Source organism: Macrococcus carouselicus, assembly GCF_004359515.1.
In the GTDB taxonomy this organism is placed as follows: Bacteria; Bacillota; Bacilli; order Staphylococcales; family Staphylococcaceae; genus Macrococcus; species Macrococcus carouselicus.
Map to the genome: position 1 here is coordinate 517,283 of NZ_SCWD01000001.1, position 461,373 is coordinate 978,655.

484 protein-coding genes, 2 tRNA genes, 2 other RNA genes, 1 pseudogene, 2 riboswitches and 2 other annotated features (2 of these 493 only partly in view) are annotated in these 461,373 nt (G+C 44.9%); of the genes and pseudogenes, 160 read left to right on the plus strand and 329 right to left on the minus strand.

Features of this window, described 5'->3' with window-relative positions:
• The 10 genes from ERX40_RS02550 to ERX40_RS02590 all read left to right on the plus strand — a co-directional run.
• Positions 1-1,130: the end of a phage tail spike protein gene (locus ERX40_RS02550; protein ID WP_133416931.1), read on the plus strand. Its footprint begins 2,542 nt before the window's first position; 1,130 of the gene's 3,672 nt are visible here — the last part of the coding sequence; the start codon falls outside the window, past its left edge; its stop codon occupies positions 1,128-1,130.
• Positions 1,123-1,455: a hypothetical protein gene (locus ERX40_RS02555; protein ID WP_133416932.1), complete on the plus strand. Its 333-nt coding sequence runs from the start codon at positions 1,123-1,125 to the stop codon at positions 1,453-1,455. Before ERX40_RS02550 ends, ERX40_RS02555 begins: the two co-directional genes overlap by 8 nt.
• Before the next feature lie 40 nt (positions 1,456-1,495).
• The gene (locus tag ERX40_RS02560) at positions 1,496-3,355 is read left to right on the plus strand and encodes a BppU family phage baseplate upper protein (protein WP_133416933.1); all 1,860 of its coding nucleotides are present in this window, start codon (positions 1,496-1,498) and stop codon (positions 3,353-3,355) included.
• A 2-nt stretch (positions 3,356-3,357) separates the two neighbouring features.
• Entirely contained in the window at positions 3,358-3,654 is a 297-nt protein-coding gene (locus tag ERX40_RS02565; RefSeq protein WP_133416934.1) for a hypothetical protein, read from the plus strand.
• A 43-nt stretch (positions 3,655-3,697) separates the two neighbouring features.
• Complete coding sequence (locus tag ERX40_RS11545) at positions 3,698-3,826, plus strand: CD1375 family protein (RefSeq protein ID WP_279487849.1); 129 nt, start codon at positions 3,698-3,700, stop codon at positions 3,824-3,826.
• Between the two features lie 100 nt (positions 3,827-3,926).
• Positions 3,927-4,286 carry a phage holin gene (locus ERX40_RS11595; RefSeq protein WP_133416935.1) on the plus strand — a complete coding sequence of 120 codons (360 nt, stop codon included), beginning with the start codon at positions 3,927-3,929 and terminating at the stop codon, positions 4,284-4,286.
• 64 nt (positions 4,287-4,350) lie between these two features.
• The gene (locus tag ERX40_RS02575) at positions 4,351-5,796 is read left to right on the plus strand and encodes an SH3 domain-containing protein (RefSeq protein ID WP_165980632.1); all 1,446 of its coding nucleotides are present in this window, start codon (positions 4,351-4,353) and stop codon (positions 5,794-5,796) included.
• 33 nt (positions 5,797-5,829) lie between these two features.
• Positions 5,830-6,267 carry a hypothetical protein gene (locus ERX40_RS02580; protein WP_133416936.1) on the plus strand — a complete coding sequence of 146 codons (438 nt, stop codon included), beginning with the start codon at positions 5,830-5,832 and terminating at the stop codon, positions 6,265-6,267.
• Positions 6,268-6,663: 396 nt separating this feature from the next.
• Positions 6,664-7,167, plus strand: coding sequence for a hypothetical protein (locus ERX40_RS02585; RefSeq protein WP_133416937.1), 504 nt, complete (start codon positions 6,664-6,666; stop codon positions 7,165-7,167).
• 14 nt (positions 7,168-7,181) lie between these two features.
• Positions 7,182-7,595, plus strand: coding sequence for a hypothetical protein (locus ERX40_RS02590; RefSeq protein WP_133416938.1), 414 nt, complete (start codon positions 7,182-7,184; stop codon positions 7,593-7,595).
• 42 nt (positions 7,596-7,637) lie between these two features.
• Here the strand turns inward: ERX40_RS02590 and ERX40_RS02595 are convergent, their stop codons facing one another.
• Positions 7,638-7,862: a hypothetical protein gene (locus ERX40_RS02595; RefSeq protein WP_133416939.1), complete on the minus strand. Its 225-nt coding sequence runs from the start codon at positions 7,860-7,862 to the stop codon at positions 7,638-7,640.
• Positions 7,863-8,007: 145 nt separating this feature from the next.
• Here ERX40_RS02595 and ERX40_RS02600 point away from each other — a divergent pair, with 145 nt between their 5' ends.
• The 25 genes from ERX40_RS02600 to ERX40_RS02720 all read left to right on the plus strand — a co-directional run bounded on the left by ERX40_RS02600 (position 8,008) and on the right by ERX40_RS02720 (position 36,140).
• Complete coding sequence (locus tag ERX40_RS02600) at positions 8,008-8,622, plus strand: SANT/Myb-like DNA-binding domain-containing protein (protein WP_133416940.1); 615 nt, start codon at positions 8,008-8,010, stop codon at positions 8,620-8,622.
• Positions 8,609-10,195: a recombinase family protein gene (locus ERX40_RS02605; RefSeq protein WP_133416941.1), complete on the plus strand. Its 1,587-nt coding sequence runs from the start codon at positions 8,609-8,611 to the stop codon at positions 10,193-10,195. The genes ERX40_RS02600 and ERX40_RS02605 overlap by 14 nt, the downstream gene beginning before the upstream one ends.
• Positions 10,167-10,370, plus strand: coding sequence for a DNA-processing protein DprA (locus ERX40_RS02610; RefSeq protein ID WP_133416942.1), 204 nt, complete (start codon positions 10,167-10,169; stop codon positions 10,368-10,370). The genes ERX40_RS02605 and ERX40_RS02610 overlap by 29 nt, the downstream gene beginning before the upstream one ends.
• A 65-nt stretch (positions 10,371-10,435) precedes the next feature.
• Positions 10,436-12,505 carry a type I DNA topoisomerase gene (topA, locus tag ERX40_RS02615; protein ID WP_133416943.1) on the plus strand — a complete coding sequence of 690 codons (2,070 nt, stop codon included), beginning with the start codon at positions 10,436-10,438 and terminating at the stop codon, positions 12,503-12,505.
• Positions 12,506-12,594: 89 nt separating this feature from the next.
• Positions 12,595-13,896: an FADH(2)-oxidizing methylenetetrahydrofolate--tRNA-(uracil(54)-C(5))-methyltransferase TrmFO gene (trmFO, locus tag ERX40_RS02620; protein ID WP_133416944.1), complete on the plus strand. Its 1,302-nt coding sequence runs from the start codon at positions 12,595-12,597 to the stop codon at positions 13,894-13,896.
• Positions 13,897-13,958: 62 nt separating this feature from the next.
• Positions 13,959-14,831 (plus strand): site-specific tyrosine recombinase/integron integrase, encoded by an 873-nt coding sequence (gene xerA, locus ERX40_RS02625; RefSeq protein ID WP_133416945.1) that lies wholly within the window; start codon positions 13,959-13,961, stop codon positions 14,829-14,831.
• Complete coding sequence (hslV, locus tag ERX40_RS02630; protein ID WP_424960720.1) at positions 14,828-15,370, plus strand: ATP-dependent protease subunit HslV; 543 nt, start codon at positions 14,828-14,830, stop codon at positions 15,368-15,370. Before xerA ends, hslV begins: the two co-directional genes overlap by 4 nt.
• 6 nt (positions 15,371-15,376) lie before the next feature.
• Positions 15,377-16,765, plus strand: coding sequence for an ATP-dependent protease ATPase subunit HslU (hslU, locus tag ERX40_RS02635; protein WP_133416946.1), 1,389 nt, complete (start codon positions 15,377-15,379; stop codon positions 16,763-16,765).
• A 17-nt stretch (positions 16,766-16,782) separates the two neighbouring features.
• The gene (gene codY / locus ERX40_RS02640; protein ID WP_133416947.1) at positions 16,783-17,556 is read left to right on the plus strand and encodes a GTP-sensing pleiotropic transcriptional regulator CodY; all 774 of its coding nucleotides are present in this window, start codon (positions 16,783-16,785) and stop codon (positions 17,554-17,556) included.
• A gap of 149 nt (positions 17,557-17,705) precedes the next feature.
• The gene (rpsB, locus tag ERX40_RS02645) at positions 17,706-18,473 is read left to right on the plus strand and encodes a 30S ribosomal protein S2 (RefSeq protein ID WP_133416948.1); all 768 of its coding nucleotides are present in this window, start codon (positions 17,706-17,708) and stop codon (positions 18,471-18,473) included.
• Positions 18,474-18,599: 126 nt separating this feature from the next.
• Positions 18,600-19,481, plus strand: coding sequence for a translation elongation factor Ts (tsf, locus tag ERX40_RS02650; RefSeq protein WP_133416949.1), 882 nt, complete (start codon positions 18,600-18,602; stop codon positions 19,479-19,481).
• Between the two features lie 149 nt (positions 19,482-19,630).
• Positions 19,631-20,350, plus strand: a complete 720-nt coding sequence (gene pyrH / locus ERX40_RS02655; RefSeq protein WP_133416950.1) for a UMP kinase — start codon at positions 19,631-19,633, stop codon at positions 20,348-20,350.
• Positions 20,351-20,365: 15 nt separating this feature from the next.
• Positions 20,366-20,923 carry a ribosome recycling factor gene (gene frr / locus ERX40_RS02660; protein WP_133416951.1) on the plus strand — a complete coding sequence of 186 codons (558 nt, stop codon included), beginning with the start codon at positions 20,366-20,368 and terminating at the stop codon, positions 20,921-20,923.
• 111 nt (positions 20,924-21,034) lie between these two features.
• Positions 21,035-21,778: an isoprenyl transferase gene (locus ERX40_RS02665; protein ID WP_133416952.1), complete on the plus strand. Its 744-nt coding sequence runs from the start codon at positions 21,035-21,037 to the stop codon at positions 21,776-21,778.
• Positions 21,779-21,780: 2 nt separating this feature from the next.
• On the plus strand, positions 21,781-22,569 hold the full coding sequence (locus ERX40_RS02670) for a phosphatidate cytidylyltransferase (RefSeq protein ID WP_133416953.1): 789 nt from the start codon (positions 21,781-21,783) through the stop codon (positions 22,567-22,569).
• An 8-nt stretch (positions 22,570-22,577) separates the two neighbouring features.
• Positions 22,578-23,708 (plus strand): 1-deoxy-D-xylulose-5-phosphate reductoisomerase, encoded by a 1,131-nt coding sequence (gene dxr, locus ERX40_RS02675; RefSeq protein WP_133416954.1) that lies wholly within the window; start codon positions 22,578-22,580, stop codon positions 23,706-23,708.
• Between the two features lie 3 nt (positions 23,709-23,711).
• Positions 23,712-24,992 carry an RIP metalloprotease RseP gene (rseP, locus tag ERX40_RS02680; RefSeq protein ID WP_133416955.1) on the plus strand — a complete coding sequence of 427 codons (1,281 nt, stop codon included), beginning with the start codon at positions 23,712-23,714 and terminating at the stop codon, positions 24,990-24,992.
• A 14-nt stretch (positions 24,993-25,006) separates the two neighbouring features.
• Complete coding sequence (locus ERX40_RS02685; RefSeq protein WP_133416956.1) at positions 25,007-26,710, plus strand: proline--tRNA ligase; 1,704 nt, start codon at positions 25,007-25,009, stop codon at positions 26,708-26,710.
• A 78-nt stretch (positions 26,711-26,788) separates the two neighbouring features.
• Positions 26,789-31,096: a PolC-type DNA polymerase III gene (locus tag ERX40_RS02690; RefSeq protein WP_424960714.1), complete on the plus strand. Its 4,308-nt coding sequence runs from the start codon at positions 26,789-26,791 to the stop codon at positions 31,094-31,096.
• Between the two features lie 113 nt (positions 31,097-31,209).
• Positions 31,210-31,677: a ribosome maturation factor RimP gene (gene rimP, locus ERX40_RS02695; protein WP_133416957.1), complete on the plus strand. Its 468-nt coding sequence runs from the start codon at positions 31,210-31,212 to the stop codon at positions 31,675-31,677.
• 16 nt (positions 31,678-31,693) lie between these two features.
• Positions 31,694-32,755, plus strand: a complete 1,062-nt coding sequence (gene nusA / locus ERX40_RS02700) for a transcription termination factor NusA (protein WP_133416958.1) — start codon at positions 31,694-31,696, stop codon at positions 32,753-32,755.
• 12 nt (positions 32,756-32,767) lie between these two features.
• A complete protein-coding gene (rnpM, locus tag ERX40_RS02705; protein WP_133416959.1) occupies positions 32,768-33,052 on the plus strand; it encodes an RNase P modulator RnpM in 285 nt (94 codons plus the stop codon).
• Positions 33,053-33,090: 38 nt separating this feature from the next.
• A complete protein-coding gene (locus tag ERX40_RS02710; RefSeq protein WP_243712931.1) occupies positions 33,091-33,378 on the plus strand; it encodes a L7Ae/L30e/S12e/Gadd45 family ribosomal protein in 288 nt (95 codons plus the stop codon).
• A complete protein-coding gene (infB, locus tag ERX40_RS02715; RefSeq protein ID WP_133416961.1) occupies positions 33,375-35,558 on the plus strand; it encodes a translation initiation factor IF-2 in 2,184 nt (727 codons plus the stop codon). Before ERX40_RS02710 ends, infB begins: the two co-directional genes overlap by 4 nt.
• A 162-nt stretch (positions 35,559-35,720) precedes the next feature.
• Complete coding sequence (locus tag ERX40_RS02720; protein ID WP_133416962.1) at positions 35,721-36,140, plus strand: hypothetical protein; 420 nt, start codon at positions 35,721-35,723, stop codon at positions 36,138-36,140.
• 41 nt (positions 36,141-36,181) lie between these two features.
• On the opposite strand, the gene ERX40_RS02725 is transcribed toward ERX40_RS02720, so the two are convergent.
• From ERX40_RS02725 to ERX40_RS02735, 3 genes are read right to left on the minus strand one after another with little or no spacing between them, the layout of a single operon-like run.
• Positions 36,182-37,072, minus strand: a complete 891-nt coding sequence (locus ERX40_RS02725) for a metal ABC transporter solute-binding protein, Zn/Mn family (protein WP_133416963.1) — start codon at positions 37,070-37,072, stop codon at positions 36,182-36,184.
• Entirely contained in the window at positions 37,069-37,887 is an 819-nt protein-coding gene (locus ERX40_RS02730) for a metal ABC transporter permease (protein ID WP_133416964.1), read from the minus strand. The genes ERX40_RS02725 and ERX40_RS02730 overlap by 4 nt, the downstream gene beginning before the upstream one ends.
• Positions 37,875-38,567, minus strand: a complete 693-nt coding sequence (locus ERX40_RS02735) for a metal ABC transporter ATP-binding protein (protein WP_133416965.1) — start codon at positions 38,565-38,567, stop codon at positions 37,875-37,877. The genes ERX40_RS02730 and ERX40_RS02735 overlap by 13 nt, the downstream gene beginning before the upstream one ends.
• Positions 38,568-38,691: 124 nt before the next feature.
• Between ERX40_RS02735 and ERX40_RS02740 the strand changes: the two genes are divergently transcribed.
• The 20 genes from ERX40_RS02740 to rny all read left to right on the plus strand — a co-directional run bounded on the left by ERX40_RS02740 (position 38,692) and on the right by rny (position 59,549).
• Entirely contained in the window at positions 38,692-39,330 is a 639-nt protein-coding gene (locus tag ERX40_RS02740; protein WP_133416966.1) for a metal-dependent transcriptional regulator, read from the plus strand.
• A 370-nt stretch (positions 39,331-39,700) separates the two neighbouring features.
• Positions 39,701-40,045, plus strand: coding sequence for a 30S ribosome-binding factor RbfA (gene rbfA / locus ERX40_RS02745; protein ID WP_133416967.1), 345 nt, complete (start codon positions 39,701-39,703; stop codon positions 40,043-40,045).
• Positions 40,046-40,112: 67 nt separating this feature from the next.
• A complete protein-coding gene (truB, locus tag ERX40_RS02750) occupies positions 40,113-41,039 on the plus strand; it encodes a tRNA pseudouridine(55) synthase TruB (protein ID WP_133416968.1) in 927 nt (308 codons plus the stop codon).
• A complete protein-coding gene (locus ERX40_RS02755) occupies positions 41,005-41,208 on the plus strand; it encodes a hypothetical protein (RefSeq protein WP_133416969.1) in 204 nt (67 codons plus the stop codon). The genes truB and ERX40_RS02755 overlap by 35 nt, the downstream gene beginning before the upstream one ends.
• Before the next feature lie 48 nt (positions 41,209-41,256).
• The gene (locus ERX40_RS02760) at positions 41,257-42,204 is read left to right on the plus strand and encodes a bifunctional riboflavin kinase/FAD synthetase (RefSeq protein ID WP_133416970.1); all 948 of its coding nucleotides are present in this window, start codon (positions 41,257-41,259) and stop codon (positions 42,202-42,204) included.
• Positions 42,205-42,301: 97 nt separating this feature from the next.
• Positions 42,302-42,571, plus strand: a complete 270-nt coding sequence (gene rpsO / locus ERX40_RS02765; protein ID WP_133416971.1) for a 30S ribosomal protein S15 — start codon at positions 42,302-42,304, stop codon at positions 42,569-42,571.
• A 101-nt stretch (positions 42,572-42,672) separates the two neighbouring features.
• Entirely contained in the window at positions 42,673-44,796 is a 2,124-nt protein-coding gene (gene pnp, locus ERX40_RS02770; RefSeq protein ID WP_133416972.1) for a polyribonucleotide nucleotidyltransferase, read from the plus strand.
• A gap of 45 nt (positions 44,797-44,841) precedes the next feature.
• Positions 44,842-45,996 (plus strand): M16 family metallopeptidase, encoded by a 1,155-nt coding sequence (locus ERX40_RS02775; RefSeq protein ID WP_133416973.1) that lies wholly within the window; start codon positions 44,842-44,844, stop codon positions 45,994-45,996.
• A gap of 57 nt (positions 45,997-46,053) precedes the next feature.
• A complete protein-coding gene (locus ERX40_RS02780; RefSeq protein WP_133416974.1) occupies positions 46,054-46,305 on the plus strand; it encodes a hypothetical protein in 252 nt (83 codons plus the stop codon).
• 104 nt (positions 46,306-46,409) lie between these two features.
• Positions 46,410-48,083 carry a ribonuclease J2 gene (gene rnjB / locus ERX40_RS02785; protein ID WP_133416975.1) on the plus strand — a complete coding sequence of 558 codons (1,674 nt, stop codon included), beginning with the start codon at positions 46,410-46,412 and terminating at the stop codon, positions 48,081-48,083.
• A gap of 63 nt (positions 48,084-48,146) precedes the next feature.
• On the plus strand, positions 48,147-50,390 hold the full coding sequence (locus ERX40_RS02790) for a DNA translocase FtsK (RefSeq protein ID WP_133416976.1): 2,244 nt from the start codon (positions 48,147-48,149) through the stop codon (positions 50,388-50,390).
• A complete protein-coding gene (locus tag ERX40_RS02795) occupies positions 50,390-51,103 on the plus strand; it encodes a GntR family transcriptional regulator (protein WP_133416977.1) in 714 nt (237 codons plus the stop codon). Before ERX40_RS02790 ends, ERX40_RS02795 begins: the two co-directional genes overlap by 1 nt.
• A gap of 4 nt (positions 51,104-51,107) precedes the next feature.
• Positions 51,108-52,337 carry an EF-P 5-aminopentanol modification-associated protein YfmF gene (yfmF, locus tag ERX40_RS02800; protein ID WP_133416978.1) on the plus strand — a complete coding sequence of 410 codons (1,230 nt, stop codon included), beginning with the start codon at positions 51,108-51,110 and terminating at the stop codon, positions 52,335-52,337.
• On the plus strand, positions 52,334-53,605 hold the full coding sequence (yfmH, locus tag ERX40_RS02805; protein ID WP_133416979.1) for an EF-P 5-aminopentanol modification-associated protein YfmH: 1,272 nt from the start codon (positions 52,334-52,336) through the stop codon (positions 53,603-53,605). The genes yfmF and yfmH overlap by 4 nt, the downstream gene beginning before the upstream one ends.
• On the plus strand, positions 53,598-54,287 hold the full coding sequence (gene ymfI / locus ERX40_RS02810) for an elongation factor P 5-aminopentanone reductase (RefSeq protein WP_133416980.1): 690 nt from the start codon (positions 53,598-53,600) through the stop codon (positions 54,285-54,287). The genes yfmH and ymfI overlap by 8 nt, the downstream gene beginning before the upstream one ends.
• 8 nt (positions 54,288-54,295) lie before the next feature.
• Complete coding sequence (locus tag ERX40_RS02815; RefSeq protein WP_133416981.1) at positions 54,296-55,084, plus strand: DUF3388 domain-containing protein; 789 nt, start codon at positions 54,296-54,298, stop codon at positions 55,082-55,084.
• Between the two features lie 14 nt (positions 55,085-55,098).
• Positions 55,099-55,935, plus strand: a complete 837-nt coding sequence (locus ERX40_RS02820; RefSeq protein WP_133416982.1) for a helix-turn-helix domain-containing protein — start codon at positions 55,099-55,101, stop codon at positions 55,933-55,935.
• Between the two features lie 13 nt (positions 55,936-55,948).
• A complete protein-coding gene (gene pgsA, locus ERX40_RS02825) occupies positions 55,949-56,518 on the plus strand; it encodes a CDP-diacylglycerol--glycerol-3-phosphate 3-phosphatidyltransferase (protein ID WP_133416983.1) in 570 nt (189 codons plus the stop codon).
• 258 nt (positions 56,519-56,776) lie between these two features.
• On the plus strand, positions 56,777-57,820 hold the full coding sequence (recA, locus tag ERX40_RS02830) for a recombinase RecA (RefSeq protein WP_243712933.1): 1,044 nt from the start codon (positions 56,777-56,779) through the stop codon (positions 57,818-57,820).
• 175 nt (positions 57,821-57,995) lie between these two features.
• Positions 57,996-59,549, plus strand: a complete 1,554-nt coding sequence (gene rny, locus ERX40_RS02835) for a ribonuclease Y (RefSeq protein ID WP_133416985.1) — start codon at positions 57,996-57,998, stop codon at positions 59,547-59,549.
• Positions 59,550-59,830: 281 nt separating this feature from the next.
• Here the strand turns inward: rny and ERX40_RS02840 are convergent, their stop codons facing one another.
• Entirely contained in the window at positions 59,831-60,364 is a 534-nt protein-coding gene (locus ERX40_RS02840) for a hypothetical protein (protein ID WP_133416986.1), read from the minus strand.
• A 125-nt stretch (positions 60,365-60,489) separates the two neighbouring features.
• Between ERX40_RS02840 and ERX40_RS02845 the strand changes: the two genes are divergently transcribed.
• From ERX40_RS02845 to ERX40_RS02875, 7 genes are all read left to right on the plus strand, one after another.
• A complete protein-coding gene (locus tag ERX40_RS02845; RefSeq protein ID WP_133416987.1) occupies positions 60,490-61,287 on the plus strand; it encodes a TIGR00282 family metallophosphoesterase in 798 nt (265 codons plus the stop codon).
• 93 nt (positions 61,288-61,380) lie between these two features.
• Positions 61,381-63,123 carry a 2-oxoacid:acceptor oxidoreductase subunit alpha gene (locus ERX40_RS02850; RefSeq protein WP_133416988.1) on the plus strand — a complete coding sequence of 581 codons (1,743 nt, stop codon included), beginning with the start codon at positions 61,381-61,383 and terminating at the stop codon, positions 63,121-63,123.
• Positions 63,123-63,986, plus strand: a complete 864-nt coding sequence (locus ERX40_RS02855) for a 2-oxoacid:ferredoxin oxidoreductase subunit beta (RefSeq protein ID WP_133416989.1) — start codon at positions 63,123-63,125, stop codon at positions 63,984-63,986. Before ERX40_RS02850 ends, ERX40_RS02855 begins: the two co-directional genes overlap by 1 nt.
• A gap of 142 nt (positions 63,987-64,128) precedes the next feature.
• Positions 64,129-65,136, plus strand: coding sequence for an ABC transporter substrate-binding protein (locus ERX40_RS02860; protein WP_133416990.1), 1,008 nt, complete (start codon positions 64,129-64,131; stop codon positions 65,134-65,136).
• On the plus strand, positions 65,136-65,423 hold the full coding sequence (locus ERX40_RS02865; protein WP_133416991.1) for a thiamine-binding protein: 288 nt from the start codon (positions 65,136-65,138) through the stop codon (positions 65,421-65,423). Before ERX40_RS02860 ends, ERX40_RS02865 begins: the two co-directional genes overlap by 1 nt.
• A complete protein-coding gene (locus ERX40_RS02870) occupies positions 65,420-66,160 on the plus strand; it encodes an ABC transporter permease (protein ID WP_133416992.1) in 741 nt (246 codons plus the stop codon). Before ERX40_RS02865 ends, ERX40_RS02870 begins: the two co-directional genes overlap by 4 nt.
• Positions 66,153-66,857, plus strand: coding sequence for an ABC transporter ATP-binding protein (locus ERX40_RS02875; protein WP_133416993.1), 705 nt, complete (start codon positions 66,153-66,155; stop codon positions 66,855-66,857). The genes ERX40_RS02870 and ERX40_RS02875 overlap by 8 nt, the downstream gene beginning before the upstream one ends.
• 75 nt (positions 66,858-66,932) lie before the next feature.
• Here the strand turns inward: ERX40_RS02875 and ERX40_RS02880 are convergent, their stop codons facing one another.
• Positions 66,933-67,826, minus strand: coding sequence for a nuclease-related domain-containing protein (locus ERX40_RS02880; RefSeq protein WP_133416994.1), 894 nt, complete (start codon positions 67,824-67,826; stop codon positions 66,933-66,935).
• A 91-nt stretch (positions 67,827-67,917) separates the two neighbouring features.
• Entirely contained in the window at positions 67,918-68,565 is a 648-nt protein-coding gene (locus ERX40_RS02885; protein ID WP_133416995.1) for a VTT domain-containing protein, read from the minus strand.
• Positions 68,566-68,702: 137 nt separating this feature from the next.
• Here ERX40_RS02885 and ERX40_RS02890 point away from each other — a divergent pair, with 137 nt between their 5' ends.
• From ERX40_RS02890 to glnA, 16 genes are all read left to right on the plus strand, one after another.
• Positions 68,703-70,418, plus strand: a complete 1,716-nt coding sequence (locus ERX40_RS02890) for an ABC transporter ATP-binding protein (RefSeq protein ID WP_133416996.1) — start codon at positions 68,703-68,705, stop codon at positions 70,416-70,418.
• Entirely contained in the window at positions 70,411-72,243 is a 1,833-nt protein-coding gene (locus tag ERX40_RS02895; RefSeq protein ID WP_133416997.1) for an ABC transporter ATP-binding protein, read from the plus strand. The genes ERX40_RS02890 and ERX40_RS02895 overlap by 8 nt, the downstream gene beginning before the upstream one ends.
• A 72-nt stretch (positions 72,244-72,315) precedes the next feature.
• Positions 72,316-73,848, plus strand: a complete 1,533-nt coding sequence (miaB, locus tag ERX40_RS02900) for a tRNA (N6-isopentenyl adenosine(37)-C2)-methylthiotransferase MiaB (protein ID WP_133416998.1) — start codon at positions 72,316-72,318, stop codon at positions 73,846-73,848.
• Positions 73,848-74,276: a YlbF/YmcA family competence regulator gene (locus ERX40_RS02905; protein ID WP_133416999.1), complete on the plus strand. Its 429-nt coding sequence runs from the start codon at positions 73,848-73,850 to the stop codon at positions 74,274-74,276. Before miaB ends, ERX40_RS02905 begins: the two co-directional genes overlap by 1 nt.
• Positions 74,277-74,463: 187 nt before the next feature.
• Positions 74,464-76,971, plus strand: a complete 2,508-nt coding sequence (mutS, locus tag ERX40_RS02910) for a DNA mismatch repair protein MutS (RefSeq protein ID WP_208001643.1) — start codon at positions 74,464-74,466, stop codon at positions 76,969-76,971.
• Between the two features lie 9 nt (positions 76,972-76,980).
• Positions 76,981-78,831 (plus strand): DNA mismatch repair endonuclease MutL, encoded by a 1,851-nt coding sequence (gene mutL, locus ERX40_RS02915; protein ID WP_133417000.1) that lies wholly within the window; start codon positions 76,981-76,983, stop codon positions 78,829-78,831.
• Positions 78,832-79,371, plus strand: a complete 540-nt coding sequence (locus ERX40_RS02920; protein WP_133417001.1) for a glycerol-3-phosphate responsive antiterminator — start codon at positions 78,832-78,834, stop codon at positions 79,369-79,371.
• Between the two features lie 136 nt (positions 79,372-79,507).
• Positions 79,508-80,326 (plus strand): MIP/aquaporin family protein, encoded by an 819-nt coding sequence (locus ERX40_RS02925; RefSeq protein ID WP_133417002.1) that lies wholly within the window; start codon positions 79,508-79,510, stop codon positions 80,324-80,326.
• 15 nt (positions 80,327-80,341) lie between these two features.
• The gene (gene glpK / locus ERX40_RS02930; protein ID WP_133417003.1) at positions 80,342-81,841 is read left to right on the plus strand and encodes a glycerol kinase GlpK; all 1,500 of its coding nucleotides are present in this window, start codon (positions 80,342-80,344) and stop codon (positions 81,839-81,841) included.
• Between the two features lie 128 nt (positions 81,842-81,969).
• A complete protein-coding gene (locus tag ERX40_RS02935) occupies positions 81,970-83,643 on the plus strand; it encodes a glycerol-3-phosphate dehydrogenase/oxidase (protein WP_133417004.1) in 1,674 nt (557 codons plus the stop codon).
• Positions 83,644-83,726: 83 nt separating this feature from the next.
• The gene (locus ERX40_RS02940) at positions 83,727-84,626 is read left to right on the plus strand and encodes an alpha/beta fold hydrolase (protein ID WP_133417005.1); all 900 of its coding nucleotides are present in this window, start codon (positions 83,727-83,729) and stop codon (positions 84,624-84,626) included.
• Positions 84,619-85,539, plus strand: a complete 921-nt coding sequence (gene miaA / locus ERX40_RS02945) for a tRNA (adenosine(37)-N6)-dimethylallyltransferase MiaA (protein ID WP_133417006.1) — start codon at positions 84,619-84,621, stop codon at positions 85,537-85,539. The genes ERX40_RS02940 and miaA overlap by 8 nt, the downstream gene beginning before the upstream one ends.
• A 28-nt stretch (positions 85,540-85,567) precedes the next feature.
• Positions 85,568-86,845 (plus strand): GTPase HflX, encoded by a 1,278-nt coding sequence (gene hflX, locus ERX40_RS02950; protein WP_133417585.1) that lies wholly within the window; start codon positions 85,568-85,570, stop codon positions 86,843-86,845.
• Entirely contained in the window at positions 86,838-88,073 is a 1,236-nt protein-coding gene (locus tag ERX40_RS02955) for a methionine gamma-lyase family protein (protein WP_133417007.1), read from the plus strand. The genes hflX and ERX40_RS02955 overlap by 8 nt, the downstream gene beginning before the upstream one ends.
• Positions 88,074-88,188: 115 nt before the next feature.
• The gene (locus tag ERX40_RS02960) at positions 88,189-88,518 is read left to right on the plus strand and encodes a MerR family transcriptional regulator (protein ID WP_243712934.1); all 330 of its coding nucleotides are present in this window, start codon (positions 88,189-88,191) and stop codon (positions 88,516-88,518) included.
• Positions 88,519-88,532: 14 nt separating this feature from the next.
• Positions 88,533-89,870: a type I glutamate--ammonia ligase gene (gene glnA, locus ERX40_RS02965; protein WP_133417009.1), complete on the plus strand. Its 1,338-nt coding sequence runs from the start codon at positions 88,533-88,535 to the stop codon at positions 89,868-89,870.
• A 106-nt stretch (positions 89,871-89,976) separates the two neighbouring features.
• Here glnA and ERX40_RS02970 read toward each other — a convergent pair whose 3' ends face one another.
• The 3 genes from ERX40_RS02970 to ERX40_RS02980 form a co-directional block, all read right to left on the minus strand.
• A complete protein-coding gene (locus ERX40_RS02970) occupies positions 89,977-90,282 on the minus strand; it encodes a tyrosine-type recombinase/integrase (protein ID WP_133417010.1) in 306 nt (101 codons plus the stop codon).
• Positions 90,283-90,356: 74 nt separating this feature from the next.
• Complete coding sequence (locus ERX40_RS02975; RefSeq protein WP_208001644.1) at positions 90,357-90,929, minus strand: Ltp family lipoprotein; 573 nt, start codon at positions 90,927-90,929, stop codon at positions 90,357-90,359.
• Positions 90,930-91,200: 271 nt separating this feature from the next.
• Positions 91,201-91,839: an Ltp family lipoprotein gene (locus tag ERX40_RS02980; RefSeq protein ID WP_165980633.1), complete on the minus strand. Its 639-nt coding sequence runs from the start codon at positions 91,837-91,839 to the stop codon at positions 91,201-91,203.
• Positions 91,840-92,276: 437 nt separating this feature from the next.
• Between ERX40_RS02980 and ERX40_RS02985 the strand changes: the two genes are divergently transcribed.
• The gene (locus ERX40_RS02985; protein ID WP_133417012.1) at positions 92,277-93,884 is read left to right on the plus strand and encodes a hypothetical protein; all 1,608 of its coding nucleotides are present in this window, start codon (positions 92,277-92,279) and stop codon (positions 93,882-93,884) included.
• 39 nt (positions 93,885-93,923) lie between these two features.
• The gene (locus ERX40_RS02990) at positions 93,924-94,319 is read left to right on the plus strand and encodes an HIT family protein (protein WP_133417013.1); all 396 of its coding nucleotides are present in this window, start codon (positions 93,924-93,926) and stop codon (positions 94,317-94,319) included.
• A gap of 241 nt (positions 94,320-94,560) precedes the next feature.
• Here the strand turns inward: ERX40_RS02990 and ERX40_RS02995 are convergent, their stop codons facing one another.
• Positions 94,561-95,100 (minus strand): DUF4352 domain-containing protein, encoded by a 540-nt coding sequence (locus ERX40_RS02995; RefSeq protein WP_133417014.1) that lies wholly within the window; start codon positions 95,098-95,100, stop codon positions 94,561-94,563.
• A 267-nt stretch (positions 95,101-95,367) separates the two neighbouring features.
• On the opposite strand from ERX40_RS02995, the gene ERX40_RS03000 reads away from it, so the two are divergent.
• The 4 genes from ERX40_RS03000 (at position 95,368) to ERX40_RS03015 (ending at position 98,539) form a co-directional block, all read left to right on the plus strand.
• Positions 95,368-95,853, plus strand: a complete 486-nt coding sequence (locus ERX40_RS03000; RefSeq protein ID WP_133417015.1) for an arsinothricin resistance N-acetyltransferase ArsN1 family A — start codon at positions 95,368-95,370, stop codon at positions 95,851-95,853.
• 166 nt (positions 95,854-96,019) lie between these two features.
• Positions 96,020-96,397, plus strand: coding sequence for a MarR family winged helix-turn-helix transcriptional regulator (locus tag ERX40_RS03005; RefSeq protein WP_165980634.1), 378 nt, complete (start codon positions 96,020-96,022; stop codon positions 96,395-96,397).
• A gap of 76 nt (positions 96,398-96,473) precedes the next feature.
• Entirely contained in the window at positions 96,474-97,505 is a 1,032-nt protein-coding gene (locus ERX40_RS03010; RefSeq protein WP_133417017.1) for a DUF2332 family protein, read from the plus strand.
• 227 nt (positions 97,506-97,732) lie between these two features.
• Complete coding sequence (locus ERX40_RS03015; RefSeq protein ID WP_133417018.1) at positions 97,733-98,539, plus strand: Cof-type HAD-IIB family hydrolase; 807 nt, start codon at positions 97,733-97,735, stop codon at positions 98,537-98,539.
• Positions 98,540-98,557: 18 nt separating this feature from the next.
• Here the strand turns inward: ERX40_RS03015 and ERX40_RS03020 are convergent, their stop codons facing one another.
• A complete protein-coding gene (locus tag ERX40_RS03020) occupies positions 98,558-99,412 on the minus strand; it encodes an oxidoreductase (protein WP_165980635.1) in 855 nt (284 codons plus the stop codon).
• 79 nt (positions 99,413-99,491) lie between these two features.
• Between ERX40_RS03020 and panB the strand changes: the two genes are divergently transcribed.
• The 3 genes from panB to panD are packed head-to-tail and all read left to right on the plus strand — an operon-like array spanning position 99,492 to position 101,528.
• Positions 99,492-100,301, plus strand: coding sequence for a 3-methyl-2-oxobutanoate hydroxymethyltransferase (gene panB, locus ERX40_RS03025; protein WP_133417020.1), 810 nt, complete (start codon positions 99,492-99,494; stop codon positions 100,299-100,301).
• Entirely contained in the window at positions 100,294-101,148 is an 855-nt protein-coding gene (gene panC / locus ERX40_RS03030) for a pantoate--beta-alanine ligase (RefSeq protein WP_133417021.1), read from the plus strand. Before panB ends, panC begins: the two co-directional genes overlap by 8 nt.
• On the plus strand, positions 101,145-101,528 hold the full coding sequence (gene panD / locus ERX40_RS03035) for an aspartate 1-decarboxylase (RefSeq protein ID WP_208001645.1): 384 nt from the start codon (positions 101,145-101,147) through the stop codon (positions 101,526-101,528). The genes panC and panD overlap by 4 nt, the downstream gene beginning before the upstream one ends.
• 22 nt (positions 101,529-101,550) lie before the next feature.
• Here the strand turns inward: panD and ERX40_RS03040 are convergent, their stop codons facing one another.
• Positions 101,551-101,871, minus strand: a complete 321-nt coding sequence (locus ERX40_RS03040; RefSeq protein ID WP_133417022.1) for a hypothetical protein — start codon at positions 101,869-101,871, stop codon at positions 101,551-101,553.
• A gap of 78 nt (positions 101,872-101,949) precedes the next feature.
• On the minus strand, positions 101,950-103,395 hold the full coding sequence (locus tag ERX40_RS03045) for an amino acid permease (protein WP_133417023.1): 1,446 nt from the start codon (positions 103,393-103,395) through the stop codon (positions 101,950-101,952).
• 192 nt (positions 103,396-103,587) lie between these two features.
• On the opposite strand from ERX40_RS03045, the gene ERX40_RS03050 reads away from it, so the two are divergent.
• From ERX40_RS03050 to ERX40_RS03065, 4 genes are all read left to right on the plus strand, one after another.
• Complete coding sequence (locus ERX40_RS03050; RefSeq protein ID WP_133417024.1) at positions 103,588-104,505, plus strand: metal ABC transporter solute-binding protein, Zn/Mn family; 918 nt, start codon at positions 103,588-103,590, stop codon at positions 104,503-104,505.
• A 119-nt stretch (positions 104,506-104,624) separates the two neighbouring features.
• On the plus strand, positions 104,625-105,608 hold the full coding sequence (gene guaC, locus ERX40_RS03055; RefSeq protein WP_133417025.1) for a GMP reductase: 984 nt from the start codon (positions 104,625-104,627) through the stop codon (positions 105,606-105,608).
• 88 nt (positions 105,609-105,696) lie between these two features.
• Positions 105,697-106,689, plus strand: coding sequence for a CAP domain-containing protein (locus ERX40_RS03060; RefSeq protein WP_133417026.1), 993 nt, complete (start codon positions 105,697-105,699; stop codon positions 106,687-106,689).
• An 8-nt stretch (positions 106,690-106,697) separates the two neighbouring features.
• Entirely contained in the window at positions 106,698-107,114 is a 417-nt protein-coding gene (locus tag ERX40_RS03065; RefSeq protein ID WP_133417027.1) for a hypothetical protein, read from the plus strand.
• A gap of 36 nt (positions 107,115-107,150) precedes the next feature.
• On the opposite strand, the gene ERX40_RS03070 is transcribed toward ERX40_RS03065, so the two are convergent.
• Positions 107,151-107,588 carry a hypothetical protein gene (locus tag ERX40_RS03070; RefSeq protein WP_133417028.1) on the minus strand — a complete coding sequence of 146 codons (438 nt, stop codon included), beginning with the start codon at positions 107,586-107,588 and terminating at the stop codon, positions 107,151-107,153.
• A gap of 239 nt (positions 107,589-107,827) precedes the next feature.
• On the minus strand, positions 107,828-108,448 hold the full coding sequence (lexA, locus tag ERX40_RS03075; protein WP_133417029.1) for a transcriptional repressor LexA: 621 nt from the start codon (positions 108,446-108,448) through the stop codon (positions 107,828-107,830).
• A gap of 141 nt (positions 108,449-108,589) precedes the next feature.
• Between lexA and ERX40_RS03080 the strand changes: the two genes are divergently transcribed.
• The 7 genes from ERX40_RS03080 (at position 108,590) to ERX40_RS03110 (ending at position 114,122) form a co-directional block, all read left to right on the plus strand.
• The gene (locus ERX40_RS03080; RefSeq protein ID WP_133417030.1) at positions 108,590-108,793 is read left to right on the plus strand and encodes a hypothetical protein; all 204 of its coding nucleotides are present in this window, start codon (positions 108,590-108,592) and stop codon (positions 108,791-108,793) included.
• Positions 108,794-108,898: 105 nt separating this feature from the next.
• Positions 108,899-109,138, plus strand: a complete 240-nt coding sequence (locus tag ERX40_RS03085) for a DUF896 domain-containing protein (RefSeq protein WP_133417031.1) — start codon at positions 108,899-108,901, stop codon at positions 109,136-109,138.
• 19 nt (positions 109,139-109,157) lie between these two features.
• Entirely contained in the window at positions 109,158-111,140 is a 1,983-nt protein-coding gene (tkt, locus tag ERX40_RS03090) for a transketolase (RefSeq protein ID WP_133417032.1), read from the plus strand.
• Positions 111,141-111,246: 106 nt separating this feature from the next.
• The gene (locus ERX40_RS03095; RefSeq protein WP_133417033.1) at positions 111,247-112,557 is read left to right on the plus strand and encodes a CitMHS family transporter; all 1,311 of its coding nucleotides are present in this window, start codon (positions 111,247-111,249) and stop codon (positions 112,555-112,557) included.
• Between the two features lie 64 nt (positions 112,558-112,621).
• A complete protein-coding gene (locus ERX40_RS03100) occupies positions 112,622-112,852 on the plus strand; it encodes a YneF family protein (RefSeq protein ID WP_133417034.1) in 231 nt (76 codons plus the stop codon).
• A gap of 111 nt (positions 112,853-112,963) precedes the next feature.
• Positions 112,964-113,647 carry a cytochrome c biogenesis CcdA family protein gene (locus ERX40_RS03105; protein ID WP_133417035.1) on the plus strand — a complete coding sequence of 228 codons (684 nt, stop codon included), beginning with the start codon at positions 112,964-112,966 and terminating at the stop codon, positions 113,645-113,647.
• 1 nt (position 113,648) lies between these two features.
• Entirely contained in the window at positions 113,649-114,122 is a 474-nt protein-coding gene (locus tag ERX40_RS03110) for a CcdC family protein (RefSeq protein WP_133417036.1), read from the plus strand.
• 9 nt (positions 114,123-114,131) lie between these two features.
• Here ERX40_RS03110 and ERX40_RS03115 read toward each other — a convergent pair whose 3' ends face one another.
• Positions 114,132-114,620, minus strand: a complete 489-nt coding sequence (locus ERX40_RS03115) for a DUF2621 family protein (RefSeq protein ID WP_133417037.1) — start codon at positions 114,618-114,620, stop codon at positions 114,132-114,134.
• A 92-nt stretch (positions 114,621-114,712) separates the two neighbouring features.
• Here ERX40_RS03115 and ERX40_RS03120 point away from each other — a divergent pair, with 92 nt between their 5' ends.
• The 5 genes from ERX40_RS03120 to ERX40_RS03140 all read left to right on the plus strand — a co-directional run bounded on the left by ERX40_RS03120 (position 114,713) and on the right by ERX40_RS03140 (position 119,940).
• Positions 114,713-114,916, plus strand: a complete 204-nt coding sequence (locus tag ERX40_RS03120; protein ID WP_133417038.1) for a DUF1659 domain-containing protein — start codon at positions 114,713-114,715, stop codon at positions 114,914-114,916.
• Positions 114,917-114,950: 34 nt separating this feature from the next.
• Entirely contained in the window at positions 114,951-115,169 is a 219-nt protein-coding gene (locus tag ERX40_RS03125) for a DUF2922 domain-containing protein (RefSeq protein ID WP_133417039.1), read from the plus strand.
• 75 nt (positions 115,170-115,244) lie between these two features.
• Positions 115,245-116,360: an exonuclease SbcCD subunit D gene (locus tag ERX40_RS03130; RefSeq protein ID WP_133417040.1), complete on the plus strand. Its 1,116-nt coding sequence runs from the start codon at positions 115,245-115,247 to the stop codon at positions 116,358-116,360.
• A complete protein-coding gene (locus tag ERX40_RS03135; protein WP_165980636.1) occupies positions 116,347-119,247 on the plus strand; it encodes an SbcC/MukB-like Walker B domain-containing protein in 2,901 nt (966 codons plus the stop codon). The genes ERX40_RS03130 and ERX40_RS03135 overlap by 14 nt, the downstream gene beginning before the upstream one ends.
• Positions 119,248-119,328: 81 nt before the next feature.
• Complete coding sequence (locus tag ERX40_RS03140) at positions 119,329-119,940, plus strand: SCO family protein (protein WP_133417042.1); 612 nt, start codon at positions 119,329-119,331, stop codon at positions 119,938-119,940.
• 48 nt (positions 119,941-119,988) lie between these two features.
• Here ERX40_RS03140 and mscL read toward each other — a convergent pair whose 3' ends face one another.
• Positions 119,989-120,357, minus strand: coding sequence for a large conductance mechanosensitive channel protein MscL (mscL, locus tag ERX40_RS03145; RefSeq protein WP_133417043.1), 369 nt, complete (start codon positions 120,355-120,357; stop codon positions 119,989-119,991).
• Between the two features lie 170 nt (positions 120,358-120,527).
• On the opposite strand from mscL, the gene ERX40_RS03150 reads away from it, so the two are divergent.
• The 4 genes from ERX40_RS03150 (at position 120,528) to ERX40_RS03165 (ending at position 126,797) form a co-directional block, all read left to right on the plus strand.
• Positions 120,528-122,054 carry a glycine betaine uptake BCCT transporter gene (locus tag ERX40_RS03150; protein ID WP_208001646.1) on the plus strand — a complete coding sequence of 509 codons (1,527 nt, stop codon included), beginning with the start codon at positions 120,528-120,530 and terminating at the stop codon, positions 122,052-122,054.
• Positions 122,055-122,183: 129 nt separating this feature from the next.
• Positions 122,184-123,461 (plus strand): TrkH family potassium uptake protein, encoded by a 1,278-nt coding sequence (locus ERX40_RS03155; RefSeq protein ID WP_243712899.1) that lies wholly within the window; start codon positions 122,184-122,186, stop codon positions 123,459-123,461.
• 150 nt (positions 123,462-123,611) lie between these two features.
• Entirely contained in the window at positions 123,612-126,317 is a 2,706-nt protein-coding gene (gene acnA, locus ERX40_RS03160) for an aconitate hydratase AcnA (RefSeq protein ID WP_133417045.1), read from the plus strand.
• Positions 126,318-126,377: 60 nt separating this feature from the next.
• On the plus strand, positions 126,378-126,797 hold the full coding sequence (locus tag ERX40_RS03165) for an acyl-CoA thioesterase (protein ID WP_133417046.1): 420 nt from the start codon (positions 126,378-126,380) through the stop codon (positions 126,795-126,797).
• A gap of 27 nt (positions 126,798-126,824) precedes the next feature.
• Here ERX40_RS03165 and ERX40_RS03170 read toward each other — a convergent pair whose 3' ends face one another.
• Both ERX40_RS03170 and plsY read right to left on the minus strand, forming a co-directional pair.
• Entirely contained in the window at positions 126,825-127,103 is a 279-nt protein-coding gene (locus ERX40_RS03170) for a HesB/YadR/YfhF family protein (protein WP_133417047.1), read from the minus strand.
• Between the two features lie 6 nt (positions 127,104-127,109).
• Positions 127,110-127,691: a glycerol-3-phosphate 1-O-acyltransferase PlsY gene (plsY, locus tag ERX40_RS03175; protein ID WP_133417048.1), complete on the minus strand. Its 582-nt coding sequence runs from the start codon at positions 127,689-127,691 to the stop codon at positions 127,110-127,112.
• A 204-nt stretch (positions 127,692-127,895) separates the two neighbouring features.
• Between plsY and parE the strand changes: the two genes are divergently transcribed.
• The 3 genes from parE (at position 127,896) to alsT (ending at position 133,858) form a co-directional block, all read left to right on the plus strand.
• On the plus strand, positions 127,896-129,908 hold the full coding sequence (parE, locus tag ERX40_RS03180) for a DNA topoisomerase IV subunit B (RefSeq protein ID WP_165980637.1): 2,013 nt from the start codon (positions 127,896-127,898) through the stop codon (positions 129,906-129,908).
• Positions 129,908-132,304, plus strand: a complete 2,397-nt coding sequence (parC, locus tag ERX40_RS03185; RefSeq protein ID WP_133417050.1) for a DNA topoisomerase IV subunit A — start codon at positions 129,908-129,910, stop codon at positions 132,302-132,304. Before parE ends, parC begins: the two co-directional genes overlap by 1 nt.
• Positions 132,305-132,379: 75 nt before the next feature.
• Positions 132,380-133,858, plus strand: a complete 1,479-nt coding sequence (gene alsT, locus ERX40_RS03190; RefSeq protein ID WP_208001647.1) for a glutamine transporter AlsT — start codon at positions 132,380-132,382, stop codon at positions 133,856-133,858.
• Positions 133,859-133,900: 42 nt separating this feature from the next.
• Here alsT and ERX40_RS03195 read toward each other — a convergent pair whose 3' ends face one another.
• A complete protein-coding gene (locus ERX40_RS03195; RefSeq protein ID WP_133417051.1) occupies positions 133,901-134,887 on the minus strand; it encodes a DUF1002 domain-containing protein in 987 nt (328 codons plus the stop codon).
• A 113-nt stretch (positions 134,888-135,000) separates the two neighbouring features.
• Between ERX40_RS03195 and glcT the strand changes: the two genes are divergently transcribed.
• The 3 genes from glcT (at position 135,001) to ERX40_RS03210 (ending at position 139,216) form a co-directional block, all read left to right on the plus strand.
• Positions 135,001-135,846 carry a glucose PTS transporter transcription antiterminator GlcT gene (gene glcT, locus ERX40_RS03200; RefSeq protein ID WP_133417052.1) on the plus strand — a complete coding sequence of 282 codons (846 nt, stop codon included), beginning with the start codon at positions 135,001-135,003 and terminating at the stop codon, positions 135,844-135,846.
• 109 nt (positions 135,847-135,955) lie between these two features.
• Complete coding sequence (ptsG, locus tag ERX40_RS03205) at positions 135,956-138,019, plus strand: glucose-specific PTS transporter subunit IIBC (RefSeq protein ID WP_133417053.1); 2,064 nt, start codon at positions 135,956-135,958, stop codon at positions 138,017-138,019.
• Positions 138,020-138,277: 258 nt separating this feature from the next.
• Positions 138,278-139,216, plus strand: a complete 939-nt coding sequence (locus ERX40_RS03210) for an LCP family protein (RefSeq protein WP_133417054.1) — start codon at positions 138,278-138,280, stop codon at positions 139,214-139,216.
• Between the two features lie 36 nt (positions 139,217-139,252).
• Here ERX40_RS03210 and ERX40_RS03215 read toward each other — a convergent pair whose 3' ends face one another.
• Positions 139,253-139,438, minus strand: coding sequence for a 2-hydroxymuconate tautomerase (locus ERX40_RS03215; RefSeq protein WP_133417055.1), 186 nt, complete (start codon positions 139,436-139,438; stop codon positions 139,253-139,255).
• Entirely contained in the window at positions 139,438-140,451 is a 1,014-nt protein-coding gene (locus tag ERX40_RS03220) for a cation diffusion facilitator family transporter (RefSeq protein WP_133417056.1), read from the minus strand. The genes ERX40_RS03215 and ERX40_RS03220 overlap by 1 nt, the downstream gene beginning before the upstream one ends.
• A gap of 101 nt (positions 140,452-140,552) precedes the next feature.
• Here ERX40_RS03220 and ERX40_RS03225 point away from each other — a divergent pair, with 101 nt between their 5' ends.
• The 3 genes from ERX40_RS03225 (at position 140,553) to ERX40_RS11550 (ending at position 142,325) form a co-directional block, all read left to right on the plus strand.
• Positions 140,553-140,933: a sporulation protein gene (locus ERX40_RS03225; RefSeq protein WP_133417057.1), complete on the plus strand. Its 381-nt coding sequence runs from the start codon at positions 140,553-140,555 to the stop codon at positions 140,931-140,933.
• Positions 140,934-141,110: 177 nt separating this feature from the next.
• Complete coding sequence (locus tag ERX40_RS03230; RefSeq protein WP_133417058.1) at positions 141,111-142,154, plus strand: M42 family metallopeptidase; 1,044 nt, start codon at positions 141,111-141,113, stop codon at positions 142,152-142,154.
• A gap of 42 nt (positions 142,155-142,196) precedes the next feature.
• On the plus strand, positions 142,197-142,325 hold the full coding sequence (locus tag ERX40_RS11550) for a hypothetical protein (protein ID WP_279487931.1): 129 nt from the start codon (positions 142,197-142,199) through the stop codon (positions 142,323-142,325).
• On the opposite strand, the gene ERX40_RS03235 is transcribed toward ERX40_RS11550, so the two are convergent.
• Entirely contained in the window at positions 142,316-142,681 is a 366-nt protein-coding gene (locus ERX40_RS03235) for a hypothetical protein (protein WP_133417059.1), read from the minus strand. The genes ERX40_RS11550 and ERX40_RS03235 overlap by 10 nt on opposite strands.
• The gene (locus ERX40_RS03240; RefSeq protein ID WP_133417060.1) at positions 142,678-143,346 is read right to left on the minus strand and encodes a sigma-70 RNA polymerase sigma factor region 4 domain-containing protein; all 669 of its coding nucleotides are present in this window, start codon (positions 143,344-143,346) and stop codon (positions 142,678-142,680) included. Before ERX40_RS03240 ends, ERX40_RS03235 begins: the two co-directional genes overlap by 4 nt.
• A 126-nt stretch (positions 143,347-143,472) precedes the next feature.
• Between ERX40_RS03240 and ERX40_RS03245 the strand changes: the two genes are divergently transcribed.
• Both ERX40_RS03245 and ERX40_RS03250 read left to right on the plus strand, forming a co-directional pair.
• Complete coding sequence (locus ERX40_RS03245; RefSeq protein ID WP_133417061.1) at positions 143,473-144,699, plus strand: aminoacyltransferase; 1,227 nt, start codon at positions 143,473-143,475, stop codon at positions 144,697-144,699.
• A 13-nt stretch (positions 144,700-144,712) separates the two neighbouring features.
• Positions 144,713-145,987 (plus strand): aminoacyltransferase, encoded by a 1,275-nt coding sequence (locus tag ERX40_RS03250; RefSeq protein ID WP_133417062.1) that lies wholly within the window; start codon positions 144,713-144,715, stop codon positions 145,985-145,987.
• Between the two features lie 167 nt (positions 145,988-146,154).
• Here ERX40_RS03250 and ERX40_RS03255 read toward each other — a convergent pair whose 3' ends face one another.
• The 8 genes from ERX40_RS03255 to ERX40_RS03285 all read right to left on the minus strand — a co-directional run bounded on the left by ERX40_RS03255 (position 146,155) and on the right by ERX40_RS03285 (position 151,946).
• Positions 146,155-146,562 (minus strand): DUF4240 domain-containing protein, encoded by a 408-nt coding sequence (locus tag ERX40_RS03255; protein ID WP_133417063.1) that lies wholly within the window; start codon positions 146,560-146,562, stop codon positions 146,155-146,157.
• A gap of 54 nt (positions 146,563-146,616) precedes the next feature.
• The gene (locus ERX40_RS11185; RefSeq protein WP_165980638.1) at positions 146,617-146,814 is read right to left on the minus strand and encodes a hypothetical protein; all 198 of its coding nucleotides are present in this window, start codon (positions 146,812-146,814) and stop codon (positions 146,617-146,619) included.
• Between the two features lie 268 nt (positions 146,815-147,082).
• The gene (locus ERX40_RS03260) at positions 147,083-147,445 is read right to left on the minus strand and encodes a hypothetical protein (RefSeq protein WP_165980639.1); all 363 of its coding nucleotides are present in this window, start codon (positions 147,443-147,445) and stop codon (positions 147,083-147,085) included.
• The gene (locus ERX40_RS03265) at positions 147,446-148,114 is read right to left on the minus strand and encodes an ABC transporter permease subunit (protein WP_165980640.1); all 669 of its coding nucleotides are present in this window, start codon (positions 148,112-148,114) and stop codon (positions 147,446-147,448) included.
• A 230-nt stretch (positions 148,115-148,344) separates the two neighbouring features.
• Complete coding sequence (locus ERX40_RS03270) at positions 148,345-149,220, minus strand: hypothetical protein (RefSeq protein ID WP_165980641.1); 876 nt, start codon at positions 149,218-149,220, stop codon at positions 148,345-148,347.
• 69 nt (positions 149,221-149,289) lie between these two features.
• Positions 149,290-149,826, minus strand: a complete 537-nt coding sequence (locus ERX40_RS03275) for a hypothetical protein (RefSeq protein WP_133417067.1) — start codon at positions 149,824-149,826, stop codon at positions 149,290-149,292.
• A 57-nt stretch (positions 149,827-149,883) separates the two neighbouring features.
• Positions 149,884-151,479: a choice-of-anchor I family protein gene (locus ERX40_RS03280; RefSeq protein WP_133417068.1), complete on the minus strand. Its 1,596-nt coding sequence runs from the start codon at positions 151,477-151,479 to the stop codon at positions 149,884-149,886.
• A gap of 104 nt (positions 151,480-151,583) precedes the next feature.
• Entirely contained in the window at positions 151,584-151,946 is a 363-nt protein-coding gene (locus tag ERX40_RS03285) for a hypothetical protein (RefSeq protein WP_243712901.1), read from the minus strand.
• 111 nt (positions 151,947-152,057) lie between these two features.
• Here ERX40_RS03285 and pepF point away from each other — a divergent pair, with 111 nt between their 5' ends.
• Positions 152,058-153,866, plus strand: a complete 1,809-nt coding sequence (pepF, locus tag ERX40_RS03290) for an oligoendopeptidase F (RefSeq protein WP_208001648.1) — start codon at positions 152,058-152,060, stop codon at positions 153,864-153,866.
• A gap of 139 nt (positions 153,867-154,005) precedes the next feature.
• Here pepF and ERX40_RS03295 read toward each other — a convergent pair whose 3' ends face one another.
• On the minus strand, positions 154,006-154,875 hold the full coding sequence (locus tag ERX40_RS03295; protein ID WP_133417069.1) for a CvfB family protein: 870 nt from the start codon (positions 154,873-154,875) through the stop codon (positions 154,006-154,008).
• Between the two features lie 113 nt (positions 154,876-154,988).
• Between ERX40_RS03295 and ERX40_RS03300 the strand changes: the two genes are divergently transcribed.
• Positions 154,989-156,590: an ABC-F family ATP-binding cassette domain-containing protein gene (locus ERX40_RS03300; protein WP_133417070.1), complete on the plus strand. Its 1,602-nt coding sequence runs from the start codon at positions 154,989-154,991 to the stop codon at positions 156,588-156,590.
• 167 nt (positions 156,591-156,757) lie between these two features.
• On the opposite strand, the gene cspA is transcribed toward ERX40_RS03300, so the two are convergent.
• Together cspA and ERX40_RS03310 are read right to left on the minus strand one after the other, a co-directional pair.
• Positions 156,758-156,958 carry a cold shock protein CspA gene (gene cspA, locus ERX40_RS03305; protein WP_133417071.1) on the minus strand — a complete coding sequence of 67 codons (201 nt, stop codon included), beginning with the start codon at positions 156,956-156,958 and terminating at the stop codon, positions 156,758-156,760.
• A gap of 162 nt (positions 156,959-157,120) precedes the next feature.
• The gene (locus ERX40_RS03310; protein ID WP_133417072.1) at positions 157,121-157,426 is read right to left on the minus strand and encodes a DUF1033 family protein; all 306 of its coding nucleotides are present in this window, start codon (positions 157,424-157,426) and stop codon (positions 157,121-157,123) included.
• A 145-nt stretch (positions 157,427-157,571) separates the two neighbouring features.
• Between ERX40_RS03310 and ERX40_RS03315 the strand changes: the two genes are divergently transcribed.
• Genes ERX40_RS03315 through ERX40_RS03325 form a run of 3 tightly spaced genes read left to right on the plus strand, consistent with a single transcriptional unit; the run spans position 157,572 to position 159,708 of the window.
• Positions 157,572-157,838, plus strand: coding sequence for an acylphosphatase (locus tag ERX40_RS03315; RefSeq protein ID WP_133417073.1), 267 nt, complete (start codon positions 157,572-157,574; stop codon positions 157,836-157,838).
• A gap of 26 nt (positions 157,839-157,864) precedes the next feature.
• On the plus strand, positions 157,865-158,566 hold the full coding sequence (locus ERX40_RS03320; RefSeq protein ID WP_133417074.1) for a 5-bromo-4-chloroindolyl phosphate hydrolysis family protein: 702 nt from the start codon (positions 157,865-157,867) through the stop codon (positions 158,564-158,566).
• Between the two features lie 2 nt (positions 158,567-158,568).
• Positions 158,569-159,708 (plus strand): toxic anion resistance protein, encoded by a 1,140-nt coding sequence (locus tag ERX40_RS03325; RefSeq protein WP_208001649.1) that lies wholly within the window; start codon positions 158,569-158,571, stop codon positions 159,706-159,708.
• Between the two features lie 17 nt (positions 159,709-159,725).
• On the opposite strand, the gene brnQ is transcribed toward ERX40_RS03325, so the two are convergent.
• The 24 genes from brnQ to ERX40_RS03445 form a co-directional block, all read right to left on the minus strand.
• Entirely contained in the window at positions 159,726-161,063 is a 1,338-nt protein-coding gene (gene brnQ / locus ERX40_RS03330) for a branched-chain amino acid transport system II carrier protein (protein ID WP_133417076.1), read from the minus strand.
• An 87-nt stretch (positions 161,064-161,150) separates the two neighbouring features.
• Positions 161,151-162,986: a vWA domain-containing protein gene (locus ERX40_RS03335; RefSeq protein WP_133417077.1), complete on the minus strand. Its 1,836-nt coding sequence runs from the start codon at positions 162,984-162,986 to the stop codon at positions 161,151-161,153.
• Entirely contained in the window at positions 162,986-163,768 is a 783-nt protein-coding gene (locus ERX40_RS03340) for an AAA family ATPase (protein ID WP_133417078.1), read from the minus strand. The genes ERX40_RS03335 and ERX40_RS03340 overlap by 1 nt, the downstream gene beginning before the upstream one ends.
• A 39-nt stretch (positions 163,769-163,807) precedes the next feature.
• Positions 163,808-164,011 (minus strand): DUF6501 family protein, encoded by a 204-nt coding sequence (locus ERX40_RS03345; protein ID WP_133417079.1) that lies wholly within the window; start codon positions 164,009-164,011, stop codon positions 163,808-163,810.
• A 2-nt stretch (positions 164,012-164,013) separates the two neighbouring features.
• Positions 164,014-164,970, minus strand: a complete 957-nt coding sequence (locus tag ERX40_RS03350) for a VOC family protein (RefSeq protein WP_133417080.1) — start codon at positions 164,968-164,970, stop codon at positions 164,014-164,016.
• Between the two features lie 46 nt (positions 164,971-165,016).
• Positions 165,017-166,264, minus strand: coding sequence for a 2-oxoglutarate dehydrogenase complex dihydrolipoyllysine-residue succinyltransferase (gene odhB, locus ERX40_RS03355; RefSeq protein WP_133417081.1), 1,248 nt, complete (start codon positions 166,262-166,264; stop codon positions 165,017-165,019).
• Between the two features lie 12 nt (positions 166,265-166,276).
• The gene (locus ERX40_RS03360; RefSeq protein WP_133417082.1) at positions 166,277-169,033 is read right to left on the minus strand and encodes a 2-oxoglutarate dehydrogenase E1 component; all 2,757 of its coding nucleotides are present in this window, start codon (positions 169,031-169,033) and stop codon (positions 166,277-166,279) included.
• A gap of 100 nt (positions 169,034-169,133) precedes the next feature.
• Positions 169,134-170,501 carry a sensor histidine kinase gene (locus tag ERX40_RS03365; protein WP_133417083.1) on the minus strand — a complete coding sequence of 456 codons (1,368 nt, stop codon included), beginning with the start codon at positions 170,499-170,501 and terminating at the stop codon, positions 169,134-169,136.
• The gene (locus ERX40_RS03370) at positions 170,498-171,157 is read right to left on the minus strand and encodes a response regulator transcription factor (protein WP_133417084.1); all 660 of its coding nucleotides are present in this window, start codon (positions 171,155-171,157) and stop codon (positions 170,498-170,500) included. The genes ERX40_RS03365 and ERX40_RS03370 overlap by 4 nt, the downstream gene beginning before the upstream one ends.
• A 173-nt stretch (positions 171,158-171,330) precedes the next feature.
• Positions 171,331-171,951, minus strand: coding sequence for a phosphatase PAP2 family protein (locus ERX40_RS03375; RefSeq protein WP_133417085.1), 621 nt, complete (start codon positions 171,949-171,951; stop codon positions 171,331-171,333).
• Positions 171,952-171,963: 12 nt separating this feature from the next.
• On the minus strand, positions 171,964-172,971 hold the full coding sequence (locus tag ERX40_RS03380; RefSeq protein WP_243712940.1) for an undecaprenyldiphospho-muramoylpentapeptide beta-N-acetylglucosaminyltransferase: 1,008 nt from the start codon (positions 172,969-172,971) through the stop codon (positions 171,964-171,966).
• 62 nt (positions 172,972-173,033) lie between these two features.
• Positions 173,034-174,491: a S41 family peptidase gene (locus ERX40_RS03385; RefSeq protein WP_165980642.1), complete on the minus strand. Its 1,458-nt coding sequence runs from the start codon at positions 174,489-174,491 to the stop codon at positions 173,034-173,036.
• Positions 174,492-174,588: 97 nt separating this feature from the next.
• Positions 174,589-174,810: a YozE family protein gene (locus ERX40_RS03390; RefSeq protein ID WP_133417088.1), complete on the minus strand. Its 222-nt coding sequence runs from the start codon at positions 174,808-174,810 to the stop codon at positions 174,589-174,591.
• Positions 174,810-175,307, minus strand: coding sequence for a PTS sugar transporter subunit IIA (locus tag ERX40_RS03395; RefSeq protein ID WP_133417089.1), 498 nt, complete (start codon positions 175,305-175,307; stop codon positions 174,810-174,812). Before ERX40_RS03395 ends, ERX40_RS03390 begins: the two co-directional genes overlap by 1 nt.
• 12 nt (positions 175,308-175,319) lie before the next feature.
• On the minus strand, positions 175,320-175,748 hold the full coding sequence (gene msrB / locus ERX40_RS03400) for a peptide-methionine (R)-S-oxide reductase MsrB (RefSeq protein ID WP_133417090.1): 429 nt from the start codon (positions 175,746-175,748) through the stop codon (positions 175,320-175,322).
• Position 175,749: 1 nt separating this feature from the next.
• Complete coding sequence (gene msrA, locus ERX40_RS03405; RefSeq protein ID WP_133417091.1) at positions 175,750-176,268, minus strand: peptide-methionine (S)-S-oxide reductase MsrA; 519 nt, start codon at positions 176,266-176,268, stop codon at positions 175,750-175,752.
• Positions 176,269-176,280: 12 nt separating this feature from the next.
• Positions 176,281-176,805, minus strand: coding sequence for a DUF2140 family protein (locus ERX40_RS03410; protein WP_133417092.1), 525 nt, complete (start codon positions 176,803-176,805; stop codon positions 176,281-176,283).
• Positions 176,798-177,523 carry a lysophospholipid acyltransferase family protein gene (locus tag ERX40_RS03415; RefSeq protein ID WP_133417093.1) on the minus strand — a complete coding sequence of 242 codons (726 nt, stop codon included), beginning with the start codon at positions 177,521-177,523 and terminating at the stop codon, positions 176,798-176,800. The genes ERX40_RS03410 and ERX40_RS03415 overlap by 8 nt, the downstream gene beginning before the upstream one ends.
• Positions 177,523-177,999 carry a dihydrofolate reductase gene (locus ERX40_RS03420; protein WP_133417094.1) on the minus strand — a complete coding sequence of 159 codons (477 nt, stop codon included), beginning with the start codon at positions 177,997-177,999 and terminating at the stop codon, positions 177,523-177,525. Before ERX40_RS03420 ends, ERX40_RS03415 begins: the two co-directional genes overlap by 1 nt.
• Before the next feature lie 10 nt (positions 178,000-178,009).
• Positions 178,010-178,960: a thymidylate synthase gene (locus ERX40_RS03425; RefSeq protein WP_133417095.1), complete on the minus strand. Its 951-nt coding sequence runs from the start codon at positions 178,958-178,960 to the stop codon at positions 178,010-178,012.
• Positions 178,961-179,072: 112 nt separating this feature from the next.
• Positions 179,073-179,891, minus strand: coding sequence for a class I SAM-dependent methyltransferase (locus ERX40_RS03430; protein WP_133417096.1), 819 nt, complete (start codon positions 179,889-179,891; stop codon positions 179,073-179,075).
• On the minus strand, positions 179,875-180,312 hold the full coding sequence (gene brxA, locus ERX40_RS03435; RefSeq protein WP_133417097.1) for a bacilliredoxin BrxA: 438 nt from the start codon (positions 180,310-180,312) through the stop codon (positions 179,875-179,877). Before brxA ends, ERX40_RS03430 begins: the two co-directional genes overlap by 17 nt.
• Positions 180,312-181,424, minus strand: coding sequence for a virulence factor (locus ERX40_RS03440; protein ID WP_133417098.1), 1,113 nt, complete (start codon positions 181,422-181,424; stop codon positions 180,312-180,314). Before ERX40_RS03440 ends, brxA begins: the two co-directional genes overlap by 1 nt.
• Before the next feature lie 10 nt (positions 181,425-181,434).
• Positions 181,435-181,608, minus strand: a complete 174-nt coding sequence (locus ERX40_RS03445) for a zinc-finger domain-containing protein (protein ID WP_133417099.1) — start codon at positions 181,606-181,608, stop codon at positions 181,435-181,437.
• 133 nt (positions 181,609-181,741) lie between these two features.
• Between ERX40_RS03445 and ERX40_RS03450 the strand changes: the two genes are divergently transcribed.
• Both ERX40_RS03450 and ERX40_RS03455 read left to right on the plus strand, forming a co-directional pair.
• A complete protein-coding gene (locus ERX40_RS03450; RefSeq protein ID WP_133417100.1) occupies positions 181,742-182,422 on the plus strand; it encodes a queuosine precursor transporter in 681 nt (226 codons plus the stop codon).
• A gap of 1 nt (position 182,423) precedes the next feature.
• The gene (locus ERX40_RS03455; RefSeq protein WP_133417101.1) at positions 182,424-182,810 is read left to right on the plus strand and encodes a ribonuclease HI family protein; all 387 of its coding nucleotides are present in this window, start codon (positions 182,424-182,426) and stop codon (positions 182,808-182,810) included.
• Positions 182,811-183,077: 267 nt separating this feature from the next.
• On the opposite strand, the gene ERX40_RS03460 is transcribed toward ERX40_RS03455, so the two are convergent.
• Genes ERX40_RS03460 through ERX40_RS03470 form a run of 3 tightly spaced genes read right to left on the minus strand, consistent with a single transcriptional unit; the run spans position 183,078 to position 188,078 of the window.
• A complete protein-coding gene (locus ERX40_RS03460) occupies positions 183,078-183,950 on the minus strand; it encodes a 5'-3' exonuclease (protein WP_133417102.1) in 873 nt (290 codons plus the stop codon).
• A 1-nt stretch (position 183,951) separates the two neighbouring features.
• Positions 183,952-184,716 (minus strand): sulfurtransferase, encoded by a 765-nt coding sequence (locus ERX40_RS03465; RefSeq protein WP_133417103.1) that lies wholly within the window; start codon positions 184,714-184,716, stop codon positions 183,952-183,954.
• A 2-nt stretch (positions 184,717-184,718) separates the two neighbouring features.
• Positions 184,719-188,078 (minus strand): dynamin family protein, encoded by a 3,360-nt coding sequence (locus ERX40_RS03470; protein WP_165980643.1) that lies wholly within the window; start codon positions 188,076-188,078, stop codon positions 184,719-184,721.
• A gap of 121 nt (positions 188,079-188,199) precedes the next feature.
• Between ERX40_RS03470 and ERX40_RS11190 the strand changes: the two genes are divergently transcribed.
• Both ERX40_RS11190 and ERX40_RS03475 read left to right on the plus strand, forming a co-directional pair.
• Positions 188,200-188,349 carry a hypothetical protein gene (locus ERX40_RS11190; RefSeq protein WP_165980644.1) on the plus strand — a complete coding sequence of 50 codons (150 nt, stop codon included), beginning with the start codon at positions 188,200-188,202 and terminating at the stop codon, positions 188,347-188,349.
• Entirely contained in the window at positions 188,301-188,543 is a 243-nt protein-coding gene (locus ERX40_RS03475) for a hypothetical protein (RefSeq protein WP_133417105.1), read from the plus strand. Before ERX40_RS11190 ends, ERX40_RS03475 begins: the two co-directional genes overlap by 49 nt.
• A gap of 142 nt (positions 188,544-188,685) precedes the next feature.
• Here ERX40_RS03475 and ERX40_RS03480 read toward each other — a convergent pair whose 3' ends face one another.
• The 6 genes from ERX40_RS03480 to ERX40_RS03505 form a co-directional block, all read right to left on the minus strand.
• Positions 188,686-189,660, minus strand: a complete 975-nt coding sequence (locus tag ERX40_RS03480) for an LLM class flavin-dependent oxidoreductase (protein ID WP_208001650.1) — start codon at positions 189,658-189,660, stop codon at positions 188,686-188,688.
• Positions 189,660-190,778 (minus strand): THUMP domain-containing class I SAM-dependent RNA methyltransferase, encoded by a 1,119-nt coding sequence (locus ERX40_RS03485; protein WP_133417106.1) that lies wholly within the window; start codon positions 190,776-190,778, stop codon positions 189,660-189,662. Before ERX40_RS03485 ends, ERX40_RS03480 begins: the two co-directional genes overlap by 1 nt.
• 128 nt (positions 190,779-190,906) lie before the next feature.
• Positions 190,907-191,274, minus strand: an RNA gene (rnpB, locus tag ERX40_RS03490) — RNase P RNA component class B.
• Between the two features lie 42 nt (positions 191,275-191,316).
• A complete protein-coding gene (locus ERX40_RS03495) occupies positions 191,317-191,622 on the minus strand; it encodes a DivIVA domain-containing protein (RefSeq protein ID WP_133417107.1) in 306 nt (101 codons plus the stop codon).
• A gap of 8 nt (positions 191,623-191,630) precedes the next feature.
• The gene (locus tag ERX40_RS03500) at positions 191,631-192,185 is read right to left on the minus strand and encodes an SLOG family protein (protein ID WP_133417108.1); all 555 of its coding nucleotides are present in this window, start codon (positions 192,183-192,185) and stop codon (positions 191,631-191,633) included.
• Positions 192,182-192,508, minus strand: coding sequence for a DUF1798 family protein (locus ERX40_RS03505; RefSeq protein ID WP_165980645.1), 327 nt, complete (start codon positions 192,506-192,508; stop codon positions 192,182-192,184). Before ERX40_RS03505 ends, ERX40_RS03500 begins: the two co-directional genes overlap by 4 nt.
• Before the next feature lie 77 nt (positions 192,509-192,585).
• Between ERX40_RS03505 and recU the strand changes: the two genes are divergently transcribed.
• On the plus strand, positions 192,586-193,200 hold the full coding sequence (gene recU / locus ERX40_RS03510; RefSeq protein WP_133417110.1) for a Holliday junction resolvase RecU: 615 nt from the start codon (positions 192,586-192,588) through the stop codon (positions 193,198-193,200).
• Complete coding sequence (locus ERX40_RS03515) at positions 193,193-195,646, plus strand: transglycosylase domain-containing protein (RefSeq protein ID WP_133417111.1); 2,454 nt, start codon at positions 193,193-193,195, stop codon at positions 195,644-195,646. Before recU ends, ERX40_RS03515 begins: the two co-directional genes overlap by 8 nt.
• Before the next feature lie 38 nt (positions 195,647-195,684).
• On the opposite strand, the gene ERX40_RS03520 is transcribed toward ERX40_RS03515, so the two are convergent.
• Genes ERX40_RS03520 through ERX40_RS03570 form a run of 11 tightly spaced genes read right to left on the minus strand, consistent with a single transcriptional unit; the run spans position 195,685 to position 206,411 of the window.
• Positions 195,685-196,011 (minus strand): YpoC family protein, encoded by a 327-nt coding sequence (locus ERX40_RS03520; RefSeq protein WP_133417112.1) that lies wholly within the window; start codon positions 196,009-196,011, stop codon positions 195,685-195,687.
• Positions 196,001-196,660: an endonuclease III gene (gene nth, locus ERX40_RS03525; protein WP_133417113.1), complete on the minus strand. Its 660-nt coding sequence runs from the start codon at positions 196,658-196,660 to the stop codon at positions 196,001-196,003. The genes ERX40_RS03520 and nth overlap by 11 nt, the downstream gene beginning before the upstream one ends.
• Positions 196,650-197,306 (minus strand): DnaD domain protein, encoded by a 657-nt coding sequence (locus ERX40_RS03530; RefSeq protein WP_133417114.1) that lies wholly within the window; start codon positions 197,304-197,306, stop codon positions 196,650-196,652. The genes nth and ERX40_RS03530 overlap by 11 nt, the downstream gene beginning before the upstream one ends.
• Before the next feature lie 46 nt (positions 197,307-197,352).
• The gene (gene asnS / locus ERX40_RS03535; RefSeq protein ID WP_133417115.1) at positions 197,353-198,651 is read right to left on the minus strand and encodes an asparagine--tRNA ligase; all 1,299 of its coding nucleotides are present in this window, start codon (positions 198,649-198,651) and stop codon (positions 197,353-197,355) included.
• 2 nt (positions 198,652-198,653) lie between these two features.
• Complete coding sequence (locus tag ERX40_RS03540; protein WP_133417116.1) at positions 198,654-199,835, minus strand: pyridoxal phosphate-dependent aminotransferase; 1,182 nt, start codon at positions 199,833-199,835, stop codon at positions 198,654-198,656.
• Positions 199,836-199,894: 59 nt separating this feature from the next.
• Entirely contained in the window at positions 199,895-202,483 is a 2,589-nt protein-coding gene (locus tag ERX40_RS03545) for a helicase C-terminal domain-containing protein (RefSeq protein WP_133417117.1), read from the minus strand.
• An 11-nt stretch (positions 202,484-202,494) separates the two neighbouring features.
• Positions 202,495-203,466: a biotin--[acetyl-CoA-carboxylase] ligase gene (locus ERX40_RS03550; protein WP_133417118.1), complete on the minus strand. Its 972-nt coding sequence runs from the start codon at positions 203,464-203,466 to the stop codon at positions 202,495-202,497.
• Positions 203,453-204,601 carry a CCA tRNA nucleotidyltransferase gene (locus tag ERX40_RS03555; protein WP_133417119.1) on the minus strand — a complete coding sequence of 383 codons (1,149 nt, stop codon included), beginning with the start codon at positions 204,599-204,601 and terminating at the stop codon, positions 203,453-203,455. Before ERX40_RS03555 ends, ERX40_RS03550 begins: the two co-directional genes overlap by 14 nt.
• The gene (gene bshA / locus ERX40_RS03560; RefSeq protein WP_133417120.1) at positions 204,594-205,715 is read right to left on the minus strand and encodes an N-acetyl-alpha-D-glucosaminyl L-malate synthase BshA; all 1,122 of its coding nucleotides are present in this window, start codon (positions 205,713-205,715) and stop codon (positions 204,594-204,596) included. The genes ERX40_RS03555 and bshA overlap by 8 nt, the downstream gene beginning before the upstream one ends.
• Positions 205,715-206,089 carry a methylglyoxal synthase gene (gene mgsA, locus ERX40_RS03565; protein ID WP_133417121.1) on the minus strand — a complete coding sequence of 125 codons (375 nt, stop codon included), beginning with the start codon at positions 206,087-206,089 and terminating at the stop codon, positions 205,715-205,717. Before mgsA ends, bshA begins: the two co-directional genes overlap by 1 nt.
• A gap of 1 nt (position 206,090) precedes the next feature.
• Positions 206,091-206,411, minus strand: coding sequence for a nucleotide pyrophosphohydrolase (locus ERX40_RS03570; protein WP_133417122.1), 321 nt, complete (start codon positions 206,409-206,411; stop codon positions 206,091-206,093).
• Between the two features lie 94 nt (positions 206,412-206,505).
• Here ERX40_RS03570 and ERX40_RS03575 point away from each other — a divergent pair, with 94 nt between their 5' ends.
• Positions 206,506-207,351: a YitT family protein gene (locus tag ERX40_RS03575; protein WP_208001656.1), complete on the plus strand. Its 846-nt coding sequence runs from the start codon at positions 206,506-206,508 to the stop codon at positions 207,349-207,351.
• A 41-nt stretch (positions 207,352-207,392) separates the two neighbouring features.
• Here the strand turns inward: ERX40_RS03575 and ERX40_RS03580 are convergent, their stop codons facing one another.
• From ERX40_RS03580 to cmk, 22 genes are all read right to left on the minus strand, one after another.
• Positions 207,393-208,088 carry a zinc metallopeptidase gene (locus ERX40_RS03580; protein ID WP_133417124.1) on the minus strand — a complete coding sequence of 232 codons (696 nt, stop codon included), beginning with the start codon at positions 208,086-208,088 and terminating at the stop codon, positions 207,393-207,395.
• Between the two features lie 39 nt (positions 208,089-208,127).
• Positions 208,128-208,709: a DUF1405 domain-containing protein gene (locus ERX40_RS03585; RefSeq protein ID WP_133417125.1), complete on the minus strand. Its 582-nt coding sequence runs from the start codon at positions 208,707-208,709 to the stop codon at positions 208,128-208,130.
• 48 nt (positions 208,710-208,757) lie between these two features.
• On the minus strand, positions 208,758-209,546 hold the full coding sequence (locus ERX40_RS03590) for a menaquinol-cytochrome c reductase cytochrome b/c subunit (RefSeq protein ID WP_133417126.1): 789 nt from the start codon (positions 209,544-209,546) through the stop codon (positions 208,758-208,760).
• A gap of 27 nt (positions 209,547-209,573) precedes the next feature.
• Positions 209,574-210,248, minus strand: coding sequence for a menaquinol-cytochrome c reductase cytochrome b subunit (gene qcrB, locus ERX40_RS03595; RefSeq protein WP_133417127.1), 675 nt, complete (start codon positions 210,246-210,248; stop codon positions 209,574-209,576).
• 13 nt (positions 210,249-210,261) lie between these two features.
• Positions 210,262-210,765 carry a Rieske (2Fe-2S) protein gene (locus ERX40_RS03600; protein WP_133417128.1) on the minus strand — a complete coding sequence of 168 codons (504 nt, stop codon included), beginning with the start codon at positions 210,763-210,765 and terminating at the stop codon, positions 210,262-210,264.
• A 115-nt stretch (positions 210,766-210,880) separates the two neighbouring features.
• Complete coding sequence (locus ERX40_RS03605) at positions 210,881-211,309, minus strand: DUF2487 family protein (RefSeq protein ID WP_133417129.1); 429 nt, start codon at positions 211,307-211,309, stop codon at positions 210,881-210,883.
• Positions 211,310-211,313: 4 nt separating this feature from the next.
• Positions 211,314-211,808 (minus strand): YpiB family protein, encoded by a 495-nt coding sequence (locus ERX40_RS03610; protein ID WP_133417130.1) that lies wholly within the window; start codon positions 211,806-211,808, stop codon positions 211,314-211,316.
• The gene (locus ERX40_RS03615) at positions 211,798-213,012 is read right to left on the minus strand and encodes a tetratricopeptide repeat protein (protein WP_133417131.1); all 1,215 of its coding nucleotides are present in this window, start codon (positions 213,010-213,012) and stop codon (positions 211,798-211,800) included. Before ERX40_RS03615 ends, ERX40_RS03610 begins: the two co-directional genes overlap by 11 nt.
• Positions 213,012-214,289 (minus strand): 3-phosphoshikimate 1-carboxyvinyltransferase, encoded by a 1,278-nt coding sequence (aroA, locus tag ERX40_RS03620; protein ID WP_133417132.1) that lies wholly within the window; start codon positions 214,287-214,289, stop codon positions 213,012-213,014. Before aroA ends, ERX40_RS03615 begins: the two co-directional genes overlap by 1 nt.
• Positions 214,279-215,304 (minus strand): 3-dehydroquinate synthase, encoded by a 1,026-nt coding sequence (locus ERX40_RS03625; protein ID WP_133417133.1) that lies wholly within the window; start codon positions 215,302-215,304, stop codon positions 214,279-214,281. The genes aroA and ERX40_RS03625 overlap by 11 nt, the downstream gene beginning before the upstream one ends.
• A complete protein-coding gene (aroC, locus tag ERX40_RS03630) occupies positions 215,304-216,470 on the minus strand; it encodes a chorismate synthase (protein ID WP_133417134.1) in 1,167 nt (388 codons plus the stop codon). The genes ERX40_RS03625 and aroC overlap by 1 nt, the downstream gene beginning before the upstream one ends.
• A 76-nt stretch (positions 216,471-216,546) precedes the next feature.
• Positions 216,547-216,993, minus strand: a complete 447-nt coding sequence (ndk, locus tag ERX40_RS03635) for a nucleoside-diphosphate kinase (protein ID WP_133417593.1) — start codon at positions 216,991-216,993, stop codon at positions 216,547-216,549.
• A gap of 70 nt (positions 216,994-217,063) precedes the next feature.
• Entirely contained in the window at positions 217,064-218,002 is a 939-nt protein-coding gene (hexs-b, locus tag ERX40_RS03640) for a hexaprenyl-diphosphate synthase large subunit (RefSeq protein ID WP_133417135.1), read from the minus strand.
• Between the two features lie 12 nt (positions 218,003-218,014).
• Positions 218,015-218,740, minus strand: coding sequence for a demethylmenaquinone methyltransferase (locus ERX40_RS03645; RefSeq protein WP_424960715.1), 726 nt, complete (start codon positions 218,738-218,740; stop codon positions 218,015-218,017).
• Between the two features lie 12 nt (positions 218,741-218,752).
• Entirely contained in the window at positions 218,753-219,202 is a 450-nt protein-coding gene (locus ERX40_RS03650; RefSeq protein ID WP_133417136.1) for a hypothetical protein, read from the minus strand.
• Between the two features lie 108 nt (positions 219,203-219,310).
• Complete coding sequence (locus ERX40_RS03655) at positions 219,311-219,583, minus strand: HU family DNA-binding protein (protein WP_133417137.1); 273 nt, start codon at positions 219,581-219,583, stop codon at positions 219,311-219,313.
• A 104-nt stretch (positions 219,584-219,687) separates the two neighbouring features.
• Positions 219,688-220,410, minus strand: coding sequence for a hypothetical protein (locus ERX40_RS03660; RefSeq protein ID WP_133417138.1), 723 nt, complete (start codon positions 220,408-220,410; stop codon positions 219,688-219,690).
• On the minus strand, positions 220,403-220,609 hold the full coding sequence (locus ERX40_RS03665; protein ID WP_133417139.1) for a DUF2768 family protein: 207 nt from the start codon (positions 220,607-220,609) through the stop codon (positions 220,403-220,405). The genes ERX40_RS03660 and ERX40_RS03665 overlap by 8 nt, the downstream gene beginning before the upstream one ends.
• 9 nt (positions 220,610-220,618) lie before the next feature.
• Positions 220,619-221,617: an NAD(P)H-dependent glycerol-3-phosphate dehydrogenase gene (locus ERX40_RS03670; protein ID WP_133417140.1), complete on the minus strand. Its 999-nt coding sequence runs from the start codon at positions 221,615-221,617 to the stop codon at positions 220,619-220,621.
• Positions 221,618-221,628: 11 nt separating this feature from the next.
• Positions 221,629-222,939: a ribosome biogenesis GTPase Der gene (der, locus tag ERX40_RS03675; RefSeq protein ID WP_133417141.1), complete on the minus strand. Its 1,311-nt coding sequence runs from the start codon at positions 222,937-222,939 to the stop codon at positions 221,629-221,631.
• A gap of 104 nt (positions 222,940-223,043) precedes the next feature.
• Positions 223,044-224,198 (minus strand): 30S ribosomal protein S1, encoded by a 1,155-nt coding sequence (rpsA, locus tag ERX40_RS03680; RefSeq protein ID WP_133417142.1) that lies wholly within the window; start codon positions 224,196-224,198, stop codon positions 223,044-223,046.
• A 77-nt stretch (positions 224,199-224,275) separates the two neighbouring features.
• Positions 224,276-224,929: a (d)CMP kinase gene (gene cmk, locus ERX40_RS03685; protein ID WP_133417143.1), complete on the minus strand. Its 654-nt coding sequence runs from the start codon at positions 224,927-224,929 to the stop codon at positions 224,276-224,278.
• 63 nt (positions 224,930-224,992) lie between these two features.
• Here cmk and ERX40_RS03690 point away from each other — a divergent pair, with 63 nt between their 5' ends.
• The gene (locus tag ERX40_RS03690; RefSeq protein ID WP_133417144.1) at positions 224,993-225,958 is read left to right on the plus strand and encodes an asparaginase; all 966 of its coding nucleotides are present in this window, start codon (positions 224,993-224,995) and stop codon (positions 225,956-225,958) included.
• A 21-nt stretch (positions 225,959-225,979) separates the two neighbouring features.
• Here the strand turns inward: ERX40_RS03690 and ERX40_RS03695 are convergent, their stop codons facing one another.
• From ERX40_RS03695 to ERX40_RS03715, 5 genes are all read right to left on the minus strand, one after another.
• On the minus strand, positions 225,980-226,951 hold the full coding sequence (locus ERX40_RS03695) for a YpdA family putative bacillithiol disulfide reductase (RefSeq protein WP_133417145.1): 972 nt from the start codon (positions 226,949-226,951) through the stop codon (positions 225,980-225,982).
• A 49-nt stretch (positions 226,952-227,000) separates the two neighbouring features.
• Entirely contained in the window at positions 227,001-227,645 is a 645-nt protein-coding gene (locus ERX40_RS03700) for a CBS domain-containing protein (RefSeq protein ID WP_133417146.1), read from the minus strand.
• Positions 227,646-227,668: 23 nt separating this feature from the next.
• Positions 227,669-228,613 carry a LysM peptidoglycan-binding domain-containing protein gene (locus tag ERX40_RS03705; protein WP_133417147.1) on the minus strand — a complete coding sequence of 315 codons (945 nt, stop codon included), beginning with the start codon at positions 228,611-228,613 and terminating at the stop codon, positions 227,669-227,671.
• 75 nt (positions 228,614-228,688) lie between these two features.
• Positions 228,689-230,038, minus strand: a complete 1,350-nt coding sequence (locus tag ERX40_RS03710; RefSeq protein ID WP_133417148.1) for a RecQ family ATP-dependent DNA helicase — start codon at positions 230,036-230,038, stop codon at positions 228,689-228,691.
• Positions 230,035-230,928 carry a helix-turn-helix domain-containing protein gene (locus ERX40_RS03715; protein WP_165980646.1) on the minus strand — a complete coding sequence of 298 codons (894 nt, stop codon included), beginning with the start codon at positions 230,926-230,928 and terminating at the stop codon, positions 230,035-230,037. Before ERX40_RS03715 ends, ERX40_RS03710 begins: the two co-directional genes overlap by 4 nt.
• Positions 230,929-231,053: 125 nt before the next feature.
• On the opposite strand from ERX40_RS03715, the gene ERX40_RS03720 reads away from it, so the two are divergent.
• On the plus strand, positions 231,054-231,278 hold the full coding sequence (locus ERX40_RS03720; RefSeq protein ID WP_133417595.1) for a ferredoxin: 225 nt from the start codon (positions 231,054-231,056) through the stop codon (positions 231,276-231,278).
• A gap of 40 nt (positions 231,279-231,318) precedes the next feature.
• Here the strand turns inward: ERX40_RS03720 and ERX40_RS03725 are convergent, their stop codons facing one another.
• From ERX40_RS03725 to ERX40_RS03765, 9 genes are all read right to left on the minus strand, one after another.
• Positions 231,319-231,864 carry an ECF transporter S component gene (locus ERX40_RS03725; RefSeq protein WP_133417150.1) on the minus strand — a complete coding sequence of 182 codons (546 nt, stop codon included), beginning with the start codon at positions 231,862-231,864 and terminating at the stop codon, positions 231,319-231,321.
• 69 nt (positions 231,865-231,933) lie between these two features.
• Positions 231,934-232,062: riboswitch (FMN riboswitch) on the minus strand.
• Between the two features lie 56 nt (positions 232,063-232,118).
• Entirely contained in the window at positions 232,119-233,846 is a 1,728-nt protein-coding gene (locus tag ERX40_RS03730) for an ATP-binding protein (RefSeq protein ID WP_133417151.1), read from the minus strand.
• Positions 233,846-234,553 (minus strand): response regulator transcription factor, encoded by a 708-nt coding sequence (locus ERX40_RS03735; protein WP_133417152.1) that lies wholly within the window; start codon positions 234,551-234,553, stop codon positions 233,846-233,848. The genes ERX40_RS03730 and ERX40_RS03735 overlap by 1 nt, the downstream gene beginning before the upstream one ends.
• Positions 234,554-234,567: 14 nt before the next feature.
• Complete coding sequence (ccsB, locus tag ERX40_RS03740; protein ID WP_133417153.1) at positions 234,568-235,770, minus strand: c-type cytochrome biogenesis protein CcsB; 1,203 nt, start codon at positions 235,768-235,770, stop codon at positions 234,568-234,570.
• Positions 235,767-237,383 (minus strand): cytochrome c biogenesis protein ResB, encoded by a 1,617-nt coding sequence (gene resB, locus ERX40_RS03745; protein WP_133417154.1) that lies wholly within the window; start codon positions 237,381-237,383, stop codon positions 235,767-235,769. The genes ccsB and resB overlap by 4 nt, the downstream gene beginning before the upstream one ends.
• 13 nt (positions 237,384-237,396) lie before the next feature.
• On the minus strand, positions 237,397-237,930 hold the full coding sequence (gene resA, locus ERX40_RS03750) for a thiol-disulfide oxidoreductase ResA (RefSeq protein WP_133417155.1): 534 nt from the start codon (positions 237,928-237,930) through the stop codon (positions 237,397-237,399).
• Positions 237,931-238,007: 77 nt separating this feature from the next.
• Positions 238,008-238,745, minus strand: coding sequence for a pseudouridine synthase (locus ERX40_RS03755; protein ID WP_133417156.1), 738 nt, complete (start codon positions 238,743-238,745; stop codon positions 238,008-238,010).
• 1 nt (position 238,746) lies between these two features.
• Positions 238,747-239,283: an SMC-Scp complex subunit ScpB gene (gene scpB / locus ERX40_RS03760; RefSeq protein WP_133417157.1), complete on the minus strand. Its 537-nt coding sequence runs from the start codon at positions 239,281-239,283 to the stop codon at positions 238,747-238,749.
• A gap of 1 nt (position 239,284) precedes the next feature.
• Positions 239,285-239,986: a segregation and condensation protein A gene (locus ERX40_RS03765; protein ID WP_133417158.1), complete on the minus strand. Its 702-nt coding sequence runs from the start codon at positions 239,984-239,986 to the stop codon at positions 239,285-239,287.
• A gap of 27 nt (positions 239,987-240,013) precedes the next feature.
• Here ERX40_RS03765 and ERX40_RS03770 point away from each other — a divergent pair, with 27 nt between their 5' ends.
• Positions 240,014-240,526 carry a DUF309 domain-containing protein gene (locus ERX40_RS03770; RefSeq protein ID WP_165980647.1) on the plus strand — a complete coding sequence of 171 codons (513 nt, stop codon included), beginning with the start codon at positions 240,014-240,016 and terminating at the stop codon, positions 240,524-240,526.
• 38 nt (positions 240,527-240,564) lie between these two features.
• Here the strand turns inward: ERX40_RS03770 and xerD are convergent, their stop codons facing one another.
• The 3 genes from xerD to ERX40_RS03785 all read right to left on the minus strand — a co-directional run bounded on the left by xerD (position 240,565) and on the right by ERX40_RS03785 (position 242,578).
• On the minus strand, positions 240,565-241,452 hold the full coding sequence (xerD, locus tag ERX40_RS03775; RefSeq protein WP_133417160.1) for a site-specific tyrosine recombinase XerD: 888 nt from the start codon (positions 241,450-241,452) through the stop codon (positions 240,565-240,567).
• Positions 241,453-241,520: 68 nt separating this feature from the next.
• A complete protein-coding gene (fur, locus tag ERX40_RS03780) occupies positions 241,521-241,958 on the minus strand; it encodes a ferric iron uptake transcriptional regulator (RefSeq protein WP_133417161.1) in 438 nt (145 codons plus the stop codon).
• A 77-nt stretch (positions 241,959-242,035) separates the two neighbouring features.
• Entirely contained in the window at positions 242,036-242,578 is a 543-nt protein-coding gene (locus ERX40_RS03785; RefSeq protein WP_133417162.1) for an NUDIX hydrolase, read from the minus strand.
• A gap of 62 nt (positions 242,579-242,640) precedes the next feature.
• On the opposite strand from ERX40_RS03785, the gene ERX40_RS03790 reads away from it, so the two are divergent.
• Both ERX40_RS03790 and ERX40_RS03795 read left to right on the plus strand, forming a co-directional pair.
• Positions 242,641-243,528: an aldo/keto reductase gene (locus ERX40_RS03790; protein ID WP_243712904.1), complete on the plus strand. Its 888-nt coding sequence runs from the start codon at positions 242,641-242,643 to the stop codon at positions 243,526-243,528.
• Positions 243,525-244,451, plus strand: coding sequence for an alpha/beta hydrolase (locus ERX40_RS03795; protein WP_133417164.1), 927 nt, complete (start codon positions 243,525-243,527; stop codon positions 244,449-244,451). The genes ERX40_RS03790 and ERX40_RS03795 overlap by 4 nt, the downstream gene beginning before the upstream one ends.
• Here ERX40_RS03795 and ERX40_RS03800 read toward each other — a convergent pair whose 3' ends face one another.
• Positions 244,452-245,216: an SDR family NAD(P)-dependent oxidoreductase gene (locus ERX40_RS03800; RefSeq protein ID WP_133417165.1), complete on the minus strand. Its 765-nt coding sequence runs from the start codon at positions 245,214-245,216 to the stop codon at positions 244,452-244,454.
• Positions 245,217-245,296: 80 nt separating this feature from the next.
• On the opposite strand from ERX40_RS03800, the gene proC reads away from it, so the two are divergent.
• Positions 245,297-246,100, plus strand: coding sequence for a pyrroline-5-carboxylate reductase (proC, locus tag ERX40_RS03805; RefSeq protein WP_133417166.1), 804 nt, complete (start codon positions 245,297-245,299; stop codon positions 246,098-246,100).
• A 32-nt stretch (positions 246,101-246,132) separates the two neighbouring features.
• Here the strand turns inward: proC and ERX40_RS03810 are convergent, their stop codons facing one another.
• Positions 246,133-246,612: a universal stress protein gene (locus ERX40_RS03810; RefSeq protein WP_133417167.1), complete on the minus strand. Its 480-nt coding sequence runs from the start codon at positions 246,610-246,612 to the stop codon at positions 246,133-246,135.
• Between the two features lie 20 nt (positions 246,613-246,632).
• Positions 246,633-247,562 carry a ribonuclease Z gene (gene rnz / locus ERX40_RS03815; RefSeq protein ID WP_133417168.1) on the minus strand — a complete coding sequence of 310 codons (930 nt, stop codon included), beginning with the start codon at positions 247,560-247,562 and terminating at the stop codon, positions 246,633-246,635.
• Positions 247,563-247,670: 108 nt separating this feature from the next.
• Between rnz and zwf the strand changes: the two genes are divergently transcribed.
• From zwf to ERX40_RS03825, 4 genes are all read left to right on the plus strand, one after another.
• Entirely contained in the window at positions 247,671-249,149 is a 1,479-nt protein-coding gene (gene zwf, locus ERX40_RS03820; protein WP_133417169.1) for a glucose-6-phosphate dehydrogenase, read from the plus strand.
• A gap of 139 nt (positions 249,150-249,288) precedes the next feature.
• The gene (locus ERX40_RS11195) at positions 249,289-249,435 is read left to right on the plus strand and encodes a hypothetical protein (RefSeq protein ID WP_165980648.1); all 147 of its coding nucleotides are present in this window, start codon (positions 249,289-249,291) and stop codon (positions 249,433-249,435) included.
• Positions 249,422-249,703 (plus strand): hypothetical protein, encoded by a 282-nt coding sequence (locus tag ERX40_RS11200; protein ID WP_165980649.1) that lies wholly within the window; start codon positions 249,422-249,424, stop codon positions 249,701-249,703. The genes ERX40_RS11195 and ERX40_RS11200 overlap by 14 nt, the downstream gene beginning before the upstream one ends.
• A 19-nt stretch (positions 249,704-249,722) precedes the next feature.
• On the plus strand, positions 249,723-250,556 hold the full coding sequence (locus ERX40_RS03825) for a helix-turn-helix domain-containing protein (protein ID WP_133417170.1): 834 nt from the start codon (positions 249,723-249,725) through the stop codon (positions 250,554-250,556).
• Between the two features lie 48 nt (positions 250,557-250,604).
• On the opposite strand, the gene gndA is transcribed toward ERX40_RS03825, so the two are convergent.
• The 5 genes from gndA to ERX40_RS03850 form a co-directional block, all read right to left on the minus strand.
• A complete protein-coding gene (gene gndA, locus ERX40_RS03830) occupies positions 250,605-252,008 on the minus strand; it encodes an NADP-dependent phosphogluconate dehydrogenase (RefSeq protein WP_133417171.1) in 1,404 nt (467 codons plus the stop codon).
• A 78-nt stretch (positions 252,009-252,086) separates the two neighbouring features.
• Positions 252,087-253,196 (minus strand): M20/M25/M40 family metallo-hydrolase, encoded by a 1,110-nt coding sequence (locus ERX40_RS03835; protein ID WP_133417172.1) that lies wholly within the window; start codon positions 253,194-253,196, stop codon positions 252,087-252,089.
• A gap of 186 nt (positions 253,197-253,382) precedes the next feature.
• The gene (locus tag ERX40_RS03840) at positions 253,383-254,357 is read right to left on the minus strand and encodes an aromatic acid exporter family protein (RefSeq protein WP_133417173.1); all 975 of its coding nucleotides are present in this window, start codon (positions 254,355-254,357) and stop codon (positions 253,383-253,385) included.
• Positions 254,358-254,383: 26 nt separating this feature from the next.
• Positions 254,384-254,821 (minus strand): BrxA/BrxB family bacilliredoxin, encoded by a 438-nt coding sequence (locus tag ERX40_RS03845; RefSeq protein WP_133417174.1) that lies wholly within the window; start codon positions 254,819-254,821, stop codon positions 254,384-254,386.
• Positions 254,822-254,892: 71 nt separating this feature from the next.
• Entirely contained in the window at positions 254,893-255,987 is a 1,095-nt protein-coding gene (locus ERX40_RS03850; RefSeq protein ID WP_133417175.1) for a Glu/Leu/Phe/Val dehydrogenase dimerization domain-containing protein, read from the minus strand.
• Positions 255,988-256,251: 264 nt separating this feature from the next.
• Between ERX40_RS03850 and ERX40_RS03855 the strand changes: the two genes are divergently transcribed.
• Entirely contained in the window at positions 256,252-256,482 is a 231-nt protein-coding gene (locus ERX40_RS03855; RefSeq protein WP_133417176.1) for a DUF2627 domain-containing protein, read from the plus strand.
• Between the two features lie 7 nt (positions 256,483-256,489).
• On the opposite strand, the gene ERX40_RS03860 is transcribed toward ERX40_RS03855, so the two are convergent.
• The 16 genes from ERX40_RS03860 to ERX40_RS03935 all read right to left on the minus strand — a co-directional run bounded on the left by ERX40_RS03860 (position 256,490) and on the right by ERX40_RS03935 (position 270,504).
• Positions 256,490-257,194: a glycerophosphodiester phosphodiesterase family protein gene (locus tag ERX40_RS03860; RefSeq protein WP_165980650.1), complete on the minus strand. Its 705-nt coding sequence runs from the start codon at positions 257,192-257,194 to the stop codon at positions 256,490-256,492.
• Positions 257,195-257,198: 4 nt separating this feature from the next.
• Positions 257,199-257,852, minus strand: coding sequence for a response regulator (locus tag ERX40_RS03865; RefSeq protein WP_165980651.1), 654 nt, complete (start codon positions 257,850-257,852; stop codon positions 257,199-257,201).
• 5 nt (positions 257,853-257,857) lie between these two features.
• Positions 257,858-259,534, minus strand: coding sequence for a DNA repair protein RecN (gene recN, locus ERX40_RS03870; RefSeq protein WP_133417179.1), 1,677 nt, complete (start codon positions 259,532-259,534; stop codon positions 257,858-257,860).
• A gap of 15 nt (positions 259,535-259,549) precedes the next feature.
• Positions 259,550-260,002 carry a transcriptional regulator AhrC/ArgR gene (gene ahrC, locus ERX40_RS03875; protein ID WP_133417180.1) on the minus strand — a complete coding sequence of 151 codons (453 nt, stop codon included), beginning with the start codon at positions 260,000-260,002 and terminating at the stop codon, positions 259,550-259,552.
• Positions 260,003-260,081: 79 nt separating this feature from the next.
• Entirely contained in the window at positions 260,082-260,879 is a 798-nt protein-coding gene (locus ERX40_RS03880) for a TlyA family RNA methyltransferase (protein ID WP_133417181.1), read from the minus strand.
• Complete coding sequence (gene dxs / locus ERX40_RS03885) at positions 260,860-262,749, minus strand: 1-deoxy-D-xylulose-5-phosphate synthase (RefSeq protein ID WP_133417182.1); 1,890 nt, start codon at positions 262,747-262,749, stop codon at positions 260,860-260,862. The genes ERX40_RS03880 and dxs overlap by 20 nt, the downstream gene beginning before the upstream one ends.
• An 85-nt stretch (positions 262,750-262,834) precedes the next feature.
• The gene (locus tag ERX40_RS03890) at positions 262,835-263,692 is read right to left on the minus strand and encodes a polyprenyl synthetase family protein (RefSeq protein WP_133417183.1); all 858 of its coding nucleotides are present in this window, start codon (positions 263,690-263,692) and stop codon (positions 262,835-262,837) included.
• Complete coding sequence (gene xseB / locus ERX40_RS03895) at positions 263,689-263,883, minus strand: exodeoxyribonuclease VII small subunit (RefSeq protein WP_133417184.1); 195 nt, start codon at positions 263,881-263,883, stop codon at positions 263,689-263,691. Before xseB ends, ERX40_RS03890 begins: the two co-directional genes overlap by 4 nt.
• A complete protein-coding gene (gene xseA / locus ERX40_RS03900; protein WP_133417185.1) occupies positions 263,876-265,216 on the minus strand; it encodes an exodeoxyribonuclease VII large subunit in 1,341 nt (446 codons plus the stop codon). The genes xseB and xseA overlap by 8 nt, the downstream gene beginning before the upstream one ends.
• Positions 265,213-265,605 carry a transcription antitermination factor NusB gene (gene nusB, locus ERX40_RS03905; protein ID WP_133417186.1) on the minus strand — a complete coding sequence of 131 codons (393 nt, stop codon included), beginning with the start codon at positions 265,603-265,605 and terminating at the stop codon, positions 265,213-265,215. Before nusB ends, xseA begins: the two co-directional genes overlap by 4 nt.
• A gap of 41 nt (positions 265,606-265,646) precedes the next feature.
• Complete coding sequence (locus tag ERX40_RS03910; protein WP_133417187.1) at positions 265,647-265,979, minus strand: Asp23/Gls24 family envelope stress response protein; 333 nt, start codon at positions 265,977-265,979, stop codon at positions 265,647-265,649.
• Between the two features lie 105 nt (positions 265,980-266,084).
• Positions 266,085-267,434, minus strand: a complete 1,350-nt coding sequence (gene accC, locus ERX40_RS03915; RefSeq protein WP_133417188.1) for an acetyl-CoA carboxylase biotin carboxylase subunit — start codon at positions 267,432-267,434, stop codon at positions 266,085-266,087.
• Complete coding sequence (gene accB, locus ERX40_RS03920; protein WP_133417189.1) at positions 267,434-267,877, minus strand: acetyl-CoA carboxylase biotin carboxyl carrier protein; 444 nt, start codon at positions 267,875-267,877, stop codon at positions 267,434-267,436. The genes accC and accB overlap by 1 nt, the downstream gene beginning before the upstream one ends.
• 109 nt (positions 267,878-267,986) lie before the next feature.
• Complete coding sequence (efp, locus tag ERX40_RS03925) at positions 267,987-268,544, minus strand: elongation factor P (RefSeq protein ID WP_133417190.1); 558 nt, start codon at positions 268,542-268,544, stop codon at positions 267,987-267,989.
• A gap of 24 nt (positions 268,545-268,568) precedes the next feature.
• Positions 268,569-269,618, minus strand: coding sequence for a M24 family metallopeptidase (locus tag ERX40_RS03930; RefSeq protein ID WP_133417191.1), 1,050 nt, complete (start codon positions 269,616-269,618; stop codon positions 268,569-268,571).
• A 55-nt stretch (positions 269,619-269,673) separates the two neighbouring features.
• A complete protein-coding gene (locus tag ERX40_RS03935) occupies positions 269,674-270,504 on the minus strand; it encodes a lipoate--protein ligase family protein (RefSeq protein WP_133417192.1) in 831 nt (276 codons plus the stop codon).
• Between the two features lie 94 nt (positions 270,505-270,598).
• Between ERX40_RS03935 and ERX40_RS03940 the strand changes: the two genes are divergently transcribed.
• Positions 270,599-270,982, plus strand: coding sequence for a rhodanese-like domain-containing protein (locus ERX40_RS03940; RefSeq protein WP_133417193.1), 384 nt, complete (start codon positions 270,599-270,601; stop codon positions 270,980-270,982).
• A gap of 37 nt (positions 270,983-271,019) precedes the next feature.
• Here the strand turns inward: ERX40_RS03940 and gcvPB are convergent, their stop codons facing one another.
• From gcvPB to comGA, 11 genes are all read right to left on the minus strand, one after another.
• A complete protein-coding gene (gene gcvPB / locus ERX40_RS03945) occupies positions 271,020-272,489 on the minus strand; it encodes an aminomethyl-transferring glycine dehydrogenase subunit GcvPB (protein ID WP_133417194.1) in 1,470 nt (489 codons plus the stop codon).
• Positions 272,482-273,825: an aminomethyl-transferring glycine dehydrogenase subunit GcvPA gene (gene gcvPA / locus ERX40_RS03950; RefSeq protein WP_133417195.1), complete on the minus strand. Its 1,344-nt coding sequence runs from the start codon at positions 273,823-273,825 to the stop codon at positions 272,482-272,484. Before gcvPA ends, gcvPB begins: the two co-directional genes overlap by 8 nt.
• Positions 273,826-273,836: 11 nt before the next feature.
• Complete coding sequence (gene gcvT / locus ERX40_RS03955; RefSeq protein ID WP_133417196.1) at positions 273,837-274,919, minus strand: glycine cleavage system aminomethyltransferase GcvT; 1,083 nt, start codon at positions 274,917-274,919, stop codon at positions 273,837-273,839.
• A gap of 69 nt (positions 274,920-274,988) precedes the next feature.
• The gene (locus ERX40_RS03960; RefSeq protein ID WP_133417197.1) at positions 274,989-275,486 is read right to left on the minus strand and encodes a shikimate kinase; all 498 of its coding nucleotides are present in this window, start codon (positions 275,484-275,486) and stop codon (positions 274,989-274,991) included.
• Positions 275,486-275,662, minus strand: a complete 177-nt coding sequence (locus ERX40_RS11205) for a hypothetical protein (protein WP_165980652.1) — start codon at positions 275,660-275,662, stop codon at positions 275,486-275,488. The genes ERX40_RS03960 and ERX40_RS11205 overlap by 1 nt, the downstream gene beginning before the upstream one ends.
• Complete coding sequence (locus ERX40_RS03965; protein ID WP_165980653.1) at positions 275,640-276,098, minus strand: ComGF family competence protein; 459 nt, start codon at positions 276,096-276,098, stop codon at positions 275,640-275,642. The genes ERX40_RS11205 and ERX40_RS03965 overlap by 23 nt, the downstream gene beginning before the upstream one ends.
• Complete coding sequence (locus tag ERX40_RS11210; protein WP_165980654.1) at positions 276,046-276,279, minus strand: type II secretion system protein; 234 nt, start codon at positions 276,277-276,279, stop codon at positions 276,046-276,048. Before ERX40_RS11210 ends, ERX40_RS03965 begins: the two co-directional genes overlap by 53 nt.
• Positions 276,266-276,700 carry a hypothetical protein gene (locus ERX40_RS03970; RefSeq protein ID WP_133417199.1) on the minus strand — a complete coding sequence of 145 codons (435 nt, stop codon included), beginning with the start codon at positions 276,698-276,700 and terminating at the stop codon, positions 276,266-276,268. Before ERX40_RS03970 ends, ERX40_RS11210 begins: the two co-directional genes overlap by 14 nt.
• Positions 276,687-277,010, minus strand: a complete 324-nt coding sequence (gene comGC, locus ERX40_RS03975) for a competence type IV pilus major pilin ComGC (RefSeq protein WP_133417596.1) — start codon at positions 277,008-277,010, stop codon at positions 276,687-276,689. Before comGC ends, ERX40_RS03970 begins: the two co-directional genes overlap by 14 nt.
• Positions 277,011-277,045: 35 nt before the next feature.
• Positions 277,046-278,131 carry a competence type IV pilus assembly protein ComGB gene (gene comGB / locus ERX40_RS03980; protein ID WP_165980655.1) on the minus strand — a complete coding sequence of 362 codons (1,086 nt, stop codon included), beginning with the start codon at positions 278,129-278,131 and terminating at the stop codon, positions 277,046-277,048.
• Entirely contained in the window at positions 278,064-279,041 is a 978-nt protein-coding gene (gene comGA, locus ERX40_RS03985; protein WP_133417201.1) for a competence type IV pilus ATPase ComGA, read from the minus strand. Before comGA ends, comGB begins: the two co-directional genes overlap by 68 nt.
• A gap of 199 nt (positions 279,042-279,240) precedes the next feature.
• Between comGA and ERX40_RS03990 the strand changes: the two genes are divergently transcribed.
• Positions 279,241-279,489 (plus strand): DUF2626 domain-containing protein, encoded by a 249-nt coding sequence (locus ERX40_RS03990; RefSeq protein ID WP_133417202.1) that lies wholly within the window; start codon positions 279,241-279,243, stop codon positions 279,487-279,489.
• 41 nt (positions 279,490-279,530) lie between these two features.
• Here ERX40_RS03990 and ERX40_RS03995 read toward each other — a convergent pair whose 3' ends face one another.
• A complete protein-coding gene (locus ERX40_RS03995; protein ID WP_133417203.1) occupies positions 279,531-280,148 on the minus strand; it encodes an MBL fold metallo-hydrolase in 618 nt (205 codons plus the stop codon).
• Positions 280,149-280,241: 93 nt separating this feature from the next.
• On the opposite strand from ERX40_RS03995, the gene ERX40_RS04000 reads away from it, so the two are divergent.
• Positions 280,242-280,481, plus strand: a complete 240-nt coding sequence (locus ERX40_RS04000) for a DUF2759 domain-containing protein (RefSeq protein WP_133417204.1) — start codon at positions 280,242-280,244, stop codon at positions 280,479-280,481.
• 26 nt (positions 280,482-280,507) lie between these two features.
• Here the strand turns inward: ERX40_RS04000 and ERX40_RS04005 are convergent, their stop codons facing one another.
• The 13 genes and pseudogenes from ERX40_RS04005 to ERX40_RS04065 all read right to left on the minus strand — a co-directional run bounded on the left by ERX40_RS04005 (position 280,508) and on the right by ERX40_RS04065 (position 291,495).
• Complete coding sequence (locus ERX40_RS04005) at positions 280,508-280,819, minus strand: MTH1187 family thiamine-binding protein (RefSeq protein ID WP_133417205.1); 312 nt, start codon at positions 280,817-280,819, stop codon at positions 280,508-280,510.
• 10 nt (positions 280,820-280,829) lie between these two features.
• Positions 280,830-281,789 carry an ROK family glucokinase gene (locus tag ERX40_RS04010; protein ID WP_133417206.1) on the minus strand — a complete coding sequence of 320 codons (960 nt, stop codon included), beginning with the start codon at positions 281,787-281,789 and terminating at the stop codon, positions 280,830-280,832.
• On the minus strand, positions 281,786-281,977 hold the full coding sequence (locus tag ERX40_RS04015) for a YqgQ family protein (protein ID WP_133417207.1): 192 nt from the start codon (positions 281,975-281,977) through the stop codon (positions 281,786-281,788). Before ERX40_RS04015 ends, ERX40_RS04010 begins: the two co-directional genes overlap by 4 nt.
• Position 281,978: 1 nt before the next feature.
• Complete coding sequence (locus ERX40_RS04020; protein WP_133417208.1) at positions 281,979-283,388, minus strand: rhomboid family intramembrane serine protease; 1,410 nt, start codon at positions 283,386-283,388, stop codon at positions 281,979-281,981.
• Positions 283,385-283,933, minus strand: coding sequence for a 5-formyltetrahydrofolate cyclo-ligase (locus tag ERX40_RS04025; protein WP_165980656.1), 549 nt, complete (start codon positions 283,931-283,933; stop codon positions 283,385-283,387). The genes ERX40_RS04020 and ERX40_RS04025 overlap by 4 nt, the downstream gene beginning before the upstream one ends.
• 72 nt (positions 283,934-284,005) lie before the next feature.
• Positions 284,006-284,155: a 50S ribosomal protein L33 gene (gene rpmG / locus ERX40_RS04030; RefSeq protein WP_133417210.1), complete on the minus strand. Its 150-nt coding sequence runs from the start codon at positions 284,153-284,155 to the stop codon at positions 284,006-284,008.
• A gap of 71 nt (positions 284,156-284,226) precedes the next feature.
• Positions 284,227-284,877 carry a phosphate signaling complex protein PhoU gene (gene phoU / locus ERX40_RS04035; RefSeq protein WP_133417211.1) on the minus strand — a complete coding sequence of 217 codons (651 nt, stop codon included), beginning with the start codon at positions 284,875-284,877 and terminating at the stop codon, positions 284,227-284,229.
• Positions 284,870-285,625 (minus strand): annotated as a pseudogene (gene pstB / locus ERX40_RS04040) (phosphate ABC transporter ATP-binding protein PstB); the annotation flags it as partial. The gene phoU and the pseudogene pstB, both read right to left, overlap by 8 nt.
• Before the next feature lie 114 nt (positions 285,626-285,739).
• On the minus strand, positions 285,740-286,633 hold the full coding sequence (gene pstA, locus ERX40_RS04045) for a phosphate ABC transporter permease PstA (protein ID WP_133417213.1): 894 nt from the start codon (positions 286,631-286,633) through the stop codon (positions 285,740-285,742).
• 1 nt (position 286,634) lies between these two features.
• Entirely contained in the window at positions 286,635-287,564 is a 930-nt protein-coding gene (gene pstC, locus ERX40_RS04050) for a phosphate ABC transporter permease subunit PstC (RefSeq protein ID WP_133417214.1), read from the minus strand.
• Positions 287,565-287,630: 66 nt separating this feature from the next.
• Positions 287,631-288,599, minus strand: coding sequence for a phosphate ABC transporter substrate-binding protein PstS family protein (locus tag ERX40_RS04055; RefSeq protein ID WP_133417215.1), 969 nt, complete (start codon positions 288,597-288,599; stop codon positions 287,631-287,633).
• 156 nt (positions 288,600-288,755) lie between these two features.
• The gene (locus ERX40_RS04060) at positions 288,756-290,795 is read right to left on the minus strand and encodes a peptidoglycan D,D-transpeptidase FtsI family protein (protein WP_133417597.1); all 2,040 of its coding nucleotides are present in this window, start codon (positions 290,793-290,795) and stop codon (positions 288,756-288,758) included.
• Between the two features lie 97 nt (positions 290,796-290,892).
• On the minus strand, positions 290,893-291,495 hold the full coding sequence (locus tag ERX40_RS04065) for a superoxide dismutase (RefSeq protein ID WP_133417216.1): 603 nt from the start codon (positions 291,493-291,495) through the stop codon (positions 290,893-290,895).
• A gap of 132 nt (positions 291,496-291,627) precedes the next feature.
• Here ERX40_RS04065 and ERX40_RS04070 point away from each other — a divergent pair, with 132 nt between their 5' ends.
• The 3 genes from ERX40_RS04070 to ERX40_RS04080 are packed head-to-tail and all read left to right on the plus strand — an operon-like array spanning position 291,628 to position 294,038.
• A complete protein-coding gene (locus tag ERX40_RS04070) occupies positions 291,628-292,365 on the plus strand; it encodes a DUF1189 family protein (RefSeq protein ID WP_133417217.1) in 738 nt (245 codons plus the stop codon).
• Positions 292,366-292,390: 25 nt separating this feature from the next.
• A complete protein-coding gene (gene ispG, locus ERX40_RS04075) occupies positions 292,391-293,488 on the plus strand; it encodes a flavodoxin-dependent (E)-4-hydroxy-3-methylbut-2-enyl-diphosphate synthase (protein ID WP_208001658.1) in 1,098 nt (365 codons plus the stop codon).
• The gene (locus ERX40_RS04080) at positions 293,475-294,038 is read left to right on the plus strand and encodes a 5' nucleotidase, NT5C type (RefSeq protein ID WP_133417219.1); all 564 of its coding nucleotides are present in this window, start codon (positions 293,475-293,477) and stop codon (positions 294,036-294,038) included. Before ispG ends, ERX40_RS04080 begins: the two co-directional genes overlap by 14 nt.
• A gap of 35 nt (positions 294,039-294,073) precedes the next feature.
• Here the strand turns inward: ERX40_RS04080 and ERX40_RS04085 are convergent, their stop codons facing one another.
• The 5 genes from ERX40_RS04085 to ERX40_RS04105 form a co-directional block, all read right to left on the minus strand.
• Positions 294,074-294,481 carry a Fur family transcriptional regulator gene (locus ERX40_RS04085; protein WP_133417220.1) on the minus strand — a complete coding sequence of 136 codons (408 nt, stop codon included), beginning with the start codon at positions 294,479-294,481 and terminating at the stop codon, positions 294,074-294,076.
• Positions 294,471-295,319 (minus strand): metal ABC transporter permease, encoded by an 849-nt coding sequence (locus tag ERX40_RS04090; protein WP_133417221.1) that lies wholly within the window; start codon positions 295,317-295,319, stop codon positions 294,471-294,473. Before ERX40_RS04090 ends, ERX40_RS04085 begins: the two co-directional genes overlap by 11 nt.
• Positions 295,316-296,080, minus strand: a complete 765-nt coding sequence (locus ERX40_RS04095; RefSeq protein WP_133417222.1) for a metal ABC transporter ATP-binding protein — start codon at positions 296,078-296,080, stop codon at positions 295,316-295,318. The genes ERX40_RS04090 and ERX40_RS04095 overlap by 4 nt, the downstream gene beginning before the upstream one ends.
• 89 nt (positions 296,081-296,169) lie before the next feature.
• Positions 296,170-297,063, minus strand: coding sequence for a deoxyribonuclease IV (locus ERX40_RS04100; protein WP_165980657.1), 894 nt, complete (start codon positions 297,061-297,063; stop codon positions 296,170-296,172).
• A gap of 8 nt (positions 297,064-297,071) precedes the next feature.
• Complete coding sequence (locus tag ERX40_RS04105; protein WP_133417224.1) at positions 297,072-298,400, minus strand: DEAD/DEAH box helicase; 1,329 nt, start codon at positions 298,398-298,400, stop codon at positions 297,072-297,074.
• 113 nt (positions 298,401-298,513) lie between these two features.
• Here ERX40_RS04105 and ERX40_RS04110 point away from each other — a divergent pair, with 113 nt between their 5' ends.
• Entirely contained in the window at positions 298,514-299,479 is a 966-nt protein-coding gene (locus tag ERX40_RS04110) for a 4-hydroxy-3-methylbut-2-enyl diphosphate reductase (protein ID WP_133417225.1), read from the plus strand.
• Positions 299,480-299,508: 29 nt separating this feature from the next.
• Here the strand turns inward: ERX40_RS04110 and ERX40_RS04115 are convergent, their stop codons facing one another.
• The 7 genes from ERX40_RS04115 to ccpN all read right to left on the minus strand — a co-directional run bounded on the left by ERX40_RS04115 (position 299,509) and on the right by ccpN (position 306,132).
• On the minus strand, positions 299,509-300,597 hold the full coding sequence (locus ERX40_RS04115; protein ID WP_165980658.1) for a Nif3-like dinuclear metal center hexameric protein: 1,089 nt from the start codon (positions 300,595-300,597) through the stop codon (positions 299,509-299,511).
• The gene (locus tag ERX40_RS04120) at positions 300,545-301,264 is read right to left on the minus strand and encodes a tRNA (adenine(22)-N(1))-methyltransferase (RefSeq protein WP_133417227.1); all 720 of its coding nucleotides are present in this window, start codon (positions 301,262-301,264) and stop codon (positions 300,545-300,547) included. Before ERX40_RS04120 ends, ERX40_RS04115 begins: the two co-directional genes overlap by 53 nt.
• A gap of 54 nt (positions 301,265-301,318) precedes the next feature.
• Positions 301,319-301,681, minus strand: a complete 363-nt coding sequence (locus ERX40_RS04125) for a c-type cytochrome (RefSeq protein ID WP_133417228.1) — start codon at positions 301,679-301,681, stop codon at positions 301,319-301,321.
• Between the two features lie 82 nt (positions 301,682-301,763).
• Positions 301,764-302,864 carry an RNA polymerase sigma factor RpoD gene (gene rpoD, locus ERX40_RS04130; RefSeq protein WP_133417229.1) on the minus strand — a complete coding sequence of 367 codons (1,101 nt, stop codon included), beginning with the start codon at positions 302,862-302,864 and terminating at the stop codon, positions 301,764-301,766.
• A gap of 21 nt (positions 302,865-302,885) precedes the next feature.
• Entirely contained in the window at positions 302,886-304,637 is a 1,752-nt protein-coding gene (gene dnaG, locus ERX40_RS04135; RefSeq protein ID WP_133417230.1) for a DNA primase, read from the minus strand.
• A 12-nt stretch (positions 304,638-304,649) separates the two neighbouring features.
• Positions 304,650-305,474 carry a pyruvate, water dikinase regulatory protein gene (locus tag ERX40_RS04140; RefSeq protein ID WP_133417231.1) on the minus strand — a complete coding sequence of 275 codons (825 nt, stop codon included), beginning with the start codon at positions 305,472-305,474 and terminating at the stop codon, positions 304,650-304,652.
• A 10-nt stretch (positions 305,475-305,484) separates the two neighbouring features.
• The gene (ccpN, locus tag ERX40_RS04145; protein ID WP_133417232.1) at positions 305,485-306,132 is read right to left on the minus strand and encodes a transcriptional regulator CcpN; all 648 of its coding nucleotides are present in this window, start codon (positions 306,130-306,132) and stop codon (positions 305,485-305,487) included.
• Between the two features lie 266 nt (positions 306,133-306,398).
• Here ccpN and ERX40_RS04150 point away from each other — a divergent pair, with 266 nt between their 5' ends.
• Positions 306,399-307,781: a glycine--tRNA ligase gene (locus tag ERX40_RS04150; RefSeq protein ID WP_133417598.1), complete on the plus strand. Its 1,383-nt coding sequence runs from the start codon at positions 306,399-306,401 to the stop codon at positions 307,779-307,781.
• 58 nt (positions 307,782-307,839) lie between these two features.
• On the opposite strand, the gene recO is transcribed toward ERX40_RS04150, so the two are convergent.
• From recO to lepA, 20 genes are all read right to left on the minus strand, one after another.
• Positions 307,840-308,577, minus strand: coding sequence for a DNA repair protein RecO (gene recO / locus ERX40_RS04155; protein ID WP_133417233.1), 738 nt, complete (start codon positions 308,575-308,577; stop codon positions 307,840-307,842).
• On the minus strand, positions 308,577-309,476 hold the full coding sequence (gene era / locus ERX40_RS04160; RefSeq protein WP_133417234.1) for a GTPase Era: 900 nt from the start codon (positions 309,474-309,476) through the stop codon (positions 308,577-308,579). Before era ends, recO begins: the two co-directional genes overlap by 1 nt.
• Entirely contained in the window at positions 309,476-309,880 is a 405-nt protein-coding gene (gene cdd, locus ERX40_RS04165; protein ID WP_133417235.1) for a cytidine deaminase, read from the minus strand. The genes era and cdd overlap by 1 nt, the downstream gene beginning before the upstream one ends.
• Before the next feature lie 12 nt (positions 309,881-309,892).
• Positions 309,893-310,240, minus strand: a complete 348-nt coding sequence (locus ERX40_RS04170) for a diacylglycerol kinase family protein (RefSeq protein ID WP_133417236.1) — start codon at positions 310,238-310,240, stop codon at positions 309,893-309,895.
• Positions 310,240-310,704 carry an rRNA maturation RNase YbeY gene (gene ybeY / locus ERX40_RS04175; RefSeq protein WP_133417237.1) on the minus strand — a complete coding sequence of 155 codons (465 nt, stop codon included), beginning with the start codon at positions 310,702-310,704 and terminating at the stop codon, positions 310,240-310,242. The genes ERX40_RS04170 and ybeY overlap by 1 nt, the downstream gene beginning before the upstream one ends.
• Positions 310,704-311,648 (minus strand): PhoH family protein, encoded by a 945-nt coding sequence (locus ERX40_RS04180; RefSeq protein WP_133417238.1) that lies wholly within the window; start codon positions 311,646-311,648, stop codon positions 310,704-310,706. Before ERX40_RS04180 ends, ybeY begins: the two co-directional genes overlap by 1 nt.
• A gap of 46 nt (positions 311,649-311,694) precedes the next feature.
• Positions 311,695-312,102, minus strand: coding sequence for a PH domain-containing protein (locus ERX40_RS04185; protein WP_133417239.1), 408 nt, complete (start codon positions 312,100-312,102; stop codon positions 311,695-311,697).
• Positions 312,103-312,156: 54 nt separating this feature from the next.
• On the minus strand, positions 312,157-312,600 hold the full coding sequence (locus ERX40_RS04190) for a hypothetical protein (RefSeq protein ID WP_133417240.1): 444 nt from the start codon (positions 312,598-312,600) through the stop codon (positions 312,157-312,159).
• A gap of 10 nt (positions 312,601-312,610) precedes the next feature.
• Complete coding sequence (gene floA / locus ERX40_RS04195) at positions 312,611-313,600, minus strand: flotillin-like protein FloA (RefSeq protein WP_133417241.1); 990 nt, start codon at positions 313,598-313,600, stop codon at positions 312,611-312,613.
• Between the two features lie 17 nt (positions 313,601-313,617).
• On the minus strand, positions 313,618-314,226 hold the full coding sequence (locus tag ERX40_RS04200) for an NfeD family protein (protein WP_243712907.1): 609 nt from the start codon (positions 314,224-314,226) through the stop codon (positions 313,618-313,620).
• 167 nt (positions 314,227-314,393) lie between these two features.
• Positions 314,394-314,570 carry a 30S ribosomal protein S21 gene (rpsU, locus tag ERX40_RS04205; RefSeq protein ID WP_133417242.1) on the minus strand — a complete coding sequence of 59 codons (177 nt, stop codon included), beginning with the start codon at positions 314,568-314,570 and terminating at the stop codon, positions 314,394-314,396.
• Positions 314,571-314,674: 104 nt separating this feature from the next.
• Positions 314,675-316,015, minus strand: coding sequence for a tRNA (N(6)-L-threonylcarbamoyladenosine(37)-C(2))-methylthiotransferase MtaB (mtaB, locus tag ERX40_RS04210; protein ID WP_133417243.1), 1,341 nt, complete (start codon positions 316,013-316,015; stop codon positions 314,675-314,677).
• 136 nt (positions 316,016-316,151) lie between these two features.
• Positions 316,152-316,886, minus strand: a complete 735-nt coding sequence (locus ERX40_RS04215) for a 16S rRNA (uracil(1498)-N(3))-methyltransferase (RefSeq protein ID WP_133417244.1) — start codon at positions 316,884-316,886, stop codon at positions 316,152-316,154.
• Positions 316,886-317,818, minus strand: a complete 933-nt coding sequence (gene prmA / locus ERX40_RS04220) for a 50S ribosomal protein L11 methyltransferase (RefSeq protein WP_133417245.1) — start codon at positions 317,816-317,818, stop codon at positions 316,886-316,888. Before prmA ends, ERX40_RS04215 begins: the two co-directional genes overlap by 1 nt.
• A 2-nt stretch (positions 317,819-317,820) precedes the next feature.
• Positions 317,821-318,942, minus strand: a complete 1,122-nt coding sequence (gene dnaJ, locus ERX40_RS04225) for a molecular chaperone DnaJ (protein ID WP_133417246.1) — start codon at positions 318,940-318,942, stop codon at positions 317,821-317,823.
• A gap of 76 nt (positions 318,943-319,018) precedes the next feature.
• Positions 319,019-320,839, minus strand: a complete 1,821-nt coding sequence (gene dnaK / locus ERX40_RS04230; protein WP_133417247.1) for a molecular chaperone DnaK — start codon at positions 320,837-320,839, stop codon at positions 319,019-319,021.
• A gap of 20 nt (positions 320,840-320,859) precedes the next feature.
• The gene (gene grpE, locus ERX40_RS04235; protein ID WP_133417248.1) at positions 320,860-321,405 is read right to left on the minus strand and encodes a nucleotide exchange factor GrpE; all 546 of its coding nucleotides are present in this window, start codon (positions 321,403-321,405) and stop codon (positions 320,860-320,862) included.
• A gap of 13 nt (positions 321,406-321,418) precedes the next feature.
• The gene (locus tag ERX40_RS04240) at positions 321,419-322,309 is read right to left on the minus strand and encodes a LexA family protein (RefSeq protein WP_133417249.1); all 891 of its coding nucleotides are present in this window, start codon (positions 322,307-322,309) and stop codon (positions 321,419-321,421) included.
• 105 nt (positions 322,310-322,414) lie between these two features.
• Positions 322,415-323,527 carry a radical SAM family heme chaperone HemW gene (hemW, locus tag ERX40_RS04245; protein ID WP_133417250.1) on the minus strand — a complete coding sequence of 371 codons (1,113 nt, stop codon included), beginning with the start codon at positions 323,525-323,527 and terminating at the stop codon, positions 322,415-322,417.
• A 39-nt stretch (positions 323,528-323,566) separates the two neighbouring features.
• Positions 323,567-325,390, minus strand: coding sequence for a translation elongation factor 4 (gene lepA, locus ERX40_RS04250; protein ID WP_133417251.1), 1,824 nt, complete (start codon positions 325,388-325,390; stop codon positions 323,567-323,569).
• Positions 325,391-325,555: 165 nt separating this feature from the next.
• Between lepA and rpsT the strand changes: the two genes are divergently transcribed.
• Complete coding sequence (rpsT, locus tag ERX40_RS04255) at positions 325,556-325,804, plus strand: 30S ribosomal protein S20 (protein WP_133417252.1); 249 nt, start codon at positions 325,556-325,558, stop codon at positions 325,802-325,804.
• Positions 325,805-325,831: 27 nt separating this feature from the next.
• Here rpsT and holA read toward each other — a convergent pair whose 3' ends face one another.
• A complete protein-coding gene (gene holA / locus ERX40_RS04260) occupies positions 325,832-326,800 on the minus strand; it encodes a DNA polymerase III subunit delta (RefSeq protein ID WP_424960716.1) in 969 nt (322 codons plus the stop codon).
• An 88-nt stretch (positions 326,801-326,888) separates the two neighbouring features.
• Here holA and ERX40_RS04265 point away from each other — a divergent pair, with 88 nt between their 5' ends.
• Positions 326,889-327,023, plus strand: a complete 135-nt coding sequence (locus ERX40_RS04265; RefSeq protein WP_133417254.1) for a YqzM family protein — start codon at positions 326,889-326,891, stop codon at positions 327,021-327,023.
• A gap of 29 nt (positions 327,024-327,052) precedes the next feature.
• On the opposite strand, the gene ERX40_RS04270 is transcribed toward ERX40_RS04265, so the two are convergent.
• From ERX40_RS04270 to ERX40_RS04425, 32 genes are all read right to left on the minus strand, one after another.
• Positions 327,053-329,305 (minus strand): DNA internalization-related competence protein ComEC/Rec2, encoded by a 2,253-nt coding sequence (locus ERX40_RS04270; protein WP_133417255.1) that lies wholly within the window; start codon positions 329,303-329,305, stop codon positions 327,053-327,055.
• Positions 329,306-329,317: 12 nt separating this feature from the next.
• The gene (locus tag ERX40_RS04275) at positions 329,318-329,782 is read right to left on the minus strand and encodes a ComE operon protein 2 (protein ID WP_133417256.1); all 465 of its coding nucleotides are present in this window, start codon (positions 329,780-329,782) and stop codon (positions 329,318-329,320) included.
• A gap of 52 nt (positions 329,783-329,834) precedes the next feature.
• Positions 329,835-330,443 (minus strand): helix-hairpin-helix domain-containing protein, encoded by a 609-nt coding sequence (locus ERX40_RS04280; RefSeq protein WP_243712952.1) that lies wholly within the window; start codon positions 330,441-330,443, stop codon positions 329,835-329,837.
• A gap of 75 nt (positions 330,444-330,518) precedes the next feature.
• Positions 330,519-331,247 carry a class I SAM-dependent methyltransferase gene (locus ERX40_RS04285; RefSeq protein ID WP_133417258.1) on the minus strand — a complete coding sequence of 243 codons (729 nt, stop codon included), beginning with the start codon at positions 331,245-331,247 and terminating at the stop codon, positions 330,519-330,521.
• Positions 331,247-331,588: a ribosome silencing factor gene (rsfS, locus tag ERX40_RS04290; protein WP_133417259.1), complete on the minus strand. Its 342-nt coding sequence runs from the start codon at positions 331,586-331,588 to the stop codon at positions 331,247-331,249. The genes ERX40_RS04285 and rsfS overlap by 1 nt, the downstream gene beginning before the upstream one ends.
• Before the next feature lie 18 nt (positions 331,589-331,606).
• Positions 331,607-332,173, minus strand: a complete 567-nt coding sequence (yqeK, locus tag ERX40_RS04295; protein ID WP_133417260.1) for a bis(5'-nucleosyl)-tetraphosphatase (symmetrical) YqeK — start codon at positions 332,171-332,173, stop codon at positions 331,607-331,609.
• Positions 332,151-332,720, minus strand: coding sequence for a nicotinate-nucleotide adenylyltransferase (gene nadD / locus ERX40_RS04300; protein WP_133417261.1), 570 nt, complete (start codon positions 332,718-332,720; stop codon positions 332,151-332,153). The genes yqeK and nadD overlap by 23 nt, the downstream gene beginning before the upstream one ends.
• Positions 332,717-333,010: a ribosome assembly RNA-binding protein YhbY gene (yhbY, locus tag ERX40_RS04305; protein WP_133417262.1), complete on the minus strand. Its 294-nt coding sequence runs from the start codon at positions 333,008-333,010 to the stop codon at positions 332,717-332,719. The genes nadD and yhbY overlap by 4 nt, the downstream gene beginning before the upstream one ends.
• A gap of 9 nt (positions 333,011-333,019) precedes the next feature.
• Positions 333,020-333,811: a shikimate dehydrogenase gene (gene aroE / locus ERX40_RS04310; protein ID WP_133417600.1), complete on the minus strand. Its 792-nt coding sequence runs from the start codon at positions 333,809-333,811 to the stop codon at positions 333,020-333,022.
• A gap of 2 nt (positions 333,812-333,813) precedes the next feature.
• Positions 333,814-334,911: a ribosome biogenesis GTPase YqeH gene (gene yqeH / locus ERX40_RS04315; protein ID WP_133417263.1), complete on the minus strand. Its 1,098-nt coding sequence runs from the start codon at positions 334,909-334,911 to the stop codon at positions 333,814-333,816.
• 107 nt (positions 334,912-335,018) lie between these two features.
• Positions 335,019-335,089 (minus strand) — tRNA-Gly (locus ERX40_RS04320).
• A gap of 106 nt (positions 335,090-335,195) precedes the next feature.
• Positions 335,196-335,468 (minus strand): hypothetical protein, encoded by a 273-nt coding sequence (locus ERX40_RS04325; RefSeq protein WP_165980659.1) that lies wholly within the window; start codon positions 335,466-335,468, stop codon positions 335,196-335,198.
• A 57-nt stretch (positions 335,469-335,525) separates the two neighbouring features.
• Positions 335,526-335,948: a cupin domain-containing protein gene (locus ERX40_RS04330; RefSeq protein WP_133417265.1), complete on the minus strand. Its 423-nt coding sequence runs from the start codon at positions 335,946-335,948 to the stop codon at positions 335,526-335,528.
• Positions 335,949-336,016: 68 nt separating this feature from the next.
• The gene (locus tag ERX40_RS04335) at positions 336,017-336,514 is read right to left on the minus strand and encodes a GNAT family N-acetyltransferase (protein ID WP_133417266.1); all 498 of its coding nucleotides are present in this window, start codon (positions 336,512-336,514) and stop codon (positions 336,017-336,019) included.
• 64 nt (positions 336,515-336,578) lie between these two features.
• A complete protein-coding gene (locus ERX40_RS04340) occupies positions 336,579-337,430 on the minus strand; it encodes a prohibitin family protein (protein ID WP_133417267.1) in 852 nt (283 codons plus the stop codon).
• A complete protein-coding gene (locus ERX40_RS04345; protein ID WP_133417268.1) occupies positions 337,393-337,701 on the minus strand; it encodes a hypothetical protein in 309 nt (102 codons plus the stop codon). The genes ERX40_RS04340 and ERX40_RS04345 overlap by 38 nt, the downstream gene beginning before the upstream one ends.
• Before the next feature lie 90 nt (positions 337,702-337,791).
• Positions 337,792-338,316 carry a YqeG family HAD IIIA-type phosphatase gene (locus ERX40_RS04350; protein WP_133417269.1) on the minus strand — a complete coding sequence of 175 codons (525 nt, stop codon included), beginning with the start codon at positions 338,314-338,316 and terminating at the stop codon, positions 337,792-337,794.
• A 195-nt stretch (positions 338,317-338,511) separates the two neighbouring features.
• The gene (locus ERX40_RS04355; protein ID WP_133417270.1) at positions 338,512-339,210 is read right to left on the minus strand and encodes a 5'-methylthioadenosine/adenosylhomocysteine nucleosidase; all 699 of its coding nucleotides are present in this window, start codon (positions 339,208-339,210) and stop codon (positions 338,512-338,514) included.
• A 52-nt stretch (positions 339,211-339,262) separates the two neighbouring features.
• Positions 339,263-339,739: a transcription elongation factor GreA gene (gene greA / locus ERX40_RS04360; protein WP_133417271.1), complete on the minus strand. Its 477-nt coding sequence runs from the start codon at positions 339,737-339,739 to the stop codon at positions 339,263-339,265.
• Positions 339,740-339,762: 23 nt separating this feature from the next.
• Positions 339,763-340,377 carry a uridine kinase gene (gene udk / locus ERX40_RS04365; protein ID WP_133417272.1) on the minus strand — a complete coding sequence of 205 codons (615 nt, stop codon included), beginning with the start codon at positions 340,375-340,377 and terminating at the stop codon, positions 339,763-339,765.
• On the minus strand, positions 340,377-341,615 hold the full coding sequence (locus ERX40_RS04370) for a peptidase U32 family protein (RefSeq protein WP_243712909.1): 1,239 nt from the start codon (positions 341,613-341,615) through the stop codon (positions 340,377-340,379). The genes udk and ERX40_RS04370 overlap by 1 nt, the downstream gene beginning before the upstream one ends.
• Before the next feature lie 12 nt (positions 341,616-341,627).
• Positions 341,628-342,551 (minus strand): peptidase U32 family protein, encoded by a 924-nt coding sequence (locus tag ERX40_RS04375; protein WP_133417274.1) that lies wholly within the window; start codon positions 342,549-342,551, stop codon positions 341,628-341,630.
• 1 nt (position 342,552) lies between these two features.
• Positions 342,553-343,179 carry an O-methyltransferase gene (locus ERX40_RS04380; RefSeq protein ID WP_133417275.1) on the minus strand — a complete coding sequence of 209 codons (627 nt, stop codon included), beginning with the start codon at positions 343,177-343,179 and terminating at the stop codon, positions 342,553-342,555.
• Positions 343,180-343,284: 105 nt separating this feature from the next.
• Positions 343,285-344,412: an endolytic transglycosylase MltG gene (mltG, locus tag ERX40_RS04385; protein WP_133417276.1), complete on the minus strand. Its 1,128-nt coding sequence runs from the start codon at positions 344,410-344,412 to the stop codon at positions 343,285-343,287.
• A 17-nt stretch (positions 344,413-344,429) separates the two neighbouring features.
• Positions 344,430-344,762, minus strand: a complete 333-nt coding sequence (locus ERX40_RS04390) for a DUF1292 domain-containing protein (protein ID WP_133417277.1) — start codon at positions 344,760-344,762, stop codon at positions 344,430-344,432.
• Between the two features lie 14 nt (positions 344,763-344,776).
• The gene (gene ruvX / locus ERX40_RS04395) at positions 344,777-345,196 is read right to left on the minus strand and encodes a Holliday junction resolvase RuvX (protein ID WP_133417278.1); all 420 of its coding nucleotides are present in this window, start codon (positions 345,194-345,196) and stop codon (positions 344,777-344,779) included.
• A complete protein-coding gene (locus ERX40_RS04400) occupies positions 345,189-345,458 on the minus strand; it encodes an IreB family regulatory phosphoprotein (RefSeq protein WP_133417279.1) in 270 nt (89 codons plus the stop codon). Before ERX40_RS04400 ends, ruvX begins: the two co-directional genes overlap by 8 nt.
• Positions 345,459-345,520: 62 nt before the next feature.
• Positions 345,521-348,139, minus strand: coding sequence for an alanine--tRNA ligase (alaS, locus tag ERX40_RS04405; RefSeq protein ID WP_133417280.1), 2,619 nt, complete (start codon positions 348,137-348,139; stop codon positions 345,521-345,523).
• A 232-nt stretch (positions 348,140-348,371) separates the two neighbouring features.
• Positions 348,372-350,756, minus strand: coding sequence for an SF1B family DNA helicase RecD2 (recD2, locus tag ERX40_RS04410; RefSeq protein ID WP_133417281.1), 2,385 nt, complete (start codon positions 350,754-350,756; stop codon positions 348,372-348,374).
• A gap of 2 nt (positions 350,757-350,758) precedes the next feature.
• The gene (locus tag ERX40_RS04415) at positions 350,759-351,418 is read right to left on the minus strand and encodes a tetratricopeptide repeat protein (protein WP_133417282.1); all 660 of its coding nucleotides are present in this window, start codon (positions 351,416-351,418) and stop codon (positions 350,759-350,761) included.
• Between the two features lie 53 nt (positions 351,419-351,471).
• Complete coding sequence (gene mnmA / locus ERX40_RS04420) at positions 351,472-352,584, minus strand: tRNA 2-thiouridine(34) synthase MnmA (protein ID WP_133417283.1); 1,113 nt, start codon at positions 352,582-352,584, stop codon at positions 351,472-351,474.
• A 1-nt stretch (position 352,585) separates the two neighbouring features.
• Positions 352,586-353,731 carry a cysteine desulfurase family protein gene (locus ERX40_RS04425; protein ID WP_133417284.1) on the minus strand — a complete coding sequence of 382 codons (1,146 nt, stop codon included), beginning with the start codon at positions 353,729-353,731 and terminating at the stop codon, positions 352,586-352,588.
• Between the two features lie 130 nt (positions 353,732-353,861).
• Here ERX40_RS04425 and ERX40_RS04430 point away from each other — a divergent pair, with 130 nt between their 5' ends.
• Together ERX40_RS04430 and ERX40_RS04435 are read left to right on the plus strand one after the other, a co-directional pair.
• Positions 353,862-354,797, plus strand: coding sequence for a nuclease-related domain-containing protein (locus ERX40_RS04430; protein WP_133417285.1), 936 nt, complete (start codon positions 353,862-353,864; stop codon positions 354,795-354,797).
• Positions 354,798-354,944: 147 nt separating this feature from the next.
• Positions 354,945-355,943, plus strand: coding sequence for an LLM class flavin-dependent oxidoreductase (locus tag ERX40_RS04435; RefSeq protein WP_133417286.1), 999 nt, complete (start codon positions 354,945-354,947; stop codon positions 355,941-355,943).
• Between the two features lie 27 nt (positions 355,944-355,970).
• Here ERX40_RS04435 and cymR read toward each other — a convergent pair whose 3' ends face one another.
• Positions 355,971-356,390 (minus strand): cysteine metabolism transcriptional regulator CymR, encoded by a 420-nt coding sequence (gene cymR, locus ERX40_RS04440; protein WP_133417287.1) that lies wholly within the window; start codon positions 356,388-356,390, stop codon positions 355,971-355,973.
• A gap of 84 nt (positions 356,391-356,474) precedes the next feature.
• On the opposite strand from cymR, the gene ERX40_RS04445 reads away from it, so the two are divergent.
• Positions 356,475-357,734 carry a replication-associated recombination protein A gene (locus ERX40_RS04445; protein ID WP_133417288.1) on the plus strand — a complete coding sequence of 420 codons (1,260 nt, stop codon included), beginning with the start codon at positions 356,475-356,477 and terminating at the stop codon, positions 357,732-357,734.
• 96 nt (positions 357,735-357,830) lie between these two features.
• Here ERX40_RS04445 and ERX40_RS04450 read toward each other — a convergent pair whose 3' ends face one another.
• The 30 genes from ERX40_RS04450 to ERX40_RS11215 all read right to left on the minus strand — a co-directional run bounded on the left by ERX40_RS04450 (position 357,831) and on the right by ERX40_RS11215 (position 387,410).
• Positions 357,831-358,604 (minus strand): tRNA threonylcarbamoyladenosine dehydratase, encoded by a 774-nt coding sequence (locus ERX40_RS04450; RefSeq protein WP_133417289.1) that lies wholly within the window; start codon positions 358,602-358,604, stop codon positions 357,831-357,833.
• A gap of 95 nt (positions 358,605-358,699) precedes the next feature.
• A non-coding RNA gene (gene ssrS / locus ERX40_RS04455) (6S RNA) lies at positions 358,700-358,887 on the minus strand.
• Between the two features lie 47 nt (positions 358,888-358,934).
• The gene (gene aspS / locus ERX40_RS04460) at positions 358,935-360,704 is read right to left on the minus strand and encodes an aspartate--tRNA ligase (RefSeq protein ID WP_133417290.1); all 1,770 of its coding nucleotides are present in this window, start codon (positions 360,702-360,704) and stop codon (positions 358,935-358,937) included.
• Positions 360,704-361,966: a histidine--tRNA ligase gene (gene hisS / locus ERX40_RS04465; RefSeq protein ID WP_133417291.1), complete on the minus strand. Its 1,263-nt coding sequence runs from the start codon at positions 361,964-361,966 to the stop codon at positions 360,704-360,706. The genes aspS and hisS overlap by 1 nt, the downstream gene beginning before the upstream one ends.
• Before the next feature lie 293 nt (positions 361,967-362,259).
• On the minus strand, positions 362,260-363,093 hold the full coding sequence (locus ERX40_RS04470) for an N-acetylmuramoyl-L-alanine amidase family protein (RefSeq protein ID WP_133417292.1): 834 nt from the start codon (positions 363,091-363,093) through the stop codon (positions 362,260-362,262).
• Complete coding sequence (gene dtd, locus ERX40_RS04475) at positions 363,090-363,542, minus strand: D-aminoacyl-tRNA deacylase (protein ID WP_133417293.1); 453 nt, start codon at positions 363,540-363,542, stop codon at positions 363,090-363,092. The genes ERX40_RS04470 and dtd overlap by 4 nt, the downstream gene beginning before the upstream one ends.
• A gap of 9 nt (positions 363,543-363,551) precedes the next feature.
• Positions 363,552-365,744 carry a RelA/SpoT family protein gene (locus ERX40_RS04480; RefSeq protein WP_133417294.1) on the minus strand — a complete coding sequence of 731 codons (2,193 nt, stop codon included), beginning with the start codon at positions 365,742-365,744 and terminating at the stop codon, positions 363,552-363,554.
• Between the two features lie 91 nt (positions 365,745-365,835).
• Complete coding sequence (locus ERX40_RS04485) at positions 365,836-366,357, minus strand: adenine phosphoribosyltransferase (protein ID WP_133417295.1); 522 nt, start codon at positions 366,355-366,357, stop codon at positions 365,836-365,838.
• A 15-nt stretch (positions 366,358-366,372) separates the two neighbouring features.
• A complete protein-coding gene (recJ, locus tag ERX40_RS04490; RefSeq protein ID WP_133417296.1) occupies positions 366,373-368,610 on the minus strand; it encodes a single-stranded-DNA-specific exonuclease RecJ in 2,238 nt (745 codons plus the stop codon).
• Positions 368,611-368,704: 94 nt separating this feature from the next.
• Positions 368,705-370,996, minus strand: coding sequence for a protein translocase subunit SecDF (secDF, locus tag ERX40_RS04495; RefSeq protein ID WP_133417297.1), 2,292 nt, complete (start codon positions 370,994-370,996; stop codon positions 368,705-368,707).
• Positions 370,997-371,053: 57 nt separating this feature from the next.
• A complete protein-coding gene (gene yajC / locus ERX40_RS04500; protein ID WP_133417298.1) occupies positions 371,054-371,329 on the minus strand; it encodes a preprotein translocase subunit YajC in 276 nt (91 codons plus the stop codon).
• A 9-nt stretch (positions 371,330-371,338) separates the two neighbouring features.
• On the minus strand, positions 371,339-372,478 hold the full coding sequence (tgt, locus tag ERX40_RS04505) for a tRNA guanosine(34) transglycosylase Tgt (RefSeq protein WP_133417299.1): 1,140 nt from the start codon (positions 372,476-372,478) through the stop codon (positions 371,339-371,341).
• Positions 372,479-372,489: 11 nt separating this feature from the next.
• On the minus strand, positions 372,490-373,515 hold the full coding sequence (gene queA / locus ERX40_RS04510) for a tRNA preQ1(34) S-adenosylmethionine ribosyltransferase-isomerase QueA (protein ID WP_133417300.1): 1,026 nt from the start codon (positions 373,513-373,515) through the stop codon (positions 372,490-372,492).
• Position 373,516: 1 nt separating this feature from the next.
• The gene (ruvB, locus tag ERX40_RS04515; RefSeq protein WP_133417301.1) at positions 373,517-374,530 is read right to left on the minus strand and encodes a Holliday junction branch migration DNA helicase RuvB; all 1,014 of its coding nucleotides are present in this window, start codon (positions 374,528-374,530) and stop codon (positions 373,517-373,519) included.
• A 12-nt stretch (positions 374,531-374,542) separates the two neighbouring features.
• Positions 374,543-375,127, minus strand: a complete 585-nt coding sequence (gene ruvA / locus ERX40_RS04520) for a Holliday junction branch migration protein RuvA (protein ID WP_133417302.1) — start codon at positions 375,125-375,127, stop codon at positions 374,543-374,545.
• An 8-nt stretch (positions 375,128-375,135) separates the two neighbouring features.
• Positions 375,136-375,585 carry an ACT domain-containing protein gene (locus ERX40_RS04525; protein ID WP_133417303.1) on the minus strand — a complete coding sequence of 150 codons (450 nt, stop codon included), beginning with the start codon at positions 375,583-375,585 and terminating at the stop codon, positions 375,136-375,138.
• 5 nt (positions 375,586-375,590) lie between these two features.
• Complete coding sequence (obgE, locus tag ERX40_RS04530) at positions 375,591-376,880, minus strand: GTPase ObgE (protein WP_133417304.1); 1,290 nt, start codon at positions 376,878-376,880, stop codon at positions 375,591-375,593.
• Positions 376,881-377,294, minus strand: coding sequence for a Spo0B domain-containing protein (locus ERX40_RS04535; protein WP_133417305.1), 414 nt, complete (start codon positions 377,292-377,294; stop codon positions 376,881-376,883).
• Between the two features lie 99 nt (positions 377,295-377,393).
• A complete protein-coding gene (gene rpmA / locus ERX40_RS04540; protein ID WP_133417306.1) occupies positions 377,394-377,678 on the minus strand; it encodes a 50S ribosomal protein L27 in 285 nt (94 codons plus the stop codon).
• A 10-nt stretch (positions 377,679-377,688) separates the two neighbouring features.
• Complete coding sequence (locus ERX40_RS04545) at positions 377,689-378,009, minus strand: ribosomal-processing cysteine protease Prp (RefSeq protein ID WP_133417307.1); 321 nt, start codon at positions 378,007-378,009, stop codon at positions 377,689-377,691.
• The gene (gene rplU / locus ERX40_RS04550) at positions 378,009-378,317 is read right to left on the minus strand and encodes a 50S ribosomal protein L21 (protein ID WP_133417308.1); all 309 of its coding nucleotides are present in this window, start codon (positions 378,315-378,317) and stop codon (positions 378,009-378,011) included. Before rplU ends, ERX40_RS04545 begins: the two co-directional genes overlap by 1 nt.
• Positions 378,318-378,331: 14 nt before the next feature.
• Positions 378,332-378,403: a sequence feature (ribosomal protein L21 leader region), on the minus strand.
• A gap of 51 nt (positions 378,404-378,454) precedes the next feature.
• Positions 378,455-378,946, minus strand: a complete 492-nt coding sequence (gene mreD, locus ERX40_RS04555; protein ID WP_133417309.1) for a rod shape-determining protein MreD — start codon at positions 378,944-378,946, stop codon at positions 378,455-378,457.
• Complete coding sequence (gene mreC, locus ERX40_RS04560; protein ID WP_133417310.1) at positions 378,946-379,791, minus strand: rod shape-determining protein MreC; 846 nt, start codon at positions 379,789-379,791, stop codon at positions 378,946-378,948. The genes mreD and mreC overlap by 1 nt, the downstream gene beginning before the upstream one ends.
• A gap of 34 nt (positions 379,792-379,825) precedes the next feature.
• Positions 379,826-380,947 (minus strand): beta-N-acetylhexosaminidase, encoded by a 1,122-nt coding sequence (nagZ, locus tag ERX40_RS04565; protein WP_133417311.1) that lies wholly within the window; start codon positions 380,945-380,947, stop codon positions 379,826-379,828.
• A gap of 63 nt (positions 380,948-381,010) precedes the next feature.
• Positions 381,011-382,747, minus strand: a complete 1,737-nt coding sequence (locus ERX40_RS04570) for an ABC transporter ATP-binding protein (RefSeq protein WP_133417312.1) — start codon at positions 382,745-382,747, stop codon at positions 381,011-381,013.
• Positions 382,747-384,486 (minus strand): ABC transporter ATP-binding protein, encoded by a 1,740-nt coding sequence (locus ERX40_RS04575; protein ID WP_133417313.1) that lies wholly within the window; start codon positions 384,484-384,486, stop codon positions 382,747-382,749. Before ERX40_RS04575 ends, ERX40_RS04570 begins: the two co-directional genes overlap by 1 nt.
• Before the next feature lie 270 nt (positions 384,487-384,756).
• Positions 384,757-385,425, minus strand: a complete 669-nt coding sequence (radC, locus tag ERX40_RS04580) for a RadC family protein (RefSeq protein WP_133417314.1) — start codon at positions 385,423-385,425, stop codon at positions 384,757-384,759.
• Positions 385,425-386,078 carry a prepilin peptidase gene (locus tag ERX40_RS04585; protein WP_424960721.1) on the minus strand — a complete coding sequence of 218 codons (654 nt, stop codon included), beginning with the start codon at positions 386,076-386,078 and terminating at the stop codon, positions 385,425-385,427. The genes radC and ERX40_RS04585 overlap by 1 nt, the downstream gene beginning before the upstream one ends.
• 296 nt (positions 386,079-386,374) lie before the next feature.
• A complete protein-coding gene (locus ERX40_RS04590; RefSeq protein WP_424960717.1) occupies positions 386,375-387,223 on the minus strand; it encodes an NAD(P)-dependent oxidoreductase in 849 nt (282 codons plus the stop codon).
• Between the two features lie 43 nt (positions 387,224-387,266).
• Positions 387,267-387,410: a hypothetical protein gene (locus ERX40_RS11215; protein ID WP_165980660.1), complete on the minus strand. Its 144-nt coding sequence runs from the start codon at positions 387,408-387,410 to the stop codon at positions 387,267-387,269.
• 114 nt (positions 387,411-387,524) lie between these two features.
• Here ERX40_RS11215 and ERX40_RS04595 point away from each other — a divergent pair, with 114 nt between their 5' ends.
• Entirely contained in the window at positions 387,525-387,893 is a 369-nt protein-coding gene (locus ERX40_RS04595) for a thiol-disulfide oxidoreductase DCC family protein (protein WP_133417317.1), read from the plus strand.
• Between the two features lie 213 nt (positions 387,894-388,106).
• Here the strand turns inward: ERX40_RS04595 and ERX40_RS04600 are convergent, their stop codons facing one another.
• The 32 genes from ERX40_RS04600 to zapA all read right to left on the minus strand — a co-directional run bounded on the left by ERX40_RS04600 (position 388,107) and on the right by zapA (position 421,497).
• A complete protein-coding gene (locus ERX40_RS04600) occupies positions 388,107-388,871 on the minus strand; it encodes a hypothetical protein (protein ID WP_133417318.1) in 765 nt (254 codons plus the stop codon).
• On the minus strand, positions 388,861-389,199 hold the full coding sequence (locus ERX40_RS04605) for a PadR family transcriptional regulator (RefSeq protein WP_133417319.1): 339 nt from the start codon (positions 389,197-389,199) through the stop codon (positions 388,861-388,863). The genes ERX40_RS04600 and ERX40_RS04605 overlap by 11 nt, the downstream gene beginning before the upstream one ends.
• A 449-nt stretch (positions 389,200-389,648) precedes the next feature.
• Positions 389,649-391,028: a YfcC family protein gene (locus tag ERX40_RS04610; RefSeq protein ID WP_133417601.1), complete on the minus strand. Its 1,380-nt coding sequence runs from the start codon at positions 391,026-391,028 to the stop codon at positions 389,649-389,651.
• A gap of 119 nt (positions 391,029-391,147) precedes the next feature.
• On the minus strand, positions 391,148-392,410 hold the full coding sequence (locus ERX40_RS04615; RefSeq protein ID WP_133417320.1) for a bifunctional folylpolyglutamate synthase/dihydrofolate synthase: 1,263 nt from the start codon (positions 392,408-392,410) through the stop codon (positions 391,148-391,150).
• Between the two features lie 9 nt (positions 392,411-392,419).
• The gene (locus ERX40_RS04620) at positions 392,420-395,044 is read right to left on the minus strand and encodes a valine--tRNA ligase (protein ID WP_133417321.1); all 2,625 of its coding nucleotides are present in this window, start codon (positions 395,042-395,044) and stop codon (positions 392,420-392,422) included.
• Between the two features lie 49 nt (positions 395,045-395,093).
• Positions 395,094-395,297 (minus strand) — a binding site (T-box leader).
• Positions 395,298-395,312: 15 nt separating this feature from the next.
• Positions 395,313-396,353, minus strand: coding sequence for an AbrB family transcriptional regulator (locus tag ERX40_RS04625; protein WP_133417322.1), 1,041 nt, complete (start codon positions 396,351-396,353; stop codon positions 395,313-395,315).
• Positions 396,354-396,624: 271 nt separating this feature from the next.
• Positions 396,625-397,047: a hypothetical protein gene (locus ERX40_RS04630; RefSeq protein WP_133417323.1), complete on the minus strand. Its 423-nt coding sequence runs from the start codon at positions 397,045-397,047 to the stop codon at positions 396,625-396,627.
• Between the two features lie 144 nt (positions 397,048-397,191).
• Positions 397,192-398,469: a glutamate-1-semialdehyde 2,1-aminomutase gene (gene hemL / locus ERX40_RS04635; RefSeq protein WP_133417324.1), complete on the minus strand. Its 1,278-nt coding sequence runs from the start codon at positions 398,467-398,469 to the stop codon at positions 397,192-397,194.
• Positions 398,469-399,449, minus strand: coding sequence for a porphobilinogen synthase (hemB, locus tag ERX40_RS04640; protein WP_133417325.1), 981 nt, complete (start codon positions 399,447-399,449; stop codon positions 398,469-398,471). The genes hemL and hemB overlap by 1 nt, the downstream gene beginning before the upstream one ends.
• Positions 399,439-400,143, minus strand: a complete 705-nt coding sequence (locus tag ERX40_RS04645) for a uroporphyrinogen-III synthase (RefSeq protein WP_133417326.1) — start codon at positions 400,141-400,143, stop codon at positions 399,439-399,441. Before ERX40_RS04645 ends, hemB begins: the two co-directional genes overlap by 11 nt.
• On the minus strand, positions 400,124-401,053 hold the full coding sequence (gene hemC, locus ERX40_RS04650; RefSeq protein WP_133417327.1) for a hydroxymethylbilane synthase: 930 nt from the start codon (positions 401,051-401,053) through the stop codon (positions 400,124-400,126). The genes ERX40_RS04645 and hemC overlap by 20 nt, the downstream gene beginning before the upstream one ends.
• Before the next feature lie 10 nt (positions 401,054-401,063).
• Positions 401,064-401,897 (minus strand): cytochrome C assembly family protein, encoded by an 834-nt coding sequence (locus ERX40_RS04655; RefSeq protein ID WP_133417328.1) that lies wholly within the window; start codon positions 401,895-401,897, stop codon positions 401,064-401,066.
• A gap of 4 nt (positions 401,898-401,901) precedes the next feature.
• Positions 401,902-403,233 (minus strand): glutamyl-tRNA reductase, encoded by a 1,332-nt coding sequence (gene hemA, locus ERX40_RS04660; protein ID WP_133417329.1) that lies wholly within the window; start codon positions 403,231-403,233, stop codon positions 401,902-401,904.
• A gap of 71 nt (positions 403,234-403,304) precedes the next feature.
• Positions 403,305-403,892 carry a ribosome biogenesis GTP-binding protein YihA/YsxC gene (yihA, locus tag ERX40_RS04665; RefSeq protein WP_133417330.1) on the minus strand — a complete coding sequence of 196 codons (588 nt, stop codon included), beginning with the start codon at positions 403,890-403,892 and terminating at the stop codon, positions 403,305-403,307.
• A 53-nt stretch (positions 403,893-403,945) separates the two neighbouring features.
• Positions 403,946-405,199 (minus strand): ATP-dependent Clp protease ATP-binding subunit ClpX, encoded by a 1,254-nt coding sequence (gene clpX, locus ERX40_RS04670; protein ID WP_133417331.1) that lies wholly within the window; start codon positions 405,197-405,199, stop codon positions 403,946-403,948.
• A gap of 131 nt (positions 405,200-405,330) precedes the next feature.
• Positions 405,331-406,614 (minus strand): trigger factor, encoded by a 1,284-nt coding sequence (gene tig / locus ERX40_RS04675; protein ID WP_133417332.1) that lies wholly within the window; start codon positions 406,612-406,614, stop codon positions 405,331-405,333.
• A gap of 74 nt (positions 406,615-406,688) precedes the next feature.
• Positions 406,689-407,639, minus strand: a complete 951-nt coding sequence (locus ERX40_RS04680; RefSeq protein ID WP_133417333.1) for a hypothetical protein — start codon at positions 407,637-407,639, stop codon at positions 406,689-406,691.
• On the minus strand, positions 407,639-408,259 hold the full coding sequence (locus tag ERX40_RS04685) for an NUDIX domain-containing protein (RefSeq protein ID WP_133417334.1): 621 nt from the start codon (positions 408,257-408,259) through the stop codon (positions 407,639-407,641). Before ERX40_RS04685 ends, ERX40_RS04680 begins: the two co-directional genes overlap by 1 nt.
• Before the next feature lie 104 nt (positions 408,260-408,363).
• Positions 408,364-408,437, minus strand: a tRNA-Arg gene (locus tag ERX40_RS04690).
• A 90-nt stretch (positions 408,438-408,527) separates the two neighbouring features.
• Positions 408,528-409,010, minus strand: a complete 483-nt coding sequence (locus tag ERX40_RS04695) for a YfcE family phosphodiesterase (RefSeq protein ID WP_133417335.1) — start codon at positions 409,008-409,010, stop codon at positions 408,528-408,530.
• Between the two features lie 11 nt (positions 409,011-409,021).
• Positions 409,022-409,594, minus strand: a complete 573-nt coding sequence (locus tag ERX40_RS04700) for an XTP/dITP diphosphatase (RefSeq protein WP_133417336.1) — start codon at positions 409,592-409,594, stop codon at positions 409,022-409,024.
• A complete protein-coding gene (gene racE, locus ERX40_RS04705) occupies positions 409,591-410,400 on the minus strand; it encodes a glutamate racemase (RefSeq protein WP_133417337.1) in 810 nt (269 codons plus the stop codon). Before racE ends, ERX40_RS04700 begins: the two co-directional genes overlap by 4 nt.
• Positions 410,397-410,831, minus strand: a complete 435-nt coding sequence (locus ERX40_RS04710) for a MarR family winged helix-turn-helix transcriptional regulator (RefSeq protein ID WP_133417338.1) — start codon at positions 410,829-410,831, stop codon at positions 410,397-410,399. Before ERX40_RS04710 ends, racE begins: the two co-directional genes overlap by 4 nt.
• 74 nt (positions 410,832-410,905) lie before the next feature.
• Positions 410,906-411,670, minus strand: a complete 765-nt coding sequence (gene sdhB, locus ERX40_RS04715) for a succinate dehydrogenase iron-sulfur subunit (RefSeq protein WP_133417339.1) — start codon at positions 411,668-411,670, stop codon at positions 410,906-410,908.
• Positions 411,670-413,430, minus strand: a complete 1,761-nt coding sequence (gene sdhA / locus ERX40_RS04720) for a succinate dehydrogenase flavoprotein subunit (RefSeq protein WP_133417340.1) — start codon at positions 413,428-413,430, stop codon at positions 411,670-411,672. The genes sdhB and sdhA overlap by 1 nt, the downstream gene beginning before the upstream one ends.
• Before the next feature lie 20 nt (positions 413,431-413,450).
• Positions 413,451-414,065 carry a succinate dehydrogenase cytochrome b558 subunit gene (locus ERX40_RS04725; protein WP_133417341.1) on the minus strand — a complete coding sequence of 205 codons (615 nt, stop codon included), beginning with the start codon at positions 414,063-414,065 and terminating at the stop codon, positions 413,451-413,453.
• Positions 414,066-414,253: 188 nt separating this feature from the next.
• Complete coding sequence (uvrC, locus tag ERX40_RS04730) at positions 414,254-416,053, minus strand: excinuclease ABC subunit UvrC (RefSeq protein WP_133417342.1); 1,800 nt, start codon at positions 416,051-416,053, stop codon at positions 414,254-414,256.
• A gap of 54 nt (positions 416,054-416,107) precedes the next feature.
• The gene (gene trxA, locus ERX40_RS04735) at positions 416,108-416,422 is read right to left on the minus strand and encodes a thioredoxin (RefSeq protein WP_133417343.1); all 315 of its coding nucleotides are present in this window, start codon (positions 416,420-416,422) and stop codon (positions 416,108-416,110) included.
• Positions 416,423-416,598: 176 nt separating this feature from the next.
• On the minus strand, positions 416,599-418,938 hold the full coding sequence (locus ERX40_RS04740; protein WP_133417344.1) for an endonuclease MutS2: 2,340 nt from the start codon (positions 418,936-418,938) through the stop codon (positions 416,599-416,601).
• Entirely contained in the window at positions 418,939-420,642 is a 1,704-nt protein-coding gene (polX, locus tag ERX40_RS04745) for a DNA polymerase/3'-5' exonuclease PolX (RefSeq protein WP_133417345.1), read from the minus strand. It abuts the gene before it with no gap.
• Between the two features lie 50 nt (positions 420,643-420,692).
• Positions 420,693-421,238, minus strand: a complete 546-nt coding sequence (locus ERX40_RS04750) for a CvpA family protein (RefSeq protein WP_133417346.1) — start codon at positions 421,236-421,238, stop codon at positions 420,693-420,695.
• Positions 421,231-421,497, minus strand: coding sequence for a cell division protein ZapA (gene zapA / locus ERX40_RS04755; RefSeq protein ID WP_133417347.1), 267 nt, complete (start codon positions 421,495-421,497; stop codon positions 421,231-421,233). Before zapA ends, ERX40_RS04750 begins: the two co-directional genes overlap by 8 nt.
• A 94-nt stretch (positions 421,498-421,591) precedes the next feature.
• Between zapA and rnhC the strand changes: the two genes are divergently transcribed.
• Positions 421,592-422,509, plus strand: a complete 918-nt coding sequence (gene rnhC / locus ERX40_RS04760; protein ID WP_133417348.1) for a ribonuclease HIII — start codon at positions 421,592-421,594, stop codon at positions 422,507-422,509.
• 165 nt (positions 422,510-422,674) lie between these two features.
• A complete protein-coding gene (locus ERX40_RS04765) occupies positions 422,675-424,927 on the plus strand; it encodes an ATP-binding cassette domain-containing protein (protein WP_133417349.1) in 2,253 nt (750 codons plus the stop codon).
• A gap of 20 nt (positions 424,928-424,947) precedes the next feature.
• Here ERX40_RS04765 and ERX40_RS04770 read toward each other — a convergent pair whose 3' ends face one another.
• The 9 genes from ERX40_RS04770 to ERX40_RS04805 form a co-directional block, all read right to left on the minus strand.
• Positions 424,948-425,643 carry a M15 family metallopeptidase gene (locus tag ERX40_RS04770; RefSeq protein ID WP_165980661.1) on the minus strand — a complete coding sequence of 232 codons (696 nt, stop codon included), beginning with the start codon at positions 425,641-425,643 and terminating at the stop codon, positions 424,948-424,950.
• A 153-nt stretch (positions 425,644-425,796) separates the two neighbouring features.
• A complete protein-coding gene (gene pheT, locus ERX40_RS04775) occupies positions 425,797-428,190 on the minus strand; it encodes a phenylalanine--tRNA ligase subunit beta (RefSeq protein ID WP_133417351.1) in 2,394 nt (797 codons plus the stop codon).
• Complete coding sequence (gene pheS, locus ERX40_RS04780; RefSeq protein ID WP_133417352.1) at positions 428,177-429,247, minus strand: phenylalanine--tRNA ligase subunit alpha; 1,071 nt, start codon at positions 429,245-429,247, stop codon at positions 428,177-428,179. Before pheS ends, pheT begins: the two co-directional genes overlap by 14 nt.
• Positions 429,248-429,799: 552 nt before the next feature.
• Entirely contained in the window at positions 429,800-429,940 is a 141-nt protein-coding gene (locus ERX40_RS11220) for a hypothetical protein (RefSeq protein WP_165980662.1), read from the minus strand.
• 1 nt (position 429,941) lies between these two features.
• The gene (locus ERX40_RS04785; RefSeq protein ID WP_133417353.1) at positions 429,942-430,466 is read right to left on the minus strand and encodes a hypothetical protein; all 525 of its coding nucleotides are present in this window, start codon (positions 430,464-430,466) and stop codon (positions 429,942-429,944) included.
• Between the two features lie 61 nt (positions 430,467-430,527).
• Entirely contained in the window at positions 430,528-431,046 is a 519-nt protein-coding gene (locus tag ERX40_RS04790) for a hypothetical protein (RefSeq protein ID WP_133417354.1), read from the minus strand.
• Position 431,047: 1 nt separating this feature from the next.
• Complete coding sequence (locus ERX40_RS04795; protein ID WP_133417355.1) at positions 431,048-431,566, minus strand: hypothetical protein; 519 nt, start codon at positions 431,564-431,566, stop codon at positions 431,048-431,050.
• A 14-nt stretch (positions 431,567-431,580) separates the two neighbouring features.
• Entirely contained in the window at positions 431,581-432,000 is a 420-nt protein-coding gene (locus ERX40_RS04800) for a hypothetical protein (RefSeq protein ID WP_133417356.1), read from the minus strand.
• A gap of 82 nt (positions 432,001-432,082) precedes the next feature.
• A complete protein-coding gene (locus tag ERX40_RS04805; protein WP_133417357.1) occupies positions 432,083-432,826 on the minus strand; it encodes a TrmH family RNA methyltransferase in 744 nt (247 codons plus the stop codon).
• Between the two features lie 118 nt (positions 432,827-432,944).
• Here ERX40_RS04805 and ERX40_RS04810 point away from each other — a divergent pair, with 118 nt between their 5' ends.
• Positions 432,945-434,333 carry a dihydrolipoyl dehydrogenase family protein gene (locus ERX40_RS04810; protein WP_133417358.1) on the plus strand — a complete coding sequence of 463 codons (1,389 nt, stop codon included), beginning with the start codon at positions 432,945-432,947 and terminating at the stop codon, positions 434,331-434,333.
• A gap of 23 nt (positions 434,334-434,356) precedes the next feature.
• Here the strand turns inward: ERX40_RS04810 and ERX40_RS04815 are convergent, their stop codons facing one another.
• Together ERX40_RS04815 and ERX40_RS04820 are read right to left on the minus strand one after the other, a co-directional pair.
• Positions 434,357-434,641 carry a DUF3784 domain-containing protein gene (locus tag ERX40_RS04815; protein ID WP_133417359.1) on the minus strand — a complete coding sequence of 95 codons (285 nt, stop codon included), beginning with the start codon at positions 434,639-434,641 and terminating at the stop codon, positions 434,357-434,359.
• Positions 434,638-435,708 (minus strand): M42 family metallopeptidase, encoded by a 1,071-nt coding sequence (locus tag ERX40_RS04820; protein ID WP_133417360.1) that lies wholly within the window; start codon positions 435,706-435,708, stop codon positions 434,638-434,640. Before ERX40_RS04820 ends, ERX40_RS04815 begins: the two co-directional genes overlap by 4 nt.
• Positions 435,709-435,905: 197 nt before the next feature.
• On the opposite strand from ERX40_RS04820, the gene ERX40_RS04825 reads away from it, so the two are divergent.
• Positions 435,906-436,805 carry a nuclease-related domain-containing protein gene (locus tag ERX40_RS04825; protein ID WP_133417361.1) on the plus strand — a complete coding sequence of 300 codons (900 nt, stop codon included), beginning with the start codon at positions 435,906-435,908 and terminating at the stop codon, positions 436,803-436,805.
• A gap of 163 nt (positions 436,806-436,968) precedes the next feature.
• Here the strand turns inward: ERX40_RS04825 and ERX40_RS11225 are convergent, their stop codons facing one another.
• From ERX40_RS11225 to nrdR, 11 genes are all read right to left on the minus strand, one after another.
• The gene (locus tag ERX40_RS11225) at positions 436,969-437,142 is read right to left on the minus strand and encodes a hypothetical protein (RefSeq protein ID WP_165980663.1); all 174 of its coding nucleotides are present in this window, start codon (positions 437,140-437,142) and stop codon (positions 436,969-436,971) included.
• 140 nt (positions 437,143-437,282) lie between these two features.
• A complete protein-coding gene (locus tag ERX40_RS04830) occupies positions 437,283-437,828 on the minus strand; it encodes an MFS transporter (protein WP_165980664.1) in 546 nt (181 codons plus the stop codon).
• A 121-nt stretch (positions 437,829-437,949) separates the two neighbouring features.
• On the minus strand, positions 437,950-438,363 hold the full coding sequence (locus ERX40_RS04835; protein ID WP_133417363.1) for a DUF2512 family protein: 414 nt from the start codon (positions 438,361-438,363) through the stop codon (positions 437,950-437,952).
• A 153-nt stretch (positions 438,364-438,516) separates the two neighbouring features.
• Complete coding sequence (gene rplT, locus ERX40_RS04840; protein ID WP_133417364.1) at positions 438,517-438,876, minus strand: 50S ribosomal protein L20; 360 nt, start codon at positions 438,874-438,876, stop codon at positions 438,517-438,519.
• Positions 438,877-438,906: 30 nt separating this feature from the next.
• Positions 438,907-439,107: a 50S ribosomal protein L35 gene (gene rpmI / locus ERX40_RS04845; protein ID WP_012657249.1), complete on the minus strand. Its 201-nt coding sequence runs from the start codon at positions 439,105-439,107 to the stop codon at positions 438,907-438,909.
• 12 nt (positions 439,108-439,119) lie between these two features.
• Positions 439,120-439,656 (minus strand): translation initiation factor IF-3, encoded by a 537-nt coding sequence (gene infC / locus ERX40_RS04850; protein ID WP_133417365.1) that lies wholly within the window; start codon positions 439,654-439,656, stop codon positions 439,120-439,122.
• Positions 439,657-439,824: 168 nt separating this feature from the next.
• The gene (locus tag ERX40_RS04855) at positions 439,825-441,321 is read right to left on the minus strand and encodes an amino acid permease (protein ID WP_133417366.1); all 1,497 of its coding nucleotides are present in this window, start codon (positions 441,319-441,321) and stop codon (positions 439,825-439,827) included.
• 59 nt (positions 441,322-441,380) lie between these two features.
• Positions 441,381-441,553, minus strand: a riboswitch (Lysine riboswitch).
• A 52-nt stretch (positions 441,554-441,605) separates the two neighbouring features.
• A complete protein-coding gene (thrS, locus tag ERX40_RS04860; protein WP_133417367.1) occupies positions 441,606-443,534 on the minus strand; it encodes a threonine--tRNA ligase in 1,929 nt (642 codons plus the stop codon).
• Positions 443,535-443,819: 285 nt separating this feature from the next.
• Positions 443,820-444,737 (minus strand): primosomal protein DnaI, encoded by a 918-nt coding sequence (gene dnaI, locus ERX40_RS04865; protein WP_133417368.1) that lies wholly within the window; start codon positions 444,735-444,737, stop codon positions 443,820-443,822.
• Positions 444,737-446,062, minus strand: coding sequence for a replicative helicase loading/DNA remodeling protein DnaB (locus ERX40_RS04870; RefSeq protein ID WP_133417369.1), 1,326 nt, complete (start codon positions 446,060-446,062; stop codon positions 444,737-444,739). The genes dnaI and ERX40_RS04870 overlap by 1 nt, the downstream gene beginning before the upstream one ends.
• Positions 446,063-446,070: 8 nt before the next feature.
• Positions 446,071-446,535 (minus strand): transcriptional regulator NrdR, encoded by a 465-nt coding sequence (gene nrdR, locus ERX40_RS04875; protein WP_133417370.1) that lies wholly within the window; start codon positions 446,533-446,535, stop codon positions 446,071-446,073.
• Between the two features lie 113 nt (positions 446,536-446,648).
• Between nrdR and ERX40_RS04880 the strand changes: the two genes are divergently transcribed.
• Entirely contained in the window at positions 446,649-447,320 is a 672-nt protein-coding gene (locus tag ERX40_RS04880; protein ID WP_133417371.1) for an SGNH/GDSL hydrolase family protein, read from the plus strand.
• 82 nt (positions 447,321-447,402) lie between these two features.
• On the opposite strand, the gene ERX40_RS04885 is transcribed toward ERX40_RS04880, so the two are convergent.
• The 11 genes from ERX40_RS04885 to ERX40_RS04935 form a co-directional block, all read right to left on the minus strand.
• Positions 447,403-448,413, minus strand: coding sequence for a glyceraldehyde-3-phosphate dehydrogenase (locus tag ERX40_RS04885; protein ID WP_133417372.1), 1,011 nt, complete (start codon positions 448,411-448,413; stop codon positions 447,403-447,405).
• 83 nt (positions 448,414-448,496) lie between these two features.
• Positions 448,497-449,093 (minus strand): dephospho-CoA kinase, encoded by a 597-nt coding sequence (gene coaE / locus ERX40_RS04890; RefSeq protein ID WP_133417373.1) that lies wholly within the window; start codon positions 449,091-449,093, stop codon positions 448,497-448,499.
• A gap of 6 nt (positions 449,094-449,099) precedes the next feature.
• Positions 449,100-449,972: a DNA-formamidopyrimidine glycosylase gene (gene mutM, locus ERX40_RS04895; protein ID WP_133417374.1), complete on the minus strand. Its 873-nt coding sequence runs from the start codon at positions 449,970-449,972 to the stop codon at positions 449,100-449,102.
• 9 nt (positions 449,973-449,981) lie between these two features.
• Entirely contained in the window at positions 449,982-452,591 is a 2,610-nt protein-coding gene (gene polA / locus ERX40_RS04900; RefSeq protein WP_133417375.1) for a DNA polymerase I, read from the minus strand.
• Between the two features lie 72 nt (positions 452,592-452,663).
• The gene (pnpS, locus tag ERX40_RS04905) at positions 452,664-454,367 is read right to left on the minus strand and encodes a two-component system histidine kinase PnpS (protein ID WP_133417376.1); all 1,704 of its coding nucleotides are present in this window, start codon (positions 454,365-454,367) and stop codon (positions 452,664-452,666) included.
• Complete coding sequence (locus ERX40_RS04910; RefSeq protein ID WP_133417377.1) at positions 454,364-455,074, minus strand: response regulator transcription factor; 711 nt, start codon at positions 455,072-455,074, stop codon at positions 454,364-454,366. The genes pnpS and ERX40_RS04910 overlap by 4 nt, the downstream gene beginning before the upstream one ends.
• Before the next feature lie 177 nt (positions 455,075-455,251).
• Entirely contained in the window at positions 455,252-456,514 is a 1,263-nt protein-coding gene (icd, locus tag ERX40_RS04915) for an NADP-dependent isocitrate dehydrogenase (RefSeq protein ID WP_133417378.1), read from the minus strand.
• Positions 456,515-456,539: 25 nt separating this feature from the next.
• The gene (locus ERX40_RS04920; RefSeq protein WP_133417379.1) at positions 456,540-457,658 is read right to left on the minus strand and encodes a citrate synthase; all 1,119 of its coding nucleotides are present in this window, start codon (positions 457,656-457,658) and stop codon (positions 456,540-456,542) included.
• A 223-nt stretch (positions 457,659-457,881) separates the two neighbouring features.
• The gene (pyk, locus tag ERX40_RS04925; protein ID WP_133417380.1) at positions 457,882-459,639 is read right to left on the minus strand and encodes a pyruvate kinase; all 1,758 of its coding nucleotides are present in this window, start codon (positions 459,637-459,639) and stop codon (positions 457,882-457,884) included.
• A gap of 32 nt (positions 459,640-459,671) precedes the next feature.
• On the minus strand, positions 459,672-460,631 hold the full coding sequence (gene pfkA, locus ERX40_RS04930; protein ID WP_133417381.1) for a 6-phosphofructokinase: 960 nt from the start codon (positions 460,629-460,631) through the stop codon (positions 459,672-459,674).
• Between the two features lie 120 nt (positions 460,632-460,751).
• Positions 460,752-461,373, minus strand: partial view of an acetyl-CoA carboxylase carboxyltransferase subunit alpha gene (locus ERX40_RS04935; RefSeq protein WP_133417382.1) — the 3' portion only. 305 nt of this gene lie beyond the right edge of the window; only the last 622 of its 927 coding nucleotides appear in the window; its start codon lies beyond the right edge, outside the window — the gene reads right to left on this strand; the stop codon is at positions 460,752-460,754.

Consider the following 461,373-nt stretch of genomic DNA (forward strand, 5'->3'; position numbering starts at 1 on the left):
ATAGCGGATTAGCTGAATTAGATGCTTTTTCTTCATTACAAAAAGCTATAGATAGTATTCCAGATATTATCAATCATACAATTACTGTATTAGTATATGGTACTTATGATATAAATGAAGATATTGTATTAAGCTCAAAACTAGGAAACGGTGAAATTATATTTGAACTAAGGGGGTACGATAGTAATTTCAGAATCTCAATAGAACATTGTCAGTGTAGAGTGACCATACAAAACGGAACGATTAATACTTTGGATAATGATAAGCCGTATTTAGCTCAAAATAAATATTCACATTATGTTTCATTCGTTGGCTTGAATTTAAACGGTAACAATGGAACGGGACAATTAGGAATTCAAGGTTTAGGTGGCGGAAACACATATATTAACAATTGTGAAATTCAAAATGTACAAGATTGTGTATCAGCTACTAATCTTCATAATGTTTATATGTCAAATAATACTGGTGTCGCAAGTAGGTATGGAACTGTTTCATGGCGTGGCGCAACTATAAATGTTAATAACAATGCTCCTATCGGGAAAGTAGCTAACTATAATAAAGGCTATGCTGGAAATATTAATATTGTTGATGCAACTTATCCAACAGTTGTAACTAAAGCTCCGTCAACAGTAACAACTACTAAAAGTAGAATATTTAAGCCATTAAGTGCTAATCATTACAGATATTCAGGGATTAATACTTGGGCAAGATCAGGTGATTTTCACTATGGTTATCCAGTACAAGGAATGGGATATGGATCTCCTGCACAGACTGGTTGCTGGTTCTTTGGTGCGACAATGAGAGATACACTTAAAGGAAAAACAATTAAATCAGTTAAAGTTAAATTATCAAGACGTTCAAAAATAGGTAATAGTTCAAATGCTAAAGTCAACTTGCGTATGCATAAATATATTTCACAACCATCATCAAGTCCATCATTCTCAACAGCATATAAAGAAATTATCATGGACTGGGGAGAAACTAAAACCTATGATGTTACTTCTACTTTTAAAACATTGATTAATGATGGTACGTGGGCAGGCTTTGGTATAAAACCTACAGCACAAGATTTAGCACACTATGCTGAATTATCTGCTCTAAACATGGAGGTGTACGTAACTTATGTATAAACTGATATTCACAGATGAAAACAAGAATATTATTCATAGTGAATTATGTGATTCTATTAGATTAAGCAATCAATTAGCAGATATTGAAATCACTAACACTAAAGGTACTCAATCGTTTATTGGTGCAATTCCTGAGAACTATCATATTTTTAATAGTAATCTTGATGTAAAAGCAATAAATGATGAAACTCTAAAAGAATCATTAAATAAAGAACTTTTCAATATTGAAGAAATTAAAGAAAAAGATATTGAAATATTAGAATTAAAACAAAAAATAGAAACACTTGAAGGTGCAATCTTAGAGCTGATGGAAACAGTTCTTTGATTGTACTTTTATTATATTCCGATGAAGGGGACAAGAATTTATGGTTATATTAAAAAACAGAGATATTGCTGCTGATATTAAAGTCACTGGTGTAGATTTAGGAAACATTGGAGCTAAGTTTTACACTGAGGATGAGAATACAGCAAGTATCACGCTATATATTAAATATAATGGATTGGGATTTGACTTAACTCAATCTGCAATGAAACCTAAATTAGATTTATTTACTTTAGATGGTTCGATATTTCTTGATGAACCATTAGAAGTAGTAGATTCTACTTCAGGTATTATTAAATATACTATTCAACCAGATGTGATTAAACACGTTGGATCAGTTAACGCAAAACTTTTCTTAACGTCTGAGAACGAATCAGTTCATGTAGCCAATTTTCAATTTGATATTGGGGATAGTGGTATTGATAAAGCAATAGCAAAACAAATAGATGTAAACTTAATTGATAATGCTATCATGTCCATTATCGAAGCTAATCCAGATCGTTTCAGAGGTGAAGCTTTTACCTTTGAAGATTTTACATCTGAGCAATTAGAATCTCTTAAAGTTAAAGGTGATGAAGGCTCTTCCGCCTACGAAGTCTGGCTGCAACAGGGCAATACAGATAAGACAGTAAATGATTACTTGCTTTCGCTCAAAGGACTTGACGGTTCCAAAGTAACAATCGGCAGCGATGGATATTGGTATATTGACGGCATTAAGCAGACAACGATGGCAAAACCATCACAGGCTGAAATCGACAACATGAAACTTTATGTGCAGTCAAGAGGTCAAAACTTAGTTACAAATGGCACAGGATTACTCGGAGATAATACTAACTTTAGCGGTTTTACCTATAAACAGGATGAGGTTAAGGTAGGGCGTGGGAGTTTTTATACAGGGGATCTACGCAAAACTTACCAATCTGACGAGTTTATACCTGTTGATCCATCAAAATCTTATTTATTAAGTGCTTGGGTTAAATCAAAAAAAGCAATCAGTCAGCAATATTTCGGTCATGCCTGTTACGATATAGATCGTAATGCGATTTATCCTGAAAATCTTGAAAGCGGAAATTATCCAGTGGCTAAATTAACTAAGCCTTTAAAAGTTGGAGATACGATTATTTATCTGGATAATGTATCAGCGTGGGCGGATAGTAGTTGGACTCTGACCAACGATAAAAAAGGTGTCATCCTCTGGGGCTACAAAGACAGCAAGGGATACTTATTTGCTGACAGAACTTATTCACGCTACAACAAGATTGGCATACAAAGCGTGGATGTTACGAATAATACAATTACTCTATCATCTGCGTGGGATATTCCTTACAAAGACACACAAGACGGTGTATTTCCGATTGGACACTCTGCGAGTCGTACAAATAAGGGTGGTAACTATAATTACTCTGTCCTGTCTAAAGTAGTAGTCCCGGCAACATGGACAAATTACAGTGGCAAGGTTTTAGGTATAGGCGGTTCAGAAGCTACTAATGTATTTAGATATGGAACAACTTATATTAAACTATTGTTTATTTCAAATTATGATGTGGTTGATGAAGTCTGGTATAGTGGCATCGACTTCCGAGAATCGGTTGAAACCAATCCTGAATGGACTGATGCAATCCTTCAAAATGGTTATACAGGCTCGGTTAAGTATTATAAAGATCGTAATAGTTTGGTTACAGTTAAATTTGATTTGACTGTGGGTTTAGTGGCTGCTGGCACAGTTATTGCTTCGATACCTTCGAACTATCTTCCGACAGTCATTAGACCTGTACCATCGTATAATATCACCACAAATACACCCGATTTATTTATCAATATCACGACCACAGGGGTTGCAGTTGGTAAGACACTAACGCAAGGCAATAAAATACAAGGTCAAATTACTTACAGGGTGGGATAATTATGCAACAAATCTATCTATTTAATCAGGAAGGTATCTTTAACGGTGTAGATATTGTCGATAACTTAACAATATTAGATGCGGATGGTCGAGAGGTTTCAGTATTACCGACTAACGCAACACTCATCAAGCCGCCTGACGGTCTTTACAAGGCTCAATTTGATGGCGAAAAGTGGATTGAGACTATTACAGAGGAAGAACTTGCAGAACTGAATAAAATAACATCCTCGCCTACATTAAAAGAGAGAGTTGATGTGTTAGAAGGTGCTGTCGTTGAAATCATGGAAACGACTCTATAGCACCTTTTTATTATACGCAGAATTATTGAGGGGAGGTGAAGACATGATGGCGTTACTGATTGCTAACCGTATTATTGCCGGCAAGTATGAGTATTCTCGCACACCAGAAGTCCTTAAAGAGCAAGTCCGTGAAATTCTAATTGAAGCAGGACTTGAAGACCTTGCACAATAATTGATTGCCTCCTAATTGGAGGCTTTGAATATACTCAACCTCTCACATAAGTGAGGGGTTTTTATTATAAATAAAAACAAAGGAGCGTGAAAAATAAATTATGAATATTAATTGGAAAGTAAGATTACAAAGTAAAACATTCCTTGTATCTCTGTTTAGTTTAATTTTAATATTTGCTAATCAAATTGCTTCATTGTTTGGATATGATATATCTACTTATTCAGAACAGGCTAATAGTATCTTTAACACTGTTTTAAGTGTCCTAGTGCTAATGGGGATTGTTAATGACCCAACAGTTAAAGGGTTGAATGATTCAGAGTTATCTATGAACAAAACTGAACCAACTGATCCTAATATGGACTTAACTATTAAAGGTGAGCAAGAAGTAAATGATGACACTGAATTGGTTGCTGATAATACAGATACGTCAGGTGAATTTGATAGTTCAGTAAATCAATAAGTTATAAAGAGAGATAGTTAATAGATGTCTCTCTTATTTTTTTATTAAAAGAAGGATGTGAAAAATGGAAACAGCAATAGATTATCTATTAAGTAAAGGTTGGAAAATTTCATCTGACCCTCGTAACTACGACCACTACCCTAACACTTATGGACTAAGAAACTTTACTCAGAATGGTATTAATTATGATTCCTTTTGCGGTGGTTATCATAGAGCATTTGATTTTTACAACAATGATACGAATGATGTTCCTTCAGTGACTTCAGGTGTAGTCATTACTTCTGAAGATTATGGTAACTTTGGTGGAACAGTTGAAATCAGAGATGCTAAAGGAAATGATTGGATTTATGGTCATTTAGTACGTGGAACATTGAATTATCAAGTTGGAGATATTGTGCAACAAGGTGATATTGTCGGACAACAAGGTTCATCTAACTATTATGATAATCCAATGTCTGTCCATCTCCATCTCCAGTTAAGACCTAAAGGAACAGATTTAAACAATGAAGTCACTGAAGTATGTTCAGGTATTCCGATTGAGAAATATGATATTTCTGATCTTAAACAATTTAAGAAAGATGGTGATAAAGTGGGTAAAAAGATTTTATTGACTGCTGGGCATGGTGGAATAGATTGTGGTGCTGTGGGTAACGGGACAAACGAACGTGATTTCATTCGTGAACATATCGTGGATAGAATTGCTAATTATTTAATCAAAGCTGGTCATGATGTAACAGTATTTGACAAACGATACGATATGTTGACAGTGACTTTTGATGGCACTAATCAACATGGATTGTATTGGGCAAAGCAACAAAGGTTTGATGAAGTAATTGAATTCCATTTAGATGCTGCTGGTTTCAGTGCTTCTGGTGGACACACTATTGTATGGGGCGGATTCAAACCAGACGCAATTGATACTCGAATTCAAAATGCTTTAGCTAATACAGTTGGTGTAATCAGAGGAATCTCATTAAGAACAGATTTGGGTAACGCACGTATTGCTGCTAGTTTAGGTGTTTCATATCGTTTAGTTGAGTTAGGTTTTATTACCAGTACTAAAGATATGAATTATATCAGAAATAATATTGATAGTTTTACATTAAAATTAGCGGAAGCTATTCATGGTGATCACATTGGAAACATCAATACTAATGAAACTAAACCTGTCATCCGAAAAAAACCTGTATCTTCTCGCATTAAACAAATTATAAATAAAGTTGCTTCTACGTGGAAGGTTTCTAAAGGATTAAAATACAAACAAGAATCAGCAACTTTCACTTGTACTGTACCTGATGGGATTGTAACACGATATTCTAAACCCTCATTAAAAAGTCGTAAAGCTGGGGTATTGAAAAAAGGTCAGAAAATTAAATATGATATGGTCTATCTGAATGAAGGCTATGTTTGGATTAAATGGACAGCTAACAACGGTAGGAATGTATATATGCCAGTTCGCAAAGTAGATTCCAACGGTAATGAAGGAAAATTGTGGGGGATTATTAAGTAAAATAAATATGCGTATAAAAGTGGTGACTCTGAGTTGGAAACTATAAATACTAGGCTCGACAGAAATGAAGAAGACATAAAAAGGCTTGAGAGGTCTATTCAACAATTAGACACTAAGATAGAAAACACTGAAAAAGATATTATGAAAGAAGTAAAAGAGAATCAAAGAGATATAAAAGTATTGTTAAAAGAATCTGAGGATAATAATAAAGCGAAATCTGAAAAGTTATTTGATGGATTAAACAAGCTAACAGAGTCTCAGTATCAACAAACACTTATGCAAAAAGATATTCAAAATGAGGTTAAAACTGCTGTAAAAGATTTTGCTGAATTAAGTAAGGATTACAAAGAATCTGATAAAAAGAAAACAGCAGCTATCTGGAGTTTTGCAATTTCTCTAGTATTAATGATTCTGGGAACATTTTGGAGAATGGCAACTATTGGTGTAATACTTCCAATATTTTTTATATAATACATTTAAAAGGAGATGAAACTCATGCAAAAAGTGCAAATGATAGGTATGTTAGCATCATTTCTAAGTTGCTTGTTTTTTGGATATTGTAAATAACATTGGAAAATAAGGGTGTCTACTGAGGTAGATACTCTTTTTATTTTGTATAAAAGGAGAATTTTATCGTGACTAATCTGATACTATTCATCAAGGACAGAAACTGCACTTAGAATAACCATTCTGAATAATGGTAAATAATATAAAATCTACTACTAATGCTCTTATCTCATATACTTGAGGTAGGAGCATTTTTTTATGTCTTCATTTAAACGAATTATTATATGTTTGGCTCTATAAGCAAATATAATACTTTATGTTATACTCTTTATATTAAATAAAATATAAACAGGTGGTTTTATGAAAGAAGATTCAATTAAAGATCTTATACTCAACTATGAAAAAGAACGTTCATTATATAAGATAGAAGATTCTCATAAGAGACAAACTTTTCTAGTAGAAGAAGATAACATTAAACGTTTAGAAAGCTTACAAGCATATCTTGAGCTACAAAATGCTAGAAATAGTTCGTTATCAAATGATGATGACTCTTTAAGACGTAATCGTAAATTAGCGGTAGGTTTTAAAACTAAAGCTGTAAATATAGCCTTAAAACAATTTATGGATAATTGGGATAATGAAATTGGACTGACACCTGAGATAGAAGTAATACGCTATAAAGTGGCTAACATCAACAAAAATTATCGTGTCTATTTATTTGAGATGGATGGACAATACCATTTTGTTCAACATGATAACAGGGGTAATGAATTAGAACACATCACAGGTAGTGAAAGTAGTATAAGAGAAAAGTTTGAATCATACAGAGAGACTGAGATAAGAAGTGGTAGACCTAAAAATTGACTGGAGGGGATATTATGAAAAGAATATTAATATTTCTTATACCGATAATATTTACACTTGCAGCATGTGGAGATCAAAACAAGAAGGATTTAATTGGTGTCTGGAAGATTGAAAATAAAGAATATGAAGGTGCTAAAATAAAGTTTGATGATAAGTATAAAAATATCGTTTCTCCCAATGAAGAGTTTGATGATAATGAAAAAGAAGAATATAAGGTAATTGATTCAAAAGATAATAAAATAACTATCTTACAATCAGCTACTATTGATGGTGATACAAAGTATATTAAAGAAGTATATGAATTTAGTGAAGATAGAAATCATTTTAGAAGAACGTTAACGTTTCCAGTTGATAAAAATGGTAACGAAGTAGAAAATTCAGACGTTCATGACACTGGTAAATGGAAAAGGGCTAAAGATGAGATTTAAAAAAGCTACTACTCTTTTAGTTGAGCGGTAGCTTTTCTTCTATTATAGTTTCATTTCACGTTTCCAATTCTGAAATTGGTATTCATTCAAGTGCTGTTCTAACTTTTCAATCTGCTCATCTTTTCCAGCTAACTCAATTCTTAATTCTTCAATCTCCATTTTCTTTTCATCTAACTCACTAGCATATTCAACATAACAATTTAACTCTTGATTCATATTCATAGCAGCCAGTACCAGTTCTTCTTGACTCATCTTCTTAAAGTTCATTTGTTAATCTCCTTAAATGTTTTATTTGATATCTAAACTATAATAAATAATCTAATATAAGTCAACAAAAATAATACTTTTTTATTTAATTATTTAATACTTTTGATATGATGGTATTAGTCGTACAATATAATCAACATATTAAATGGAGCGTGATAAATTTATGGCAACAAGGAAAAGAATGGTTTGGACAAAAGACGAAGAAAATTTATTACTAGAGCTGAAATCAGGACAACGCATCAAGTATGAAGATATACTTCACCATTTCCCTAATCGTACTAAAGGACAGGTTAAATCTAAATATGATTCATTGATGCGTGCAAAAAAGAATAAAAAACATAATTATGACACTACACCACGTAAACGATGGACTCAGAAAGAAATAGATATCCTTAAAAACAATGCTAAGGCTGATTGGGAAGTATTATTAAAGCTGTTACCAGACAGAAGCCATTTAGCTATTCATCGTAAAATAAATGAACTCAAAATGTATCGCAATGATTTTGAAGTTACACCTGCTATGGAAAAATATATTTACGATAATTATCTATTAAAAACTAATCAAGAAATAGGTAAAGAAATTGGCTTGAGTCCTTCTACTGTATATAACATAGGTAGAAGATTGGAACTGACACCTCAGAATGAACGTTGGAATCTTCATACTATTGAAACTGATCCACAAGAGCTGAGTTTTACTTGTAAGCTAACACTCGAATACAGTAAAAATACGAAAGGAAGAAAACTCTATGGAAAAGAATAATTTCAACTATGAAGATTACTATGCTATAGAAGAAGAGAAGAAGATTAAGAATGTTGCCATATATGCACGTAAATCAAGAGCTAATGAAGGTGAAAAAGATTTAAATAATCATCTAATCAGACTGAAAGCTAGATGTGATCTTAATGAATGGAAATATAAAGTATATAAAGAAATAGGTTCTGGAAGTACTTTGAGAGATAGACCTCAGATGATAAAGCTATTAGAAGACTGTCAAGAAGGTGTCTATGATGCAGTAGTTGTAGTTGATATAGATAGATTAAGTAGGGGTAAAGGCGCAGATTTAGATAGGATATTAGGTATTTTAAAGAATCACAATATTAAGATTGTACAGGAATCACCTTATGACGTTTATGATTTAAACAATTCTAACCATGCTCAGATGCTAGAAATGAAAATGTTCTTTGGTAATATGGAACTCATGCAAATCAAAAAGAGACACAGAGAAGGTAAGCGTTTGGCTCAATTCATGGGTAAATGGGTAAATGGTAATCCTCCTTATGGTTACAGTATTGATAGAAAGACTAAATTTCTTATTATTAATGAAGATGAAGCTAAGGTGATTAGACAACTTAAAGACTTATTTTTAGAACATCGTAATACAGTTAAAGTAGCTGAGGTTGCAAATAAAACAGGACTTAGGACTAGAAAAGGAAATCTATTTGATCGTGAACGAGTAAGTAAGATTTTACAGAATGAAACAATAGCAGGTACTTATGTGTACAATAAATATAAAGGTAACTACAAAAACAAAGATAATGAATCATACTCTGTGACTAAATTTGAATATGTAGATAAATCAGAATGGAAACGTAAATTAGATAATCATCCAGCTATTATTACAATGGAAGAATTTAATCTAATTAAACAGCATTTTGTACAGAAATCAGCTAGTCGTAATCCTATTAAGCATGTACATGCTTTAACAGGTTTATGTATTACACCGACTGGTGAAAAGTATTATCTGAAGAAGTCTCAGAAACATGTTAAACGTCCTGATAGGCTAGTTGTTGATAAAAAAGACATGATAAATAGTATTCATTATTTACCAGTTGATGTTGAAATAGTAGAAGAATGTTTATATGAATTCTTTAAGATGATGAAAAATAAACTGGAAAACTTAAAGAATTATCAAAAATCAAAGAATGAACAAGTAAAGTTGCAGCAAGATAAATTATATAGATTACAACAAGAAGAAAAACGGATTGAGAAACTGATGAATAAAATTGACGAAGGATTTATATTTGAGATATATACAGCAGCTCAAGCTAAGAAGCTTAAAGAAGAGCATACATCTGAATTAGCGGTTGTGAAAGCTGAAATCAATCAAATTAACAACACAATCTTTCAAATAGAAAATGAAGATGACGAAGATTATTTAGATAATGTTAACTTTTTTCTGAAAGATATTAAGAAGAATACAATGCCAAATGAGCTTAATGAATTTTATAGTAATGTGTTTAAACATATAGTAGTTAGTCGTACTAACGCAGTTGATCTAGAAATTAAATTTGTCTATAAAGATTATGGAGCAGCTAAATATTTTAGTCAGTAAAAGTCTCATCACGCTTGACCAGGCACTCGATCAGAACCGGAATGTTTACTGCATTCCCGGTCCGGTCACCAGTCTCTATTCTGAAGGCAGCAATCTGAAAATATTTGAAGGTGCCAAGATGTGTCTTTCTGCTCAGGATATTCTGGAAGATTTCAGCATTCAGAAAATTAAATAATTGACAGCGTTATCCTTGACCGTTATCATTTACACTTGAAAACGAGTTGAAAAGGGGAGATACAATTGGCAGAGAATCTTGTCATTGTTGAATCGCCTGCAAAAGCAAAAACCATTGAAAAATATTTAGGAAAAAAATTTAAAGTCATCGCCTCTATGGGACATGTCAGAGATTTACCTCGCAGTCAGATGGGCATTGATGTTGATAATGATTTTGAACCTCGATATATTACAATCCGCGGTAAAGGCCCTGTCGTGCAGGAGCTGAAGAAATATGCGAAGAAAGCGAAACATGTTTATCTCGCAAGTGACCCGGACCGTGAAGGTGAAGCGATTGCCTGGCATTTGGCACATATACTGGATATAGACGAAACAGCAAAATCACGGGTGGTCTTCAACGAGATCACAAAAGATGCGGTCAAAGAGAGTTTCAGATCACCGCGTGAAATCAAGCATGAACTGGTCGATGCCCAGCAGGCACGCCGGGCGCTGGACCGCCTGGTTGGTTATAATATCTCACCTGTGCTGTGGAAAAAAGTGAAGAAAGGTCTGTCAGCCGGTCGTGTTCAGTCTGTTGCACTCAAATTGATCATCGACCGTGAGGAAGAGATCAATGCATTCAAACCTGAGGAATACTGGACAATCGACGGTACGTTCAAGCATAAAGGCGTCACTTTCAAAGCGAAGTTTCTGCATGAGAACAATAAACCGAAGAAGCTGAAGAACAGTGGAGACGTCAAGGCGATTGTCAGTCAGCTGGCCGGCGATCAGTTCGATGTCACTGATGTCTCTAAGAAGGAGAAGCTGCGTAATCCTGCCAATCCTTTCACGACTTCTTCTCTGCAGCAGGAAGCAGCCCGTAAACTGAACTTCAAAGCCCGTAAGACAATGATGCTTGCTCAGCAGCTGTATGAAGGGATTGATCTGAAGAAACAGGGGACAGTCGGGCTCATCACTTATATGAGAACAGACTCAACACGTATTTCTGCGACTGCGAAAGATGAAGCAGCCGGTTACATCAAAGAGAATTACGGCGACACCTTTCTGTCAAATCGTAAGAAGACAAAACAGAAGGAAGGCTCACAGGATGCCCACGAGGCCGTTCGGCCGACTTCAGCACTGCGTACGCCGAATTCCATGAAGGATTATCTGTCACGCGATCAACTACGTCTCTATAAACTGATCTGGGAACGTTTCATGGCGAGTCAGATGGCTCCTGCCGTCATAGATACAGTTGCTGTGGACTTGACGCAAGGAAATATCAAGTTCCGTGCGAACGGTCAGACAGTGAAGTTCAAAGGCTTTATGAGCGTCTATATTGAAGGTAATGATGATGTTGAGGAAGAAGGCGAGAACAGACTGCCAGAACTCGTAGTCGGTGATAAAGTTCAGGCGACGGATATCGCTGAAAACCAGCATTTCACTCAGCCGCCGCCACGCTATACAGAAGCACGGCTGGTGAAGACGCTTGAAGAGAAGGGGATCGGTCGGCCATCTACCTATGCACCGACACTCGATACCATTCAGAAGCGTAATTATGTCAAAGTGGATCAGAAGAAATTCTTCCCGACAGAACTGGGTGTCATCGTCAATGACAGCGTGAAGGAATACTTCCCTGAAATCGTAGAAGTTGACTTCACCGCGAACATGGAGGCACTGCTTGACCGGGTGGCAAATGGCGAGATGGAGTGGAAGAAGGTTCTCTCAGCTTTCTATGATAACTTCAAGATTGATCTGGAGCGCGCAGAAGCAGAGATGGAGAAAATCGAGATCAAGGATGAGCCGGCAGGTGAGGACTGTGAGAAATGCGGGTCGCCGATGGTCATCAAGATGGGACGCTACGGTAAGTTCATGGCGTGCTCGAATTTCCCCGACTGCCGCAACACGAAGGCCATCGTCAAATCAATCGGTGTTCCTTGTCCGAAATGTGAGGACGGCGAAGTGGTGGAGCGTAAGTCCAAGAAAAACCGTATTTTCTACGGCTGCACGAATTTCCCTGAATGTGATTTCATTTCATGGGATAAACCCGTACCGAGAAAATGTCCGAAATGTGAGACACAGCTTGTGGAACGGAAAAAAGGAAAGAACATGCAGGTTGTCTGTCCGAACTGCGAATACGAAGAAAAACCTCAATAAAATGACGATGTGCAGCTGCACATCGTTCTTTTAGTTTATTTACTTATCAGAATATATTACAATCAGTAAGGATCAAGGAGGAATGACATATGACAACAGTTAATGTAATCGGAGCCGGACTAGCCGGTTCAGAAGCCGCTTATCAGCTGGCAGAACGCAATATTAAAGTAAACCTTTACGAAATGAGACCAGTCAAACAGACGCCCGCTCATCATACAGATAAATTCGCAGAACTCGTCTGCTCAAATTCACTGAGAGGTAATGCACTGACGAACGGAGTCGGGGTCTTAAAAGAAGAGATGCGACGCCTGGATTCACTCGTCATGAAAGCAGCGGATGCTGCAAGTGTGCCTGCAGGGGGTGCGCTCGCCGTTGACCGCCACGAATTCAGTGGCTTTATCACTGATACGCTAAGAAATCATCCGAACATCACAGTATATAATGAAGAAATCCACTCTGTACCGACAGGACCGACGATTGTTGCGACGGGTCCTCTGACCACTGAGACTTTATCAAAGAGCATTCAGGAGCTGACCGGTCAGGATCATCTTTATTTCTATGATGCTGCGGCACCGATTGTTGAGAAGGATTCCATCAATATGGATAAAGTCTATCTAAAATCACGCTATGATAAAGGCGAGGCTGCTTATCTGAACTGTCCGATGACTGAAGAGGAGTTTGACCGCTTCTACAACGCAATATTAGAAGCAGAAGTCGTGCCGCTGAAGGAATTTGAGAAAGAGATTTATTTCGAAGGCTGTATGCCGTTTGAAGAGATGGCGAAGCGCGGCCGTAAGACACTGCTTTTCGGTCCGATGAAACCCGTTGGTCTCGAAGATCCGAAGACGGGTAAACGTCCGTTCGCCGTTGTGCAGCTCCGTCAGGATGATGCAGCAGGGACACTTTATAACATTGTCGGTTTTCAGACGCATCTGAAGTGGGGGGCTCAGAAAGAGATTCTGCAGCTGATTCCAGGGCTTGAGAATGTCGAGATTGTCCGCTACGGTGTGATGCACCGCAATACATTCATCAACTCACCGACCAACCTAGAACCGACCTATCAGTTCAAGGGTAAGGATGACTTATTCCTTGCGGGACAGATGACAGGTGTGGAAGGTTATGTTGAAAGTGCAGCGAGTGGTCTGATCGCGGGGATCAATGCGGCCAAACTGGCAAGTGGACTCCAGCCGATTGTCTTTCCGCCTTCAACCATGATCGGTGCGATGGCACATTATATTACCCATACAAATGCGAAGAATTTCCAGCCGATGAACGCCAACTTTGGTCTGCTGCCTCCGCTTGAAAAAAGAATCAAAGATAAAAAAGAACGTTACGAAATGCTTGCCCATAAGGCGCTGGACAGCCTGGATCAATTTAAGGTGACTTTGTAGAGCTTTCGATTGAATATAAATTCTGAATTGTGATACAATTCGGATAAATGGAGGGGTTATGCATGGATCAACGCGTAGAAGACTTCAGCCGCTTTCTGCGTCTGGAAAAAGGATTCTCTGATCATACACAGACGGCTTACGTGCAGGATGTACTTCATTTCATGGAGTACCTGAGTCAGCAGCACATAGGACTTGATTCTTTCGTCTACCGTGATGCACGCGGCTACCTTGTCCATCTGTATGACCAGAAGCTGACCCGCTCAACTGTGTCGCGGAAAATATCCAGCCTGAAGACTTTCTATCGTTTTCTGCAGCTGGACAGAGATGCAGTTAATCCGTTCGATAGCCTCATTCATCCCAAACACGAAAAATATTTGCCGCAGTTTTTTTATGAGGAGGAAATAGAACGCCTGTTTGCGGAAGTCAATCAGGGCAGACCTTTCCATGTAAGAGATCAGCTGATACTTGAGGTGCTGTATGCGACCGGCATCAGGGTCTCAGAACTTGTTAATCTACAGCTGACTGATCTTGATGAAGAGATGATGCTCCTGAAAGTGCTCGGTAAAGGTAACAAGGAGCGAATCGTACCGTTCGGCAGTTTTGCCCTGAAGAGTCTGCGGGAATACTTACCGCTAAGACGTCAGCATGCGAAGGATCACGATTTCCTGCTGATCAACCAGCAGGGCGGGCCGCTGACCGCACGAGGGGTTAGATATGTGCTGAATGATATCATCAAGCGGACCGGTCAAGTGTCACATATTCATCCGCATATGCTGCGGCATACGTTTGCAACTCATCTGCTGAACGAAGGTGCGGACCTCAGGACCGTTCAGGATCTGCTCGGCCATGTCAATCTATCGACGACGGGCAGATATACCCATGTAACAAAAGAACATCTTAGACAGACTTATTTAAATGCACATCCACGTGCATAAAGGAGAGGAAATCTGTGACTACAATCTTTGCAATCAAACACGGTGGACATACCGCAATGGCTGGTGACGGACAGGTTACACTCGGTGAACAGGTCATTATGAAGGCAACGGCTAAAAAGGTGCGTCGTCTCTTCGATGATAAAGTAGTGGCAGGTTTTGCCGGCAGCGTTGCGGATGCATTCACGCTCTTTGAGAAATTTGAAGCGAAACTTTATGAATATAACGGCAACCTGTCACGGGCAGCCGTGGAGCTTGCCAAGGAATGGCGCGGTGATAAAATGCTGCGTCAGCTGGAAGCGATGCTGATCGTCATGAATGACAAGGAACTGCTCTTAGTCAGCGGGACCGGCGAAGTGATTCAGCCGGATGATGATGTCATCGCCATCGGTTCAGGCGGTAACTACGCACTCAGTGCAGGTCGTGCACTCAAAAAACATGCACCTCATCTTTCAGCAAGTGAGATTGCCCGCGAGAGCCTGGACACGGCAGCTGATATCTGTGTCTTTACAAACCATAATATTATTTTTGAGGAACTCTAAGGAGGCATTATGAATAACAAACTGAAACTCACCCCGAAGGAAATCGTCTCTGAACTGAATCAGCATATTGTCGGTCAGGAAGACGCCAAGAAGAAAGTAGCGATCAGCCTCAGAAATCGCTACCGCCGTTCCAAGCTGGACGAGCAGCTGCAGCAGGAGATTATCCCGAAGAATATTCTGATGATCGGACCGACTGGTGTCGGTAAGACAGAAATTGCCAGACGGATTGCCCGTCTCGTCGGTGCGCCTTTCGTCAAAGTGGAGGCAACGAAATATACAGAAGTCGGTTACGTCGGTCGTGATGTTGAAAGCATGATTCGTGATCTGGTGGAGAACGGGGTCCGACTGGTCAAAGAGGAAAAGAAAAAGGAAGTGCTGGCCGAAGCGACACAGGCAGCAGATGAGCGTCTGGTCAAACTTCTTGTTCCTGCCATGAAAAAGAAGCAGTCAGGCGGCAATCCTTTTGAAGCGCTGTTCGGTGGTCAGATGCCGAACCTGATGGACCAGCATGAGGAAGAAGAGGTCACACCTGACATCAGCTCAAAGCGTGAAGACATCAGACGTCGCCTGAAAAACGGTGAACTGGAGCAGGAGATCATCAAGATTAAAGTGGAGCAGGAGCAGGGGCTGCCGTTCGGTATGGATATGCCGGGTAACAATATGCAGGATATGCTCAGCCAGATGATGCCGAAGAAGAAAGTAGAACGTCAGCTGACCGTCGAAAAAGCACGCCCTATTCTTATAGATGAGGAAGCAGGTAAACTGATTGACCAGGAATCAGTCAATCAGGAAGCAGTGCAGCTTGCAGAGCAGCTCGGTATCGTCTTTATAGATGAAATTGATAAGATTGCCGGCAGCTCGAACTCTGGACAGGACGTCTCCAGACAAGGTGTTCAACGTGATATCCTGCCGATTGTTGAAGGCAGTGTCATACAGACGAAATACGGGGCAGTGAACACTGAACACATTCTCTTCATCGGTGCGGGTGCCTTTCATGTCTCCAAGCCAAGTGACCTCATCCCTGAGCTGCAGGGGCGTTTTCCGATCAGAGTCGAACTGCACAAACTCTCAGTGGATGACTTCGAGAAGATACTGCGTGAACCGAAGTTGTCACTGCTCAGACAATACGAAAGTCTGCTCGCAACTGAAGATGTGACGATCACCTTTACTGATGAGGCGATCACACGTCTTGCGGAAATCGCTTACGAAGTGAACCAGGATACCGATAATATCGGTGCCAGACGACTTCATACCATCATGGAGAAGATGCTTGAGGATCTCTCGTTCGAAGCGCCTGATATGCCGAATGCACATGTGGAAATCACAAAGCAGTACGTAGAATCAAAACTGGGCTCAATTGCAACCAATAAAAATCTAAGTGAGTTTATACTCTAAAGGAGACTGTCAACGTTATGAAATTATTAGAAAAAACACGTGAAATCAACAAGTTACTGCAGGAGCATGAGGGACTTGCAGTCGATTTCAAGGAGATGGCTGACCATCTTGGCAGCGTCATGCAGTCCAATGTCTTCATCGTTTCCAGACGAGGTAAGATTCTCGGTTTTGGAGTAAATGAACTTCTCAAGAATGACCGCATCATCAAAATGCTTGAGGACCGGCAGATTCCTGAAACTTATACGGATTATCTCCTGAAGGTCGATGCTACTCAATCCAATATCACACTTGATGACAGATTAACCGTCTTCCCGCCTGAAAATGAGGAGCTGTTCAAGGACAGCAAAACAACCATCATACCGATTAAAGGTGGCGGTACAAGACTCGGTACACTGGTACTGGGACGTGTCGACAAGGAATTTGATGACAATGACCTTGTACTCGGTGAGTATGCGGCGACAGTCGTCGGTATGGAGATTCTCCGCGAGAAACATACAGAGATTGAAAGCAAGGCTCGTGACAAAGCAGCGATTACCATGGCGATCAATTCACTTTCTTATTCTGAGAAGGAAGCGATCGAACATATCTTTGAAGAACTTAATGCTAATGAAGGTCTTCTGGTTGCATCCAAAGTGGCCGATCGTGTAGGAATCACACGTTCAGTCATCGTTAATGCACTGCGTAAACTGGAAAGTGCAGGTGTCATTGAATCCCGCTCACTCGGTATGAAAGGAACATTCATTAAAATCAAGAAAGAACAGTTCTTAAAGGAACTTGAAAACAGCCATTAATATGGTTGTTTTTTTCTGTTTGATATGATATATTAATAGACGGCTTGAAAAAAGCTAATTCACACACTATGGCTCAGTATTTCAGGGGTGCAGCTTGTCTGTTCTGAAATTGCCTGTAGTGGCGGAATAAACCAATAGGAGGAAATAAAATGGCAGTTATCTCAATGAAACAATTGTTAGAAGCTGGTGTTCACTTCGGTCATCAGACTCGTCGCTGGAACCCAAAAATGAAGAAATACATCTTTACAGAAAGAAATGGTATCTACATCATCGACCTTCAGAAAACAGTGAAGAAAGTTGAAGAAGCATACAACTTCATGAAATCTGTTGCTGAAGAAGGCGGTACTGTCTTATTCGTCGGTACTAAAAAACAAGCTCAGGAAGCGATTAAAGAAGAAGCTGAGCGTTCAGGTCAGTTCTACATCAACCAACGTTGGTTAGGTGGAACTTTAACAAACTACAAAACAATCAACAAACGTGTAAAACGTATTGCTGAGATCGAAAAAATGGAAGCAGACGGTACATTCGACGTACTTCCTAAAAAAGAAGTCGTTGAACTTAAAAAAGAATACGATCGTCTGATCAAATTCTTAGGCGGTATCCGCGATATGAAATCTATGCCATCAGCAATCTTCGTTGTTGACCCTCGTAAAGAGCGCAACGCAATCGCTGAAGCTAAAAAATTACACATTCCAATCGTCGGTATTGTTGATACAAACTGTGATCCAGACGAAATCGACTATGTTATCCCTGCAAACGATGATGCAATCCGTGCCGTTAAATTATTAACAGGTAAAATGGCTGATGCAATCCTTGAAGCGAAACAAGGCGTTTCTGATGAGGAAGTTGCAGCTGAGCAGAATATCGATTTAACTGAGTCAACTGAAGCGAAAGCTGACGAAACGACTGAAGCATAATCAATTGAGGTGATAAGTTTACTTATCACCTTTTTTAAAGAAATTATGTAAATATTTCGCCTTTTGTCTTACAATTTAGTATGATTGAAAAGTGAAGAACATATCTTTTATCTGGAGGAATTATTCATGGCTATTACAGCACAATTAGTAAAACAACTTCGCGAAAGAACTGGCGCAGGTATGATGGACTGCAAAAAAGCATTAACTGAAACTGATGGTGACATTGATGCAGCAGTTGACTACTTACGTGAAAAAGGGATCGCTAAAGCAGCTAAAAAAGCTGACCGTATCGCCGCAGAAGGAACAACTTATGTGGCTTCAAAAGGAAACGATGCCGTTCTTTTAGAATTAAACTCAGAGACTGACTTCGTTGCACGTAATGAAGGTTTCCAGGCACTGGTTAAAGAAATGGCAGCTCACATCTTAGATACTAAACCGGCTGATCTTGAAGCATTGATGGCTTCAGAAATGTCAGATGGTAAATCAGTTGAAAACAAAATGCACGAAGCAATTTCTACAATCGGTGAAAAATTAACGTTACGTCGTTTTGTATTAGCAACTAAAACGGATGCAGATGCGTTCGGCGAATACCTGCACATGGGCGGCCGTATCGGCGTACTCGCTATTGTTGAAAACTCAACTGATGCTGAAGCAGCGAAAGACGTTGCAATGCACATCGCTGCATTAAACCCTAAATTCGTTTCTCGTGAGCAGGTATCTGCTGAAGAGTTAGAGCATGAAAAAGACATTCTTAAGCAGCAGGCGTTAAATGAAGGCAAACCAGAAAACATCGTTGAGAAAATGGTTGAAGGCCGTCTGCGTAAGTATCTTGAAGAAATCTGTGCAGTGGATCAGCCGTTCGTTAAGAACCCTGATCAGACTGTCGCTGAGTTCCTCAAATCAAAAGGTGGCACATTAAAATCATTCGTACGCTACGAAGTGGGTGAAGGTATCGAGAAACGTCAAGATAACTTCGCTGATGAAGTAATGGGTCAAATCAACAAATAATAATGCATCAGACACGATGATTCAGGCATGATGATTCGTGTCTTTTTTTAAGCATTAACATATCAGTGACAAACTGATATAATACATATAGTTTGTGCGCTTCTCTCACCAAAGAAGAGATAAAAAACAGATTGAAAGGGCGGAATTAAATGGATACATCAAAATATAAGCGCGTCGTACTGAAACTGAGTGGAGAGGCACTGGCCGGAGATACAGGATTCGGGATCAATCCTGTCATCATTAAAAACATCGCAAAACAGGTCGCTGAAGTCGCAAAAATGGACTGTGAAGTAGCAGTCATCGTTGGCGGCGGAAATATCTGGCGCGGTAAAACCGGCAGTGATCTCGGTATGGACCGCGGCACTGCTGATTATATGGGCATGCTGGCAACTGTCATGAATTCACTCGCGCTGCAGGACAGTCTGGAGCAGCTCGACTGTGATACACGTGTGCTGACATCCATCTCGATGCAGCAGGTCGCTGAACCTTATATCAGACGTCGTGCCATCCGCCACCTTGAAAAAGGGCGTGTTGTGATCTTCGCAGCAGGCATCGGCAATCCTTACTTCTCAACGGATACAACTGCTGCACTCCGTGCTGCTGAAATGGAAGCAGATGTGATTCTGATGGGCAAGAATAATGTGGATGGTGTTTACTCTGCTGATCCTAAACTTGATCCGACAGCTAAAAAATATGAGAAGCTGACTTATATCCAGATGCTGCAGGAAGGGCTTCAGGTGATGGATTCAACGGCCAGCTCGTTCTGTATGGACAACGATATCCCGCTCGTGGTATTCTCAATTATGGAGGATGGTAACATCAAACGTGCCATCATGGGAGAAGAAATCGGTACAACGATTACTAAATAAGTGAGGAGAATTTCAATGACGAACGCAATTATTAATGAAGCAAAAGACAAGATGTCTAAAAGTATCGACAGCTTAACACGTGAATTTGCAGGCATCCGTGCCGGCCATGCCAATGCAGGACTGCTTGACCGGGTCACTGTCAACTACTACGGCGCTGATACGCCGGTTCAGCAGCTTGCAGGTATCTCTGTACCAGAAGCAAGAATGCTGGTTGTCACACCTTATGACAAAACATCAATCGATGACATCTTAAAAGCAATCAATATGGCGAATCTCGGCGTTAACCCGACATCTGATGGTACAGTGATTCGTATCACGGTTCCTGCACTGACTGAAGAACGCCGTAAAGATTTAGTGAAAGATGCCAGAAAAGAAGCTGAAAATGCTAAAGTCGCTATCCGTAACATCCGTCGTGATGCAAACGATGATCTGAAAAAAGCTGAAAAAGCGGGAGAACTGACTGAAGATGATCTGCGTAGTTTCAGTGAAGATGTTCAGACTTTGACGAATGATCATATCAAAAAAATTGATGATCTGACAGCAGCAAAAGAGCAGGATATTATGGCCGTTTAATGGTTCTGAGCCGATGTTTTCACTTTAAGTGAGACATCGGCTCTTTTTTTGTGGTTAAATAGAGATATAGATATGTTAGAATGTAGATTAGTATTGAAGCTGGAGGACCTTATGTTTAATATATTCAAGAAGAAGACTTCTCAAGATATAAGCCATTCTGCAGTACCTGACCACATTGCGATTATTATGGACGGTAACGGCAGATGGGCTAAGAATAGAAAAATGCCCCGCATAAAAGGACATTACGAAGGGATGCAGACGGTTAAAAGAATTACTTCACATGCAAGTCAGATTGGCGTGAAGTATCTGACGGTCTATGCCTTCTCAACAGAGAACTGGACAAGACCGAAAGAAGAGGTCAATTATCTGATGAAACTGCCAGTGGAATTTATGTCTTCATTTCTGCCGGACCTCATGAAAAATAATATTAAGGTTGAATCAATGGGCTTTATCGAACAGCTGCCTGAGCACACGAAAGAAGCTCTGTATAAAGTGGAGCAGGAAACAAAGGACAATACAGGGATGAAGCTGATATTTGCGCTTAATTATGGCGGCCGTAAAGAAATAGTGGCTGCAGTCCAGCTGATTGCAGATGCCTATAAATCAAACGATATCAGTCTGGATGATATTGATGAGGAGCTGTTCAGCCAGTCACTCTTCACAAAGGACTATCCTGATCCCGACTTGCTGATCCGTACGTCAGGAGAAATACGTCTCAGCAACTTTATGCTGTGGCAGACGTCATATAGCGAGTTCGTCTTCCACGATAAGCTATGGCCGGATTATGAACCGTCGGATTTAGATGAAGCGATTCACATCTATCAATCCCGCCAGCGTCGATTTGGAGGGGTATAAGCATGAAAACAAGGACGATTACAGCCATTATCGCAATGGCTGTCTTTCTACCTATTGTGATATATGGTGGAGTTCCCGTATTGATATTAGCTTATTCACTCGCTATTGTTGCGCTTAAGGAAGTACTCAGTATGCGAAGAATCAAGCTGTACTCACTGCCCGGATTAATTAGTCTGGTCGCACTCTGTTTGATTATGTCACCGCAGCGCAGTCAGATAGTCGAAAGTGATTTTCAAGTTCCCTTTTTGATTATCATCAGTCTTATTCTGCTCAGTCATACGGTCATATCGAAGAATAAATTCTCTTTTGTCGATGCATCGTTCTGTATGCTCGCCGTCGCCTATGTCGGCATCGGTTTTATGTATTTCTATGAGACAAGACATCAAGGTTTACATTATCTGCTCTTTGCTCTGCTGGTTGTATGGTTGACAGATACCGGTGCCTACATATTCGGCCGCTTATTCGGCAAAAGGAAGCTTTGGCCGGAAATCAGTCCCAATAAGACAATCGAAGGGTTTATCGGTGGCATCGCCTGCAGTACCATTGTCGCAGTCGTCTTTGCCTTGACTTATGACATGCCGCTTGGAATGCTACCGCTCGTGATTGTGACATGGCTGCTCAGTGTGGCCGGGCAGCTAGGGGATTTGGTGGAATCGGCATTGAAACGTAATTTCGGCGTCAAGGATTCAGGTACATTGCTGCCGGGGCATGGCGGCATACTGGACCGTTTTGACAGCTTTATCTTTGTATTACCGTTAATGAACATCTTTTTAATCAACTTTCAGAGTTAGGTGATGACATGAAAAAAATAGGTATATTAGGCGCAAGTGGATCTGTCGGTATGCAGGGGCTGGATATCATCCGTCAGCATCCTGAGGACTACAAGCTTGTAAGTTTCTCAGTCGGACGTAATATTGAGACAGCGAAAGAAATAATTGAAGAGTTCAGTCCGTCGATTGTATCTCTGCAGAACGAGGCTGATACAGCAGCACTTACGCATTACGACATCGAAGTGGTCAGTGGCGAAGAAGGATTACTGAAAGTAGCCGCATACAAAGAGAACGATATACTGCTGAACTCGATACTCGGTAGTGTGGGCTTGAGACCGACACTCCATGCAATTCAGCACGGTATTGATATTGCACTGGCAAATAAGGAGACACTTGTCGTCGCAGGAGAGATTGTCATGCAAGAAGCGAAGAAGCATGGGGTCAACATCCTGCCGGTGGATTCAGAGCATTCAGCGATATTCCAGTGCCTGAACGGTGAAGATGACAAGAACATCGAGAAAATCATTATTACAGCAAGCGGTGGTTCATTCAGAGACAAGAGCCGTGCGGAACTGGAGAATGTGACACTGGAGGATGCCCTCAATCATCCGAACTGGTCGATGGGCCAGAAGATCACGATCGATTCAGCGACGATGATGAATAAAGGCCTGGAAGTGATTGAAGCGAAATGGCTGTTTGACTTACCGGTTGAGAAGATTGAGACCCTTCTTCATAAAGAGAGCGTCATTCATTCCATGGTCGAGTTCAATGATACAAGTGTGATGGCTCAGCTCGGTACACCGGATATGCGTATGCCGATTCTTTATGCCTTCAGCTATCCGGACCGTCTGCCAAGACAGGGTAAACACCTGAACTTAGCGGAATTCGGCACGCTTCATTTCAAGGAGATGGATCTTGAACGCTTCAGATGTCTGAAGTTCGCCTACGACGCCATCAGAATCGGCGGGACAATGCCGGTTGTGATGAATGCGGTCAATGAAGTGGCAGTCGAGAAGTTCCTGCAGGGAGAAATCAGCTTCCTTGATATCGAACGGCTGATCGAGCGTGAGATGCAGAATCATGATGTGATACAGAATCCGGATCTCGAGATTATTCTGAAAGTGGATGCTGACTATAAGTCACGTCATTATGAGGTGTAAGATATGACAGGTATTATCGCATTTATATTCGTCTTCGGTCTGCTTGTCACAGTGCATGAGTTCGGCCATCTGCTGTTCGCGAAGCGCGCAGGCATCATGTGTCCGGAATTTGCCATCGGAATGGGCCCGAAAATATTCTCCTATAAAAGAAATGAAACGCTTTATACCATTCGACTGCTGCCGGTAGGGGGATATGTGATGATGGCGGGCAGCGGCATGGAGCAGAATCCGCTGACAGCAGGACAGGTGGTCAGCATCAAACGGAATGAAGCGGGAGAAGTCACCCATATTCTTTTGGATGATCAGCATCAGTTCAGACAGATTGAACAGCTGGAAGTGGCAGATAGTGACTTTGAAGATAATCTTTTTATTCAAGGTATCGATCAATATACGAATGAACACGTCCGCTATACACTGGCTGATGAGGCCTATTTCGTCCGGGAAGGTGACCTCGTCCAGATCGCACCGCGCCATCGTCAGTTCAAGAACAAGAAACCATGGCCGAAGTTTCTGACACTCTTCGCAGGACCGCTGTTCAACTTTATACTGGCGCTTGTCTTATGTATTATTATCGCCTTTATTGTAGGCACACCTACAACGACAATTGACAAGATAGCCGATGAATCACCTGCAGCGACAGCTGGTCTTCAGAGTGGTGATACAATCAAGAAGCTTGATGACTTTGAAATCAATAAGTTTACAGATCTGAAGGAACAGCTCGAAAAGCATAAAGACAAAACTTATGATATGACCATTGAACGTGATGGAAAAGAACAAGTGATCAAGATAAAGCCTGATGCACGTGAAGTCCGGGTTGCGAAAAACAGAACGGAAATGTCTTACCAGTTTGGTCTATATCCAACTAAAACATTTTCATTGACTGAACCCTTTATTGCAGGCTTTAAGACATTTCTCTATTATGCAACATTTATTTTCTCGCTGATCATCGGACTTTTCACAAGTATCTTCACGGGTGGGTTCAGCTTCGATATGCTGAATGGACCTGTGGGTATCTACAAAAATACAGAAAAAGTTGCATCACTCGGTATTACAGCTATTCTGAACTGGGCAGCGATGTTATCTGTGAACTTAGGACTGATGAACCTGCTCCCGATTCCTGCGCTTGACGGCGGGCGTATTCTCTTCGTCCTTTACGAGGCGATTTTCAGAAAACCGGTCAACAAGAAGGCGGAGGTCGCGATTATTTCTGCCGGTGCTATTTTCCTGTTCTTCGTCATGATCATGGTGACGTGGAACGATATTCAACGCTATTTCTTTAACTAATAGGAGGTAATAAGATGAAACAATCAAAGATGTTTATCCCGACGTTACGCGAAGTTCCGAACGATGCGGAATCTAAAAGTCATCAGCTGCTTTTGAAAGCAGGTATGATCAAACAGGTCGCAAGTGGAGTCTATAGCTATTTGCCGATTGCTAAACGTGTACTTAATAAGATTGAAGCGATTGTGCGTGAAGAAATGGAAGCCATTGACGGTGTTGAGATTCTCATGCCGGCACTGCAGCCTGCTGAACTGTGGCAGGAAAGTGGTCGCTGGCCGAGTTATGGTGCTGAACTCATGCGTCTGACGGACCGTCACGGTCGTGAGTTCGCGCTCGGTCCGACGCATGAGGAGATTATCACTTCACTCGTCCGTGATGAGCTGAAATCATATAAGAAACTGCCGGTGACGTTATTCCAGATCCAGAATAAATTCCGTGACGAGAAACGTCCTCGTTTCGGTCTCCTCCGTGGCCGCGAGTTTGTGATGAAGGATGCCTACAGCTTCCATGCGACTGAGGAATCTCTCGATGAGACTTACCGTGATATGTATAACGCCTACAGCAATATCTATAACCGAGTCGGTCTGAAGTTCCGTCCTGTTATCGCAGACAGCGGTGCGATCGGTGGCAGTCATACACATGAATTCATGGCGCTTGCTGAAATCGGTGAGGATACGATTGCCTATACAGACGGCAGTGACTATGCAGCCAATATCGAAAAAGCTGAAGTGGTCTATACGCCTGATATTCAGCATACGGCTGAAGAAGCGCTCGAGAAGATCCATACACCGGGTGTCAAGACAGCTCAGCAGCTTGCAGATTTACTCGGTAAGGACTTAAATGAGATTGTCAAATCGATGATCCTGAAAGTCGATGACCGCTTTGTGATGTTCCTCGTCCGGGGCCACCATGAACTGAATGATGTTAAACTGAAATCCTTCTTCGGCACTGAAGTGGTGGAGATGGCGACTGAGGAAGAGATTGAAGGCATTATGAATGCAAAACCAGGTTCACTCGGTCCGGTCGGCGTCGATAAGATTGAAATCTATGCGGATCATGCGATACAGGATATCAATAATCTGGCGGTCGGTGCGAATGAGACAGATTATCACTATATCAATGCGAATTTAGGGCGTGACTTTAACGTCAAAGCATTTGGCGACTTCCGCTTTATCTTAGAAGGTGAGCCGGCAGCGGACGGCAGCGGTCCGGTGAGATTTGCGGAAGGTATCGAAGTCGGGCAGGTCTTCAAGCTCGGTACGAAATATTCTGAGGCGATGAAAGCGACATTCCTCGATGAGCAGGGTAAGGCGCGTCCGATGATCATGGGCTGTTACGGTATCGGTGTCTCACGTACGCTGAGCGCTGTTATCGAGCAGCATCATGATGAGAATGGCATCATCTGGCCGAAGTCCATCACCCCTTATGACGTCCATGTCATTTCCGTCAATCCGAAGCAGGAAGCACAGAAGGAACTGGCGGACAAACTTTACGTGGAATTCTCCAAAGATTACCAGGTTCTCTATGATGACCGTCAGGAACGTGCCGGCGTCAAGTTCAATGATGCTGACCTGATCGGTGTGCCCCTTCGTATCGTCATCGGTAAACAGGCAGCAGACGGAGTTGTGGAAGTGAAGGTCCGTGCGACTGATGAAAAGTTTGACGTCTCAGTCGATGAACTCGCAGAAAAAATTGAAACATTATATAAAGACTTAGCTTAAAATTTTGTTATAATAGGACTAACTTAAGTAATGCGCACTATGCGCGTTACTTTTTCATTTTATAAAGGTGGTCGTGGCGTGATAGATAAAGAAGAAAAGTTCAGTATATTGCTGACGCAGCTGAAAATGACAGATGTCTTTCCGGCAGAACTTAAAGGGTGCACGCTTGAACGACTTGATATTTCAGAGAAAGAACGGCAGTGGCATTTCTATATCAACAGTCCGCGCATCTTTCCGGCTGATGTCTATAGGACATTTGCCAGTGAGCTGAAGACTGCATTCAGTCATATTGCGGATGTGGATTTCTCTATTACTGCGGCAGATCAGTCTGATAAAATCGAGAAAGTACAAGGGTACCTGAATCATTGTGTGGATCAGACCGCACTGAGTCCGAGTATGAAGTCGCAGCTGAAACAGAAGAAATATATTTTTTCTGGCGACGTCATTAAATTTGTCGTCAACAACGAAGTCGAACAGCAGCATCTGGAGAAATCATGTAACGGTTCGCTGCTGAAAGCGTTCAAAAAAGCGGGTTTCAAGTTCGATAGGATTATCTTTGAGACGAATGATGAAGACCAGCAGCGTGAACTGGAGTCACTTGAAGCGACAATCCAGGAAGAGGATACGACAAGTGCCATCCAGACGCGTGAACGAGTGGCTGAGATGCAGAAGCAGCGTGCTGAAGAAGAGACGGACGAAGTAACGCAGGCTTCAATCGGCAAGGAAATCAATATCGAATCCATCAAACCGATTTCCACTATTATCGAAGAGGAATATAAAGTAGCGATTGAAGGGGTCATCTTTGACGCCGATATCAAGGAACTGAAGAGCGGCCGCTATATTCTGCAGCTGAAGATCACAGACTATACGGATTCACTGACCTTGAAGATGTTCAGCCGCAATAGACAGACTAAAAGTGACCTTGAGCATTTCAAGGCGCTGACCCCAGGTAAATGGGTCCGTGCGCAAGGGAAGATTGAAGAGGATACCTTTATCCGTGACCTCGTAATGATGATCAATGATATTCATGAGATCAAGAAGTCGCCGCGTAAAGATAAATCTGACGATAAGCGGGTTGAGTTTCACCTTCATTCCAGCATGAGTCAGATGGACGGCATCACACATATCGGTAAGTATGTGGAGCAGGCAGCACAGTGGGGGCATAAAGCGATTGCAATCACAGATCATAACGGTGTGCAGGCGTATCCGGATGCCCATGCAGCAGCAGAGAAGAACGGCATCAAGATGATCTATGGTCTTGAAGGGATGCTGGTCGATGAAGGGGTGCCGATCACCTATCATCCGACTGACCGTGATTTGGCCTCCAGCAGCTACGTCGTATTTGACGTCGAGACGACAGGTCTCAGCTCTCAGTACGACAAGATCATTGAACTTGCCGCTGTCAAAGTGAGAGACGGCGAAATCATTGACAAGTTTGAAAGCTTCAGCAATCCAGGTGAACTGCTGAATGAGACCATCAAGCAGCTGACCGGTATCACGGATGATATGCTCCGTGACGCACCGCCGATTGAAGAAGTGCTGCCGAAGTTCAAGGACTGGGTCGGCGATGCCATCTATATCGCGCATAACGCAAGCTTCGATATGGGTTTCATCGATACAGGATATGACAGACTGGGCCTCGGTGCGAGCGATAACGGGGTGATTGATACCCTTGAGCTGTCCCGAACCATCAACACCGAACTCGGTAAGCACGGTCTGAACTTCCTCGCCAAGAAATACGGCGTGGAGCTCACCCAGCACCATAGAGCGATCTATGATGCGGAGACGACAGCACACATCTTCATCAAGATGCTGAAGCAGATGGAAGAACGAGGTGTCACCAACCATCAGGATATCGATAAGAAACTATCGAATCAGGATGCATACAAGCGGGCACGACCGGTGCATGTGACACTGATTGTACAGAACCAGAAAGGTCTGAAGAACTTATTCAAGATCGTATCGGAATCGCTTGTCCGTTATTACTACCGCACACCGCGTATCACGCGTTCACTGCTCGAGGAGAACCGCGAAGGGATTCTGGTCGGCAGCGCCTGTGATAATGGTGAGATCTTCACAGCGGTCATGAACAAGGACCAGGCAGAGGTGGAGAAGGTCGCACAGTTCTACGACTATATAGAAGTGCAGCCGAAAGCCCTTTATCAGCATCTGCTGGCCCGTGATCTGATTCGTGACAATGAGACACTGGAAGAGATCTATCACCGTATCATTGCTGTCGGTGAAAAATTGAATAAACCGGTCATCGCGACAGGCAATGCGCATTACCTCCATCCGCATGATAAGATCGCACGTGAGATTCTGGTCGCAAGTATGCCGGGGAACCCGCTGAACAAAAGTGGTTTTCCTGATGCGCATTTCAGAACGACGGACGAGATGATGGATGATTTCATGTTCCTGGGTCAGGACAAGGCTTATGAGATCGTCATCAAGAATACAAACGCCCTTGCTGACCGGATAGAGCGTGTCGTGCCGATTCGTGACGAGCTCTATACGCCGTCCATTGAAGGGGCGAACGAAGAGATCCGTGAGATGTCCTACGCGAATGCCCGTAAGCTCTACGGGGATGACCTCCCTGAGATTGTGGTCGCTCGTCTTGAGAAGGAACTGGCCAGTATCATCGGTAACGGCTTTGCGGTCATCTATCTGATCTCACAGAAACTCGTCAGAAAATCACTTGATGACGGCTATCTTGTAGGGTCACGGGGTTCTGTCGGCTCCAGTTTCGTGGCAACGATGACAGAGATCACTGAAGTGAATCCACTGCCGCCTCACTATATCTGTCCGAAGTGCAATGAAAGTCATTTCTTCAATGACGGTTCTGTTTCCAGTGGTTATGACCTGCCGGATAAAAACTGTGATCAGTGTGATGTGCCATTTATCAAGGAAGGACAGGACATTCCGTTCGAGACGTTCCTTGGTTTCAAAGGTGACAAAGTGCCTGATATCGACTTGAACTTCAGTGGTGAGTACCAGCCGAATGCGCACAACTATACGAAAGTCCTGTTCGGTGAAGACAAAGTCTTCCGTGCAGGGACAATCGGTACGGTTGCTGAGAAGACCGCGTTCGGCTACGTGAAGGGTTATCTGAATGATAACAGCATGCACAAGCGGGGTGCTGAAGTGGACCGGCTTGTCAAAGCCTGCACGGGTGTCAAACGGACGACCGGTCAGCACCCGGGTGGTATCATCGTTGTGCCTGAGAATATGGATATTTATGATTTCACACCCATACAGTTCCCTGCTGATGACCAGAACTCCTCGTGGAAGACGACGCACTTTGACTTCCATTCTATTCACGATAACCTGCTCAAGCTTGATATCCTCGGTCACGATGATCCGACGATGATCCGCATGCTGCAGGATTTGTCCGGTATCGATCCGAAGACAATTCCACTCGACGACAAGGAGACGATGAAGATTTTCTCCGGTCCGCAGAGTCTGGGCGTCACAGAGGAAGACATCATGTGTAAGACCGGTACGTTCGGTGTACCGGAATTCGGTACCGGCTTTGTGCGTCAGATGCTGGAGGATACGAAACCGAGCACGTTCTCTGAACTCATCCAGATTTCGGGTCTCTCCCACGGTACGGACGTCTGGCTCGGTAATGCACAGGAGCTGATCCGTACAGGGACATGTGACCTGTCAGGCGTTATCGGCTGTCGGGATGATATCATGGTCTATCTGATGTATGCGGGTCTTGAACCGTCACTTGCCTTCAAAATCATGGAGTCCGTCCGTAAAGGTAAAGGGCTTACTGAGGACTTTGAAGCGGCGATGCGCGAGAATAATGTGCCGGAATGGTATCTCGATTCATGTAAGAAAATCAAGTATATGTTCCCGAAAGCCCATGCCAGTGCCTACGTCATGATGGCGCTTCGGATTGCTTACTTCAAGGTGCATCATCCGCTCTATTACTATGCCGCTTATTTCACAGTCCGCGCATCAGACTTCGATCTGATCACGATGACGAAGGATAAGAACACCATCAAGGCGGCTGTGAAGGATTATTATTCACGTTTTCATGATCTGGCGAAGAAGGAGAAGGATGTGCTGACCGTGCTTGAACTGTCAAACGAAATGGCTCAGCGCGGCTTCCGTATGCAGCCGGTATCACTTGAGAAGAGTACAGCATTTGATTTCATCATTGAAGGCGACACACTGATCCCCCCGTTTATCGCGGTGCCGGGCCTCGGTGAGAACGTAGCGAGACGAATTGTGGCGGCACGCGAGGAAGGACCGTTCCTGTCCAAGGAAGAGCTGAACAAGAAGGCCGGTGTCTCACAGAAGATTATCGACTATCTGACGACGCTCGGTACACTGGATAACATGCCGGACAAAGCACAGCTCAGTATCTTTGACTTATAGAATTGAAGACGGCCTCGTAATATGATATAATGATTATGCTTAACAAAATACTCTATTGACGAAAAGAGTGGGGAATCCCGCTCTTTTCTTCTTGTCACATTAAGGAGGCCTATATGAGCAAAATAACAGAACGTGTTGAAGAGATTGTGGAACCGGTTATCAAGAGCCTTGGATTTGAACTCGTGGATGTTGAATATGTCAAGGAAGGTCCTGATCATTACCTGCGTATCGCGATTGATAAAGAAGGCGGAATCGATATCTCTGACTGTGCTTTAGCGAGCGAGAAAATCAGTGAAGTGATGGATAAAGAGGACCCGATTGCGGACCCTTACTTTATGGATGTCTCATCTCCCGGAGCTGAACGCCCGCTGAAAAAAGAAGCGGATTACGCTGCTGCTGTCGGCAACCCTGTCTACGTCAAACTGTATGAGGAAATCGGCGGCGATAAAGAGTGGCTCGGTGAACTTGTGAAATACGACGAGGATACGGTCACGATGTCTGTCAGAATCAAAACACGTACAAAGGAAATTGAACTGCCACGCAAGAAAATCGCCAAGATCAGACGTGCAGTCATTCTTTAATTAACGGAGGAAACAAATGAAAAACAATGAATTATTAAATGCAATTGATTTTCTTGAAAAAGAAAAAAATATCCCGCGTGAAGTGCTGGTTGAAACCATTGAGGCAGCACTGATCACTGCTTACAAAAAGAACTACAACAGTGCCAACAACGTCCGTGTTGAACTCAATATGGATAATGGCAGCTACGCGGTCTATTCTCGTAAAGATGTGGTTGAAGAAGTTGAGAATCCCCGTGACCAGGTCTCTCTTGAGACAGCGCTTGAAACAAATCCTGCCTATGAAGTCGGCGATATCTTTGAAGAGAACGTGACCCCTTCTGACTTCGGACGTGTCAGTGCACAGGCCGCTAAACAGGCAGTGATGCAGCGCCTGCGTGATGCTGAACGAGGCATCCTTTACAATGAGTTCATCGATAAGGAAGATGATATCATGACGGGCATCATCGACCGTGTCGATCACCGATACGTCTATGTGACTTTAGGTAAGACTGAAGCCGTTCTCTCTGAAGCAGAGCGCAGCCCGAACGATGTCTACCGTCCGACAGAACGTATCAAAGTCTATGTCAACAAAGTGGAACAGACGACTAAAGGGCCACAGATCTTCGTCTCAAGAAGTCATCCGGGCCTACTGAAACGTTTATTTGAGCAGGAAGTACCTGAGATCTTTGACGGTACTGTAGTCGTGAAGTCCGTAGCACGTGAAGCGGGCGACCGTTCCAAGATCAGTGTCTACTCTGATAACCCGGATATCGATGCAGTCGGCGCATGTGTGGGTGCTAAAGGTGCGCGTGTCGGTGCGGTTGTTGATGAACTCGGCGGCGAGAAGATTGATATCGTTGAGTGGAGTGCAGATCCGAAGACATTCGTCAAAAATGCCCTGAGTCCGTCACAGGTTGTGGACGTTCTCGTTAACGAGGAAAATCAGGCGACGACAGTCATCGTACCAGACTATCAGTTGTCACTTGCGATCGGTAAGCGTGGTCAGAACGCACGTCTTGCAGCGAAACTGACAGGCTGGAAAATCGATATCAAAAGTGAGACTGACGCTAAAGAAGCGGGTATCTATCCAGTAGAATAAGGGGGAAATCTGATGAAACAGAAAAAAATTCCCATGCGTAAATGTATCTTAAGCCAGGAGATGAAACCGAAACGCGAAATGCTGCGCGTCGTCCGTACGAAAGAGGGCGATATAGCAGTGGATCCGACCGGTAAGGCAAATGGCCGCGGTGCATACGTATCAATGGATTTAGCAATAATTGAAGAAGCGCGCAAAAAGAAAAGACTCGAGCATTTCTTTGAGTCTGATACAGAGACACTGAATCCGATCTACGATGAACTGATCCGTCTGGTTTATCGTTCGATGATTCCGAAGTGACACTGCAGGACAGAATTCTGAATCTGCTCGGACTTGCCATGCGTGCGCGCAAGCTGGTGACAGGTGAAGAACTGGTTATTAATGAAGTGAGAAAGGGTAAAGTCAGATTAGTGATTTTATCAACCGATGCTTCAGCGAACACACAAAAAAATATCATGAATAAATGTCAGTCTTATAACGTGAAATGTCTGCCGTTTGGTTCGAGACATGAACTAGGATGGGCGATCGGTAAGGATGAACGGGTCATCATCGGTGTGCTTGATTCAGGCTTTGCGAAGAAGCTGAAGGACATGATTCATGAAAGTGATAAAGGAGAGAACCTATGAGTAAACAAAGAATATACGAATATGCAAAAGAAGTAGGTAAGAGAAGTAAGGATATCATTGAAGAACTGCAGAAGATGGGTGTGGAAGTCAACACGCATATGAAGACTTTGGAAGATAAAGAAATCACATCTTTAGATAAAATCTTCAAAAAAGATCAGGTTAAAAAAGAAGAACCGAAAAAAGCGGACAAACCAGCACAGGCTAAACCGGTGCAGAACAAAGCGCAGAATGGCAATAAGCCTGCCGGCAACCAGAACCGGCCTAATAAACCTGGACAGAACAACAGACCAGGGCAGAACAACAATAAACCAGGAACGGGTTCTAACGCTAACCGTCCGGGTCAGAAAAACAATCAGCAGCGCAAAAAAGGTAAGAATCAGAAACCTCAGACGCCACCACCAGCACCGGTTGTTAAGGAGACACCTTCTAAAATCACTTACACTGAAGGTATCACTGTCGGTGAGTTAGCTGAGAAGTTAAACAAAGACGCGTCAGAAATCGTTAAAAACTTATTCATGGTCGGTATTATGGCGAACATCAATCAGCCGCTGACTGAAGAAGCGATTGAACTGATCTGTGATGAGTACGGTGTAGAAGCTGAGCTTGAAGTGATCATTGATGCAACGGACCTTGAGACATACTTCGAGGATGTGGATGCAGATGACGCGGACAAAGAAGAGCGTCCGCCTGTTGTGACTATCATGGGTCACGTCGACCACGGCAAGACAACCTTGCTTGACTCAATCCGTAATACGCGTGTCACTGCAGGCGAAGCAGGCGGTATCACGCAGCATATCGGTGCCTACCAGATTGTCAATGACGGCAAAAAAATCACGTTCCTGGACACACCAGGTCACGCGGCATTCACAACGATGCGTGCACGCGGGGCGCAGGTCACAGATATCACGATTCTTGTGGTCGCTGCAGATGACGGTGTTATGCCGCAGACCATCGAAGCGATCAATCACGCGAAAGCAGCAGAAGTTCCGATTATCGTTGCTGTCAACAAGGTCGATAAACCGACTGCCAATCCGGACCGCGTCATGCAGGAGCTCGGTGAACATGGTCTGTATCCAGAGGACTGGGGCGGCGACACAATCTTCGTCCAGCTGTCAGCCTTAACAGGAGACGGTATCGATGATCTGCTTGAGATGATTCAGTTAGTGACTGAAGTCGAAGAATTAAAAGCAAATCCGAAACGTACGGCACTCGGTACAGTCATCGAGGCAGAACTTGATAAATCACGTGGACCGGCAGCGTCACTTCTTGTCCAGGATGGTACGCTTGAAATCGGGGATTCCATCGTTGTCGGCAATACGTTCGGTCGTGTCCGTGCGATGGTCAATGACTTAGGTAAACGCATCAAGACTGCAGGTCCATCTACACCAGTAGAAATCACAGGGCTGCAGGATGTACCACTTGCCGGTGACCGTTTCGTTGTCTTCAAGGACGAAAAACGTGCGCGCCGTATCGGTGAAGCGCGTCAGCAGCAGAACATTATGGCACAGCGTCAGGAAAGTCAGAAAGTCTCACTTGATAATCTCTTCGAACAGATGAAACAAGGGGAGATGAAAGACCTGAACGTCATCATCAAAGGGGACGTGCAAGGTTCAGTAGAAGCACTTGCAGCGTCACTGATGAAAATCGACGTAGAAGGCGTTAACGTGCGTATCATCCATACAGCAGTAGGGGCAATCAATGAATCTGACGTGACGCTTGCATCTGCATCAAACGGTATCATCATCGGTTTCAATGTAAGACCTGATGTGAACGCGAAACGTGCAGCAGAAGCAGAGAAAGTCGATATGCGTCTTCACCGCATCATCTATAAAGTCATCGAAGAAATCGAATTCGCGATGAAAGGGATGCTTGACCCTGAATTCGAAGAGAAAGTCATCGGTCAGGCGGAAGTCCGTCAGACGATCAATATCTCTAAAGTCGGTACAGTGGCAGGTTCTTACGTCACTGACGGTAAGATCACGCGTGACTCGCAAGTCCGCATCATCCGTGACGGTGTAGTCGTCTACGAAGGCGAAGTCCATGCACTCCGTCGTTTCAAAGATGATGTAAAAGAAGTCACAGCCGGCTACGAATGTGGTATCACAATCGAGAACTTCAACGACATCAAAGAAGGCGATATCTTTGAGGCGTTTGTGATGGAAGAAATCAAACGGGTCTAATACGAAATTTGAAACAGCTATAATCACTTTTGACTATAGCTGTTTTTTTACACTATTTAGTTACTGAATTTTCAGATATTTGTATTGAGATTCTACCAGTATCTTGTATAATATAATCAAAGGATGGGAATATCAATCATATTTAATAAGGGGTGTTTTTATATGGCAAGAGACTTGCAATTAGCGATTTACCGCATCGATGATCTGCTGACTATCAATACAACGATGAAGATGAAAAGTGAGTTCGTATATGCCAATACGTTCAAGGATTATCTGGTCAATGTGTACCGTGAAGAGATACTGATCAGAGATTATGATACGATGCTGTTAGCTTATGATGAGCAGAAAGTGTATGCTTATATCAAAGATCACGAGAAATTACATTTCATTTCGTGCAACAAACAGACTTCAGAGATTGAGCATGCCATCTATCAGCAACCGGTTGAGAAGATTAAAGTGAATGTCTCTAAGGCCGATCCGCTCTGCATTGAATCTGTTGAGATTACGATCAAGAATGATAATCTGACACTGATCAACTCAAACAATAATATTATGTTCAACCGCTTTATTTCTAAGCTGTAGGACAGGACGAAAGCCGACTGAAAAGTCGGCTTTTTTGTTGTTTACTGCATACCATCATGGATAGTTGTGATGTTATGCTCCATCATCTTGTAGTAAGTGTTGCTTTTTTCATCCTGACCCAGCGAGTCCGTGTAGACCTCACCGAATATCTTCTTGCCTGTTTCACCACTGAGTGCATTCATACTGCGTCTGTCCACACTGGTCTCAACAAATAGATGCTTGACGGGGTGCTGTCTGATATAATCTATGACCTGTTTCATCTGGCCGGGGGTACCTTGTTTCTCTGTATTGATCTCCCAGATGTAATGATGTCTGATATCATAGTCCCGGCTGAAATACTTGAAGGCGCCTTCGCTTGTGATGAGCTGACGCTGCGCTGCGGGTATATCGCTGAATTTATCTTCATACTTTTGGTTGAGTGCCACCAGCTTCTCTTTATAGATCTCAGCATTTTTGTTATAAATCTGTTTATGCTGCGGGTCCTGTCTGATCAGTGCATCTTTGATTGCATCCACGTAAAGAATGCCGTTCTTGATGCTGAGCCATGCATGAGGATCGACTTCACTGCCGTGTTCAAGTTTGATTGTATCGACATTTTTACTTGCAGCCACAACGGTCTCATCCTTTGGAGATCTGCCTGCCTGATCGAGTGCCTGGTTGAACCAGCCATTGCCGTTCTCCAGGTTCAGCCCGTTATAGATGATGAGGTCGGCCTGTTCGATTGCGGCGACATCCTGCGGTTTGACGTCGTAATCATGGGGATCCTGACCGACCGGGACGATGGTCTTGATTGTGGCCTGATCACCGGCCACCTGACGGGTCATATCATAGAGTATGGAGTTCGTCGTAGTGACAGTCAGCTGTTTTTCTGATGGCTTATCGCAGCCGGCCACTAGCAGTAGCAGTGCGGTGAAGAGCAACAGTTTTTTCATATTATTTTCCTCCTGAATGTTTGAATAGTAAAGATAGCGGCATAGATTATGCATGAACAGATGACGATGGCTGCACCGCTTGGCACGTTGAAGATGAAGCTGAAGTAGATGCCGCTGACGGCGCTGATCAATCCGATAGCAGCAGCTGTGAACATCATGGTATGTAATGAACGGGTGATCAGATAGGCGGCTGAGGCTGGGGTGATCAGCATGGCAACGACAAGGATAATGCCCACTGTCTGCAGGCTGACCACAGTGATCAGGGCGAGCATCAGCATGATCACATACTGCCAGAACTTCGGATTCAGCCCGTTCATCTCAGCGAACACCGGATCAAATGTCGTCAGCTTCAGCGGTGTATAGAAGATCACAATGAAAATCAGTACGATCAGACTGACTGCCGCTGTCATCAGAAAATCATGACGGGTGACCGTCAGGATACTGCCGAACAGCATATGATACAGACTGGTCGTGGACTGGATCATACTGATGATGATCACTCCGACTGAGAAGAATGTCGTGAATGTGATGCCAATAGCAGCATCACGCTTTGTCTTGGAGTACTCAATCAACGTGCTGATCAGTGTGCTGGTCAGAAGACCGCTGATCAGTGCACCGATAAAAGCGGGTATGCCGAGCAGATAACTGATAGCTACCCCGGGCAGGACGGCATGACTCATGGCATCACCCATCAGACTGAGATTACGAAGCACGATGATACAGCCGACTGCACCTGAGACCACACCGACAATAGCAGCGGTCAGCAGTGCTTGGCTTAAAAACTGATAGGACATGAGGGTATCTAGGAAGGACATATTGTATCCTCCGGAGAGAAGAAGACCTCTGTCAGGTGCCGGTCGGACAGAACCTCTGCGGGTTCTCCTCTGTACTTCAGCTGCCTGTTGAGCAGCAGCACTTCATCAAAAAGGTCTCTCGCACTATGGATATCATGATGCACGATGAAAATCAGCTTGCCTGCCTGCTTCAGATACTGGAGTCGTTCATTCAGGATTGTCATACTGGTATAGTCGATGCCGATAAAGGGCTCATCAAGGAAATAGACCTCACGCTCCGCCACGAGTGACCGTGCAAATAACACCCGCTGCAGCTGGCCGCCGCTTAACTGGTTCAATGCGCGGTCTTTCACTTCAATCAGCGCGAAATCATCCAGCAGCGCGGTGACGTCACTGACCTCTTTGGAGCCATATTGTCCAGTCCTGACCACCTGTTCTACTGTGATCGGGAAATCAAGATCCAGGGTGGAGCGCTGAGGGATATAGGCAAAGTGCTGCCTCATTGCTCTCATCGGTCTGCCGTTATAGGTGGCGGTGCCGGTATGGCGGATAAACCCGAGCATACTTTTGATCAGCGTGGATTTTCCCGCGCCGTTCGGTCCCATAATACCGATGATGCCTGGTGTTGTTGCTTTGAAACTGACATCAGTGAGAACAGTCTGCTGATTCAGGGTGACGGATAGGTTCTGAATATCAATCATAGTTATTTTCCTTTCTCTTAAATTAATTATTAGGATAACCTAAAAATTAGTTTAAGTAAAATAAAATGGCGGCGATAAAAAAATATTGTATGATATAAAAGGGTTTAATAGAGGGGGAGAAATCATGCTTAGCGAAGAAAAAGAGGATTATCTGAAAGCCATCTATACGTTAGGGGGAACTGAGCACTATATTTCCAACAAGCAGCTGGCAGAGCAACTCAATATCAGGCCGCCCTCAGTGACAGAGATGGTGGGCCGACTGACGAAAGAGGGTTTCACTGAGTCAAAAGCCTATAGGGGAACCAGACTGACATCAAAAGGGCTGGATACCGCACTGAAGCTTGTGAAGCGGCATCGTCTGATTGAATGTTTTTTAATACAGAGTCTCGGCTATAAGTGGGACGAAGTGCATAGAGAGGCAGAAGTACTGGAGCACCGGGTCTCAGATCTGTTCATTGACCGTCTGGATCAACTGCTGGATTATCCTGAATACTGTCCGCACGGGAGTCTCATTCCGCGCGGGGAAGACGTGCATGAGCAGTTGAAGCAGGTCATACAGCTTGCTGCCGGTGACCAGTTCAGATTGAGGAAAGTCCATGACGAGTATGCATTGCTCGCGTACTTAACAGATTATGAAGTCGCGATCAACGACATGATAGATGTACTGAAAATTGATGAAGCTAATCAGATTATGTATCTGAAGCACACTGTGCCATTTGCCATCAGTTTTGATAATGCACGGAAGATGTTTACGGACAGTTAAAAGAACTCAGATGCTGCATCTGAGTTCTTTTTCTGTTTACTTGAGCGCTTCTCCATAATCATCTGATTGTGCTGATTGATGAACTGCTTTTTTGCTGGTAAGAATCATGCATGGTAAAATTAGTGGGGCAGTCTGTTAAGAAAGAAGAGGACAAAAATATCTTCGGAAGAAATGACTGTCAAAGTTCAGTTAGTTATCAGGAACTAGAGGATATAACCTTGCAGAGAAACTGCCGAATCATACCGCAGAGTCATCTATCTGTCGTTTAAAGGGCTTACCGCGGCGCCATCCTCAGCACCCTTCGTTTGACAGTCCTCCATCAGAAATCTTATAATTAATATCACGACTATAGTACGATGAGGTGAATAAAATGAGTATGAGAAGTGAACGTGTGGGTGAGCAGCTTAAGAAGGAATTAAGCGAAATCATCAACCAGAAATTGAAAAATCCGAATATCGGCTTTGTCACTGTGACTGAAGCTGAAGTAACAGGCGACCTTTCACAGGCGACTGTCTATGTGACAGTTCTCGGTGATGACAAGGAACGTCAGAAATCACTTGAAGCGTTAGAGAGATCTAAAGGCTTCATGCGTTCTGAGATTGCACATCGTATGGATCTTCGTATTGTTCCTGAACTGAAGTTCCAGTATGATGAGTCTATTGATTACGGTAATAAGATTGAACGTATGATTGCTGACCTCAATAAAGGTCACTGAACTAAATAGACGACTGACACTTTTTCATGTAAACTCATTTATGAGTTTACTGGAAGGGTGTTTTTTTATGGATGGAATTATAGCGATCAACAAACCGCGTGGTATGACGAGTCATGATGTGGTCTTCAAGCTGCGGAAATTACTGAAGACCAAGAAAGTGGGTCATACCGGCACGCTGGATCCTGAGGTAGATGGCGTACTGCCCATCTGTATCGGGCGTGCAACACGGGTCAGTGATTATATGATGGACAGCGGGAAGACTTATATTGCTGAAGTGACGATCGGTACTGCGACGACAACTGAAGATCAGACGGGAGAAGTGGTTTCTCGTGCTGCTATCCAGCCTGAGCAGTTTTCGGCTGCGGAGGTTGATGCTGCACTTCAGTCGCTGGTAGGTGATCTTGAGCAGACACCGCCGATGTTCTCAGCTGTTAAAGTCAATGGCCGCAAGCTCTATGAATATGCACGGGAAGGGAAAGTAGTGGAGCGGCCGTCACGTGTGATTAAAATCCATCACATCACACGCCTGTCAGAAATAAAGCATCATGATCACATGCTCACGTTCACGATTGAAGTGGCGTGCGGCAAGGGGACTTATATCCGGACGCTGGCCACTCAGATTGCCGACAGACTCGGTGCAGTCGGTCATATGTCAAAGCTGACACGCACTGAAAGCGGAGGCTTCACGTTGGCTGAGTGTCTGACACTTGAAGGTCTGACAGAAATGCCGTTTGATGAAATAATCTCGCATCTACTGCCAATGGAGCGCGGTCTGGCAGGACTGCCGCATCTTGAAGTGTCTGAGGATATGAAGCAGCGCATCCTGAACGGACAGAAGCTGAGTCAGTTCACACCGCCGTTGAATGACGAGACCGTCATGACTTACAAAGGTAAGGCAATCGCTATCTACATGCCGCACCCTGATAAATCAGGAGTGGTTAAAGCACGAAAAGTGTTTAATGGAGCGCGGTCTGGCAGGACTGCCGCATCTTGAAGTGTCTGAGGATATGAAGCAGCGCATCCTGAACGGACAGAAGCTGAGTCAGTTCACACCGCCGTTGAATGACGAGACCGTCATGACTTACAAAGGTAAGGCAATCGCTATCTACATGCCGCACCCTGATAAATCAGGAGTGGTTAAAGCACGAAAAGTGTTTAACTGATAAGTCTTTGTTACAATAAAAACAACTTAAGAGAAAGAGCTGACCTATATGCAGACCATTCATATCAACCGTGCAGAAGAAATGTACGATCACCCGCCGATCGCGCTGGCGGTCGGTTTCTTTGACGGCATTCATCTTGGACACTTGACCGTTATCAGCAAAATGATTGAAGTAGCGGAAGTGAATAAGCTGAAGAAAGCGGTCATGACGTTTGACCCGCACCCATCTGTTGTTCTCAATCCTGAGAAGAAACGGACCGACTACTTGACGCCATTAAATGAAAAGAGACGTATCTTTGAGAAACTAGGTGTTGACTACCTGTTCATCGTGCCGTTCACGTCTAAATTCGCTGCGATGTCTGAAAAGGATTTCATCCGTGACTATCTGACAGATAATCACGTCAAAGAAGTCATCGCAGGGTTTGATTTCACTTACGGCAAATACGGTAAAGGTAATATGCTGAAGCTTGCTGAAGACAGAGACGGCTTCAATGTGACCACAGTCTCCAAGAAAGCGCTGAATGATGAGAAAGTCTCGACCACTGAGATCCGCCGCATGCTGATGGACGGAGAAGTGGAGGAGGCGAATGCACAGCTCGGCAGGCCCTATAAGATTTCGGGTCTTGTCGTTCAAGGTGAGAAGCGGGGACGTACAATCGGCTTTCCGACAGCGAATGTCATGCCTGATGAGGATTATGTCATGCCGAAGCTCGGTGTCTATGCCGTCACGCTGAAACAGCTCAGTACAGGTGAGACCTTCAAAGGCGTCTGCAATATCGGCTACAAGCCGACATTCCATGATCCATCAAAATCTGCTGTTTCCATTGAAGTGCATATCTTTGACTTCCATGATTCTATCTACGGGGAGCGCGTTGAGGTATTCTGGCATGAATTCCTGCGACCTGAGCAGAAGTTCAGTGGCATCGATGCACTGATTGCACAGATCAACCAGGATAAGGTAAAGGCAGAACAGATTCTTCGTGACATGGAGCTATAGATTATGCTATAATAGTTCAGTACCTTTCCTTGGCTTGTCGACACTCCGACGACGTGCTCAGGTTGTGGTGTAAATTATAATAGGAGGTCATTTAATTATGGCAATTACACAAGAACGTAAAAATGAAATCATTGCAGAGTACCGTGTTCATGATACAGACACAGGCTCACCAGAAGTACAGATCGCAGTTTTAACTGCTGAAATCAATGCGTTAAACGAACATTTACGTACTCACAAAAAAGACCACCACTCACGTCGTGGACTTTTAAAAATGGTTGGTCGTCGTAAAAACTTACTGACATACCTTCGTGAGAACGATGTTCAACGTTACCGTGAATTAATTAAATCATTAGGTTTACGTCGATAATTTATCAGGTCGAAAGGAACTCACGTTTCTTTCGACTTTTTTATGACTAAATTTTTAATCAATGATATGATGGAAGATATAAACTTGAGAGGAGCATTTTAATGTCTCAGAAAAAAGTATTTACAACTGAATGGGCAGGACGCCCGTTAACAGTGGAGGTCGGCCAGCTTGCCAAACAGGCGAACGGCTCGGCACTTGTCAGATATGGCGATACGGTCGTACTCTCTACAGCCACTGCTTCAAAAGAACCGAGGGATGTTGATTTCTTCCCGCTCATGGTCAACTATGAAGAAAAACTTTACGCTGCAGGGAAGATCCCTGGTGGTTTCAACAAACGTGAAGGACGTCCTGGCGAAGATGCGACATTAACTTCTCGTCTCATTGACCGTCCGATCCGCCCCCTATTCCCGAAAGGGTACCACAACGATATTCAGGTCATCTCAATCGTTATGAGTGTCGATCCTGATAACTCTCCGGAGATGGCTGCGATGCTCGGTTCATCTGTCGCCTTATCTGTGTCGGATATTCCGTTTGAAGGACCGATTGCCGGTGTCAATGTCGGTTTGATCGATGATGAACTGATCATCAATCCGACCGTTGAACAGCGTGCAGTATCACTGCTTGACCTGCAGGTTGCCGGTCATAAGGACGCGGTCAACATGGTCGAAGCGGGCGCTAAAGAAGTGACCGAGGACAAGATGCTTGAAGCAATCATGTTCGGTCATGGCGCTATCAAGGAACTGGTGGACTTCCAGCAGACGATCATTGCAGGTGTTCAACCGGAGAAGAAGGAATTCGTTCCTGCTGAACCGAACACAATTGTTGAGAACGAAGTGAAACAGTATGCCGAGACATTCGGATTATCTCAGGCGATTCAGACAAAGGACAAACTGGAACGTGAACAGAATATCACAGCCATAAAGCTGCAGATCATCGACAAATACGAAGGACATCCTGAAGATACGATGATTGTTGTCAACAAGACATTTGACAGCCTGATCAAGGAAGAGGTGCGTCGTCTGATCACTGAAGAGAAGGTGCGTCCGGATGGTCGTCATCCTGAAGAGATCCGTCCGTTATCCAGTGAAGTCGGCCTGCTGCCACGTGCCCATGGTTCAGGACTCTTCACGCGTGGCCAGACTCAAGCGTTATCTGTTGCAACACTCGGCGCGCTCGGTGAGCATCAGATCATCGATGGTCTTGGTGTAGAAGAAGAGAAACGCTATATGCATCACTATAACTTCCCGAACTTCTCAGTGGGCGAGACAGGTCCTGTACGAGGTCCGGGCCGCCGTGAAATTGGTCACGGGGCGCTCGGTGAACGTGCACTGCTGCAGGTCATTCCGAATGAAGTGGACTTCCCTTACACGATCCGCGTCGTCTCAGAAGTACTTGAATCCAATGGTTCTTCGTCTCAGGCATCCATCTGTGGGTCAACACTTGCGCTTATGGATGCGGGTGTGCCGATCAAAGCACCAGTTGCCGGTATCGCGATGGGCCTTGTCAAAAAAGACGAGGACTATACGATTCTGTCAGATATCCAGGGCATGGAGGACGCGCTCGGCGATATGGACTTCAAAGTCGCAGGTACCCGTGACGGTATCACAGCGATTCAGATGGATATCAAGATAGATGGTCTGTCAGAGGATATTCTGCGCGAAGCACTGGAACAGGCGAGAATCGGCCGTCTGCATATCATGGAGCATATGCTCGGGACAATCGCTGAACCCCGCAAAGAACTGAGTGCTTATGCACCTAAAATCGAAGTCATTCATATCAATCCGGACAAGATCCGCGATGTGATTGGACCGGGTGGTAAGAAAATCAACGAAATTATTGATGCTACAGGCGTCAAGCTGGATATCGAACAGGACGGCACCGTCTTTATCGGTTCAAGCGATGCTGCGATGATTGAGGAAGCTAAGAAATGGATCGAAAATATCGTACGTGAGGCAGTGGTGGGTGAAGTCTACAATGGAACAGTCAAACGTATCGAGAAATTCGGTGCATTCGTTGAGATCTTCCCGGGTAAAGATGCGCTCGTTCATATCTCACAGCTGGCACATGAACGTGTCGCTAAAGTGGAGGATATTATCAAGATGGGTGACCAGTTTGACGTTAAAGTCACTGAGATCGACCGTCAGGGCCGGGTCAACGCTTCAAGAAAGGTCTTGCTTGAGAGACCGAAGACAGAGACACCAGAGCCTGCGCAAGAAGATAAATAAAAAGACTGCACACGCAGTCTTTTTTTATAGGAATGAGGCAGATGATTGGAAAACAGTAATGTAACATTGACCACTTTATATTCACCGCATGAAACGGTTCATATTGCTATCTATGTCAAGGTGGGAACGAAGCACGAAGGAGGCTATCCGGCTGGTATCGCTCATTTCACGGAGCATATGCTCTTCAAAGGGACGGAGCAGTTCACTGCTCAAGCATTCAGTGAGGAGATCGATGCGCTTGGCGGGGAAGTCAATGCCTATACGACGAAGGAATATACCTGTTATGCCGTCAAGACGCTCAGGCGTTTTGAAATACGGGCTGTCCAGCTGCTGCAGCAGATGCTCATGCATGCGACGTTTCCTGCGGAGGAGATTGAACGCGAGAAGCAGGTGATCTTAGAGGAGATCAAGATGACTGAGGATGATCCTGAGGATTATATCTATGACATGCTGCAGGAGAAGACGTTATCCGCAGATTATCATGTCCCGATCCTCGGCACAAGAGCGTCGCTGCAGCAGATGACTAAAGACGCGCTTAACCGCTTCTATCGCGAATTCTATACCGCCGATAATATCATTATCTCTTATGCGGGACAGAATCCTGAGGTCATTCAGCAGCTGCAGACATTCCCGGCAGCACAGAATGCGCGAACTGCTGAATTCACTTTCAGTCCATGCGAACTGACGGTGGACCGTTCGCTCGAACAGGCGCATCTACTGCTCGGCTACAAAGCTGTCAGCTATCATCATCCGCTCTATGACGCCTGCAGTGTCTTCAGTGCTTATTTCGGCGAATCGATGTCATCACCTTTATTCAGACGGCTGCGTGAAGAGCTGGGTCTCTGCTATAACGTCTATTCGTCGCTTGAATCATTCGCTGATGGGGGACTCTTTACCATCTACATCGGCTGTGACCAGCGGCAGATTGAGTCAGCGAAGAGGGAGATGCTGTCATTGATCGGTCAGCCCATGACAGCGGAAAGCCTGCAGCGGACGAAGGATTACCTGATCACCACCGCCTATATGGATAATGACTACGAAGGTCATATCATGGCGCGTGACGGGAGAAGTCTGCTGTATTACGGCAGACTTGTAACGCTTACTGAATTTGAAAGTCGCATCAATGCTGTGACTCTGGCTGAGATTGCAGAAGTGCAGCAGCTCTACAAGGTACAGCCGGCTCAGATCATATTCAAATAATTGTGATTCGACTTTGATTGGTATAAAATTGAAATATAAAGAGCAGGAGGCGATTGCATGGTATTTGATAAAATTTCAGTAAATACACAGATGATCGAAGCGGAAGGTCAGTTCACGCAGGAAGACAGAGCGATCAGATTGACCACATCCGCTGGCAGTATCGGCCAGTATTTCAACCAGCTTGAATTAACCGACGAGAAAGTGGATATGATCATCTACAAAGATGATCATGAACGCTTAAATGAGAAAGAGCTTTCTTTGGACACAATCACAGTGGTAGGCGGTAATTATCGCATCCAGCTGGTATAACGATTGAGGCGCTGCGGCGCCTTTTTTTATTGTGTTATCCCTTTCCAATAGCTTATAATAGAATCAATATGGATTGAACGGGAAAGAAATTAGGAGGAACTATTTTGAATTTAGTTAAAAAAGAGAATGAACAGATAAAAATCACGCCCCTTGGTGGTGTAGGTGAGATAGCAAAGAATATGTACATCGTTGAAGTAGACGATGAAATGTTCATGCTTGATGCGGGCCTCATGTTTCCGGAAGATGAGATGCTTGGTATTGATGTGGTTATTCCGGATATTCAATATGTCATTGAAAACAAGCATCGTCTGAAAGGAATCTTCTTATCACACGGTCATCTGGATGCAATCGGCGCTTTAAAATATATCATGCCGAAGCTTGATGTCCCTATCTATGGTTCAAGACTGACACTGGCACTTGTCAAGGATCAGCTGAAAGAAGTCAGACTGGACAAGAAAATCAAATATTACACAGTGAACAGTGACTCTGTTATGCGTTTTAGAGGTGTCAATGTGACGTTCTTCAATACGACGCATAGTATTCCCGATGCGCTTGGTATCAGTATCCATACCTCGCACGGGGCTATCGTTTATACGGGTGAGTTCAAGTTCGATCAGAGTGTCTCTGGTCCTTACCGTCCGGATATCAGCAATATGACAGCTATCGGTGAAGCAGGGGTCCTTGCCCTCATCAGTGATTCAACTGAAGCGGAGAAACCGGGATATAACACACCGGAGAACGTGATTGAAAGTCATATCAACGATGAGTTCGCCCGTGCCGCTGGCCGCATCATCGTCTCCTGCTATGCATCGAACTTCATCCGCATTCAGCAGGTCATCAATGCAGCAGCCAAGAACAACCGTAAAGTGACATTCCTCGGAAAATCGCTTGAAAGTTCATTCAATATCGCCCGCAAGATGGGGTACTTCGATATTCCGGAACAGCTGCTCATTCCGATCAAGGATGTAGCAAAATATCCGAAGAATGAACTGATCATTATCTCGACAGGATCTCAGGGCGAACCGATTGAAGCACTGGGTCTGATGGCGCAGCAGCGACATAATATCATGAATATCGAAGATGGCGATACCGTCTTTATCACCACTACGCCGTCGTCAGGTATGGAAGTCATCCTGGGGTCGACAGTCAACCATCTCGTTAAGGCTGGCGCACATGTTGTATCACCGGACAAGAAAATTCATGCATCAGGTCATGGCTGCATGGAAGAACTGAAGATGATGCTGAACTTCATGAAACCGACTTATTTCATTCCGGTGCAGGGCGAGTTCAAAATGCAGATCGCACATGCCAAACTTGCAGCGGAAACAGGCGTTCTGCCTGAACACATCTTCCTGCTTGAAAAAGGAGATGTCGTCACATTTGACGGCAATGAAATGCGCGCGAATGATAAAGTCATCGCAGGTAACGTGCTGATTGATGGTATCGGTGTAGGAGATGTCGGTAATATCGTTCTTCGCGATCGCCGGTTACTGGCTGAAGACGGTATCTTCATCGCAGTCGTGACCCTCGATTCCAAAAACAGACGAATCGTAGCGGGTCCTCAGATTCAGTCCCGTGGGTTCGTCTATGTACGCGAAAGTGAAGATCTTCTGAAGGAAGCTGAGGATAAAGTACGCGCTATTGTTGAAGAAGGGCTGATGCAGAACCGTATCGAATGGTCTGAAATCAAACAGGATATGCGCGATAAGCTCGGTAAGTTCTTATATGATTCAACGAAACGCCGTCCGATGATTATCCCGGTTATCTCTGAAATTTAATGAATGAAAAATGATAAACAAGCTTTTTAAGCTTGTTTATTTAGTTTGAATGAGGTGAAATGCGTGGCAATCAAAAAAAGAAAACCTAGGACCAGCTCTAAACGGAAGACAAAGAAAAAGGAAAGTCAGCCCTATATTTATCTTATAGCACTGATTCTGCTCTCTCTTCTAGTCGCAGGTATTTTTCAGTTTGGACTGATCGGACTTGGCATCGACTGTATGATGATTGTCTTAACCGGCAGTGCCCGCTACTATACATACTTGCTTTTAGTTCTGACTATCATCTATTTTACGGTCAACAGACGGTTTATGACGCTGAACAGAAGGCTGACAGGGTGGCTTGTCCTGCAGATTGCACTCTGCATGTTATTTGAACTCGGTATGCGACTTGCAGGCAGCCAGGTGAAGCCGCAGTTCAACCAGATTTTTGAACAGGAATCTGATTCACATTTTCATTTCCAGGGGGGTGGCAGCACCGGCTATTTTCTTGAGTCCTTGTCTTCTACACTCATCAGCCCGGTCGGCAGCTTTGTTCTGTCGCTGGTCCTCTTTGGTATGGCCTCCTGTCTGATTGCCGGTCGTTCGATTAGACAGGAAGCAGGGAACCTGTTCATGCTGATGCTGAAGGCCTCAGCCGTTGTCAAAGAGAAATATGCTGAACGAAAGGCAGCGCTGCCGAAAGATGTGACGGACTTGCCGGAAATATCTGCGCCTGTACATCATGAAACACAAGCTGAAAACGTGATAGAACGCGATTCGACCGTAGAAACTGAACATGATGCAGCAGACGAAGTGCCTGTCTATGAACCGGTAAGAAAAATGGATCAACCGGCCCCGGAAGAAAAGCTGCCAGCATCTGAACCTGTGGCTGAGTTATTCGCTGAAGAAAATACGGACTATCAGCTGCCGCCGCTCACTTTACTGGACAGTCCGAAACAATCAGTCAAAGCGGATACAAAGGCTGTGAAGCAGCGCGGTCAGCTGCTCGAGAACACGCTGCGTAATTTCGGCGTCGATGCCAAGGTCAGTCAGATCCGTATCGGTCCCGCTGTCACTCAGTACGAAGTTCACCCGGCGCTCGGCGTCAAAGTCAGCCGGATTGTCAATCTGTCAAATGATATCGCGCTGGCACTTGCGGCAAAGGATATCCGGATCGAGGCACCGATTCCCGGTAAATCCGCTGTCGGTATAGAAGTGCCGAACAGCGCGACTTCTATGGTGACACTCCGGGAAGTGCTGGAGGAGGAGCCGGCACCCGCCAACAAATTAAAAGTGGTGCTTGGCCGTAATATCTCCGGTGATGCCGTGACAGCAGAACTCAACAAGATGCCTCATCTGCTTGTTGCAGGGTCAACAGGGAGTGGCAAGTCTGTCTGTATCAACGGCATCATCACAAGTATTCTGATGAACGCGAAACCACACGAAGTGAAACTGATGATGATTGATCCGAAGATGGTGGAGCTGAACGTCTATAACGGCATTCCACATCTGCTCACACCAGTCGTGACCAATCCTCAGAAGGCGAGTCAGGCACTGCAGAAGATTGTCGGAGAGATGGAACGACGGTATGATCTTTTCAGTCATACGGGCACACGTAATATAGAGGGTTATAATCAATATTTGAGACGACAGAATGAGGAGCTTGAGGAAAAGAACTCACTGCTGCCTTATATCGTTGTCATTGTCGATGAGCTGGCGGATCTGATGATGGTAGCAAGTAAAGATGTGGAGGGCGCGATCATGCGTATCGCTCAGATGGCGCGTGCGGCGGGTATTCATCTGATCATCGCGACTCAGCGTCCGTCAGTGGATGTCATCACCGGACTGATCAAGGCGAATATTCCTTCACGCATTGCATTCGCCGTCAGTTCACAGGTGGACTCGCGGACGATACTCGACTCGCAGGGTGCAGAGAAACTGCTTGGACGTGGTGACATGCTTTTTCTCCCCTCAGGTCAGTCCAAGCCGACCCGTATTCAGGGTGCCTTTCTTTCAGATAATGAAGTCGAGGCTGTAGTGGACTTTGTGACGAAGCAGCAGTCGGCTAATTATATTAAGGAGATGGAGCCGGATGAAGTCGTCAAATCGGACGCGCCGTCAGATGACGAACTCTATTTCGACGCCTATACATTTGTCATCAGTGAACAGAAAGCGAGTGCCTCTCTGCTTCAGCGACAGTTCAGAATAGGCTATAATAGAGCTGCAAGGTTGGTTGATGACCTGGAGGCGAATCAGGTTATCGGAGCTGCTCAAGGCAGTAAACCGAGACAAGTACTCATCAAACCGGAAGAAGAGGGAGGACAATAATGTCAGTTGAACAATCTATCGTGGAAATAAAGGACTGGATCATAGCCCGTATCAATGACAGTACGTTTAAAGAAGATGTACCGCTGCCCAGTGAATATGAAATCTCTCGGATACTGCATGTCGTTCAGGATGATGTAGAGCGTGCGCTTGAAGAACTGGTAACTGAACAGTTATTGTCTGAGCGGTTCCAGCAGGGCTACTTCGTCAAGCATGAACCGACATTCTTCTATCCGATTCAGAACTTGAAGAGTATCACAACGATGATTGAGGAGAAGGGATACACAGCGGGTTCCATCATCATCAGCCAGGACCCAGAAAAACCGTCCATCGACGACAAACGTAAACTGGAAATCACTGATGACCGCAATATTATTGTGCTGGAGAGAATTCGTACCGCTAATGGTGCGCCTATTGCCTACTGTCTGGATAAGATAGTGGATGAATCGCTCAGACTGCAGTGTACAAGCGGTCAGCTATCCTTATTTGAGATGCTTAAGGACAGACCTGAGTTTCAGATAACATCTGCCACCTGCGAAATAGAGTCCATCAGCTATGAACCGCATATCTCAAATATGCTGGAGTGCGCACCGGAGGAGAGTCTTGTACTTGTCCGTCAGATCCATCAGAATAAGGCAGGACGTCCTGTCCTCTATTCACTCAACTATTTCAAGTCCAGTCAGATTAAATTCCAAATTAAGCGAGAGATGAAGTGATGACATGATACCTATTCATATCAATAAGGAAAGTAAGTTTAAAACAGTCACTATTGCACTTAAATTCAAAGCACCTCTTGATGAAAATACATTGACTGAACGTGCGCTGCTGGCTAAGCTGCTGACGAAATCAACGGCGCAGTATCCCACTGAACAGCAGCTGTATGACCATCTGTCAGAGCTGTACGGCGCGCATTTATCCAGTTATGTCACCAAACAGAACACGGCCAGCGTGATCACTGTCAGTATCGAATTTATCAATGACAAGTTCATTGATGAAAATTTGTTTGACCAGGCATGCCAGCTGTTATCCGATGTGATCAATCATCCGGATACGACGGGACAAGTCTTTAATGCCGGGAAAGTGGAAAGGGAAAAGCAGCTGCTTGCGTCCCGCTTTGACCATGTCAGGGATAACAAGGCACAGGCGAGCTTCCAGCAGATGCTGCAGGAAATGTTCAAAGGGCAGAGTTACCGCTTTTCAAGCATGGGTATAGAGGAGCATCTGAGTGAGGTCACACCGGAGTCCGTCTATGCTGTCTACAGGAATATGCTGGAAAATGATGAGAAAGCACTCTATATTATCGGTGATATCAATGAAAACCTCAGAGCTTCACTTGACACCTATTTCAATTTTGAACAGTCAAAGATTCAGCTTGAACCTCTTAAAATCAAAGCAGCCGCGAATCCTGAATACATCACAGAGCATACGGATACTTCTCAGGCCAGAATCAACATCGGTATGACTGTACCGATCAAGTTCGGTAGTGCTGATTATTTTGCCTTTATTGTGCTGAACCAGATTTACGGCGGAGATGCCGCGAGTCTCCTCTTCATGAATGTGCGCGAGAAGATGAGTCTTGCCTACCAGATCCATTCTCAGGCTGATGCACGTCTCGGTCTGATGTACGTGATAGCAGGCGTTCAGAATAAGACCTATAAAAAGACGGTTGATGTCATCCTGAGACAGCTGGAACTGATCAGGCAAGCCGATTTTCCGGATGAACTGCTCAGCATAGCGAAGAAAATGCTCATCAGCCATCGTAGAGAAAATCTTGACCGACCGAGAGGGTGGATTGAAATGAGCTATGCTTCTACATTTGACGATGTTAAGCTGTCGACAGAAGAATGGATGGCAGGTATAGCTGCTGTCACGAAAGAGGATGTTGCTGGAGTTGCGCAAAGTGTGAATGTGCAGACTATATATTGCCTGGCGAATGAGGTGAAAGCATGAAAAAACAGTATTACGCTGAAATAGATGAGACCTTATATGAGACTGAACTTACGAATGGTCTGCAGCTGTTTATCATTCCAAAAGCCGGTTTTCAGAAGACATATGTCACTTTAACAACAAAATATGGCTCATTACATACGAATTTTGTGCCGGTAAATGGCAGTGAGTTCATACATACACCTGAGGGCGTGGCCCATTTCCTGGAACATAAGATGTTCGAGAAAGAATCTGGCGATATGTTCAATGTCTTCTCAGAACAGGGCGCATCGGTTAATGCATTTACTTCCTATGACCGGACAAGTTATCTCTTCACTGCTGTCGACCATGTTGAAGAGAATATCAGACTTCTTCTGCAGATGGTCCAGCAGCCGTATTTCTCTGCTGAATCCGTTCAGAAGGAGATCGGAATTATTGCTGAAGAGATCAAGATGTATCAGGAACAGCCGAACTACAGGCTTTATTACCAGACGCTGCAAGGGATGTATCATCAGCATCCTGTCCGTCAGGATATAGCGGGCACCGTCACTTCAATCAGTGAGATAACCGCTGACACTTTGTATGAATGCTACCATTCATTTTACCGTCCGGAGAATATGGTGATGTTTGTCGTCGGCAACGTAGCGCCTGATTCAATCGCTGAATTCATAGCAGAACATCAGTTTGCAGAAGGTCGAGAGCAGTATCAGCCTATGATTGCTGCTATTGATGAACCTGCAGCTGTCAGAGACAAAGAAGTCTCTACACCGACGGACGTCACAAGGCCGAAGATGATGCTGGGCATTAAAAGTGAGTGTCATAAGTTGAAAAAGCCGCTGATCCAGACAGAGTTTGAGATGATGTTTGTGCTTGAGCTGCTGCTAGGTGAGCAGACTGATTTCTATCATGAACTTCTGAAGGACGGACTGATTGACGATTCCTTCGGTTATAGTTTTGTTCTGGAACCGACATTCTCACATATGCTGATTGCAGGGACAACAAATCAGCCGGATGAGCTGAAGGCACGTATTGCCGGTCGCCTGACGCACGCGACATTTGATGAAGCGGCATTCAGACGACTGGTCAAACAGACGACTGGTGAATATATCGCGAGTTTCAACTCACTTGAATACATTGCGAATCAGTTCACACGTTATTATTTCAATGGTGCGATTCTGTTTGATATCATTCATGTGCTGGAACGTATCAATCTTGAGACAGCAGTCAGCACGTTCCGACAGGCAGTTGATCCGGACAATATGACAGATAGCCGGCTGATGCCCCGTGACTAAATACTTGGTGACGGGTGGCAGCGGGGATATCGGTAGAGCGATTATCAGGCAGCTGACTGATGATGGGCATTCTGTTATCTGTCAGTATCATTCAGCTGATATTGAAAGTTTGAAATCTTATTTCAACTGTCAGGATGTGGCATTCTGGCAGGCTGACCTGACACGGCCCGTTATGAAACCAGAGTTTATTGACTCGGTGGATGGTCTGATACACGCAGCGGGTGCTGAGAGCTTCGGTTTAGTGCAGGATTTCACTCTGGAGGAGATTGATCTGCAGTATCAGCTGCACTTACGGAGTCTGATTCAGCTTTCCCAGTGGAGCATTCCTAGTATGCTGCGGAAGCAGTGTGGTAGAATTGTGGTGATCAGTTCAATCTGGGGTGAAACGGGCGCCAGCATGGAGAGTATATATTCAGCCATGAAAGCGGGACAGCTTGGTTTTGTGAAGTCGCTTGCTAAGGAACTTGCGCTCAACCATATAACGGTCAATGCAATCACACCGGGAGTGGTCAGAGGACGGATGACGGCACAGCTGGAATCAGAGTCACTGCTCGAGGAAATACCGCAAGGCGAACTCATTGAACCTGACGAAATCGCGTTTCTGGTCAGTTACTTACTACATAAGAGAGCACAGCACATGACCGGCCAGGTTCTCCGGCTGAATGCAGGCTGGCTCATTTAGGGGGTCTTATGATGGACAAGGAATGGTATCTGGAGTATGAAATAAAAATAAATAGACCGGGACTTCTTGGTGACGTCTCAAGTCTGCTCGGCACACTGGGCATCAGCATCATTACAATCAATGGTGTTGATGAGGGGCGTAGAGGTATGCTGCTCAAGGTGGACAACTATGAGAAGATGGTCAGGTTCGAGAATATCGTCCGTGAACTTGATGAAGTCCGAATCATCAAGGTCCGGACCCCTCTCCTGCAGGACCGGCTCGCTGTCAGACATGGCCGCTATATTCAGCGCGATGTCACTGACCGTAAAACTTTCCGGTTTATCAGAAAAGACCTGGGTATACTCGTTGACTTCATGGCAGAGCTTTTCAAGGAGGAGGGGCACTGCCTGGTCGGTATCAGAGGAATGCCGCGTGTCGGTAAGACTGAATCAGTGGTTGCAGCGAGCGTCTGTGCGCATAAGAAATGGCTCTTTATCTCTTCTACAATGATCAAGCAGACCATCCGTAACTCACTCTTTAAAGGAGAGTATGACAGTGATTATATCTATATCATTGACGGTGCTCTGACCGCGAAGCAGCAGGATATGAGACATATGCAGCTCGTGAAGGAAGTGATGAATCTGCCGGCGGTAAAAGTCATCGAACACCCTGATCTATTTGTTGCGAATAGTAAGTATACGCTTGAAGATTTTGATTATATCATTGAACTGCGTGAGACAGACGAACAGGAGATCACTTATGAGCAGGTCAGCAGAAACCGTCTGTTTGATACCGATGGCTTCGGTTTCTTTGAATAGTGGGAGGACTACGTATGCAACCCATTGGGAAAATTCTGAAGAGTAAGCGAGAATCACTGGGTATGACGCTGCTTGATATGGAGAAACGTATCAAAATAGAGCGGCAGCATATCACGAGGATCGAGAATAATGATTTCAACGCGCTGCCCAACCCGGATTATGCGGTCAGCTTTATTAAGAGGTATGCTGAGAGCGTCAATCTGAATGCGGATCATCTGCTGGCAGAACACCACGATGAACTGCCTCGTTATAAGATGACCGCTAAGGAGGCCAGGAAATCTCTGCAGACTCACCCAGTTCAGGAGAAGCATCAGTTGACGCCTCTTCTGAAGCTGATTGGCTTAACAGCACTTGTCTGCACGTTACTATGGCTGATAGCCGTCTATCTCTTTCCGCATGAACGAGAGTGGCAGGCGGCCTCCATCAATCCAAGCCGTAATCTTGCTGGGGAAGCAGAGCCGAACCAGAAAAAGGCTGTTAAAGATGAGAAGAATCAGCAGGTCAGATCACAGCAGAAAAAGATAAAGCAGCCGTCAGAGACTACCATTCAGTATCAATCATTTGATGGAACTAAGCTCAGTTATACGGTCAAGACAGAGGAAGCGCTGCAACTCAGAATTCAGTCTAAGACGCCGGTCAGGCTGCAGATCTCCACTGATCAGAAACAGTTATCCACGTATCAGAAAGTCACTGACCGGACCGTTCGAATGGATAAAGATATAAGCACACTGACTTTAGTCGTCAGTAATGCGGCTGAGATGAGTGTCTCTTTAAATGATAAAAAGGTAGACGTACCGCATGATGCTGAAAATCTCATCACACGTACTTATCAATTCAATATAATGAAATAGAAAGGAATTAATGATGAATATACCTAATCAGATAACAGTCGCCCGCGTTTTACTCATTCCTGTTTTTCTTCTGTTTCTACTGGCAGATTTCAATATGGGACATATCAGTTTTCTGAATAGCGCAGATATGCGTGTTGAACAGCTGATAGCAGCCCTGATTTTTATCTTTGCCTCCTTGACTGACTGGATTGATGGTTATTTGGCACGCAAGTGGCAGCTTGTCACGAACATGGGGAAATTTCTGGATCCATTAGCAGATAAACTGCTCGTGGCATCAGGTCTGATAGCCCTTGTTGAGCTGGATGTCATTCCGTCTTGGATGGCGATTATTATTGTCGCCCGGGAATTTGCCGTGACAGGTCTTCGTCTCCTGCAGATTGAACAAGGGTTTGTATCAGCAGCAGGGCAGCTCGGTAAAATCAAGACTGCTGTGACGATGATTGCTATCACACTGCTCTTACTGGCCGAGCCATTTGGCATGAATCTCGGTTACTGGCTGATGTATGCAGCTGTTTTCTTCACGATATTATCAGGAATTGAATATTTCTATCACGGACGCGACGTCTTCCGTGGCTCAAAATAACAGGATTTAAAAACCTGTTATTTTTTATGAAAAACTGCGGTATCTGGACTCTCATTTCATCAAATTCTGCAGTTATTTCATCAGAAACGGCTGATAAAAAATACGAACAGATGTTTGCTTTTCGCTTGCTATTTAACCTGAAAATCAGTATAGTAAGAGATGTAAAACAATAATAAAACTTACGAGAAAACGGCAACGTTTAAGGAGGATATACATTTGAGCGAACGTCAGAAAGCATTAGATACAGTCATTAAAAATATGGAAAAATCATTCGGTAAAGGTGCTGTCATGAAACTGGGTGAGAGCACATCCCGCAATGTTTCAACGATTTCAAGTGGATCGATCACACTCGATAATGCACTCGGAGTAGGCGGCTATCCGAAAGGCCGTATCATTGAAATCTACGGTCCGGAAAGTTCAGGTAAAACAACTGTCGCACTTCATGCGATCGCTGAAGTTCAGGCACAGGGCGGTACTGCTGCATTCATCGACGCAGAACATGCACTGGACCCTGTCTATGCCAAGAATTTAGGTGTTGATACAGAGAACCTCTACTTATCTCAGCCTGACCACGGTGAACAGGGTCTTGAGATTGCGGAAGCGTTCGTACGAAGCGGTGCTATTGATATCATCGTTATTGACTCTGTTGCGGCATTAACACCGAAAGCGGAGATTGAAGGGGAGATGGGTGACTCTCATATGGGTCTGCAGGCTCGTCTGATGTCACAGGCACTGCGTAAACTATCAGGCGCTATTGCGAAATCAAATACCATTGCCATCTTCATCAACCAGGTCCGTGAGAAGATCGGTGTCATGTTCGGTAATCCTGAGACGACACCGGGTGGCCGTGCACTGAAATTCTACAGCTCAGTCCGTCTGGAAGTCAGACGTGCAGAACAGCTGAAGATGGGGATGGATGTCATCGGTAACCGCACGAAGATCAAAGTGGTGAAAAATAAAGTGGCACCCCCGTTCAAAGTAGCTGAAGTCGATATTATGTATGGTCAGGGTATTTCACGTGAAGGTGAAATCGTGGATCTGGGTGCTGAATATGAAGTGATTGATAAATCAGGTGCCTGGTATTCCTATAACGGTGAGCGTCTCGGTCAAGGTAAAGAAAACGTGAAGAACTTCATGAAGGAAAATCCTGAAATCATGGCAGAGATCGACCGGAAGATCCGTCAGGAGATGGGAATCATTCCTAAGGATGCAGTGGCAGAGGAAACTGTGGAAAAAGATGAAACTGCTGAGTCTGTCACTGATTTAAAAGCAGATAAATTATTCGACGACGAACTGGTGTAATATAGCCGATAAAAACTGAGGTCCTCGGACTTCAGTTTTTCTGTTTGTTAATCTTTCGGACACCTTGACTTTAACATAACGAAAAACGTACAATTAAATTGTATATGATTTCTATTATATATTCTTTATTGGTGATATTTTAACTAGATAATAAGCAAAAAGGAGGTGTTTATGTATGGTCATCCTCTTATACATTTTGCTTGGCATCCTTGTAGGTGTTGCTGCAGGTTATTATCTAGCAAAAACGAATTTGACGAACCAGCAGATACAGGCAAGACAGACTGGTGAGCATATTGTGAAGGAAGCTAGAAAAGAAGCCGAAAGTCTTAAAAAAGAAAAGCTGCTGGAAGCGAAAGAAGAATATCAGCTGCGCAGCGATCGTCTGGAAGACGAATATCGTACAAGACGATCAGATCTTTCAAGACAGGAAGCAAGATTACTTCAAAAAGAAGAAAACTTAGATCGAAAAAGTGACCTTTTAGATAAAAAAGATGATCTTTTAGAACAAAAAGAATCTAAAATTGAAGCTAAACAGCAGCAAGTTGATGCGCTAGAGCAAAGTGTTCAAGAAATAATAGCCAGACATGAACAGGAATTGATACGCATCTCCGGACTGACTCAAGAAGAAGCTAAACAGGAAATTATCGATCAAGTTGAAGATGAACTTTCTCATGACATTGCTGTAATGATCAAAGAGAAAGATCAGGAAATGAAAGATTCAGTCGATAAGAAAGCCAGAATGTTACTTGCGACGACAGTTCAGCGGTTAGCTGCTGATCATACTTCAGAATCAACGGTGTCGGTGATTAATCTGCCGAACGATGAGATGAAGGGTCGTATTATTGGTCGGGAAGGACGGAATATCCGCACACTTGAGACATTGACGGGTATTGATTTAATCATCGATGATACACCGGAGGCAGTGATTCTGTCAGGTTTCGATCCAATCAGACGGGAAGTCGCTAAAATAGCGCTGCAGAACCTCGTATCAGATGGTCGGATTCATCCGGGACGTATCGAAGAGATGGTCGAAAAAGCGAAAAAATCAGTTGATGAAAGTATTCGTGAAGCAGGTGAGGCTGCAACATTTGAACTGGGTATTCATAATCTGCATCCGGATTTAGTTAAGATCCTAGGTCGAATGAAGTTCAGAACAAGCTATGGCCAGAATGTGCTGAAGCACTCAGTAGAGGTTGCGCACCTCGCGGGTATGATGGCTGCTGAGCTCGGTGAAGATGTAACGCTCGCCAAACGTGCAGGCCTGCTGCATGATATCGGTAAAGCCATCGACCACGAAGTCGAAGGCAGTCACGTTGAAATCGGTGTAGACCTTGCGAAGAAATACAAGGAACATCCAGTTGTGCTCAATGCGATTCATTCACACCACGGCGATGTGGAACCGACTTCTGTTATCTCTATCCTTGTCGCGGCAGCAGATGCACTGAGTGCAGCACGACCAGGTGCGAGACGTGAGACGCTTGAGAACTATGTCAGACGACTTGAACGACTTGAACAGATTTCTGAGAGCTATGACGGTGTCGAGAAGTCATTTGCAATTCAGGCAGGACGTGAGATCAGAATCATCGTTTCACCTGAAGAGGTCGATGATTTGAAAGCGCATAGACTTGCACGTGATATCAAGAACCAGATTGAAGATGAACTTCAGTATCCGGGTCATATCAAAGTGACAGTCGTACGTGAAATGAGAGCAACTGAATATGCGAAGTAAAGCTTACGGAATTTTTTCCGTAAGCTTTTTTGTTTGCAGCGGTCGACAGTCATGCTGTGATGGACAAAATGATAAAGAGGCGGATGATATGTATCGCACGTATTATTCCTGACTGACGGGGAGGGGATAAGAGTCAGTGTCTATAGGGCAGGCTGTCCGTGAATCAGAGAATACATCGGCAGCATCAATGATAAATTTTAATAATATAATATTATTATGTAAACTGTAGAAGTATAAGAAAAAAATCACGTTATAGGAGTGATCTTTTTGCCGAATCAATGTCACTGACCAGGCTGGTTATTTAGACTCTGCTCATAATTTTGTACGGCTGTACCGTTACTGCCAGGGGCAGGAGTGATAGTTCCGTTTGAGACGGCCGCATGATATGCAGCTGTCTTTTCTGCCTCTGTATAATTTCCGTACAGAATGTGCTCAAGTTGTGCTCTGTCTGTTATCTCCACCGGCTCAACAGTCGTCACTTCTGTAGCAAGGTTCTCTGTTGTAGGTGCCTCTGTAGTGAGACTGAAAGTGGTGGGTGCCTCAGTTGCTATTACTTCGGTCCTCGGCGTTACGGTCGTTGGTACTTCAGTTGTTTCAATCGGCGCTTCTGTTGACGGCTCTTCAGTCGTTTGCTTTTCACTCGTTGGTTTTTCAGTGGTTGCTTTCTTACCTCGTTCTTTGCTTTCTTCAATCGCTTTCTGTGCCTTTTTTGCTAATTCTGACTGAGTATATGCCTCTTTTTCCTGCTGGGTATTACAGGCGGCCAGTAGAAGTGAAGCTGCCAGGAGAAGCGCGGTCATTCTATAGATTTTCATATGATAATAACCTCAATTCATGAATTTATCAGTTTAAGTCTAACATAAACATAACTTGATAGCTGTTTTTTAATTTGCTGGGTTGTCTGTTATAATGAAGCAGAAAAAATGTGGAGGAATACAATATGAGAATTTTATTTATAGGTGACATCGTCGGCTCTATCGGACGAGAGATGCTGGCGGAATATCTACCTCAGCTGAAAGCAAAATATCATCCTAACTTTACAATTGTGAACGGCGAGAATGCTGCGCACGGCAGAGGAATCACAGAGAAAATCTACAAATCATTTATGACGCAGGGTGTTGATTTTGTCACACTCGGCAATCATACATATGGTCAGCGTGAGGTCTATGATTTCCTTGATGAAGATATCAAGATGATCAGGCCGGCCAATTATCCAGACGCCGCACCGGGGTCCGGGATGAAGATTGTACGTTTCAATCAGGATAAACTCGCGGTCATTAATTTACAGGGCCGAGCTTTTATGCCGGCGATAGACTGTCCGTTCAAGAAGGCGGACGAGCTGATCGCTGAGGCTGAAAAAGAGACCCCTTATATTTTCGTTGATTTCCATGCGGAGACGACTTCTGAGAAAGGCGCGATGGGTCACTATCTCAACGGCCGGGTGAGTGCTGTAGTCGGCACGCATACACATATCCAGACTGCCGATGAGCGTGTTCTGGACGGTGGCACAGGGTTTATCACAGATGTCGGGATGACCGGGTACTATGACGGTATACTCGGTATCAATAAAGATGAAGTCATTCATCGTTTTCTGACTGCGATGCCTGTGAAGCATGTTGTCAATGAACAGGGCCGTGGCACCTTGTCCGGTGTCTATATCGAGCTCACTAAAGACGGAAAGACAAAGAAAATTGAGCGTATCCTGATCAATGACGATCATCCTTTTATCGGCCATTAGTCTGAATTTCACTTAAAAACCTGCGCAGCCCGTGTGACTGCACGGGTTTTCTGTTATATTGGATGATGAGATAAATAGTAGGAGGATGAACTTTTGAAATCACAAATTTCATGGAAAGTCGGCGGTCAGCAGGGTGAGGGGATTGAATCCACAGGTGAGATCTTCTCAACTGCTTTAAATAGACAAGGGTACTACTTATACGGATATCGGCATTTCTCGAGTCGTATAAAAGGTGGCCATACCAACAATAAAATTCGCGTCTCTACGACACCGGTCCACGCGATCAGCGATGACCTTGATATACTGGTCGCTTTTGACCAGGAAACAATTGAACTGAACTATCATGAGCTGACTGCAGAGGGCGTTATTTTGGCAGATGGCAAGTTCACGCCTGAAAAACCAGAAGATTTTAAAGGTCATTTGGTTGAAATCAACTTCACTGAAATTGCCAAGGAACTCGGTACTGCTTTGATGAAGAATATGGTAGCAGTAGGGGCCACTGTACAGCTGCTGGGTCTCTCACTTAAACCTTTTGAAGACTTAGTCGAATCGATGTTCAAGAAAAAAGGCGATAAAATCGTTGAACTGAACAAGCAGGCGCTGCAGATGGGTGTCGATGAGATGCTGAAATATGGTGAGCCAGTCGGCGACCGTTTCAATCTTGTTGAGAGTGGAAACGTCGGTCACCTCTTCATGATTGGTAACGAAGCGATTTCGCTTGGTGCGTTAGCGGGCGGTGCGCGTTTTATGGCAGCATATCCGATCACGCCGGCATCTGAAATTATGGAATATATGATTGATAAACTGCCAAGGTTCGGAGGTACAGTCATTCAGACGGAAGATGAGATTGCAGCCGCTGTCATGGCGATCGGTGTCAACTATGCAGGTGTCCGTGCGTTCACGGCGTCAGCAGGCCCGGGTCTGTCACTGATGATGGAAGCGATTGGTCTCTCCGGGATGACAGAACAGCCGCTTGTCATCGTCAATACCATGCGCGGCGGTCCGTCAACAGGATTACCGACCAAACAGGAGCAATCGGACTTGATGCAGATGATCTACGGGACGCATGGCGACATCCCGAAAATTGTCGTAGCACCGACAACAGTTGAAGATGCCTTCTATTTAACAATGGAAGCGTTCAACTTAGCAGAGGAATATCAGTGTCCTGTCATCCTGTTAAGTGATCTGCAGTTGTCACTCGGTAAACAGACCGTACCTGAACTTGATTACAGCCGCATTGAGATCCGCCGCGGCAATATCGTGTCAGAGGTACCTGACAGCGAGGACAAGGACTATTTCAGACGCTACGAAGCGACAGCGTCAGGCGTGTCACCGCGGACACTGCCGGGCACTAAGAATGGTATCCATCACGTCACAGGTGTCGAGCACTCAGAGGACGGCAAGCCTTCTGAATCACCGATCAACCGTATTAAACAGATGGAAAAACGTATGCGCAAGATTGAAGCACTGAAAATTGCACAGCCGGTTGTCGAAAGCGGCGGTCATGACGATGCAGATGTGCTGGTTGTCGGTTTTATCTCGACACACGGTGCGATTGAAGAGGCCATGACGAGAACTGACCTGAAAGTGAATCATCTGCAGGTCAGACAGCTGCACCCGTTCCCGGCAGAAGAAGTGCAGGCTGCATTCGATAAAGCGAAGAAAGTGATTGTCACTGAAAATAACTTCCAGGGTCAGCTCGCACAGCTCATCAAAATGAATATCAATCATCAGAATAAAATTACGAGTTTCGTCAAATATGACGGAACACCATTCCTGCCACACGAAGTTGAAGATAAAATCAATGAAGTGGTTAATGAAGGAGTCGACAAATAATGGCTACATTTAAAGATTTCAGAAATACAGTCAAACCGAACTGGTGCCCGGGCTGCGGAGACTTCTCCGTACAGGCTGCCATCCAGAAAGCAGCGGCAGGCGTAGGACTTGAGCCGGAGAACCTGGCTGTTATCACAGGTATCGGCTGTTCCGGTCGACTGTCGGGCTATATCAATTCATACGGCTTCCATAGTATTCACGGTCGTGCCCTGCCGCTTGCACAAGGGGTGAAGATGGCGAATCAGGAACTGACAGTTATCGCATCGGGCGGTGATGGGGACGGCTTTGCTATCGGTATGGGCCATACTATCCACGCGCTGCGCCGAAATATTGATATCACTTATATTGTCATGGACAATCAGATCTACGGCCTGACTAAAGGTCAGACATCTCCAAGTTCAGCTGTAGGATTTGTCACAAAGACAACGCCGAAAGGTTCAATCGAGAAGAATGTATCGCCGCTGGAACTGGCACTGACAAGCGGGGCAACATTTGTTGCGCAGAGCTTCTCATCTGATATCAAGGAGCTGACTGCGATTATTGAAGCGGGCATCCAGCATAAGGGATTCTCATTCATCAACGTGTTCTCTCCGTGTGTGACTTATAACAAAATCAACACTTACGACTGGTTCAAAGAGAACATCACGAAGTTGGCGGATATTGAAGGCTATGATAATACAAGCAAGGAAATGGCATTATCAACTGTCATGGCGCACGATGGCATGGTAACAGGTATTGTCTACCAGGATACAGAGACACCAAGTTACGCTGAACAGATTAATGGCTTCAGCCGGAACCTGACTCAAGCCGATATGAAAATTTCACAGCCCGATTTTGAAGATCTTATGTTACAATTTAAATAAATCACGAGAAACACTAGGGGAGCCCTGAGCTGAGACTGGAGAAATCCTAAACCCTTCTTGACCTGGTCAGGTAATGCTGACGAAGGGAAGTGTCCTGACACAGCCCTTCTGACGGGTTGTGTTTTTTTATTGGAGGAAAATTATGAAGAAGTTATTAGTTGGAGCAAGCTGTTTGATGTTACTCGCGGGGTGCAGCGGCCCAGGTGACAGGAAAGAGACCAAGGAAGCACCGGCATCTAAAGAGCTGAAGAAAGTCACATTGATGCTAGACTGGACACCGAATACGAACCATACCGGCATCTATGTCGCAAAAGATAAGGGTTACTTCAAGGATCATGGTCTTGACGTGACGATTAAGACACCGGGTGATGTGACAGCGGATCAGTTGGTCGCAGCGAACAAAGTCCAGTTCGGTATCAGCGCTCAGGAACAGGTGACGCAGGAACGGACAGAAGGCGTACCGGTGAAATCCATCGGCGCCATCATCCAGCATAATACGAGCGGCTTTATGAGTCTTGCTGAAAAGAATATCAAATCACCGAAAGATTATGCCGGCAAGACTTACGGCGGCTGGGGTGCACCGATTGAGAAACCGTTCATAGATGCTGTGATGGAAAAGGACGGCGCTGATGTCAAAGACGTTAAAATCGTCAATATGGGCAATGCGGATTTTTTTACAGCTTCCAAGAAAAATATTGACTTTGCGTGGGTGTTCTACGGCTGGACAGGTATTGAAGCAGAGACGCGCGGTGAGAAAGTCAACATGCAGTACTTAACAGACTACGATAAGAATCTGGATTACTACACACCTCTTTTCATTGCCAACGAAAAATATATCAAGTCTGACAAAGAGACGGTTGATGCCTTCATGGCTGCGGTGCAGGAAGGCTATGAATATACGATTAAAGAACCGAAGGCAAGTGCTGATATTCTGATCAAAGAGGTGCCTGAACTGAAGAACAGCAAGGAACTTGTCTATAAGAGTCAGGAATATCTGAAGGACAGATATCAGGATGACGCTGAAGCCTGGGGCATGCAGGATAAAAAAGTCTGGGAGAACTTCGGTCAATTTATGAAGGATCATAAAATCATCCAGAAAGAATTCGATGCAGATGCTGCCTTTACCAATGAATTCGTGGAGGGTAACTGATGGCTGATACATTGATGAGTATACAGATCATTCCTAAGACGCCGAACGGTGAAGATGTGATTCCGTATGTTGACCAGGCAATCGCGGTGATTCAGGAAAGTGGGCTTCCTTATGTCGTTAATCCGCTTGATACCACGATTGAAGGGGATATGCCTGAACTGCTGGCACTGATTGACAAGATGAACAGGAAAATGATGGCTGAAGGGGTAGTGAGTGTGATCTCACAAGTTAAATTCTATCATGCGCCTGCTGCCTCCATGAGCGAACTCGTTAAGAAATATCGATGAAATACTATCTGAAATTTGCATTGTTCATGGTTGTCTTACTGGTCATATGGGAAGTTCTTGTCAAGGTGCTGAACGTCGATAGCTATACATTGCCGGCACCGAGCGCTATTGTTCAGGCTTTCTTCACGGGTTACCCGGATTATAAGTCGGATCTCGTACCGACCGTCCTTCTCGTCTTAGAGGGACTCTTCATGTCTGTAGTATTCGGTATTGTGATGGCGGTGACGCTCCATCTGATTCCGACTGTGGAACCCTATATTTATCCGCTGCTGATCATGAGTCAGAATGTACCGGTGATTGTCGTCGCACCGCTTCTTGTCATCTGGTTCGGTTTCGGCCTGCTGCCGAAATTGATTGTCATTACGCTCGTCTGCTTCTTCCCGGTGACGGTCAGTCTGCTGGAAGGATTCAAATCAGTTGATCAGGATCTGAGGAAGTATATGCTGATTTCTGGTGCCACGCGTCTGCAGATTTTCACTAAACTCGAATGGCCGGGCAGTATGCCGTTCCTGTTCAATGGCCTGAAGATTGCCGGCACCTATTCTGTAATGGGTGCGATTATTTCTGAATGGCTCGGCACTGATAAAGGACTCGGCAAGTTCATGATTATTTCTCAGCGCGCTTTCCAGGTGGATAATGTCTTTGTAGCGATTGTCTGGATCATCATCTTTGCGCTTGTGATCTTCGGTGTCATCAGATTGCTCGAGAAAATGACGGTGAGGTGGAAACATGACTAAGCTGGAGCTGCGTAATATCGGTCATGCATTCAGCCATAATCAGGTTCTGAAAAATGTGAACCTTGAAGTGCGGGACGGGGAGTTTATCACCATTCTCGGGCCTTCAGGCAGCGGTAAGTCCACCATTTTCAATATTACCGGCGGGATGCTTGAACCTTCGGTAGGAGACGTCATGCTGAACGGTGAACGTATTAATGGATGCCGCGGGCACGTCGCCTATATGCCGCAGAGTCATTCACTGATGCCCTGGCGGACTGTGCTTCAGAATATAGAACTCGGGCGGGAGATCAAAGGACAGATTGATCAAGCGCGTATGGAGAAGCTGCTTGAGAGAAGCGGCTTCGAAGCGATTCAGAACCAGTATCCGGATAGTCTGAGCGGAGGAATGAAACAGCGGGTCTCTTTTTTGAGGGCACTGAATACACCGGGTGAACTGATGCTGCTGGATGAGCCATTTTCAGCACTCGATGAGATTACCCGTATTGATATGCAGGAATGGCTGCAGGAGATCTTGACGGTTGAAAAGCGGACTGTGCTGATGATCACCCATAGTATCGAAGAAGCTCTGAAATTATCTGATCGACTCGTCGTTCTGGAAGGCAAGCCGGCCACGATCCGGCAGCTATTTGATGTGAATGGTTTAGACGAACAGGAGAGAGTGGCGTTGAAAAGTCAACTTCTGAATATGCTGAGATAAAAGCAACACCTCAAGCGGGAGGTGTTGCTTTTTGATGTTTCTGCTCAAGAACGTGTCAGAGTTGAGCAGCAAAACTCATGTATTATCATTCGGACGATAAGAAGAAGCTCTGGAATCACCTATCTTTATAAATTTGTGCTGCAATACTCTTTGCACAGAAGAACGATGAAGAGTTGGATATAACATAGCAACATCTTTAACCGTAAAAGGTCTTCCGGTTAAAATATAGAGTTCCTTCAGGTTATAACATATTACATCAGCATTCTTGACTATAAATGAGCAACTTAAGCATTGATAACTTTGGCATGAACTATTCTCTAACTGGTTCAATAATCGACAATTCGGGCATCGTAATCCTGTTATTAGTTTTTGGATAGGTATCACTTCTACTGGTTTATATCTCTCACTGTGCAGGTTAACGATATATTCGGCAAATTTTTTATTGTTAGCTCTATTACTATTGGGCAGTCTTAATAATTTAAGTTTGTTTAGAAGTTTTGGTCGCGTGAGCCAGCGGGAATTAGATGGGGAGTTTTCTAAATAGAAGGTTTCATTGATAAAGACGTTATAGCTTTCTACGTCATAAAGAGGATCAAATTGATGCGTCAAACTTTTTAAGTATCTATCTGCTCTATGAAGTTGAGGATCTGGATTTTTGACAATACGCTGATAGGATGAAATGAGGTTGTCGTTCTGATAACTATAGAGACCGCTGTAATTCTTGATATCAAAATGGTAGACAGTCAGTTCGTGTATGATAATGAAATCGTATTGCACATCGCCTTTATACCTGTTTTTAATATCGATATCCCAGAGCACGATGCACTGACTGAAGTTCTTGATCAAAGTATAAAATTCATATTCACCATCATACCCATGAGCTTCATTTGTTGGTTCTATTTTATGACGATGCAGCAGAGCATGCTGGTATTCAACGATTTCAGGGATTCTCCTTATTTTATAGACCATTTTTCACCTCCTCTTCAACTCTATCATCCCACTGTTAACTGATTGTAAAAAAAGAGCAGTCATTCATAAAGAATGCTGCTAATGATTGTTCTTATTTTCTGCTAGCTTTCCAGCCTTTAATGGCACTGATGACTGCAGGTAGTACTGATACCACGATGATCAGGATCAGTACGATTTCAAAGTTATCTTTGACAGCCGGAATATTGCCGAAGAAGTAGCCGAGTCCTAAGCAGATGGCGACCCATAAAAATGCCCCGATGATGTTATACAGGATGAAATAAGTGTAATGCATCCGGCTCGCACCTGCAACAAAGGGGATAAATGTTCTTATGAAAGGCATAAAGCGCGCCATCACAATTGTTTTACCGCCATATTTGTTGAAGAAGTTCGTTGCCTTCAGCAGATGTTCTTCTTTGATGAAGCGGCCGAATGTCGGGTGATTAGAGACACCGAGTCCGACCAGTTTACCGATATGGTAGTTCAATGTGTCACCGATGACAGCAGCGATAAAGCAGACTGAAAATAAGATCCAGATGTTCAGTGCACCTTGCGGGGCAAGTGCGGCGGCGGCGAACAGCAATGAGTCACCCGGCAGAAATGGCATGATGACAAGTCCCGTCTCGACAAAAATAATCAAAAATAAAATGCCGTAGGTTAAGGTACCGTACTGGCTGACAATATGGATGAGATGTTCATCAATATGTAAAATGAAATCCATCAACTGAGAAATAATATTCATAATATGCTCCTGTCTTTAATGTTAACCCTCTTATTATACGGGGCAACCACTATTCAGGCAAACGATTCAATGGTCAATTTCATGACATTTATGGCATAATTAATATAATTCGGATTACGAAAGAAAGGGGACTGCCTATGAAAACAGTACTTAAATTCACGCGGCCGTATCTTGGTCTGATGACTATTGCAATCTTGCTTATGCTGTCAGAGCTGTTCGTGGATTTATATGCACCTGTTCTGATGAAGAACATCATTGAACAGGGCATTCTTAAAAATAACATCGGCTACATCCAGCTTTATCTCGTCATCATGCTCGTCATCAGCTTCTTTGCTTTTTTCGCAGGTATTCTTAACTCCTTTATTTCCTCGCATGTCTGTCATATGTTCTCCTATGATCTGCGGAATGCAATCTTCAGAAAGATACAGGGTTTCTCGCTTAAAACGCTCAGTCATTTCAAGACTTCAAGTCTGATCACACGGCTGACCAGTGATATTATCGCAAATGAAATGGTGCTCTTTATGAGTCTCCGTATCATGTTGAAGGCCCCGCTTTCAGTGATCGGCAGTATGATCATGAGTTTTATTGTCGCACCGGATATTGCGGTCTATCTCGTGATAGGAACACCGGTTCTTGCTACCTTCCTCTTTATCACAGCGAGAAGCGGCATGAAAATCTTCCTGCGCATTCAGAAGCGGACCGATCATCTCAATCGATTTATTCAGCAGAACCTAGAGGGTGTTCGTCTTATTAAATCCACCCTCAATGGACCCTACGAAACCGATAAGTTCGATGACGTGGCCATGCCGATCCGAAAAGATACGGTCCATGCGCTTCGTCTGATGGAAAGTATTATGCCCGTCTTATTATTCATTATGAATGGTTCTTTACTGATGGTGATCTGGTTTGGCAGTGATCTGATCAATAGAAGTGGGCTTGAAGTCGGCTCTCTTGTCGCGGTCATCAACTATGCCCTGAGAATGCAGGGGGGATTCTCCATGTTCGCCTTTATCATCATTGCGTTCTCCCGTGCTAAAGCCAGTGCAGACCGTATCAGCGAAGTTCTGGAGACGCCGGTTGATGAGGTCAATAGCATAGAAGAGACGACCGGAGTGCCGGAGTCGAACACCGTAGAATTTATCGATGTCTCGTTCAAATATCCGACCGGTCAGGACGACGCACTGCAAAATATCTCCTTTAAAGTGAACAGCGGCGACAAGTTTGTCATTATGGGACAGACAGGATCGGGTAAATCGGCCCTGCTCTCCCTGATCCCGCGGATGTACGAGGCGACAGCGGGTCAGATACTCGTCAATGGTGAGGATATCAAGGACTGGGACCTGAAGACACTGCGGGAGTTTATCGGCTATGTCCCGCAGAAGACGACATTATTCACCGGCTCCATTATAGAGAATGTGCGCTGGGGTGATAACGAGGCAGGCGCTGAAGAAGTATTTGATGCCGCTCAGATTGCACAGATTCATGACTCCATCATGAACTTTGACGATGACTATAACACCCGGGTCGGTCAGCAGGGTGTCAATCTTTCAGGTGGCCAGAAACAGCGTCTTGCTATAGCGCGGGCATTGATCAAGAAACCGGGTATCCTGATTCTTGATGACAGTACGTCCGCTCTTGATATCAATACTGAAAACAGACTCTTTGACTCACTCAAGGAACTGGATATGACCCGTATTATCGTCACTCAGAAAATACATACTGCAAAGTCAGCTGATCAGATTCTCCTGCTTGAAGCAGGCAGGATAGTCGGACTCGGTACACATGCTGAGCTGCTGGCAACAAGTCAGCTGTACCGTGATATTGCAGCAAGTCAGGAGGAAGCGCATGCTTAGAGACGTCTTTTCACATGAACCTGTCTTAAAGAAAGAGGATATCGGTCGCAAACATGATAAGAAACGTGCAGATAACTGGTCCTATTCAGTGAGACGAATCTGGCAGCTGATGGAACATCGCAAATGGCTGTTACTCCTTGTTATAGCACTTGTCGTCATGACATCACTCCTCAGCCTGGTCGGTCCTTATCTGATCGGTCATATTATAGACCATAACATCATGACGAAGGAATTTCGTTCTTTACCGCAGAAGTTAGGTTTTCTGATCGGTATTTTCGTCACATTATCTGTACTCTCCTATGCGGCTGCCTATCTGATGGTCGATATCGCACAGGAAACAGTCTATAAGCTGCGCATGCAGCTTTTCAGCCATATGCAGCAGCTGCCGATCCGGTTCTTCGATGAACGTCAGCATGGTGATATCATGAGCCGGATGACCAATGATGTTGAGAATATCTCAAAAGTCCTGAACTCCTCATTTATCCAGTTCACGTCCAGTATAGTGACGTTGACCGGTACCGTGATTGTGATGCTGATACTCAGCCCGCTGCTGACGCTGCTGACCATGACCATCATACCGGTCATGTTCTTCGCCACGCGCTGGATTACAAACCGGACTGGCCCGCTCTATAAGATGAGACAGCAGGCTCTAGGCGATATGAACGCCTATATTGAAGAAATTGTTTCAGGGCAGTCCGTCGTCAAAGTATTCTCACAGGAAGAAGAGGTCATCAAAGGCTTTGAAGAGAAGAATCGCAGGGTCAGAGAACGAGGCTTCTGGGCCATCAGCTATTCGGGCGGTATTCCAAAAGTGATGAACACGCTGAACAACATTTCCTTTGCGATTGTTATCGGTATAGGTGGTATGCTCGCGCTAAGCGGTCAGAGTGTGACTGTCGGGACGATTGTGATCTTCGCAGAATATGCCAGACAGTTCACGAGACCGCTCTCGGATCTGGCGAACCAGTTCAATGAAGTGCTATCCGCTCTTGCTGGGGCGGAGCGGGTATTTGCGGTCATTGATGAGGAAGAGGAACCCGATAGCATGAATGATTTTGCAGCGATGAAGATCAGAGGCGATATTCATTTTGATGATGTGACCTTCAAATACAACGAGCAGCAGCAGAAGAATGTCATCAATCATGTATCGTTTGAGCTTGCCGCCGGAGAATCACTGGCGCTGGTCGGCGCAACCGGCGCAGGTAAAACGACGATTATTCAGCTCCTCAACCGCTTCTATGATATCAGCGGCGGTGATATTCTTATTGACGGCGTTTCTGTCAGAAATCTGCCGAGAAAGACACTTAGACGACAGATTGCCTATGTTCTGCAGGATCCGATACTCTTCGATGGCACGTTGCGGGATAATATCAGGTATGGTAACCACGAGGCCAGTGATGAACAGGTTTTACAGGCGGCTCAAGATGCGAATGCGCACGACTTCATCATGCGGCTTGAAAAAGGTTATGATACTGTGATCTCCGGTGAGGAGTCGCATCTATCTCAAGGCGAAAAGCAGCTCTTATCCATCGCACGAGCCCTCGTGCAGGATCCAGCGATCCTCTTGCTGGATGAGGCCACCAGTTCGATCGATACAGTGACCGAGATGAAACTGCAGGAGGCGATTGACCGCCTGATGGTAGGACGGACAAGCATCGTAATCGCGCACCGGCTGAATACCGTCAAGAAGACCGATAAAGTCGTTGTGCTCGCACAAGGGGAGGTCATTGAACAGGGTTATCAGCAGGAACTCCTTGAACAGAACGGTCTCTATAGTCAGATGGTTCACTCGTCAGACGGTGATTTTGATGAACTTCTCGATTGATAAAACCTTTGAAAATCCGGACTATAAGTAATATACTAAATAGATGATTAATGAGCAGAGAGGGTTTTCTGAATGAATGAAGAAGGCAGAATCCTAGGGTCTCAGGCACGGACTGAGAAGCAGCCTGAAAAGGATTACAGCAAATATTTTGAGCATGTCTACCAGGCACCGAGCTTAAAAGACGCTAAAAAACGTGGTAAAGAAGAAGTCAGCTATCATCATGACTTTAAAATAGAGGACAAATATCAGGGTCTTGGTCAAGGACGTCACTATTATATCCGTACATATGGGTGTCAGATGAATGAACACGATACAGAAGTGATGGCAGGTATCCTGGAAGCGCTCGGTTATGAAGCGACGAATGATGTCAATACGGCGGACGTGATTCTGCTGAATACCTGTGCCATCCGTGAGAATGCTGAGAATAAAGTGTTCAGTGAGATCGGTAACCTGAAACATCTGAAACTTGAGAAACCGGATGTCCTGATCGGGGTCTGCGGCTGTATGAGTCAGGAAGAATCAGTGGTGAACAAAATCCTGAAATCCTATCAGAACGTCGATATGATTTTCGGTACACATAATATCCACCGGCTGCCAGCCATCCTGGAAGAAGCCTATATGTCAAAAGCAATGGTGGTTGAAGTCTGGTCCAAGGAAGGCGATGTCATCGAGAATCTGCCGAAGTCACGACTGGGTGAAACAAAGGCCTGGGTCAATATCATGTATGGCTGTGATAAGTTCTGCACGTACTGCATCGTCCCTTTCACACGCGGTAAGGAACGCAGCCGCATGCCGGAAGAGATCATCAGTGAAGTGCGTGACCTTGCAAGACGCGGCTACAAGGAAATCTGTCTCCTGGGACAGAATGTCAATGCGTACGGCAAGGATCTCGGCATCAGTTACGGTCTCGGCGATCTGATGGCTGATATTCAGAAGATTGATATTCCGCGTGTCCGTTTTACAACGAGCCATCCGTGGGACTTCGATGACCGGCTGATTGAAGTGCTCGCGCGTGGCGGTAATATCGCACCGCATATTCATCTGCCTGTACAGTCCGGCAACAATGAAGTGCTGAAAATCATGGGTCGTAAATATACACGGGAAAGCTATCTTGAACTCGTTCGGAAGATCCGTGCACAGATGCCTGAGGTAGCGCTCACGACAGATATTATCGTCGGTTATCCGAATGAGACAGAAGAGCAGTTTTTAGATACAATTGACCTGTATAAGCAAGTAGGATTCGAACTTGCCTATACTTACCTGTATTCACCGCGTGAAGGGACACCTGCTGCTAAGATGAAGGATAATGTGCCGATGCGTGATAAGAAAGACCGTCTGCAGCGACTGAATAAAGTAGTAGAACAGCATAGTGAACGTGCCCTTGCCCGATATCTCGGGCAGGAAGTTGTTGTATTGTGTGAGGGGCCTTCCAAGAAAAATGAGGAAATCCTTGCAGGTTATACCGATAAGAATAAACTGGTCAACTTCAGAGCACCTGCTGAGGCAATTGGACAGTTTGTAAGAGTGAAAGTAACAGAGACGATGCGCTATTCAATGAACGGAGAGTTCATCGCAATCATAGATCAAGTAGGAGTGGCAAATTAATGTACACAAATGACCAGATTTTAGAACACGCAAAGGAACTAGGCCGCATGATGGCAGAAACAGATGCAGTGGATTTCTTCAAGCGTGCCGAAGCACAGATTCATGAGAATCAGACAGTACGTGAAAAAATGGCTTCACTGAAGTCACTGCAGAAACAGGCGGTTAACTTTGAACAGTACGGCAAGGAAAAAGCACTTGCGATGACGGAAGAGAAGATCGCAAAGGTAGAAGCGGAACTGGATGAGATGCCCTTAGTGGATCAGTTCAAGGAAGCACAGGGAGAAGTGAATTCACTCCTTCAGATGGTTTCACATGCCATCAGTCAGACCGTGACAGATGAAATCATCGTCTCAACAGGCGGTGATGTCCTAAAAGGTGAGACGGGTGCACAGGTAGCCCATGGTGCACCGGGCTGCGGCAACGAATAACAATGAAGTCGGTTCTTTTGTGAATCGGCTTTTTTTATCGAAAGGCCGATAAATTTTGAAAATGTCAGCAAGTTCTACGTCATTGCACCGCTTTTTCTGGTAAGTACAGCAGTAGGCAGTAGGATTGCCTATCGGCTGCTCATTGCGCTCAACAAACGAAATCTATGGATATAAAAGGACTGATGTTATGAAACCGACTCCGATGATGGCTCAATACCTGGAAATAAAAGCCCAGCATGAAGACTGCATTCTGTTCTTCAGGCTCGGCGATTTCTATGAGATGTTCTACGATGATGCTGTCACGGCAGCACGTGAACTGGAGATCACACTGACAAGGCGGGATAAAAAGAATCCGATACCTATGTGCGGTGTGCCTTATCATTCGGCGAAAGGCTATATTGAGAAGCTGGTTGATAAAGGTTATAAAGTTGCAATCTGTGAGCAGATGGAAAACCCACGGGAAGTAAAAGGGATGGTCAAACGTGAGGTCATCCAGATCATCACACCCGGTACTGTAATGGATGGTTCTCTGGATGAATCCTCCAGCAATTACCTGATGGCCATTACTCGTGACAGAGAGTTTCATATTGCCTACGCAGATATTTCAACAGGTGAGCTGAAAGTCACACAGTGTACAGAAGAAATTCTGTTCAATGAACTGGCAAGCATCAAACCGAGTGAAATCATTGTGAATGAATCACTGGATAAAACTTTAAACGAACGTATCAATCAGATTACCAGTGTCATCTCTATACACAATGCATCAGCTGACGTCATGCCAAGTCAAGCGGCGGACCTGCCCGCTGCTTCCAGACAATCAGTGCAGCTGCTGTTCGATTATGTCACAACGACACAGATGCGTGACCTGACCCACATCGATAATGCACGCTATTACCATGCAGTCGATTATATGAGACTTGATATGTATGCGAAGCGGAATCTGGAGCTGACTGAAAGCATTCGTCTTAAAACCAAAAAAGGCACGCTGCTCTCCATCTTCAATGAAACGAAGACACCGATGGGTCACCGGCTGCAGAAAGAATGGATTGAACGTCCGCTCATCAAGAAAGGGGATATCAACCGCCGGCATGAACAGGTGGCCCTGCTGAATGACCATTTCTTTGAGCGTGAATCGCTGAGAGAACGTCTGGCAGAAGTCTACGATATCGAGCGGCTGGTCGGCAGGGTCAGCTTCGGCAACGCAAACGCCAAAGACCTGGTTCAGCTGAAATATTCGATTGAACAGCTGCCTGCCATCAATCACATTCTCAATGAGATGAAGATGCCGGACATTCCTGCTGAAGCAGTGTCAGGGCTTGCAGACTTATTGCAGGGACTCGAAGAAGAAGCACCGATATCCATCAAGGAAGGCGGACTGTTCAAGACAGGCTACCATCAGACACTTGACGAATACCGTGAGGCAGCTAAAAATGGTAAGCAGTGGCTGAGTGAGATGCAGCAGACCGAGCGTGAACGCACAGGCATCCGCTCACTTAAAGTGGCTTTCAATAAGGTGTTCGGCTATTATATTGAGATTTCAAAGGCAAATCTACATCAGTTTGATGCCGAACACTATGGCTATACACGCAAGCAGACTTTAACGAATGCAGAGCGTTATATCACCGAGGACTTAAAGGAAAAAGAGGCGCTTATACTGGGTGCTGAGGAGAAACTGGTTGACCTTGAATATGAGCTGTTCCTTGATCTGCGTGAACAGGTGAAGGCCTATACGATGGACCTCAAGAAAATTGCACGTCGCCTGGCGGAACTCGACTGTCTGCAGAACTTCAGCCAGGTCGCCATGAAAAATGATTATGTAAGACCTGTCTTTAATGAGCGTAAACTGTCATTAGTCGATTCTAGACATCCGGTCGTTGAGAAAGTGATGTCCAAGGAGGAATATGTACCGAATGACTGCACTCTGGATGATGATCAGTACATCGATCTGATCACGGGTCCTAATATGTCGGGTAAAAGTACGTATATGCGTCAGGTGGCCCTCATCAGTATTATGGCGCAGATGGGTTCTTATGTACCGTGTTCATCCGCTGAACTGCCGTTATTTGATCAGATCTTTACCCGCATCGGAGCGGCGGATGATCTTGTATCAGGTCAGAGCACCTTTATGGTGGAGATGCTGGAAGCGCGTAATGCACTGAAGAATGCAACAGCAGACAGCCTGATTATATTCGATGAGATCGGCCGTGGTACGTCGACTTATGATGGTCTGAGTCTTGCGCAGGCCATGATTGAATATGTGCATGACCATATTAAGGCGAAGACATTGTTCTCGACTCACTACCATGAACTTGTTCAGCTTGAGGAGACGTTATCAGGTCTTGAAAATATTCATGTCGCAGCGAAGGAATATAAAGGCGAACTGATTTTTCTCCATAAAGTGATGCCAGGCGCAGTAGAAAACAGCTACGGTATCCATGTCGCGCAACTTGCTGATCTGCCTCTCGAGGTCATTGACCGGGCCAATACGATATTGAAGCAGTTCGAAGAAAATAGTGAAAATGACAGGCAGGATACGCTGCAGTCAGCAGGTCTTGATCAAACAGAAGCACCACAGCTCACTTTCAACTTATTTGATAGCGGTATAGAAGAGACGATAAAGCAGCTCGATATAGCCAGAATGACACCCATCGAGGCACTCCTCAAACTGCAGGAACTCCAGGATCAATTAAAGTAGGTGGAATAAATGGGAAATATACAGGAACTTGATATTCAGCTGGCCAATAAGATAGCGGCAGGAGAAGTGGTTGAAAGACCTGCATCTGTGGTGAAGGAACTCGTTGAGAATGCGATTGATGCCGGCGCCTCCGTGGTAACAGTTAAAGTGAAGGAAGCGGGGCTGCAGAGTATAGCGGTAACGGACAATGGCAGCGGGATACTGGAAGAAGATATACCGCTCGCATTCGGCCGGCATGCGACCAGCAAGATTCATAGCAACCACGACCTCTTTCATATCCGGACACTTGGCTTCAGAGGAGAGGCGCTGGCCAGTATCACTTCTGTCAGTCGTGTCACATTGAAGACATGTGCTGATAATGAGGTCGGACATCTTGTTAAAGTTGAGAACAGCAGATTAGTTGAACAGACACTGACGAGAGCGAAACAAGGAACGGAAATTATAGTGGAGGACTTGTTCTATAATACGCCCGCCCGGTTGAAATACGTCAAAAGTCTGCATACTGAACTCGGTAAAATCACGGATATCATGAACCGTTTTGCGATGAGTCATACAGATATACGTTTCAAGCTGATGGCTGATGACAGAATTCTGCTGCAGACCTCCGGCAATGGCAAGCTGAATGAAGTGATGGCACAGGTCTACGGGATGACAATTGCAAGAGATCTAGTCGAAATTAAGGGTGAGACAGGCGATTACCGGGTGACAGGTCGAATCGCGCGTCCTGAACATACAAGAGCGAATCGCCATTATATGTCTCTCTTCATCAACGGCCGGTACATCAGAAACTTTGTGCTGACCAAGGCGATACTTGCCGGCTATCATACCCTCCTGCCGATCGGCCGTTATCCTGTTGTTGCAATTGATATCACGATGGACCCGGGGCTTGTGGATGTCAATGTCCATCCGACGAAGCAGGAAGTCAGATTGTCCAAGGAGCCGGAGCTGATGACATTGATCACCCGTCTGATCAGAGATGCTCTGCTCGGAGAAAACCTGATTCCGGAAATGACGGCACCTAAGAAGAATAAAGTGCTGGAGAAGTTCGAGCAGCAGCGCTTTAATTACGAGCAGACACGACCTGTTATCCAGGAAGCGGAAAATACGGTTGACGACGAGCGGGCGCCTGTTAATGAACGGGTTCCAGAGACGATCCTACCACAAGAAGAAAAGAAACTGGTCGTTCAGGAAGCAGCTGCTGCATTTCCGGAAAAACCCGTGAATGACAAGTTGCCGCATGAAGCTGTCTCTGAGCATAGAGTGCCGCATGCCAAAGAACGAAAGCTGCCTTTTATGGAGGTCGTCGGCCAGGTTCACGGCACCTATATCATCGCGCAGAATGAGGAAGGCATGTATATGATTGATCAGCATGCGGCTCAGGAGCGGATCAAATATGAGTATTTCCGCGAGAGAATCGGCAATGTCGATCATCAGGTCCAGCCGCTTCTTGTACCGATTACACTTCATTTTACAAAGGATGAGGCACTGCGTATCGAGAAACATCGCTCTGAACTGGCTGAGATAGGTCTGGAACTGGAGAACTTCGGTGGTGCTGATTATCTGGTTCAGGCGGTACCGACATGGTTTCCGGCGGAAGCGGATGAGACCCTTAAAGACATCATTGAGTATTGTCTCCGTCATCAGCAAGTTGATCTGAACAAGTTCAGAGAGGATACAGCTATTATGATGAGCTGCAAGAAATCAATCAAAGCCAATCATTTTTTAAGAAAAGAAGACATGAGCCGCCTTCTGGAGGACCTGGCTTATACGAGTGAGCCTTTCACATGTCCGCACGGCCGGCCGATTACGATTAAATATACAACTTATGAACTGGAAAAAATGTTTAAGCGGGTGATGTAGATGATTTTACCAGCAATCAGAGATTTTAAGGATGTAGAGAAACTAAGCCGCTCGCACTATAAGCAGTGCGTTATTCTAGATACCCATATTGGTCATCTGGGCCATATACTTGACTTGCTGAAATCAAAGGAAGTCTTCATTCATATCGATCTGATCAAAGGTCTGTCAGGCGAAGATGCAGCGGTGGAATATATCATTCAGAAATATAAGCCTTTCGGTATTATCTCGACGAAGGTGAAGACAATCAGAAAAGCAAAGCAGTTAGGCGTCAAGACTATTATCCGTGTGTTTATTATTGACTCAAGTGCACTTGCTCGCAGCATCTCCATTATTGAGCAGTCTGAAGCGGATTATGTAGAAGTGCTGCCTGGTATCGCTTCAAAAGTAATCAAAGAAGTGAAGGACAAGACAGGTAAGGCAATTATCGCCGGCGGACTGATTGAGACTGAGGAAGAAGTGGCGCGTGCGCATGCTGACGGTGCTTATAAAGTCACGACGAGCAGACGTGAACTGTGGCAGAAATATGAACCAAATGATTGACAGCGGTTTCATGGTTGGTTAATATAAAATACAAGTTAATATTCAATCGAGACAAGAGACCCTGACGTAAATCTATAGATTTAGCACAGGGTCTCTTCGTCTTATTATTGACTGAATTTTAAAGGGGAGCGATATGATGAGTGAATTTTTAGCAGAATTAGTCGGAACGGCGATTCTCATCCTTTTTGGTGCAGGTGTGTGTGCCAATGTAAATTTAAGAGGGTCCTATGCCAAAGACGGCGGCTGGATGGTGATTGCGCTCGGCTGGGGTCTTGCAGTGGTCATGGGTGTCTATGCTGTCGGCAGTATTACGGGGGCCCATCTGAATCCGGCCGTATCAATCGGTCTCGCAGTTGATGGCGCGTTTCCGTGGAGTAAAGTGCCGATGTACATCCTGGCTCAGATGTTGGGTGCCATGCTTGGTGCATTGATTACGTGGTTGCATTTCATGCCGCACTTCAAGGCGGAAACTGACCCGGGCACTAAACTCGGTGTCTTCAGTACGGGACCCGCTTATCCTAACTATATGGCAAACTTCACTTCTGAGATCATCGGTACAACGATTCTTGTGATGGGCTTACTGTTCATCGGTGCCAATAAATTTACAGAAGGCCTTAACCCACTGATTGTCGGTGCGCTTATTATTGCGATCGGTGTCAGCTTAGGGGGGACGACGGGCTATGCGATTAATCCTGCCCGTGACCTTGGCCCCCGTCTGGCACATACGATTCTGCCGATTCCAGGCAAAGGACCTTCCAACTGGGCCTATGCCATCGTACCGGTCCTTGGTCCGATTGCAGGCGGTATGCTTGGTGCGACACTTTATCACCTGTTATTTAAAGGCGAAATCGAGATGATCGGCTGGCTCTCAATTCTGGTGACAGTCCTGACACTTATCCTCGGATTCATCATGAATAAAACAATTTTAAAAGGTAAAGAAGCAAAATTAATGTAGATGGGAGTTTTGAAGATGGAAAAATATATATTATCAATCGACCAGGGGACGACAAGTACCCGCTCTATGATTTTCAGTAAAGAGGGCAAGGTAGTCGGAACAGCACAGCGTGAATTCAAGCAGTATTTCCCTAAAAGTGGCTGGGTGGAACACAATGCCAATGAAATCTGGCAGACTGTTCTCTCCACCATGTCTGACGTACTCGTACAGACGGATATCAAACCGAGTCAGATTGCAGGAATCGGTATCACCAATCAGCGTGAGACGGCAGTTGTCTGGGATAAGACGACTGAGCGCCCGATCTATAATGCGATTGTCTGGCAGTCACGTCAGACACAGGAAATCTGTGATGAACTGAAATCACGCGATCTTGAGCAAGAGTTCAGAGATAAAACCGGCTTATTACTGGATCCCTACTTCTCCGGTACGAAAGTCAAGTGGATTCTGGACAATGTCAAGGGTGCACGTGAAAAGGCGGAAAACGGTGATCTGTTATTCGGTACGATTGATACCTGGCTTGTCTGGAAACTGACAGGCGGCGCAGCCCATGTGACAGACTATTCAAATGCCAGTCGTACACTGATGTACAATATTCATGACCTTCAATGGGATGATCAGCTGCTTGACTATCTGACGGTACCTGCTTCAATGCTGCCGGAAGTTAAACCTTCGAGTGAGATCTACGGCGAGACAGTCGGCCATCATTTCTTCGGTCAGCAGATTCCGATTGCCGGTATCGCGGGTGACCAGCAGGCGGCACTGTTCGGTCAGGCCTGCTTTGAAGAGGGTGAAGCGAAGAACACTTACGGCACGGGCTGCTTTATGCTGATGAACACAGGTGAAAAAGCGGTCAAATCAGAAAGTGGTCTACTGACAACGCTTGCATACGGGCTGGACGGAAAAGTCAACTATGCCCTGGAAGGCTCCATATTTGTCGCAGGAAGTGCGATTCAGTGGCTGCGTGACGGCATGCAGATGATCAGACAGGCGCCTGAATCAGAGAATTATGCCAATCGTGTCACTTCAACTGAAGGTGTTTATATCGTTCCTGCATTTGTCGGTCTGGGGACACCTTACTGGGATTCAGAGGCACGCGGTGCGGTCTTCGGTCTTACGCGAGGAACTGAGAAAGAGCATTTTATCCGTGCAACGCTTGAATCGCTTGCTTATCAGACACGTGATGTGCTTGATGCGATGGAGAAGGACTCAGGTATTGAGCTGCAGACACTCCGTGTAGACGGAGGGGCAGTCAAGAACAACTTCCTCATGCAGTTCCAGTCGGATATTCTGAACGTGCCCGTGCAGCGTCCTGAAGTCAATGAAACCACAGCACTAGGTGCTGCCTACCTTGCTGGGCTTGCAGTCGGTTTCTGGTCATCTAAAGATGAGATCCGTAACCGCTGGAAACTTGAAAAAGAGTTCTGTCCGGAGATGCAGGCGGAAGAACGTGAAGGACTCTATGAAGGCTGGCAGACAGCTGTCAAAGCGACCCAGGTGTTCAAAAGGAAAAAATGAGCAGAAACAAGGTTAAGATGAAATGATAGTGGTATAATAATATCAAGTTAATAATGATAAGAGATAAGAGACTTTGAATACAGCAATGTAGGCGAAGTCTCTATTTTTTTAAACAGGAGGAAATAATGATGACATTTTCAAATCTTTATCGTGAGCAAGTGAAGAGCCAGATGAAACTGAATGAATATGATGTAGTGGTTATCGGTGGGGGTATTACAGGTGCAGGTATCGCACTTGACGCGACGCAGCGTGGTATGAAGGTAGCGTTAGTGGAGATGCAGGATTTCGCAGCAGGAACAAGCTCCCGTTCGACTAAACTGGTTCACGGGGGACTGCGTTATCTGAAGCAGCTGCAGATCGGTGTTGTGGCAGAGACCGGCAAAGAACGTGCCATTGTCTATGAAAACGGTCCACATGTAACAACGCCTGAATTTATGCTGCTGCCCATGCATAAAGGGGGTACTTTCGGACCTGTGACCACGTCTATCGCACTGAAAGTCTATGATTTTCTGGCTGATGTTAAAAAAGAGGAAACACGTAAAATGCTCAGCCGCAAAGAAACGCTGAAGCGTGAACCGCTTGTTAAGCGCGACGGCTTAAAAGGCGGCGGCTATTATGTGGAATATCGTACAGATGATGCGCGTATGACGATTGAAGTGATGAAACGTGCCGTTGAAATGGGTGCAGATGTTCTGAACTACACGAAATCAACCGGCTTTGTCTACAACCGCAAGAATAAAGTCATTGGTATCAATGCAGAGGATATGATCACAGGAGAGCAGTTTGAAGTGCTCGGCAAAAAAGTGGTCAACGCATCTGGGCCTTGGGTTGATGCAGTACGTGAAGATGACTACACAAAAAACAACAAGCAGCTACGACTGACAAAAGGGATTCATTTAGTCTTTGACCAGTGTGTATTTCCGCTTAAACAGGCTGTCTACTTTGACACAGAGAGTGACAGACGGATGATATTTGCGATTCCACGTGATGGCAAGACTTACGTAGGGACAACTGATACCTTCTATAACCAGGACAAGGCACATCCGAAAGTCACACAGGAAGACCGTGATTATATTGTGGATGCTGTCAATTATATGTTCCCGACAGTTAATGTAACGGATCAAGATATTGAATCGACATGGGCAGGTATCAGACCGCTGATTCTTGAAGAGGGTAAGGACCCGTCTGAGATTTCACGTAAAGATGAAATCTGGGAAGGTAAATCAGGGCTACTGACCATCGCAGGCGGTAAACTGACCGGTTACCGTCATATGGCAGAAGAAATTGTAGACCGTGTCGCTGCACGACTGAAAGAGGAATATGGCATGAAGTTCGCATCTTGCCGTACTAAACACACGCCTATTTCAGGCGGCGATGTCGGAGGCTCTCAAGGCTTCGACTGTTACAAAGCTGAGTTGCTGCAGTCACTGCCTGAAATCGGGCTGACACGCACTGAGATGGAAGAAATGATTGATAAATACGGTTCAAATGCGCCAGTTCTTTTCAATATCGCCCATGCGCAAGTTGATAATAAGGTGAACGAACTGCCGCTCAGTGTCTATACAAAACTCGTCTATGGCATTCAGCACGAGATGGTGCTTAAACCATCAGACTTCTTTGTCAGACGTACGGGCGCACTTTACTTTGATATTGATTTTGTGAATGAATACAAAGAAGGGGTCATTGAGGCGATGGCAGAACTGCTCCACTATAGTGACCGTCAGAAAGAAGAATACCGCCAGGAACTTGAACAACTGATCAAGGAAGCAACGACACCTTCCGTACAGGTTTCAATGGAATAACGATGAAGAGGCTGCGGCCTCTTTTTTTATGTAAATGTAGTTTGTAAATAATTATAGTATAATGAGCTTGAGGAGTGTGGAATATGGAGAAATTTTCAGTAACATTAGCCGATAATAATCAGACTGAAGTCACGGTCTTCAGTCCGGAAGAACCCATTGGAACACTGCAGTTTCTGCATGGCATGAGTGAGCATACCGACCGCTATCAGGATATCGGGCAGTACTTTAAGGCTCTAGGCTATAAAGTCATCATGCATAACCATTTGGGTCACGGAGGACTGGTAGAGGAGGATGCAAGAGGGCATTTCGAAAGTATAAACCAGCTGGTCCAGCATTCTGAGGAGATTCTGCAGTCTTTCAAAGTGCAGGATAAACCTGTTATTCTGATAGGACATTCAATGGGCTCAGTTATTTCAAGGCAGTATGTGCTCACCTATCCGGATGAGTTCAGTGCCCTGATAATGGTGGGCACCAGCTTCTTTGATAACAGGGCCCAGGTGGCACTTAGTCTGCTGAATGCGATGATAGCAGTGAAAGGTAAGGAATCAAGAAGTGAATTCGCGAATGAGCTGACCATTAAAACGTTCAACAAAAAGTTCAGACCTCTGACCACAGACAGCGACTGGCTGAGCGCAAATCCTGAGAATGTGCAATCATTTGTCGCAGACCCGCTTACCGGTTTCAATATGTCTTTGAATGCCTATAGAGAAATACTGAGATCGATGAAAAAGTCACAGCGTAAAAGAGAATTAAAGAAAATGCGACGTACCATGCCTGTTCTTCTGGTGTCTGGAAAAGATGACGCCTTCTCAAACTTCGGTAAGGGAATAGAGAAGCTCGGGAACCTCTATAAGCAGAATGGTATGCATCATGTCACTGTCCAGCTCTACAGTCACGCCAGACATGAAGTTCTATTTGAAAGGAACCAGACGGAAGTCCTGCATCGCATCGCAGTCTGGATGCAGCAGGTGCAGCATGACTAGGATTCCGCTAGTCGTGATTGTTGGACCGACAGCAGTCGGTAAGACGGCTCTCAGTATAGAACTCGCAAAAAGAATCAAGGGTGAAGTGATCAGCGGAGACGCCATCCAGGTCTACGAAGGGATGGATATCGGTTCCGCTAAGATCACAGCCGATGAAATGGACGGCGTACCGCATCATCTAATTGATATACTGGCGCCTGATGAACCCTATTCAGCGGCGCAGTTCAAGACTATGGCTGAAGACCTGATAGCAGAAATTCATGGCAGAGGGCATGTTCCGATGATTGTCGGCGGGACGGGTCTCTACGTGCAGTCCGTCATCTATGATTACGGCTTCTCAGACGAAGACCAGGAGACGGCCAGACAGTTCGAGGAGATGTTCAGTCAACTTTCACCTGAAGACCGCTATACTTTGCTGGAAGACCTGGACCCGCAGGCTGCAGGCACTATCCACCCCAACAACCAGCAGCGGGTGCTGCGGGCACTGGTCTATTACCATATACATAAGACTTCGATAACAGAGCAGAAGAAAAGTCCTATTCTTTCAGAACGATATGACGTCATACTGGTCGGTCTGAATATGGAACGGGCGCTGCTCTATGACCGCATCAATATGCGAGTGGATATGATGATTGAAGCGGGCCTGATAGAAGAAGTACGTCGGCTGCAGGCTGCCGGCTATGGTGATGCGCGGAGTATGACTGCGATCGGCTATAAAGAGCTTCTCACCTATCTGGACGGCAAGACGACCCTTGAAACGGCAACAGACAAACTCAAGCAGAATTCCAGACGCTTCGCCAAAAGGCAGCTGACGTGGTTCAGAAATCAGCTTGAGCTGCACTGGTATGATACAAATGAACAGTCAACTGAAGAAATAGTAGATTCTATCATCAGTCGAATGACTGAAGGTTAAGTGAGGTGTTATATTGATCAGCGCAAAAATGAACGATACGGAGAAAAAACAGGAACGCGTCATCATACTCGGTGTTCAGCTAAAAACAGGTGACGACTTTGAATTCAAGGAGTCGCTCAGTGAAACAAGATCATTATGTGAGACAGCAGGACTTGAAGTGGTCGGACAGTTCGTCCAGCAGCGCGACCGGGCAGACTCAGCAACTTATCTCGGCAAAGGCCGGATCGAAGAAATAGAGGAGCTGAGGGAAAGAGAGGATATCGAGTTTGATGTCATCATTGTCAGTGACGAACTGTCGACAAGTCAGTCGAAGCATCTGGCAGAAATATTCGGTGTCAAAGTCATTGACCGCACACAGCTGATACTGGATATATTCGCACAGCGTGCCCGCTCGCGTGAAGGTCAGCTGCAAGTGGAGCTCGCTCAGAACGAATACCTGCTGCCACGACTCTCGGGGCATGGTGTCAGCCTGTCACGACTCGGGGGCGGTATCGGTACGAGAGGCCCCGGTGAGACAAAGCTTGAGACGAACCGCCGTCATATCCGCTCACGTATCCACGATATCAAAGTCCAGCTGGAGGAAATCAAGAAACATCGGGCACGCTACAGAGAGAACAGAAAGAAAAATGAAGTCTTCCAGGTCGCATTTGTCGGTTATACGAATGCGGGGAAATCATCCTGGTTCAATCAGCTGACAGACAGTGAGACTTTCGAGGAGAATATACTGTTCGCGACGCTGGATCCGAAATCCAAGATGCTGTCCATCAATGAAGGGTTCCAGGTGCTGCTGTCAGATACAGTGGGCTTTATTCAGCATCTGCCGACGCATCTAGTCGAAGCCTTCAGCTCAACACTAGAAGAAGCGAAATATGCAGATGTGCTGATTCATGTCGTCGACCGCAGCCATCCGAACTACAAAGGTCATATTACAACCGTCAACGAACTGCTCCAGTCACTTGATATGGGCGATATCCCTGTTCTGACTCTGCTGAACAAACGGGATTTAATCACTGAGGATTACGCTGAGGATACGTTTGATACACGTTACGTTTCAGCAAGAAACCCTGCTGACGTCGCGATTGTCAAGAATGCCCTCAGCGAGTTCATCAGAACATTGCTGGTTCCGTACGAGATGACGGTTGCGGCCGATGGTGGAAAGAGGATCAGCCAGCTGAAAAATGAGACGCTGGTTGATACAATCATATTCAACGAAGAGACAGAGCTCTACGATATTAAAGGGTATGCCCGTGAGGAGAGTAGCATTGTCAACCGTATGACAGAAAAGAGAGAAAAATCCGATGAATGATTTAATTGAAAGAATTGATAAGAAAGTAAGACCGGTTCATGCTGCCATAGAGGAGAGGGCACTGAAGAATCAGGAGAAGGTGCTGGCCGCATTTCAAGGGCAGCATATTGCAGAAAGTGACCTGATCGGCACATTCGGTTACGGCTATGATGATACAGGCCGTGATCAGCTGGAGGCCCTGTATGCGCGTGTGTTCAAGGCAGAGGATGCTATCGTCCGGCCACAGGTGATCTCCGGCACACATGCCATCACTCTGGCGCTGGCCAGCAACCTTAAGCATGGAGATGAACTGCTGTATATCACAGGGGAACCCTATGACACTTTGCTTGAAGTCATCGGAGTCAACGGCACTGGTATCGGTTCACTGATTGAAAATGGCGTCACCTATAATACTGTCCCCCTTAAAGAGGGTGAAATAGATATTGAGTCCGTGCTGGCTGCCCTATCAGTTAAGACGAAAGTGATCGCTATTCAGCGCTCTAAAGGTTATGCCTCCAGACCCTCTCTTACTATCGCTCAAATAGAAGCAGCCATTAAAGTGATAAGAACCATGCATCCAGATAAGATTATCTTTGTCGATAACTGCTACGGCGAGTTTGTCGAGGAGCGTGAGCCGATTGAAATAGGGGCAGACTTGATTGCGGGTTCTCTCATCAAGAATCCGGGCGGCGGTCTGTGTAAAATCGGTGGTTATATCGCAGGAAAGAAAGAGCTGATTGAACGCATCGGCTACCGACTGACAGCACCAGGTATCGGTAAGGAAGCGGGCGCCTCACTCTACAGTCTGCACGAAATGTACCAGGGATTCTTCCTGGCGCCGCATGTCGTCAGCCAGAGTCTGAAGGGCGCTGTCTTCACAGCTGCAATTCTGGAAGAACTGGGCATGGAGACCAGCCCGAAATACAATGATAACAGAACGGATCTGATCCAGTCCGTGACATTCAACGATGCAGAGAAAATGATCACCTTCTGTCAGGCGATTCAGAGTGCCAGTCCAATCAACTCTCAGTTTGCGCCCATGCCGGCATATATGCCTGGTTACGAGGATGATGTCATAATGGCAGCCGGTACTTTTATTCAAGGTGCTTCTATCGAACTGACAGCAGACGGTCCCTTACGTGCGCCCTACGAAGCATATGTCCAGGGTGGTCTTACTTATGAACACGTTAAACTCGCAATCATACAAGCTGTGAGAGCGCTGCAGGACAAAGGAATACTCACAATATAACTGAGACAGATAAACCCATGTCAGGAAAACTGACATGGATTTGTTTTTTATAAAAAGATATGTTAAATTAAGTGTGCAAGGAGGAGATACAGTGTCAGATAGATTAAGAAGACAGATGCCGGTATTTCCGATCAGTGTGGTCATGAAGCTGACGGAGCTGTCAGCAAGACAGATTCGTTATTATGAGACACACGACCTTGTCACGCCGCAGCGAACAGAAGGCAACCAGCGTCTATTCTCGATGAATGATCTGGACCGCTTACTGGAAATCAGACTGCTACTTGAAAAAGGATTCAACATCAAAGCGATTAAGCAGATGATGCTTGATACAAAGGATCTGTCCAAGGATGAGAAGAAACTGAGAGAAACTCTCTATGAGGATATCTTCAATCCGAACGGCAGAATACCACTGAACCGCGGGGATTTATCAAGATTCTATAAATAATATTGGAGGCTATTATGGCTAAGTTTACGAGAGAAGATATTATCCGTTTTGCAAATGAAGAAAATGTGCGTTTCCTGAGACTTCAGTTCACTGATATTTTAGGGACGATCAAAAACGTGGAGATTCCTGTCAGCCAGCTTGAAAAAGCGCTTGATAACGAAATGATGTTCGATGGTTCATCTATCGAAGGTTTTGTCCGTATCGAAGAATCAGATATGAAGCTATATCCAGACCTTGATACATGGGTGATTTTCCCGTGGACTTCAGACAAAGGGAAAGTGGCGCGCCTGATCTGTGATATCTATAAACCAGATGGCACACCTTTCACAGGAGACCCGCGTGCTAACTTAAAACGTGTCTTAAAAGAGATGGAAGAACTGGGCTTCACAGACTTCAACTTGGGACCTGAACCAGAATTCTTCTTATTCAAGTTAGATCAGAAAGGCGAGCCGACCTTAGAGTTAAACGATGACGGAGGCTACTTCGACTTAGCACCTACAGACTTAGGTGAGAACTGTCGTCGTGATATCGTACTTGAACTTGAAGACATGGGCTTTGATATCGAGGCATCTCACCACGAGGTCGCACCTGGGCAGCATGAGATCGACTTCAAATATGCAGACGCAGTCACAGCATGTGATAACATTCAGACATTTAAACTGGTTGTCAAGACAATCGCTCGTAAACATAACCTTCATGCCACATTCATGCCAAAACCATTATTCGGCGTAAGTGGATCAGGCATGCACTTCAACGTGTCATTATTCAAAGGACCGAAAGAAAATGCATTCTACGATCCGAACGGTGAAATGGAACTGTCGGATGATGCACGTCACTTCATCGCAGGTATCGTGAAACACGCAAGAGGATTCACAGCAGTATGTAACCCGCTGGTGAATTCATACAAACGTCTCGTACCAGGTTACGAAGCACCTTGTTACGTCGCATGGAGTGGACAGAACCGTTCACCACTTGTCCGTATCCCGGCATCACGTGGACTGTCAACACGTGTCGAAGTAAGATCAGTGGACCCGGCAGCAAACCCGTACATGGCACTTGCAACGATTCTGCAGGCAGGTCTTGACGGCATCAAGAACAAGTTAGCAGTGCCCGCACCTGTTGATCAGAACATCTACGACATGAACCGCGAAGAACGTGAAGCGGTGGGTATCGAAGACTTACCATCAACACTGTATACTGCAATCAAAGCAATGAAAGACGATTCAACTATGAAAGAAGCATTAGGCGAACATATCTACCGCCAGTTCATCAACTCTAAAACAATTGAGTGGGATATGTACAGAATGCAAGTATCAGAGTGGGAACGTGAGCAGTATCTGAAACAATATTAATAAATTTAGTCCTAGAGCTGAAAGGCTTTAGGACTTTTTTTATTTGAGTCCAATCATAAAATTTATATAAAAAAAGAGAGAATGGACTCATTTTGGACTCATACTGTTAAAAAACATTCTTGATATACTGATTGAATGCGGCCATTCCTCCTTCCTTCATTGCTGGTGTAACATGACTGTAGATCTTCTCTGTCATCTGCATAGACTGATGGCCCAATCTGTCCTGGATTACTTTCATAGGTACTCCGGCTTCAAGTAACAGGGTAGCGTGAGTGTGTCGTAATTTGTGAACAGACAATTGATCCTTTAATATCTTATTTTTGAAGTAAATAACAGTGTGAAGAACTGATGATTGTGAGAGTGGAATATCAAAGTCATCAACAAAAAATAAAATTATTTCTCTTTTTCTTATTGATACCGGTCATTTAAACATTCTTTCCTGAAAAATGATGTAAAAAAGAAGGATATAAAAATATCCTTCTTTTTTTATTTAAGATTATCTACTGCGTATTGTGCTTCTTCAGGAGTAAATTGTCCGCCGTATTCTGAAATAAGTTGATCGTAAATAGCATTAGTCGACATGTTCATAGTTTCAGCATATTGTTTAGCAGATTCAAGTGCATTCTTTTTGTAGTCTGCCTTTAAGTTATCTACTGCATACTGTGCCGCTTCTGCTGGAAATTGTCCACCGTATTCAGATACAAGTTGATCGTAAATTCCTGCTTTTGACATATGCATCATCTCAGAATATGACTCAGCTTGAGAAAGAGCAGATACTTGTTCTCTTGTAGCACCTTCTTGAGTTTCTCTATTTGTAACTTCTTCAGTTGTAGCTTCTTCAGTTGTAGCTTCTTCAGTTGTAACTTCTTCAGTTGTGACTTCTTCAGTTGTGACTTCTTCGGTTGTAACTTCTTCAGTTGTGACTTCTTCAGTTGTAGCTTCTTCAGTTGTAGCTTCTTCAGTTGTCTTTTCTTCCTGATTTTCTGTAGGATCCCTTCCGCATGCAGCAAGAAGTAGCGATGAAGCTACCAACGTACCCGTTAACATTTTGAAATTCATTTTTGAACCACCCTTTATAGTTTTTTTATATCTAATAGCTTAAAGCCAAATATCCATCATAAGCAATCAATAATCCAAACTGCGATTTACAATCTTCTATTGATTCAGCAAAATAGCTTCTGTAATTATCTTATTCATCTGGTATACAAATTCTAAATGTTAGTTTGAACTACCCCTGGATGTTAAATTTTATAATTTCATTGATGTTGTTACTAGTTTATTAAAATTGGTTTGAAGAAGGTTACATAAAATTTATCCTTATCCTGACTGCTTATTTTTCCATATGCTGAAGAGCATATTCTGCTTCTTCTTGTGTGAATTTATCGCCAGCATCAGATGTTAATTGCTGTAATAACTCCTGATCAGACATCGGCATTGTTTCATTGTATGAATTGGCAGCTTCTACTGCTTCTTTTTTATAATCAACATCTAAATTATCTATTGCATATTGTGCTGCATCTTGCGGATATTTATCTCCTGCATCTGATGTTAACTGATTTAATAAACCTGCTTTAGAAAAAGGCATCATTTCTACATAATTTTTCGCTGATTGCAGGGCAGCTTTCTGTTCTCTAGTAGCTTCATCTTTCAGAGCTTCAGTCGTTGCTTCTTCAGTTGTAACACCCTCTGAAGTCGTAACCTCTTTTGTTTCTTTTTCAGCCGCAGGTGCTTCACTAATTGTCTCTTTCGTTGATGCTTCTTTCTTATTGGTGTCACCACCGCCACCCAACATAGCTGTACAAGCACCTAATAAGAATAAAAGTAATATTAATCCAAGACACCCCATTAAAAATGGATTTTTCTTTTTCTTAGGCTGACGCTCCACGTAAACTATACGTTCTCCGTTCTCTGTGTACTGATCGCGTCCTTGCTTACTACTGTAAACTACTTCTTCTTTCTTCCTTGCCATTTCTCGCATTCCTCTTTTCTTAAGATTTATATATTTAATGGTTGGACCAATTAAATATCTAGTTTAATATTAAAGACGAATATATTTCATATAGTTTCAATTTACCATAAAAATTAAATTAAGATAGCACTTACATTATATAAATTTTTATGCTACAAGATATTTTAGAGAAACTAGTCTCTCTTAAGAGCTACTGATTAATTAGCTTAAACCACTCACCCGATACTTAAAGAAGCGGATTAAAATGATATGAAATTTCAAATGCTATATAATTAGAAAGATATTACCAGGCTTCTTCCTTATTTATCTGCTAAAATAACTATAGAATGCATTGAATATAATCTGCATCTGCAAAGATTATAATGGTCATAAGCCGAAGTCATAGCAGATTATATAGTGAAGGCAGATATCAACTATTCAAGAAAGGAATTATCATTTTGAACAAAATAAAGATTAACCGACTTGGAGAAATCAATGTATTTAATAATTCTGTTGAATATGTTTCTCCGCTTGAGAACTTCAGAAATGTTCACACGAATCAGGAAAAGCTGCTGGCAGATTATAGAGCTTTTCTGAAACAATTCAACCATAGTGATGTGTTTTGTCATATTACGCGCTTAAATGGCAGAGGTAAATATATTACGTTTGATTACTTTCTTGAAAATAATGAGATGTACTCATCCATCCGCTATCAGAATTTTACTAGACAGCTTGAATTATTTTATTCTTTGACGGAGATTGCGGAGTTCCAGCAGAATAGTCACGTACAGATCTTATGGGATCTGAATAACTTTGTGATTGCTCATCAAAAAGGCAAGAAAGATAGAATAAAAGCGATTCTGCATGATTTCGGTGATCTGATTGTCTTTGATCAGACTTCAGCACTCGAGGGGCTTAAAAGATTAGTTTTATTAGGATTAGTTAAACAGACCAGTCTTGATGGAAAACCTCAGCCAGATGATTATATTAATCCGTCTGATGAAGTCGCTCAGTTTGCAGAAGAAGTAATGAGTGCGGAAAGTATGAACACTATAAAAGCGAGTATCGAGTCACGTCTCGGAAAAAACGGTATGACCTTGTCAGAAGTTAGATCGACGCAGGGTAAATCAGCTAGAATAAATCAACCGAAGCTACTGCCAACAGTAAAGATAGCGCCAAAAACGATTACCCGGCCTGTTAAACAGTCCGGTTCAGCTCCAGGCAGACTCGTGTGGCTGATTGGTTTTCTATTGATTGCCTTAAGTGTGCTGCTGGCCGCCTTTTTTATCAATGGAAATATGCAGGAGCAGCAGAAGGAAGCTGAAGCTTTGAGCCGGGAGCTTAAGCAGCAGCAGAAGGTGAATAATATTTTCACTGAATATATCAGTGGCGATAAGCAGAAAGCCAGAGAGCAGATGGTTACTTTAAACTATCATGACCTGAAAAGTGATATGCAGCGTGATATCTATATAAAATGGCTGGTTGATGGACATCAGTATTCAAAAGCATTGAGTCTTGATGAGAGTTCAGCCTACTTGATCGGTCGGAAGATTAATCATGATAATAAAGAGGATATCGAAAAATTAGCAGCTGAAGAGAAAAATGAGGTGCTGGATTTTTATCTGGCAGGTAAAGAAGGTCACTATCAGAAAGTGATCAATCTTGCTGATAAGGTGAATCTAAAAGAGCCATCAGTGGCAAATGCTATTGTAAGAGCCTTTGTGTTAACTGGTTCGGATAACAACCTCGATTCATTTATGGATGAAGCGGAGAAGAAATTTGACAGCGGCAGTAAGGAAATGAAGAATATCACTCGTACTTATAAATACTATAAACCTTATGTCCAGTCGTTAAATGACGTACAAGCGCAATATGACAAAAAAGAGAAAGAGATCAGAGACCTTGAAAAAGCGGTCTCAAACAAGAAAACAAAAAGTAAAAAATCATCGAAAAAACTGACTGCAGCCAAAAAAGAACAAGAGCGTTTGAAAGAGAAGATTCAGGATCAGAGAAGTGACATTAAAGATGTCAAGACAGCTGATATTATAGCATCTCAGGATAAATAGAATAAGGGCAGTAACAGTCCTATGATATGGAGGTTTCAAATGAAAAGTGAGTCCTGTCACTTCTGTCATCAGTTGGCAGCTGATCAAGTACTTTATGAGACACTGCATTTCAAGGTCGTGATGGATATTGATCCTATACAGGAAGGGCATCTTCTGTTGATCGTCAAACGGCATGTAATGAATTATCTGCACTTAAAGGAAGAAGAGCTTACTGATTTAATGAACCTGCAAAGACAGATTATCGGTATTTTTGAAAACGAGTTGGATACCGGCGTGACGCTTGTGATGAATAACGGCAGAATGATGGATCAACAGACTCATTTTCATGTACATCTCATACCGCGTTATCAGCATGATGGTTTCTGGGATGATACTGCTGTCAGAGAAAGACCGCTGAATATAGATCGTCTCATCCATTTGCTGAAGGAGACGTGATGACTATAACAGATTATATCAAATCGATCCGTATCAAAGAGACTAAACCATACTTCCATGGGCTGCTGACTTTGGTGAAGAGGAAATAAATGTCATGCGGCAAGAATATGAAAAGCACCGCTATTATTATCAGGACTTTCAGTTAGATATCCTGCTCTGATATCATTCTCGCTCTCACTCGATTCAAGTTTTACAAAAAGACTGCAGCCACTCGCAGAAGAGTGGCTGCAGTCTTTTTTACTTATTGCTCAGTAACTTTATAGAGGGCTTTCTTACCACTTATATCGAACACAGGTCCTAATTCGACTTCAAAGCTTTTCGCCTCTTTCGGTACTCTGAACGATTCGCTCGCTTGAAATGTGCGCCCTGGCTGGATGTTTTTCAATTTATCAGTACCAAGTGCATAGGCACCGGCTTTCTTACCGTTCAGATAGATGGTCGCATCTTCACCAGCAAAATAACCATCTGACGAACGGTTTGTGACAGTATAATAGAGCGTGACGATATCCGAAGACTGATTCTTGTCAGTTGATTCAACCTTATCCAGCGTGAATGTCAGGTTGTCAATCGCCTTACTTTCACCGATTGATATTGCTTCGTCAACTGATTCATTGGGTTCAGCGATAGGACCTTGTATCAGTTTATCCGCTTTTTGCTCAATAGTATAAGTCGTTTCATTCACAGTCTGTGCGATTGTATCCGCGCTCATATTAGTCTGGCCTAATGCTGACAGCAGTACTGTTGATGTGAGTATCACACCTGATAATATTTTGTAGTTCATATTCATTCCGGCTTTCTGTTTGATTTAAAAATCATTTTTACTGAAATCAGTAGTCTGATTCAGAATAATATCAACAGTATATAGCAGAGTGTCTGAAAATCAAAATTTTTTGTCTGTCTTAAGTCTGATAGCGCTTATTGATTAAAGAGTTGTAAAGTAAGTTGTGTGGATGATAAGATTTACAATTTGCTTAAATAGCAATTTACAGACCTGCTGCAGGGATATAAAATAAGTGTAGCAATTAATATCTGGAAGTGAGGAACACCATTGAACATACGACACGGAGAACTTAAGGATCTTCCTTTCATCACTGATATCTATAATCAAGGTATTGAAGACGGCGTTGCGACACTAGAGGTCAGAGGCAAGACTGAAGATGAAGTGAGAATATGGTTGTTTGACCGTTCTGAGCGCTATAGTATATTAGTCATAGAGGAGAATGATCAGGTCATGGGCTGGGCAGCGTTGCAGCCTTATCGGTACCGGGCAGCTTATGAAGGTGTCGCAGAATTCTCACTATATATAGCGAGAGATCAGCGCGGTAAAGGGCTGGGTCATCTGTTACTCGGTGCGCTGGAGAAGTGTGCAAGGGATAATAACTTCTATAAGCTGATGCTGATGGTACTGGAAGTCAATACGAGTGCTCATCAGTTGTATATAAAAAGAGGTTTCAGAACAGTAGGTATTTATGAAAAGCATGGTTATCAGCATGGCATCTATTATGATGTAAGAGCGATGGAGAAGATATTCTGAAGCATACTTTGTGTATGCTTTTTCTATTTCCTCTATCATACAGCTAAGTAGTAAACGTCTATAAATTAAGGAATAGTCAAATGATTAATAAGTGTTTATAATATAAGTATATTTATAAAAGAGAGCAGTGATATAAATGAGTGAAGTCTATTCTGCGGTTAAAAATATGAATAAGCTGAATAGTGAATGGAACGCCGTCTGTCGACATATTTTGAAGGGTTATGATATAACTTACCCTCAGTTCAGAGTTTTAACCGGTATACTGGAACTGCAGCAGTCCAATAAGCGGATTACACAGGCACAGCTGAGTCAGCATATCGGTATCGATGTCATGACTTTATCGACGATTATCCGTAATCTTGAAGCGCGCAGATTATTAAGACGACAGGAATCAAGGTCCGATACCCGTGCCAAAAATGTCTATCTTACTGCGGTGGGCATTTCTCTTACGGAAGAAGTTGAACCGATAATTGATCAGGCAGCAGAGCTGTTTTTTGAGGATTATCCTGCGACACTGTTAAAAGTATTAAGTAAGTTATCATGAGTATATTATCTTTCTTTTCGAGTCGTTATATAGTATGATTAGCTTCCATTAAATAGCCGATAGGAGAATTACCGACATGGCTTTAAAGTACAAAGATTTAATGATGACATACAGCACAGCGATTGCTGATAAAAGTCCGCTGTATAGTTCAATCGCCCTCCATATGGCTGGTGATAAGGATATGAGAGAGATTTTAAGGCCTTATATGACTGTCAGCCATTTTATCCCTTTGTTTATGACTGCCACGCTCGCGTGTCTATATAAAAATGACCATGCGCTGCGCCAATATTATCTTAACTTCACTGTTGAACCCGCTGAACTGGATTCAGCAGGTTATGATTGCTTCAGGGATTTTGTCAGACTGCACCTGCATGAAATTTTGACGCTGGTGAGAACGGGTGATCTGAAGAAAAATATAGTGGAGCGGTCATCTGTCCTTATTCCTATCTTTCATTACATCAGAGAAAAGTCCTCTGAAGAACATTTCAATGTCATTGAACTTGGCAGTAAGGCAGGCTTACTACTCAACTATGACTGGTACGGCTATACGTTCAATAAAGAACAGAAAGTCGGCTATACTGAGGACATCAATATTAAGATGAAGATTAAAGGATATCCTGATGACGAGCTGATTTCACTTGAACATCCACGCTATAAGTATGGTATCTCAGAAGATGTCATCAGACTTGAGGATGAGACTGATTATATCTGGATGCTGAGTCAGTTCTATCCCGAAGAGATGAAAAGAAGAAAGAATCTCATCAAAGCACGTGCGATTTTTCTGCAGCATCCTGTCGAACTGCTGCAGGGCAATGAACTCGAGTTACTCGAAGAGACACTGTCTCTGCTGCCGGATGATGAACCGGTCATTATTTTCCATGTGCATCATACTAAGAACTGGACGGATGAAAAGAAGGCTGCATTGCTTGAAATCATCCATCGGAATGCTGAGAAGAAGGAGATATTCCACATTCACCATCAGCTGTTCGGAGCTGATATTTTTATTGATTATATGAACAGTGGCATTCTAAGACGAGAGAAACTGTTGAATCTTGATCTCGATAAGATGAGAATAGAATGGCTGCTGGGTCAGCCTATTAAACTTTAGACACCTCAAGCGGTGTCTTTTTTATACAAAAAATACATATCGCTTCAACTGCTTTGTCATCAGGGATTTCATCAATGTCGTACATTTGTCATGCTGAATGCTTGAGAAGAATCATTCAGGGACAGACTCATTGAGGAACTGCACTGTGACGTCAGAAGAGTGTCTGTTGATACAGCAGGCTGCAGGTGTGATATGATAAATGCATCAATTTAACTAGGAGTGGAAAGATGTATAAGCTGATTGCTTTGGATATGGATGATACGTTGATGACATCTGGCAATGTGATGTCAGATAGAACGAGAGATGCACTGCTTGCTGCGCAGCAGGCGGGTGTAAAGGTAATGCTTGCCTCAGGGCGCCCCACCTCAGGAATGGTCAAGGATGCCAAGCTTCTTCAGCTCGATAGAAGAGAGTCGTATATTCTCAGTTATAATGGTGCCAGACTGACCGCTATGAAGGATATGTCATTGCTAAAAGAAAACGCTCTGACAAAGGAACAGTTCGATGAAGTGTATGATTACTGTCAGTCTCATCAACTATTCATGATCACGTATGTGAATGAGGAGATCATCTATGAGGGCTCTCATCCCTATATGAACAGAGAACATGAATTGACCGGTCTTCCGATGAAGGAAGTGGCTGATCTGAAAGCGTATGTCCAGGGCAATGTACCAAAAGCAATGGCCGTTGATTTCGAGGATAGAATCAGTGCCGCAGACAATGAGTTGAATGGCTCTTTGAACGGCCATATTCACGCGACAACTTCAAAACCTTACTTCCTGGAATTTATGACAAAGGGTGTCTCAAAAGGCGTGACCCTGAAAGAACTAGTTGAGACGCTCGGGCTGGACCGAAATGAAGTCATGGCCTTCGGTGACAGTGATAATGATAAGGATATGATTGAATATGCAGGGCTTGGAGTCGCGATGGGTAATGCAAATGATACTATCAAAGCGGCCGCTGATATCGTGACAAGTGATAATGATCACGATGGTATCGCTGAAGTTGTTGAGAAATATGTTCTGAAAAAATAGACGATGCAGCTGCATCGTCTATTTCTTATTGTACTGATAAGCGGCCAGCAGCGTACAGCATATGTCGAGGACCGGGGTATTCAGCTTGTGCTGCTGTGCAAGCCGAAGAAATTCACCCTGTATAAACTCATATTCCAGCAATCTGTTATTCATCGTATCATAATACATACTGGTCCCCATATCAGGCGGATATCCGGCATAAATAGCAAGGATTTCATCGATATCTGATTCCTGGAATGATTCGCCCTCGCTATTTGCGATCATAATACCTTCAGCCAGCAGTTCTCTGACCATTTTCTCTACAGCAGGCATTTCCATAATGACAGCGGTATTTTTAGCGAGTGCTGTGACTGTATTGATTCCAAGATTGACGAGCATCTTATACCATAGGAGCGTCTTCTGATCGTCAGTGATGATCACTTCCAGCTGAGTGTCATGCAGCAATGTCTTCAGACGCAGCATCTGCTCATGATTCGGCAGGATGAGCTTTCGGTCCCGGAAATGAGTGATATGGCCCTCCTTGTTCTGCCCGCTGATATAGACTGCAGCCTGGAAGGCAGGGGCCATAGTAAATTCAGGTAACTGCCCCATACCATTCTGACAGACGATAATGATTGTCCCGTCATGGCACATCTTTATCAGGGCATCTTTAATTTCAGCAATCTTAGTCGCTTTGATGGCGACAAAGATAAAGTCAAACTGCTGCTGGTTCACCACCAGGGATGATACGTTAAGTTTTACCTGCTGAGCTGATAATAAAGTGATCTGCTGTTCCTTGCGCCCGAACAGCTTGACATCAAGTCCTGCGTTTCTGAGCTCGTTTGTAATGACACTGCCAACAGCGCCCGGTCCGATTACTGCAAAATTTGTCATAAAGTTCTCCTTTTTATAGTGGTCAGTTCGCTCATACTTGATTATAATAAATTCAGCTTGTAAGAAGGAAGTGCTATCCATGAAAAAACTGAATGATTTAATGACAATGAAGCAGAATGGAACCAAAATCTCGATGATGACGGCCTATGACTATCCAAGTGCCAAGCAGGTCGAAGCAGCAGGAATAGATATCATTTTAGTCGGTGATAGTCTCGGCATGACCGTACTTGGCTATGACAGTACAGTCTATGTCACACTGAACGATATGATCCATCATGGACGCGCGGCACGCCGCGGTGCACCTGAGACATTCATCGTAGTGGATATGCCATTTGGCAGCGTGGGTGTCAGCATGGCAGCGGATATGCAGAACGCTGTCCGATTATATAGAGAGACAGCAGCGGACGCAATTAAAATCGAAGGTGCACATTTCGAACTGATCAGTCAGTGCCGGCTGATCGGTGTGCCTGTCGTCTCACATCTCGGCCTGACGCCGCAAAGTGTCGGTATTATGGGCTACAGTGTTCAGGCGAAATCAAAGGCTGCGGCTGAACAGTTACTACAGGAAGCACAGGCAGCAGAAAAAGCGGGCGCAGTGATGCTGGTGCTGGAGGCTGTCCCGAGTGATCTTGCTGCTTTGATCAGCAGGACTGTGACGATACCCGTTATCGGCATCGGAGCAGGGATTGATACAGATGGTCAGGTCCTTGTCTACCATGACGTCCTGCAGTATGCGACCGAGCATAGACCGAAATTTGTTAAAGTCTACGGTGATTTTACGACGGGTATCGAAGCCCTGCACCAGTTCCATCAGGAAGTACGATTGGGTCAGTTCCCAAGTGACGATTATATCTATAATATCAAGGTGTTAGGAGAAGAGCATGACTGAACTCATTACAACAATAGAAGATATGAGCCGTCTGGCGCGGCGACATCGTGCAGAAGGTAAGACCATTGGCTTTGTACCCACAATGGGTGCATGGCATGAGGGTCATATGACTCTGGTCAGGCAGGCTAAAAGTGAGAATGACATCACTGCAGCAAGTGTCTTTGTCAATCCGCTGCAGTTTGGACCGAATGAAGATTACGCTTCTTATCCACGACAACTTGAAGCGGACCTGAAACTTGCTGAAGAGGTGAAGCTGGATTATCTGTTCCATCCATCTGTGGAAGAAATGTATCCGGGTCAGGCACAGGTAGGATTGCAGGTCGGAGCCCTTGCAGATGTGCTGGAAGGCGCTAAAAGACCCGGACATTTTGATGGTGTTGTCACAGTCGTCAATAAATTATTCAATATCGTTCAGCCGACAACTGCATATTTCGGTAGAAAAGATGCTCAGCAGTTAGCGATTATCGAAGCCATGGTGCGCGATTTCAATCATGATATCGTGATTCAAGGTGTGGATATTGTGCGAGAGGCAGATGGGCTGGCAAAGAGCTCAAGAAATGTCTATCTGACTGGAGAGGAACGAGCTGAAGCGGTTCATTTATCGAAAAGTCTTGAGCTTGCAAGTCAGATGATAGCAGCAGGTGAGAATGATAGTGCAGTTATTATTGCCGCTGTCAGAAACTATCTCACAGCTCATACAAGCGGCGAGATAGATGAAGTCGCTGTATATCGCTATCCTGAACTTATCGAAGCTGAAAAAATTGAGGGGCGCTGCTTTATCTCACTGGCAGTGAAATTCAGCGCCGCCCGTCTCATAGACAATATGATTACTGGAGGTAAGCAATGAACAGAACCATGATGCATGGAAAGATTCACCGTGCAAGAGTCACACAGGCAGATTTGAATTATGTAGGCAGCATTACGATAGATACAGATATTCTGGAGGCAGTGGATATTCTGCCGAATGAAAAAGTAGCAATTGTCAATAATAACAACGGCGCACGTCTGGAGACATACGTGATTGCAGGTGAAAGAGGAAGTGGTGTCATCTGTCTGAACGGGGCTGCAGCTCGCCTTGTGCAAGTAGGAGATATTGTCATCATCATGAACTATGTTGAGCTGACTGATGAAGAGGCACGTCAACATCGGCCTAAAGTCGCTGTAATGGATGCAGATAACAGAATTGCAGAGATGATAGAAGAGAAGGAAGCAACCATCTTAATATAAAAAAATAAGAGGCCGCGGCCTCTTATTTACTTGTATGCGTCCACTCATCACCCGGGAAGCGATGACGTTTAGTATGGGCATAGATGTTGTCAGCCGCATAGTCTTCATTCGTATAGACAGTGATGTCAAAGAAAACCATATTCTGATCGAACGGCTCGGTTAGATACTGGTCTTTCAGATGATGAAACAGGCGCTGCATAGCAGCGTGATCCAGACTTGGATACTCACGTAGAATTTTTTTAATCAGCTGACCGTTTTTGTTGTAGACGCCTTGAACAACGATGACAAACGTCTCATTTTCGTTTAATACATCATCAAAGATATTGATTTGTCCATTGACCATGAGAAACCTCCTAGTGAGAGCGTTTTCTTCTATTATAAACTATAAAGCCGGGCACTGTCATACAGTTCCCGGCTTTTTTCAACGATTGACTTCGTATTTTGATAAATCGATTTCTTCATACTGGACCACTCTGGTCTTATGCAGCGTTTTATAGCCGATATAAGCGGCAAGCGCCACTAGAATCGGAATGAAGGATTCAATCAGTTTCGGCCAGTTGAGAGCAGCGATATCTGCATATGACTGACCGATCAGCAGAAAAACAATCGTTGTGAGAACGATGATATTCCCTAAAGGATAAAGGGGTGCTTGATATGTCAGCAGATCAGCCGTATTTTTCTGCTGGACCCGAATCGCCTTACGCAGCCTGTAGTGACTGATGACACTGATAGCCCAGACGATAAGGACAAGCGTGCCGAGCATACTCAGCAGCTTAGCATAACCTCCCATATTGATGTGCGCATAGATGATAGTTAAGATGATCAGTCCGGTTGTCAGCAGCAGTGCATTGAACGGCATATTACGCTTGTTCAGCCTGCCGAGAAGAGCAGGCGCCTGTTGTTCCTGACTGAGGGAATACAGCAGTCTGCTTGTGGCGTATAGCCCTGAGTTACCGGCTGATAGGACGGCAGTCAGGATAACAGTATTCATCAGTGATGCCGCAAACAGAATACCGAGTTTTTCGAAGATGATGGTGAACGGACTCATCGCAACATCTGATGCTTCGTTCAGCAATCTCGGGTCTGTATACGGAATAAGCGCCGCTATGACGAAGATGGAACCGATATAGAAGAAAAGGATGCGCCAGAAGACCTGTTTGATGGCTTTTGGCATGGATTCCTTGGGATTATCAGATTCACCTGCTGTGACCGCTACGACTTCTGTGCCGCCGAATGAGAATCCCGCTACTACAAGTACCCCGAGAAGTCCAAGGACGCCGTTAACAAAAGGGGCTTCGCCGACCGAAAAGTTCTTCAGACCGACGGGTTCGCCGCCGATTATGCCGAATATCATCAGCAGACCCATCACAAGGAAGATAATAATGGTCACGACTTTGATGAATGAGAACCAGTATTCCGCTTCACCAAAAGATTTCACTGAGAAAGCATTCAGTAGAAAGAGCACGGCCAGAAAAATAAGGCACCATACAAATGAACCGATTCCACTGAATATATCCCAGTAGGAGAGTACTTTTGCTGCGGTGATGATATCAATACTGGCGACGAGCGACCAGATGACCCAGTATAACCAGCCGACCATAAAACCGGCTGCAGGATCGATGAAGCGTTTTGCGTAAGCGCTGAATGAACCCGAAACCGGATAAAAAGTTGCCAGTTCACCGAGTGACGTCATCAGGAAGTAAATCATAATACCAATCAAAATATAGGCAACGAGTGCACCCCCTGGGCCTGCCTGACTGACGATAGCGCCGCTTGCCATGAAGAGACCTGTCCCAATCGAGCCGCCTATGGCAATCATGGATATATGTCTTGTTTTGAGATCTCTGTCCATCTCTTTATTTTTCATGCCATTCACTTCCTCTTTTAATTAAGTATGTATAAGAGTTTAGTATGTTTGGAGTGATTTATCAAGTAAAAGTTTTAACACTTAAAAACTTAAACGCGTTAAAGTGAGAAAAATTAATCACTGACACTTGATTTTATGAAACAAGAAGGCTAATATTATATATCGAAATGATTACGATTAGGAGATGTGAAAATGAAGAAACTGATGATACTGCTGGTAGCTGTTCTGGTACTCGGCGCCTGTAGCAAAGAAGAGAATAACGGTAAGCTGAAGGTCTATACGACGGTCTTTCCTTTTAAATCAATGACAGAGCAGATCGGTGGGAATCATATTGAAGTTGAAAGTATCTATCCGAATGGAATTGATATTCATACCTATGAGCCGACACAGAAAGATGCACTGGAGATTGCAAAAGGAGATATGTTCGTCTATTCGAGTGATGAACTGGATCCCGTTGCAGCTAAAATAGCTAAAACAGTAAAGAATAAAGAGGTACTGCCAGTTGCAGCCGGTCTTGAGGAGAGTCAGCTGCTTGACCATCATCATGACCACGATCACGAACACGAGCATGAGCATTCTGAAAGTGCACAAGACCCCCACGTCTGGCTTGATCCGGTCATGAACAAGACATTTGCGCAGCAAATCAAGAACCGCCTCATCAAACTGGATCCTGAAAACAAAAACGAGTATGAAGCAAATTATCAGAAACTCGCAAAAGATATTGACGAAATCGACAAGCAGATGAAAGACATCACGAAAAACCCTAAAAGAGATACGGTCTATATCTCTCATGAATCCATCGGCTACCTGGCGAATCGCTATCATTTCAAAGAAGTAGGCGTATCGGGAATGAATAATGATGAACCTTCACAGCAGGAGATTGTGTCGATGATCAATGATATCAGAGAACTGAAGCCGCCTTACATTCTATATGAACAGAATATCCCGTCGAAAATAACAGATATCATTAAGGAGAAAACGGATACGCAGGCACTGAATTTTCATAATATGTCGGTACTGACAGAAGAAGACTCTCAAAACAGAAATGTCAGCTATCAGTCATTGATGAAAAAAAACATCGAGACGCTCAATAAAGCATTGAATGAATAAATTTAAAAAATAATGGTTTTTTTGCTTTACAATGGACTCATTTCCATGTAAATTACCCTATGGACGAATTATTTTACTAAAGTCTGAATTAAAGTTCGTATTTGAAAAGAGGGGTATAAATGGAAGAAGTATTCGACTATGAAGATATTCAGTTGATTCCGAATAAGTGTATTGTAACGAGCAGAAGTGAATGTGATACGTCCATACAGTTTGGACCTAAGACCTTCAAAATACCTGTTGTACCGGCTAACATGCAGACAGTGATGAACGAAGAACTCGCAGAATGGTTCGCATTAAATGATTATTTCTATATTATGCATCGTTTTGATGAAGCAGGCCGAATTCCATTCACGAAAAAAATGCAGGAAAAAGGGTTCTTCGCATCAATCTCAGTCGGTGTAAAAGAGGGAGAATATGCCTTTGTGGAAGAGCTTGCGAGTGAAGGGCTGACGCCTGAGTACATGACGATTGATATCGCGCATGGTCATTCTGACCAGGTCATCAATATGATCAGACACATCAAGAAACATATCCCGGGCACTTTCCTGATTGCAGGTAATGTAGGGACACCTGAAGCGGTACGCGAACTTGAGAATGCAGGTGCTGATGCGACGAAAGTCGGTATTGGACCTGGACGTGTCTGCATCACGAAGATTAAGACAGGATTCGGTACAGGTGGCTGGCAGCTCGCTGCTGTTAAACAGTGTGCTAAAGCAGCCCGTAAACCGATTATCGCGGATGGCGGCATCCGTACGCATGGTGATATCGCAAAATCGATTCGCTTCGGTGCCTCCATGATTATGATAGGTTCACTCTTCGCAGCTCACGAGGAATCGCCTGGTGAAACAGTTGAACTGGATGGCAAGCTCTATAAAGAGTATTTCGGCAGTGCTTCTGAATATCAGAAGGGTGAGAAGAAAAACGTTGAAGGTAAGAAGATGTTTGTGGAGCATAAAGGTTCTCTGCATGATACGCTGTCCGAGATGCAGCAGGATCTGCAGTCCTCAATCTCTTATGCGGGTGGTAAAGATCTTGAGTCCATCCGCAAAGTGAATTATGTCATCGTCAAGAATTCTATCTTCAATGGTGATATGGACCGTTAATCTAAAATACATGACTTTAAGTCATGTATTTTTTTCGCATTCAAGGCAGTGAACTGATATAATGTAATTTATTTTCTGGAGGGAAGTCATGAAAAAGCTATTCGCCTTCATTATTCTGGCAGTCCTATTTTTTATTTACCCCTTTCCGTTCACAACGCTGCCCGATGACTGGACTCTGACGGCTAAAGATCAGATACGCACACATGTTCATAAGGATAAAAAGAAAGTGGCAGTGAAATCTGCTGGATTAGGGGCTATTCATCTGAATATGCCAAGAAAAGATGTAGAGAAACAGTTAGGGAAACATCAATCAGTGCGCCGGAACCCGTACAATAGCTTGTGGTATGTCTATCATCAGAATTATAGACAGTTTGTCCTTCTGGGTTACAGTCATAACCGAGTGGCGGCCATCTATTCAAACAGTCCTCAGTATATTGATAACAGCGGTGTCGGTACGGCCTCCACTCTTGCCGAAATCAAGAAGAAGAAAGGTCAGCCGCTGATGATCGAGGAAGGTGAAAATTATCGGATCCGGCTTGATGAGAAATATATACTGAATTATGCGGCAGATGGCGTCAGAACGACTTATTTTTATGATCATTTCGACCGGTCGGTTGATGCAGTGATGGTCCTTTCAGAAGATTATTTTCAGCAGAAAAAGCGTTTTTATGGCGATCCTTCTCAGACGCTTGCTCGCAGTTATGAGCGGCTTGACTTTGAGCTCGTTAACGCCAGTCGTGTTAAGCGAGGTTTACCAGCCCTTATATATCATGATAAACTGAGTCATACAGCACTCAAGCATTCTCGGAATATGGCGGATAAGCAATTCTTCAGCCATATTGACTTGAAGCAGCTATCGCCGTTTGACAGAATGACAGCTGATGGCATCGTGTATTCAAGAGCGGGTGAAAATCTGGCAGCAGGACAGGTTTCACCGCTGGAGGCACATAACGGTCTGATGAACTCAAAAGGCCACCGCACTAATATTCTTCTGCAGGAGTACAGACAGCTGGGTGTCGGAGTCGCCTTCAATGAGGAGAACATGCCTTACTATACAGAAAACTATATGACTGGAAAATAGGAGAGATTATGGCTAAAGAAAAGATCTATTCATCGTTACTCATCACGACAGAAGAAAGTATTCTTGTGGAAGATACGGGCAATAAAAGAATGACACTGCCCTCCGTAGTCAAGAAAGGCAATCAATCCATACAGCAGAGCGCAAATGGTTTTGCAGCGAGTCTGCACAAGCAGCTCCGTGTAGGAGGGATTCTTTTCGTTGTAGAGGAGAGAACACAGTTGAAAGGACTGCTGACGACATCGAATGTCAATGCGACCTCGTTTGTCTTCAATGTCCGTAACCGGGACGAATTCAAAGTTAAAAGACCTTTCACATGGCTTGCTTTTGAGCATCTGGATCAGCTGGATATTGCAGATGAGCTGAAGCAGATTATTATTTCCAATCAGGTCATTAAATCGAGTGTTCCGCTTGTCAATCTGCATTAAAAAAACCGATGGAAAATTCCATCGGTTTTTTGCAGTTTACAGTCTGGTAATTGTCATGTTCAGGCGTTCTGTCACTTTCTTGCGGCTGTTCGTTCTTTCTGCGATGCGATGGTCCTTCTGATCGATCATATGAAGCATGGTGTCAATATGGCCGATATGACGGAATTCCTCAGCTATAGACTGGTTGATGTCCTGATGACTGGTATCTATCTGGTTATCAATCTGTCTGAAGTAATCCAGCACATCATCAAAAGAAATCTTATGATCATTATCCCGATAATTTTCAAGAGAAGAAGTGAAGCCATTGTTTTTTTTAAGAAACGGTCTGTACTTTTCAGCGACAGCAAGTAGCGTGTGTTTGATGCTGCCTTCACCGAACCCGAAATTAAATGCGAATTCTGACTCGCTTAAGTTATTAATCTGTTTTAAAATCTGCTGACGTTCTGCTTTTACCCAGTTATAATCAATCGTCATATTCATTCTCCTTTTCATATAATTATGTTACTCATACCCCTTTTATAAGAAAATTATGTGAGTTTATTCTGATATATTGCCGGGTATAAAAAAATAGAAAAGAGGAATGGTTTATGAAACAAGATAAAACAGAAGACAAAGATATTTTAGAGCAGGTCAAGGAATTATTAGGCCGAAAATAATAACAGTAGAACAGTCACGCTGATCAGCGTGACTGTTTCATTCTAATGGACGGATTCTTAGAACTCTCTGAATAAACCGACGACCTTACCTAAGACTGTTACTTTATTCAGATAGATAGGGGCCATTGCGGCGTTCTCCGGCTGCAGACGATAACGATTGCTTTCTTTGTAGAAACGCTTGACCGTTGCTTCATCCTCTTCCGTCATCGCTACAATGATATCACCGTTTTCAGCAATCGACTGGCGTCTCACGATGACTTTATCACCGTTCAGAATGCCCGCTTCAATCATACTCTCTCCGATGACTTCAAGTATGAAGATATCGCTGTTATGACTGGAAGTGAAGTGAGAAGGCAGAGGGAAGTATTCCTCAACGTTTTCCACTGCTGTGATAGGGAGCCCGGCTGTCACTTTACCGATGACCGGAACCATGATGGTTTCTTCCAGTAAGGTTGAGGCAGGTGTTGAGCTGACAATTTCAATTGCGCGGGGTTTAGTCGGGTCACGCTTGATATACCCTTTTTCTTCTAAACGTGAGAGATGACCATGAACAGTAGAACTTGAAGCAAGACCGACTGCTTCTCCGATCTCTCTTACGCTAGGTGGATATCCTTTAGTAGATACGATGTGTTGTAAGTATTCATATATTTCCTGTTGTCTTTTAGTCAGTTCTTTCATGAGAACACTCCTTAGTGTTTGTTCTAACTGTATTATAGCATATTTGTTCGGGGCTCACAAACGTTTGTTCGTGTTTTCATTGACAACGAACAAACGTTCTGATATTCTTTAAATACAAACAAATGTTCTGGAGGAAATGACATGACCATACGAATTTCTAAGGACTTTTTACTGTATTTATTCTTTTTTATTATGATGACTACGTTCGCAATCATATATATGGCTCAGTCCAATACGCTTTATCAGCGACCGCTCCCTGATAATGTGGGTCAATCTCACCAGTTTAAGGAGGCGAACACACATTCCTCTACGATGAACGGTGAAGTTCTGGGAATTGTACGCTGAACAGACGTCTGACTTATGTCAGGCGTTTTTTTCGTTTACAAGAAGCGCTTCGAATGGAATTAAGCGGTTAATTTTGATATGTTAATTAATGAAAGGATGAGGACCATGTTAGACGAACATAAAATGAACAGACTGAATGAACTTTCTAAAAAGAAAAAGACATCAGGGTTATCCGAAGAGGAGGGCAAGGAGCAGACAAGCCTCCGCGCAGAATACCTCTCAAACTTCCGGAACAGTTTCAAAAAGACAATTGAAAACACAAAAATCATTGATCCTGAAGGAACTGACGTAACTCCTGAAAAAATCAAGGAAATTCAACGTCAGAATAATTTAAGAGATAACTAATCTGAATGGAGTGTTATAAATGACTAATGATCAACTTGCTATCGACACGTTACGTGCACTAAGTATCGACCAGATTGAAAAAGCGAAGTCCGGTCACCCTGGCTTACCTATGGGCGCAGCTCCGATGGCCTATACGCTCTGGACAAGACATTTACGTTTTAATCCGAGTTCAAAATATTTCTTTGACCGCGACCGCTTCGTTCTTTCTGCCGGTCATGGTTCAGCCCTGCTCTATTCACTGTTGCATGTATCAGGTGCACTTGAACTGGAAGAACTGAAAAACTTCCGCCAGTGGGAATCCAAGACGCCGGGACACCCTGAATTCAATCATACTGACGGCGTGGATATCACAACAGGTCCTCTTGGACAAGGGTTCGCGATGAGTGTCGGGATGGCGATGGCAGAGAAACATCTCGCGGCCAAGTTCAACCAGGAAGATAACGCTATTATTGATCATCATACGTTTGTCCTCGTTTCAGACGGTGACTTGATGGAGGGCATCTCACATGAAGCAGCTTCACTTGCCGGGCATCTCAAGCTGAATAAATTAATTGCGCTTTACGATTCCAATGATATCTCATTAGACGGAAAGCTCGATAAAGCTTTCTCAGAACAGACTAAAGGACGCTTTGAAGCTTACGGCTGGCAGCATCTATTAGTGGAAGATGGTAATGATATCGAGGCGATTGATGCCGCAATCATTGAGGCTAAGCAATCTGACCGACCGACCCTCATTGAAGTGAAGACAGTCATTGGTTACGGTGCACCTAACAAGCAGGGTACTAATGGCGTTCATGGTTCACCACTTGGAGCAGATGAACGTAAACTTGCGCTTGAAAACTATGGTCTGGATCCGGAAGAGACTTTCAATGTCCCTGAAGAGGTCTATGAAATCTTCCAGAATACAATGCTGAAACGTGCCAACGAAAAAGAAGAGGCATGGCATGAAGCTTATAAACAATATGTAGACAGCTATCCTGAACTGGGTGCTGACCTTGTGGCGGCTGTTGAGAACCGGTTAAGTGATGACTATGCAGATAATCTGCCGAAATTTGAAGTGGGTACAGAAGATGCGACGCGTAATACTTCAGGACAGGTCCTGCAGGCGTTGTCACAATCAGTTCCGCAGTTATTCGGCGGTTCTGCCGACCTGGCATCATCCAACAAATCGAATATTAAAGAAGAAGCAGACTTCTCAGCTGAGACTCCTGAAGGACGCAATATCTGGTTCGGCGTACGTGAATTCGCGATGGGCGCGATGATCAACGGGATGGCAGCGCACGGCGGCGTCAAGCCATACGGTGCGACGTTCTTCGTTTTCAGTGACTACTTGAAACCGGCGCTGCGACTTGCCGCCCTGATGGGAGTGCCGTCTACTTATGTCTTCACACATGACTCTATCGCTGTCGGTGAAGATGGTCCGACGCATGAGCCGGTTGAACAGCTGGCTGGTCTTCGTGCGATGCCGTACTTGAACCTGTTCCGTCCGGCTGATGGCAACGAGACACGTGTCGCATGGAAAGTAGCAATGGAATCGAAGAAAGATCCGACTGCACTTGTGCTGACCCGTCAAAATCTGCCGGCATTGGATGTCAGTGAAGAAGTCGTTGAAGAAGGGGTACGCCGCGGCGGCTACGTCGTCTACAAATCAGCATCTCCTGAAATTCTGCTGATTGCTACAGGTTCTGAAGTGTCACTTGCATTAGAAGCAGGAAAACAGCTGGAAGCTCAAGGTAAAGGCGTGCAGGTCGTGTCACTCCCTAACTTGAACTTATTTGACCAGCAGGATAAGACATACCGCGAAGAAGTGCTCCCGTCTGTGATCACGAAACGTGTGGCTATCGAAATGGGTGCGACGCACGGCTGGTACAAATATGTCGGACTGAACGGCCTCGTCATCGGTATCGACCGCTTCGGCGCCAGTGCACCAGGTGAAGTGGTGATGGAGAAATATGGTTTCACGAAAGAACAAGTAGTAAAGCAAGTGCTTGCAATGGAATAACTGATTGAGAAGCACAAGTCAACAGAAAAATTTAAATGAATTTTCAGAATAATTATTGCCTTCTTGTCTCAATCATTTTAAGATTGAGACAAGGGGGTATTTTTTTATGAATTTAGCATTATTAGGTTTTATTATGATTATTGTTTTTATGGCGCTTATCATGTCGAAGAAAATGTCAGCGCTTGTAGCTTTGATTCTTGTGCCGACAGTCTTTGCGATTATCGGAGGATTTTATAACGGCATCGGCGAGCATATGCTGGAGGGACTGAAGCAAGTAGCACCGACCGGTATGATGCTGATTTTTGCCATTCTATACTTCGGTATTATGATTGATGCAGGCCTCTTTGATCCTGTCATCAATGTCATCATTAAAGCAGTGAAAGGCGATCCTTTGAAAATTACAATCGGGACCGTATTGCTGGCAAGTCTTGTTGCACTGGATGGGGATGGTACAACAACGTTTATCATTACCGTGACCGCGATGCTGCCACTCTATAGAAAAGTTGGAATGAATCCATACATACTTGCTACACTGGCCTTATTATCAATAGGTGTCATGAATATGACGCCGTGGGGCGGTCCGACAGCTCGCGCGATATCAGCGCTGCAGACGACAACTGAAGAAGTTTTCAATCCTGTTATTCCAGTGATGGCAGGAGGTATCCTGTTCGCGCTTGGCGTCGCTTATTATTATGGTATCAAAGAACGAAGAAGAGTAGGGATCACAGATCATCTGACGATGTCACTTGATGATATGCATCTGCACCCTGATGGTAAGTCGAACGATGAAAATGCATTACTACGGCCAAAACTCGTCTGGGTTAATGCACTGCTCACTATACTGCTGCTCTATGCATTGATTACTGAATTTCTTCCGATTCCTGTGTTATTCATGTGTGGTTTTGCAGTCGCTGTGCTCATCAATTATCCGAATATAGCTCTGCAGTCAGAACGCATTAAAGCACATGCGCCTAATGTTCTCGCGGTTGTCAGTCTGGTGTTTGCATCAGGAATATTCACTGGTGTGATGAACGGCACGAAAATGGTGGATGCGATGGCCAACGCACTCGTCCATATCGTTCCTGCAAGTATGGGGGACCACTTCGCAGTAATCACCGCACTATTGAGTATGCCGTTTACTTATTTCATGGCCAATGATCCGTATTATTACGGTATACTCCCTGTTCTTGCGGAGTCTGCATCTCAGTTCGGCATCACAAAAGCCGAAATGGCAAGAGCATCTATATTAGGTCAGCCAGTTCATGTTTTAAGTCCGCTATACGCTGCAGGATATCTACTGGTAGGTATGCTCGGTATTGATTACGGGGAAAATCAGAAGTTCGCCTTAAAATGGGCGATCGGTTCCTCTGTCTTCATGATAATGATAGCTATAGTCATCGGCATTATTCCGCTGTAATAACTGTTGAAATGCGCGCGATTATTTAGTACACTTTTAAAGGAATGAGAAAGTGGGTGAGATAATGGTGACATGGATATGGATTTTATTAATTATTCTAGCAGCAGTGGCAGGTGCAGCGCTTGGTTTCTACTTGGCACGTAAATATATGATGGATTACTTGAAGAAGAATCCGCCCATTAATGAAGAGATGTTACGTATGATGATGATGCAGATGGGCCAGAAACCATCACAGAAAAAGATCAATCAGATGATGACGATGATGAACAAAAATATGAATCAGAATCTGAAGTAATGAGAAACTCTTATCCCTGGTGGATAGGAGTTTTTTGTCATCAACTGTTCAAACATAAATCTTCTTTTCAGTTATGACTTTGCTAATATAGAAAGGAATGGAGTGATTTTAATGGGTGATATCACGATGGCACTCGCTTTTGGTGCAGGTTTACTGAGCTTTATCTCGCCATGCGTACTGCCGATCTATCCGGCTTTTCTGTCTTATATCACAGGTGTATCCTTTGACGACCTGCAGGAAGGGCAGCTCAACTATAAAGCGGTCCTGCATACGTTGTTATTCCTGCTGGGCTTTTCAATCGTCTATATCTCATTTGGGATCGGGATCGGTTTTGTCAGTGCATTCCTGCAGACCTACAATGATACGATTCGAATGGTCGGCGGTTTATTGATGATTGTCTTTGGTCTGATCACGCTCGGCATCTTTACACCCGATTTTCTGATGGCTGATAAGAAGTTCAGCTTCAAGAACAGACCAAGCGGCTATATCGGTTCACTGATTATCGGTGTTGCTTTCGCTGCAGGCTGGACGCCTTGTATGGGGCCGATTGTCGGTTCTATCATTTCTCTTTCGTTATCCAACCAGTCATTAGCACTTTTCTATATGGTTCTCTATGTGCTTGGCTTCTGTATTCCTTTCTTTCTGCTGACGTTCTTTATTACAAAGCTGAAGTTTATCAGAACATATAGTCAGATTCTGATGAAAGTGGGAGGCGTCATCATGATCATTATGGGACTACTTCTCTTCTTTGATTTACTTGTGGAAATTACAAGATTATTCAGCTGGGGGATTTAATATGTATGTAATTATATCAATGGTAATCGCCGTCTGCATGGGACTGATTGTGATTGTCGTCAGAATGAAGGCGCAGAACTACCCAACGAATGCTAGAAAGATTATTCTGCCGCCGTTCTTTATGGCAACAGGCGCACTGATGTATCTTTTTCCTTATTTCAGACTGACGCCGATGGAAATTCTTGAGGCAGTACTGGTCGGCATGTTCTTCTCGCTATTTCTGATCTTCACTTCTAATTTTGTCGTACAGGATAATCAGATTTATATGAAGCGATCTAAATTGTTTCCGGTGATCCTGATTTCACTGCTCGTCATCCGTTCTGTGATGAAATATTATTTGAGCAGCATGATTCATCCGGGCGAACTTGCAGGTATGTTCTTCCTGCTGGCGTTCAGTATGATTGTACCGTGGCGTGTTGCGATGTATCAGAAATACAGAAAAATCGAACAGAAATTAAATAAGACAGTCCGGTGACGGACTGTCTTATTTTTTTTGTGCCAGTTCTGAATGGTCGAAAATGGAGAACTTCTTCTTTTCATCATCCGCATATTCGAAATACTTCATGTACGGCGTATAGTCTATGTTCAGTTCCTTCAGCTTTTTCTTCATAAAGCCGTGATCTCGTTTAGGTGTCGCAATAATATAGCCGCGCATTATATGATCGAGTTCAATCTGATCTGCATGCTCATCCAACGCTATCTTGGAGATTCTCCCCGCAATCCTTTCCTTGGCAACGTCGCGGAACAGTTCCGGAACCGGAGAAACCAGCTCATTAAGCAGTACCCTGCTGTCGTCCTGCCATAAAGGCAGTGCCTTGTTGATATAGTAATCCTGCCAGTCCAGCTCACTGCGCCCATCTTCTTTAGGCATCCGCTTCAGAAACTTTCTGAACATAAAAAAACCACCGATGGCAAGTAAGCCGATAAATATGACGGTCCAGAGAAAAATCAAGTACATAAACGTATCGTTCAATTCATTCACCTCATAGACATTATAAAAAATAAAAAGCTTTGTGTCTAATTCATTCGCTCAGTTCGATATATAGAGTGAAAGGAGGTGAGAACATGTTAAAAGAACTGACTCTTAATCTGACATACGTGGCTTCTACAGACGAAAATGGCAGGGAAACAAAGAAAACACGTCGCTTCAGCCAGGTACGACTTGACCTGACAGATTCACAGGCACTGGAAATGAAAGGTCTGATCAGCGAGCTGACAGGCGAGGATTACATCAGCGCTGAACTGACTGAGCTGAAATTAGTGAAGTAGCTTTCAGAAAAATGGATGAAAGGAGGAATAAGCCATGAAGACTTTACAGATGACATTCACAACTGATTTCGGTAAAAACTATCAATTCTCAATCGCCAATCCAAAATCTGACTTGACAGCACAGACGATTGAGAATGTGATGCAGACTATTATTGACAGACAGTACTTTGAAACACCTGCCGGCAGACCCGTTGCCATCAAAGGCGCAAAACTTGTAGACCGTACCGAAAGCATTATTCTTAAAAAGGATTAATTAAGTGAACATCTACCTGGGGCATGACCGTATCTGGTCATGTCTTTTTGTGTATAATAGGGGTGAGGTGACCCTATGAAAATCATGCATATAGCAGACCTGCATATCGGACGAACATTAAATCAGCATCTCCTGCTGGCCGATCAGGCATATGTTCTGAATAAATTAATAACAGAAATCGACAATGAAGCTATAGAGCTTGTCATCATAGCTGGTGATATCTATGACCGGGCTCTGCCTTCAAAGGAAGCGGTGCGGCTCTTTGAAAGTTTCATCTACAGGATCAATATAGAGCGCGGTCTGCCCGTTCTGGCTGTCAGTGGCAACCATGATGGTGCCATGCGTCTCGGCTATGGTAAGGACTGGTTCAAAGGTCATCAGTTCTATTTGAGCACTGCAATCGAGGATAGCTTTACGCCGGTAACGTTTGACGACGTCGATTTCTACCTTATTCCATATATTGAACCGGCAGAAGCACGGCTCTATTTCGAGGAAGATAATATACAGACACATTATGACAGCTACAGAAAAGTAGTGGAAATCATCAATGACAAGAGAGATCAGTCAAAAAGAGCTGTTATCATCAGCCATCTCTTTATTCAGGGGGGCGCTGAAACTGATTCTGAGAGACCTTTATCTATGGGGGCAGTTGAGTATGTCCATCAAACGGTGTTCAAAGGCTTTGATTATGTGGCACTCGGCCATCTGCATCATCCATTTGCCATACAGTCAGAGACAATATTCTACAGCGGCAGTCTGATGAAATATTCATTCAGTGAGGTCAGTCAGCCTAAGGGGTACCGGCTCGTCTATATAGATGAGGAAGTGAAAAGTGTCTTCGTACCTGTCGAGGCACGGCGTGATATGCATGTGATTGAAAGTGACTATGAATCGGTGATCAACAACAGTCTGGCGCTCAGTACGGAGGATTACTATCAGTTCATATTAAGTGATATGCGTCATATCAAGGATCCGATGACGCGGTTGAAGCAGGTCTATCCGAATGTCCTTGAACTCCGTTATGCAGAAGATATCAGAAGTGAACGTGAAGTTGAAGTAGAGGTTGATCAGCGAACTGATATGGAGATCATCCAGCAGTTCGTCCGTAAACTGACCGATACGTCTTTGTCACATAACCAGCAGCAGATTATTGAACGATTGAGCAAGGAGGTCAATGATGAAACCCATTAAACTTGAACTGAAGAACTTCGGCCCTTTCCTGGATGAAACCATTCATTTCAATGAACTGAATCAGCAGCAGCTCTTTCTGGTCAGCGGCCGTACGGGTTCCGGCAAGACAATTCTCTTTGACGCTATGACTTATGCGCTCTACGGAGAAGCCTCCACCAAAGACCGTGATAAAAATGCACTGCGCAGTCAGTTTGCCGGAAACGATGAGATAGCAAGCGTCAGGTTCACGTTCACTGTCAGCGGTTCCACTTATGTCGCAGAACGACAGCTTCCATACTGGAAGACGGGCAACAAGAAGATGACAGAATCGAAGTTCCAACTGATGGACATCACAGACGAAAAGAAGCTGCTGGCTGCAAAAACAGCTGAAGGCAAACAGGCTGTACTGGATATTATGAAAGTGGATGCGAATCAGTTCAGACAGATTCTGATTCTGCCGCAGGGCGAATTCAAGCGTTTTCTCGTTTCCTCAAGTAAAGAGAAACAGCCTGTGCTGAGGACATTATTCAATACAGTACGCTTCAGGCTGCTTGAGGATAAACTGCTGACTGAAACGAAAGAGCTTGAATCCGCAGTTCATACTTTAGAGGAAAAACTGTATGCGCTGCTCGGTCAGATTAAAGCAGATGCGACTGTGGAAGGTTCAATCGGTCAGCAGCTGGCTGGATATCAGAGTATCGTTAATGAACAGCAGCAGCAGCTCGAACAGCTCTCTCTAGCAGCTGCAGAGCTGACAGAAAAGTTGAATGCTGCACAGACAGAACTTGAAGCAGCCCGTCAGGTGAACGCTCTGATTGCGCTGCGAGCAGAACTGACAGCCGAAAAGAACGAGCTGATCAGTCAGCATGACGCTATACAGGACAAGAAACGTGAACTTGTAAAGCTGCAGGTGCTGGAGACGCTCTCTGAACGTTACAGTCAGCTGCAGAAAATGACGGCGAAGATAGGTCGCTGGTCAGAGGAAATGACAGAGCTGAGTGCAACAAAAGAGAAATTGGCCCTTCAGCTGGCAGCTGACAAGAAAGAACTTCATCTGCTTGTTGAAAATGAAGCAGAAATGTCACTTTTGACCACTAGAAGAGATGATGAACGGCATTATCTGAATGATGACATCTGGCAGCAGCTTGAACAGCAAATCCGTGATAGTGAGGAGACGATAAAGACGCTGTCATCACAAATCCAGGAGACGGAAATGATCGCAGGTGATGTGATCTTCAGTCAGATGACCGCTAACAATGATAGACGTCAGAGACTGAGTGATGAAATCATGAGTGGACAGCAGCAGCTCACTTCCTCTAAGAATGAACTGAAGGAAAAGCAGGCGCAGAATGACAGCTTTGACCGTCGTCTCCAATATGAGGCGGAGCTGAAGACTTTAACGGTTACAGCAGCTACGGTGCATGCAGATGCAATCAATCTGCTGAGACAGCATCTCCATACAGGTGATGTCTGTCCGGTCTGTCAGCAGATAATCCAGGACATGCCGGATAGGGCTGAAGCCACTGATAGACTGGAGATGATGAAAGAGCAGGCACGTCAGAAGGTCAGACTCGAAAGCCTTATCGAGGCGCTGAGTGATGTTGAACAGGCTGATACCCGCCGCATCATGAACAGAATACGTGAGCTGGAAAGCTATATCGCAGAAAAGCTTGAGGCGAAGGAGGAAGCGGATAAAGAACAGGAACAGCTACAGCTGGATTTCACCGCAGCTATCGACGGACAGGAAAAGCGTACTAAGCTGGAAAATAAACTTGAACAGGTGCAGTATGAACTGATGTCAGATAAAGAGAAATGGCAAGGCTTTAAGGAAAAAACGGGCTGTCATTCGTATGACGAGTTTGCAGCGGTATGGTCCATGCGTAATGAACAGATTATTCGCTACAATGAGAGAAAAGAAGAGCTTCAGAAGCGTATCGATGCCCATATCAATGAACTGAAGATTAACAGCTCTGCCTCTGACCGGCTCTCCGTTCTCCTGAAGGATGGGCAGGCCGAAGAGGAGGCCGCTCGGTCCAGGCTGACAAAGGAAATGGCGAAGTATAAAATAACAGAGGAGCAGCTGGCTGTATCACCTGATAATGAACGGCCTGACAAGCTGGAACATGAAATCGAGCGGTATGAGCAGGCACTTACAGAAGTCACTATCAGACTGAAGACACTTGAAGACCAGATACAAGGTCAGGCATATGTAGACACAGAACAGCTGGCTGCTCATGCCGGCATCCTGAAGGAAGACCAGATGGAAATTCAGGAACAAGAGACGACATTGAAAATCAGGCTGGAGGATAATCGACAGCTGCTGGCTGAAATTGAGAAGATAGATAAGGATTATCGCCTGCATGTCGAAGAGCAGAAGGAACTTCTTGAATTATCCCGTTTACTCGGCGGGAAAAATCAGCATAATCTGACGCTTGAGAACTATGTACTGACTTATTATCTGGATCAGACGCTTAAGCTGGCTAATCTGCGCCTGAAGGAAATGACGGGACATCGTTATCAGTTCAGACGCAGCATCATCAAGTCATTAGGCTACAGTGGTCTCGATATCGAGATTTTTGATCAGTATTCCAATCAGGTCCGTGATATCACGACGCTGTCGGGCGGAGAAACATTCCTGGCCTCGCTATCGCTTGCGCTAGGTCTCAGTGATTATGTCACTCAACTATCAGGGGGAATCAGCCTGGAATCCGTCTTTATAGATGAGGGCTTCGGCACGCTGGATAATGAGACGCTGGAAACAGCGATTGAATGTCTCGTGGAACTCGAAAGAAGCGGCAAGATGGTCGGTCTGATTTCACATGTGCCAGTGCTGAAGGATAGAATTCCTGCCATCCTTCACGTTGAAAGCTCCGGCTATTTAAGTACCACACATTTCACAATTAAATAAATGTTGAAGTTTAGTCATAATTTAAGACTTTCATAGAAATCCTACTATGATATATTAAATATATCAACGAGGAGGTCAGCTATGAAAAAGCTACTGATATTAATGAGTATTATATTTGTTTTAGCCGCGTGCAGTAATTCAAGGCTCGACCCTAAACCGAGTTATGGTAATCAGCTGACAGAATTTACTGCAGCTGATGAAGACGGTGGCACCTTCTCGGAGAAAGAGATGAAAGGTAAAGTCTGGATTGCTGACTTTATTTTCACTAACTGTGAAACGGTCTGCCCACCGATGACTTTCAATATGACGAAAGTTGTTGACGAGCTTGAGAAGGAAGGCGTGAAGGATTACGGTATCATCAGTTTCAGTGTCGATCCTAAACGTGATACACCTGCGAAGCTGAAAAAGTATTCGAAACAATATGGCGCTAAAACTGATAACTGGAAGCTCGTGACTGGCTATGATGAGAAATTTATCCGTCAGTTTGGGGAAGAGAACTTCAAGACCATCGCAGTACCACCGACAGCGGGCAATGATCAGGCGACTCATGGCACATCCTTCTATCTGATTGATCAGAACGGTACAATCATCAAAGATTACATCGGTAAAGATACGGGTGATCAGAAGTTCCCGAAAGGTGAGATTGTTGAGGATGTCAAGACTTTGATCAAAGAGGGACCATACAAGAAGTAATCAAGATCAAAAACGGGAATTCCAGTGGAATTCCCGTTTTTGTGAATATTATAGATTTTTGTTGCGCAGTAAATCGCGGATTTCAGTGAGCAGCACTGTATTCTCTTCAACTGTTTCCTCAGTAGGCTGAGCACGCGTCAGTCTGTTAAGTACTTTGATAAATAAAAAGATGGAAGCTGCGATGATCAGGAAGTCAATGATTGATTGAATGAAGACACCGTATTTAATACCCATATAAGACCAATGTTTTGCAAAATCTGTTTTGCCACCTAATATCAGGGCAATGATCGGCATAATAATGCTTTCTACTAATGCGGACACGATTTTATTGAATGCAGCCCCGATGACGACTGCCACAGCAAGGTCGAGAACATTACCCTTCATAGCAAATTCCTTAAATTCTTTCACTAATGACATGTATAGTCACCTCCTATTATTATTTATTGTACACCGTTTTTTTGTAATGTAAATACTTTTTATAATCAAGAAAAAATAGCATTACATTTCTGATAATTTTCAGAAAGTTGATAGTTTACACTTTCTACGTTATCATAAATAGTGCTTTAAATTGAGAAAGGAGTTTTTACATGCCAAAGTCAAAAATGTCAAAAGTTTTCTATATTGCACTTGCACTTGTTGTCCTGACAGTATTACTAGGTGCTACTATGCCGGAACAGTTCGGAGAGGTGACCGGAAAAATCAATGCATCTATCACTGATAAGTTCGGCTGGTATTATGTCATGATTTCAACGTTTATGGTCGTATTCTGTATCTTCCTTATTTTAAGTCCGATCGGGAAGCTGAAATTAGGAAAGCCTGAAGACGAACCGGAGTTCAGTTCGTTATCATGGTTTGCGATGCTGTTCAGTGCAGGAATGGGTATCGGACTTGTGTTCTGGGGCGCATCAGAACCACTGAGTCATTACCTAGCACCACCTACAGCAAAACCGGAAACCAATGAGGCATTCCGCGAAGCACTTCGTTCAACATTCTTCCACTGGGGATTCCATGCCTGGGCAATCTACGGTGTCGTCGCACTTGGTCTTGCTTACTTCCAGTTCCGAAAAGGTGAGCCCGGCTTAATTTCACGCACATTAAGACCATTATTAGGTAATAAAGTAGAAGGCCTGCTTGGAACTATTATTGATGTACTTGCAGTATTTGCAACTATAGTAGGAGTTGCAGTGTCCCTTGGGATGGGTGCTCAGCAGATCAATGGTGGTTTACATTACCTGTTCGGTGTACCCAATACATTTTGGGTAAAAGTCATTATTGTTATTATCGTAACTATTTTATTCCTGATGAGTGCATGGACAGGTTTATCGAAGGGAATCCAGTACTTAAGTAATCTTAATATCGTTTTTGCGGCACTGCTTCTTTTTGCAGTCCTGTTTGTCGGTCCGACGATTCTGATTCTGAACATGTTCTCGACGTCAATCGGGAACTTACTGGAGAATTTCATCTATATGAGCTTTGATGTGTCTCCACTGAATGAGACGAAGAAGGCATGGATGAGTGACTGGACGATTTACTACTGGGGCTGGTGGATGAGCTGGAGTCCCTTTGTCGGTATCTTCATCGCCCGTGTCTCTAAAGGACGTACAATCCGTGAATTCCTGATCGGTGTACTGATGGTTCCCGCACTTCTGAGTTTCTTCTGGTTCAGTGTATTCGGTACAACAGCGATCGAATTAGTCAAGAAAGTGCCTGCGATCGGTAAAATGACGGTCGAGACGCAGCTGTTTGGCATCTTCCATGAGATGCCGATGGGTATCGGTCTTTCCATACTGGCGCTGCTGCTCATCTGTACTTTCTTTATCACATCAGCGGATTCAGCGACATTCGTCCTCGGTATGCAGTCTACGCATGGTTCACTGAACCCGCCGAACAATATTAAAGTGATCTGGGGTATCTCACAGTCACTGATTGCGCTCGTCCTGATCTATGCAGGCGGTTTAGGTGCACTTCAGAGTGCTGCGATTATCGTCGCATTCCCATTCTCATTCGTGCTGCTCGGCATGATGTATTCACTGTATAAGGATGCGAACAGAGAACGGCTTCATCTCGGTTTAACACTTAAGCCGGATAAACGTTTCCGCAGAAAAGAAAAATAGCCTTAAAGACGAATCTGAGCGATTCGTCTTTTCTTTATTGATTAATTCCTGAATTAGCTGATAATAGATGATGGACAGGAGGGGATTTTTATCAAAAAGAAAAAGTTTAATCCTTATACTATCATTCTATTGTCATTCCTATTCACCCTGCTGCTGGGTACTTTGTTATTATCCTTGCCGGTCTCGCAGAAAACACCTGTGCCATTTATTGATCATCTGTTTATTGCGACAAGTGCATTTACGGTTACAGGTCTGGCGACGATAGATATAACAGCTGATTATACATATTTCGGCCTCACGATCATTATGCTGCTGATTCAGGTGGGTGGTTTAGGAATCGTTACGCTCGGTATGGTCATTTTCATTCTGGTCGGACGCAAGGTGGGTCTTAAAAACCGCTTCCTGATCAGTGAAGCCTTGAATCAGGGGAGTATCGGCGGTATCTTAAGGCTGGTTCAGATTGTGCTCTTCATCAGCCTGGCATTTGAATTTGCCGGAACGTTGTTGCTCGCGATTGAATGGATACCAGTGTATGGGTTCGGGGAAGGTTTATACCGAAGCCTATTTACAGCAGTCAGTGCGTTCAATAATGCAGGATTCGCCCTTGACAGCGATAACATGATCTCACATCGCATCAATCCCGTTATCAACTTTCTTGTGACTACACTGGTTGTACTTGGTGGTCTGGGTTTTACTGTCTACATCGATCTCTTTAGGAAGAAGACATTCACGGCTTTACGTGTTCATACGAAAATTATGCTGATAGGCACATTAGCCGTCAACACAGCGGCTACAGCACTCGTCTTTTTACTTGAGATGAACAATAGGAAGACTATCGGCGGCTATCACTGGTTTGATCAGCTGCAGATGTCCTACTTTCAGGCTGTGACCACGCGGACAGCGGGCTTTAATTCCATTGATATAGGTGCGATGAATACCGATTCACTGCTGCTGATCATGCTGCTGATGTTTATCGGCGGCGGTTCCACTTCTGTAGCAGGCGGGATAAAGCTGACGACGGCCGCAATGATTCTCTTCGGTACGATGACTTACATCAAGGGTCAGCAGGAGATTCAGATCTTTGGCCGGGCTATCGAGCAGAAGTTTCTACTGAGAAGTTTTGCAATAGTGGTCCTCAGCTCTGCAACGATATTTATCATTACGTTTCTTCTTGTGCTCGCGGAACCTGATCTGCCGTTTTTGCCTCTATTTTTTGAGACAGTGTCCGCCTTCGGTACTGTCGGGCTGTCGATGGGGGTTACAGCGAAACTCACTATTGCCGGTAAACTGCTGATTATCCTGATGATGATGATAGGGAAAATCGGTGTACTCACTTTCGTCTTTACGTTCTCACAACCAAAAAATCAGCATTATCGTTATCCTAAGCAGGATATACTGACCGGTTAAAAGCAGACGTCATCTGAGGATGGCGTTTTTGTTATAAGTAAAACTTATAATCTGATATTTGATATTTGAAATGTGATAATATTTACTTCTCACTTAAGATTGATTAAAATAATAAAGAAAGCGGTTCATTATAAAATAGGGGGAACAAATATGAATTCAAATATCCAAAAGGCTTCTAAAAAGACTTTTGAGCTGAATGGTCAGTCATACACATTCTATAGCTTGAAAACTCTTGAAGAACTCGGTTTAGGGGAAATCAATCAGCTACCTTACTCAATCCGCGTACTGCTTGAATCGGTCTTACGTCAGTTCGATGGTCGGGTCATTACAGAGGACCATATTAAGCATCTGGTGAAATGGAGTAAGAAAAACGATCCAAACGCTGAAGTACCATTCAAACCTTCACGTGTCATCCTTCAGGATTTCACGGGTGTACCAGCAGTCGTTGATTTAGCATCATTACGTAAAGCGATGGATGATGTCGGTGGAGATGTGACTAAAATCAATCCTGAAGTACCTGTCGATCTGGTCATCGACCACTCAGTACAGGTTGACCAATATGGTAACGCGACTGCGCTGCAGCGCAACGTTGAGCTTGAATTCGCACGTAATAAAGAGCGTTATCAGTTCCTGAACTGGGCGACAAAAGCATTCGATAATTATCGTGCTGTACCACCTGCGACAGGCATTGTCCATCAGGTGAACCTCGAGTATCTTGCGAATGTCGTGCATGTCCGTGAAATGGATGGTGAACAGGTCGCTTTTCCGGATACTTTAGTCGGAACTGACTCGCATACGACTATGATTAATGGTATTGGTGTACTCGGCTGGGGTGTCGGGGGTATTGAAGCGGAAGCGGGTATGCTCGGCCAGCCGTCCTATTTCCCGATCCCGGAAGTAGTCGGTGTCAAGCTGACGGGCGAACTGCCTGAAGGTGCCACTGCAACTGATTTAGCACTCCGTGTCACGATGGAACTGCGTAAAAAAGGTGTCGTCGGTAAGTTTGTTGAATTCTTCGGTCCAGGCGTTGTGACTTTACCGCTGGCTGACCGTGCGACAATCGCTAATATGGCGCCTGAGTACGGCGCAACTTGCGGTTTCTTCCCTGTTGATGAAGAAGCACTTGCCTATCTGCGTCTGACAGGGCGCAACGATGCGCATATCCAGGTCGTAAAAGAATATTTAGTGAGAAACAATATGTTCTTTACGGTGGATAATCCTGAACCGACTTATACTGATATCGTTGAACTTGACCTTTCAACAGTTGAAGCTTCTCTGGCAGGTCCGAAGCGCCCGCAGGATCTGATCAACCTGAGCGATATGCAGAAGGAATTTGTTAAGTCTGTGACGGCACCTGCCGGTAATCAGGGGCATGGATTAGATAAAGATGAATTTGATAAAGAAGTGCTGATTAACTATGCGGATGGCCATCAAGGAAAGATGATAACAGGTGATATCGCTATCGCTGCGATTACATCCTGTACTAATACGTCTAACCCTTATGTCATGCTAGGTGCCGGATTAGTCGCTAAGAAAGCAATCGAAAAGGGACTTAGGGTGCCCGATTTTGTGAAGACATCTCTTGCACCGGGTTCTAAAGTCGTGACAGGTTATCTTGAAGCGAGCGGTCTGCAGGACTATCTGGATCAGCTTGGTTTCAATACGGTCGGTTATGGCTGTACGACGTGTATCGGTAACTCAGGTCCGTTATTACCGGAGATTGAAGAAGCGATTTCACGTCAGGATCTCCTTGTGACATCTGTTCTTTCAGGTAACCGTAACTTCGAAGGACGTATTCATCCGCTCGTTAAAGCCAACTATCTGGCTTCACCGCAGCTGGTTGTGGCATATGCGCTGGCTGGAACTGTGGATATCGATCTGCAGAATGACCCGCTCGGCAAAGGAACTGACGGTAAAGATGTTTTCCTGAAAGATATCTGGCCATCTATTGAAGAAGTTAAATCAACAGTTCAGTCAGTCGTGACACCTGAACTCTTCCGCAAGGAATATGAAGCAGTATTTGAGTCAAATGAACTGTGGAATCACATTGAATCAACTGATCAGCCGCTATACGACTTTGATCCGAGCTCTACTTACATCCAGAATCCGACGTTCTTCCAGGACCTTTCTAAAGAACCGGGGGCAATTGAACCATTGAACGACCTGCGCGTGATGGGGAAATTTGGTGATTCAGTGACAACAGATCATATCTCTCCGGCAGGCGCTATCGGTAAGGATACACCAGCAGGTCACTATTTAAGAAACCATGGTGTGGACATCCGTGACTTCAACTCATATGGTTCACGACGTGGTAACCATGAAGTGATGATGCGCGGTACATTTGCGAACATCCGTATCAAAAATCAGATTGCACCGGGCACAGAAGGCGGATTCACTACTTACTGGCCAACCGGAGAAATCATGCCTATCTTTGATGCGGCGATGAAATATCAGGAGGATGGGACAGGACTTGTGGTATTAGCAGGTAACGACTATGGCATGGGTTCATCTCGTGACTGGGCGGCGAAAGGGACTAATCTGCTCGGGGTCAAAACAGTTATCGCACAAAGTTACGAACGTATCCACCGTTCAAACCTTGTGATGATGGGTGTCTTACCGCTCCAGTTTATGAACGGTGAATCGGCTGACTCACTGGGTCTGACAGGTAAAGAAGCGATTTCTGTGGACATCAAAGATGATATCCGTCCACGTGATATCGTCAAAGTCACTGCCGTTAAGGAAGATGGTACTAAAGTGGAATTTGATGCACTGGCTCGGTTTGACTCTGAGGTTGAAATTGATTACTATCGTCATGGTGGTATTCTGCAGATGGTACTCCGTAATAAATTAGCATAATGGGCTGGGCTGCAACTGCAGCCCGGTTTTTTGTTATAATGACGGAGGAGGAGTGAAGATATGTTTACAACTGAAACTGAAATCGCAGTAAGATATGCGGAAACCGATAAGATGGGCGTGGTCTATCATGCTAATTATCTGATCTGGTGTGAAGTGGCAAGAACAGACTTCATAGAGAAAGCGGGGTTCAGCTATGCGGATATGGAAAAGGAAGGAATCATTTCTCCGGTCCTTAATATTAATCTGAATTACAGATGTTCGGTGACTTATCCGGAGAAAGTGAGAGTGAGAAGCTGGATTGAATCTTATTCGAAAATTCGCACTGTCTATGGTTATAAGATTGTCAAGGAAGACGGCAGCATCGCAGCTGACGGAACGTCCACTCATGTCCTGATTAAAAAGGGCAGTGACAGACCACTGAGGCTTGATCGATGTTTTCCTGACTGGCATGCAAAGTATCTGGAACTTAACCAGCAATAAAAATACCACGTCCAAAGGACGTGGTTATTATTTTGAATAAATAATTTCATCATTGTCAACGGTGACGTTAAGCGTGTCATCCTCAAAATACCAGGTATCCTTTGAATCCACGAAGTAGGTGAGGCCACCAACTGTTTCATGATAGCTGTCTGCCGGCAAATGCTCTACAGTGAATGCAATGCCGATTCCTTGTTTCAGCTGAAGGTCACCGCCATAACGCGGATAAAACTTAATGGCCATATCATCAGACAGAGCGAGTTCCTCCTGAAACCATTGCTGTGCTTTATCATCGAGATTAATCTTCATCCATTATCACATCCATTTAATTTTAGGTTCTTCGTGTTTCATTATACGGCTAATATTAGTATGATGTCTAACGATAATGATAACCATGATAATAAATGAAATCAATGTGACGATCCAGTCGCCGAATGCAATGGCCGCGATAAAGTTAATGATGCTGGCTATCATACTGGCTAATGAGACATATTTGAAAGCATAGAGCACACTGAAAAATGTCACAGCTGTACCAATAAAGAGAATTGGATTAACAGCCAGAACAACTCCGGCAGAAGTTGCCACTGCTTTACCACCCTTAAACTTCAGGAAAATAGAAAAGACATGACCCAGTACTGCAAACAGTCCGACGATAATACCATGCACTTCGTTATGAAAGATAAAAGGAAGTAAAGCAGCTATCACACCTTTTGACATATCGAGTAAAGTGACGACGATCCCAGCTTTTTTTCCGAGCACTCTAAACGTATTGGTGGCACCTAAGTTACCGCTGCCGTAATTTCTGATGTCTTTGTTGAACAATGTTTTGCCGATCATTAAACCGGGTGAGATGCTGCCTATAAGGTAGGCAAGAACAAACATAAATATAGTTGACATACAAGCACTCCTTTTAATAGCAGGTACTAATAGTTTACCATAGACCGCTCAAGCAGACATTATTTAATACAAGAAAAACATCACTATAATTAAATTATAAATTTATTATGTAAACTAATATAAAACTTGATTTTTTTAGAGAAATATAGAAGAATAATGATTGTATAAAATTTTAACGAACATATGTTTGTAGGAGGAACCGATTTGGTACAAAACAATCAATATAATGATGAATCAATACAGGTCCTGGAAGGTTTAGAAGCTGTCAGAAAGCGGCCAGGTATGTATATCGGTTCGACTGATGGCCGAGGATTACATCATCTTGTCTACGAGATTCTTGATAATTCAATAGATGAAGCATTAAATGGTCATGGCTCAGCAATTGAAGTGATCTTAAATAAAGACGGTAGTGTGACCGTAGCTGATAATGGACGGGGGATGCCGACAGGGCTTCATAAGACCGGCAAACCGACCCCTGAAGTGATCTTCACTGTACTGCATGCCGGTGGTAAGTTCGGTCAGGGCGGCTATAAGACAAGCGGAGGGCTGCATGGTGTAGGGGCATCAGTTGTAAATGCGCTCAGCTCATGGCTGGAAGTGACCATCTATAACAACGGTAAAATCCATCAGCAGCGTTTTGGGAATGGGGGAATACCTGCAACCACCTTAAAGGAAGTCGGCAAGACTAAACGCACGGGGACAACGGTCACTTTTATGCCGGACCCGACAATCTTCAAGCAGACGGTCAGCTTCAACTATGATACTTTAGCTGAAAGGTTGCGTGAGTCTGCGTTTCTGCTGCAGGACCTGAAGATCACTCTGACTGACAAGCGTGGTGATGAAGATAAAGCGGAAGTCTTTCATTTTGAGGAGGGACTGAAAGCATTCGTCGCATTTGTCAATGAAGGGAAGGAGTTCCTTCATGACGTCGTAATGTTCAAGGGAGAGTCAGCTAGCATTGAAGTGGAGGTGGCCTTCCAGTATAACGATCAGTATAGTGAAACCATTCTGTCGTTTGTCAATAACGTCCGCACGAAAGACGGAGGGACGCATGAGGTAGGGATGAAGACAGCTATGACGCGTGTCTTCAATGAATATGCCCGTAAGATCGGAGAGCTCAAGACAAAGGACAAGAATCTGGACGGCAACGATATTCGTGAGGGTATGACTGCGGTTATCTCCGTGAAGATTCCTGAGGAGCTGCTGCAGTTCGAGGGTCAGACGAAATCCAAGCTCGGTACAAGTGAAGCACGCGGTGCAGTCGACAGCGTTATTGCGGACCAGCTGCCGTACTTCCTTGAAGAGAACGGCAAGTTATCACAGACGCTTGTCAAGAAGGCTGTCAAGGCCTCTCAGGCCCGTGAGGCGGCAAGAAAAGCACGTGAAGAAGCCCGAAACGGCAAGAAAAAGAAAAAAGACACACTTCTTTCAGGTAAACTGACACCCGCACAGAGCAAGAATACGGAGAAGAATGAGCTTTATCTTGTCGAGGGTGATTCCGCCGGTGGATCCGCGAAACAAGGACGAGATCGTAAGTTCCAGGCGATTCTGCCGCTACGTGGTAAAGTGATCAACACTGAGAAGGCCAAGCTTGAGGATATCTTCAAGAATGAAGAGATCAATACAATCATTCATACAATCGGTGCAGGTGTCGGCAATGATTTCACGCTGAAGGACAGCAACTATAACAAAGTCATCATCATGACTGATGCTGATACGGACGGTGCCCATATCCAGGTGCTGCTCCTGACGTTCTTCTTCAACTATATGCGACCGATGCTGGAAGCGGGTCGCATCTATATTGCACTGCCGCCTCTCTACAAAGTGTCTAAAGGGAAGGGCAAGAATGAAGTGATTGAATATGCCTGGACAGATGAAGAACTGCTGGATGTTCAGAAGAAAGTCGGGAAAGGCTTTATGCTGCAGCGTTATAAAGGACTCGGTGAAATGAATCCTGACCAGCTGTGGGAGACAACGATGAATCCCGAGACTCGTACTTTGATCCGTGTGCAGATAGACGACGAGGTACGTAGTGCGAAGCGACTGACCACTCTGATGGGTGATAAAGTAGAGCCGCGTCGTGACTGGATTGAACGTCATGTTGAGTTCGGCATGCAGGAAGATGCCGGCATACTGGAGAATGATGAAGTACAGCTGCTGAAGGAAGAGGAAGATATTTCAATCATTGAAGACGCTGAGTTAGGAGATGAAGTATAATGGCTGAACAGATACAGATACTGCCTCTGGAAGAGGTCATCGGTGACCGATTTGCACGTTACAGTAAATATATTATTCAGGACCGTGCGATTCCGGACGTCAGAGATGGACTTAAACCGGTACAGCGTCGTATTTTATTTGCGATGCATCAGGAAGGCAACACGTTTGAGAAGAACTTCAGAAAGAGTGCGAAGACGGTCGGGAATGTCATCGGGAATTATCATCCTCATGGTGATACATCTGTCTATGATGCGATGGTCCGTATGAGCCAGGACTGGAAGCTGAGACATGTACTGATTGAGATGCACGGGAATAACGGCAGTATTGATAACGACCCGCCTGCAGCCATGCGTTATACAGAGGCGAAGCTGTCCAAGCTGGCAGACCTTCTGCTGAAAGACATTCAGTATGAGACGGTTGACTACGTTCAGAATTTCGATGACACTGCGATGGAACCTGTCGTACTGCCCGCAAAATATCCGAACCTGCTCGTCAACGGCTCCACAGGTATCTCGGCAGGGTACGCGACTGATATACCGACTCATAATCTGAAAGAGGTCATCGATGCGACACTTCTCGTCATGGATAACCCGAAAGTCGATATCGACCGTTTGATGGAAGTAATGCCTGGACCAGACTTTGCGACTGGCGGCATTATTCAGGGTAAGGCGGGGATTAAACAGGCTTATGAAACCGGAAAAGGGAAGATTGTCATCCGCGGTAAAGTGGCGATTGAAGAGCTGCGCGGTGGACGCAGTCAGATCGTTGTCACTGAAGTTCCTTATGAAGTGAATAAAAGCGTCCTCGTTAAGCGTATCGATGAGCTGCGTGCGGATAAGAAGGTCGACGGTATACTTGAAGTGCGTGATGAATCAGACCGCGAAGGGCTGCGCATCGCAGTCGAGCTGAAGAAAGGTGCCAATGCAGAGGGGATTCTGAACTATCTCTATAAGAACACGGAACTGCAGATCAATTATAACTTCAATATGGTAGCCATCAGCGACCGCAGACCTAAGCAGCTCGGTATCAGAGAGATGCTGGACAGCTATATCAGTCATCAGTACGAGGTGGTCACAAGACGCAGTGATTATCAGCTGCAGAATGCACAGCGTCGCATGCATATCGTTGAAGGTCTGATCAAGACATTATCAATTCTTGACGCAGTGATTGCCGTCATCAGAGAATCAACGAACAAACAGAACGCAAAGGAAAATCTGGTTCACCAGTTTGATTTCACCATGGAGCAGGCAGAAGCCATCGTCAATCTGCAGCTCTACCGTCTGACAAACACAGATATCATCGCATTAGAGAAAGAACATCAGGATCTGACAGCGAAAATCAAGGAGCTTGCTGATATTCTCGCAAATCCTAAAAAGCTGAAACAGGTTATCAGGAAAGAACTGAAGCAGGTACAGAAAGAATACGGTGAGGAAAGACTCAGTCAGATTGAGGATAAAGTCGCCGAACTCAAGATTGCGAAAGAAATCACTGTTCCTAACGAAGAAGTCATGGTCAGCCTGACACGCGACGGCTATATCAAACGTACATCATTCAGAAGTTTCGGCGCCAGCGCAGTCGATGAGGTGGGTGTTAAAGAGGGTGACTCACTTCTGACTCATGTGCAGACGAATCTGCAGCACACACTGCTCGTCTTTACGTCAAAAGGACATTACCTCTATATTCCAGTGGTCAAACTTCCAGACATTAAATGGAAGGATCTCGGGACTCACGTTTCTCAGATCGTACCGCTCAAAGAACAGGATTATGTGATCGGTATGGAGACAGTTGAGTCATTTGATGATGAGGCAGTGGTTATCTCTGCCACCAAACAAGGGCTGATCAAGAAGACAATCCTTAAAGATTATCAGACAAGCCGTTTCGCGCGTCCGATTGTCGGTATCAAGCTGAAGACTGATGATGAAGTGATCTTCACACAGAAAGTGACGGGTGATGCATCTATCGTTGTAGTGACTAAGAATGGCTATTCGCTTGTCTATAGTCTTGATGAGGTCAGTGTCCAGGGTCTGAAAGCAGCGGGCGTGAAGTCAATCAACCTGAAGGAGGACGAAGTAGTCGCAACAGAAATATTGACTGAAGGTGATTTACTGATTGCCACGCAGCGTGGTGCAGTGAAGCGGATGAAACTTAATTTTGAGCAGTCCAAGCGCGCTAATCGCGGACTGCTGCTGCTGAAAGAACTGAAATCACATCCTCACCGTATTGTGAATGCCGCAATCGTGCAGCCTGAACAGCATTATACTCTGATTTCAGATAAGGACGAACAGGTGACAAATCCTGTTAAATCAGTACGTCTGACTGAACGCTATACAAATGGCAGCTTTATCGTAGATGAAAATAAATTCGGTCAAGTAACAGCTATGAGGGTCACTGAATAAAAAAATTTGCTTTAATATGAATCCTTTTGTGCTAAAATACGGATTGTACGTATTTTTTCACAGGAGGATTTTTATTTGGACTTCAATAACATTAATTTTGATGCACTGATACCCGAATGGTTTAAGACAGTCGTTTCAACCGGTAATGATTTAATCTGGACACAGTTCCTGATTGGACTTCTACTGCTGGCCGGCATCTTCTTCAGTCTGAGTTCACGATTTATTCAGTTAAGATGGCTGCCGGAGATGTTCCGTGTCATCGGTGAGAAGCCTGAGACACTGGATAGCGGAGAGAAAGGTATTTCGTCATTCCAGGCTTTCGCAATCAGTGCTGCCAGTCGTGTCGGTACAGGTAATATTGCAGGTGTTGCGACGGCCATTGTACTGGGTGGTCCTGGCGCTGTATTCTGGATGTGGGTGATTGCCTTCTTCGGTGCAGCATCGGCATTCTTTGAAGCAACACTCGCTCAAGTCTACAAAGTGCCTGATAAGGAAGGTGGCTTCCGCGGAGGACCTGCCTACTATATGGAACGCGGACTTGGCCAGAAGTGGCTGGGCATGGCCTTCGCAGTGCTGATCACCATCACATTTGCTTTTGTGTTCAATACTGTACAATCGAATACGATTGCTGAAAGCTTGAATACACAGTACAGTGTGGCACCGTGGGTAACAGGACTTATTTTAGCACTTATTACTGCTCTGGTTATTTTCGGCGGCGTACGCTCAATCGCTAAAATTTCTTCTATGATAGTTCCTGTTATGGCTATTCTCTATATTCTGCTTGTGTTATTTATTCTGCTCACGCATGCTAATATGATTATTCCGATGATCGGCTCCATCATCAAAGGAGCGTTCGGTATGGAACAGGCTTTCGGCGGGGCACTTGGTTTCACTATCATGCAGGGAATCAAACGCGGTCTGTTCTCGAATGAAGCGGGTATGGGTTCTGCGCCTAATGCAGCGGCGACTGCAGCTGTCTCTCATCCGGTCAAACAGGGTCTGATTCAGTCTCTCGGCGTCTTCTTTGATACGATGGTTGTCTGTACAGCGACTGCCATCATGATTCTGCTGTATACAGGTCTTGAATACGGTGAAAAAGCGACACAGGGCGTTGCTGTCACTCAAGCAGCACTTAACAGTCATGTCGGCACGTTCGGCGGTGTATTCCTGACTGTAGCAGTCTTCTTGTTCGCCTATTCATCTGTAATCGGCAACTATTACTATGGTCAGTCCAATATTGAATATCTGACTCAGAACAAAGTGGTGATGTTTATCTTCAGACTGCTTGTTGTCTTTATGGTGTTCTTCGGCGCAGTTGTGAAGGTTGAGACCGTGTGGGCAACAGCTGACTTATTCATGGGTCTGATGGCGATTCTGAATATCACGGCTATCATCGGTCTTGCTCACGTCGTCTTTGAAGTGGCACGTGACTATGCAGACCAGCGAAGAAAAGGCTTAAATCCTGTCTTCCGAACTAAAAATGTCAAAGCTGATCTGTCATCAGTAGATACCTGGGGAGAAAATCCCTATCACTCCGATGGTGACAATAAATAAAGGGCATAAAAACAAGACTGTGCTTCACGCACAGTCTTGTTTTTATGCAAAGATGGATTTGAAGAAATTAGCAATTGCCTGGAAGAAGGACTGAATCGCTGTGACAAACTTGTCCCATACCCCTTGCTCCTCGAGCGAGTCTTTCAGTTCTTTACCCGCATCCTTTGCTTTATCAGCTGCATTCTTGAATGTATCCGAGTTTTTGATGTCATTGACATAGCCTGTCGCACTATCGATGATCTTATCAGCATTTTCGCCTGTAAAGACCCCTTGCTGCTGTGCGTTGTTAATGAAGTTGACGATGATGTTGATCTGGTTATCATTCAGTACGTTGTTCAGCCCGTTATTGTTGATCTTTTCAGTGACGACATTCTTGATTTCGGTGACTGACAGATTGCCGCCCTGTTCAGCGATCTCAGCCTTTGCTTCTGCAATAGCTTTATTCAGCTGTTCCTGTGAGAAGCCATCCTTATTCTGATTCTCTTCAGTGATTGTTGTGATGGAATCAAGTTCATTCTGGGCAGCCTGTGTCTGACTCTGATCGATGGCTTCACCTTGTGCTTCAAATGCTTTGTATACGCCTGCAAGTGCGCTTTCACCGGTTACGTCCTCAGCAGCGGCAATTTTAACGTCAGCATCTGTGACACCTGCAGTCAGAAGTGCATTTTTGTAAGTATCCTCAGTGATTTTTGTGATTTTGCCTTTTGACTGATCAATGCTAAGTGTCAGTCCCGATCCTTGTGCGAGCTTTTTAATTCGGATACTTGATTTCAGTACGTCATCAGAGGACTGTAAATTCAGGTATTTTCCGAGATCAGCTGCATTGACATAAGTGATTTTATCACTATCTTTTGTGCCGAGCAGGTCATGAGTTGTATTCTGCAGAGCAGTATTGGATTGCAGCGCGGCCCCGAACACTGTCACTGCTTCTTCCCACGCTTCCTCAGTCACAGCATAAGTCGGCTTTGTTAAAGTCAGTAGCAGGACAAGTGTCAGAACACCGGTCAGAAGGCGCAACGATTTTTTCATTTATGTCATCTCCTTTTTATATGGACTTATATTCGTTATACTGAGATATAAGCTTAAAAATATTATAGCATTGATTAAGAGTTCTGCCATGGGACTTAAGTACGAGGTGAGATATGGGGAGTTATCGAGTTGAAAAATCTCTTAATAATAATGTGCTGATTGCGACATATCACGGAGATGAAGTGATTCTGATCGGCAAGGGGATCGGCTTCAGTAAGAAGAATGGCGATATCATCGATACGGATGAGGTGGAGAAAGTGTATGAACTGAAGACCTTTCAGGATCAGCAGCGCTACAGAACATTGATGGATATCGGTGATGATGAAGTGATGAAGGTGATTTTAGAGGTAGTGGACAAAATCAGGGATCTGATCGACGAAGAGGTCAGTGATACACTTCTTCTATCTCTGACAGACCATATTCTCTTTGCGATTAAAAGATATGAAGATAATATTTTCATTTCAAATCCGTTCAGCAATGAAACAGAAGCGCTCTATCCACGTGAATACAGTGCAGCATACATAGCAGTCAGTATGCTCAATAAACAACTGAACATCAAATTACCGGAGACAGAAGTCGGTTTTATTGCGCTGCATATTCATTCTTCAATCAGTAAACAGAGTATACGCGATATGAACCTGATGACAGAAGTGGTGTCAAAAGCTATCCAGATTATTGAGTACGATCTGAAGATTCAGGTGGACAAGAACTCGATTATCTATACACGTTTTGTCAGACATATCAGCTTTGCAGTGCAGCGTGTCATTGCAAATGATTCTGCACCGGAACAAAGAAATTTAGAAAACCTATTGAAAGTTCAGTATCCTATCTGTTATAATGTGGCTATTAAGATAGTAAAAATGATGCAGTCATTGTTGAATAAACCGGTCTATGAATCAGAACTTGTTTATCTCACCATGCACATACAGCAATTCAATACTGAAGCTTCAGACGTGTAACTGATTATGCAGGCATGAGTCGACAGCTGGTACAATGGGACCAGTCCAGACTCATGCTTTTTTGTATCATTTTTACGGTCTTGGTAAAAAAAACTTAGGAGGATTTACAATGTTTAAAACGTTATTCGGACAACTGCAGCGTATCGGTAAAGCGCTGATGCTGCCGGTTGCCATCCTGCCCGCTGCAGGGATTCTGCTCGCATTCGGTAATGCGATGCATAACGAACAGCTTGTTCAGTTTGCACCTTGGCTGAATGCTGAATTCTTCGTGATGCTGTCAGGTATCATGGAATCTGCCGGTCAGGTCATCTTTGACAACCTGCCCTTATTATTCGCAATCGGTACAGCACTGGGTCTGGCAGGTGGAGACGGCGTAGCAGGGCTTGCTGCATTAGTCGGCTACCTGATCATGAATGCCACGATGGGTAAAATCAAAGGGATTACAATTGATGATATCTACAGCTACTCTGACGGTGCCAAAGTCCTGGGACAGGCAGCGAAGGAACCAGCCAATGCCCTTATTTTAGGGATTCCGACATTACAGACCGGGGTATTCGGTGGTATCATCATCGGAGCCGTGGCAGCATGGTGCTACAATAAGTTCTTCAATATCACTTTACCTGCTTTCCTCGGGTTCTTTGCAGGGAAACGTTTCGTTCCGATCATTACGTCAGTGATGGCTATTATTACGGGTATTATTCTTTCTTTAATCTGGCCGCCGATTCAGACAGGTCTGAATGAATTATCGCAGTTCCTGCTCGATAAAAACTTGGTCCTGACGACATTTATTTTCGGAATTATTGAACGTTCACTTATTCCTTTCGGCTTACATCATATCTTCTATGCGCCATTCTGGTTCGAATTCGGTCAGTATACAAATGCTGCCGGCAATATTGTCCGCGGTGACCAGAGTATCTGGATGGCTCAGATGAAAGATGGTGTACCGTTCACTGCAGGTATGTTCACAACGGGTAAATACCCATTCATGATGTTCGGTTTACCTGCTGCAGCCTATGCGATCTATCGTCAGGCTCGCCCGGAACGTAAGAAAGTCGTCGGTGGTCTGATGCTGTCAGCAGCATTGACATCATTCTTAACAGGGATCACAGAGCCGCTTGAATTCTCATTCCTGTTCGTTGCACCGATTCTTTATGTCATTCACGTGTTATTGGCAGGTACTTCATTCCTGATCATGCATTTACTGCATGTTAAGATCGGTATGACATTCTCAGGTGGATTCATCGACTATACATTATTCGGTCTGCTTAACTGGGATCGTACGAATGCACTTATGGTTATTCCGGTGGGTCTTGTGTATGCCGTGATTTATTATTTACTCTTTACATTTGCTATCAAGAAATTCAACTTGAAGACACCAGGACGTGAAGTGGAGGAAGCTGTCACAAAGACTTCTGAAGCTGGTGAACTGCCATTCGCTGTACTTGATGCAATGGGTGGAAAAGAGAACATCAAGCATTTGGATGCTTGTATCACACGCCTTCGTGTAGAAGTTAAAGATAAAGCAAAAGTCGATACAAATGAGTTGAAAGCGTTAGGTGCTGCGGGTGTTCTTGAAGTCGGTAACAATATGCAGGCTATCTTCGGTCCTAAGTCTGACCAGATCAAGCACGAGATGGCACGTATCATGTCTGGTGAAATCTCACGTCCTGACCAGGCACACATCGAGGATGCACCAGATGAAGTGGTCTTCGAAGGAAATTCAGAAGTGACTGAAGTCTTTGCACCGATTACGGGTGAAGTAGTGGATATCACTAAAGTCCCTGATGAAGTGTTCGCAGGAAAAATGATGGGTGACGGTGTAGCGATTCTGCCTGAAAGCGGAGAAGTCTTTGCACCATTTGATGGTGTCGTTAAGATGGACTTCCCGACAAAACATGCACTTGGTCTTGAATCAGAAGAGGGCGTAGAAATGCTCATTCACTATGGTCTTGAGACGGTTGGCTTAAAAGGTGAGGGCTTTGAAGTGCTGGTGAAACCTGGCGATAAGATTGCTATCGGACAGCCTTTACTGAAAGCTGATCTTGATTTCATCAGAAAGAACGCAAAAAGCGACATCACACCAGTTGTATTTACTAATTTAGGCAATAAACAGATGCTTGATGTTCAATATGGTCAGGTCAAGCATGGCGACAAATTAATGGAAATCAAATAAAATGAAGGCTCTGGGTGACCAGAGCCTTTCTTATGGTCTTAATATTATTATAAATATATTATGTAAACTTTATATTGTATAATTTAAAAAAGTATATAAGGATGAATCGGGTAGTTATAACTTGAATGATGATCCGGACTATAAAGAGAATCTGCCTTTATAAGTGTAATTTTTTTCTATTCTTTGAAACTACTTGCGTTTTAAATTTATTTTGGATAAGTTAAGGGTAGGGTTTCTGAAGATTGGAAGAGGGTTAACATGAGTACGAATAAGAATTACAAACGCAAGAAAAAAACACGACTTCGCAAGCTACCATTTATAATTCTTGGGTTCTTATTACTATGTGTACTGCTTGGATTATGGGCTAAGTCAAGCTATGAAAGTGGTATTCAGTTTGCCAGAGACCATGGTAAGCAGGAGAAGAAGTATGAGTTTAATGGTCCGATTGAAAAAGATGGAAAAGTCAATGTCCTGATTCTAGGACAGGACCGTGTTGTGGACGGTTCTGCACGAACAGATTCAATTATGGTTGCCCAGTATGATTATCTCCATAAGAAAATGAAAATGATATCTGTCATGCGGGATATTTATGCAGAGATTCCTGGCTATCAGAACTACAAGATTAATACGGCATATACACTAGGTGGTCCTGAATTATTGCGTCAGACGCTGAAGAAAAATCTGGATATTGATCTTGAGTATTATGCTATAATCGATTTCAAAGGCTTTGAACAGATGGTGGACGAATTGTCACCTGACGGGGTTCCTATCAATGTTGAAAAAGATATGTCCGAAAAAATTGGTGTTGAATTGAAAAAAGGCCAGCATAATCTCTCTGGTAAGGAACTTCTAGGCTATGCGCGTTTCAGAAACGATGAAGAATCAGACTTCGGACGTGTCAGACGTCAGCAGCAGGTGATCAAAGCGCTGCAGAATGAGATTATTTCGTTATCGACGGCACCTAAAATACCAAAGCTTGCAGGTATTGCGAGAGGATATGTTGACACAAACATGACCAACGGTGAAATCTTTAAAACAGGCGCGTCATTTGCTATTAGAGGTGACAAAGATATTCAGACGCTAGTCGTACCGGTCAAAAACAGTTTTACGTTCCAGGATATATACGGTGTCGGGAGTGTACTTGATATCGACAAGGAAATGAACAAAAAAGCGATAAAAGAATTTCTTGATAAATAAAAGGATCGTACTCGTTAGTGAGTACGATCCTTTTATTTATTCTTCAGTCTTAAACCTGCCGCTGACTGCATAACGGTCCTTTTTAAGTTCTTCAACGAATACATGGATATTTTCTTTCGGTGCATTGGCATTTCTGCTGACAGCTTCAGTTACTTCTGAAACCATTGCTTTCAGCTGTTCTTCTGAACGGCCTTCAACTAATTCGATTGTGATAAACGGCATTATTTGTTCTCCTTTTCAAACATTTTATAGATCGATGAACCTTGACCGTCTTTCCAGTCATGAAATTCATCCGCTTCCATAAATTCTAGATTGACATCCACTACATGAGGCTGTTCTAAAAGTCTATAAGCGATTTCTTTCTTGATTTCAGATAACTTCCTCAAATTGAACTCCACGTGAGGTGTCTCAAGAATCGCCTCTAAATGAAGGTCTTCGCCTTCTTTCAGGACCGTTAATCGTTTGATATCAGTCACATATTCATTTTCAAGGATGATTCTTGATGCCTGTACTTCCATCTCCTGATCAGAGACACCGATTGCGCCCGCCGCATTCTCAAGGAAGACACGTGCAACAACGAAGAACATCATCAGACCGATGATCACAGATACGATACCTTCAATCTGGCCGAATCCTGTAAGACGTGCAGCGATAATAGCGATAAGGGCAAACACACCACCCAGAGTCGCAACTGTATCTTCCATAAAGACTAATTTAGTTGCAGGTTTCGCTTTATTCAGATTTATGTAACTTGTCGTAAACGGATGCAGTCCGGTTGTGGGTTTATGGTCTTCCTCCAGTACTTCTTTGCCTGCTTTATATAGAACTGCGGCTTCTAATATAATACCAATCAGAAGGACCCCGGCATTAACCAGGAAATGTGTGAAGTTCTGATCACCAGTGGTCGGATGCTGGATATGGTGAATCCCTTCCAGAACAGTTTCGTAAGCTAAAATAGCGACAATGATTACGGCGAACAGACAGACGATATTAACAAGTCGTCCATAACCAAACGGAAACTTTTCATTTGGGTCCTTTTTGGAGACGGCTGAACCGACCCAGACAAACAGCTGATTGGCTGAATCCCCTAAAGAATGCATCATCTCTGCGAACATCGCGACGTTACCTGTGAATAGATAAGCACCAAATTTCAATATACCTAATATAAAGTTAACGATAGCAGCCATTAAGGAAGACGTGCTTCCTTTTTTCAATAATCTAAATAATCCAGTCATCTCTTTAGCTCCTTTTTCAATATGTTTGTTATCTTCCCTATTATATGCGATTATATACTTAAATAATATCAGTTTATGCAAATAATATTCAGAGGTGACATATGTTTAAGAATCTATTATCTTCCATCGGTTTTGAAGACGTAGAAGTTGAGACAAGAATCAATCAGCAGACCTATCATCCAGCTGACACAATAGAGGGTCTGATTGAACTTAAAGGTCGTGCTGATCATATTGACTATATCGAAGTTCAGCTTGTTGAGAGAGTGGAGAACCAGGATAAATCGAGTGATTTCGAGACGTTTGATCACGTCCTCAGTAAGGTCCACCTTACGACTGAAACTGAACAGACTCTTCATTTCCAGCTTGAAGGACCTCACAATATCCAGTCTGCAGAAAGCCAGTTCTTCATCATGACACATGTTTATATCAAAAATTCTGTTGATGCTTACGATGACGATGAGATCTTTTTCGCTGAATCATAGAATATGTCCTGGCGGGCATATTTTTTTGCGTATTTACGGACATATGTCCCTTTATCAAATCAGAACATATGTTCCGTTATGAATGAAACTAAAACCGAAAAGATAAGGCCAGTTGTCAGTTTCTGAAAAATCAGATAAGATTGAAACGTTATATCATTCAGGAAAGAAGGGGAAAGAATGAACTATCCAGATGTGTCAAAAACAATCAGCCAGATTGAAAAGCTCGTCAATATTCCAGGTCCTTCGGGCTATGCCTATGCAGCTATTGAGTACTGCCAGAACTTTCTCAAAGAGAACGGCGTTGACAGCACAGTTACCCATAAAGGTGGCCTAAGCGTGACAATAGAGGGCGAAGACAGCTCAAAGCACCGCTTCATCACAGCACATGTCGACACCTTAGGGGCGATGGTCAAAGAGATTCTGCCAAGCGGCCGACTTAAGATGACGAAGATCGGTAGCTTCAGCTGGAATGCCACTGAAGGGGAGTACTGTCAAATTCACAGCAGCAACAAAATATTCACAGGCACCATCTGTCTGCATGAAACCAGCGGCCATGTCTACCGCGGTAACGACGATATCAAACGGGATGATAATCATATGGAAGTCCGGATTGATGAAGTGACGACCACTCAGGAGGAGACAGAGGCACTCGGTATCAGCGTAGGCGATTTCATTACTTTTGCACCGAGGTTCGAGCATACGGACAGCGGTTTCGTGAAATCACGTCATCTGGATGATAAGGTCAGTGCCGCCATCATGCTGGAGCTGATCGTTCATCTGCAGAGAAGTGATGTCAGACTGCCCCATACCACACACTTCTTCTTCTCAAATAACGAAGAGATCGGTTATGGTGGTAATTCTAATATACCAGAGGAGGTCGTGGAATACATCGCGGTGGACATGGGGGCTCTCGGCGATGGACAGCGTTCTGATGAATATACGGTATCTATCTGTGCCAAGGATAGTTCAGGGCCGTATCATTATTATCTGCGTCAGCATCTCGTTCAGCTCTGTCAGGAGAATGATATCGATTATAAGGTTGATATCTATCCATACTACGGTTCAGATGCCAGCGCTGCTATCTCGGCCGGACACGACGTCAAACACGGTTTATTCGGAGCCGGTATAGAGTCCTCTCATGCAATGGAACGTACACATCGTCGCTCAATCGAAGCGACTGAAGCACTGCTCTTCGCTTATGTGAAGAGTCCACTCATATAGATGTTTACAGACTGAAGTGATGATATAGGAGAAGAAAACATTGTGAGAGAACTCTTTAAATACCGTAAGCCATATAAAGGGCTCTTTATACTGTACTTCGGTCACTTCGATAATATGAAGAAAAGAAGCGCTCATCTTCTGATGACCGCTTCTTTAACTTTTCATCTGTAATCAATTGATGCGAGCAGGCCGATCAGTATACCAACCGTCATGGACAGCATCGTACCTAGCAGGATATACTCTGACTGCTTATCTATCTTATCCGGCTGATACTGTACGGAATCCTGTTTGACGTCGTTGAACCTGAGAATGGATTTGCTTGCTATCACGAGACCGATTGCGGTATATTCCTTTAGTAAGATAAAAATGATGATCAGAAAGCGCTCAAGATAGCCGATAACAAGCCCAACATGATCAGTCTTAGGCAGTTTAGATGAACTCATTGATGATAAGAATGAACGGATGAACGGTCCGCTGAAGATATACAGCACTATACAGAGAAAATAAAGCGTCAGATTCATGATCATTGAAAGACCTCCTGCAGTGTCTGACGGATATGGTGTCTCATCTCTTCATTGACAGTCTCCGGACTGAAGTGGAGGAGCTCCTCTTCTATCAGAGCGAGCTGCCTGCTCCGTGCTTTCTTCAGGTGGGTAGAGACAGTGGAGAAGCTTCTGTCCATATGAACAGCCAGTTCACGCTGTACAGGGAAAGCAAGACTGTTCAGAAGCACTTCCCGCTGGATATCAGTAAGCTGCTGCAGAATATCGGTGAGATAATAGAAAAGCACATGGTTGATCATTGAGGCTTCAGGTGCGTCCAGGCAGAGATCCACCTGCTCGTTCGTCTTGATGCTGTCGAGCGCAAGACGTGCCTTCTTGATGATAGGGTTGTTCCAATGCTCATAGTCTTCATCAGGCAGCGTACTGTCACCTATCGTTAGACCAAATTTCAAGGTCTGGCTTTTTAATGGCCACGATAATTTGATATAATAGGCTAGCATCAGCATACTGCCCGGAGCGTCACAGACAAAGAACAGCTCATCTCCCATACGGAAGTTGACGTAGCTTCTGTTAAGTGGACGGGTCCATTCTTTGATGGCGTGCTCCAGCTGCTGCAGTTTTTCGCTGATTTCCTCAGTATTATTGTAGGCAGTACTGCCTGACACATCCATGATAAATAGGCCGATCATGCTATCCCTCCGTTCGCTTATATAAGCGAATTTTGAAAAGTTCCTTTATATAAGCGAATTATAGCATAAAATAATCATCACTATATTGAAATGCGAATATCTATATTTGCTGAAAAGGAGTAGACAATGAAATTTATTACACTGACAAAAGAACAATTCGGTCAATTCTGTGACCAGACAGAAGGCAGTCACTTCACACAGATGGCTGTCAACTATGACGTCAAAAAAAGAGAAGGCGCTGAGGTGCATCTAGTAGGTGTGGAAGAGAACGGTGAGATTATTGCGGCATGTCTCCTGACAGCTGTGCCGGTGATCAAACGCTTCAAATATTTCTACACGAATCGTGGTCCGGTGATGGATTACGAGAATAAGTCACTGCTTAGCTTCTTCTTTACAGAACTGAAGAAGTATCTGAAGCGGCATAAGGCACTTTTTGTCCGTGTTGATCCATATGTGGCCTATCAGAAAAGAGATCACGATGGCCAAATACTCGAGCGATATGCAACCGCTTCAGTTATAGATGAGCTGGAGTCGCTCGGCTATGAGCACCAGGGCTATACAACAGGGATGAAGACGAATTATCAGATTCGCTGGCATTCAGTATTAGACCTGACAGACAAGGATTCAAAGTCGGTCCTGAAAGATATGGATAGTCTGAGAAAACGTAATATCAAGAAAGTCATCAAGAACGGCATAAAAGTAAGATATCTGACAGAGGATGAACTGCCTATCTTCAGGGAATTCATGGCGGACACCAGCTCTATTAAGGAATTTCAGGACCGAAATGATGATTTTTACAGACTCCGTCTACGTCATTTCGGCGATAGAGCACTGATGCCGCTTGCTTATATCGATTTCACGACCTATATCCCTCAGCTGGAGGAGGAACAGGCAGCGCTCAAAATAAATCTGGCGAACGACAATACGCAGAAGAATGAGAAGAAAAAAGCGGACCTGGAGAAACAGCTTGCTGCCCTTGAAGACCGGCTGAAAGAAGCACATGACCTCCGTGCAGAGCACGGTGACACCTTACCGGTTGCTGCAGCCTTCTATCTGATCAATCCTTATGAAGTGGTTTATCTGGCCGGCGGTACAGCGAATGACTTCAGACATTTTGCAGGCTCTTATGCCATTCAGTGGCAGATGATCAACTATGCGCTTGAACATGGCATCAACCGCTATAACTTCTATGGAATCAGCGGTGATTTCAGTCCGGAAGCGGAAGATGCAGGCGTCATCAAGTTTAAGAAGGGCTTCAATGCAGATGTAATAGAGTATATCGGCGACTTCGTGCTGCCAGTCAACAGACCAGTCTATAAAGTCTATCAGTCACTTAAAAACATAAAAGGGTAGAAAGGGGAGCATTATGCAGTTTACAGAGCTTACGGCTAAAGAATACAAGGCATACATGGCGAATACGCCGAATATGAGTCATTACTTCCAGATGGCAGAGAATATTGCTAATAGAGAGGAAGAAAAAAGTCCCGTTGTGCTACTCGGTGTCAAAGAGAACGGAAAAGTCATCGCAGCAAGCCTGTTCTCTAAAATACCGACTTTCGGCAGCTATATGTATTATTCAAATCGTGGACCTGTACTGGATACGACAAATACAGCGCTCATCCGCTTCTATTTCCAGTCACTGGATAAGTATTTGAAACAGCATCAATGTCTATCAGTCAAAATAGACCCTTACTGGATTTATCGTACATATGATAAGGATGTGAACCCTAAAACTGAAGGCAATGATGAACTGGTCCAGCTGATGCAGTCTCTCGGTTACGTTCATGGCGGCTTCACAACAGGCTACAGTCATACACAAGTCCGCTGGATGAGTGTGCTGTATCTGGAAAATGAGACGCCGCAGACCCTCATGAAGCAGTTTGACAGCCAGCGTAAACGAAACATCAAAAAAGCACAGAAATTCGGTGTCAAAGTGAGGTTACTGCAAGAAGAAGAGATTGATATCTTCCTTTCTTTATACCGTGAAACTGAAGAGCGCACAGGCTTCATAGCACGCGATGATGACTATTTCAGACGTTTCAAGCGTCATTACGGGTCTAAAGCTATCATGCCGCTTGCTTATATTGACTTAGATGAGCATATCGCGGATCTGACAGCTGAACAGCTTGACCTGGAATCAAGACATGACAAGATGATGCTGACTGACAATAAATCAGACAAACAGCTGAAGAAGCTATCTGAATTAGATGAGCAGCTGAAGAAGTTACAGCAGAATATACTGGATATGAATGAACTGAAAAAGACGGACGGAAATATCCTGAACCTGGCATCCGGCATGTTCTTTGAGAATAACTTTGAGATCAATTATTTCTCAGGTGGTTCGAGCAATAAATATAGCCAGTTCATGGGTCCATATGCCATGCACTGGTTTATGATCAATTACTGTTTTGAACATCATTTTAACCGCTATAATTTTTATGGTGTATCCGGTGATTTTACCGAAAATGGCGAAGATTACGGTGTTTACCGATTTAAACGCGGATTCAATGCACAGATTGAAGAACTCGTCGGTGATTTCACGAAGACCATCAATAAACCGAAGGAAACTTTGTATAAGACGGTAACAAAAGCCGGGATCGGCGTACGCAAGATTAAAAATATCATCACTAAAAATAAATAAGTATAAAAACCGTCATAACAAGTGACGGTTTTTTATTATAGATTAAGACATACACATGAAATATAGGACGCTGTATTTTTGATTATCTAGTTTACATAATATATATTATAGGAAGTTATGTGCAGAGAAGAATACTTCAACTCATAAGCCCCTATCAGTCATTCATATTAAACCATTTCTCTTAACTTATTATAATCAATTTCCAGTCCTTTTAAGTTCAGAGTATCTTCAGTCAAATCCAGCAAATCCTCAAACTCATCAGTTTCATCACTGGCATCGAACTCAGCATCAGCTAAAATTCCATTATAAAATGCTTTACCATTAGCCACTATAAAACATTTTACGTAAAGTTCAGCATCACTGGAATTTAAAAGCGATCCATCAGCATCAAAGATTTTAATGTCCTGAAGCCGTTCAGTTATTTCAGCCAATGTATTGTGAAATCTAATAATCTCGTCTTCTGATCGCTCTGATAGCTTGTCAGCAGCATAGTCAATATCCAGTTCTTCCGGAAAACAATCGTCCATTATATCCCAGAATTGTTCTTCGTCTAAATGCTCATATTTATTCAACATTGAAAATCGTCTCCTCTTTAATCACATTTTCTCTCTAAGTATCATAAAATTCAGTTATTTTTGCTGCTTATATCTATTTATAAAATCTCTTATTATATTAGCAAGGCTCATTTGCTTTTCGTTTTCCAAATATATCATTGGTATCTTATCTCTATAATCCTCTATTTTTATTTGATAAAATTCTTCAAGATCAATTTTTAAACGATGTCTCAAAAGTTCGAATTCTTGGATAATATAATCTTTTGAATCCAATTCGCTCTATAATCTCTATGTATTTCTTTGAAATCATCCTCAATCAGCATGGTGATTGCTTTTTCAAATTATCAAACTCATCGACGCCGAATTCAAAATTACAGCATATACATATCTCAAATGAACCCCACTTCTTATGATTATAGGGCTGTTGTTCTAAACCATCATAACCGCATATAGAACATATATAATTCATGGAATATATCCCCTTTCATTAACATTATCTAAATCCTTTTCTGTGAATCAAAATAATAGATGATTAAATATCTTAAACTTTAATATTTATTCGTAGGAGCTGGGACTCTAAGATATCTTTTTTTACATATCCATTCTTATTAAATTCTGATGGATAGTATTCTTCCATAAATATTTCCGCTCCATTTTCTAGCCAAGCTTCTCTATATCTACTAAAAGCCCAGTCTAAACTGGAATAAGGAAGTTTTATGGATTTATGAGAAACCTCAAAGTCTTCACTGTAACCAAACTCAAATCCGCAGCAATCACATATATCATGGGAACCATTACCATAAATATCATAAGGTTGAGATTCTATTTGGTCATAACCACATACAGGACATATATATTTTATAATCAACTCCTTAAAAGCCTCCCTAAATTTATGGTCAGACATTTATATCTGAATTTTCTTCTGTATTTCTAATTCTCTGACCATCATCTGCATGAGCAGCATCATATAGATAATAGCCATTAAAGGCGCATAGAAAGTCCACCATGCGATTGTTAAGTCGCTAAAATGATAGCCCATCAGACTGCTCAGCTCTGGGAATACGGGCTTCTCAATAATCTCACAGGCAGGTCCATAACAGACATCTGTCCCACCGAAGAAAATCTTGAAGAACGCGAGATGTGAGATGATGATTAATGTCTGGAACAATAGACGGAGAAATGTAATCAAATACTGGAGCGTCATATTCGGCCATACATGCTTGAAATAGATATGTGTTTTACTAGGACTAAGGGTATAGGCACTCACAATAAACTCTTTCCCTAGGATTATTTCAGTGGATTCCTTAATCAGAACTACCGTTGTCGGAATCATCAGTAAAATAAGGATCATGATATTGAAAAGTATTCTATAGTCAGCCGAGTTTTCAAATCCATTGAGGGATTCATAGAGAACAGGCCGTAAAAAAATATAGGCTAAAATCGACTGAGGGATATAGAAGAAGGGATTACTTACTGCTTGCATGAAAGTACCGCTTCTTTTACTGAAGGCTAGATATGTACCCATCAATATCGCCAGAACCAGTGAAACGAGCGCAATAATAATTAATATCAAAAGTGTAATCCTGTAACCTGATAATACCTCATACGCCATATGATTTGAACTTGAATCAACACCGAATACAGCGTGCTGACTCGGAGGAAATGGCGAACTTGATATAATACTCCCCTTACTATCATATAAAAAATCAGTTCGTTTTACTTTGCCGTTGAAAATATCAAAATATATGATGCCTATAACGGCTGGTAAGATGAGCAGAGTCAAATAAATGTAGACTTTTTTCATCATACCATTCCCCTGCCGGTTACTTGATGCACAGTAAATTGAGTCAACCTGAATAAAAGCGCAATGGGAATATAGAGCAATAAAAAGGTGATAAAAAGTACAATCGGTGAATTATATTCAAATATAAAGACGGATACACCCATTATATTCATCACTCTTTCCAGGAACAGAAGACTGGACAACGTAATCCAGACTATCTGTTTCATATTAATCAGGTAGCCGATCATCAGATTGCGTATGATGTGATAGGAAAATACCTCAAATTCATTCAACCCTTTTGATCTGGCTAACTCGACATAAGCACTTGCTCTCTCCTCATCTATCAACTTTTTCAGTAAGGTGATGCTGTTGACTAATGGAATAACCAATAATACTAATACAGGGAAAATAAAGGCCTTGGAGCTCTGACTTGAAGCAATAGCGAAAAGCAGTGTACCCGTATACTGATAAATAAGTATCACAATCGTGATAGAAACCGGCACATAAAAGACGTCAGGTATAATACTGAGAATATTGTTCATAACAACGATTATTTTCTCAAAGTATTGATATTTGTACATCAAAGAGACTAAGAAAAGCGAAAGAATAAAGGAAATGATAATAGCAGAAAATAAAATAGAAAGTGTATTAAACCATGGGCCGATAATAAACGGGAAAAGACTATGTTCAACACCAGATTTTTGATTGATGAATACAATCTGATTAGGATGTGACAGATTTCTTATAGTCTCCTTCATAGCAGCCAAGTAACCATTAAAGCTAAAATGTTGAGAATGAAATAATGATGGAAGACACGCTATGAAAAATAATACCAATACATTAATCATCATTTTAAGAACTTCTTTCAAATGCCCACCCTCTTCAGAAGAAATCATAATAGAACAATTATGACTATTATACTAAATATTCAGAAAATAAAGAATAGCATTTGACCTATTTGTTATTCATACAGTTCTAATTATTGATCTTTTTTTAAGGCTTAGCCATAATGTCGGCTTCTTCTCTTCCAGCCTGATGATGTCACTCTCGGATGGCATCACCTGATAATTCTTATGTTCTTCCAAGTCAAGGTGGGCCAGATTTTCTTTGCTTATAGACTGAACATGTCTATAAAGGTCAAATTCCAGATTATATTTATCTTCCAGCTGCTTGATATAATGCGGTTTTGGACCGCCTGTCTTCTCAAGAAAAGCAGGCACCATCAGTTCTTCTGTGATAGATAGCATAATATGGCTGTTCATCAATCTTCTCTCATCAATGATATATAATTGATGTCCGTTACTTATACTCCTCACAAGGCGGAAAGTCTCATCAAGTAGCTGATATTTAAGAGATTCATCTAAATGCTCATCAACTACAGCTGCAACTTGCGGGACATAGATATACTGTGTGCCTTCAGATATCAGACCGAGTTGCTGTCTCATGGCTCGTAACTGATGACTGATTTTCCGCTTCTTACCCCTCATCTTCTTATATCTCATATACGTTAAAACCTCCCTACTACATATTGTAGCAAGGAGGCTTCTGATAAGATATGATTACTCGCCTGTAAATTCATAGACTGCGATAGTTCCTGACATCTCATGACTTGCCAGCAGCAGCGGCTTCTGAGTCGGTGATTGTTCTTCCGGGATAAAGGTCAGTCCTTCAGGTGAAATATCCTTATTGTCCTGTGATTTGAAGTATGTGTCAAAGACCGGTTTTGTCGGGTTATCCATGTTATAGACCACGATACCCCCTGTCCGTTCCAGGCCGATGAATGCATACTGATGTCTGCCGACCTTACCGACTGTCACCGACTCCGGTTCCGGTCCTTTATCATCACTCCGACTGTCGAATTCAATCTTGCCCGGTTCTTCCTGCTGGCTGTTGAACGCATCAGGGAATGCTTCTGAAGTGATTCTTTCGAAGTCGTCACCGCTGTCATAGACCTGTTTCATTGAATCCGCTTCAATAACAGAGAACGAACGTCCCCCGAATGTCACAACTGCGTCAAAAGAGCCGTCTGCGTTTGTAAAGGGGTTGCTCGTCGATGTCTTCAGCCGCCCCAGTGCTTTCTTATCCTTTAGGACAGATGAATCGAATCCGTTGAAGTATTCACTTGTCGTCTTGTATTTTTCAGCGATATCAGCGACACGTGTCTCTTCACTGAACCCTTTATAATCCTGTGTATCGCCTTCGTTTGCTGTCAAGAGATAGACATGGCCTCTGTAGTTCAGATGGCTGATACCGTCCGGCTGATACATGCCGAATAACGGGTAGTTCTTCATATTGATCTTGTCGTCTTTATCAGAGACATCGATTGTTGTCTGATGATAGTCCTTGAACCCCAGCCCCTTGACAGAGATGAATTTTTTCTTCTTGATATTGTAGGTCGCGACCGCGTTGCGCTCCTGGATCGTAATGTAAGCAATATTATTGTCAACTGTGATATATTCTGGCTCAAGATTACGGAAGCTTTCTTCTGCAGTGCGGCCTAAGTCACGGACGTCGCTGCCGATCATCGAGCGGTCAAAGTATGTGGTCGTCACATCAGACTGCTTGATACGCCCATTTGGTTTCGTCCGGATAACAGAGACAGACCCTTCCGGATTGACCGTATAGTCGTCATTAGGTTCCCCTTCATTGGCGACCACTAGATGCCTGCCATCAGGTGTGAAGGTCAGCATATCAGGCAGTGCCCCTACTTCAACCTGACCCTTGAACTGGCCATTCATGGACAGGAAGACAACATGGCCATTATCGGTCTTATTCGCTGCCGCCACACTGACTCCGATATATCTGTGCTGAGGATGGACGGCGACACTTGTGATATCTGAACCCAGTGCATCGAAGTCCTTTAGCGAGACACGTTTAATCAGTGGAAGCTTTCCTCTAGTCAACTTTGAAGCATCCAGGATATCGAGTGCGTTCAGGGCACCGTTGATGGAATAGGCGCGCTTGTATTTCTTATCATAGGCGACAATCTCAGTGCCGCTTTCGCCGAATTCTGTTTGTGAATCGTAACGAGCTAATTGCGTCACTTTGATATCACTGTCGCTGTTAGTATTTAAAACTGTGGCTGCATCTGCATAAGGAGCCATCAATAAAGCGGCAAGTGAACCTGTTGCCCATACTCTGATAAACTTATTCATTACTCAACCTCCAATAGTGTATTTACTTCAGTTTATAGGGGGGTTGTAAAGGATAAATGTCTATAGCGTAAATTTTGCGTTAAAAAAAGACATGCGGGCATGTCTTAAAATGGGTTGTTCTTCTCTCTTCTGTTATAAGTGTTTTCAAATCCTTCGCGCTGCAGTTCTGCTTCGCGACGTATTTTCTTCTGTCTCCGTCGGTCACGGGTCAGGTACCAGAACAGAATGCTGAGAATAAGAGAAATCACTGCCAGGAAAGTCGCATATCCGAGAAGCGGCTGATAAGTGATGTCAAAGAAGTTCGGCAGAATAAAGGCTGCGATTGCCAGTAAGACAAACGTCAGTACGGGTGCCAGTATAAAACGACTAGTCAGCAAACCGAAAATCATGGATAACAGCAGCATACTGACGATTGAAATCAGCAGAAAGTTCGGAATTTCCATATAACTGATGTCAGCTAATAGCAATATTAATACACCTCCTAAAAATATAATCCTTTATCTATACCCGTAATTCATATGATAAACAATTTGCTTCACTGTTTATGACCGTTATAATAGTAATTAGACAGAGAGGAGATGGAAATAGTGTCAACATTAAGAAGTGAAGTCAACATCGAAGAAACCTGGGATTTGACCCCCCTATTTGAAAGCAATGAGGCCTTCTATGACAGCCTCGAGAAAACAGGTGCGGAAGTCAAGGCATTCAATCAGCAGTATAAGGGAACTCTGACAGACTCAGAGACTGTTGAAGCGATGCTGGAAGACTATGCAGCTCTCAGTGAAAGGCTGGACCGACTGGGCAATTACGCAAGCCTGAACTTAAGTGTAGATCAGACGAATGCGGAATCACAGAAGCTATATGGTAAATTCAGCTCTGCTTACGGCGATATCGCAAGTAACCTGTCATTTATTGACTCAGAGCTATTAGCACTCGACGCAGAGAAACTGGAAGAAATCAAGAATAAATCCAAGCAGTTTAAACGTTATTTAGAGAAACTCGTCAAACGGAAGCCTCATCAGCTGCATCCTGAGGTGGAAAAAGCACTTGCTGCTTTCTCTTCTACATTCCATGCACCTTATGGTCTGTATGATGCAACAAAAATGCTGGATATCGACTTCGGCACATTTGAAGCACATGGTCAAGATATTCCGATGAACTACGTCTCATTTGAAGGCGAACTGGAAGTCGATGCCGATACCGAGATGCGTCGCAATGCCTTCAGAAAGTTTTCAGATACACTTAAAAAATACGAAAATACGACTGCAAAGACTTATGATATGGTCGTCCAGCAGGAAAAGACGGAATCGAAACTACGCGGCTATGATTCTGTCATTGACTTTCTGCTTGATAGACAGGAAGTTTCACGTGAATTGTATAATAGACAGATTGACTTGATCATGACAGAACTTGCACCGCATATGCGCCGTTATGCGAAGCTTCTGCAGAAAACGAATCACCTTGAAACGATGAGGTTTGAGGACCTTAAGATCTCACTGGATGAGTCGTTTGAACCGCATATCACAGTTGAGGAGTCCCAGGAGTATATCGAGAAGGCCCTCTCTGTAATGGGTGACGATTATATGCAGCTGATTGATGATGCCTATAACAACCGTTATATTGATTTCGTCCAGAATAAAGGGAAATCGACTGGGGCCTTCTGTGCAAGTCCTTACTCCACTAACCCGTTCATTCTGATTTCATGGACATCCAAGATGACGGAAGTATTTGTTCTGGCACATGAATTAGGTCATGCGGGCCACTTCAATTTAGCGAATAAAAATCAGAATATCTTTGACGCAGAGAGCTCGCTCTATTTCGTGGAGGCACCGAGCACAATGAATGAGATGCTGATGGCGAATTATCTGCTGCAGGAATCAGACGACCCTAGGTTCAAACGCTGGGTCATTGCATCGATCATCTCACGCACGTATTATCATAACTTCGTCACCCATTTACTGGAAGCGGCGTATCAGCGTGAAGTCTATAACCAGGTCGATGCCGGTGAAAATCTGACAGCGGCACTGCTCAACGATATCAAGAAGAAAGTGATATCTGATTTCTGGGGTGATGCTGTTGACATCACTGAAGGCGCAGAACTGACATGGATGCGTCAGCCTCATTATTATATGGGACTCTACCCTTATACCTATTCAGCCGGTCTGACGATAGCGACTCTGATGTCTAAGCGCATCAAAGAAGAAGGTCACCCTGCTGTCAATGACTGGATTGAAGTTCTGAAAGCTGGTGGTTCTAAACCACCTGTGGAACTTGCAAAAATGGCCGGTATAGATCTCACAACTGATGCAGCCTTAAAAGAAACCATTACTTTTATTGGTTCTCTCGTCGATGAACTTGAACAGCTGACAGCAGAAATCGATGAATAGTAATTACAGAACTCATCATTGGATGGGTTCTTTTTATTCTGCCTTTTAATAAGTAAACTTATAATTTAAATACTTATCATTATTACTAAAAACACCTATATAAAAAGAATCCCTCACGATGGAAAAGTGAGGGTCCTGATTATATTTTTTTGATTTTATCCATTTCGATTGAAATTCTTTTTTCTTTATAAAGCTTTCCGATAGCACGTTTGAAGCTGCCCTTACTCATCTTAAAGATTTCCCTGATTGCTTCTGGATCTGATTTGTCTGAGAATGGCAATTCTCCGTTATACTCATCCAGCATGGCAAGAATCATCTCGCTGTCATCATCCATCCGTGCATGAGCAAGAGGCAGGAATGAGCCATTTAATTCTCCGTTCTCCTTGTGACCGATAATACGAACTTCAACCTTCTCACCGAGTCTCGGTTCTTCTTTACGCTCACTCTCGTGGACAAAAATCTTATAGCCTTCCTTGGAGAGCAGAAAAGTACCGATTTTCAGCAAGCGATACGGATAAGCTTCAATCGTTGTATGCAGGAGCTCCTCTTTAGCAGGCGTATAGAGTGACGTCACCATTGTCTCTGATGCCAGACGCGCATAAATCTGGTCGTTACGGTCGACACGTAGCGTACAGAAGAGTTCATCCCCGTTCTCCGGCCAGACTTCCTTAACCTTCGGCAGATCCTCCCACGGGATGATGATTTCACGCGGCAATCCGATATCCACCGTCACACCGTCTCTATCTTTCTTGATGACCTTCACCCAGTCATATTTATTGGAAGTGATAATCGGCATATTCTGCGTCGCAAAGAGGTCGCCGGTACGACCCGGGTAGACGAAGAAACTGTAATCCTCTCCGATCTCGAGTTCATCGCCCTCTTCTATCTCTGACGCATTCAATTTGACCTCTTCATTATTAGGCCCTAGTAAACGGTATGTTGATCCTTCAAGACCCGCCACTTTAAGGAAGTCGATGCTTCCTGATAATCGTTGTTCGTTGTTTTCCATAAAAACTCCTTAAGTACTTTTTGTTTATTATAACATCCATAAAGAATAAAGTATAAGAAGCGGGTGAAAATATGTTATAATTTTCAACGGAAATAAATATTAAGGAGAATGTTATGTTACAAGTATCTAATGTCAGTCTTCGTTTCGGTGACCGCAAATTATTTGAAGACGTTAATATTAAATTTACACCAGGCAACTGTTACGGTCTTATCGGTGCGAATGGTGCCGGGAAATCAACTTTCCTGAAAATCTTATCAGGAGAACTCGATTCACAGACAGGAAATGTGTCTTTAGGTAAAGATGAACGCCTTTCAGTACTGAAGCAGGATCACTTTGCTTACGAGGACGAGCGTGTACTTGATGTCGTTCTTCGTGGTAATGAGAAGTTGTGGAATGTGATGACTGAAAAGAACGAAATCTATATGAAACCTGACTTCAGTGACGAGGACGGCATGCGTGCCGCCGAACTTGAAGGTGAATTCGGCGAGATGGGCGGCTGGACAGCTGAATCAGATGCTCAAGTCTTATTATCCGGTCTCGGTATTAAAGAAGACCTTCATGACAAACAGATGTCTGAGCTGGAGAACAATCAGAAGATCAAGGTCCTCCTTGCACAGGCTATCTTCGGTGAACCTGATGTCCTGCTTCTCGATGAGCCTACCAATGGTCTTGATATCCCTGCCATCAGCTGGCTTGAGGATTTCCTGATCAACTTTGAGAATACAGTTATCGTTGTCTCCCATGACCGTCACTTCTTAAACAATGTGTGTACACATATCGCTGACCTTGATTACGGTAAGATCAAGATCTACGTCGGTAATTACGATTTCTGGTATCAGTCCAGCCAGCTCGCTCAGAGCATGCTCCAGGACTCCAACAAGAAGAAGGAAGAGAAAATCAAGGAATTACAGGACTTCGTTGCGCGTTTCAGTGCGAACGCTTCTAAGTCCAAACAGGCGACAAGCCGTAAGAAAATGCTTGAGAAAATCGAGCTGGATGATATCCAGCCTTCTTCACGTAAATATCCCTTCGTCAACTTCAAGCCTGAACGTGAAATCGGTAATGACCTCCTTTCTGTTCAAGGTCTTACAAAGACTGTAGACGGTGTGAAAGTTCTGGATAACGTGTCATTTACCATGAATCCGAATGACAAAGCAGTACTGGTGGGTGATTCAGAGATTGCCAAGACGACCCTACTTAAAATCCTTGCCGGTGAAATGGAAGCGGATGAAGGTACTTATAAATGGGGTATTACGACAACTCAGAGCTACCTGCCTAAAGATAACTCAGAGTTCTTCGAAGGTAAGAATATCGATCTTGTTGAATGGTTACGCCAGTATGCTCCACCAGAGGAACAGACTGAGACATTCCTGCGTGGCTTCCTCGGCCGCATGCTCTTCTCAGGCGAAGAAGTACGTAAGAAAGCGACCGTTTTATCTGGCGGCGAAAAAGTCCGCTGTATGCTCTCTAAAATGATGTTGTCATCAGCAAATGTCTTATTACTCGACGAACCGACGAACCACTTGGATTTAGAGAGCATCACTGCTGTCAATGACGGCTTGAAGGCATTCAAAGGTTCAATCATCTTCACTTCTTATGACTTTGAATTCATCAATACAATCGCTAACCGTGTCATCGATTTAAATGTCTCAGGTGGTCTTTCTAAAGAAATCACTTACGAAGAATATTTAAAAGAACAAGGTATCCTTAAATAATGAAGTGCCCTGCTACTGCAGGGTATTTTTTTGATTTCCCTTAAATATATGTTGATTTATATAAATTAATAAGTTTACATAATATATTTATATTAATTAAAAGTATAAAAATAATGAACCTCAGCAGATGCCGGGGTTCATTATCAATGTTCATTTATCATTTTTAATTATAATTTAACAACGTTAGCCGCCTGTGGTCCACGGTCGCCTTCAACAACTTCGAATTCCACTGCCTGGCCTTCTTCTAAAGATTTGTAACCCTCTTGGTTAATTGCTGAGAAATGGACGAATACGTCACTTTCTCCTTCAATCTCGATGAAGCCAAATCCTTTTTCTGCGTTAAACCATTTTACTGTACCTTGTTTCATATTTGAAACCTCCAAGACTAAAATTCAATATGCGATTATTCGCATATTACAAAATAAATAAGCCTTACTTACTTTGTAATATACAAATAATGCTTATTGATTGATATTATTATAAAATAACCCAAATCGTTATGCAATACAATTTATTGTAAAATTCAGTATTTACAAATTTACTTGTTTGTAATAAATTTCTCCGTCTTTCAGTGCTATTAAACTATAGAATATCTGCATATCTTCCTCACACTCCTCGCAGTATTCCAGTTCACAATTATTATGAAAGGCATAGATTCCATACTTCCCGATTCGTTCGTTACTGAAGCGTTTCTTCATTTCAGCCAGGGTGTATTGATAAGCTTGCTTAAATGACTCATAGTCATGATAACTTTCCTTATGTATGATATGGTCGTGCCAGTCATCGAAAAGCCACCAGCCTTCATAGTCTGCACGAATAATGATGACGTCCCACATGTTGATCCCTTCTTTCATTAGTTCTAAATAAGTATGTAAGCTTTATCATATTATTTCAAGTAATTGACCTGTCAATGCGATTTATTAGGAATTTCTTAACTAAATACATATAATTGATATAAGGAAAAATAGAGAGGTGACCCTAATGATTACGAGACATTATAAAATTTACGGCAGGGTTCAGGGTGTCGGCTTCAGAAAAGCGACTGTGAGTCTTGCAGCTAAGTATGATGTGACTGGAACTGTCGCGAATGTGGAAGATTTTGTTGAGATTTTTGTAGCAGGAAATGAGCAGACAGTTGAACAATTTATGAAACGCATCCTGAAGGGTCCTAATGTTTTTGCAAAAGTCACTTCATTTGAGTATGAAACGCTGGATCATCGTGACTATAAACAGTTCACGCAGGTTTAGTTATCTCTATAAAAGGAATGAAATAAATGAAATATAATCTCTCTTATTATCTGAGTGCCATTTTAGCAGTACCTGTCGCTTTGATTGTAGGTTTCATCAGTACCACCTACTTTGCCTTTGACCAATGGCTGGACTGGCTTGTGATGCTGGGTACGTATCTAGGTGCTTACGTCCCGATACAGCTGTCTACATCGCAGCAGTACTTGAATGAAGCGGGTCTTTCAAGAAGAGAATTCAAGTATGTCAGAAAGCAGATTAGCGAAGCTCAACCAAAAATCAATACACTGATGTCGCAATATACGAAGGTCAGAAGCATCAAAGATTTTAAGAATGTGAATGAAATCAACCGGATTGCCCGCCTTATATTTAAAACGGTACAGAAACAGCCGAGCAAATTCTTTAAAGTCGATAGTTTCTTTTTCTCTCATTTAGACAACACAGTCAACCTTGTCGATCATTATATGCGCCTTGTCAGAATGCCCCATAAGACTAAGGAAGAGATGAATCAGCTTCACACTGCCAGAATTACGCTCGAAGAACTGAAAAGAACACTGCAGGCAGACTTGCGGGCACTCAATTCGGATGATTTTCAGGCTCTGTCAGTGGAAGTCGATCTGGCCAAAATCAATAAACCGGCAGAGCGGACGGAGACTAAACAGCTTGAGACAGAAGAGCTGATTAAAGTGCCCGTCATCAAAAAAAGACAGGAAGAAAGGATTGATAGATAGTTATGGCTAACAACGATTTAATCAACGATTTGACCGCCAATCCATTTGCAGAAACGGTACAGGATAGAACACCGGTTTCTCAGACAGTAGATGTGATTTCACCTGAAAAACGTGAAAAAATCAATCAGATCAAAAACCAGATAGTACCTCTTGATAGTGAGAATTTGCTGATGTATGGTTCGGGTGCTCAGGCAAAACTTTCCCAGTTCTCTGAACAGATTCTTAACGAAGTTCAGGATAAAGATGTGTCTCCAATCGGAGATAACCTAGATAAACTGATGAAGAAACTGAAAGAAATCGATCCGGATGAACTCAGTCAGACCGAAAAATCAGCTTTTAAACGATTCTTTAAACGTGTCGGTGCTTCAGTGAATGAGCTGATGTCGAGATTCCAGTCTGTATCAAGCCAGATTGACCGCATTTCGGTGGAGCTTCAGCATTCGAAGGAAGTACTGATGAAGGACGTGGCCCTTCTTGACCGTCTTTACGAGGAGAACAGATCCTATTTCGAGGCCCTTGATATGTTCATTATGGCCGCTGAAGAAAAACGGGACGAACTGAATGCCAGTCTCCCTGCCCTCCAGCAGAAAGCGAGCATCTCCAATGATCAGCTCGCCGTCCAGGAACTGAATGATATGCGCCAGTATATCAACCGCCTTGATAAGCGTATCTATGACTTAAAGCTGTCACGTCAGATCACATTACAATCTGCTCCTCAGATCAGAATGATTCAGGACGTCAACTCGACACTCGCTGAGAAGATACAGAGCTCGATTCTGACAAGTATTCCGCTGTGGAAGAACCAGATGGCTATCGCCCTATCGCTTATGCACCAGCAGAAGGCTTCTAAAGCCCAGCAGCAGGTGACTAACACGACTAATGAACTGCTGCTTAAAAACTCTGAGATGCTGAAAACGAATACTATTATGACAGCGCGTGAGAACGAGCGAGGCATCGTTGAGATAGAGACTCTTAAAACCACTCAGAACAATATCGTTGAAACGATCCGTGAAACACTCAGCATCCAGGCTGATGGGGCCAATAAACGCCGCGCAGCAGAAGCAGAGCTGACTAAGATGGAACAGGAACTCAAAACTCAGCTCCTTCAGCTGCAGGACGAAAAAAATCAAGCAAACTATTAAAGTTTGCTTGATTTTTTTTAATTATATTTTATCTTAGGTTGTCTTGCACCGAATATCAGCCCTAATACATAGCCTGTCAGTGCAAATAATAACCATTCCATTGACTGGGCTTTCAGCGGCAGATGATCCATGAAGGGCATGTGCAGTAAGCCGACATCCTTACTTGAAAGCACTGAAAGAATCGCGACGATTGTAACAAGCGCCATTGCTATCTGATAACTTAAACGCGGCGTTGGAATGAATTTCGATAATAGCACCAGCAAGACCAGCGTCATGCCGATTGGATATAAGATCATGAGCACGGGCACTGACTTTGAGATAACTGCATTCAGACCTTGGTTTGCCAGCAACATGCTGAAGATTGTGAAGATAACCACATATGCCTTATAAGGAATTCTCGGGAATATCTCAAAGAAGTATTCGCTGACGGCAACAATCAGGCCAATTGAAGTGGTTAAACAGGCCAGCGTGACGATAAGACCGATCAGTATCTTGCCGTAGATACCAAATGCGTCATGGGAGATATGGGTAAGAAGATACGTTCTGATATCAAGTCCATTTGACTCAATATCAGCCAACTGATTCGCCGTAAGCGGATAATGGTTACCGATCCAGCCGAGTGTCAGGTAGATAAAACCAAGGGCTGCTGCAGCGATTAATGCAGCTGCAATTGTCGGCTTCATCAATCCTGTTTCCTTTGTGAATCCTTTGTCTTTAATTGCATTCAGCACGATCACTGAGAAGGCGATTGCTGCAATGGCATCCATCGTCAGATAACCTTCCGTGAAACCTGTGAAGAAGCTACCTGTACCCGATGTGAAAGTAGCCGTATCTGTCGGCGTATGCGCATGTCCTGAAAATATAAAGAGACTTCTGATGACCAGCAGGACAATCGACACCAGCAGGACAGGTGTCAGTATGGCGCCTACTCTATCCACCATTTTTGATGGGTTGATAGCTAGCCAGAGAGAAATACCGAAATAAATCAGCGTAAAGATGAATAAAGACATTTTAGAAGCGCCACCGATAAATGGAACAACAGCCATCTCATAGGACGTTGCACCTGTACGAGGTATGGCAAAGAGCGGCCCGATTGTTAAATAGATTGCGATAAGGAAAATAACACCGAACGCAGGGTGAACGTTTTTCAGTGCTGCTTTATAGCCTCCTTCATCAAACGATCCTGCAATGATAGTGATAAGCGGAATCCCGACACCTGTAACAATAAAACCGATGATAGCTGGCCAGAAATACTCACCACTGATAAAACCCAGTTTAGGCGGGAAAATTAAGTTACCGGCCCCAAAAAATATGGCAAATAACATGAACCCGACCACTACTACTTTTTTGTTCATAACAAACCTCCATTACAAATAATTACTTGAAATTATAACACTTTAAAGGACTACAGTCCACATTTTTCTGAAAATTTGAATAACTCTTTAATGCAAGGACTGCAGAAGTAATTTTTTGAGTAAAGGAGAAATGACATAAGGCAGATTTTCTACTCCTTCAACAAATACACAGTAATCGTTATAAATATTTTTGATTGTGTTCTCTACTGATTCAGAAATCTGAGTCTGACTTAGAAAGACGTTAATCACGAATATACCTTCGCGCCGAAGTTTCAGCACCGCTTCATGAGTATCTATTATACCGTTGGACTCATATTCAAATGCTGAAGGTTCACCATCAGAGAAAACAATGAGGAACTTCTGCTGTTCGTTGCGTCTTTTAAGCATCTCACCTGCCACTCTGATCGCCAGGCCATCCCGATTGTCATCCTGGGCGGCTATAGTCTCTATCCCTGGCCCGCTGCCCGGGCTCAGTGACTGCTGATAATCAATCAGATAATCAAAGATATTGAGTTGCCCGTGTTTATCTGAACTGAATGTATCCTCATTGAACGCAATCACTTCATGACGTATCATCAGTTTCTTCAGCGTCTCATGAAACAGCACAATCCCCTTCTTCGTCTCTTCCAGTTTGTCTTCCATACTGTAGGATGCATCGACCAGTAAGGAGAACGTCGCATCCAGTTCTTTGGACTGCTGATCTTCCTTATAGAAGACACGCTTCTGATCATCGATAAACCAGTTCACAAGCTTCCTGTCCAGCCGGCCCATTGCCAGCTGTCTTCTTGCATGTTCATTCTGGTGCGCAATCGTTTTCTGGATAATATGCGTCAGCTTCTTGACTTCATTCATGACCGCCTGCTGGATAAGCGCATAATTCTGTTTAGAACGGGTCGTTATATCCGGCTTACGCCATTCGATTCTGACATCCTTGTTTTCACTGCCCAGTTCCTCAGCAATATCTACTCCGTCACCGTCCCTCTTGTTTTCACTTTTACCTCGGCCGGCCATGATTTCATCCGGTTCATCAGAAGTATCACCTGCCCGGCTGTTACCGCTATCAGCCTTGCTGTTCTGACCTTCAGTGATCTCAGTCTCCATATAACTTCCCGATGACGATGTATGACTGTTCTTAGCCATGACATCTTCAGTCTCTATGCTGTCGGCTCCTTTATCCTCTCCTGTGATATCAGTTGATTTCGTCTCTTTGAACCGTCTGATATCCTTCAGCAGCTTGACAGGAAGATAGTAATAATCATTCAGCATATCTTCAGTGAGTATAGTCTCCAGAACGAACAACAGGCTGAGCGTGAGATCCACAGTGTCCCGGGTGGAATCAAGGTCAAACAGACCTGTCAGCCGCTGCCTGATCACCGCATCGACGTCATCACCAGCCTCAGTACCAAGATCCAGAATATTTTCCGTCAGCACAGCACGTTCAATTTTCAGAAACAGTAAATCTGTCGGCATTTTTTTCGTCTCATATACTTTGATCTGACTTGTGTTCTGCTGAACTTTCAGCCGGATACGAGTTTCGAAGTATTTTGCGGCTGCAGGTCTGAAGTCCAGTATGATTTTCTGCAGGCGATATTCCTCCAGCAGCATAAACAGCTGATTACGAAATTTCGTATATTCAAACTCTTCTTCAAGCAAGTCATGCACTGCAGACTGCTCTATATAAGGATAGCCCATACCATACAGCAGACAGTCACTTTTCAGCGCGTAAAGTTCATCCTGGTCAGCGCGGTGTTTCCATTTAAAACTGACATTCAGACTCTTCTCCAGCGGATCATAGTAACCGAACTTCTGAAAGTTCACTTTAACTTCATTATCCTCCATGATGAGCTGTGCAAGGTCTGTCAGCATCATCAGCTGAGAAGCATCTATTTTCTCATCGTTGAATAATATAAACTTTTCACTCATCAGAATGTCAGTTCCATCGCATTAATGATCGCCTGCTGCTCACGGTCATCTTCCAGTTTGTCGACAATTGCCCGTTTCACTGCACGCTCAACCGGCATAATCGTTGTCAGGTCGCAGAGATCCAGCAGTGCGCGGATAGAGCTCGCTTCCTCACTGATCTGACCCTGCTCTGCCATCGTGATAAGGTCCTTATTAAATTTCCCCAGTTGCTCAATCAGTGTCTCATCTTCAAGCAGTGTCTGCGTTCTGATTACATTTTTCAGTGTTTCACCCGAAATGTAGTCCATATCAATGACAACGAAACGGTTTTTCAGTGCCTCGTTCATCGGCAACGTGCCGACGTAACCCACATTAATGGCGGCGATAACAGCAAAGTTATCATCGGCAGTGATCACTTCCCCGGTAAATGGATTGGTGATGGTCCGGCGGAAATCCAGAACCCCATTCAATATAGGCAGTGTCTCGGGTTTCGCCATATTGATTTCATCGATATACAGAAGATGACCCTGCTTCATCGCCTGAATGACCGGTCCCTCAACAAACGTGATAACAGATTCACCGCCTTTGATCTCGATGGTTTTAAAACCAAGCAGACTTTCAGCATCCAGGTCAACAGAACAGTTGATGCTGTGCATCGGACGGTCCAGTTCATGCCGCAGTGTCTCTGCAAGTTTTGTCTTACCTGAACCTGTCGGCCCTTTCAGCAGTATATTTTTCTTCAGTTTAAGCATATTCAGCGCATCGATCTGAATAGTTGTATCGTCATTCTGGTATAAATTCATTATTTTCTCCCTTCCATAATAAAAAGGGCTTTCGCCCTTTTATACACGTTCAAAGTATTCTTTGTAATAGCCTCCGATTTTTCCGCTGTTGTCTCTGATATGATAATACTCCTCCGTCTCATTGACAACATCATAAACCTGGCCTACTGTCAGCATATCACTGACTTTATATTTTTTTGCATCAGTATGCAGAACCTTGACCTGTCCTACTGCTTCTTTCTCCAGCCATTCTTCATGTAACATGATTACTCCCCCTTCTTGATGGGTTTTAAGTGTGTCTGTATTTCATGACGCTGATATTCCAGGACTTGAGGTATACTGAAAGAGCTGCCAAGTGAATCGACAGGCTCATCGACCGTAAATCCAGGCTCATCCGTCGCTAATTCAAATAATACACCACTTAGGTCCCTAAAATAAAGAGATTTGAAATAATGACGGTCAATTATACCTGAATGGCTGATTTCAGCTTTGTTGAGGACTTCCAGTGCCGCATTTATATCTTTGACGCGGAACGCCACATGATTAATACCGCCGGCACCTATTTTTGCCACAGGTGTGTTCTGCTGGAGAAGATGAACTTCGCCCCCGTTACCGCCTTCAGCCATCTTGAACACCTCAACCGCTTCATTGGATTCACGATGCTGATATGCTCCTGCACGTGCCATTCCCATAATCTGATGAAGGACAGAGGCTGTCACAAGCGTATGATTAATATTCAGCAACACCGGTCCGACTCCGTTGATCTGATGAATAGACTCGACGGGTGAGAGATCATCTGGGATACCACTCAGAATACCTGTATTATTCTCATCGGAGATCAGATAGACCAGTCGATCATCACAGTCATAGAACGGCAGTGCATGCTTACCATGCAGCTGTATAACGGCGTCATGGCGGACCTGATAATCATCAAAACGCAGCTTATAGGCATAGAGACTTCTATCGGTCGGCACTCTGAGCGCGTATGCAAAGATAGCATCTGTCCCTTTCTGATGATGCCTTCCCTTCTTAGATTCAAAGAAAGTGATGACTGTGCCCGGACTGCCCTCTCTGTCTCCAAAATAGAGCTGATGGGAAGTGGTGTTCTCCTGATTGACCGTTTCTTTGATCAGTTTCATTCCAAGAATCTGATGATAAAAATCATAACACTTCTGGATATCTGTCGTTATAGCCGCTACATGATGAATCCCTAATAATTCCATGAGTTTCCCTCCAGAAATAAAGCCGGCATTAAGCCGGCTGTAAGGTTTAGCTTTCCAGTAATAAGTCTTCCGGATTCTCAATTAATTCTTTAACTGTCTTCAGGAAGCCTACTGCTTCTTTACCGTCGATGATACGGTGATCGTAGCTGAGAGCCACATACATCATCGGTCGGTTCTCCATACGTTCTTTATCAATCGCAATCGGACGCGTCACGATTGAATGCATACCGAGAATAGCAGCCTGTGTCCCGTTGATGATAGGTGTAGACATCAGTGAACCGAAGACACCTCCATTTGTGATGGTGAATGAACCGTTCATCATATCATCAAGGCCGAGTTTTTTATCGCGTGCTTTGACTGCGAGCTCATAGATACCCGCTTCAATCTCTGCGAAGTTTTTCTTGTCACAGTCACGGACGATAGGCACTACCAGCCCTTCTTCAGTTGATACCGCAATACCGATGTCATAGAACTGCTTCATGACAAGGTCATCACCGTCGATTTCAGCATTGACAGCCGGATACTTCTTCAGTGCGGCAACACATGCTTTCGTGAAGAATGACATGAAACCAAGACGTGTACCATCGTGATCCTCCTGGAACTTGTCTTTTTTACGCTTACGAAGATCCATGACGTTTGTCATATCGATTTCATTGAACGTTGTCAGCATCGCTGTATTCTGTGAGACTTCCAGTAATTTATTCGCAATCGTCTTGCGGCGACGAGACATTTTTTCACGGATAACAGGTTTTGCCGGTTTATCATGTTTAGGGGCTGACTGTGCTGGAGATGGCTCAGCCGCTGGAGCGGTTGTGTTCACTGCGTGATCAACGTCATGGCTTCTGATTAAACCGCGAGGATCCTTAGCATTCACTTCACTTAAATCGATTCCCTGTTCACGTGCACGTTTACGCGCTGAAGGTGTAGCGACAATCCGTGCTGATTTACTTTCTTCGACTGCCTGTTCGATTGTTTCGTTTTGACTATCAGGCTTTGTTTCAGCTGCAGCCGGTGTTTCTGGCTGAGCGGCTGGAGTTTCAGGTTTGTCACCTGAAGTACCGTTCTCATCTACAACTGCGATGACTGCGCCCACTTCAACTGTATCACCTTCTGCTGCTTTCAGTTCAGTGATGATCCCAGCCTCTTCTGAGATGACTTCCACGTTCACTTTATCCGTTTCAAGCTCAACAATATTCTCACCTTTTTCAACATGATCACCCACTTGTTTAAACCATGTTGAAATTGTTCCTTCAGTTATTGATTCTGCTAATTCTGGTACTCTGATCTCTGCCACAATATTTCCCCCTTAAATTGTTAACGCATTCTGAATGATAGCGGATTGAACAAGCTTATGTACTTCATTATCGCCCTCAGAAGTACTTGAACGTTTAACACGTCCGTAGTATTGAACCTTCTTGCCTGCAGCTAACTGTTCAAGCTCAGGATAGATGTAATGCCAGGCCCCCTGGTTCTGTGGTTCTTCCTGAACAAAGCCAATTTCTGAGGCATTTTTCACATCGCTTAAAATAGCTTGAATTTCTGCTGTCGGCAGTGGGTAAAGCTGTTCAAGTCGAATGAGCAGAATCCCTTCATTCGGATTCTTTTGCAGCTCTGTATATAAATCAATCGCAACTTTACCGCTCGCAATCAGTACTTTCTTAACTTTTGTCTTCTTATATGCATCTACAATGACAGGTCTGAACTGACCTTCCGTAAACTCTTCAACAGGTCTTGCGACATAAGTATTACGGAGCAGACTTTTCGGTGTCATTAATACAAGCGGTCTCATATGATCGGTATTCAAATAATGCGCCTGTTTTCTTAGAAGATGGAAATAGTTGGAAGTACTTGTCAGATTGGCAACCGTCCAGTTATTTTCTGCTGCAAGCTGTAAATAGCGTTCCAGACGTGCTGATGAATGTTCAGGCCCTTGACCTTCATATGCATGCGGCAATAGTAAAGTCATACCCGATGTTTCACCCCACTTAGCATTGGCACTTGAAATGAAGTTATCAAACATCATCTGTGCCATATTGGAGAAATCGCCATACTGTGCTTCCCATACCGTCATCGCATTTTTGTTTTCAACATTATAACCATATTCAAAACCGACAACTGCTGCTTCTGATAAAGGAGAGTTATGAATAGCGAAAGAGGCATTAGCACCTGATATATGATTAAGCGGCGTATATTTCTCGCCCGTATTCTCATCACTTAGTACGGCATGGCGCTGTGCAAATGTGCCTCGTTCTGAGTCCTGACCTGTCAGACGCACAGGCTTGCCATCCTGAATAATCGTGCCAAACGCAAGAAGTTCGGCGTGACCCCAGTCGATAAGCCCTTCTTTTATAAAAGGATCCTGTCTGCGTTCAAGAATTTTTGTTAATTTGCTGAATGGTTCAAAGCCATCCGGATATGTCAGCATATCCTGATTCAGCTGTTCTAGACGCGCCCGTTCAACGCCTGTTTCAACTTCCGGCTGACCTTCAGCTACAGCTGCCGGCATAGACATTTCTATATCCGTTTCTTTTTCATTTTTATCAATAGCATCGTGAGCTGTTCTGATTTCCTGCTCGACATCCTTAAAGATCTGATTCATCTCATCGTCAGATAGAATACCTTCCGCAACTAACTGCTTACCGTAAAGTATCTCGATTGAAGGATGCGTCTTCACTTCCTTATACATCATCGGATTAGTAACTGAGGGTTCATCCATCTCATTATGGCCATAACGGCGGTAACCGACAAGATCGATGACAAAGTCATGATTGAATGCCTGTCTGAACTTCATAGCCAGGATAATAACATCAATACACGCTTCGATATCATCCGCATTAACATGCACGATCGGCATATCGTAGCCTTTCGCAATATCAGTTGCATAATTAGTTGAACGGGAGTCATAGCATTCAGTTGTGAATCCTACACGATTATTGGTGATGATATGAAGAGAACCACCTGTTGAATAACCATCGAGATTGCTTAGGTTCATGCTTTCAAAGTTAATGCCTTGACCAGGAAAAGCTGCATCCCCGTGAATAAGAACGGCAAGTGAGCGATTAACGTCCTGACTTGACATGTTACCTTCATTTGAATCCTGGACTGCACGTGTTTTACCTAATACAACCGGTGCCACGATTTCCAGGTGACTCGGATTCTTGGCAAGTTCAATGACCTGTTCACTGCCAAAACGAGTCGTCTTCTTAGTGCCCCCTAAATGATACTTGACATCTCCTGTCCAGCCCCTTGAGATATGAAGGCTGCCATCTTCCGGCAGAAACTTGAAAGGGTCTACATGCATAAATTCAGCAAGCATCATCTCATAAGGTTTCTCCAGAATATGCGTGAGTACATTTAATCGTCCGCGGTGAGCCATACCAATCTGAACATTAGAAATGTGATTGTCACTTGCAGCTGCTATCACTTTTTCGAGCATAGGTACCAGCGCATCTACACCTTCTATAGAGAAGCGTTTTGCACCGACGAAGTTTTTGTGGATATATTTTTCAAATCCTTCTACATGGGCAAGACTCTTCAGCAGCTCAATTTTTTCTTCTCTTGTGAACTCATGTCTGCCTTCGGTTTCAATATAATCAATCAGCCATTGCCGCTCATCCGCATTGTTGATATGTGACATCTCATAACCGATCGAACCCATATAGACCTTATCAAGATGATGGATCGCATCCTCTGCATTGTCAAAGCGCCCTTCAAGTTTCTCAGATACAAACCGGGCAGGCAGGCTTCTCAGGTCCTCACTCGTCAGATTAAACTCTTCCGGCGTCAGCTTTGGCAGATGTTCATATTCACGCTTGTATAATGGATAGATATCACCTTTCAGGTGTCCATACTGCCTGATATTATCGATGAGCTGAAGGACAGATTTCAACTTCTGTGCATCTGCGCCTCCTTCTACTTTTCCAGTAGACAGAACAGCAAAAAGCTGCTGCATTTCCTCTGTTACTGATGATGGATCGGTATTATACTGATCCGCCATTTCCAGCAGATAACCAAGATTAGCACCGAAACGGATAGGTGCTTCTTCAAGATTTTTCTTGTTCATGCTGGTTCCCCCTTAATTTAAAGTGATAAAACGTTTCCAATTCCTATTTTAGCATTGTGCATATTCATTTTGAAGAGCGAATACTTTATTTTTTTATAAATCAGAATTTTTGCTCCGGAAACTGGATGATGACTTTCGTGAACTGGCTCTGCTCGCTTTCTATCTCTACAGTTCCTTGATAACTTTCAATCATTTTACGGGCGATGGATAATCCCAGTCCATTCCCCCCCATTTCTCTTGAACGGGACTTATCCACTCTATAAAAACGGTCAAAAACATAAGGGATATCGCCTTCAGGAATCCCTGTGCCGTGATCAACGATCTCTATCTGAATCACCTTGTTCTTTTTCGTAGAACGAATCAGAATATGTTTGTTGTGCTGATCATATTTGATGGCATTATCCAGGAAGATCAGCAGCAGCTGCTCAAACTGGAATCGATTGATATTAAGTCTGATCTCCTTATGAGGAGAATGATATTCAAACATGTAATCACGATGAAGATTCGCCAGTGAACGTAAGCGCGCTGAAATCTCAGCATTGATATCCACATTTTCTGTCTCAAAGTTAGGATGAGCTGACGCTTCCTTTGTCAGCTGCAGCAGCTCCTCAACAAGAGAAGTGATGCGGTTCATTTCAGAGAGAGAGATCTCAAGTGACTCTTCCAGAACTTCCGGTTTGTTCTTACCCCAGCGTTTAATAAGATTCAAGTGGCCCTTAATAATCTGCAGCGGTGTCCGCAGTTCGTGAGAGGCATCTTCGACGAACTGCTTCTGCTGATTGAACGATGTCTCAAGCTGGGTCATCATCTCATTGAATGTCTCTATCATATCATCTGTCTCATAATATCCCTTTGGCACAGCAAGCCGGTTCTGGAAGCCGTCACGCTGGATCTGTTTCATCTGGTCAGATATACGGCGGATAGGTTTCGTGATTTGACTGGAGAAGAAGTAACTGACCACAGCCGTCACAAAAAGTGCGATGATGCCGAAGATGGAGGCAAATAGAATGACTACCTGCAGATTTGTCTGATAGGATGCCAGTGAATGAACGATGGTCACATGGCCATTGAACTTTTCTGATGTAACAGGAGTCGTATAGACCAGATACGCTTTGCCCTCATCCTCAACCTGCAACAGACTGTTATGGGCAAGATTGCCGGGTGGTATATACTCTATCGTATTGTCATTGCTGACAGCAGCGAGCCTGCGTCCATCAGGGCTGAAGATAACAACCCGTTCCCCGTGCGCCAGTGTCTCACCCAGATCATAAGCATCCACTGTGATCCCTTCCTTATCGAGCAACTTGCCGACCTCGACGCTGCTTCTTGTCACCGTCAGTCGCTCCTGATCCTTGAACAGAAGCCCTACTATAAAGATGATGATCAGACTGAAAAGCACAAATATAACGAACGTCACACTGGTTGTCGTGAGCATCCACTGGGTTTTCAGCGAAGTCGATTTCCTCATCGGATCACGTAGCCTACCCCTCTGACTGTCTCGATCATACGCTGCAGCTGGAACGGCTTCAGCTTGTTGCGAAGATAGCGGATATAGACGTCCACAACATTTGTCTCTACTTCGCTGTCATAGCCCCAGACATGCGTCAAAATCTGTTCACGCGTCAGAACGTGATTGCGATGCTCAGCCAGTAATTTCAGGAGCTCAAATTCCGTTTTCGTCAGTTCGAGGTTTTGGTTTCCTACATAGACCTTAAAGGCATCCTCATCTATTGAGAGTTCACCGATACGTAGAATCTCAGTCGATTCGTTGCGTCGCATAATCACGCGCAGTCTTGCCAGCAGCTCCTCTATATCGAACGGTTTGACGATATAATCGTCAGCACCATAATCAAGTCCGGTCACCTTGTCCTGCGTATCCCCTTTAGCCGTAATCATGAGGATAGGCGTATCCTTAACCGCTCTTACTCTCTGACAGACTTCAAGACCATTCATTTCAGGCAGCATCAAATCAAGCAGTATGCAGTCAATATCCTCTGCAAGTGCTCTCGCTAGACCTTCTTTGCCATCATTCGCGATCTGAACCTCGTAATTTTCATGAGTCAGTTCAAGTTCAATGAAGCGGGCCAGGTTCTGTTCATCTTCTATAATCAAAATCTTTCTCAATACTCTCACCTCAGTTTTTATATTCAAATCATAGCAAATGCATGCACATAAAACAAAAAACCTGACATCACTGTCAGGTTTTTTAATGGGCATAAAGGGGGTTACTATGAAACTGATTCCTGAATAGAGGGGGAACTCTTTAATTGAGAATCACTTTCAATTACTATTATAACTTATTGAGAATGGTTGTCAATTAGTTTATGCAAAAAAACTTGAGCCATTAAAATACAGATAACGCCGCCCAGCATACCGGCGATGACATCAGTCGGAAAATGAACGCCGAGATAGACGCGGGAACTTGAAATCATAATGACCGTGAAGACACACAGACCGATGATATAAGGTTTCCACTGCGCATCTCCTCTGCTGACCAGATAAGCGATGCTGCCAAAGAAGGTGGCACCACCCATCGCATGGCCGCTCGGGAAGCTGAACCCTGTAATATCAATAAGGCGCAGCAATGTCGGCCGCTCCCGGTCAAAGATGTTTTTCAAGAGTGGATTAATAGTCCCTGATAAAATCATCGCAAGGGCGAAGAACAGCGCCTCTATTTTCATGCGTTTCAGCATAAGATAACAGACCACAAGCAGTGACAGCAAGATCATTGACCAGACTTCACCGATCTTTGTATAACCCAGCATGATGGATGTTGTAATAAAGCTTTCTGATGAATAAATAAATTCATAAACTTCGTTATCAATCCATTTTCCAAGGCGTGATTCATGGAAAAAGGCGATAAGACCGAATATGAATGAAAAAATAAGAATCAGTGAAATGCGCTGCATTTGAGACATACGTTTACTCCTTTAGTTGATATCCTGTAATATTTTATCTAGCAGCGTGGCAGCTGTATAACTCACACCTGCCCGGCTCATAGCTGAAATGATGGCACCGCTATTGGTGGCCAGTGTTTGAAGCGCCTCTGGCAGCTGTTCTATTCGGCCTTCCTCAAGCACTTCAGCATAACCAGATTTCTTAAAGAGTGCTGCATTGTCAATCTGATCTCCCCTGCTTTGATCCAGTCCAAGCGGTATCAATAACATCGGCTTTTTCAGAGCCAGGAATTCAAAGATAGCGTTGGCACCGGCCCGTGAGATGATCAGGTCTGTCACTGCATAGAGATGAGGCAGCTCGTCCTTGACGAACTCGACCTGCTCATAGCCTTTTCTCTCGATCGAGGAATCAAGAAGTCCTTTACCCGTTATATGAATGATCTGATAGCTTTTCAGCAGCTCATCCAGATTTCTCCGGATGATGTCATTGATTAACTTTGAACCCAGACTTCCCCCCATCACCATCAGCACTTTTTTATCTGGAGTAAATCCTGTGAGCTGGTAACCAGTTGTCTCCTGTCCGGTCAGAAGGTCTGGCCTGATAATGCTGCCGATATAATCCGCCTTCGAAGCTGGCACATAGTTCAACGTTTCCTTGAAAGTCGTATATAGTTTAGCAGCAAATTTCAGCGCAATCTTATTGGCCAGACCAGGTGTGACATCTGATTCGTGGATGATTGTTCTGATCTTGAGTATTTTGGCTGCTATCACGACAGGGACTGTGACAAATCCCCCTTTTGAAAAGACGACATCCGGTTTTTCGCGTCGAAGTATCACCAGTGCGTCCAGTACGCCTTTTTGCACTTTGACGATATCTTTGACATTCTCTACGGATAGATATCGTCTGAGTTTACCACTGGCAATAGAGTAGTACTTGACATCAGGGAACTGAGAAGTGATCATCTCCTTCTCAATACCGTTCTTTGAGCCGATATAAACACATTCAATCTTTCTTGCTTCAGCTTCCGGGAGTAAGGCCATATTAACAGCCACATGCCCGATAGTGCCACCACCTGTAAATGCTATTTTCACTTGGGTCACCTCTACTTCATATCGTTGATCATTTTTTTTGCACCTGTCAGCTGAGGATCATTTTTCTCCAGTTTAATTCTTAATAATTCAGTGAACCGTTCAGTTGATTTACCGTGCATCTGACCGGTCACTTTCAGTTTATGATCCTGCTGAAATTTTTCTACCGCTGCTTCAGTTTTACTGTCAAATGTCGTGTCCACTTTACCTGTGTGATAGCCAAGTGCTGTCAGACCTACTTCCAATGACTTAACACGGCTATTCTTTTCGCCTACCGTATATACATCATCAGGATTCAGTACATGACTGTTCGCATAAGCTGGCAGCTCAATATTCTTATCAGGCTTGATTCCTTTTTTATGAATCCATGTCTTATCAGGTGTCAACCATTTCATCTGAGTGAACTTGAGTAATGAATCATCTTTATAGGGTGTAGCTGTCTGCACGATGCCCTTACCGAATGATTCAGTCCCTGCTATCTTTGCCTTACCGTTATCACGAAGGGCAGCTGCAAAGACTTCTGATGCGCTGGCTGACCCTTCGTTCAGAATGATGACAGTAGGAAGATTTTTAGTGATCGGGTTGGCCGGATTGTCACTGTTGTAGACAGTCGGTTCACCCTCCTTAGTCTGGGTATAGAAGAGCACGTCACCTCTAGGTATAAATTCCCCTGCCATTTTCTTCGCTTCTTCAAGATAGCCGCCCGGATTATTTCTGAAATCAAGAATCAGTTTTTCCATCCCTTCCTGTTCCATTTTCTTTAAGGCCGCATGGAATTCCTCTGCCGTCCCTTCCTGGAACTTAGTGACAGTGATAAGTGCTGTCTTCCTCTTCAGCATTCTGGATTCAACACTATCGAGATGGATCTTACCTCTTTTGATGACAACCTTAAACGGTTCGCCGCCACCTCGTTTCAATGTCAGTGTAACGGTAGTTCCCGCTTTTCCTCTGATTTTACCGATGACATCAGCTGTTGTCATACCCTCTACTGATTTACTGTTGATAGCAATCAGCTCATCATTAGGTTTCACACCTGCTTTATAGGCAGGAGAATCCTTCAAAGGACTTGTGATAATGATTTTTTCGCCTGCCTGACTGATTTCTGCTCCGATTCCCTGAAAGTCACCACTCATTGTATCTGAGAACGCCTGCTGTTCTTCCTTGGTCATATATTCGCTGTAGGGATCGTCAAGTCCGCTGACCATTCCTTTGATGGCACTGTCAATGAGCTTGGATTTATCAATTTCCTTATAGTAGTTTTCACTGAGTGTATCGTAGACCTGATAAAGCTTGATAAATTCAGAGCGTTTCGGTGCTTCATTATCAACCGTCTTCTGGTCGCCGCCTATCAGCGCAAATGTCGTCACTGCAGCTGTCAGAATAATCGCACCGATGACCGTTATAATAAATTTGAACAGGCTGATGGTCACTTTTTTTTCCTGTTTGTCAGGTTCATTATGTTCATTTGTCAAAATTTTCACATCCATCTATATTTATAAGTCATTTTAACAGTTTGAAGCTTAAATTAAAAGATTGAACCTGAAAAGAGCACCTTCCTTTCGGAAGATGCTAAAACTTTCGCCATTCTTCGTATTCACGATATAAATCATCAAATAGGGATAATTTCATCTGAGCGGAGCCATAGTTTTCGATGTAATCAGACAGCATATGATATTGATTCTCATACTTTGGAAACATCAGATCTTCAAACATGGCTTCTGCAAACTGTCCGTAACCATTTTTTGCACCCCGCTGAGTCAGTACAAACTGATAGAACGAATGATTCTTCATTACTTTGCTGCAACTTCAGCCACGATAGTCTGTCCTCTTTGCACTGCATCCTGTGCGATGATCTCAAATGATTCCACTGCCTCACCATTCGTAATAATGATAGGTGAAATAATTGATGACGCTTTTTCTTTGATCAGCTCGATATCAAATTCAAGCAGTTCATCACCGACACTGACTTTATCGCCGACATTGACTTTAGTCGTGAATCCTTCTGCATTCATCGCTACAGTTTCCAGCCCCACGTGAATCAGTATTTCGAGATTATTAGCTGTCTTCAGACCAATCGCATGTTTAGTAGGGAATACATTGATGACCTCACCGTCTACTGGAGAAACCACTAAACCTTCAGATGGCTCAATACCGAAACCGTCACCCATCATTTTCTGGGCAAAGACAGGGTCCGGTATGGACTCGATGGCTACATATCGGCCCGTTATCGGTGCTACGATATTAACGTTTTTATTCACTTCTTCTTTTCCGAATAATTTTTTGAACATAGGAACATCTCCTTATTGTTTAAAGTGATTGATGATATCTGTATACCCTAATTCTTCAAGTTTATCATAAGGAATAAACTGGATTGCCGCTGAATTGATGCAGTATCTGAGTCCGCCGGTTTCCCGTGGACCATCATTGAAGACGTGACCTAGATGACTGTTAGCAGCCTCACTGCGGACTTCTGTTCTCAGCATCCCGTGAGATTTATCAACCAGTTCGACTATCTCTTCATCATTAAGCGCCTTTGAGAAACTTGGCCAGCCGCAGTTCGAATCGAATTTCTCTTCTGATGTAAAAAGCGGTTTGCCGCTTATTTTATCGACATAAATTCCTTTCTCGAAGTGATTCCAGTATTCATTCTGAAAGGGTGGCTCTGTCCCGTTCTGCTGGGTCACGATATATTCAATCTCATTTAAATCATTGATATTCTTTTTCAGCATGTTATTCCCCCCAGTGTTTCTCAATGAAATCTTTACGGCCGGAACGTGCTTGATAGTTCTGATAATGCTCAGGGTCTTTCTGATAGAAATCCTGATGGTAATCCTCTGCAGGATAGAAGTTCTTATAGGGCAGAACAGGCGTCACGATCTTACCCTTAAAGATTTGTTTCGCATCAAGCTCCGCAATCAATGCCTCAGCTGTTTCTTTCTGCGTGTCGTCATGATAGAAGATAGCCGGTTCATAGCTCTCTCCGCGGTCAAAGAACTGTCCGCCGGCATCTGTCGGATCAAATGTCTTGAAGAAAACTTCGAGAACTTCTCTATAGGAAATCACTGTTTCATCGAAAGTAATCTGCACCGCTTCACGGTGGCCTGTTGTATTCGAACAGACCTCCTTATAAGTCGGGTTCTCGACATGTCCGCCGCTATAGCCGGAAATGACGCTTTCTACACCGTCATACTGATGAAAAGGTTTAACGAGGCACCAGAAACAGCCCCCTGCAAGTGTTGCTATTGTCATATTGTCCACTCCTTAATCTAAATCAAAATGCCAGCCTTCAGAATCGATATCAGTCAGTGTCAGTTGCCTGCCTGCCACTTTTACCGGTTCAAGCTGATAATAAAAGCATTTATTTTTAACATCAAGTTCTATACCTTCAGGAAGATGAGCGAACTCTTTAATCAGCTTCAGCTGCTGCTCATCTGATAGTTTTAACCCGGCGATATTAATATCTGTAATCTTAAGTCTAAGCTTATTATCACTAATAACTGATGGCGCCGTCAAAATATTTGTCTTAATATTCAGACCCATGAAAGAAGACTGATGTTTTATCGCGAGCCGATCCCCTTTAAGTTCCAGCTGAACGTCTTCAGTACTTTTCTCTGCAATGACATTCTGAATGAGGACAGGCGGGAGTACAATCTGACCCGGACGGGAAGTATCAAGAATAGGGGCACTTTCCGGCTCAGCGTTCAATGTCTGCGTCAACCAGATGAGGACTAGCAGATTCACAGCAGCTAGAACCGTAAACAGCAGCCATCCCATCCTGTTAAGCACGCGTCAGCGCCTCTGCTATCCGTTGTCTGATCAGCTGACCGACCTCATCCAGAGAATGGTCTGTGAAAACAGAGGCAGGAACCGGTTCAAGAATCTGAACGGTGACTTTACCCGGCACCATGCGTTTACTGTCATATTTCTCCATGATGTCTGACGTCCCCGAAATAGCGACAGGGACGATGTCAACACCTGCTGATTTTGCAATCTTCAGACCGCCTGCCTTAAATTCCTGCAGACCCTGACCTTTGCTGCGGTGTCCTTCAGGGAAAATGAGCAGATTATGACCCGCTTTAAGTGATGCGACGCCGTCCTTTATCATCTGCAGACTCGAACGGCGATTTGAGCGGTCCAGATAAATACTGTTCAGTGCTACCATCCATTTGTCCAGAAATGGAATCTGCTTCACCTCGATTTTTGACACAAATCCGAACGGGCGTTCAATCGCATGAATAAGTACCGGTATGTCGAAATTCCCCTCATGGTTGCTGATAAGCAGGACAGGCTTGTCATCATTGCTGTTATTTCCTGTCACTTCTACTGTGACGCCGGCAGAGTCAAGAATACAACCTGCCCACTTTTTTGCCATCAGTGAAGTATAGGTATCCTGCGAGTGGACAGTTGGAAGAGTTTTTTTCTTCTGTTCCATTGCGTTCAGTCTGGTCGTGGCCAGCGCCGCATAGCCGACAATGATAGCGACTGTTCTCATTAATCTGAACATTATTTTCTCCTTACTAAATACATGAATTTATGTGGCACAAGGTTCCTGTCATCCAGCTTGCCTTCTTCTACAGACTTCACTTCAAATTCCTCAAAGGAATATGCCGGGAAGAACGCATCACCTTGATGTTTACTTTCAATGACAGTAACATACATATCATCAACTTGATCAATCATCTGTTCATAGAGGTTCTGACCTCCGAAAATAAAGACATGACCTTCCAGCTGATCAATCGCATCCAGTGAATGAATCACTTCAATGCCTTCAGCTGAGAAGTTCACATCGCGTGTCAGAACTACATTCTTGCGGTTCGGTAATGGTTTACCGAGTGAAAGAAATGTATTTTTCCCCATGACGATGGTATTGCCGGTTGTCAGTTCTTTTACACGCTTTAAATCCGCCGGCAGATGCCATGGCATTTTGTTGTCCTTACCGATGACTAAGTTCTGGTCGTGACATACTATAATCGATAACATTTTGTCCTCCTTAGACTGCAATAGGTGCTTTGATAGCGGGGTGCGCTTCGTAATTCTTGATTGCCAGATCTTCGTATTCAATATCGAACAGTGATTTGTCAGTATGAATCTCCAGTGTCGGCGGGTCAAACGAATCCCTTGAAAGCTGCTCTTCTACGGCATCGATATGATTGCTGTAGATATGGGCATCGCCGAATGTATGAACAAAATCTCCCACTTCAAGACCACATTCCTTGGCTACAAGGTGGGTCAGCAGGCTATAGCTTGCGATATTGAAAGGCACACCGAGGAAGATATCAGCACTCCGCTGGTATAACTGACAGCTGAGCTTCCCATCATTGACATAGAACTGGAACATCGTATGACACGGTGGCAGCGCCATTGTCTCTATTTCCCCTGGATTCCACGCTGAGATGATATGTCGTCTTGATGAAGGATTCGTCTTAATATTATCCACAACTTCCTTCAGCTGATCCACTACTTTTCCGCCTGATTCAAAGTGACGCCATTGCTTGCCGTAGACATTACCGAGATCACCATATTTCATCATAAAGTCATCATCATGCAGAACTCTGTCCTTAAAGATGCTGAGTTGCTCCTGATACTGTCTGTTGAATGCTGCATCGCTCAGACTACGGTGTCCGAAATTTGTCATATCAGGACCTGAATAATCTTCACTTTCCACCCATTTCTTAAAGGCCCATTCATTCCAGATATTGTTATTGTACTGGAGCAAGTATCTGATATTCGTATCACCGCGGATGAACCAGATCAATTCAGTTGCCACTAATTTAAACGAAACTTTCTTCGTCGTCAGAAGCGGAAACCCTTGCGACAGATCAAACCGCATCTGGTGACCGAACTTCGATAATGTACCGGTATGGGTCCGGTCCTCTTTAGAACGACCTGTTGCCAGCACTTCCTGACATAGGTCATGATAAACTTGATCAAATGAATTCATGTCGTCACCTCTTTTAAATTTTAAAATAATCGCTTATAATGAGATTATTAAGATGTGGAACGGGGGTACTCACATGCAGGAAATGATGATTGTTTCAGGTTTATTTTTACTTTTAGCTTATATGATCAGTATGATGATCACTGAGTAAGTCGCCGCGGCGGCTTTTTTTTATACCGAAATGGCTCTTCGTGCTCTTACGGAGCTGAACATCAAAGCCGAATTCTTCAAACAGCGGACTGCGAAAATGAGCTTTTAAAATCACGAGTCGACTGTACTGCAGCAGATATCGAATAAACGATGCATTGTCATCATAGGAAATCACCTGATGGAGAACTTCCATACCGGACTGCTGGTCGACTGTCTCCTCGAACATAGGATCAGCGTACACGATATCAGCTATCCTTAAGATTGCGCTGTCTGCCGTACCGTAGTGGAACTGAATCCGCTCAGATAGCGCCGGGTGAAACTGCTTGATACCCTGTGAGATAACGAAATAAATAAGGGGATGCTGCTCATAGGCATGGAACTGACAGTTCTTCAGCATGGACGCCATCAGCATCAGATCATTGCCCATGCCCATCGTCGTATCGACAATCTGCAGTGCTGAATCAAGTGGTACAGCCATTAGATTGACAAGCGGTGGTAGTTCCCCTCTTTTGTCAAATGCCTTCAGCTTGAACCTCATTGTATTTTCATGATAAACAATTTTTGAGCTGCTGTCGAAATATAACAGAGGGAGATGATGACTGATCACAATCAGCGGAACGTCGCTCTCTCTGAATAACTCAGCTATCGTTTTCTTATCCCGCCGGATCACTTCGACACTCTGCCCCATCTTCTGAAGCTCATCTTCCGCTTTTTCAATATGTGAAAAAATCACATCATCCGTCTTGACAGATGATGTGATTCTTACTTTATTTGCAGTGCTCATCAAACGCGTCTTTTAAATCCATTGCGATCTCCTCAACGTGACGGCCTTCAATATGCAGTCTCGGCATAAAGTACACCAGTTCTTTCCCTTTGAATAAGGCCATCGATGGACTGGAAGGTTCCTGGCCGATGTACTCACGCATCTTGGCAGTTGCTTCGCGCTCCTGGCCAGCAAAGACAGTGACGGTTGAATCCGGTTTATGGTCGTTCTGCGTCGCTACTGCGACAGCTGCCGGACGCGCAAGTCCTGCCGCACAGCCGCAGACTGAGTTCACGACGACAAATGTCGTTTTATCGTCAGTGACGCCGTCAAAATAGCTCTCAACTTCTTCAGGTGTTTCCAGTGACTCAAATCCTTCACTTGTTAGTTGTTCACGCATCGGCATTGCCATCTGCTTCATATACTCTTCGTATGCATTCATTATTTAGTCTCCTTATTTCGGTTTGCGATCTGCTTCCAGACGGAACCTACAGCCGCTTCCCCTTTTTCAATCCGTTCTTTCGCCATTCTTGTCTGCAGACTGACTTCAAATGCCGGGTCATCGATATGTTCCTCAAGATACGGCAGACTGGACTCGTCTCCTTCATCGTAAATGAACATCGCCGCGCGCCATCTGACTATGGCATGTTTATCAGACAGTGCCTCGTGCATGACAGGCAGACTGGACTTAAATCCTAAGTCACTGAGTGTGTCACCCGCTGTACGACGTACCGTCAGATTGTTATCCTGCATCGCTGTATGCAGAAGCGGCAGCACCGCTTCTGTTCCAATCATGCCGAGGAAGACAATACCCAGACGTCTCAGCTGTGGTTTGTCATCCTGCATGACGACTTCAAGTAATGGCAAGTCATCCAGCACAGGTTCAGGGAAGTGATCCAGCATACGATAGCGTTCCTGCCAGTCAGCAGCCCTGAACTCTTCCACTGTAAAACGTTTCAGTTCTTTCGGCTGTACTTCGTAATCAAGCGCCAGTCCTTCAGTGACCAGGGTCTGCAGACGCTGCTGCGGGAACAGTGCCTCCACTTCTTCCTGTACTGAAGTAATAATGTCATCTACTTCACCATACCGGACACCGAACGGCATCCATTTTCTAAGGAACACGACATTGTCATCGTCCTTCTGTGCGTCAAGCATCGCATCAATAAAACGGACGTCAAGCTGTCTGCGTTTCTCTCCTGCTTGACTGGTCACTTTAATCTGATAGGGAATCTGCTTAAAAGTCAGCAGTTCGACCTTATGTTCACCTGTATCAATATTAATAACCGGATCAGTTTCATCAGCTCCTGAAAAGACCTGATTGATCTGATTGATCAAGGTCTCCCACTCACTTCTAGGCGTTTTATCAATTGCAATAAAATCCATCACATGGAAGATGGACTGCACACCGTTGATACGCAGCAGATCATTGATGAATGAGGGGTTACTAGGATTAATTACGCGATACGTATTGCTTTTATTATCATCTCTCTTATAATCAAGAACAATCTTCATTGTATTTGGACTTGGTGTCGGCTCAATTTTTATGATCTTCATGGCGTTCTCCTTACTGAAGGTTATTGCCCCACTGCTTGATCTGCAGTCCTACCGAGCATTTAGATATGCAATAATGATGCGCTTTTGTCTTACTGTCCTGACGCAGCGTCTTCTTAATCAGACATTGGTGACAATAATGGTCTTCAAGCTGATTGATTTTACGGACTGTGTCAATCATCTTCATATTCTCACCTCAATCTTATTATAGGCACAATAGACCTGACTTTCAAACACACAGTTTATAAATCAAAAGCTTGAATAAACAATTCGCATCCTCTATAATTGTAAAGTTGAAATTTTAGAGAGGAGGTACACATATGACAAATGAAGTATGGGCAGTCATCGCCTTCATGGCCACATTCACCTTACTCGTACTCATGTACCGACTATATGGAAAAAATGGTTTATTCGTCTGGGTCGCAATCGGTACCGTTATCGCTAATATTCAGGTGACAAAAACTGTTGAAATCTTCGGTATCACAGCAACGTTAGGAAATGTCTTGTTTGCATCCATTTATCTAGCGACCGATATACTGAATGATATCTACGGCCGCGAAACAGCGAAAAAAGCAGTCTGGCTCGGCTTTGCATCTGTTATCGTCATGGTCGTGCTGATGTCGATCTCACTCAGCTTCATACCGGCAGAATCAGATATCGCACAGAACAGCATGGAAACTTTATTCGGACTTGTGCCGCGAATCGCAATCGGTTCAATTATTGCCTATATCATTGGACAGTATATCGATGTCTACATCTTCAACTGGATCAAGAAACGTTTCTCAAGTGACCGTACATTCTATATCCGAGCATATGGCAGTACAACAATCAGTTCGCTAGTTGATACTGCCTTATTCTCACTGATCGCCTTTTACGGTATTATGCCGAATGCAGTCGTCATAGAGATTTTGATCACCACTTATCTATTTAAACTCATGACCACACTGCTGAATGTTCCATTCGGCTATATCGCGAAATCATTCGACAAGGACGTCGACTAATATGGCACAGATCTTTATAGATGCTGCAACGAGACAGAATCCATTTGAATCAAGTATCGGCTATGTCATCAAGACGGATGATACCGTGCTGGAATTCGGTCAGTATTTAGGTGAGATGGAGAACCATGAAGCAGAATGGAGCAGTCTGATAGAAGCATTGAAGCAGGCAGTGCTACTAAGCCTCACCTCAGTCATTCTGAAATCAGATTCCAGGATTGTCGTGGATTCCATCAACAAGAACTTCGTCAAAAATCCAAAATTCAAACCTTATCTGAAAGAATATCAGCAGCTTGAAAAACAGTTCGACCTGCTCATTATCGACTGGATACCCCGCGATCAGAACAAGCATGCGGATCACGTGGCAAGACATTATTTAAAGCAGCAATAGGACGCCGAGTGCGTCCTATTTTTTATAGATATTTTTCAGCTAAATTATAACGAAAATTCTTCAAATACTTATTTATATAGTTCTTGTTTTAATGATAGTTCTATCAATAATGGGTCAGATTTCGCTAACAGATATGCTAGCACTAGTGTGTATGATTATTTTAATCGTCATTAGTGCTACTCTAATTATCAGACAAACTAATAATAAATAAACTAATAGAGAGTGAAGACATAATCATACCTCCACTCTCTATTTTTTAGATTTAATCTACAACTTCATCAAATAGTTCCTCGCGACTTTCAGCTCATGCTGGTCACATACTTCACACATCTTTTCAGTATCCACGACGTATGGCATGCTGTTTTTGATCTCCTCATAATTCAGCGGCACTTCCGTATGAATCGCTGCCAGTTTCAGGCTCATCATTAAATCATCATAGCACATCTCAATTTTAGTCTGCTGTCCTTTTGGCAGTTCGTGTTTATGTTCTACTGCATTTGCCACTGTCCCGTACTGCTGAATGAGCTTGATGGCTGTTTTCTCACCGATGCCTTTGACACCAGGATAACCGTCTGCTGTGTCCCCCATAAAGGCTTTGACGTCGACAAGCTGCTGGGGTTCCAGGCCGTATTCTTCCCTGAACCGGGCTGCAGTATAGATATTATATTCAGAGAAGCCTTTTTTAATGAGCCAGACATCGATTCTATCGTCCAATAGCTGCAGTAAATCTTTATCACCGCTGACGACTTTAATGCGATAGTCACCTTCCAGCTGCTTCGCAATCGTACCGATGACGTCATCCGCCTCAAAGTTGCGGACGCCGATATTATGGAAGCCGAGCTCCTGTGACACTTGCTGCACATGCGCGAACTGCGGGCTCATCTCGTCAGGCGGTGCGACGCGGTGCGCTTTATAGGTCTCTGATATGTCGTTACGGAATGTAACGGCACCCATATCCCAGGCGATGATAACGTGATCCGCTTCTGTATCTCTGACAGCTGTCGCCACGTGTCTGATGAACCCCTGCACGCCGTTTGTCGGTATGCCTTCGCTGTTGCGCATGAACTGCTGGTGCATCGCTGTCGCATAGTAATGACGGAATAACAGTGCCATACCGTCCACAATCAATAAATTCTCCATATTAACCTCTTTCTATTTGTTCAGGATGATGAAAAATCCACTCTGAATAACTGCCTGGATAAAGCTTCACCTTTTTACCTGCTGCTCTTAGTGCAGTATAAACGGGTGTCGCTGATAGACCCGAACCACAGTAGACTATCGATTCGTCAGCATCAGGCAGCTGATTGTCAAATATCTTCTCATAAGAAAAGTTGACTGCGCCTGGAATTCGGCCGGGCTGCAAGTCAACCGGCTCTTCTTCACCTAAAAAACGTTTATTCGAACGGGCATCAATAAGCGTTGACGTGGTGTTTCTCACCTCATCACGGCTGGCAATCAAATCATGGTTGACGTGCGGCTCTTCAATACTTCTCAGTGTTTCCAGTTGTTCGATATCTTCTATTGTCATATCGCCTGTGCTTTTCGCAATCGTCATTTCTTCGTATGACTGCTTCATAATCAGGCAAGGAATACCAAGTATGTCGCACAGAAAGAAGAACCGTGTCGCCATAAAGCCCTTATCTGTATCATAAGCGACAGGAATCGTATGCTGACTGTATTTTTCAATAAAGGACTTGAAAAGTTCCAGGTTCGGTAACGGATGACGTCCTTCTTCCGGTTTATTGTGATCATAGAGTACTGGATAGCCCGGTGCAAAAATAGCATGCTCAATATGATGCTTATTATAAAGCGCCAGACTCGCCTCTATGTCATCCATAACATTCCGGCAGTCAAATAGCTGATGCTTGCTGTAATCCAGTTCCTCTTCATCAATCCATACTTGCATATCTATCCCTCCATCACCTGTCTGATTTGATTAACAACTGTCTCGTCTAGTACGTGCTGCTCTCGTTCTGCAATATCTTCCATCAACTGATCATTATACATCAGCCAGTCTGCCGTCAGTTCATTTTCACGCTGAGTGAGTTCTGCAGCGATAATCTGCCCGAACTGTTTTAACTTGTCTTCAACCCGTGACATTGATTCATTATGGATAGTCTCATACAATGCATCAAGTGATTCTCTGTTATTCAGATTTCTATTAGCCACTTTTATATTAAGAGGTTGCAGTCTCGCATCTACGTACTGTTGACCGACGGGCAGCAGCCTGGTTTCTTCCAGCGTGACAATGAGCTGATAATCACTGAGTGTCTGTCTGATAACCGCTGTCTGATTGATGAGAGACTGATTGAAGGCATAATTCAGTCTCGGGATGATCATAGACCACTCGTCTTCAAGTTTATTAGACAGTTCACCGATATAACCTGCTGCATTGACTTCTCGTTTATTGAAATAAACTTTGATAAGATCATAGAGCTGGATGCGGAAGCGATCCTTCATAAAGGTCAGCTGTTCGTTCAGTTCCTGCTCAGCCTTATCGAGACTATATTGAATTTGTGTCTGCTTAAAAGGAAGCGCTGCTTTTAATTCATCATAATACTCACGTCTTGCCGCTTCTTCCTGCTTCGCTTCTTCAGCATGACTGATAATACGGTGCGCCTGTGCTTCAAGCTGCCTGACGCTATTTTCAAACTGCGTAATCTTCTGCTGGCGGCTATCTACTTCGGCAAAGTTCTGTATAGCCTCAAAAAATTCATTGAAGTGACGGTCTCTCTCTTCCAGTGCCTGCTTACTTGACACACCGAAAAGTGCTGAATCAACATCAAGCTGACTGAGCTCTGAATCGAAGTAATCCCTTACCTGCTCAAGTTCCGCTGCGTTACGTGCCAGATCAATCGCATTGATGACATAGAACGTCTGACTATCGGCACTTAATATCTGCAGATCATTCAAGTATTTAATGAACTGCTTATCGCTTTCAGTGAAGACATGATTGAAATAGGAGACGTAAATCAATAGATCACTGTCAGCAATGATTTCAGTGGTCTCATTGGTATGTCGCATATTCGTTGAACCGATACCAGGTGAGTCAATGATGACTTTGTCTCTCAGGAAATCAATCTCATACTGCAGATAAATACGATCGACAAATGCAGAATGTGAATCAATCGCAGAATATTTCTCAATTTCATCGTCCTGAATCTCCAGTACATGGCCATCTGACAGATAAGGTTCATAATGCATATAGTTTGTACTAAGCGCCTCTATAAATTTTTTGAATTGATGATCTAAATCTGGCTGCTGCTTGTCATACTGTCTCAGCCATGTGTTCACATCACCTGCTTCAATACCGACTGTACGACCGATTTTATTCAGTTCATTGACCAGCATCTGTACCGTTTTAAATTTAACAGCATGCGTACGGCCGTAACTGAGTTCTGTAATAGCAGCCGTCGTCGGATTAGGTGACGAGATTAAATACTGATTGCCAAGGAGCGCATTAATGAGTGAACTCTTGCCTGCACTGAATGCACCGAAGACAACGATGCGTGTGATGTCATGCTGAATACGATCTAACTGTTTATAGAGACGCGCAGTCACATCAGTGAAGTAATCAATTTGACTGAATTTGTCCAGCTGTTTGACAGCTTCGTCAAGATGACTGTCCTGCCGCTCTACAGCTCGAATTTCTTTCTTCTTCGTTTCTTGATCACTCTGAAATTCCAGTGCAACTTGTGTACGGTCAATAAGTCGATCAATGGATTCATCGACATGAATATAATAATGCTGATAATTTTTAGTTATCAGCGATTCAATGAGCTCTGCAAGTACGTCATACTGTTCAAGTAACTGCGCAGAACCACTGGCCACCGGATTTAATTTAGACATATTTAGATTTTTTATGAACATTTCAATATACGGACGGTTTTCTCTGACGACAGCCTGCTCAATATATTTCTTGACCTGTTCCGTATAGTTCAAAACATAATCCTGTGTCACCATCGCCTGACTGTTCATCAGCTCTATTAAGTCTGCATCCTGCAGGCGGTAGGTATAATGTCTGACTTCATCCAGCCAGTCGCCTGCTGAATATTTCGCGTGCTGGTCGTACAGTGAGCGAATATGAAAATTCACCTGTTTTTCAATAGAGGCATTTAAGTCATTCAGTACAAGCGCCATCTGCTGACTGCGTAATTCCTGCCGCTTCTTCTCCTTACCGAAGAAGCCGCCTACTTTGTAATCCGGTGAATAAACTTCAAGCAGTATCTTGATTTCTTCACGAATTTCAAATGGGATGAGATACGCGTTCTTCAGAATATCTCTTATCGTCTTCAGAAAATATTGTTCAGTACTTTCTGCCGTCTGAAAGAGTGACTGTTCCTCAGATAACGACTGTGTCTCAACAATCGCTGCACGCTCAGTTTCAATGGCTTCGCTATCCAGGTTCAGGTCATCCAAAATAACTTGTTGCTCTTCCCTCAGATACTCAAGCTGCTGAGCTGTAATATACTGTGTGATTCTGTTAAAGAAAGCATCCCCACTTTCTGTGACTATCTCACTATCGAAGAGCAGTTCCTTCAGCTGTTCCACTTGATTGAGTTCATGCGGATAAATGGAAGTAAACAGCATATGCTCGAGTTTAATATCCCACGTCTTCAAATTCTGGCGGATAGAAGACTCGAATGCATTGATTGTGATTTCATTTTCGTCATGCTTATCAATTTGATTGATGATAAAGATGATTGGCACGCCGAGGTCATTCAGTCGCTTCATCTCCTTGAAGTTCTTTTCAGATTCCACATGATTATATTCGACTGTATAGACAATCACGTCACTCGTCAGCAAATACTTCATCGTGTTCTGCTCATGATTGCTGAACGTCGCATCGATGCCCGGTGTGTCCTGCAGCGTCAGACCAAGAGGAAGTTTTTTATTGATATGGTTGATTTCAACGGATTCAATCCGCTGATTCTGTGTATTGATTCTCTTTACTTCATTATAGTCAGAGGCTACTGCATACTCCTGGTTTTCAAGATTGACGATAATCTCCTCTTCGTCTGCGATCGTGATCTGTGCTGAATTACTCGTCGTCGGCACGGGTGAGCTCGGCAGAATAGTCTCCTCCAGCAGATGATTGATCAGCGACGATTTACCGGACGAGAAATGACCGACGAAACTGATGATTTTTTTATCCTCATAGACTTTTTTAATCACTTCGTTGATCTGTGACACTAGTAACTTGTTTTCTGATTTCTCCACTTCTTTTTTCAGCTTATATAGCAGGTCAATCTGTTCTTTTTTCTCCATATTAATCCCCTTTTTGTGAATAATATAACAAAATTTCATAACTGTGATATTTGTCACATTATTAATCTCTCTATTTTATTATTATAAAGAAAGAAAAGTTATTTAGAAAGGACGGATGGACATGGCTAAAGATAAAGATCAAATCCAGGCAGAGCAAAAGGAACTGGCGCCAGAATATGATTCACATAATAGTCTTGATCTGCGCGGTACGATGATTTCTGTATGGCACATGTTGTTGCAGGTTCTTGGATTTCAGCTGCTGGTCAGATGATGGGTTACTTCCTCCAGGTCAGAAAACAAACAGCGATGGATGAGCATCTTCCAACAACGAAACTCGTTGAGAACTGGAAGTTCTTACTGGTTGTAACTATCGGTCTGATTTTAATCGCTTATACTATTCCGGTCAGCCAGATGTTCATCGATCCACCGTCAGATGCTAAAGGCTTTGGTGAAGGTAAAATCTGATAATATCAGAACTCCCTGCGGGGAGATTTTTTCCCTCATTTCTACAGCCTTATATAATTTCTTAAATATTTATACTTATTGAGTTTACATAATAATATTATATTAATTATACATACAAAAAAAGAGATACCGAAGTATCTCATCATTGCTGAAGAAGTTCATAACTCTTTTTCTTCACCTCAAAATCGTGAACATTACAGATAACCATCACTTCATCAACTGCAGGCAACTGTTCCAGTGCCTTTTTTACCTTCTGCGGGTCACCTATAATACAGCGTCTGCGATTCTCACGTATGATCTCCAGATCTTTAGCTGAATAATGTTTCTGCTCCACTTCCTCAATAGAAGGTATGGTCGTATCACGTCCATATGTGACATTCAGCAGCCAGTGATCAAGTGTCCTGGCATGTCGTTCTGCTTCTTCATTCGTCTCACTGCAGATAATGAATAGGCAGAGAATGGCATGCGGTTCAGACATAACCGCCGAAGGTTTAAACTCACTGTAGTAAGTCTTCAAAGCCTGTACCATATGCTTCGGATTGATGAAGGCACCGAAAACAAAGCCGATGCCAAGCGCTGCTGCACGCCGTGCTCCGTTCTCGGTAAGACCGAGCGTCCATAGCGGCGGCATATGATTGATTCTTGGACCTGCCTTCACTGAGCGGAATTCATGATTCTGAGATAATGTATTGTGCATAAAGCCGATCAGGTCTTCTGTCATCCTTGTATAGTCCCTGAGTTTATTCGGACCATCATCAGTCAGTGCACGTCTTGTGCGCTCTGTTCCACCTGGTGAATTACCGATGCCGATATTGACGCGTCCGGGAAACATCGCTTCCATCGTTTTCGCGTTTTCAGCGATTTTATAGGGACTATACAGCGGCAGCAGAATTCCGCCGGAGCCGACCGCTATACGCTCAGTCACACTCAGCAGGCGTGTCATCATGATTTCCGGACTCGAACTGACAAGACCTGCTGTATTATGATGTTCCGCTATCCAGTAGCGCTTATAGCCCCATTTCTCAGTCAGCTTTGCGAGCTCGATGGATTTTGCAATCGCATCTTCCACAGTGTCACCGCGAGAAACCGGTACCTGGTCAAGCACACTGAATTTCATTATCTTTCGCCCCAGTACTGATAGTACGTACATTCTAGATAGCCATTGAACAGTTTACGTCGCTTCGTCGCTTTTTTTCCGACCAGCACTTCAAATTCCTTATAGCTCGTCATGATGTAAAGTGACCATTTCGGGTTCTCTTTAATAAGATCACCTAGATAGCTGTACATCGCTTCTACTTCTTTACGTTCACCAATTCGTTCACCGTATGGCGGGTTTCCGACTATGGCACCTTTTTCTGCTTCCAGTTTTAAATCATGGACATTCAGCTGCTTGAACTTGATCAAGTCTCCAAATCCGACTTCAGTTGCATTAATCTTCGCAATTCTTATCATCTCTGGATCAATATCGCTCGCAGTGATATCGATTTCTTTATCATATAAAGCTTCGCTGTCTGCCTTAATGCGTTCTTCTTCGTACATGTCTTCAGGAATAATCTCCCACTCTTCGCTCGCAAAATCGCGGTTGAATCCTGGTGCGATATTCTGTGCGATCATTGCCGCTTCAATGGCAATCGTCCCGGAACCGCAGAACGGATCGATAAAAGGCGTATCTCCGTTCCAGTTTGATAATCTTACCAGTGACGCAGCAAGTGTCTCCTTCATCGGTGCTGCCCCTTGAGCGAGCCTGTAACCACGTTTATGCAGCCCGGCGCCTGAGGTATCAATCGTCAGCAGCACTTCATCCTTTAGGATTGATACTTCAACTTTATACAGAGCGCCGCTTTCATCAATCCACCCTTTAATGTCATGCGCTTTTTTCAGGCGTTCGACAATCGCCTTCTTCACAATCGCCTGGCAGTCCGGCACACTGAAGAGTTTCGATTTCAGACTTTTTCCCGACACCGGGAATGAGCCCTTCGGTCCGATAATCTCCTCCCACGGCAGTTCTTTCGTACGCTCAAATAACTGGTCAAATGTGGTTGCATAGAATCTGCCGACAACAATTTTGACACGGTCTGCCGTACGCAGCCACAGGTTTGAACGAACAATGGCTCTTGCGTCCCCTTCGTAAAGAATCCGCCCATTCTCTGTCTTTGTTTCATATCCTAAATCATTCACTTCTTTTGCCACGACTGCTTCTAATCCCATCGGTGATGTTGCGAGTAACTGGTACATAAAAATCTCCTTTTTAAGTTTACATAATAGCGTTATTTTAAATTAATATTTAAAAGTTTTTCATTTTTATTTTAACATAGCCAATAAAAAAAGCCCTCCTTAACAGGAGAGCTGCACTAGAAAGATATCTCTGTAAGCCATGTTCTGTTCCTTAGTACTGCTGACGAGTCTAGTTACTCTCGTACGCCGGTGATAATCATCTGTCTGTAGATTACTCTACCTCTTCTATACGTTCATTTCCGCTAGAAAAGTGCTCCTACCAAATTTGGATTGCTCACTCGAGGGGTTTACCGCGTTCCACCTTCTCCGTTTCCGGACAAGCTACGTCACTGTGGCACTTTCAAACTACTGAAACCTTATCAGAGACTTAGGTCCGTTCGTTGCCGTCAAATTAATGCCCTGGCTTATGGTTTCGCCAGGCACGATCACTACAGCCATCTCAGGCATGTGTGAGCATGGACTTTCCTCTATATTGCTATAGCGATTATCCGAGATATCTTCTGACCTTCTGCATTATATCATATATTCATGATTTGTACTACTTTCCGAAAACTGCTTTCTCCAGGTTGGAGATACGTTTCAGCAGATCATAGTTCTGTGAACCGGCATCTCCTCTTCCCGTTGCCACCCGGATCCTTAAATCTTCAATCTCTTTTTTCAGTTTTTTGTTTTCATCGGCTATTTTCAGCAGCTGACTGTTCATATCCTCCATCTTCTGATAGTCAGAAATGATGTCATCCAGAAAACCGTCAACATCCTCCGGTTTGAAACCTCGGACCATCGTTCTCTCAAACTCTTTCTCATAGATATCTTTTGCTGAGTACTTAAGTGTCAAATCTTCCATATCATCACTTACCCTTCCCATTTTTCACTCTGATAGTCGTTGATAAATACTGATAAATCGTCCATTGAAATGATATCCATATTATAGTCACTCGTGGCGCTGAAATCAATCAGCTGCTGCTTGAAGTACTTAGGACTGGCCGCCTGTTCATCGTCATAGAAGAGAAGCGTCCCTTCTGTATTCTCAAGGATGAAACGCGTCGCCTCTCTGAACATATAGCCCCCTGCATAAGGCTGCTGATAGACAGAAGTGATAAAGTCTGACTGACTTGCTATTTGTTCATAGTACTGCTGATTTTCCTCGTTCCATTTTGATGTATGTTCCAGAAAAGGTGTGATAATAGCAAGTTTCAGATCATAATTCTTCCTTAATCTAATCGCCACTTCTCCTGCCCAGAGTTCAGTACCGAGCATACCTGATATGATGACCCATTCAAGTCCTTCTTCAGCATACTGTCGCAGCCTTTCCTGCAGATACAGCTTGATGAATTTCACCTCCGGCTGATTATTTCTGAAGATATTCAGTTCATATGGTTTATAGCCCGTCACATAAACAGACTTCATAGCATCCGCTCAAGATAATGCAGATCGTGCTGCACTGCTTTATATTTATCGAGGAAGACTTTCTTACTGGTCTTATCAAAGAAACATTCGACAGACAGCTCACGCATATGCTGAATCAGCAGTTTTAATTTAAGCTCGTTCATCAGTGGCAGTGCGACCACCTGATCCTCATTCATCTTCAGGTCAGTCAGATGGGCATCGACATGCTCCGTGAAAGGCTGAATATCAATGACAAAATTAAATTCACGGCCCTTTTTTGCTGCTTCAAAGAATATTTCTATCTTTTTGATATCTTCATTTAAGGATTCTATATAATGTCGCAATAGACGGCACTTCCTTTCTGAAATTGTGGTAAAATCGTCTATATGCTCATCATACTAGATAAATAGGAAGTAATGAAATGGTAAATTATCCGAACGGTAAAAAACATCCGTCTAAAGACTTAGTTACATCAGACTCTGAAAAGCGTAAGATAAACTATGGCAGACGAGGTATGTTTTTCGAAGAGGCCATCGATGCCTCCAATCAGTATTATCTGTTGAATCAGATTGCAGTGATTCACAAACGGCCGACACCTGTCCAGATAGTGAAAGTCGATTATCCTAAAAGGAGCAAGGCTGTCATCAAGGAAGCCTATTTTAAGACGCCGTCAACAACGGATTACAATGGCATCTATAAAGGCAGATATCTTGATTTCGAGGCGAAGGAAACCAGGAACAAGACGAGTTTTCCGCTGCATAACATACATGAACACCAAGTCGAACATATGAAAGCTGTTACTGAGCAAGGAGGCATCTGTTTCCTGCTGATTCATTTCGCCGAATATGAAGAAGTCTACCTGCTTCCTTATCAACATTTTGAGGTCTACTGGCAGCGCATGACAGATGGTGGAAGAAAATCCATTACATTAACAGAAATCAGAAACGATGGTATATTAATACCGTATGGTTACAAGCCGAGACTTGATTATCTCGCAGCTTTGACTTTAAGAGAGTGGGGAAAAATAAATGGCTAAAAACAATAAAAGGAAACGTAGCACAAAAAGAACAATTTTACAGATTCTAGGTGGAATCTTAATCGCTTTCGCTGCACTGATGGTACTCGGTATCGGCATGTTTATTTATTACGCGTGGAAAGCGCCGTCCTTCAATGAAGCGAGCTTACGTGATCAGCTACCTACTAAGATCTATGATAAGAATAATGAACTGGCGACAGTTCTCTATATGGGGCAGCGCCGTGAAGAGGCCAAGTTTGCGGATATACCTGACCAGATGCGTAATGCTGTACTTGCAACAGAAGATAACCGCTTCTATGAACACGGTGCCCTTGACTTCAAACGTCTGACAGGCGCCGTCCTCAAAAACATCACCGGCGGTTTCGGCTCGCAGGGCGCTTCAACTTTGACGCAGCAGGTCGTCAAACGTTCTTTTCTGACAGATAAGAAGTCCATCGAACGCAAGGCACAGGAAGCCTACCTCTCCTACCGTCTGGAGCAGGAATATGATAAAAATGAGATTTTCGAGATGTATCTGAATAAAATCTATTATTCAGATGGTATATACGGCGTCAAGACAGCGGCCCACTATTATTTCAATAAGGATCTAAAGGATCTGTCACTGGCCGAGACTGCCTATCTCGCCGGGCTGCCGCAGATTCCAAATGCTTATAATCTCTATGACCACCCGGAAGCAGCGGAAAGACGTAAAGATACAGTGCTTTATCTGATGAATCGTCATAACCGTATCACAAAGGAAGAGATGGAACAGGCGCAGGCACAGGACTTATCGGTTAATCTAGTACCACGTACTGCTGCGGAACGTCAGAATGTCGATCAGAATGACCCAGCCTTCGCTTCTTATATCAATATCATCAAACAGGAAATCAAGAATAACAAGGAATTTAAAGGTCAGTCTCTCAGTGATATTCTGACTAGCGGTCTCAGAATTTATACCAATATGGACCGAAATATCCAGCAGAACCTGCAGAATAATGTAGACAACTTAGCCGTCTACAAGAATAAGGATCAGCAGGCGGCGGCTACTATCCTCGATACAAAAACAGGAGGCCTCATCGCTATTTCCGGCGGCCGTAATTATCAGGATGTCGTAGACAGAAACTTAGCCATAGATCCTCACGCTGTCGGTTCTATCATCAAACCTATCCTGAGTTACGGTCCTGTCATTGAGAACCTGAAATATCCGACGAACACGATGATTCAGGACGAAAAAGAACTCGATATCAACGGCAATACATTTAAAAACTATGATACAGAGAGTCATGGTATGGTGACAATGCGCGAAGCACTGCGCAAAAGTTACAACATCCCTGCCCTTAAGCTGTTCGAGACAGCTAAAAAAGAAATCGCACCGGATGCTTCTTATCACTTCGCAAAGAAACTCAATCTCCACTATGAGACGAGTGACCTAGGTCCGGCTGAAGCATTAGGAGGTGGCGCGTCTGAGTTTTCAACTGTTCAGATGGCAGCTGCTTTCTCAGCCTTCGGTAACAACGGTACTTACAATCAGGCGCATGCCATCCGTAAAGTGATGACCCGTGATGACGAAACAATCCAGTTCAGCCATACAACGCGTAAAGTGATGGAAGATTATACAGCATACATGATTACAGATATTCTGAAGGATGTCTTCACAATTGATGGTACTGCGACGGGTATGGCTCCGAACGGTGTGAATGTAGCCGGTAAAACAGGCACTGCCACATATGCAGATGAATTCTACCAGAAATACCAGCTGCCTAGCGATGCAGCAAAAGATGTATGGATTTCAGGTTATTCACCTAACTACACAATGACCGTCTGGATGGGCTTTACAAAACCTGCACAATATGGTGTGAACTCCTTCGTCGGCCATGTGGAACAGGCTTTACCACAGACGCTCTTTAAAACAGTGATGACTGAAATCAGTCCTATAGATGGACAGGATTTTGTAAAGCCTGACTCAGTCATTGAAACCGGCAATGAGCTGCAGGTTAACGGCGGTTCTGTTTCCAATAAACCTATCACTTCTTCAGAAGTAAAAACAGAGGCTGCAGGTGCACAGACACCTGCAGCCTCTGTTAGAACTGAATCTCCTGCTGTCGCCCCGACTGCAGAACCGACGACTGAACGCGCTACAACAGCTGCTCCGATGACTGAACGCGCTACAACAGCTGCTCCGACGACTGAACGCGCTACAACAGCTGCTCCGACGGCTGAACGCGCCACAACAGCTGCTCCGACGGCTGAACGCGCCACAACAGCTGCTCCGACGGCTGAACGCGCCACAACAGCTGCTCCGACGGCTGAGCGACCCACAACGGCTGCTCCGACGACTGAGCACCCCACAACGGCTGCTCCGACGACTGAGCGACCGACAACGGCTGCTCCGACGACTGAGCGACCCACAACGGCTGCTCCGACGACTGAGCGACCCACAACGGCTGCACCTGCAAAAGCATCATAGCTAAAAGGGACTATCCTCAAAATGAAGATAGTCCCTTTTTATTTATTACGTTTATCACGAATCCGTTTTACTGCCGCTACTTTCTTGATTTCATCCCGCAATGTCTTCATCTGTTCAAAACGCATAAAATGAAAACTATTGGCTGAAATAAAATCATAACGTTCCACCATATTCAGCGGTTTGTATTCCAGCTCTCCTACCCGTGCTGGATCCACAGGTCTGTCGTTCACTTCAAACAGCATCTCAATCAGCGCGGTCCGATACATTTCAATCAGTTTCAGACCTTCTTCATGATGAAGAGATTTCTTATCTGCCAGCTGCTCCAGCTGTACTTCAAGCCGCTCAAAATACGCATCATTCTGCATCAACAATCACCTTCTTTCGTTTACGTCCTTCCCGGCAGTCAGCAAGTAAAGGACATACATTGCATTTAGGATTCTTCGCCGTGCAGTGATAACGTCCGAAGAAAATGAGCTGATGATGCGTCTGCGTCCAGCGGTCTATTGGTATTTGACGGCACAACGTCTCCTCGACTTCTGTCACATTGTCCTTCCAGCGACAGATGCCAAGACGCTTTGATACACGTTCGACATGCGTATCGACAGCTAAAGCCGGCACGCCGAACGCCACAGAAACAACGACATTTGCGGTCTTCCTGCCTACTCCCGGCAGTTTGACAAGGTCACTGTGTTGTGTTGGCACCTGCCCATCATAGTCATCGATCAGAATGCGGCACAGAGCCTGAATATTCTTTGCTTTATTCCGGTAGAGCCCGATCGAACGAATATCTTCCATCAGCTCTTCGACGGATACATTCAGATAATCCTGCGGCGTATGATACTTCTGAAAAAGAGCTGCTGTTACACGGTTCACAGTTGCATCTGTACACTGCGCAGACAAGAGGACTGCGATTGTAAGATCGAATGGATTGCGGTAGTTCAGTTCACATTCTGCATCCGGAAACATGTCAGCGATGACATTTATCAGTTCTAATGTTTTTTTCTTACTTAACATACGGATTATCTCCATTCACCCAGTCAAACACTGGAAAATTCTCAATGGTTTTCGTCATCTTCCGTCCCGTTCTGAAATCATCGCTGACTGTTTTCGAGTCATCGACAGTCTTCACATTTCTTTTCTGCCAGTTCAGCAGAATACGGTCGATATACTTAAAGCTGATTTTATCATGTGAGACCGCTTCACTGAGCGCTGCCTGAATAATCTCTGCAGAATGGTGATCAGTATCCAACCAGTGGCTCAAAGTCTGCATCTCTATCGGTGTAAGCGGCCGGCTGAAGGCAACCTCGAAGCGTTCAAACAGGGAATTGAAGTTCACTTCCTGAGATTCAGGCTTAATCGTTTTCAGATTCTGTAATTTCATATCAAGTGGTTCAAGCGACACACTTTCACTATACTGCTGGTTAGTGCGATCAACGTTAATAGCTATCAGGTCCTTCTGAATCAGTCCCTGAATCTGAGCTGCGACCTGCTGAGTCGTCAAAGTCATCTCTTCAGCAAGCGTGTCGAAACTTGGCATCTCGTGCTGATGGTAACTGAGTAATTTCAGCAGCATGACCAATTCAGTCTCGTTGATATCCAGGTGACGATAATCGCTGATGAGTAGTCTCGGAATTGAAAGATGTTGATTAATTAGCTGCATGGTCTCACCTACAAGAAAACGCTAACCGACGTTAGCGTTCTGTTTTTTATGGATAAAGTCTGTTCAGTAATCTTGGGAATGGGCTGGTTTCACGTACATGCTCCACGCCAGAAATCCAGGCTACTGTTCGCTCGAGACCTAAACCAAATCCTGAGTGCGGTACACTGCCGTATTTGCGTAAGTCCGTATAGTACGAATAGGCTGCCGGATCAAGGTCATGTTCTTTCAGACGTTCCTCCAGTAATGCAAGGTCGTTGATACGTTCAGAGCCGCCGATGATCTCACCATAACCTTCAGGCGCAATCAGGTCAGCACATTTCACTGTCCCTTCCTCTTCTTCGTTAGGCTCCATATAAAACGGCTTGATTTTAGTCGGGTAGTTGATGATAAAGACCGGCAAGTCGAAATGATTGGCGATTGCCGTCTCATGCGGTGCACCGAAATCATCGCCCCATTCGATATCATCGAAATCCATTTCCTTCAGCATCTTGATTGCCTCAGTATAGGTGATACGAGGGAATGGTGCTTTTACTTTTTCCAGTTTCTCTGTATCACGACCGAGGAGTTTAAGGTCGAGCTTACAGTTCTCAAGTACGGACTGCACGATATAACTTACATATTCTTCCTGTACTTTCAGACTGTCAGCGTGTTCGTAAAAGGCCATCTCAGGTTCAATCATCCAGAATTCGATTAAATGACGTCGGGTTTTAGATTTCTCTGCACGGAATGTCGGTCCGAAAGAAAAGACTTTTCCGTGTGCCATCGCTGCCGCTTCCATATACAGCTGACCACTCTGCGAAAGAAAGGCGTCTTCCTCGAAATATTTCGTATGGAATAACTCACTTGTGCCTTCAGGTGCACTTCCCGTCAGAATTGGCGGGTCAATTTTGGTGAATCCTTCCTTGTTGAAGAATTCATAGGTCGCACGGATGATTTCATTTCTGATTTTCATCACTGCGTGCTGACGTTTTGAGCGCAGCCATAAGTGACGATGATCCATCAGAAAGTCTGTACCGTGTGCTTTCGGTGTAATCGGATAATCCACCGCTTCATGAATGATCTCAAGGTCTGTCACTTCCATCTCATAACCGAAATCTGAGCGCTCGTCTTCTTTGATAACGCCTGTAATATAGAGTGACGTCTCCTGTGTGATGCCTTTTGCTGTTTTAAACAGTTCTTCGCCGATATCTTCTTTAACAACGACTGCCTGCATGAACCCTGTACCGTCTCGCAGCTGCAGGAATGCAATCTTACCGCTTGAACGTTTATTCAGAATCCATGCACCAAGTGTCACGGTCTGACCGACATAATCGGCTGATTGATTGATCGAAATTTTTTCTGCCATGCTTATTTCTCCATTCTGTCTGTTACAAATTTTTTGATTCTGGAAATTGCTTCTGTCATTGAATCAAGGTCAGTCGCATACGACATGCGAATGTTGTCCGGTGAACCAAAGCTTGAGCCTGGTACAACAGCAACGAGTGATTCCTCAAGAAGTTTTTCAACGAATGCATCGGCACTATCTAATCCGCAGAGCTTCACCGTTTCTTTCACGTTTGGATACAAATAGAAAGCACCTTGCGGCTTGATACATTCAATGCCTGGGATCTCCATCAGTAACGGATAGATTGTCTCAAGACGGGATTTGAATGTCGCATTCATTTCCTGAAGGAAAGTCTGATCGCCATCGTAAGCTTCTATCGCAGCCCATTGTGAAGGGGTGGTCGGATTGCTGGTGGAATGACTGGACAGATCCGTCATCGCTTTGATCAGCTGCCTGTCTCCGGCCGCATAACCGATGCGCCAGCCAGTCATTGAATGACTTTTTGAGACACCATTAATGATGACTGTCAGTGCTTTAATAGCCTCACCCAGTGATGCAATGCTGATATGTTCACCGTCGTAGACAAGTGTCTCATAAATTTCATCTGATACAACGACAATGTTATGTCTGACTGCCCAATCCGCTACTGCCTTAAGTTCTTCCTTCGTATAGAGAGAACCCGTCGGATTGCTTGGTGTGTTCAGAATCAGCGCTTTAGTCTTATCCGTCATCACACTGTTCAGCTTATCTGGCGTCACCTTGAATGCTGTTGATTCATCAGTCCCTACATAGACAGGTTTTCCGCCTGCCAGTTTAACCTGTTCTGGATAGCTTACCCAGTATGGGATAGGAATGATCACTTCATCTCCTTCGTCAAGAATAGACTGAAAAAGATTATAAAGGGCATGCTTCGCTCCCGACGCCACCATAATCTCACTGACGTCATAATTTAAGCCGTCACGCTCGAGTTTTCCCTGAATAGCCTGCTTCAGCTTAGGAAGGCCCCCAGCCGGGGTATATTTCGTCTTACCTTCTTCAACCGCTCTGAAGGCCGCCTGAATGATATTGTCAGGTGTATTGAAATCAGGTTCCCCTGCCGCCAGACCAATCACCGGCTGGCCACTGGCCTTCAGTTCGTTCGCTTTAGCAGTGATCGCTAAAGTCGACGATGGTGTCAACTTCTGTACTCGCTCTGATAATTGCATTTCTACAGCTCCTTAAACATGATACCTTCAGTTTACCAAATAAGATGCAGCAGGTTAAATTATTTATGACTTCCCTTCATGTTTTTATCCACCAGTTCCAGAAATTCCGTCACATCTCCGCGTTTAACATCGTATTTCGATAGCACACTGCTGAATATCTTCTGGTAGCCTGCTTCCACAAGTCTTCGGTCCATACAGAGAATGATGCCATTATCTTCTTCTCTTCTAATCAGACGACCCGCTGCCTGACGTATTTTAGTTGCCGCATAAGGCAGCTGGTAATCATTGAAACTATCCTGCAGCTCGTCTTTCATCAGCAGGATGCGCTTGTCACTTGGATGAATAAAAGGAATGGTGACAATCATGACACACTTAAAATCCGCTGACTGATAATCAAGTCCCTCATAAAATGACTGAGTACCGAGCAAGACGGCACTATCCATCTGGTTGAACTGATTAAGCAGTTTGTGTGCATTTGACTGCGGCGTCTGAGCGATGAGCATGGTCTCTGTCACATCCTGCAGATAGCTCTCCACTTCAGCGATCATCTGGTAGTTATTAAAGAGTATCATCATCTTTTTCTGTCCCGTCGCAAGATAAGATGAAATATAGAGAACCACCTGTTCAATATAATCTGTATGATCCTGGTAATTGTAATTCGGCATATCGTCAGGAATAAAAAAGGTTACCTTATGATCTCGCGACAGAGGGTCGAAGATAACTACTTCTTTCTCCTGACCTTTCAGGAGCGGCGTGAGATGTGCGATGGACTGATTGAATACGAGAGAGCCGGACAGCAAGGTCAGCGACTCAAAATGACCGAACAGCTGCATGCTGAAGATATCCTTCAGTTTCTTATCCTTGATATAGACAGAGGCTGACGTATAGTTCCGGCCTCCCTCCACAAAAACCAGGTGCTGACTGGCAAGCGCGCTCACCATCTGCTGATAAATCTGATGGACAAAGTTAACCTCCCTGTTGACCATACGATTCAGCTGCAGCTGATCAGTCATCCTCTTGAATACCGTCATCTGTCTCAATATTTCGAGGAGTGTGGCATTTGACTTCAGGAGCTGAAATTTCTGATCACTTCCTATATGAATCTCCTGGAAGAACTGTTCATTCAGCTGCTCAACGTACTGTATCACAGATTTCAGCTCGAAATGAGACACTGTCAGTTCAGCCAGTCTTTTCTTGGATTCACCAAGCTCGTGATAGGCGCTGAAGACGATGCCCTCCTCTTTTGACAGCTGGGACAGATGATATTTCACCGTCTGATAATTCCATACTGTATAGGTGTGATCCAGTGCGACCTCCTGCAGCTGATGACCTTCATCAATAATCAGGTGACTGAACTGGCCAGGGAAGCCTTCCTTACCGGAGTGCAGAAGATGTGAATGGTTGGTCACACCGATAATGGCGGTATCCACCTGACGGATATCCTGATAAAGATACGTATCCTGCCTGCCCTTGTACAGTGTACGCATCAGCTCGAGATAGATCTTGCGCCCTCCGTTGATATTCAGCTGACTGATATCACCGGACTGATCTGACAGCAGGAAGATCAGCAGCTGCATCTTCAGCAGCAGAATATCATGATTTTCCTTCGGATCGTCCAGAATAAACTTGACGAACTCCACTGAGATATAGTTGCGTTTACTTTTCAGCAGCATAAGAGGTAACGGCTTGCCGATTGTCCGTTCAATCAGTTTGGCATCTGCCTGTATCAGCTGCTGCTGCAAAGCTCTTGTCGCAGTTGTCAGTAATATATTGTCTCCGTGCTCGGCCAGATAATAGGTCGCTGCCACGAGATAGGCCAGTGACTTGCCGCTGCCGACCTCCGCTTCAATCAGCTGCATGTCGTCATTCGTCATTGTCTCAAATATCAGTTCGGCGAGATACAACTGCTCCTGCCGGTAATGAAGCTGGTTGACTTCAATGACCTGTCTATAAAATTCACCGAGCGACAGATCAATCTTCACTTTTTCCGCCATAAGAACAGTCGGTTTATAGAATAATCCTTTCAGACTGGGATAATCACTCTGTCCCTTATAATCTGAAATAAGGGGGAACAGCAGCTGTTCAATATCGTTTCTCATCTTCTTCGCCAAGTGATAAAGCTGTATCAATGTCTCTTTCGGTAATGAGCGCAGCTTTTCTACTGCCAACTGCATCAGTTCCGCAGTTGCCTGAGCATCTGCTATCGCACTATGCGCATCAACCAGATTGACACCCAGGTTCTGCGCGAGAATACTGAGCTGATAACTTTCAGCCTCAGGATAAACAATCTTAAACAGATCGACCGTATCAATGCAGAAACGCGGCTTAAATGTCACACCCGCTTTGTCAAATACTGCAGTCAGAAAAGTGAGGTCAAAATTGATATTATGAGCAACGAATACTTTATCCTGCAGCCGGGAAAGTATCTCCGGCATGATGTCACTGAAAGCGGGTGCATCTTTGACAGTCTCATCGCTGATACCTGTCAATGATTCAATAAAGGGTGAAATCGCCTGTTCAGTGAAGATATAGCTGTCATAGCGGTCTATGATCTTCATATCATCCATCACAATGATGCCGATCTGTATGATATCATCCACCGCAATATTGTTACCTGTCGTTTCTATATCGACGACTGCGTACTGCATGCCCACCCCTCCTAAATCTCAATATCCGCGCTGATAAACTGATGTATCACTCCGTCATCACTTCTAACGACCAGCCGGCCATCATCCAGAATATCGATTGCCTGACCTTCAATGGTGTTCCGTCCCTCTGTATAACGAAGTCGTCTATCCCACATATTTGAATAATACTTATATTCTTCCTTGATAGCTGAGAACTCCTCTGTCAGAAACTGATGATAAGCGATTTCAAGTTCACTGAGCAGCTTTTCTAAAAAGACATACCGATTCACCGACTGGCCGGTAGCCGCTTTGATGCTGGTCGCTTTCTGCTGCAGCTCTACAGGGAAATCCTGAATCTCATGGTTTAGATTGATGCCGATTCCGCAGATGATATGATGGATGGCTGAAGCGTCGCCGCTGATTTCAGTCAGAAATCCACAGCATTTTCTATCATCAATATAGATATCATTCGGCCATTTGACTTTCGCATCCACACCGCCGACTGTCCGAATCGTTCTCGCAATAGCCAGTGACAGAAACAGATTGAAGGTCATAATTTTGTGGAGAGGCACTTCTGTACTTAAGACCAGTGTCATCCATAATCCTTTCTCCCCCATGGAATTCCACTGCCGATTGAAGCGTCCTCTTCCTTTTGTCTGAATTTCACTGATAACGATAAAAGGCTCGGTTATTTCAAGCATTTTTTCTTTAGCGACCGTCTGAGTTGAAGAGACCTCCTTATAGACAAAGCGCTGTTTGAAAAAATCCGACTGCTGCGTCACAAGCTGCATCATATCCTGGTCCCATTCATCGGGATACCCGGTCAGCTGATAGCCTTTATTATGGACAGATCTTACTTGAAATCCCTGACTTTTCAGCATCTCAATCGTTTTCCAGACAGCCGTCCTACTGATTGATAGTTGCTCTGCTATCCTCTGTCCCGACAAATACTGCTCTCTGTTCTGGTGTAGCAATTTCAATATTGAACTTTTATACTTCGACATGTTTGTCCACCCATTTCAGTATCTCTTCTTGGCTATTGATCAGATTGCCTGTCACAATCTCTTTTTCAATAGCGGACAGGGCAGCTTTCAGCCAGCGCCCCGGTCCGGTATTAAGATGTGTCATCAGAATATGTCCGTCCACTTGAATATCCTGTCGGCTATGTATTCTTCTGTTATTCCAGAACGTCATGATATCACTCTTATCAGCCGTTAAGGTCTGACACTCTATAATCAGTTCAGCAGAATACCGGTAAACAAGCATCTCAAGTTCAGCGAGGTCAGGCTGACTGTCTAACACGCTTAAGATTTCAGTACCCGCACGAATCATATGGACGCTCTCATTGGAGAGCTTAAGCTGCGGTAATGCCCGGTCTGTCACCCACTGTCGGTACAGATGATAGGCGATATAGACTTCGAGTGATAACGCCTGATCAGGCACCAACAGTTCCTGACAGTCTTTGAAAAAGGGAATGTCATGGATAAGACCTGAGTCTCTCAGTGTCCTGATGCCGGCTGATGGACTCAATCCACCAAGGAGCTTCTCTATCTCCGTTACGATCCGCTCAATCGCCACATGGCTGATAAGCGGGGCACAGCTGATCATCGCATCAATCGTGGCTTCCTCAACTGCAAAATCAAGCACGCTTTCAAAACGGGCGGCACGAACCATCCGCAGTGCATCCTCTCTGAATCGTTCCCGGGGTATGCCGACAGCTCTGATGAGACGTCTCTCTATATCTGCTCTGCCTCCGACATAGTCAATGACCTGCATCTGTTCATCCAGTGCCATCGCATTGACGGTGAAGTCCCGCCTTATCAGGTCTTCCTTCAGCTCCTTGACGAAAATGACATGGTCCGGTCGACGATGATCGATATAATCGCCGTCCGCTCTGTATGTCGTGACTTCAAACGTATCCTCCGTGATGACCATTATGGTCCCATGTTCCTTACCGATAGGTACTGTTCTGCTAAAAAGCGACTCCACTACGTCCGGCAGCGCGCTTGTCGTGATATCAATATCATTGATTGGAAGACCGAGCAGATAGTTTCTTACAGCACCGCCTACAATATAGGCTTCGTGCCCTGCCGCGTTCAGTCGCTCAAGTACAGGCAGCGCCGTCTTCAGCTTATTCATTAAGCATTTCCTGATAGAGTGCTTCGTACTGATCAGTGATGAACTGCGAAGAAAAGCGCTCCTTGATATCAATCAGCATATTGTGCTGCAGTCTGCCATAATAAGCATCATCTGTCAGCAGTCTGACCGCATACTCCGCTGCCTGATCACTATCGCCTACATCGACAAGAAGACCTGTCTCGTCATGCCTGATCACTTCTCCGATACCGCCTGCACGTGTGCCGATGCAGACAACCCCGCAGTTCATCGCTTCAAGCAGTACAAGACCGAAGCTTTCCTTTTCTGACAGCAGCAGGAATAAGTCTGACATCTGATAGAAGCAGGCAACCTGTTCCTGTTTGCCCACAAACATGACATCTTCATTGATCTTCAGTTTCTTTGCCAGCTTCCTCATCTTTGACAGTTCAGGTCCATCTCCGATCAGCAGCAGCTTCGCTTTAATCTGTTCACGCACTTTCTTGAATGTATAGAGAATGTCCTGTATTCTTTTGACCTTACGGAAATTCGACACATGAGAAATGATTTTATAATCTGCAGGAATACTGTACATCTCTTTTAACTTGCCACAGTCCTGGATGGTAAAGTCTTTCTCATTAATAAAATTGTAGACTGTTCTGATTTCCTTATTAGGGGCAATCAGCGACATCGTATCTTCAGTCAGTGCATCACTGACACTCGTTACAATGTCACTTTCTTCAATACCGAATCTGATGGCATCGCGCAGGGTAGAATCATACCCAAGCACGGTGATATCAGTGCCGTGCAGTGTTGTGACGATTTTGACGTCCCTGCGTGCAATCTGTCTGCCGAGAATGCCGCAGATTGCATGAGGGACTGCGTAGTGCATGTGTAACACATCCAGGTCATAATCATTGATGACCTCTGCAATTTTAGTGGCGAGTGTAATATCATAAGGTGGATACTGAAAAACGGCATACTGATTCACCTCCACCTGATGGATTGTGATATTCGGTCTCTGGAACTGAATCCGGAACGGCGTATTTGAGGTAATGAAATGGACATCATGCCCTCTTTCTGCCATCTGAATCCCGAGTTCAGTTGCGATAATACCCGAACCGCCCATAGTCGGGTAGCAAGTGATCCCTATTTTCATCATTGTCCTCCTTGTTCAAAGTATGAGATAACAGCAAGTGCTGTCCCTTCATTAGTAGCTAGCGGCACATCATAGACATCGGATAGACGGAGCAGTGCCGAAACATCCGGCTCGTGCGGCTGCGCTGTCAATGGATCTCTGAAGAAGAAAATCGCATCTACTTCCTTGTTAGCCACCAGCGCACCGATCTCCTGGTCACCGCCGAGCGGACCGGATTTAAAGCGGCGAACTGAGAGCCCCGTCTCTGTTGCCACACGAAGACCCGTTGTCCCTGTCGCATATAAGGTATGCTGACTGAATTCATCATAATGCAACTGAATGAATCTGACGAGTGCTTCTTTTTTCTGGTCATGCGCAATGATTGCAAACTTCATATTATGACTTCCTTTCAAACCTGTTATAATCGCGCTGTTCAAATTTTTTCATCGTCTCCTCAAAACTCTCAGTCATATCAATACCCATGGAATTAGCCAGACAAAGCAAAATGAACAGGTTGTCTGCGAGTTCAAGGCCGATATCTTTCTGCTGTTCACTGAGCTTCTTCTGTTTAGGGCCATAGACATGATTGACTTCTCGGGCAAGTTCTCCTACTTCCTCGGTCAGCCGGACTATATTTTCCATCGGTGTGAAATAGCCAGCTTTAAAACCACCGATATAGTCATCGACCTGCTGCTGCATCTCTTTTAAGGTTTTCATTGTGCCTCCTATTGCTTCTGGTGTTTCATTCATTATATGATGGAATGTGGGGGGTGGAAAATTGAATATTAAGTTAAAAGCCGGCAATATCTTCATGATACTGATCGGCAGCGTGATCTTCAGTTTCGGTATCATCAATTTCAATATGGCTTATCACTTAACAGAGGGTGGCTTCACGGGTATCGCGTTAATATTATATCATTTATTCGGTATCAGCCCTGCACTAATGAATCTGATTTTTAATATTCCACTGTTCATCATCGGTTACAGATTTCTCGGCAGGACTTCATTCTACTATACGTTGATCGGTTCATTGAGCTCTACTTTCTTTCTTTATCTCTTCGAGAAGTATCCGTTCAATTTCTCTCTTAACAAAGAGGATTTGTTTCTCGTGGCCCTGCTTGGGGGCGTGATGATCGGGATCGGACTTGGTATCATTTTACGGGCCGGCGGTACAACGGGTGGTGTGGATATCATCGCACGGGTCACGAAGAAATACTTCAACTGGCCCATGGGACGCGTTATCTTTATGTTTGATTGTCTCGTGCTTGTCATCACTTACCTCGCACTCGGTGATATCCGTATCACCCTTTATACGTTTATCTGTGTCTACGTCGGCGGCCAGATTATTGATACGGTTCAGGATACAGGCTATACGGCCCGCGGTGCGCTGATTATCTCAGAGCAGTATCAGTCGATCGGCGATGCCATCAATACGGTGCTGGAACGCGGTGTCACGCAGATATCGGCACACGGTCATTATTCAAATATTGAGCGCCCGATGCTCTACTGTGTAGTGCCTAAAAATGAAATCACCCGGCTGCGACAGCTGATTCATGCCATTGACCCTCACGCCTTTGTCTCCATGATTGAAGTCCACGAAGTGCACGGAGAAGGTTTTACGCTGGACGAGAATAAGCAGCTGATCGAGGCGCATTAAAAAAACCTTATCTCCATTTAAGAGGAGATAAGGTCTCTTTATTAATCGCTGCTTCTTGCCATCATGAAAAATCTCAGGAACTCGGCAACAGCAACTGCTGTAGCTGCGACATAAGTCATCGATGCTGCAGATAAAACCGACTTGGCATGACGATATTCCTGCGCATCGACCATCTGCAGTTTTTCAATCTGATTCATTGCACGTTTACTGGCATCAAATTCAACCGGTAAAGTGACAATTGAGAAAAGCACCGCGAAGAACATCAGGAAGACACCTGCCCATATAGCCAAGCTGCCTAAACTGCTGCCTGAAGCTGAGATGCCAGTTAAAATAGCGCCGACCATGATGAGCAAGTAACTGAATGTTGTTCCAAGATTCGCCAGTGGCAGAAGACTTGAACGCACTTTCAGGAAACCATAACCAGTCGCATGCTGAATAGCATGACCCACTTCGTGTGCCGCAATCGCTGTTGCTGCTACACTTGGCTGGCGATAGTTAGCGGGACTGAGCACCACTCGTTTCGTGCGCGGGTCATAATGATCAGACAGAAAACCCTGACCCTCTAAAACCTGTACATCATGAATGCCGTTTGCTGCTAAGATTTCCTCTGCAACCTGCTTACCAGATTTACCTGAAGTCGATCTTACTTTCGAATATTTGTTATATGTTGATTTGACCTTGTACTGGAAATACATAGGTATCAGCATAATAATGACAAAATAAATCATATAGCTCATGAAATCCCTCCTTACCTCTATTTTATTGTGAAGGTCAGACTAAGTCAAATGTTTCATATTGATGAATTTCTGCCATAATATGACCAGAGGAATGACTGTCAGCCAGAACGCAAAATAGCCGATGTGGCGGATGTATTGTTCAAGCATGCTGTATACGGGATACTGCATATAGACGTAATCAATCACATCATTATGGAACGCCCAGATGAGCGTCACCAGGATATGCCATTTTTTAATTTTAAAGAACGGCAGAAAAAGAAATGCCTCAATGGCCATGATGCCATGCGAGAAGCAAAGCATCAGTCCTATACCTGTCACTTCACCAAGTGCTATAAATGTAAAGATATTCATCACTACTGCCCAGACGCCATATTTGATCAAAGTAACAAAAGCCAGCGCCTCAAAGAGACCACTATGCCGCCCTAATACCATCAATATGAGAGCGATGACAAGAAACAGACTCGCCGTCGGACTATCCGGCACAAATGGCATGAAGTACCAGCGCGTATGTTCAAGCTGTCCCATATACCAGTAATAGCCATATAAGGTGCCCAGCAGGTTCGCAATGATTAGAAAGGCCAGAAAGTAACGATTGGTCAACCAGAAGTAAAGCTGCTGCATCCTATCCTCCTATAAAAAAAGAGTCATCTCAATGATGACTCTTCCGATTTATTTCTTTAAAGGTTTACCGTTCTCATCTGTTAACTCAAGATTTGCTACATATTCAGAGACTTGTTTGATCTGCTCTTTTGTTAAAGTATCTTTGAATGATGGCATTTTACCCGCACCATTTGTAACAAATGCTTCCACAGCAGCTGGCTGCAGATTAGCTTCCACTAAGTTAGGACCTGCTGCACCTGTTAACTCACCACCATGACAACTTGTACAGTTCGACTTGATGATATCCGTGTAGACAGGGTCTTTTTTATCTAAGTTAGAGAAAGTGATCTTACCTTGTGCTTCTTGTTTCTCCCAGTCATGATAATGGCCGGATTCCCAAGTGGTATAGAACAGAATAGCCACTGTCAGCAGCATCATGCCTGAAGCGACAGGACGTTTATACCATAAACGGTGTTTACTTGTATCAAGCCAAGGTGCTAAGAGTAATGCCGCAAATGCGATACCCGGCAGTACGATGGCACCGAATGTGTTGAATGGTCCAGACGCATAAGTATATTTAAGAATCTGGTACAGGAATAGGAAATACCAGTCCGGAAGTGGCGTGTAACCTGTATCAGATGGGTCTGCCACACGTTCCAGAGGAGCTGGATGGGCTACCGTCAAGCATAAGAATGCGATTAAGAATACAGCACCCGTCATCCATTCTTTAAGTAGGAAATCAGGCCAGAAACTTTCTGTTTTGCCTGGAAATTCTGAATAATCTCTGTTTAGTTTGGCTTTCTTGTATTGTTTAATACGAGAATCACCGACAAATGTCATCCCTTTACCGCGATGCATCTCTCATTACCTCCTTTTATATTCGGTTTATAGTGGACCAGAAATACCTTGTTTACGAATCATAATAAAGTGAGCCGCTAATAACGCGAATAAACATGCAGGTAAGAAGAACACATGAATCGCGAAGAAACGCGTTAACGTCTGCGCACCGACTATCTGTGCATCACCGGCCAGTAAAGTCTTGACCCAGCCACCGATAAATGGAACAGATTCAGCGATCTGAAGACCTACTTTAGTACCGAATAAAGCTTTCATGTCCCATGGTAATAAGTACCCTGTGAAACTAAGACCGACCATGATGATGAAAATCAGTACGCCGACAACCCAGTTCAGTTCACGTGGCTGCTTGTAAGAGCCTGTAAAGAATACCCTGAGTGTATGCAGGAACATCATAACGACAACGATACTTGCGCCCCAGTGATGCATACCACGGACGATTACACCGGCAGCGACATCATGCTGCAGGTAGTAGACTGACTTCCATGCATTGACGATATCGGGTACGTAGTACATCGTTAAGAACATACCTGATAATACTTGAATGACTGTAATGAAGAATGTTAAACCGCCGAAGCAGTAGACGAATGCAGAAAAGTGATAAGCAGGGTTCACATGCTCAGGCACCTCATGGTCCGCAATATCTCGCCAGATAGGTGTTACATCAAGTCGATCATCGACCCAATCATAGATTTTCTCGAACATTAAATTGCCCTCCTTATTTTACCAATTCGTTAGGATGCTTTTTGCCGATTGTCAGCATGCCGCCTTTTTCGCCGACCTTATACTGATCAAGTGGTGCAAGCGGTGGTGTACCCGGAATGTTCTTTCCGTTTTTCTTATAACGACCATTGTGACATGGACAGAAGAACTGATCTGGGTGTGAATCGTCACCTGCCCAGTTAACCGTACAACCTAAGTGCTTACATGTCGGTGACAGGGCAACAATATTGTCGCCTTCTTTATAAACCCAGGCGAACTCAGTCACTTCACTGGTGTACCAGCCATCCTTCTGCTCGAACTTGAAGTCAACTTTACTCGGTACTTGTGTGATCTCTGAAGTTTTCACACTTGTTGTAATCATATTTCCAGCTGCTCCGCCTTTAAAGACTGGATCCAGCGCAAATCGACCTAATGGCATTGCGATACCAGCAGCCATAAATGATCCAACTCCCATAAGGGAATAGTTTAAAAATTGGCGTCTTGTGACACGTTGGCTCATTTAATTTTCCCCCCTCTAATACTTGTTCATACAAAAATATACTAGGACATATCAATTTTAGCCTAAAGAATTAGGATGGTCAATAAAATGTCGGAAATATGTCATTAAAATTTAATTACTTATTCCACATTGAAATGATGGTTCTCATCAGCTCTTTGACCTGTGGTTCTATCATGTCTGCCCGCATATCGGCACCCATCGCTTCAAGCGGGAAAGTGCTGACTTTAAAATGTGCTTCAGTTGTCTCAAAACGACTGGTCTGCGCAGTGATAAATAAAATGCGGTTCATCCCGTAGCTTTTGAGCTGTTCGCCGATGACAGTCGCAAGCGTGTAGTCCGCCTGCACTTGTACAGGTGGAATCAGCAGCACGCGCCCTTTAAACTGGTTTTCAACGGCCAGAGTCATCGTCTGAATAATTTCATAATCGTCTACAATGTTCATCAGCTGATTTCTATAATCCACATCGATGACCGGAATGATTGCCGTATCGATATATTCCAGCTGATGTGTGATATCTTTTAAGTCCCGGTGATTGAATAACATCCGCTCACTCCTTCAATTTGTTAAGTAAAGTACTGTAGTACTGAAAGTCTTCTCTGCCATTCATTAACAGCGCAAGATCTATTCTTGACTCGACCATTTCTCTCAGCTGTATGATCAGGCGGTTGTTCAGGTCTATTTCCTCAGGCACCGTCTGCTGATTTATCTGATCGACCAGCCATTCGTATTCTCGAAAGTCAGTTATTTTTCTGTCGGTGAAGGTAGTATAGAAATAAAAGGGTTCATCTATTTCGTTCAACAGATTAAAAATGACATCCGCTTCTGTTACAATCATATCATCATATTTAAACAGCAGTCTGAAGCGGTCAGTCAAAGTGATTCCTTTCTGCAGAAGATGCGGAGTGGTAAACCGGCAATAACCTAAGTGGGGATGGTCTTTCAAATAGTTCAGTACCCAGACGGTTTCCTTGTTATCAATAGCATAGTGATAAAGAATATACTTCAGGATCCCCCGTCGCTCTTCCAGCAGATCAGTGACCATAGGGTTCAAAGTCCGGGTCCAGTTTAATCAGCTGTGCTTCAACCTTCTCCGCATCCTGTCCGATTTCCAGCAGATAGCTATAGTAATCATTCAGGAAATCAAGATTGTCATTCAGATCGAGATTTGCTTCCTGATAGAAATGCTGTGCTTCATTATCCCGTTCAAGCTGCTGATAACTATAAGCAAGATTCCATTTGAGGACGGGATCCAGTTCATCTTCCTCAATGAGTGAAAAGAGCCGGATCATCTCTTCAAACATTTCCTCCCCCTTATAATAATCAGATAAAAGTAATGCCGCTTCCGTATAAGCAGGATCAATCGTGAGTGCCTGAATCAGCATCTGTTCACCTTCACTATCCTTCTCTTTGAGCATGATGCGTCCTGTGTCCACCATCAGTTCCTTGAAGAATTCGTTGTTCAGCAGCCCCTTTCTGCCGACAAGAATAGCTTCATCATAGCGACGCTCTGCTTCCAGCATATTGACTAAAAGCAGATAGGCATGCATATAGTCAGGATCTTTGTCCAGAAGAGTCGTCAGTTCCTGTATCGCATCCTGGATATGATCGTTCTTTTGGAGCGCTATCGCTTTTTTGAAGAAATCATCACTTGTCATCTCACGCGTATCAAGTTGCTGATAGTATTCCTCCGCCTCCTCATAACTACCTGCCTGCAGCATACAGTCTGCGAGTCTGCTGGTCATGCTGACTTGATTGATGACTGGCTCGCCTGCCTGAAGAAGCTGTTCGTAGCGTCTTGCTGCCTGCAGATATTCGCCGTCAAAATAAAGTAACTCTGCCAGTGCAAATGAGACGATTAAATCATCGGGTGCCAGCTCCTCAGCCTGCCGTAATTTCTCCAGTGCGACTTCCAGCATATCCTGCTGCTGATAGAGATCTGCTTCCAGCAGCAGTCTTTCCGGTGTGAGCGGTGACTGGTGGAGCACTTCAAGTGCCTTGTCCATCATGTTCTCATCCACCAGACCTTCAATATAATAAATAAGCAGTTCCTGTTCGTCAGGATAAAGAGCATACAGCACTTCAAATACACGTAGCCCCTGCGGAACGAGCCCGTACTGATAAAGTGTCTCACCTAATATAAAGAGTCCTTCATGGTCATCAGAGCCAAGAGCCCGGTTGACATTATCATCAAGATGATCGATATGCTGCAGATGAATCTGATCAATCAGTTCGTAAATATCCATTATTACACTCCTAACTGTTTGAATTGTTCCATAAATCCTGGGAATGAAACATTGATGCTGTCAAAGTCATCAATGTCCAGTTCTCCTGTGATGAGTGTTGCGACAGCCAGCATCATGCCGATTCGATGATCGCCGCAGCTGTCAACAGCAGCCCTGATATCATTCCGGCCTTCCTGGACGATCATCCCGTCTTCAGTAGCCGTCAATTTAAATCCGATTTTAGTCAGCTCCCTGACCACCGCATCAATCCGGTTGGTCTCCTTGACCTTCAGTTCTCCGGCGTCGCGGATGAGACTTGTCCCTGCTGCCTGAGTCATCAGCAATGCAATCACCGGTATTTCATCTATCAGACGAGGAATCATCTCCCCTTCTATCGTCAGCGGCTCGAGATCAGATGTATAGCGCACGCGTATAGTGGCGGTCGGTTCACCGTCATCAGTCACGTCACTGACAGTGATATCGCCACCCATCTGCCTCACGACTTCGATGATGCCGTCACGGGTAGGATTGATGCCGACATTCCGCAAAGTGAGTTCACTGCCTGGCGTGATCAGTGCGGCCACAATCAGAAAAGCTGCCGAAGAGATGTCTCCTGGTACTCTGAAATCATAAGGCCTCACTTGATTGATAGCTCCAGGTGATAAGGTAATGACTTCATCCCTGCTGATATCGACACCATACAGCGGCAGCATCGTCTCAGTATGATCGCGTGAGGCCACTTTTTCTTTTATCGTCAGCGTCGTGTCTGCATGTAAGCCTGCCAACAGAATGGCCGACTTCACCTGAGCACTCGCAACAGGCATTTCATAATGAATGCCTTTGACAGCTGAAGGTTCTATAATAAGCGGCGTTCTCGTATCGTTATAGCTGCCGGAGATAGCCGCTTTCATCTGCTGAAGCGGCGCAATGATCCGCTTCATGGGTCTCCGGGCGATAGACGCATCCCCTGACAGCACTGTACGAAACGGCAGGCCTGTCAGCAGTCCGGCAAGTAAGCGGGTCGTCGTACCGGAGTTGCCGGTATCCAGCACCTGCGCAGGTTCAGCAAATGCATTAAATCCCGGCGAGTCGATCAGCAGACGCTCGCCGTCAAGATCAATGGTGACGCCCAGCTGTCTGAAAATCTCAACAGTGCTGAGACAATCTTCTCCGAGCAGTGCCCCTTCGATCACAGATCTGCCTTCTGCGATTGAACTGAAAATAATGGCACGGTGCGTCATCGACTTATCACCCGGAACCGTCGTCTCTCCTTTTAAGGGGCCAGATAAACTAACTTTCATAGGAACCTCCTGCTTTTTTATAGGTCTGATACAGTCTTTCTTCTGATACCGTCTCCATGCGCGGCCCATCGTCCAGCAGGACGAACTGAATCTCGTTATGACTGTTCTTCTTATCCTTTGCCATAAGCGAAAGATAAGTGACGAAAGGCCTTAATTCAATCATCGGCAGCTCAAGCGCCTTGAACCAGGACTTGAGCGCTGTAATATCACGTCCTGATAATAACCAGGTGTAGATAAGACCATGCATCACGGCGTGACCGTGCGGAATATGATGTGTGAATTCTACTGCATGACCGAACGTATGACCGAGATTCAAGGTCTTACGCAATCCTGTTTCGTGCTCATCGGCCTGCACGACTGTCAGTTTCTGCTGCATGCCTCTGATCAGCCATTCATCAATATCAGCGAGGTGTTCCAGCTGCTGTCTGGCCGGAAATGCTGCCATCAGCTGCGCCAGTGTATCATCTGAGTCCAGCATGGCATGCTTGATGATTTCCCCGAAGCCGCTTAGTTTCTCTGAATAAGGTAACGTGTCAAGGAAATCAAGGTCATAGATAACTGCAGCCGGACGTTTGAAGGCACCTATCAAATTTTTACCGAGTGTCGCATTGATGCCTACTTTGCCGCCAATGGCAGAATCATGCGCCAGAATGGTGGTCGGTACCTGGATGAAATCAATCCCCCGTAGCAGAGTCGCTGCAATAAAGCCTGCGAAGTCACCGACGCTTCCACCCCCAACTGCTACAATGGCAGAAGATCTCGTCACGCCCGCTTCAATGATACGATTGATCATCTCACTATATTTCGGCAGTGATTTCAGCTCTTCGCCTGCTGAAACTGCAAAGACCTCTGATGATGCACAAAGAGGTCTGAGCCTCTGATCATGCAAGGCAAGGACCGTCTCATCAACAATCATGATGACTTTGTCATATAGAGACGTATCAATCTGCGCGAGTGCACCGTGACTGACTGTGATTGCATAATTATCTCTGTCATAATCTGTCATCAGTTTCATCAGAAAGCCTTCACCCTTGCACGATATACCGTCATCTGTTCAATCAGCTGCTCCATATAGTTGGACTGGAACTCTTCCAGAATCACACGGGTCAGCTCAAAAGCTACCGCATGTTCACAGACAATCGAGGCTGCTGGCACTGCACAGCTGTCTGAGCGTTCAATACTTGCCTGGTAGACCGCCTTCGTCTCGATATCCACCGACTGAAGTGGCTTATAGAGGGTCGGAATAGGCTTCATCACAGCATTGACCACAATCGGCATACCGTTCGTCATGCCTCCTTCAAAGCCACCCAGATGATTGGACAGACGGGTATAGCCTTCACCATTATAAGCGATCGGATCCTGAACTTCACTGCCCGGCATATCAGCCATATTGAATCCTGCTCCGAATGACACGCCTTTGAACGCGTTGATGCTGACGACACTCTGCGCAATGCGTCCGTCGAGCTTACGGTCATAGTGAACATAACTGCCAAGACCTGCCGGTACGTTCAGTGCGGTGACCTCTACCTCACCGCCGATTGAGTCACCCGCTTTTTTAGCTTCATCTATACAATCACGCATCTGCTGCGCAACAGCGTCATCAACGACCCTTACGTCGTTCGAGTCATTTTTAGCTTTGATTTCATCTATTGTGTAAACGCCCTTATCCTTAACACCGCCGATTGATTTGACACGGCTGATGACCTCGATATCAAGCTGATCAAGCAGAATCCTGCAGACAGCGCCGACAGCTACCCTTGCCGCTGTTTCTCTTGCACTGGAGCGCTCCAGCACATTACGCAGGTCGCGGTGGTTATATTTCATACCTCCGACAAGGTCTGCATGTCCGGGTCTCGGCTTTGTGATCACGCGCTTCATATTCGCCTGGGCGCTTTCTTCAATAGGCGCTACCCCCATGATGTTCAGCCAGTGCTTATGGTCATCATTTGTGACGACGAGCGTCACGGGACTGCCAAGGGTATAGCCATGCCGGACACCCGACATGATCTCTACGGTATCCTTCTCTATCTGCATACGTCTACCGCGGCCATAGCCACCTTGACGCTTGAATAACTCCTTACTGATTGCTTCACCTGTCAGATAAAGGTTGGCAGGTATCCCTTCTATTATGACGGTAAGCTGCGGTCCGTGAGACTCGCCTGCTGTCAGAAATCTTAGCATCTATCTTCCTCCCCATAAATATCTTTATTTTAGCACAAAAAAAGCCATGTCATCACTGACACGGCTCAACTTTCTATTAATAGACCCAAGAAGCATTCACTAATGAATAGTCGATGAGTTCATCTTCTTTAAACCAAAGAGCAATTTCTTTTTCTGCTGATTCGACTGAATCAGAACCATGAATGATGTTCTTGCCGACTGTCATTCCGTAATCACCACGAATCGTACCCGGTGCAGATTCAGCAGGATTTGTCTTGCCCACTAAAGTACGTCCGATTTCAACTACGTTTTCACCTTCCAGCACCATTGCAAATACAGGTCCTGAAGTGATGAAGTCAACAAGTTCTCCGAAGAACGGCCGTTCACTATGCTCACCGTAATGAGTAGTCGCAAGGTCCTCTGACACTGTCATCAGCTTTGCGCCTACAATTTTAATGCCTTTCTGTTCGATACGGCTGACGATCGGTCCGATTAAGTTACGCCCCACGCCATCTGGTTTAATCATTAAGAAAGTTCTTTCCATCATTTGTACCCACCTTTGTTTTTTGTAAAACCATAGATAGTGTACCACTGAAAACGATTACTTTCAATAATCAGAAAACTCTTTTTGTCATTTTTAATAGAAGATTTTCCATCTGCTGTCTTTCCTCCGTCAGCGGCAGCTGATACAGATGCTGAAACGCTTTGTCTGCATACCGGCTGCTGACCGAGCCCGCCTCTTCGATCCCGTACTCAACTACAAGCTCGATCAGCGTCTGAAAGTAAGCATCTGACTGTTCTTTATGCAGCTCAGTCAGCAGCTGCTGCACTTGGACATTGTGACGCGCCGCTATCATCAGCGGCAGTGTGACATGACCGTTCCTGATATCACTGCCCACAGGTTTACCCAGCACTTCTTCAGTACTCGCATAATCCAGAATGTCATCCATGATCTGATAGCTCATTCCCATAAAGTGGCCGAATCTGCCCAGATGGAACGCCTGGCTGTCATCTGTATCCGTACTCATTGCACCGAGCTTGCAGCTCGCCTCAATCAGCACAGCTGTCTTCCGATTGATCCGTCTCAGATAATCTATAAATCTGACTGAACGACTGAAACGGTCATCCATCTGCTCGAATTCACCGTAGCACACTTCAAGAATAATCCGTGAAAAATACTGATGAAATTCCGGATTGTCGATATCTGCTATCAGTCTAAGCGCAGCTGCCAGCAGATAATGACCGGTCTGCACGGATATCTGACCGTCCCAGACTTCATGGATAGCGGGAACGCCTCTTCTTTTTGAGCTGTTATCGATATAATCATCATGAACAAGACTCGCCATATGGATAATCTCGAGAGCGGCTGCTGTCTTGATCAGGTCTTCAGGTCTATTGAAGCCGAAGCTCCCTGACAGCAAGACGAAATATGGACGTATGCGCTTACCCCCTGAAGATAGAATATGCGCACCGGCTGCATTGATTGCCGACTTATCCGCGCTGACGATTTCATTGATTACTGTCTCTACCTCTTTAATCTGCCCCGTTAACATATATATTCATCCTTATAGTGGTTTATAGGCAAGATGCATCGCACTGACACCACCTGTAAATCCTTTGAACTCGACACGTTCAAATCCTGCTGCTGCGAACAATTTAGCAAGTGCATAACGGTCCGGAAAATGAAATGCGGATTGCTGCAGCCAGCTGTATTCCTTCATAGACTTCGCAAAGACCTTTCCGAACTGGGGCATCACATATTTAAAGTAGACTTCGTAGCCCTGCCTGAATCCGGGCAGTGTCGGCTGACTTGTTTCAAGACAGACGACCATTCCACCAGGTTTAAGGACACGGTACATCTCTTCAATGGCTTTAGAGTAATCGGGCACATTTCTGAGACCGAAACCAATCGTCACATAATCAAATGTATGATCTTCAAAAGGGAGCTCCATCGCATTGCCGAGCAGGAGTTCAACATTGTGGAAATCCGCTGTTTTCTGTCTGCCGACTTCAAGCATATTGGCACTGAAATCAAGTCCTGTGACACGACCTGTCGGACCGACTGCCTGTGCGAGCTGGATAGTCCAGTCAGCCGTACCGCAGCAGACATCAAGCGCCTTTGCACCTTTTTTTACGTTCATACGCTTCATTACTTTCTTACGCCAGCGTTTATGCTGATTGAAGCTGATGATATCATTTAATCTATCATAACGTGTTGAAATATTCTCAAAGACGTCATGCACAAGTTCGGTCTTCTCTTCTTGTGTACGTGGCATATCGTTGTTAGTCATAAGGCACCTACTTCATTTATTATAGAGTTTTGAGTGACGGATAAGCTGTATGACAGACGGATGGTCAATTGACGTGAACGGCAGTACAAACATCGCTTCAATTTCCGGAATCAACCGAGGATCATGGCTCTCGTCAAATGACGCTTTAACGATGTTGTATCTCATCACTGCCTGAGTCAATAAAGTGAATGCATCCTTATCAAAGGCTTCAGCATTATAATGATAGAACTGTGCGCTAAGTATATCTGTTGCCAGTAATGTTTCATCTTTATTGTCTGCATCGACTTCTCCAGCGAGACGCATCGCGGAATCAATGGCAATGATACTCTTCTTGATATTATCTGCCAGGGACAGCTGGACAAGAATGTTGACAATATCAGTATTGACTGCCGGACAACGATAAAGCGGATAGCGCATTTCCAGTTTTAAGTTGTCCTCTCTGTACTGTTCATAAAAATCCATTCCAAGAGCCTCCCAAACGTTATACTCCATTATAACTTAAAAACAGCAGTGATAAAGTAAAAAACACAATAAAAAAAGCCCCTTTAAAGGGCTTTTCTCAGAAATACATTATTTCACTGCGTCTTTTAATGCTTTGCCTGCTTTGAATGCAGGAACTTTACTTGCAGGAATGTCGATTTCTTTACCAGTCTGTGGGTTACGACCCTTACGAGCTGCACGTTCACGAACTTCGAAGTTACCGAAACCAATCAGTTGAACTTTATCTCCGTCTGATAAAGATTTTTGAATTGATTCAAAAACAGCATCAACAGCAAGACCTGCTTCTTTTTTAGTTAAGTTAGCACTTTCTGAAACCGCATTGATTAAGTCTGTTTTATTCATGTCAATTCACCTCCCCTAAGGTTATGTAATGATAAATTAATATCATTCTGTAATGACTTTAACACAATAAACGTTGGTACTGCAACGTTTTATACCATGTTTCATTATTTTTTATTGTGCAGGACATTGGATTTAAAGACAGGTTCATTTTTTTCATTCACAGTATATGGAACACTATATGCAGGCAGAACAGGTGAGTCTTCATACAGAATAGGGCGTATATCCTCTCCCGCTTCGGGTTTCAGATTCTTTTCTTTGATCACACGGCCTAAATCCTGTGTGTAATCAACGATAAATTCGTTGCCTCCATTGATGTAGACAGGTAATGTCTCACCGCTGTAAGGACTGGTCACTGTCGGATACTCATCCAGACCATACTTTTTATAGGCAATCCTGTAGACATTCGGACCGACCTTTTCACCGAGCGGCAGCGTTCTGTCCTGAATATTCAGCCTGATACGGAGATCCTTAAGAACTTCGGCCGTGCGGAGATCCACTAGTTTGACTGTCGGATCGTGTTCAACATCCATCAGTACATATTGATAGATGCCCCCTTTCTCAAATGAAGAACCTGGTAGTTCAGATAAATAACGGGGCTGCAGCTTCTCAAAATCTACAGGATGCTTGACGTATTGATCATAAGTCTGGTCTCGGTCTTTCAGCGGAAGAAGTCCCCCGTTATCCTTCTGGTACTGATCTACTGCAGTCTGCACCATATTCAGCTGATCAAGCGGTGCTATCCTATTCTCGGCGCGTTCAGCAGTCGGGTAGAAACAGCCCGATAAAAAGACAGTGGGAATAATCATTAACAGCAGTCGTCTAAGCATGACTGGAACCACCCAGCACGATGATCATCAGCAGTCCGCTCAAAATCAGTGATCCATATGCCAGCAGCGAAAGCACAATAGAAAGAGGCCGGCTTTTCACCTTGAAGCGAGCGACATAGATCAGAGCCATCGCTAAGAGCATCAGTCCCAAAGAATAGAACGACACCCACATTAAATCCATTCTTGTAATATTAAACATTTCCTTCACCTATTCGTTCGTTTTTTGACGGTTCATCAGCGCTTTAACATTCTCTTCAACAGGCCCTTTATTGAACAGTACATCATATAGAGCACCTGTAATCGGCATCTCGACACCATATGCAGAAGCCATCTCGTAGGCAGCCTGTGTCGTTCTCACGCCTTCCACTACCATACCCATACGTTCAAGAGTCTCCTCAAGCGTCAGGCCTCTAGCGAGCATCTCTCCGCAGCGCCAGTTACGTGAGTGAACAGACGTACAGGTCACGATGAGGTCACCGAGCCCCGCCATACCGAGATAAGTCATGGGATCAGCGCCCATCTTAACACCCAGACGCGTGATCTCAGCGAGCCCGCGGGTCATCAGGGCAGCCTTGGCATTATCCCCGTAGCCCAGTCCGTCGCTTAAGCCGGCAGCGAGCGCGATGATGTTCTTCAGGGCACCGCCGATCTCCACGCCAATCAGGTCATCGTTTGTATAGACGCGGAAGTAGTCACACATAAAAAGGTCCTGACCCAGCTTGCGGATAGAACCATCATTCGATGCGATAGCGACTGTCGTCGGCTGTCTTTTTGCGACTTCCTCCGCATGACTGGGTCCACTGAGCACACCCACACCCTTCAGATGCGACTGATCAATCTCTTCTTCAATGATTTCAGAGATCCTTTTAAAGGATTTCGGTTCAAGCCCTTTTGAGACGTGGATGACTGTCTTCGGCTTTGTCGCCACACTGTCAATCTGCTGACAGACGTCTCGCATGGCCTGTGTCGGCACCGCTACAATCAGGACATCGGCATGACTGACTGCCTGATTGATATCTGTGGTCGCTGTCATATTGTCGTTCAGCCGGATGTCCGGCAGATAGTCAGGATTCCGCTTATCAGCAGCAAGATGCGCCGCCACGGTCTGACTCCGTCCCCACATCATCACATCATGTCCATTATCCAGAAGAACATTGGCCAGGGCTGTGCCCCAGCTGCCTGTCCCAAGTACACTTATCGCTGTCATGAAATAACCTCCTAGTTACGTTTTCGGGTGATGAGATGAATCGGTGTGCCTTCAAAACCAAATGCATCACGAATTCTGTTCTCAAGGAAACGCTGATACGAGAAGTGCATCATTTCAACATCATTGACAAAGACAACAAAGGTCGGGGGTTCGATAGCCACCTGCGTCGTATAGAAGATGTTCAGACGGCTGCCGTTATCGGTCGGCGTCGGATTCATCGCCACAGCATCGGTGATGACTTCATTTAATGTACTGCTCTGCACACGTTTTTTATGGTTTTCACTCGCCATATTGATGAGCGGGAATAGCGTCTTCAGGCGCTGTCCTTTAAGTGCGGAAACGAAGGCAATCGGTGCATAATCAAGGAACTGGAAGTGAGCCCGGATGTTGTCCTCAAATTTTTTCATCGTCTTAGAATCCTTTTCGACAGTATCCCATTTATTGACGACGATGATCACCGCTTTCCCTGCCTCGTGCGCATAGCCTGCGATTTTCTTGTCCTGTTCAATGATCCCTTCCTCGGCATCAATGACAACGAGAACGACATTGGAACGCTCGATGGCACGTAGAGCACGCAGCACAGAATAGCGTTCAGTCGATTCATAGACCTTCCCTTTTTTGCGCATACCTGCTGTATCGATCATGACATAATCACGACCCTCGTAGCTGTACATCGTATCAATCGCATCACGTGTCGTACCAGCGATATTGGAGACGATGACGCGTTCCTCACCTAATATACTGTTGATCAAGCTGGATTTACCGACATTGGGACGTCCGATCAGACTGAACTTGATAACATCATCATCATAGTCCTCTTCGATATCTTCAGGAAAGTGCTTGCTTGCCTCGTCCAGCAGATCACCGAGACCCAGTCCGTGAGCACCGGAAATTGGATAGGGATCGCCAAAACCAAGTGAATAAAACTCATAAATATCAGCACGCATATCCGGATTATCAATTTTATTGACCGCCAGCACGACAGGTTTATTCGATTTGAACAGCAGCTTAGCGACAAAGTCATCTTCGTTCGTGATACCATCACGCCCATTCACCATAAAGATGATGACATCTGCTTCATCAATGGCAATTTCCGCCTGAGCACGAATCTGTTCCTGGAAAGGTTCATCGCCAAGTTCAATGCCGCCTGTATCAATAATATTGAATTCATGTGTGAGCCATTCGCCGCTTGAGTAAATACGGTCACGGGTAACACCAGGCGTATCTTCAACGATAGACACCCGTTCCCCGATAATTCTATTAAATATGGTCGATTTGCCGACATTCGCCCGGCCGACAATCGCTATAGTTGGTTTAGTCAATTTTTTCTTCCTCTCAATATATAATCTATACTATTTTAACACACCTTGATTTGTTCTCATAATTAAAAAAAGTAACGCAGATCGCGTTACTTTGTAAGTCATGATTATAATTTTAAGTTTTTGAATTTGTCGCCGAACATATCACCTAAAGTCGGTGCATCATCATTTGAGCTTGTGTCGAGGTAAGAAGAATCGAAATCCTGACCTTGTTCTTCAGTTGCTTTGATTGATAATGCGATACGCTGTTCTGCTTTATTGATATCTAAGATTTTTACTTTTACAGTCTGACCTGGTTCAAGCACTTCACTTGGATTACCGATGTGCTCATGGCTGATCTGTGAAATGTGAACAAGTCCCTGCAGACCTTTAGCGATTTCAACGAAAGCACCGAAGTTCGCAAGACGCATCACTTTACCGTCAACGACTTCCCCTACTTTGAAGTTTTCATCGATTGTTTCAAATGGACCTGGCAGAGCCTCTTTGATTGATAATGAGATACGTTCAGCTTCAGTATCAACACTTAAGATCTTGACTTTCACTTCCTGACCGATTTCAAGGGCATCTTCCACTTTCTCAAGACGGTCGTGTGTGATCTGTGAAATGTGAACCAGTCCATCTACACCGCCGATATTGACGAAAGCACCGAAGCTGGTGATACGGGCAACTTTACCGTCAACGATAGAACCTACTTCTAAGTTCTGAAGTGTTTCAGCGCGTTTCACTTTGTTCTCTTCCTCTTCAATGGCACGGTGGTTTAAGATGACACGATTTTTCTCCTGGTCAAGTTCCTCAATTTTAAGTGTCAGCTGACGACCCTGATAATCAGAGAAATCCTCGATATACTCCGTAGAGATAAGTGAAGCGGGGATAAAGCCACGAAGACCGACATCTACCACAAGACCGCCTTTAACGACTTCTTTAACTTCTGCTTCGATTGTTTCATTGTTTTCGAATTTCTCTCTTAAGCTGTCAAATGATTGTGACTCATCGAGTTTTCTTTTAGAAAGGATATAATGACCATCCTCTTCTTTGTCTTCAATCTTCGTCACGTATGCTTCAATTTCGTCTCCAACAGTTACTGCTTCCTCTGCTTTATCGATATGAAGACTTGTTAGCTGGCTGATCGGAATAATTCCGTCAAATTTAGCTCCTTCAATGAAAACGATAACGTGTTTATCTTCAATCTTCTGAACGGTTCCTTTTACTTTATCACCTTCCTGAATCTCTGTAATCATATTCTCGTTAAATTCTTCTGTCATAGTCTTATCCTCCTAAAATATAAAAGCTCTTTATCTAACGTTCTTATATTACCCTAAAAAAGTCAAGAAAATCGTCTTTATCCGATTTTCTCTGCCGCCATTTTTAAAATTTTCTCGGTCACCTGTTCAATAGACTGACCTGTCGTATCGACTACCAGCGCGTCATCCGCTTTTGACAGCGGAGAAATCTCTCTCGTCATATCAAGATGATCCCGGTGGGCAATATCTGCTTTCAGCTGCTCGACTGTACTGCTGATGCCTCGCATGTCATTATCAAGCTGACGGCGTAGAGCACGCTCCTCAACAGATGCCACCATGTATATTTTGAGTTCGGCATCAGGAATGACGGTCGTGCCGATATCACGGCCGTCCATCACGACGCCTTTATCTAATGTCATCTGCTGCTGCAGATCAACAAGGAAACCGCGCACTGCAGCCTGACTGGCCACAAAAGAGACATGCGCTGTCACATCATTTTCCCGTATTCGTTCCGTCACATCTTCCTCATTCAATAATACCCGCTGCCCATTATCTGAAATCAGTCTGATATCAATATGACTAAGCAGCGCTTCGAAATCATCATGATCCGCTTCAAGATATGCAAGTGTAATCGCACGGTACATGGCTCCTGTATCCACATAGACCATATCAAGCGCTGCTGCTACTTTTTTTGCAATCGTACTTTTACCCGCTGCTGCTGGTCCATCAATCGCGATATTTATTTTTTTCATCACTTTACCTGCCTTGTTGTTTAATCATTAATATTTTATCATATAAGAATAAAGGAGGCACTTATGAAAAAACTCTTAGTTTTACATACAGGCGGTACCATCAGTATGTCCGAAAACCCGGATGGACGCGTCGTCACAAATGAAGTCAATCCGGTCTCAGACCTCTCAGCTGTAAAGAATCTGGCAGATATCACTGAACTGAATCCATTCCAGATCCCTTCACCGCATATGTCACTCAGCCATATGAATACCCTCAGAAAAACTATCATCGAGCAGATTAATACCGATAATTTTGAAGGGATTGTTATTACACACGGTACAGATACACTTGAGGAGACCGCTTATTTTCTGAATCTGACATTAAATGTGAGTATTCCTGTCATCCTGACAGGCGCCATGCGCTCTTCGAACGAAATCGGTGCTGATGGTCTTTATAATTATCTAGCGGCTATCCGTACTGCCTGTGATGCTGATTCAAAAAGCAAAGGGGTGCTCGTCGTCTTCAATGACGAAATCCATAGTGCCACTAATGTGACCAAGACCCACACTTCAAACACCAGTACGTTTCAGAGCCCGAATTACGGACCACTTGGCATCATCACCAAGAATCACATTTACTTCCATCATCTTCCCGTCATCAATCGACCTCTAGTCAAAGTGGATACCACCATTAAAGTCGGTTTACTTACGGCACATAGTGATCTGGATGCTGAACTGCTGGAATTCTTCCTGGAACACGACTATGACGGTGTCGTGATAGAAGCACTCGGACAGGGAAATCTGCCGCCGAGTGCTCTGGCAGGTCTGGATAAACTGCTGACCGCAGATATACCTGTCGTGCTTGTGTCGCGCTGCTTCAACGGTATCGTCAGCAATAACTACCACTATGAAGGGGGTGGCTATGATCTGGATCAGCGCGGAGTGATCTTCTCAAATGGTCTGAATGGCCAGAAAGCCCGGCTGAAGCTGATTATCGCCTTGAGCAACAATCTGAAGGAAGAGCAGCTGAAGAACTATTTCCGTAAATAAAATAAGGTGGCCAGAGCCCCCTTATTTTTTTCTGCTTATAATCGTGTCCGCGATCAGGCCGCCATGAAATTTTCCGTTTTCAATAAAGATGGAATTGGCATCATTACCCGCAGCAATCACACCGGCGATAAATAGATTATCCACATTCGTCTCCATTGTCTCTACATCATACTTCGGTGCAGTGCCAAATTCATTCGTGACGAGCTCCATCCCTATTTTCTGCAGAAAGTCATAGTCAGGATGATAACCGATCATGGCGAAGACATCGTCGTTGTCTATCGTCCTACTCTGGCCCTCTACCGTAAACGTCACTGTGTGCTCACTGATTTCATCAATAGTCGCATTAAAGTACATCTGAATCTTCCCGCTGCGCACGAGTCCGTCAAAAACAGGCAGTATCCAGGGTTTGACACTTTTTGAATACTCACTGCCCCGATAGATGACCGTCACCTCAGCTCCAGCCTTTTCAAGCTCAATCGCTGCATCAACGGCTGAGTTTTTACCGCCGATGATCAGCACCTTTTTCGCAAAATAAGGATGAGCCTCTTTAAAGTAATGGTGGACCTTATCAAGGTCAGCGCCTCTGACAGCGAGTTTATTATGCTGGCCGTAGTAGCCGGTCGCTACAGTCAGGTAAGTGCACTGATAGACGCCTCTGATAGTTGTCACCGTAAACAGCTGCTCAGTCTTCTCAACTGCAAGTACCGCCTCCCTTGTATTGATGTTCAGCTGATGATGCTTGGCCACTTCTCTGTAATAGACGAGTGCCTGATTGCGTCGCGGTTTGTGTTCTTCGACTATAAAAGGCACGTCACCTATACTGAGTTTGTCACTCGATGAAAAAAACGTCTGATGGGTCGGATAATTATAGATGGCTTCAACTACATTCCCTTTTTCAATGATCAGCGTCTCAATTCCTTTTTTCTGCTGTTCGATTGCTGCTGACATGCCACACGGACCTGCTCCGATAATAATACTTTCTATATACTTCAAATTAATCACCTTTCTAAAAAAAAGAAGCTCGAAAATGAGCCCCTTTTATTTAATCCTGTTGAATATCCAGTACTTTGAATCCATTTTTTGACAGATACTTTGTGAATTTCAGAATAGCGTTCTGATCGCGGTCCTCAATCTTTACAATCATACGTCGATGCATCTTATCTGTTTCGTCAAATGTAACAAAAGAGATGGCATTGAGTTTATATTTCTGCAGTGCCTGTGCAAGGCGCTTAATACGTCCTTCAGCATCGATTGAAGTAATGGCAATACGTGTACCCGCCCGGTTCATACCGAATGCACTCTTGAACTGTTCCATAACGTCATAACGTGTGACAACGCCTAAAAATTCATGATGGTCATTGATGATACTCAGGATAGGGAAATCCTGCAGGCTGAGAAATGATTCTTCAAATAGTGAATCATCCTTCACACTGAATTCATCCACCGTCAGAATGTCTTTGATCTTCGTTGTTTCAATGAATTCATCACGCGTCTGCGGATTTTTCTTGAAAAAGAAATGTCTGAAGATATGGAAGCGTGTAGCAGTACCGTGATAGACCCCGTCACTGACCACAGGCATCCCATCAATACCGTGGTGTTCCAGTTTGTCGATCACTGATTTAACCGTGTCGTTCGGATTTGCGATATAGCACTTTTCCTTTGGAATCATAATCGTCTTTAAATACATAAATTCATCCCCTTTGATGTTGTTTATTCCGGAATAACAAGTTCCTGACCTATCGACAAAGTATTGCCGGTCAGACCATTTGCCTGACGGATTTTTTCGACGTTTTCCGGTGTGCCGCTTCCGTAGTAACGGATTGCAATACGATACAGATTCTCATTTGCCCCTACTGTATGAGTTTGTTCTGACTGATTTGCAGACGGTTTCTCAGTGGTTGCTTCTTCTGTCGTCGGCTCTTCTGTCGTTGCTTTCTCAGTGGTTGCTTCTTCTGTCGTCGGCTCTTCTGTGGCTATTTCTTCAGTGGTTGTTTCTTCTGTCGTCGGCTCTTCTGTGGCTATTTCTTCAGTGGTTGTTTCTTCTGTCGTCTCTTCTGCAGTCGCCACGGGTGCTTCAGTTGTTGCTTTCTCTTTTGCAGGCTTCTCTGTTGTCACTTTCTCAGTCGTCTCTTCTGTCGTCACTGCTTTTTCTTTATGGTTATCATCTTTATTGCTGAAATACATGAACAGCAGGAATAAGAGCGGAATCAGAATCAGCAGACCTGCCAGTAAAGGCAGCCATTTATTGCTTTTCTCTTTATTCTCATGTTCTTCTGAATCGACATGATGGATTTCAGGTTCCCCGTCACCCGCTGCAAAAGTCGCCGTCTTGACTTCCTCTGCTTCAGCAGGTGTGTCAATATCACCTTGAGTGGCTGCCGCTGCCCCTACAGCTGCTCCGCCCTTTCTACGGCGCTTCTTCTTTGATGAATAGACCATTTTTTCCACCGTTTCTTCTTCCGGCGTCTCCTCACGACGACGACGTTCAGCTGAACGGTTGCGCCTGGACATCCCTCGTGGCGGAAAGTCCCCTGGTTCCTTTGACTCTGTAAAATTTTCTCCTTCAAATACTAAATCGTCATTCGTCTGATCATCCTGTCTCTCTACAGGCTGTTTGCTCTTTTCAAATTCATCTTTAAAATTATCCTTTGACATACCTACACCTACTTCATATTAATTTATTTCAATATATCATTTATTATAGACAACATTAAAGTAAATAGTAAAGAGCTAGCCTTGATTAAATAATGATTTGATATATTCAATCCTATCATCAGTCTTTCTGTCAACGACAGCTTTGTCAAAGTACATGAACTGCTGGCCTTTACAGTACTGACAGTGCTGACAGTAAACTGATAGATGATAAAGCTGTCCGCTTAAGCAGCGGTCCACCTGTCCATATACTGCCATATGGTTCAGTGCATTGACTTTTGTTCTGAATTCCCGCTGAAGAATGATTCTTAACTGACTCTCAGTAAAGAGTGACGTTAAAATACGAAGCTGCTCCGTCTTGTCTTCAGCAAGCTGAGCACCCTTCAGATAAAGGTCCAGGTCAGTCTCTGACAGATGATCTTCCTGTAAGAAGCGATAGCTGCGGCTGATATCATCCTCATCAAATAACAGAATAGCCTGCGCGGACTCACCATCGCGCCCTGCACGACCGACTTCCTGAACGTACTGCGTGGTCGACTTCGGCACATGATAATGGATAACTGTCCGTATATTCTTCTTATTGATTCCCATACCGAACGCGCTCGTCGCACACACATAATGTATTCTGTCACTGTGAAAAGCACTCTGGACGCTCATGCGCTCCTCGTAGGTCATATCTGCGTGATAAGTCATCCCTCTGAACCGTGTCTTCAGTCTATTGTGGACTTCATCGCATACTTTCTTTGAGGAAAAGTAGATGATCACCGGCCCTGAGTCATCTAATATCTCCTCAATCTTCTGTATCTTATCTTCAGGTCTTAGCACATTCAGATAAATGTTGCTGCGTTCTGACCTTTCATCAATGACCAGCAGCTGCCGGCGCAGTAAATGGCTGATATCACTGATGATTTTTTCATCCGCTGTCGCTGTCAAGGCGATAACCTGCCTGTCATCCCGCAGTATTTCATGCAGAATCAGGTAATGCGGCCGGAAATCAAACCCCCATTCAGAAATACAGTGTGCTTCGTCTATGATGAAATGGCTGAAATTCAGCTGCGGCAGAATCTGTCGTGCTTTCTCTGTTGCCAGCCACTCAGGTGAACAGAATATGAACTGAAATTCCTGCAGATTGTTCATGATCATATATTTTTCTCTGATATCGAGATAACTGTGAATACAGGCCGCTTTTATTCTTAGCCGCTTCAGCTCCGCTACCTGGTCTTCCATGAGAGAAACAAGCGGCGTAATTACAAGCGCCTTCCCTTCTGACAGCAGGACGGGCAGCTGGTAACAAAGGGATTTGCCCCCACCTGTCGGCAGTAAAGCAAGAACATCCCGGCCTGTATTGATCGCATCTATGATAACAGCCTGGCTTTCTCTCAATTCTTCAAAACCATAGACCGTCTTAAGAATGTCCTGCTGCGTCATTTTTTCACCCCTTTCATCGTAAGACAGAGCGCAAGTTTTATCTTAAAATAACTGTCAATCCCTGATTCCTGATAATAAGGCTTAAGGCGCTGAAACTGATAGGTACTGTATAAATTCCGCACTGCAGCTATTTCGTCTTCAGCTACAAACGTGGTGTAATCAATCTCGTAATCTTTGATCACCATCTCGATGATATGATCTTCAATAGTATGAAGCTTGACTTGTCGCGCCGCGGCAATCTCCTCCAGATTGACTCCTGACTCCATCAGACTTCTGGTCTGCTCTGTCGCAATCTGAAGCGGCAGCCGAATGTACAGCTCCTTGAAATACTCATGTTCACTGATGAACGCAGTCAGATGATTCATCTCATGCAGCACTTTCAGTCGATATTCATCCAGAGTCAGCTCATCTGCCTGACAGATTTCATCAACCGTATAATGATTCCCCTGTGCGTCGGGCAGAAGTTTATAGCTTATGACCGACCTTTCTGCTGCCAGTTCATCAAACAGCATCAGCAGTTCACGCTGATAAATCGAAGCATCCATACCATGAGCACTTATCCAGTATTTGATCTGCTGGTGGATATACAGATGATTGGAGACAGGATAGAAGTCACGTACCTCAGATGACCGTGCTGAAATTGTCTGGGTAAGTAGTCTGAGCGCCTGAAAGGTCAGCTGACTTGATTCATAGAAATAAGGATAAAACTGCAACGGCTCCGCGGCATCACCCGTTCTCTCAGGGTTACTGTTATAAAAAGGCAGCATACTCTGCATCATAGCGTCAAAGAAGGTCTGATGAGATTTAAAGCCGGTGATGATATTATTGAAGCTTTTATCTGTTTTCTCGGCAAACTTACGCACTTTTGCCTGCTGATAAATCGAATCCATAATGACCTCCAGATAATTTATGTTGAAAAATGACGGCTGAATCTCTAAAATATATATGTACTCACAGTGTAGCATTTTTAAGTAAGGAGGCGAATAAATTGGCTGGTAAATACACGATCGTTGATATGGATACATGTATCGCTTGTGGTGCATGTGGTGCTGCTGCACCCGATATATATGATTATGATGATGAGGGGATTGCCTTTGTGATCCTGGATGATAATAAAGGGACAGAAGAAGTACCTGAAGAACTGGAAGAGGATATGATCGATGCATTCGAAGGATGTCCGACAGATTCCATCAAAGTAGCTGATGAATCATTTGACGGTGACGCTCTTAAGTTCGAATAATAGAAAACGGAAATTCCGCTCTGGCGGAATTTCCGTTTTTTTATCTGAATCTTTTTTCGATGACCGGCAATAACGGTCTGAAGATCAGCATAAACAAAAGAGAGACAAATAATCCCTTGATGATATTAAAAGGAATGATACCTGCTGTCACAATGACTTTCAGGTTCTCTGTAATCTGTCCTAAGTTCATGATCATGCCGTACATCGGTAAAAGAACGAAGTAATTCATAATGCTCATGACAAGTGTCATCACTAAAGTCGCAGTGATGAGGGCCGGCCATAGATTTCTTGCTTTCAGCAAATAGACTGTCAGCACAAAGCTTGCCCCTGCCATAAAGTTCGCTATCGGTCCGATCGGATCTGCCGGATTAAACGCAAAGTTCAGCAGGTTCTTGATCAGTTCAATGATGACAGCACCGACTGGTCCTAAAGTGAATAAGCCGATAAGAGCCGGCAGATCACTGAAATCAATCGTTAAGTAGGGCGGTAAAAAAGGCAGCGGAAACTTGAGAAACATCAGTATAAAACTGATGGCGCTCAGCATACTGATTAAAATCAGTCTTTTCGTTCTGTTGATACTTGACATATTCTTCTCCTTACATTCATCAACTGAAGGAAGGAGGCGGCACAAATAAGCAAAGCATGTGCTTTGCGCCTCCATCTTCTCCCATCCAGACTTTACTGTCGGCTTCAGAATTTCACTGAATCAGCCACTGCCGAATTCGGCAGCAGGTCGCGGGCTATGACCGCCGGTTCGGAATTTCACCGTACCCCGAAGATGAATTATTTATTTTTTGGATTTTTTAATCCTTTTTTATATTAGCATAAGTTTTGATAAAATCAATGGTTGGGCACTTCGATAATAAAATCGGTTCCTTTTCCGACCTTACTTTCCACTTTTATGGTTCCGCCGTGAGACTCAATAATCGCTTTGACGATAAAGAGACCGAGCCCTGTGCCATTCTTCCCTCTTGTTCTGGCCTCGTCCACTTTGTAGAAGCGGTCAAACAGATGCGGCTGATGCGCCTCACTGATACCGACCCCTGTATCGCTGACCGTAATGATAAGCCGGTCACTCGCTTCAGCTATCAGTCTAATATGATCTCCTGCATGGGTATACCGGATTGCGTTATCCACCAGATTGGTCAGCACCTGAATCATTTTGTCGATATCCAGCTGCCACTTCAGCGCAGGGTCAGCGATTATTTCAAAATCAACCTGATTCTCAGCGATAGACTGATTGAAAGTAGCGCTCACCTTAGTGAATAATTCCGCTATATTTACTTCAGTCATCATAAGCTGGACATCTCCGGCGTCATAACGAGCGACGTTCAGCAGCTCATTCACAAGGCGGTTGAGCCGCTTGCTCTCGTCCAGAATAATGTTCAGGAACTCTCGTCGTTCAGCCGGTGTCTCCACGATATCATCCAGCAGCGCTTCAGTATATCCCTGCAGCATCTGAATCGGCGTGCGCAGTTCGTGGGATACATCAGCCACAAAGCGCTTCTTCATCTCATCATTGCGATGCTCCTCGGTCATATCCCTGATCAGTGCCACTGCCCCGTTTTTATTGTTCATCGCCGCATGTCTGACCGGTGAGACGATGACAACGAAGAAATGGTGCTGTGTCGGGAGCTGAAGGATCTTTGTTTCGTTCGTCTGCAGCACTTCGAGAAAAGTCTGATTTAACTCCTGTTTGTTCTCATCACTGATAAGGGATAGAAACTGCTCAGCCATGGGATTCATCAGCTGCGCATCAATATCAAGCTTATAGCTGAGGATACCATCAGCCATTGCATTGATAAGTTTATCCCGCAGATTTCGTTCCGTTTCAATGGAGGAGATATTATCTCTGATATCTGCCTCCATCTTATTGAAGGCAATGGTCAGTTCTCCGATCTCATCACGGGATGTTGTCCTGACTTTGTCTGCCCGTTCACCTTTTGCCACCTTAAATGCTGATTCCTTCAGTCTGAGAAGCGGCTTTGTTATCTTATTGGAGAGAAAGAACGCGAAGATAGTGGACAGAAGAATCAGAACCAGTGCACTGACCAGTATAATCAGGCTGACATACCTCAAGGTTGAACTGATCGAATTGATATCCTGGAAAAGAATCAGCACACCTTTTTCTTCAAAAGCCTGCGACGGGAAGCCGAGCAGAATATAGCGATGCTGTTCATTCTGATATTTGACGTCGATGATCTTAGTGACATGCTTGTTCTCATCAAACACGGCATCGAAGCTGGGATTATCACGTATCTCATCGACCATGATCTGCTTCAGCTCGTCATAGTCCCTGCTCAGCTGCTTCTGATTCTCGATAATGACAAGACCGGCTGGATTTTCTATCAGTTCCTTGACGTAATCAATAGCATCTGACTGGTTGTGCCGGCTCATCAGAATGCTCTCAATTTTATTGGCCTGCTGATAGAGTGTCTGCCCTGTCTCAGAGATAAAATAGGAATTAAAAAAACCGACTAAAGCGACCGATAATATAATTAAAACTGTCGTTACTATCAGAATGATAGTGAACCACAGTTTAATGACAATACTATTTAAATAACGCATCAGTCTCTGACCTCAAACTTGTAGCCGACACCCCAGACTGTATGAATCATCTCAGCTGCTTCAGGTGATACTTTATTGAGTTTCTCGCGGAGACGTTTGACATGGGTATCCACCGTCCGCAGATCGCCGTAGAACTCATAATGCCAGACCTCTTTCAGAAGCTGCTCTCTGTCGAATACTTTATCAGGTGATTTCGCAAGGAATAACAGCAGTTCATATTCCTTCGGTGTCAGACTGACTTCCTGATTATTCGCAGTGACACGATGTGCATCGTTGTCGATGATAAGTGAGTCAAAGACAATCAAATCTTTAGCGTGTGCATCATTCTGGAAGAACATCGAAGTCTGTGATCTTCTCAGAATCGCTTTGACCCGCAGAACCACTTCTCTCGGTGAGAACGGCTTGACGATATAGTCATCCGCCCCGATCTCAAACCCTTCGACACGATTATTTTCCTCACCCTTAGCTGTCAGAATGATGACAGGTGTTGATTTCTCCTCGCGGATCTTTCTGCAGACATTCAGACCGTCCATGCCGGGCAGCATAATGTCGAGCAGTATACAGTGAAAGTTTTCCGTCAGAGCAAGCTCAAGTGCGGTCTCTCCGTCAGCAGCCTCTACTGTCTCAAAGCCCTCACGTTCCAAGTACATCTTTGCAAGCTTTCTGATTCTATCCTCATCATCGACAATTAAGATTCGTTCTTTCATTAGTATCTTCCTCCCTAAGCGTAAGAGTGTAAGCCGGCAATAATCAGGTTAACAGCGATCACATTAAATAATATGATAGCGAGCCCTACTACAGCAAGCCATGCTGATTTCTTGCCTTCCCAGCCGCGGCCGAGTCTTAAGTGCAGGAACACGGCATAGAACAGGAACGTGACCAGGGCCCAGACCTCTTTCGGATCCCAGCCCCAGAACCTGCTCCAGGCTATCTGTGCCCATATACTTGCAAACAGCAGACCACCGAGCGCAAACAGCGGGAAACCGATGATAACGGAGCGATAACTGATTTCGTCCATCAGCTGGAGCGATACTTTGTTAGTAAGTGGCTTGACCATCGAGAAGATCGTTCTTCTGGAAATCAGTCTGACTAATGCATAGAGTATCGTGCCGACAATGATCGACCAGAGCACAGTAGTCAGTTTCTGTGCATTCAGTACAGGTGGGACTTCAAGGCCTGTCGAGAAACGTTTGACTTCGCGATAATTGTTATCACCTTCAGACACGACAGGAACTGCATCCTTAAATGTGATCAATGCAGGTAAATGATAGTGCGAAACTGCATTGTTTCCATTTTTATCGACATAGAAATACTGATCATCATAATGGACAATGCCTTTCATCACAACGGTCGTCAGAATAAACGCGATGACGAGGACAATGAAATACATCACGACTTCAAGCCAGAATGCATCTTTGGATCTCTCTTTTGCATCGACATAGCGGAGCAGATAAATAAGTCCTGCAACTGAACTGACAGATAGGATACCATAGGAAATCGTTACAGTAATCACATGAATCGCCAGCCAGTTACTCTGCAAAGCAGGGATCAGTGGACTTACATCACGTGAGAACATACTTGCATAAACAATAACAAGCATCGCGGTCGGCAATGAGAACAATGCCAGAACAGGTGTATGGTAGATGGCATTGATGACCAGGAATCCGCCCACCATCATGATGCCGAACATCGTCAGGAATTCATACATATTGCTGACCGGTGCATGACCGGCCGCCAGCCAGCGCGTGATGAAGTAGACGAGCTGCATGACAAAACCAACTGCTGTTAAAACAATGCCTATTCTTTCGTAACGACTGCTCTTAGCTTTAATACTTGCCGAAAAAGGCAGTATGGCTATTAAATAAAGAATAAAGGCTGCATAGAGTGACGTGCTGCTGATATTCAGCAATGTTTCCTGGTTCATTCTTTTTCCTCCGCTTCGTACTTATCATAAACCTCTGACTGATTATTTTCAGCCAGAACCGTATTGAGTTCTTTTTTCAGACCAAAATAATTTTTGTTCGTGTGTGCCGCCAGTTTAGAATCGTTGATCCAGATTCTGCGGTGGTTAAGGTAAGAACCTACTGCAAGACCTGTCAGAAATATGATAAAGCCGACAAAAAGCACCGGCAGTGTCAGATCTTTTTTGACATTCAGATAAGTCATCGTATGATTGGTTGCGCTGACAAACTTAATGGCATAACGATTATCAGGCGTAATGTCCTGGGATGACCGGATCTTGATCAGACTGTATTCCGGTTTCTGGTTCTGCTTATCGACTTCAAAGACAAATGCCGGGTTGACAGTATTCGGTGTTTTTGTTGCGAGTGTCCCACTTGCTTCCACTTTATCAAAGTCCGGCGCATAGTTGCGAAGATTGACCTCAAGATTGTCGTCTACTTTGTAGCTGTCAGCCGGTTCATCGAGATCAACTGTAAAATGCTTCCCTACTTCTTCATCCGTTTTAATGTCAACCACTTTAAAAGTCATCGATTTCAGCAGGCTCTGATCGTAACTGTTCTGATAGAGTTCATAATGATCGATTTTAAAGGGATGATTGACGCGGATGCTGCCCTTCTCCAGTTCTTTCAGTTCAGGCTCAGCTCCCGGTACAGCATCTTTTGTATTCTCAAAAAGAGTCAGTTTCGTTTCATAGTTCTTTGCAACTTTGTTCATAGCAGAATCCGCTTTCATCGATTCCGTATTTGATTTGGATACAGCATCATAATGTTCAAGAATAAATTGATCGTTACGGATATAATACTGTTTATCTGTTCCTGGAATCGCTCTTGTATCGCCTTCCTTTACAGCGAGTGAGTCATCATAGTAGAGAGAAGGCACAAACCGCAGCATGCCGCCCACCAGCAGTATAATCAGTCCAAGATGATTGATATAGGGGCCATAACGGCTGAGACGCCCTTTTTCAGCAAGCAGTGCATTGCCTTCACGTTTTACTTTATAGCGCTTCTGTTCAAGAGATTGCTGCATTTTATCCAGATCGGCATCTGTAAGTTCTGCCGTCAATCTCTGACGCTTAAGAAACGACGGGTGCTTCGTCGCTGACTGGTTATGCAGTGATTTAAAGAGTGGCACGCCTCTGTCAATACTTGCCGCAATAATCGAGAAGGCAACCAGACCAAGCAGTATAAGAAACCACCATGATGTATAGAGATTATCCATCCCCAGCTGATGATACAGCAGGCCGATTGAGCCGTATTTCTCCTGGTAAAATGTTGCAGGGTCCTGATTTGCAGGAATAAAGTACTGCTGTGGCATAATGGAACCCAGTGCTGCAGCAAGGATGGTCAGGACAAGCAAAGTGACTCCGGTCTTAACAGAAGAAAAGAAATTCCATATTTTATCAGTCAGTGTTTTATTTTTCGTTTTAGAACGAACAGCTGAACCGTCGTATCGCATGATATCAGTTGTTTTCTTTTTATCATAGTCATCATTGATCAGCCGGCCACAGTTCTGACAGAGCTGCGTACCAGGCGGATTATGATGGCCACAAGTACAGATGATTGTCTTTTCAGTCATTTTCCAACCCCACTTACGGTGCAACACTCGTCATATAATTCCCGATTGTCGCACTGTTCATTTCACCTTTATGAATCGCTTTGATTTCTCCATCTTCATCGATAACGACAGTCGTCGGCAACGGGTCTACACCAAAAGCATCCGCTACTTCATTGTTATTATCGAAAGCCACGGGTAGATTGACCTTCTCTTTCAGGCCACTGAAAAACTGTTCGACCTGCTGCGGCGTATTTCTGAGATGAATCGCCAGCACTTCGACGTCCTTTTCCTTGAACTTGTCGTAGTTATCACTAAGTGCAGGCATCTCACGCTTACACGGTTCACACCAGGTCCCCCAGAAGTTCAGGATAAGCCCTTTTCCTTTATAATCACTCAGTTTAACCGTTTTACCGTCCATCGTCTGCAGTTCGAAATTCGGTGCCGCATCACCAACCTGCACCTCTTTATTCTTATCTTTAGTCAGTGTTGAATAGACGATAAAACCAATGGCCAGAGCAATCAGCAGCATCACTATATACTGCGTGATTCTTTTTGATTGTTTATTCATTTTTTCTCCTCACTTCATCCATAGTTATGTCCATTATAGCACTCGTTCCTTTTGTATTAGTGGCAACTATGTGAATTTTAAGACTGGTTCTGAGCGAGGTTTCTCATCGTTTTTACTTCGTGCGGACTTAGTTCACGTGCATCTCCGGCATTGATTCCTTTTAAATTCAGAGGACCGTATTCTACACGTGAAAGTTTGACGACTTCATGGCCGAAATGAGCGAACATCCTTCTGACCTGGCGGTTACGTCCTTCAGATATCGTGATTTCAACAAGTGTTGTGTTCTTCTCACGGTCCTGAGCTTTCACTTTGACGACAGCCGGGGCAGTCTTGCCATCATCAAGCATGACCCCTTTTTCGAGCTGCTTCACTTGTTCACGGAGCAGGTAACCTTTCAACTTAGCCACGTATTTCTTCTTGATTTTATAGCGGGGATGCGTCATCTGATTGGCGAACTCTCCATCATTGGTCAGAAGCAGCAGCCCGGAAGTTTCATAGTCAAGACGTCCGACAGGGAATATTCTTTCCTGGAGCTGCGGGAAGTAATCCGTGACAACCGTTCTTCCTTTATCGTCTGATACGCTTGTGATGACTTTAGTGGGCTTGTGAAAAAGAATATAGACTTTATCCGGGTTTTCAAGCGGGATACCTTCTACTTCGATATGATCGGAAGATTTTACTTTCGTGCCCAGTGTCTTGACGACCTCACCGTTGACTGTTACTCTGCCTGCTTCGATAAGGGCTTCTGCTTTGCGTCTTGAAGTCACACCGCTTCTTGCGATGACTTTCTGTAATCGATCTAATTGTTCTGACATATTATTCTCCTTTTGTTGTGAGGGATTTAAAGAATAGATCCATCTCTTCTTTTGATTCTGTATCGCTGTCCTCAGGTAATGCATCCAGTGAGGACAGGCCGAACACCTGCAGAAAATAATCAGTCGTATAAAGCTGCTGACTTCTTGAGTCTTCGGTTCTGACAGCGACGAGACCTCTTTCTATCAGTGTTCTGACGGGTCCGTCTGAATGAACGCCCCTCAAATTTTCTACATCGTTTCTCGTTACGGGCTGGTTATAGGCAATAATCGCAAGCGTCTCCATAGAAGCCTGTGTCAGCTTACGCTCAGTCTGCTGAACGACAAGTTCCTCAATATAGGAGTTATAGGTGGCCTTCAGTTCAAGAAACCACTTCATTCCATATTTTTTAATCTGAAAGACTTCAGAATGAAACAGTTGAGTAAGCTGTTCCACTTCATCATGGTCGATATTGAGTAGATTTTCAACCCTTTCACTCGCAACACCTTCATCTCCTGCAGCATATAGCAGGGCGGTCATGATATCTATTTTTGCCGGCATCCTAAGCCCCCCTCCTGATCATAATTTCTCCGAACAGCTGCTGCTGCTCGACTTTAATCTGCTGATTTTTCATCATTTCAAGCATTGCCATGAATAAAGTGACAAGCTGATGCCTTGTCTCAGAAAAATAAAATAGGTCTGTAAAACGTATTTCACTGGCCTTCTGCAGTTTTTCAGTGATAGCATCTGACGCCTGCTGAATCGTATAGTTCTCCCGACTGACCGTCACAGTCACAGGTGCAACCCGTTTCCTTCTGTTTTTCGCTTTTTCATATGCTGCAATAAGATCGGTAATATTCAGCACGAGTTCCTGTTCCTCAGTTCTCTCAAATTGCGAAAGGTCGTTCGGTGCCTTGATGAAATGTTCTTTCGCCGTGCTCCTTTTCTCACTCAGTAAGGTCGCATAATATTTATAATTCTGATATTCAATCAGCTGGGTGACGAGTTCCTCGCGCGGATCTTCTTCCGCTTCGTCTGGAGCAGGTAGAAGCATCCTGCTTTTGATGCGCAGCAGCTCACTCGCCATCACAAGATACTCGGCCTGTATATTGATATCCCAGTTCGACATGGAATTGATATAATGAAGGTACTGCTCTGTCAGATGCTTCATCGAAATATCATAGATGTCTATCTCAAGTTTTTTGATGAGATGCAGCAGCAGGTCAAGCGGACCTTCAAATGCATCCAGTTTCACTTCGTACATAAATTTTCCTTTCCGGGGAGTGTTGTTATGTTAAATGATTATGTGGATTACTATTATTATTTTCTGCACGCCAGACATTACTTCGAATGTCATGAAATCATGGAGGACGCCTGGAAAAACAAGGTGAAATACCATAAAAATGACCTCGAAGTCGGTCTGATTCTTCTGGCAACAAGCCAGTATCATCTGAGACGCGGTAACATTAAAGGGGCACAGACCTGTCTCAGAAAAGCCCATGCTATTCTGGAGAATAAGAAGGGGCACCTTATGTCAGCCGGTCTGGAGACAACTGTGCTATCCCTGCTGGCAGAACAGCTGACATCCACACAGTACGAACCCTTATCTCTGCCGCTGACAGACGATATGCGGATTGCTCTCAAGAAACGTCATCCTGATTTTGAAGTCCGGTCTGAGTCAGATGCAAGGTGGATCCATTATCACAAAACACGGGACCGTCAGGCGGTTATCGCTGCCAGAGCGCAATCAATGCGCGATAAACATCCAGTAGATGATGCCCCAGGCAAGCGCCATAATGACTAAAGCTGCAAGCGTATAATATTTATTGTCCATAGTTCCTCCTATGCTCTCGGGTGTGTCTTTTTGTAGACATCCCTGATCTGTTTTTTGGAAATATGTGTATAAAGCTGTGTCGTACTAATATCAGCATGCCCGAGCATCTCCTGCACTGCCCTTAAGTCAGCACCATTCTCAAGAAGGTGCGTGGCAAATGAATGTCTGAGTGTATGGGGGGTCAGTTTCTTCTTGATGCCCGCTTCCTCTTTCAGCTGTCTGATGATCTTCCAGAAGCCCTGCCGCGTCATACGTCTCCCGTGGAAATTGAGGAACAGGCTGTCTGTCACTTCTTTTTTCAGCATGCGAGGTCGTGTATGCTTCAGATAGTAATCGAGCACTTCCATCGACTTTGTGCCGAGCGGTACAATCCGCTCCTTATTCCCTTTTCCGAAGACTCGCACATAGCCCATGATCAGATTCACGTCATCAACATCAAGGTTAATCAGTTCGCTGACACGCATACCGGTCGCATATAACAGTTCCAGCATAGCCTGATCCCGTCTGCCGAATAGTTTGGACGTGTCCGGTGACTGCAGAAACTGGTCCACTTCCTGTATGCTCAGCACATCCGGCAGATGCTGCGCTACTTTCGGCGGCTCAACCATCACACTTGGATCCTTGACCGCATATTTCTCACGCAGCGCAAACTGATGGAATCCTCTGATAGAAGCGGTCTGTCTGGCAATGGTCTTCTGGGATTTATTCTGTTCTTTCAGTTCACCGAGATAAAGGCCGATTGTCATTCGTTCGACATTATCCAGATGCCCGATTTTCTCTTTTTTCAGAAACTGCATATAGCCGGTCAGGTCTCTTCTATAGGCGGCTATCGTATTATCGCTCAGCCCTTTTTCGATCTTGATAAAATGCAGAAACTCCTCAACAATATCATCCATTTGATCACCTCTGTTCAAGTTTACCATAACCATTTTATAATCATATAAAAAAACCGCAATCACTGCGGTTACTTCTGACATCGATGACATATCCCGTGAAAGGTCAGACGATGATCCATAATCTTAAATTGATAGTCACGTTCTACTTTCTTTTCTACTTCACCGAGCAGATCTTCCTCTATTTCATCTACCGCGCCGCATTCCATGCACACTAAATGATGATGGAAATGTTCCGCACCTTCTTTTCGGAGATCAAATCTAGCGACGCCGTCACCAAAATTAATTTTATCCACGACTTTCAGTTCTGCCAGCAGCTCCAGTGTCCGGTAGACAGTCGCAAGACCTATTTCAGGTGAAGACTCTCTTACTTTGAGGAACACATCCTCAGCACTTAAATGATCCGCTTCATTTTCCAGCAAGACCCGCACAGTAGATTCACGTTGAGGTGTCAATTTATAGGAAGCAGCATGAAGCTGGTCTTTGATTCTATTGATTCTTTCCTGCATAGTTCACCTACTCCTGACGGGCAATTTATATTAATAAAATAGCAATAATCAGCGAACAATGCAACTCTCACTTTCTTTTAATTAGAATCATTACAATCAAGAAGCACGGTCTGAAGCGCCAGAATAGTTTTAGCATCCCTTACCTGTCCTGAAGCAAGCAAAGCGGTAATTTCTTTGAATGGCAGCCACTGAAGCTCGATAAATTCATCGTCATCTGCAGAGAACGCATCAGATTCACTTAAATTTTCTGCACGGTATAATGAGATGAGTTCATCACAGAAACCGGGTGAAACATAAAATTCATGTAGCAGGGTCATGCTTTCTGCCTGAAGGCCAGTCTCCTCAATCAGTTCACGACGCGCTGTAGTCATTCGCTCTTCGCCTGCTTCAACTTTACCGGCAGGCACTTCTATCAGTGTTTCGTCCATTGCTTTACGGAACTGTTTAATCAGCAGTATCTGATCATCTTTTACAGCAAGTATCGCTACAGCGCCAGGATGCTTCACGACTTCACGCGTCGTCTGTCTGCCGTTCGGCAGTTCAACTGTCTGTTTCTCAAGCTTCAGCATGCGGCCTTGATAAATGGTCTCTATAGAAATTGTTTTTTCTTCAAATGACATTGTTTTGCCCTCTTTTCTGTCCGTGTTAAACTAATACTAATATACCACTAGGAGGGATTCATGTGAATCATCGCACGACTAAAAGCGGACTTAAGTTTTCTGAACTCAGCCTGGGCTGTATGAACCTGCCGCTTGATTACCCGGAAGCTAAAAATATTCTAAGCACTGCACTGGACTCTGAAATAAGCTATTTTGATACAGCAGACCTCTATAATAAAGGGGAGAATGAAACGCTTCTTGGCCGCTTCTTCAAGGAGAATGGACATCGTCACGATGTGATGATCGGCTCAAAAGTAGGTAACGAGTTCTTCAGAGGGTCTGATGAAGTCAGATGGAATCCATCACGTGAACATATCATGGAAAGTGTCAAGGACAGCTTACAGCGGCTCGGCACTGATTACCTGGACCTCTACATGCTGCACGGCGGCATGATCGAGGATAATAAAGAAGAGACGATCGAGGCATTCAATATTCTGAAACGTGAAGGACTGATCAGAGCTTACGGCATCAGCTCCATCCGGCCGAATGTCATTCGCTTCTATCTCGACTACAGTGATATTGATGTGGTGATGATGCAGTTCAACCTGCTGGATAACCGGCCGGAAATGCTCACCGAGGAAATTGCAGCACGCGACGTCAGAATTCTGGCGCGCGGACCTGTGATGAAAGGTCTTCTGACTGAACAGTACCAGGACGTACTGCCAAAGAAATTTAAGGAGGGTCTATTTGACTATTCCGTGGAAGAACTGAATACGACATTATCTCAAGTTCAGGAACCTCTTACTGTGAGCACAATGAATTACTTACTGGAACAGCCTGTCGCATCCATTGTCGCGGGTGCGAGCTCCGTTGAACAGCTGACATCAAACATAGACGCCTATCAGCAGGTGGACTACCATACGCATAGTCGTGACCGCTTCCACAGCATCAACTACGAGGATCATCTATGAAACTGAAAGATGTGGCAGTCCTGGGTTCTGCCCTTATCACGCTCGGACTGGTGACATCAGGCGCGATCGGCAGTAACTATATCCTTAACTTCAGGATGCGGGATGTAGACGTCATCCGCCGGCGCGAAATAAAAGCGAAACGTCTCGATGAAAAAGCCCATCAGGCCCTTAATCCGAAAAAAGTGTACATCAGCTCCAAAAACGGCTACCATATCAATGCTGAGATCATCAGGAAATATCCCCATAATCACTGGATGATTTTCTGTCACGGCGTCACAGAGAACAGCATCACCTCAATTAAATATATGAATCTTTTTATGGATCTCGGTTATAACGGTGTGATTTTCGATCACCGCAGGCATGGTTCAAGCGGCGGCAGATTTTCAACGTATGGTTATTTTGAGAAACATGACCTTGAATCCGTCATCAGTTATATGAAGGAAACATACGGCTTCGATATGACGTTCGGTGTGCACGGCGAGTCGATGGGTGCTGCGACGATGCTGCTCTATGCCGGTGAACTGGCTAACGAAGCAGATTTCTATATCTCTGACTGCTCCTTCGCGTCATTTGAACGTGTACTGACCCATATCATCGGCCAGAGACTGCAGATCGGTTCAGGCTTTCTGCTGAAGTTCATCAATCTGTTCCTCAGAATACGTTCCAGGTTCTCACTGTATGCTGTATCGCCTATCAAGGTCATCCAGAACATTGAGCAGCCTGTTCTTTTCATTCATTCAAAACCGGACACGTTTATCCCGTACACGCACTCCGTCGATCTCTATAATAAGAAACAGGGCCCGAAAAGAAAATGGTATCCTGAATACGGCGGTCATGCGTCAAGCTACAATGTCAACCCTGTCACCTACCGTAAAAAAGTGAAGAACTTTCTGACAGAGTTCAATCTGCTGCCAGAAAGCTAGTTAGTCATGCTTTGATAAGAAGAGAGGTCTGAACAGCTTTTCTATCGCACGCGGTGCGATTTGATAAAGTGTCAGGCTATGATGCATCCAGCGAGGTCTGTTCACTTCATTCTTCTTGTCCGCTATTGCCTGGACGATCTGAGCAGCAAGTGAGTCACAGTCCAGCTGGATGCTTTTTGTTTTTTCACTGTAATGACCGCTGACATCAGCACGGCTGAAGAAATCCGTTTCCACCGGGCCGGTACTGACTGTCATCACATGCAGGTCAGGATACTCAAGACGAAGCGCATTGCTCAGACTGAGCAGCGCCGCTTTTGATGCCGCATATACCGAGCCGAACGGTGTTGCAACGCGGGCGGACTGCGAGACGATATTGACAACAGAAGCACCCGGTCTCACTAAGGGTATCAGTTCTTTCAGCAGAACTGCCGGGTGCGTGACATTCACATTCATCATCGCCACAATTTCATCTGCCGAGTGATCAGCAAAGGATTTGAAGTAGCCGTAACCGGCATTATTGATGATGCCATCATATGTCTCACCTTTATTGATAAGTGAAGCAGCCAGACCTCTGACAGCAGGAAGATCATCCAGCGCAATCAGGTAGACTTCAAGCTGCTGCGGATATAGTTCCTGCAGCACCTTAAGCTTCCTCTCATTTCGGCCGAGAACCAGGACGGTTGCTCCCCTGCCAATCAGTTCACTCAGCAGCGACTGTCCGAGCCCTCCTGTACCGCCAGTCAGGATATATTTTTTTCCGATCATTTTTATCCCCTCTTTTACTCGTTTTAGTTCAATGTTACACTAGTAGTGACGATATTAAAAACACTTGGAGGAGCAATGTGATGAAAATTGTATTTTACGGGGCTGGTAATATGGCGAGCGCTATTTTTGAGGGGCTGATCAGCAGCAGTCTGCTGAACAGTCATGATATCTACCTGACTAATCGTTCCAGTGAGAATCAGCTGCAGAATTATCAGGAGAGACTGAATGTCAATTACAGCTATGATGATATTGAACTGCTGACAGATGCTGATTACGTCTTTTTAGCGACTAAACCTGATGACTTCGATTCGCTTGCCGAACGAATCAGAGATAAAGTGCAGCCCGGCAATCACTTTATTTCAATTATGGCCGGTGTCTCCCTCAACCAGATTAAAACTAGACTGCAGACACAAAATCCGATTGCGCGCATTATGCCGAACACTAACGCGCAGGTCCAGCAATCCGTCACTGGTATTACTTTCTCTGATACCTTTGATGCAGGCCATAAGACAGAGCTCTTCAAAATCCTGAGTTCCTTTGGAACTGCGCTTGAGGTTGAAGAGGAAAAACTCCATCAGGTCACAGCTATCACTGGCAGCGGGCCTGCTTTCCTCTATTATATGTATGAACAGTACATCAAGGCAGCGTTGAAGATGGGACTGGAAAAAGAGCACGTTGATGCTGCCGTCAGAAATCTGATCATCGGGACAGGACACATGCTTGAGGCAAGTGAACTTGGAATAGAGCAGCTGCGCGAGAACATCACCTCCAAAGGTGGGACGACAAAAGCCGGCCTGGATGCACTGAAGAAATACCCTGTGGAGGCTATTTTCACCGATTGTCTGGAAGAAGCCATCAAACGCAGTAAAGAATTATCAGAATAAGAAAAACACCTGAATCATTTTCAGGTGTTTTTCTATTGATGGACAGCGACTATCGGCTCAAAATCATCGGGTACTGTTTCCGTACGGACGACCAGTACATCACATTTCGCATGTCTCACAATCGATTCAGAAGTAGAACCCAGAATAAACCGTTCAACAGCATTCATGCCCTCTGAACCGCAGATGATAAGATCTGCCGCCACTTCTACTGCAATCTTCTTAGGAATCAATATATCAGGCGACCCCACATCACTGATTACTTCAATATCTGACAAACCAGAACTGACAGCCAGCTCCTTGTATCCTGCAAGCAGCTTCTGACTGTATGACTCTGCTTCTCCTATATCAGGTCTGTCCTCTGTCATGATATCGGCATAACTTCTGCCATCAATGATATGGACGACGTAAAGAGCGGCCTCATTTCTCTTAGCTGTTTCTACCGCTTTATTGAATGCCCACTCTGCATCACGTGATCCATCCACTGCAATTAAAACCCGGTCATAGCTCAACATCTCAATCTCCTTTTTACTCATCATACCATATTCACGGAAACACTCAAAAAATCACGTGCAATCCGGAAATTAAAGTCTGGTGCCTCTCTTCTGATACGCGCTTCCAGCAGCTGAATATCCTGCTGATGGTATCTGTTGCTGACATGGTTGATCAGGGTCAGTTTGACTTGACAGCGTTCAGCAAGTTTGATGACATCATTGATATGACTGTGATGATACTGATGACTCAGTCCAAGATCTCCTTCAAGATACGTACTTTCGTGGACGATGATATCAGCGTCAGCCGCTAACTTCTCCTCATTAATTGACGGCATCGTGTCACCGAAGAAAGTAATGATCTTACCCGGAATCTGTTCTGCCCTGTACGTGCTAGCGTCATACACCTTGCCGCCGTAATATACGGTGTCCTGAGATTTGAATTCCCGGTAGACAGGACCCGGCGCTATGCCTTCAGCGACCAGTTTCTCCTGTAGGAGCCTGCCCTCCTGGTCCGGAAACTCGAGTCTGTAGCCGTAAGAAGGAACGCCATGAGACAGCAGACCTACCTTAATCCGAATATCATGACGTTCAAAGCAGTCAGAATCCTCCACTTCAATGACTTCAAGGGGATAGTTCAGATGCGACGCCGATAATGATAAGGTCGTCTCAATAAAGGATTTGATGCCGACAGGTCCGTATACCGTCAGCGGCTTATTCTCACCGCCCTGAAAACTCCTGGACGACAGAAGACCCGGCAGACCGAAAAGATGATCACCATGCATATGCGTGATAAAGATAGCGCTCAGTTTGCCTAGTTTGATTCTTGTGTGGAGAATCTGGTGCTGAACCGCTTCCCCTGCATCGAACAGCCAGTATTCATTCAGCAGTGGATTCAGACTGAGCACTGTCGCCTGTGTATTACGTTCTTTAGTGGGCAAGCCTGCACTTGTCCCGAGAAATGTGATTTCCAACTTTGTTCACCTACTTAATTTGTCATGATATTATAGCATGTTTTAATTGTGTTTTAAGTCATTGTGTGAAAAAATAATAAAGAATTTAAACGAATCGAGGTCCCGTAGATGGATATTGAAAAGCAGAATATTCCCTGTCTCATTACAATTTTTGGTGCTACTGGAGATTTAAGTCACCGCAAGTTATTCCCTTCACTATTTCATCTCTTTCAGCAAGGTAATCTGAATGACCATATCGCCATTATCGGTATCGGACGCAGAGACTGGGATAATGAGAAATTCAGAGAAGAGATCAAAGCTTCAATAACGAAACACGTGAAGGATACAGCACGTATTGATGATTTTATGACACACGTCTACTATCAATCCCATGACGTTAATAATATTGAGAGCTATCAGAATCTATTGAAACTGGCGGACCAGCTGGACAATGACTACCAGCTGGCAGGTAATCGTCTTTTCTATCTGGCGATGGCACCTGAGTTTTTCGGCATCGTCACGGATTCCCTGAAGGAAAGCGGACTGACAGATACGAAAGGGTTTACCCGACTGATCATCGAAAAACCATTCGGTACAGATCTCAAATCAGCTGAAGCACTTAATGCCCAGATCACACGTTCATTCAAAGAAGAGGAAATCTATCGTATCGACCATTATCTCGGTAAGGACATGGTGCAGAACATTGAGATTCTCCGTTTCAGCAATGCGATGTTCGAACCGCTCTGGAACAATAAGTATATCTCTAATATTCAGGTCACTTCTTCAGAAACGCTCGGTGTAGAAGATCGCGGTGGTTACTACGAAAATAGTGGCGCCTTAAAAGATATGGTGCAGAACCACATGCTGCAGATTGTTTCCTTGCTTGCTATGGAGCCGCCCATTTCACTTGAATCTGACGATATCCGAAACGAAAAAGTGAAGGCCCTGCGTTCTATCAGACAAGTGAAACCGTCAGAAGTACGTAACTATTTTGTCCGAGGGCAATATGACAAAGGCATCGTCAATGACGGGACAGTTCCGAAATACCGGGACGAGGAGAACGTAGACCCTGATTCCAATACGCCTACTTTTGTCGCTGCTAAAGTCATGATTGATAACTTCCGCTGGGCCGGTGTTCCTTTCTATATCCGTACAGGTAAACGCATGAAGAAAAAGGAAATCCGTGTCGTCGTAGAATTCAAGGAAGTACCGATGAACCTTTACTATAAGCGTGATCAGAAACTGGATTCCAATCTACTTATCATCAATATTCAGCCGAACGAAGGAATCGAGCTTCATCTGAATGCCAGAAAATATATTGAAGGCATTGATACGGAGCCCGTCAAGCTGTCCTATGCACTGACAGCACAGGATAAGATGAATACAGTGGATGCATATGAAGGTCTTATCTATGATTGTCTGAAAGGTGATGCGACTAATTTTACACATTGGGAAGAACTAAAAGCGACATGGAGCTATGTCGATACTGTCGATCAGTACTGGCGCGAGCATCCCGCCCCGTTTCCTAACTATCAGGCAGGTTCATACGGACCGATCAAAAGTGATCTGCTGCTGAACCGGGATAATCTGCACTGGTGGAATTTTTAAGTCTCAACCTCTTCTGAACTTCAGAAGAGGTTTTTTAAAGGGGAAGAATGATATCCGGATGAAGATCTGAATATCAATAGATGACCCTCATTTCCCTGTCCTCAGTCACGATCACTTTATCGATTTCGGCTCCGGTCTGATGCGCATGCCGATTGTCATGCACTTTGCGTTAGGTATACCCGTCTCAGGCATTGAGCTGAATAAGGCACTGGATATGGAGAGCAGAGAGAAAGACGTTATTATGCCCGTCACTTTCCAGCTCTCGCTTCATCGTGACTGTATATAATCTGAATGTTCTGGATTACAAGTTCAGCGGCAGAGAATCCATTCTTTTTTTCAATCCTTGCTCAGCTGAGATTTTCAGGTCTGTCATCCATTGTTTCTTATCAGCTTATCCGTACAAAAGACGTGCGTTTGTGATATTATATTATGCAAAGCATGAATATACTGACATTCTGAATCAGTTCGGGCTTTTTAAAGAAGTGCATCGCATTGAACTGAAAGATTATCAGAATGACCCTGACGACGTCATCATTATCTATCAGATTGGCTAAAATCTAGAAACGAGGCATTATGGAATCTCTTAAAATGATTCAGCAGACGATTGTCTATCTTGAGGATAATCTGCTGATGGACATACAACTTGATACTCTTGCCCGACATATCGGTGAGACTCCATTTCATCTGAATCAGACCTTCACGATGATAACAGGCATGAACATTGAAGAATATCTCACAAGACGCCGTTTATCTGAAGCCGCCGCAGACCTGATAGCAGGCAAAGTAAGTCTGCTGGAGATCGCCGCTAAATACGGCTATGCAGATGCTGCCGCTTTCAACGACGCCTTCAGAGACTATCACGGTCTGTCACCACTGCAGGCACGTACGCACCGTCAGCAACTGAAGCAGCTCAATCGTCTCTACGTGAAGCTTGCTGTGACAGAAGAACCACCTCTCTCTTATATGATTGAATCGAAAGTACAATCGCGTCTCATCGGTCACCGTACACAGATTGCCAGTAAAGCGCTCTACAATCACTTCCTGATTGCTGATCTTCTGCTGGATCACTACGAAGAAGGTAAGCTGGCCGAGCTTGCTGAACAAGGAGATGGTCCTCTTTATTTAGTGGTCCATCCTCATCCATATGGTCTTGAACTGTTCGTCGGTGTAGCAAGTGATGAAAAAACACTTCTTGAAACAGAGCATCTGCACCATACCAAGTTTGCTGTATTTAAGAAACGCGGACATCTTGATTATATTTTCAATGAAATCTGGCAGTCTATTGAACAACAGATATCAGTCATGCTGGATTACAGGAAAAACGATTATTATATTGCGCAGCTGAATCTTCCACTTGATTTTAATAGTTTCGACAATAAGATTTCATTCTATCTGCCAATAGAATAAAAAAAGCTGAACCTTGCAGTCTACAAGGTTCAGCTTTTTTACGTCCGGCTATTTCCATTCTGTATGGAAGATACCTTCTTTATCCTTACGTTCATAAGTGTGCGCACCAAAATAATCACGCTGTGCCTGAATCAGATTGGCAGGAAGGTCCTTTGCCCGGTAGCTGTCAAAGTAAGTGATCGCTGCAGCAAATGAAGGAACCGGGAAACCCGCTTCGATTGCAGTGCCTGTCACCTTGCGGAGTGCACCGTTGTATTCTGATACAATCCCGTTGAAATACGGGTCAAGAAGGAGGTTCTGAAGTTCAGTATTTTGATCATATGCATCCTTGATTTTCTGCAGGAACTGCGCACGGATGATACAGCCTTCACGCCATATCATGGCGAGTTCTCCAAGATGCAGATTCCAGTTATTGATTTCACTTGCAACTTTCATCTGACTGAATCCTTGAGCGTAACTACAGATCTTGCTCATATATAGCGCCTGTCTGATCTGTTCAAGAAATTCTTTTTTGTCACCTTTAAATTCATACTCATGTGCATCAAACGCTTTGGACGCTGCAACACGTTCCTCTTTCTGAGCAGAGATAAAACGCGCGAACACTGACTCTGTGATAATCGTCAGCGGGATACCCAAGTCAAGCGCGTTGATGGAAGTCCATTTCCCTGTCCCCTTCTGACCGGCCTTATCCATCACTTTCTCAACGAGCGGCGTGCCGTCTTCATCCATCTTACGGAAGATATCGGCAGTGATCTCGATTAAATAAGAGTCCAGCTCCCCCTTATTCCATTCGGCAAATGTGTCCGCGATCTCATCATGAGGCATCTTCAGCACATTCTTCATCAGGTTATAGCTTTCAGCGATGAGCTGCATATCAGCGTACTCGATACCATTATGCACCATCTTGACATAATGACCCGCACCATCCGGACCGATATAAGTCACACAAGGCTTACCATCGTGTGCCTTCGCTGCGATATCCTCCAGGATCGGTTTAACAAGCTCATAGGCTTCCTTCTGGCCGCCCGGCATGATTGAGGGACCGTGAAGCGCCCCTTCTTCTCCACCTGAGACGCCTGTTCCGATGAAGTTCAGACCTTTTTCAGATAAATAGAGATTACGGCGGATTGTATCATTGTAGTTCGTATTACCACCGTCAATCAGGATATCTCCTTCTTCAAGCAGTGGAAGCAGACTTTCAATCGTATGATCAGTCGCTTCACCCGCTTTTACCATCATCAGAATACGACGAGGGACCTCCAGGCTTTCAACAAAATCCTCTAATGAATAAGTCGGAAAAATATTTTTCCCTTGCGACTCAGCGGCCATTTCTTCTGTCTTCTGTGGTGAGCGGTTAAATACAGAGACTGTATAACCTCTTGATTCAATATTCCATGCCAGATTCTTACCCATTACGGCAAGTCCGATGACACCGATCTGCTGTTTCGTCATTTGGATACCTCTTTCTTAATAATTTACCCCATTATTATAACATAGTAAAAGAAGAAAAGAATTCCCTGAGGAATTCTCTTAAACTAACTTAATGATTTCGAGCACCTGCTCATTCAGTTTAACAAGCTCACTGACCGGCATCTTCTCCTGATTTGTATGAATATCCTGGTAGCCGACAGCAAGGACAACCGTCGGAACGCCGTAGCTATTAAAGATGTTCGCATCACTGCCACCGCCGCTTTTCTTCAGCACAGGTGTCAGTCCGATATTCTCCGCTGCCTGCTTCGCAATCTGTACGGCTGCACTGTTTTCTTCAACGTTGAATGCTGGATAGCTTGGCGTCACGGTCACGTCTGCACTACCGCCCATTTCCTCAGCAGTGTCTTCGAACGCTGCCTTCATATGGGCGACCTGCCTGTCGAGCTTGGACTGATCCAGACTGCGTGCCTCACTTAAGATATAACAGCTGTCAGCAACGATATTCGTCGCTGTACCGCCTTCAAAACGACCGATATTCGCTGTCGTTTCAGCACCGATACGGCCTAGGGTCATACGACTGACCGCTTTTGCTGCTATATTGATGGCGCTGATGCCGTTTTCCGGTGCAAGTCCGGCATGCGCTGTTCTGCCTGTGATATGCACTTCCAGTTTTGCCTGGCTTGGTGCAGCTGTCACAATGGTACCGACTTCGTTACCGGAATCAAGTGCATAACCGAACTGGCTTGAAAGATACTCTGGATCAAATGCTTTCGCGCCTACCAGCTGACTTTCCTCACCGACAGAAATAATAAACTGCAGGGGGCCATGATTGATCTTTTCTTCCTTGATGACGCGAAGCGTCTCAAGAAGTACAGCGATGCCCGCCTTATCATCTGCTCCTAGAATCGTCGTGCCATCAGAATGGATAATATCATCTGTGATGACAGGCTTAACGCCTTTCCCAGGTGTCACAGTATCCATATGACATGAGAAGTAAATAGGCTGTTTCGCTTCATCACCTTCAATATTGACAATCAGGTTTCCTGCACCAAAACCAGTATCTTTCTGGCTGTCATCTTCAATGACATGATAACCAAGCTCAGTGAAGGTACTGACTAAATGGTCAGCTATCTCTCTTTCATGCCCAGTTTCGCTATCAATCTGTACCAGGTCCAAAAATGTATCTACTAGACGTTGCTGGTTTACCATACGAACACTCCTCATTAATTAGTAATTTTGTTATAATAGGTTAAAAAAGAAAGGACATCCAGATGATGAATTCCAATACAAGACGCATTCTGATTATCATATTGCTCGTTTTCGTTGTAGCAGCACTTATCCTATCTAGTGTTTTACCCTTTTTAATGATGTAATCTACTGCGGTAGATTACTTTTTTATTTTTTCAGGGATCCAAACTTCGATTTGATGTGCAGATAGTTCTCCAGTTCATGCAGCAGCTGGAAAGCAGAGGCTCTGGAATGAAAAGCTTCATAACTGGTCGGTAATTGATGGTCTTTCAGCTGCAGCTGTATCGCATATAAATCGTGCAACCGGATTGCCGTGTGATCATGCCCGGAAATGTTCTGACTCATTTCATGGATCAGCTCACTTAGCTGCTGATGCAGCTGATCAGAACGGCTGACATTGTTAATCAGACCCACCATCCGGTAGAGCAGAAGGGCCTGTTCTCCTCTCATCGTGAAGTAATGATAGTATGAATTGTCATTACGTCCGAAGTGATTTTCAACATCCATAAATGCAACGGATTTGGCCTTTTCAATGGTCAGCTGCACATGGGCGATCATTCTATGGTCCAGCTTAATATCGACATATTTCAGTGCCTCTGAAAACTCAGAGAGGATGAGCTGGAATTCCTGCTCTATATTTGTCTTGTAGTCTTCAAGTTCCCTGCTGCGATTCGGCATAAACAAATTGAGCAGCAGAGCGATAGAAAGACCGATGATAATCAGCAGTATCTCATTGAGGATGAAGTCCAGGCTGACCCCTTTTGAGTTAAAGCAGTGCAGGATGATGACGCAGGCGGTCACAACACCTTCCTGCGTCCCGATCACAACTGTTGCCGGTATAAACAGCAGCACGATAAGACCGAGGACAACCGGATAGTAACCTAACAGTTCAAACACAAGACTTGCAAAGATCAGTCCCATCAGACAGGAGGCGAAACGTGCCCATGCTGCCTGCATCGATTTCATCTTTGTGTTCTTCACACAGAGGACAACCAGAATAGCAGCAGAAGAGAAATTGATCACACCTAATTGCTTGGCAATAATGACACCGATCGCCATCCCAGCAGCTGTTTTAATCGTACGGAAACCAATTCTATAAGGATTCAGTTTAAAAGTCTTCATGAAATAAAGCCAGGGTTGCCCCTGGCTTATCTTTCCTCCCCGTATTCTTCAAATAAGGCCTGAATGCTAGTGATCACACTCATCGGATCGTGACCTTCAATTTCATGACGTTCAATCATTGAAATGATTTTGCCGTCTTTTAGCAGAGCGAAGGATGGACTTGATGGCGGATAACCTTCGAAATAATCGCGGGCAGTCGCGGTCGCTTCCTTATCCTGTCCTGCAAAAACCGTTACAAGATGGTTCGGTAGTTTATCATAATGCAGTGCATGAGCTGCTGCCGGACGTGCTATGCCGCCCGCACAGCCGCAGACTGAATTGATCATGACGAATACTGTACCTGGCTTCTCAAAGACTTCCTTTACTTCTTCAGATGTGCGAAGCTGCTGATAGCCGGCATTTTCTATTTCCTGTCGTGCAGTGTTCACGACTTCATTCATATATAGATTAAAATCCATTTCCATGTAACAACACCTCTTCTGTCCTTAATAATCTTATCTTACATAAAGTAAGAAGATATATCTAGGATGTTGTTCTATCTTCTAGAAATAATTGAATGTTCATGACGACTGAATGTACTTCTGACACGCATCATCTGCTCGATGCGTTCTTCTGCCATTCTTTCAGCTGCAACAGTGGTAGATATATTATCACGTTTAGCGATATCAAAGATCTTATCCATCTGATTGTAGATCTCCTTCACTTTATCAGTCGCACGTTTTTCATTATAGCCATAAAGTTCATCCGCTACATTGATCACGCCGCCTGAATTGGCGACAAAGTCCGGCGCATAGATAATCTGACGGTCAGCAAGCATCGCGCTGTGTTTCTCCATCTCTTTCAGCTGGTTGTTTGCACTGCCGCAGACCGCTTTGACTTTAAGCTGCGGGATAGTGTCATCATTCAGGATGCCCCCGAGTGCGCACGGTGCAAAGATATCAGCCTCCACACCATATATATCGTCAGGTGCAACGGCTGACGCTCCGAAGTCATTGACTGCACGATCGATAGAGGCCTGGAAGATATCAGTCACAATCAGTTCTGCCCCTTCCTCGTGCAGATACTCACATAATTTATAGGAAACATTACCTACCCCTTGAACAGAAACTTTAAGTCCTTGCAGGGAATCCGTTCCGAATGCTTCCTTTGCGGTACGCTTCATCGCCTGATAGACGCCGAGCGCAGTAACAGGGCTTGGATTTCCTGAAGAGCCAAAACTCTCTGACAGCCCGACAACAAAATCTGTCTCCTCATGCATGGTATCCATATCACTGACAGTCGTCCCCACATCTTCTGCCGTGATATAGCGGCCGTTCAGACTTTGCACATAACGACCGAGCGCTCTGAATAATGCTTCTGATTTATCTTTCTTCGGATCGCCGATAATAACCGTTTTGGCACCGCCAAGATTCAGACCTGCTGCCGCGTTTTTGTAGGTCATCCCACGGGCGAGTCGCAGCGCGTCCTCAATCGCTTCTTCTTCTGAAGCATATGGCCACATCCGGCAGCCCCCAAGTGCAGGTCCGAGCGTCGTATCGTGAATCGCAATAATCGCTTTCAGCCCACTGGCTTTATCCTGACAGAAGACCACCTGCTCGTAATCGTACTGTTCCAACGTTTCAAAAATCATATCATTACCCCTTTTCTTCTAATATAGCTTCGATACACCAATATTATTGCATAAAAACATTAACTTTCAAACTATAAAATTGCAGAAGAGCAATTTATCCCTTTTCAGTTGTTTTCATCGTTACTTTAAATTAATAAAGCGTTTACATTACAGATTTAGTAAAAAACGAAAACAGAAATGGTATATCAGCATAGTAAAAAATGATGTTTTGACTAATTGTTTTTATTTTAGTACGAGTAAGCTATAATAATAGCAGGTGATGACATGCAAAAAATACTCGCACTTCTTGTGCTTATTATTCCTATCTATCTGGCTGGCCTTGGCATCAAATGGATGCGTGATGCCGTATTCGGTGCCCTGGTACCAGAACTTCATTTTATCTGGCTGCAGTTTCTGCTTGGTGCGCTCTTTTCATTGCTGGGCATTGCATTTGTAGGGGGTTATATCCTGCATATGGAAAAGAGAAATAACAGAATACCGAACAAAGAGAAGTAAACACTGTTTACTTCTCTTTGTTCATTTTCACGGCCAGTTCTACTTCATCAGTGATAACGGCGTCGACTGCTGAATCAAGCCAGTAAGAAAGATCCCGCTCTTTATTGACCGTATATATTCTGACCGGAAGACCATAAGACTGGATCAGTTCAGCATAAGCTTTTGACGTGTAGTTCGTATCAGTATGAATCGCATCAAAAAGAAAGCGTTCCTGCAGCAGCCAGGGCTGATCAATGTATTTTGAATAAAGAAGCGCAGTCTCTATTTCAGGTGCCCTTTCTTTTACCCTGACGATACATTCAGGATGAAAACTCGAAATGACGACATGTCTGAGTGAGTACCGGGACAGCAGGGCGACCAGCCTTTCTTCAAGCATCCCTTCTGTCACAGCTTTAATCTCGATATTAAGCAGCAGTTCCTTATCCTGGACTAGCTCCAGCACCTCCTGTAGAAGTGGTGCCCTTTCCTTTCTTATCAGTTTCCTCTGCAGGCCTATCTTCTTTATTTCATCATAGGTCATATTCTTAATAAGACCTTCGCGTCCTGCCAGTCGTCTGAAATCCTCATCATGAAATACGACCAGCTCACCATCCAGTGAGAGATGCACATCCAGCTCAAGTCCATCTGCACCTGATTGAATGGCTTTTCTGAAAGCCGTCATCGTATTCTCAGTATACTTTGCTCTATAGCCTCTGTGCGCAATTATTTTCATCATTCTACCTCATCAAATATTCAAGCAGTTCACCGGTCGTCGGCCTGATCATCCGGCCTTCAGCCTGCCAGTGCTGTTCAAGTCCCTGATTCCATGCTTTTTCCACTGAGTGTCTGATCGCTCTCTCTATGGTTGCTTTGTTGACATTGAACTTCTTAGCGATCTCAGGATAAAGTTCGCCGGTCAGATGGTTGATTTTAACCGGTTCTCTTTCCAGTATGGAAAGAGCCTCATAGATATACTGCGTTCCCTTCAGACGTTGCGAGAAATAATCAGTCAATAGGTCTGAATCCTTATGTTCAGTCATACGCAGGATATTCTGAGCAATAACATCCAGTTTGACCGGCTTCAGCAGAAAATAATCTCCTCCTAAAGTCAGCGCTTCATTCAATATTGACTCCTTACCAAAAGCTGAGAAGCAGATGACTTTATAGGGCCGTTCAGCAGGTATATCGTTTTTCAGCAAAGTCAGTCCATCTATACTAGGCAGAATCAGATCAAGCAGCAGTATATCAAAATCAGCGCGCTGAATGACCGCCTGCCCTGCCTGACCGTCATGAGCCACTTCAGTCACTATCATCCCCTGCTGAGACAAATAACGATGGATGGCTGTAGCCAGCTCCTGCGAATCTTCTATTATTGCTACTCGGATTGCCATAAACCTCATCCTTTATGTTGTTTATTCTGGGAGATAAGTTCTGCTGCGTGGTCGAGGGTCAGAGGCGTGACTTCCACACCTGAAATCATTCGGGCGACTTCCCTTACTTTATCTTTTCCTGTGAGTTCTGTTACAGTCGTAACGGTGCGGTCGTCCTTCTCATGCTTTTCAATGTAAAGATGGTGATCACTTATTGCTGCAACCTGCGGCAGATGCGAAATACAGATGACCTGGATATGCTCAGAGATCTGCTTCATTTTCTCAGCCATCTTCTGAGCGACTCGGCCTGAGACGCCTGTATCCACTTCATCAAACAGGATGGCTGTCTGTCCTTTGCTTTCGGCGAATATCGTCTTCAGGGCGAGCATGATTCGTGATAGTTCTCCGCCTGAAGCAATCTTATCGAGACTTTTCAGTGGTTCCCCTTTATTCGGACTGATCATGAACTCGATGGCCTCAAGACCTGATGGCCCCGGTTCAATCTTTGTAAATGCTATTTCAAAATTAGCGCTTTTCATCTCAAGATGATAAATTTCGTCCAGAATCTTACTGCGTAGCTGCAGAGCATCTGTCCGGCGCTCCTTGGACAGCTGTGCACCGATTTCAAGCAGCAGCTGATACTGCTTCTTGATCTCTTCTTTCAGGTTCGACGTGCTTTCCTCAAGGTTTTCGATCTGATTGATCTCAGTCTCCAGTTCAGCTATCAGTGTGATCAGTTCCGCGTGATCCTTACCGTATTTACGCTCGAACTGCTGAATCAAGTTCATTCTTGCCTCCATCTCATTCAGATGATTCTCATCATACTCGTTTGTCGTCAGCTCATCATATAACTGATGTTTAGCATCTTCAAGCAAGTAATAGACGCTGTTCGTCTCCTCGAGCAGTGATTGATATTCGCCATTCAGAACATCATCTATTTCTTTTAAAGATTCGTTGAAATCGAATATTTTATCAATGATATTATTCTCATCACTTAAATAACTGACTGCTTTAGTGAGTTCATTATTCAGCTTTTCAAAATTGCGCAGTCGATTGATATCCTCTTTCAAGCTGTTCACTTCTCCGGGAAGCAGTTTTGCCTGCGTGAGTTCATTATGCTGAAACTTGATAAGATCGAGCCGCTGCAGCAACGATTCATCTTTTCTTTCAAGCCTCTTCAGTTCGTCCTTCTTCTCCTGAAAGACATCATATGTAGCTGTATATTCTTCAACAAGAGACTGATAGCGTCCTTTAGAGAATTCATCCAGCAGACGAATATGAAATTTAGCTTTTAACAGGTGCTGTGTTTCATGCTGACCATGGATATCCAGCAGCTCCTGCATAACCTGCTTCAGCTCTGACAGCGTAACGGTCTGATTATTGATTCTACAGATACTTTTACCTGATTTCATGATTTCACGTTTCACGATCATGAAATCATCCTGTGCGATCTCTTTTTCAATGAGCAGCTGATTGACGGCAGGATTGTCATCGATATCAAATACCCCTTCTATCACCGCTTTGTTCTCACCGTGACGTACCAGATTCTGGCTCGCCCTTGCACCGATAAGCATAGAGATAGCATCAATGATGATTGATTTACCTGCGCCCGTTTCTCCGCTCAATACCGTCAGTCCGTCCTTGATATCAATATCCAGTTCATCAATAATAGCAAACTGTCTAATGGATAGTGTCTGTAGCATAAGTTGACCCCCCACCTATAACATATTGAACAATCGTTCAGTCACGACCTTGCCTGCCTTGTCGTCTCTGCAGATAATCAGACATGTATCGTCACCGCAGATTGTACCGAGTATTTCTTCCCAATCGAGCTGGTCAAGTATAGCACCGATTGACTGCGCATTACCTGGCAATGTTTTTAACACAAGCAGATTATCAGTGCCATCGAGCTTGACGAAGGAATCCATCAGATAACGTCCCAGTTTGTCCAGCGGATGAAACTTACGGTCTTTCGGCAGGCTATACACATACTGCCCACTTGGTGTCGGAACTTTTATCAGCTGCAGCTCCTTGATATCTCTTGAGATAGTTGCCTGCGTGACATTCAGATTGACCTCGTTCAGCTTCTCAACGAGTTCTTCCTGTGTTTCTATCTGCTGACTGGAAATAATCTCTCTAATTTTGATCTGTCGCATCGTCTTATTCGCCATGATGGACCTCCTTGTATATTTATACATAATAGTAGCATATAAATATCAGGTTGACTAACAAAAAACCGATTAATCCAGATTAATCGGTTTTCGCTGCTACTACATTATTTATCTGCCTGTCATCTACTATATGCGGCAGGTCCGAATGCTGGAGAAGCAGCAAGTATTCAACGTTGCCGTTTGCACCTTTAATAGGAGAGACTGTTAAATCCTGCGCGCAGAAATGATTGTCTGCGGCAAAATCCAGCACCTCTTGTATAACCCTGAAGTGAACAGCCTTATCATTGACGATCCCTCTTTCACCGACCTCATCCCGGTGTGCCTCGAACTGCGGCTTGATCAAGGCCACAACCTGACCCTGGAGAGCGAGTATTCGGTGAAGCGTCGGAAAGATGAGAGATAATGAAATAAAGCTGACGTCTATAGAAGCGAAGTCTGGACATTCATCAAATTGTTCAGGCGTGACAAAGCGAAAGTTCGTCTGTTCCATGACGGTGACACGTGGATCGATACGCAGGCTGTAAGCAAGCTGATTTGTACCGACATCAATGGCAAAGCTGCGCTTCACACCATTCTTCAGGGCACAGTCAGTGAATCCACCTGTGGATGAACCGATATCAACGTGTATTCTGTTCTGCAGCTTAAGGTTGAATACCTCCACCGCTTTTTCAAGCTTGTAGCCCCCTCTGCTGACATAACGTTTATTCAGTCCTTTTATTCTGATCTTCACTTCTGCAGGATTAATTCTTTCTGCCGCTGAATGAATTCTCTCGTGACCGTTCAGCACTTTGCCGGCCATGATAAATCTTTTTGCTTCGTCAGCAGAGTCAAAATACTCGCGTTCGACGAGCCATTCATCAATCCGCTGTTTTTTCATTCTTACCGACCATCTGCTTGATTTCATCAATGAAATGAGCTGTCGTGAGACCTATTTCCTGCAGCAGCATATCGACATCGCCCTGTTCGATATATTCGTTGTCGATACCTAAGCGTCTCACATGAACATCCATGTTCTGGTCGTTGAAGTAATTGACAACGAGAGAACCAAAACCACCTGTCAGTATGGACTCCTCTACTGTCATAACAGGAACACGACGCGCGTTTAGTTTATTCAGATAAGCAGTATCAAGCGGTTTAATGAAACGAGCATTGACCACTTCCACATTGATGCCTTCTTTTAAAAGCACTTCCTGCGCTTCAAGTATCGCTTGGAGCGTCGGACCGAAGGATAAGATGACGGCATCCTGACCTTCCCTGAGTACTTCCCATGTGCCGTACGGGACGCCTGTTTCAGGTGCTGATACTTTCACGCCTAATCCATTACCTCTCGGATAGCGAATAGCAATCGGTCCCGTATATTCATTGAATGCACTATAGACCATTTTACCTGCTTCGTCCTCATCTTTCGGCATCATCACCGTCATATTCGGTAGGTGGGTCAGGAAAGGAATATCAAAGACGCCTTGATGCGTTTCACCATCAGCACCGACGAGACCTGATCTGTCGATTCCGAATACGGCATGAAGATTCTGCCGGTCGATATCGTGCAGCATCTGATCATATGCACGCTGCAGAAATGTTGAATAAATAGCAACATAAGGTATCATGCCGTTAGCTGCGAGCCCTCCTGCCATCGTCACAGCATGCTGTTCAGCTATTCCGACATCAAAGAACTGGTCAGGTAGCTGCTGCTGGAACTTTGTCAGCTTACTGCCCACAGGCATAGCCGGCGTAATCGCCACGATACGCCTGTCGCTTTCAGCGAGCGCCATGACACTGTCGCTCATCAGCTGACTCCATGAAGGGGCAGAAGCTTTGCCGGCCAGCTGTTCACCGGTGTCCAGCTTATAGGGTCCAAGACCATGCCATGTCCCGATTTTATCGTTCTCTGCATGTTCATATCCTTTCCCTTTTTTTGTGATGACATGGATGATGACCGGTCCCTTGATACGTTTTGATGTTTCAATTGCTTCACCGAGTTCCCTGAAACTGTGACCATCGACCGGTCCCACGTATTTGATGCCGAGCTCTTCAAAAAAGACACCCGGGACGACCAGGTATTTCAGACTATCCTTGATGCGGTCAGCTGAGTCACGCAGCTTATGACCACCGGGCAGTTTGCTCAGGAAACCATCTATATCGACTTTTGCGCGGTTATAGTTCTGATTGGTCCGCAGTCGGCCGAACATGTTATGCATCGCACCGACATTGGGTGCAATGCTCATCTCATTGTCGTTCAGGATGATCGTCATATTAGTTTTATCGTGTCCGATGTGATTCAATGCTTCAAGCGCCATGCCGCCGGTAAGTGCACCATCACCTATCACCGGTACCACGTGGTATGCGTCACCCATAATATCACGTGCCTTTGCCATGCCCATCGCAGCAGAAAGTGAAGTCGAGCTATGCCCCGCTTCCCAGACATCATGTTCACTTTCAGAACGTTTTGGAAAGCCGCTGAGCCCGTTATGCTGACGCAGCTGGTCAAACTGTTCTGCACGACCTGTCAGGATTTTATGGATATAGGCCTGATGACCTACATCAAAAATGATTTTATCCGTCGGACTGTTGAAATACTTGTGGAGCGCCAGTGTCAGTTCTACTACCCCTAAATTGGCTCCGATATGTCCGCCCGTCACCGCACATTTTTCTATGAGAAATTTCCTTATATCTTTACTTAACAGGATAAGCTCTTCGTCTGAAAGATCCCTGATATCTGCCGGAGTCTTTATATTCGCAACATCCATGAGTTTTCCACCTACAGTCTAAATATTATTAAGTTCAATTATAGCATTGTCATCCATAATGAACAAAAAAGCCATAACGGCTTTTTTATTTGTCTCTCTTAATGATGAATTGAAGCAGTTCCAGCAGCGCTGCGCTTTCACCTTGCAGCGCATCAATCATCTTCTCAGTATCTGAATAGAGTTCATTCATAGCAGACTTGGCATTCTCAAGACCAAGTAATGACACATAAGTCGACTTGGCATTCTCTATATCACTGCCGGCCGATTTGCCCATCTCCTCAAAACTACCTTCAACATCCAGGATATCATCTTTAATCTGGAAGAGCAGTCCAAAATGCCGACCGATTGTCACCAGCTGTCTGATGACGGCTTCAGGTTGATCAGCTATGATACCCGCACACTCAAAGCATACGCGTATCAGGTCACCCGTCTTATGGTGATGTACGGTTTTCAGTTCATCGAGAGTCAGCTGTTTTTTCTCTGCTTTCATATCAAGCACCTGCCCCGCTACCATACCTCTGCTGCCCGCTGCGCCGGAAATCGCTGTAATCAGCCTGCTGCGCTGCTCAGTCGATAAATTTTCATCGGTACTGATCTGGTAGAAACTATCCGTGAGCAGACCATCACCAGCCAGAATAGCGACGTCTTCTCCGTAGACTTTATGATTGGTCATTTTGCCTCTTCGATAGTCGTCATTATCCATAGCGGGTAAGTCATCGTGTATCAATGAGTAGGTATGTATCATTTCAATGGCAGCTGCCGTACGCAGCCCTTTCTCAGGTTCTGCACCAAAGAGCTCAAGTGTGGAGAATAACAGCACGGGCCTTATTCTCTTGCCACCTGCCAGCAGCGAATACATCATTGCCGTATCAAGCGTATCATCAACAGGGTTCTGGTAGAGTGTCTCAAGATATTGTTCTATGCGACCTTTATAGTCACTCATTTCTGTCCCTCATCTGAACTGACCTTATTGATTTTGTCTTCCGCCTGCACAAGCTGTTCCTGACAGGCTTTTGACAGCTGAACGCCTTTTTCGTAGAGCTCAATTGATTCTTCAAGTGAAACCTGGTCATTATCCAGTTTATTGACGATCGCTTCCAATTCCGTCATCATTGTCTCAAATTTTTTAGCCATGTGGATTCTCCTTTACCGAATTGACTGTTGCCACTGCTTCACCGTTCGCTAGCTGAAGCTGTATCGACTGCTCTCTTTTGAGTTCATGAACACTACTCACTATACCATTCTCATTTCTGACGATACTATAGCCCCGTTCCAGAATACCCGTAGGATTCAGCGTGCTGAGCAGCCGGGTCTGCAGGTTCAGCTGATGAGCCGCAGCGCTTAACTTCCTGTCCATCAGCTGTTTCAGGCGCAGTCTCAGATCACGTTCGTTCGTCCGGTGAATATGAAGTTTATGACCCAGCCGTTCACGTGACAGCTGCGCATCCAGCCGGATATAGCGTTCACGGTGTATAGTGAAGCTCTGTTTCAGCAAAAACCCGAGTCGCTGCTCAAGCTCATCTTTTCGCTGCTGCTGCTGAGCGATCAAAGTCTGCGGATTTCTGAAGACGGGGTGATTCAGATAACGCATCAGACGCTCATTCTGATATTTAAGTTTCTGACTGAGCTGCTGACTCAGATAGAGATCGATTGACTTCAGCTGCTGCAGTATGTCCATCTGGTCAGGCGTCGCCATGACAGCTGCACCAGTTGGTGTCGGTGCCCGAAGATCGGCGACATAATCACTGAGTGTCGTATCCGTCTCGTGTCCAACAGCGGAGATGATAGGCGTTTTCGCGGCGAATATCGCTTCTATAACTTCTCTTTCATTGAAGGCCCAGAGATCCTCAATCGAACCACCGCCGCGACCGACTATGATAACGTCAACACCTAATGCATCTGCTTGTCTGATGTTCTTAACGATATCATGAGCGGCTCCATTTCCCTGGACGAGTGTAGAGATATAATGCACTTCAGCAAGAGGATAGCGTCGATTGAGCGTTGTTTCAATATCGCGTATCGCTGCGCCGGTTGAAGCGGTCAGCACGGCAATCGCAGCCGGATAGCGCGGCAGCTTCTTTTTATGTTCAGCCGCAAAGAATCCTCTGGACTGAAGCTCCTTTTTCAAGGCCTCGAACTGCTCATAGAGCTGTCCGACACCATCCAGCGACATATCGTCTGCATAGAGCTGGTAACTTCCTCTGCTTTCATAGACTGAGATGCGGCCAGTGATCAGTACGCCGTCCCCTTCTTTTGGTGTGAAGTTCAGCTTCACCGCCTCTCGTTTAAACATCATGCCATTCATCACCGCGCTTCCGTCTTTCAACGCAAAGTAAAGATGACCGCTTGAATGGCGCTTGACATTTGAAAGCTCACCTTTAATATAGACTTTCTCTAAATAGGGATCCCGGTCAAACTTCGCCTTGATATAACGGGTAAGCGCACCTATCGACAGATACTGAGTCATTGAGCTTTCTGTTTGATGACTTCACTGAGAACGCCGTTGATGAATTTAAAGCTGTCATCATCTCCATATTCCTTGGATAAATTGACCGCTTCATTGACTGCCACTTTATCGGGGACGTCTGTATAAAGGAGTTCATAGACAGCCATGCGAAGCAGAGTGCGGTCGATTTTAGAAAGGCGCTCCAGTTTCCATTGCTTGAGGTTAGGGCTGATGTGTTCATCGATTTCGTCCTGATGCGCCTTTACTCCTGCGACCAGCTGATCCATAAATCCATCCCGTTCATTCGCTTCCAGCACGAAACGTTTCGCCTCACTGGCCTCAATCGGTTCCTTGGTCTCCATCTGGAATAAGACTTTCAATGCATGTTCTCTCGATTCTTTACGACTCATAATTTTTCTCCTTCAAAAAGTCAGAGGATGCAAGCATCCTCCTAATCATTAAATTTTATATTGATGATGTGGATATTGATTTCTTTCGGTGTCAGAGCTGTCATGTTGGTCAGAGCATTCTTGATATTCTGCTGAACCTGTTTGGCAGTACTTGAGATTTTAGTTCCGTAATCGAAGATACAGTATGCATCGATATAGATATCACTTTCCTTGACCTCGACATTGACACCTTTTGCATTTTTGACACCCAGCTTATCCAATGATTTATATTTCTGAGCAAGTGAAACACCTTTGATTTCACCCACTGCAATATTCGTAATCACTTCAATGACATTAGGCGCAATTTCAACTGTTCCTAAATTCTGTTTAGACATAGCTTATGCCTCCCATCATATAATAAGTTTATCATACCATTATTCTATAGTTATTTTAACTGAAAATACAAAGAAAGAAGTCTCAGGGAGACTTCTTTCCGCATTCTATTCTATATTCAGTTTATTTTCATTTAAAAAGTCTGTGCTGTATTCCTTGCTACAGAAAACAGGATGTTTAAGAAGCGCCTGATGGAACGGAATCGTCGTATGGATTCCCATGATGATATACTCATCGAGTGCTCTCAGCGCGCATGCAATCGCCTCTTCTCTCGTCGGCTGATGGATGATCAGCTTTGCCACCATTGAATCATAATAAGGGGGAATCGTATAACCATTGTAGCAGGCAGAATCCACTCTGACACCGTAACCACCAGGTACAAGGTACTGGGTGATGTCACCTGCAGACGGCATGAAGTTCTTCACCGGGTTCTCAGCATTGATCCGCAGTTCGATCGCATGGCCTCTGAACTGGATATCCTCCTGCTGAAGAGTAAGCGGCTCACCGGCTGCGATTCTGATCTGCCATTTCACGAGGTCACAGCCGGTCACCATCTCGGTCACAGGATGTTCTACCTGGATGCGCGTATTCATCTCCATGAAGTAATACTGGTCGCTATCCAGGTCATAGATGAACTCAATCGTTCCTGCATTCTCGTAACCGACGACTTCTGCGGCACGTACGGCCGCTGCACCCATCTCCATTCTGGTCTTTTCTGACAGGATAGGACTCGGAGATTCCTCGACAAGTTTCTGCATACGACGCTGAATCGTACAGTCACGCTCACCGAGATGAATTGTATGACCGAAACCATCTGCCAGCACCTGTATCTCGATGTGTCTGAAGTTCTCAATGAACTTTTCTATATATAGTCCTTTGTTCCCGAATGAGATTTCCGCCTCCTGTTCAGTCATACGGAAACCTGTCATCAGTTCTTTCTCATCGCGAGCGACGCGGATCCCTTTACCGCCTCCACCTGCTGTTGCTTTGATGATAACCGGATAACCGATACGTTCTGCTTCAGCTTTTGCTGCTTCAACCGAACTGACCAGACCATCACTGCCGGGTACGACAGGAACATTCGCTTTAATCATCTCTTTCTTCGCAATATCCTTGATACCCATTTTGTTGATTGCGGCATGTCCCGGGCCAATGAACTTGATATTACAAGCCTCACACATCTCCGCAAAATCTGCATTCTCAGCGAGAAAGCCGTAGCCGGGATGGATACCATCACAGCCAGTCGAACTTGCGATGGACAGAATGTTCGGGATATTAAGATAAGAATCCTTGGAATATTTCGGACCGACACAATAAGCTTCATCTGCAAGCTGTGCATGAAGTGCCTCGCGGTCTGCCTCTGAATAGATAGCGACCGATTGAATGCCCAGTTCTTTTAAAGCGCGTATGATTCTGACTGCGATTTCGCCTCTATTTGCAATAAGTACTTTTCTCATTATTTCACCTTAAAGAGCGGCTGACCATATTCGACCATCTGACCGTCTTCAACAAGAATCTCCACGATTTCACCGGCCACTTCCGCCTGAATCTCATTGAAAAGTTTCATCGCCTCAAGAATACAGACAATGGAATCTGCGGAAACTTTATCTCCGACATTGACATACGGTCCTTTGTCGGGCGATGGTGATTTATAGAATGTGCCGACCATCGGCGCATTGATGGTCTGAGTCACCTCCTCAGCCTGAGCAGGAACAGCTTCAACTTCAATCTCCTGGAGCTGCTGTGCAGGCTCTGCAACCTGTACCGGCTGCGCGGCGACTTCGGCTATCTTACTTTCCTTGAAAAGTTTTACCTTCTGTTCATTATCTTCAATCTCAATCGTTGTGAGCGATGAGTCTTCCAGTACTTTAATCAGTTCTTTAATTTGTTCAAGATTCATAAGGTTCTCCTTTAACAATCAGTTTCATTTACTAATCCTCATTTTACTTCAGTGGTCAGACCAATTCAAGTTAAAATAAAAAACCTTCCTTAAAATAGGAAGGTTGCATTTAACCGCGTGATACGTATGAACCGTCAGTGGTGTTGATGATAAGCAGATCGCCCTGGTTAACAAATAAAGGAACATTCAGCGTATAACCTGTTTCAACCGTGGCTGCTTTAGTCGCACCTTGCGCTGTATCACCCTTGATACCTGGTTCTGTTTCAGTTACTTCAAGTGTGACTGTGTTAGGGAGTTCAACTCCAAGGGTTTCACCCTGGTAGCTCTGAATATGAACTTCCATGTTCTCTTTTAAGAACTTCAGTTCATGCGTCAGGTTTGCTTCTGGTAATTCAGTCTGGTCATATGTCTCAGTATCCATAAAGACATGAGAGTCACCGCTTGCATATAAATACTGCATTCTGCGATTGTCAATCTGAGCTTTGCCTACTTTTTCACCTGCACGGAATGTTTTCTCCTGAATGGCACCGTTACGTAAGTTTCTGAGTTTAGAACGGACGAATGCTGCGCCTTTACCAGGTTTCACGTGCTGGAATTCAAGTACACGCCAGATACCGTTATCTACTTCAATTGTTAAACCTGTTTTAAAATCGTTAACTGAGATCATGAGTAATCCTCCTAAATTTGCTTTCTATAAAATAATAAGGTCTTTCGTGGAATGTGTAAAGCGCTTTAGTCCACTTTCCGTGACCAGTACATCATCTTCAATGCGAACGCCGCCCAGTCCTTCCACATAAATACCTGGTTCAAGCGTGACGCACATACCTGGTTCCAGCTGCAGATCTGACCCTGCTGAAAGTCCGGGACCCTCGTGGACTTCTAGTCCGATGCCGTGTCCAAGTGAATGGCCGAACTGATCACCATAACCCGCCTGCTTGATGATATCGCGGGAAATCGCATCTGCCTCTTTACCGGTCATGCCGGCCTTGACCTGATTCAGCGCTGTGACCTGTGACTCGAGCACGATATCATAGATCCTATGCATTTCATCAAGCGGCTCACCAACAGCAAGTGTACGTGTAATATCTGATACATAGCCATTGTAGAGTGCACCGTAATCAAGCGTGACCATATCGCCTGTTTCGATGACTTTACCCGATGCGATGCCATGAGGAAGTGCTCCTCTATGACCTGATGCCACAATGATATCAAAGGACGAACCGCTTGCGCCCTGCTTGCGCATAAACATCTCAAGTTCGTTGCTGACTGCCAGTTCAGTGATGCCTGCTCTGATGAATGTCTGGATATGACTGAATGCTTCATCTGCTATATCCGCAGCTTTCTGGATTACTTCTATTTCTGATGGTTCTTTGACCATTCTGATTCTCTCAATCTCTCCAGCAATGTCAACTAGAGCCATACTTTGATTCAATGACTGGTACTGCTGGAAAGTAATGAGGTCACCTTCAAAGCCTACTGTCTGGTAGCCTTTCTCGCTGACTAACTTTTTGACTGCATCGAGAAGCAGTCCCTGCTGTTTGACGATTTCAAAGTCTGTTTGTTCTGTGGCCTGACTGATATAACGGAAATCCGTCACAAGATAACGTTTATCCTTTGTGATGACCAATGCGCCGCTCGATCCTGTAAAAAGTGAAAGATAGCGACGATTGTACGGTGAAAGCACAACCACTGCATCCAGCTCTCTGTCACTCATCAGTTGATTCAGTTTATCAAATTTCATATCATTTCCTCCATGTCTGAAAATTCAGTCTCTACTAATCATAGCATAAATAGTGCTATCGTCTATATGTCCATTCATCACTCATATATTTGTCTGCGATCTGATAGACTTCTTCCAGCTGTTCATTGGTCAGTTCATAAGGAACAAGCTCTATGCCGAGACCTTTCTCAAACCCTTTATGAAACGCTTCTTCCATCTCTTTAATAGTGACATGCCGATCTGATAAGTCGTTGATGGCAACAGCCTTGTCACTGAAAGCATTCTGCATCTTCTCTCTCATCCGTGGGTTCTTATAGATAAAGAGATCGAACAGTTCATTAGTGTCAATGTCCTGAAGGATGGAGCCATGCTGCAAAATGACGCCTTTCTGTCTTGTCTGTGCACTGCCTGCTACTTTACGCCCTTCCACCACCAACTCATACCAGCTTGGTGCATCGAAACAGACTGAGCTTCTTGGATCCCGGAGTTTCGCTTTCTGCTCTTCGGTGCGCGGAATGGCGAACTCGGCATCGAAACCAAGTTCCTTGAACCCTTCCAGCAGACCATTCGATATCACTCGGTAGGCCTCTGTCACTGCCTGAGGCATGTCCGGATGTGACTCGGGTACTACTACCGAATACGTGAGCTCTTTATCATGAAGAACACCGCGGCCGCCCGTCGTTCTTCTGACTAGACCGATATCATTTGCCTTCACCTTTTCGATATCAATCTCTTTCTCCAGTTTCTGAAAATAACCTATCGAGAGAGTCCTTGGATTCCAGCCGTAGAAGCGGATGACAGGCTGCATCTTCCCTTCTGATACCCAGTTCAGCAGCGCTTCATCAAGTGCCATATTGAAATAAGGGTTCTGTTTTTTTGTATTGATAAATAGCCATTGTTCTGTCATATGTATCATCCTTATAGTATATAGAGTAAAATAACTTTGAAATAATGAACGTTAATCTTTATAATAATAATATGCTAGTTGAGGAGGAAACAGAATGGAAGTATGGATTATTCTAGGTATCATCCTTCTTGCGCTTATTATTTACATTGCAATCAATTACTCTATCAATCGTAAATCTGTTACTGAACTAAGTCAAGATGACTTTCAGGCAGGCATGCGTCGTGCACAGGTAATCGATTTACGCGAAAAAGCAGACTATGAATATGGTCATATTATAGGTGCAAGAAATATTCCGATGAGTATTTTCAGAACACGTATGCTTGGTCTACGTAAAGACCAGCCGATTTATTTCATCGATAAGAACGGTGTATCGAGCTACCGTGCAGCCAGAATGATGAAGAAAAAAGGATATGAACATCTTTTCATGCTTAAAGGCGGCTACAAGGAATGGCAAGGCAGAATAAAATCGAAGCATTAAAAAACTTCAATCCTGATGGATTGAAGTTTTTTAGTGCTTATTTTTCAATAGTGCCTTCAAAACGAAGGACAGGCTTTCGAGCGGCTGTCGTTTCATCCAGACGGCCGATCACTGTGTGATGCGGCGCTTCTAATACGATATCCGGATTCTCTTCAGCTTCTTTCGCAATCTGAATCATTGTATCGCAGAAGCTGTCAAGCGTCTCTTTAGATTCTGTTTCAGTCGGTTCAATCATCATACATTCCTCAACGTTCAATGGGAAATAGATAGTAGGTGGATGGAAGTTGAAGTCAAGCAGTCTTTTCGCCATATCTAACGTACGGACGCCGAGCTTCTTCTGTCTCACACCACTGATGACAAATTCGTGTTTACAATGTCTGTCATATGGTAATTCGAAGTAAGGCTGCAGACGTCTCATCATGTAGTTTGCATTTAAGACGGCCGTTTCAGATACTTCTTTCAGACCATCAGGACCCATCGTACGGATATAAGTATAGGCCCGTAAGTAGATGCCGAAGTTACCATAGAACGGTTTAACACGACCGATTGACGCTGGGCGGTCATAATCCAGTTTGAACGTCTCATTCTCTTTAACGATATGTGGTGTTGGTAAGAATGGAATTAAGTCACTCTTCACGCCAACCGGACCTGAACCTGGACCGCCCCCACCGTGTGGACCTGTAAATGTTTTGTGTAAGTTTAAGTGGACCGCATCAAAGCCCATATCGCCAGGACGTACTTTACTCATGATGGCATTCAGGTTAGCGCCATCATAGTATAATTTACCGCCAGCTGCATGCACGATTTCGCGGATTTCCATGATATCTTCTTCAAAAAGACCCAGTGTATTCGGGTTCGTCAGCATGATTGCGGCTGTATCAGGCCCTACTACGCGTTTTAAGTCTTCAATATCAACTAATCCTTGGTCGTTTGATTTAACAGTCACTGTCTCGAACCCTGCAACAGTAGCAGAAGCCGGATTCGTACCGTGTGCTGAGTCAGGAACGATGACTTTTGTACGGGCATGGTCATTGTTTGCTTCGTGGAATGCTCTAATCATCATCAGTGCAGTCCATTCACCGTGAGCACCTGCTGCTGGCTGAAGCGTCACTTCGTCCATCCCTGTAATCTCTTTTAAATGTTCCTGAAGATCATAGATGACCTCAAGTGAGCCTTGAATCGTCTTATCATCCTGGAGTGGATGTGCCTGGGCAAATCCTGCCATTCGAGCCACTTTTTCATTGATTTTCGGATTATATTTCATCGTACATGAACCGAGTGGATAGAAACCTGTATCTACACCGTGGTTTTTATTGGAGAGCTCAGTATAATGACGCATTAAATCAAGTTCAGCGATTTCCGGTAACATCGCTTTTTCTTTACGAATAAATTTGCTATCTAAAATATCTTCGACTTTCTTGCCTTCTACTTCAAGCGGTGGTAGCGAATAGGCAAAACGATTCTCTTTAGAACGTTCAAAAATTAATGGAGTTGCTCCTTTAAGCATTATAGGCACCTACTTTCTCAATGAATGTATCGATCTCCTCTTTCGTACGAAGTTCAGTAACCGCAATCAGCATGTGGCCTTCGTATTTATCATCGATACGACCTAAATCATAGCCACCGATGAAGCCTTCTTCAAGAAGCTGATCATTGATCTCAGCAACCGGTCTGTTGAATTTGACAACGAATTCATTAAATGATGTACCTGGTAATATTTCAAAACCAGATTCAATCATTCTATCTTTCATATAATTTGTTTTGAAAAGGTTCTGTTCTGCCATTTCAACCACACCATTTTTACCCAGTGCACTCATAGCCACTGAAGCAGCAAGTGCATTAAGTGCCTGATTGGAACAGATATTTGAAGTCGCTTTATCACGACGGATATGCTGTTCACGTGCCTGTAATGTCAGTACGAAACCACGTTGACCTTCATCATCATGCGTCTGGCCGACTAAACGACCTGGCATTTTACGTGTCAGTGCTTTAGTCGCTGCGAAGTAACCACAGTGTGGGCCACCGAGCTGTGCTGGGATACCGAACACCTGCGCGTCTCCGACCACTAAATCAGCACCGAACTCACCCGGCGGTGTCAGTAAGCCGAGGGCCAGTGGATTGCTTGATACAACGAATAACGCTTTAGTGCCTTCAGTGAATGATTTGATGGTCTCAAGATCTTCAATGCTGCCGAAAAAGTTAGGATACTGAACCATGACACATGCAGTATCAGCGTCAACCGCTGCTTTAAGAGCATCTAAATCAGTGACCGTATCTTTTACATCGATTTCAACGACATCTAAGTTCTGTCCTTTTGCATAAGTACGAAGAACAGCACGAGACTCATCGTTCACCGCTTTAGATACAATGATTTTTTTCTTGCGAGTATGACCACAAGCGAGCATCGCCGCTTCAGCGAATGAAGTTCCGCCATCATACATAGATGAGTTCGCAACGTCCATACCTGTTAATTCTGAAATCATTGTCTGGAATTCAAAGATGGCCTGTAATTCACCTTGAGAGATTTCCGGCTGGTAAGGTGTATACGCCGTATAGAACTCAGAGCGTGAAATAACATGATCCACCACAATCGGAATATAATGATCATAGACACCTGCACCTAAGAAAGAGGCGTGTGTTTCGCTTGTGATATTCTTATTAGCGAGTGCAGATAGTTCTCTTAAAAGAGCAGTCTCTGACTTTCTTTCTTTGATGTTAAGCGGACCATCAAAACGTACTTTTTCTGGAATATCAGCGAACAACTCATCCACTGACTCAATTCCGATTGTTTCTAACATTTCCTGCTTATCAGTTTCTGTTAATGGAATATAGCGATGGCTCATAATCTCTCTCCTTAATTTTTATGGAATGGTGTTTTAACTACTTTTGCCGGTACTTTATTTTTTCTGACTTGAACGAATACTTCGTTATCGATTTCAGTTTCAGTTACATCGATTAAGGCTAAAGCGATAGAACGTCCAGTAGATGGGGATTGCGTACCACTTGTCACATAACCGATCTTCTCGTCATTTTTATTGAAGACTTCATAATCAGTACGTGCGATACCCCGTTCCTGGAGTTCAAGACCCGCTGATCTACGCTTAGGTCCCTCTTCTTTCTGTTTGGCGATAATATCACGACCAATGAAATCACCTTTTTGCAGTTTGACACTGAAGCCCATTTTAGCTTCTATAGGTGTGATGTTTGGTGTGATATCCTGCCCGTGAAGTGGCAGAGCTGCTTCAAGACGTAATGTGTCACGTGCACCCAGGCCGCAAGGTACAACACCCTGTTCAAGCAGGCCGTTCCAGATAGCGACTGTATCATCAGCGTAACAGTAGATTTCATAACCATGTTCACCCGTGTAACCTGATTGAGAAAGAATCACTGTTTTACCGAATAATTCAACATCCTGGATGAAGCCGAACATTTTCAGCTCGCTGATATCAACCGTCACTAATTTTTCCATGATTTCTTTCGCTTCTGGACCTTGCAGGGCAATCTGGCCATATTCACTTGATACGTTTTTCACTTCAACGCCGTCAATCTGATGATCTGTTAACCATTTATAGTCGATATCAGTATTTCCTGCATTAACAACTAATAAATATTTATTGTCTTCAAGCTGATAGACTACAAGGTCGTCTACTACGCCACCCTGCTCATTTGTCATCATTGCATAGATTGCTTTGGCTTGCGTTACTTTAGAGATATCATTAGTCAGTACATATTGAAGGTAATCAAGTGCTTTTTCACCTTCAACGATGATTTCACCCATATGGCTGACATCAAACATACCGACATTTTCGCGGACTGCGATATGTTCTTCTTTAATGCTGGAGAATTGAACAGGTAGTGCCCATCCCGAAAAGTCAATTACTTTAGCACCATCTTCAATATATTTGTCATACAAAGGGGTCTTCTTAAGTTCTGTCATTTTTTCTCCTCCATTAAATGTTTCGCTTATTATAACCAATTCGGCTTAAGGCAAATGGTACATCAAACGTTAAGAATGTGAAAGATGAGTTAAAATCAATTCAACACATTCTTCAACTGTTTTATTTGAGTCCACTTCCATGAATGCGATTTCATTATATCGTGAAAGACGCTTGTTGTACAACTCTTTAATTTGAGAAAATGTGTGTTCAGCAGCATTCGGACGGCTTAAATCGCCGGAAATACGTACGAACAATTTTTCTATATCGGTGTTCAACCAGAAAGTGTCCGCATTCTGGTTTAAAATATGTATGTTTTCTTCTCTTTCAACAATGCCGCCACCAGTCGCCATAATAATATCCTCTGGAAGCCAGGTCCTTAAAGCTTCATGTTCAAGTTGCCGAAAATAATCCTCACCATCAGCACTGAATATTGTGGCTATTGTCCGTCCTTCCCTCTGCTCGATATAAGTATCAAGGTCGACAAATCTCTTATTCAGTCGTCCAGCCAGTGCCTGTCCTATGGTGGTTTTACCGGCACCCATAAAACCGATAAGTACTATAGCCATTATGTCTGCCTCATTTCGTTGATTATTTCATTGTAATAGTAATTTTTGATGTTTTCAATCGTATTTAATTTTACTGTATATCTGACACTAAAGGAACCCACATAAAATATGACAATCATCAGCAGAATCAGAGCAAACGGAAATACCATGCCATCATTGTAACTGAAACGTTTCATGTTTAGCCCTCCATTTATCCATCCACTCCAGTTCAAGATAATAGTGCTGGTTGTCCTCAAAGAATTTTGCAGATTTCACGTGTTCCAGCAGAATAATATAGCCGGTCCCATCTACTTTTCTAATCACCCTCGACTGATGAAAGCTATAACCGTATTTTCTTCCCATTGTCAGATCCCTAGCAATCAGTTCGGTTCCACTGACTGATAGTTTTTTATCCTGTATTTCAGCAATGATGTCACGAAGACACATTTCCTTATTGATATCATAACTTTCGCTTGAAATAGCTTTGAACTGGCTGATATTGATGATGATCAAAGGAAATAAACTGACAATCATCACCATTATCGCTAGGTTCAGCAGCATTTCAATTAATGTAAAGCCTTCATTTTTTCTTGATACAATAGACCGGTGAGCAGATGCTGTGTTCATCTTCATGGACCGCTCCTCCTCCTCTGATGTACACATAAAATTCACGATACTGCTGAAGCTCATTATAAGAATCTTCGTAGTTCTGCCCCATTTTCTGCATCATCGGCAGCAGTGCCAGACAGATGATTGAAGTAATCGCCAGGCTGAGCATGGAATCTATCAACAGAAAACCTTTATCTGCTTTCAATACGTATCCGTCCTCTCAACAGCTGGAAAATAAGCTCGAACCTTTTTTCATTGATAAAATAAGTAACCGTCGCGCCGCGGTTAATGGTATCACCTTTAAATGTAATTTCAGCGGACGACAAACTATTGCCTCGATAGATATAACCATTTCTTATTCTGTACTGTGTATCGATTCCGAGCTTCTGTGAATATATCAGCATATGACGGCTGCCTGGTAGAAATGCGAGCGTGATTGACTGGTTAGTCTGCATCGATAAAGTCTGATAATACGTAATCACTGCAAGAAGTTCCTGATTAGCTTCCGTGACATCTGCTTCAGTGCTATCAAATGAATGATAGCTCATCACATGGATCATGATGAGCATGATCAATATGATGAGCAGCATTTCAATATAACTGAATGCCTGACTAGTCTGCTGCAATCGCTTCGCCGTTCACAATACTGATTTTCTTGCCGTTCTTACAGCTTGTCTGGTTCTCTTTAAGAAAATCAGGCACTAATGCGTCAATAGTAGTAGGTAGTTTTCCTGTCTGCAGCTTATAAGCTTCAAGCTGACCCTGGACCATCTTGACCTGTGCTGTACAACCTGTATTCTGAACGTTGTCCGACTGCTTGGCTATGTTAGGTATAATAACGATAATCAGTACAGAGATCACCAGTAACACCAACAGCATCTCAATCAGGGTAAATCCGTCATCGGTTCTGAATCCCTTTTTAATCGTGCGTTTCATTTCAGCTGAATAAAACTTCATTTTACTTCCTCCTGTTATTGGATGCCGCTCATCATCTGCAGCATCGGTAAAATAATGACAAGGTATAAGGTGATAATCAACATGGCCAGCAAGAAAAATACGACAGGCTGAATCCATCTGATATAGTTGACGATCTGCTGCTCAAACTTTTTGAAAATATAAGCAGAATAATACTTCAGTTCAATATCCAGTTTTGAATTGCGTTCCCCGTGCTGAATAAAGTGCACCATTGAATTCTCGAAGAGATTGACGCGCTTAACTGCTTCCGGCAACGAATAACCACTCAGTAATGAATTGTCAATATGCTCGCCGATATATCTGAGAATGACGTCTTTGTCCTGATTTTTAAAAATCTGAATAATTTTCAGCATCTCAATGCCGTTTGCTAAGAAGAATGACAGTTCCAGACTGATACGATAAGTCAGCAGTTTCCGGTACAGACTATTGACGAGCGGAATACGTCGCAACAACCAGAGTTTCCTGCTGATATCCGCCTGCCGATAGACCAGGAAATACAGGATCCCTAGTACGATTACCCCTCCTAAAGCGGTAAGGAGGACGTGAGGAAGGATGAAAAGAATGGCAGTCATCACCTGAAGCTCGCGTGAAATGACGATGCCCATTGAGTCATACATATTCTTGAACTGCGGGAGTACAGTCTGATTGACGACTATAATCAGTCCGAAGAATATGGACATAAGAATGAAAGGATATTGAATGGTCTTAAGAAATTGCTGTCTGCTTTTCTTCTGTGACAGACTATACGAATGACATTCCTTCAGTGACTGGTTGATATCACCGTACTGCTCTGCAAAATAGATCTGCAGCACACTGTGTTCCCTGTAATTCAGCAGCGTCATCACATCACTCAATTGTCTGCCTTCTTTCAGCAAAGTAAGACAGTCATCCTTGACTGACGTTTTCACCCCGTCATACTGGCTGAAAAGAAATTTCACAGCTTCGAACTGAGTGAAACCGCTCTCTGTCAACTCCGCTATTCGAAGAAGAAAATCATCATCATATTGTTTCAGTTTATTGGAGGACCACACGATACTTCTCCAGTTCTGCCAATGAAATACTTGCAGATTGATACAAGTCATCAATCTGTTCATCCAATGAGATAAAACGCTTCAGTTCGGCTGTTTTTAAGTAGTGCTCAATCTGTTCATGGTCAAGCATTTCAATGACAAGCCTGCGACCGGCATCCATCTTTATCAGACGCTGATTGGTAATCAGCTGCACTGCCTGCTTAATTTCAGACTGATTGATTCCCATCTCAAGTAAACGTTCAATGGCCCCTATACTATTGCTGGCATGCAGAGTCGACAGTACAAGATGGCCACTGAGGGCTGCATTGATGACTTGCTTTGCAGTCTCTTCGTCCCGTATTTCTCCGATCATGATGATATCAGGATCACAGCGAAGAATAGCCTTGAAAGAATCGCGGTATGTGATACCTGCCTTCTCATTGACATTTACCTGGATTGTTTCATTCAGTGTCTGTTCAACAGGATCTTCTATCGTGATGATCTGCCGGCTCAGTTCATCTCTGGCATTCGTGAGCAGATGATACATGAGGGTGCTTTTCCCGCTGCCCGTAGGACCAGTGATGAGGATGAGGCCATGAGAAAGTTTCATCATGGCATAGAGCTGCCTATTATCAACACGATGTCCGGATGTGAACTCTGCTTTCAGCAGCCGCATGACTACCGCTTCACTGCCTACAGACTGCGGAAGCGTAGAGAGACGGATATGATAGTGTATATCCTCATGGAGAAATTCCAGCATGCCGCTCTGGCTTCTTTTCCGCTCACTGACATTAAGACCTGAAACAAACTTCAAGTAAGCAATGATTTTTTCATAGGTTTCCATATCAAGCTGCTCAATTTTCTCAATCTGCCCTTCCATTCTCATCTTCAGGTGAACAGAACCTGCTGATGGAATAAAATGAATATCAGAAGCATTCCTATTGATTCCTTCTACAATTATCTGATGTACAATCTCTTTCATATATCCCTCCTTACTTAATAATCGTTGAAAAATTGAATATTCTTTAATATGATTGAATTACATCATCAATAAATCTTTTTACTCAGGTTTTATCATGTTTTTACCTATATCTTGAAATGAAAATTAGGTTTACATCTTATGTGACAAACTTTATAATAATAAGTGACATGAACTGATTGATCAGAGAGGGGAACATTAAATGGATAAAGTTTTTAAAACTTTAGGATTCTGGACAGCTATCTTTGCAGTAATGTTCTATGTAGGCGGCATGGATATCGTTGCTTTCATCTTCGTTGCACAGACAGGCTTCTTCATCCTTCTTGGCTATTTAAATCTTACTGAAAGAATGTATATGTATATTTTCGCAGCCTATTTAGTTATCTGCTGGGTAGGCTTCACTTATTACTCTACATTCCTGCTGGAACCTAGTTTCGGCATGCATAAATAAAAAAATGCCTCAAAGCTGAAGCTTTGAGGCATTTTTTTATTCTATAGATAGGGATTGTTCTCTCTCTCATATTCAATCGTTGTCTTAGGTCCATGACCCGGGTAAATCAGCATATCATCGCCAAGCTCAAGCAGCTGTTCGATACTGTTCATCAATGTCTGCATATTGCCTTCTTTCAGATCAGTTCTGCCAATCCCCTCTTTAAACAAAGTATCGCCCACGATGGCAAAGTCATTGAAGACAAAACTCAGGCTTCCCGGGGAATGGCCGGGCGTGTGGATAACAGTGAACTGAAATGATCCTATCTTCTTCGAACCTGGTCGAATGACCACAGGCTTCGTTCTGATCAAGATTTCCTCCAGTCCATATGATTTAAACTTCTCAGAACCGTTAGATGATGGATCAGACAACCAGTATTTTTCTTCATCACCCATATAGACTTTCTTATCAGTCAGTGTGACTAAGTCATCCACAGCACCGATATGGTCAAAGTGCGCATGTGTCAGTAAAATTGCCTCGAGCGGCTTATCCAGTTTCTGAATCAGTGACTGAATCTTCTCCACTTCTGCTCCAGGGTCAATTATTAAAACTGCCTCTTCATTTTCAATGATATAGCAGTTCGTCTGAATAGGTCCTAAACTTAATGTATGTACTTTCATCCATATCACTCCTTAAAATTACACTCGACAAACCTTAATATTAATTATACAATAATTAGTGATAATAAATGAAATAATCTTGGGGGTCGTACTATGCCATTTATTGATTCAGGCAAACTGGGCAAATTATTTGGCATCGATATTCATATCGGTGTAAACATTTTCGCAATTTTAATGTTCTTAGTGTTTTTACTTGCACTTAAGGGTTTAATGCATTCCTTTAAAACTAAAAATATTTTAGGTATTATCTTCGGATTATTAGCAGCTGCTTCTTTTGGCTTCTTCTCGCTTGCTACCATCTTCACTTATGGTTATCCTATTTTACACCACTAAAAAAAGACGATATTCATCGTCTTTTTTTATTTGAGATGTTTATTGACCGAATCCAGCTTATCATTCATCTTTCTGCTGATGTCACGTCTGTCATCTATACGAATATTTGTACAGACCCGCTTCACACCCTTATTGAAAGGTGCTTCGTGAATCTCGCCGATCACCTCAAGAAGATCGGCCAGTTCTCCTTCAATCAGCGTACTCATCGGTGTCAGCTGATAATCGATCAGACCTGCTTCTTTTTTATCCTTAAGTATAAGCTGAATATCAGCAATATATTCACTCACACTTACTGATTTTTCGTTCAACGGAATAACGACTACATCTACTATCGCCATTTTTACACCCTCATTTCACATATTGTTTGATTAATCCTGCTGCACCTATCATTCCTGCATCATTTCCAAGTTCTGCTGTAACAATCTTTGTTCCGGCTAAAGCTGGTTTAAATGTCATGCTCTCGTACACTTCCTCTATATGCTGTATCAGAAAATGGCCGGCCTTCGATACGCCTCCTCCGATAATCACATATTTAGGGTTGGTCATGACGCTGATCACACTGATCGCATAGGCGAGGTGAGCGGCTACTTTCCGAATGACATAAGTCGCAAACTCATCCCCTTCTTTTGCCGCATCAAATACCATTTTAGCCTGTACTTCCTTCTGTTCAATGGCTTCCTTCAGAACCGTGCTGAACTGCAGCTCCTGATAATAATGATAAGTCAGGTTGATGACGCCCGTGGCGCTTGCTACCGTCTCCAGACAACCCCGATGACCACAATTACATAAGAAACGTTCCTTCTTATCCACTCGGAAATGACCCAGCTCACCGCCACAACCATTATGGCCATGGACCAGCTCATTGTTGGCGATGATCCCGCCCCCGACCCCGGTTCCTAAAGTCAGGCAGACAACATCCGGTTCATTCTGTCCGGCCCCTTTGAATTTCTCTCCTAAAGTGGCCAGGTTCGCATCGTTATCAATCATAACAGGCTTACCGCTTATCCGCTGAAATTCATCGCGTACATGTTTAATTCCCGACCAGTTCAGATTAATAGCACCATTTACAGTGCCTTTATTGAAATCAACCGGGCCTGGTATTCCTAGTCCTATTCCTTTGACCTCGTTCATATCATAATGCTTATGTGCGGCGTTTTTTTTGAAGGATTCGTAGACATCTCTCAGTATTCTGTCACCATTGTCATCAGTCTGAGTCGGTATCTCCCACTTATGCAGAATGGTAAGTTCCTCGGACAATACGCCCAGCTTGCAGGTCGTACCGCCAATATCAGCTGCTAATATAATCATAGTTTCCCCATCTTTCTCTGATTTAATATGAGACGGGCCTGTATAAAATCTTCATTTGATATCAGACCACTGCGATGTATATCCGTTAACTCCTGGTTCATCATTTCAATAGTATTCTGTTCATCCTTGAAATAGATAATAAGTCCAAATTGCTTCAGCAGCTGCTGAACATCAAAAAATGTTTCCATATCATTCACCAAATACCTTAATTTCTTTTTTGAGATCTTTCATTTCCTGCTTGTTCATATACCTGCCCGATTTCGTTAAATATTTCTCAGCTGACATGTAATCATCGTTGGCGCGCATAGCAAGTGCCATCTGGTAGTTAAGAAGAGACGAATCAGGATAGCGCTTAAGTCCCTTCTTCCATGTTGCGATACCTTCAGCCAGCGACTGCTCGTGTGTCAGGATAAGACCGTATAACTGGTAGGATTCATCATTTTCGAATTCTTTGGCAAAGGTTTGCTTCATCACTTGTTCAGCTTCCTCGAAGTCACCCTTCTGCATGGAAATGCGTGCTCTATCATTGTAGATATGTTCTTCTTTGACGCTGAAGATATTCATCAGCAGCAGAACTGTCATTAACACCAGTCCCGCCAGCAGAAGAAAGAAATATTTAAGCGCATATTTATAACAGTATAGCAGCAGAGCAATATAGAAGCCGCTGAACAGTCCGCCGAAGTGAGCCCAGTTATTCACTCGGCCGAAAAGATTGCTGAGCAGAAAAAAGAGAATAAGCCCACCTGCTGTCTGCAGAACCATCTTTCTATCGAATCTTCGGCTTGTGACCATATAGGCGAGAAGCGCACCTAGAAGACCGGAAATAGCTCCACTTGCCCCAACTGACAGTGCTGATGTCTCAAAGGACAGGGAAAGCAGATTGCCCATTAATCCGCTTAAAAAATAAATTAAAAAGAAGCGGACGGGTCCATAGAAATACTCAACTAATTTACCGAAAATATAAAGTGAAAGCATGTTCAGCAGTAAATGAGAAAAGTCGAAGTGTAGAAAAATGGACGATATAAGCCTGAAATATTCACCATGCACAAAGTTAAAATGACTGAGCCCACCTGCTTCAATAAAGTCAGCTGTTGCTGTATTGAAATGCATCATTCTATTAATTACATATAAGACCACGTTGATCAGTATGAGTAATGAGGTCACCGGCGCAAAACTGATCATCGCCCTGTCTATACTATTAGACGTCATTAATCTTTTCTGGTAAAAATTTTCTGAGTGCTTCAGTCTTCTTTTGCCCAGTATCTGGTATTGACGGGAAATACTCAGTGTATTGAAGTCATTGCGGTCATTTAACGATTTCACTTTAACAGAACGGTCGTTAATATCGCCCGGAACAGGCTGATTCAACAGATAAATTTCTATTTGCTGCGGTTTAAAGTCTACTTGCTGCACAATATTGTCTTCTATTTTCTGAACGAGGAAGTCCAGTGACTGCACATTCTGTTTCTCTGTCACAAAACGAATAATTCGTCTTTCTTGTACGCTGGCCATCATGAACTCCTGTGACTGAATCAGTTCAAAGTGAGAGTACATGCTAATCTTGTAGATGGCCTCCCATAACTGCTTGGACGTGATCATTGACGCACTCCATCAATCACTCTTTTGTCAGTGATGATTTTATGGACAGGCTGATCAAAATCAGCAACAGGAATTTCCATCAGCTGCTCTTCAAGTATCAGGCTGACTGTCGCCCCCTCAAAACTGCTGAGGAATCTGTCATAATATCCGCCACCGTAGCCTACCCGGTAACCCTCTGTATTAAAGCCGAGGCCAGGCACAAGAAGAAGATCCATCTGATTATTGATTTCTTCAGGGTTTCTGACAGCTAGAATGCCTTTCTCATCTTCATAAAGATCATTGGGCGAAGTAAAGCGAACGAAATCCATCGTCTTGTTTTGATAATGACAATTGGGTACATACACCTTTTTTCCCTGCACCAGTGCAAATTTTATGATTTCTTCTGTGCTGACTTCATGAGGCATGCTTAACGTCACTCCGATGGAATCAGCATTCTGCCATTCAGGGAGGTCAAACAGTGTCTGCATAAGCTGAACTTCTTCCTGATACTTGTCCTTCTGCTTTAAAACCTCCAGCACTTTCTTTCTGATTTCCTTTTTATTCACTTCAATCACCTCATCATCAATTATACCTTATTTAAAAGAGATATAAAAAAACAGACACAAAAGTGTCTGCTCTTATTTTGTTTCTCTGTGTAAAGTTTTTTTGTTATCACGTGAACAATATTTGTTCATTTCGATACGCTCTGGGTTATTTCGTTTATTTTTCTTAGTGATGTAGTTTCTTTCACCACATTCTGTACATGCTAAAGTTACGTTAACGCGCATTATATTCCCTCCTTACTCATTGTTACATACGACCTTTATATAATAACACCATTTCTACATATTTTCCAGCGTTATTTTTCAAATTTATCGTATTGTTCACCAGTAATGAAGTAGTAGACATTCTCAGCGATATTAGTGATGTGATCACCGATCCGTTCAAGATGACGTCCTGCGAGCTGAGCCTGACCTGCTACAAAAGGATCATTATCAATCAGATAAGTCGTATTGACAATCTCCTTATATAAATCGTCAATATCATCATCTCTTTCAATGATTTCTCTCGTCAGGCTGATGTCTTTATTTTCATAGGCAGTATACAGGTCTGCAAGCATCAGCATACTGAGTTTTCCCATCGTTTCAAGACGTGCAATCACATATTCATCCTCAAATCTTACCCGGATTCTGATTTTAGCGATTGCACCAGCGTTATCTGCAATCCGTTCTAATTCAGCTGCAATTTTGATGCTGGCCATGATAACGCGTAAGTCCGTCGCGATTGGCTGCTGTTTAGTAATCAGGCTGACAACCTGATCATTGACATCAGTTTCAATTGCATTAATCTCTTTATCATGAGCGATAAGCTCTCTCGCCTGCTGAATGTTATCAGTGCTTAAGACATCAATGGATTTTTCAATGGCTTCATATGCCTCTTTAGCTAGCGTAAGAACTGTTTCTTTCAGGGTTTCTAAGGATTTTTCGTATTTTTCTCTCATATCAGCCAAATCTTCCTGAGATGTAGCGTTCTGTCTGTTCATCTGCTGGATTAGAGAAAATCTTATCAGTTGTATCATACTCGTTCACATAACCATTTAAGAAGAACGCTGTTTTATCAGAGATACGAGCAGCTTGCTGCATGTTGTGCGTAACGATGATGATAGAATACTGGTCTTTAATCTCCTGAACAAGTTCTTCTACTTTTAATGTAGAGATCGGGTCAAGTGCTGATGTCGGTTCATCCATCAGGATAACGTCCGGTTCAATCGCTAAACAACGCGCGATACAGATACGCTGCTGCTGTCCACCTGACAGACCGTAAGCGTTCTGAGTCAGACGATCTTTCGTCTCATCCCAGATTGCCGCACCACGTAATGATTTTTCAACGATTTCGTCAAGAATCTTCTTGTCAGTGATACCATGGATTCTTGGACCATAAGTGATATTGTCATAGATTGATTTTGGGAATGGGTTGGGTTTCTGGAAGACCATTCCTACACGTGTTCTTAATTTCTCCACTTTATAGCTTTTATCAAATATATTGTCTCCACGGTATAGAATTTCACCTGATGTTTTAACGCTCGGCACAAGCTCGATCATACGATTAAGAGTCTTGATATATGTTGATTTACCACACCCTGATGGGCCGATGATTGCTGTCACTTCGTTCTCCATAATATCAAGATTGATATTCTGAAGTGCGTGATGATCACCATACCATAAGTCCAGGTTATTAGTCTGATAAACGATATTTTTCTGAGCTGTCTGATTTGATTTCTGATTTGTAGCATCAACAGACTTTGTCACGATAACTTTTTCATTGCTAGTTACTGTATCTTGCATCATTAAGAAAAGCTCCTCTCAGAGAGATTAATATTTTTTCTGATATTTATTACGAATGAAGATAGCGATAGAGTTCATCGCAATCAATATGATTAAAAGTACGATGATACCCGCGGAAGATAAGTTCTGGAACTCTGCTTTAGGCAGTTTAGCCCAAGTGTAGATCTGCATCGGAAGTGCCTGGAAACGGTCCATAATTCCATCTGGAGTCTTAAGGAAGATAGTCGGGATACCGATTACGACAAGAGGTGCTGTCTCCCCGAGAGCGCGTGATAACGCAAGGATAGTCCCGGTCAGAATACCTGGAATAGAAGCCGGCAAAACGACATTGGTGATTGTCTGCCATTTTGTACCCCCTAAACCTAAGCTCGCCTCGCGAATAGCTCCAGGCACTGCTCTGATTGCTTCCTGACTTGAGACGATGATAACCGGAAGAATCATCAAGGCCATTGTTAAAGATGCAGCAAGAACAGATTTTCCAAGGGACAGATTTTCGATACCCGCGCCACGTACGAATAAAGTTAAACCTAAAAGTCCGAAGACAACTGACGGAACACCTGCCAGATTGGAAATATTCACACGGATAAATCGGGTGAACCAGTTATCTTTTGAATATTCTTCCATATAGATAGCTGTACCGACACCTAACACAACAGCGATCGGTGCAATAGTCATCATCATCCATAAAGTACCGATTAAAGCACCCTTAATACCTGCTTTTGAAGGTGTCGATGATGAGAAGTTCTGAAAGAATGTCGGTGTCAGGTAGCCGGCACCTTTACGAAAGATATCAAATAATAAAAGTGCGAGTACGACCAAACCGATCAGTGTACAGATTAAAAAGATAAATTTGATGATACTATTTTTAGATAATCTACCAGAGAGTTTGGCATCGACTTTGCGCTGATCAATTAACTGCATATTAATACTCCTCTCTGAATCGTTTCGTTACCCACTGGGAAATAAAGTTCATTAAAAGCGTGAATAAGAATAAAGTAAAACCAACAGCGTAAATACTGAAATAGATATCTGTACCATATGTAGCGTCGCCTGTAGCAACTTGTACAATGAAGCCTGTCATTGTCTGAATAGAACCTGTCAGACTCCATGATGAGTCAGGTGTACTACCTGCAGCAAGAGAGACAATCATCGTCTCACCGATTGCACGGGAGACCGCTAATACGATTGAGGCAAGAATACCGGATAATGCTGCCGGAAAAACAACTTTCAGGGCTACTTCAAGCTTAGTCGAACCTAACCCGAGCGCACCTTCACGGATTGCCTGTGGCACTGAACTCATTGCATCCTCACTTAGACTGGCAATCATAGGAATGATCATGACACCGATCACAAGTCCTGGACTGATTGAATTGAAGCTTCCTAAATCCGGCCAGATTGAACGGAGAAGCGGTGTTACAAACGTTAACGCGAAGAAACCATAAACAATAGTCGGAATACCAGCCAGAATCTCAAGAATCGGTTTGATGATTCTTCTCACTGTATCACTCGCATATTCACTTAAATAAAGTGCTGCACCAAGACCAACCGGTACTGCGAATAACGTTGCGATAAATGTAACTTTGAGCGTCCCGAGTATTAAAGCCCAGATACCGAATTTGGGGTCACTGCTGAAAGCTTTCCATTCTCGTTCGAAAAGAAATTCGCTGATAGGAATACGCGCAAAGAAGGTAATGGTTTCTGTCAGCAGGGTCACTAAAATACCGATAGTTGTCAGGACTGAGACAGAAGCGATAAGGAGAAGAAGGGTCGGAATCAGTTTTTCGATAAATCCTTTGGATCCCTTTCCTTTATTCTGCTCAATCATCTGTTGAACGGATAATTTTTCTTTCATAGATTAAGCTCCTTAATTTTAAAAAAGGGGCGAACGAGGTTCGCCCCTAAAAAATTTGATTAAGATTTATTTGACTGATTCTAAAGTATTGAGAGCATCTTCATAGTCTTTATCTTCAAGTGGCACGTATCCAGATTCTTTAGCAGCATCTGCAGAGTTCTCGATAGTGAACTTCATAAATTCTTTGAAAGCTTCATTGTTTTTAAGTGATTCATTTTTAGCGTAGATGAATAATGGACGACTCAGTGCATATGAACCATCTTTAACTGTCTCTTCAGTTGCTTCAACTGGTTCTTTTTCATCTGGCCCTTGAATCTTAACAGCTTTTAAGTTGTCTTGGTTTTCCTGGTAGAAGTTATAGCCGAAGAAACCGATACCATTTTTGTTGTCTTTTACTGAAGAAACAATAACGTTAGTGTCAGCATTTTTCTCAGCCTGGATATCACCTTTGTCTAATACTTCTTCACTGAAGAAATCGTAAGTACCATGTGATTGGTCAGGAGAAAATGCTTTGATTTCTTCAGCAGGGAAATCAGCACGAACGTCTTTCCATGTTTTAGCTTCACCAGAGTAGATTTTTTTCAATTCATCGAATGTTAAGTAGTCAACAAAATCGTTCTCTTTATTAACTGCAACTGTTAAACCGTCGTTAGCAAGTTTGAATTCTGTATAATCTATCTTAGCATCTTCTAATGCTTTTTTCTCTTCATCTTTGATGTCACGAGAAGCGTTTGAGAAGTCAGTTTCACCAGCGATGAATTTCTCGAATCCGCCACCTGTACCTGAAGTACCAACAGAAACTGTTACATCTGGATATTGTGCATGAAATTCTTCGTTAACTTTTTCAATGATTGGCGCTACTGTTGTAGAACCGTCACCTTTTACTTCGCCTTTAAGATCTTTAGATGCTGATTCAGTTGATTTAGAATCTTTGCTGCCGTTGTCCTCAGACTTTTCAGCTGCTCCACCACAAGCTCCTAAGAATAACGCAGTACCTAATACAGTAGTAGAACCTACTAATTGCCATTTTTTCATTTCTAAGTTTCCTCCCAAATGTAGACAGAAAATGTTTTTTATTTTTTATTACAAGTTAACTGTACAATAGCTTTATTAATTATCAATGAATCTATTGTAAAGATTATGTAAAGAAACAGATGAACTGTCTTAAAACAGTTCACCTGTTAGAAAGAACTATTTCTTAGATGAAAAATAAGCATTGATGATATCTTTACCGAGATCACCACCCGGTAACCAAGGAGGCGGCACAGGTTGATTGGAATAGATGATGGAAAAAGACATTTCCGGCTTACTGCTTGGTGCATAGCCGATATAAGTGGCGTTGACTCGTGGCTGCCCTTTCTGAAACACTTCTGCCGTACCCGTTTTACCGGCAGATTTAACAACTGTGTCATGAAAACTGTTATAGCCTGTCCCCTCTATCTGATTGAAGACCATATCAAAGCCTGATTGAACCTGCTTAATTTCGCGTGGCGTGTTATTGATTCTATTCAGCACTTTACCGTCAATCACTTCTTTGACAGGTCCCAGTGTCTCCGTCTTCGAAGGCTGCCTGATTTCTTTGACGATATGCGGTTGAATTCTGTAGCCATCATTCGCAATAGTCGAGATATACTGCGATAACTGAAGAGGCGAATATGTATCATACTGGCCGATTGCAAGATCAAGATAGTTACCCGCATTATCAGTCAGATGACCTCTCTGACCCATTACTTCATTCGGCAGATCGATCCCTGTTTTGACACCCAGTCCAAACTGATTCAACCCTTTTCTTAAGATCCGCCCTGCTTCAGTAATATCATCCGGCAATGCCATGCCAGATGAGTAATTAAGGCCGGCAATTTTAAGAGCTGTCTTGAACATATAGACGTTTGATGAATGCATCAGTGCTTCTTTATCATTGATGGTCACTCTGCCGTCCTGATTGAAATAAGATTTCTTCTTCATTCCACCTGCAAAAGATAAAGGCTCATCCACCATCTTGTCATTCAGACTGATTGCATTCTCATGATAGCCTGTCAGCAGTGTCGCCCCTTTAACGGAAGAACCGACTGCATACTGGGACGTGAAGGTCCCGTAATGATAATCTGTGATTTTCCCTTCTGGGCTGATCTGTCTGCCCGCAAGAGCCAGAATATCACCGTTATTAGGGTCCTGAACCACAACAAGAACTTTATCCATATTTTTAGCACCTTGCGCCCGGAGAGTGGCAATATGTTTATCGATCATCTTTTCAATTTTCTGCTGCAGGTCAATATCGATTGATAACACGAGGTCATTGCCTCTTGATCCGGGATCCACCACCTCTGAACTGATGATCTGACCAGATTTATCTGTCATGTAATGCATTGTCTTTTTTCGGCCGCGTAATACATCTTCGTACTGATATTCCAGATAACTCTGTCCTACCCGGTCATTTCTGGCATATCCTCTGGCAAGATAATAATCAATATTATCTTTCGGCAGCCCTTCCTCTTTAGAAGAGACATCACCGAACATCGTTCTCAGGGTATCTCCGTAAAGATATTTTCTGTCCCAGTCCATCGTTGTATTGACACCCGGCAGTTTTGCCAGGTTCTGTGAGACAAGCGCATATTCCTTTTCAGAGACATGTTCATTTTTTATCGTCTGCGGTGTTAACTGACTGCCCGCCGACATCTCTCTATAGATTGCTGCTGTCTCAAGCTCCGTCTGTGACAGTTTTACATGTGAGGCAATCTTTCTATAGAGGATGCTGTCATATTCCTCCTGAGAAATCATATTGTGCTGATACTGCTCCGCTTCCTTTTCCATCAGCTTATCTGCCACATTCCGGTGCGTCTGTATATAATAGGTCTGCTTATCAACCTCTGTCAGTTTATCCGTCGGCATATCAATCAGTTTAGCGAGTTCGCGCGCAATATCCAGCATGTCCTCTGTTGTCGTCATTCTACCGCGAGAATAGGTGATGGCCTTCTTCGCTGTATTATCGACGAGCAGCTTGCCGTTACGGTCATAGATACGTCCTCTAGGAACAGACTCATTAATTTCAATATTTTCATTACTCGCTACTGCCTCTTTATAATCTTCAGTCTTAACGATCTGAAGATAGCCAAGTCTCAGCACAAGCAAAGTCATCAAGGTCATTATAGCGATGAACAGCACATTCAGACGTCGTTGGGTCGTCCGTTTCTGTCTGAGTTCGTTTGATTCCTTTTTCAATCTTTTCAAAATAAATCCCCGCTTCATCCTTTATGCTTTAATATTAAATCAATTGCAAGGCAATTTCTATCTTTAGCCAAAAAAAAAGAGGCCGAAGCCTCTCCATCCATTATTTTGCTGCGTTATATAATTCGTTTACTTTATCCCAGTTGACAACATTCCAGAATGATTGAATGTAATCTGGACGTTTGTTCTGATAGTTTAAGTAGTATGCATGCTCCCATACATCTAATCCTAAGAGAGGTGTCTTACCTTCTTTTAACGGGTTGTCCTGGTTAGGGGTAGAAACGATTTCAAGTTCGCCATTGTTTAAGACAAGCCAAGCCCAGCCTGATCCGAAACGTTTAGTTGCTGCAGCAGCGAATTCTTCCTGGAATTTTTCGAATGAACCAAATTTGGCGCTGATTGCTTCTAATACTTCCCCTTTAGGTTCACCGCCATCTTTAGAGAGAAGTTGCCAGAATAATGAATGGTTATAGTGACCGCCCCCATTATTCTGTACAGCTGTTTTGATGTCTGCTGGTAAAGAATCAATATTTTTGTTTAATTCTTCAATTGATTGATCAGCGTATTCTGTACCTTCCACAGCAGCGTTTAAGTTAGTCACATAAGTGTTGTGATGTTTAGTGTGATGGATTTCCATCGTTTCTTTATCGATGTGTGGTTCCAATGCATCATATGCATAAGGTAATTGTGGTAATTCAAAAGCCATAATTTTCATCCTCCTCGTTTTTAGTACATATTTATCATATCAAGCTTTCGTGTACCGCTCAAATAGTTTGCTCTCAGAAATACATAGCGCACAGATGCATTATATGGTAAATTTTCAGATGGAGGAGATTACATGAAGTATCTGCAAGCCTTAAAAAGATTGATTAATCCTGCGAAATATCCGCTATATCGGACGACGCCACTACGCTATATATTTCTGCACCTTGTCTTACTGTCCATGCTGCTGGCTGCCCCTGCAGCGAGCGGCTTCCTGCAGTCGATGTCTTCATTATCACAGTTAATGGAAGAAAAGTCAGACGCTATTCCGGATTTTCAGGTGGAGAACGCTCAGCTTGAATTACCGGAGGATAAGGACACTGTCATCAAGCTGAACCAAGGTACTGTCACTTTCACCGAGAAAACAGCCGGTAGTGCTGGTGATCTATTCACATTCAGTAAGGAGAAAATCCATATCAACGGTATCGACCCTATATCCTACCATAATGTCAGCACCATCTCTGACCGGGAGTCCCTGGTATCCACACTTTCCGCTTATACAGGTTCAGTTTATTTTTATTTCATGCTGCTCTGTCTCGCACTTATCACTATTCAGCTCTTTCTACTTCTTGTTAAACTGACATTCATCAGTCTCACCGCTCATCTTATAGCCAGACTATGCAGCCGAAAATCACGATACATGACATGGCTGAAAATCATGACATTTTTACTGACAGCACCTGTACTGATTCAATATCTCGGCCTTATGATACCGAATGCTTTAACCTACCCGCTGTCATGGTGTATAATAACGTTACTTACTTGCCTGGCAGTCTATCACCTGCCCGCGAAGAAAAAGCACGTCAATTCATAAAAAAGGAGACATCATCATGTCTGAAATCACACATAGAAGTAATACACGACCTGTTAAAGTCGGCAATCTCACCATTGGTGGCTCCAATGAGCTTATCATTCAAAGTATGACAACGACTAAGACGCATGATGTCAAAGCTACAGTCGCTGAGATCAAACGACTTGAAGAAGCAGGCTGTCAGGTTGTCCGTGTTGCATGCCCTAAGGAAGAGGATGCGCTCGCAATCGCTGAGATCAAAAAACAGATTGATATCCCACTTGTCGTCGATATTCACTTCGACTATAAGCTGGCATTGCTCGCTATCGAAGGCGGCGCTGATAAAATCCGGATCAATCCAGGCAATATCGGTCGTCGTGAGAAAGTGGAGGAAGTCGTCAAAGCATGTAAAGCGAAAGGGATTCCTATCCGGATCGGTGTCAATGCAGGTTCACTTGAAAAGCATATTCTGAAGAAATACGGCTATCCAACAGCTGACGGTATGGTTGAAAGTGCTCTTCATCATATCAAGATCCTGGAAGACCTCGATTTCCACGATATCATCGTCTCCATGAAAGCGAGTGACGTTTCCCTTGCAATCGAAGCTTATACGAAAGCAGCAAAAGCATTCGACTACCCGCTTCACTTAGGTATCACAGAAAGCGGTACGTTGTTCGCAGGAACCGTAAAATCTGCTGCAGGTCTCGGTGCGATCATGAGTCTCGGTATCGGCAATACATTACGTGTCTCGTTGTCAGCAGACCCGGTTGAAGAAGTGAAGGTGGCTCGTGAGCTGCTTAAATCATTTGGACTGGCAAGCAATGCTGCGACACTGATCTCATGTCCGACGTGCGGCCGTATTGAGATCGACCTTATCTCGATCGCCAATGAAGTGGAAGACTATATTTCTACAATCAAGGCACCGCTGAAAGTCGCTGTTCTCGGCTGTGCCGTCAATGGACCGGGGGAAGCACGTGAGGCAGATATCGGCATTGCAGGTGCCCGCGGCGAAGGTCTCCTCTTCATGAAAGGCAAGACAGTGCGCAAAGTCCCTGAAGAGACAATGGTTGAAGAACTGAAAAAAGAAATCGATAGACTCGCTGAGGAATACTATAAGAAGCAGGCTGAAGAACTTGCAACAAATTAAAAGACTTGGCATCGATATAGACGGGACAGTCACCTGTCCCACTTCTCTTGTTCCCTATCTGCAGAAATCATTTGATGCCCATCTGAGATATGAGGATATTACAGCTTATGACCTGGGCGTTGTTCTCGGTAAGTCTGATGCAGAGATGTACGACTGGTTTATGGCCAATCAGGAAGAAATCTATACGCACTCTCCGATTGCAGAGGGCGCCCTGCCCGTCTTAAAGGAATGGTCAGCTCAGTATGAGCTTGTCTACATCAGTGCCCGCTACGATTATCTGGATCAAGTGACAGCAGACTGGTTTGCCAAATATGATGTTCCTTTTCACCATATTGAACTGACAGGCAGTCATGACAAGATAGAGACGGCACGTAACTTAGAAGTGGATGTCTTCTTCGAGGATAAGCTCGATAATGCGATTGCCATCCATGAGGAACTGGACATACCTGTAGTTCTCTTTGACACACCGTATAACCAGGCAGCATTACCTGAAAATATTCACCGCGTTTTTACATGGGACGAAGCAAAGAAAGTTCTCAGCACATTATAAAAGGAAGCTACCGGCTGGGCTGGTAGCTTCCTTTTTTACTGACATCTCTCGCATAAGCCGTATAATTCGATTTTATGAGACTTGACCTCTACACCAGGCAGTTCTGATTTGAAGATATCAATCGGACAGTGGTCAATGACTTTCGTCTGTCCGCATGTCTCGCAGATAAAGTGATGATGGTGATGCGTCGTACAGGATAATCTGAACTGCTTTTCGTTATTCCATTCCGTCGCTTCTATGATACTGAGCTCTGAAAAAAGGTGCAGATTACGGTAGACCGTATCAAAAGAGATACCGGGATAAGTCTCATACATCCGGTACTGAATCTGTTTCGCTGTGATATACTTATTTTCTTCAGCAAGTATTGTAATCATATCACGTCTTTTATCCGTATATTTATAACCGTTATCCTTTAAAATCTGAATGGCTTCATCAATTTTCATCGGCTGACCCTCCTTCTTCACGTTTCTTCTGATAGAAAATAGCACCGAGTAAAATGATAATGAGCAGCAGGACAATGACACCGCCGGGCGAGATATTAAGATAGAATGCAAGCACCAGCCCTAAAATAACAGACACCTCACCGAATATCACACTCCAGAGCATAAGAGCCTTGTACCCGCGAGCAAAGCGCATGGCGCTCGCGACCGGCAGCGTGATCAGACTGCTGACTAACAGAATTCCAACGACTCTCATAGAAGCAGAGATGACGAGCGCCACCATCAGCATAAATAAAATATGGAGAAATCTCGGTACTCCGATGATCTGTGCATACTCCTCGTCAAATGATAGAACGAATAACTCCTTATATAACAAGAAGATGAAAGCAAGCACAATGACAAAAATCAGCAGTATCGTCAATAAATCCGTCAATGTGACAGCGCTGATACTGCCGAATAAATAACCGAACAGGTCCTGATTAAAACCGTCAGCGAGCGAGATAAAGACCACACTCAGACCGATACCGAGCGACATGATGATCGGAATCGACAGCTCCTGATAATGCTTATAGACGCTTCTCAGACGTTCAATCAGCAGCGCGCCCGTCACCGAGAACAGAATACCGAACCAGATGGGATTGATGACTGCCGGCGCTAACCACTTAGCAGCAAGCATCCCGAATGAAATGCCGCCGAGCGTCACATGACTGAGGGCGTCAGCAATCAGTGACAGTCTTCTGACCACAATAAACGTGCCGATAAGCGGTGCGAGCACCCCGATCAGCATACCGCATAAGAATGAATAACGCATAAAATCGAAGTTCAGTAACGCATCAATCATAAACAGCACTCCCTGGCATGATTATGGTCGACGAACTGCACAGGATGTCCGTAGATCTTCGAGATTTCCACTTCGTCGAGTGATTTGAACTGCTGCACGGTGCCGTGGAAATGCAGGTGCTGATTCAGACAGGCGACATTGGTCGCAGTATCCGCGACAACGCCGATATCATGCGTCACCATCAGGATCGTGATACCCTCATCTTTCAGCTGAGTCAGGAGCTGATAGAACTCAGCAACGTGTTTTGCATCTATGCCGACTGTCGGTTCATCCAGTATCAGAATACTGGGATTAGAGACCAGCGCTCTGGCGATAAAGACACGCTGCTGCTGGCCCCCTGACAGCTGAGAGATATTCTTAGCAGCAAGATGCGTGATATTCAGCCGTACCATCAGCTGATCCACGCGCTCGCGGTCGTTTCTTGAGAAACGCTGGAATAGTTTCTTCTCCTGAATCAATCCGCTCATGATGACTTCTCTGACTGAAGCAGGAAAACCTGTGTTCCCTGCATTTGCTTTCTGCGAGACATAGCCGATACGTTCAGATTTCTTCTGGGATAATGGTTTGCCGTTCACCAGGATCTCCCCTGACTGCAGCGGCAATATGCCGAGAATGAGTTTAAGTAACGTTGATTTGCCGGAGCCGTTCGGTCCGACGATTGCCAGGAAGTCACCCGGAAATATCTTCAGACTGATATCATGCAGCGCACGTTTATCAGGATAACGATAGTCCACATGTTTAATTTCAAATACAGGTTCCATCTTTCACCTCTCCGTTCACCAATACTCTTTATGATAATGTAAATCGTAATGAAAACGCAAGGACGACATATCGTCCCTGCGCAGAAAGTTTACTGGTTTAAAATTTTATCGAGTAATGTCGAATCAAACTGCCCGCTCCTTATCATCTCAATCTCGAAACGATAAGGCGGTTTCTTGTTCTTTTTATCTTCACCGACATACGGTGTCTCAAGAATTTTCGGTATTTCCGCGAAAGCTTTATGATTTATGACACGTTGCAGCGCATCAAAGCCGATCTCACCGAAGCCAAAGTTCTCGTGTCGGTCCTTACGGGCACCTCGAACATTTTTACTGTCATTGACATGCAGCACCTTGATTCGGTCAAGACCGACAATCTGATTGAATTCCTGCAGCACACCGTCAAGGTCATTGATGATATCGTAGCCTGCATCATGGACGTGACAAGTATCAAAACAGACGGATAAGCGTTCATTATTGGTGACGCCGTCAATAATCTGCGCCAGTTCCTCAAAAGTCTTGCCGCATTCAGAGCCTTTACCTGCCATCGTCTCAAGAGCGATACGGACATCATTATCGTTCGTCAGCACTTCATTGAGTCCCTCGATGATTTTCCGGATGCCTGCGTCCTCACCGGCGCCGACATGCGCACCTGGATGCAGGACGATATCCTTTGCTCCGAGTGCTTCAGTCCGCTCGATTTCCTTCTGCAGGAATTCCACACCGAGTTCAAACACTTCCGGTTTGACCGTATTCGCCATATTGATGATATAAGGCGCATGGACGACGATGCTCGACAGGCCGTTGTCCTTCATATGCTGGAGGCCCGCTTCGATATTCAGGTCCTCAATCGGTTTACGGCGCGTGTTCTGAGGTGCGCCTGTATAGATCATAAAGGTAGAGGCGCCGTATGATGCAGCTTCTTCAGATGCCGCGAGCAGCATTTTCCTGCCGCTCATCGATACATGTGAACCAATCAACATCAAGATCCCTCCTATTTCTTTCTGGCTTCTTTGTTGCGTCGCTTCGCAAATGATTTCTTCTCGTTACGTTTCAGCTGGTCCAGCTCATAACGGAATTTACGTTTGTAGCCAGGCTTCACTTTTTTCTTGCTCTTCACTTTATGTTTCAGTTTCTGTTCAATATTGTCTTCCTGTTTCTTACGGCCGGAACGCTGTGTACGGTCCTTGATCTCCTTCAGTTCACCGGACTTCGTGTCCGCATGAATGAATGTGAAACCTTTCTTCTCGATCTGGTTGATGAGATCTTCCTCTTCCGGTGTGTAAAGGGTGATCGCTGTCCCCTTGTAGTTTCCGCGTCCTGTACGACCGACGCGGTGTGTAAAGAAGTCGATATCCTGAGAGATATCGTAGTTGATGACATGGCTGACCCCTTCAATATCGATTCCGCGGGAGGCAAGGTCTGATGCGACAACGAACTGGAAGTCGAGCTGCTTGATCCGCTTCATCTGCTGCACGCGCTCACGTGGCGTCAGACCACCATGAATGACGCCTGCCTTGATGCCCTGCTCAGCTAAGTGATTCAGGACTTCATCGGCACGTTCACGGCTGTTCGCGAAGATAATACAGAGATACGGATTGATGGTTGCCATGACTTCAACCAGTTTCTCTTTCTTGTCGTTACTTTTAGTTGGAACGAGATAGAATTCAATGTTTTTATTTGTCTTTTCAGTCGGGTCAATCTCGACAAACTCAGGCTGCGTCAGATATTTGTTCAGGAACGGATGCAGTGCCTTAGGAATAGTGGCAGAGAAGACAGCTAACTGAGCATCCTCCCCTAAACGTGAGGCGATAAAATCGACGGTCGGCATAAAGCCGAGGTCGATCATCAGATCCGCTTCATCGATGACGATGGACTTTGCGAGATGCAGATGGAGGGCATTCTCTCTAGCCATATCATTGATACGGTTAGGTGTACCGATGACAAGCTGTGGTTCAATTCTTGATTTCTGGATATCCTTCTGTTTGTCTGTGCCGCCGATATACAGCCCTGCCTTGATACCCTCTTTAAATGACAGTAAGTGCTGCGCTGCATCGTATAACTGCTTCGCAAGCTCTCTTGTCGGCGCTAAAATGATCACCTGTGGTTCATGTACAGCTGCATCAATTTTATCGATTAATGGCAGCAGGAATGAATGTGATTTACCTGTCCCCGTCTGTGACTGACCGATTAAGTTGATTCCTCTCATTAACTTCGGAATGACGCGTCTCTGGATTTCAGTGGGCTGATCGAAATTAAGATCTTTCACCGCTTCTATTAATTCAGATGAAAGTTCAAAATTTTCAAATGGATGTTTAGCCATTGTTATCCTCCTTTATTTCTTCATCCTTAGTATTATAGCGGAAAGTTCCGGTTAAAGATAGTTTAATTGGTTACCCAAAGTTTGCTATACTAGGAACAAAAGGAGGTTTCCTCATGGATATCATTAAAATAACGCCACGTGGTTACTGTTACGGTGTCGTGGATGCAATGGTCATCGCCCGCAATGCATCACTCGATAAAAACCTGCCACGTCCCATATATATACTCGGCATGATCGTTCATAACAAGCATGTCACCGACGCATTTGAAAACGACGGCATCATCACGCTTGACGGACCTAATCGTCTTGAAATCCTGGAACAGATTGACTCAGGCACGGTAATCTTCACGGCTCATGGTGTCTCACCTGAAGTCAAAGCCCGCGCCAAGGAAAAAGGACTGGTCTGTATCGATGCGACATGCCCGGATGTTGAGAATACACATGCCCTGATCCGCAGCAAGAAAGCTGAAGGTTATCACGTCATCTATATCGGCAAGAAGGGGCATCCGGAACCGGAAGGTGCTGTCGGTGTCGCACCTGATATCGTTCATCTGGTTGAGAACCAGGAGGATATCATCAGACTGAGCGAAGATCTGAAAGACTATAAACTCGTTGTCACGAATCAGACCACGATGTCACAGTGGGATGTCTCACACTTGATGGTTGAACTGCAGAAGAAATTCCCGCACATTGAAGTGCATAAGGAAATCTGTCTTGCGACTCAGGTTCGTCAGGAGGCTGTGGCTGATCAGGCTGATCAGGCTGATCTTCTGATTGTTGTCGGTGATCCGAAAAGCAATAACTCAAACCGTCTGGCGCAAGTCTCTCAGGAGATCGCCCATACAGAAGCTTATCGCATCTCAGACATCAGTGAACTGAATCTTGAATGGCTGGACGGCAAGAAGACAGTTGCCATCACAGCAGGAGCCTCAACACCGACGCCGATTGTCAAGGAAGTCATTGATTTTATCTCTCAATATGACCCGGCAGCGCCTGGTGCATTACCACTATCTTCTTCAGTTCCAACAGAGAAGATTCTTCCTAAGATCAAAAAACCTAAACCTGTTCAGATATTATAAAAGACATTCGCCGAGTGGCGAATGTCTTTTTAAATAGCTGTAAAAGGGTCTGTTGAGACCGTCGAAGCCTGTATGCTCAGTTCATCGGTGAAAGACTCAAGCAGTTCTTTCAGTCCTTCTTTCATGACATTTTCAGAATAATGCTCGATATCAGCAGTTGTCAGTCCCATCATCAACAGGTCATGTGCTTCGTGATATTTGATGTCCCCTGTCAGGAATAAATCGATATCATGATGCTTGACATCCTGTCCATAACTTACACCTGCTCCGCTGATAATACCGATTGTTCTGACTTCCTTTTCAATATCCCCGATTAGTTTCAATGTGGATATACCCAGTTTTGCCTTCAGTTCCGGCAGCCAGTCCTTCAGCACGACACTGCCTTCAAGTTCACCTTTAATGCCTGTTCCAAACGTATCCTTGACTTTGTAGCGATAGATATCATAAGCGGGTTCCTCGTATGGATGCGCAGCGTGCACCGCTTCTTCAACTGCAGCCTGACGCTCAGGCTGGAAGACACACTCAAGCTTCAGCTCATCTACTATCTCAAGCTTATTCCGCTTGCCGGTAAACGGGTTCGCCTGCTCATTCGGTTTGAACTGGCCTTTCCCTTCCAGCTGAAAGAAGCAATCGCTGTAGTCACCGATCTGCCCGACGCCTGCCTCACTTAAGGCACTTTTAAGCGCGTCCGCATGCGCTTCCGGCACAAAGACCTGCAGCTTCGCCATCTCCTGCTGCCCGGGCAGCAGAATCTGCTGGTTCGTCATTCCTATCTTGTCGGCTATCATGGCACTGACGCCGTGATTATAGGCATCGAGATTGGTGTGCATGGCGATCAGATTGATATCGTTTTTAATCAGTGCATGCATGACTGCCCCGTACCCCGTGTTCTCAATCCGTTTGATACCTGAGAAAATAAGCGGATGATGAGCAATGATCGTATTACAGTTTTTTTCAGCTGCTTCTTTAACAACTTCAAGGGTACAGTCAAGAGTCGTCAGTATACCGGTAATGTCTTTGTCTTTATCACCGATCAGTAGTCCGACGTTATCCCAGTCCTCTGCCTTAGCGAACGGAATGTGATGATTGATCAGTTGCAGTAATTCTCTGATTCGCAAAATGAATCGCCTCCTGATAAAGTTTCAGCTGTGCTTCAATCTCCTGCAGTTTTTCCTGCTGAGCCGGTTTATCTATAATCGTCTGCTCGATGCGCTGCAGATGCAGATATTCCTTCTGCCATTTCTCATTGAAGGTTTCATTCTGTTCCTTGAGCAGATAGGGACCGAATTTCATCTCCGCGTCACTGAGCTGCATCTCACCTGCTTCAGCGACCATAATCTCATAAATATGCTTCTTTTCTTTGATGATATCCTCTGCAATGATCTGATAACCGAGCTTCATCAAAGCGTTGCGTACAGCCGCTGAATGAATATTGCTCTGCAGAATCAGCCGGGGTTTGTCAGCCAGTTTTTTGCTTCCAGTCAAAAGGATATCACTGATCAGAGGTCCCCCCATTCCGCAGATGGTGATACAGTCCACTTCTCCCTTCTCAATGACTTCAAGCCCTGAGCCTTTACGGACGCTGATCCGTCCACTGAGTCCATGGCTGGCAACATTCTTAGCAGCCGCCTGGAACGGGCCGTCCACAATTTCTCCTGCCACAGCATATGAAATCTGCTCGCTGCTCACTAAATGAATAGGCAGATATGCATGATCTGAACCGATATCAGCCATGCGCTCTCCCTTCACATATTCTGCCACTTTCAGTAATCTATTACCAATCATAAAATGCTCCTAACAAAAAAATCTTTTGCCTCAGCAAAAGATTTTTAATTTTTATTATTTTGCGCCGTCTTTCAGGTATTTAACAAGCGTATCTAAATCTTTGTCAGCGATGACTGATTCGTCATGAGCCGGCATTGCGCCTTTACCTTCACGGATGATTTTCTTAACTTCAGCATCATCTTTAGAGATACCCGCTAATTTAGGACCCATAGCTCCTTCAAGGTTCTGTCCATGACAAGACGTACAGTTATCTTTAGCGAATGCAGCCGCATCGAATTTCTGTTCAGTCTTCGCTGCACCTTCTCCGCCTTCAGCACCTTCTTTTTCTTTGTTAGCACCTTCTGCTGACATGAAGAAAATTAAACCTACGCCCATAAGCAGGATTAATAAGAATGGAACAACTGGATTACGATTCATTGATTTTGCCTCCCTTTATATTGACCATATACATATCTATTTTATATTAAAAAAGCACATTGTCAAAGTCTTTTCACAACTTTTAATCCATAAAGTCTTTCAGACGTTTACTTCTTGATGGATGGCGAAGCTTGCGCAGTGCTTTTGCTTCAATCTGGCGAATACGTTCCCGCGTCACACCAAATACCTTTCCTACTTCTTCAAGTGTACGGGTACGGCCATCGTCCAGACCAAAGCGCAGACGCAGCACATTTTCCTCGCGGTCTGTCAGTGTATCCAGTACATCCTCAAGCTGCTCTTTCAGAAGCTCATAAGCTGCGTGATCAGCAGGACTCTGCGCATCCTGATCTTCAATGAAATCACCTAAATGAGAATCATCCTCTTCACCGATAGGCGTTTCAAGGGACACCGGTTCCTGTGCGATTTTAAGGATTTCACGTACTTTTTCAGGTGGCAGGTCCATCTCCTCACCGATCTCCTCTGGTGACGGGTCACGGCCCAGATCCTGCAGTAACTGTCGCTGCACACGGATCAGTTTATTGATCGTCTCTACCATATGAACCGGAATACGAATTGTTCTCGCCTGGTCAGCTATAGCACGGGTGATAGCCTGACGGATCCACCACGTTGCATAAGTAGAGAATTTGAAACCTTTTGTGAAATCAAACTTCTCCACGGCTTTGATCAGACCCATATTCCCTTCCTGAATCAGGTCAAGGAACAGCATCCCACGCCCGACATAACGTTTAGCGATACTGACTACAAGACGCAGGTTAGCTTCAGCGAGACGTGCTTTCGCTTCCTCATCTCCTTGCTCAATCCGTTTAGCAAGCTCTATCTCTTCTGCTGCACTCAACAGATTGACACGGCCGATTTCTTTCAGATACATACGCACAGGGTCATTGATCTTCACTCCAGGAGGAGCAGATAAATCACTCAGATTCAATTTTTCATCTGTATCCTGTGCGTCCTTTTCGTTGATCAGTGAAATATCATTCTCCGCAATGGCCTCGAAGAATTCATCCATCATATCAGCATCCATCTCAAAGTTCTGCAGTTTATCTGCAATCTCTTCATGGCTGAGCTGACCATTTTTCTTACCTGTCTCAATTAACTGTGCTTTTATCTGATCTAATGTCAATGCCACATCAGGCACACTTTTAACATTCTTTTTACTTGCCATACACACTGCCTCCTCGTATTACTACTGTTTCTTCTGTCGATTAAAAATAATGATCTGCTGCAGCAGCTGATTTCTCCTATCAATATCACCTGCTGCAATGGCCTCGTTCAGTTCCTTCTTCAAATTCTGAAGCTCATGCTGCTCTTTCTGTTCAGTATGTATCACATAGAGATAGTCATTGATCTCATCCAGTGAAGGATGTTCGTTGATCTCCATATTATCAATCGAGATGACGTCACTATGCGCATGATCCTGAACAAAAGAAAGAAACTGGCTGATGCTGAAATGTTCCTCTATGTCATAATACCCTGATAGAGCATGATATATCGCCTGATGAGACGGCTTTTTAAAATGTTCATCTGTTATTTCATCATACATCTTATGATATAGGGCCTTATCAGAGAAAAAGTGCTTAAGTACAATCCGCTCTGCCCGTTCCTGCTTTGAATAGATAACATTCTGCACAGGGGCAGCTGTTTCATGACGATGCGGCACATATTTCGCGACTTCAAAATTAAGACTGTCAAAGTCCACTTTAAACAATTCACTTGCTTCATGCAATATTTTTTTACGCATGGCAGATGATTTGACGCGTCCGATATCCTGCAGTATCTCATTCAGCTTCTGTTCATAGACAAGATCGTTTGAGGTGACCTCCCGGGACATCTGGCGCATTTTGTAGCTGACAAAAGCAATTTTATTGTGATTGACATAACTCACAAACTTTTCACGGCCCATTGCTTTGATCATCTCATCGGGGTCCATACCGGTTCGTAAAGGTACAACATAAACATTTGTGCCGGCAGCGAGCAATGTCTCACCAACATTAAGAGTGGCTTCTATCCCGGCTTTATCGCCATCAAACATCAAAGTGATGTTTCCCGCCAGCTTCTTAAGCTGCAGCTGATGTTCACGACTGAGCGCAGTCCCCATGGTCGCTATGGCATTCGTGAGTCCGGCTTCGTTTACTTTGATGACATCCATGAAGCCTTCAAGCAGGAGCACTTCATCCTGTTTACGGATTGCTTTCCGTGCAATGTCAAGATGATACAGCAGCTGTCTCTTCTGAAATATAGGCGTTTCAGGACTGTTCAGATATTTAGGCTCCTGGTTCTGATACGTTCTGCCGGAAAAACCGACCGTATGACCCTGTGCATTATTGATTGGAAACATGATGCGGTCACGGAACCGGTCGTAATAGGTGAAGTTCTCCTCATTTCTTGATAGGAGCCCTGCTTCGTAAGCGAGCGCCTTATCAAAGCCTCTTTTTTCAAGAAAATCATTGGCAAAATGGCTGATATCCGGACTATAACCGATTTTCTCCTGATTGATGAGTTCTTCTGTGAAGCCGCGGTCATACAGATACTGAAGGGCAGGTTCCGCTTCCTTGACCGCCTTCAGCACATAATGGTAATAATCCCTGAGCAGCTCGTGCATCTCAATCATCTTCATATTATCATTTGCGACAACGACCTTCTGATCCGACTCAACTTCAATGCCCACATTCTCACCAAGACGTCTGACCGCTTCAACAAAGGTGATGTTCTCTATCTGCTCTAAAAACTGAAAAACATTTCCGCCCTTTTTACAGCCGAAACAATGACAGATCTGCTTTTCAGGCGAGACGGAAAATGAAGGTGTTTTTTCATCATGAAAGGGACATAAACCGATATAGTTTCGTCCCCTTTTTTCTAATTTCACATATTGGCTGACCAGACTGAGAATGTCATTCTTCTCCCTGATCTCGTTAATTATTTCCTGCTTGATCTGCAATTTGTCACCCTCTTATAACTTAAAGCTTTTGTTTGACGTGACAATCTTAATGATTTCATTCGCTGTCTCCTCGATTGCCTTATTGGAGACATCGATAACAGGGCAGCCTATCCGTGAGACTATTTTTTCAAAGTATTCGAGCTCGGCATGGATCCGCTGATCCTGTGCGTAACTTGCGTCATCATTCAGCCCGAGCTGCACCAGTCTTTCTTTTCTGATAGCGTTCAGTTTTTCAGGATCGATCTTCAGTGCAATACATTTTGCCGGATCGATTTCGAACAGTAGTCCCGGCGGATCAACTTCAGGAACGAGCGGCACATTCATCACTTTGAAACGCTTATGTGCAAGATACTGACTCAGCGGCGTCTTTGATGTTCGCGAGACGCCGACCAGAACAATATCAGCCTTCGGTAAGCCTCTCGGATCACGTCCATCATCATATTTAACGGCAAACTCAATCGCTTCTATCTTCTTGAAGTAATCTTCATCCAGCTTATGGACGACACCTGGTTCATTGAGCGGTGATTCATTCAGCTGTTCTGTCAGAATCATCATCAAAGGTCCCATGATATCAACGTAGTCCAGATTATACTGTTCAAGCTGTGCCTTCATGTATGCTCTTATCTTCGGTTTAACGAGCGTATAGATGACGATAGACTGCTGTTCTCTTGCAATCGCAATCACTTCATCCACGTTTTCGTTTGTCTCAATATAAGGTAATCTGACAATTTCCAGTGCTTTACCTAACTGATTGAACTGTGAAGTGCAGGCCTTAGTCACCAGTTCTGCTGTTTCACCGACAGAGTCTGAAGCAATAATCAATCTGATTTCATCCATATTTACTCTCCTATTCATCTTCTATCAGTGCTACAAAAGCACGGGTAATAGTTGTCTTCGTAATGCGGCCAGTAACTTCAAATGCTGTCCCTTTCTGTATGACGACCGGCAGAGAATCAATTTCGCGGTCGATCAGCAGATTTGCGGCATATATCAGAAGGTCATCCGGAAAGACAACAGCAATATTGGGCATGCGGCTCATGATGATATGGACAGGCGTGGTATGAATATCCTGGCCGCCCATTGTCGCTCGGAGCAGATCTTTTCTGGAACAGACACCGACAAGCTCTTTTTTCTCATTCAGTATAAATAACGTACCGACATCATCTATAAACATTTTGACAATCGCCTCATAGACAGAAATGTCTTCTGAGATGACTGACGGCAGCGACTGAAAGTCCTTGACGTAAAACTTCTTGATTGAATCTGACAGCAGCTGAGTACTTGATTTACCTGTATAAAAATAACCGACGCGTGGCCTTGCATCCAGAAAGCCTGCCATGGTCAGAATGGCCAGGTCTGGTCGTAAAGTCGCGCGTGTTAAGTTCAGCTGCTCCGCAATTTTTTCACCTGTGATGGGGCCGTTGTTTTTGACGATCTGCAGAATCTTGTTCTGTCGTTGATTCAGTTCGATATAGAACACCCCCCAGGTAGACATAGTTAGATAAATGTATTATACGACTTAAATATCTTAATGACAACGAATCTCACTTAAATATTGTTCTGGTCCATCAAACATGTTATATTTTTAATAAGCGAGTTAAGGATGGTGCAAGCTTAACAATTATTTGGCCTGATCAGATGAATAACAAAGATGAGTGGAAACACTAATTTGGGTGGAACCGCGGGTAAATATACTCGTCCCAAGGCATATGATGCCTTGGGACTTTTTTTATCCGCTTGAAAATATAATTGGAGGTCATGATTATGACAAATATGGAAACGATTGTTACTTTAGCTAAACACCGTGGCTTTGTCTTTCCCGGCAGTGAGATCTACGGTGGTCTTGCAAACACATGGGACTATGGTCCGCTTGGAATCGAATTAAAGAATAACGTTAAAAAAGCCTGGTGGCAGAAATTCATCCAGCAGTCGCCTTATAACGTGGGTCTTGATGCAGCGATCCTGATGAACCCAAAAACATGGGAGGCAAGTGGTCACTTATCCAACTTCAACGACCCGATGATTGACTGTAAACAGTGTAAAGCCCGTCACCGTGCTGACAAACTGATTGAAGATGTCATGCAGCAGGAAGATGACCGCTTCGTAGCAGACGGCCTGAGCTTCGATGAGATGAAACGTCTGATTGATGAGAAGAACATCGACTGTCCTGAATGTGGGGCGCACGACTATACGGATATTCGCCAGTTCAATCTGATGTTCAAGACGTTCCAGGGTGTCACAGAATCTTCCACAAATGAAATCTTCCTGCGTCCTGAGACAGCGCAAGGCATCTTCGTCAATTACAAAAATGTCCAGCGTTCTATGCGCAAAAAATTACCATTCGGTATCGGTCAGATCGGTAAATCATTCCGTAATGAGATCACACCAGGTAATTTCACATTCCGTACACGTGAGTTCGAACAGATGGAACTTGAATTCTTCTGTAAACCAGGCACTGAAATTGAATGGCAGAACTACTGGAAGGACTTCGCAGCGAACTGGTTGATTACTTTGGGTGTGCACGAAGAGAATATGCGTCTCCGTGACCACGATGCTGATGAACTCTCTCACTACTCAAATGCGACAACGGATATCGAATACAAATTCCCGTTCGGCTGGGGTGAGTTATGGGGTATTGCGAGCCGTACTGACTTTGACCTGAAGAAACATATGGAGCATTCAGGCGATGACTTCAGCTATCACGACCAGGAAGCAAATGAGAAATACGTACCGTACTGTATTGAACCTTCACTGGGTGCTGACCGTGTGACGCTCGCCTTCCTATGTGATGCATATACTGAAGAGCAGCTTGAAGGTGATGATACCCGTACAGTCCTGCGGTTCCATCCAGCACTGGCTCCTTATAAAGCAGCCATCCTGCCCCTCAGCAAAAAATTATCCCAGGACGCGCTAAAAGTATTCGAGGAATTAAGCAGTGATTTCAATATCGACTTCGACGAAAGTCAGTCGATCGGTAAACGTTACCGTCGTCAGGACGAGATCGGTACGCCGTACTGCATCACGTTCGACTTCGATTCACTGGAAGATAATCAGGTGACAGTCCGCGACCGTGACACGATGGAGCAGATCCGTATGCCGATTTCAGAAGTGAAAAGCTTCTTAGCAGAGAAAGTTAAATTTTAACCTTATCCAAATAAGAACCGCCGCTATCAAATGATAGCGGCGGTTTTCTGATGGGTCATCAGTTCAGCTGTTCCAGTATTTTTCTTGATTTCAGATAGACACCTGTGAACTCATCATAGAGTCTGAAGACCAGCTGCTCCATGACTCTGACCGTGTCATCCTGTATTGCAATATGGCTGAACTGGTCAAGCGGCAGTTCCGCAAGCAGATTAAGCAGGTACAGGCTGCGGTTAGATAGACGGATGGCATGCGGGTCGTGCTCTATCTGGGCAGTTGTAATCACACTGTTATATTTAAATGAATAAGCAGTGAATGTCTTCGCATCAGTAGACTGGTCCACTTCACTCATATAGAAGTTCGGTTTATAACCGTATAACGGCATCAGCTTCAGGCTGACGATCAGGGCGACCACTGCCGGCTGATGCCCTTCCGTCATCTTATCCAGCCCAAACTTCAGGAGCTGATAGCAGTATTTATTCTCTTCGTCTTCTTCAATCGCTCTGTCAATCAGTTCAGCGATATACTGCGCGTAAGTCAGCCTGTGAATGTCACTGCGCAGCACATAATGGCTGCTGATGGTATCCACCGACGTCAATGTGCCCATTCCCCTAAACTGTGAGAAAATAAACAGGTTCTCGTAGAATAAGTCCAGCGCTGAACCGAACTTCTTTGATTTCCTGGCATTTCTCGCCATCACTGCAATCTTGCGGCCATGTTCGGCAAGAAAAGTGATAATCAGATGCGAATCACCGTATGGCACACGTCTCAGGACGATACCATTCACTTTATTCAGCATTAATACTCGTCTTCACGGTAGCCGATCTGTCTGATGAAGTTCGGTTTGTTGCGCCAGTCTTTCTGCACTTTAACCCACAGCTCCAGATAAACTTTAGAACCGAGCAGCCGCTCAATATCCTGACGTGCCCGAATACCGATTTCCTTCAGCATCTTCCCCTGCTTACCGATGACAATCCCTTTCTGGGAATCGCGTTCCACGTAGATAGTTGCTTCCACTTTGACTTTCTCGTCATCCTCACGCAGCATCTTCTCTACATTGACACCGATGGCATGCGGAATTTCCTGACTGGTCAGATGAAGGGCCTTCTCACGGATGAGCTCAGCGACAATGAAGTGCTCCGGATGATCTGAGATCTGGTCCTTAGGATAATACATCGGTCCTGCCGGTAAGTAGCCGCTGATGACTTCTACAAGCCGGTCAACGTTATTGCCCTGCAGTGCAGAGATCGGTACGATTTCTGCGAACGGCAGCAGATCCTTATACTTCTCTATCTCACTGATCAGCTGATCCGGGTGAATCAGATCGATCTTGTTCAGGACGAGAAAGACCGGTGTCTTCGTGTTCTTCAGCATATCAACTATAAACTCATCACCACGCCCGATACTCTCTTCTACATTGATCATAAAAAGAATGGCGTCGACTTCACGAAGTGTATTTTTCGCGACTTTCATCATATAATCACCGAGTACGTGTTTCGGCTTATGGATACCCGGCGTATCGATAAAGATGATCTGTGCATCCTCTGTTGTGAGGACACCCTGGACTTTGTTTCTTGTTGTCTGGGCTTTGTCGGACATGATGGCCACCTTCTGCCCCAGCACTCTGTTCATAAAAGTAGATTTACCTACGTTAGGCCGTCCGATGATCGCAACAAACCCTGATTTAAATTCTGTCATTAATCCAAGTCCTTTCCTGAGAAACCGAGCGGCAGTAGTTCTGCCACCGTTCTTTCGATGATATCCCCTGCTGGATTTGTCATATAGACAGGCATATCATCGTCACATAGTTCTTTTAACACTTGTCTGCAGGCACCGCACGGCGAAGAGGGTTCATCCGCATCTGTCGTCACAACAATCGCAGCGAAATCCCCGGGCTTATACCCCTGTGCTATTGCAGAGACCAGGGCCGTTCTTTCAGCACAGATCGCTTCGCCGTATGCCGCATTCTCGACATTACAGCCGTGAAAAGCCTGTCCGTCTTTAGCCAGCAGATAGGCCCCTACGTTGAATCTGGAGTAAGGTGTGTAAGCTTTGCTCTGCGCGTGACGTACTTCATGTAACCATTCCCGGTTAAATTCCATTTTAATTCCTCCTTAATAAAATAGCATCAGAATATAGGGCAAGAAAATAATGAGACCGATCAGTGCACTCATCATGCTGGCAAGGACGACCGCGAATGCGGCAGTATCTTTTGCATACTTGGCCAGCTCATGATAGTCCTCTGTCACGAGATCAACGACATATTCAAGCGACGTATTCAGCACTTCCGTGATCAGCACTGAAAAGATGGAGATGATGATAAACAGCCACTCGAGTGTCGTCAGCCTGAAAAACATGCCGAAGCCTATTACAATCAGCGCTGTCAGTAGATGCAGGATAAAATTAACATCTCTTTTCAGCAGTGTGAGAAAACCCTGCAGCGGATAAACGAACCGCTTCATCAGCCTTCACGCGTCAGCCCATATGCTGATAGAATCTGATCTTGACGGCCGAACATGACCTTTTCCTCTTCTGCTGTCAGATGATCATAACCAAGCAGATGCAGAAGGCCGTGCAGAGCCAGAAAACCGAGCTCGCGTTCAAATGAATGCCCATATTCAGCTGCCTGCTCCTGCGCACGTTCGATGCAGATGATGATATCACCGAGTACACGCACTTCAGATGGGTCCTGAAAGTCATCCTCGCCTTCTTCAAGCGCGAAACTGATGACGTCTGTCACGCTATCCTTATCACGGTACTGATGATTGATCGCTCTGATTTCCTCTGCTGTCACAAAGGACACAGCGACTTCAGCCTCATCGACAATCCCTTCCTCTTCAGCAGCAAACTGCAGCAGCGCCTCCACTTCCGGGAGATAGGCGGCATCCACTGTCTGACTGTCATCAATAAATTCAACTGTCAACATTATTCTTCCCCCTCATATGCTCTAATAATCTTGCCGACAAGCGGATGACGTACAACGTCACTCGCCTCAAATTCCTGTATCACAATTCCCGGCACATGGCCGAGACGGGCTTCTGCTTCCACCAGACCGCTCTTCGTGTTCTGCGGCAAATCAATCTGGGTCTTATCGCCTGTGATGACCATTTTTGAACCGAAACCGAGACGGGTCAGAAACATCTTCATCTGTGCGTGCGTCGTATTCTGCGCTTCGTCCAGAATGATGAATGCATCGTCCAGTGTGCGTCCACGCATATAGGCAAGAGGTGCCACTTCGATTACGCCGCGTTCAATCAGACGCGCCGTATGCTCAGCTCCCAGCACATGATGCAGACCATCATAAAGCGGACGAAGGTAAGGATCGACCTTTTCCTTCAGGTCGCCCGGCAGGAAGCCGAGTGATTCCCCCGCCTCCACCGCAGGACGCGTCAGTACAATCCGCTTGACCTTGCCGGCCCTCAGACTCTTTGCAGCCATCACGACGGCGAGGAATGTCTTACCTGTACCCGCCGGGCCGATACCGAACACGAGATCATTTTTCTTGATCTGATGGACGTATAGACGCTGACCCATCGTTTTCGCACGGATGGACTTACCGTATGCATCCTTCGTGATCTCTTCATCATAGAGATCCGTCAGATAGCTGATTGTTCCTTTTTCAGCCATCTGCGCAGCTGACTGGACATCTTTTAAGGAGATGTTCATCCCTTTTTGAATCACCTTCAATAAGTTAACGATCACAGCCTCGGCCTTCTCGACGTTGTCATCATCTCCGTCGACAGTCACCTGACTGCCGCGGGTATGTATCTTGACATCAAATGTCTCTTCAAGATAAGTGATATGTTCGTCGTTATTCCCTAACAGTGCCTGTGCCTCGTTAACATCTTCTATATCAATTGTATGTGGCATTCAAAAACTCCTTTGTCATTGATTATCTTAAATTTACCACAGCACGCTATAAGTTGCATCTTACCGCATCCAGGTTCTGCTGATTCTGAAAATAGATATCAGGATTGATATGCAGCAGCATGCTGACAAACCGTTCCGTTTCAACCGGGAATACTACTATCCGGTCCTTATCTCCAGAATATAATTCAACACCAGGTCTACTGCCATAGAGTGCGACATTCAGCATCTCTATCTGCATGATATCGATATCGATACGACTGAGACCTCGATGCACTTCCAGAACTGTGCTGATTCTATAGTATTCCCTGAGCAGCATGACAAGTAACAGACAAGTCAGCAGAAATGTGACTGAAAACAATAGAGTGGAACTGATGAAGTAATAGAATATAAGCAGACAGACAAGTATCAGACTGATCATCTTAAACAACGGATTAATCTGGCTTTGAAACTTCATATTCTCACCTCTTCACTTTATTTTAGCATAAAAAAATAAGAGAGCACGGCTCTCTTATCGCTTTGATTTTGGCGGAGATAACAGTTCTGCCATAATCAGTCCATGAACTAAATTCTCATTCGTGATATCAAATGTAAAGCCAGCATCTTCAGTCAGATCCTGCTCTTTGATAGCAGCCAACCGCTGGGCTTTCTGCTGTTCGGTCAGATGTGTGTCAGTCAGCACCCGCTCAATTTTATCCTGTTTTTTCGGCTGAACTTTCTCAGTCCGTTCAGCACGGGGACTTACAGTAGGTGTCTTCTCTCCAGGCGTCACCGCAGCCCTGTCAAGCGTCGTGCGCTGTTCGAGGCGTTCTATATTCGTCTGAACACGCTGCTCGAAATCCCTGACCTTACGGATGACCGGTCCTTCAGTGTCATCTTTTTTCTTTTTCTCCCATAAAGACTGTCCCACTGTAATAATGATACCGATAATAAATACGATTGTACCGATAGACATTCAGGTCCCCCTACTTTCTGCGTGGCGCCGGCTCACTCTGGTCCGTCAGTTTGTTGATGGCATTACGCATGCCTGTATCAGACTCAATGTTCTTCAGATTGTAGTAATCCATCACACCGATATTGCCTTCCTGGAGGGCTTTTGCCATGGCAAGCGGCACTTCAGCCTCTGCTTCCACAACTTTCGCTCTCATTTCCTGAACGCGGGCCTTCATTTCCTGTTCCTGTGCCACGGCCATCGCACGACGTTCTTCAGCTTTCGCCTGAGCGATGTTCTTATCGGCCATCGCCTGTTCTGTCTGCAGATCGGCACCGATATTCTTACCGATATCCACATCCGCGATATCGATCGACAGGATTTCAAACGCTGTACCTGAATCCAGACCCTTGCCGAGAACTGTCTGAGAGATCATATCCGGGTTCTCTAATACGGACGTATGTGACCGACTTGAACCGATGGTAGAGACAATCCCCTCACCGACACGGGCAACGATTGTTTCTTCACCTGCCCCACCGACAAGACGCTCGATGTTGGCACGCACTGTGATACGGGCCTTCGCCTTCACTTCGATTCCGTTCATCGCGACCCCCGCAATGAACGGCGTCTCAATGACCTTCGGATTAACCGACATCTGTACTGCTTCCAGCACATCACGACCGGCAAGATCAATAGCTGCCCCTCGCTCGAACGGCAGATTGATATCCGCACGCTGAGCCGCGATAATAGCGTCGACTACCCGGTCGACGTTACCACCCGCTAAATAGTGGGACTCCAGCTGATTCGTGGTGAGCTGCAGACCTGCTTTATGCGCTTTGATCAGCGGGTCAATGACACGTCTCGGCGAAACACGACGCAGTCTCATACCGACTAATGTGCCGATGCCGACTTTAACACCGGCAGCTAATGCTGAAATCCATAATCCCACAGGGACGAATGTAAATAAAATCATCAGAAATACCAGAATAATGCCAGCAATCACAAGTAAAGCGATTAATTCCATCTTGTTCACTCCTCCAATTATAATGTTCTTACTACTACTCTTGTTCCTTCAACAAAAATAATGGTCACTTCCCGGTCCTTCTCAATAAATGCGCCTTCACTGACCGCATCAATCCGCTTGCCGTCAAATACAATGATACCGGACGGTCGCAGCGGCGTCAGCGTCAAAGCGTTCTGGCCGACAAGATGGCTTCGGTCGTCATGAGATGAATAACCGGCTTCCTTTGACGTTGAGTCTGTCAGAATCACATTTCTGAATAAAGGAATCTTCTTTTTAAAGAACTTCACCACTATCACCCATTCTATTGCTGTAAGTATCAAACTAATTGCGAGAAACACAGCCATTCTTGAAATATTCTCACCGATCAGGAGAAAGCTTCCCATAACCATCAGCGCGCCCAGTATTCCCAGAACGGCACCCACAACAAATAACTCCAGTATCATGAGTACAACACCTGCGGTAAAAAGAAGCACCGAAATCATTTCCAGGTCGCCTGTCACACCTGTCAGGACTACAAAGCCGAGACTGGCCAGTATGAGGATAAAGCCAAAAACAGTAAAGCGCGGAGCATACAGCTGAGCAACTGCAGTTAAAAAAATAACGCTCATCAAGAAAAATAACATCATCTCATAGGACGACAGTGTCAAACTTGTCACCTCCATATCCTTATTATACATGAAGTGGTAATATCTTTAACCTTTTACATCACGAATTAAGAAAACTTTAAGGTAAATAAAAAAGCACAGGCATAAGCCTGTGCTCATCTATAATAATATCTGAGGGAGTTCAAACATTATTTGAATTTGCGTTTACGTGCTGCTTCTGATTTCTTCTTACGTTTAACACTTGGTTTTTCGTAGAATTCATGTTTACGCGCATCTTGAATCGTACCACTTTTAGAAACTGTACGCTTGAAACGACGCAGCGCATCTTCAATAGATTCGTTTTTACGAACAACAGTTTTAGACATTAAATTTCCCTCCCTCCAAATATCAACGGAACTAATTAAGACATAGCATAAGTCTATGTACTCAAATATTATAATATAAGAGATTTAACTGGTCAATAGTGAATTTATTTACCAGCCATTGCTGCAGGTCTTGATTTCGGCAGCACTTTAACCAACTGTCCATGGTTGACCGGATAACCGGCTTCGGTCACTTTAACCTTGACGATCTCACCGATCAGATCTTCACTGCCTTCAAACTGCACTTTCAGATAGTTATCAGAGTAACCGATCAGCTGACCATTCTCGGAACCTTTCTCCTCTGGAATGACTTCCAGTACTTCACCTTCGAACCTGCTTGCATATTCTTTCGCCAGCTGATCAGAAAGGCTGATTAAACGATGGACACGATCATTTTTGACAGCTTCATCAATCTGGTCGGTCATCCGTGCTGCCGGAGTACCGGTACGCATAGAATAAGGAAAGACATGCAGCTCAGAGAATTTATGCGCTTCAATGAAGTGATAAGTCTCCATAAACTCCTCTTCAGTCTCTCCCGGGAAACCGACGATGACATCACTCGTCACCGCAAGTCCAGGCATGATCGCATGCAGTTTAGTCAGCCGTTCTGAGAAATGAGCCATCGTATATTTACGGCGCATCCGTTTCAGGACTGTGTCACTGCCTGATTGAAGCGGAATATGCAGATGCCGAACAACCTTTGTACTCTTATCAATGACATCAATCACTTCATCCGTCAGCTGACTTGCTTCAATTGAAGAAATACGGATACGTTTAAGTCCTTGAATCGTCTCGAGATCCCGGAGTAACTGCGCTAAATTGTAATTCTTTAAATCTTCACCGTAGCCACCAGTGTGAATACCCGTCAGAACGATTTCCTGGTAGCCTGAATCCACGAGCTGAGTCGCCTGTCTCACGACTTCCTGCGGATCACGCGAACGCATCAGTCCACGTGCCCAAGGGATGATACAGAATGTACAGAAGTTATTACAGCCTTCCTGAATCTTCAGGGATGCACGCGTTCTATCCGTGAAATAAGGTACATCAAGCTCTTCATAAGTTCGGTTTTTCATGATGTTTGTCACGCCGTTGATCGGCTGACGCACACTTTTATAGGCTTCAATATAAGGCAGCATCTTATTGCGGTCCTGCGTGCCGACCACGATATCCACACCCGGGATATCCATGATTTCAGCAGAAGAGGTCTGCGCGTAGCAGCCTGTCACGCAGATAACCGCATCCGGATTGCGACGGATCGCACGGCGGATGACCTGCCGGCTTTTCTTATCGCCTGTGTTGGTGACGGTACATGTATTAATGACATAGACATCAGCATTGGTCTCAAAGTCAACGCGGTCGTAACCGGCGTCCTTGAATAACTGCCAGATGGCTTCTGTCTCATAATGATTGACTTTACAGCCTAATGTATGGAATGCAACTGTTGACATAGAGTCCACCTCTTTACTTCTGATTACTTGTTTATAAATTCATACAGCTTTTCGATAACCTTAACATTTTACTATTTATTATACATTAAAATCAAGAGGAGATAATTAAAAAGACAGGATTCCTCGGAATCCTGTCTTACTGCTCAAGCAGCTCAAGGTGATAACTCACAGCTGACAAAGCATACAGCGGTGCCGTCTCAGCACGTAGTATCCGCGGTCCGAGTCCAACCTGTACGCCTTCAAGCAGGTTGATCTCCTTCTCGCTGAGTCCACCTTCAGGACCAAAGACCATCAGCACACGGTCATCCGGTCTGAATGATTTGAGTGCCTGCTGCAAGGCGCGCTGTTCATGGTTCTTCGCACTTTCTTCGTAAGCGATGATGATATGATCGAAATCTCGGGATATATTATTCAGCTCGCCTATAAAATCAATCTCCGGAATATGCTGACGATAGCTCTGCTCAGCCGCTTCTTTAATGATTTTGCGGAAGCGTTCCAGACGTTTGTCCGCCTTCCGTTCATCCCACTTAACCACTGAGAACTCACCCTGAAACGGTATAAAGGCTCCTGCACCCAGTTCTGTTGCCTTCTGCAGCATCCATTCATATTTATCATTCTTCAGAATACCGCTCGCGATTGTTATCTGGACAGGTAGTTCAGTTAAGAGATCGAGCGCTTCCTGTACTTTCACTTCGATCCCTTCTGTCATGCTGGCAATGGCCGCTTTAAAGCTGCCATTGCTGAAATTGATAATCAGTTCATCGCCGACATTCTGCCGCATCACGTTCTTGATATGATGGACATCGTCTTTTGAGGATATGAGGAACAGACTGCCGACTTCTGCTCTCTCTTCGAGAAAATAGCGCTGCATCACTGCACCTTCCGGGCAAGGATGGCCACCCAGCCTTTTTCACGCATAACAGTAACTACTTTAAAGCCTGCAGCTATCATATGGTCAGTAATCAGCTTTTCCTTCTCGTCGATGATGCCTGAAGCGATGAACAGTCCATCTTCATTCAGCAGGTTGAAGGCATCATCTACCATCAGGTCAACGATATGGGCGAGTATATTCGCAATGACGACATCCCGCGTTTCTGTTTCACAGACCAGCAGGTTGCCTGTATCTGTTTCAATCGCGTCCTGACAGTGATTGATTGCAAAGTTCTCCTCTGCCACTCTGACAGCGACCTTATCCAAATCTACAGCACGGATAGGCGCCGCGCCCATGCGGTGAGCTGCAATACTTAAGATACCTGAACCCGTACCGACATCGATGACAGACATCCCCGGCTTCACGTACTGTTCCACTAAACGCAGACACATGGATGTCGTTGCATGGTCACCTGTACCGAAAGCCATCCCTGGATCCAGCTGAATGACTTCCTCATCATCCTCTGCCTGATAATCTTCCCAGCTCGGGACAACCGTGAATTTCTCTGAAGCTTTGAAGGCGTGAAAATGATTCTTCCACTCATTCTCCCAGTCCGCGTCCTTGATAGCCGCTGTCGAAATTTCGAAACGCGTGACTTCAACGTCATGCAGGGAGTAAACTGCCTGCTCAATCTCCGTCAGAAGTCTGTCGTTGTAATCAAACTGGCTGTAGTAACATTTCACGCGCACATCCTGATCAGGATAGTCAGCGGGATTCAGCTCATAGATTTCACCGAAAGTCTCTATGCGGCCTTTCTGCAGTTCCAGACTGTCCTCGATGACAATACCGTTAGCACCTAATTCATTCAGGATATCTGCTATGAAAGGCTCCACTTCGTGATTGATCATCAGCGTAATCTCTTTATAATCCATCTTTATTCTCCTCTGAAGAAGCGTCTCGTTTTTTCGAAGAAGTTATCGTTCTGTTCATTCAGTTCCTCGCCGTCGATTTCGGCGAATTCACGCAGTAAGTCTATCTGACGATCGGTCATCTTAGTAGGTGTCACAACGTTGACAGTGACATACTGGTCACCTTTGCCGTAACCATGGACATTGCGCACACCTTTGTCTTTCAGACGGAAACGTTTACCAGTCTGTGTGCCGGAAGGAATCGTCAGTTTGACGCGGCCTTCAAGGGTCGGTACTTCGACCTCATCACCGAGTGCAGCCTGCGCAAATGACAGGTTAAGATCATAGAAGATATCATCGCCGTCACGCTCAAAGTCAGCATGGTCAGATACACGGAATACAACATACAGATCCCCTGCAGGTCCACCGTTGATACCTGGTTCACCATGGCCCGCCACACGGATCTGCTGCCCATTGTCAACACCTGCCGGTACTTTCACTTCAATCGTTACATCTTTCACTCTTACACCTGAACCATGACAGTCCGGACATCTCTCTTCATATTCTTTACCAGTACCCTGACAATCCGGGCATGTCCGTTCTGTACGAATGCGTCCAAATGGTGTTTCCTGTTCGACGCCGACCTGACCCCGGCCGTGACATGTTGAACATCTTTTGACTTCTGTACCTGGCTTTGCACCAGAGCCGTCACATGTCTCACATACGACTTCTTTACGGACTTTGACCTCCTTATCTGCACCGAAAACGGCTTCCTCAAAGTCAATATCCATCTGGTACTGCAGATCATTACCTTTACGTGGTGAATTCGGATCTCGTCTGGCCCCGCCTCCGAAGAATGAGCTGAAGATATCTTCGAAGCCGCCGAAACCGCCACCTTCAAAGCCACCACCGAAACCAGCACCTTGACCCATTCCAGCGTGACCGAACTGATCATACTGTGCTTTTTTCTGATCATCACTTAGTACTTCATATGCTTCCGATAATTCTTTGAACTTTTCATCCGCACCTTCTTCTTTATTGATATCCGGATGATATTTTTTAGACAGTTTTCTGTATGCTTTTTTGATTTCATCTTTCGAAGCGCCCTTCGATAGACCCAGCACTTCATAATAATCTCGTTTTGCCACTTGTCATTCTCCTTTTCTGCCTTACGTAAAGAAAAGCCAAAGTCAATAAGTTGACTTTGACTTTTGGTTTTACTCATTATTTTTTATCGTCATCCTTAACTTCAGTGAAGTCAGCGTCGACCACATCATCTTCCGGTGCTGCTTCACCCTGAGCCTGTTGCTCTTGAGCCATCTGCTCATAAAGTTTCATCGATAAAGCCTGAACGATTTCATTTAACGCATCTTTTTTAGTTCTGATCTCCTCGATATCGTTACCTTCAAGCGCTTTTTTCAGTTCTTCTTTAGCTGCTTCCGCTTTTTCTTTTTCAGCGTCATCCACTTTACCTTCAAGGTCTTTTAATGTCTTTTCAACTGTGAAGACCATTTGATCAGCTTCATTACGCGTATCGATCTCTTCACGGCGTTTTTTATCCGCTTCTGCGTTCGCTTCAGCATCTTTCACCATGCGGTCGATTTCTTCATCTGATAAAGCTGAAGTTGACTGGATTGTGATTTTCTGTTCTTTTTGTGTTCCTAAATCTTTAGCAGTTACGTTGACGATACCATTTTTATCGATATCAAATGTAACCTGGATCTGTGGCACGCCGCGAGGTGCTGGTGGTATATCAGTTAACTGGAAGCGTCCAAGCGTTTTGTTATCCGCTGCCATCTGACGTTCACCCTGCAGAACGTGTACGTCTACTGCCGGCTGGTTATCAGCTGCTGTAGAGAATACTTGTGATTTTGATGTCGGGATTGTAGTATTACGTTCGATAAGAACCGTTGATACACCGCCCATTGTTTCAATACCTAGTGATAATGGCGTCACGTCAAGTAAGACGATATCTTTTACGTCACCAGTGATGACGCCACCTTGGATAGCTGCACCCATCGCTACAACTTCATCCGGGTTAACACCTTTGTTCGGTTCTTTATTTAGTTCTTTCTTGATTGCTTCCTGTACTGCAGGAATACGTGTAGAACCACCGACAAGAATAACTTCATCAATATCAGATGCTGATAATGAGGCATCTTTTAATGCCTGACGAGTAGGTCCCATTGTTTTTTCTACTAAGTTACGTGACAAGTCTTCGAATTTAGCACGAGATAATGTCACCTCTAAGTGAAGAGGACCCGCTTCTCCTGCTGAAATGAATGGTAATGAAATCTGCGTTGAAGATACACCTGATAAGTCTTTTTTCGCTTTTTCAGCTGCGTCTTTCAGACGTTGCATTGCCATTTTATCTTTTGATAAGTCCATGCCGTTTTCTTTTTTGAATTCTTCTACTAGGTAATCGATGATCACCTGGTCAAAATCATCCCCACCGAGACGGTTGTCACCAGCAGTTGATAATACTTCAAATACACCATCACCGAGTTCAAGGATGGACACATCAAAAGTACCGCCACCTAAGTCAAATACCAGGATTTTCTGGTCTTTATCTGTTTTATCTAATCCATAAGCAAGCGCAGCTGCTGTCGGTTCGTTGATAATACGTTCCACTTCAAGTCCCGCAATTTTACCCGCGTCTTTTGTCGCCTGACGTTCAGCATCGTTGAAGTATGCAGGAACTGTGATAACCGCTTTAGTCACTGATTCACCGAGGTATGCCTCAGCTGTTGCTTTTAAGTTCTGAAGAATCATAGCTGAGATTTCCTGTGGTGAATACTGTTTACCGTCAACGTCTACTTTGTGATCAGTACCCATCTCACGTTTGATTGAGATGATTGTATTTGGATTTGTGATGGCCTGACGTTTCGCTACTTCACCAATCTGAGTCTCACCGTTTTTAAATGCCACAACTGATGGTGTTGTACGGTTTCCTTCTGGGTTAGCGATTACTTTCGGTTCGCCGCCTTCAAGTACAGCCACACATGAATTTGTAGTTCCTAAGTCAATACCAATTACTTTACTCATTATGAATTCCTCCAGTTTTATTATTCGTTCACTTTAACCATTGCTGGTCGCAGTACGCGTTCTTTCAATTTATAACCTTTTTGCAGCTCATCAAGCACAACACCTGAATCTTTTGACTCATCTTTTTCCTGCATCACTGCCTGATGGAAATTCGGGTCAAAAGGCTGATCCTGAGCTTCAATGTGCTCCAGGCCATGTTCTTTCAGGGCGCTGACCAGATTATCATAGACCATCTGAACACCTTTGATCAAAGTCTGGTCTGCACTTTCCTGACCTAAAGCACGTTCAATGTTATCAAGTGTCGGAATGACATCACGAAGGACAGCTTGAGAGCGATAGGTCTTTTCAGTTTCCAGTTCTGTACGAGTCCGTTTCTTGTAGTTCTCAAACTCCGCGTACAGTCTTAAGTATTTCTCTTCACTAACTGATAGCGCTTCTTCAAGCTCTGCAACTTTCGCTTCAAGACCATCTCCATCTACATCAATGGGTTCTGTGTCCATTGGTGCTTCAGCAGTTACTTCTTCATCAGGAAGCGTGTCTTCCTGGACATTTTTTTCTTCTGTCATTCAAATATCCTCCTTAGAGTGCACTTAGTCCTTCGAAAACTTTACGATAGCTCATCATCAATGGTCCCATTACAGCGACCCGGCCATCAAACGTCTCAGTCTGTACTGGTTTTGTCACCAGCGAGACATTCGACAGTTTATCATCGATTTCCTGTCCTATCTTAACATTAATCAAATTGTCATTCATACTAATAAGCTTGCAGATAAATGCATCCGATTCGATAAAGACCAGTAGATCTTTGAAATGATTGAGTTCATGATGAGTAACAGTGTCAAACAGAAATTCCTGCCCAGCGCGATGTATCACCGGCGCCGGCTTAGCAAGACGCATCTTGACATAGTTCTCGACAAACGATACAAGTCGTGAATTAAATGGCGCTTGTATAGAGTCCGGTTGATGCAATTCTGCATTTAAATAATCATTCAGCTGTTTGATTTCTTCCATCGTGAGTGTTTCTTTCCACTCCAGCTGATCATGATCCACATCACCATCATTGTAAATAAGTACAATGAGCAGGGCGTGTCCCACTGCGGCTATATGGATCGCTTCCAGCGTTCGCGCAGTATAATACCCTGTGACCACTGAGAAGTAATGCATATCCTGCGCTACTTTATCAGCAAGTACATCAGAGTCTGCCTGACTGACTGCTGTTGCCTGATGTTCATGCTGCAGCATTCTGATGTAATGTCTGTAACCTTCAATAGAAGGCACACGACCGGAAGAAATATGCGTTTTCTCGATGAATCCCTGTTCTTCAAGTTTTTTGAGTTCAGCACGGATAGTAGCTGAACTGATTGACAGCTGATGCTTGTTCATCAACGTCTTAGAACCTACAGGCACGCCACTTTCAACAAAATCTTCAACCAATGTATTCAATAAAGTCTTTTGTCTATTCGTGAGCATATTTCACCTCTTTAGCACTCTTCTATCCGAAGTGCTAATAATAATTTATCAAATTGGTCAAAGTATGTCAATGTAAAACCCTCAAGATAAAAAAATTTCCGCCATCTAAATAGATAGCAGAAATTCTTCAAAGACATCATTGCCGATCATACGGCCGGCAGCTGTCATATAAATTCTATCCTCAGTAACCACAATCAGCTCGGACGCTTCAAGTTTTGTCAGAACATCACCGAATATCTTCTCAATCCGTGTTCCATAACGCTGCAGAAAGTCCCACCTGGAGATGCCCTCATTCATTCTTAGTCCAAGAAACATGAACTCCTCCATGGACTCTTCGCGCGTCACCTTATGCGTTTCTTTAACAGCATTCCCCAGCTGCACCGCCTTTATATAGTGAGGGACGGGTGCAATATTATAGTATCTTTCACCGTTCACGTAGCCATGGCTTCCTGCACCCGCGCCGTAGTATTCCCTGTTCTGCCAGTAGACCTTATTGTGTTCGGATTCATGTCCTGGTTTTGCAAAGTTCGAGATCTCATACTGCTGGAAGGCGGATATCGCAAGTCTTCTGATTGTATAGTCATACATCTCTGCCGCCAGCGTTTCATCCGGTAGCTGCAGCATGCCTTTTCGGTACTGGTTATAGAACTGCGTCTTCGGCTCCAGTATCAGAGAATAGCTTGAGATATGGTCAATATCGAGAGCCAGCGCTTTTTCAAGGTCCAGCTTGACCTGCTCAAGCGACTGAGTAGGCAGATGATACATCAGATCGATGCTGACAGACTCAATATCCAGTGCTTTAGCTGTGTCGACAGCTCGTCTGATATCCTCTTCTTCGTGTGTCCGTCCCAGCAGCTTCAAAAGGTCATTATCAAATGTCTGGACACCGAGACTCAGACGGTTCACGCCGTATTTTTTCATAATCATGATTTTCGCCGCAGTCAGTTCATCAGGATTCGCTTCCATTGAAAATTCCTGCTGAATCTTGAACTGCTGAGCGATAAACTTCAGCAGTCGTTCCAGCTGCTGGTCATTCAAGGCAGTCGGTGTCCCGCCCCCGATAAATAATGTGTCTATATCGGTAGGGATAGTTGACAGCTCCTTAATCAGGCAGTCGATATACGTATCAACCGGCTGATTCTTGATCAGAAACTTATTGAAGTCACAGTATGTGCAGATGCGGTTACAGAACGGAATGTGTATATAGAGACTCGTCATTTTAACTCCTTTCATGAAAAAAAGCGGCTTACGCCACTTTTAATCTTCATCCATTTTAAGGACAGCAAGGAAGGCTTCCTGCGGTATCTCGACTGAGCCGACCGCTTTCATCTTCGCCTTACCTGCTTTCTGTTTCTCAAGCAGTTTACGTTTACGGCTGATGTCACCACCGTAACATTTCGCCAGCACATTTTTACCGATAGATTTGATGTTCGTTCGCGCCACAATCTTCTGTCCGATCGCTGCCTGAATCGGCACTTCGAACTGCTGACGCGGTATAAGTGTCTTCAGTTTCTCAACGATCACTTTGCCGCGGTCATAAGCGAAGTCACGGTGAACGATAAAGCTGAGGGCATCGACCGTTTCGCCGTTCAGCAGGATATCCATCTTCACGAGACGACTTTCCTGATAGCCGATCAGTTCATAGTCGAATGATGCATAACCTTTTGTGTTTGATTTCAGCTGATCGAAGAAGTCAAAGACGATTTCCGACAGTGGTAATTCATAGATGATATTGACACGGATGTCATCCAGATAATCCATCGTCTGGAAGTTACCCCTTTTCTTCTGACAGAGCTCCATTACAGCGCCGACGTAATCGTTCGGCACCATGATGCTCGCTTTAACATAAGGTTCAAAGATCTGATCGATTTTCTGAGGATCCGGCATCTTGGACGGATTGTCAACAATTACCTCGCTGCCATCCGTCATCACACATTTGTAGATAACAGACGGAGCCGTTGCAATCAGTTCAATGCCGAATTCACGCTCGATGCGTTCCTGAATGATCTCCATATGCAGCAGCCCGAGGAAACCGACACGGAAACCGAAGCCAAGTGCCTGAGACGTCTCTGCCTCAAACTCAAGTGATGCATCATTCAGCTGCAGCTTTTCAAGTGCTTCGCGCAAATCGTTATACTTACTTGTATCAATCGGATAGATACCACAGAAGACCATCGGATTCATTTTCTTGTAACCCTGCAGCGGTTCTGCTGCCGGATTATTAGCGAGTGTAATCGTATCACCGACACGTGAATCACCGACATTCTTGATTGAGGCAGTGATATAGCCGACGTCCCCTACCGTCAGTTCAGCTACTGGCAGCTGCTTCGGTGTATTAATTCCGACTTCAACGACTTCGAATTCCTTACCGGTCGCCATCATCCGAATCTTATCACCGGCTTTCACCGTGCCGTCGATCACTCTGATAGATGATATAACGCCGCGGTAGGCATCGAACGCACTGTCAAAGATCAGCGCCTTAAGGGGTGCTTCCGGATCACCTGTCGGCGGTGGTACAAGCTCTACAATCTGCTCCAGGATCTGATCGATGCCGATATTCGCTTTTGCAGAGGCAAGAACTGCATCAGACGCATCAAGTCCGATGACATCCTCAATCTCCTGTTTGACTCGCTCAGGTTCTGCTGCCGGCAGATCGATCTTATTGATCACCGGAATCAGTTCAAGGTCGTTATCAAGTGCCAGATAGACGTTTGCCAGCGTCTGCGCTTCAATCCCCTGGGCAGCATCAACCACAAGAATAGCTCCTTCGCATGCCGCGAGACTACGGGATACTTCATATGTGAAATCGACATGTCCCGGTGTATCGATTAAATGGAAGATATAGGTCTCACCATCGTTCGCTGTATAGTTTAACTGCACCGCATTTAATTTGATCGTAATTCCACGTTCACGCTCCAGATCCATAGAATCGAGAAGCTGCGATTTCATTTCGCGTGAAGCGACTGACTTTGTATTTTCCAGGATACGGTCGGCAAGTGTCGACTTCCCGTGGTCTATATGAGCGATGATAGAGAAATTTCTTATTTTTTGCTGTCTTGATAAACGTTCTTCATTGTTCATTAACAGAACCAACTTTCTTTCTTATTCAATACTATTGATTATATCAAGTAAAGATGCGTACTTCAATCAGTTTTAAATTAACGATTGCAATGCGTCCTGTATTTTGATAAAATATTTCTTGTTGCAATGAAAACACACAGTGTAATATTTTTAGGAGGTGACATCATGCCAAACATCAAATCTGCTATCAAACGCGTGACGACTAGTCAAAAAGCTCAAGATGCTAATATCTCTCAAAAGAATGATATGCGTACAGCAATCAAAAACGCGAAATCTGCTGTTGAAAACAACGCTGATAATAAACAGGAATTAGTAAACTCAGCTGTTAAAAAGATCGATAAAGCTGCGAAAAGCAACTTAATCCACTCAAACAAAGCTGACCGTTTAAAATCTCAAGTTATGCGTTCTAACTAATTTGAAAGCCCGCTGCTGCGGGCTTTTTTATATGCTCAAAATGAAAAGTTCCAGAATCAGCACTTTATCCATATAAGAGGATTTCAGCTGATAGTCCGTCTCAGCACACATGTTGATGACCTTCAGTATTTCACTCAGATTCATCTTTGAGGCTTTTCTGAGCGCAAGCTTCACCCGATATGGATGGATCTTCAGCTGTTTCGCTATCTGTGCTTCACTGAATCCTTTCTGGCTGAGTATCTTCGTCTGATAGAAGAGTCGATACTGACCGCTGATAAGCGCGAGCAGTCTGATTGGCTCCTCCTTCATATTGATCAGGTCTTTCAGCAGCGTCACGGCCTCTTTTTTACGATCTGTCGTAATATAATCCGTCAGCAAGAAGACATTCTGCTCAAGACTGCGCGAGACAACCCTCTCCACATGAGATTTCACAATCACTGCATCGTCACCGATGAAAAGCAGCAACTTATTCAGCTCATTAGAGACCAGCTTATAATCTGCCCCTGTCAGCTGAATCAGCTCATCCAGTGCATCCTGCTTAATATCCTTGAACTGATCATTCAGCTGCTGCTTCACCCATTTCTTCAGGGCGATTTCGTCCATTGCATCTATTTTATTGACCTGATGCAGCCTCTTCATATTTTTGACGATTTTTTTGCGCTCATCCAGTTTTTCATGATTAACTTCAAAAATAACAATATTCGGTCCCGTGTACTGCTCTACAAATTCAGCCAGCTGATCAAGATGATGTTCAACAGCAATCCGCGGCTTTTCTCCTGTAAAGAGATAACTGTTTTTAACGACAATCACTTTATATTCACTTAAAAAAGGAATCGTCAGTGCATCCTCAATAATGAACTGAACAGGTGTTTCCATCAGATCATACCGGGAGAAATTAAACGCATCTCTCTCCGCCAGCAGGCCATTGACGATTTCTGCTGTTTTCTCAGATACCAGTTCCGGCACTATGCCGTGATTGATTATAATAGCATTCAAATTAAGAACTCCCTTGATAAATCTTAATTTCATTATAGCTTTTTTTATAGAAATATCATATACTTAAAAATAACTGGAGGTTGATGAAATGAATCATTTCGAACATGATGTGCAATCCAAGAACAATGACGTCGGAGATTCTATTAATGCTTTATTAGTTGGTTTTGGCGCTTTTACGACTATTTATATCATCGCCCAAATCTTTGAATTATTAGCTAGATAATCAGACTGGACATAAGGTCCGGTCTTTTTTTATGGTCTTTTTGCTGTCCTGATCTCATCGCTGAATTCTATCCTGCCCTCCACCTGTGTGTTAAAGACCTGGATATGGCTTGTGGCCAGCCTTTCTACCACTTCAACATGTGGATGACCGAACCGGTTATTCCTGCCCGCTGAGATAACAGCATACTTCGGCTTCAGACAGTCCAGTAGAGCGTCAGACGTACTGGTGTGACTGCCATGATGCCCTACTTTCAGAATATCTGCTGGTTCTTCACACAGCTTTTCCTTTAACAGCTCCTCTTTACCGATCGGCAGATCCCCCATCAGTAAATAACGTCTGCCCAGCGTCACCCTTGAGACAATACTGCTGTCATTCTCATCACTGAACGTGCCTTCAGTATTCATTAACTTGACGTCCGCATGTCCGACTTTGAAATGCTCAACCGTTCTCGCATCGATTACCTGAGTCCCTTTTTTGTGCGCAAGTACAAGCAGTGACTGATATTTTTCGTGACCCGGTGCTGCAGTGTTCAGTATGAGATTGTCGACATGCATACGTTCCATCAGATGGACTGCCTCGCCGAAATGATCTGCGTCCGGATGAGTCAGAAGAAGAAAGTCAATTCGGCTGTAGCCTTTCTCATGCAGCAGAGCAAGAACATTGAAGCTGATGGCATCACTCCCTTTTCTTCGTTCCCGCCACTTCTCTTTCGGTATATCGGCCTTCCCGCCTGTATCAGTGACCATGACTTGTCCTTGACTTTCTACAAGTGAACTGTCACCCTGCCCGACGTCTATAAACGTCACCCCCTCAGCACGGGGCTGTAAAATAGTTAATCCTGTCACCAGCAGCAGAGTGACAGCAATAGCGGTGTAAAAATGAAGGAGAGACTTTTTTAGCATAAGAAAGGAAGCATAGACAACGGCAATCAGCAGCACGTAGCCTTCAGCCAGCTGATCGGCCACTATGATGTCAGGTAGCCTGATCAACTTGAAGAGACTGATCATTATATCATTAATGAAAAAGGCGGCATGGAGCAGACTGTCAAAGAAAAGAGGAATAGTGTGAAAGAGCATGCTCCATAATAAGATAATAGTACAGAGCGGGAACATCAGAAAAGTGAAAAATGGAATAAACACCAGATTAGTCAGGAAGCCGATGACCTGAAAACTATTGAAATTCATGATAAGGACAGGGAGACTTGCAAGCTGGGAAATCAGACTGGTAATGATGAGCAATGTGAGCGGACGTTTATCCTGTAAAAGGTCACTGGTGACAACAAGAGTAAAGGAGATAAAGTAGGATAACTGAAATCCGATATCGCTGAGCACAGAGACGTCAACCAGAAGAAAGAGAAGAAAAGAAAGAGAGAGACTGTCCAGTAAAGTAAAGCCATACTTCTTCATCACCATGTATATCAGTATAAAGAGTGAGGATCTGACCACTGAAGGTGATAAACCGGTAAGGACGGTATAGAGCGGAATCAGGAGCAGCATGACGCCGGTACACCAGTGGACAGGCACATAGAGCCGCTTCAGCAGAAAGAAGAGCTGCACGCTGATCAGCGCCACATGGGAGCCGCTGATCGCATAGAGGTGATAGATGCCGAGTGCCTTCAGCTGCTCCAGCTCAGACGATGTTAAATAGCGGGTATCTCCTAATGTCAGAGCCACCACATAGCGTATATTAAACCTTTCAGTGTCCATCATTCTGTCGGCGAGCTGAACTCTATAAAGCTTGAGCTCTTCCAGCAGATTGATATTCCCGGACCTGCATGCCGTGAAGTCGATAGCCTTTATTTCAGCCATATAATGGATTCCCTGTCTCTTCAGGTAAGCTGCGTAATCAAATTTAAGGCCATTTGTATTAGGCAGCGGCTGTTTCAGCTCAAGACGACCCGTACAACTCTGGTAATAAGGCATATCGCTGAGCAGTCTCTTCTGCTCCTCTTCAGACTTCAAATAATAACTGAAATGAACAGGCTGACCGTAAACTGTTAAAGTACCGTTCATCAGGTCGCCGTCCACCGACAGATCATCAGTAAATAGCAGCTGACCTGATACAGCGCCTCTCGCTGCATCGGTCCAGTCAAATGGTTCTGCCGGCGCTTCGTAAGAATAAATCAGAAAAAAAACTCCCGTCAATATCAGTAACGGCAGAAAGCCCGTCTTCCGCTTTCTAACACAGTGAAAAGTAATCACTATAAGAAGAATACATGCGCTAAAGGGCGACTGCCAGAACAATATGCCGGTTAAGGCAGCGACTGCGATATTAAACCACATGTATCCTCCCTCTTAATCGAGCATTTTAAAGTAGTCAGCCATTCTGCTGGCGTCAAAAGGAATCTTTTCGACCTGTATGCCGGCTTTCTGCAGCAGTTCAACTGCATAGGGGTGATTCTTATAATCTACCGCATAAGAAACCTTGCTGATACCTGCCTGAATAATAGACTTCGTGCAGTGGATACAGGGAAAATGCGTCACATAAATCTCCGCACCTGCCGCTGATACACCGAGCTTTGCACACTGCAAGAGCGCATTCATCTCTGCATGTACGGTTCTGATGCAGTGCCCTTCTTCAATATAGCATCCGACATCCGTACAATGCGCCTCTCCTGCAACCGAGCCGTTATAGCCCCCTGCGATAATTCGATTATCCTTTACTATTGTTGCGCCGACACTGAGACGGTTACAAGTTGAGCGGAGTGCCAGCAGCTGACTTTGAGCCATAAAATAATCCTGCCATTTAATTCTTTCCATACGCGATCCCTCCAATAGTTACATTGTAAGTGAACCACAGTCTGCAATGCAATTACAATTCAATGAAGGGTTCCAGCGTCACATATGTTTTATCACCGATTCCTTTGATCTCTTTCATCTCTTCCTTGGACTTAAAACCGTTATGCTGCTCCCGGTACAGCAGTATATCAGCTGCCTTCTTCGGCCCGATGCCCGGTATCTCCTGCAGCTCTGATTCTGTTGCTGTATTGATATTGATGATTTTGCTGTCTGAACTGCTGTTGCCACCTGCTGTCTGACTATACATCATGTATTTCTCTTCCTTTACTTCACCTTTATAAGGCACGTAGATAACCATCTGATCTGACAGCTGCAGCGACAGATTCACCGCCTCCGTATCAGCATTCTTCAGGGGCTGTGCCAGTTCAAGCATATCAACCACCCTTTTAGTATCGTCTGCAGCATATACACCTGCATATTTTACGGCGCCTTTAATATCAATCATCATCTCTTTTTTGCCGGGCATCTCAGTCGTTGTCTCTATACTTTTTTCCTCTTGGGCGAGTGTTTCGAGCGGTTCAACCGGCGGCTTCAGCGAGGACTGGTACACGAATAATCCGGCAAGCAGTATAACGACCAGCACCCCTATTTTCATCTTATGTTCTGCAAACAGTTCCTTCATTTTTTCCACAAAAAAGCACCTCCCTTATATAATCGGAGAGATGCTGCTTTTTGATTTTTACTGTCACAATAAAAATTAACTTTTATGAAATTTACGGACAACATAAAAGATTCTTTCAGATTCTTCTACTTCAGTCTGATTGATATCAAAATCTGCAAAGACACGGTCAACCGTTAAATGATGACGACTGAGCAGATTCTCATAAAAGCTGACAGAATAGGTCCGCTGGTAATGCGACTCGTCATAGCGGCTGTAGCGGCCGTCATGTTCCAGGACGAAGAAACTCATATCGTGGTATACGCTGTGCGGCGCTTCTCCGGGTTCTGTCTGCCAGAGATAAGTTATACGGTCAGTCTCATCACAGTAGGTCTGTCCTGCAAAAAGATAATCCATCTTCCAGAGAGAATGTACATCAAAAAGAAAGACGCCGTCATCACTGAGATGTTCAGCGACACGTGCAAACAATGAATCAAGATCATCTTCTTCAGTGATGTAGTTCAGACTATCACAGTAGCAGGTGATGACGTCGAACGTCTTATCAAGCTGGAGTTCAGTGATGTTCTGCACGAGCCACTGAATGGAGGCGTCCTTCGCCGCTGCCACTGTCAGCATATCCGCACTCAGATCGACACCGACCCGTTCCAGATGACGCGGCAATAAAGTCGTGAATGAGCCAGTACCGCAGCCTAAGTCAAGCACCGAATTCGCTGCATCTAGATAAGGCGCTGTCAGCTTCAGCCACTGGTCATAAGGCTGATCATAGGTCAGTTCATCATACAGAAGTGCAAACGCCTCGTAGACCATTATTCGTATGTGATGAACTCTGCATCTCTGTACAGACGTTCCAGGTTATAATAGCCGCGTTCTTCCTTGTGAAAGACATGTACCACAACGTCATCAAGGTCAACAAGTACCCACTGCGCTTCATTGAAGCCTTCCAGCTTGCCGACATCAATACCGTTTTTCTCTGCCTGGTCCTTCACTTCACGTGCAATGGCCTGCACCTGTCTGTCTGAGTTCGCATGGCAGATGACATAGTAATCAGTGATGCCGCTGATTTCTTTGACATCGATCCCGATGATTTCCTCCGCTTTTTTGTCGTCACATGCTTTAAAGGCGAGTTCCAGTAATTGTTTTGAATCCATTCAATCCATCCTTATCGTTTATTTTTCGAGGTTATAGTAGTTCAGACAGTCAATTGTCTTCGGATAGATGATGCTATCCTTCTCGACTAAATACAGCACAGTTCTTTTTGAAATCTCGTATATTGCTTTATCCAGATCTTCATCCGTGTATATCAGCTTTCTGATATCATCGACGCCCGGCTGATTGCGACCTGGCTCAATGTAATCTGCGACAAAGACAATCTTCTCTGTCAGCGTCATCTGTGCGCGGCCCGTTGTATGGTTGTGAATCGCAAGGAAAATCTCCTCGTCCTCTACACCGAACTCATATTTCATCATACAGGCGCCGACCGGACCGTGCAGAATCTCTGAATTATAAGCCAGCAGCTCATTATCCAGTTCATACTTTGTCACCAGCTGGTACAGCTTGGATAATTCATCATATTTTGCATAGTCATGCAGCAGGCCTGCAAGTTCCACTTTCTCTTTATCACCGCCGAATTGCTCAGCCATACCGACCGCAGTCTCAGCAACTCTGACAGAGTGTTCATAGCGTTTTTTGGGCAGCTTTTCTTCAGCAAGTTTATTCGCTTTTTTCTTTTTCATATATATTTTCCTTTCGGACATAGATTTCAATCTCTCTATTCAGCCAGAACTTGACCGTCTGATGATCAGCAAGCCTTGTTCTGATTTCTGTCGAGCTGACATCAATCCGTGGGATGTGGAAATTAATGATCTCTGAATCAACCTGATTGTATTCAACCTCACGATTCACTACGACGAACTGACACATTTCACGCAGCTCATCTATCCGGTACCAGTTGCTGAGCTGATCATATTGATCCGTTCCAATGATGACATAGATATCCGAATCCTGTGAGGATAAATATCTGACCGTATCGTAAGTGAAGCTGTTGCCTTTTCTCTCAAGCTCATACGTTGAGACCTCACCGAAACCAAGTTCAGCTATGCCCATCCGTACCATCTGGATTCGCTGCTTATCAGTTGCCACAGCTTGACGCGATTTGAGCGGACTCTGAGCGGCCGGCATAAAGATAAATCGATCCGGTGAGAAAGCAGCATTCACTTCGTTCGCGACAATCATATGACCGATATGCAGAGGATCGAAAGTTCCCCCGTACAGCATGATCATCGGGGCAGATCAATCTTCTTGTGGTTTTTGGATGGCTTATAAAGAATGATGGTCGAACCAATCAGCTGTACAAGGTCTCCATAGACACGGCGTGCAACTTCTTCTGCCAGTTCCTCTTTATCATCCTCATTGTTCTGAAGGATGCTGACTTTGATCAGCTCTCTCTTCTCGAGCACTTCATTGAGCTGCCCGATCAGATTCTCATTGACCCCACCTTTCCCAATCTGAAAAATCGGGTCTAAGTGATGAGCTTCTCCGCGTAAAAATCTTTTCTGTTTTCCTGTTAACATAAAGTCCTCCTATAAGTGCTGCTGTACTTTTTTCGTCATTATGTGACGATCAGCTTTTAGTCCTGTCCATATCTCAAAACTTTGTGCGCCCTGATTGACGAACATGCCGAGTCCGTTGATGGTCTGTAAATTTCTGCGTTCTGCCTCAAGCAGAAAGGGTGTCATGCTCGGGGTGTAAATAATTTCAGCCACGATGGCAGCAGGGTTAACTGATTTGAAATCATAAAGAGAACATGCGTTGAAGCCTGACATACCGACCGGCGTAGTATTAATCAGAAGATCAGCTAACTTTGCATATTCGTCTATTTCCGTCAGTGGAATCTTAGTGACCGCAAATGGCCAATCAGCCATTCGTTCAGCGGTGCGGTTCGCTACAGTGATACCAGCTCCGTATGTCTTAAACGCCTGAGCGATAGCACGGCTGGCACCCCCTGCACCGATCAGCAGTACATTCAGTCCATCAAGTTCCATTTCCGGCAGACTTTCAATAAAACCTGTCCCGTCAGTATTGTAACCTATCCATCTGCCATTAACTATCTTTACAGTGTTGACCGCACCGATTTCTCCGGCATCATCATCCACTTCATCAAGGTAAGTCATAATCTCCGTCTTGAAAGGAATCGTCACATTAAAACCATCCAGCTCATATTCGGCGATGATGTCCCTGATATGATGAAAATGAGTGGGATGAATATCCAGGGCGATATAGGAATCATCCAGACCCAGGGACCTGAAGTTTGCGTGGTGCATCACAGGAGACAGCGAATGGCTGATCGGATGGCCGATAACTGCAAACTTCATGATCATAGAATACTCGGTCTTAAATAAACATCAACCTGTTTAGGTGCATAGACTTCAATCACCGCACCTTCCTCAACAGTAATAAAACCGAGTCCTGAAAAAATGATATCCTGCTTCTGTTCTCTGACAGATAGTGTATGACGTTTGAGTCCGTTGAAATCAAATCCCTTATCCCCAGGTGGTGCCAGCAGTTCACCGATCTGACGATGCCACAGATCCATGGCATTCACCGTCTTTGTCCGGTGGATATTCAGACGGTTGGATACGAAACAGTTGAGACTACGTCTGCCGCCGGAAATATAATCGACACGCACAAGTCCGCCAAGAAAGAGCGTCTGCCCTTCATTCAGCTGGAAGTTCCGTGGCTTGATCTCTTCTTTTGGCATGATGAACTTCAGCTCATCATCCGTCACATAATGCGTCATCTGGTGGGCCTGGATAATACCCGGTGTATCATACATAAATGTGCCGTCACCTAGTGGAATATCAATCAGATCAAGCGTAGTCCCAGGGAAATGTGAGGTCGTAATAACATCTTTTTCACCGATACTGCGCTCAATCAGTTTATTGATCAATGTTGATTTGCCGACATTCGTCGTGCCGACGATGTAGACATCCTGTCCATGCCGCAACGCTTCAATCGACTCAAGCAGTGCATCAATACCCTGATTTTTTTCTGCTGAAATAAGAATCACTTCGTCCGGCTTCATACCCAGTTCTTTCGCAAGATGCTTGATCCAGTTTTCTACACGGTTCTTGTTGATCAGTTTAGGCAACAAATCGATTTTATTGGCTGCAAGAATCACTTTCTTATTGCCGACAATTCGTTTAAGTCCATTGATCCACGATCCCTGGAAATCAAAGACATCAATGACATTGACAATAATGCCTGCGCGGTCGCTGAGCGCATTCAGCATCGTCAGAAAGTCATCACTGGTCATATTGACATCCTGGATTTCATTATAATGTTTCAGTCTGAAGCAACGCTTACAGATGACATCTTCCTTATTTAAGCTCGACTTAGGGACGTATCCAGCCTGATTAGGATCATCGCTTTGCAGCACAGCGCCGCAGCCGATACATCTGAGTTCATTAGACAAATATGATTCCTCCTGTACTTATGTTTAACCATCCTTATTTTAACACATATCATGATGAAGCGAAAAAAAAGACATAAAAAAAGGCCCAGCTGTCTGGGACCTGCATAAGCGGATGACTGGAATTGAACCAATGACTCCAACCAGGAAGGCTGGTGTTATAACATTTAACTACATCCGCATATATATGTAATGTATCTCTTGTCTGAAGAATACTTTATTAATATTAGCACATGCTGAAAAGGAATGCAAGAAAAAAGCAGACTTTTTTTAAGTCCGCTCTATTATTACCATTTGTTCTCAAGCTTCTCGAGCATCGCCTGACCTGCTTGTGTCAATTTCAAATCAGTCATCTTCTCAACTTCGAAGTGTTCATTTTGCTGATAGTCTGCTTTATGACCGTCCACAAGTCCTTGATTGAATAGATACTCAATCTCCTGATCCTCATGATTATTGTTGACTATATCAAAACGACCTTCTTTGGAAATACTGTCTAAATACTTGTACAATATATCATTATCTAAGTTCATAATATCCATCTCCTTCGTAAACTTGCTCATTTATACCCCATTCAAAACTTCATAGACCTTGATATAGAAGCAGGATTTTTACACTCTTTACTGTTCATTTGGATCGTTTTCAGCATCCTCGTGCGTCTTGTGGACAGTACCCGGTTTGTGGTCAGGACCTGCATAGATAGAATAAAGTTTAAGTGGTTCTTCTCCTTTATTCGTTACATTATGCCACGTATCTGCAGGAACGATGATGACATCATCCGCTTTGACTTCATACTCAAAGTTTAAATTGTCTTCAGCAGGCCCCATCTGACAAAGTCCCTGACCTTGCTCGATTCGCAGGAACTGTTCAATACCGTGGTGGATTTCAAGACCGATATCATCACCTGGTTGAATCGTCATCAGCGTCACCTGAAGCTTGTCACCTGTCCAGATTGTCGTACGGAAATTGTCGTTTTCAAGTGTCATTCCTTCAATATTCGCAACAAAAGGCTGTTTACCCTGTTCTTCAAAATTGTATGTCATCTCTTAAACCTCCCGGATATTTACTTCTATCATCTATACCCGTTTGCTGCTGATAATCACACATCTATTTAATGAAGGTTGCTTATTTTGCAGCCCAGTATACTGAGAGAATAGCATTGACCATCCATTTCAGCGATATCTGGCAGCGCACCGTATAGGACAAACCCATTTTTCTCAAATAATCTGATGGAGGGAATATTATGACTGAATATAAAGGCAAGGAGCGTCTTAAAGTCAAGCTCCGTCGCTAATTCCTTCATCTTGTCGACTGCATACTGACCGATGCCCTGACCTCGGAATCGCTCGTCCACATAGATACTGACTTCAACTGTCCGGTCATAGGCAGGACGTGAATAAAAATCACTGAAACTGAGCCAGCCAACGATTTCTATTCCTTTTTCTATCACATACAGCGGTTTATTTCCTTGATGTGCATCAAACCAGTCCACTCTGCTCTCAACAGTGACCGCTTCTGTGTCCGCTGTCACCATTCTGCCAGGAATCGTTGAATTATAGATCTCTACAATTCTTTCCAGATCATTCCGTTCTGCTTGTCTGACATTCATGCTACTCACTCCTTTTATTTTCATTATTTTAGCATAAAAAAACAGGATTGCTGTATGAGCAATCCTATTTATTCACATCCACTATGACGCCTTCTCCACCGATTGTGATGGGTTGCTTGCCATCCCATTTATCAATCATCTGTTTTCTGATGATTTTATCGGTCAGTGATTTATCAAGAATATCGTTGGCTTCCGCCTGACCTTTTGCCTCTATCTTTTTCTTCGCTGCATTCTGTTCAGCAATCGCGCGGTCAGTCTTTGCACGTTCCAGCTCCTGATTGGCTTTGACACGTTCATCAATCGCTGCCTGTGTGGCTGCATCTGCCTTCGGGCTTGAGATGGCAATATCCTCGATGATAAAGCCCTGGTCCGTCAGTTTATTCTGCAGCTCTTCAAGCGTTGCCTTCTTGATTTCGCTTGTTTTCACACCGAAAGTTTCAATGACTGAATATTTTGCCACTGATTGTCTCAGTCCGTCCAGCACACGTGTACGCAGGAAGCCATTTTCAAGTCCCTCTATATCCGCATTACCGAACTTATTGAAGATCTTGACAACTTTTGTCGGATCGACGTGGTAGTTGATGCTGATATCCATATCCAGGTTCTTGCCATCTGAAGTAGCGACATTCAGGTTCTTGTATTCCTTCGTCTGGGTACGTATCGGATAATGGACGGCCTTATCAAGCGGCGAAATGACGTGCCAGCCGGCCGGTTTCGTCTGATCTTTTACTCCGGTTACGGAATAGATGACAGCCTGATACCCTTGCGGCACTTTTTCGATACACATGAAAAGAATCAGTGCACCCAGCAACCCGACCATCCCGATAATCGTTGTCAGTAATAACGACTTCCGGTTCAGCGGCTTTTTCCTGACCTGCTTAACGGTCTTGACGTTCGATTGTTCTGATGAGTTCATTCACTTCCTCCATTTCTTCGACTAATTGTCTGATTTCCTGCTGCGGCTGAAAATGCTTGCTTCTTACCTGAATGGCGTGAGTCAGCCGGTCACGTTTTTCCTGCAGCCTGATCAGCTCTAAATCCTCTTCGTATTTATAAAGACGTGTCTGGCGCTTCTCGTCATTGATCTCGCTTCTGAAAGAGAAATAGTCATAAAAACGAGATAAAACGAAATAAAGGACAACAGCGAGGAGAATCAGCAGAATCATGCCGATTAAAAAATAACGCATAAAATCCCTCCATTCCATGCTTATCCTTATTATATCATTAATGAGTGAAATATCTAAATATATCCAAAAAAACCACGACACATGTTGTGGCTACTCTTCCCAGCTGATATATCCCTTTCGCTTGAAATAAGCTAAAAAGCGTCTTTCCATCATGCGATTAACCCTTGTCTTCCATTCATCGTTCGATTTGACCGGTACGACCATAATGGAATAGAAGCCGTTCGAATTCGCTGCAAGGACATCTGTCATCATCTGATCACCAATGACAACTGTTTCACCTGGCGTCACTGCCATCGCTTTCGTCGCCTTCTTAAAGGCCAGTCCCATCGGTTTTCTCGCGTTGAAGATATAATCCACTTCGAGCGGGGTCGCGAATGTCGCGACACGTGTCTCATTATTGTTCGATACAATCGTGATCTTAATCCCTGCTTCAGCCATCTGATTGAACCAGGTGACAACCTCTTCTGTCGCCAGTTCCACATCCCAGCCGACAAGCGTGTTGTCGAGGTCAGTGATGATGGCTTTCACCCCTTGCGCTTCCAGTTCCTGAGGGGTGATCTCAAATATATTTTTTACATATTTACTCGGCATCAAATACTTCTTCAGAATACTCATTGTTTCACCTCTTAATCTTTCATACCTTATTTTATCACAATAAAACCCCAATTCCCTCGGAACTGGGGTTCACACTATTCGATGATTTCTTTGTCGCCGTAATCGACTTCAGTTTCGCTGTAAATGATAAAGCCGATGATTGCAGTCGCAATCACTGATAATGCCATGATGAAGATCATACTAAGCGCCTCCTTACTACTTTGTAGCAGCAAATGTCTCTATTAATGATTTTACAATTTTACTTGAAGATACGCAAGCGACTTTAAGGAACTCCTCAAAGGTCATTCCTGCCTCACCGTTCGCGAGGTCAGAGACTGCACGCGTGATGATAAAAGGTGTTCCGCACTGATAGCATACCTGTGCCACTGCTGCCGCTTCCATCTCCACTGCCAGCACTTCAGGGAAGTTCGCAATGATTTTCTCTTTTTTCTCCTGTGAACCGATAAAGCTGTCACCTGAAACGATGAGACCTATACGCGCCGTCAGGTTATTCGTACTGATTGCCTTTTCTGTCAGTGTCATGAGCGCGGAATCAGCCGCATAGGTCTTCGGCATGCCGGGCACCTGACCCAGTTCGTAGCCGAATTCAGTCGCATCCACATCGTGATGCAGCACGTCACGACTGACGACGATATCTCCGACTTGAAGCCCATGGCCGAGACCGCCTGCCGAACCTGTATTGATGATTGCTTCCGGCTGATAGTGTTCGATCAGCAGGGCTGTAGTCAGAGCCGCATTAACCTTACCGATACCGCTCTGCATGAGCACGACATCATAACCGTACAGCTTACCTGCATAGACTTCCACATGCGCATGTTTCTTGATCTCAAGTCCTTCAATATCGTTTTTTAAAATCTCTACTTCTTCCTGCATTGCACCGATAATTCCGAGCATGATTTTCCTCCTCAAATAAAAAGTAGATTCATCAAAGAATCTACTTAGGTTGTTAGCTGATTTCTACGATTTTAACGCGCATTTCATTGCCGTTCGGTAAAGGGACATTGACTTCATCATCCACTTTTCTGCCGATGAGTGATTTAGCGATCGGTGATTCATTTGAAATTTTCCCTTCAAACGGATCAGCTTCAGCAGAACCGACGATCATATAGGATTCTTCGTCGCCATCAGGAATTTCAACGAATTTCACTGTACGGCCGATCTGTACTTCAGATTTTGAACCGTCATCAGAGATGATCTTTGCGTGACGCAGCATCATTTCGATTTTGACAATCTCCTGTTCGACGAAACCCTGCTCGTCTTTTGCTGCATCGTACTCAGAGTTCTCTGATAAGTCACCGAAGCTACGGGCTACTTTGATTTTTTCTACTACTTCCGGACGTTTAACCGTTTTTAAGTGTTCAAGCTCTTCTTCTAATTTGTCAAAGCCTTCTTGTGTCATTGGATATTCTTTTTGGATTTCCATCACAGTTCCTTCTTTCTCTGTCCTTAGTTTCTGATTAATGATTGAATCTTAGTTGTCATGATATCAATGGCGACTTCATTGCTGCCGCCTTCAGGAATGATGATATCGGCATATTTCTTTGTAGGCTCTATAAACTGATTGTGCATCGGACGGACAACTGTCAAATACTGATCGATGACTGACTCCACCGTACGACCACGCTCTTCTATATCTCTCATCATTCTTCGCAATATACGAAGATCTGCATCTGTATCTACAAATATTTTGACGTCCATCAAGTCACGCAGCGCATCGTTCTCCAGCGCGAAAATTCCTTCTACTATAATAACATCTTTCGGTTCAAATGTAATCGTTTTCTCACTTCTTGTATGAATTGTATAATCATAGGTTGGCACCTTAACGATCTTACCATCTCTAAGATCAATCAGATTCTGAATGAGTAAATCATTATCAAAAGCAAATGGATGATCATAATTCGTTTTAAGTCGCTCTTCAAAGCTCAAGTGCGACTGATCCTTATAATAGTAATCCTGTTCAATCAAAGCCACGCTGAAACCTTCCAGGTTCTTTAATATCTTTGAGGTTACAGAGGTCTTGCCGGACCCCGAACCACCTGCAATTCCAATGATAGTTGTCATCAGGCCATTTCCTTCCGCATCATATTATTTTTAAAGACGGGATGATCCACTTTAACCTGTACGAGCTGCAGTGGATGACGGGCAGCATCAAGCGCTGTCCCTTCTTCATCGTAAATCGCTGAAATCACCTGTTTGAAGTTGCTGATTTCAGGGCCGAAGAATTCTATCTCCATGCCTGGCTTGAAGTTGTTACGCTGCTGAATAGTCGCCATCTGTGTCTTTTCATCATAGTCTAACACTAAGCCGCAGAAATCGAAAGGTGTCTTCTTGGATTGTTCGTGACCGAACATCTGCTCCTCATACCCGGGCACGCCTTCAAAGAATGCGGGTGCTGTATCACGGTTTGCACATTTGCCGAGCTCCACAATCCATTCCGGATCTATCCTGAAGTTTTCAGGAGCCGCGCAGTAGGCATCGATCACTTTACGATAGACAGACACGACTGTTGCGATATAGTGGATGGACTTCATACGTCCTTCGATCTTCAGTGAATCGATACCGATATCAATCATGCTCGGAATGGATTCGATGAGCTTCAAGTCTTTAGGACTCATCGCGAAAGGTGTGACATCTTCTCCTTCATAGACAACGTCCAGCTCCTCATCATCAACTGTCAGCAGATCATAGTCCCAGCGACAGCTCTGACAGCAGCCGCCACGGTTGGAATCACGGGCCGTCATATGGTTACTGAGTGTGCAGCGGCCAGAATAGGCGATACACATCGCACCATGCACGAAGGCCTCAATTTCGATATCCACCTTCTCTTTCATGAGGCGCATTTCCTCTGCACCTGTCTCACGGGCCAGGACGACACGCTCCAGCCCTTCATTCTTCCAGTATTCAACTGCCTTCCAGTTGGACAGTGACTGCTGAGTGCTTAAGTGGATTTCAAGCTTCGGTGCTACTCGCTTACATGTCTCGATAATAAGAGGGTCGGCGACGATGATGCCTGTCGCCCCGGTTGCTTCCAGCTGTCGCAGATAATCGTCCAGCCCGTCGATATTCTCATCGTGGGCAATGATATTCGTCGTCACATAGATCTTTGCAGCATAGCGGTTCGCAAACTCAACGCCTTCTCTTATTTCTTCCATCGTGAAGTTATCCGCATTTGAACGCAGGCCGTATTCCTGTCCGCCGAGGAAGACAGCATCCGCACCGTAGTGGACAGCGATCTTCAGCTTCTCAAGGTTGCCGGCAGGTGCCAGCAGTTCAGGTTTCTTTAATATTGTTTTAGTCACTTCTATCATTCCTTAATATACAGTTTGTTTATACAGGAAGCCTTGGTCGAGTGGACGATGCTCAGGCTGAATGTCTTCAATCGCTTCCATCATATCGAATTTCTCGTCATCATATAAATCAGGGTCTTCATTATACAGGTCAATGGCCTTACGGTACTGTCGCGTCACTTCAGTGATATAGTCAGGTGACTGCAGCACTCCATCTATCTTGAAGCTGTCGACACCTGCTTCAAACAATTCCTCAAGTTCCTCAATGACACAGATATCGTTCGGACTCATAATATGCGTACCGTTATAGTCCTCATAAATCGGATATTTATTGTTTCTTTCCTCATCATACAGCAGCATGTTCCTGGCATCATGACGGTTCTCAATCTTCATCGCTTTATCCATGTACAGGAAGTAGTTGCCGAGAAGCTGACGTTTGGACTGGAACATACACGTCATGCCATGCACCTGCACCTCAATCTCTACATCTGTATGCGCTTTGATCTCGATGACCTCTTCCATGCTCAGTTCACGAGCGAGAACCGCTCTTGCTGCACCGCGCTCACCCCAGTAGTTGCACTGGAACTGATTGGTGACCAGGGTTTCCTGGTTCCAGTGCAGCGGAATCGGCTCAGACTGTTCCTTGACGTACATGACGACAGCAGGATCGCCGAAGAGGATGCGGTCAGGTCTGACTTCGTGCAGCCACTTGATATAGTCTTCAACCGCATCCAGATGCTCATTATGGAAGATGCCATTGACAGCCACATAAGCTGCTTTGTCTGCCGCATGAATCTTATCAATCGCTGCTGCCAGTTCTGTACGGTTGAACTCCCCTGCAAGTCGCAGACCGAACTGTGCTTCACCGATGACAAATGCATCTGCCCCTGCCTCAATCAGTTCATCGATATGGTCCAGTGAGGTCGGTGTTACTAATAATTCTGTCATATTATATCTCCTTTACCGAGATGCTCATGCCATCTCCTAAATCAATAAAATTCGTCGTGTAGCCTGGCTGTTCTTTTAACCAGTCATTATATTTCTCAATCTTTCTGACCATCTGCTTGACATTGCGATTTCTGACAATCTCAATATTGCCGACAAAGTCATGATACAGAATATTGTCCGTGATGATCAGGCCGCCTTTTCTGACAAGCGGACTGTAGAGCTCAAAGAATTTCTTCGACTGGGCCTTAGCCGCATCGATAAACAATATATCATATTCTCTGTCATTTACCTGGGCAAATGCTTCTGCCGCATCCTCAAAAATCAGACGCAGCTGCTTGTCATAGCCAAATGCCTCTATATTCTGCACGGCCTGTTCATACATCTCCGGACTTCGCTCAATTGTCGTCACGTGCATGCTGTCACTGATGCTCGCAAAATGCATACCACTGTATGCAATCGCAGTGCCGATCTCAAGAATCGACTCCGCCCGATGAATACGAATGAGCTGTTTGACAAGTTCAAGTGCCACTTTATCCATAATCGGGACCTGATGCTCTACAGCATATTTACGCAATTCATCCAGTTTACTGAATGTGTTCAGCTGTGTGATATAATCTCTATTTTCCATCTTATTCAATCCTTTAACAGAAAAACTACCAACCCGGAGGCTGGTAGAATTCATAAGTCATTCAACGTATTCTATCACATTTAGACGTGATTTTTAAGTTATTCATTAAAATCCGATATATTTTGCTTTATTGGCGTTATGCTCTTCAAGTGTTTTAGCGAAATAGTTCTTACCGTTCTTATCTGCAAGGAAATACAGATAATCGGTTTTCGCAGGATTCAGCACACTTTCCATCGATTCCACGCCGCTCGTTGCGATTGGTCCTGGTGGCAGACCACGGTTCTGATAGGTGTTATATGGATCGTCCACTTTCGTATCCTCTTGATACGTCACCTCTTTATGACGTCCCAGTGCATAGAGGACAGTCGGATCTGTCTGCAGTGGCATTTCAGGGTTCTCTTCCATACGGTTGATGAAAACAGAGGCAATTTTCGCACGATCCGTCAGTCCTGTAGCTTCCCGCTCAATCAGTGAACTGAAAGTCAGGAATTCATGGAATGTCAGACGTTTCTGTTCACCTGCTTGATTGATGACGATACCGCCGTATTTATTCCATAGCGGGAAGGCATTATTCTCTGTTGCAGTCAGCATTTTATCTACAATCTTCTCGGTAGTCGGGTGTTCTTCAGTGAAATCATAAGTGGCCGGAAACAAATAACCTTCCAGAGGATGCTTGATATTCTTGTCGAAGACTTTATCAGTGATCAGCTTAGGATGTTTCTTCTGCATTTTTTTAACGAATGCCTTATCATCCACCTGTTTCGTGAATTCACTGGCTTTGATATCGGTGTTCTTCTCAACAATCTTGGCGATTTCATCAAGCGTGATGCCTTCAGGAATGCTCATTTTGAACAGCACCGGCAGATAGACTTCACCTTTTTGCAGGCTCTTGGAAATCTGTTCATAAGTCATGGATGGCGACAATTCATATTTACCCGCCTTGAAGTCAGATATATTGTTGAACTTCAGATAGTACTTAAACATGTCACTGTTTTTGATGATGTGATTAGCTTCTAGTTTCTCACCAATTGCTGTTGCAGTCTCGCCAGGCAGTATTTCGATTTTTGTCACTGCTTTATTTTCAGGATCGAGCGGCTTCTGGCTGGAAGTAAAGTAAGAGAACCCAGCAATACCAGCAATAATAATTCCGATAAGGAAAAGTGTAATGATGAGCGCTGAAGCGAATCTGGAAACCGTAGCCGTATCACGGATTTCTTTATTTCGCTTAGTCATATTGTCTCCCTATTCGTTTAAATATTTTCTTCGTCGATCTCCGTATTGACAATCTCTTCGATCATATCCCACTCTTCGTCCGTTTCAACCGGTAAGAAACGACCGCCATCGCCTTCTTCATTAGGAACGTTGATCATCGGAATCAGCTCAATCTCTTCATCGTCATCTGAGACGCCTTCTTCAGCTAAAATCACGTAATGCTTATCGAACTGCGGGTTATAGAATTCAAGAATTTTACGGTAAAGAACTTCATTGTTGTCCTCGTCAAAAAGTGTTAATAATTCTTCCTCGTTATTGATGTCAAGTGTACCTTGTACTTCTTCATTTTCTTTGTTGAATTCTTCAGTCATAGTCATTCTCCTTATTATTTTGAATTGAGATAGCCTTGTAAAATAAACACTGCTGCCATTTTATCGATAACAGCCTTTCTTTTCTTGCGTGATACATCCGCTTCAAGTAATGAGCGTTCCGCACCGACCGTTGAAAGCCGTTCATCCCACATCACAATTTCGAGTTCTGGACAGGCTTCTTTCAGCAGCTCGCTGTAATGGATTGATGCTTCTCCTCGCGGGCCAACTGTATTGTTCATATTCTTCGGCAGACCGACAACTGCTACAGTCACTTGGTGTTCCTCAATGATTTCTTTGAGACGTTCGATACCAAATATACCTTGTTCTTCATTAATCCGGAGTGTCTCGAGTCCTTGCGCTGTCCAGCCCATTGCATCACTCAGTGCAATACCCACTGTCTTGGATCCGACGTCCAGACCGATCGCCTTATTCATGTGAGTCTTGTTCTGACTGGATATAATGCGTCACCAGCTGCTCCATAATATCATCTCTATCCAATCTCCTGATCTGGTTACGCGCCTCGTTGTGTCTCGGAATATAGGCAGGATCTCCTGACAGAAGATAGCCGACAATCTGGTCAATCGGACTGTATCCTCTTTCTTCAAGCGTGTGGTAGACATTCAGAAGCACTGTCCGTACTTCCTCTTTCGGTAATTCTTCGATATCGAACTTCATGGTCTTATCAAAGTTTTCCACTGAGTTACACCCCTTAACATTGCATTTGTTCACATTGTATCATATCTTAATCGCTGAATAAATTACAGTGATTTAATGTGTTCTTCAACAAACTGTAACGCTTCTGTCACTTTAGAGCAATCATTTGAGCCGCCTTGCGCTGAATCAGGTCGTCCCCCGCCTTTACCGCCTGTCACAGCTGCGACACCTTTAATCAGGTCGCCTGCTTTCACTCGGTCAGTCAGTGATTTCGCTACTGTCGCCATATAATTCAGTTTGTCACCTGCTGCAATCAGGAAGATGACTGTATCAGGCAACTTCGATTTATAGTCATCCATCATATCGCGCAGTTCTTTGGCATCAGCTGCATCAACCTCCATAGTAAGGACGTTAATGCCGTTGATATCTTCAGTCAATGTCGTGACGTCTCCTATCTTTAAGTTCGACAGCTCACGTTTAGTATCTGCCAGTTCTTTAGCCAGTGATTTCTCTGATTGCACCAGCTCTTCCACTTTCCCTTCGAGCTGACCTGCATTTTTCACTTTGAGTGTCTGCACAAGCTGTTCAGCCATCTCCTCAAAGTGAGTCAGGAATTCAAATGCAGCCTGGCCGGTCACTGCTTCAATACGACGGACACCTGCTCCCGTACCAGACTCTGAAACAATTTTGAAGAGACCGATTTCTGATGTATTGCGGACATGGACACCACCGCAGAGCTCAATTGAGAACCTGCTCATCTCCACAACTCGTACTATATCGCCGTATTTCTCGCCGAACAGCGCCATCGCACCCTTATTTTTTGCATCTGCAACCGGCATCTCTTCAATAATGACTTGAATGTTCGCCCAGATTTTCTGATTGACGATGGCCTCCACCTGTTTCAGTTCTTCCGCTGTTACAGGACCGAAGTGTGAGAAGTCAAAGCGCAGGCGGTCTGGCGTCACAAGGGATCCTGCCTGATTGACATGGGTACCGAGCACCTGTTTCAGCGCCGCATGCATCAAATGGGTTGCACTATGGTTTTTAATGATATTGTTACGGAATTCCTGATTAACATTTGCTAATACTGTTGCTCCGCTATGAACACGTCCAAACTTAACCGTACCGGTATGGAGGTTCTGACCGTTAGGTGCTTTGATGACTTCAGTCACTTCAATCTCAAAATCATCATGGCTGACGAGTCCCGTGTCAGCAATCTGACCCCCACTGATGGCATAGAACGGTGTCTCACGCAGAACAAACTGAATGACGTCTCCACTCTCTGCCGATTCAACTACGGTACCGTTCAGGATGATATCTTCGAGCACAGTGGTTGTTTCAAGTGTTTCATAGCCAACGAAGACACTTGGCGTCTTGATATTTGCCAGCGTTTCATTCTGTACCTGCATGCTCTGTATTTTCTGACGGGATTCACGCGCACGTGTCCGCTGTTCCTCCATCGCTTTCTCGAAACCGGCATGGTCAACTTTCAGGCCGTTTTCTTCCGCCAGCTCTTCAGTCAGTTCCACCGGGAAGCCGAATGTATCATAGAGCTTGAAGACATCCTCTCCTCGAAGTTCGGCGTCCGCTGATTCTTTCAGTCGATTGAAATGGACAAGACCTTCTTCAAGTGTCTCATGGAAGCGATCTTCCTCTGACTTGATGACCCGTCCGATGAAATCTTTCTGCTCTTCGACTGATGGATAGTAAGGTTTCATGATCGCTGCTACAATATCGACCAGATTGTACATAAACGGCTCATTGATATCCAGTTTCTGTGCAAAACGGACCGCCCGGCGCAGCAGGCGGCGCAGCACGTACCCACGTCCTTCGTTTGACGGCAGAGCACCATCACCGATAGCAAAAGCGACTGTGCGGATATGGTCAGCGATAACTTTGAAAGCGACATCCATATCCGGATCCGTACCATAGGACTTGCCTGACAGATGTTCTGTCTCCTGAATAATCGGCATGAACAGATCGGTATCATAGTTCGTGCGTACATTCTGTGACACACTCGCCATACGTTCAAGACCCATACCTGTATCGATATTCTGCTTAGGCAGAGGGGAATAAGTGTGATCCGGATTATGGTTGAACTCTGAGAACACCAGATTCCAGATTTCTAAATAACGTTCATTCTCACCGCCTGGATACATCTCCTCAGCTGGATCGTTCTTACCGTATGCCTCGCCGCGGTCGTAGAATATTTCCGTATTCGGACCTGACGGACCTTCACCGATATCCCAGAAGTTCCCTTCAATACGCGTGATTCGGTCATCGGTCAGACCGATATCGTTGATCCAGATCTCATAAGCTTCTGTATCCTCAGGATGGATCGTCACATATAACTTCTCAGGATCCATTGCCATCCACTTTTCGCTCGTCAGGAATTCCCAGGCGAAAGCCACTGCTTCCTTCTTGAAGTAGTCACCGATCGAGAAGTTGCCGAGCATCTCAAAGAATGTATGGTGACGAGCTGTAAATCCGACATTTTCAATATCATTCGTGCGGATGGATTTCTGCGCATTTGTGATTCTTGGATTGTCAGGAATAACTCGCCCATCAAAATATTTCTTTAGAGTCGCCACACCGGAGTTGATCCAGAGAAGCGTGTTGTCATCGATCGGCACAAGCGGCGCTGACGGTTCAATCATATGGCCTTTCTCTACGAAGAAGTCCAGGTACATCTGTCTGATTTCTGCTGCTGTTAAACGTTTCATCAAATCTCTCCCTTAAAATAAAATAAACGTCCATCCCAGAAAGGGACGAACGTGTTCGCGGTACCACCCTAGTTATGACTGACGTCATCACTCAAAAGTTCTATTCTCAATACACTGTATAAGTAGCCTTCAGAGCGTGCTGCATACCTCTCACCGGCCGGTATGTCTCTACGATTTCAGTCCTGCTCCTACTCATCCTATACTGAATAACTAAATTATATGAATTTCCGGGTCACCCGTCAACTGTTTCGTAGTCGTACGGTGTGATACCGTCCATATTGATCATCGGTGCCACCAGATGCATATTGCTTTCTGTCAGTTCACCGACTGCAATCTCATTATTCCCGGCATCTGTATCTTCGTCTTCACCAAAAAAATAACTGCGGAGATGTTCCGTAAAGGAAGTCATCCGCTCAAGACCCATCCGCTTGATCCCATCATCAAACGCCTGTCGTTCACCGCAGATGATCAGCGACTGCTTCGCGCGGGTGAGACCGGTATAAAGAATGTTCTTCTGCAGCATCCGGTAATAAGCACGTACAACCGGCATGATAACAATCGGAAACTCTGACCCCTGAGATTTATGGATGGAGCAGCAGTAGGCATGCGTCAGTTCAGTCAGTTCCTGCTTCGTATAAGTCACTTCATTACCCTCGTAGTCAACGATGACGACATCTTTGTTCAGGGCATTCTCGGCTGCCATGAAGATACCGACCACCTCCCCGATGTCGCCGTTGAAGACATTATCCTCCGGCCGATTGACCAGCTGCAGCACTTTGTCACCGTCACGGTAGATGATATCTCCGAATTCCAGTTCCCGTTTGTCATCTTCTTTCGGATTCAAAATCTGCTGGAGCTCCTTATTCAGAAAGCGAATGCCTGCCTTTCCTTTGTAGATCGGTGCAAGCACCTGAATGTCACGCATATTATAGCCTTTATCAACCGCTCTTGAGACCACCTGATTAATGACAGTTGGAATCTGGTCGGTTGAACAGGGAATGAATGACCGGTCGTTATAGCGTGCCGCAATATCAAATGACTGCCCCTTCTTGATCTGATGCGCAAGTTCTATGATTGATGACCCTTCCTGCTGACGGTAAACTTCCGCGAGTTCGACCTGCGCCATGATTCCGGAGTCAATCAGATCCCTGAAGACCTGCCCGGGGCCGACAGACGGCAGCTGGTCCTGGTCACCGACAAAGACAAGCTGACAGTCGTTCGGTACAGCGCGCATCAGCTGGAACATCAGCCACGTGTCCACCATTGACATCTCATCGATAATGACGAGCTTCGCCGTGATGTCGTTCTCAAGAATATCATCCGGTTTATTTTCGCGTGTCCAGCCGATCAATCTATGAATGGTCGTCGCTTCAAGACCTGTTGATTCTGACAGACGCTTTGATGCACGGCCGGTCGGTGCGGCCACCGCTACAGGGAAATCGGTTCCCTCATAGTCCTTGTAGTCGAGACTGAGTCCGTGCAGTTCCGCATAGAGGTTCACGATGCCTCGTATGACAGTCGTCTTACCTGTACCTGGACCACCGGACAGAATCATCATCCTGCTCTTCATCGCCGTCTCCAGGGCTTCCCGCTGTTTATCAGCATAAGTGACGTCAAATGCCTCCTCCAGCTCACCGATTGCGAGCATGATCTCCGACTGCTCAAACGCTTTAAGTTCATTCTTTGAAGCGGTCAGACGATGCAGAACCTGTACCGTCTTGAGTTCTGCATAATAGAGGCTCGGCATGTAGATGCGGTTGCGGTCACTGACAACCAGCCTCTCCTCACTCAGCTCTGTCAGCTTATTGAGGAGAAGACCTGAGTCGACATTTTCATGGGAAGCGGTCAGTATGTTATAGGCTGCTTCAAGAAGGGCCTGGTCCTCAACATATGTATGGCCATTCTGGAGACAGGCCTGTTCCAGCATGAAGACAAGCGCGGCACGCAGCCGTTCGGGATGACTGCCTTCTATGCCGAGCTTACGAGCCAGTTCATCCGCCTTGTTGAAGCCGATGCCCTGAATATCCATGACGAGCTGATAAGGTGATTGTTCGATGACAGGTAACGTTTCCTCTTTATAGAACTGGAATATCTTCATCGCCAGCTGAGGACCGAATCCCCACTCGTTCAGACGGATCATCGTTTTTTCGATCGCCTGGTTCTCACTGACTGTCTGATAGATCATTTCCTGCTTCTCTTTTGATAATTTTGGAACACGGGTCAGAACCTCTTTATCATTCATAATCTGTGTCAGCGCATCTTCACCGAGCGTATCGACGATCTGTTTAGCCAGTTTTTTGCCGATTCCCTTGAACAGATCACTCGATAAATAATGGATGATTCCGTCTTTTGTCTGAGGCATATCTTTCGCGAACTTCTCGGCGGACAGCTGCTTACCATACTTGGCATGTGCGACTATCTTGCCTGTAAATGTATAGGTGTCCCCTTCAGTAATCTGCGGCAGATAGCCGATAACCGTCGCCTCATCGTCAAAGTCTTCATTCGATTCGAGCACCTCTACTTTCAGCACGGTATAGAAGTTGTCCGCATTCTGAAACATAATGCGGACGATGGTGCCTTTGATAAAGGACTGTTCGAATAAAGACATATTTTCCACGGTTATTCCTCCTTCAGTTGTTCAAACATATTGATGGCGTGACCTGCAAGCAGATGGTCAGGCTGAATCTCGACGATACGGCGGAACTTGACGAGTGCCGCTTCCGCATCTGAATCAAGCATATATGCTGCCAGCGCAAGATTGTAGAGTGCATCAGTATGCTGGGGGTCTGTTGCCAGGACATGATCCAGCACTCTGACTGCCTCCTGGTACATCTCCAGCTGACACAGTACGAGTCCATACTGGAACGCCACTTCCCGGTCATCAGCATTCATCTCGTAGCTGCGCATCAGGTAAGGCATCGCCGTCTTAAAATCACCGAGATTGATGAAACTCATCCCGAGCATATAGAAGGTGTCCGCATCCTGGAGCTGATGACTGACAGCCTTCCGGTAGAGTGTCGCCGCCTCCTGATAGCGTTCCTGATTGAAGTAGATATTCGCCAGACCATAGTAAGCACCGCCGTGCGTCTCATCCAGCGTCAGGGCTTTCTGGAAGAAACGTTCCGCTTCTTCTGTCTTATTGGCATCCGCCAGAATGGTGCCGGCATTGATATAGTGTGTCGCGTCATCCGGCGCCATGTCTATGGCCTTGAAGAGCAGTCCAAGTGCCTTGTCATACTGTTTGTTTCTAATCAATTCCACTAATTGTTCGTCGTTCATAGTACCCTCCATTTTCCAATCATTATAACAAAAAAAGAAGACTCTCGTCTCCTTTATACAACATATGTGAGCTGGCCTGAATTTTTATAGACCTCATCAATCGTTGCACCGCCGAGACAGACCTCGTCCCGATAGAAGACGACTGCCTGGCCGGGCGTGATCGCACGGACAGGTTCAGCGAACGATACTTTCAGCTCAGTCTCAGAAATCTTTTCAACGATGACTGCTGTGTCCTGCTGACGATATCTGAATTTGGCTGTGCATTCAAGCGGCGTACTGAAATCAACCGGATTCACAAAGCTGAAGTCAGAAGCCGTCAGATAGTCGCTGTAGAGTGATTCATGATGGAAGCCCTGTTCAACGTACAGAACATTCTCCTCCAGGTTCTTCCCTGCCACAAACCACGGATCGCCGTCTCCGCCGATACCAAGGCCATGACGCTGACCGATCGTATAGTACATAAGACCTGTGTGTTCACCCATATCCATGCCGTCAAGCGTCGTCATACGACCGCTCTGCGCCGGCAGATACTGGCCGAGGAACTCCTTGAAGTTACGTTCACCGATGAAACAGATGCCGGTCGAATCTTTTTTCTTTGCAGTCGCAAGATTGTTTTCCTCTGCGATCCGGCGGACTTCCGGTTTCTCCAGATGACCGAGTGGGAACATGACATGCTGGAGCTGGGCCTGTGTAAGCTGGTTCAGGAAATAAGTCTGGTCTTTATTGCTGTCATTGCCGCGCAGCATTTCAACGTGACCGTCATCATGTCGTCTGATCTGCGCATAGTGACCTGTCGCAACGTAATCCGCCCCCAGTTTCAGGGCGTGCTCAAGGAAGGCCTTGAACTTGATTTCCTTATTGCACATCACGTCCGGGTTCGGCGTACGTCCTTTTTTATATTCATCAAGGAAATAAGTGAAGACCTTGTCCCAATATTCTTTCTCGAAGTTGACAGCGTAGTAAGGGATGCCGATCTGGTTACAGACTGCGATGACATCCTCATAGTCTGTTGTGGCCGTACAGACCCCGTTCTCGTCCGTATCATCCCAGTTCTTCATGAAGATACCGATGACGTCATAACCCTGCTGCTTCAGAAGCAGCGCTGTCACGGAACTGTCGACACCGCCGGACATACCGACGACGACTTTTGTTTTGTCATTTGTCATTTTATTCGCTTCTTTCTTTATTCATTTCGTATATTTTCAGGAGCTGATCGGCGATATAGTCAATCTCTTCTTCGGTCATCTTGTAGCTGAAGCTGAAACGAACGGACTGCTTCGTACGCGGATCCTCACCGAACATCGCTGTCAGCACATGAGAAGGTTCGATAGAGCCTGCCGTACATGCTGAACCGCTTGAGACAAAAACACCTGCCATATCGAGCAACGTCAGCATGATTTCAACATCGCTGAACGGAAAATAAAGATTCGTGATATGAGGTAACTGCATATTCCGATTGCCATTCATTTCAAACGGAATGTTACGGTCCTGCAGCGCGTTCAAGAAGTATTCTTTTAGTTGCATGAGTCGGACATTGCGTTCGTCCATATGCTCAGTCGCGAGCTTCAGCGCTGTGGCCATGCCCTGAATCAGCGGCACATTCTCAGTGCCGGCACGACGTTTTGTCTCCTGCGCACCACCGAGCTGCTGGAACTCAAGCTCTGTTCCCTGTCTGATGTATAGCAGGCCGATTCCTTTGGGTCCGTAGAACTTATGGGCCGTCAGACTCAGCATATCAATCCCAAGTTCCTTGACATCGATCGGCATGTGTCCCGCCGTCTGTACGGCATCCGTATGGAAAAAGGCCTGATGATTTTTAAGGAGTTCAGCCATTTCATCAACCCGCTGAATCGCACCGACTTCATTATTACCGAACATGACGGAGACAAGGATGGTATCCGGTCTGAGAGCCAGTTTCAGGTCGTTGAGGCTGATTTCACCGTACCGATTGACCGGCAGGTAAGTGACCTCAAAACCTTTTTTCTCAAGATACTGGAAGACATACAGGACAGAATGATGTTCAATCTGTGTTGTGATCAGGTGTCGTCCGAGATGTTCACGCTTATATGCAGCACCCTTGATCGCCGTATTATTGGCTTCAGTCGCACCGCTTGTAAAGAGAATCTCCTTCGGTTCCGCATTCAGTAACCGGGCGATGTCTCGACGTGCGCTATCCACAATATGACGTGCCGCCCGGCCGGTACGGTGAATAGATGAGGGGTTGCCGTACTGTGTGCGGTAAACCTTCATCATCGCCTCACTCACTGCAGGCGCTACTGGTGTCGTCGCTGAATAATCTGCATATACTTCCATCTTGAGAAGCCTCCTTTTTTCAATACTCTATATTAGCATCGATTGCGTGAAATTACCACATTATGAAACTTTACAAAAATTAAAAGAGTAAATTGTCGATTTCGTTCGATTATAGAGTGGAGGTGTTAAGATGAACCGAAAATTAATGGAACTTGAACTACTGAATGCAAGAGGCGGGACCGTAGATATGAAGCAGCTGGATAAAGAGAGGAAAGGCGATGTGGGTGAGAAGCAAGTGCAGAAAATGCTGGAGGGGTATGAGGTTATTCGTGATATATTGCTGGAAGTTGGAGGCAGTTACCTGCAGCTGGATTTTTTAGTTGTTTGCCGGGATAGGATGGTTATTCTTGAAGTGAAACATCATCAGCATGATTATGAAATCATAAAAGGACAGTGGCATTTTATGGATGGAAAAAGCTGTAGCAGTCCTGTACAGCAACTGGAACGTTCAAAAAGCTTAGTAAATAAATGGCTTAAAAAAAGAAATATTTTTATTCGTATTGAGGGATATATCGTCTGGACAAATCCTAACAGTCAGATTTATGGTCTTCAGAAAAGCGACCAGGTAATCAGACCGGGAAAACTAGGAACAATCATCAATCAGTTTGATAGTCACTATAAAAACCCTTATCTCAAGCAACTATTTCTAGATGGACAAATCATAGACTCCCCTTTTTACAGTCCTCAGAATTCATCATCAGAAAGCATTCGAGCCATGCACTGTCCTTATTGCTTTCAGACATCATTAGAGGGTAAAAGAAAACGGATGTATTGTACACGATGCAGTCAGGTAATTGAGCTGAAAGAAATCATTCATTATCAGATCCTGTTTTACTGTGCCCTTAATCAGACAAGTACTTTCCGGGTTTTTCATATCGAACAATTTATCGGGAACCGTATCAGCCGAAGAACTTTATTAACTTACTTTAAGAATTTATTGAGTGACCAGAAAATCATTCAAACGAACTGCTGGACGTACCAACTGAACGAACCCATACACCTCATTATAAACAAACTGGAAATTAAATCTGCTAACTTCCAAGTCATCACGGAAGTCGGAAAATAAAATCATTAATTTCCATTTTCTTTGCTAAGTAAGAAGATAAATGCTTTAATTTCCAGTTAACATCATAACCCACAGGCAATTTAATTCCGTCCTTCTGTATCACAGTGCTAAACTAGGATTACTACCACTCAGAAAGAAGGTCTTTCAATGTCCAATATCAAGATCCCTGTTTCAGTTCTGAATCTCGCGCCGATCCGTGCCGGTGAAGATGCGAAGCAGGCGATTGATAATGTCGTCAGCCTTGCTCAGTACGTCGAGGCGCTCGGCTATAACCGCTTTTGGATTGCAGAACATCATAATACGCCTAATTTGGCCAGTTCAGCAACGGTTGTTCTGATCAACCAGGTACTGAATCATACAGAATCCATCCAGGTCGGGGCCGGCGGTATCATGCTGCCGAACCATGCGCCGCTCGTTGTAGCTGAACAGTTCGGTACGATGGAGACCTTATTTCCGAATCGTCTGAACTTAGGACTCGGTCGTGCGCCCGGCACAGATATGATGACAGCAAGTGCCCTTCGCCGCAGCCAGCATGACTCTGTCCACACATTCCCGGATGACGTCGCTTCTCTTCTTCAGTATTTCGGACCGGAGAACAGACAATCGTATGTACGGGCTTACCCGGGTACGGATACGAATGTACCGGTCTATATCCTCGGTTCTTCAACGGACTCTGCTCATCTTGCAGCACGTCTCGGCCTGCCCTACGTCTTTGCATCTCATTTTGCGCCGGAACAGATGAGGGAAGCAATCGCCATCTACCGCAATCTTTTTACGCCTTCAGAATACCTTGAGAAGCCTTACGTCATGGTCGGTCTGAATGTCATCGCTGCCGAAACGGATGAAGAGGCGGAGTTTCTGGCATCAAGCATGCATATGATGTTCCTGAGCATCATCCGTAACTCCCGGCAGCCGCTTCAGCCACCGACCCACAATATAGATGCCATCTGGAGCCCGCAGGAGAGGCTGATGGCAACTTCTCGAACAGCGACAGGTCTTTTCGGTTCGCCTGAATCAGTCAAGCAGCAGCTGAAAGACTTCCAGAAAGAATATAATGCAGACGAAATCATCGCAGTGTCCTATATATACGATGCCGACAAACAGAAACGCAGCTACAAGATACTGAAGGACATCACCTCATCTTAAAAACGGCTCAGAATTTCTGAGCCGTCTTTAAATATAATACATATATCCTTCAATGACATTCTGTTCGCGGTAATTCATCAAATCTTCAAGCGTCGTCTCATCGAGCACATCTTTGACCGCATCACGAATCTTGATCCATAACTGCTGCTGTGCCGGTGGCTCGTCCTCCAGTGCTTCGACCAGCGTAATCGGACCTTCCAGAAGGCGGATGATATCACCTGCTGTAATATCAGATGGGGCTTTCATCAGCTGATAGCCGCCTTTTGCACCTCGAATACTGCGGATGAGTCCCGCATTTCGGAGCGGACCGACAAGCTGCTCAAGATAAAGGTCACTGAGCTCATTCTCTTCTGCGATGGTCTTAAGAGACACAGTATCCGTGCCATATCTTCTGGCCAGGCTGATCATTAACGTGAGACCGTAGCGGCCTTTTGTAGAAATTTTCATACATGTAGACTCCTTTTCTATTGAATTCAATTCTATCACATCTGGCAGCGAAATAAGGTAAAATTTAATTAAAGGAGGCTCATTATGGAACCATTAGCGTATAGAATGCGACCGACAACGATAGATGATGTCATCGGACAGGAACACCTTGTCGGAGAGAAAGGCATCATCAGAAGAATGGTCACAGCCAGACGTCTGTCCTCCATGATTCTTTACGGACCGCCCGGCACGGGTAAGACCAGTATCGCCCGCGCCATAGCCGGATCCACGGATGCTAAGTTCAGACAGCTGAATGCCGTGACGGATACGAAAAAGGATATGCAGATCATCGCAGAGGAAGCGAAGATGTCAGGCCAGGTGATTCTCCTCCTCGATGAAATCCATCGTCTGGATAAAGCCAAACAGGATTTCCTGCTGCCTCATCTCGAAAACGGCCGAATCATTCTGATCGGGGCAACGACTTCCAATCCGTATCATGCCATCAATCCTGCCATTCGGTCACGGACACAGATCTTTGAACTGGAGCCGTTGACGCCTGATGATATCAGCACGGCCCTTATGCGTGCGCTTCATGATCAGGAGCGTGGTTTCGGTAAGATGGATATCACAGTAGATGAACAAGCAATCGATCACTTCGTTCAGGCTTCCGGCGGTGATGTCCGTGCCAGTCTGAATGCACTTGAACTCGCCGTTCTATCAGCGCCTGAGCCTGTCCATATCACAAGACAGGACGCTCTGGACTGCCTGCAGAAACCTTCATTTAACTTTGATAAGGACGGCGATCAGCACTACGATATCATGAGTGCCTTCCAGAAATCAATACGCGGCAGCGATGTGGATGCCGCGCTTCATTATCTGGCACGACTGATTGAAGGGGGTGACCTGCCGACCCTCACCCGCCGACTACTCGTCATCAGCTTCGAGGATATCGGTCTCGCCTCACCGCAGGCAGCTTCCCGTACACTGTCAGCCATAGAGGCAGCTGAACGTCTCGGTTTCCCGGAAGCAAGAATCCCTTTGTCGCAGGCAGTCATCGAACTCTGTCTGAGTCCAAAATCAAATTCAGCGATCACGGCGATTGACAGCGCATTAAGCGACATCAGAAAAGGAAAATCAGGCGATATTCCGAAGCATCTGAAGGATGGTCATTACACGGGCGCGAAAGATCTGGGTCATGCTGTCGGCTACAAATATCCTCATCACTACGAAGGAGGCTATGTCGAGCAGCAGTATCTGCCTGACAAGCTGAAAAATGCCCGTTATTATGAACCTAAGGATACGAGCAAATCTGAGGCGCAGTTCAAGCAGATCTATGACAATATCAATCAACGTAAAAAGAAGTGACCTCAAGAATGAGGTCACTTCTTTTTCAGTCTGCGAATCCCGTATTCTGAAGAGCGCTGCGGTAATCATTATAAGGTAAAAATAAGTCGTTCAGGCTTATTTCTGTCCTTTATCTTTGACCCGGCTCACCGGTATATCCTTCAGAATATCATTCACGACGTAGCTCGCACAGATCAGACCGACTACACTCGGCACAAAGGCATTTGAGGACGGCGGCATCTGTGCTTTACGGATTTCAGCGTCCGGATTACCGACATAACTCTTCACCTCTTCACGGATGACGATCGGACTCTCATCTGAGAAGACGACCGGAATCCCCTTTGTGATCCGCTCTTTTTTCAGTCGTGTCCGGATGACTTTCGCCATCGGATCAGTATGCGTCTTGGAGATATCCGCAATCCTGAACCGTGTCGGATCCGTCTTGTTGGCTGCTCCCATACTGGAGATCACCTTGATGCCGCGCTTCAGACATTCCTTCATCAGATGGATCTTATAGACGATCGTATCAGACGCATCAATGATATAGTCGATGTCATAACTGAACAAGTCTTCATAAGTCTCCTCTGTATAGAACATATGCATCGATGTGACTTTGCAGTCAGGGTTGATGAGCTTGATCCGTTCTTCCATCAATGTGACTTTCGACATACCGACAGTAGTCGTCAGGGCGTGCAGCTGTCGGTTGACATTCGTGATGTCGACATCATCTTTATCAATCAGAATGATATGACCGATATTGGTTCTGGCGAGAGCCTCTGCTGCAAATGAGCCGACCCCACCGACACCAAGCACAGCAACTGTCATACTGTTCAGTAAGTCCAGGCCCTCCTTGCCATAAGCCAGTTCATTTCTTGAAAACTGATGTTTCATACACTCACATACTTTCTATTATATTCGTTCTTATATCCTACCATACCACTCGTATATATGTACAAAAAAATACAGGACCGAAGTCCTGTATTGCGATAATATCCAACTGAGCCGTCATTATAAAGTTGATTATTTTGGCCTGCTAAATACAGGTGGGTGCCCCGTTTCTTACCTTGCACGTCCTCCAGGAGAGGCGTGTGCTCAGCATGAAAACCTATCTGGCTCCCTAATCAAAAGTGTTAGGTCAAAATAGAAAAACAAATGTCGAACTCTTCAGATATTCATCTTATGACTATATAATAGCACTTTCTGCAGATAATGCAACTATTTCTACTCTGTCATATTGAGTTTTAAACTCAGCTCATCCAGCTGTGCTGAATCTACTGGACTTGGTGCATCTGTCAGCAGACAGGTCGCTGAAGCTGTCTTCGGAAATGCGATGACATCACGCAGGTTGGTACGGCCTGACAATAACATCACCATGCGGTCGAGACCAAGCGCAATGCCACCATGTGGAGGCGCACCGAATTTAAATGCATTCATCAGGAAGCCGAACTGCTCTTCTGCTTCTTCTTTCGAGAATCCTAAAGCTTCGAACATTTTCGCCTGCATGTCCTGATCATGGATACGGATGGAACCGCCGCCCAGTTCGTAGCCATTCAGGACGATATCGTAGGCATTCGCCTGTACTTTATCTTTGTCTGTAATCAGCATATCCACATGTTCTTCTTTAGGTGCTGTGAACGGGTGATGCGCCGCAAAGTAACGTCCCGCTTCCTCATCATACTCAAAGAGCGGCCAGTCAGTCACCCAGAGGAAGTTGAACTGGTTATCATCAATCAGTCCGAGCTCCTTACCGAGCTTATTACGTAAGTTGGCAAGCGCCGCATTCACGACATTCATTTTATCAGCGACAAATAATACGAGGTCACCTGGATTCGCTGCAGTTGTTTTAAGCAGCTTATCAGTGATAGCTTCATCAAAGAATTTAGCGATAGGACCGTTCAGCCCTTCTGCCGTGACTTTCACCCAGGCAAGGCCTTTAGCACCGTAGATTTTAGCAAAGTCCTGCAGCGCATCGATGTCTTTACGTGAATATTTATCAGCCGCTTCTTTAATGACCATCGCTTTGACAGCGCCACCGTTTTCAACTGCTTCCTTGAAGACCTTGAAGTCCATCTTCAGAGCTAAGTCATTCAATGTCTTCAGCTTCATATCAAAGCGTGTATCCGGTTTATCAATACCGTAGTCACGCATCGCTTCCTCGTACGTCATACGCGGAAAAGGCAGCTGGACATCGATGCCTTTCACATCTTTCATGATGCGCGCCATCATACCTTCGTTCATCGCGATGACGTCTTCCTGGTCAACAAAGCTCATCTCAACATCGATCTGCGTGAATTCAGGCTGACGGTCTGCACGCAGATCTTCGTCACGGAAACATTTGACGATCTGGTAGTATTTATCGAAGCCACCGATCATGAGGAGTTGCTTGAAGATCTGCGGTGACTGCGGCAGTGCATAGAATTCGCCGTCATGAACACGAGAAGGAACAAGATAGTCACGTGCGCCTTCCGGTGTTGATTTAGTGAGGACCGGTGTCTCCACTTCGTAGAACCCTGCTTCGTCCAGGTAATTACGGACTGCGCGTGTGATCTGATGACGCATCCGGAACGTCTGTGCAAGGGGTTCACGGCGCAGATCCAGGTAGCGATATTTCAGACGGATATCTTCAGCGATATCCACTTCCGATTCAATCTGGAACGGCGGTGTCTCTGATTTATTGATGACGTTGACCTCAGTCACCTGCACTTCTACTTTACCTGTCTTGATCTTAGTATTCACAACCGCTTCGTCACGTGCAGTCACTTTACCGCGTACTTCTACGACATACTCAGAACGTAATGCCTCTGCAGTCTCAAGCGCCTCTTTAGAGAAATCCGGATTGAAGACAACCTGGACGATGCCTTCGCGGTCACGCAGGTCAATGAAAATGAGTCCGCCGAGGTCACGGCGTTTCTGCACCCATCCTTTCAAAATGACTTCATGCCCGATATATTCTTCTGTGACAAGTCCACAGTATGTTGTACGTTTATTCATTATTTTCTCTCCTTCATATGTGCTGCGATTTCTTCGATTCTGACATCGGTCACTTCACCTGATGTCATCTCTTTAAGACTCACTGTCCCTGTTTCAATTTCATTACTGCCAAGGACAAATGTATATCTTGCACTCAGACGGTCTGCCTGCTTCATCTGTGCCTTCACTTTGCGGTCCAGATAATCCATATCCGCCCGGATGCCCGCTTCGCGGAGGTCAGCAATCAGTTTGACAGCAGTGCGCATTGTCTCCGGCATCGTCACAATAAAGAGATCGAGTCGTTCGTCTGTATCAAGTTCAATTCCTTCCGCTTCAAGCGCGAGTAACAGCCGTTCGATACTGAGCGCAAAGCCGATTCCCGTCTCATTTGGACCATCCAGCATCTCGAGTAAGCCGTTATAACGACCGCCGCCGCAGAGCGTTGTAATGGCACCGAAACCTTCTGCCTCACTCATCATCTCGAAGGCCGTGTGCGTATAATAATCGAGTCCGCGGACCAGACTGGCATCCTCAACGTAAGGGATGCCCAGCTCGTCCAGATAGCCTTTCACCTCTTCGTAGTACTGTCTGGAGTAATCATTCAGATAGTCCGTGATCTTCGGTGCTGATTTCATAGCCGGCTGCCCTCTGTCCACCTTGCAGTCCAGAATACGCATCGGATTCGTATGCAGTCGGTTCTGACAGTCCTGACAGAAATCGCCGATGTGTGGTGTGAAGTGCTCCACAAGCGCCTCCTTATATTCCTTACGGGATTCCACGTCACCGATTGAGTTGATGACCAGTTTCAGTGACTTCAGACCGAATGAGGAATAGATGTGATACAGCATATGGAGCACTTCAGCATCGACAGCCGGGTTCTCAGCGCCGATCGCCTCTACACCGAACTGCACGAACTGACGGAATCGTCCTTTCTGCTTGCGCTCATAGCGAAACATCGGTCCATTATAGAACAGCTTCACCGGCTGATTCGCATGCCCGTGCATCTTGTTCTCGATATAACTTCTGACGACAGCCGCTGTCCCCTCCGGACGAAGCGTCATACTGCGGTTCCCTTTATCCATGAAGGTATACATTTCTTTCTGGACGATATCAGTGGAGTCACCGACACCTCTCGAAAACAAATCTGTACTTTCAAAAATAGGCGTACGAATCTCTTTATAGTTAAAGCTTTTTGCGATTTCAGCAAGCTGGTTCTCAATATACTGCCATTTCGGTGCTTCTTCAGGCAGAATATCCTGTGTGCCTTTAGGTATATTTATCATGTTAATCCTCCTTATAAATATAAAAAAGCCCCTTATGCATAATGCATAAGGGACGAATTGACCGTGTTGCCACCCTAATTGATACCGGAGTATCCTCTCGAAGGACAAGTATCGTTTGTCAGACGGTTCTACTTTCATAGAACTACCTTGTCTACTGTTCACAGACAACCGTTTAATCATCTAATTTCAGCGTGATAGATGTCTCTGAAAATAAACGGATTGTCATTGATAGACTCAAATGGTATAGCTTTTCAGTTAAATTCATAGTACTTCGTCACCGCATTAAAGTCAAGCTAATAGATAAAGTAATTCTTCAGACCATCCACAATCGATGTCGTCACTATTTGCCGGTGCACTCTATCATTCATCAGTTTTTCATCGGTCGGGTTACTAATATAGCCGAGCTCAAGCAGTACTGCAGGTATCTGAGTCTGATGGATGACCTGGAAGTCCTCCCGGCGCACGCCCCGGTCAGATAGAAGTGTCTTCTTCTTGATTGAGAAGTGCAGCGTATCTGCCAGTACCTTCTGGGAATCATGACTATAATAGACGGTCAGTCCATGGGGTGTGGCATCTGCCAGTGCATCACTGTGGAGACTGATAAAGACATCTCCCGTCCCTTTACGATCATCCAGCTTGATGAACTGATCTGTCTCTCTCGTCATGATGACCTTTGCACCTTCTTTTTTCAGCTTATCGCGCAGCATCAGAGCCGTTTTTAAGGTGATATCTTTTTCCAGCGTCCCTTTACTGCTGCTGGCGCCCTGATCAGACCCACCGTGTCCCGGATCGATGATGATGGTCTTTCCTTTAAATGGATCAGCAGCGGGAGTGACGTCAGGCTTGATATTCAGGCTGGTGTGCCAGCCTGCAATCCAGCCCTTTTTATCCTGGTTACCGACGAAATACCATTTGCCTTCATGCTGATAAATCTTCAGCCGCTCTCCCTTATCAACCTTGAAGACGACCGGATAAGAGGCCTGCGGACCGGTTCTCAGCTCGCCGTTCTCAATCATCCGTAATGAGGTCGGGTCTGATATGTCCCGGGTCAGGAAGAAGAAAATCAGCACAGCGAGCAGAATGCCTAGCAGAAGTGCGATCAGCAGGTAAAGTCTGTTTCGTTTCATTGAATTCTGCCATCCAGACTGTCATAGACGATTGTGACAGGGCCGTCATTCACCAGTTCAACGGTCATATCGGCACCGAAGACACCCGTTTTAACGACCAGTCCTTCCTGGCGCAGAAAGTCGTTGAATGCTTCATACATCTTTGCTGCTTCATCAGGCTGACGTGCTTGTGTAAAGCTCGGACGGTTTCCTTTTTTGACGTCTGCATATAATGTGAACTGTGAAATGGACAGAATGCTGCCCGCTACATCCCTGATTGATAGGTTCATCTTGCCCGCATTATCCTCAAACAGCCGGGCTGCCGCTAACTTCTTCGCCATAACCGGCAGATCTTCTTCAGAAGTATCCTCACCGATACCTACCAGCAGCAGATAACCTTGTTCTATTGCTTCAAAATGCGCTTCTGTCGTGACTGATGCACGACTGACACGTTGTACGACTACCCTCATAAGTCACCTCTAATTCCAGATGCGGCTGACCGTATAAATATCACTCAACTGCTTGATACGGTCCACTACTTTCTGCAGTTCCGCTACATTTTTGACCATAATTCCTATATTGATTCTCACATTCTTATCGATGTCAGCGCGACCATGGACATGAACGAGAGAGACCTTGGTTGAATTGACTGCGTGGAGAACTTCGTTAAGAAGACCATTGCGGTCGTAAGCCGTGATTTCAAGGTCGACCTGATAGGTCTGATTCTGGTTGCTCGATGCCACCCAGTTGACGTCAATCAGTCTCTCCTGTTCATCCTTGATATTCGGACATTCAGTACGATGCACTTTGACGCCGTGACCTTTAGTGATATAGCCCACAATCTCATCTCCAGGAATCGGATTGCAGCACTTGGACAGCTTGATCAGCATGTTATCCATACCTTCAACGTAGACACCGGACTCTGTCTCGATATGCGATTTTGCTGCAACTGAACGGTTGACCTCCTGCACCTGATTAAGCGCCTGTTCCTTCATTTTAATACGGATCTTCTCAGACAGCTTCACTACGATATTGCTGGCTGTGAGTCCGCCGAAACCGACTGCGGCGTACATATCATCTACATGGCTGAAATTATATTTCTCCTTCAGCGCATTCAGATTCTCCTCCGTCAGCACTTCATCAAGACGATAACCCTGTTCCTTTATTTCCGCTTCAATCATGAACTTTCCTTTTTCGATATTGCTTGAACGGTCCTGTTTCTTGAAGAAACTGCGTATCTTGCTTTTCGCGCTCGAAGACTTGACAATCTTCAGCCAGTCGCGGCTTGGACCATACGAATGTTTCGATGTACGGATTTCGATGATGTCACCCGTATGAAGTTCGAAATCAATCGGCACAATCTTGCCGTTGACCTTTGCACCGATCATCTTATTACCGACCTCACTATGAACCGCATACGCGAAATCGATCGGTACTGCGCCAATCGGCAGTTCTACGACATCGCTCTCCGGTGTAAAGACATAGACCTTATCACTCTGCAGATCATATTTAAGTGATTCCATAAATGCCTCTGCGTCAAGCGACGTGGAGTCAGCCTCCTCAATCTCTTCAATCCAGCCCATCTTGCTGAGCGACTTCGCCTCATCAGGATTGACCAGCTGTCTGCCCTCTTTGTACGCCCAGTGTGCTGCGACCCCGTGTTCAGCAATCTCATGCATCTCCTGTGTACGGATCTGGATCTCAAGCGGGTCTCCGTTCGGACCGACGACCGTCGTATGCAGTGACTGATACATATTCGGCTTCGGCATGGCGATGTAATCCTTGAAACGACCCGGCATCGGTTTCCATAGCGTATGGACAAGACCCAGCACAGCATAACAGTCTTTGATGGAATCCACGATAACCCGGATCGCCAGCAGATCGAATATCTGATCAAACTGTTTCTTCTGTTTGACCATCTTGCGGTAGATACTGTAGATATGTTTCGGCCGACCGGTGATTTCACCGGCAATTCCTGTAATCTGCATCTCATGCTGGATATTCTCAATCGCATTATGAATATATTCCTCACGCTCACTGCGCTTCTTCTTCATCAGGTGGACGATACGGAAATACTGGATGTTGTCAATGTAGCGAAGCGAGATATCTTCAAGCTCCCATTTAATCGTATTGATACCCAGTCGATGAGCGAGCGGTGCATAGATCTCAAGCGTTTCCTTGGCAATACGGACCTGTTTCTCATGAGACATCGCCTTCAGCGTACGCATATTATGTAATCGGTCAGCCAGTTTGACAAGAATGACACGGACATCCTTAGCAATCGCGATAAATAACTTACGGTGATTCTCTGCCTGCTGCTCCGCTTTTGACCGGTACTTGACCTTCTCAAGCTTTGTGACACCGTCAACAATCGCTGCGACTTCCGTATTGAACATTTCAGCCAGATCATCATATGTATAAGGCGTGTCTTCTACTACATCATGCAGAAAACCTGCCACAATCGTCGGTGCATCCAATTTCATCTCAGCGAGTATACCCGCGACCTGTATCGGATGCATAATATAAGGCAGTCCATTTTTCCGGAACTGTCCCTCGTGCGCTTTTTCTGCAAGTTGATAGCTTTTGACGACAAACTGATAGTCCTCTTCTGACAGGTAGCTGCGCGTCATCGCGAGGACATCATCAGCGGTGTATGGATATTCGTTGTTCATGCTATCACCTCACTGTTTATAGTGTTTTTATCATACTATAATTTTCACCATAATGAAATAAAAGAAAAAGAACAGTCCAGCTTAAGCTGGACTATTCTTCGTCGTATGAAACGAGTGACAGAACGTCATAACCGTGCAGCCTGTCCATGCCGTTCAGATATTTCAGGTCGATGATAAAGGCAATGCCTGCGACCACCCCGCCGAGTTCCTCGACCAGTTTGATCGTCGCTTCAATGGTACCCCCTGTCGCCAGCAGATCGTCAGTAATCAGCACGCGCTGACCAGGTTTAATCGCATCCTTATGCATCGTCAGCACATTTGAACCATACTCCAGATCATAGGAATACTTGATGACCTCACGCGGCAGCTTGCCTTCTTTACGGACGGGTGCAAAGCCGATACCCATCGCGTAGCTGACCGGACAACCGATGATGAAGCCGCGTGCTTCGGGTCCCACTACGATATCGACATTTTTATCCTTTGCATATTCGACAATCTGATCGGTCGCATAACGATAGGCTTCGCCGTTGTCCATAATCGTCGTGATATCCTTGAAATTGACGCCGGGAATCGGCCAGTCCTGCACTTCTGAAATATACCGTTTTAAATCCATAATAGCCTCCTGTGACTAGAACATTTTTTCATTGATTAGTTTTTTGACGCTGTCAAATGAAGAATAGAGCAGCTGCTGTTCGCGTTCAAGCTGTGCATGACGCTCCAGATAGACAGGCGATGCCAGCATCTCCACCTTACCTGCTTCCTTATAGACGTTATACAGACCGTCTGCTTCAAAGACGAGCTGCCGCTCTTTAAGAACTTCCATCATAAATATGAGCGTATCAGGCGTCACGCCGAGCGTCTGACAGATGGACATGCCCTGGTTCACAAGGTTAATCGGCTGTCGAATGATGATTTTATAGAGCTGTCTGAACTTATCGAGACTCGGCATCCCGTCAAAATAGACCTGTGCCGGTTCGTAAAAGATGATATAGATCTGTTTGGCGGTCGCCGACTTCATCGTCTCGAAGAATGCCGTCATATCCACTGGCAGATCTCTCAGTACAATTTTATCATGACCGGATATATTATCGCCATAGAAAAAGTAGGCTCCGGACTGCTTTGGACGATCCGAGTTGATCAGATAAATGACGTCTTCGTTCTTCAGAAATGCAAAACGGTTCGCATGCTGATTGCGGTAATCGATATAGCGAATGTCATCCGTCTTCACATCTTCCAGCAGCATCTGCGGTGTCACATGACCATTCCATTCATTCAGCTGGAATTTCCCGCAGACATCTACGACTGTTTCAGCGGGGAAGTCATGAACCCAGCCTCCCGCAGACCATTTCAGGGCGGTCAGACTGTCGTTCAGAGTCATCTTCATATGAGCGCCCTGCTGGCCGATCGCCTTATTCTGAGTGATTTTCACATTACTGAGTTTGAAAACCGGCTGAGGATTTCCTGTGCCGAATGGCCGCAGCTGGTCAAGCTGCCTGATGAAGTCAGCGGTCACATCAGCAAAGTCCACTTCCGCATCCACTTCGATGACCGGTTGCAGCTCCTCTTGTTCTTCGATTCTATCGTTCAGCCGCTGTTCAAGGAGTTCAACATTGCTCTGCGGCATGGTGAGACCGGCTGCCATATGATGACCGCCGAACTTTGTCAGCAACTCCGTTTCTGTCTCCAGATAATCATACATCGACACCTGAACAATACTTCTTGCTGATCCTTTCGCATAGTCTGCTGTCAGATTAAGCACAATAGTCGGACGGTAGAATCGCTCCACTATTTTAGAGGCAACGATGCCGAGGACCCCTTCATTCCAGTTATGTCCGCTGATGACCAGAAAGTTCATCCCTTGCGCGACTTTATCTGCGGCCTGTACCATGGCTTCCTCTGTTATGGTCTCAACGACGCTCTTACGCTCAATGTTATAGGCATCCACATGCTGTGCCAGCTCTGCTGCATAGTCAGAATCCTGCTCCATCAGTAATTCTGCAGCAGGTCTTGCATCTTCCAGGCGGCCGACTGCATTCAGCCGGGGACCGATCATAAATCCGATCGTCTCCTCAGTCACATCTCCCTGATGGCCTGCAACTGCAAGCAATGCTCTGACACCTACCGGTAACGCCTGATTAAGGGCGTCAAGCCCCTTCTTGACAAGCCAGCGGTTCTCACCGGTCAAAGGCACAAGGTCGCTGACCGTACCTATTGCAGCCATACCGATCAGCTCAGGTTCTGCCCGTCCCATCAGCGCAGTGGCAAGCTTCAGACTGACACCTGCACCGGCGAGATGAGGACATGGATAGTCACCTTCTGGATGAGCAGGATGGAGGACTGCATAGGCATCAGGTAAGATGTCGCCGATCTCGTGATGATCCGTGATGATGACATCCATACCGAGAGACTTGGCCACTTCAACCTCGTGATGGCCCTTCACACCGTTATCCACTGTGATGATGAGGCCTACCCCGTCATCAGCGAAAGACCGGAAAGCCGCTTCATTAGGTCCATATCCTTCAGTAAAGCGGTTAGGTATATAGAAATCTGCCATGGCCCCTATCTCTTCAAGCGCAGCCATCAGTATCGTCACACTGGTGACACCATCCGCATCATAATCACCATAGACAATGATGGGTTCCATATTTTCAACCGCTTCCTGGATACGCTGGACCGCGATATCCATATTGAACATCAGAAACGGGTCAAAAAGCGCGCTTTCCTTGAACCACTTCTCCAGGTGGTCACGCTCAGTGATGCCGCGTGCTTCCAGCACCTCTTTCAGTAACGGTGAGACCTTGAACTCTTTGATAAGTGCCTCATCCAGTTCCTTTTCCTGCTGCTTGAGCAGCCATTGTTTTGCCATCGTCATCATCCTCCTAACCGTTTCATTATACCCATTTATAAATAAAAAAGAAAACAAACAAAAAAGACAGACCTTGGCAGGCCTGCCTTAACTCTTAAACATAAATCTTCTCATCATTTTTAGGTTTCTCTGTGTAGACAGTGAGACGTCCGCCGTTAGCTTTCAGCTGACGTTTCTTCAGGATGCCCCATAAAGGCACAGCGATGAAGATAGAACTGAACACCCCTGACAGAAGACCGATCAGAAGCGCGACCGAGAAGCTGAAGATGCTTGACGCACCCAGGAAGATCAGAGCGATTACCACGATGATAACCGTTGCCACTGTGTTGATCGAACGGGTCATCGTCTGTCTGATTGAACTGTTGACGATATTATCGATCTGTTCAGGTGAAGTGATGACCTTGATCTTATGAAGATTCTCACGCACACGGTCAAACGTCACGATGGTATCATTGATTGAATAACCGATGATTGTCAGTACCGCGGCTATAAATGTCATATCCACTTCCAGACGAATCAGACTGAAGACTGCAATGATCAGGAATGCATCATGTAATAACGCAAGCACTGATGTCAGACCCATGCGCCATTCAAAACGGATCGTTACATAGAGAATGATGCCGAGTGACGCAATCAGTGTTGCGAGCATAGCATTCTTCGCAAGCTCCTTGCCGATGACTGGAGACACTGTATTGACGTTCGGTTCAAAACCATATTTATCCTTGATTATAGACTTCACATCACTAATCTCATTTTTAGAGAGCGGTTCCTTATACTGGACAACCGCTGTCTTATTATCTGAACCGGATAACGTGACAGTGCCTTCAGGCAGATGCTCTGTCTCCAGATCTTTTTGCAGCATCTCAGCATTAATCACCTGCTCGCTTTTCACGTCCACACGAGAGCCCTGCGTGAAGTCGATGCCCAGATTGAGACCGAGTACGGCTAAGGCAATGCTGCCGAGTGCGATGGAAGCAAGGGCAAGTCCAAGTAATGGTTTCGCCAGTCTGACAAAGTTAATTCTGTCCCACGGTGTATGCAGATCATGAATATCCAGACCTTCACTCAGCTCATGGCGGTTCCTATGGCTCATACCGAACAGATTGAAGTTCTTATTGAAGAAGTTAGAATTGACGATCAGGGATAACAGGAATCGGGTGAAGAAGACTGACGTGATGAAACTCATCAGGATGGCGAGTAACAGCATCGTCGCGAAACCTTTGACACTGCTGACACCAAAGACAAAGAGCACCAGCGCTGCAAGCACTGTGGTGATATTCGCATCAAAGATAGTCAGGAAAGAAGACTGTGACCCTTTATGGTAAGCCTGTTTCAGACTTCGCCCGATTCTCAGTTCATCCTTTATCCGTTCGTACATGATGATATTGGCATCAACCGCCATGCCGACACCAAGCACAAGGGCTGCGATACCTGGTAATGTCAGCACACCATGAATCATATTGAAAGCAAGCACTGTCAGATAGATATAGGCTGACAGTGTAATCACTGCAATCAGACCCGGCAGTCTGTAATAGAACAGCATAAAGAGAAAAATCAGACCCACACCGACCGCCGAAGCGAGCAGTGTCTTATGAAGTGCATCCTGACCGAACTGGGCACCCACTGATGTTGAATAGACCTCATCCAGTTTGACCGGCAGGGAACCTGAGTTCAGAAGGTCAGCAATCTGCTTGGCGCGGAGAAGACCGTCCTGACCAGCGAAGCCACCGGATATTTCAACGTTCTCCGAATTGATCGGCTGGTCAACTGAAGCAGCGCTGACATATTTAGGTTCTTTACCCTGCTGTACGCGTTCAAGTTCTTTTTGATAGCTGTCCTTGCCCTCTTCAAAGTCCATCCAGATGACCATGACATTCGGATTCATTTTGGAGACTTTCTCAGTGACTTCCCTGAACTTGCTTGCTGACTTCAGCTTGAGAGAGACAGCTGCTTCATTCGTATCCTGCTTGAAGCCTTGCTTCGCTCCGCCCTGAACCAGGTCTTTACCTGACAGCAGAAGCTTGTCGTCTGCATCACGAATCGTTAAGTTGGCACTGGTCGAGAGTATCTTACGGGCTTCGTTCTGGTTCTTGACACCCGCCAGCTGCACTCGAATCCGGTTGCCTTCCTCTATCTGAATCTTAGGTTCAGATACGCCGAGCACATTAACACGGGATTCCAGCGTTTTACTGGTCGCTTTGACCGCTTCCTCATCGATTTTATCGCCTTTTTCAAGCGGCTTAACCTGGTAAAGTACTTCAAATCCCCCCTGCAGGTCCAGACCGAGATTGACATTCTTCATCAGCTTTTCAGCCGTACCGCCGATCAGACTGAATAACAGCACAGTGATCAGCAGAAAGGCAACAATTCTACTTCTCTTTTTCACACTTTCACCTCATTCATAATGAATCAAAACTAAATACTGTCATCATCATATCACAAATCAAGAAGGACGTTTATCGCGGATAGCTAATTTATCAAAAGTCAGTTCCTGATTGCGGCCGACCATCAGAGTCACCGTCTTGGCATCAGTACTTCTGACTGTACCATGGAGACCCCCGACCGTTACAACGCGGTCTCCTTTTTGCAGTTGACTGATCATTTCGTTCTGTTTCTGTGTGCGTTTCTGCTGCGGACGAATCATCGCAAAATAGGCTACAGCGACAATCACAAATAAAGGTAGTATATTCACCACTATAAACTGTAAAGTATCGTTCATCATGTCCTCCTAGAAGTTTTTCGGGTTTTCAACATTCAGACCATAGCTCTCGAAGAATTCCTCTTTGAAATCCAGCAGTCTGTCATTACGTATGGCATCTCTGACCTGCTCCATCATATTCAGCAGAAAATGCAGATTATGAATCGATGTCAGACGAATACCAAAGGTCTCATCTGCTTTAATCAGATGCCGGATATATGCTTTTGTATAGTTCCTGCATGTATAACAGTCACAGTTCTCATCAAGCGGTGTGAAATCACGCTCGTATTTCGCATTCTTTACTACGACGCGCCCTTTGGACGTCATGCATGTACCGTTTCGTGCGATTCGTGTCGGCAGGACGCAGTCAAACATATCGATGCCCCGGATAGCGCCTTCAATCAATGCATCGGGAGAACCGACACCCATCAGATAGCGAGGTTTGTTGAACGGCATAAGCGGTGTCGTATGCTCAAGCACACGGTACATAACCGGCTTCGGTTCACCGACAGACAGTCCACCGATCGCATAGCCCGGGAAGTCAAGTGATACGAGATCCTTCGCACTCTGTGTACGTAGTTCTTCATATTCCCCGCCCTGAATGATGCCGAACAGTGCCTGATCTTCCGGCCGGTTATGAGCTTCCAGACAGCGTTCAGCCCAGCGAGACGTTCTCTCAATCGAGTCTTTGACATATTGGTATTCAGCTGGCATCGGCGGACATTCATCGAACGCCATCATGATATCAGAGCCTAAGTCATTCTGGATGTGCATCGCTTTTTCGGGGCTCAGAAATAATTTTGAACCGTTCAGGTGATGTCTGAAATGGACACCTTCCTCTTCGATCTTACGCATATCGCTCAGACTGAAGACCTGGAAGCCGCCTGAATCCGTCAGAATCGGTCCGTCCCAGTTCATAAATTTGTGCAGCCCGCCGGCCTCGCGAATCACCTCATTACCTGGACGCAGCCAGAGATGATAGGTATTACTTAAGATGATCTTTGCGTTCATCGCATGCAGCTCCTCAGGGCTGACAGTCTTGACGGTTGCCTGAGTGCCGACCGGCATGAACATCGGTGTCTCAAATGAGCCGTGGGGCGTATGGACGATACCAAGTCTTGCGCCTGATTGTTTACATGTTTTGATGTGTTCATAGGTTACTGCTGACATAATCTTCTCCTTTAATAAATAAACATCGCATCGCCGAAACTGAAGAAACGGTATTTCTCCTTCACAGCTTCTGCATATGCATTTAAGATAATTTCTCTAGATGCAAGACTTGAGATCAGCATCATCAGTGTTGACTTCGGCAGGTGGAAGTTTGTGATCATTGCATCTATTCCTTTGAACTCATAACCAGGATAGATGAAGATATCTGTCCAGCCGGACGTCTCAGTGAATTCCCCGTCACGTGAAGCGATGGTTTCAAGTGTACGGGTCGAGGTCGTACCGACCGTTATGATACGTTTGCCATTCTTTCTGGTCTGATTGAGGATATCTGCTGTCTTCTGTGACATCTCATAGTACTCACTGTGCATATCGTGGTCTTCTATCTTATCCACACTGACCGGTCTGAAGGTACCGAGACCGACGTGCAGTGTAATATAGGTGACGTTTACGCCTTTAGCTGATATTTCTTCCAGCAGCTTCTCGGTGAAATGCAGACCTGCAGTCGGTGCAGCGGCTGAACCGACCGCTTTAGCATAGACAGTCTGATAACGCGACTGATCCTCCAGCTGCTCCTTGATATAGGGCGGCAGTGGCATCTCACCCAACTCCTCCAGACGTTCCTGCAGAATACCTGTATACTGCAGTGTCATCACTCGTCCGCCCTGCGGCAGTAATTCCTTACATACAGCCTGCAGTCTGCCGTCGCCAAAGCTGACAACTGTGCCGACTGCGACACGTTTAGCAGGCTTGATCAGAACCTCCCAGTCATTGTCTTCAAGCTGCGTCAGCAGCAGCATCTCCACTTTTGCACCCGTTTCTTCTTTAATACCATATAATCGTGCCGGCATTACTTTTGTGTCATTCAAGACAAGGGTATCCCCTGGATTCAGATAACTCACAATATCAGAGAAGTGCGTGTGGCTGATATCGCCTGTCTCTTTATTCAATGTCATCAGCCGACTTGATGCGCGGTCCAGGAGTGGTGTCTGCGCAATCAGTTCCTCCGGTAATTCAAAATCAAAGTCATTTACATTCACGTTATTTCCTCTTTTCATTGCTATACGGATAATTAAAATGGTCATAGGCGAACGGCGTCGCAGCCCGGCCGCGGGTTGTCCGCTCAAGGAAACCTTTCTGTATCAGAAAAGGCTCATAGACATCCTCGAGTGTGACACGTTCCTCACCGATGCTGACTGCAATTGTATCCAAGCCGACCGGACCGCCGTTATAACGTTCGATAATGGTGGTCATGATCTTGTGGTCGATATGATCCAGACCATGCCTGTCCACCTGCAGCATATCAAGTGATTGTCTTGTCATATCGATATGAAGGACAGCCTCGCCCTGCACCTGCGCGAAATCACGCACACGGCGCAGCAGACGATTCGCGATACGGGGTGTGCCGCGGCTGCGGCTCGCAATCTCACCGGCTGAGTCGTCATCAATCTCTGTTTCGAAGACACTGGCAGTACGCGTGATGATCTCCTTCAAATTAGCTTCATCATAATAATCAAGCCTTAAATGAACACCGAAGCGGTCACGCAGAGGAGCGGACAGACTGCCGGCCCGCGTTGTTGCGCCGACAAGTGTGAACGGAGGGAGATCAATGCGGATACTGCGCGCTTCCTCACCCTTACCGACGACGATATCGAGACAGAAGTCCTCCATCGCCGGATAGAGAATCTCCTCTACCACCCGTGACAGACGATGGATCTCATCGATGAAAAGCACATCTCCTGCGTTCAGCGATGACAGAATAGCCGCAAGGTCACCAGGCCGCTCAATCGAAGGACCTGATGTTGTACGGATATTGACATCCATTTCATTCGCAATAATATTGGCGAGCGTCGTCTTACCGAGACCTGGCGGACCATATAACAATACATGGTCCAGCGCTTCCCCGCGAAGCTTAGCTGCCTGTATAAAAATTTCCAGATTGTTCTTCAGCTTAGGCTGACCGATGTACTGACTGAGGTAAAGCGGTCTTAAACTCAGTTCTGTCTGCGCTTCCTCTCTGTCCATCAGATGGTCATCCATCATACGTTCATCCATATTGCCACTTCCTTATGAGACTAAAATCTGTAAGCCTCGTTTAATATTATCATCGACCTGGTCGATATTTTCAGCCTTCAGTACTTTCTCAACTTTTGTCAGCTCTCGTTTAGAGTAGCCCAGTGCTTCCAGTGCCAGGAGTGCCTCGGTAACAGCACTGTCATCCGTGAACGCCTCAAACAACGCCGTCTCATCTGTGATGACGAGTTTTCCTTTTAAATCAAGGATGATCTGACGCGCAGTCTTCTTACCGATGCCCGGGAATTTGATGAGATAAGTTTCATTCTCCTCTTCAACCGCCCGTCTGATTTCTTCCGGCGTACTGGTTGCAAGAATAGCGAGCGCTGACTTCGGTCCGATACCCGTCACTTTATTCAGTGACAGAAAAAGACTCTTCTCTTCTGCCGTATGGAAACCATACAGCGTGTGTGCATCTTCCCGGACAATAAGCTGAGTGAAAAGCTTCGTTTCCTTGTTCAGATATTGCTGCAGACGGTATGGATTAGGCGTGTGACATTCGTAGCCGACGCCACCGATATCCATGACTACGTGCGTCGGTGTGATCTGGGTCAGTTGCCCTATTAAATATGCGTACATAACTCCTCCTACATATTCATGCCGAGCAGCTGAACCTGATTGACACCGTCAATCTCCTTCAGCTTGTCCAGCAGTTCATTAATGGTTAGAACCATATGAGTGGCATTCAGAGAGACCGTGACAGTCGCTTTCTCCATGATCGGCAGGCTCTGATGAATCGTCAGAACAGATCCATTTTCCGCCGCAATCTCTTCTAACACCCGGTACAGCAGACCGACATTATCATCAACGTGGAGAAGCAGGCTGATGTTGCGTTCTCTCGTCTGATCTTCCACAGGAAAGATAGTATCTTTGAACTTATAGTAGGCACTGCGTGATAAGTCGTACTGCTTCACTGCCTCAAATATTGAAATCTGAGGTTCACGCTCAAGCAGCTTCTTGACTTTCAGTGTTTTCTTGACTGATTCCGGCAGGACATCTTCTCTGATTAAGTAGTATTTCTGTCCGTCACTCATCATGGCACCTACTCTACGAACTCAAATTCGCCGCCAAGTATGCGGACGATGTCGCCATTCTTCGCACCGCGCGCACGCAAGGCATCATCAATGCCCATGGTACGCATCTGACGCGCGAAACGTCTGACTGCTGCATCACGGTTGAAGTCTGTCATCTTGAACATCCGCTCAATCGTATTACCGCTGACGACATATGCACCGTCATCATCACGCGAGATTTCGAAGTGATCGGCAGATTTCTCGTGCTTGTAAAGTACACGGTGAATACCTGTCTCTTCTTCATCGATATCGAAGTTCATATCCTGGGTCTCGTCCAGTAAATCCGCAACGCGGTAGAGCAGCTGATCGATATTCTGGTAAGTCGCAGCACTCAGCTCGATAATCTCAAGCTCTTCACCAACTTCTTCCTTGAAGAGTGCGAGGTTATCTTCAGCACCCAGCATATCCATCTTGTTCGCTACAACGATCTGCGGACGTTTCGCGAGCTTATCGTTATAGTTCTTCAGCTCTTTGTTGATCGTGACATAATCCTCATAAGGATCACGACCGTCAGTGCGTCCCATATCAATCATATGGATGATGACACGCGTGCGCTCCACATGACGCAGGAACTGATGGCCGAGGCCGACACCTTCCGATGCGCCCTCAATAAGCCCTGGCAGGTCCGCCATGACAAAGCTCCGGTTATCTTTCGTCTGCACCACACCCAGATTAGGTTTGATGGTCGTGAAATGATAGGCACCGATCTTCGGTTTCGCCTTTGATACAATAGAGAGTAAAGTCGATTTTCCGACGCTCGGGAAACCGACAAGACCGACATCCGCCATTAATTTCAGTTCCAGAATGACCTCCAGTTCCTCACCGGGTTCACCGTTCTCAGAGAATTCAGGAGCCGGGTTGGACGGGGAGGCAAACCTTGAGTTTCCACGACCGCCTCGGCCCCCTTTAGCGACAACAGCCTGCTGCTCATGCAGCACGAGGTCAGCGATAACTTCTCCAGTTTCAGCATTTTTAATGATGGTGCCTGGCGGTACTTTCAGAATTAAATCCTTTGCACCTCGCCCGTGCATATTGCTGGACTGCCCATTCTCACCCTTTTCTGCCTTGAACATACGCTGGAAACGGAAGTCAAGAAGCGTCCTTAAACCCTCATCTACTTCAAATACCACAGAGGCCCCTTTACCACCGTCTCCCCCTGCTGGTCCGCCAAGTGGAACATATTTTTCGCGGCGATAGGCGACGATACCATTACCGCCGTCACCCGCCTTTAAATTAATTTTGACCTGATCGACAAACATTTAAACACCTCTTTTTTTGCTTATTTTATATTCGGTCGGCACGCCATCAACCTTGAATGTAAAGATATAATGATGGGCCTGTTCCGTAATCTCTATCAGTATTTCTGTGCCCTGGACTTCAGTGAGCCAGTCTGTGAACTGTGCCGCAATCCAGCCATCTTCCTCGCCGCGGCCTGATGTTTCAATATGAAAGTCAAAGCGAAAGTCACTCGTCAGCTTGTGCCGGATAACTGTCTCGACGAAGCTATGCCATGAGAGCTGAATAAAGCGCTGTTCACGCTGCAGTTTGTCGCTCCAGCGCTCCACTATATCGCTCACTTTATCATGATCCTCAAGTTCACAGTAGATGCTGAGGAGCTGCAGCTGATTGCTGATATCATGTTTCGCTCTTAAATAGATAGCCAGTTCATTCATACCATCACCTCAATACTATTATAACACGTCTGTCTATCTGGGACGAACACCATAGAAAAAAGAAAAGCACTAGAACTGTGTCTAGTGCTCATATCTTCATTATTTAGCTTCAGCGTATACTGAAACCTTCTTTTTGTCGCGTCCGAAACGCTCGAATTTTACAACGCCGTCGATTTTAGCGAATAAAGTGTCATCGCCGCCACGTCCTACGTTTTCACCAGGGAAGATTTTAGTACCGCGTTGACGGTATAAAATTGAACCACCTGTTACGAACTGACCATCAGCACGTTTAGCACCTAAACGTTTTGATTCTGAGTCACGACCGTTACGTGTTGAACCTACCCCTTTTTTCGATGCGAAGAACTGTAAGTTTAATTTTAACATGAGTTACACCTCACTTATAATTTAGTTTGATGAACTGACCGTATTCCGCTTCAATTGTCTCAAGTGAGACAATCATCGCCTGAATGATCAGCTGTGCTTCGTTGTTATTCAAATCTATCACACGGGCTTTAAAAAATCCACCATCGTGTGCGTAATCAATATCCGGTCTTTCATCTGTCAGACCGAGCACCGCATTCATACTGCCGAAGACGACAGCTGAAGCGCCGGCACAGACTAAATCCTGTCCATGTGGGGCTGAGTCCGCGTGACCTGTCATTTCGAAGTCAGTGACTCTTCCATCATCATTTACAGCAACCGTGATGGTAATCATTACGCGTTGATTGCTTCGATTGTTAATTTAGTATAAGGCTGACGATGACCTTGTTTACGTTTGTAGTTCTTTTTAGCTTTGTATTTGAAGACAGTGATTTTTTTACCGCGGCCGTGTTTTTCAACTTTCGCTGTAACAGTAGCACCTTCAACAACAGGTGAACCGACTTTAACTGCTTCGCCACCCACCATAAGAACTTTATCAAAAGTAAATGTAGCGCCTTCTTCTGCGTTTAATTTTTCAACCCAGATTTCCTGACCTTGCTCTACTTTTAATTGTTTTCCACCAGTTTCGATAATAGCAAACATACTTGCACCTCCTAATATATTTTAAGTCACGCCGTTAATAGGTGGCCTTCGCACTTGAACCTAATTCCGAGCGGTTGTATGTAGCTATAAACTACTCAACTTGAATATAATAACATCTAACAATCTTGAAGTCAATATTAATAAGTGCTCCGATTCAAAAATTTCAGCACGGTCGGAAAGAGAACGAAGATCAGCACAAAGTTGATCAATACTGACGGCAGACCATGATAAAAGAGAAAATAGAAGATGCCGGATGACGATGAATAAAGAATGCGGTATATGACATAAAACAGCAGCTCAAACAGCAGCACGAAGCCGATCAGCAGACTGATCATCATCATAGTATCTTTATAGAAGACATTGAAGAGTCTGCTCATCAGCATGGTGCAGACGATATACCCGAACGTATAGATACCGTATATAGTGGAAAAGTAGACATCTGACGCGATACCGAAGACAGTGCCGAGCACCAGCGCGACTGATGGATGTTTGTAGACCGATAAAATAAGCAGATAAATCAGGAAGAGATGACTTGTAAAGTAAAAGGGGCCAAGCGGCATCAGGCTGTTGATCAGCGTATCAAGATAAAACAGAATGACCGCCATTCCTGAAATGATTAAATACTGCATCACCAGCCACCTGCTGCCTGACTCTTCATCGCCACGTAGACATGTGTCAGATCTTTAAGACTGGCTGCAGTCTCAACATATGCGATCTGGCTGAGTCCGAATTCGTCGTTTTCAACTTTCTTGACCTTACCGATCATGATGCCTTTAGGGAACTGGCCACCGAGACCACTTGTCACAACACTGGTGCCGACTTTCAGCTTGATATTGTTCTCGATGTTATCAATGACCAGCAGATTCTTGCTGTCGTCATACTGATCGATCATACCGAAGACTTCACTGCCGTTATTCTGCAGGGTGACGCTAATCTTGCTGGACTTCGCACTGGACGAAATCAGTTCGACCTGACTGGAATACTGATGCGCTTTTTTAATACGGCCGACAAGACCCTCATTTGTTATGACAGCCATATTCTCTTTGACACCGGATGTGCGCCCCTTATTGATGATGAATGTATTCATCCAGCCATCCATATTACGTGCGATAATTGTCGCAATCTCAGGATCGTAACTCGCGATACTTTCAGTTTTCAGCATATTTCTCAGTTCAGCATTCTCTTTCTCGAGGCGGTAGTTATCCGCTTCAAGCTGCGTGAAACCTCGGATCTTGGAGCGCAGCTCTTTATTCTCCTCAGCAGCATCCCACATATGGACCAGATTGCTTAGATTCTGGCCGATAAAAAGCATGGGATAGCTGACGATGCGCTGACCGACTGCTGTCGAATCGCCGACGATCTGTTCCGGCACTGAAGTCGTCCGTTCCCTCAGCGATAAACCGACCAGCATGATAAAGATAATAATGCCGAACAGCAGGAATACGAGTTTGTTGCGTTTATAAAAATCGGGCAACCTTAACACCTCATTACAAGTTTTTGACTATTAGTTACAGAATAGCATATTTTGATTTCAACCGAAGAATTTTTTGGACATTTTCATCAATTTGAGAAGCCTTGATGTCACCGCTGTGTACCTTGGCAGCGATTGCACCGACCAGCTGATCCGCATCTCTGATATTCGAGCCGATCAGCACCATCGTATTCCCTGCCTGAATGGCCATCACAGCAGCCTCCGCCTGGCCGTAACCATTAGCAATCGCCCCCATCGCCATATCATCCGTAATAACGACGTCGTGAAAACCCAGCTGCTGCTGGAGCAGGCCCGTCGTCACAGCACGTGACAGTGAACTCGGCTTATCATCCAGCTCTGACAGCACGATATGGGACACCATCATCATATCAACTTCATCCTTCAGCTTCCTGAACGGCACCAGCTCCACTTTGTCAAGCCGCTTCATATCTGCATGACTGACAGGCAGCGCGTGATGTGAGTCAAGCAGTGTATCCCCGTGACCCGGGAAGTGTTTGCCTACTGTCACAATGCCTTCTGACTGGATGCCCCTGTTAAATGCACGGGCGTATGCCGTCACCGCTTCAGGTGTTGTGCCGAAGCTGCGGTCACCGATCACCTTGTTCGCCGGGTTCGTCCATATATCAAGTACGGTCGAGAAGTCCAGGTTGAAGCCTAACTGCTTCAGCATCCGGCCGTTCCAGCTGCCCGCCTGATAGACATAACCTTTATCACCTGACTGAGCCATCAAAAAAGCAGGCGGTGTGTTTCCCATCTCTGCAGGGAGACGGTTGACGCTGCCCCCTTCCTGATCCACACCGATAAAAGGCGGGATATCGCGCTGAACGTCAGCGATCTGCTGATTGAGCTTCAGCACCTGTTCTGCTGAACTGATGTTACGGCTGAAGAGAATCACACCGCCCAGTTTATGGTCCAGTCTATCTTCAAGTTCCGCTGATACTTCAGTGCCATCGAATCCTAGAATCAGCATCTGATATATTTTTTCCTCGAGTGTCATCTGGCTGACTTTCAGACCCTCAAGATCAATGGCGGGCAGTTTCTTATATTCAAAGGACTTCATTTCCTTTACGGACTGATACTGACGCTGACAGCCCGCAAGACACATAAGCAGTAGAATTAATAATAGTAGTTTTCGCATATAAACTCCTCAGAAAAAAGGTAATTGCCGGCCGGCAATCACCTTTAATATAACATGATTCAGTTAGTTTTGGGCAGACTGCAGCTGATACATCTTCGCATACTGACCACCCAGTGTGATAAGGTCACGGTGATTACCCCGCTCTACGATCTGTCCTTTGTCCAGTACAATGATCTGGTCTGCATTTTTAATGGTGGAAAGGCGATGAGCGATGATAAATGTCGTCCGGCCCTCTTTCAGTACATCCATAGCCTGCTGAATGATGGATTCCGTCTCTGAGTCAATGCTGGCAGTCGCTTCGTCCAGTATCAGTATGGCGGGATCAAAGGCCAGGGCACGCGCGAAAGATATCAGCTGACGCTGGCCGCTCGACAACGTATTCCCCTTCTCAATGACGGGTGAGTCGATACCAAGTTCAAGACCATCCAGCACCCGGTCACCTCCCACCGCATCCAGTGCGGCTATTGCCCGTTCGCGGCTGATCTTATCATCATCTAACGTGATATTGCTTAGAATCGTACCGCTGTACAAGTAGGGATCCTGCAGCACAATGCCCATATGACGACGAAGTGATGCTTTTGTCACCGTTCTGGAATCAACTCCGTCCATGAGGATGCGTCCCTTAGTCGGATCATAGAACCTGAACAGCAGATTCATGATGGAACTCTTTCCAGACCCAGTGTGACCGACAAGGGCGACGGTCTCACCGCGGCGCGCATGGATATCAATATTTTTCAGCACATATTCATGGTCTTTGTAGGCGAATGAGACATCTTCGAATACCACATCTCCGTCCAGCTGGCTGACTTCACTCTTCTCAGTGATTTCAGCCGGTTCATCCATCATCTCATAGACGCGGTCAGCCGATACCCTTGCCTGCTCCAGCACACTCAAGTTATTGACCAGATTATACATCGGATTGAAGAGTCGGGTCAGATATTCCACAAGCACATACATCATACCTGCAGTCAGTGCACCTTCTCCGCTTAAGAATGTTGAACCGAAGACATAGATCATGACAGCGAAGATCAAGGAACGAATCGTCCCCATCAAATTATGACTCGTCAGTGAATCCAGCTGAATGATACGTGAATAATTGCGCAGATAATCTTCATTCAGCGCATTGAACTCCTGCTGAATCTTGGCCTCCTGATTGAACGCCTGAATAATGGTCATGCCGTTGATGGATTCATTCAGCATAGCATTCATATCACTGTTCTTCTCACGTGTGACGCGGTTATACTGCTCCGACAGTCTCCGGTAGAGCGCAAGCCAGGCAATCAGCATAGGCACAACAAGAAAAGCTGCGATACCGACTTTCCAGTTGAAGAAGAATATCGCGATGATGATTGCAATGATATTCACGAAACCTGACAGATAGGTCGGCAGCAACACGGTGAAAAGCTCAAGGATCGTCTGTGTGTCGTTCGTGATCCGTGCGACGACTTTGCCGGCCGGCAATGTGTCAAAGTACCTGATCGGCAGCTGCTGCATCTGATTGAACAGCTTATTACGCAGATGCATGATGACATTCGACCCTGCATTCTGAAAATAAAGTGTCTGATAGTAGCTGAATACCGCATTGAAAAGAGCTACAACTGCATAGACAGCGAGGAGCTGTAGAATCGGTGCTATGTCAATCGCACCGTCTGCGATCCGAACATGGTCATCAATGATCTTCATGGCAATGACCGGACCGATCAATTCCGCGATGACTGCACCGAACAGAAAGATAAAGCCGATGATAAATAATCTCCTGTAGCGCAGAGCTTCCTGAAATAAACGCTGTGTAATCGACATTACATCTCCTCCTTCCTAAGCTGCTGGCGATTGAACTGATCCAGATACCAGCCGCTCTGTTGAATCAGCGCCTGATGCGTCCCCTGCTGAACGATTTCCCCGCTATCCAGAACCACAATCAGATCCGCGTGCCGGACAGCTGATAGACGGTGGGTTGAAATGAGGGTGGTCTTACCCTGTCTTGACTGCTGGATGTGCTCGATAATCGCTGTCTCTGTCTTCGCATCAACTGCCGAGAGTGAATCATCCAGAATCAGAATAGCCGGATTTTTGATCATGGCACGCGCGATGGAGATCCGCTGCTTCTGACCGCCGGAAATGGCGATCCCTTTCTCACCGACCAGTGTATCAAGGCCTTGCGGCAGACGCTTCACATCTTCAGTGAAGTTTGCGAGTTCAATGGCGTGCGCAAGCTCCGCCTCCGTCGCATCCGGACGACCGAACAGAATATTCTCTCGCACGGAGCGTGAGAATAGAATGTTCTCCTGTGAGACATAACCGATCTTCTCGCGTACCTGATGTTTCGACAGCTGCTGAATATTGAGACCTCCGATCGTGATATGACCTTCCCCGACGGGATATTCCTTCAGAATCTGACGGATCAATGTCGTCTTTCCGCTTCCCGTCGGACCGACTATTCCGAGTGTCTGCCCTACACCGAGCTCAATAGTGACAGCCTTCAGATTGACCTGTTCGCTCGTCGGATATCTGAAATTGACCGCATCGAACGACACATGGTGATCCGGTGCGACGAGCGTGTCCACTGAATCCTCCATCATATCCTCTGCGTCAAGCACTTCTCTCACACGGTCAAGCGAGGCATTCCCTCGCTGCATGATATTGAACAGAAGACCGATCGCAAACATCGGCCAGACCATCATGTTCAGGTAGACATTGAACGCAATCAGTTCACCGATAGTGATCTCACCACGGTTGACCAGTATACTACCGTAACCCAGCGCAATGATAAAGCTGACCATCGTCACGATAATCGTCAGCGGCTTGAAGAGCGCATCGAGACGTTCAACGGCCATAAACTTATCAACGACATCTGTCGTCATCCGAGTGAAACGACGGTTAAGATTATCCTCCTGAGCAAACGCACGTGTCACACGGATGCCTTCAATCGATTCCAGAACATCATCATTCATATCGCCGAATGCATCCTGACTGACCGTATAGCGCTTATGTATCATCTTCCCGAGACGCTGCTCGATAATAGCGAGTAACGGCAGTGGCAGCATCGCAAGGATTGTCAGTTTCCATGACACCAGGAAACCCATCATCAGAATAATGGTTATCAGAAACGTCGTACTATCAATCAGCGTGAGTATCCCGAAGCCGACCGTCTGCCGAATAGCACTCAGGTCATTGGTGGCACGGGCCATCAAGTCACCCGTCCGGTTCTTCTCATAGTAACTCGGACTCATGGACAGGAACTTCGCCATCAGCTTACGCCGCATCAGACTCTCCAGCAGCTGTGAACCATTGAACAGCAGGTAACGCCAGGCATAATGGATGAAGTAACCAACCACAATCAGAACCCCGAAAACAGCGAGTATTTCATAAAAAACAGTCTTCGTCAGTTCTCTGTCCGTGATCAGGTCAATCGTCTTACCGATGAGCCACGGCGGCAGAACTTCAGTGACATTGGCAATCAGCAGAAGGATAACTGCTCCAATATAGCGTTTCCGCTCCTGCTTGAAGAACCAGCCTAACTTAAATAGTACATCGAACATCAAAATTCCCCCCTTGAATTCCTCATAGCGAACACAAAAAAGCACATACCTCCCCTGCTGGAAAGCATGTGCTTAACAATGGAAGAGAGACTCCCCCACGTCCATTTCAGTGTGACGAATATGAGGAGGATAGATTAACTTGTAATAAAAAATGCTGATTGCTGTTACGCATTGTAATCTCCTCCTTTTCGTATTTTCAATATTATCATAATTCAAAATATTGACCGTAGCAATACTTTTTTTCGTTTTCCGAAATACTTTACAAAAAATTTACAACAGACCTTTCTCCTTGATGCTGACAAACACGCCGTCACCGATGATGATATGATCCAGTAACTCAATGCCGAATAATGTGCCGCAGTTGATCAGCCGCTTCGTCGCCTCGACATCCTCGACAGACGGCGTCGGGTCACCTGACGGGTGGTTATGACAGACGATGATATTCGCCGCTGACCTTCTCACCGCTTCTCTGAACACTTCTCGCGGATGGACGATGGATGCATTGAGCGAACCTTTGAAGATGACCTGCTCATGAATGACAACATTTTTCGTATTCAGGTAAATTGCAATAAAATGCTCCTGGGTGAAATAACGCATCCGTTCCATCAGAAGGTCCGCCACACATTGCGGCGACTTGATTTTCACCCGGTCTTCCAGTGAATGCGTATGCATACGGACGGCGAGCTCAATCATCGCGAGCATCGTCACTGCCTTCTTTTCACCTATTCCTCTGATATCGCGCAGCTCCTGCAGCGTCAGATAACGCATGTCACGGATATTGCCCATAGATACCAGTAGCTTATTCGCTACTTCAAGCACTGATTCGTCCTTGCTGCCGGTATTGATGATAATGGCCAGAAGCTCTTGATTGGTAAGCTGCTCGGCACCATAAGTCATCAGACGTTCACGTGGCTGGTCCTGTTTTAACATTGCTAGCATCAGATAAATCCTCCAAAGTAGATAGTATAGAACTCATCGTAGAACTTGAGCACAAGAAGTGTACTGACTGTGATAAAGGGAATCAACGGCACTTTCTTCAGGTCTGTCTTGTAAGAGAGAAAGAAGATAACAGCGATACCGCCGATAAAATAAGTGAGCATAAAGATAAGCAGGAAATAAGGCGTAGGCAGAAAAAGAGCAAAAAGCGAGAACAGCTTGATATCACCGTAACCAATGCTGCGTGTCAGCAGGTAAAAAAGATGAAGCAGAATAATCATGAGAACCGCACGGAACATGTGAGAAAAGTCGAATAGCAGATTAAACTGGATGAAAAGCAGCAGACAGCCGAGAAGCAGCAGCATATGATCGGGCACTTTAAAATGGTGAATATCATAGATGGCGAGTGGAATCAGGAAAGAAATAAAAGCCGCTGATAAAGCGACCGCCTGCCCTGTAGAGATAAAAACCAAAAAGAGTGTGGCGAATAGCAGTTCAGTGAGCACGATAAAAAAAGGGATTGAAGCGTGACAATGATTACAGCGGCCCCGCTGAACGAGATAGCTGATAACGGGCACCAGTTCAAACCACCGGAGATCATGCCGGCAACTCTCGCAGCAGGAACGCCTGAACAGAGAATCCTGGCTATAGGTCAGACAGAGCATAAAAGAACCGATAAAACTTCCGACAATGGCAGCAAGCATATTTCACCTCTCTTCTCATACTTTCACTATAAAAGAGAAAGAAAAAATTGTAAAAAAGCAGAAAAAGACCAAATGAAGATAAAACGGCTGCAGATTCTGATGAAAAAGAGAACGTTTATCAGAATCTGCTTGAAAATAGTGAAATTTGAAGAAAAACAGGAGATGAGATGATGTTCGAGATAATATAAGGGGGTATGGACATTAAACGCTCTTTATCAGCCATAAAAAAACTGAGCTGCTCGCTCAGTTCAAATATATCGGTTGATGATCGTCTGCGTACCGTCATTCTTTTTCTGTTCATCGGACAGGTCATTATAAAGTTCATAGGCAAGCTGAAGACCAGGCAGCTGAATTCCCATTTTCTCTGCTTCACCAAGCACTATCTTCATATCCTTCAGGAAATGATGGGTATAGAACCCCGGCTTAAAATCACCAGACAGCATACGCGGCGCTAAGTTCGATAACGACCAGCTGCCGGCAGCGCCTTTTGAAATTGTTTCAAGCACACGTTCGACATCCAGTCCAGCAGACTTCGCATAATAAAGACTCTCAGCCACCCCGATCATACCAGAAGCAATCGCTATCTGATTGGCCATCTTAGTATGTTGTCCACTGCCTGCAGGTCCAAAGTAAGAAACACTGTTACTGAAGCTCTGAAGAAGCGGTTCAACCCGGTAAAAAACTTCCTGCGCACCACCGACCATTGTCGACAGTGTGCCGTTCTGCGCTCCGACATCTCCACCGCTGACCGGCGCATCAAGCACAAAGATCCCTTTCTCTTCAGCAGCACGTGCAATCTCAGACGCAAGCTCCGGACTTGAAGTCGTACAGTCAATCAGCACCTGCCCCTGTCGCCCGTACTCAATCAGTCCATCTTCGCCGAGATACATCTGTCGAACATCGTCCGGATAACCAAGCATGGTGAAGATCACTTCTGCCTGCTCAGCCACCTCGCGAGGATTTTCACACCAAACGGCGCCATCCTCAATCAACTCCTGCGCTTTTAATTTCGTACGATTGAATACATATAACTCGCCCTCAAGAAACTTCGCCATACTCGCACCCATCACACCCGTACCAATAAAACCGATCTTCATTTTCATTCCTCCTCTGATTACAGCTTTAAATCATCGAAATAACTCAGTCACTCATATAATCCAGCATGTACGAAATACTAGCTGTGTCCTGCTGCTCTTCTAGAATCAGGACATACGCTTCCAGCCAGTCAATCCTGTCGTCAGTTGTCGCAATATAACCATCTAAAATCATCGTTAAATATGCCATCACTTTCCAAGTGGCTATCACTCCTTTCATTTACTGTCATTATAGCATCCGATAGGCAATACATTATAGCTCAGTGAGATAAAGTGAGATAATGACAGAGGGAGAGGATATAACATGAATATTATATTTTTTGATGATAACTGTCTGATCTGCAACAGCTTCGTCAGACTACTTATTAAACTGGATAAGAAAGACCAGCTCTACTTCGCCTCCTTAAAATCAGGGACAGCAGAGGAACGATTGGATGACAGATTTTCACAGATCGACAGTGTCATCTACTCAAAGAATAACCGTGAATATCTCTACAGTGATGCAGTGATAGAAATCCTGCTGGATCTGAACGTCAAAGTGAAGTTCCTGAAACTTATACCGAAAAAAATCAGAGACGGTCTTTATCATTTCGTAGCGCGCAATCGTCACCGGCTGAAGAAACAGAAATGCGAGCTGCCGGATGCGAGGATGAGAGAGAAAATTCTGAGATGAACTCATCCAAACTTTTAGTTTCCTATTAGATCTGAAGAAATCATTCTTTTGTTTTTGCTCATTCAGTGCAGATAAATGGCAGTAACTTTAACGACAGGTTCAGCTCCATAACATAACCCCCTTACTACTGGAAATAGTAAGGGGGTCTTTATGCGGGCTAATTGTTACGATCTTTACGACTCACCCAGTACTTATAGAAAGCGGGTCAATATATCAACTATTCTTCTTATATCTCGCATAAAACGCCAGTGCGCCGACTAATGCCAGTACGGTCAATATCAGCGTGATTGCTGTTGAGACGTTGATGTATTCCTTGCTTCCCGGTGCTGCATCTGTCATCGTATTCGCAAATAAGTCAGGCAGCACAAGGTAGACAAGTACACCGATATAGAACCACTGATAGAAATAGAGGCAGACGAGGATGAAGACGACGGACAGTATGACACCCAACCAGAATATGGTACTCGCCTCCATGACAATCACTGACTCGCCATCATATTCTCTGAGCAGAAATTCACCGGCCAGAATAATCAGGAATCCGCCCAGGGCGACAAGGATAGGCGCGATATACCCTTTTTTCGAATTGCCGTATTTCTTCAGCATCTCAATCAGCACCCACAGCTCAAGTGGTAACAATACGAAGGTCAGTAAACCATAAAAAATAATACGATACATCGACAGGTCCAGCTGGCCTGATACCATCCTCGGGATCAGGAAAAAGGCAACTATCGCGAATAATGCCCCGATAACCATCTTGATTATCCTTTTATCAAAAGCCATCTCTTTTGAAATTGTCTTGATGTAGTGATTGACTGAACCACCTGTCACGTCATCGACATTCTCGCCCCGTTGTTCAGCCTCATGCAGATGGTCCCTCAATTCGTCAACCACTTCTTCAATTTCGTCCTCTTTCTTACCACGCTTTAATAATTCCAGTCTCAGGCTCATCAGAAACTGTTCTGATTTCTCACTCAGCATCTCCAACACTCCTCATTAAATTGTTCATTCCGAGATTCAGTTCCACCCATTTTTTCTTGAAAACTGTTAGCTCTGACATTCCCACTTCAGTTATGGTGTAATACTTCCGTTTCGGTCCACCGTTGTCTGACTTCACCATCCGGGTACTGACATAACCTTTCTTATCCAGCCTGAGCAGCACGGGATAAATACTGCCGTCACTGACCTCAGGAAACTCATTGTGCTTCAGCCGTTCAATGATTTCGTAACCGTAAGTCTCTCCCTGTGATATCAGACCCAGGATAGCTCCGTCCAGAAGACCTTTCATCATCTGATCATGCACCGCCACAGTTCAGCACCTCCTACTCATTTATAACGAAAGATAGTAGCGCAAAAAATAGCAGATGACTATCTTGTCATATACTATAGTATAATGAAAGATAAAGTACAACTATCTTTTAAACGTTAGTATAAATTTTAATCTCATTGGTTGAACCGAATGGGATGCTTTAAAAGAAAGCAAGTGCCGACATCTGCTTCTCTCTTTGATGTCTGATTCATTTCTTCGGCTGATAAACGCAGTAAGGTTCTGATTCCATGTAATCTCCGGTCGCGGCGCGAAGCGAACACAATGCCGTCAACACCTTTGTACGGCCGAGACTGTGGCCATCAATACTGAATAGTCACAACACATCAGTGGATCCCTACCTGTCAACACTAACATCGGGCCGTTCCACCGGATCCTATCCCTACTCCAACGACAAAAAAATCAGAGACTACATCCAGTCTCTGATTCATCTATATATTCATATAAATAATCATCGCCACCATGCAGATGACTGCCCATAGTACAATGATCTTCCAGACGAACTTAATCCACGTGGTATAAGGAATGCGGGCCACGGCGAGTGCGCCCATCAGTGATGCGGATGTCGGGATAATATTATTGCTGATGGCATCACCATACTGGAAGGCGAGGACAGCAAGTTGGCGATTAATACCGAGTAAATCTGATATCGGTACCATAATCGGCATGGTGGTCATCGCCTGACCTGAACCTGATGGAATAAAGAAGTTCAGGAACAGCTGTGTCACAAACATGGCAATAACTGAAAATGCTGCCGGCAGATGATCAATGACTGCTGTCATATGATAGACGATCGTATCAATAATCTTGCCTGATTCCAGAACCAGTACGATAGCGCGGGCAAATCCGACAATAATCGCACCATACAGGATATCTTTCATCCCCTCTATCAAGGCATCAAATGTACCGTTGCCACCCAAGCCGCCGATGAAGCCGGCGATAATACCCATGATCAGAAAGTTCGCGCTCATCTGCATAAGGAACCATTCATATTTAAAAATACCGTAAACATTTACGATGACAGCAAGGGTAAGACATAATAAAATCAGTGCATGTCTTGCTGTAAAAGCACTCATATCCTTGATCTGTTCCTCAAATCGTTCGTCATTGGCCGCTCTCATCTCAGGCGTAATCAGGCTATACTTTTTATCAGCCTTAACCTTCTTACCATAATAAAGTACGTAGGCAATCCCTGATGCCAGTACAAGCAGATAAACAATCGTTCGGAAGAAGATACCTGAGAACAGCGGAATTTCAGCAATCTTCTGCGCAACACCGACCGTAAATGGATTAATCATGCCTCCTAGGAAACCGATACCGCTGCCCAGTATAATCATTGCTGTTCCGACCATCGCATCATATCCTAGTGCTTTGGCAAGCAGAATACCGATCGGCACAAAGACAATTGCTTCTTCACTTAATCCGATTGAGAATCCCAGTATGCTGAAGACAATCATCGTGACCGGTATCAGCATATTCCCCTGCCTGCCGACTTTCTTCATCATCGCATTGACACCGGCATTGATGGCATCGGTCCTATGGATGATACCGAACGCACCTCCGACGATAAAGATATAGAAGACAATTTCAGCCGCTTCCACGAGGCCTGTCGGCACCGCTCTGAATATTTCTATCGGGCTGACTGGCTGCTGCGCTACGTTATGAAACGAATCACTGATGACCTGCTGCCTGCCGTCCACTTTCTCCCGGTCGTATTCACCGGCCGGTATCAGATATGTCATGACACAGGCAAGAGTTACTAAAAACAGCAATAACGCATACGTATGTGGCATCTTCAGATTTTTCCCCATCAATCTAACAACCCCTCTGATTTTGTATACATTTTCATTTCCCTATTTCTGCGATTCTAAGTAAATGACAGCAAAAAAAATAACGAGTAGCTGGATGCTACTCGTTGTTTTCATTCAATTTAACTTTTCAGATAGGCTTTCACTGCACTGATGAAGTACAGACTGCCTGTGACAAGCAGCAGGTCTCCCTCATACTGTCTGATGAATTCACCGTAGTCCTTGACCTGCGTCTTACAGTCATGTTCAACAGCCTCATAGATCGTATCGACTGGCAGTGCTTTCGGGAAATCAAATTCCGTCACATAGAACTTGTCAGCAATCTCTTCAAGTGAATACAGCATACTGCCGATTGGTTTACCGTCTATTGCTGAGAACAGCACATCGATTTTCCGGTCACTGTAATACTGCTTCATTGTATCAACCAGTACGTCAATCGATTCACGGTTATGCGCACCATCCAGGATGATGGTCGGTTCTGTCTGAATGATTTCAATACGGCCCGTCCATGTTGTCTCCTCGATTGCTGCAATCATCTTATTGAAATCAAGCTGAATCATTTTCTGCTCATACATATCAATCAATGCCGCAATAGCGAGCGAAGCGTTCTCCTGCTGGTGTGTGCCCAGCATTTTCAGTCGGATGTCTTCCAGTTCATAGTCCTTATAACGGAACGTGAATTCCTCGTCGGCCGTTACACACTGAATATCCCGGCCAAGCTTGATGCCTCTAGCACCTTCTTCCTTGACAGCATCGTTGATATAGTGCTTCGCATCTTCATTCTTCACTGCATAGACAAGCGGTATACCCGGCTTGATAACGCCCGCTTTTTCCCGGGCGATGTCCACATATGTGTCTCCCATGATATTGGTATGGTCAAGACCGATACTTGTAAGCAGCGTCATCACCGGCTTAAACACATTGGTTGAATCATGTTTTGCACCGAGTCCTGCTTCAATCACCGCGAAATCAACCGGATGCACCTCACCGAAATAGACGAACATCATCATGGTCATCACTTCGAATTCTGTTGCCGGCCCGAGATCTGTCTCCTCAGCCAGCGCTTCACTGACCGGCTTCACTTTCTCGACCAATATCACAATCTCATCATCTGTAATCGGCATACCGTTCAGACTGATACGCTCATTGAACGTCTCAATATAAGGAGAAGTGAATGTCCCGACTTCGTAACCATTCGCCATCAGTGCATTCTTCAGGTAACTGACAGTCGATCCTTTGCCGTTTGTGCCGACCACATGGATACCCTGAATGTTCTTCTCAGGGTTCCCCGTCCGGTCAAGCATCCATTCCATCCGTCTGACACCCGGTTTAATGCCGAACTTCGTCCGCTCGTGTATCCAATATAAACTCTCTAAATAATCCATAGCTGATCCCTACGCTTTCAACTGCTCAAGTCTTTCTTTCACTGCTCGATATCGTTCAGTATAAAGTACCTGTTTCTCTTTCTCTTCGTTGATCACTTTCTCAGGTGCTTTCGAGACAAACTTCTCATTTGCAAGTTTGCCATTTACACGGTCCAGTTCTTTCTGCCATTTTTCCAGTTCTTTATTCAGACGCTCACGTTCCTTATCCATATCGATGAGACCTTCAAGCGGCAGAATGACTTCTGCACCGAAGACAGCTGTTGTCATCGCTTTCTCAGGCACTTCCGGTGACAATGAAACTACAAGTTCAGATGGATTACAGAAACGGTCGATATAGTGGCGGTTGCTTTCAATGTTGTTGAGATGCATATCATTGTGCGCTTTGATCAGCACCGGAATCTCTTTTGACATCGGTGTGTTCACTTCTGTACGTGACGTACGGACAGCGCGAATGATCTCCATCAGCTGTTCCATCTCGTGCTTGGATGCATCATCAGTTAACTCAGGACGGACAACCGGCCAGCTTGCACGGACGATGGATTCACCTTCGTGCGGCAGGTTCTGCCAGATGGCCTCAGTGACGAACGGCATGAACGGATGCATCATACGCATGATCTGATCAAGCGTGTAAGCCAAGATTGAACGCGTCATCTGTTTCGCTTCCTCGTCGTCACTATTCATCGGAATCTTGCTCATCTCGATGTACCAGTCACAGAAGTCATCCCAGATAAAGTTATACAGGCTGCGTCCGACTTCACCGAATTCATATTTATCAGCAAGACGTGTCACTTCTTCAATCGTCTCATTCAGACGTGTCAGAATCCATTTATCAGCAACTGACTTCTTACCGTCAAGCTTGATATCCTCTACACTGAAGTCCTCACCGATATTCATCAGGCTGAAACGGGATGCATTCCAGATCTTATTGATGAAGTTCCAGCTTGCTTCCACTTTCTCTGTCGAATAACGTAAATCCTGTCCAGGTGTTGAACCTGTCGCCAGGAAATAACGCAGTGCATCTGCACCGTACTCATCGATGACATCCATCGGGTCCACACCATTGCCGAGCGATTTACTCATCTTGCGGCCGTCTTCCGCACGGACAAGACCGTGGATCAGTACTTCATTGAACGGACGACGGTCAGTGAACTCAAGTCCCTGGAAGATCATACGGGCAACCCAGAAGAAGATGATATCATAACCAGTCACAAGGACGTTAGTCGGATAGAAGCGCTTGAAGTCAGCTGCATCTTCGTCCGGCCAGCCGAGTGTTGAGAACGGCCATAATGCGCTTGAGAACCATGTATCAAGAACATCTTCGTCCTGCGTCCAGTTATCAGCATCCTCAGGTGCCTGTTCACCTACATATACTTCACCTGTCTCCTTATGATACCAGGCTGGAATCTGATGGCCCCACCAGAGCTGACGGGAGATACACCAGTCATGGATCCCTTCCATCCAGCGGTTGAAGGTATTCTCGAAGCGCGGCGGTACAAAATCGATGCGGTCATCCGTCTGTTGATTGTCAAGTGACTGCTCAGCTAATGGTTCCATCTTGACGAACCACTGAGTGGACAGGTAAGGTTCAACGACTGCACCGCTGCGCTCAGAGTGCCCCACCTGATGGACGTGCTTCTCAACTTTGACGAGTTCACCAGATGCTTCGAGGTCCTGCACCAGCTGTTTACGGCAGTCAAAGCGGTCCATACCAGCATACTTACCTGCTTTGTCGTTCATCGTGCCGTCCTCATTCATGACATTGATGCGGGGCAGATCATGACGGTTACCGATTTCGAAGTCATTCGGGTCATGAGCCGGTGTTACCTTCATTGCGCCCGTACCGAATTCCATCTCAACGTAGTCATCCCCGATAATCGGTATCTCACGGTTCATGATCGGCAGCATGACTGTCTTACCGATCATCTCCTTGTAGCGTTCGTCTTCCGGATGGACGACGACTGCTGTATCCCCGAGCATCGTCTCAGGACGCGTTGTCGCGATTTCAATGACCCCTGAACCATCAGCAAGAGGATAGTTCATATGATAGAATGCGCCTTCCACTTCTTCGTGGATAACCTCGATATCACTGAGCGCTGTACGTGCTGCAGGATCCCAGTTAATGATGCGCTCACCACGGTAGATCAGTCCCTTGTTATACATCTCGACAAATACACGCTTAACGGCGTCACTTAAGCCGGCGTCCAATGTAAAGCGCTCACGGGAATAATCAAGACCGAGACCCATCTTCGCCCACTGCTCACGAATGGTCGCAGCATATTCCTCTTTCCATTCCATCGTATGTTCCAGGAACTTCACACGTCCGATATCATGACGGCTTATCCCCTCTTCGCGTAGCTTCGCTTCTACTTTGGCCTGTGTGGCAATTCCTGCATGGTCCATACCCGGCAAGTACAATGTATTGTAGCCCTGCATGCGTTTCATACGCGTGATGATATCCTGCAAGGTCGTATCCCAGGCATGACCGATATGCAGTTTACCTGTTACATTCGGTGGTGGTATCACAATCGTGAACGGCTGCTTATCATCATGATCTTCAGCCTTAAAGAGCTCAGCATCAAGCCATTTCTTGTAACGTCCTTCTTCAACTAACTTGGGATTATACTTCGTATCCATATCATTTTCCTCCAGTCGTATTATCAGCAAAATAAAAACCGCCCTATAGAAATAGGACGGGAATAATCTCGTGGTACCACCTAAATTCAGCCGAGGCTGCACTTAAAACGATTAACGCTCGAACACGCTTCAGCCTACTTGATTTCAGCAGAAGAACAGCTGCGGGCTACCTTCCGTCATAAATGCTGCATAGTTTCACCGGCCCTATGCTCTCTTGAAAGACATTTAAGTACGTACTCTTCCCGAAATTATATTAATTTATTTCATCTTAGCTGATTTGACCACCCTTGTCAAATCGCTTCAGAACAACCTGCAGCAGGGGGGCAATCACCAGCAGAATAAAGAATATACGAAAGATATGGTAGCTTGAGATCATTGCAATATTGCCCCCAGATTCCAGTGCAACGATAATGATCTGGGCCATCCCACCTGGAGCCAGACTTAAAAACAGATCATTGAAATCATGGGCACTGAAAAGAAATGCAAGAATGAATGTCACTACAATCAGCAGGGTATTCTGCACTGCTATTCCGATGAACAGTCTGGCTGAGAGCTGGCTTGACAGGTCTACAACCTGAAGTCCTATTCTCACACCGAACATCAGCTGTGCCGCAGCAATCAGTGCATAAGGTACGGAAAATACCTCTCCTGTCATCAGGTTCCAGACAGTCACTGCAAAAATAGGCGCCAGAAGCTGGGGTACTGGAAAATGTATCCGACGTAGCAGCAGAAAGACGGCTGTGATCATCGCTGCCATGAACCCGACTTCATCCCAGTTCAGCACGTCAAATACCGACTGTGCACGCTGTGTCTGACCTGTCACGTCTCCTCCACTGAATGATGCGATAAAAGGGACGCTCATCACAACGAACAGCAGGCGTGACGTCTGTGACAAAGTCACAGCAAGCAGATCCGCCCGTTTATTTTCTTCCGCCATGACAATCATCTGACTAAGTGCTCCAGGAATGGCACTTAACACTGCCGTTTCATAGGTACAGTCTGTAATTCTTCTGAAAATCAGTGATAGAATAACCGCCGCGCCAATGATCATGATATTCAGCAGAATAATACTGAACAGATCGTTTCGTATATCCTTCAGTACATGCATAGTGAAAGTCGCACCAATCTGTGTCCCTAATATAAACAGTCCGAGGTCCCCGAGAAATCTAGGCCATCTAATGGTTTTACTGCTTGTTCTACTGACTGAGACAGCTGCCAGTATAGGACCGAACAGCCAGGGCAGGAACATTCCTATTTTCATCAGTACATAGCCGGATATAACTGCGACAATTACTACAATAGTTGTCATTTGAACACTTCCAGTCGTTTAAAAGATGGTAATCAGGTTATATAACATTATAACCTTATAAGGAGGCTACGCCTATGATCAGATACGCAGGAGGTACAACGGGTTGTTTATTCTCGATTATCATTTCAGTTGTTCTGTCGATCATTCTTACATTATTACTTAATTTCATCTTTTAATAGAAAAACAGATTTAATCGTGAATCTGTTTTTTTATGTCTATTTTTAGGAATATAAAAAAACCGTGAACTTAAGTTCACGGTTAGCAGCTGTTATTATGCAGCTAAGTCAAAGTTAACGATTGATGCTAAATCAAATCCACCAGCGTTTGCTTCTTCAGTTGTCGCTTCTTCAGTTGTCGCTTCTTCTGTAGTTGCTTCTTCAGTCGTTGCATTTTCTGTAGTTGTTTCTTCAGTTGAAGTCTCTTCTTTTTTATCATCTTCTTCGTTGTTACACATGTTTAATAAGAACGGGATAGCTAAGAGAAGTAATAATAAAGGAATCAACCAAGGCCATGGACTTTTCTTTTTAGGTTCTTCATGAGCCACGTGACGAGTTTCACGAGTTGTAGTTGTTTCTTTAACTCGGTCCCCAGCAGCACGGTTAGTGTTGTCCGCTGTGTGAGTGACGTGACGATCACGCTCTGAGTTGTAGATTACATCTTTGTCATTTCTGTTGTTGTTATTGTTGTTAGCCATTTGACTTACCTCCACTTGGATTTAGTTTTGTTTGTAAAATTTTATTTACATGAATAATATTGCCTGTATCCAGAGAATTAAACATAAATTTTTCAAAAAATTTTTTAATTTTATGTTTTTAAGTTATTTCATTGCTCAAAAGCCTTATTTGACGGCATTCAGAGCTTTGTCAAATGCATCTAAAGTTTTTTCGATATCTTCTGAAGTATGCTGTGTAGAAAGGAACATCCCTTCGAATTGTGACGGTGGAAGGAAGATTCCGTTCGCTGCCATCTCCTTGTACATCGCTGCAAATAACTTCAGATTCGACTGCGAAGCGACCTCAAAATCAGTCACATCCCGGTCATTTAGGAAATAGCCGATCATGCTGCCGGCGCGATTGATCGTGATCGGCACATCATGCTTAGCAAAGACTTCCTTCAGTCCTGCTTCCAGCTGGTCGCCGAGTTGATTGAAGTGTTCATAACTTTCAGGTGTCAGCTGACTGAGTGTATAGTAGCCCCCTGTCATCGCAAGTGGATTACCGCTCAGAGTACCTGCCTGATAAATATCCCCTGCAGGTGCAATGCGCTCCATAATCTCTTTACGGCCACCGAAAGCACCGACCGGCAGTCCGCCGCCGATTACTTTCCCGAGACAAGTCAAGTCAGGCATGACATTGAAATAGCCCTGTGCACAGTTGTAGCCGACGCGGAATCCTGTCATCACTTCATCGAATATCAGCAGTGCACCGTATTCTGTCGTAATGTCGCGCAGACCCTGCAGAAAGCCTTCTACCGGCGGTACGACCCCCATATTACCGGCAACAGGTTCAACGATGATACAGGCAATATCGTCACCAAACTTCTCAAAGGCCGTCTTAACTGATTCTAAGTCATTGTAATGAACGGTAATCGTGTTCTCTGCTGTGCCTTTCGGTACACCTGGAGAGTCCGGCAGTCCAAGAGTCGCGACACCTGAACCCGCTTTGATCAGCAGGCTGTCACTATGCCCGTGATAGCAGCCAATGAACTTAAGGATCTTGTTACGTCCAGTGAAACCACGTGCTAACCGCAGTGCAGCGAGCGTCGCCTCAGTCCCGCTTGATACCATACGGACCATCTCTATAGAAGGCACACGTTCGATGACCAGCTCAGCCATCTTCGTCTCAAGTTCAGTCGGTGCACCGAAACTTGTCCCTTGCATGACAGCCTTCGTCAGCTCTTCAGTCACCTTGTTATCCGCATGACCTAAAATAAGCGGACCCCAGCTCAGGACATAATCGATATATTCATTGCCATCAATATCATAGATTTTTGAGCCTTTTCCTTTTTCCATGAAGATCGGATCCATGTCGACACTTTTGAATGCACGGACCGGGCTGTTAACACCACCCGGCATCACTTTGACTGCTTCCTGGAATGCTTGTTCTGATCGATTCATTAGTAGACTCCTCTATCTAAGTATTTACAGATATCTTTTGAGAAATAAGTGATGATCATATCTGCACCGGCCCGTTTCATTGAAATCATCTGTTCCATGACGATGCGTTCCTCATCAATCCAGCCGTTCTGTGCAGCTGCCTTTGTCATAGCATATTCGCCGCTGACGTTATAGGCGACAACCGGGATATTGCTGTTATTGCGGACATCGCGGATGATGTCAAGATAGCTTAACGCCGGCTTCACAATCATCATATCGCAGCCTTCAGCGAGATCACTTTCAAGTTCACGCATCGCTTCAAGACGATTGGCAGGGTCCATCTGGTAACCTTTACGATCACCCTGTCCCGGTGTGCTCTCAGCCGCATCACGGAACGGTCCGTAGAATGCCGATGCATATTTGATGCCGTAGCTCATGATCGGAATATGGTAAAAGCCTGCTTCGTCGAGACCTGCACGGATGGCCTGCACGAAGCCGTCCATCATGTTGCTCGGCGCGATAATGTCAGCGCCTGCTTTCGCCTGTGATACAGCGGTCTTGACGAGCAGTGGGAGCGTGTCGTCATTGATGACGTGTCCATGGTCATCAATAACGCCGCAGTGTCCATGGTCCGTATATTCACAGAGACAGGTATCTGCCAGCACCAGCATATCGGGATACAGTTCTTTTGACAGGCGCGTTGCACGCTGGATAATCCCGTTGTCGATAAATGCACCCGTGCCGCAGCCATCTTTTTCATTCGGAATACCGAAGAACATCACGGCGCGGATACCCGCGTCGTAAGCTTCTTTCAGTTCTTCGTGCAGCATATTCAGGCTGAGCTGATAGACCCCTGGCATAGAAGGCACTTCATTTCTGATGTCATCCTTTTCGATGACGAAGATCGGATAGATCAGATCCTTCTTGGAAAGTGTCGTCTCTCTTACCATATCCCGCATCACTGCTGAACTTCTTAAACGTCTGTGTCGGTCAAAATTCATTCCATTCCCTCATTTCAGTTATTTTAGCTATCATCTGTTCTTTTGTGGCAGTTTCCGGCATGACGCATGGCTGCCGGTACCGGTCGAGTGCAGCTTTTGTCACAGGACCGATAGCTACAACCGGTATGACTACCGGCTGATAATGCTTAAAATAAGCATCTACAGCTGACGGACTCATAAAAGTCAGTGCGTCCACCTCTCCGTCTACAATCATATCATGAATCCTCAGAGCCGCCGACTGAGATGCAACAGGCCTGTATAACTCAATGCGATCGACCTGCCCTCTCGCTGCAAGAAAGCGGTGTAAAGGCGGTCTTGCTTTCACACTTACCGGCAGGCAGCAGCTGCAGCCATCAAAGCGACTTCCCGCTTCAGCTATAAACGTCTCCTGATCGAAGACAGAAGGCATAAAATCTGCTGTCAGTCCTTTTGCCTCTAAAGACTTTCTGGTCTTCGTACCGATGACCGCCAGCCGGTCGAATGTGACATCGCTGTAATTGTCGAAGAATATCTCCACGGCATTTTTGCTCGTCAAAATAAGCCAGTCATAGTGACGATGCAGATAGTCACTTTGAACGGGGAGCTTTTCAATACCGATCAACGGTATGTGAACAACTTCAACATCGTCTGTCTGTGTTTTTTCACTATCAGTCATCACTACAACTGGCTTCATTTTATCGACTTCCTTCTGCATTAAGTGCTTCAATGATATCGTACGCACCGTTCTCTTTCATCTCCCGGGCGACCTTTGCCCCCATCTCAGCTGCATCAGTCCCTCGTACCTCACTTTCGTAGCGGTGTCTGCCGTCAGGTGACATGATCAGGCCGCGGAAATAGAGTTCGTCGCCTTCTACAACCGCATGTCCGGCAATCGGGACCTTGCAGCTGCCGTCCATCAGTCTGAGGAATTCCCGCTCCACTGCTGTACAGCGTTCGACATCCTCATTATGAACTGCTCTTAATATGTTCAGAACTTCCTTATCATCTGCCCGGCATTCAATACCTAGGGCCCCCTGTCCGATAGCAGGTAACATCACATCATCTTCCAGGTATTCAGTAACTGTCTCTTCGCTCCAGCCCATACGTTTCAAACCTGCTGCTGCCAGGATGATCGCATCGTATGCATCGTTATGAAGTTTGTTAAGTCGTGTATCGATATTACCGCGGATCCATTCGATTTTAAGATGCGGATATTGACTCAACAGCTGTGCACCTCTTCTAAGGGAACTGGTGCCAACGACACTGCCTGCCGGTAGATCTTTCAGCTTCACATGATTGTTCGAGATGAACGCATCACGTGGATCTTCACGGTCTGGAATACAGCCGAGCGTCAGCCCTTCAGGCAGGACACTTGGCACATCCTTCAGCGAGTGTATCGCGATATCGATTTCTTTATTGAAGAGTGCCTGCTCGATCTCTTTGACAAACAGACCTTTTCCGCCCACTTTGGAAAGCTGGACGTCAACAATCTGATCACCTTTTGTCACAATCTCCTTGAATTCAACTTCCAGGTCCGGGAATCTGGCCTGCAGTGAATCCGTGAACTGCTTACTTTGTGTAAGTGCAAGCTGACTTCTTCTCGTACCGACAATAATCTTCACTATGATAATCCTCCTAATTGATCAGTTGATGGAAATCTGAATATCTGCTGATGACCAGATAATTGACCATGCAGATCAGAAAAAAGATGATATTGATCTCCATCATAATATTCATTTTCTGTTTCTGCTGTGTAGATAGATAGATATAGCTGGCATAGATCAACAGGACAAGAGTCGAACCGACCACCTTGCTATCCAGCCAGATGGAAGGACCGATCAGTATCAGTCCCCATTGAATCCCCAGCACAAGTGAGATGAGCAGGAGACCGAATCCGACCATGCTGAACAAATTGACCGAACGGCTGAGAGATGCGAGATCACTCAGGCGGAAGAACTTCTGAGAGAACTTCTTCTGTTTAAGGTTACGCATCTGATACAGGTAGAGTACCGCCTGAATAGCCGCGATCAGAAACGTGACATACGCTGTAATCGCCAGAGTCACATGCACCATCAGCAGCTCATTCATCATATGAGAGACCGTCGTATGAGACTGATAGTCAACCGGCTGGAACGTATGGATCGCCATGAAGATAAAGCCGATGAGATTCATGATAAAGGCGAGAAACTCCATGCGCGTGGTCTGCGCCATCACAATTGATGCAATGATGATCAGCCAGGTGAAGAAGTAAAAACCTTCTGTAATGGTCTGGACCGGAAATCTGCCTATCGTGAAATAGAACTGAGCGATCATCAGGGTCTGTGACACGAATACGGCGACCAGAATGATAAAACCGATTTTCCTGATACGATTGTTCTTGTCAATAAAGTCTATGAAATAACAGGCAATACTTATCATATAAATGAAAAGTATTGCCTCGTTGATTCGGACAGTCAGTAATTCAGACATCTACTCACCCATTTCTTGGTTCAAGCTGTCCCTGCATCTGCTTATCGTCATTTAATTTCAGTGTCTCCACTTCATTCGTGATATTAAATATTTCCTGGAAGAACTGCAGCTGCTCCTCACGGTTACTGCTGCCGCTCAGTTCCTTCGCCTGCTGAATCGGATCTTTCAGCATCTGATTGATGACACTCTTCATATGTTTGGAGATCACTTTGCGGTCGCGGTCAGATAAATCAGGCATCTTGCGGTCGATGCTGTCCATCGTTGTCTCCTGAATACGCAGCGCTTTATCACGAAGAGCTGTAATAACCGGCACAACACCGAGCATATTGACCCAGTCAAGAAACTGGATGATCGCCAGCTCTATCATACCGGTGATTTTACCCGCTGCTTTCTCGCGTTCAGCTAGGTTAGCATCGACAAGACCTTTTAAATCGTCCACATCGTAGTTGAAGACAAGGTCAACATCACCTACAGCGGGATCAACATCCCGAGGTACCGCGATATCGATGAGCACTAAAGGATGCGCCGGTCTTAACCTCATAACCTGGTCCATCATCTCTCTCGTGATGATGTAGTCCCGTGCACTGGTTGAAGAGATGACGATATCATGCTCAAGCAGTGCACACTGAAGTTCCTCCATAAGCACATGCTGACCACCGAAACGGCCGGCAAGTGTACGCGCTTTTTCTGCCGTACGGTTCATCACCGTGATATCCTGTGCACCGCTGCCTGCCAGATTCTCAAGCGCGAGCTCAGCCATTTCACCGGCACCGATGATCAGGATGCGCTTTCCTTTAAGTGAACCGAGAATCTTCTTTGACAGTTCAACCGCTGCATATGACACAGACACTGCTTTTGATGAGATATCCGTCTCTGAATGCGCACGTTTGGCGAGCGTGATTGCCTCTTTGAATAATTTGTTGAAGATGGTTCCTGTTGCACCCTCACTCTGTGCCAGCAGGAAGCTGTCACGGATCTGGCCAAGAATCTGCGTCTCACCGAGAACGATGGAGTCAAGACCAGCTGTTACCCTATAGAGATGTCTGACTGCTTCGTCGTCCACTTTGACAGTCGTCACGCTTTTGACTGTATCAAGTGGCAGGTCGAACCAATCAGCAAGGAATGCTTTAATATAATAACGTCCTGTATGGACCTGATCGACTACCGCATAAACTTCAGTCCGGTTACAAGTCGACACAATAACCCCTTCCAGTACTGATTTCTGATTGATCAGTGCTGAATGGGCTTTTTCAATATTCATTTCCGAAAAAGTCAGCTGCTCTCTTAAGCTGACGTCTGCTGTTCTGTGATTGACACTCACAACAACAATATGCATTTCTGTCGCCCCCAAAATATAGCCATTGCTCCTATTATAGCACTAAATGCCCCCGCTGTAACAGGATGTGTTTACAAATATGATTCAATCGCCTGCCAGATCAGTGGGTTCTTTTCCTTCGACAATGACGAATAGCTGATCAATGTATCATGGCTGTCGATTTCCAGAGTCTGTCTGATTGCTTTCAGATGTTTCTGCACCTTGCCCTTCGGAATTTTGTCCTCTTTCGTCGCGATGATGATGGCCGGAATCTCATAGTGCTTCAGGAAATCATACATCAGGACGTCATCCTGCGTCGGTTCATGGCGGATATCGATGAGCTGAATGACGACTGCCAGATCTTCACGTGTCGTGAGATAGGTCTCAATCATCTTGCCCCAGCGTTCACGTTCAGTCTTGGAGACTTTGGCGTAGCCGTAGCCCGGTACATCGACAAAGACGAGCTGCTCGTCAATATTGAAGAAGTTCAGGGTCTGGGTCTTACCGGGTTTCGATGAAATTCTGGCCATACTTTTTCTTTTGATCATCGTGTTGATAAATGATGACTTACCGACATTCGAACGCCCGGCCAGTGCGACTTCCTTCAGTCCGGTATCGGGATACTGCTCAGGCTTGACCGCACTGATGATGATCTCTACATTATTCGGATTAATATCCATGGTGCTCCTCCTTTAAAAAAGCCTCATAGGTATAAACCTATGAGGCTCATGCATTAAGCTGTTTTAATACGTTCACTGTTCTCGTCATAAAGTTCCGGCTTGACGGATTCACGAATCGTCTCTTCTGTGATGACGACTTTCTTTACTTTATCTTCTGATGGGATATCGAACATGATATCCATCATGCTCTCCTCGATAATGGAACGAAGTCCTCGAGCCCCTGTCTTACGTTCAATCGCCAGTTCACTGATCGCTGTCAGCGCTGCATCAGTGAATTCCAGTTCGACACCGTCCAGTTCAAGCATTTTCTTGAACTGTTTGACGAGCGCGTTCTTCGGCTGAACAAGTATACGCTTCAGCGCATCCACATCCAGCTGCTCAAGATTCGCAACGACTGGAATACGGCCGATGAATTCCGGGATCAGACCATAAGCCTGTAAGTCTTCCGGTTTGATCTGCGACAGTAACGTCGATTCGTCGAAGTCTCGTTCCTTAATACCTGTGAAACCGATGACTTTCTCACCGAGACGACGCTTGATCACTTCATCAATGCCATCAAAGGCCCCGCCTAATATAAAGAGGATATTCGTCGTATCAATCTGAATGAACTCCTGGTTCGGATGTTTACGCCCACCTTGTGGCGGCACAGATGCTACAGTACCTTCCAGAATCTTCAGGAGTGCCTGCTGCACACCTTCACCTGAAACGTCACGTGTAATAGAAGTGTTCTCTGATTTGCGGGCGATCTTATCGATTTCATCGACATAGATGATCCCTTTTTCAGCACGTTCGATATCGAAGTCCGCTGCCTGAATCAGACGGAGAAGAATATTCTCGACGTCTTCACCGACATAACCTGCTTCAGTCAGACTCGTTGCATCCGCAATCGCAAATGGCACATTGAGTGAGCGTGCCAGTGTCTGCGCAAGTAAGGTCTTACCACTACCTGTCGGTCCGATCAGCGCGATATTACTTTTCTGCAGTTCAACTTCATCCTCTTCAGATGGCGCCGGCTGCACGACACGTTTGTAGTGATTATAGACTGCCACAGCGAGTGCTTTCTTCGCTTTGGTCTGACCGATGACATATTCGTCTAATCGTTCAAGCAGTTCTTTCGGCTTAGGTACTTCTGTCAGTTCCTCTGTGTCAGTGGTGCGCAGTTCTTCCTCCACTATCTCTGAACACAGCTCGATACATTCGTTACATATATAAACACCGCTTCCTGCCACCAGTTTCTTGACCTGATCCTGGTCTTTTCCGCAGAAAGAGCATTTTAAATTACTGTCATCTTCGTCAAATTTAAACATAGTTACACCCCTGTCTTAAGAAAAATATACTAAAGTCACTAATTGAATGCAAATGATTAAACTGAAAGAGAATCCACAGACTTAAGCTGCAGATTCTCTTCCGAATATTCATCTATCATTCAGTCAGAAACTTACTTAGTTTTTGATTCTGAAACTAATACGTCGATTGCTTTCTGAATACGAAGGTCGTCTTTTAATACTTCCGCACTACCTAAAGCGGCACGGATATCATCAACTGATAAACCGAACTGTTCGCTCATCTTAGAAAGTTCAGCTTCAACATCTTCGTCTGAAACTTCAATATTTTCAGCATTGGCGATAGCAGCAAGTGTCAAGTTTGTTTTAACACGTTTTTCTGCATCTTCAGACATGCTTTCTTTTAACTGCTCTTCAGTCTGTCCTGAGAACTGGTAGTAAAGATCTAAGTTAAGACCTTGCTGAGAGATACGTTGTTCGAATTCCTGCATCATGCGTCCCAGTTCTGTTTCCACCATTGACTGAGGAATGTCGATTTCAGCGTTATCTGTCGCTAAGTTGATAAGCGCTTCTTTTGTCATATTCTCAGCCTGAACTTTCTTCTGTTCAGCTAAGTCACTGCGGAACTTTTCTTTGTATGCATCTGCAGATTCTGCTGACTCATCAAGCTCTTTCGCTAACTCATCGTCAAGTTCAGGGACTTCTTTGGATTTGATCTCGTTGATTTTCACTTTGAATACTGCCTCTTTACCTGCTAATTCTTCTGCATGGTATTCTTCAGGGAATGTCACGTTGACGTCTTTCTCTTCGCCGGCTTTAGTACCGACCAACTGTTCTTCGAATCCTGGAATGAACTGGCCTGAACCGATTTCAAGATCATATCCTTCAGCTTTTCCGCCTTCGAACTGCTCGTCGTTCACATAGCCGTCGAAGTCTAAGTTAACGACATCGCCTTCAGCGACTTCGCCGTCTTCTTTGACAGTCAGTTCAGCTTTACGAGAAAGTTCAGCATCTAAAGCACTCTGGAATTCTTCGTCAGTGAGTTCAGATTCCTGAGCTTCAATTTCAAGACCTTTATAGTCGCCAAGTCTCACTTCTGGTTCAACTGTCACTTTAGCCGTGAAGATCAGTTCCTGACCTTTTTCCATCTGCTCGATGTCAATCTCAGGGCGGTCAACCGGATTGATACCCGCTTCTTCTACTGCGTTTGCATATGCATCCGGTAAGATGAAGTCAAGCGCATCCTGATATAAAGATTCAACACCGAAACGTTGTTCGAATAATGGACGCGGCATTTTACCTTTACGGAATCCCGGTACATTGACTTGTTTCACTACTTTTTTGAATGCTTTATCTAATCCTGAATTTACTTCTTCAGCAGGAACAGTAACCGTAAGTACGCCTACATTTCCTTCTTGTTTTTCCCATTTTGCTGTCATGTGTGATAACCTCCAGATTTTTTTCAACTCATTTATTATAGCATAATCTTACCCTTGTTCAACCATACTGAACCTTAAAGTTCATAATTAACCGCCTGCTGAATCAAATCAAGTATCAGCTGATGTTCAGCGGTGTCCGGAACCGGATATATCTCCTCCAGACTGAACATGGACAGTGCGTAGTAGATATAGCAGTCGGCGATGATGTCAGTCGCGATTTCTGTTGCCTCCGTATGAAAGGTCAGCGGATAGAGGATGACAGCCTGCTGCTCAAGCCAGGTGGTAACGGCAGGGGTCATATCCGGCATATTGCTGTCAAACCAGTCCGCAACGATAAGACGTACATCCTGCATCAGTGTGTGCTGGTCGATTGCCGCCACTTCACCGATATTGAAGGTGATGGTCCGCCCCAGCTTACTGAGTGTCACAATCTCCTGCCGTCCGGTCAGCTGAACATATTGTACCAGGAGCGACTGGACAACAGGATGGAGTTGTTCTTTCAGCAGCTCTATAAATGTCGATGCGTAGCTCAGATTCTTATCGCTTATCAGCCTGAGGATAAACTGTTTCTGGCGGTCCGCAGACCAGCTCAGAAAATCAGCGAGCTCAGTCGTCGCCTGACGATCCCGTTCATTCTTCTTATGACGCGCCTGATCATAAAGGGGCAGTAACTTCATCTTCAGGCGGTGATCGATTTCTTCAGCTCTCAGCGCATCAATCAGTTCGATGACCGTCTGATACTGGGTGAGCTCCAGCAGGCTAAGTAAAAAGTAATAGACAGTCTCCTCATAGTCAGGATGGCCCTGGTTCAGCATGATGCTTGCTTCTTCCCGGAGTTCAAGATAAGACTCAAGTTCATACAGAACTCTCAGTTTCTGCAGCTGCTGGCGGTCCGTGAGTTCCGCGTGGCGTTCCAGTTCAGTGATGATGTCATAGGCCTTCTTGAAATCCTCAGCAGCCATATGCTGCTGAAGCTGTCTGTTCAGTCCGTCTGACAATCCCGGGAAAGGAATAATCTCAGACATTAATACCCCGTCATATAGACCGCTTCAATGATGAGCCGGCTCCACGTTTCATATGAAGGGATTTCCATCAGACGATTTCGATCCATCCACTGAATAGAAAGAGTATCCGTCTCAACTGCCCTGATATCATCACGGTTCACTTTGATCCTGAACACCAGGCCGATATGCACGCGGCCGACTTCATCTCCGTCATCATTGATAAAGCCAATGAGCTCAAGGTCCATTTCTGGAATATCAGTCAGCCCGACTTCCTCTGCCAGTTCACGACGCGCATTCTCAATCAGCACGCGCTCAATATCATCGCCCTCAAGCTGATTCATATGGCCACCGACGCCGATGGAGCTGAGACCATGAAGACGGGATTCACCGCCGCCTGTCAGACGCTCATAGACCAGCACCTCATTATCAGCGTTTTCAAGAATGCAGTAGGAGATCAGCTGCTTGTAACCCGGGTCTTCTTCCATATCGCCACGACGTTTCACTTCATATTTTGTCAGAGTCTCAAAAATTTCGAGCGCACGCTGATCTTCTATCGTAATGAAACCATTGAAGGCATTTTTTTCATGGCTGAATATCGACTCACGGTCAACCACTATGATCTGTTCATCAAATTTATTCATCGTTCTGCCCCTTATCTATTAGTTTATTATTTAAAGTTTAAACGAAATGGTGTCGCCAGACAAATAAAAAAGGAAATGTGAAGTATCACATTTCCTTATGTTAGCGTCCTGGGAGGGATTCGAACCCCCGACCGACGGCTTAGAAGGCCGTTGCTCTATCCAGCTGAGCTACCAGGACTCAATTTCAAGACAAGATTAATTATAATCAAGTTTGAACTGGAAAGTCAACAACCTTTTCTAGTGTTATTACACATTTAAGCGCGATTAGTTACAGCATGAGCGGCTCTTTCGCATAAATTCTGTGCTGCTGATCGTAAAAATGGATCTCTTCATCTAATAGAACAGCGTAGGTCTCACGTTCCCCACTTCTGGACTGTGCGATACTGCCTGGATTGATGCAGAGGACACCGTCAATCGTCTCAACCCTGCGGATATGAGTATGGCCATAGAGGGCAAGACGGCACCCGGCCTCCTTCGCTGCTGCCGCCAGCCGCTCTCTGCCCTGATTGACTGAATACAGATGACCGTGCGTCAGAAATGCCGGTGTGTCACTGTTCACAATCGTCTTCTTATCGAAGGCCGGACCATCGCAGTTGCCCATCACCTTGATATAATCTCTCAGTTCAATATTCTCTGCGCTGAACTCTGAATCTCCCAGATGAATGAAGAGATCTGCATCCGCATGCAGTGTCCTGATATCCGTCAGAATATTCTCCATACCGTGATTGTCACTGACTACTATCCATTTCATATAAAAGCTCCCTACTTGAGATAATCTTTCAGTTTATCGATGGCTCTTCTGCGGTGACTGATTTCAGCTTTCTCTGCCGTATTCAGTTCTGCCATCGTCCGCTGTCTGTCAGGCAGATAGAAGACAGGATCGTAGCCAAAGCCATTTAATCCTCGGCGTGCCTCTGCCACAACGCCTTCTACTTCTCCGCGGAAGACCTGCGTCTCCTGTCCCGGTTCACTGAGTGCAATCACACAGACAAAGCGTGCGGTGCGGTCTGTCTTACCTGCCATATTCTCCAGCAGCAGATCAATATTCGCCTCATCATCTTTAGCGGTTCCGGCATAACGTGCAGAACAGATGCCAGGAGCGCCGTCCAGCGCATCGACTGCAAGACCGGAATCATCGGCAATCACTGTCTTACCGAGTATGTGACTCGCCGCTTCTGCTTTCAGTGCCGCATTCTCTTCGAAGGTTGATCCCGTCTCCTCCACATCGAAGTCCGGTAATAAACTCGTGATGCCGATGACGTGATGGTCCGGGAAGATCGCCTTGAAGTCATTGATCTTACCCAGGTTACCTGTTGCTATAACGATATCTGTCATTTCAGTTCCTCCTCTAAATTGATGGACTGGACGACCAGCTCGGGGTCATTCAGCCATTCTCTTGCTACTCTTGTGAATTTCTCCGCATCACCGTTGACATAGAACTGATGCTTTTTGTGTTTCGTATACGGTGCATGTTCCTGACTGAAGGTCAGAAGTGCACTTACTTCCCGCGCAGTCTCAAGCCCTGATGAAATCACTGTCTTCTGACGGTTGAAGTAATCTTCAATGTAACCTTTTATGAGCGGATAATGCGTGCAGCCGAGAATCACGGTATCAGCAGTATTTCTGCGCCATTCCTTCAGCGTCTGATGGATGATGATATTGGTGACGACAGGATCCTTATAGCGGATCTGCTCAACTAAAGGGACGAAGTCGGGACAGGCGACACTCTCCACAGCCACTTCGGGACTGATGGACTGAATCGTCTTCCGGTAAGCATCTGACTTCACAGTGCCTTCAGTGCCAAGCACAAGCACCTGCTGATTCGTCGTGGTCATCAGCGCGGTTCTTGCACCCGGCTCTATAACACCGAGCACTGGTATCGACAGCATCTGCTGCAGAGGCTTCAGTGCGACCGCTGTAGCTGTATTGCAGGCGATGACCAGCATCTTGATGTCCTTATTGACGAGAAACCGGGCGAGTTCTATCGTGAACTGCTTCACCTGCTCACCGCTTCTCGGTCCGTACGGACAGCGGGCGACATCACCCAGATAGCAGATGGTTTCATTCGGCAGCTGACGCATGATCTCTTTTGCTACGGTCAGTCCGCCCATTCCGGAATCAATGACACCGATTGGCTTCATGAGGTCGCCTCCATCTTATGGAAGAGTTTATTGACACTTTCAGCCAGCAGCCTCTTTTCGTCCAGAGGCATATCCGCCATCAACTCATCCAGATAGTTCTGACGCTTCGAAATGACTTCATTGATGATATCAATGCTCTTCTGCTCGGGATACAGATTGACCTTTCTTTTATCCGTCTCATCCTTCTCACGTCTGACGCAACCTTTCTTGATCAGCTGGTCCACCATCTCAGAAGTGGTCGAGACTGCGATGCCCATATTCGCCGCCAGCTGACCGACCGTCAGCGGCTGCTCATAGATCCACTGCACAGCGATGAACTGTGTACTGGACAGCTGATGCGCCTGCAGCTGACTTCTGCCATATGTCTTGATTTTATCTGCGATTCTCCGCAGCTGATACTCAAGGGGAACAATCATCTCTTCATTCATCATGTTTTCCTCACTTCCTGTTCCTTACTATCATATCAAAAAAAAAGACAGGCGAGAACGCTCACCTGTCTGAATCATTAATTGACCTGATAATCTGAACCGAAGAATGATTTGAATAACTGGAAGTTCGTCTGACGGTTCATCGCTGCGATACTCGTCGTGAGCGGAATCCCTTTAGGGCATGCTTTGACACAGTTCTGAGAGTTACCGCATTCAGCAAGGCCGCCGTCGCCCATCAGTGCATGGAGACGCTCGTCTTTGTTCATCTTACCTGTCGGATGCAGGTTGAACAGACGAACCTGTGAAATAGGCTGAGCGCCCATGAAGCTGGAGTTCTGATTGACGTTCGGACAGACTTCGAGACAGACCCCGCAGGTCATACATTTGGATAACTCGTATGCCGTCTGACGCTGTTTCTCAGGCATACGCGGCCCTGGACCTAAGTCGTAAGTGCCATCGATCGGTACCCATGCTTTGACACGTTTAAGGTTATCAAACATCTTAGAACGGTCAACCTGTAAGTCGCGCATCACCGGGAATGTCGCCATCGGTTCCAGTCTGATCGGCTGTTCCAGTGTATCGATGATTGCAGAACATGACTGTCTCGCTTTACCATTGATCACCATAGAACAGGCCCCGCATACTTCTTCCAGACAGTTCATATCCCATGTGACCGGTGTCGTCTTCTGTCCTTGTGCGTTGACCGGATTACGCTGAATCTCCATCAGTGCAGCAATCACGTTCATGTTCGGACGATAAGAAATGACGAATTTCTCGTCGTATGGTGCAGACTCAGGGTTAACCTGACGTCTGATGACAAGTTCAATCGTTTTTTCTGCCATTAATGTTTCCCTCCTGATTTTGAATAATCACGGACACGCGGTGGAATCAGGCTGACATCAACATCAGCGTAGTTGAAGATCGGTGGATTGGTCGCACCGTCAAATGTCGCCATCGTCGTCTTCAGCCATTCTTCATCGTTACGTTTCGGGAACTCCGGCTTGTAGTGTGCGCCGCGGGATTCATTACGATTATAGGCCCCGATGGTCATGACGCGTGCTAAAACGAGCATGTTCCATAACTGACGGGTGAAGAAGACCGCCTGATTACTCCATGTGGCAGTGTCTTCCATATCGATATTCTGATAACGCTGCATCAGTTCCACGATTTTCTTGTCTGTTTCAACAAGCTTATCATTATGACGGACAACCGTGACGTTCGCTGTCATGATTTCTCCGAGTTCTTTATGAAGTTTATAGGCATTTTCTGTACCGCGCATATTGAGCAGAGCCTCAAAACGGCGCTTCTCTTCTTCTACTTTACGTACAAAGATATCTTCCGGGATGTCTTCGTAAGACTTCTCTAAATCGCCGATATATTTGATGGCATTAGGTCCTGCAACCATCCCGCCGTAAATTGCTGATAGCAACGAGTTGGCACCGAGACGGTTCCCCCCGTGCTGAGAATAATCACATTCACCGGCAGCAAATAGACCCGGGATATTGGTCTGCTGATCATAATCAACCCATAGTCCACCCATTGAATAGTGAACGGCCGGGAAGATTTTCATCGGTACTTTACGTGGATCATCACCCGTGAATTTCTCATAGATCTCAATGATACCGCCCAGCTTGACATCCAGCTCATGAGGATCTTTATGGCTTAAGTCCAGATAGACCATGTTCTCGCCGTTGATACCCAGTTTCTGGTTGACACAGACATCGAAGATTTCACGCGTCGCGATGTCACGCGGTACCAAGTTACCGTAATCTGGATATTTCTCCTCAAGGAAGTACCAGGGCTTACCGTCTTTATAGGTCCAGACACGCCCCCCTTCACCCCGTGCTGATTCACTCATCAGACGTAACTTATCATCACCAGGAATCGCTGTCGGATGAATCTGGATAAATTCGCCGTTGGCATATGTAGCCCCTTGCTGATAAACAATAGAAGCAGCTGAACCCGTGTTGATCATCGAGTTCGTTGATTTACCGAAGATGATGCCGGGTCCTCCTGTCGCCATGATGACAGCGTCCGCTGCAAATGACTGGATCTCTGAATTGACGAGGTTCTGCGCGACGATCCCACGGCAGACTCCTTCGTCATCTTTGATGATACCAAGGAATTCCCAGCCCTCATATTTAGTGACAAGGCCATCCACTTCGTGACGACGGACCTGTTCATCAAGCGCATATAATAACTGCTGACCGGTCGTTGCACCAGCGAATGCTGTACGGTGATGCAGCGTACCGCCGAAACGCCGGAAATCAAGCAGCCCTTCCGGTGTACGGTTGAACATCACACCCATGCGGTCAAGCAAATGGATGATGCTTGGTGCTGCTTCTGTCATTGCCTTCACAGGCGGCTGGTTCGCGAGGAAATCTCCACCGTATACGGTATCATCGAAGTGAATCCAAGGTGAGTCCCCTTCACCTTTCGTGTTGACAGCCCCGTTGATACCGCCCTGCGCGCACACAGAATGTGAACGCTTAACCGGCACAAGTGAAAATAAGTCAACATTTGTATTGTGTTCAGCTGCTTTAATTGTTGCCATCAGGCCGGCGAGACCGCCGCCTACAACAATAACCTTACTGTTTGCCATATATATGCCACTCCCCTAAATTAAATAAATGCAAATAACGCAATTAAACCTAATGCTGAAACGAGTACGAAGATAATCGCTGAAACGTAACTCATGATACGCTGTGATTTTTCGTTCTGAGTGATGCCCCATGTCACCGCAAATGACCATAAGCCGTTAGCGAAGTGGAAAACCGTACTCAGAACACCCAGTACGTAGAAGATGATGAAGAATGGATTGGCGAAAATATGATTCATCATATCATAGTCTACGTGAATCCCGTGCAACGCCACCTGTACACGCGTCTGCCAGACGTGCACGGCGATGAAAAGGAATGTCAGGATGCCGGTCACACGCTGCAGCATGAACATCCAGTTGCGGAATGTTGAGTAATGGCCGATATTATTTTTAGCTGTAAAAGCGATATAGATACCGTAGATAGCATGGAATAAAATCGGAATATAGATGATGACGGTCTCAAGCAGAAGCTTGAGCGGCAGGTTACCCATGAAGTCGGAAGCTCTGTTGAAGCTTTCCTCCCCGTAAACTGCAAAGTGGTTAACGAATAAATGCTGGAGTAAAAAGACACCGATCGGTAACACACCGAGTAATGAGTGAAGCCTGCGTAATGCAAATGACTGTTCTGAATTCGCCAAGCGAAGTCCCCCCTAAGTAGATTCTTGAAATCTTCACAAACTATTGTACGCCTAAAAATCAGTCAAATCAAGAAACCGATTACATTTCCCGTCTAATGGCTGTGAAAAAGTTATAGGGCTATTGTAACATTATTAATATATGAATTGTTTATGATAATAATTCTCATTTAGACAACAAAAAAACAGCCTTATGACTGTTTTTCAGCATGCTTATTCAAGATCTCTAAAATCAGACCCGCTGTTGCCTGCGGGATACCGATTGCTGTGAGTTCTTCCTGCTTCGCTTCCCGGATTCTTTTTGCGGAACCGAAATGCTTGATCAGCTGCTGCTTCCTTTTTGGACCGATACCTGGAATCGTATCAAGCTGTGACTGCAGACCGGTCTTCTGTCTTGTCTGACGGTGAAATGTGATGGCGAAGCGATGGACCTCGTCCTGAATCCGTTGCAGCAGATAGAACGCCTGGCCCTTTTTATCAAGCGGGATGATATCTGCATGATCCCCGTACAGCAGTTCAGCCGTCTGGTGCTTCGCATTCTTCTTGAGCCCGGCGACCGGAATATCCAGCCCCAGTTCATCCTGCAGCACACTCGTCACGATATTCATATGGCCTTTACCGCCATCAACAATGATGAGGTCCGGCAATGGCAGCTGCTCACGTAATACACGAGTATAGCGGCGTCGGACCACTTCTGCCATCGACTTGTAGTCGTCCGGACCCGTCACCGTTCTGATCTTATATTTACGGTAATCCTTCTTGCTCGGCTTGCCGTCCACAAAAGAGATCATCGCCGACACCGGATCGATCCCCTGAATATTCGAGTTATCGAAGGCTTCAATGCGAATCGGCGTCGGGATGCCCATCGCCGTACCGAGCTCCTCAATCGCTTTAATCGTCCGGGACTCATCGCGCTGGATGATCTCAAACTTATTGGATAATGCGATATCCGCATTCTTCACCGCAAGTTCCACCATTTCCTTCTTCCTGCCCCGCATCGGCTGCACGATTTTCGTATCGACGACTGAGCGGATGACTTCGATGTCCAGTCCTGCCTGGACATGCACTTCTCCTGGCAGAATATGCTGGTCCAGCTGGTAGAACTGACCGATAAAGTTATAGAAGGCATCCTTCGGGTCTTCCATCAGCGGTATCATCGAGACGTTGCGCTCAATCAGGTTGCCCTGTCTGACGAAGAAGACCTGCACACACATCCAGCCTTTATCGACACTGTAACCGAAGACATCCCTGACGGTCATATCAGCGGTCATCATCTTCTGCTTGAACATGAGTGACTCAATATGACTGATCAGGTCACGGTATTCCTTTGCCTGTTCAAAGTTCAGCGCTGCGCTTGCCTCCGCCATCTTCACTTTAAGGTCTTCAACAATCGTGGTGTCTTCACCGCTCAGAAACTGGCTGACGGTCTGAATCATCTCCTGATACTCCCGCTCCTGAACATCATAGACACACGGTCCGAGACATTGCCCGATATGATAGTAGAGACAGAGTCTGTCCGGCATCTTATTGCATTTACGGAACGGAATGATCCGGTCCAGCAGCTTCTTGGTCTCCTGCGCCGCATAGGCATTCGGGTAAGGACCGAAATATTTACCGCTGTTCTTTTTGACCTGCCGCGTAACAAGAAGTCTCGGATGCTTCTCCTTCGTGATCTTGATGAACGGATAACTCTTGTCGTCCTTCAGCATGATATTATATCTCGGATAATGCTTCTTGATCAGTGTCAGCTCGAGTAAGAGTGACTCTATTTCCGTACTGGTCACAATGAACTCGAAATCCCGGATCTCACCGACGAGCCGGGTCGTCTTCTCGTCATGTGCTCCAGTGAAATATGAACGGACACGGTTTCTTAAGTTCTTCGCCTTGCCGACATAAATGATTTCATTCTGTCTGTCCTTCATCAGATAACAGCCGGGTTCCATCGGCAGTACAGCGAGCTTCTGTTTGATTCTGATTTCATATTCTTCCATTTAATCACCACTATTCCAAAAAAAAAGAGCCGAGGCTCTTTTTTTCAGTTCAATTTAGAAATGTTTTTCAAGAACTGACTGTAACTGTTCTTTAGGCTGGAAACCTACCACTTTATCAACAGCCTGACCGTCTTTAAAGACGATAAGCGTCGGAATGCTCATCACTTCGAACTTAGCAGCTGTAGCCTGGTTGTCGTCCACGTTCACTTTCACGATATCCGCTTTCCCTTCCACATCTCCTGCTAAGTCTTCTAATACAGGTCCAATCATTTTACAAGGTCCGCACCAAGGTGCCCAGAAATCGACTAACGTTACGCCTTCTTTAATCTGCTCTTCAAAATTTGCATCAGTTGCTTGAATCAATGCCATGTTCATTTCCTCCTCAAAGTACTATTTTTAAGAATTATAGCATGACGCCTGCACTACGTCATTTCGTTTGCTCACGTCAGAATTAAATAGCCGACACCTGCAAGCAGCATGACCACTGCAACGATGATCAGTACAATTGCAAGTTTATACATATCAAAATTCCACATAGCATCCTCCTATTTCAGTTCAACGACTGTCACACCGAAGCCGCCTTCAGAAGGCATACCGCCCCGGAATGATTCAACGATTTTTGAGCGCTTCAGATAGTCCTGTACGCCTTTTTGCAGTGCACCGGTCCCTTTACCGTGTATGATGGTCACCTGGTTATAGTTGCTGAGGAGCGCCTGGTCAAGATAGCTTTCAAGCCGCTGTAACGCATCCTCGTAGCGCTCACCGCGGAGATCCAGTTCCATCTTGATCGTCTGGCGGTTGGCACGTGGGACGACACGGGTCTGTTTCTCTTTCTCGGGTTTTTCTTTCTTGAAGTCTGTCAGCGGCAGCTTCATCTTGATAATCCCCATCTGAACGACAGCTTCGTCCTTATCAACGGATAAGATCACGCCTTTCTGACCGTAGGACAGTACCTTGACGTTATCGCCTTCTTCAATCTTCTCCGCTTCCTGCTGCTTCGCCTGTTTCTTAAGCGCCGCTTCATGATAGAGGTCCTTGAACTTACCTTTCCGGTCGATCAGCTCATTCTCCTTGATGGACTGATGCTCACTGCGCAGATTCTTCAGGTCTTTAATGATGGCATCAGCGTCTTTTTCAGCTTTCTGCACGATTTCATTGGCTTTCATCTTTGCATTTTCCACTAATGTCTCTTTCATCTGCTGATACGCCTCGAACTGCTCTGACAGTTCCTGATGCAGCTCAGCCGACTCTTTTTTCAGGACTGCCATCTCCTCGCGGTCATTCTCGGCCAGGCGTGTATTCTTTTCAAGCGCTGAAATCATATCGTTGATCTCGATATTATCCATGTGAATCAGCTGTCTGGCATTTTTGATGATGGCGAGGTCAAGCCCCAGTTTCTTCGAGATCTCGAAGGCATTACTTTTACCAGGGACACCCATCAGCAGTTTGTAAGTCGGACTGAGTGTCTCAACATCGAACTCGACACTCGCGTTCATGACACCATCACGGTTATAGCTGTATGCTTTCAGTTCAGGATAATGCGTTGTCGCCATCGTCATGACATCCTGTTCCAGGCATCGGTCCAGAATACTCATGGCAAGAGCGGCCCCTTCTGACGGGTCAGTGCCTGCACCGAGCTCGTCAAACAGCACAAGACTGCTGCTGTCCATCGTCTTCAATATAGAGACGATATTGGTCATATGGCTGGAGAAGGTGGACAGCGACTGTTCAATCGACTGTTCATCACCGATGTCACAGAAGACCTCATTGAAGATGCTGAGTCTTGCACCGACTCCCGCCGGAATCATCATACCTGACTGATTCATAGCGATCAGCAGTCCGACCGTTTTCAAGGTGACTGTCTTACCACCTGTATTCGGCCCTGTGATGATAACGGCATCTATCTCATCACCGAAAATAATCGAGTTCCTGACGACCGTTGATTTGTCGAGCAACGGGTGCCACGCTGCCGGCAGTTCAATCGTCCGTTCTTCCGCGATGTCAGCGATCACACCATTGATCGAATGACCATACTTCGCTTTCGCCAGCTGGAAATCGAGCTCACCCATGACAGTGGTGATCCAGTCGATATCATGCTGCACTTCTGCGACATGCGACGACAGCTCGTAAAGAATGCGGCTGACCTCTTCATTTTCACGTGCAGAGATGGTATTCAGCTGTCCGCTCAGCTCGACAATACTGTTCGGTTCAATATAGAATGTCTGCCCTGAGGCTGATGTATCATGGACAATCCCTGGGAAGTCCTGCTTGTATTCACTGCGAACCGGAATGACCTGCCGGTCGTTACGGATCGTCACAATGGCATCAGATAGTTTCTTCTGGTTGGCCTGCGACCGAACGATGCTGTCCAGTTTGTCCTTGATGCGCCGGTTGATGGTCTTTTTCTGCTGACGTATATCGTAGAGTGCGGATGATGCATTGTCATAGAGCATCGTCTCATCACATTTCTCGGCTATCTCATCACTGATATGTGAGAGTACGGGCAGTGACTGAAAACGGTCACGGAGTAACGGCAGTTTGACGTCCCCCTCTTCAGTCATGTTCAGCAGATACGTCTTATAACGGTTTGTCACCCGAATATTATTTTTAATGCGGTTCAGTTCAGCGACACTGAGCATGGAGCCGATGCGCGCCCGCTTTGTCAGCGGTTTCACTTCAGTCAAGGTACTCATACCGGGCTCGCTCGCCTGCATATGGATGATGCGTGCTTCATCCAGTTTAGCCAGTTCTTTTTCAATCCAGCTGATGTCTGACTTCGGCTCAAGTGCTCTGATCAGTACGGCACTCACTTCGTTCTGGCTGTACTCAGAGACTTTATCTCTTATCTGGTTATATTCAAGAATATTCAATGCCTTCTTATTCATTTAGTTCTTTCCTTTCTTAAGCCAGTCATGGAAGTCCTCCCGTGACATCGTGTTGAGAACCTGCTCACGTCTCACATGCCCTTTGATGGCTGTGCCGACACCATACTTCATAAATTCAAGATGATTGATATGGTGGGCATCTGTATTGATGGCGAGACGGATAGCCGGATGCTGTCTGATGACTTCAGCGCTGAGATCGAGACGCATCGGGTTTGCATTGATCTCAAGCACCGTGTTCGTTTCTTCTGCCACCTGAATCAGTTCCGCCATATTGACTGCGTAACCTGCACGACGGCCGATCAGCCGACCTGTTGGATGGGCGATCTGTCTGACATAAGGGTTACGGCAGGCGTTGATGAGACGCTGCATCGTCAGTTCCTCTGTCTGATTGAAGGACTGGTGGATCGCTGCAATGACGTAATCCAGCGCCTGTAAGACCTCATTATCGTAGTCGAGCGTACCGTCCGGCAGTATATCCATCTCAGTCCCGCTGTAGATATCAATCTCACTGTAAGCTTTATTCAGTTCCTTGATCTTTCTGTTCTGTTCAAGCAGACGTTCAACAGAGAGGCCGTTCGCAACGCGGAGACTTCTTGAGTGATCGGTGATGACCATGTAGTCATAGCCTTTCTGGATGCAGGCTTCAATCATCTCCTCAAGTTCGTAAGCACCGTCACTTGCCGTCGTATGCATATGAAGGTCGCCTCTGATATCGTCCAGTGTGATCATCTCAGACTGCTCAACGTCAAACGCCGTGACGTCATCACGCATTTCAGGCGGGATATAACTGATATTGTAATGCTGATAGATCTCCGCTTCAGTCTTATACTGCTGAAGCGTACCGTCAGCAAGTGTAATGCCGTATTCATTGACTTTCTCGCCGCGTACCTTTGCCAGCTGACGCATCTTGACATTATGCGCCTTGCTGCCAGTAAAATGATTCAGCATCGCTGTGAAGCCCGCCTCGTCAGTAAAGCGGAAGTCGACTGCAGTCTCAAGCTCATCCATCTTGATATAGACGGATACTTTCTCGCGTCCACTGACTTCTATATGGTCGATAAATTCAAATGCAGCAATCTCGCGTGCGGCTTCTTCGGCATTTTCGGTCACAACGATATAATCCAGATCCTTACTGATCTCCTTCATACGACGATGGCTGCCGGCAACTGCGTAGCGCTTCACATGTTCACAAGTGTCCAGCCTCTGATTGATAAAGCCGGTCAGACGGACAGCTTCACTGATTGAAATCTGCTCTTTCTTCGTCTCAAGGTCCTGAATACCCTGCAGTACCATCTCTTCAGTCTTCTTGCCGAACCCAGGCAGACTGCTGACCTGATGACTCTCGCATGCTGCCTTCAGCTCTTCAATCGTCGTGATATCAAGCGCCTTATAGAGCTTGACGATCTTCTTCGCACCGAGATTACGGATTTTTAGCATCCTGATATGACCCGCCGGCACTTCGCTTTTCAGTTGCTTGAGCAGACTGGATTCACCTGTCTCCCGGTATTCATCCAGCACTTCAGAGACCCCTTTGCCGATGCCGGGCAGCACCGTGAAATCCGCCAGTTCCTCAATCGGTGTCTGCGACGTCTCAATCGCCCCTGCAGCTTTGCGGTAAGCGGAGACCTTGAAGCTGTTCTCACCTTTCAGTTCCATATATAAGCCGATGGTCTCAAGCAGTTTGATATAATCTTTCTTTGTCATGATATAACCTCCAAAATAAAAGCCATAGACTTATGCCTATGACTTATGGTCTAAAAAATATGAATAAGGGCAATGTGCTGAAACCAGTCGATGGCACGATTGCTTAATATAGGAGTATATTCAATGATAGCACGCGCCAGATGACTTGACTGAATACGTTCCTGAACGGCAGGTGCCGGTATCATCGCAATGAAGAAAAAGATAATGAATAGCAGCAGATAGCTTTCGATAAACCCGAGCAGTGAACCCAGGCTCTTGTTCAGCTGTTTGAGCAGTGGCAGCTGAGCGATATAATCGAAGACTGTCGCCACCATCTGCAGCATCACTTTACTGACTAAGAATAAAAAGATGAAGCTGATGATGTTATAGAATGCCTGCTCACCGTCCTGCCAGTTGATCAGGACTTCAGGTGTATCGCCCGCTGCCGGATAAGGCACAATCAGTTCCAGCTTCTCTGCAAGCGACTGGTAGAATATACGCGCGATGATCAGTGCACCCATTGTACCGATCAGATGCATGGACTGGAGAATGAAACCTCTTCTCAGACCCACAATAGAACCCAGTATTAAAAAGAATAGTAAAATAATATCAATCATGTCTTTGACCTTCTGCTTCTAGTTTATGTAATAACAGTTCGTAATCTTCCTGCAGCTTCACGTAATCATCCATAATGTTGACTGCCGTCAGCACGGCTTTCCTGGATGTATCAAGACCTGCATTGTATCTTGAGATATCACGTATACGCGCATCTACAAGTCCCGCCACATAGCGGATGTGACTCGGATCGTCTTCTCCGATAATCGTATACTGCTGATCATAGATAGAAACGGTGATTCTATTTTTAAATTCTCCCATACGATATCACTCCACTGTGCGTCATTTAATATATATGGTACCATTTTTTATAAGGATTAGACAATAAAAATACGCTTATAATGAGGGATTTACTGTGAGTACTGTCGTTAAAATGATGGCAAAAAAGGAAATAGAGGATTTACTGAAGAAAGTAAAGCATGAAACAGGGGACCTGCCACCCGGTATGGTCGCGCGGGCAAAGGTCCAGGGACATACCCTAACCGTCTACCGGTCGAATAAGGTGATGATTCAGGGCCGGGATGCAGAAAATCTTGCAGCAGGCCTGCTCGGCGTTGTTCCTGAAAAGAAGTCAGCCCCTGGAACAGCGGCACAGACGACTGATTATGATCTGTACAGCTGCATTGGTTCAGATGAAGCAGGTTCAGGCGATTACTTCGGCCCGATGACCGTTGTCGCAAGCTATGTCTCGAAGAAAAATGCGGAAATCTTAAAGCTGCTCGGCGTCATGGACTCCAAAAACCTGAAGGATTCTAAAATCGTCCAGCTCGCTGAACAGATCATCCCGATGATTCCCCACTCTTTGCTTGTACTCGACAATCCTAAATATAATGAACAGAAAGCGCGCGGCTGGAGCCAGGTCAAGATGAAAGCAGTGCTGCACAATCAGGCGATAATGAACGTCCTCAGGAAAATTGACAAACGACCGGACTATATTGTGATCGACCAGTTCGCCGTGCAGGGAGTCTATGAGAACTACGCCCTGACCCCTATCCCGGAACGCGAGATTACCCGTTTCGAGACAAAAGGTGAATCGAAATCCATCGCCATCGCCGCGAGCTCCATTATCGCAAGATACGCCTTCATCAAATGGATGGACCAGATTGAAAAGGAGACCGGACTCGCCATCTACAAGGGTGCGGGTGCGAAAGTCGACCTCCAGGCAGCGAAGATCATCGAACGGAAGTCACTGGATTACCTTGATAAAGTGACAAAGAAAGATTTTAAGAACAGAACGAAAGCACTGACTCTGATTGAAAGGAAGCGATCATAATGGAACCTATCTATCTTGGTGCAGGACTTAGTATTATCGCCTACCTGTTATGGTATATCTCACAGCAAATAGGGAAAAGGAGAAAGTGAGCTAGAATTCAGGTGCCTGGCAGTCAAGATACTCGGGAACATGAACGGCAAACCTGTATAGAAAGGACTTTTCCTCATGAATAATATCATCATTAAAGGTGCGAAACAGAACAACCTGAAAAACATCGATATAGAAATCCCTAAAAACAAGCTCACAGTCTTCACCGGACGCTCAGGCTCGGGTAAATCATCCCTTGTCTTCAGCACGATTGCAGCTGAGTCTGAACGTCTGCTAAATGAAACATATTCTTCCTATATTCAGTATCAGCTGACACAGTATGCGAAACCAGAGGTGGATAAGATAGAGAATCTCCCCGTCTCGATGGTCATCAGCCAGAAACGACTCGGCGGTAACTCACGTTCCACAGTTGGCACCATCTCAGACATCTACTCAGCAGTCCGGCTGCTCTGGTCACGGGTCGGACAGCCGTTCGTCGCCTATTCCAATGAGTTCTCCTTCAATAATCCAACCGCTATGTGCCAGACGTGTCAAGGTCTCGGTTATGTCGAGGACATTGATATCGATGAACTGCTGGATTATGACAAGTCACTGAATGAGAATGCTATCAACTTCCCGACATTCGGACCGAATCACTGGCGCGGCAAACGCTATACATTCTCAGGTCTATTTGATAATGATAAAAAGTTAAAGGATTATACGGCTGAAGAGATGGATACCCTGCTCTATACAGCACCGAAGAAACTGAAGGATGCACCAGAGAAATGGCCGAAGACCGCTAAATTCGAAGGAGTCATTCACCGCTTCCGCCGTAACTTTCTTATCAATGACGGCTTCGAGAAGAAACGGTGGATCAATGACGTCAATCGTGTCGTCACCGAACAGACATGTCCCGACTGTCACGGCAAACGACTGAACGCGCGCATCTTGAGCTGTAAGATTAACCATCTTGATATCGCTGACTTCACGAATATGACGATTTGTGAAGAGATTGACTTCCTGGACCAGATCAATGATGATAAGGCTGCCTATATCATCAGACCACTGAGAGAACAGCTGCAGTCACTTGTAGATATCGGACTCGGCTATTTGACGTTATCACGGGAGACACCTACCCTGTCAGGCGGTGAGTCGCAGCGTATCAAGCTAATCCGTCATCTTAACAGTCCACTGACCGACCTGGTCTATATCATTGATGAACCCAGTGTCGGACTACATCCGGAAGATATCAAGAATATTAACAGTATCATTAGGTCCATCCGCGATAAGGGGAATACCGTACTCGTCGTGGAGCATGATCCAGACATCATCAAGACAGCGGATCATATTGTCGATATCGGACCCGGCGCCGGAAAACACGGAGGTACCATCACTTTTGAAGGGACCTATCAAGAACTGCTGAAGTCGGATACAGCGACAGGACATGCGTTGAAGCAGCAGCATCAGCTGAAAGAACCGAAGACACCAGCGGCGTTTATACATCTCAACAATATCTCTAAGAATAACTTAAAGAATATTTCAGTCGATATCCCGAAGCGTGCCATCACGACTGTGACCGGGGTGGCAGGTTCAGGGAAAAGCACACTGATCAAGACCGGCTTCAGACATCAGGATAAGACTATCACCATCGACCAGAAAGCGGTGCATGCATCCAACCGGTCCAATCTTCTCACCTATACCGATATTTTTGATGACGTGAGAGCTTTCTTCAGCAAGGAGACCGGTCTGAAGAAAAGTCTGTTCAGCTATAACTCAGAAGGTGCCTGCCCGAACTGTAATGGTAAAGGGGTACTGAAGACCGAGCTTGCCTTTATGGCGGACTTCTCGCAGATCTGTGAAGTCTGTAACGGCACGCGGTACAAACCGGAAGTACTGGCAGCGACCGTTGACGGTTATTCCATCGCAGACGTGCTGAAACTGACAGTCGATGAAGGCATTGATTACTTCAGTGACCATGACAGAATCACTGAGACACTCCACTCCTTACAGGCCACAGGACTCGGCTATATGACGCTCGGCCAGTCACTTGATACATTATCAGGCGGTGAAGTCCAGCGCGTCAAACTGAGTAAATATCTGATTGAAAAGGTCACTGACCATATCTTTATCTTCGATGAGCCGACGACAGGTCTCCACGAGGAAGATATTCATGTGCTGGTCACACTGTTCAACCAGCTGGTTGACCAAGGTAATACGGTTATTTTGATCGAACATAATTTAACGATGATGACAGCAGCAGACTGGATCATCGATATGGGACCGGAAGCGGGACAGCACGGCGGCGAACTCCTTTATAGTGGTCTGCCGGCTGGTCTTCTGGACGTTAAAGACAGCTATACTGCTCGTCATTTAAAACGATATATTAAATAAAGGTAAGGACCATGTGGCCCTTACCTTTTGTATTTGCACAGCGCACCATTCACTTGATACTGACCTGCACTCAGTTTCCTGCGGCCGGCGATACCGAGGTATTCTTCTAGTGTGATATTGTCCTTTTTTATACGCGTCGCATGTGTCACGCCGACATAGCGGATATGCCAAGGTTCATACATAAAACCAGTGATGGCTTCTTTGCCTTTTAAATATCTGACGATGAAACCATAACGCTGACCATTCTCCCGGATGAATTTTGATGCTGCTGTATATTCAAAGGCTGTATTCAGCGTGCCGTAATTCGTGCCGTCTCTAATATCCATCGCCAGGCCAAGCTGATGTTCACTTGTACCGGGCTTAGCTGAAATCTTTGAGGCATAGCTGAAGCCGTAAAGATTGATGTAATCATTATACAGTTGTTTCTGCACCGCATAACTTCTATAACCATAGGCGCCCGGCGTACCGACAACATCCAGAACAATCCCCTTTTTCAAGGCTGCTGCCCTCATCTTCTGATAACTCCGGATCATCGTCTTGTTCGCACCAGGGTGATAGCTTTTTGCCATACCATATTGCTTGTTAGCAATAGGCAGCCCCTCAATTTTATAAAACTGCTTGTTGTAGCTGACATTTATTTTACAAGATGCTGCCTCTGCCTCGTGCCCTGTTGCCAGGACCGACAGACTGATCAGCCCCGCTAAAATACGTTTCATCTTCATCCCCCTTTTTTGTGTCATTATAGCAAATATATTGAAGAAGACCGAACACCTTTGTTGATGTTCGGCCTTCAAATTCTCACAAATATTACTGGCGATCAAGTTTGATGAACGCTGCTGATTCATGTCTCTCAATTTCAAAACTCTTAATTAACCGCGGAGTTTCGCACCTGCCTGCGTCAAGTTGTCAAGGACCTGATCGACAACCGGCTGAATATCCGCGTCTTTTAATGTCTCTTCCGGGTTCAGGAATTCCATACGGATCGCAACTGATTTCTTATCTTCAGCGATATGCTCGCCTTCATACACATCAAAGACCATTGCGCGCTGCAGATACTTGTTGTCTGCACTCATGATGATGTCAATCAGTTCGCCTGTCTCGCGTGTCCGTTCCACTTCAAGCGCGATATCACGGGAGATGCCCGGGAATTTCGGGATCATATGATACTTCACGGCACTTGTCTCTTCTAATATACGCTGTAAATTCAGTTCGAAGACATACGTCTCTTTTAAGTCATGCTCGCGTTCAATGAGTGGATGCAGCTGACCGATGAAGCCGATGACTTCGCCGTTCAGGAGAACTTGAGCACTGCGGCCGGGATGCAGTTCCGTGACATCTGCACGCTCGTAAGTGAACTGCACACTTAATTTAGCAGCTAATGCTTCGACGATCCCTTTGATGACGAAGAAATCAACCGCTTCGACTTTACCCTGCCATTCAGTCGCGCTGAACTGGCCGGTAATGATACCCGCTAATTTCTCTGTCTCAACCGGCTGCGCTGCACCGCGGCCACGGAAGACGTTGCCGATTTCGTATAACGCGACGTCTTTCAGCTGACGGGCATTGTTATACTGCACGGCATCGATTAAATGCGGCAGCAGGCTTTGACGAAGAACGGCATGATCCGCACTCATTGGCATCATCAGCTTAACTGTTTCTTCTGTCTGTTTCGTGAACTGCTGTGCTTTTTCTTCAGACACGAGCGCATAAGTGATCGCCTGGTTCAGCCCCAGTCCTTCAAGCAGTGATTTTACTGCACGGCGTTTCGCCTGGTAAGCTGTCAGACCGATACGTTTACTGGCATGCGTCACAGGTAACGTTGACGGCAATTCGTCGTAACCGTAGATACGCGCCACTTCCTCGATCAAGTCTTCCTTGATCGTGATGTCACCGCGTCTTGTCGGCACATGGACGTTGAACGCGTCACCGTCCACCTGGCTGTCGAAGCCGAGTCGTTCAAAGATAGTCTTGATTTCTGTATTGGAGAGGTCAAATCCGATCAGGCCGTTCACTTCATCAGTCGTGATCTGCACCGTCACTTCAAGGTCAGGCAGTTCTCCTGCTGAGACAATACCCGCAAGCACGTTGCCGTTCGCATGTTCCTGCAGCAGGAATGCGGCACGGTCAAGTGCCATGTTCACGCGCTCAGGTGCGACGCCTTTTTCAAAGCGGCTGGATGCTTCTGAACGCAGACCCGTCTGACGGGACGTCTTACGGACATGGACCGGGTTGAATAATGCTGATTCAATGACAACGTTCTTCGTCTCCTCTGTCACTTCAGAGAAATCACCGCCCATGACACCCGCCAGCGCAATCGGTGCAGTGCCGTTCGTCACAACGATATCTTCAGCAGTCAGCACGCGTTCCTTGTCGTCAAGCGTCGTCATCTTCTCACCTGCCTCAGCATAGCGGACAACGATTTTCTGTGAACCGATTTTGTCAGCATCGAACATATGAAGCGGCTGACCGAGCTCCATCATGACATAGTTGGAGACGTCGACGACATTGTTGATCGGACGCACGCCTGCTTTGATGAGACGCATCTGCATCCATGTCGGAGACGGCTTGATTTCCACATTTCGGACGACACGCGCTGCATAATAAGGAGAAGCATCAGCATCCTCAATCGTCACCGCAATCGCATCTGCTGCGTTCCCGGATTCCTCTAACTCTGCTTCAGGGAACTCAATCTCTTCTTCGTACAACGCACTCACTTCATAGGCAGAGCCGAGCATGCTCATCGCATCCGCACGGTTAGGCGTTAGACCGAACTCCATCACACCGTCTGCTAAGAGCAGTGCTTCAAGCGCATCAGTGCCCGGCGTCACTTCTTCAGGGAAATGGAAGATCCCTGTCTCATACTGTTCAGGTACCAGATTCTTCGGCAGACCGAGCTCGCCTAACGAACAGATCATCCCGTTTGATTCAACGCCGCGCAGTTTCGCGCGCTTGATCTTAACGCCGCCCGGCAGACGACCGCCCGGCTTGCAGACGATGACATACTGGCCCGCGTCGACATTCGGTGCACCGCAGACAATCTGCAGCGTCTCATCGCCGACATCCACAGTAGTCACATTCAGTTTATCGGCATCCGGATGTTTCTCCTTCGTCAGCACATGACCGACAACCAGGTTTTTGATATCTTTCGTATAATCGGTGATCTCTTCTACTTCAATCCCGCTTCTTGTGATCTTCTCGGCCAGCTCTTCAACCGGCACATTGACGCGGACAAATTCATTCAGCCATTCTTTACTGACTAACATGTTCACTACCTCCATCTTCTACTGCTTTGAACTGTTCAAGGAATCTAAGATCATCCGTATAGAAATGACGGATATCTTCAATACCGTATTTCAGCATCGCGATACGGTCCGGCCCCATACCGAAGGCAAAGCCTGAATACTTCTCTGAATCGAACCCCGCCATCTCTAGCACATTCGGGTGCACCATACCGGCACCGAGAATCTCGATCCAGCCTGTGCCCTTACAGACATTACATCCGGCTCCGCCGCACTTGAAGCATGAGATATCGACTTCAACAGACGGCTCCGTGAACGGGAAGAAACTCGGACGAAGACGGATCTCACGTTCAGCACCGAACATCTTCTTCGCAAATAATTCAAGCGTCCCTTTTAAATCACTCATCTTGATATTCTCATCAACAACCAGTCCTTCAATCTGTGTGAACTGATGACTATGCGTCGCGTCATCACTGTCACGGCGGTAAACTTTACCTGGACAGATAATCTTGACCGGACCTTGTCCTTTACGGCTTTCTAATGTTCTAGCCTGCACAGGAGATGTATGCGTCCGCATCAAGAGTTCTTCAGTGATATAGAAACTGTCCTGCATGTCACGTGCCGGATGCGACTTCGGCAGATTCAGTGCCTCGAAGTTATAGTAATCTGTCTCAACTTCGTAGCCTTCCACGACTTCATATCCTAGACCGATGAATAAATCCTCAAGCTCCTCGACAATCTTCGTTAAAGGATGCGCACTGCCGACATTGAACTGACGGCCCGGCAGAGAGATATCAATCGTCTCATTTGCCAGCTTATCATTGATCGCTTTGTCCTTCAGCTCCGTATCTTTCTCTGTCATCGCCGCTTCCACAGCCTGACGCGCCTCGTTCACGAGCTGACCGAACATCGGCTTCTCCTCGTTCGGCAGTGACTTCATCTCTTTCATCAATCCGGTGATAATCCCCTTCTTACCGAGATACTCCACCTTCACCTGTTGCAACGCTGCCGCATCACTCGCGTCATTCACTTTCGCCAGTGCTTCCTGCTGCAATGCACTTAACTTATCCTTAAGCTCCATCATAATCCTCCTAAAAAATTGATAAAAAAAAATAGCCCCACGTCCTACAAAGGGACGAAAGACTTCCGCGGTACCACCCAAATTTATGCCTAAGCATACACTTCATTCATGCGTAACGGGCAGGGACCGGCTTAACTTCTTATTAAGCAACCAAAAAGATGAAAAGAAACACAGCTCATGATGATCGTTGCACCATAGTCGACCACTCTCTGGACATAAACTATTAATCCCGTCTTTTTATCGGTTCAATATTCATTTCCTATTCATTATAGGAGATAATTAAAAGAGAGGCAAGTAGGGAAAATGATGGACCTACCTGAACAGTTGAAATGATGGGTGATGTGTCTAAAGTTATAAGCGATAAAGACGATTTATCGCTTATAACTATTCGATAAATTGCTGAAATCAAAAGTTATGATTGATAAACATAATTTATCGTTCATAACTCTGATGAATTTAGAGCTTGTGAAGAAGTAGCAACCTTGACTGTTTTCTGATAAATAATAAACAGCTGATAGCAGTAAAAGTCATCTCAGTTAAACGTGCAGAAGGTTATGCTCGGTAGTCATCCAGTTTAACAACCCGTGCGACATTCATGTTCTGCTTACGTTTCTTAGACTTTTTCATGATTTTCCCTTTAGTACTGAACTCTTTGAACAATCCATCCCCATTGTAAAAGTTGTGCTTAGTCATCTTATATTCCCCTACTATGTTCAGCTTCCCGATACACATCGACAATGCCATGATATTTCTTTTTGAGAGCTGAAATCGAATTCTTGTCCTGACTGACAATATCCATCACATCCGTACTCACGTAAAGCAACGAGCTTTCATTGTTAAATGTGATATATGCTTGTGGATGGCCATTTTTTATCTTCATACAATAGTTGATAAGTTCATCTTTCTTGATTCTTTCAATTTGAGCTAGTACAAATTGAAATTCATGGTCTTCTGAATCAATGGATAGTTCTTTCCAGTTAGTGATGGTAAAAATTTTTCCAATCCCCGTTTTCTCTTTAACAAAATTCAGTTCAAAAGAATAGCCTACCAGAACGGTCATCGTTAGTTGTGAATCTCTAAATATAGTGTGAATTAAATCCGTTACTACATTTTTATCTAGGTTGTCCCACAAAAACCTCACTCTCTTTTCAGAATGAACTTGAAAAAATGGAGTCATACCATCTGGATTGATATTGATTTCATTCATAATAGCTGACATATTATCCCACTCCTCTTTCCATTACTCAAATATAATAACAAGGACTATGATGAAAATAATTCTAAAATCGCTTTGATTTATTCGCCTTCAGTCGCTGCTGGACGTACTGAGCATTACTCATAAATATCAGTGTCCACATGCCTAAAAATGGTAACATGGATTGACTCTGGAGGTCTCTTGTATAACTGATGCAAAAATAAAGCAAGCTGCCGAATAGCCAGATAATCAGTACAGTGACGTACGGCCATGCGCTTTTACGCCGTTTAGCAAACATTCTCAGTTCAGATGACAATGTCAGCACCAGAAAAGGACCGATCAGTGACAGAAAGAACAGATTACTTCTAAATGAGTCCAGTGCTTCTAAATGTTTCTGCTTGTCGAGCGGTAACTGATAAAAGCTGTCTGTATAAACGTCATGGGTTAAATTGTAGATCAGCCACGCAATCATAATCAATGCGCAAGGTATCCCTACCAATGTCTTATGGGACTGATACATTGCATAACTGATCGGCGCCTTCGGTCTGAAGAAGTTCGTTATGTAGTCATGAATGATTTCTTTCCAGGTCAATTCTCTCGCCATATCAATACTCCTTCCTCAGCCGTTCAGTCTTCTCTTTTCTAAGTGCACGGTCATTACTGAAAAAATGGTTAAATGAAAAAAAGATTAATACTAAGAAATCTGTATTCATCTGTTCCATTTTATACATGCTAAATACAAATAACAAAGAGGCCACCAGTGAGCCGATCAGCACCATGAGATAGCGTGTAGGCTTCTTTTTTCTGGCATAGAACATTCTGATTTCACTCGGCAAAGAAGGTAGCTGCAGGAAAAATATCAGAATAGTTAGATAGATGCCCATCACGAACGACTCATTCACTTTAAGTTCATGATACTTCTTTAGCGGCATATCAAAATCTATGGTCGTAAATAAATCCAGTTGCTGGCCAACCAAGATGAATAGGACAACCCCTATCGTTGAGATCAGCAATGTGATCCACCGATGTTTGTCATACATCTCTTCTGTGATAGGTGCCTTCGGTCTGAAGAAGTTGTTAAAATAATCTTTGTAAGCTTCTTGCCATGTTATTTTTTTCTCCATTTACATCCTCTTCTCTATTTTAAAAAGTAGTTTCCCATTGTAGTTAAAGAAGGTATCAAGAGTAAGATTAAGACAATATCTAAACGAACTTCTTGATGTGTGACTAGACAGAGTACCAGGTAAATGAAAAGTCCTATAAATCCAAGGCCATGCAGAACATTAAAGAACAGGGGTGATCGACCTCTAGCATAAAACATCCTTACATGAACAGCATAAGTCAGAACAAAATTCACCAGAAAATAACTGATAAACACTGCAATCATCGCAGGACCTTGTCCATCAAATAACAACAAACCTATATACGTCAGTAATAAGAATGGTAATGACAGTATTCTGCCAAACTGTTCGAGCTTTATAAATTCTTCATATTGAATAGGGGCTGTTGTATTTGTAAAGTGACGACTGTATGCATACCATTTTTCCTTGAACTTCATAAAAAAACACCTCTATCGTTTATTTACAGTATAAACGATAGAGGTGGATTAAAATAACATTTTCTGCATTTTTAAGGAAAATTTAAGATGACTTCAAGTGATACATCAGAATGCCGGCACAGACCGCGACATTTAAGCTTTCTGCCTGCCCATATATCGGCACGAATAGATTCTCATCTGTTTCTTTCAAGATGAGTTCATCTACGCCCTGCCCCTCGTTCCCCAGGACCAGAATGAATGCCTTACTCAGCTCGACTTCTTTGTAGTTCTGACCGTTTTTCAGGGACGTGCCGTAAATCTTGCCGTTGAAATTTTTTCTGATATCATGGAAGTCCGCTTCAATGACGGGAATATGGAAGACACTGCCCTGACTCGAACGCAGTACTTTGTCATTATAGATATCTACTGTCCCTTTAGAGATGACGACACCGTCATATCCTGCAGCATCTGCTGTACGGATAATCGTTCCGACGTTGCCTGGATCCTGAATGCGGTCAAGGTAGATCAGCTGCTTGAAGTCAGTGAGACTGTGTTCCGGCATCTGACAGACTGCATAGATGCCCTGCGGCGATTCTGTCTGTGACAGTTTCTCTGCGATTTTGAAGGTGATCTGGAACTGTTCCTTGCTGCCTGCTGTCATCTCCTCTGAGATATCGTCCGGATTCACACTCAGGATGGTCTCGACTTCAAGTCCGCTTTTCACCGCTTCTTCAACCAGGTGATAGCCTTCCACTAAAAACTGCTGTGCTTTCTTACGGTCTTTTCTCGTGTGCAGCTTGGCAATATTCTTGATTCTCGTGTTCTGTACTGATTCAATGAGTTCCATCTTTTCACGCCTCCGATTTCTTGGTTATCTTCATTATAGCGTAATTCGCTTTTTCCTTACAGATGGATTAAGAATCCATAAAAAGGGAACAGAGAGATATGACACTTAAGGAGGTTCTATCATGAACTATGACGTTATTTTTATCGGCAGCGGCCATGCAGCATGGCACGCAGCTGTCGCTCTGACACAGGCTCAGAAGAAAGTCGCATTGATCGAGAAAGACACACTGGCAGGGACTTGTACGAACTATGGCTGTAATCCGAAAATCCTGCTGGAAGGTCCATTTGAAATACTTGAAGACATGGAACGTCTCGGTGATATATTTGAACACCAGCCGGCAGTCAACTGGGAGAATCTGATGCGCTACAAACACGAAGTCATCGATCCGCAGAAAGATGGACTCGAGAAGTTATTCAGCAAGATGGGCATTGATATCATTTCCGGTCATGGCGTCATCAAAGATAAACATACTGTATCGGTTGATGGTGTGGACTACGGGACAAAATATATCGTCATCGCGACAGGACAGCGCAGCCATTTCCTTGATGTGACAGGCAAGGAATATCTGCATGATAGTCGTGACTTTATGGATCTAGAGTCTTTTCCAGAACACATCACGTTTATCGGTGGCGGCTACATCAGTATCGAATTCGCTTCAATCGCCAGCAAGTTCGGGTCAGAGGTGCATGTCATCAGTCACTCCGACCAGATTTTAAAACCTTTCCATCAGCCGTATGTCAAAAAACTGGCTGACAAACTCACCAAAGAAAATGTGACGTTTCACTATAATGAAGAGACAGCGCGCATTGAGAAGACTGAAACCGGCTATAAGCTGACGACTGAGTCAGGCCTCGTGATTGACACGGACTATATTGTCGATGCAACAGGACGTATTCCGAATGTGGAGAACATCGGACTCGATGAATTAGGAATCGCATACAGCAAGAAAGGCATCAAAGTCAACAAACACCTGCTCACCTCTGTCGATAATATTTATGCCAGCGGGGATGTCCTCGATAAAGAAATTCCGAAGCTCACGCCGACTGCCACCTTTGAATCCAATTATATCGCCCTGCAGATCATGGCACGGGAAGCAAACTTACTTAACCCTGTCAAAGCACTGGAACTACTGCCTATCAAATATCCGGCTATTCCATCTGTCGCCTATACATTGCCCCGCATCGCACAGGTGGGCATGCCTATCGCAGAAGCAGAAGAAAAAGGTTATAAAATCAAGACCATCAAGTTCGGAGAGAATCTCCGCTTTGAATATAAGAATGAAACAGATGCTGAGATGGTCATTGCCCTGGATAACAGAAAACATGTGGCAGGAGCAGCGATTTATGGTCACGCAGCAGATGACCTCATCAATATCATGACTTTCATTGTCGAGAAGAAGATGTCGGCACGTGAACTGAACATGATGATCTTTGCCTTCCCAAGTGCCTCAAGCGGCATTTTAGATCTGCTGAAAGTACAGATGCTGGATATTGATATTGAGCTATAAAAAAAGACTGCCGCGGCAGTCTTTTATTTTTTGACGATATCCGTAAAGTTAACGGCAGTGACAAAGAGTATGATGAGCAGGCCGAACAGCACCGTCAGCATGACTGCATTCAATGCCGTGAATTCCATCAGGGCACAGTACAGTGCTGCTGCCAGCATGAGAACACCGGTCAGCCGGCAGAGTTTCTTTTCATCGTAGCGTGCCTTCTGTTCCGCTGACATCGTGTTGAAGCCGGCAATCAGAAACGAGCCACGCCCGCTCATCAGATAGCAGGCGAAGAGTGTGAAGAGCAGAACGATGACTATCATGCCAATCCCTCGTACGTCTGGTCAATGATCTGGTCAGCCAAGTCATCTGTCAGCTCTGCGAGGACAGCGTTGATGAGGCTAAGCGCATCGTTATAGTCACGGCGGTTCATCATCGAGACGTTCGAATGGATGTAACGGGTCGGCACACCGATTGTGATAGCCGGTATACCGTCGAAGCTCTGTGCGATATGGCCGGCATCTGTGTAGCCGCCTGTCAGATAATCGAACTGCACCTTGATGCCATGCTTCTCCGCAACGTCCGTCACGAACTGTCTGAACGTTGGATGCCCGATATGCCACGCATCGACAAGCACGATGATCGGCCCGTCGCCCATCTTGGCATTCCCTGTCATCCCCGGTGTCTTCGCACAGATGCCGACGTCCAGTGCGATGGCGAGTGACGGTTTCACTTTATGGGCCGCTGTCTTCGCGCCGCGTGATAGTGTCTCCTCCTGCGTCACTGCCCCTGAGTAAAGCGTGATATGGGGTTCAGGATTATCTCTCAATGCTTCAACCGCGAGCGCGCAGCCGAAACGGTTATCCCATGCTTTAGCGAGTAAGTAATCAGGATTTGTCATCACCTCAAACTCACTGTACGGCGTAATCGGGTCCCCGATACGTACACCTGCTGCAAGTGCTTCCTCTCTGCTATTCACCCCGATATCAATGAACATATTGCTGACTTCTGCCGCCAGTTCCTTTTCTTTGACCCCGAGAACATGCGGCGGCTTGCCGCCGATGACGCCGCGTACATCTCCTTTACTGCCGGTGATCGTCACTTTCTGGCTCAGCATGACGTTTGCCCACCAGTAGCCGAGATTCGTAAACTGTATAAAGCCGTCATCCGTGATCGCCGTCACCATAAAACCGATCTCGTCCAGATGACCGGCGAGCATAATGGCATGCCGGCCGCTCCCTTTACGGCCGAAAATGCTGCCGGTATTATCAGTGATCACATCGTCCGCAAGCGGCTCCAGATATTCACGCATCAGATTCGTCATCGGCCGTTCAAAGCCGGATACTGCATTGCAGTCTGTCAGTCTTTTGAATAAGTCCAGTTGTTCCATCGTCATCCCCCTTTTTGTTAATTTAAGTATAGCATGATTAAATTTTAGTTTTTAGAATATTTCGTCATAAATGGTCTGTATTTTCCTGCAGTTTATGATGAAACACCGGCAGAAAATGAAATTCTGCAGGAAAGCCCTACCTCTGCCGGTTTGTCAGAATACGAGTACGGGGCTTATAGTGGATGTGAGGTGAAGAGATGTTTCTGAAGACGCACCAGCCATCTGATTATATCCACTATTTAATGGCAGCTGATAAGCGAATCACATTAAACCGGTCCGATGACAGAGTACTTAAAAATTATTTAAAGGGTTATGAGGGTGAGCGTCATTACTACGAGCGCGCACATGGGTGCGGAGGTCTTAAGCTCTGGGATCTGTCATTGCACAGTCCTGCGCTCGCACAATTCGATTTTATTCATCTGTATAACGGAAAAGTCTATCATTTTGATATCAAGAATTATACAGGCACTGTCAGGCGGAGCGGTCGCCAGTTTGTATCGGAGGGTGAGTACTACTATCAGGATATCCTCTCTCAGTTAAACCGTGCTGACTTTTATTTAACGAGATTTCTGAGGGAACATGGTTTTCAGAATGAAGTGGTCAGTCGTATCGTTTTTATTCATCCCCAGTTAACGTTACTGGAGGACAGCGCTGATCCTCAAATCGTTAAACCGTCTCAAGTCGAGGAAGTGATCCATTTTTTCAGCCAGGATTACCAGCCGACCAGAGAGGAAGAGCGGTTGGCGCAGTTCATGCTGATGAATCATCAATCCACTCATCCGCATGAACGCATCTTCTACTATCCTTTTCAGGACATGAAAAAAGGCATCCGCTGTCCGCGATGCCGGTATATAGGATTAAAAAGTGAGAAAGGCTTGAAAAAAATTCGATGTCAGTGCGGGTTCAGTGAACATAAAAAGATTGTCCTTCAAGCGACTATTGAAGAAATGCTGTTACTGAAAAATGCGCCGGTCAGTCGCCAGGAAATTGATGAATGGACTGCGATGTGCCCAAAAGCGATTACACGCGTATTAAAGGAAAACTTTCAGATGCACTATAAGAACCGGGCCACAGTTTATAGTGCATTGAAAAACTAGTAACGTCCCGCAGATTCACTTTGCGGGACGTTATGTCACTTAAATGCTGCCTGCTCATCGGTATCGTCCCGCGGATTCTTTCTGCGGGACGTTGCGCCACTTAAATGCTGCCTGCTCATCGGTATCGTCCCGCGGATTCACTTTGCGGGACGTTGCGTACACATTACTTCTTCAGATTCTGGTGCTCAACATTCATTTTAATGATCGGACTATACCCAAGTCTATTTTCGAAATTGGTCTTGCATTCAACAAGCAGAAAGAACAGGCAGAGTACAATGGCGATGACTGCGAGCATGGCCATGATTCTTACTACGATGCGATTTTTCAGAAATTCCATCTAATCACCCTCCATTTTTTTCTATTTTACAGCACAAAGGGTGTCAAATTTCATTTTCCTCTCATTTTTAAGGAAACTTTAAGATAATCCGTTCTCTTTTGACAAGTGAAATAATAGCGACGCCACTCCTACTGTACCTGTCAGCAGGATGACCGCCCACTAATCAATAATGTGTATGAGGTATATGCGCTTAATATCATTCCGCCGAGTAAGGCGCCGAATGATATACCCAGCTGGACAGAAGACGTGCTGACCGTCTGATTGATACTTGCATATTTCCCTGAGCGTTCAATCAAGCAGGACTGCATCGGCACATTGATGGACCAGCCGACCAGTCCAAGCAGCGCTGTATTGACCAGCAGCCAGCCGACAGAACTTGACACGAGAAAACCTGCCATGACAACGGTATAGACTATGCTTAAAATCACTGACGCCTGCCTGCTACCCCATTTCTCAGTCATGAGTCCACCTAGACCACTGCCGAACGTTCTACTGACACCAAAGACTATAAAGAGCAGGCTGATGACAGTCGCACTGACTTTCTCATGTATCAAACAGGGTGAAAAATAAATATAGAAGACGTTTCGGCCCGTGAAAAAGAGAAACGAGTAGCAGTGAGCGACCATCAGATCTGTTCTGAACAGTCCTTTCATATCATGCTTAAATGATAATCTCTCTACTTCCATCTCAGCTGGGAAATACCTCACCTAGGTTCATCTTCTGTTCTTCTCCTGATATATATCTATAAAATGCAACAAGAAAAGCCGATACCTTTCGATACCGACTTTCTTATGTACACCTTTGTGATTAACGGCGGCTACGCTCGCCCGCTAAATCTTGACCCGGTCTGTTGAACACTTCACGGTCAACAAACTTATGGAAGAAGAGCCATTCTCCGCCGGTAATAGCGAGCGCTGATAAGGCTGCCGGCCAGAACATGCTGTCGTCATCACCGGTCAGTGATCTCGCCATCAGCCAGATCACTAAGAATGACAGCAGCAGGTCTGCCACTGCAGCAAGGCCGTTACGCTTCGTGAATTCATCGGGGCGTCCCGCCATCTTGAAGATACCGAGATCACCGAGCAGATAAGCAAGGATAGTTGTCGCAAGACTGATCCACAGTGTGTCCATGAAAGGTACTTTGAAGATCAGAGTAAGGACGATAAATAACACGAGTGCAATCACCACAAATTTGACAAGCAATGCTTTTAAGTGATTCATACTTTCCCTCCTCTCCTTATTGACGTCTTTAGTCAGCTATTCCCTCATCAATTGCCATCTAAACTGAAAATCAACATTTCCATTCAAATTATATTTATTTTTACAATTTCTTCACAAAAAAACACCTATACATGGCGTATAGGTGCAAAGATATTATTTGTTTAATGCTTTTTTAGCTGCTTCAACTAATTCACCGAATGCTTTTTGATCAGTGATTGCAACTTCTGATAACATTTTACGGTTGATGTCGATGCCTGCTACTTTAAGACCATTCATTAAACGGCTGTAGCTGATATCGTGCATACGTGCTGCCGCGTTGATACGTGCGATCCATAACTGACGGAAGTCACGTTTTTTCTGACGACGGTCACGGTAAGCGTAGTTACCTGATTTCATTACTTGTTGTTTTGCTACTCTGTATAATGTATGTTTTGAACCGAAATAACCTTTTGCTAATTTAATGGTTCTTTTGCGACGTGCGCGCGTCACCGTTCCACCTTTAACTCGTGGCATGATAATTCCTCCTTAAATAATTCCTGATTTTTATTTTACGTAAGTTAACATTTGAGCAACGCGTTTCTGGTCGCCTTTAGAGACTAATGATGCTTTACGAAGTCCGCGTTTCTGTTTAGTTGATTTGTTAGCGAATAAGTGAGAAGTGTATGCTCTTGAACGTTTCAATTTACCTGAACCCGTTCTTTTTACACGTTTCGCTCCTCCGCGGTGAGTTTTCATTTTAGGCATTTCGATGTCCTCCTAGTTTTGTTTTTTGTCGACGATTGGCGCAAGCATCAAGAACATTGAGCGTCCATCCATCTTCGGCTTTTGTTCAACTGTGGCGATATCTTTACACTCATCAGCAAATTTCTCAAGCACACGTTGACCAAATTCTTTATGCGTGATTGCACGTCCTCGGAATCTGATTGATACTTTAACTTTGTCCTCTTTTTCAAGGAATTTACGTGCATTTTTCAGCTTCGTGTTAAAGTCATGCTCTTCGATAGTCGGGCTAAGTCGAATTTCTTTGACAACAACCACTTTCTGCTTCTTACGTGCTTCTTTGTCTTTCTTCTGCTGTTCGAACTTGTATTTACCGTAGTCCATGATTTTAGCGACTGGCGGTTTTGCGTTCGGTGCAACAAGAACAACGTCAAGATTGACACGTTCTGCGATTTCGATTGCCTCAAATTTAGATTTGACACCTAACTGAGCTCCGTCATGTCCGATTAAACGTAATTCTCTCGCACGGATTTTGTCATTGATTTGCGTTTGATCTTTAGCTATGATTGACACCTCCTATTGGATTTACGACGAACAAAAAAGCGGGCGCAAAGCGCCCGCTAAAAATAGACATGGTAACCATGTTTATACCCGGTCACTGCTCAAATGGCGTTCTGCGGGTGAGAAGCGGGATGCTTCTACTTGTCCGTTTCGTATTCAACAGACTAAAGTATAACAGGGTTACTTCGCTGTGTCAACATCTATTTTCTCATATTCACTCATATCGACATGTGGCGATAAGTCGACTTTTTCAAGTGGTATCTTTTTCGTTTTGTATTTCAGTTTATGATAGATGAAGAAAGCAAGGAAAATCGGAATTCCCATATAAGTAATGAGGAAACCATTAAGATCAAAATCACCGTGCAGAATTAAATCTGTATCCTGACCGATGATGACGAATAAACACAGCAGAAAAGCAAATATCGGACCGAACGGAAACCACATCGCTTTATATTTAAGGACAGATAAGTCTTTATTCTGGCGATAAAAAGCACGACGGAAGCGATAATGACTGATTGCGATACCGAGCCAGGCGATGAAGCCTGTCAGACCACTTGCTGCGACGATATATTCATACGCACCGCTTGCCATCCGTTCCACGATGAAAATGATCAGCACAACGACGAATGTAGCAAGTAGACTCGGAATCGGCACCCCTTTTTCATTGGTCTCCGAAAATTTACGTGAAGCGAGACCATCTTTACCCATGGCGTACAGCATACGTGTTGATGCATACATCCCTGAGTTTCCTGCTGACAGAATAGAAGTCAGGATGACCGCGTTCATGAAGGATGCGGCAAATGCCAGACCTGCATTCTCAAAGACAAGTGTGAAAGGAGACTTTGAAATACTGTCTCCCCCCATCAAGCTCGGATTTGTATAAGGGATGATCAGACCGATCACCAATATAGAAAGAATATAAAAAATCAGGATGCGCCAGAAAACCTGTTTGATGGCTCTTGGAATCGTTTTTTCAGGTTCTTCAGATTCACCAGCTGTAATACCGACAAGCTCTGTTCCCTGGAAGCTGAAGCCGGCGACTAAGAACACACCCAGGATGGTAAGGAATGAACCTGTCAGGCCTTGACCGACAAAAGGCGCTTCACCTGTCGTAAAGTTCTTCAGCCCGATATATTCCCCGCCCAGAATTCCGAAAATAGTCAGAACCCCAATACCTAAAAACAGGATAACTGTAGCTACTTTCACAATCGCGAACCAATACTCACTTTCACCATATACTTTGACGCTCAAAGTATTGAGAAAGAAGATGATGGCCAGGAAAACGAGACTCCAGGCCCAGCCTGGCAAAAAGTCAAAGATCGACCAGTACTTGATCACACTGGATGCGATGCTCACGTCTGCGGCGACGGTAATGACCCAGTTGAACCAATAATTCCAGCCAAGTGCAAAGCCGAGTGACGGATCGACAAAACGCGTTGCATACGTCGAGAATGAACCGGATATAGGGAGATAAGTCGCCATCTCACCTAGACTCGTCATCAGGAAGAAGACCATGATACCGATAATGGCGAATCCGATTAATGCACCACCAGGTCCCGCGCTTTTAATTGCGCCGCCTGATGTCATGAATAAACCTGTTCCGATACAGCCACCGATTGCGATCATCGAAATATGACGCGGTTTCAGCAGCCGTTGTACTTCATTGTTACTACTCATTACTACACCTCTTCATTCCACAAAAAAGTGCGCATCCATAGATGCGCACTTTAGTATATCGTATAAGTAGCGCATCACGAATGTGACAGTCCGATATATATTCTATATCAGCCCAGCAGCACACAGTTATCAGCTCTGTGCCACTTCGGCGATGTCACCTTTCATCCTGCGTCATCTACGTGATACCGTATCAGCAAGGCTACTCATCTTCATCGCGACCTCTAACTCATTTGAGGATATTTTATTTGTTCTTACTATAACGTATTAAAGCCGGTTAAGCAAGATTATTTTTTCAGACGGATTTCATCAACCAGTTTCCAGATAAATGCATCGCGTTCCATTGTCTCGGAATCATTGTGACCGTATCTGCGGACGTTGACTTCATTATTTTCCACTTCTTTGTCGCCGACAACAATCTGATAAGGCACTTTGTTCATCTGAGCTTCACGGATCTTGTAGCCCATCTTTTCTTCGCGGTCATCGATATGACAACGGACTCCCTGTGATTTCAGTTCATCGTATAATGCACGGGCGTAGTCGTAGTGAACCGCATTGGATACCGGGATAATCTCCAGCTGGTTCGGTGCGAGCCATGTCGGATATGCACCTTTGTATTCTTCAGTCAGAAAGGCGACAAATCGTTCCATTGTCGAGATAACACCGCGGTGGATGACGACCGGACGGTGCTCCGCTCCATCACTGCCGATATAAGATAGATCAAATTTCTGCGGTAACAGGAAGTCGAGCTGAACTGTTGATAATGTCTCTTCTTTACCGAGCGCTGTTTTCACCTGGACGTCCAGTTTAGGACCATAGAATGCCGCTTCGCCTGGTGCTTCCTCGTAGTCAAGTCCCATCTCGTCAACCGCTTCTTTCAACATCGCCTGCGCTTTTTCCCACATCTCATCATCCTGGAAGTATTTCTCTGTGTCCTCAGGGTCACGATATGACAGACGGAATTTATAGTCTTTTAAGTTGAAATCCTCATAGACATCAATGACCAGCTGTACCACCCGCTTAAACTCATCCTTGATCTGATCAGGACGGACGAAGATATGCGCATCATTCAGAGTCATGCCGCGGACACGCTGCAGCCCTGATACTGCACCACTCGCCTCGTAACGGTGCATCGTACCGAGTTCAGCAATACGGATCGGCAGTTCACGGTAACTATGCGGCTTGTTTTTGTAGATCATCATATGGTGCGGGCAGTTCATCGGACGGAGGACGAATGACTCATTATCCAGCTCCATCACAGGGAACATATCTTCCTGGTAGTGATCCCAGTGACCTGACGTCTTGTAGAGATCCACTGAACCCATGACTGGTGTATAGACATGGTCATAGCCGAGTGCCACTTCTTTGTCGACGATATAGCGCTCGAGCTCGCGACGAATCGTTGCACCATTCGGCAGCCAGAGCGGCAGACCGGCACCGATCAGCGGATTAGTCGCGAATAAATTCAGCTCTTTACCGATCTTGCGGTGGTCGCGCTCCTTGCGTTCCTCAAGAACCTGCAGATGTGCTTTCAATGCTTTCTTGTCAAAGAAGGCAGTGCCGTAGATACGCTGCAGCATCTTGTTATCTGAGTCACCACGCCAGTAAGCCCCTGCCACTGATAATAGTTTGAACTCCTTGATCTTGCCTGTAGAAGGTACGTGAACACCGCGGCAGAGGTCAGTGAATTCACCTTGAGAATAAAGAGTCACATTCTCATCTTCAGGAATCGCATCGATCAGTTCCTGTTTGTAAGGATCATCCTTGAAGACTGCCTTCGCTTCATTACGAGAAACGACACGACGTTCAATCTTCTCGTTTTCAGCAATGATCTGACGCATCACTTTCTCGACCTGCTCAAAGTCTTCAGCTGAAACTTTGTGGTCAGTATCAAAGTCATAGTAGAACCCTTCCTCGATAACAGGACCGACACCGAAATGGACATCGCCAAAAATACGTTTTAAAGCCTGTGCCATTAAATGAGCTGTTGAATGACGAAGAACCTCAATTCCTTCCGGTGATTCCGGTGTGATGATCTCAATATCACCATCTGTCTCAAGTGCAGTCGATAGATCGACCATCTGACCGTTGAATTTTCCTGCCAGGGCTTTCTTCTTCAGACCCGGGCTGATTGAAGCTGCAATCTCTTCAGTAGAGATGCCACTCTCGAAGCTTTTTTCATTACCGTCTGGAAATTTGATTTTAATCTCACTCATTCTAAACACTCCTTTTATATTTATGAATACAAAAAGACCCCATCCCAAAAGGGACGGAGTCTATCCGCGGTACCACCCTAATCGCCTTGCGGCAACTCTGCATAAGATAACGGTCTTGAGCCGGACATGGATTAAATGTCGATTAAAAAGGGAGTAAAACGACAGCTCTTCAATCAGGCTCACACCTACCCTGACTCGCTATGTGAAGAAACGTGTGTTTCATGTCCTTTATCATTGTTTGAATTTTTTGATTATACATTCATTATACACCCAAAAACAAATTTATCAAGAGCGACGATAATTTTTTCCGTTCAGAGGATACGCATCCGTCAGTGCATCCATCCGTTCCATCATCCGGTAGGCTTTTGTCTTCTCATCTCCGACCTTCGTCTTCTGGAAATGATAACGTAATTCTTCCTTGTTGAAGTTGGAAGTGAAGAAAGTCGGCAGCTGATTCATCATTCGGTAATGCAGCAAAGGACCCAGCACCTCATCTCTGACCCACGGCGTCATATCCTCGGCACCGATATCATCAAGCATGAGCACGGGACTCTTCTTGACGCGGTCCAGCTTCGTTTCATAAGTCCGGTCGTTGAAACCGGCCTTCAGTTCACGGATGAATTCCGGCACATAGAATATCGTGGTATAGATGTGGCGTTCCTTCAGCTGATTGGCGATCGCACCCAGTATATAGGATTTCCCTGTGCCGAAGCTGCCATGGATATACATGCCTTTTGTCGGACGACCGGCTGCGATATCATTGCAGATTGCCATGGCGCGTTTAACAATTCTGATGCGTTCTGTGCCTTCAATGTCGATCGAGCTGATCTTCGCGTTCAATGTCTCATAAGGGACATGCATCGCCGTGACATATTCCTTCATCAGCTGCTCTTCGTCATGTACTTTTTTGTTTGGACAAGGTGTATAAGCAATCTTGATGCGCTCGTCTTCTATGTAAAGATGAGGGGTGTGGCCTTTAACGAAATTGATGCACTGACCATAGCTCTGACAGCGGTCGCACAGCTTCGACTGATCCTTGTATTCCTGTAGGATGGACAAGTCCTTGTCAATCATGTCCTCTGTAACTGCATGACGCTCGATAAAGGGCTTGATCTCAGGATGTTCTACCGTCTCACGCTTGACCTGCTCGATTTTCGCCATGATACCCGGATTGTTCTTCACAAATGCGTTGAATGGTTTCATCATTTACCCTCCTTCCAGAAATTCTTCAGTTCTGCTTCCAGTTTACGCTTCTCTTCTGCAAGATCCTTCGTGTCTTCAGCCATTTCAGCCGGCTGCGCCATGTTATTGATCCAGTCCGGGGTCTTTTCGTATGAATTCTCCCGCTGAGACTGCCTCGTCTGTAGTTCCTTCTTCTGCTGGTTCATCTTCTTGACATGGTTATACGCCTGTTCACTTGTCTCGAGCTTCAGTTTCTTCCAGTTGGAGGCAATCTCCTCGATATAGGCTTGCGGCAGCTTCATCTCATTCGAGAACATGACGTACTGCAGCAGGATATTCATGACACCGAAGGGCAGCTTCTCACGCTCAATGATCATCTCAATCATCCGCTTCTGCTTGACGGTCGGCTCAGACTTGCTCATAGAGGCGAGCATCTCAACGGGGCTGGTCGTATCCATCACTTCAAACCAGGACAGCTGCGTCTTAACTTCTGCCGCGGGCCCCGGTTCTTCAGCAACTGTCAGCGCCGGCAGATTCCCTTCGTGCTCGAACTGATAGAAATCCCGTGCATTCCGTCTCAAGTCCTCCTGTGAGATAGACTGATCCGAGGTCATTGACTTCAGAATGATACGCCGCATATCAGTCGGCGCGATATCATAGAGAACGGAGAGCTGCGCGATTAGTTCACGCACTTCTTTCGTCAGCTGCTCCTTCGTAATCAGGTTCTGCTTAAGCAGCATCTCCAGCATATCGAAATCAAAGGTCTGCTGATGGACCGGGATGCCGAGTGAGGGATTCGTCTTGATCAGACGTTCGTTGTCCTGATAGATTTCAGCGGAAGGTGCTTTCGGTGTCCCGTAGACATCAATATAATTCTTCGACACTTCTCTGTAACCGGTGAGGTCATAGCTCTCTGTACAGAACTGTCTTTTCAGCTGATTGAACCGTTCCTTGCCGACCGTCTGGAACAGATAGACGGAGAGCATCGGATCATTGAAGAACTGGTCAGGCATCACAGGACTGATCAGCTTATAGGCAAAGTGCTGAGAGTCATCGTTCACTTTCATGAATGTCTTGATGAGGCCGATGCCTTCCAGTCTGAAACGCAGCTGCTCGAAATGACTTAGATTCATCTTCAGCTCATTCATGACGATATAATGGGTCACTTCATCAGAAACTTGAGCGTCATCCAGAAACTGACTTAAATATTGATAGACCGCGATGCTTTCCAGGCCTATCAGCGGAATATAGAGCCGCTTCAGAATCTCCTCTGTGAACGGCGTCGCCACATAATTGGTCGTCACGACAAATCGGTCAGCGGGTCTTAATCCGGAAAAATACTGCATGTACACACCTACTTCTTATTCTTATCACTTAATATCCCCTGCATGGTCGACAGGAGCTGGTCGATATCCTTGAACTCCTTATAGACCGAGGCAAATCTTACGTAGGACACCTGGTCAAGTGTCATCAGCTGATCCATCACCCGTTCACCGATATCGACTGATGATACTTCCGTCTTACTTCCTTCACGGAGCTGATACTCCACATCATTCGCGATTCTCTCCAGGTCATCATAAGCAACGGGTCTTTTTTCGCACGCCCGCACCAGCCCATGTAGAATCTTGTCACGGTTGAAAGCCTGGCGTGTCCCGTCTTTTTTGACGACGATGAGCGGAGATAACTCAATCCGTTCAAAGGTCGTAAAGCGAGTGCCGCACTGTTCACATTCTCTGCGTCTTCTGATGGCATTCAGATCGTCTGCATGACGTGAATCAATGACTTTAGACTGATTATAGCCGCATTTCAGACATTTCATGCTATCGCCCCTTTAATTAGTATCACTTCATTATACATGATTAAAGCCCTCTTAAAAACCGTTAATGGTTTCATGAAAAGGGTATAGAGTTATCATTCAGGAGGAGATGAATCATGATTGAACTTGAACAGTTCGAAGAAGGCAACCCCGTCAATAAGGAACGCGATAAATTCAACAGAAGAAATGAGGCGATTCTCTACCACAGGGATGATATCGGTGTCATCTTCATCGGGGACTCCATCACAGCCTACTGGGATATCGACAGCTACGTGAAGCACGGTGACAATAAGCGGCTGATTAACCGCGGGGTCAGTGATGACTATTCCATGTACTGCAGACGCCGCTTTGAGGCGGATGCCCTGCAGCTGCAGCCGGACCTGATTGTGCTGTCAGTCGGTGTGAACAATACGAAGCCCTTAAGTGAAGAGACAGAGGATAAGAAGGCTGATGCTATTATCCAGCAGGTGGTCACAGATATCAGTGAGATGGTGAAATTCAGTCAGGCGCGTACAATCGACATCGCAATCACATCCGTGACCTCTCTCAACCACCCACATCTGGGTCGTGATGGCGTGAGAGCACGAGCGATCAAAGAAATCAACCGTCAGCTTGAAGTGCTGGCGCATGACGCTCAGATTCCCTTTATCAATTACTATGACAGAATGACTGAGGATAGCCGGCTGAAAGTTGAGCTGACGGTCGATGGCCTTCATCCGAATGCCCAAGGTTATGAAGTGATGGCAGATGTGTTAGCGCACAGCATTGAAAACATCGTACTGCACTAGGAAAGTGTCGCACTTTTTCATCAAACCACGACGCTTTCCAATAAAAAAGGTCTGAATCCATGATGGATTCAGACTTTTTTTATTATTTCGTTAATTTCTCACCCATTAATACAGCAAGTTCTACGACACGAGTCGAGTAGCCCCACTCGTTATCATACCAGGCAAGGACTTTCACTTTCTTGCCACCCATGACGATTGTTGACAGCCCATCAACGATTGAGGACATCGGGTTTGTATTGAAGTCGACACTGACCAATGGTTCGAAAGTGATGTCAAGGATGCCTTTTAACGGACCTTCTGCTGCTTCCTTGAACGCATTGTTCACTTCTTCAACGGTTACATCTTTATTCAGGTCGACGACTAAGTCAACAAGTGAAACGTTAGTAGTCGGCACGCGTAAAGCCATACCGTGTAACTTACCTTCCACTTCAGGTAAGACAAGTGCTAATGCTTTAGCGGCACCAGTAGACGTCGGGATGATGCTCTGTGCACACGCACGCGCGCGACGCAGGTCTTTATGTGGATTATCCAGGTTTTTCTGGTCATTTGTGTAGGCGTGTACCGTAGTCATTAAACCGTTGTCAATACCGAACTTCTCGTTCAGGACTTTCGCAACTGGCGCCAGACAGTTCGTTGTACATGAAGCATTAGAGATCACATCATATGTCTCAATATCCAGACCTTCACAGTTTACGCCGCGAACGATTGTCTGGACGTTGCCTTTACCTGGTGCAGTCAGAAGAACTTTTTTAGCTCCTGCTTTTAAGTGGCCGGCTGCTTTTTCTGAATCGTTGAATTTGCCTGTCGCTTCAATGACGATATCAATGTTCAGTTCTTTCCAAGGTAATAACTCAGGATTACGTTCAGCAACGAGCTTGATTTCTTTGCCACCGACTTTAAGACCCTTTTCGATAGGTTCAACATCCAGCTCATATTTACCGTGAGTTGTATCGTATTTGATCAGGTGTGCAAGCGTTTCCGGCGGGTAGCTTGCATTGATTGCAACTACCTCAAGCTCATCGTTAAGCATTGCTGCACGAAATACCATTCTACCAATTCTACCTAAACCATTAATTGCCACTCTTGTCGTCATGTCATTTCTCCTTATTGTGCTATACTTTTATGAGAATAGTATAACATAATGAAGTAAAAGTGGAAGCGTTTGCTTCCACTTTTTTAGTGAGATTTGTAATATTCCGTAACCACTTCTTCTAATCTTCTTTCCAGTTGCTCCATTGTGCCGCTATTATCGATGACAACATCAGCACGCTTTTTTTTCTCCTCGATGGACAGCTGGGAGCTGATTCTAGCCAGTGCTGATTCTTCAGTCATATTGTTGCGTGCCATCAGCCGTATCAGCTGCAACTCTTCAGGAATATAGACCACCCATACCTCATCCACAGTGTCTTCCAGCTTATTTTCATATAGCAGCGGAATATCCATGATGACATCCCGACCGTCTGATAGAGCCTGATTCTTCTCCTCTTCCATAATATCGCGCACTATCGGATGAATGATCGCGTTAAGGGCGAGACGTTTGGACGCATCCCGGAACACCTGCTGGCCGACATATGAGCGATTCATCTCTCCGGCTATAACCGCCTCCGGTCCGAAGACCGCTGCCACCTGTCTGAGTCCTTCCGACCCTTTCGCCACTGCCTGCCTGGACGCCAGGTCCGCATCCACAATGACAAAGCCATGTGTTCTCAGTAGATTGGAGACCGTCGACTTACCGCTGGCGATTCCGCCTGTTAATCCTATTACTGTCATCATTTACTCCTATTTCTGGCAGACCGGGCAGTAGTGCGTGTTGCGCCCTGCAATAATTGCAGTGTCGACGTCTCCACCGCATGTCCCACATGTCTTTTTGCCATATATTTTAAACCTTGTCTGCATCTGACCGCTCTGCCCTTCCACGTTCCGGTAGCTGGATATCGACGAACCACCGTACAGAATCCCTTCGTTCAGCGCTGCGGCCAGCGCTCTGAAGAGCAGGCGCTTGTCTGAAGCAGCCAGTGAGCTGACCGTGCGATGTGGACTGATTCGTGCCGCATGCAACCCTTCGCAGGCGTAAATATTGCCGCAGCCGCTGATGACGCTATGATTCATGACGGCTTCCTTGATCGGTTTCTGCTGCCATTTCTTCAGTTCAAGCTGCTCCAGAAAGTAATCCTCAGCACCCTCATCAAAGGGTTCCGGTGCGATCGACATGATCTGCTTCGCATCCTCAAGACGCTTGAGCAGGCGCATCTCCCCGAACCGTCTGATATCGCTGTATATCAGTTTCTTTCCTGACTGCAGCGCCAGCTCCACGTGCCAGTGATTGATGTAGTTCGGGATACCGATATCATCAAGATGCTCAACAACGAAATAAGCGCCGGACATTCCGAGATGACTGACGATATAGTGTTCTCCGAATTCATTTTCAAGTGTAAAAATCAGATATTTGCTTCTTCTGTCAATCAGCTTAATCGTACTGCCGATAATGTTCTCTTTAAAAGACTGCAGGTCAATTCCTTTGATGATGGTTTCCTTCCCTGCATCTTTGCCGCTATGGACCGTGTCAGAGAAAGTGACGCCTATGATCACTTGTCCCGTGATTTTAGGTGTGAGACCTCTTCTGACATGTTCGACTTCCGGTAATTCAGGCATAACTTCCTCCTATTTCGCTTCGTACCACGATGCGCCGTAATTGGATTCCACCAGTAACGGTACATTTAATTCCATTGCATTCTCCATCATATCTTTGACAAAGAGACTGAAAGCCTCGATCTCCTCTTCAGGCACCTCGAAGATCAGTTCATCATGCACCTGTAAGAGCAGTTTCGCCTTGAAATCTGTCTTACGGATTTCGCGGGCGTAATTCACCATGGCGAGCTTGATGATATCAGCGGCACTGCCCTGAATCGGTGTATTCATCGCTGTCCGTTCTGCAAAGCCGCGCGCATTGAAGTTGCGGGCATTGATATCCGGAATATAGCGTCGTCTGTTCAGCAACGTCGAAACATAGCCGTCCCGTTTCGCCTGCTGGATGACGTCATCCATATACTGCTTGACGTTCGGGAAACTCTCCAGGTAATCCTCTATGAATCGTGCAGCTGCCGGACGTGAAATCCCAAGCGACTGGCTGAGTCCGTAATCGCTGATTCCATAGACGATGCCGAAATTGACGGCTTTCGCCTGCCGTCTCATATTCGCATCGACGGCATTGTTATCAACATCGAATACTTCCATCGCCGTCTTCGTATGAATATCAATCCCGTGATTGAAGGCATCCATCATGCTCTTATCTTCAGTGATATGTGCGAGCACCCGCAGTTCAATCTGTGAATAGTCGGCTGCGAAGATCACCCAGCCCGGTTCTGAGGCCGTAAATGCCTTTCTGATCTTGCGACCTTCGTCAAGACGGATCGGTATATTCTGCAGGTTCGGCTCGACTGAGGACAGACGTCCAGTCTGAGCCAGCACCTGGTTGAAGCGCGTGTGAATCTTGCCGTCCTCATCAATCATCTTCTGCAGACCCTCGACATAAGTCGACTGAAGCTTGGCCAGCTGCCGGTAATCCAGTATCGCCGGAATGATCTCATGTTTATCCCTTAAGCCTTCAAGAACATCGACAGCGGTTGAATAACCTGTCTTGGTCTTCTTGGCTGCGGGCAGCTTCAGCTCCTCAAACAGAATAACACCCAGCTGTTTCGGGGAGTTGATGTTGAATTCGTGACCTGCAAGACCATATATCGTTGCCATCAGCTCATCGATGCGTGTCTTCAATTCGTCCTGCATCTCGATAAGTGCATTTCTGTCCACTGTGATACCCTGGTATTCCATGCCGGCGAGTACGAGTGACAGCGGCAGCTCAAGCTCATCATGCAACTTAAGCTGTTCATTCTGTCTCAGTTCGTCCTTCATCTTATCGGTGAGCTGGTAGATGGCCTGCACCTGCCGGCCAAAATAGTCTTTTAATTCCGTTTCTTCAGGAATCGCCATCTTAGCGCCTTTTCCGAATATCTGCTCGTTACTCGGTAGAATCATGCCATGCAGACCCGCTGTTTCCGCGACATCGACAATCGTTCTGGATGGGTCCAGCAGGTAACTTGCCAGCATGACATCAAAATCAATTCCCTGCATATCAATGCCGAGACGTTTCATCAGAACGACGTTTTTCTTTGCATCAAACACATACTTCTTCTTATCTGCATCTGCCAGATAAGCGGTCAGCTGTGCATGATTCTTAATCTCTTCCGCTGTGACGACAGCAGTTTTCTCACCATCCGTCATCGCGAGTGGCAGCACTTCATTCACCAGATAATTATCTTTGAAGCAGTCGATGAAGACCGCAGTGGCACCGCTCAGATCCAGCTCATCGATGCTATCTGCGATGATGAGTTCCTGCTGCTGAACAACGGGTGCTGTCTCCATCTGATCAAGCAGCTGCTTGAACTCAAGCGCCTTGAACAGTTCAATCTTCTTGTCATTTGCTGCATCCTCAAGCTTCACATCCTGGAGACCGATATCCACCGGTGCATGCACTTCAATTGTTGCAAGTTTCTTACTCATCAGTGCATCTGCCTGATGGTTGGTCAGGTTCTCATTCAGCTTCTTCGCTTTGATATCATCAAGATGACCGATTACTTCCTCCAGCGTGCCGTATTCGAGCAGCAGTTTGACCGCCGTCTTCTCACCGACACCCGGTACACCTGGAATATTATCTGACTTGTCACCCATCAGCCCTTTAAGGTCAATAATCTTCTCCGGTCCGAAACCATATTTCTCTTTGACGAAATCAGGTGTATAACGATCGATATCCGTCACACCTTTTTTCGTGTAATAGACCGACACATAGTCATTGACGAGCTGAGTCAGGTCCCGGTCACCTGTGATGATGATCGTTTCCATCCTGTTCTCAGTCGCTTCTCTGGCAAGCGTGCCGATAATGTCATCCGCCTCATAGTTCTCAAGTTCATAATGCTTAATATGATAGGCCTCAATAAGCTTGCGGATGAGCGGGAACTGCTCACTCAGCTCAGGTGGCGTCTTCTGTCTGCCTCCCTTGTAATCACCGAATGTTGAATGGCGGAACGTCGTTTTACCGGCGTCAAACGCGACCAGAAAATGTGTCGGATTTTCATCCTTCAGGATCTTTTCCAGCAGCAGCGTAAATCCGTACACTGCATTTGTATGAATCCCTGCATGATTACTGAGTAGGGGCAGCGCATAGAATGCACGGAATGCCAGACTGTTACCATCAATCAATACTAATTTATCCTTCATAATAAACCTCCGTCAGGTTGATACCTTTATTTTACCACAGCACAGAAAAAGCCATGCACTGTTGTGCATGGCTCAGCATTTTTTCAGACAGACTCTGAAAATTGATCCTTTTCCGAGAGCGCTTTCGACTTCAATCGTCCCGCCGAAGACTTCTATAATGTGCTTGACGATGGCAAGGCCAAGCCCCGTTCCACCGCTGTCTCTGCTCCGAGCTTTGTCGACGCGGTAGAAGCGTTCAAAGATACGGGCCTGTTCCTCTTTGGCAATACCCATCCCTTCATCGATGACCTCAAGAATGCCATCTTGCGCATCTTTGACGTTCACTTTGATGACCGCGCCTTCATGTGAATAATTGATGGCATTGGACAACAGATTGATAATGACCTGCTTCAGCTTGCTTGCTTCTGCCATCACCATTACATCAGGGGCAATAGACGTCTCAATCGAAATATTCTTCTTACTGGCCAGCTGATTGACGACTTCAATACAGCTCTCCGTCTTCTGACTTAAATTCACTTCACCAAGTAAAATATGACTGCTCTGTTCTATTTTCGACAGCTCCAGCAGTTCACTGACAAGTCCTTGTATCCGGTTGGACTCCTTCAGAATGATTTCAAGGAACATATCAAGGGTGTCGGGATCATTCTTAGCGCCGTCAAGCAGCGTCTCAGAGAAGCCTTTGATGGAAGTAATCGGTGTCTTCAGTTCATGTGAGACATTGGCCACAAAGTCCTTACGCATCTGTTCAAGCGACTTCAGCTTGGTGATGTCATGCAGCACGACAACGACACCTTCCAGCTTACGTCTGCGTCTTGACAATACAGGTACAACCGCTGCATCGAAATACTTCTTGTGTACATTCAGCATGATATCTATCGTTTCATTGATGGGCTTCTCTGAATATATCGCTTCTTTAATCATCCGATTGATGGACGGAAATGTGATGACATCTTCATAATGTCCTTCCAGCACCTGCAACCCTTTGTTGAACGTGTCGTTATAGGTATCATTGACAATCACCACCTGTCCCTGCTTATCGACCATCAGTATGGCTGACGGGATATTTCCGAGCGTTGTCTCCAGTCGGTTACGCTGCAGTTTCTGCTCATTGTTCAGTTTCTGCAGTGTTCTGGCCAGACGATTCGTACTGATGTAGAGGTCCTTTGTCTCTGTGACCGTGCTTTCAGGCACTCGCACTTTATAGTTGCCTTCTGTCAGCAGTTTAGAGGCATAAGTCACTTCTTTAATCGGACCGATATAACTCCGGTAAATATATCTGACGATAAAGAAGATGATCGGCACAGCGGTCACGAGCGTCAGTGTCAGATACTGCCAGATCGTGCGGATGAGACCTCTGAGATCGGTCAGCCGGTCTACGAGATAGACTGTATAGTCCTCTTGCCGATAGACCAGCACCGCTTTTGATCCGTTCTCCTGGAACCTGTAGAACTTTGATTCACCGGTATTGATCCATGGCGCCAGCACTTTTTTTATTCCGGCCTCATCAATGTCTGAACTTTTGAAAATAGTCTGTTCATCTTTCTGTATCCAGACCTGCTTCAGAGAAACTTGATCATAGCTGACTATTTCCCCTGGCGCATCAGGATCTTGTTGAATGATTTCGAGCAGCTGCTCAGCCTGACTCTTCAGTTCAGCTTCCTTCGATTTGCTGATCTGCTCACTGACGATATTGGTGAGAAAGAACCCGATCAGCAGAAAGCTCAGAATCATCAGCACGACCAGAAACGTAAAGAGCCGATTTGTGAAACCTCTCATATAGACCTTGGATTCTCCAGTTTGTAACCTAGACCACGGACAGTCTTAATATATTGAGGCTGTTTCGGATTCTCTTCGATTTTCTCACGCAGGTGACTGATATGGACGTCAACGATTCTTGAGTCGCCGGCAAATTCATAGTTCCAGACTGAATTCAGCATATGTTCACGTGTGATGACACGGCCCTGTCTTTCAATCAGATAGATCAGCAACTCAAATTCCTTCGGCGTCAGATCCAGCAGTTCATTGTTACGATAGGCTTCAAAATGCTCAGGCAGAATTTTCAATCGGCCGATATTAATCTCCTTACTCTGTCTGATATCCATCTGCTGTTCATTCACGACAGTGCGTCTCAGAATGGCTTTTACACGTGCTACAACTTCACGCGGGGAGAAGGGCTTCGTCATATAATCGTCTGCGCCTAGTTCCAGTCCCAGCACCTTATCAAACTCGTCGTCTTTTGCTGTCAGCATCAGAATGGGGATCTGGTTCTTTTCATTGCGGATTGCCTTGCAGACTTCAACGCCATCCATTTTAGGAAGCATCAGATCTAACACCAACAGGTCGGGACGTTCCGTGAAGACTTTTTCAAGCCCTTCTTCTCCGTCAAAAGCTGTTTCCACTTCATAACCGGCCTGCTGCAGGTTATATTTTAACAGTGTTACGATTGATTGTTCATCGTCAACCACTAAAATTTTCTGTGTCATGCGTTACCTCCATAGTATATGTCTCTTACATTATATATGAAGATGTTTTGTAAAGGCTATCTTTAATCAACAATTTTCAACTGCCGGTAACATCCTTTACATTAAATTCACATTCATTTTTAAAGATACGGTTATGATTGCCATAAAAATAAGCCGCATCACTGCGGCTTATCCTCATTACATATTCTTGATCAGTTCATCAGCAAATTCGGAACATTTCACTTCTGTGGCGCCGTCCATAAGACGCGCGAAGTCATAGGTCACCACTTTAGAGGCAATCGTTTTTTCCATCGATTGAGTGATGAGTTCTCCTGCTTCCTTCCAACCCAGATGATCAAGCATCAGAACACCGCTTAAGATGACAGATGACGGATTCACTTTATCAAGTCCTGCATATTTCGGTGCTGTACCATGTGTCGCTTCAAAGATGGCATGACCAGTCTCATAGTTAATATTCGCACCTGGTGCGATACCGATACCGCCGACCTGTGCCGCAAGTGCATCAGAAATGTAGTCCCCATTTAAGTTCATAGTCGCGACGACATCAAATTCAGCCGGACGTGTCAGAATCTGCTGCAGGAAGATATCTGCGATTGAATCCTTGATCAGTAATTTACCGCTGTTGACCGCTTCTTCCTGTGCTTTTTCTGCTGCCTCCTTGCCATCGGTTTCAACCATTTTATCATACTGAGCCCATGTGAAGACTTTATCGCCGAATTCACGCTCTGCTAAGTCATAACCCCATTGTTTGAAGGCACCTTCAGTGAATTTCATGATATTTCCTTTATGCACGAGTGTTAGTGACTGACGACCTTGCTCAAGCGCATAATTGATCGCTGCACGGACTAACCGCTCTGTCCCTTCTTTAGAGACAGGTTTGATACCAATGCCTGATGTTTCAGGGAAACGGATATTTTCTGCACCCATTTCATTCTGCAGGAATTCGATGACTTTTTTCACTTCATCTGATCCTTCTTTGTATTCAATACCTGCATAGATGTCTTCTGTGTTCTCACGGAAGATGACCATATCCGTATCTTCCGGACGCTTGACCGGAGACGGCACACCGTCAAAGTAACGAACTGGACGTAAGCAGACGAAGAGATCGAGTTCCTGACGTAATGCCACGTTAAGTGACCGGATACCGCCGCCGATAGGTGTTGTGAGAGGACCTTTGATTGCAATCAGATAGTCATCGATTGTATCCAGTGTTTCCTGCGGCAGCCATTCGCCGGTTGTATCGAATGCTTTCTGTCCGGCAAGAACCTCTTTCCATTCGATTTTCTTTTCACCGTTATAAGCTTTTGCTACTGCTGCATCCAGTACACGGACAGCTGCGTGCCAGATATCCGGCCCTGTGCCATCACCGATGATGTAAGGGACAACCGGATTGTTAGGTACATTTAATGCACCATTAGAGTTTGTAATTTTTTCAGCCATGATAAACCTCCATTAGTTAATTAGATTAGCGCTCTGAAACCGGAACATATTTGCGACCGATTTCACCGACATATTCTGCGCGCGGACGGATGATACGATTGTTTTCATATTGTTCAAGGATGTGAGCGAGCCAGCCTGAAACACGTGAAATTGCGAAGATAGGTGTGAATAAGTCGTGCTCAATGCCCATTGAATGGTAGACAGTCGCTGAGTAAAAATCGACGTTAGGTAACAGGCCTTTTTTCTCTTTCAGGATTTCTGCGATACGTATAGATATTTCATACAGTTCTTTCTGACCTGTTTCATCTGTGAGACGACGGGACATCTCTTTTAAATATTTCGCACGTGGATCTCCTTCTTTATAAACCCGGTGACCGAAGCCCATGATCTTTTCCTTGTTGTCGATTTTCTTCTGGAGATGGGCATCGACATTTTCAAGTGAACCGATTTCATTCAGCATCTTCATGACCTGCTCATTGGCACCTCCGTGCAGAGGACCTTTTAAGGCGCCGGCAGCAGCTGTTACACCAGAATACATATCCGTTAATGTCGACACACAGACACGCGCGGTGAAGGTAGAGGCATTCAGTTCGTGATCCGCATGAAGAATCAGCGCTTTATTGAACGCTTCTTCCTGAACGTCAGTCGGTTCTTCGCCAAACAGCATGTAAAGAAAGTTAGCCGCGTAACTAAGCTCTTTCTTCGGTTTCAGCGGTTCTTTCCCCTGACGCACACGGGCGAAGGCAGCGACAAGTGAAGCGACTTTCGCCTGAATACGGATAGCCTTATTATGATGTGCCTCATCATCGAACTCTTCAGCACGAGGGTCAAAATGAGCCAGGTAGCTGAGTGATGTACGCAGTCCTGTCATCGGATGGACATCGTCTGCTGCATAATCCTCGAAATGCTCATAAATACGTGGATTCAGCACCATATTCTCGAGGAGCTGTTCCTTTAAATTATTAAGCTCTGATTCTGTCGGTAATCTGAAATTCCATAAGAGGAAAATGACTTCTTCAAACTGTGCATTCTCTGTTAAATCATCGATATCATAGCCAGCGTAAGTCAATTGCTGACCTACAATTGAACTTACTTTTGTTTCAGTTGCGAGGACACCTTCTAAACCTCTGATTACTTCTGTCATATTCATATCCCCTTTATATAAGTTGAGTTAAGTGACGTTTAATTCATTACATGATTTATTATACAGAATTTAGGCACAATTGTGAACGTTTTCATCCCTTAGCTATTATTTATTGCTCGTGATAAGTTTTACTTATGTATATAATGTTCAGCTGCTTCTAAGGGGGTGATTTAATCATGATGATCATAGAAAAATACCATCACAGCTGTGATGGCATTTTAATTTAGACTTTAGCATGTCCTGCATATACTTTATTGTGCTGAGCATCCACCGTTACGACAGTGTCCTGCTCGAATTTGTTATAAATATCTTCGATTCCTACGATTGTCGGTTTACCGAGTGTCAGTCCGACCACTGCAGCATGACTGGTCAGTCCACCTTCTTCAGTGACGATAGCGACTGCCTGTTCAATATAAGGAACCATATCTGCATCTGTGGAATGAGTGACAATCACTGCATCCGTGAGATCTTTATCAGCCAGTTCCTGTGCATGCTGGACTTTGACGACACGACCGACTGCTGATGTACGACCGATCCCCTGACCTGATGCCAGCTCATCGCCCACCAGCTGGATTTTCATGAAGTTAGTCGTTCCTGCTTCACCTGTCGGAATACCGGCAGTGATGATGATCAAGTCGCCATTTTCTACGCTGTCTGCCTCGATCGCTGCTTCAGATGCCTGTTCCAGCAGCTGGTCAGTTGTTTTCTTGCCTTCTTTGACAACAGGGACAGCACCCCAGACAATGGACATATGACGTGCAGTCTGTTCATAAGGCGTCATTGCAATAATATGCGCATGGGGACGATATTTTGAGATGATCTGCGCGGTATGGCCGCTTTCAGTTGCTGCGACAATAGTCTGTACATTGAGATTCAGCGCAGTATGAGCCACTGACACGCCGATTGCATTGACCATATTCGTCTCATTCAGTTTCGTACGGTTGCTGAGCAGCTGTTTGTAATCCTGTGCCTCTTCTGCCGCATAAGCGATATTCGCCATAACTTTAACAGATTCAACCGGATACTGACCGGCTGCCGTCTCGCCAGATAACATCACGGCATCTGTTCCGTCATAGATGGCGTTCGCTACGTCACTTGCTTCTGCTCTTGTCGGACGCGGATTGCGCTGCATGGAGTCAAGCATCTGCGTTGCAGTGATGACCGGTTTGCCGAGCGCATTACATTTACGGATCAGGTCCTTCTGAACAAGCGGCACGCGTTCAGCCGGAATTTCAACACCCATATCACCCCGCGCGACCATCAGTCCGTCTGACACCTGGAGAATCTGATCGATGTTCTCGATGCCCTCCTCGTTTTCAATCTTCGGAATAATACGGATGGAGTTACATTTGCGATCTTCTAAGATCTTCCGGATTTCCAGTACATCGCTCGCACGGCGCACGAATGATGCTGCGATAAAATCAACACCCTGCTCAATACCGAACTTGATGTCTTCAGCATCCTTGTCTGTAATACCCGGCAGGTTGACTTTAACGCCGGGCAGGTTGACCCCTTTTTTATTCTTCAGTTCTCCAGCGTTGATGACGTCACAGACAATTTTGCCTTCGTCATGCTTCAGGTCTTTCACTTTAAGTTCAATCAATCCATCATCCAGAAGGATCGTTGAACCGACGTGCACATCATTGATGAGTTCAGGATAAGTCACAGAGAATTCATCAGGTGTGCCTGTCACTTCCTGCATATTGATGACAACCGTTGAGTTTCTAGCAAGTTCAATTTTGCCGTTTTCCATATTATGCGTACGGATTTCAGGTCCTTTAGTATCAAGGAGAATCGCCACTGTTTTATTCAGTTTACCGGCTACAGTACGGATGTTCTGAATACGCTCGGCGTGTTCTTCATGTGAACCATGTGAGAAGTTCAGTCGGGCAACGTTCATACCGGCAGTCATCAGCTGTTCTAATGTTTCAGGTGATTCTGAAGCAGGGCCGATTGTACATACAATTTTAGTTTTTCTCATTTTTAAATACTCCTCCATTAAGATCAATTTAATTAAATCGATAGTTCGTTCGTCAGGCGATACATATCTTCATCAATTTTATGATGGCTAGAGAAGATATCCTCAAATTCCGTTTTTGTCAGTTTATTGTTCTTAATACCGACTGCCAGACCAGATTCACCGCTCATCAGTAAATCGACTGCATAGGCACCGAACCGTGAAGCAAGTACTCTATCGATACCGGATGGAGATCCCCCGCGCTGGATATGACCGAGGACCGAGACACGTGTATCCACATTGATGTATTTCTTCAGTTCTTCACCACATTCATGGCCGGACATCACGCCTTCAGCAACGATGATGATGGAATGTTTCTTGCCTCTTTCAATACCCTGCTGAATCTTATCCGCAATCTCCTGAATGTCTTTCTTATGCTCAGGAATAAGAACGGTCTCTGCTCCACCTGCCAGTGCTGACCAAAGTGCCAGATCACCCGCATCGCGTCCCATCACTTCAATGATAAATGTCCGCTCATGACTTGATGCCGTATCCCTGATCTTGTCGATCACTTCAATGATTGTGTTAAGAGCTGTATCAAATCCAATCGTGAAGTCTGTACCATTGATATCATTATCGATTGTACCGGGAATACCGATCGTCATGATTCCTTCCTCATTCAGTCGCTGCGCTCCGCGGTAACTGCCGTCACCACCGACAACTACCAGTCCTTCAATACCCAGGTTCTGCAGATTTTCAATCCCCTTTTTCCGCACTTCCTGATCTTTGAACTCCGGACAGCGGGCCGACTGAAGAAATGTCCCCCCGCGCTGAATCTTATCACCTACTGCACCGCGGTCCAGCTGCTTGATATTATTGTTTAACAGGCCCTGGTAGCCCTGATAAACACCGTACACTTCGATATCATGGTAAATCGCTTTTCTGACCACTGCACGTACTGCTGCGTTCATCCCCGGTGAATCTCCACCGCTCGTTAATACTGCAATCTTTTTCATAATGGCTTCCTCACTTTATTATCGATATTAACTATAACGTACCATAAAAAAATGTTGGTTACCATCAATTACAAGTGTCGGTATCAATGAAAACGTTTCACTATCAGACAGCTGCTTTTTTTATTGCCCTGCCCCGATATTCCGGTATTTTTCGTAGCGCTGATTGACAAGTTCTTCACTGGATAAAGCTCTCAATCCGCTTAATGTCCGCTCAATCGCCTCACCAATCCATTCACTCTGCTTCTCGACATTCTGCTGTGCCCCGCCCAGTACTTCCTGAATGACTTCATCTGCTACGCCTAGTTCAAGCAGATCGGGTGCCGTGATACGCATCGATTCAGCTGCCCGTCTGGCCTGCGTGCTATCCTTCCAGAGCAGGGCTGCTGCGCCTTCAGGTGAGATAACGGAATAAGTCGAGTTCTCGAGCATCAGAAGCTTGTTGCAGATACCGATTCCAAGCGCGCCGCCGCTTCCGCCTTCACCGATTACAATCGAAATGACCGGCACCTTCAATCCTGCCATCTCTACCAAGTTGCGTGCAATCGATTCACTCTGCCCACGTTCTTCAGCCGCTTTTCCCGGGTAGGCCCCTTTCGTGTCGATGAAGCAGATGACCGGACGGCCGAACTTTTCGGCCTGTTTCATCAGGCGGAGTGCCTTGCGGTATCCTTCAGGATGCGCCATACCGAAATTGCGGTGAATGTTGTCCTTCGTATCTTTGCCGCGCTGATGACCGATCACT

Bases quoted from the DNA above. Each gene is read 5' to 3' on its own strand.
- codY (WP_133416947.1), top strand. From the start codon at position 16,783: ATGAAATTATTAGAAAAAACACGTGAAATCAACAAGTTACTGCAGGAG.
- ERX40_RS04105 (WP_133417224.1), bottom strand. From the start codon at position 298,400: ATGGCTAAACATCCATTTGAAAATTTTGAACTTTCATCTGAATTAATA.
- ERX40_RS04645 (WP_133417326.1), bottom strand. From the start codon at position 400,143: ATGCAGAAGGAAGTCGATAAAATGAAGCCAGTTGTAGTGATGACTGAT.
- ERX40_RS04140 (WP_133417231.1), bottom strand. From the start codon at position 305,474: ATGGATGAAATCAGATTGATTATTGCTTCAGACTCTGTCGGTGAAACA.
- pstC (WP_133417214.1), bottom strand. From the start codon at position 287,564: ATGAAAGAAAAATTATCCGTTCAACAGATGATTGAGCAGAATAAAGGA.
- ERX40_RS03120 (WP_133417038.1), top strand. From the start codon at position 114,713: ATGTTAAAAGAACTGACTCTTAATCTGACATACGTGGCTTCTACAGAC.
- recN (WP_133417179.1), bottom strand. From the start codon at position 259,534: ATGCTACAGACACTATCCATTAGACAGTTTGCTATTATTGATGAACTG.
- dxr (WP_133416954.1), top strand. From the start codon at position 22,578: ATGAAAAAAATAGGTATATTAGGCGCAAGTGGATCTGTCGGTATGCAG.
- ERX40_RS03880 (WP_133417181.1), bottom strand. From the start codon at position 260,879: ATGAAAAAACAGCGGATTGATGAATGGCTCGTCGAACGCGAGTATTTT.
- ERX40_RS02665 (WP_133416952.1), top strand. From the start codon at position 21,035: ATGTTTAATATATTCAAGAAGAAGACTTCTCAAGATATAAGCCATTCT.
- ERX40_RS04545 (WP_133417307.1), bottom strand. From the start codon at position 378,009: ATGATTACCATCACGGTTGCTGTAAATGATGATGGAAGAGTCACTGAC.
- ERX40_RS02590 (WP_133416938.1), top strand. From the start codon at position 7,182: ATGAAAAGAATATTAATATTTCTTATACCGATAATATTTACACTTGCA.
- ERX40_RS02935 (WP_133417004.1), top strand. From the start codon at position 81,970: ATGACATTTTCAAATCTTTATCGTGAGCAAGTGAAGAGCCAGATGAAA.
- ERX40_RS03500 (WP_133417108.1), bottom strand. From the start codon at position 192,185: ATGAAGTCTGTTTATGTGACGGGCTATAAACCATATGAACTGAATATC.
- ERX40_RS04595 (WP_133417317.1), top strand. From the start codon at position 387,525: ATGAATATTATATTTTTTGATGATAACTGTCTGATCTGCAACAGCTTC.
- glpK (WP_133417003.1), top strand. From the start codon at position 80,342: ATGGAAAAATATATATTATCAATCGACCAGGGGACGACAAGTACCCGC.
- ERX40_RS04630 (WP_133417323.1), bottom strand. From the start codon at position 397,047: ATGGCTAACAACAATAACAACAACAGAAATGACAAAGATGTAATCTAC.
- pyk (WP_133417380.1), bottom strand. From the start codon at position 459,639: ATGAGAAAAACTAAAATTGTATGTACAATCGGCCCTGCTTCAGAATCA.
- ERX40_RS04345 (WP_133417268.1), bottom strand. From the start codon at position 337,701: ATGCGTTATTTTTTAATCGGCATGATTCTGCTGATTCTCCTCGCTGTT.
- ERX40_RS04600 (WP_133417318.1), bottom strand. From the start codon at position 388,871: ATGCTGAGTGAGAAATCAGAACAGTTTCTGATGAGCCTGAGACTGGAA.
- plsY (WP_133417048.1), bottom strand. From the start codon at position 127,691: ATGTCAACTATATTTATGTTTGTTCTTGCCTACCTTATAGGCAGCATC.
- rpmG (WP_133417210.1), bottom strand. From the start codon at position 284,155: ATGCGCGTTAACGTAACTTTAGCATGTACAGAATGTGGTGAAAGAAAC.
- aroA (WP_133417132.1), bottom strand. From the start codon at position 214,289: ATGAAAGTTAGTTTATCTGGCCCCTTAAAAGGAGAGACGACGGTTCCG.
- ERX40_RS03835 (WP_133417172.1), bottom strand. From the start codon at position 253,196: ATGGTAAACCAGCAACGTCTAGTAGATACATTTTTGGACCTGGTACAG.
- ERX40_RS11225 (WP_165980663.1), bottom strand. From the start codon at position 437,142: ATGGAATTTCTGAAAAATCGCATCGTAGTAAGAATCATGGCCATGCTC.
- ERX40_RS03100 (WP_133417034.1), top strand. From the start codon at position 112,622: ATGGTGACATGGATATGGATTTTATTAATTATTCTAGCAGCAGTGGCA.
- ERX40_RS04815 (WP_133417359.1), bottom strand. From the start codon at position 434,641: ATGATAGTCATCGTTCTGCTCTTCACACTCTTCGCCTGCTATCTGATG.
- grpE (WP_133417248.1), bottom strand. From the start codon at position 321,405: ATGACAGAAGAAAAAAATGTCCAGGAAGACACGCTTCCTGATGAAGAA.
- ERX40_RS04430 (WP_133417285.1), top strand. From the start codon at position 353,862: ATGAACCGAAAATTAATGGAACTTGAACTACTGAATGCAAGAGGCGGG.
- ERX40_RS03605 (WP_133417129.1), bottom strand. From the start codon at position 211,309: ATGTTATTCAATCACCGGGACTTAAAAGATATCACACATCAGCTGGAA.
- ERX40_RS04000 (WP_133417204.1), top strand. From the start codon at position 280,242: ATGCCATTTATTGATTCAGGCAAACTGGGCAAATTATTTGGCATCGAT.
- parC (WP_133417050.1), top strand. From the start codon at position 129,908: ATGGCTGAACAGATACAGATACTGCCTCTGGAAGAGGTCATCGGTGAC.
- ERX40_RS03320 (WP_133417074.1), top strand. From the start codon at position 157,865: ATGAAATATAATCTCTCTTATTATCTGAGTGCCATTTTAGCAGTACCT.
- ERX40_RS03690 (WP_133417144.1), top strand. From the start codon at position 224,993: ATGAAAAAACTCTTAGTTTTACATACAGGCGGTACCATCAGTATGTCC.
- ERX40_RS03210 (WP_133417054.1), top strand. From the start codon at position 138,278: ATGAGTACGAATAAGAATTACAAACGCAAGAAAAAAACACGACTTCGC.
- sdhB (WP_133417339.1), bottom strand. From the start codon at position 411,670: ATGGCAGAAAAAACGATTGAACTTGTCATCAGACGTCAGGTTAACCCT.
- ERX40_RS04570 (WP_133417312.1), bottom strand. From the start codon at position 382,747: ATGTCGATTACACAGCGTTTATTTCAGGAAGCTCTGCGCTACAGGAGA.
- hexs-b (WP_133417135.1), bottom strand. From the start codon at position 218,002: ATGTTAACGGGGCAGATTAAAGAGGTAGAGACAGTAATCAATGAAATC.
- ERX40_RS04330 (WP_133417265.1), bottom strand. From the start codon at position 335,948: ATGACATACAATTTTGAAGAACAGGGTAAACAGCCTTTTGTTGCGAAT.
- ERX40_RS03365 (WP_133417083.1), bottom strand. From the start codon at position 170,501: ATGAGGAAATCGACTTCGCTGAAAACCCAGTGGATGCTCACGACAACC.
- racE (WP_133417337.1), bottom strand. From the start codon at position 410,400: ATGAAGCCAATCGGTGTCATTGATTCCGGAATGGGCGGACTGACCGTA.
- fur (WP_133417161.1), bottom strand. From the start codon at position 241,958: ATGCAGGAAAGAATCAATAGAATCAAAGACCAGCTTCATGCTGCTTCC.
- nagZ (WP_133417311.1), bottom strand. From the start codon at position 380,947: ATGCGAAAACTACTATTATTAATTCTACTGCTTATGTGTCTTGCGGGC.
- tkt (WP_133417032.1), top strand. From the start codon at position 109,158: ATGACTAATGATCAACTTGCTATCGACACGTTACGTGCACTAAGTATC.
- pyrH (WP_133416950.1), top strand. From the start codon at position 19,631: ATGGATACATCAAAATATAAGCGCGTCGTACTGAAACTGAGTGGAGAG.
- ccpN (WP_133417232.1), bottom strand. From the start codon at position 306,132: ATGTCTACCTGGGGGGTGTTCTATATCGAACTGAATCAACGACAGAAC.
- pfkA (WP_133417381.1), bottom strand. From the start codon at position 460,631: ATGAAAAAGATTGCAGTATTAACGAGCGGTGGAGATTCACCGGGGATG.
- comGA (WP_133417201.1), bottom strand. From the start codon at position 279,041: ATGAAAGAGATTGTACATCAGATAATTGTAGAAGGAATCAATAGGAAT.
- ERX40_RS03930 (WP_133417191.1), bottom strand. From the start codon at position 269,618: ATGAAATTTGATAAACTGAATCAACTGATGAGTGACAGAGAGCTGGAT.
- ERX40_RS04620 (WP_133417321.1), bottom strand. From the start codon at position 395,044: ATGGATACGAAGTATAATCCCAAGTTAGTTGAAGAAGGACGTTACAAG.
- ERX40_RS04265 (WP_133417254.1), top strand. From the start codon at position 326,889: ATGAATCATTTCGAACATGATGTGCAATCCAAGAACAATGACGTCGGA.
- ERX40_RS04435 (WP_133417286.1), top strand. From the start codon at position 354,945: ATGTCCAATATCAAGATCCCTGTTTCAGTTCTGAATCTCGCGCCGATC.
- ERX40_RS03720 (WP_133417595.1), top strand. From the start codon at position 231,054: ATGGATACATGTATCGCTTGTGGTGCATGTGGTGCTGCTGCACCCGAT.
- proC (WP_133417166.1), top strand. From the start codon at position 245,297: ATGAAAATTGTATTTTACGGGGCTGGTAATATGGCGAGCGCTATTTTT.
- frr (WP_133416951.1), top strand. From the start codon at position 20,366: ATGACGAACGCAATTATTAATGAAGCAAAAGACAAGATGTCTAAAAGT.
- ERX40_RS04375 (WP_133417274.1), bottom strand. From the start codon at position 342,551: ATGACAGAATTATTAGTAACACCGACCTCACTGGACCATATCGATGAA.
- ERX40_RS02610 (WP_133416942.1), top strand. From the start codon at position 10,167: ATGGAGCAGCTAAATATTTTAGTCAGTAAAAGTCTCATCACGCTTGAC.
- ERX40_RS03395 (WP_133417089.1), bottom strand. From the start codon at position 175,307: ATGTTCAAAAAATTATTCGGAAAAGAAGAAGTGAATAAAAACGTTAAT.
- ERX40_RS03325 (WP_208001649.1), top strand. From the start codon at position 158,569: ATGGCTAACAACGATTTAATCAACGATTTGACCGCCAATCCATTTGCA.
- gndA (WP_133417171.1), bottom strand. From the start codon at position 252,008: ATGACGAAACAGCAGATCGGTGTCATCGGACTTGCCGTAATGGGTAAG.
- ERX40_RS04110 (WP_133417225.1), top strand. From the start codon at position 298,514: ATGGATATCATTAAAATAACGCCACGTGGTTACTGTTACGGTGTCGTG.
- ERX40_RS03545 (WP_133417117.1), bottom strand. From the start codon at position 202,483: ATGCAGTACGCAGTCGTCGATATAGAAACGACAGGTAACAATATTGCG.
- rplU (WP_133417308.1), bottom strand. From the start codon at position 378,317: ATGTTTGCTATTATCGAAACTGGTGGAAAACAATTAAAAGTAGAGCAA.
- glcT (WP_133417052.1), top strand. From the start codon at position 135,001: ATGGGGAGTTATCGAGTTGAAAAATCTCTTAATAATAATGTGCTGATT.
- ERX40_RS03610 (WP_133417130.1), bottom strand. From the start codon at position 211,808: ATGGTCACTGATCTGCTGGAAGAGCGACGGGGGATCCTGAAGTATATT.
- rpoD (WP_133417229.1), bottom strand. From the start codon at position 302,864: ATGGCAAGTAAAAAGAATGTTAAAAGTGTGCCTGATGTGGCATTGACA.
- ERX40_RS04625 (WP_133417322.1), bottom strand. From the start codon at position 396,353: ATGACAACTATTGTAGTAATTGTCGCAGTTATATCCGGCTATGTACTG.
- ERX40_RS04740 (WP_133417344.1), bottom strand. From the start codon at position 418,938: ATGAATAAGAAGGCATTGAATATTCTTGAATATAACCAGATAAGAGAT.
- rpsU (WP_133417242.1), bottom strand. From the start codon at position 314,570: ATGTCTAAAACTGTTGTTCGTAAAAACGAATCTATTGAAGATGCGCTG.
- ruvA (WP_133417302.1), bottom strand. From the start codon at position 375,127: ATGTACGCATATTTAATAGGGCAACTGACCCAGATCACACCGACGCAC.
- lepA (WP_133417251.1), bottom strand. From the start codon at position 325,390: ATGAACAATGAAGAACGTTTATCAAGACAGCAAAAAATAAGAAATTTC.
- gcvPA (WP_133417195.1), bottom strand. From the start codon at position 273,825: ATGAGCCATCGCTATATTCCATTAACAGAAACTGATAAGCAGGAAATG.
- ERX40_RS04270 (WP_133417255.1), bottom strand. From the start codon at position 329,305: ATGTGGTTTAATATCGCAGTCGCTGCCTTAACCGGCATATTGTTCTGG.
- ERX40_RS02895 (WP_133416997.1), top strand. From the start codon at position 70,411: ATGCTTAGAGACGTCTTTTCACATGAACCTGTCTTAAAGAAAGAGGAT.
- rnpM (WP_133416959.1), top strand. From the start codon at position 32,768: ATGAAACAGAAAAAAATTCCCATGCGTAAATGTATCTTAAGCCAGGAG.
- ERX40_RS03065 (WP_133417027.1), top strand. From the start codon at position 106,698: ATGGCTAAAGAAAAGATCTATTCATCGTTACTCATCACGACAGAAGAA.
- icd (WP_133417378.1), bottom strand. From the start codon at position 456,514: ATGGCTGAAAAAATTACAAACTCTAATGGTGCATTAAATGTACCTAAC.
- ERX40_RS03600 (WP_133417128.1), bottom strand. From the start codon at position 210,765: ATGAGCCAACGTGTCACAAGACGCCAATTTTTAAACTATTCCCTTATG.
- ERX40_RS03485 (WP_133417106.1), bottom strand. From the start codon at position 190,778: ATGTACCAGTTACTCGCAACATCACCGATGGGATTAGAAGCAGTCGTG.
- ERX40_RS03360 (WP_133417082.1), bottom strand. From the start codon at position 169,033: ATGAACAAGAAAAATCTTGAAGAAGCACCTATCCGTTTCGGTGCTAAT.
- ERX40_RS04005 (WP_133417205.1), bottom strand. From the start codon at position 280,819: ATGGCGATAGTAGATGTAGTCGTTATTCCGTTGAACGAAAAATCAGTA.
- pnpS (WP_133417376.1), bottom strand. From the start codon at position 454,367: ATGAGAGGTTTCACAAATCGGCTCTTTACGTTTCTGGTCGTGCTGATG.
- ERX40_RS03010 (WP_133417017.1), top strand. From the start codon at position 96,474: ATGGCTTTAAAGTACAAAGATTTAATGATGACATACAGCACAGCGATT.
- rpmI (WP_012657249.1), bottom strand. From the start codon at position 439,107: ATGCCTAAAATGAAAACTCACCGCGGAGGAGCGAAACGTGTAAAAAGA.
- comGB (WP_165980655.1), bottom strand. From the start codon at position 278,131: ATGACTTGTATCAATCTGCAAGTATTTCATTGGCAGAACTGGAGAAGT.
- ERX40_RS04785 (WP_133417353.1), bottom strand. From the start codon at position 430,466: ATGTCAGCTATTATGAATGAAATCAATATCAATCCAGATGGTATGACT.
- ERX40_RS04415 (WP_133417282.1), bottom strand. From the start codon at position 351,418: ATGAACGACGAACAATTAGTGGAATTGATTAGAAACAAACAGTATGAC.
- ERX40_RS03005 (WP_165980634.1), top strand. From the start codon at position 96,020: ATGAATAAGCTGAATAGTGAATGGAACGCCGTCTGTCGACATATTTTG.
- nusB (WP_133417186.1), bottom strand. From the start codon at position 265,605: ATGAGTCGTAAAGAATCGAGAGAACATGCATTGAAAGTCTTATTCCAG.
- ERX40_RS03890 (WP_133417183.1), bottom strand. From the start codon at position 263,692: ATGAGTGACTATAAAGGTCGCATAGAACAATATCTTGAGACACTCTAC.
- ERX40_RS04450 (WP_133417289.1), bottom strand. From the start codon at position 358,604: ATGAAACATCAGTTTTCAAGAAATGAACTGGCTTATGGCAAGGAGGGC.
- ERX40_RS02885 (WP_133416995.1), bottom strand. From the start codon at position 68,565: ATGAATATTATTTCTCAGTTGATGGATTTCATTTTACATATTGATGAA.
- ERX40_RS11195 (WP_165980648.1), top strand. From the start codon at position 249,289: ATGCGCATGCCGATTGTCATGCACTTTGCGTTAGGTATACCCGTCTCA.
- ruvB (WP_133417301.1), bottom strand. From the start codon at position 374,530: ATGGATGAACGTATGATGGATGACCATCTGATGGACAGAGAGGAAGCG.
- ERX40_RS03850 (WP_133417175.1), bottom strand. From the start codon at position 255,987: ATGATTTTTGAAACGTTGGAACAGTACGATTACGAGCAGGTGGTCTTC.
- coaE (WP_133417373.1), bottom strand. From the start codon at position 449,093: ATGATGACAGTAATAGGATTAACAGGCGGAATCGCCAGCGGTAAGTCG.
- ERX40_RS02795 (WP_133416977.1), top strand. From the start codon at position 50,390: ATGTCAGTTGAACAATCTATCGTGGAAATAAAGGACTGGATCATAGCC.
- ERX40_RS03340 (WP_133417078.1), bottom strand. From the start codon at position 163,768: ATGAATTTATACCAGAATGACGATACAACTATTCAGATCGATGCGCTG.
- aroC (WP_133417134.1), bottom strand. From the start codon at position 216,470: ATGCTAAGATTTCTGACAGCAGGCGAGTCTCACGGACCGCAGCTTACC.
- rbfA (WP_133416967.1), top strand. From the start codon at position 39,701: ATGAGTATGAGAAGTGAACGTGTGGGTGAGCAGCTTAAGAAGGAATTA.
- ERX40_RS02890 (WP_133416996.1), top strand. From the start codon at position 68,703: ATGAAAACAGTACTTAAATTCACGCGGCCGTATCTTGGTCTGATGACT.
- ERX40_RS03460 (WP_133417102.1), bottom strand. From the start codon at position 183,950: ATGGAGAATTTATTGATTGTGGACGGTATGGCACTGTTATTCCGTCAT.
- ERX40_RS11190 (WP_165980644.1), top strand. From the start codon at position 188,200: ATGGCTAAAGATAAAGATCAAATCCAGGCAGAGCAAAAGGAACTGGCG.
- ERX40_RS03295 (WP_133417069.1), bottom strand. From the start codon at position 154,875: ATGGAAAACAACGAACAACGATTATCAGGAAGCATCGACTTCCTTAAA.
- ERX40_RS04015 (WP_133417207.1), bottom strand. From the start codon at position 281,977: ATGGAAACATTTTTTGATGTTCAGCAGCTGCTGAAGCAATTTGGACTT.
- ERX40_RS03345 (WP_133417079.1), bottom strand. From the start codon at position 164,011: ATGTTACATGAAGAATGGCTGGAGAAAGAAGCAGTAGGACAGGTCAAG.
- ERX40_RS03935 (WP_133417192.1), bottom strand. From the start codon at position 270,504: ATGACAGAACAATGGCTATTTATCAATACAAAAAAACAGAACCCTTAT.
- accB (WP_133417189.1), bottom strand. From the start codon at position 267,877: ATGAATCTTGAACAAATTAAAGAACTGATTAAAGTACTGGAAGACTCA.
- ERX40_RS03555 (WP_133417119.1), bottom strand. From the start codon at position 204,601: ATGAATAAGCTGAAGACGGCGCTGCCTGTACTTGAGCGACTGAACGCG.
- ERX40_RS04125 (WP_133417228.1), bottom strand. From the start codon at position 301,681: ATGAATCGTAATCCAGTTGTTCCATTCTTATTAATCCTGCTTATGGGC.
- dnaK (WP_133417247.1), bottom strand. From the start codon at position 320,839: ATGAGTAAAGTAATTGGTATTGACTTAGGAACTACAAATTCATGTGTG.
- ERX40_RS03270 (WP_165980641.1), bottom strand. From the start codon at position 149,220: ATGATTTCTTCTGAAGAGGGTGGGCATTTGAAAGAAGTTCTTAAAATG.
- ERX40_RS03040 (WP_133417022.1), bottom strand. From the start codon at position 101,871: ATGGTCAATGGACAAATCAATATCTTTGATGATGTATTAAACGAAAAT.
- ERX40_RS04830 (WP_165980664.1), bottom strand. From the start codon at position 437,828: ATGGAAGTAGAGAGATTATCATTTAAGCATGATATGAAAGGACTGTTC.
- ERX40_RS03450 (WP_133417100.1), top strand. From the start codon at position 181,742: ATGACAAATGAAGTATGGGCAGTCATCGCCTTCATGGCCACATTCACC.
- ERX40_RS04575 (WP_133417313.1), bottom strand. From the start codon at position 384,486: ATGTTCGATGTACTATTTAAGTTAGGCTGGTTCTTCAAGCAGGAGCGG.
- ERX40_RS02685 (WP_133416956.1), top strand. From the start codon at position 25,007: ATGAAACAATCAAAGATGTTTATCCCGACGTTACGCGAAGTTCCGAAC.
- ERX40_RS03110 (WP_133417036.1), top strand. From the start codon at position 113,649: ATGTATGTAATTATATCAATGGTAATCGCCGTCTGCATGGGACTGATT.
- mutS (WP_208001643.1), top strand. From the start codon at position 74,464: ATGAAACCGACTCCGATGATGGCTCAATACCTGGAAATAAAAGCCCAG.
- ERX40_RS03255 (WP_133417063.1), bottom strand. From the start codon at position 146,562: ATGTTGAATAAATATGAGCATTTAGACGAAGAACAATTCTGGGATATA.
- mtaB (WP_133417243.1), bottom strand. From the start codon at position 316,015: ATGTCAACAGTTGCATTCCATACATTAGGCTGTAAAGTCAATCATTAT.
- panB (WP_133417020.1), top strand. From the start codon at position 99,492: ATGAAAAAACTGAATGATTTAATGACAATGAAGCAGAATGGAACCAAA.
- pstA (WP_133417213.1), bottom strand. From the start codon at position 286,633: ATGCAGTTAATTGATCAGCGCAAAGTCGATGCCAAACTCTCTGGTAGA.
- rpsT (WP_133417252.1), top strand. From the start codon at position 325,556: ATGCCAAACATCAAATCTGCTATCAAACGCGTGACGACTAGTCAAAAA.
- mutM (WP_133417374.1), bottom strand. From the start codon at position 449,972: ATGCCTGAATTACCGGAAGTCGAACATGTCAGAAGAGGTCTCACACCT.
- rpsB (WP_133416948.1), top strand. From the start codon at position 17,706: ATGGCAGTTATCTCAATGAAACAATTGTTAGAAGCTGGTGTTCACTTC.
- pnp (WP_133416972.1), top strand. From the start codon at position 42,673: ATGTCTCAGAAAAAAGTATTTACAACTGAATGGGCAGGACGCCCGTTA.
- ERX40_RS03015 (WP_133417018.1), top strand. From the start codon at position 97,733: ATGTATAAGCTGATTGCTTTGGATATGGATGATACGTTGATGACATCT.
- nth (WP_133417113.1), bottom strand. From the start codon at position 196,660: ATGTTAAGTAAGAAAAAAACATTAGAACTGATAAATGTCATCGCTGAC.
- ERX40_RS04010 (WP_133417206.1), bottom strand. From the start codon at position 281,789: ATGATTATATTAGCAGCTGATATTGGCGGTACGACCTGCAAGCTGGGC.
- ERX40_RS04680 (WP_133417333.1), bottom strand. From the start codon at position 407,639: ATGTCTGAGATTATTCCTTTCCCGGGATTGTCAGACGGACTGAACAGA.
- ERX40_RS04190 (WP_133417240.1), bottom strand. From the start codon at position 312,600: ATGTCTATCGGTACAATCGTATTTATTATCGGTATCATTATTACAGTG.
- ERX40_RS04095 (WP_133417222.1), bottom strand. From the start codon at position 296,080: ATGGAACCTGTATTTGAAATTAAACATGTGGACTATCGTTATCCTGAT.
- ERX40_RS04790 (WP_133417354.1), bottom strand. From the start codon at position 431,046: ATGGCGAGAGAATTGACCTGGAAAGAAATCATTCATGACTACATAACG.
- ERX40_RS03540 (WP_133417116.1), bottom strand. From the start codon at position 199,835: ATGCAATTATCAGAGCGAGTACAGAAGTTGACACCATCGTCGACTTTA.
- mltG (WP_133417276.1), bottom strand. From the start codon at position 344,412: ATGACTAAGCGAAATAAAGAAATCCGTGATACGGCTACGGTTTCCAGA.
- ERX40_RS03990 (WP_133417202.1), top strand. From the start codon at position 279,241: ATGGATAAAGTTTTTAAAACTTTAGGATTCTGGACAGCTATCTTTGCA.
- msrB (WP_133417090.1), bottom strand. From the start codon at position 175,748: ATGCTGAAAAAGAATATCAATGATTTAAATGAGATTGAATATATCGTG.
- ERX40_RS03465 (WP_133417103.1), bottom strand. From the start codon at position 184,716: ATGCAAGTATGGATTGATGAAGAGGAACTGGATTACAGCAAGCATCAG.
- ERX40_RS03580 (WP_133417124.1), bottom strand. From the start codon at position 208,088: ATGAGCTATATGATTTATTTTGTCATTATTATGCTGATACCTATGTAT.
- ERX40_RS11215 (WP_165980660.1), bottom strand. From the start codon at position 387,410: ATGGCATATTTAACGATGATTTTAGATGGTTATATTGCGACAACTGAC.
- ERX40_RS03220 (WP_133417056.1), bottom strand. From the start codon at position 140,451: ATGACTGGATTATTTAGATTATTGAAAAAAGGAAGCACGTCTTCCTTA.
- tgt (WP_133417299.1), bottom strand. From the start codon at position 372,478: ATGTCAGCAGTAACCTATGAACACATCAAAACATGTAAACAATCAGGC.
- comGC (WP_133417596.1), bottom strand. From the start codon at position 277,010: ATGAAACGCACGATTAAAAAGGGATTCAGAACCGATGACGGATTTACC.
- ERX40_RS04480 (WP_133417294.1), bottom strand. From the start codon at position 365,744: ATGAACAACGAATATCCATACACCGCTGATGATGTCCTCGCGATGACG.
- ERX40_RS03665 (WP_133417139.1), bottom strand. From the start codon at position 220,609: ATGTTTAATATTACAAGAATGGATTTAATGTGGGTGTCGTTCTATTCT.
- prmA (WP_133417245.1), bottom strand. From the start codon at position 317,818: ATGGATTATAAAGAGATTACGCTGATGATCAATCACGAAGTGGAGCCT.
- ERX40_RS03910 (WP_133417187.1), bottom strand. From the start codon at position 265,979: ATGTCTAAACAGAATTTAGGAACAGTTGAAATTGCGCCTAATGTCATT.
- ERX40_RS03765 (WP_133417158.1), bottom strand. From the start codon at position 239,986: ATGTACGAAGTGAAACTGGATGCATTTGAAGGTCCGCTTGACCTGCTG.
- hemW (WP_133417250.1), bottom strand. From the start codon at position 323,527: ATGACGAGTCTCTATATACACATTCCGTTCTGTAACCGCATCTGCACA.
- ERX40_RS02960 (WP_243712934.1), top strand. From the start codon at position 88,189: ATGCCGGTATTTCCGATCAGTGTGGTCATGAAGCTGACGGAGCTGTCA.
- rny (WP_133416985.1), top strand. From the start codon at position 57,996: ATGGTCATCCTCTTATACATTTTGCTTGGCATCCTTGTAGGTGTTGCT.
- panD (WP_208001645.1), top strand. From the start codon at position 101,145: ATGAACAGAACCATGATGCATGGAAAGATTCACCGTGCAAGAGTCACA.
- ERX40_RS02875 (WP_133416993.1), top strand. From the start codon at position 66,153: ATGACTAAGCTGGAGCTGCGTAATATCGGTCATGCATTCAGCCATAAT.
- truB (WP_133416968.1), top strand. From the start codon at position 40,113: ATGGATGGAATTATAGCGATCAACAAACCGCGTGGTATGACGAGTCAT.
- hemL (WP_133417324.1), bottom strand. From the start codon at position 398,469: ATGAATCGATCAGAACAAGCATTCCAGGAAGCAGTCAAAGTGATGCCG.
- dtd (WP_133417293.1), bottom strand. From the start codon at position 363,542: ATGAGGGTAGTCGTACAACGTGTCAGTCGTGCATCAGTCACGACAGAA.
- ERX40_RS04610 (WP_133417601.1), bottom strand. From the start codon at position 391,028: ATGGGGAAAAATCTGAAGATGCCACATACGTATGCGTTATTGCTGTTT.
- polA (WP_133417375.1), bottom strand. From the start codon at position 452,591: ATGAAGGATAAATTAGTATTGATTGATGGTAACAGTCTGGCATTCCGT.
- ERX40_RS03520 (WP_133417112.1), bottom strand. From the start codon at position 196,011: ATGCAGAATGATGCGTATTTTGAGCGGCTTGAAGTACAGCTGGAGCAG.
- ERX40_RS04470 (WP_133417292.1), bottom strand. From the start codon at position 363,093: ATGAAACGAAACAGACTTTACCTGCTGATCGCACTTCTGCTAGGCATT.
- ERX40_RS02605 (WP_133416941.1), top strand. From the start codon at position 8,609: ATGGAAAAGAATAATTTCAACTATGAAGATTACTATGCTATAGAAGAA.
- ERX40_RS02860 (WP_133416990.1), top strand. From the start codon at position 64,129: ATGAAGAAGTTATTAGTTGGAGCAAGCTGTTTGATGTTACTCGCGGGG.
- ERX40_RS03785 (WP_133417162.1), bottom strand. From the start codon at position 242,578: ATGTCATTTGAAGAAAAAACAATTTCTATAGAGACCATTTATCAAGGC.
- mgsA (WP_133417121.1), bottom strand. From the start codon at position 206,089: ATGAAGTTTGCAATCATTGCGCATGACCAGAAAAAAGAAGCACTCGTC.
- ERX40_RS03825 (WP_133417170.1), top strand. From the start codon at position 249,723: ATGGAATCTCTTAAAATGATTCAGCAGACGATTGTCTATCTTGAGGAT.
- ERX40_RS03660 (WP_133417138.1), bottom strand. From the start codon at position 220,410: ATGCTTAGACGACTGCTGTTAATGATTATTCCCACTGTCTTTTTATCG.
- ERX40_RS02995 (WP_133417014.1), bottom strand. From the start codon at position 95,100: ATGAACTACAAAATATTATCAGGTGTGATACTCACATCAACAGTACTG.
- ERX40_RS04525 (WP_133417303.1), bottom strand. From the start codon at position 375,585: ATGATGAGTGACGGACAGAAATACTACTTAATCAGAGAAGATGTCCTG.
- ERX40_RS02940 (WP_133417005.1), top strand. From the start codon at position 83,727: ATGGAGAAATTTTCAGTAACATTAGCCGATAATAATCAGACTGAAGTC.
- ERX40_RS03420 (WP_133417094.1), bottom strand. From the start codon at position 177,999: ATGTTATCGATTATAGTATGTCACGACCAGAACTTAGTCATCGGTAAG.
- ERX40_RS04805 (WP_133417357.1), bottom strand. From the start codon at position 432,826: ATGGAACTCATTGAATCAGTACAGAACACGAGAATCAAGAATATTGCC.
- ERX40_RS03045 (WP_133417023.1), bottom strand. From the start codon at position 103,395: ATGAAAAATAAAGAGATGGACAGAGATCTCAAAACAAGACATATATCC.
- greA (WP_133417271.1), bottom strand. From the start codon at position 339,739: ATGGAAATCCAAAAAGAATATCCAATGACACAAGAAGGCTTTGACAAA.
- miaB (WP_133416998.1), top strand. From the start codon at position 72,316: ATGAATGAAGAAGGCAGAATCCTAGGGTCTCAGGCACGGACTGAGAAG.
- ERX40_RS11205 (WP_165980652.1), bottom strand. From the start codon at position 275,662: ATGAAACGTTTCAGTTACAATGATGGCATGGTATTTCCGTTTGCTCTG.
- ERX40_RS04240 (WP_133417249.1), bottom strand. From the start codon at position 322,309: ATGCTCACGAATAGACAAAAGACTTTATTGAATACATTGGTTGAAGAT.
- cmk (WP_133417143.1), bottom strand. From the start codon at position 224,929: ATGAAAAAAATAAATATCGCGATTGATGGACCAGCAGCAGCGGGTAAA.
- xerD (WP_133417160.1), bottom strand. From the start codon at position 241,452: ATGGATGATATTGTTGAGGAGTTTCTGCATTTTATCAAGATCGAAAAA.
- ERX40_RS04820 (WP_133417360.1), bottom strand. From the start codon at position 435,708: ATGGAACAACTGGACTTATTCAAAAGACTGACAGACTGCAATGCAGTA.
- ERX40_RS02780 (WP_133416974.1), top strand. From the start codon at position 46,054: ATGGTATTTGATAAAATTTCAGTAAATACACAGATGATCGAAGCGGAA.
- ERX40_RS03060 (WP_133417026.1), top strand. From the start codon at position 105,697: ATGAAAAAGCTATTCGCCTTCATTATTCTGGCAGTCCTATTTTTTATT.
- aroE (WP_133417600.1), bottom strand. From the start codon at position 333,811: ATGAAGTTTGCAGTTATCGGCCATCCGATCAGCCATTCGCTGTCTCCT.
- yhbY (WP_133417262.1), bottom strand. From the start codon at position 333,010: ATGTTAACAGGAAAACAGAAAAGATTTTTACGCGGAGAAGCTCATCAC.
- mnmA (WP_133417283.1), bottom strand. From the start codon at position 352,584: ATGACAAATGACAAAACAAAAGTCGTCGTCGGTATGTCCGGCGGTGTC.
- rpsA (WP_133417142.1), bottom strand. From the start codon at position 224,198: ATGACAGAAGAATTTAACGAGAATATGATTACAGAGATTCAGGAAGGT.
- hflX (WP_133417585.1), top strand. From the start codon at position 85,568: ATGAACGATACGGAGAAAAAACAGGAACGCGTCATCATACTCGGTGTT.
- ERX40_RS03245 (WP_133417061.1), top strand. From the start codon at position 143,473: ATGAAATTTATTACACTGACAAAAGAACAATTCGGTCAATTCTGTGAC.
- ERX40_RS03375 (WP_133417085.1), bottom strand. From the start codon at position 171,951: ATGTCTCAAATGCAGCGCATTTCACTGATTCTTATTTTTTCATTCATA.
- rsfS (WP_133417259.1), bottom strand. From the start codon at position 331,588: ATGGATTCAAAACAATTACTGGAACTCGCCTTTAAAGCATGTGACGAC.
- ERX40_RS04700 (WP_133417336.1), bottom strand. From the start codon at position 409,594: ATGACAGATATCGTTATAGCAACAGGTAACCTGGGTAAGATCAATGAC.
- ERX40_RS04170 (WP_133417236.1), bottom strand. From the start codon at position 310,240: ATGAAGCGGTTCGTTTATCCGCTGCAGGGTTTTCTCACACTGCTGAAA.
- qcrB (WP_133417127.1), bottom strand. From the start codon at position 210,248: ATGTTCGAGAAAATCTATGATTGGGTCGATGATCGACTTGATGTAACA.
- obgE (WP_133417304.1), bottom strand. From the start codon at position 376,880: ATGTTTGTCGATCAGGTCAAAATTAATTTAAAGGCGGGTGACGGCGGT.
- pheT (WP_133417351.1), bottom strand. From the start codon at position 428,190: ATGTTAGTCAGTAAAGAATGGCTGAATGAATTTGTCCGCGTCAATGTG.
- ERX40_RS03645 (WP_424960715.1), bottom strand. From the start codon at position 218,740: ATGACTAACAACGATATGCCACGTACACAAGAAGAGAAGACCGAACTT.
- ERX40_RS03940 (WP_133417193.1), top strand. From the start codon at position 270,599: ATGGAAGTATGGATTATTCTAGGTATCATCCTTCTTGCGCTTATTATT.
- ERX40_RS03020 (WP_165980635.1), bottom strand. From the start codon at position 99,412: ATGACAAATTTTGCAGTAATCGGACCGGGCGCTGTTGGCAGTGTCATT.
- ERX40_RS02735 (WP_133416965.1), bottom strand. From the start codon at position 38,567: ATGATTGATATTCAGAACCTATCCGTCACCCTGAATCAGCAGACTGTT.
- ERX40_RS03770 (WP_165980647.1), top strand. From the start codon at position 240,014: ATGTTAAATGATTATGTGGATTACTATTATTATTTTCTGCACGCCAGA.
- ERX40_RS02740 (WP_133416966.1), top strand. From the start codon at position 38,692: ATGCTTAGCGAAGAAAAAGAGGATTATCTGAAAGCCATCTATACGTTA.
- ERX40_RS04120 (WP_133417227.1), bottom strand. From the start codon at position 301,264: ATGATTGGTAATAGATTACTGAAAGTGGCAGAATATGTGAAGGGAGAG.
- polX (WP_133417345.1), bottom strand. From the start codon at position 420,642: ATGACAAAGAAAGATTATATCAAACTGCTTGAGACCATCGGCTTATAT.
- ahrC (WP_133417180.1), bottom strand. From the start codon at position 260,002: ATGGCGAATAAGACGATGCGACAGATCAAAATTAGAGAGATTATTTCC.
- nusA (WP_133416958.1), top strand. From the start codon at position 31,694: ATGAAAAACAATGAATTATTAAATGCAATTGATTTTCTTGAAAAAGAA.
- brnQ (WP_133417076.1), bottom strand. From the start codon at position 161,063: ATGAACAAAAAAGTAGTAGTGGTCGGGTTCATGTTATTTGCCATATTT.
- recJ (WP_133417296.1), bottom strand. From the start codon at position 368,610: ATGGCAAAACAATGGCTGCTCAAGCAGCAGGAAAAGGAACTGGATGAG.
- ERX40_RS03230 (WP_133417058.1), top strand. From the start codon at position 141,111: ATGAACTATCCAGATGTGTCAAAAACAATCAGCCAGATTGAAAAGCTC.
- ERX40_RS03570 (WP_133417122.1), bottom strand. From the start codon at position 206,411: ATGAAAACCTTAAAAGAGATGCAGCAGCAGGTCGATGACTATATCGGT.
- ERX40_RS02575 (WP_165980632.1), top strand. From the start codon at position 4,351: ATGGAAACAGCAATAGATTATCTATTAAGTAAAGGTTGGAAAATTTCA.
- ERX40_RS04275 (WP_133417256.1), bottom strand. From the start codon at position 329,782: ATGGAAAGAATTAAATGGCAGGATTATTTTATGGCTCAAAGTCAGCTG.
- ERX40_RS03250 (WP_133417062.1), top strand. From the start codon at position 144,713: ATGCAGTTTACAGAGCTTACGGCTAAAGAATACAAGGCATACATGGCG.
- ERX40_RS02870 (WP_133416992.1), top strand. From the start codon at position 65,420: ATGAAATACTATCTGAAATTTGCATTGTTCATGGTTGTCTTACTGGTC.
- ERX40_RS02925 (WP_133417002.1), top strand. From the start codon at position 79,508: ATGAGTGAATTTTTAGCAGAATTAGTCGGAACGGCGATTCTCATCCTT.
- yfmH (WP_133416979.1), top strand. From the start codon at position 52,334: ATGAAAAAACAGTATTACGCTGAAATAGATGAGACCTTATATGAGACT.
- ndk (WP_133417593.1), bottom strand. From the start codon at position 216,993: ATGGAAAGAACTTTCTTAATGATTAAACCAGATGGCGTGGGGCGTAAC.
- accC (WP_133417188.1), bottom strand. From the start codon at position 267,434: ATGAGAAAAGTACTTATTGCAAATAGAGGCGAAATCGCAGTCAGAATC.
- ERX40_RS03480 (WP_208001650.1), bottom strand. From the start codon at position 189,660: ATGAAATTCAGTGTGCTTGACCAGGTACCGGTTTCTCGCGGTGACACT.
- tsf (WP_133416949.1), top strand. From the start codon at position 18,600: ATGGCTATTACAGCACAATTAGTAAAACAACTTCGCGAAAGAACTGGC.
- ERX40_RS03140 (WP_133417042.1), top strand. From the start codon at position 119,329: ATGAAAAAGCTACTGATATTAATGAGTATTATATTTGTTTTAGCCGCG.
- yqeK (WP_133417260.1), bottom strand. From the start codon at position 332,173: ATGAAAAAGAAAAAAGCGAATAAACTTGCTGAAGAAAAGCTGCCCAAA.
- ERX40_RS02820 (WP_133416982.1), top strand. From the start codon at position 55,099: ATGCAACCCATTGGGAAAATTCTGAAGAGTAAGCGAGAATCACTGGGT.
- ERX40_RS03590 (WP_133417126.1), bottom strand. From the start codon at position 209,546: ATGCATCGCGGTAAAGGGATGACATTTGTCGGTGATTCTCGTATTAAA.
- ERX40_RS02865 (WP_133416991.1), top strand. From the start codon at position 65,136: ATGGCTGATACATTGATGAGTATACAGATCATTCCTAAGACGCCGAAC.
- floA (WP_133417241.1), bottom strand. From the start codon at position 313,600: ATGGAATTAATCGCTTTACTTGTGATTGCTGGCATTATTCTGGTATTT.
- ERX40_RS03670 (WP_133417140.1), bottom strand. From the start codon at position 221,617: ATGACAGCGATAAGTGTACTTGGGACAGGCAGCTGGGGCACAGCCCTG.
- ERX40_RS02730 (WP_133416964.1), bottom strand. From the start codon at position 37,887: ATGTCCTTCCTAGATACCCTCATGTCCTATCAGTTTTTAAGCCAAGCA.
- ERX40_RS04535 (WP_133417305.1), bottom strand. From the start codon at position 377,294: ATGAATGAACTGGCTATCTATTTAAGAGCGAAACATGATATCAGCAAT.
- ERX40_RS03755 (WP_133417156.1), bottom strand. From the start codon at position 238,745: ATGTCAGAACAATTAGATCGATTACAGAAAGTCATCGCAAGAAGCGGT.
- ERX40_RS03735 (WP_133417152.1), bottom strand. From the start codon at position 234,553: ATGAAAGAACGAATCTTAATTGTCGATGATGAGGATAGAATCAGAAAG.
- ERX40_RS03080 (WP_133417030.1), top strand. From the start codon at position 108,590: ATGACCATACGAATTTCTAAGGACTTTTTACTGTATTTATTCTTTTTT.
- ERX40_RS03840 (WP_133417173.1), bottom strand. From the start codon at position 254,357: ATGAAGACTTTTAAACTGAATCCTTATAGAATTGGTTTCCGTACGATT.
- dxs (WP_133417182.1), bottom strand. From the start codon at position 262,749: ATGGATGTTGCGAATATAAAGACTCCGGCAGATATCAGGGATCTTTCA.
- mscL (WP_133417043.1), bottom strand. From the start codon at position 120,357: ATGTCATTAGTGAAAGAATTTAAGGAATTTGCTATGAAGGGTAATGTT.
- ERX40_RS03700 (WP_133417146.1), bottom strand. From the start codon at position 227,645: ATGTATTTAAAGACGATTATGATTCCAAAGGAAAAGTGCTATATCGCA.
- ERX40_RS03965 (WP_165980653.1), bottom strand. From the start codon at position 276,098: ATGAAGATGAACACAGCATCTGCTCACCGGTCTATTGTATCAAGAAAA.
- trxA (WP_133417343.1), bottom strand. From the start codon at position 416,422: ATGGCATTGATTCAAGCAACTGATGCAAATTTTGAAGAGCAGATTAAA.
- ERX40_RS04350 (WP_133417269.1), bottom strand. From the start codon at position 338,316: ATGAGTATTCTGAAGAAGTATTTGATGCCGAGTAAATATGTAAAAAAT.
- xseA (WP_133417185.1), bottom strand. From the start codon at position 265,216: ATGACTCAGTATCTGTCGATAGGTGCGCTTACCCGTTATATCAAGGCG.
- tig (WP_133417332.1), bottom strand. From the start codon at position 406,614: ATGACAGCAAAATGGGAAAAACAAGAAGGAAATGTAGGCGTACTTACG.
- ERX40_RS04750 (WP_133417346.1), bottom strand. From the start codon at position 421,238: ATGATTGATATTATTTTACTATTCTTTTTAATACTGGGTTCTATTGTG.
- ruvX (WP_133417278.1), bottom strand. From the start codon at position 345,196: ATGAATAAGGCGATCGGTCTGGACGTCGGATCCAAGACAGTGGGTATT.
- gcvPB (WP_133417194.1), bottom strand. From the start codon at position 272,489: ATGCTTAAAGGAGCAACTCCATTAATTTTTGAACGTTCTAAAGAGAAT.
- ERX40_RS03260 (WP_165980639.1), bottom strand. From the start codon at position 147,445: ATGTCTGACCATAAATTTAGGGAGGCTTTTAAGGAGTTGATTATAAAA.
- ERX40_RS02555 (WP_133416932.1), top strand. From the start codon at position 1,123: ATGTATAAACTGATATTCACAGATGAAAACAAGAATATTATTCATAGT.
- ERX40_RS03530 (WP_133417114.1), bottom strand. From the start codon at position 197,306: ATGCAGCTAATTAATCAACATCTTTCAATTCCGAGACTACTCATCAGC.
- ERX40_RS04020 (WP_133417208.1), bottom strand. From the start codon at position 283,388: ATGATCACGTCCAAGCAGTTATGGGAGGCCATCTACAAGATTAGCATG.
- ERX40_RS04215 (WP_133417244.1), bottom strand. From the start codon at position 316,886: ATGCAGCGCTATTTTCTCGAAGAGAGAGCAGAAGTCGGCAGTCTGTTC.
- ptsG (WP_133417053.1), top strand. From the start codon at position 135,956: ATGTTTAAAACGTTATTCGGACAACTGCAGCGTATCGGTAAAGCGCTG.
- ERX40_RS04355 (WP_133417270.1), bottom strand. From the start codon at position 339,210: ATGCTCGGAATTATCGGTGCAATGCAGGAAGAAGTAGAGATTTTAAAA.
- ERX40_RS02585 (WP_133416937.1), top strand. From the start codon at position 6,664: ATGAAAGAAGATTCAATTAAAGATCTTATACTCAACTATGAAAAAGAA.
- ERX40_RS03085 (WP_133417031.1), top strand. From the start codon at position 108,899: ATGTTAGACGAACATAAAATGAACAGACTGAATGAACTTTCTAAAAAG.
- ERX40_RS04485 (WP_133417295.1), bottom strand. From the start codon at position 366,357: ATGGATTTAAAACGGTATATTTCAGAAGTGCAGGACTGGCCGATTCCC.
- pepF (WP_208001648.1), top strand. From the start codon at position 152,058: ATGGAAATAGTGTCAACATTAAGAAGTGAAGTCAACATCGAAGAAACC.
- rpsO (WP_133416971.1), top strand. From the start codon at position 42,302: ATGGCAATTACACAAGAACGTAAAAATGAAATCATTGCAGAGTACCGT.
- ERX40_RS03855 (WP_133417176.1), top strand. From the start codon at position 256,252: ATGCAAAAAATACTCGCACTTCTTGTGCTTATTATTCCTATCTATCTG.
- ERX40_RS03280 (WP_133417068.1), bottom strand. From the start codon at position 151,479: ATGAATAAGTTTATCAGAGTATGGGCAACAGGTTCACTTGCCGCTTTA.
- ERX40_RS03050 (WP_133417024.1), top strand. From the start codon at position 103,588: ATGAAGAAACTGATGATACTGCTGGTAGCTGTTCTGGTACTCGGCGCC.
- uvrC (WP_133417342.1), bottom strand. From the start codon at position 416,053: ATGGAAGAATATGAAATCAGAATCAAACAGAAGCTCGCTGTACTGCCG.
- ERX40_RS04180 (WP_133417238.1), bottom strand. From the start codon at position 311,648: ATGCCACATACAATTGATATAGAAGATGTTAACGAGGCACAGGCACTG.
- ERX40_RS03705 (WP_133417147.1), bottom strand. From the start codon at position 228,613: ATGTCAAAGGATAATTTTAAAGATGAATTTGAAAAGAGCAAACAGCCT.
- ERX40_RS03195 (WP_133417051.1), bottom strand. From the start codon at position 134,887: ATGAAAAAATCGTTGCGCCTTCTGACCGGTGTTCTGACACTTGTCCTG.
- ERX40_RS03165 (WP_133417046.1), top strand. From the start codon at position 126,378: ATGTTTACAACTGAAACTGAAATCGCAGTAAGATATGCGGAAACCGAT.
- yajC (WP_133417298.1), bottom strand. From the start codon at position 371,329: ATGAACGATACTTTACAGTTTATAGTGGTGAATATACTACCTTTATTT.
- recU (WP_133417110.1), top strand. From the start codon at position 192,586: ATGGTAAATTATCCGAACGGTAAAAAACATCCGTCTAAAGACTTAGTT.
- ERX40_RS03240 (WP_133417060.1), bottom strand. From the start codon at position 143,346: ATGATCGGCCTATTTATCATGGATGTGTCAGGCAGTACTGCCTACAAT.
- ERX40_RS04425 (WP_133417284.1), bottom strand. From the start codon at position 353,731: ATGGAAGTATATGCAGATTATTCAGCGACGACACCAGTAGCGCCTGCA.
- ERX40_RS04765 (WP_133417349.1), top strand. From the start codon at position 422,675: ATGAATAATATCATCATTAAAGGTGCGAAACAGAACAACCTGAAAAAC.
- ERX40_RS03275 (WP_133417067.1), bottom strand. From the start codon at position 149,826: ATGAGATATAAGAAGATGAGGGGTAAGAAGCGGAAAATCAGTCATCAG.
- ERX40_RS03470 (WP_165980643.1), bottom strand. From the start codon at position 188,078: ATGGAGAAAAAAGAACAGATTGACCTGCTATATAAGCTGAAAAAAGAA.
- ERX40_RS04325 (WP_165980659.1), bottom strand. From the start codon at position 335,468: ATGAGCAAGTTTACGAAGGAGATGGATATTATGAACTTAGATAATGAT.
- xerA (WP_133416945.1), top strand. From the start codon at position 13,959: ATGGATCAACGCGTAGAAGACTTCAGCCGCTTTCTGCGTCTGGAAAAA.
- ERX40_RS11595 (WP_133416935.1), top strand. From the start codon at position 3,927: ATGAATATTAATTGGAAAGTAAGATTACAAAGTAAAACATTCCTTGTA.
- trmFO (WP_133416944.1), top strand. From the start codon at position 12,595: ATGACAACAGTTAATGTAATCGGAGCCGGACTAGCCGGTTCAGAAGCC.
- ERX40_RS04070 (WP_133417217.1), top strand. From the start codon at position 291,628: ATGAAGTATCTGCAAGCCTTAAAAAGATTGATTAATCCTGCGAAATAT.
- radC (WP_133417314.1), bottom strand. From the start codon at position 385,425: ATGCTAGCAATGTTAAAACAGGACCAGCCACGTGAACGTCTGATGACT.
- cdd (WP_133417235.1), bottom strand. From the start codon at position 309,880: ATGGAATTTAACCGGGAATGGTTACATGAAGTACGTCACGCGCAGAGC.
- rplT (WP_133417364.1), bottom strand. From the start codon at position 438,876: ATGCCACGAGTTAAAGGTGGAACGGTGACGCGCGCACGTCGCAAAAGA.
- ERX40_RS03135 (WP_165980636.1), top strand. From the start codon at position 116,347: ATGAAACCCATTAAACTTGAACTGAAGAACTTCGGCCCTTTCCTGGAT.
- yihA (WP_133417330.1), bottom strand. From the start codon at position 403,892: ATGGATATTAATCCGAATAATGTAGAGATCATCATCAGTGCGGTCAAG.
- ccsB (WP_133417153.1), bottom strand. From the start codon at position 235,770: ATGAACCAGGAAACATTGCTGAATATCAGCAGCACGTCACTCTATGCA.
- ERX40_RS03865 (WP_165980651.1), bottom strand. From the start codon at position 257,852: ATGGCAATCCGAGTAGCAATAATAGAAGATTCGCAGGAGCTGGCTACA.
- ERX40_RS03095 (WP_133417033.1), top strand. From the start codon at position 111,247: ATGAATTTAGCATTATTAGGTTTTATTATGATTATTGTTTTTATGGCG.
- ERX40_RS03150 (WP_208001646.1), top strand. From the start codon at position 120,528: ATGCCAAAGTCAAAAATGTCAAAAGTTTTCTATATTGCACTTGCACTT.
- nadD (WP_133417261.1), bottom strand. From the start codon at position 332,720: ATGATCATGCTGTACGGGGGAACTTTCGATCCTCTGCATATCGGTCAT.
- xseB (WP_133417184.1), bottom strand. From the start codon at position 263,883: ATGGCTAAAAAATTTGAGACAATGATGACGGAATTGGAAGCGATCGTC.
- ERX40_RS04335 (WP_133417266.1), bottom strand. From the start codon at position 336,514: ATGAATGTCAGACAAGCAGAACGGAATGATCTGGAAAGAATTGTAGAG.
- hisS (WP_133417291.1), bottom strand. From the start codon at position 361,966: ATGATAAATATACCTAAAGGCACACAGGATATTCTGCCTGAAGAAGCA.
- rimP (WP_133416957.1), top strand. From the start codon at position 31,210: ATGAGCAAAATAACAGAACGTGTTGAAGAGATTGTGGAACCGGTTATC.
- clpX (WP_133417331.1), bottom strand. From the start codon at position 405,199: ATGTTTAAATTTGACGAAGATGACAGTAATTTAAAATGCTCTTTCTGC.
- ERX40_RS04285 (WP_133417258.1), bottom strand. From the start codon at position 331,247: ATGGTCTACGAGGCGTTTGCACTTCTGTATGATGAACTGACCTATGAT.
- dnaI (WP_133417368.1), bottom strand. From the start codon at position 444,737: ATGAAACCATTCAACGCATTTGTGAAGAACAATCCGGGTATCATGGCG.
- hemA (WP_133417329.1), bottom strand. From the start codon at position 403,233: ATGCATATTGTTGTTGTGAGTGTCAATCACAGAACAGCAGACGTCAGC.
- ERX40_RS04795 (WP_133417355.1), bottom strand. From the start codon at position 431,566: ATGGAGAAAAAAATAACATGGCAAGAAGCTTACAAAGATTATTTTAAC.
- nrdR (WP_133417370.1), bottom strand. From the start codon at position 446,535: ATGAAATGTCTGAAATGCGGCTATAATCAGTCTAAAGTCATTGATTCA.
- brxA (WP_133417097.1), bottom strand. From the start codon at position 180,312: ATGAATGCATACGAAGAGTATATGAAGCAGATGGCAATGCCGATGCGT.
- ERX40_RS04880 (WP_133417371.1), top strand. From the start codon at position 446,649: ATGATTGAACTTGAACAGTTCGAAGAAGGCAACCCCGTCAATAAGGAA.
- panC (WP_133417021.1), top strand. From the start codon at position 100,294: ATGACTGAACTCATTACAACAATAGAAGATATGAGCCGTCTGGCGCGG.
- udk (WP_133417272.1), bottom strand. From the start codon at position 340,377: ATGACAACTATCATTGGAATTGCAGGTGGTTCGGGGTCCGGCAAGACC.
- ERX40_RS04835 (WP_133417363.1), bottom strand. From the start codon at position 438,363: ATGAATCACTTAAAAGCATTGCTTGTCAAATTTGTGGTGATTGCACTC.
- ERX40_RS04770 (WP_165980661.1), bottom strand. From the start codon at position 425,643: ATGAAACGTATTTTAGCGGGGCTGATCAGTCTGTCGGTCCTGGCAACA.
- ERX40_RS04340 (WP_133417267.1), bottom strand. From the start codon at position 337,430: ATGAACTCATCAGAACAATCGAACGTCAAGACCGTTAAGCAGGTCAGG.
- ERX40_RS04280 (WP_243712952.1), bottom strand. From the start codon at position 330,443: ATGAAGGAACTGTTTGCAGAACATAAGATGAAAATAGGGGTGCTGGTC.
- ERX40_RS04655 (WP_133417328.1), bottom strand. From the start codon at position 401,897: ATGTCTGAATTACTGACTGTCCGAATCAACGAGGCAATACTTTTCATT.
- ERX40_RS04710 (WP_133417338.1), bottom strand. From the start codon at position 410,831: ATGATGAATGAAGAGATGATTGTTCCCCTTGAGTATCAGCTGCGGAGA.
- ERX40_RS04685 (WP_133417334.1), bottom strand. From the start codon at position 408,259: ATGAATAAATTTGATGAACAGATCATAGTGGTTGACCGTGAGTCGATA.
- ERX40_RS02980 (WP_165980633.1), bottom strand. From the start codon at position 91,839: ATGGCAAGGAAGAAAGAAGAAGTAGTTTACAGTAGTAAGCAAGGACGC.
- recO (WP_133417233.1), bottom strand. From the start codon at position 308,577: ATGCTGAATAAAGTGAATGGTATCGTCCTGAGACGTGTGCCATACGGT.
- ERX40_RS03445 (WP_133417099.1), bottom strand. From the start codon at position 181,608: ATGAAGATGATTGACACAGTCCGTAAAATCAATCAGCTTGAAGACCAT.
- ERX40_RS03125 (WP_133417039.1), top strand. From the start codon at position 114,951: ATGAAGACTTTACAGATGACATTCACAACTGATTTCGGTAAAAACTAT.
- ERX40_RS03730 (WP_133417151.1), bottom strand. From the start codon at position 233,846: ATGCGTTATTTAAATAGTATTGTCATTAAACTGTGGTTCACTATCATT.
- zapA (WP_133417347.1), bottom strand. From the start codon at position 421,497: ATGGGAGAATTTAAAAATAGAATCACCGTTTCTATCTATGATCAGCAG.
- infB (WP_133416961.1), top strand. From the start codon at position 33,375: ATGAGTAAACAAAGAATATACGAATATGCAAAAGAAGTAGGTAAGAGA.
- ERX40_RS02725 (WP_133416963.1), bottom strand. From the start codon at position 37,072: ATGAAAAAACTGTTGCTCTTCACCGCACTGCTACTGCTAGTGGCCGGC.
- ERX40_RS04380 (WP_133417275.1), bottom strand. From the start codon at position 343,179: ATGGAAAATAGAGATTATATCACACAGCTGAACACATTCAGTAAACTG.
- ERX40_RS02565 (WP_133416934.1), top strand. From the start codon at position 3,358: ATGCAACAAATCTATCTATTTAATCAGGAAGGTATCTTTAACGGTGTA.
- ERX40_RS03800 (WP_133417165.1), bottom strand. From the start codon at position 245,216: ATGATCGGAAAAAAATATATCCTGACTGGCGGTACAGGAGGGCTCGGA.
- cymR (WP_133417287.1), bottom strand. From the start codon at position 356,390: ATGAAAATTTCTACAAAAGGCCGCTACGGTCTCACGTTAATGATCAGC.
- recA (WP_243712933.1), top strand. From the start codon at position 56,777: ATGGAAAAATCATTCGGTAAAGGTGCTGTCATGAAACTGGGTGAGAGC.
- ERX40_RS04920 (WP_133417379.1), bottom strand. From the start codon at position 457,658: ATGACAGAAGTAATCAGAGGTTTAGAAGGTGTCCTCGCAACTGAAACA.
- ERX40_RS04185 (WP_133417239.1), bottom strand. From the start codon at position 312,102: ATGAAGTTTCAAAGCCAGATTAATCCGTTGTTTAAGATGATCAGTCTG.
- cspA (WP_133417071.1), bottom strand. From the start codon at position 156,958: ATGAAACAAGGTACAGTAAAATGGTTTAACGCAGAAAAAGGATTTGGC.
- lexA (WP_133417029.1), bottom strand. From the start codon at position 108,448: ATGAAAGAACTGACTAAAAGACAACAGGAAATATATGAATACTTACAA.
- ERX40_RS03455 (WP_133417101.1), top strand. From the start codon at position 182,424: ATGGCACAGATCTTTATAGATGCTGCAACGAGACAGAATCCATTTGAA.
- msrA (WP_133417091.1), bottom strand. From the start codon at position 176,268: ATGACAATAGCAACACTTGCAGGGGGCTGTTTCTGGTGCCTCGTTAAA.
- ERX40_RS03310 (WP_133417072.1), bottom strand. From the start codon at position 157,426: ATGTGGGACGTCATCATTATTCGTGCAGACTATGAAGGCTGGTGGCTT.
- ERX40_RS03845 (WP_133417174.1), bottom strand. From the start codon at position 254,821: ATGGAAATGGATTTTAATCTATATATGAATGAAGTCGTGAACACTGCA.
- pgsA (WP_133416983.1), top strand. From the start codon at position 55,949: ATGAATATACCTAATCAGATAACAGTCGCCCGCGTTTTACTCATTCCT.
- ERX40_RS03655 (WP_133417137.1), bottom strand. From the start codon at position 219,583: ATGAATAAAACAGACTTAATCAATGCGGTTTCAGAAAGTGCTAACTTA.
- ERX40_RS04445 (WP_133417288.1), top strand. From the start codon at position 356,475: ATGGAACCATTAGCGTATAGAATGCGACCGACAACGATAGATGATGTC.
- ERX40_RS02955 (WP_133417007.1), top strand. From the start codon at position 86,838: ATGAATGATTTAATTGAAAGAATTGATAAGAAAGTAAGACCGGTTCAT.
- ERX40_RS03960 (WP_133417197.1), bottom strand. From the start codon at position 275,486: ATGGCTATAGTACTTATCGGTTTTATGGGTGCCGGTAAAACCACCATA.
- ERX40_RS03810 (WP_133417167.1), bottom strand. From the start codon at position 246,612: ATGTTGAGCTATGACCGGGTTTTAATTGCAGTGGATGGATCACGTGAT.
- ERX40_RS03710 (WP_133417148.1), bottom strand. From the start codon at position 230,038: ATGACGCAGCAGGACATTCTTAAGACGGTCTATGGTTTTGAAGAATTG.
- ERX40_RS03215 (WP_133417055.1), bottom strand. From the start codon at position 139,438: ATGCCGTTTATCACAATCGAATTAGTTGAAGGCCGTTCAGAAGAACAG.
- ERX40_RS03130 (WP_133417040.1), top strand. From the start codon at position 115,245: ATGAAAATCATGCATATAGCAGACCTGCATATCGGACGAACATTAAAT.
- resB (WP_133417154.1), bottom strand. From the start codon at position 237,383: ATGACTGAAAAGACAATCATCTGTACTTGTGGCCATCATAATCCGCCT.
- alaS (WP_133417280.1), bottom strand. From the start codon at position 348,139: ATGAAACGTTTAACAGCAGCAGAAATCAGACAGATGTACCTGGACTTC.
- pheS (WP_133417352.1), bottom strand. From the start codon at position 429,247: ATGGAGCTTAAGGATAAGTTAAGTGCATTGCAGCAGGAAGCACTGGCG.
- ERX40_RS03715 (WP_165980646.1), bottom strand. From the start codon at position 230,928: ATGGATTCGATTTATCAGCAGGCAAAAGTGCGTAAGTTTGCCGAGAAA.
- ERX40_RS02920 (WP_133417001.1), top strand. From the start codon at position 78,832: ATGATTTTACCAGCAATCAGAGATTTTAAGGATGTAGAGAAACTAAGC.
- ERX40_RS04390 (WP_133417277.1), bottom strand. From the start codon at position 344,762: ATGACTGAAGAATTCAACAAAGAAAATGAAGAAGTACAAGGTACACTT.
- ERX40_RS04870 (WP_133417369.1), bottom strand. From the start codon at position 446,062: ATGCAGTATTTTTCCGGATTAAGACCCGCTGACCGATTTGTCGTGACG.
- ERX40_RS02560 (WP_133416933.1), top strand. From the start codon at position 1,496: ATGGTTATATTAAAAAACAGAGATATTGCTGCTGATATTAAAGTCACT.
- ERX40_RS03575 (WP_208001656.1), top strand. From the start codon at position 206,506: ATGATACTGATCGGCAGCGTGATCTTCAGTTTCGGTATCATCAATTTC.
- ERX40_RS02815 (WP_133416981.1), top strand. From the start codon at position 54,296: ATGATGGACAAGGAATGGTATCTGGAGTATGAAATAAAAATAAATAGA.
- mutL (WP_133417000.1), top strand. From the start codon at position 76,981: ATGGGAAATATACAGGAACTTGATATTCAGCTGGCCAATAAGATAGCG.
- era (WP_133417234.1), bottom strand. From the start codon at position 309,476: ATGACAGAATTTAAATCAGGGTTTGTTGCGATCATCGGACGGCCTAAC.
- ERX40_RS04200 (WP_243712907.1), bottom strand. From the start codon at position 314,226: ATGATGTTATTTTTCTTGATGAGCGTTATTTTTTTAACTGCAGTTGCT.
- ERX40_RS03650 (WP_133417136.1), bottom strand. From the start codon at position 219,202: ATGGATTTTTATGAACAGTACAGAGAGGACAACTTAAAACTGGAAATG.
- ERX40_RS02990 (WP_133417013.1), top strand. From the start codon at position 93,924: ATGAAAAGTGAGTCCTGTCACTTCTGTCATCAGTTGGCAGCTGATCAA.
- ERX40_RS02600 (WP_133416940.1), top strand. From the start codon at position 8,008: ATGGAGCGTGATAAATTTATGGCAACAAGGAAAAGAATGGTTTGGACA.
- efp (WP_133417190.1), bottom strand. From the start codon at position 268,544: ATGATCTCAGTTAACGATTTTAAAACAGGTTTAACAATTGAAGTAGAT.
- ERX40_RS03350 (WP_133417080.1), bottom strand. From the start codon at position 164,970: ATGGAATTATTAGGGATTCATCATGTAGCGGCTATAACGACAGATATC.
- thrS (WP_133417367.1), bottom strand. From the start codon at position 443,534: ATGAGTGAGATTAAAATCAAATTTCCAGACGGTAATGAAAAAAGCTTC.
- ERX40_RS04885 (WP_133417372.1), bottom strand. From the start codon at position 448,413: ATGACGACAAGAGTGGCAATTAATGGTTTAGGTAGAATTGGTAGAATG.
- ERX40_RS04090 (WP_133417221.1), bottom strand. From the start codon at position 295,319: ATGATTGATGCGTTACTGAACTTCGATTTTATGCGTTATTCATTCTTA.
- ERX40_RS02975 (WP_208001644.1), bottom strand. From the start codon at position 90,929: ATGAATTTCAAAATGTTAACGGGTACGTTGGTAGCTTCATCGCTACTT.
- yfmF (WP_133416978.1), top strand. From the start codon at position 51,108: ATGATACCTATTCATATCAATAAGGAAAGTAAGTTTAAAACAGTCACT.
- aspS (WP_133417290.1), bottom strand. From the start codon at position 360,704: ATGAATAAACGTACAACATACTGTGGACTTGTCACAGAAGAATATATC.
- asnS (WP_133417115.1), bottom strand. From the start codon at position 198,651: ATGGCAGAAAAAATTTCGATCAATCAATCAGCCGATTATGTCGGTCAG.
- ERX40_RS03430 (WP_133417096.1), bottom strand. From the start codon at position 179,891: ATGAGCACTGCAAATAAAGTAAGAATCACATCATCTGTCAAGACGGAT.
- ERX40_RS03495 (WP_133417107.1), bottom strand. From the start codon at position 191,622: ATGGAAGATTTGACACTTAAGTACTCAGCAAAAGATATCTATGAGAAA.
- ERX40_RS03105 (WP_133417035.1), top strand. From the start codon at position 112,964: ATGGGTGATATCACGATGGCACTCGCTTTTGGTGCAGGTTTACTGAGC.
- ERX40_RS02710 (WP_243712931.1), top strand. From the start codon at position 33,091: ATGCGTGCGCGCAAGCTGGTGACAGGTGAAGAACTGGTTATTAATGAA.
- ERX40_RS02720 (WP_133416962.1), top strand. From the start codon at position 35,721: ATGGCAAGAGACTTGCAATTAGCGATTTACCGCATCGATGATCTGCTG.
- ERX40_RS03440 (WP_133417098.1), bottom strand. From the start codon at position 181,424: ATGAAGATCATAAAAATTGAGCCGACACCAAGTCCAAATACAATGAAG.
- scpB (WP_133417157.1), bottom strand. From the start codon at position 239,283: ATGCCGGCAAAAATAGATATCATGACCGCCCTGCTATATGCTGCAGGA.
- ybeY (WP_133417237.1), bottom strand. From the start codon at position 310,704: ATGTTGACAGTTGAATTTATTGATGACAGTCAGACAGTGGATGCCGCC.
- glnA (WP_133417009.1), top strand. From the start codon at position 88,533: ATGGCTAAGTTTACGAGAGAAGATATTATCCGTTTTGCAAATGAAGAA.
- ERX40_RS03170 (WP_133417047.1), bottom strand. From the start codon at position 127,103: ATGAAGATTAATCTCGATGATAAAGCACAGCAATGGTTTCAGGAGGAA.
- ERX40_RS04695 (WP_133417335.1), bottom strand. From the start codon at position 409,010: ATGAAATGGATAGTAGTCAGTGACAATCACGGTATGGAGAATATTCTG.
- ERX40_RS02595 (WP_133416939.1), bottom strand. From the start codon at position 7,862: ATGAACTTTAAGAAGATGAGTCAAGAAGAACTGGTACTGGCTGCTATG.
- ERX40_RS04085 (WP_133417220.1), bottom strand. From the start codon at position 294,481: ATGAAAATTGATGAAGCCATTCAGATTTTAAAGGATAACGGTTATAAA.
- ERX40_RS03380 (WP_243712940.1), bottom strand. From the start codon at position 172,971: ATGGCCTTACTCCCGGAAGCTGAAGCAAGAAAGATTGAATGTGTTTAT.
- ERX40_RS03585 (WP_133417125.1), bottom strand. From the start codon at position 208,709: ATGCAGCAGCTTTACTTCTGGTTGACCAATCGTTACTTTCTGGCCTTT.
- ERX40_RS02840 (WP_133416986.1), bottom strand. From the start codon at position 60,364: ATGAAAATCTATAGAATGACCGCGCTTCTCCTGGCAGCTTCACTTCTA.
- guaC (WP_133417025.1), top strand. From the start codon at position 104,625: ATGGAAGAAGTATTCGACTATGAAGATATTCAGTTGATTCCGAATAAG.
- acnA (WP_133417045.1), top strand. From the start codon at position 123,612: ATGAATTCAAATATCCAAAAGGCTTCTAAAAAGACTTTTGAGCTGAAT.
- ERX40_RS04825 (WP_133417361.1), top strand. From the start codon at position 435,906: ATGTTTCTGAAGACGCACCAGCCATCTGATTATATCCACTATTTAATG.
- ERX40_RS04800 (WP_133417356.1), bottom strand. From the start codon at position 432,000: ATGAAGTTCAAGGAAAAATGGTATGCATACAGTCGTCACTTTACAAAT.
- ERX40_RS03235 (WP_133417059.1), bottom strand. From the start codon at position 142,681: ATGATCATGAATCTGACGCTTTATTTTCTCTGTATAGTGCTGTATATC.
- ERX40_RS04065 (WP_133417216.1), bottom strand. From the start codon at position 291,495: ATGGCTTTTGAATTACCACAATTACCTTATGCATATGATGCATTGGAA.
- ERX40_RS03515 (WP_133417111.1), top strand. From the start codon at position 193,193: ATGGCTAAAAACAATAAAAGGAAACGTAGCACAAAAAGAACAATTTTA.
- ERX40_RS03315 (WP_133417073.1), top strand. From the start codon at position 157,572: ATGATTACGAGACATTATAAAATTTACGGCAGGGTTCAGGGTGTCGGC.
- ERX40_RS03300 (WP_133417070.1), top strand. From the start codon at position 154,989: ATGTTACAAGTATCTAATGTCAGTCTTCGTTTCGGTGACCGCAAATTA.
- ERX40_RS04590 (WP_424960717.1), bottom strand. From the start codon at position 387,223: ATGAAGATCGGTTTTATTGGTACGGGTGTGATGGGTGCGAGTATGGCG.
- rseP (WP_133416955.1), top strand. From the start codon at position 23,712: ATGACAGGTATTATCGCATTTATATTCGTCTTCGGTCTGCTTGTCACA.
- ERX40_RS03625 (WP_133417133.1), bottom strand. From the start codon at position 215,304: ATGAAACTGATGACAGATTATGACAGAGATAATTATGCAATCACAGTC.
- ERX40_RS03475 (WP_133417105.1), top strand. From the start codon at position 188,301: ATGGCACATGTTGTTGCAGGTTCTTGGATTTCAGCTGCTGGTCAGATG.
- hemB (WP_133417325.1), bottom strand. From the start codon at position 399,449: ATGAATTTTGACCGACACAGACGTTTAAGAAGTTCAGCAGTGATGCGG.
- sdhA (WP_133417340.1), bottom strand. From the start codon at position 413,430: ATGGCAAACAGTAAGGTTATTGTTGTAGGCGGCGGTCTCGCCGGCCTG.
- ERX40_RS02760 (WP_133416970.1), top strand. From the start codon at position 41,257: ATGCAGACCATTCATATCAACCGTGCAGAAGAAATGTACGATCACCCG.
- ERX40_RS03725 (WP_133417150.1), bottom strand. From the start codon at position 231,864: ATGTCAAGTATCAACAGAACGAAAAGACTGATTTTAATCAGTATGCTG.
- mreD (WP_133417309.1), bottom strand. From the start codon at position 378,946: ATGCAGTATTTAATCATTTCAGGAATGGCGGTCATTCTGTTTTATCTT.
- gcvT (WP_133417196.1), bottom strand. From the start codon at position 274,919: ATGACAGAACTTAAGAAGACCCCTTTGTATGACAAATATATTGAAGAT.
- ERX40_RS02855 (WP_133416989.1), top strand. From the start codon at position 63,123: ATGGCTACATTTAAAGATTTCAGAAATACAGTCAAACCGAACTGGTGC.
- bshA (WP_133417120.1), bottom strand. From the start codon at position 205,715: ATGAAAATAGGGATCACTTGCTACCCGACTATGGGCGGTTCGGGTATT.
- ERX40_RS03795 (WP_133417164.1), top strand. From the start codon at position 243,525: ATGAAACTGAAAGATGTGGCAGTCCTGGGTTCTGCCCTTATCACGCTC.
- ERX40_RS03860 (WP_165980650.1), bottom strand. From the start codon at position 257,194: ATGAAAATAATTGCGCACAGAGGCTATAGAGCAAAGTATACTGAGAAT.
- ERX40_RS03550 (WP_133417118.1), bottom strand. From the start codon at position 203,466: ATGTCGAAGTATAAAAGTTCAATATTGAAATTGCTACACCAGAACAGA.
- ERX40_RS04615 (WP_133417320.1), bottom strand. From the start codon at position 392,410: ATGGATTATTTAGAGAGTTTATATTGGATACACGAGCGGACGAAGTTC.
- ERX40_RS02845 (WP_133416987.1), top strand. From the start codon at position 60,490: ATGAGAATTTTATTTATAGGTGACATCGTCGGCTCTATCGGACGAGAG.
- miaA (WP_133417006.1), top strand. From the start codon at position 84,619: ATGACTAGGATTCCGCTAGTCGTGATTGTTGGACCGACAGCAGTCGGT.
- zwf (WP_133417169.1), top strand. From the start codon at position 247,671: ATGGATATTGAAAAGCAGAATATTCCCTGTCTCATTACAATTTTTGGT.
- ERX40_RS02755 (WP_133416969.1), top strand. From the start codon at position 41,005: ATGGAGCGCGGTCTGGCAGGACTGCCGCATCTTGAAGTGTCTGAGGAT.
- ERX40_RS04855 (WP_133417366.1), bottom strand. From the start codon at position 441,321: ATGAGTAGTAACAATGAAGTACAACGGCTGCTGAAACCGCGTCATATT.
- resA (WP_133417155.1), bottom strand. From the start codon at position 237,930: ATGAATAAACAATCAAAAAGAATCACGCAGTATATAGTGATGCTGCTG.
- ERX40_RS03995 (WP_133417203.1), bottom strand. From the start codon at position 280,148: ATGAAAGTACATACATTAAGTTTAGGACCTATTCAGACGAACTGCTAT.
- ERX40_RS04055 (WP_133417215.1), bottom strand. From the start codon at position 288,599: ATGAAAAAATGGCAATTAGTAGGTTCTACTACTGTATTAGGTACTGCG.
- ERX40_RS11220 (WP_165980662.1), bottom strand. From the start codon at position 429,940: ATGACTAAGCACAACTTTTACAATGGGGATGGATTGTTCAAAGAGTTC.
- ERX40_RS02880 (WP_133416994.1), bottom strand. From the start codon at position 67,826: ATGGTCTATAAAATAAGGAGAATCCCTGAAATCGTTGAATACCAGCAT.
- ERX40_RS03225 (WP_133417057.1), top strand. From the start codon at position 140,553: ATGTTTAAGAATCTATTATCTTCCATCGGTTTTGAAGACGTAGAAGTT.
- ERX40_RS03335 (WP_133417077.1), bottom strand. From the start codon at position 162,986: ATGAGTGAAAAGTTTATATTATTCAACGATGAGAAAATAGATGCTTCT.
- ERX40_RS03070 (WP_133417028.1), bottom strand. From the start codon at position 107,588: ATGACGATTGATTATAACTGGGTAAAAGCAGAACGTCAGCAGATTTTA.
- ERX40_RS03425 (WP_133417095.1), bottom strand. From the start codon at position 178,960: ATGAATTCATTTGATCAAGTTTATCATGACCTATGTCAGGAAGTGCTG.
- ERX40_RS03415 (WP_133417093.1), bottom strand. From the start codon at position 177,523: ATGTTCAGATTAATGAGAACAGTCGCTATCATTGTCGGCTATGCGGCG.
- ERX40_RS02905 (WP_133416999.1), top strand. From the start codon at position 73,848: ATGTACACAAATGACCAGATTTTAGAACACGCAAAGGAACTAGGCCGC.
- ERX40_RS04910 (WP_133417377.1), bottom strand. From the start codon at position 455,074: ATGACACAGAAAATTTTAGTGGTTGACGATGAACAATCAATCGTAACA.
- ERX40_RS03390 (WP_133417088.1), bottom strand. From the start codon at position 174,810: ATGAAGAATCATTCGTTCTATCAGTTTGTACTGACTCAGCGGGGTGCA.
- ERX40_RS02670 (WP_133416953.1), top strand. From the start codon at position 21,781: ATGAAAACAAGGACGATTACAGCCATTATCGCAATGGCTGTCTTTCTA.
- rpmA (WP_133417306.1), bottom strand. From the start codon at position 377,678: ATGTTAAAATTAAACTTACAGTTCTTCGCATCGAAAAAAGGGGTAGGT.
- ERX40_RS11545 (WP_279487849.1), top strand. From the start codon at position 3,698: ATGATGGCGTTACTGATTGCTAACCGTATTATTGCCGGCAAGTATGAG.